This window comes from Novosphingobium resinovorum, from assembly GCF_001742225.1.
GTDB classification, from domain to species: Bacteria; Pseudomonadota; Alphaproteobacteria; order Sphingomonadales; family Sphingomonadaceae; genus Novosphingobium; species Novosphingobium resinovorum_A.
Genome location: NZ_CP017075.1, coordinates 792,432 through 1,240,082, shown reverse-complemented (window position 1 = coordinate 1,240,082; position 447,651 = coordinate 792,432). Strand labels below are relative to the sequence as shown.

General features: G+C 65.4%; 442 protein-coding genes, 11 tRNA genes, 2 pseudogenes and 2 riboswitches (2 of these 457 running past the window's edge). Of the genes and pseudogenes, 245 read left to right on the top strand and 210 right to left on the bottom strand.

All coding sequences use genetic code 11. The features are described 5' to 3' along the window. The 6 genes in view from BES08_RS05770 to BES08_RS05745 are tightly spaced (at most 37 nt apart) and all read right to left on the bottom strand, a layout consistent with a single transcriptional unit that may run on beyond the window. Positions 1–217, bottom strand: the 5' portion of a protein-coding gene (locus BES08_RS05770) for a DUF2312 domain-containing protein (RefSeq protein WP_069707778.1). 20 nt of this gene lie to the left of the window's left edge; the window shows 217 of its 237 coding nt (coding positions 1–217); it begins with the start codon at positions 215–217; its stop codon lies beyond the left edge, outside the window. Positions 218–227: 10 nt separating this feature from the next. Beyond that, positions 228–440 carry a hypothetical protein gene (locus BES08_RS05765; protein WP_156799772.1) on the bottom strand — a complete coding sequence of 71 codons (213 nt, stop codon included), beginning with the start codon at positions 438–440 and terminating at the stop codon, positions 228–230. A gap of 37 nt (positions 441–477) precedes the next feature. Further along, positions 478–924: a hypothetical protein gene (locus BES08_RS05760; protein ID WP_156799771.1), complete on the bottom strand. Its 447-nt coding sequence runs from the start codon at positions 922–924 to the stop codon at positions 478–480. After that, positions 921–1,130 carry a hypothetical protein gene (locus tag BES08_RS05755; protein WP_069707775.1) on the bottom strand — a complete coding sequence of 70 codons (210 nt, stop codon included), beginning with the start codon at positions 1,128–1,130 and terminating at the stop codon, positions 921–923. The genes BES08_RS05760 and BES08_RS05755 overlap by 4 nt, the downstream gene beginning before the upstream one ends. Positions 1,131–1,133: 3 nt before the next feature. Continuing rightward, entirely contained in the window at positions 1,134–1,877 is a 744-nt protein-coding gene (locus BES08_RS05750) for a hypothetical protein (RefSeq protein WP_069707774.1), read from the bottom strand. Continuing rightward, positions 1,874–2,068 (bottom strand): type II toxin-antitoxin system RelB family anti-toxin, encoded by a 195-nt coding sequence (locus BES08_RS05745; protein ID WP_069707773.1) that lies wholly within the window; start codon positions 2,066–2,068, stop codon positions 1,874–1,876. The genes BES08_RS05750 and BES08_RS05745 overlap by 4 nt, the downstream gene beginning before the upstream one ends. A gap of 84 nt (positions 2,069–2,152) precedes the next feature. Here BES08_RS05745 and BES08_RS05740 point away from each other — a divergent pair, with 84 nt between their 5' ends. From BES08_RS05740 to BES08_RS05630, 23 genes are all read left to right on the top strand, one after another. Then, entirely contained in the window at positions 2,153–2,632 is a 480-nt protein-coding gene (locus BES08_RS05740; RefSeq protein ID WP_069707772.1) for a helix-turn-helix transcriptional regulator, read from the top strand. 690 nt (positions 2,633–3,322) lie between these two features. Beyond that, positions 3,323–3,634, top strand: coding sequence for an XkdD/Y8K6 family phage-associated protein (locus tag BES08_RS05730; protein ID WP_069707770.1), 312 nt, complete (start codon positions 3,323–3,325; stop codon positions 3,632–3,634). A 3-nt stretch (positions 3,635–3,637) separates the two neighbouring features. Next, entirely contained in the window at positions 3,638–4,030 is a 393-nt protein-coding gene (locus BES08_RS05725) for a hypothetical protein (protein ID WP_069707769.1), read from the top strand. After that, a complete protein-coding gene (locus BES08_RS05720) occupies positions 4,027–4,257 on the top strand; it encodes a hypothetical protein (RefSeq protein ID WP_069707768.1) in 231 nt (76 codons plus the stop codon). The genes BES08_RS05725 and BES08_RS05720 overlap by 4 nt, the downstream gene beginning before the upstream one ends. Next, positions 4,254–5,063, top strand: a complete 810-nt coding sequence (locus BES08_RS05715) for an ERF family protein (protein ID WP_069707767.1) — start codon at positions 4,254–4,256, stop codon at positions 5,061–5,063. The genes BES08_RS05720 and BES08_RS05715 overlap by 4 nt, the downstream gene beginning before the upstream one ends. 11 nt (positions 5,064–5,074) lie before the next feature. Continuing rightward, positions 5,075–6,037: a hypothetical protein gene (locus BES08_RS05710; protein ID WP_069707766.1), complete on the top strand. Its 963-nt coding sequence runs from the start codon at positions 5,075–5,077 to the stop codon at positions 6,035–6,037. 2 nt (positions 6,038–6,039) lie between these two features. Continuing rightward, positions 6,040–6,402, top strand: coding sequence for a hypothetical protein (locus BES08_RS32670; RefSeq protein ID WP_069707765.1), 363 nt, complete (start codon positions 6,040–6,042; stop codon positions 6,400–6,402). Between the two features lies 1 nt (position 6,403). Beyond that, positions 6,404–7,000, top strand: coding sequence for a single-stranded DNA-binding protein (gene ssb, locus BES08_RS05700; RefSeq protein ID WP_069707764.1), 597 nt, complete (start codon positions 6,404–6,406; stop codon positions 6,998–7,000). A gap of 8 nt (positions 7,001–7,008) precedes the next feature. Then, positions 7,009–7,500: an HNH endonuclease signature motif containing protein gene (locus tag BES08_RS31650; protein ID WP_083274588.1), complete on the top strand. Its 492-nt coding sequence runs from the start codon at positions 7,009–7,011 to the stop codon at positions 7,498–7,500. Between the two features lie 3 nt (positions 7,501–7,503). Further along, a complete protein-coding gene (locus BES08_RS31645) occupies positions 7,504–7,890 on the top strand; it encodes a DUF968 domain-containing protein (RefSeq protein WP_083274587.1) in 387 nt (128 codons plus the stop codon). Further along, positions 7,883–8,290 (top strand): recombination protein NinB, encoded by a 408-nt coding sequence (locus BES08_RS05690; protein WP_069707762.1) that lies wholly within the window; start codon positions 7,883–7,885, stop codon positions 8,288–8,290. Before BES08_RS31645 ends, BES08_RS05690 begins: the two co-directional genes overlap by 8 nt. Positions 8,291–8,292: 2 nt before the next feature. Further along, positions 8,293–8,661, top strand: a complete 369-nt coding sequence (locus BES08_RS05685) for a VVA0879 family protein (protein WP_083274586.1) — start codon at positions 8,293–8,295, stop codon at positions 8,659–8,661. Next, positions 8,658–9,776 carry an ATP-dependent DNA helicase gene (locus BES08_RS05680; RefSeq protein WP_069707761.1) on the top strand — a complete coding sequence of 373 codons (1,119 nt, stop codon included), beginning with the start codon at positions 8,658–8,660 and terminating at the stop codon, positions 9,774–9,776. Before BES08_RS05685 ends, BES08_RS05680 begins: the two co-directional genes overlap by 4 nt. After that, positions 9,773–10,129: a hypothetical protein gene (locus tag BES08_RS05675; protein WP_156799769.1), complete on the top strand. Its 357-nt coding sequence runs from the start codon at positions 9,773–9,775 to the stop codon at positions 10,127–10,129. The genes BES08_RS05680 and BES08_RS05675 overlap by 4 nt, the downstream gene beginning before the upstream one ends. Further along, positions 10,126–11,439: a PRTRC system ParB family protein gene (locus BES08_RS05670; RefSeq protein WP_069707759.1), complete on the top strand. Its 1,314-nt coding sequence runs from the start codon at positions 10,126–10,128 to the stop codon at positions 11,437–11,439. The genes BES08_RS05675 and BES08_RS05670 overlap by 4 nt, the downstream gene beginning before the upstream one ends. Next, entirely contained in the window at positions 11,433–11,840 is a 408-nt protein-coding gene (locus BES08_RS05665) for a PRTRC system protein E (protein WP_069707758.1), read from the top strand. Before BES08_RS05670 ends, BES08_RS05665 begins: the two co-directional genes overlap by 7 nt. Before the next feature lie 44 nt (positions 11,841–11,884). Continuing rightward, a complete protein-coding gene (locus BES08_RS05660; RefSeq protein ID WP_069707757.1) occupies positions 11,885–12,091 on the top strand; it encodes a PRTRC system protein C in 207 nt (68 codons plus the stop codon). Between the two features lie 72 nt (positions 12,092–12,163). Further along, complete coding sequence (locus BES08_RS05655; RefSeq protein ID WP_069707756.1) at positions 12,164–13,285, top strand: hypothetical protein; 1,122 nt, start codon at positions 12,164–12,166, stop codon at positions 13,283–13,285. Next, a complete protein-coding gene (locus BES08_RS05650) occupies positions 13,282–14,061 on the top strand; it encodes a PRTRC system protein B (protein WP_069707755.1) in 780 nt (259 codons plus the stop codon). Before BES08_RS05655 ends, BES08_RS05650 begins: the two co-directional genes overlap by 4 nt. Then, positions 14,058–14,717 (top strand): PRTRC system protein A, encoded by a 660-nt coding sequence (locus BES08_RS05645; RefSeq protein WP_069707754.1) that lies wholly within the window; start codon positions 14,058–14,060, stop codon positions 14,715–14,717. The genes BES08_RS05650 and BES08_RS05645 overlap by 4 nt, the downstream gene beginning before the upstream one ends. After that, on the top strand, positions 14,707–15,480 hold the full coding sequence (locus BES08_RS05640) for a PRTRC system ThiF family protein (RefSeq protein WP_069709149.1): 774 nt from the start codon (positions 14,707–14,709) through the stop codon (positions 15,478–15,480). Before BES08_RS05645 ends, BES08_RS05640 begins: the two co-directional genes overlap by 11 nt. Next, a complete protein-coding gene (locus tag BES08_RS05635) occupies positions 15,477–15,752 on the top strand; it encodes a helix-turn-helix domain-containing protein (RefSeq protein WP_069707753.1) in 276 nt (91 codons plus the stop codon). Before BES08_RS05640 ends, BES08_RS05635 begins: the two co-directional genes overlap by 4 nt. Further along, positions 15,749–16,912 (top strand): tyrosine-type recombinase/integrase, encoded by a 1,164-nt coding sequence (locus BES08_RS05630; protein WP_069707752.1) that lies wholly within the window; start codon positions 15,749–15,751, stop codon positions 16,910–16,912. The genes BES08_RS05635 and BES08_RS05630 overlap by 4 nt, the downstream gene beginning before the upstream one ends. A 92-nt stretch (positions 16,913–17,004) precedes the next feature. Here BES08_RS05630 and BES08_RS05625 read toward each other — a convergent pair. From BES08_RS05625 to BES08_RS05615, 3 genes are all read right to left on the bottom strand, one after another. Further along, positions 17,005–17,080, bottom strand: a tRNA-Ile gene (locus tag BES08_RS05625). Positions 17,081–17,160: 80 nt separating this feature from the next. After that, entirely contained in the window at positions 17,161–18,165 is a 1,005-nt protein-coding gene (locus BES08_RS05620; protein ID WP_008828390.1) for a polysaccharide deacetylase family protein, read from the bottom strand. Between the two features lie 37 nt (positions 18,166–18,202). Continuing rightward, complete coding sequence (locus BES08_RS05615) at positions 18,203–20,086, bottom strand: histidine kinase (protein ID WP_008828389.1); 1,884 nt, start codon at positions 20,084–20,086, stop codon at positions 18,203–18,205. Positions 20,087–20,339: 253 nt separating this feature from the next. On the opposite strand from BES08_RS05615, the gene BES08_RS05610 reads away from it, so the two are divergent. Both BES08_RS05610 and BES08_RS05605 read left to right on the top strand, forming a co-directional pair. Then, the gene (locus BES08_RS05610; RefSeq protein WP_008828388.1) at positions 20,340–20,804 is read left to right on the top strand and encodes an Lrp/AsnC family transcriptional regulator; all 465 of its coding nucleotides are present in this window, start codon (positions 20,340–20,342) and stop codon (positions 20,802–20,804) included. Positions 20,805–20,814: 10 nt separating this feature from the next. After that, complete coding sequence (locus BES08_RS05605; RefSeq protein WP_036524300.1) at positions 20,815–21,300, top strand: hypothetical protein; 486 nt, start codon at positions 20,815–20,817, stop codon at positions 21,298–21,300. A 170-nt stretch (positions 21,301–21,470) separates the two neighbouring features. Here BES08_RS05605 and aroQ read toward each other — a convergent pair whose 3' ends face one another. The 5 genes from aroQ to BES08_RS05580 all read right to left on the bottom strand — a co-directional run bounded on the left by aroQ (position 21,471) and on the right by BES08_RS05580 (position 23,489). Further along, positions 21,471–21,908 carry a type II 3-dehydroquinate dehydratase gene (aroQ, locus tag BES08_RS05600; protein ID WP_008828386.1) on the bottom strand — a complete coding sequence of 146 codons (438 nt, stop codon included), beginning with the start codon at positions 21,906–21,908 and terminating at the stop codon, positions 21,471–21,473. Positions 21,909–22,019: 111 nt separating this feature from the next. Further along, on the bottom strand, positions 22,020–22,358 hold the full coding sequence (locus tag BES08_RS05595) for a hypothetical protein (protein WP_008828385.1): 339 nt from the start codon (positions 22,356–22,358) through the stop codon (positions 22,020–22,022). A 35-nt stretch (positions 22,359–22,393) separates the two neighbouring features. Beyond that, positions 22,394–22,807, bottom strand: a complete 414-nt coding sequence (locus BES08_RS05590; RefSeq protein ID WP_008828384.1) for a holin family protein — start codon at positions 22,805–22,807, stop codon at positions 22,394–22,396. 86 nt (positions 22,808–22,893) lie between these two features. Then, the gene (locus BES08_RS05585) at positions 22,894–23,250 is read right to left on the bottom strand and encodes a hypothetical protein (protein ID WP_036524306.1); all 357 of its coding nucleotides are present in this window, start codon (positions 23,248–23,250) and stop codon (positions 22,894–22,896) included. 162 nt (positions 23,251–23,412) lie between these two features. Further along, positions 23,413–23,489, bottom strand: a tRNA-Pro gene (locus tag BES08_RS05580). Positions 23,490–23,770: 281 nt separating this feature from the next. Here BES08_RS05580 and yajC point away from each other — a divergent pair. The 4 genes from yajC to BES08_RS05560 all read left to right on the top strand — a co-directional run bounded on the left by yajC (position 23,771) and on the right by BES08_RS05560 (position 27,215). After that, positions 23,771–24,106 carry a preprotein translocase subunit YajC gene (gene yajC, locus BES08_RS05575; RefSeq protein ID WP_008828382.1) on the top strand — a complete coding sequence of 112 codons (336 nt, stop codon included), beginning with the start codon at positions 23,771–23,773 and terminating at the stop codon, positions 24,104–24,106. Positions 24,107–24,142: 36 nt separating this feature from the next. Continuing rightward, positions 24,143–25,753 carry a protein translocase subunit SecD gene (secD, locus tag BES08_RS05570; RefSeq protein ID WP_008828381.1) on the top strand — a complete coding sequence of 537 codons (1,611 nt, stop codon included), beginning with the start codon at positions 24,143–24,145 and terminating at the stop codon, positions 25,751–25,753. A gap of 15 nt (positions 25,754–25,768) precedes the next feature. Further along, on the top strand, positions 25,769–26,758 hold the full coding sequence (gene secF / locus BES08_RS05565) for a protein translocase subunit SecF (RefSeq protein WP_008828380.1): 990 nt from the start codon (positions 25,769–25,771) through the stop codon (positions 26,756–26,758). A gap of 97 nt (positions 26,759–26,855) precedes the next feature. Next, a complete protein-coding gene (locus BES08_RS05560) occupies positions 26,856–27,215 on the top strand; it encodes a hypothetical protein (protein ID WP_008828379.1) in 360 nt (119 codons plus the stop codon). A gap of 18 nt (positions 27,216–27,233) precedes the next feature. Here BES08_RS05560 and rsmA read toward each other — a convergent pair whose 3' ends face one another. The 4 genes from rsmA to BES08_RS05540 form a co-directional block, all read right to left on the bottom strand. Beyond that, complete coding sequence (rsmA, locus tag BES08_RS05555) at positions 27,234–28,058, bottom strand: 16S rRNA (adenine(1518)-N(6)/adenine(1519)-N(6))-dimethyltransferase RsmA (protein ID WP_008828378.1); 825 nt, start codon at positions 28,056–28,058, stop codon at positions 27,234–27,236. A gap of 139 nt (positions 28,059–28,197) precedes the next feature. Continuing rightward, positions 28,198–29,196 (bottom strand): 4-hydroxythreonine-4-phosphate dehydrogenase PdxA, encoded by a 999-nt coding sequence (gene pdxA, locus BES08_RS05550; RefSeq protein ID WP_008828377.1) that lies wholly within the window; start codon positions 29,194–29,196, stop codon positions 28,198–28,200. Between the two features lie 7 nt (positions 29,197–29,203). After that, positions 29,204–30,550 (bottom strand): peptidylprolyl isomerase, encoded by a 1,347-nt coding sequence (locus BES08_RS05545; protein WP_008828376.1) that lies wholly within the window; start codon positions 30,548–30,550, stop codon positions 29,204–29,206. A gap of 196 nt (positions 30,551–30,746) precedes the next feature. Beyond that, a complete protein-coding gene (locus tag BES08_RS05540; RefSeq protein WP_036524314.1) occupies positions 30,747–33,074 on the bottom strand; it encodes an LPS-assembly protein LptD in 2,328 nt (775 codons plus the stop codon). Between the two features lie 95 nt (positions 33,075–33,169). On the opposite strand from BES08_RS05540, the gene BES08_RS05535 reads away from it, so the two are divergent. The 6 genes from BES08_RS05535 (at position 33,170) to BES08_RS05515 (ending at position 37,102) form a co-directional block, all read left to right on the top strand. Next, complete coding sequence (locus BES08_RS05535) at positions 33,170–34,633, top strand: leucyl aminopeptidase (RefSeq protein ID WP_008832851.1); 1,464 nt, start codon at positions 33,170–33,172, stop codon at positions 34,631–34,633. A gap of 30 nt (positions 34,634–34,663) precedes the next feature. Beyond that, on the top strand, positions 34,664–35,098 hold the full coding sequence (locus BES08_RS05530) for a DNA polymerase III subunit chi (RefSeq protein WP_248005897.1): 435 nt from the start codon (positions 34,664–34,666) through the stop codon (positions 35,096–35,098). A gap of 222 nt (positions 35,099–35,320) precedes the next feature. After that, positions 35,321–35,743: a nucleoside-diphosphate kinase gene (gene ndk / locus BES08_RS05525; RefSeq protein WP_036524317.1), complete on the top strand. Its 423-nt coding sequence runs from the start codon at positions 35,321–35,323 to the stop codon at positions 35,741–35,743. 119 nt (positions 35,744–35,862) lie between these two features. After that, complete coding sequence (locus tag BES08_RS34465; protein ID WP_268957456.1) at positions 35,863–35,994, top strand: hypothetical protein; 132 nt, start codon at positions 35,863–35,865, stop codon at positions 35,992–35,994. A 95-nt stretch (positions 35,995–36,089) separates the two neighbouring features. Next, on the top strand, positions 36,090–36,335 hold the full coding sequence (locus tag BES08_RS05520) for a hypothetical protein (RefSeq protein ID WP_036524320.1): 246 nt from the start codon (positions 36,090–36,092) through the stop codon (positions 36,333–36,335). A gap of 92 nt (positions 36,336–36,427) precedes the next feature. Further along, the gene (locus BES08_RS05515; RefSeq protein ID WP_051586753.1) at positions 36,428–37,102 is read left to right on the top strand and encodes a hypothetical protein; all 675 of its coding nucleotides are present in this window, start codon (positions 36,428–36,430) and stop codon (positions 37,100–37,102) included. Here BES08_RS05515 and purN read toward each other — a convergent pair. Continuing rightward, positions 37,099–38,052 carry a phosphoribosylglycinamide formyltransferase gene (gene purN / locus BES08_RS05510; RefSeq protein ID WP_008828416.1) on the bottom strand — a complete coding sequence of 318 codons (954 nt, stop codon included), beginning with the start codon at positions 38,050–38,052 and terminating at the stop codon, positions 37,099–37,101. The genes BES08_RS05515 and purN overlap by 4 nt on opposite strands. Continuing rightward, on the bottom strand, positions 38,045–39,148 hold the full coding sequence (gene purM, locus BES08_RS05505) for a phosphoribosylformylglycinamidine cyclo-ligase (protein ID WP_008828415.1): 1,104 nt from the start codon (positions 39,146–39,148) through the stop codon (positions 38,045–38,047). Before purM ends, purN begins: the two co-directional genes overlap by 8 nt. A gap of 69 nt (positions 39,149–39,217) precedes the next feature. Here purM and BES08_RS05500 point away from each other — a divergent pair, with 69 nt between their 5' ends. From BES08_RS05500 to BES08_RS05485, 4 genes are all read left to right on the top strand, one after another. Further along, positions 39,218–40,489 carry a hypothetical protein gene (locus tag BES08_RS05500; protein ID WP_008828414.1) on the top strand — a complete coding sequence of 424 codons (1,272 nt, stop codon included), beginning with the start codon at positions 39,218–39,220 and terminating at the stop codon, positions 40,487–40,489. A gap of 10 nt (positions 40,490–40,499) precedes the next feature. Continuing rightward, positions 40,500–41,132 carry a P-loop NTPase family protein gene (locus tag BES08_RS05495; RefSeq protein WP_036524327.1) on the top strand — a complete coding sequence of 211 codons (633 nt, stop codon included), beginning with the start codon at positions 40,500–40,502 and terminating at the stop codon, positions 41,130–41,132. A 140-nt stretch (positions 41,133–41,272) separates the two neighbouring features. Continuing rightward, positions 41,273–41,968, top strand: coding sequence for a serine O-acetyltransferase EpsC (epsC, locus tag BES08_RS05490; RefSeq protein ID WP_008828412.1), 696 nt, complete (start codon positions 41,273–41,275; stop codon positions 41,966–41,968). Positions 41,969–41,976: 8 nt separating this feature from the next. Next, positions 41,977–42,336: a DUF2794 domain-containing protein gene (locus tag BES08_RS05485; RefSeq protein WP_008828411.1), complete on the top strand. Its 360-nt coding sequence runs from the start codon at positions 41,977–41,979 to the stop codon at positions 42,334–42,336. Between the two features lie 294 nt (positions 42,337–42,630). Here the strand turns inward: BES08_RS05485 and BES08_RS05480 are convergent, their stop codons facing one another. Together BES08_RS05480 and BES08_RS05475 are read right to left on the bottom strand one after the other, a co-directional pair. Further along, positions 42,631–43,728 carry a hypothetical protein gene (locus BES08_RS05480; RefSeq protein ID WP_008828410.1) on the bottom strand — a complete coding sequence of 366 codons (1,098 nt, stop codon included), beginning with the start codon at positions 43,726–43,728 and terminating at the stop codon, positions 42,631–42,633. A gap of 71 nt (positions 43,729–43,799) precedes the next feature. Continuing rightward, positions 43,800–44,714, bottom strand: a complete 915-nt coding sequence (locus BES08_RS05475) for an SDR family NAD(P)-dependent oxidoreductase (RefSeq protein WP_036524877.1) — start codon at positions 44,712–44,714, stop codon at positions 43,800–43,802. Between the two features lie 122 nt (positions 44,715–44,836). On the opposite strand from BES08_RS05475, the gene purS reads away from it, so the two are divergent. Both purS and purQ read left to right on the top strand, forming a co-directional pair. After that, positions 44,837–45,073, top strand: coding sequence for a phosphoribosylformylglycinamidine synthase subunit PurS (gene purS, locus BES08_RS05470; protein WP_008828408.1), 237 nt, complete (start codon positions 44,837–44,839; stop codon positions 45,071–45,073). Beyond that, positions 45,073–45,750, top strand: a complete 678-nt coding sequence (purQ, locus tag BES08_RS05465) for a phosphoribosylformylglycinamidine synthase subunit PurQ (protein ID WP_008828407.1) — start codon at positions 45,073–45,075, stop codon at positions 45,748–45,750. Before purS ends, purQ begins: the two co-directional genes overlap by 1 nt. Before the next feature lie 48 nt (positions 45,751–45,798). Here purQ and BES08_RS05460 read toward each other — a convergent pair whose 3' ends face one another. From BES08_RS05460 to BES08_RS05445, 4 genes are all read right to left on the bottom strand, one after another. Continuing rightward, a complete protein-coding gene (locus BES08_RS05460; RefSeq protein WP_036524330.1) occupies positions 45,799–46,881 on the bottom strand; it encodes an ABC transporter substrate-binding protein in 1,083 nt (360 codons plus the stop codon). Positions 46,882–46,971: 90 nt separating this feature from the next. Then, entirely contained in the window at positions 46,972–47,496 is a 525-nt protein-coding gene (locus tag BES08_RS05455) for a nuclear transport factor 2 family protein (protein ID WP_008828405.1), read from the bottom strand. A gap of 14 nt (positions 47,497–47,510) precedes the next feature. Next, positions 47,511–48,323, bottom strand: a complete 813-nt coding sequence (locus tag BES08_RS05450; protein ID WP_036524332.1) for an SDR family NAD(P)-dependent oxidoreductase — start codon at positions 48,321–48,323, stop codon at positions 47,511–47,513. Positions 48,324–48,402: 79 nt separating this feature from the next. Beyond that, positions 48,403–48,780 (bottom strand): hypothetical protein, encoded by a 378-nt coding sequence (locus BES08_RS05445; RefSeq protein ID WP_008828402.1) that lies wholly within the window; start codon positions 48,778–48,780, stop codon positions 48,403–48,405. A 129-nt stretch (positions 48,781–48,909) separates the two neighbouring features. Between BES08_RS05445 and efp the strand changes: the two genes are divergently transcribed. The 5 genes from efp (at position 48,910) to BES08_RS05420 (ending at position 51,323) form a co-directional block, all read left to right on the top strand. Then, complete coding sequence (gene efp / locus BES08_RS05440; protein ID WP_008828401.1) at positions 48,910–49,473, top strand: elongation factor P; 564 nt, start codon at positions 48,910–48,912, stop codon at positions 49,471–49,473. Then, positions 49,474–49,896 carry a hypothetical protein gene (locus tag BES08_RS05435; RefSeq protein ID WP_008828400.1) on the top strand — a complete coding sequence of 141 codons (423 nt, stop codon included), beginning with the start codon at positions 49,474–49,476 and terminating at the stop codon, positions 49,894–49,896. It abuts the gene before it with no gap. 41 nt (positions 49,897–49,937) lie between these two features. Further along, positions 49,938–50,759, top strand: coding sequence for an inositol monophosphatase family protein (locus BES08_RS05430; protein WP_008828399.1), 822 nt, complete (start codon positions 49,938–49,940; stop codon positions 50,757–50,759). Positions 50,760–50,866: 107 nt separating this feature from the next. Then, the gene (locus tag BES08_RS33560) at positions 50,867–51,187 is read left to right on the top strand and encodes a hypothetical protein (RefSeq protein WP_008828398.1); all 321 of its coding nucleotides are present in this window, start codon (positions 50,867–50,869) and stop codon (positions 51,185–51,187) included. A gap of 52 nt (positions 51,188–51,239) precedes the next feature. Then, positions 51,240–51,323, top strand: a tRNA-Leu gene (locus BES08_RS05420). Between the two features lie 16 nt (positions 51,324–51,339). On the opposite strand, the gene BES08_RS05415 is transcribed toward BES08_RS05420, so the two are convergent. From BES08_RS05415 to BES08_RS32660, 3 genes are all read right to left on the bottom strand, one after another. Beyond that, complete coding sequence (locus BES08_RS05415; protein WP_008828397.1) at positions 51,340–51,624, bottom strand: hypothetical protein; 285 nt, start codon at positions 51,622–51,624, stop codon at positions 51,340–51,342. 66 nt (positions 51,625–51,690) lie between these two features. Further along, entirely contained in the window at positions 51,691–52,389 is a 699-nt protein-coding gene (locus tag BES08_RS05410) for a glutamine amidotransferase (protein ID WP_008828396.1), read from the bottom strand. A gap of 113 nt (positions 52,390–52,502) precedes the next feature. After that, positions 52,503–52,670, bottom strand: a complete 168-nt coding sequence (locus tag BES08_RS32660) for a hypothetical protein (protein WP_156799768.1) — start codon at positions 52,668–52,670, stop codon at positions 52,503–52,505. 243 nt (positions 52,671–52,913) lie between these two features. Between BES08_RS32660 and BES08_RS05405 the strand changes: the two genes are divergently transcribed. The 5 genes from BES08_RS05405 to BES08_RS05385 all read left to right on the top strand — a co-directional run bounded on the left by BES08_RS05405 (position 52,914) and on the right by BES08_RS05385 (position 61,068). Beyond that, on the top strand, positions 52,914–54,239 hold the full coding sequence (locus BES08_RS05405; RefSeq protein ID WP_008828395.1) for an amidohydrolase: 1,326 nt from the start codon (positions 52,914–52,916) through the stop codon (positions 54,237–54,239). A gap of 147 nt (positions 54,240–54,386) precedes the next feature. Continuing rightward, positions 54,387–55,772: a TIGR03013 family XrtA/PEP-CTERM system glycosyltransferase gene (locus tag BES08_RS05400; RefSeq protein ID WP_008828394.1), complete on the top strand. Its 1,386-nt coding sequence runs from the start codon at positions 54,387–54,389 to the stop codon at positions 55,770–55,772. Continuing rightward, positions 55,769–57,871, top strand: a complete 2,103-nt coding sequence (prsK, locus tag BES08_RS05395; RefSeq protein ID WP_008828393.1) for an XrtA/PEP-CTERM system histidine kinase PrsK — start codon at positions 55,769–55,771, stop codon at positions 57,869–57,871. Before BES08_RS05400 ends, prsK begins: the two co-directional genes overlap by 4 nt. Then, a complete protein-coding gene (gene prsR / locus BES08_RS05390; RefSeq protein WP_008828392.1) occupies positions 57,871–59,238 on the top strand; it encodes a PEP-CTERM-box response regulator transcription factor in 1,368 nt (455 codons plus the stop codon). The genes prsK and prsR overlap by 1 nt, the downstream gene beginning before the upstream one ends. A gap of 51 nt (positions 59,239–59,289) precedes the next feature. Next, positions 59,290–61,068, top strand: coding sequence for a tetratricopeptide repeat protein (locus tag BES08_RS05385; RefSeq protein ID WP_036524348.1), 1,779 nt, complete (start codon positions 59,290–59,292; stop codon positions 61,066–61,068). Between the two features lie 313 nt (positions 61,069–61,381). On the opposite strand, the gene panB is transcribed toward BES08_RS05385, so the two are convergent. Next, a complete protein-coding gene (panB, locus tag BES08_RS05380; protein WP_008831544.1) occupies positions 61,382–62,251 on the bottom strand; it encodes a 3-methyl-2-oxobutanoate hydroxymethyltransferase in 870 nt (289 codons plus the stop codon). A gap of 187 nt (positions 62,252–62,438) precedes the next feature. Between panB and BES08_RS05375 the strand changes: the two genes are divergently transcribed. Both BES08_RS05375 and BES08_RS05370 read left to right on the top strand, forming a co-directional pair. After that, positions 62,439–64,004: an amino acid permease gene (locus BES08_RS05375; protein WP_069707750.1), complete on the top strand. Its 1,566-nt coding sequence runs from the start codon at positions 62,439–62,441 to the stop codon at positions 64,002–64,004. 148 nt (positions 64,005–64,152) lie between these two features. Beyond that, the gene (locus BES08_RS05370) at positions 64,153–64,878 is read left to right on the top strand and encodes an extensin-like domain-containing protein (RefSeq protein WP_008831542.1); all 726 of its coding nucleotides are present in this window, start codon (positions 64,153–64,155) and stop codon (positions 64,876–64,878) included. 23 nt (positions 64,879–64,901) lie between these two features. On the opposite strand, the gene BES08_RS05365 is transcribed toward BES08_RS05370, so the two are convergent. From BES08_RS05365 to recJ, 4 genes are all read right to left on the bottom strand, one after another. After that, positions 64,902–64,977, bottom strand: a tRNA-Glu gene (locus tag BES08_RS05365). A gap of 39 nt (positions 64,978–65,016) precedes the next feature. Then, positions 65,017–65,091 (bottom strand) — tRNA-Glu (locus BES08_RS05360). 34 nt (positions 65,092–65,125) lie between these two features. Beyond that, positions 65,126–65,201: transfer RNA gene (locus BES08_RS05355), tRNA-Glu, on the bottom strand. Between the two features lie 92 nt (positions 65,202–65,293). Further along, positions 65,294–67,093, bottom strand: a complete 1,800-nt coding sequence (gene recJ / locus BES08_RS05350; RefSeq protein WP_008832082.1) for a single-stranded-DNA-specific exonuclease RecJ — start codon at positions 67,091–67,093, stop codon at positions 65,294–65,296. A gap of 179 nt (positions 67,094–67,272) precedes the next feature. Between recJ and BES08_RS05345 the strand changes: the two genes are divergently transcribed. From BES08_RS05345 to BES08_RS05335, 3 genes are read left to right on the top strand one after another with little or no spacing between them, the layout of a single operon-like run. Then, positions 67,273–67,701: a flavodoxin family protein gene (locus tag BES08_RS05345; RefSeq protein WP_008832083.1), complete on the top strand. Its 429-nt coding sequence runs from the start codon at positions 67,273–67,275 to the stop codon at positions 67,699–67,701. A 14-nt stretch (positions 67,702–67,715) separates the two neighbouring features. Next, positions 67,716–68,519 (top strand): hypothetical protein, encoded by an 804-nt coding sequence (locus tag BES08_RS05340; RefSeq protein WP_008832084.1) that lies wholly within the window; start codon positions 67,716–67,718, stop codon positions 68,517–68,519. Beyond that, complete coding sequence (locus tag BES08_RS05335) at positions 68,516–69,088, top strand: AHH domain-containing protein (protein WP_083274583.1); 573 nt, start codon at positions 68,516–68,518, stop codon at positions 69,086–69,088. The genes BES08_RS05340 and BES08_RS05335 overlap by 4 nt, the downstream gene beginning before the upstream one ends. On the opposite strand, the gene BES08_RS05330 is transcribed toward BES08_RS05335, so the two are convergent. Next, a complete protein-coding gene (locus tag BES08_RS05330; RefSeq protein ID WP_008830023.1) occupies positions 69,043–69,993 on the bottom strand; it encodes an NAD(P)H-dependent flavin oxidoreductase in 951 nt (316 codons plus the stop codon). The two genes, BES08_RS05335 and BES08_RS05330, sit on opposite strands and share 46 nt — an antisense overlap. A gap of 175 nt (positions 69,994–70,168) precedes the next feature. Between BES08_RS05330 and BES08_RS05325 the strand changes: the two genes are divergently transcribed. Further along, a complete protein-coding gene (locus tag BES08_RS05325; RefSeq protein WP_008830024.1) occupies positions 70,169–71,341 on the top strand; it encodes an FAS1-like dehydratase domain-containing protein in 1,173 nt (390 codons plus the stop codon). A gap of 121 nt (positions 71,342–71,462) precedes the next feature. On the opposite strand, the gene BES08_RS05320 is transcribed toward BES08_RS05325, so the two are convergent. The 9 genes from BES08_RS05320 to BES08_RS05280 all read right to left on the bottom strand — a co-directional run bounded on the left by BES08_RS05320 (position 71,463) and on the right by BES08_RS05280 (position 82,117). Continuing rightward, entirely contained in the window at positions 71,463–72,839 is a 1,377-nt protein-coding gene (locus BES08_RS05320; RefSeq protein ID WP_069707747.1) for a hypothetical protein, read from the bottom strand. Positions 72,840–73,211: 372 nt separating this feature from the next. After that, entirely contained in the window at positions 73,212–74,879 is a 1,668-nt protein-coding gene (gene leuA, locus BES08_RS05315; RefSeq protein ID WP_008830026.1) for a 2-isopropylmalate synthase, read from the bottom strand. Positions 74,880–75,128: 249 nt separating this feature from the next. Beyond that, a complete protein-coding gene (locus tag BES08_RS05310) occupies positions 75,129–75,440 on the bottom strand; it encodes an I78 family peptidase inhibitor (protein WP_008830027.1) in 312 nt (103 codons plus the stop codon). A gap of 57 nt (positions 75,441–75,497) precedes the next feature. Further along, the gene (locus tag BES08_RS05305) at positions 75,498–77,003 is read right to left on the bottom strand and encodes a glycosyltransferase family protein (RefSeq protein ID WP_008830028.1); all 1,506 of its coding nucleotides are present in this window, start codon (positions 77,001–77,003) and stop codon (positions 75,498–75,500) included. Positions 77,004–77,278: 275 nt separating this feature from the next. After that, positions 77,279–77,536, bottom strand: coding sequence for an ATP synthase F1 subunit epsilon (locus BES08_RS05300; protein ID WP_007682679.1), 258 nt, complete (start codon positions 77,534–77,536; stop codon positions 77,279–77,281). Between the two features lies 1 nt (position 77,537). Next, a complete protein-coding gene (gene atpD, locus BES08_RS05295) occupies positions 77,538–78,995 on the bottom strand; it encodes a F0F1 ATP synthase subunit beta (protein WP_008830029.1) in 1,458 nt (485 codons plus the stop codon). A 24-nt stretch (positions 78,996–79,019) separates the two neighbouring features. Further along, entirely contained in the window at positions 79,020–79,895 is an 876-nt protein-coding gene (locus BES08_RS05290) for a F0F1 ATP synthase subunit gamma (RefSeq protein WP_008830030.1), read from the bottom strand. 124 nt (positions 79,896–80,019) lie between these two features. After that, the gene (gene atpA, locus BES08_RS05285; protein WP_008830031.1) at positions 80,020–81,549 is read right to left on the bottom strand and encodes a F0F1 ATP synthase subunit alpha; all 1,530 of its coding nucleotides are present in this window, start codon (positions 81,547–81,549) and stop codon (positions 80,020–80,022) included. 13 nt (positions 81,550–81,562) lie between these two features. Beyond that, positions 81,563–82,117: a F0F1 ATP synthase subunit delta gene (locus tag BES08_RS05280; RefSeq protein WP_008830032.1), complete on the bottom strand. Its 555-nt coding sequence runs from the start codon at positions 82,115–82,117 to the stop codon at positions 81,563–81,565. A 669-nt stretch (positions 82,118–82,786) separates the two neighbouring features. Here BES08_RS05280 and BES08_RS05275 point away from each other — a divergent pair. Beyond that, a complete protein-coding gene (locus tag BES08_RS05275) occupies positions 82,787–83,689 on the top strand; it encodes a CPBP family intramembrane glutamic endopeptidase (RefSeq protein WP_008830033.1) in 903 nt (300 codons plus the stop codon). On the opposite strand, the gene BES08_RS05270 is transcribed toward BES08_RS05275, so the two are convergent. After that, positions 83,674–85,839 carry a primosomal protein N' gene (locus BES08_RS05270; RefSeq protein ID WP_008830034.1) on the bottom strand — a complete coding sequence of 722 codons (2,166 nt, stop codon included), beginning with the start codon at positions 85,837–85,839 and terminating at the stop codon, positions 83,674–83,676. The two genes, BES08_RS05275 and BES08_RS05270, sit on opposite strands and share 16 nt — an antisense overlap. Positions 85,840–85,961: 122 nt before the next feature. Here BES08_RS05270 and BES08_RS05265 point away from each other — a divergent pair, with 122 nt between their 5' ends. From BES08_RS05265 to BES08_RS05225, 9 genes are all read left to right on the top strand, one after another. Then, a complete protein-coding gene (locus tag BES08_RS05265; protein WP_008830035.1) occupies positions 85,962–86,585 on the top strand; it encodes a DUF4197 domain-containing protein in 624 nt (207 codons plus the stop codon). Positions 86,586–86,821: 236 nt separating this feature from the next. Beyond that, entirely contained in the window at positions 86,822–87,472 is a 651-nt protein-coding gene (fsa, locus tag BES08_RS05260) for a fructose-6-phosphate aldolase (RefSeq protein WP_008830036.1), read from the top strand. A gap of 173 nt (positions 87,473–87,645) precedes the next feature. Then, positions 87,646–89,460, top strand: coding sequence for a cobaltochelatase subunit CobT (gene cobT, locus BES08_RS05255; RefSeq protein ID WP_008830037.1), 1,815 nt, complete (start codon positions 87,646–87,648; stop codon positions 89,458–89,460). Positions 89,461–89,749: 289 nt separating this feature from the next. Then, positions 89,750–90,358 carry a hypothetical protein gene (locus BES08_RS05250; protein WP_008830038.1) on the top strand — a complete coding sequence of 203 codons (609 nt, stop codon included), beginning with the start codon at positions 89,750–89,752 and terminating at the stop codon, positions 90,356–90,358. Position 90,359: 1 nt separating this feature from the next. Further along, complete coding sequence (locus BES08_RS05245) at positions 90,360–91,556, top strand: M48 family metallopeptidase (RefSeq protein WP_008830039.1); 1,197 nt, start codon at positions 90,360–90,362, stop codon at positions 91,554–91,556. A 12-nt stretch (positions 91,557–91,568) separates the two neighbouring features. Continuing rightward, positions 91,569–92,156: a hypothetical protein gene (locus BES08_RS05240; RefSeq protein ID WP_008830040.1), complete on the top strand. Its 588-nt coding sequence runs from the start codon at positions 91,569–91,571 to the stop codon at positions 92,154–92,156. Positions 92,157–92,242: 86 nt separating this feature from the next. Continuing rightward, positions 92,243–93,706 carry a cysteine--tRNA ligase gene (cysS, locus tag BES08_RS05235; protein ID WP_008830041.1) on the top strand — a complete coding sequence of 488 codons (1,464 nt, stop codon included), beginning with the start codon at positions 92,243–92,245 and terminating at the stop codon, positions 93,704–93,706. A gap of 105 nt (positions 93,707–93,811) precedes the next feature. Then, positions 93,812–94,750 carry a D-2-hydroxyacid dehydrogenase gene (locus BES08_RS05230; RefSeq protein ID WP_008830042.1) on the top strand — a complete coding sequence of 313 codons (939 nt, stop codon included), beginning with the start codon at positions 93,812–93,814 and terminating at the stop codon, positions 94,748–94,750. A 140-nt stretch (positions 94,751–94,890) separates the two neighbouring features. Further along, positions 94,891–96,564, top strand: coding sequence for an acetolactate synthase large subunit (locus tag BES08_RS05225; protein WP_008830043.1), 1,674 nt, complete (start codon positions 94,891–94,893; stop codon positions 96,562–96,564). Positions 96,565–96,712: 148 nt separating this feature from the next. On the opposite strand, the gene BES08_RS05220 is transcribed toward BES08_RS05225, so the two are convergent. Further along, the gene (locus BES08_RS05220) at positions 96,713–97,081 is read right to left on the bottom strand and encodes a hypothetical protein (RefSeq protein WP_008829415.1); all 369 of its coding nucleotides are present in this window, start codon (positions 97,079–97,081) and stop codon (positions 96,713–96,715) included. Continuing rightward, positions 97,071–97,271 (bottom strand): hypothetical protein, encoded by a 201-nt coding sequence (locus BES08_RS05215; protein ID WP_008829416.1) that lies wholly within the window; start codon positions 97,269–97,271, stop codon positions 97,071–97,073. Before BES08_RS05215 ends, BES08_RS05220 begins: the two co-directional genes overlap by 11 nt. A gap of 101 nt (positions 97,272–97,372) precedes the next feature. Between BES08_RS05215 and BES08_RS05210 the strand changes: the two genes are divergently transcribed. Both BES08_RS05210 and BES08_RS05205 read left to right on the top strand, forming a co-directional pair. After that, a complete protein-coding gene (locus BES08_RS05210) occupies positions 97,373–98,023 on the top strand; it encodes a S24 family peptidase (RefSeq protein ID WP_008829417.1) in 651 nt (216 codons plus the stop codon). Positions 98,024–98,189: 166 nt separating this feature from the next. Then, on the top strand, positions 98,190–98,870 hold the full coding sequence (locus tag BES08_RS05205) for an MBL fold metallo-hydrolase (RefSeq protein WP_036524398.1): 681 nt from the start codon (positions 98,190–98,192) through the stop codon (positions 98,868–98,870). Here the strand turns inward: BES08_RS05205 and BES08_RS05200 are convergent. Continuing rightward, a complete protein-coding gene (locus tag BES08_RS05200) occupies positions 98,867–99,259 on the bottom strand; it encodes an MAPEG family protein (protein ID WP_008829419.1) in 393 nt (130 codons plus the stop codon). The two genes, BES08_RS05205 and BES08_RS05200, sit on opposite strands and share 4 nt — an antisense overlap. A gap of 161 nt (positions 99,260–99,420) precedes the next feature. Here BES08_RS05200 and rpmF point away from each other — a divergent pair, with 161 nt between their 5' ends. From rpmF to BES08_RS05175, 5 genes are all read left to right on the top strand, one after another. After that, positions 99,421–99,600, top strand: a complete 180-nt coding sequence (gene rpmF / locus BES08_RS05195; protein WP_008829420.1) for a 50S ribosomal protein L32 — start codon at positions 99,421–99,423, stop codon at positions 99,598–99,600. 36 nt (positions 99,601–99,636) lie between these two features. Next, the gene (gene plsX / locus BES08_RS05190; RefSeq protein WP_008829421.1) at positions 99,637–100,710 is read left to right on the top strand and encodes a phosphate acyltransferase PlsX; all 1,074 of its coding nucleotides are present in this window, start codon (positions 99,637–99,639) and stop codon (positions 100,708–100,710) included. Continuing rightward, entirely contained in the window at positions 100,710–101,681 is a 972-nt protein-coding gene (locus BES08_RS05185) for a beta-ketoacyl-ACP synthase III (protein ID WP_008829422.1), read from the top strand. The genes plsX and BES08_RS05185 overlap by 1 nt, the downstream gene beginning before the upstream one ends. A gap of 108 nt (positions 101,682–101,789) precedes the next feature. Further along, entirely contained in the window at positions 101,790–102,086 is a 297-nt protein-coding gene (locus BES08_RS05180; protein ID WP_008829423.1) for an integration host factor subunit alpha, read from the top strand. Between the two features lie 28 nt (positions 102,087–102,114). Beyond that, on the top strand, positions 102,115–102,546 hold the full coding sequence (locus BES08_RS05175; RefSeq protein ID WP_008829424.1) for a MerR family transcriptional regulator: 432 nt from the start codon (positions 102,115–102,117) through the stop codon (positions 102,544–102,546). 4 nt (positions 102,547–102,550) lie between these two features. Here the strand turns inward: BES08_RS05175 and BES08_RS05170 are convergent, their stop codons facing one another. From BES08_RS05170 to BES08_RS05155, 4 genes are read right to left on the bottom strand one after another with little or no spacing between them, the layout of a single operon-like run. Further along, positions 102,551–103,327: a hydrolase 1, exosortase A system-associated gene (locus BES08_RS05170; RefSeq protein WP_008829425.1), complete on the bottom strand. Its 777-nt coding sequence runs from the start codon at positions 103,325–103,327 to the stop codon at positions 102,551–102,553. After that, entirely contained in the window at positions 103,324–104,001 is a 678-nt protein-coding gene (locus BES08_RS05165; RefSeq protein WP_008829426.1) for an alpha/beta hydrolase family protein, read from the bottom strand. The genes BES08_RS05170 and BES08_RS05165 overlap by 4 nt, the downstream gene beginning before the upstream one ends. After that, positions 104,001–104,261, bottom strand: a complete 261-nt coding sequence (locus tag BES08_RS05160; protein WP_008829427.1) for a phosphopantetheine-binding protein — start codon at positions 104,259–104,261, stop codon at positions 104,001–104,003. Before BES08_RS05160 ends, BES08_RS05165 begins: the two co-directional genes overlap by 1 nt. Before the next feature lie 36 nt (positions 104,262–104,297). Beyond that, entirely contained in the window at positions 104,298–105,317 is a 1,020-nt protein-coding gene (locus BES08_RS05155) for a GNAT family N-acetyltransferase (RefSeq protein WP_008829428.1), read from the bottom strand. Between the two features lie 26 nt (positions 105,318–105,343). Between BES08_RS05155 and BES08_RS05150 the strand changes: the two genes are divergently transcribed. The 13 genes from BES08_RS05150 (at position 105,344) to BES08_RS05090 (ending at position 123,744) form a co-directional block, all read left to right on the top strand. After that, positions 105,344–106,909 (top strand): acyl-CoA ligase (AMP-forming), exosortase A system-associated, encoded by a 1,566-nt coding sequence (locus BES08_RS05150; protein WP_008829429.1) that lies wholly within the window; start codon positions 105,344–105,346, stop codon positions 106,907–106,909. Continuing rightward, on the top strand, positions 106,906–108,132 hold the full coding sequence (locus BES08_RS05145; RefSeq protein ID WP_008829430.1) for a pyridoxal-dependent decarboxylase, exosortase A system-associated: 1,227 nt from the start codon (positions 106,906–106,908) through the stop codon (positions 108,130–108,132). Before BES08_RS05150 ends, BES08_RS05145 begins: the two co-directional genes overlap by 4 nt. A gap of 176 nt (positions 108,133–108,308) precedes the next feature. Further along, on the top strand, positions 108,309–108,953 hold the full coding sequence (locus BES08_RS05140) for an XrtA/PEP-CTERM system exopolysaccharide export protein (RefSeq protein WP_008829431.1): 645 nt from the start codon (positions 108,309–108,311) through the stop codon (positions 108,951–108,953). 1 nt (position 108,954) lies between these two features. Further along, positions 108,955–110,478, top strand: a complete 1,524-nt coding sequence (locus BES08_RS05135) for an XrtA system polysaccharide chain length determinant (protein WP_008829432.1) — start codon at positions 108,955–108,957, stop codon at positions 110,476–110,478. A gap of 10 nt (positions 110,479–110,488) precedes the next feature. Next, the gene (locus BES08_RS05130; RefSeq protein WP_008829433.1) at positions 110,489–111,484 is read left to right on the top strand and encodes a P-loop NTPase family protein; all 996 of its coding nucleotides are present in this window, start codon (positions 110,489–110,491) and stop codon (positions 111,482–111,484) included. Between the two features lie 5 nt (positions 111,485–111,489). Next, positions 111,490–113,232, top strand: a complete 1,743-nt coding sequence (locus BES08_RS05125) for a preprotein translocase subunit YajC (RefSeq protein ID WP_231958176.1) — start codon at positions 111,490–111,492, stop codon at positions 113,230–113,232. 13 nt (positions 113,233–113,245) lie between these two features. Further along, positions 113,246–114,565, top strand: coding sequence for an XrtA/PEP-CTERM system-associated ATPase (locus BES08_RS05120; RefSeq protein WP_008829435.1), 1,320 nt, complete (start codon positions 113,246–113,248; stop codon positions 114,563–114,565). A 15-nt stretch (positions 114,566–114,580) separates the two neighbouring features. After that, on the top strand, positions 114,581–115,453 hold the full coding sequence (locus BES08_RS05115) for an XrtA system polysaccharide deacetylase (protein ID WP_008829436.1): 873 nt from the start codon (positions 114,581–114,583) through the stop codon (positions 115,451–115,453). Beyond that, positions 115,450–116,526, top strand: a complete 1,077-nt coding sequence (locus BES08_RS05110) for a FemAB family XrtA/PEP-CTERM system-associated protein (RefSeq protein ID WP_008829437.1) — start codon at positions 115,450–115,452, stop codon at positions 116,524–116,526. The genes BES08_RS05115 and BES08_RS05110 overlap by 4 nt, the downstream gene beginning before the upstream one ends. Then, positions 116,526–117,752, top strand: a complete 1,227-nt coding sequence (locus tag BES08_RS05105) for a TIGR03087 family PEP-CTERM/XrtA system glycosyltransferase (RefSeq protein WP_069707746.1) — start codon at positions 116,526–116,528, stop codon at positions 117,750–117,752. The genes BES08_RS05110 and BES08_RS05105 overlap by 1 nt, the downstream gene beginning before the upstream one ends. Then, complete coding sequence (gene xrtA, locus BES08_RS05100) at positions 117,742–119,307, top strand: exosortase A (protein WP_069707745.1); 1,566 nt, start codon at positions 117,742–117,744, stop codon at positions 119,305–119,307. The genes BES08_RS05105 and xrtA overlap by 11 nt, the downstream gene beginning before the upstream one ends. A gap of 11 nt (positions 119,308–119,318) precedes the next feature. Then, positions 119,319–121,214, top strand: coding sequence for an XrtA/PEP-CTERM system amidotransferase (locus tag BES08_RS05095; RefSeq protein WP_008830862.1), 1,896 nt, complete (start codon positions 119,319–119,321; stop codon positions 121,212–121,214). A gap of 226 nt (positions 121,215–121,440) precedes the next feature. Continuing rightward, complete coding sequence (locus tag BES08_RS05090) at positions 121,441–123,744, top strand: EAL domain-containing protein (protein ID WP_069707744.1); 2,304 nt, start codon at positions 121,441–121,443, stop codon at positions 123,742–123,744. Positions 123,745–124,139: 395 nt separating this feature from the next. On the opposite strand, the gene zapE is transcribed toward BES08_RS05090, so the two are convergent. The 5 genes from zapE to BES08_RS05065 all read right to left on the bottom strand — a co-directional run bounded on the left by zapE (position 124,140) and on the right by BES08_RS05065 (position 131,824). After that, entirely contained in the window at positions 124,140–125,255 is a 1,116-nt protein-coding gene (gene zapE / locus BES08_RS05085) for a cell division protein ZapE (RefSeq protein ID WP_008832645.1), read from the bottom strand. Next, positions 125,252–125,713, bottom strand: a complete 462-nt coding sequence (locus BES08_RS05080; protein ID WP_008832646.1) for a PaaI family thioesterase — start codon at positions 125,711–125,713, stop codon at positions 125,252–125,254. Before BES08_RS05080 ends, zapE begins: the two co-directional genes overlap by 4 nt. Before the next feature lie 29 nt (positions 125,714–125,742). Then, positions 125,743–126,525, bottom strand: coding sequence for a succinate dehydrogenase iron-sulfur subunit (locus tag BES08_RS05075; protein ID WP_008832647.1), 783 nt, complete (start codon positions 126,523–126,525; stop codon positions 125,743–125,745). Between the two features lie 519 nt (positions 126,526–127,044). Next, complete coding sequence (locus BES08_RS05070; RefSeq protein WP_008832648.1) at positions 127,045–128,697, bottom strand: FAD-binding protein; 1,653 nt, start codon at positions 128,695–128,697, stop codon at positions 127,045–127,047. A 331-nt stretch (positions 128,698–129,028) separates the two neighbouring features. Then, on the bottom strand, positions 129,029–131,824 hold the full coding sequence (locus tag BES08_RS05065) for an Rne/Rng family ribonuclease (protein ID WP_069707743.1): 2,796 nt from the start codon (positions 131,822–131,824) through the stop codon (positions 129,029–129,031). Between the two features lie 634 nt (positions 131,825–132,458). Here BES08_RS05065 and BES08_RS05060 point away from each other — a divergent pair. From BES08_RS05060 to BES08_RS05010, 11 genes are all read left to right on the top strand, one after another. Continuing rightward, positions 132,459–133,328 carry an N-acetylmuramoyl-L-alanine amidase family protein gene (locus tag BES08_RS05060; protein ID WP_008829220.1) on the top strand — a complete coding sequence of 290 codons (870 nt, stop codon included), beginning with the start codon at positions 132,459–132,461 and terminating at the stop codon, positions 133,326–133,328. A 180-nt stretch (positions 133,329–133,508) separates the two neighbouring features. Then, positions 133,509–136,037, top strand: a complete 2,529-nt coding sequence (locus BES08_RS05055; protein ID WP_069707742.1) for a penicillin-binding protein 1A — start codon at positions 133,509–133,511, stop codon at positions 136,035–136,037. Positions 136,038–136,101: 64 nt separating this feature from the next. Further along, on the top strand, positions 136,102–137,166 hold the full coding sequence (locus BES08_RS05050; protein ID WP_008830583.1) for an alpha/beta hydrolase: 1,065 nt from the start codon (positions 136,102–136,104) through the stop codon (positions 137,164–137,166). 31 nt (positions 137,167–137,197) lie between these two features. Next, the gene (locus tag BES08_RS05045) at positions 137,198–137,656 is read left to right on the top strand and encodes a MarR family winged helix-turn-helix transcriptional regulator (protein WP_008830584.1); all 459 of its coding nucleotides are present in this window, start codon (positions 137,198–137,200) and stop codon (positions 137,654–137,656) included. 10 nt (positions 137,657–137,666) lie between these two features. Beyond that, a complete protein-coding gene (locus BES08_RS05040; RefSeq protein WP_008830585.1) occupies positions 137,667–138,734 on the top strand; it encodes a phosphotransferase family protein in 1,068 nt (355 codons plus the stop codon). A gap of 36 nt (positions 138,735–138,770) precedes the next feature. Then, positions 138,771–140,075 (top strand): acyl-CoA dehydrogenase family protein, encoded by a 1,305-nt coding sequence (locus BES08_RS05035; protein ID WP_008830586.1) that lies wholly within the window; start codon positions 138,771–138,773, stop codon positions 140,073–140,075. Continuing rightward, on the top strand, positions 140,068–140,832 hold the full coding sequence (locus tag BES08_RS05030; RefSeq protein WP_231958173.1) for an SDR family NAD(P)-dependent oxidoreductase: 765 nt from the start codon (positions 140,068–140,070) through the stop codon (positions 140,830–140,832). Before BES08_RS05035 ends, BES08_RS05030 begins: the two co-directional genes overlap by 8 nt. Then, positions 140,829–141,809 carry an NADPH:quinone oxidoreductase family protein gene (locus tag BES08_RS05025; RefSeq protein WP_008830588.1) on the top strand — a complete coding sequence of 327 codons (981 nt, stop codon included), beginning with the start codon at positions 140,829–140,831 and terminating at the stop codon, positions 141,807–141,809. The genes BES08_RS05030 and BES08_RS05025 overlap by 4 nt, the downstream gene beginning before the upstream one ends. Positions 141,810–141,870: 61 nt before the next feature. Beyond that, on the top strand, positions 141,871–142,287 hold the full coding sequence (locus tag BES08_RS05020; protein ID WP_008830589.1) for a hypothetical protein: 417 nt from the start codon (positions 141,871–141,873) through the stop codon (positions 142,285–142,287). A gap of 120 nt (positions 142,288–142,407) precedes the next feature. Next, positions 142,408–142,740, top strand: coding sequence for a hypothetical protein (locus BES08_RS05015; RefSeq protein ID WP_008830590.1), 333 nt, complete (start codon positions 142,408–142,410; stop codon positions 142,738–142,740). A 64-nt stretch (positions 142,741–142,804) separates the two neighbouring features. Beyond that, a complete protein-coding gene (locus BES08_RS05010; RefSeq protein WP_197524423.1) occupies positions 142,805–143,833 on the top strand; it encodes a hypothetical protein in 1,029 nt (342 codons plus the stop codon). Here BES08_RS05010 and BES08_RS05005 read toward each other — a convergent pair. Next, complete coding sequence (locus BES08_RS05005) at positions 143,788–144,597, bottom strand: enoyl-CoA hydratase/isomerase family protein (RefSeq protein WP_083274582.1); 810 nt, start codon at positions 144,595–144,597, stop codon at positions 143,788–143,790. The two genes, BES08_RS05010 and BES08_RS05005, sit on opposite strands and share 46 nt — an antisense overlap. A gap of 191 nt (positions 144,598–144,788) precedes the next feature. On the opposite strand from BES08_RS05005, the gene BES08_RS05000 reads away from it, so the two are divergent. The 3 genes from BES08_RS05000 (at position 144,789) to BES08_RS04990 (ending at position 148,599) form a co-directional block, all read left to right on the top strand. Beyond that, positions 144,789–146,480: an FAD-binding protein gene (locus tag BES08_RS05000; RefSeq protein ID WP_008830331.1), complete on the top strand. Its 1,692-nt coding sequence runs from the start codon at positions 144,789–144,791 to the stop codon at positions 146,478–146,480. Between the two features lie 104 nt (positions 146,481–146,584). Next, a complete protein-coding gene (locus tag BES08_RS04995) occupies positions 146,585–147,583 on the top strand; it encodes a thiamine pyrophosphate-dependent dehydrogenase E1 component subunit alpha (RefSeq protein ID WP_069709147.1) in 999 nt (332 codons plus the stop codon). Beyond that, entirely contained in the window at positions 147,580–148,599 is a 1,020-nt protein-coding gene (locus tag BES08_RS04990) for an alpha-ketoacid dehydrogenase subunit beta (protein WP_069707740.1), read from the top strand. The genes BES08_RS04995 and BES08_RS04990 overlap by 4 nt, the downstream gene beginning before the upstream one ends. A 124-nt stretch (positions 148,600–148,723) precedes the next feature. Here BES08_RS04990 and BES08_RS04985 read toward each other — a convergent pair whose 3' ends face one another. From BES08_RS04985 to BES08_RS04970, 4 genes are all read right to left on the bottom strand, one after another. Continuing rightward, a complete protein-coding gene (locus tag BES08_RS04985; protein WP_037519447.1) occupies positions 148,724–149,659 on the bottom strand; it encodes a cation diffusion facilitator family transporter in 936 nt (311 codons plus the stop codon). Between the two features lie 178 nt (positions 149,660–149,837). Then, entirely contained in the window at positions 149,838–150,842 is a 1,005-nt protein-coding gene (locus tag BES08_RS04980; RefSeq protein WP_069707739.1) for an acyl-CoA dehydrogenase family protein, read from the bottom strand. Between the two features lies 1 nt (position 150,843). Continuing rightward, positions 150,844–152,025 (bottom strand): acyl-CoA dehydrogenase family protein, encoded by a 1,182-nt coding sequence (locus tag BES08_RS04975; RefSeq protein WP_008830326.1) that lies wholly within the window; start codon positions 152,023–152,025, stop codon positions 150,844–150,846. 70 nt (positions 152,026–152,095) lie between these two features. Continuing rightward, positions 152,096–152,410 (bottom strand): Rieske (2Fe-2S) protein, encoded by a 315-nt coding sequence (locus BES08_RS04970; protein WP_008830325.1) that lies wholly within the window; start codon positions 152,408–152,410, stop codon positions 152,096–152,098. A gap of 163 nt (positions 152,411–152,573) precedes the next feature. On the opposite strand from BES08_RS04970, the gene BES08_RS04965 reads away from it, so the two are divergent. Together BES08_RS04965 and BES08_RS04960 are read left to right on the top strand one after the other, a co-directional pair. Then, positions 152,574–153,719 carry an acyl-CoA dehydrogenase family protein gene (locus BES08_RS04965; RefSeq protein WP_008830324.1) on the top strand — a complete coding sequence of 382 codons (1,146 nt, stop codon included), beginning with the start codon at positions 152,574–152,576 and terminating at the stop codon, positions 153,717–153,719. Further along, positions 153,719–154,636: an acyl-CoA dehydrogenase family protein gene (locus BES08_RS04960; RefSeq protein ID WP_008830323.1), complete on the top strand. Its 918-nt coding sequence runs from the start codon at positions 153,719–153,721 to the stop codon at positions 154,634–154,636. The genes BES08_RS04965 and BES08_RS04960 overlap by 1 nt, the downstream gene beginning before the upstream one ends. A 134-nt stretch (positions 154,637–154,770) precedes the next feature. Here the strand turns inward: BES08_RS04960 and BES08_RS04955 are convergent, their stop codons facing one another. Continuing rightward, positions 154,771–155,859 carry a helix-turn-helix transcriptional regulator gene (locus BES08_RS04955; RefSeq protein ID WP_008830322.1) on the bottom strand — a complete coding sequence of 363 codons (1,089 nt, stop codon included), beginning with the start codon at positions 155,857–155,859 and terminating at the stop codon, positions 154,771–154,773. 105 nt (positions 155,860–155,964) lie between these two features. Between BES08_RS04955 and cysD the strand changes: the two genes are divergently transcribed. The 10 genes from cysD to BES08_RS04905 all read left to right on the top strand — a co-directional run bounded on the left by cysD (position 155,965) and on the right by BES08_RS04905 (position 166,974). Then, a complete protein-coding gene (gene cysD / locus BES08_RS04950) occupies positions 155,965–156,867 on the top strand; it encodes a sulfate adenylyltransferase subunit CysD (protein WP_008830321.1) in 903 nt (300 codons plus the stop codon). Continuing rightward, complete coding sequence (gene cysN, locus BES08_RS04945) at positions 156,867–158,789, top strand: sulfate adenylyltransferase subunit CysN (RefSeq protein ID WP_008830320.1); 1,923 nt, start codon at positions 156,867–156,869, stop codon at positions 158,787–158,789. Before cysD ends, cysN begins: the two co-directional genes overlap by 1 nt. Beyond that, entirely contained in the window at positions 158,789–159,526 is a 738-nt protein-coding gene (locus tag BES08_RS04940) for a 3'(2'),5'-bisphosphate nucleotidase CysQ (RefSeq protein WP_008830319.1), read from the top strand. The genes cysN and BES08_RS04940 overlap by 1 nt, the downstream gene beginning before the upstream one ends. Positions 159,527–159,831: 305 nt before the next feature. After that, positions 159,832–160,494: a TetR/AcrR family transcriptional regulator gene (locus BES08_RS04935; protein WP_008830318.1), complete on the top strand. Its 663-nt coding sequence runs from the start codon at positions 159,832–159,834 to the stop codon at positions 160,492–160,494. A 255-nt stretch (positions 160,495–160,749) separates the two neighbouring features. Further along, complete coding sequence (gene acuI / locus BES08_RS04930; protein WP_008830317.1) at positions 160,750–161,733, top strand: acrylyl-CoA reductase (NADPH); 984 nt, start codon at positions 160,750–160,752, stop codon at positions 161,731–161,733. Positions 161,734–161,757: 24 nt separating this feature from the next. Continuing rightward, positions 161,758–163,461: a class I adenylate-forming enzyme family protein gene (locus BES08_RS04925; protein WP_069707738.1), complete on the top strand. Its 1,704-nt coding sequence runs from the start codon at positions 161,758–161,760 to the stop codon at positions 163,459–163,461. A gap of 3 nt (positions 163,462–163,464) precedes the next feature. After that, positions 163,465–163,884, top strand: a complete 420-nt coding sequence (locus BES08_RS04920; RefSeq protein WP_008833373.1) for a nuclear transport factor 2 family protein — start codon at positions 163,465–163,467, stop codon at positions 163,882–163,884. A gap of 112 nt (positions 163,885–163,996) precedes the next feature. Then, positions 163,997–164,734 carry an SDR family oxidoreductase gene (locus BES08_RS04915; RefSeq protein WP_069707737.1) on the top strand — a complete coding sequence of 246 codons (738 nt, stop codon included), beginning with the start codon at positions 163,997–163,999 and terminating at the stop codon, positions 164,732–164,734. Between the two features lie 32 nt (positions 164,735–164,766). Continuing rightward, the gene (locus tag BES08_RS04910) at positions 164,767–166,248 is read left to right on the top strand and encodes an aldehyde dehydrogenase family protein (RefSeq protein ID WP_008833371.1); all 1,482 of its coding nucleotides are present in this window, start codon (positions 164,767–164,769) and stop codon (positions 166,246–166,248) included. Positions 166,249–166,254: 6 nt separating this feature from the next. Then, entirely contained in the window at positions 166,255–166,974 is a 720-nt protein-coding gene (locus tag BES08_RS04905; protein WP_008833370.1) for a TetR/AcrR family transcriptional regulator, read from the top strand. Between the two features lie 31 nt (positions 166,975–167,005). On the opposite strand, the gene BES08_RS04900 is transcribed toward BES08_RS04905, so the two are convergent. Both BES08_RS04900 and BES08_RS04895 read right to left on the bottom strand, forming a co-directional pair. Beyond that, positions 167,006–167,827, bottom strand: coding sequence for an enoyl-CoA hydratase/isomerase family protein (locus BES08_RS04900; RefSeq protein ID WP_008833369.1), 822 nt, complete (start codon positions 167,825–167,827; stop codon positions 167,006–167,008). 10 nt (positions 167,828–167,837) lie between these two features. Beyond that, positions 167,838–170,024, bottom strand: coding sequence for an acyl-CoA dehydrogenase family protein (locus BES08_RS04895; RefSeq protein ID WP_008833368.1), 2,187 nt, complete (start codon positions 170,022–170,024; stop codon positions 167,838–167,840). A 329-nt stretch (positions 170,025–170,353) separates the two neighbouring features. Between BES08_RS04895 and BES08_RS04890 the strand changes: the two genes are divergently transcribed. Beyond that, positions 170,354–171,694 carry an amidohydrolase family protein gene (locus BES08_RS04890; RefSeq protein WP_008833367.1) on the top strand — a complete coding sequence of 447 codons (1,341 nt, stop codon included), beginning with the start codon at positions 170,354–170,356 and terminating at the stop codon, positions 171,692–171,694. 179 nt (positions 171,695–171,873) lie between these two features. Here BES08_RS04890 and BES08_RS04885 read toward each other — a convergent pair whose 3' ends face one another. Continuing rightward, positions 171,874–172,686, bottom strand: a complete 813-nt coding sequence (locus BES08_RS04885; RefSeq protein WP_008833366.1) for a helix-turn-helix domain-containing protein — start codon at positions 172,684–172,686, stop codon at positions 171,874–171,876. Positions 172,687–172,841: 155 nt separating this feature from the next. Between BES08_RS04885 and BES08_RS04880 the strand changes: the two genes are divergently transcribed. Next, positions 172,842–173,966: an enoyl-CoA hydratase/isomerase family protein gene (locus BES08_RS04880; RefSeq protein ID WP_231958171.1), complete on the top strand. Its 1,125-nt coding sequence runs from the start codon at positions 172,842–172,844 to the stop codon at positions 173,964–173,966. Here the strand turns inward: BES08_RS04880 and BES08_RS04875 are convergent. The 5 genes from BES08_RS04875 to BES08_RS04855 form a co-directional block, all read right to left on the bottom strand. Next, positions 173,901–175,328, bottom strand: coding sequence for an amidohydrolase family protein (locus BES08_RS04875; RefSeq protein ID WP_008833364.1), 1,428 nt, complete (start codon positions 175,326–175,328; stop codon positions 173,901–173,903). The two genes, BES08_RS04880 and BES08_RS04875, sit on opposite strands and share 66 nt — an antisense overlap. Next, positions 175,322–176,521 (bottom strand): CoA transferase, encoded by a 1,200-nt coding sequence (locus BES08_RS04870; RefSeq protein ID WP_008833363.1) that lies wholly within the window; start codon positions 176,519–176,521, stop codon positions 175,322–175,324. Before BES08_RS04870 ends, BES08_RS04875 begins: the two co-directional genes overlap by 7 nt. Beyond that, positions 176,511–178,010: a class I adenylate-forming enzyme family protein gene (locus BES08_RS04865; protein WP_036524525.1), complete on the bottom strand. Its 1,500-nt coding sequence runs from the start codon at positions 178,008–178,010 to the stop codon at positions 176,511–176,513. The genes BES08_RS04870 and BES08_RS04865 overlap by 11 nt, the downstream gene beginning before the upstream one ends. Positions 178,011–178,034: 24 nt before the next feature. Further along, a complete protein-coding gene (locus tag BES08_RS04860) occupies positions 178,035–178,325 on the bottom strand; it encodes a hypothetical protein (protein WP_008833361.1) in 291 nt (96 codons plus the stop codon). A gap of 139 nt (positions 178,326–178,464) precedes the next feature. Further along, positions 178,465–179,694 carry a CaiB/BaiF CoA transferase family protein gene (locus tag BES08_RS04855; protein ID WP_197524422.1) on the bottom strand — a complete coding sequence of 410 codons (1,230 nt, stop codon included), beginning with the start codon at positions 179,692–179,694 and terminating at the stop codon, positions 178,465–178,467. A 323-nt stretch (positions 179,695–180,017) separates the two neighbouring features. Here BES08_RS04855 and BES08_RS04850 point away from each other — a divergent pair, with 323 nt between their 5' ends. Further along, entirely contained in the window at positions 180,018–180,329 is a 312-nt protein-coding gene (locus BES08_RS04850) for a hypothetical protein (protein ID WP_008833359.1), read from the top strand. 205 nt (positions 180,330–180,534) lie between these two features. Here BES08_RS04850 and BES08_RS04845 read toward each other — a convergent pair whose 3' ends face one another. After that, positions 180,535–181,023, bottom strand: a complete 489-nt coding sequence (locus BES08_RS04845; RefSeq protein WP_008833358.1) for a MarR family winged helix-turn-helix transcriptional regulator — start codon at positions 181,021–181,023, stop codon at positions 180,535–180,537. 23 nt (positions 181,024–181,046) lie between these two features. After that, positions 181,047–182,300, bottom strand: a complete 1,254-nt coding sequence (locus tag BES08_RS04840) for an acetyl-CoA C-acetyltransferase (RefSeq protein WP_008833357.1) — start codon at positions 182,298–182,300, stop codon at positions 181,047–181,049. A 239-nt stretch (positions 182,301–182,539) separates the two neighbouring features. Between BES08_RS04840 and BES08_RS04835 the strand changes: the two genes are divergently transcribed. The 3 genes from BES08_RS04835 to BES08_RS04825 all read left to right on the top strand — a co-directional run bounded on the left by BES08_RS04835 (position 182,540) and on the right by BES08_RS04825 (position 187,668). After that, positions 182,540–184,207 (top strand): MFS transporter, encoded by a 1,668-nt coding sequence (locus tag BES08_RS04835; protein WP_008833356.1) that lies wholly within the window; start codon positions 182,540–182,542, stop codon positions 184,205–184,207. 108 nt (positions 184,208–184,315) lie between these two features. Beyond that, positions 184,316–186,529: a TonB-dependent receptor gene (locus BES08_RS04830; protein ID WP_197524421.1), complete on the top strand. Its 2,214-nt coding sequence runs from the start codon at positions 184,316–184,318 to the stop codon at positions 186,527–186,529. Between the two features lie 92 nt (positions 186,530–186,621). Then, positions 186,622–187,668, top strand: coding sequence for an NAD(P)H-dependent amine dehydrogenase family protein (locus BES08_RS04825; protein WP_008833354.1), 1,047 nt, complete (start codon positions 186,622–186,624; stop codon positions 187,666–187,668). On the opposite strand, the gene BES08_RS04820 is transcribed toward BES08_RS04825, so the two are convergent. From BES08_RS04820 to infA, 8 genes are all read right to left on the bottom strand, one after another. Continuing rightward, positions 187,659–189,071, bottom strand: coding sequence for an efflux transporter outer membrane subunit (locus tag BES08_RS04820; RefSeq protein WP_069707735.1), 1,413 nt, complete (start codon positions 189,069–189,071; stop codon positions 187,659–187,661). The two genes, BES08_RS04825 and BES08_RS04820, sit on opposite strands and share 10 nt — an antisense overlap. Next, positions 189,068–192,274: a multidrug efflux RND transporter permease subunit gene (locus tag BES08_RS04815; protein ID WP_008832187.1), complete on the bottom strand. Its 3,207-nt coding sequence runs from the start codon at positions 192,272–192,274 to the stop codon at positions 189,068–189,070. Before BES08_RS04815 ends, BES08_RS04820 begins: the two co-directional genes overlap by 4 nt. A 6-nt stretch (positions 192,275–192,280) precedes the next feature. After that, the gene (locus tag BES08_RS04810) at positions 192,281–193,516 is read right to left on the bottom strand and encodes an efflux RND transporter periplasmic adaptor subunit (protein ID WP_008832186.1); all 1,236 of its coding nucleotides are present in this window, start codon (positions 193,514–193,516) and stop codon (positions 192,281–192,283) included. A gap of 191 nt (positions 193,517–193,707) precedes the next feature. Then, a tRNA-Phe gene (locus BES08_RS04805) sits at positions 193,708–193,783 on the bottom strand. 100 nt (positions 193,784–193,883) lie between these two features. After that, complete coding sequence (locus BES08_RS04800; RefSeq protein WP_008832185.1) at positions 193,884–194,075, bottom strand: DNA gyrase inhibitor YacG; 192 nt, start codon at positions 194,073–194,075, stop codon at positions 193,884–193,886. Next, positions 194,072–195,046, bottom strand: coding sequence for an Rne/Rng family ribonuclease (locus tag BES08_RS04795; protein WP_008832184.1), 975 nt, complete (start codon positions 195,044–195,046; stop codon positions 194,072–194,074). The genes BES08_RS04800 and BES08_RS04795 overlap by 4 nt, the downstream gene beginning before the upstream one ends. Next, a complete protein-coding gene (locus BES08_RS04790; protein ID WP_036524918.1) occupies positions 195,039–195,626 on the bottom strand; it encodes a Maf family protein in 588 nt (195 codons plus the stop codon). Before BES08_RS04790 ends, BES08_RS04795 begins: the two co-directional genes overlap by 8 nt. Positions 195,627–195,642: 16 nt before the next feature. Next, positions 195,643–195,894, bottom strand: a complete 252-nt coding sequence (infA, locus tag BES08_RS04785; RefSeq protein WP_008832182.1) for a translation initiation factor IF-1 — start codon at positions 195,892–195,894, stop codon at positions 195,643–195,645. A gap of 314 nt (positions 195,895–196,208) precedes the next feature. On the opposite strand from infA, the gene BES08_RS33880 reads away from it, so the two are divergent. The 3 genes from BES08_RS33880 to BES08_RS04770 all read left to right on the top strand — a co-directional run bounded on the left by BES08_RS33880 (position 196,209) and on the right by BES08_RS04770 (position 202,156). Then, positions 196,209–199,328, top strand: coding sequence for a TonB-dependent receptor (locus tag BES08_RS33880; RefSeq protein WP_069707734.1), 3,120 nt, complete (start codon positions 196,209–196,211; stop codon positions 199,326–199,328). 177 nt (positions 199,329–199,505) lie between these two features. Next, the gene (uvrC, locus tag BES08_RS04775) at positions 199,506–201,449 is read left to right on the top strand and encodes an excinuclease ABC subunit UvrC (protein ID WP_037518833.1); all 1,944 of its coding nucleotides are present in this window, start codon (positions 199,506–199,508) and stop codon (positions 201,447–201,449) included. A 92-nt stretch (positions 201,450–201,541) separates the two neighbouring features. Then, on the top strand, positions 201,542–202,156 hold the full coding sequence (locus tag BES08_RS04770) for a hypothetical protein (protein ID WP_008829500.1): 615 nt from the start codon (positions 201,542–201,544) through the stop codon (positions 202,154–202,156). Between the two features lie 7 nt (positions 202,157–202,163). Here the strand turns inward: BES08_RS04770 and BES08_RS04765 are convergent, their stop codons facing one another. From BES08_RS04765 to BES08_RS04725, 9 genes are all read right to left on the bottom strand, one after another. After that, the gene (locus BES08_RS04765) at positions 202,164–202,385 is read right to left on the bottom strand and encodes a DUF2061 domain-containing protein (protein WP_008829499.1); all 222 of its coding nucleotides are present in this window, start codon (positions 202,383–202,385) and stop codon (positions 202,164–202,166) included. A 96-nt stretch (positions 202,386–202,481) separates the two neighbouring features. Beyond that, positions 202,482–203,342: a cupin domain-containing protein gene (locus tag BES08_RS04760; protein WP_008829498.1), complete on the bottom strand. Its 861-nt coding sequence runs from the start codon at positions 203,340–203,342 to the stop codon at positions 202,482–202,484. Beyond that, entirely contained in the window at positions 203,339–204,421 is a 1,083-nt protein-coding gene (locus BES08_RS04755) for a GNAT family N-acetyltransferase (RefSeq protein WP_083274733.1), read from the bottom strand. The genes BES08_RS04760 and BES08_RS04755 overlap by 4 nt, the downstream gene beginning before the upstream one ends. Before the next feature lie 208 nt (positions 204,422–204,629). Then, on the bottom strand, positions 204,630–206,723 hold the full coding sequence (locus BES08_RS04750; RefSeq protein WP_008829496.1) for a sodium-translocating pyrophosphatase: 2,094 nt from the start codon (positions 206,721–206,723) through the stop codon (positions 204,630–204,632). 149 nt (positions 206,724–206,872) lie between these two features. Further along, on the bottom strand, positions 206,873–207,832 hold the full coding sequence (gene thiL, locus BES08_RS04745; RefSeq protein ID WP_008829495.1) for a thiamine-phosphate kinase: 960 nt from the start codon (positions 207,830–207,832) through the stop codon (positions 206,873–206,875). Between the two features lie 15 nt (positions 207,833–207,847). After that, entirely contained in the window at positions 207,848–208,291 is a 444-nt protein-coding gene (nusB, locus tag BES08_RS04740; protein ID WP_008829494.1) for a transcription antitermination factor NusB, read from the bottom strand. Further along, on the bottom strand, positions 208,288–209,577 hold the full coding sequence (hisD, locus tag BES08_RS04735) for a histidinol dehydrogenase (RefSeq protein ID WP_008829493.1): 1,290 nt from the start codon (positions 209,575–209,577) through the stop codon (positions 208,288–208,290). Before hisD ends, nusB begins: the two co-directional genes overlap by 4 nt. Beyond that, on the bottom strand, positions 209,577–210,230 hold the full coding sequence (hisG, locus tag BES08_RS04730) for an ATP phosphoribosyltransferase (protein WP_008829492.1): 654 nt from the start codon (positions 210,228–210,230) through the stop codon (positions 209,577–209,579). The genes hisD and hisG overlap by 1 nt, the downstream gene beginning before the upstream one ends. A 218-nt stretch (positions 210,231–210,448) precedes the next feature. Then, a complete protein-coding gene (locus tag BES08_RS04725; protein ID WP_008829491.1) occupies positions 210,449–210,721 on the bottom strand; it encodes a BolA family protein in 273 nt (90 codons plus the stop codon). A gap of 193 nt (positions 210,722–210,914) precedes the next feature. On the opposite strand from BES08_RS04725, the gene BES08_RS04720 reads away from it, so the two are divergent. Next, complete coding sequence (locus BES08_RS04720; RefSeq protein ID WP_008829490.1) at positions 210,915–211,352, top strand: J domain-containing protein; 438 nt, start codon at positions 210,915–210,917, stop codon at positions 211,350–211,352. A 77-nt stretch (positions 211,353–211,429) separates the two neighbouring features. On the opposite strand, the gene BES08_RS04715 is transcribed toward BES08_RS04720, so the two are convergent. From BES08_RS04715 to BES08_RS04680, 8 genes are all read right to left on the bottom strand, one after another. After that, a complete protein-coding gene (locus tag BES08_RS04715) occupies positions 211,430–211,879 on the bottom strand; it encodes an SRPBCC domain-containing protein (RefSeq protein ID WP_008829489.1) in 450 nt (149 codons plus the stop codon). 11 nt (positions 211,880–211,890) lie between these two features. Next, entirely contained in the window at positions 211,891–212,541 is a 651-nt protein-coding gene (locus tag BES08_RS04710; RefSeq protein WP_008829488.1) for a glutathione S-transferase family protein, read from the bottom strand. Next, positions 212,541–213,020: a VOC family protein gene (locus BES08_RS04705; protein WP_008829487.1), complete on the bottom strand. Its 480-nt coding sequence runs from the start codon at positions 213,018–213,020 to the stop codon at positions 212,541–212,543. Before BES08_RS04705 ends, BES08_RS04710 begins: the two co-directional genes overlap by 1 nt. Beyond that, entirely contained in the window at positions 213,017–213,643 is a 627-nt protein-coding gene (locus BES08_RS04700; RefSeq protein ID WP_008829486.1) for a glutathione S-transferase family protein, read from the bottom strand. The genes BES08_RS04705 and BES08_RS04700 overlap by 4 nt, the downstream gene beginning before the upstream one ends. A 71-nt stretch (positions 213,644–213,714) precedes the next feature. Beyond that, positions 213,715–214,539 carry a VOC family protein gene (locus BES08_RS04695; protein WP_069707733.1) on the bottom strand — a complete coding sequence of 275 codons (825 nt, stop codon included), beginning with the start codon at positions 214,537–214,539 and terminating at the stop codon, positions 213,715–213,717. Between the two features lie 3 nt (positions 214,540–214,542). Next, positions 214,543–214,914 carry a DUF1428 domain-containing protein gene (locus BES08_RS04690; protein WP_008829484.1) on the bottom strand — a complete coding sequence of 124 codons (372 nt, stop codon included), beginning with the start codon at positions 214,912–214,914 and terminating at the stop codon, positions 214,543–214,545. Position 214,915: 1 nt separating this feature from the next. Continuing rightward, the gene (locus BES08_RS04685) at positions 214,916–215,620 is read right to left on the bottom strand and encodes a glutathione S-transferase family protein (protein WP_008829483.1); all 705 of its coding nucleotides are present in this window, start codon (positions 215,618–215,620) and stop codon (positions 214,916–214,918) included. 28 nt (positions 215,621–215,648) lie between these two features. After that, positions 215,649–216,077: a VOC family protein gene (locus BES08_RS04680; protein ID WP_036524588.1), complete on the bottom strand. Its 429-nt coding sequence runs from the start codon at positions 216,075–216,077 to the stop codon at positions 215,649–215,651. Positions 216,078–216,168: 91 nt separating this feature from the next. Between BES08_RS04680 and BES08_RS04675 the strand changes: the two genes are divergently transcribed. After that, positions 216,169–216,864 (top strand): winged helix-turn-helix transcriptional regulator, encoded by a 696-nt coding sequence (locus BES08_RS04675; RefSeq protein WP_008829481.1) that lies wholly within the window; start codon positions 216,169–216,171, stop codon positions 216,862–216,864. Positions 216,865–216,927: 63 nt separating this feature from the next. Next, a complete protein-coding gene (cobS, locus tag BES08_RS04670) occupies positions 216,928–217,917 on the top strand; it encodes a cobaltochelatase subunit CobS (protein WP_008829480.1) in 990 nt (329 codons plus the stop codon). Between the two features lie 53 nt (positions 217,918–217,970). Here cobS and truA read toward each other — a convergent pair whose 3' ends face one another. Further along, positions 217,971–218,717, bottom strand: a complete 747-nt coding sequence (gene truA / locus BES08_RS04665) for a tRNA pseudouridine(38-40) synthase TruA (RefSeq protein WP_069707732.1) — start codon at positions 218,715–218,717, stop codon at positions 217,971–217,973. 96 nt (positions 218,718–218,813) lie between these two features. Between truA and BES08_RS04660 the strand changes: the two genes are divergently transcribed. Beyond that, positions 218,814–219,338, top strand: a complete 525-nt coding sequence (locus BES08_RS04660) for a cupin domain-containing protein (RefSeq protein WP_008829478.1) — start codon at positions 218,814–218,816, stop codon at positions 219,336–219,338. 2 nt (positions 219,339–219,340) lie between these two features. On the opposite strand, the gene fmt is transcribed toward BES08_RS04660, so the two are convergent. Continuing rightward, positions 219,341–220,249: a methionyl-tRNA formyltransferase gene (gene fmt, locus BES08_RS04655; protein ID WP_008829477.1), complete on the bottom strand. Its 909-nt coding sequence runs from the start codon at positions 220,247–220,249 to the stop codon at positions 219,341–219,343. Between the two features lie 60 nt (positions 220,250–220,309). On the opposite strand from fmt, the gene recR reads away from it, so the two are divergent. The 3 genes from recR to BES08_RS04640 all read left to right on the top strand — a co-directional run bounded on the left by recR (position 220,310) and on the right by BES08_RS04640 (position 223,181). Continuing rightward, entirely contained in the window at positions 220,310–220,906 is a 597-nt protein-coding gene (gene recR / locus BES08_RS04650) for a recombination mediator RecR (protein WP_008829476.1), read from the top strand. A gap of 62 nt (positions 220,907–220,968) precedes the next feature. Then, entirely contained in the window at positions 220,969–221,538 is a 570-nt protein-coding gene (def, locus tag BES08_RS04645; protein ID WP_069709146.1) for a peptide deformylase, read from the top strand. Between the two features lie 83 nt (positions 221,539–221,621). Then, a complete protein-coding gene (locus tag BES08_RS04640) occupies positions 221,622–223,181 on the top strand; it encodes a DNA recombination protein RmuC (RefSeq protein ID WP_008829474.1) in 1,560 nt (519 codons plus the stop codon). 257 nt (positions 223,182–223,438) lie between these two features. Here BES08_RS04640 and BES08_RS04635 read toward each other — a convergent pair whose 3' ends face one another. The 8 genes from BES08_RS04635 to BES08_RS04600 all read right to left on the bottom strand — a co-directional run bounded on the left by BES08_RS04635 (position 223,439) and on the right by BES08_RS04600 (position 229,218). Next, positions 223,439–223,852 carry an META domain-containing protein gene (locus BES08_RS04635; protein WP_156799763.1) on the bottom strand — a complete coding sequence of 138 codons (414 nt, stop codon included), beginning with the start codon at positions 223,850–223,852 and terminating at the stop codon, positions 223,439–223,441. 51 nt (positions 223,853–223,903) lie between these two features. Then, positions 223,904–224,737 carry a TrmH family RNA methyltransferase gene (locus tag BES08_RS04630; RefSeq protein WP_231958169.1) on the bottom strand — a complete coding sequence of 278 codons (834 nt, stop codon included), beginning with the start codon at positions 224,735–224,737 and terminating at the stop codon, positions 223,904–223,906. Then, positions 224,734–225,012 carry an HPr family phosphocarrier protein gene (locus BES08_RS04625; protein ID WP_008829471.1) on the bottom strand — a complete coding sequence of 93 codons (279 nt, stop codon included), beginning with the start codon at positions 225,010–225,012 and terminating at the stop codon, positions 224,734–224,736. The genes BES08_RS04630 and BES08_RS04625 overlap by 4 nt, the downstream gene beginning before the upstream one ends. After that, the gene (locus tag BES08_RS04620) at positions 225,009–225,413 is read right to left on the bottom strand and encodes a PTS sugar transporter subunit IIA (protein WP_008829470.1); all 405 of its coding nucleotides are present in this window, start codon (positions 225,411–225,413) and stop codon (positions 225,009–225,011) included. The genes BES08_RS04625 and BES08_RS04620 overlap by 4 nt, the downstream gene beginning before the upstream one ends. Before the next feature lie 48 nt (positions 225,414–225,461). Beyond that, positions 225,462–226,379, bottom strand: coding sequence for an RNase adapter RapZ (rapZ, locus tag BES08_RS04615; protein ID WP_036524610.1), 918 nt, complete (start codon positions 226,377–226,379; stop codon positions 225,462–225,464). A 70-nt stretch (positions 226,380–226,449) separates the two neighbouring features. Then, entirely contained in the window at positions 226,450–226,875 is a 426-nt protein-coding gene (locus BES08_RS04610) for an HPr kinase/phosphorylase (protein ID WP_008829468.1), read from the bottom strand. Then, the gene (locus tag BES08_RS04605; protein ID WP_037518796.1) at positions 226,872–228,443 is read right to left on the bottom strand and encodes a sensor histidine kinase; all 1,572 of its coding nucleotides are present in this window, start codon (positions 228,441–228,443) and stop codon (positions 226,872–226,874) included. Before BES08_RS04605 ends, BES08_RS04610 begins: the two co-directional genes overlap by 4 nt. Further along, positions 228,436–229,218 carry a response regulator transcription factor gene (locus BES08_RS04600; RefSeq protein WP_008829466.1) on the bottom strand — a complete coding sequence of 261 codons (783 nt, stop codon included), beginning with the start codon at positions 229,216–229,218 and terminating at the stop codon, positions 228,436–228,438. Before BES08_RS04600 ends, BES08_RS04605 begins: the two co-directional genes overlap by 8 nt. Positions 229,219–229,453: 235 nt before the next feature. On the opposite strand from BES08_RS04600, the gene BES08_RS04595 reads away from it, so the two are divergent. Further along, positions 229,454–231,058: a phosphoenolpyruvate carboxykinase gene (locus tag BES08_RS04595; protein WP_036524618.1), complete on the top strand. Its 1,605-nt coding sequence runs from the start codon at positions 229,454–229,456 to the stop codon at positions 231,056–231,058. A 94-nt stretch (positions 231,059–231,152) separates the two neighbouring features. Here BES08_RS04595 and BES08_RS04590 read toward each other — a convergent pair whose 3' ends face one another. After that, positions 231,153–232,307: an MlaA family lipoprotein gene (locus tag BES08_RS04590; protein WP_008829464.1), complete on the bottom strand. Its 1,155-nt coding sequence runs from the start codon at positions 232,305–232,307 to the stop codon at positions 231,153–231,155. Positions 232,308–232,555: 248 nt separating this feature from the next. Here BES08_RS04590 and BES08_RS04585 point away from each other — a divergent pair, with 248 nt between their 5' ends. After that, positions 232,556–232,909 carry a hypothetical protein gene (locus BES08_RS04585; RefSeq protein WP_008829463.1) on the top strand — a complete coding sequence of 118 codons (354 nt, stop codon included), beginning with the start codon at positions 232,556–232,558 and terminating at the stop codon, positions 232,907–232,909. A gap of 45 nt (positions 232,910–232,954) precedes the next feature. On the opposite strand, the gene BES08_RS04580 is transcribed toward BES08_RS04585, so the two are convergent. Further along, on the bottom strand, positions 232,955–234,790 hold the full coding sequence (locus BES08_RS04580; protein ID WP_008829462.1) for a DUF885 domain-containing protein: 1,836 nt from the start codon (positions 234,788–234,790) through the stop codon (positions 232,955–232,957). A gap of 212 nt (positions 234,791–235,002) precedes the next feature. Here BES08_RS04580 and BES08_RS04575 point away from each other — a divergent pair, with 212 nt between their 5' ends. Beyond that, complete coding sequence (locus tag BES08_RS04575; RefSeq protein ID WP_008829461.1) at positions 235,003–235,215, top strand: hypothetical protein; 213 nt, start codon at positions 235,003–235,005, stop codon at positions 235,213–235,215. A gap of 39 nt (positions 235,216–235,254) precedes the next feature. Here the strand turns inward: BES08_RS04575 and BES08_RS04570 are convergent, their stop codons facing one another. Then, entirely contained in the window at positions 235,255–235,911 is a 657-nt protein-coding gene (locus tag BES08_RS04570; RefSeq protein ID WP_008829460.1) for an alpha/beta hydrolase, read from the bottom strand. A 135-nt stretch (positions 235,912–236,046) separates the two neighbouring features. Here BES08_RS04570 and BES08_RS04565 point away from each other — a divergent pair, with 135 nt between their 5' ends. From BES08_RS04565 to BES08_RS04555, 3 genes are read left to right on the top strand one after another with little or no spacing between them, the layout of a single operon-like run. Continuing rightward, positions 236,047–237,102 carry a cysteine desulfurase family protein gene (locus BES08_RS04565; RefSeq protein ID WP_008829459.1) on the top strand — a complete coding sequence of 352 codons (1,056 nt, stop codon included), beginning with the start codon at positions 236,047–236,049 and terminating at the stop codon, positions 237,100–237,102. Further along, entirely contained in the window at positions 237,099–238,187 is a 1,089-nt protein-coding gene (locus BES08_RS04560; protein WP_008829458.1) for a cysteine desulfurase family protein, read from the top strand. The genes BES08_RS04565 and BES08_RS04560 overlap by 4 nt, the downstream gene beginning before the upstream one ends. A gap of 1 nt (position 238,188) precedes the next feature. After that, entirely contained in the window at positions 238,189–238,521 is a 333-nt protein-coding gene (locus tag BES08_RS04555; protein ID WP_008829457.1) for a 2Fe-2S iron-sulfur cluster-binding protein, read from the top strand. 6 nt (positions 238,522–238,527) lie between these two features. Here BES08_RS04555 and BES08_RS04550 read toward each other — a convergent pair whose 3' ends face one another. Next, complete coding sequence (locus tag BES08_RS04550) at positions 238,528–239,391, bottom strand: DUF4349 domain-containing protein (protein WP_231958168.1); 864 nt, start codon at positions 239,389–239,391, stop codon at positions 238,528–238,530. 116 nt (positions 239,392–239,507) lie between these two features. Between BES08_RS04550 and parC the strand changes: the two genes are divergently transcribed. Beyond that, positions 239,508–241,802 carry a DNA topoisomerase IV subunit A gene (parC, locus tag BES08_RS04545; protein ID WP_008829455.1) on the top strand — a complete coding sequence of 765 codons (2,295 nt, stop codon included), beginning with the start codon at positions 239,508–239,510 and terminating at the stop codon, positions 241,800–241,802. A 108-nt stretch (positions 241,803–241,910) separates the two neighbouring features. On the opposite strand, the gene BES08_RS04540 is transcribed toward parC, so the two are convergent. The 7 genes from BES08_RS04540 to BES08_RS04510 all read right to left on the bottom strand — a co-directional run bounded on the left by BES08_RS04540 (position 241,911) and on the right by BES08_RS04510 (position 247,486). Further along, on the bottom strand, positions 241,911–242,576 hold the full coding sequence (locus tag BES08_RS04540) for a retropepsin-like aspartic protease family protein (protein WP_231958167.1): 666 nt from the start codon (positions 242,574–242,576) through the stop codon (positions 241,911–241,913). Positions 242,577–242,680: 104 nt separating this feature from the next. Next, entirely contained in the window at positions 242,681–243,325 is a 645-nt protein-coding gene (locus BES08_RS04535; protein WP_008829453.1) for a retropepsin-like aspartic protease family protein, read from the bottom strand. Beyond that, positions 243,322–244,497 carry a CCA tRNA nucleotidyltransferase gene (locus BES08_RS04530; RefSeq protein ID WP_008829452.1) on the bottom strand — a complete coding sequence of 392 codons (1,176 nt, stop codon included), beginning with the start codon at positions 244,495–244,497 and terminating at the stop codon, positions 243,322–243,324. The genes BES08_RS04535 and BES08_RS04530 overlap by 4 nt, the downstream gene beginning before the upstream one ends. Beyond that, positions 244,490–245,110, bottom strand: coding sequence for a CoA pyrophosphatase (locus BES08_RS04525; protein WP_036524645.1), 621 nt, complete (start codon positions 245,108–245,110; stop codon positions 244,490–244,492). The genes BES08_RS04530 and BES08_RS04525 overlap by 8 nt, the downstream gene beginning before the upstream one ends. Then, the gene (locus BES08_RS04520; RefSeq protein WP_008829450.1) at positions 245,107–245,652 is read right to left on the bottom strand and encodes a DUF1285 domain-containing protein; all 546 of its coding nucleotides are present in this window, start codon (positions 245,650–245,652) and stop codon (positions 245,107–245,109) included. The genes BES08_RS04525 and BES08_RS04520 overlap by 4 nt, the downstream gene beginning before the upstream one ends. Before the next feature lie 84 nt (positions 245,653–245,736). Continuing rightward, positions 245,737–246,267, bottom strand: coding sequence for a GNAT family N-acetyltransferase (locus BES08_RS04515; protein ID WP_008829449.1), 531 nt, complete (start codon positions 246,265–246,267; stop codon positions 245,737–245,739). Positions 246,268–246,319: 52 nt separating this feature from the next. Beyond that, complete coding sequence (locus BES08_RS04510; RefSeq protein ID WP_008829448.1) at positions 246,320–247,486, bottom strand: PQQ-dependent sugar dehydrogenase; 1,167 nt, start codon at positions 247,484–247,486, stop codon at positions 246,320–246,322. Between the two features lie 10 nt (positions 247,487–247,496). Here BES08_RS04510 and BES08_RS04505 point away from each other — a divergent pair, with 10 nt between their 5' ends. Continuing rightward, a complete protein-coding gene (locus tag BES08_RS04505) occupies positions 247,497–248,129 on the top strand; it encodes a ribonuclease HII (protein WP_051211457.1) in 633 nt (210 codons plus the stop codon). Here BES08_RS04505 and BES08_RS04500 read toward each other — a convergent pair. Further along, the gene (locus tag BES08_RS04500; RefSeq protein WP_155986203.1) at positions 248,126–248,284 is read right to left on the bottom strand and encodes a hypothetical protein; all 159 of its coding nucleotides are present in this window, start codon (positions 248,282–248,284) and stop codon (positions 248,126–248,128) included. The genes BES08_RS04505 and BES08_RS04500 overlap by 4 nt on opposite strands. Before the next feature lie 344 nt (positions 248,285–248,628). Here BES08_RS04500 and BES08_RS04495 point away from each other — a divergent pair, with 344 nt between their 5' ends. The 4 genes from BES08_RS04495 (at position 248,629) to BES08_RS04485 (ending at position 251,775) form a co-directional block, all read left to right on the top strand. Next, a complete protein-coding gene (locus BES08_RS04495; protein WP_008829446.1) occupies positions 248,629–249,762 on the top strand; it encodes a site-specific DNA-methyltransferase in 1,134 nt (377 codons plus the stop codon). A gap of 126 nt (positions 249,763–249,888) precedes the next feature. Then, positions 249,889–250,041, top strand: a complete 153-nt coding sequence (locus BES08_RS32655; protein ID WP_156799761.1) for a hypothetical protein — start codon at positions 249,889–249,891, stop codon at positions 250,039–250,041. A 40-nt stretch (positions 250,042–250,081) separates the two neighbouring features. Next, positions 250,082–251,194, top strand: coding sequence for a dihydropteroate synthase (folP, locus tag BES08_RS04490; protein WP_008829445.1), 1,113 nt, complete (start codon positions 250,082–250,084; stop codon positions 251,192–251,194). A 224-nt stretch (positions 251,195–251,418) separates the two neighbouring features. Beyond that, on the top strand, positions 251,419–251,775 hold the full coding sequence (locus BES08_RS04485; protein WP_008829444.1) for a hypothetical protein: 357 nt from the start codon (positions 251,419–251,421) through the stop codon (positions 251,773–251,775). Positions 251,776–251,857: 82 nt separating this feature from the next. Here BES08_RS04485 and BES08_RS04480 read toward each other — a convergent pair whose 3' ends face one another. Both BES08_RS04480 and BES08_RS04475 read right to left on the bottom strand, forming a co-directional pair. Further along, a complete protein-coding gene (locus BES08_RS04480) occupies positions 251,858–252,313 on the bottom strand; it encodes a nuclear transport factor 2 family protein (RefSeq protein WP_231958214.1) in 456 nt (151 codons plus the stop codon). 50 nt (positions 252,314–252,363) lie between these two features. Beyond that, complete coding sequence (locus BES08_RS04475; protein ID WP_008829442.1) at positions 252,364–253,782, bottom strand: sigma-54-dependent transcriptional regulator; 1,419 nt, start codon at positions 253,780–253,782, stop codon at positions 252,364–252,366. Positions 253,783–253,993: 211 nt separating this feature from the next. On the opposite strand from BES08_RS04475, the gene BES08_RS31625 reads away from it, so the two are divergent. From BES08_RS31625 to BES08_RS04460, 4 genes are read left to right on the top strand one after another with little or no spacing between them, the layout of a single operon-like run. Beyond that, positions 253,994–254,119: an aa3-type cytochrome c oxidase subunit IV gene (locus BES08_RS31625; protein ID WP_081798950.1), complete on the top strand. Its 126-nt coding sequence runs from the start codon at positions 253,994–253,996 to the stop codon at positions 254,117–254,119. 13 nt (positions 254,120–254,132) lie between these two features. Beyond that, positions 254,133–255,275 (top strand): NAD(P) transhydrogenase subunit alpha, encoded by a 1,143-nt coding sequence (locus tag BES08_RS04470; protein WP_008829441.1) that lies wholly within the window; start codon positions 254,133–254,135, stop codon positions 255,273–255,275. 1 nt (position 255,276) lies between these two features. Further along, positions 255,277–255,561 carry an NAD(P) transhydrogenase subunit alpha part 2 gene (locus BES08_RS04465; protein ID WP_008829440.1) on the top strand — a complete coding sequence of 95 codons (285 nt, stop codon included), beginning with the start codon at positions 255,277–255,279 and terminating at the stop codon, positions 255,559–255,561. Then, complete coding sequence (locus tag BES08_RS04460) at positions 255,561–256,988, top strand: NAD(P)(+) transhydrogenase (Re/Si-specific) subunit beta (RefSeq protein ID WP_069707730.1); 1,428 nt, start codon at positions 255,561–255,563, stop codon at positions 256,986–256,988. Before BES08_RS04465 ends, BES08_RS04460 begins: the two co-directional genes overlap by 1 nt. A 168-nt stretch (positions 256,989–257,156) precedes the next feature. Here BES08_RS04460 and BES08_RS32650 read toward each other — a convergent pair whose 3' ends face one another. Beyond that, positions 257,157–257,582 carry a hypothetical protein gene (locus BES08_RS32650; RefSeq protein WP_156799760.1) on the bottom strand — a complete coding sequence of 142 codons (426 nt, stop codon included), beginning with the start codon at positions 257,580–257,582 and terminating at the stop codon, positions 257,157–257,159. Between the two features lie 373 nt (positions 257,583–257,955). On the opposite strand from BES08_RS32650, the gene BES08_RS04455 reads away from it, so the two are divergent. The 8 genes from BES08_RS04455 (at position 257,956) to BES08_RS04420 (ending at position 265,792) form a co-directional block, all read left to right on the top strand. Next, positions 257,956–258,273, top strand: coding sequence for a hypothetical protein (locus BES08_RS04455; protein WP_008833460.1), 318 nt, complete (start codon positions 257,956–257,958; stop codon positions 258,271–258,273). 29 nt (positions 258,274–258,302) lie between these two features. After that, entirely contained in the window at positions 258,303–259,463 is a 1,161-nt protein-coding gene (locus tag BES08_RS04450) for a deoxyguanosinetriphosphate triphosphohydrolase (protein ID WP_008833461.1), read from the top strand. 9 nt (positions 259,464–259,472) lie between these two features. After that, positions 259,473–260,219, top strand: a complete 747-nt coding sequence (locus BES08_RS04445) for an NAD(P)H-binding protein (RefSeq protein WP_008833462.1) — start codon at positions 259,473–259,475, stop codon at positions 260,217–260,219. A 106-nt stretch (positions 260,220–260,325) separates the two neighbouring features. After that, positions 260,326–260,426: riboswitch (glycine riboswitch) on the top strand. 1 nt (position 260,427) lies between these two features. Further along, positions 260,428–260,548, top strand: a riboswitch (glycine riboswitch). A 34-nt stretch (positions 260,549–260,582) separates the two neighbouring features. Then, positions 260,583–261,737: a glycine cleavage system aminomethyltransferase GcvT gene (gcvT, locus tag BES08_RS04440; RefSeq protein ID WP_008833463.1), complete on the top strand. Its 1,155-nt coding sequence runs from the start codon at positions 260,583–260,585 to the stop codon at positions 261,735–261,737. Positions 261,738–261,748: 11 nt separating this feature from the next. Beyond that, positions 261,749–262,120 carry a glycine cleavage system protein GcvH gene (gene gcvH / locus BES08_RS04435; protein WP_008833464.1) on the top strand — a complete coding sequence of 124 codons (372 nt, stop codon included), beginning with the start codon at positions 261,749–261,751 and terminating at the stop codon, positions 262,118–262,120. 158 nt (positions 262,121–262,278) lie between these two features. Then, a complete protein-coding gene (gene gcvPA, locus BES08_RS04430; RefSeq protein WP_069707729.1) occupies positions 262,279–263,649 on the top strand; it encodes an aminomethyl-transferring glycine dehydrogenase subunit GcvPA in 1,371 nt (456 codons plus the stop codon). Next, on the top strand, positions 263,646–265,244 hold the full coding sequence (gcvPB, locus tag BES08_RS04425) for an aminomethyl-transferring glycine dehydrogenase subunit GcvPB (protein WP_008833466.1): 1,599 nt from the start codon (positions 263,646–263,648) through the stop codon (positions 265,242–265,244). Before gcvPA ends, gcvPB begins: the two co-directional genes overlap by 4 nt. A 5-nt stretch (positions 265,245–265,249) precedes the next feature. Further along, entirely contained in the window at positions 265,250–265,792 is a 543-nt protein-coding gene (locus BES08_RS04420; protein ID WP_008833467.1) for a CcdC protein domain-containing protein, read from the top strand. Between the two features lie 5 nt (positions 265,793–265,797). Here BES08_RS04420 and BES08_RS04415 read toward each other — a convergent pair whose 3' ends face one another. The 3 genes from BES08_RS04415 to BES08_RS04405 form a co-directional block, all read right to left on the bottom strand. Next, the gene (locus tag BES08_RS04415) at positions 265,798–265,929 is read right to left on the bottom strand and encodes an entericidin A/B family lipoprotein (protein WP_036524933.1); all 132 of its coding nucleotides are present in this window, start codon (positions 265,927–265,929) and stop codon (positions 265,798–265,800) included. A gap of 120 nt (positions 265,930–266,049) precedes the next feature. Beyond that, positions 266,050–266,181, bottom strand: a complete 132-nt coding sequence (locus BES08_RS04410; protein ID WP_008833469.1) for an entericidin A/B family lipoprotein — start codon at positions 266,179–266,181, stop codon at positions 266,050–266,052. Positions 266,182–266,251: 70 nt separating this feature from the next. Beyond that, positions 266,252–267,163: a DMT family transporter gene (locus BES08_RS04405; protein ID WP_069707728.1), complete on the bottom strand. Its 912-nt coding sequence runs from the start codon at positions 267,161–267,163 to the stop codon at positions 266,252–266,254. Positions 267,164–267,246: 83 nt separating this feature from the next. Here BES08_RS04405 and BES08_RS04400 point away from each other — a divergent pair, with 83 nt between their 5' ends. From BES08_RS04400 to BES08_RS04390, 3 genes are all read left to right on the top strand, one after another. After that, positions 267,247–267,453 carry a hypothetical protein gene (locus tag BES08_RS04400; RefSeq protein WP_008833471.1) on the top strand — a complete coding sequence of 69 codons (207 nt, stop codon included), beginning with the start codon at positions 267,247–267,249 and terminating at the stop codon, positions 267,451–267,453. Between the two features lie 127 nt (positions 267,454–267,580). Further along, a complete protein-coding gene (locus BES08_RS04395; RefSeq protein ID WP_008833472.1) occupies positions 267,581–268,189 on the top strand; it encodes a YceI family protein in 609 nt (202 codons plus the stop codon). A gap of 196 nt (positions 268,190–268,385) precedes the next feature. Next, positions 268,386–268,826, top strand: coding sequence for a hypothetical protein (locus tag BES08_RS04390; protein ID WP_008833473.1), 441 nt, complete (start codon positions 268,386–268,388; stop codon positions 268,824–268,826). A 64-nt stretch (positions 268,827–268,890) separates the two neighbouring features. Here the strand turns inward: BES08_RS04390 and BES08_RS04385 are convergent, their stop codons facing one another. Beyond that, positions 268,891–270,399: a TadA family conjugal transfer-associated ATPase gene (locus tag BES08_RS04385; RefSeq protein ID WP_008833474.1), complete on the bottom strand. Its 1,509-nt coding sequence runs from the start codon at positions 270,397–270,399 to the stop codon at positions 268,891–268,893. A gap of 113 nt (positions 270,400–270,512) precedes the next feature. Between BES08_RS04385 and BES08_RS04380 the strand changes: the two genes are divergently transcribed. Further along, positions 270,513–270,791: an HNH endonuclease gene (locus BES08_RS04380; RefSeq protein ID WP_008833475.1), complete on the top strand. Its 279-nt coding sequence runs from the start codon at positions 270,513–270,515 to the stop codon at positions 270,789–270,791. A 63-nt stretch (positions 270,792–270,854) separates the two neighbouring features. Here the strand turns inward: BES08_RS04380 and ilvC are convergent, their stop codons facing one another. From ilvC to miaA, 4 genes are all read right to left on the bottom strand, one after another. Next, complete coding sequence (gene ilvC / locus BES08_RS04375) at positions 270,855–271,874, bottom strand: ketol-acid reductoisomerase (protein ID WP_008833476.1); 1,020 nt, start codon at positions 271,872–271,874, stop codon at positions 270,855–270,857. Between the two features lie 81 nt (positions 271,875–271,955). After that, positions 271,956–272,474, bottom strand: coding sequence for an acetolactate synthase small subunit (gene ilvN, locus BES08_RS04370; RefSeq protein ID WP_036524725.1), 519 nt, complete (start codon positions 272,472–272,474; stop codon positions 271,956–271,958). A gap of 14 nt (positions 272,475–272,488) precedes the next feature. After that, the gene (gene ilvB / locus BES08_RS04365; RefSeq protein WP_069709143.1) at positions 272,489–274,231 is read right to left on the bottom strand and encodes a biosynthetic-type acetolactate synthase large subunit; all 1,743 of its coding nucleotides are present in this window, start codon (positions 274,229–274,231) and stop codon (positions 272,489–272,491) included. A 171-nt stretch (positions 274,232–274,402) separates the two neighbouring features. Next, the gene (gene miaA / locus BES08_RS04360) at positions 274,403–275,383 is read right to left on the bottom strand and encodes a tRNA (adenosine(37)-N6)-dimethylallyltransferase MiaA (RefSeq protein WP_008833479.1); all 981 of its coding nucleotides are present in this window, start codon (positions 275,381–275,383) and stop codon (positions 274,403–274,405) included. Between the two features lie 61 nt (positions 275,384–275,444). Between miaA and serB the strand changes: the two genes are divergently transcribed. Next, positions 275,445–276,269: a phosphoserine phosphatase SerB gene (serB, locus tag BES08_RS04355; RefSeq protein WP_008833480.1), complete on the top strand. Its 825-nt coding sequence runs from the start codon at positions 275,445–275,447 to the stop codon at positions 276,267–276,269. Between the two features lie 93 nt (positions 276,270–276,362). Here the strand turns inward: serB and BES08_RS04350 are convergent, their stop codons facing one another. Both BES08_RS04350 and BES08_RS04345 read right to left on the bottom strand, forming a co-directional pair. Next, positions 276,363–276,824 carry a GreA/GreB family elongation factor gene (locus BES08_RS04350; RefSeq protein WP_008833481.1) on the bottom strand — a complete coding sequence of 154 codons (462 nt, stop codon included), beginning with the start codon at positions 276,822–276,824 and terminating at the stop codon, positions 276,363–276,365. Further along, positions 276,821–278,704: an ABC-F family ATP-binding cassette domain-containing protein gene (locus BES08_RS04345; protein WP_008833482.1), complete on the bottom strand. Its 1,884-nt coding sequence runs from the start codon at positions 278,702–278,704 to the stop codon at positions 276,821–276,823. Before BES08_RS04345 ends, BES08_RS04350 begins: the two co-directional genes overlap by 4 nt. Positions 278,705–279,097: 393 nt before the next feature. Between BES08_RS04345 and BES08_RS04340 the strand changes: the two genes are divergently transcribed. From BES08_RS04340 to BES08_RS04320, 5 genes are all read left to right on the top strand, one after another. Next, the gene (locus BES08_RS04340) at positions 279,098–279,409 is read left to right on the top strand and encodes an FtsB family cell division protein (RefSeq protein WP_036524742.1); all 312 of its coding nucleotides are present in this window, start codon (positions 279,098–279,100) and stop codon (positions 279,407–279,409) included. Positions 279,410–279,583: 174 nt separating this feature from the next. Further along, complete coding sequence (gene pdhA / locus BES08_RS04335) at positions 279,584–280,651, top strand: pyruvate dehydrogenase (acetyl-transferring) E1 component subunit alpha (protein ID WP_008833484.1); 1,068 nt, start codon at positions 279,584–279,586, stop codon at positions 280,649–280,651. Position 280,652: 1 nt separating this feature from the next. Continuing rightward, the gene (locus BES08_RS04330; protein ID WP_008833485.1) at positions 280,653–282,029 is read left to right on the top strand and encodes a pyruvate dehydrogenase complex E1 component subunit beta; all 1,377 of its coding nucleotides are present in this window, start codon (positions 280,653–280,655) and stop codon (positions 282,027–282,029) included. 110 nt (positions 282,030–282,139) lie between these two features. Next, positions 282,140–282,829: a hypothetical protein gene (locus BES08_RS04325; protein ID WP_008833486.1), complete on the top strand. Its 690-nt coding sequence runs from the start codon at positions 282,140–282,142 to the stop codon at positions 282,827–282,829. A 68-nt stretch (positions 282,830–282,897) separates the two neighbouring features. Then, positions 282,898–283,350 (top strand): EF-hand domain-containing protein, encoded by a 453-nt coding sequence (locus BES08_RS04320; protein ID WP_008833487.1) that lies wholly within the window; start codon positions 282,898–282,900, stop codon positions 283,348–283,350. Positions 283,351–283,499: 149 nt separating this feature from the next. Here the strand turns inward: BES08_RS04320 and trmFO are convergent, their stop codons facing one another. Further along, positions 283,500–284,843, bottom strand: a complete 1,344-nt coding sequence (gene trmFO / locus BES08_RS04315) for a methylenetetrahydrofolate--tRNA-(uracil(54)-C(5))-methyltransferase (FADH(2)-oxidizing) TrmFO (protein ID WP_069707727.1) — start codon at positions 284,841–284,843, stop codon at positions 283,500–283,502. A gap of 82 nt (positions 284,844–284,925) precedes the next feature. Here trmFO and BES08_RS04310 point away from each other — a divergent pair, with 82 nt between their 5' ends. Next, complete coding sequence (locus BES08_RS04310; RefSeq protein ID WP_008833489.1) at positions 284,926–285,576, top strand: hypothetical protein; 651 nt, start codon at positions 284,926–284,928, stop codon at positions 285,574–285,576. A gap of 812 nt (positions 285,577–286,388) precedes the next feature. Here the strand turns inward: BES08_RS04310 and BES08_RS04305 are convergent. Together BES08_RS04305 and gyrA are read right to left on the bottom strand one after the other, a co-directional pair. Continuing rightward, positions 286,389–286,730 (bottom strand): DUF952 domain-containing protein, encoded by a 342-nt coding sequence (locus tag BES08_RS04305; RefSeq protein ID WP_008832203.1) that lies wholly within the window; start codon positions 286,728–286,730, stop codon positions 286,389–286,391. Further along, on the bottom strand, positions 286,727–289,462 hold the full coding sequence (gene gyrA / locus BES08_RS04300) for a DNA gyrase subunit A (RefSeq protein WP_008832204.1): 2,736 nt from the start codon (positions 289,460–289,462) through the stop codon (positions 286,727–286,729). The genes BES08_RS04305 and gyrA overlap by 4 nt, the downstream gene beginning before the upstream one ends. Before the next feature lie 302 nt (positions 289,463–289,764). Between gyrA and BES08_RS04295 the strand changes: the two genes are divergently transcribed. Further along, positions 289,765–291,105, top strand: coding sequence for a hypothetical protein (locus BES08_RS04295; protein WP_008832205.1), 1,341 nt, complete (start codon positions 289,765–289,767; stop codon positions 291,103–291,105). 187 nt (positions 291,106–291,292) lie between these two features. On the opposite strand, the gene BES08_RS04290 is transcribed toward BES08_RS04295, so the two are convergent. Next, the gene (locus BES08_RS04290; RefSeq protein ID WP_008828557.1) at positions 291,293–291,958 is read right to left on the bottom strand and encodes a carbonic anhydrase; all 666 of its coding nucleotides are present in this window, start codon (positions 291,956–291,958) and stop codon (positions 291,293–291,295) included. Between the two features lie 96 nt (positions 291,959–292,054). Here BES08_RS04290 and lipA point away from each other — a divergent pair, with 96 nt between their 5' ends. Then, on the top strand, positions 292,055–293,014 hold the full coding sequence (gene lipA / locus BES08_RS04285; RefSeq protein ID WP_036524940.1) for a lipoyl synthase: 960 nt from the start codon (positions 292,055–292,057) through the stop codon (positions 293,012–293,014). Between the two features lie 4 nt (positions 293,015–293,018). Further along, positions 293,019–293,465 carry a type II toxin-antitoxin system RatA family toxin gene (locus BES08_RS04280; protein ID WP_008828555.1) on the top strand — a complete coding sequence of 149 codons (447 nt, stop codon included), beginning with the start codon at positions 293,019–293,021 and terminating at the stop codon, positions 293,463–293,465. Between the two features lie 131 nt (positions 293,466–293,596). Here the strand turns inward: BES08_RS04280 and BES08_RS04275 are convergent, their stop codons facing one another. The 3 genes from BES08_RS04275 to BES08_RS04265 are packed head-to-tail and all read right to left on the bottom strand — an operon-like array spanning position 293,597 to position 295,851. Next, the gene (locus BES08_RS04275; protein WP_008828554.1) at positions 293,597–294,097 is read right to left on the bottom strand and encodes a CinA family protein; all 501 of its coding nucleotides are present in this window, start codon (positions 294,095–294,097) and stop codon (positions 293,597–293,599) included. Positions 294,098–294,099: 2 nt separating this feature from the next. Beyond that, positions 294,100–294,645 carry a hypothetical protein gene (locus BES08_RS04270; protein WP_008828553.1) on the bottom strand — a complete coding sequence of 182 codons (546 nt, stop codon included), beginning with the start codon at positions 294,643–294,645 and terminating at the stop codon, positions 294,100–294,102. Positions 294,646–294,672: 27 nt separating this feature from the next. Next, positions 294,673–295,851 carry a bifunctional 2-C-methyl-D-erythritol 4-phosphate cytidylyltransferase/2-C-methyl-D-erythritol 2,4-cyclodiphosphate synthase gene (locus BES08_RS04265; protein WP_008828552.1) on the bottom strand — a complete coding sequence of 393 codons (1,179 nt, stop codon included), beginning with the start codon at positions 295,849–295,851 and terminating at the stop codon, positions 294,673–294,675. An 80-nt stretch (positions 295,852–295,931) separates the two neighbouring features. On the opposite strand from BES08_RS04265, the gene dusB reads away from it, so the two are divergent. From dusB to hflX, 7 genes are all read left to right on the top strand, one after another. Further along, the gene (dusB, locus tag BES08_RS04260; RefSeq protein ID WP_008828551.1) at positions 295,932–296,963 is read left to right on the top strand and encodes a tRNA dihydrouridine synthase DusB; all 1,032 of its coding nucleotides are present in this window, start codon (positions 295,932–295,934) and stop codon (positions 296,961–296,963) included. Further along, the gene (locus BES08_RS04255; RefSeq protein ID WP_008828550.1) at positions 296,960–298,078 is read left to right on the top strand and encodes a two-component system sensor histidine kinase NtrB; all 1,119 of its coding nucleotides are present in this window, start codon (positions 296,960–296,962) and stop codon (positions 298,076–298,078) included. The genes dusB and BES08_RS04255 overlap by 4 nt, the downstream gene beginning before the upstream one ends. Next, positions 298,075–299,502, top strand: a complete 1,428-nt coding sequence (locus BES08_RS04250) for a sigma-54-dependent transcriptional regulator (RefSeq protein WP_008828549.1) — start codon at positions 298,075–298,077, stop codon at positions 299,500–299,502. The genes BES08_RS04255 and BES08_RS04250 overlap by 4 nt, the downstream gene beginning before the upstream one ends. 111 nt (positions 299,503–299,613) lie before the next feature. Beyond that, on the top strand, positions 299,614–301,809 hold the full coding sequence (locus BES08_RS04245) for a sensor histidine kinase (RefSeq protein WP_008828548.1): 2,196 nt from the start codon (positions 299,614–299,616) through the stop codon (positions 301,807–301,809). Positions 301,810–301,839: 30 nt separating this feature from the next. After that, entirely contained in the window at positions 301,840–303,237 is a 1,398-nt protein-coding gene (ntrX, locus tag BES08_RS04240) for a nitrogen assimilation response regulator NtrX (protein ID WP_036524777.1), read from the top strand. Between the two features lie 144 nt (positions 303,238–303,381). Further along, the gene (hfq, locus tag BES08_RS04235; protein ID WP_008828546.1) at positions 303,382–303,978 is read left to right on the top strand and encodes an RNA chaperone Hfq; all 597 of its coding nucleotides are present in this window, start codon (positions 303,382–303,384) and stop codon (positions 303,976–303,978) included. Between the two features lie 16 nt (positions 303,979–303,994). After that, positions 303,995–305,389 carry a GTPase HflX gene (hflX, locus tag BES08_RS04230; RefSeq protein ID WP_036524778.1) on the top strand — a complete coding sequence of 465 codons (1,395 nt, stop codon included), beginning with the start codon at positions 303,995–303,997 and terminating at the stop codon, positions 305,387–305,389. A gap of 40 nt (positions 305,390–305,429) precedes the next feature. On the opposite strand, the gene mazG is transcribed toward hflX, so the two are convergent. The 10 genes from mazG to BES08_RS04180 all read right to left on the bottom strand — a co-directional run bounded on the left by mazG (position 305,430) and on the right by BES08_RS04180 (position 314,460). After that, entirely contained in the window at positions 305,430–306,203 is a 774-nt protein-coding gene (mazG, locus tag BES08_RS04225; protein ID WP_069707726.1) for a nucleoside triphosphate pyrophosphohydrolase, read from the bottom strand. Positions 306,204–306,261: 58 nt separating this feature from the next. Further along, positions 306,262–306,444, bottom strand: coding sequence for a hypothetical protein (locus tag BES08_RS04220; RefSeq protein ID WP_036524782.1), 183 nt, complete (start codon positions 306,442–306,444; stop codon positions 306,262–306,264). Then, a complete protein-coding gene (locus BES08_RS04215; RefSeq protein WP_069707725.1) occupies positions 306,441–307,223 on the bottom strand; it encodes an MBL fold metallo-hydrolase in 783 nt (260 codons plus the stop codon). The genes BES08_RS04220 and BES08_RS04215 overlap by 4 nt, the downstream gene beginning before the upstream one ends. After that, on the bottom strand, positions 307,220–307,999 hold the full coding sequence (locus BES08_RS04210) for a TatD family hydrolase (RefSeq protein ID WP_036524784.1): 780 nt from the start codon (positions 307,997–307,999) through the stop codon (positions 307,220–307,222). The genes BES08_RS04215 and BES08_RS04210 overlap by 4 nt, the downstream gene beginning before the upstream one ends. Then, on the bottom strand, positions 307,999–309,558 hold the full coding sequence (metG, locus tag BES08_RS04205) for a methionine--tRNA ligase (RefSeq protein WP_036524786.1): 1,560 nt from the start codon (positions 309,556–309,558) through the stop codon (positions 307,999–308,001). Before metG ends, BES08_RS04210 begins: the two co-directional genes overlap by 1 nt. An 83-nt stretch (positions 309,559–309,641) precedes the next feature. Then, positions 309,642–310,616 (bottom strand): DNA polymerase III delta subunit-related protein, encoded by a 975-nt coding sequence (locus BES08_RS04200; protein ID WP_036524788.1) that lies wholly within the window; start codon positions 310,614–310,616, stop codon positions 309,642–309,644. Next, positions 310,613–311,254, bottom strand: coding sequence for a dTMP kinase (gene tmk / locus BES08_RS04195; RefSeq protein ID WP_036524790.1), 642 nt, complete (start codon positions 311,252–311,254; stop codon positions 310,613–310,615). Before tmk ends, BES08_RS04200 begins: the two co-directional genes overlap by 4 nt. Next, on the bottom strand, positions 311,251–312,408 hold the full coding sequence (locus tag BES08_RS04190) for a D-alanyl-D-alanine carboxypeptidase family protein (RefSeq protein WP_008828664.1): 1,158 nt from the start codon (positions 312,406–312,408) through the stop codon (positions 311,251–311,253). Before BES08_RS04190 ends, tmk begins: the two co-directional genes overlap by 4 nt. Positions 312,409–312,467: 59 nt before the next feature. After that, positions 312,468–313,469 carry an SPOR domain-containing protein gene (locus BES08_RS04185; protein ID WP_069707724.1) on the bottom strand — a complete coding sequence of 334 codons (1,002 nt, stop codon included), beginning with the start codon at positions 313,467–313,469 and terminating at the stop codon, positions 312,468–312,470. Further along, complete coding sequence (locus BES08_RS04180; protein WP_155986481.1) at positions 313,453–314,460, bottom strand: lytic murein transglycosylase; 1,008 nt, start codon at positions 314,458–314,460, stop codon at positions 313,453–313,455. The genes BES08_RS04185 and BES08_RS04180 overlap by 17 nt, the downstream gene beginning before the upstream one ends. Positions 314,461–314,633: 173 nt before the next feature. Between BES08_RS04180 and BES08_RS04175 the strand changes: the two genes are divergently transcribed. Together BES08_RS04175 and BES08_RS04170 are read left to right on the top strand one after the other, a co-directional pair. Continuing rightward, a tRNA-Ser gene (locus BES08_RS04175) sits at positions 314,634–314,723 on the top strand. Positions 314,724–314,867: 144 nt separating this feature from the next. Next, positions 314,868–315,050, top strand: coding sequence for a helix-turn-helix domain-containing protein (locus tag BES08_RS04170; RefSeq protein ID WP_036530551.1), 183 nt, complete (start codon positions 314,868–314,870; stop codon positions 315,048–315,050). A 212-nt stretch (positions 315,051–315,262) separates the two neighbouring features. Here the strand turns inward: BES08_RS04170 and BES08_RS31620 are convergent, their stop codons facing one another. From BES08_RS31620 to BES08_RS04155, 5 genes are all read right to left on the bottom strand, one after another. Beyond that, the gene (locus BES08_RS31620; protein ID WP_231958162.1) at positions 315,263–315,562 is read right to left on the bottom strand and encodes a hypothetical protein; all 300 of its coding nucleotides are present in this window, start codon (positions 315,560–315,562) and stop codon (positions 315,263–315,265) included. Between the two features lie 344 nt (positions 315,563–315,906). After that, the gene (locus BES08_RS32645; RefSeq protein WP_155986480.1) at positions 315,907–316,107 is read right to left on the bottom strand and encodes a hypothetical protein; all 201 of its coding nucleotides are present in this window, start codon (positions 316,105–316,107) and stop codon (positions 315,907–315,909) included. A gap of 508 nt (positions 316,108–316,615) precedes the next feature. Continuing rightward, positions 316,616–316,924: a HigA family addiction module antitoxin gene (locus tag BES08_RS04165; RefSeq protein WP_036530547.1), complete on the bottom strand. Its 309-nt coding sequence runs from the start codon at positions 316,922–316,924 to the stop codon at positions 316,616–316,618. 24 nt (positions 316,925–316,948) lie between these two features. Further along, positions 316,949–317,203 (bottom strand): type II toxin-antitoxin system RelE/ParE family toxin, encoded by a 255-nt coding sequence (locus tag BES08_RS04160; protein WP_309141557.1) that lies wholly within the window; start codon positions 317,201–317,203, stop codon positions 316,949–316,951. Between the two features lie 150 nt (positions 317,204–317,353). Next, entirely contained in the window at positions 317,354–317,692 is a 339-nt protein-coding gene (locus BES08_RS04155) for a hypothetical protein (RefSeq protein WP_375154517.1), read from the bottom strand. Positions 317,693–317,773: 81 nt separating this feature from the next. Between BES08_RS04155 and BES08_RS04150 the strand changes: the two genes are divergently transcribed. Next, the gene (locus tag BES08_RS04150) at positions 317,774–318,259 is read left to right on the top strand and encodes a hypothetical protein (protein ID WP_036530546.1); all 486 of its coding nucleotides are present in this window, start codon (positions 317,774–317,776) and stop codon (positions 318,257–318,259) included. Positions 318,260–318,296: 37 nt separating this feature from the next. Here BES08_RS04150 and BES08_RS04145 read toward each other — a convergent pair whose 3' ends face one another. Both BES08_RS04145 and BES08_RS04140 read right to left on the bottom strand, forming a co-directional pair. Continuing rightward, positions 318,297–318,944: a YoaK family protein gene (locus BES08_RS04145; protein ID WP_069707723.1), complete on the bottom strand. Its 648-nt coding sequence runs from the start codon at positions 318,942–318,944 to the stop codon at positions 318,297–318,299. A gap of 289 nt (positions 318,945–319,233) precedes the next feature. Beyond that, positions 319,234–319,437 carry a hypothetical protein gene (locus tag BES08_RS04140; protein ID WP_156799759.1) on the bottom strand — a complete coding sequence of 68 codons (204 nt, stop codon included), beginning with the start codon at positions 319,435–319,437 and terminating at the stop codon, positions 319,234–319,236. A gap of 159 nt (positions 319,438–319,596) precedes the next feature. Here BES08_RS04140 and BES08_RS04135 point away from each other — a divergent pair, with 159 nt between their 5' ends. The 3 genes from BES08_RS04135 (at position 319,597) to BES08_RS04125 (ending at position 323,109) form a co-directional block, all read left to right on the top strand. Next, positions 319,597–320,079 carry a hypothetical protein gene (locus BES08_RS04135; RefSeq protein ID WP_069707721.1) on the top strand — a complete coding sequence of 161 codons (483 nt, stop codon included), beginning with the start codon at positions 319,597–319,599 and terminating at the stop codon, positions 320,077–320,079. Between the two features lie 633 nt (positions 320,080–320,712). Beyond that, positions 320,713–321,330, top strand: coding sequence for an OB-fold-containig protein (locus BES08_RS04130; protein WP_036530539.1), 618 nt, complete (start codon positions 320,713–320,715; stop codon positions 321,328–321,330). A 39-nt stretch (positions 321,331–321,369) separates the two neighbouring features. Continuing rightward, on the top strand, positions 321,370–323,109 hold the full coding sequence (locus BES08_RS04125) for a flotillin family protein (RefSeq protein WP_008830889.1): 1,740 nt from the start codon (positions 321,370–321,372) through the stop codon (positions 323,107–323,109). Between the two features lie 801 nt (positions 323,110–323,910). Here BES08_RS04125 and BES08_RS04115 read toward each other — a convergent pair. Then, the gene (locus BES08_RS04115; protein ID WP_036530536.1) at positions 323,911–324,807 is read right to left on the bottom strand and encodes an AraC family transcriptional regulator; all 897 of its coding nucleotides are present in this window, start codon (positions 324,805–324,807) and stop codon (positions 323,911–323,913) included. Positions 324,808–324,997: 190 nt separating this feature from the next. Between BES08_RS04115 and BES08_RS04110 the strand changes: the two genes are divergently transcribed. Beyond that, on the top strand, positions 324,998–325,729 hold the full coding sequence (locus tag BES08_RS04110) for an SDR family oxidoreductase (protein WP_008833605.1): 732 nt from the start codon (positions 324,998–325,000) through the stop codon (positions 325,727–325,729). Between the two features lie 587 nt (positions 325,730–326,316). On the opposite strand, the gene BES08_RS04105 is transcribed toward BES08_RS04110, so the two are convergent. Then, positions 326,317–327,087, bottom strand: coding sequence for an enoyl-CoA hydratase/isomerase family protein (locus tag BES08_RS04105; protein WP_036530533.1), 771 nt, complete (start codon positions 327,085–327,087; stop codon positions 326,317–326,319). Positions 327,088–327,120: 33 nt separating this feature from the next. Continuing rightward, positions 327,121–327,867 carry an SDR family NAD(P)-dependent oxidoreductase gene (locus BES08_RS04100; protein ID WP_008832703.1) on the bottom strand — a complete coding sequence of 249 codons (747 nt, stop codon included), beginning with the start codon at positions 327,865–327,867 and terminating at the stop codon, positions 327,121–327,123. A gap of 281 nt (positions 327,868–328,148) precedes the next feature. Between BES08_RS04100 and BES08_RS04095 the strand changes: the two genes are divergently transcribed. The 4 genes from BES08_RS04095 (at position 328,149) to BES08_RS04080 (ending at position 333,382) form a co-directional block, all read left to right on the top strand. After that, positions 328,149–330,503 carry a TonB-dependent receptor gene (locus tag BES08_RS04095; RefSeq protein WP_036530527.1) on the top strand — a complete coding sequence of 785 codons (2,355 nt, stop codon included), beginning with the start codon at positions 328,149–328,151 and terminating at the stop codon, positions 330,501–330,503. Positions 330,504–330,566: 63 nt separating this feature from the next. Continuing rightward, the gene (locus BES08_RS04090; protein ID WP_036530524.1) at positions 330,567–331,649 is read left to right on the top strand and encodes a zinc-binding dehydrogenase; all 1,083 of its coding nucleotides are present in this window, start codon (positions 330,567–330,569) and stop codon (positions 331,647–331,649) included. A gap of 9 nt (positions 331,650–331,658) precedes the next feature. Further along, entirely contained in the window at positions 331,659–332,903 is a 1,245-nt protein-coding gene (locus BES08_RS04085; protein WP_036530520.1) for a cytochrome P450, read from the top strand. Next, complete coding sequence (locus tag BES08_RS04080; protein ID WP_036530516.1) at positions 332,900–333,382, top strand: flavin reductase family protein; 483 nt, start codon at positions 332,900–332,902, stop codon at positions 333,380–333,382. Before BES08_RS04085 ends, BES08_RS04080 begins: the two co-directional genes overlap by 4 nt. 54 nt (positions 333,383–333,436) lie before the next feature. Here BES08_RS04080 and ribB (BES08_RS04075) read toward each other — a convergent pair whose 3' ends face one another. After that, entirely contained in the window at positions 333,437–334,579 is a 1,143-nt protein-coding gene (gene ribB / locus BES08_RS04075; protein ID WP_036530513.1) for a 3,4-dihydroxy-2-butanone-4-phosphate synthase, read from the bottom strand. 26 nt (positions 334,580–334,605) lie between these two features. After that, complete coding sequence (locus tag BES08_RS04070) at positions 334,606–336,309, bottom strand: class I adenylate-forming enzyme family protein (protein ID WP_036530508.1); 1,704 nt, start codon at positions 336,307–336,309, stop codon at positions 334,606–334,608. A 265-nt stretch (positions 336,310–336,574) separates the two neighbouring features. Here BES08_RS04070 and BES08_RS04065 point away from each other — a divergent pair, with 265 nt between their 5' ends. The 3 genes from BES08_RS04065 to BES08_RS04055 are packed head-to-tail and all read left to right on the top strand — an operon-like array spanning position 336,575 to position 339,308. Next, a complete protein-coding gene (locus BES08_RS04065; RefSeq protein WP_036530503.1) occupies positions 336,575–337,687 on the top strand; it encodes an LLM class flavin-dependent oxidoreductase in 1,113 nt (370 codons plus the stop codon). A gap of 55 nt (positions 337,688–337,742) precedes the next feature. Next, entirely contained in the window at positions 337,743–338,678 is a 936-nt protein-coding gene (locus BES08_RS04060; protein WP_036530499.1) for an SMP-30/gluconolactonase/LRE family protein, read from the top strand. Between the two features lie 54 nt (positions 338,679–338,732). Next, positions 338,733–339,308, top strand: a complete 576-nt coding sequence (locus tag BES08_RS04055; protein ID WP_008832712.1) for a TetR/AcrR family transcriptional regulator — start codon at positions 338,733–338,735, stop codon at positions 339,306–339,308. Between the two features lie 117 nt (positions 339,309–339,425). Here the strand turns inward: BES08_RS04055 and BES08_RS04050 are convergent, their stop codons facing one another. Continuing rightward, on the bottom strand, positions 339,426–340,562 hold the full coding sequence (locus BES08_RS04050) for an LLM class flavin-dependent oxidoreductase (protein ID WP_008832713.1): 1,137 nt from the start codon (positions 340,560–340,562) through the stop codon (positions 339,426–339,428). Between the two features lie 362 nt (positions 340,563–340,924). Between BES08_RS04050 and BES08_RS04045 the strand changes: the two genes are divergently transcribed. Together BES08_RS04045 and BES08_RS04040 are read left to right on the top strand one after the other, a co-directional pair. Continuing rightward, on the top strand, positions 340,925–341,575 hold the full coding sequence (locus BES08_RS04045) for a TetR/AcrR family transcriptional regulator (RefSeq protein ID WP_036530493.1): 651 nt from the start codon (positions 340,925–340,927) through the stop codon (positions 341,573–341,575). Positions 341,576–341,625: 50 nt separating this feature from the next. Further along, the gene (locus tag BES08_RS04040) at positions 341,626–342,468 is read left to right on the top strand and encodes an enoyl-CoA hydratase/isomerase family protein (RefSeq protein WP_036530488.1); all 843 of its coding nucleotides are present in this window, start codon (positions 341,626–341,628) and stop codon (positions 342,466–342,468) included. Positions 342,469–342,675: 207 nt separating this feature from the next. Here BES08_RS04040 and BES08_RS04035 read toward each other — a convergent pair whose 3' ends face one another. Further along, on the bottom strand, positions 342,676–343,083 hold the full coding sequence (locus BES08_RS04035; RefSeq protein WP_036530484.1) for a MarR family winged helix-turn-helix transcriptional regulator: 408 nt from the start codon (positions 343,081–343,083) through the stop codon (positions 342,676–342,678). Positions 343,084–343,174: 91 nt separating this feature from the next. On the opposite strand from BES08_RS04035, the gene BES08_RS04030 reads away from it, so the two are divergent. After that, the gene (locus BES08_RS04030; RefSeq protein ID WP_036530481.1) at positions 343,175–344,920 is read left to right on the top strand and encodes a chloride channel protein; all 1,746 of its coding nucleotides are present in this window, start codon (positions 343,175–343,177) and stop codon (positions 344,918–344,920) included. Positions 344,921–345,854: 934 nt separating this feature from the next. Here BES08_RS04030 and BES08_RS04025 read toward each other — a convergent pair. From BES08_RS04025 to acs, 4 genes and pseudogenes are all read right to left on the bottom strand, one after another. Beyond that, a pseudogene (locus BES08_RS04025) lies at positions 345,855–346,667 on the bottom strand (TonB-dependent receptor). 27 nt (positions 346,668–346,694) lie between these two features. Continuing rightward, entirely contained in the window at positions 346,695–347,045 is a 351-nt protein-coding gene (locus tag BES08_RS33875; RefSeq protein ID WP_231958161.1) for a tyrosine-type recombinase/integrase, read from the bottom strand. Between the two features lie 33 nt (positions 347,046–347,078). Then, positions 347,079–347,684 (bottom strand): annotated as a pseudogene (locus BES08_RS33870) (tyrosine-type recombinase/integrase); the annotation flags it as partial. A 562-nt stretch (positions 347,685–348,246) separates the two neighbouring features. Next, positions 348,247–350,196: an acetate--CoA ligase gene (gene acs, locus BES08_RS04005; protein ID WP_069707719.1), complete on the bottom strand. Its 1,950-nt coding sequence runs from the start codon at positions 350,194–350,196 to the stop codon at positions 348,247–348,249. A gap of 216 nt (positions 350,197–350,412) precedes the next feature. Between acs and BES08_RS04000 the strand changes: the two genes are divergently transcribed. Next, positions 350,413–350,916, top strand: a complete 504-nt coding sequence (locus BES08_RS04000; protein WP_036523171.1) for a GNAT family N-acetyltransferase — start codon at positions 350,413–350,415, stop codon at positions 350,914–350,916. Between the two features lie 84 nt (positions 350,917–351,000). Continuing rightward, complete coding sequence (locus BES08_RS03995; RefSeq protein ID WP_036523167.1) at positions 351,001–351,318, top strand: PilZ domain-containing protein; 318 nt, start codon at positions 351,001–351,003, stop codon at positions 351,316–351,318. 60 nt (positions 351,319–351,378) lie between these two features. Here BES08_RS03995 and lpdA read toward each other — a convergent pair whose 3' ends face one another. Genes lpdA through BES08_RS03975 form a run of 4 tightly spaced genes read right to left on the bottom strand, consistent with a single transcriptional unit; the run spans position 351,379 to position 354,838 of the window. Then, the gene (gene lpdA, locus BES08_RS03990) at positions 351,379–352,794 is read right to left on the bottom strand and encodes a dihydrolipoyl dehydrogenase (RefSeq protein ID WP_069707718.1); all 1,416 of its coding nucleotides are present in this window, start codon (positions 352,792–352,794) and stop codon (positions 351,379–351,381) included. A 2-nt stretch (positions 352,795–352,796) separates the two neighbouring features. Beyond that, complete coding sequence (locus BES08_RS03985; RefSeq protein ID WP_008832724.1) at positions 352,797–353,177, bottom strand: acyl-CoA thioesterase; 381 nt, start codon at positions 353,175–353,177, stop codon at positions 352,797–352,799. A gap of 1 nt (position 353,178) precedes the next feature. Beyond that, a complete protein-coding gene (locus BES08_RS03980; protein WP_008832725.1) occupies positions 353,179–353,568 on the bottom strand; it encodes an acyl-CoA thioesterase in 390 nt (129 codons plus the stop codon). Position 353,569: 1 nt separating this feature from the next. Then, positions 353,570–354,838 (bottom strand): 2-oxo acid dehydrogenase subunit E2, encoded by a 1,269-nt coding sequence (locus tag BES08_RS03975; protein WP_069707717.1) that lies wholly within the window; start codon positions 354,836–354,838, stop codon positions 353,570–353,572. Between the two features lie 172 nt (positions 354,839–355,010). On the opposite strand from BES08_RS03975, the gene BES08_RS03970 reads away from it, so the two are divergent. Continuing rightward, the gene (locus BES08_RS03970) at positions 355,011–355,466 is read left to right on the top strand and encodes a universal stress protein (RefSeq protein ID WP_008832727.1); all 456 of its coding nucleotides are present in this window, start codon (positions 355,011–355,013) and stop codon (positions 355,464–355,466) included. Between the two features lie 169 nt (positions 355,467–355,635). Here the strand turns inward: BES08_RS03970 and rnr are convergent, their stop codons facing one another. From rnr to radA, 9 genes are all read right to left on the bottom strand, one after another. Beyond that, a complete protein-coding gene (gene rnr, locus BES08_RS03965; RefSeq protein WP_069707716.1) occupies positions 355,636–357,966 on the bottom strand; it encodes a ribonuclease R in 2,331 nt (776 codons plus the stop codon). Between the two features lie 145 nt (positions 357,967–358,111). Continuing rightward, the gene (locus BES08_RS03960) at positions 358,112–358,696 is read right to left on the bottom strand and encodes a DUF805 domain-containing protein (RefSeq protein WP_036523161.1); all 585 of its coding nucleotides are present in this window, start codon (positions 358,694–358,696) and stop codon (positions 358,112–358,114) included. A 34-nt stretch (positions 358,697–358,730) separates the two neighbouring features. After that, positions 358,731–360,278: a proline--tRNA ligase gene (gene proS, locus BES08_RS03955; protein ID WP_008832730.1), complete on the bottom strand. Its 1,548-nt coding sequence runs from the start codon at positions 360,276–360,278 to the stop codon at positions 358,731–358,733. Between the two features lie 155 nt (positions 360,279–360,433). Then, a complete protein-coding gene (locus BES08_RS03950) occupies positions 360,434–360,871 on the bottom strand; it encodes an NUDIX hydrolase (protein WP_008832731.1) in 438 nt (145 codons plus the stop codon). A 21-nt stretch (positions 360,872–360,892) separates the two neighbouring features. Next, complete coding sequence (gene phaR / locus BES08_RS03945; RefSeq protein WP_008832732.1) at positions 360,893–361,453, bottom strand: polyhydroxyalkanoate synthesis repressor PhaR; 561 nt, start codon at positions 361,451–361,453, stop codon at positions 360,893–360,895. A gap of 106 nt (positions 361,454–361,559) precedes the next feature. After that, on the bottom strand, positions 361,560–362,609 hold the full coding sequence (gene alr, locus BES08_RS03940; protein ID WP_268957455.1) for an alanine racemase: 1,050 nt from the start codon (positions 362,607–362,609) through the stop codon (positions 361,560–361,562). A 52-nt stretch (positions 362,610–362,661) separates the two neighbouring features. Then, complete coding sequence (locus BES08_RS03935; protein ID WP_069709142.1) at positions 362,662–363,081, bottom strand: iron-sulfur cluster assembly scaffold protein; 420 nt, start codon at positions 363,079–363,081, stop codon at positions 362,662–362,664. A gap of 7 nt (positions 363,082–363,088) precedes the next feature. Beyond that, a complete protein-coding gene (locus BES08_RS03930; protein ID WP_008832735.1) occupies positions 363,089–363,616 on the bottom strand; it encodes a CvpA family protein in 528 nt (175 codons plus the stop codon). A 12-nt stretch (positions 363,617–363,628) separates the two neighbouring features. Beyond that, positions 363,629–364,996, bottom strand: a complete 1,368-nt coding sequence (gene radA / locus BES08_RS03925; protein WP_036523154.1) for a DNA repair protein RadA — start codon at positions 364,994–364,996, stop codon at positions 363,629–363,631. Between the two features lie 70 nt (positions 364,997–365,066). Between radA and BES08_RS03920 the strand changes: the two genes are divergently transcribed. Beyond that, entirely contained in the window at positions 365,067–367,391 is a 2,325-nt protein-coding gene (locus BES08_RS03920; protein ID WP_069707715.1) for a patatin-like protein, read from the top strand. A 92-nt stretch (positions 367,392–367,483) separates the two neighbouring features. On the opposite strand, the gene dnaJ is transcribed toward BES08_RS03920, so the two are convergent. Both dnaJ and dnaK read right to left on the bottom strand, forming a co-directional pair. Further along, positions 367,484–368,608 carry a molecular chaperone DnaJ gene (gene dnaJ, locus BES08_RS03915; protein WP_036523149.1) on the bottom strand — a complete coding sequence of 375 codons (1,125 nt, stop codon included), beginning with the start codon at positions 368,606–368,608 and terminating at the stop codon, positions 367,484–367,486. Positions 368,609–368,689: 81 nt separating this feature from the next. After that, positions 368,690–370,594, bottom strand: coding sequence for a molecular chaperone DnaK (gene dnaK, locus BES08_RS03910; protein ID WP_036523147.1), 1,905 nt, complete (start codon positions 370,592–370,594; stop codon positions 368,690–368,692). A 188-nt stretch (positions 370,595–370,782) separates the two neighbouring features. Between dnaK and BES08_RS03905 the strand changes: the two genes are divergently transcribed. Beyond that, positions 370,783–371,355: a copper chaperone PCu(A)C gene (locus BES08_RS03905; RefSeq protein ID WP_036523145.1), complete on the top strand. Its 573-nt coding sequence runs from the start codon at positions 370,783–370,785 to the stop codon at positions 371,353–371,355. Between the two features lie 14 nt (positions 371,356–371,369). Further along, positions 371,370–371,837 carry a hypothetical protein gene (locus BES08_RS03900; RefSeq protein ID WP_036523142.1) on the top strand — a complete coding sequence of 156 codons (468 nt, stop codon included), beginning with the start codon at positions 371,370–371,372 and terminating at the stop codon, positions 371,835–371,837. Positions 371,838–371,895: 58 nt separating this feature from the next. Here BES08_RS03900 and BES08_RS03895 read toward each other — a convergent pair whose 3' ends face one another. The 3 genes from BES08_RS03895 to hrcA form a co-directional block, all read right to left on the bottom strand. Beyond that, positions 371,896–372,156: a YMGG-like glycine zipper-containing protein gene (locus BES08_RS03895; protein WP_008832743.1), complete on the bottom strand. Its 261-nt coding sequence runs from the start codon at positions 372,154–372,156 to the stop codon at positions 371,896–371,898. 139 nt (positions 372,157–372,295) lie between these two features. Next, on the bottom strand, positions 372,296–372,862 hold the full coding sequence (gene grpE / locus BES08_RS03890; protein ID WP_036523140.1) for a nucleotide exchange factor GrpE: 567 nt from the start codon (positions 372,860–372,862) through the stop codon (positions 372,296–372,298). Positions 372,863–372,879: 17 nt separating this feature from the next. Further along, positions 372,880–373,884, bottom strand: a complete 1,005-nt coding sequence (gene hrcA / locus BES08_RS03885) for a heat-inducible transcriptional repressor HrcA (RefSeq protein ID WP_069707714.1) — start codon at positions 373,882–373,884, stop codon at positions 372,880–372,882. 89 nt (positions 373,885–373,973) lie between these two features. Here hrcA and rph point away from each other — a divergent pair, with 89 nt between their 5' ends. The 5 genes from rph to BES08_RS03860 are packed head-to-tail and all read left to right on the top strand — an operon-like array spanning position 373,974 to position 378,905. Next, positions 373,974–374,690, top strand: coding sequence for a ribonuclease PH (rph, locus tag BES08_RS03880; protein ID WP_008832746.1), 717 nt, complete (start codon positions 373,974–373,976; stop codon positions 374,688–374,690). Continuing rightward, positions 374,690–375,331 carry an RdgB/HAM1 family non-canonical purine NTP pyrophosphatase gene (gene rdgB / locus BES08_RS03875; RefSeq protein WP_008832747.1) on the top strand — a complete coding sequence of 214 codons (642 nt, stop codon included), beginning with the start codon at positions 374,690–374,692 and terminating at the stop codon, positions 375,329–375,331. Before rph ends, rdgB begins: the two co-directional genes overlap by 1 nt. Then, positions 375,315–376,823, top strand: a complete 1,509-nt coding sequence (locus BES08_RS03870) for a tetratricopeptide repeat-containing sulfotransferase family protein (RefSeq protein WP_036523134.1) — start codon at positions 375,315–375,317, stop codon at positions 376,821–376,823. Before rdgB ends, BES08_RS03870 begins: the two co-directional genes overlap by 17 nt. 31 nt (positions 376,824–376,854) lie before the next feature. Then, on the top strand, positions 376,855–378,006 hold the full coding sequence (hemW, locus tag BES08_RS03865) for a radical SAM family heme chaperone HemW (protein ID WP_069707713.1): 1,152 nt from the start codon (positions 376,855–376,857) through the stop codon (positions 378,004–378,006). Continuing rightward, entirely contained in the window at positions 378,006–378,905 is a 900-nt protein-coding gene (locus tag BES08_RS03860; RefSeq protein WP_036523129.1) for a tyrosine recombinase XerC, read from the top strand. Before hemW ends, BES08_RS03860 begins: the two co-directional genes overlap by 1 nt. Here the strand turns inward: BES08_RS03860 and BES08_RS03855 are convergent, their stop codons facing one another. The 4 genes from BES08_RS03855 to rsmI all read right to left on the bottom strand — a co-directional run bounded on the left by BES08_RS03855 (position 378,906) and on the right by rsmI (position 381,917). Continuing rightward, positions 378,906–379,508, bottom strand: a complete 603-nt coding sequence (locus tag BES08_RS03855; protein WP_069709141.1) for a DedA family protein — start codon at positions 379,506–379,508, stop codon at positions 378,906–378,908. Between the two features lie 150 nt (positions 379,509–379,658). After that, a complete protein-coding gene (gshB, locus tag BES08_RS03850) occupies positions 379,659–380,630 on the bottom strand; it encodes a glutathione synthase (RefSeq protein ID WP_036523126.1) in 972 nt (323 codons plus the stop codon). Between the two features lie 100 nt (positions 380,631–380,730). Continuing rightward, positions 380,731–381,093 (bottom strand): YraN family protein, encoded by a 363-nt coding sequence (locus BES08_RS03845; protein ID WP_008833167.1) that lies wholly within the window; start codon positions 381,091–381,093, stop codon positions 380,731–380,733. After that, positions 381,090–381,917 carry a 16S rRNA (cytidine(1402)-2'-O)-methyltransferase gene (gene rsmI / locus BES08_RS03840; protein ID WP_036523123.1) on the bottom strand — a complete coding sequence of 276 codons (828 nt, stop codon included), beginning with the start codon at positions 381,915–381,917 and terminating at the stop codon, positions 381,090–381,092. Before rsmI ends, BES08_RS03845 begins: the two co-directional genes overlap by 4 nt. Before the next feature lie 41 nt (positions 381,918–381,958). Here rsmI and BES08_RS03835 point away from each other — a divergent pair, with 41 nt between their 5' ends. The 3 genes from BES08_RS03835 (at position 381,959) to BES08_RS03825 (ending at position 386,732) form a co-directional block, all read left to right on the top strand. After that, on the top strand, positions 381,959–383,146 hold the full coding sequence (locus BES08_RS03835; protein WP_051586688.1) for a penicillin-binding protein activator: 1,188 nt from the start codon (positions 381,959–381,961) through the stop codon (positions 383,144–383,146). A gap of 207 nt (positions 383,147–383,353) precedes the next feature. After that, complete coding sequence (gene parE, locus BES08_RS03830) at positions 383,354–385,363, top strand: DNA topoisomerase IV subunit B (protein WP_036523120.1); 2,010 nt, start codon at positions 383,354–383,356, stop codon at positions 385,361–385,363. Between the two features lie 82 nt (positions 385,364–385,445). After that, positions 385,446–386,732: a serine hydrolase gene (locus BES08_RS03825; RefSeq protein WP_051586687.1), complete on the top strand. Its 1,287-nt coding sequence runs from the start codon at positions 385,446–385,448 to the stop codon at positions 386,730–386,732. Here the strand turns inward: BES08_RS03825 and BES08_RS03820 are convergent. Then, positions 386,701–387,900: a glycosyltransferase family 87 protein gene (locus tag BES08_RS03820; RefSeq protein WP_036523117.1), complete on the bottom strand. Its 1,200-nt coding sequence runs from the start codon at positions 387,898–387,900 to the stop codon at positions 386,701–386,703. The genes BES08_RS03825 and BES08_RS03820 overlap by 32 nt on opposite strands. Before the next feature lie 126 nt (positions 387,901–388,026). On the opposite strand from BES08_RS03820, the gene BES08_RS03815 reads away from it, so the two are divergent. From BES08_RS03815 to BES08_RS03795, 5 genes are read left to right on the top strand one after another with little or no spacing between them, the layout of a single operon-like run. Continuing rightward, positions 388,027–388,872, top strand: a complete 846-nt coding sequence (locus BES08_RS03815; RefSeq protein WP_008833173.1) for an AAA family ATPase — start codon at positions 388,027–388,029, stop codon at positions 388,870–388,872. Between the two features lies 1 nt (position 388,873). Then, positions 388,874–389,308 carry a GFA family protein gene (locus tag BES08_RS03810; protein ID WP_036523115.1) on the top strand — a complete coding sequence of 145 codons (435 nt, stop codon included), beginning with the start codon at positions 388,874–388,876 and terminating at the stop codon, positions 389,306–389,308. Positions 389,309–389,324: 16 nt separating this feature from the next. Then, a complete protein-coding gene (locus BES08_RS03805; RefSeq protein ID WP_008833175.1) occupies positions 389,325–390,203 on the top strand; it encodes a DUF817 domain-containing protein in 879 nt (292 codons plus the stop codon). Beyond that, positions 390,194–391,375, top strand: coding sequence for a vWA domain-containing protein (locus BES08_RS03800; RefSeq protein WP_069707712.1), 1,182 nt, complete (start codon positions 390,194–390,196; stop codon positions 391,373–391,375). The genes BES08_RS03805 and BES08_RS03800 overlap by 10 nt, the downstream gene beginning before the upstream one ends. Positions 391,376–391,421: 46 nt before the next feature. After that, the gene (locus BES08_RS03795; RefSeq protein ID WP_036523112.1) at positions 391,422–391,694 is read left to right on the top strand and encodes a hypothetical protein; all 273 of its coding nucleotides are present in this window, start codon (positions 391,422–391,424) and stop codon (positions 391,692–391,694) included. On the opposite strand, the gene BES08_RS03790 is transcribed toward BES08_RS03795, so the two are convergent. Further along, positions 391,688–392,887, bottom strand: a complete 1,200-nt coding sequence (locus tag BES08_RS03790; RefSeq protein WP_036523109.1) for an exo-beta-N-acetylmuramidase NamZ family protein — start codon at positions 392,885–392,887, stop codon at positions 391,688–391,690. The two genes, BES08_RS03795 and BES08_RS03790, sit on opposite strands and share 7 nt — an antisense overlap. Continuing rightward, the gene (locus tag BES08_RS03785) at positions 392,884–393,420 is read right to left on the bottom strand and encodes a DOMON-like domain-containing protein (protein WP_036523106.1); all 537 of its coding nucleotides are present in this window, start codon (positions 393,418–393,420) and stop codon (positions 392,884–392,886) included. The genes BES08_RS03790 and BES08_RS03785 overlap by 4 nt, the downstream gene beginning before the upstream one ends. Before the next feature lie 226 nt (positions 393,421–393,646). Between BES08_RS03785 and tyrS the strand changes: the two genes are divergently transcribed. The 6 genes from tyrS (at position 393,647) to BES08_RS03755 (ending at position 400,546) form a co-directional block, all read left to right on the top strand. Next, a complete protein-coding gene (gene tyrS, locus BES08_RS03780) occupies positions 393,647–394,876 on the top strand; it encodes a tyrosine--tRNA ligase (protein ID WP_069707711.1) in 1,230 nt (409 codons plus the stop codon). A gap of 106 nt (positions 394,877–394,982) precedes the next feature. Then, entirely contained in the window at positions 394,983–395,321 is a 339-nt protein-coding gene (locus tag BES08_RS03775) for a PilZ domain-containing protein (protein WP_008830574.1), read from the top strand. Between the two features lie 86 nt (positions 395,322–395,407). Then, positions 395,408–397,561, top strand: coding sequence for a TonB-dependent receptor (locus BES08_RS03770; RefSeq protein WP_036523101.1), 2,154 nt, complete (start codon positions 395,408–395,410; stop codon positions 397,559–397,561). A gap of 65 nt (positions 397,562–397,626) precedes the next feature. After that, positions 397,627–398,913, top strand: coding sequence for an MFS transporter (locus BES08_RS03765; protein ID WP_036523098.1), 1,287 nt, complete (start codon positions 397,627–397,629; stop codon positions 398,911–398,913). Further along, entirely contained in the window at positions 398,910–399,827 is a 918-nt protein-coding gene (gene cysK / locus BES08_RS03760; RefSeq protein ID WP_008832783.1) for a cysteine synthase A, read from the top strand. Before BES08_RS03765 ends, cysK begins: the two co-directional genes overlap by 4 nt. An 8-nt stretch (positions 399,828–399,835) precedes the next feature. Continuing rightward, positions 399,836–400,546, top strand: coding sequence for a dienelactone hydrolase family protein (locus BES08_RS03755; protein ID WP_008832782.1), 711 nt, complete (start codon positions 399,836–399,838; stop codon positions 400,544–400,546). Between the two features lie 652 nt (positions 400,547–401,198). Here the strand turns inward: BES08_RS03755 and hisI are convergent. Both hisI and BES08_RS03745 read right to left on the bottom strand, forming a co-directional pair. Beyond that, positions 401,199–401,591: a phosphoribosyl-AMP cyclohydrolase gene (hisI, locus tag BES08_RS03750; protein ID WP_069707710.1), complete on the bottom strand. Its 393-nt coding sequence runs from the start codon at positions 401,589–401,591 to the stop codon at positions 401,199–401,201. A 362-nt stretch (positions 401,592–401,953) separates the two neighbouring features. Then, positions 401,954–402,694 carry a ComF family protein gene (locus tag BES08_RS03745; RefSeq protein WP_036523093.1) on the bottom strand — a complete coding sequence of 247 codons (741 nt, stop codon included), beginning with the start codon at positions 402,692–402,694 and terminating at the stop codon, positions 401,954–401,956. An 86-nt stretch (positions 402,695–402,780) separates the two neighbouring features. Between BES08_RS03745 and BES08_RS03740 the strand changes: the two genes are divergently transcribed. Beyond that, positions 402,781–403,539, top strand: coding sequence for a methyltransferase domain-containing protein (locus tag BES08_RS03740; protein ID WP_036523090.1), 759 nt, complete (start codon positions 402,781–402,783; stop codon positions 403,537–403,539). Between the two features lie 105 nt (positions 403,540–403,644). On the opposite strand, the gene ppdK is transcribed toward BES08_RS03740, so the two are convergent. The 3 genes from ppdK to BES08_RS03725 form a co-directional block, all read right to left on the bottom strand. Next, complete coding sequence (gene ppdK / locus BES08_RS03735) at positions 403,645–406,308, bottom strand: pyruvate, phosphate dikinase (RefSeq protein ID WP_036523088.1); 2,664 nt, start codon at positions 406,306–406,308, stop codon at positions 403,645–403,647. A 55-nt stretch (positions 406,309–406,363) separates the two neighbouring features. Next, entirely contained in the window at positions 406,364–408,604 is a 2,241-nt protein-coding gene (gene glyS / locus BES08_RS03730) for a glycine--tRNA ligase subunit beta (protein ID WP_069707709.1), read from the bottom strand. 120 nt (positions 408,605–408,724) lie between these two features. Further along, the gene (locus BES08_RS03725; protein WP_008831867.1) at positions 408,725–409,627 is read right to left on the bottom strand and encodes a glycine--tRNA ligase subunit alpha; all 903 of its coding nucleotides are present in this window, start codon (positions 409,625–409,627) and stop codon (positions 408,725–408,727) included. A gap of 238 nt (positions 409,628–409,865) precedes the next feature. Between BES08_RS03725 and BES08_RS03720 the strand changes: the two genes are divergently transcribed. From BES08_RS03720 to BES08_RS03700, 5 genes are all read left to right on the top strand, one after another. After that, the gene (locus BES08_RS03720; RefSeq protein ID WP_008831868.1) at positions 409,866–410,774 is read left to right on the top strand and encodes a TraB/GumN family protein; all 909 of its coding nucleotides are present in this window, start codon (positions 409,866–409,868) and stop codon (positions 410,772–410,774) included. Continuing rightward, positions 410,775–411,629 (top strand): TraB/GumN family protein, encoded by an 855-nt coding sequence (locus BES08_RS03715; protein ID WP_051586686.1) that lies wholly within the window; start codon positions 410,775–410,777, stop codon positions 411,627–411,629. Positions 411,630–411,898: 269 nt separating this feature from the next. Then, complete coding sequence (locus BES08_RS03710) at positions 411,899–412,507, top strand: 50S ribosomal protein L25/general stress protein Ctc (protein ID WP_008831870.1); 609 nt, start codon at positions 411,899–411,901, stop codon at positions 412,505–412,507. A gap of 98 nt (positions 412,508–412,605) precedes the next feature. Next, positions 412,606–413,181, top strand: coding sequence for an aminoacyl-tRNA hydrolase (pth, locus tag BES08_RS03705; protein WP_008831871.1), 576 nt, complete (start codon positions 412,606–412,608; stop codon positions 413,179–413,181). Between the two features lie 132 nt (positions 413,182–413,313). Beyond that, positions 413,314–413,727, top strand: a complete 414-nt coding sequence (locus BES08_RS03700) for a PEP-CTERM sorting domain-containing protein (protein ID WP_036523082.1) — start codon at positions 413,314–413,316, stop codon at positions 413,725–413,727. Between the two features lie 158 nt (positions 413,728–413,885). Here BES08_RS03700 and BES08_RS03695 read toward each other — a convergent pair whose 3' ends face one another. Next, entirely contained in the window at positions 413,886–415,391 is a 1,506-nt protein-coding gene (locus BES08_RS03695; protein WP_231958159.1) for a tetratricopeptide repeat protein, read from the bottom strand. 131 nt (positions 415,392–415,522) lie between these two features. On the opposite strand from BES08_RS03695, the gene ychF reads away from it, so the two are divergent. Beyond that, positions 415,523–416,623: a redox-regulated ATPase YchF gene (gene ychF, locus BES08_RS03690; protein WP_036523078.1), complete on the top strand. Its 1,101-nt coding sequence runs from the start codon at positions 415,523–415,525 to the stop codon at positions 416,621–416,623. Positions 416,624–416,824: 201 nt separating this feature from the next. Here the strand turns inward: ychF and BES08_RS03685 are convergent, their stop codons facing one another. Further along, complete coding sequence (locus BES08_RS03685) at positions 416,825–417,238, bottom strand: MerR family transcriptional regulator (RefSeq protein WP_036523075.1); 414 nt, start codon at positions 417,236–417,238, stop codon at positions 416,825–416,827. A 40-nt stretch (positions 417,239–417,278) separates the two neighbouring features. Between BES08_RS03685 and BES08_RS03680 the strand changes: the two genes are divergently transcribed. Further along, a complete protein-coding gene (locus BES08_RS03680; protein ID WP_008831876.1) occupies positions 417,279–418,040 on the top strand; it encodes a MauE/DoxX family redox-associated membrane protein in 762 nt (253 codons plus the stop codon). 3 nt (positions 418,041–418,043) lie between these two features. Here the strand turns inward: BES08_RS03680 and BES08_RS03675 are convergent, their stop codons facing one another. Further along, the gene (locus tag BES08_RS03675; protein ID WP_069707708.1) at positions 418,044–418,559 is read right to left on the bottom strand and encodes a hypothetical protein; all 516 of its coding nucleotides are present in this window, start codon (positions 418,557–418,559) and stop codon (positions 418,044–418,046) included. Beyond that, positions 418,556–420,364: a DNA mismatch repair endonuclease MutL gene (gene mutL / locus BES08_RS03670; protein ID WP_036523070.1), complete on the bottom strand. Its 1,809-nt coding sequence runs from the start codon at positions 420,362–420,364 to the stop codon at positions 418,556–418,558. Before mutL ends, BES08_RS03675 begins: the two co-directional genes overlap by 4 nt. A gap of 260 nt (positions 420,365–420,624) precedes the next feature. Here mutL and BES08_RS03665 point away from each other — a divergent pair, with 260 nt between their 5' ends. The 8 genes from BES08_RS03665 to BES08_RS03630 all read left to right on the top strand — a co-directional run bounded on the left by BES08_RS03665 (position 420,625) and on the right by BES08_RS03630 (position 426,813). After that, positions 420,625–421,671, top strand: a complete 1,047-nt coding sequence (locus tag BES08_RS03665; RefSeq protein WP_008831879.1) for a rod shape-determining protein — start codon at positions 420,625–420,627, stop codon at positions 421,669–421,671. Between the two features lie 103 nt (positions 421,672–421,774). After that, entirely contained in the window at positions 421,775–422,659 is an 885-nt protein-coding gene (locus BES08_RS03660; protein WP_008831880.1) for a rod shape-determining protein MreC, read from the top strand. A 2-nt stretch (positions 422,660–422,661) separates the two neighbouring features. After that, on the top strand, positions 422,662–423,210 hold the full coding sequence (gene mreD / locus BES08_RS03655) for a rod shape-determining protein MreD (RefSeq protein WP_231958158.1): 549 nt from the start codon (positions 422,662–422,664) through the stop codon (positions 423,208–423,210). Positions 423,211–423,220: 10 nt separating this feature from the next. Beyond that, positions 423,221–425,323, top strand: coding sequence for a penicillin-binding protein 2 (mrdA, locus tag BES08_RS03650; RefSeq protein ID WP_155986159.1), 2,103 nt, complete (start codon positions 423,221–423,223; stop codon positions 425,321–425,323). Further along, positions 425,320–426,432 (top strand): rod shape-determining protein RodA, encoded by a 1,113-nt coding sequence (gene rodA / locus BES08_RS03645; RefSeq protein WP_008831883.1) that lies wholly within the window; start codon positions 425,320–425,322, stop codon positions 426,430–426,432. The genes mrdA and rodA overlap by 4 nt, the downstream gene beginning before the upstream one ends. Before the next feature lie 102 nt (positions 426,433–426,534). Continuing rightward, positions 426,535–426,610, top strand: a tRNA-Lys gene (locus tag BES08_RS03640). Between the two features lie 25 nt (positions 426,611–426,635). After that, positions 426,636–426,711: transfer RNA gene (locus BES08_RS03635), tRNA-Lys, on the top strand. A gap of 26 nt (positions 426,712–426,737) precedes the next feature. Further along, positions 426,738–426,813, top strand: a tRNA-Lys gene (locus BES08_RS03630). Positions 426,814–426,905: 92 nt separating this feature from the next. On the opposite strand, the gene BES08_RS03625 is transcribed toward BES08_RS03630, so the two are convergent. Further along, positions 426,906–427,232 (bottom strand): hypothetical protein, encoded by a 327-nt coding sequence (locus BES08_RS03625; RefSeq protein ID WP_069707707.1) that lies wholly within the window; start codon positions 427,230–427,232, stop codon positions 426,906–426,908. 71 nt (positions 427,233–427,303) lie between these two features. Here BES08_RS03625 and BES08_RS32640 point away from each other — a divergent pair, with 71 nt between their 5' ends. Beyond that, positions 427,304–427,498, top strand: a complete 195-nt coding sequence (locus tag BES08_RS32640; RefSeq protein ID WP_155986158.1) for a hypothetical protein — start codon at positions 427,304–427,306, stop codon at positions 427,496–427,498. Positions 427,499–427,504: 6 nt separating this feature from the next. Here BES08_RS32640 and BES08_RS03620 read toward each other — a convergent pair whose 3' ends face one another. From BES08_RS03620 to BES08_RS03605, 4 genes are read right to left on the bottom strand one after another with little or no spacing between them, the layout of a single operon-like run. Next, positions 427,505–427,834, bottom strand: a complete 330-nt coding sequence (locus tag BES08_RS03620) for a PilZ domain-containing protein (RefSeq protein WP_036523063.1) — start codon at positions 427,832–427,834, stop codon at positions 427,505–427,507. Positions 427,835–427,890: 56 nt separating this feature from the next. Further along, the gene (locus BES08_RS03615; protein WP_008833495.1) at positions 427,891–428,082 is read right to left on the bottom strand and encodes a hypothetical protein; all 192 of its coding nucleotides are present in this window, start codon (positions 428,080–428,082) and stop codon (positions 427,891–427,893) included. Beyond that, the gene (locus BES08_RS03610) at positions 428,082–432,347 is read right to left on the bottom strand and encodes a translocation/assembly module TamB domain-containing protein (RefSeq protein WP_081798890.1); all 4,266 of its coding nucleotides are present in this window, start codon (positions 432,345–432,347) and stop codon (positions 428,082–428,084) included. The genes BES08_RS03615 and BES08_RS03610 overlap by 1 nt, the downstream gene beginning before the upstream one ends. Further along, entirely contained in the window at positions 432,347–434,668 is a 2,322-nt protein-coding gene (locus BES08_RS03605; protein ID WP_231958157.1) for an autotransporter assembly complex protein TamA, read from the bottom strand. The genes BES08_RS03610 and BES08_RS03605 overlap by 1 nt, the downstream gene beginning before the upstream one ends. A gap of 230 nt (positions 434,669–434,898) precedes the next feature. On the opposite strand from BES08_RS03605, the gene BES08_RS03600 reads away from it, so the two are divergent. The 7 genes from BES08_RS03600 to BES08_RS03570 all read left to right on the top strand — a co-directional run bounded on the left by BES08_RS03600 (position 434,899) and on the right by BES08_RS03570 (position 440,818). Beyond that, positions 434,899–435,849: a YihY/virulence factor BrkB family protein gene (locus BES08_RS03600; RefSeq protein WP_231958155.1), complete on the top strand. Its 951-nt coding sequence runs from the start codon at positions 434,899–434,901 to the stop codon at positions 435,847–435,849. A gap of 187 nt (positions 435,850–436,036) precedes the next feature. Continuing rightward, on the top strand, positions 436,037–436,867 hold the full coding sequence (locus BES08_RS03595; RefSeq protein WP_008828695.1) for a coniferyl-alcohol dehydrogenase: 831 nt from the start codon (positions 436,037–436,039) through the stop codon (positions 436,865–436,867). A gap of 98 nt (positions 436,868–436,965) precedes the next feature. After that, positions 436,966–437,769, top strand: a complete 804-nt coding sequence (locus BES08_RS03590; protein WP_036523055.1) for a crotonase/enoyl-CoA hydratase family protein — start codon at positions 436,966–436,968, stop codon at positions 437,767–437,769. Positions 437,770–437,826: 57 nt separating this feature from the next. Further along, entirely contained in the window at positions 437,827–439,140 is a 1,314-nt protein-coding gene (gene ribB, locus BES08_RS03585; RefSeq protein ID WP_008828697.1) for a 3,4-dihydroxy-2-butanone-4-phosphate synthase, read from the top strand. A gap of 1 nt (position 439,141) precedes the next feature. After that, complete coding sequence (gene ribH / locus BES08_RS03580; RefSeq protein WP_036523054.1) at positions 439,142–439,564, top strand: 6,7-dimethyl-8-ribityllumazine synthase; 423 nt, start codon at positions 439,142–439,144, stop codon at positions 439,562–439,564. 343 nt (positions 439,565–439,907) lie between these two features. Then, positions 439,908–440,072 carry a hypothetical protein gene (locus BES08_RS03575; RefSeq protein ID WP_231958153.1) on the top strand — a complete coding sequence of 55 codons (165 nt, stop codon included), beginning with the start codon at positions 439,908–439,910 and terminating at the stop codon, positions 440,070–440,072. A gap of 182 nt (positions 440,073–440,254) precedes the next feature. After that, positions 440,255–440,818 (top strand): helix-turn-helix domain-containing protein, encoded by a 564-nt coding sequence (locus tag BES08_RS03570; RefSeq protein WP_008828699.1) that lies wholly within the window; start codon positions 440,255–440,257, stop codon positions 440,816–440,818. 116 nt (positions 440,819–440,934) lie between these two features. On the opposite strand, the gene eno is transcribed toward BES08_RS03570, so the two are convergent. Next, a complete protein-coding gene (gene eno, locus BES08_RS03565; protein ID WP_036523052.1) occupies positions 440,935–442,221 on the bottom strand; it encodes a phosphopyruvate hydratase in 1,287 nt (428 codons plus the stop codon). Between the two features lie 176 nt (positions 442,222–442,397). On the opposite strand from eno, the gene BES08_RS03560 reads away from it, so the two are divergent. From BES08_RS03560 to BES08_RS03540, 5 genes are all read left to right on the top strand, one after another. Then, on the top strand, positions 442,398–442,877 hold the full coding sequence (locus BES08_RS03560) for a DUF883 C-terminal domain-containing protein (protein ID WP_008828701.1): 480 nt from the start codon (positions 442,398–442,400) through the stop codon (positions 442,875–442,877). A 35-nt stretch (positions 442,878–442,912) separates the two neighbouring features. Next, on the top strand, positions 442,913–443,296 hold the full coding sequence (locus BES08_RS03555; protein WP_036523050.1) for a phage holin family protein: 384 nt from the start codon (positions 442,913–442,915) through the stop codon (positions 443,294–443,296). A 27-nt stretch (positions 443,297–443,323) separates the two neighbouring features. After that, positions 443,324–443,626: a hypothetical protein gene (locus BES08_RS03550; RefSeq protein ID WP_036523048.1), complete on the top strand. Its 303-nt coding sequence runs from the start codon at positions 443,324–443,326 to the stop codon at positions 443,624–443,626. A gap of 18 nt (positions 443,627–443,644) precedes the next feature. Then, positions 443,645–444,196 carry a hypothetical protein gene (locus BES08_RS03545; protein WP_036523046.1) on the top strand — a complete coding sequence of 184 codons (552 nt, stop codon included), beginning with the start codon at positions 443,645–443,647 and terminating at the stop codon, positions 444,194–444,196. 137 nt (positions 444,197–444,333) lie between these two features. Further along, positions 444,334–444,555, top strand: coding sequence for a DUF4170 domain-containing protein (locus tag BES08_RS03540; RefSeq protein ID WP_008828705.1), 222 nt, complete (start codon positions 444,334–444,336; stop codon positions 444,553–444,555). A 64-nt stretch (positions 444,556–444,619) separates the two neighbouring features. On the opposite strand, the gene greA is transcribed toward BES08_RS03540, so the two are convergent. Further along, complete coding sequence (gene greA / locus BES08_RS03535; RefSeq protein ID WP_008828706.1) at positions 444,620–445,096, bottom strand: transcription elongation factor GreA; 477 nt, start codon at positions 445,094–445,096, stop codon at positions 444,620–444,622. Positions 445,097–445,210: 114 nt separating this feature from the next. After that, positions 445,211–447,651, bottom strand: the 3' portion of a protein-coding gene (carB, locus tag BES08_RS03530) for a carbamoyl-phosphate synthase large subunit (RefSeq protein ID WP_069707706.1). Its footprint extends 883 nt past the window's final position; the window shows 2,441 of its 3,324 coding nt (coding positions 884–3,324); its start codon lies beyond the right edge, outside the window — the gene reads right to left on this strand; its stop codon occupies positions 445,211–445,213.

The following is a 447,651-nucleotide window of genomic DNA, read 5'->3' as shown; positions in this document are numbered from 1 at the left end:
CCTTGTAGGTGTCGAGGAGCATCTCCATTTCGCGGCGGTCGTCGGGCTTCATCTTCCGAAGCTGGACAACCATGCGCATCATGCGCGTGTCGTAGCCAACGGCCTTGCCCTCGTTGTAGACGTCGCGGATATCGTCGCCGACGCCCTTCTTCTCTTCTTCCAGGCGCTCGATGCGCTCGATCAGAAGGCGGAGGCGATCGTCAGTGGTTTCGGCCATAACAGGTCCTTCAGAGCATCAACATTTGGTCGTCGCGATCGGCGCTGCCAGCGATCCAGTCGGCGCGAGCCTTGCGGGCCGCGTGCAAATCGCGGAGGGCATCGGCCTCTTCGGCATCGGCAGCAGCACGCTTGATGGCGGCGCGGCGGACGCGGTTCTCGGCAATGCGGACCACCGCCTCCAAGCTATCGAGCGTTGGAGCCACGACCGGCATTGCGGCCATGAGCTTCTCGGCTTCCGCTACCCCCGCTTCCATGGCATCAGGCCGTCGGCCGTAGTTTCGCCAGCTGCTCGTCGATCGCGTCGCGCGCCTTCTCCAGCTGCTTACGGTTCGCGCGCACGGCTTCGAGGTCGATCTCGTCGCAGGTCGTCAGAGCATCGGACATTGTGACCGCCGCCTGCAGAATCGCATGGGCAGACGCACGGTCGTCGGTCGGGACCGGACGGCTACCCTCGACGAAGCGGCGGATCGGGCCGATGAAGTGTCCGTTCCACTCACGCCATGCCGCGAGCAGGCTGAAAGCGTCCATGCCGCTCAGGCCCTTGCGGTAGTTCCCGGCCATGTCCTCGCTCTTGCCGAGAATGCGACCGAGATCCTCGTCGGTGTAGCCGTTCTCTTCCTTGATCGCCTGCAGCGAGGCGGCGATCACCTCACGGGCGTTTGATGCGGAAAATATGCTGCGCTGCGGCGTAGATTGTCGGGTCACAGTTGGGATACCTCGGCGGCATGAGTGGACATGTGAACAGAATCGCCCGAGCCGCTGGGCAGGGGGTAGATGGACAGCGGCTCGGGCGCGGCCGGGGGATGCCCGGCCGTCGGGAGGTCGAGGGGTGCGATCTTCACGAGCGCCAGGTACAGGCACAGCATCATGCCGGCCGCGAGAAGCAGGTATCCGAAGGCGAGGCGGACCATGGGTCAGTGCCTCACGAATTCTACGGGGCGGTCCATCGTCCAGCACAGGCCGCAGGTGCCGCAGCAGTCGGTCTTGCCGGTCTGGACCGGGCACAGGACATGCTGGCTGTCGGCAGCGGTGTCGATCACGAGACTGTCGATCCCGGAAAACCGTACTACCCACCGGTCGGGCCAATCGTAGTTCAGCGCCGCGACGGCCGATCCGATGTCGTCCTCGGGATCACGCGCGGTGAAACCGAACACGTGCAGCTGCGGCACTTCGGCCAGCAGGTTCGCCCACAGGTCGACATAAGCAAGACTGTAGAAGTCGCCCAGGATATGCAGACGGACCGCGAAGCCGTTGGGATGACGCTCGGCAAGAGAGAGCGCTTCGGCGATCAGGCGAACCTCGAGGTCGATCCCGGCTACGTGCCGACGCGACCAATTCATATTGTTGCCGTAGCAGGTCGACCACTCGCCACAGGTGCGGGGGCAGGTCGCGCGCTCTTCCAAGGTCAGGGTGTAGAGCGGAAAGCCCTTCCAGCGGCCTTTCGTGATGCGCTTGCCGATCTTGCGCTGGTTCTCGCCGGAGACGAGCAGGCGGGGGCTAACGTCGGGGTGGACGACGCGCGACCGGAACAGGGTCCGCCCCTCGCGGATCGCAGGATGGTCCGGCATCAGCGCGATGCGCGCGCCGCCGCCCTTAACGGGCTTGTTCGCGATCCGGTGGAGAGGGCCGCCGTAAGCGACCTGGCGCGCCGCGCTCACGCGTTCGCGCTCTGCGTGCGTGATGCCGAAAGCAGAGCTTGCGCCGCGATCATTGTACGCTTGTCAGGAACAATCTCGTTGCGCTCTAGGCGGGAGATCGACGACTGGTGCAGGCCAAGCCGATCTGCCATCTCGGCCTGCGAGATGTTCAGCGCTTTCCTGATTTCAAGGATGCTGTCCATGTCGCGCATTTATGCGCATACGCATTATGCGGTCAAGCGTGATTATGCGTCCGCGCTTTTTACCCAGCGGCGCTTTGAGATTATGCGTCACGCATGACCAAGCAACTAGCCCGCAAAATTAGCGCGATTCGTACGACCTTAGGTTTAAGCCAGGCGGAATTCGCTGAGCGACTAGGCGTGTCGCAGTCGACCGCCGGCAGGTGGGAAAAAGGGTCAATCCCGGCCGGCGACTTGTTGCACGCGATCGCCGCCATGGCGAACACAACGGTACAACGCCTGCTTGGCACCGAGGACCTCGGTATCTCACTCAGCGGACCGTCATCACCGCAAGCCGCGATAAATGTTCCCGTTCTTCTTCCTAATGCAAGCGCATTGGCCGAGATGTTCGCGGGCTTGCTGGCCGCGATTGATGTAGACCCTGATGAGGACGAACGCGCTCAGCGGCTCGCAATGAGCTTTCCAAGTGCTTTTCAAGCAACCTTATTTCTTCAAGAGCTTCCGGGGTCCGATAAGCCGATAGATCCCGAAGGGCCGCCTCGTGTTGGCGGCTTAGATCAACAACTGAAGCCATGACGGTAGCGCAGCGCAGGGAGCATCGCTGGCAGCCAGCTTCGCATGCGGGCTCGCCGAGAATGTATGTCCGACTGCTCCACATCGACTCGACTCCTTGTTCTCTTTCTGTTCTCATATGGGGGTGATGGTGTCTAGGATTTTTCCTACGGTCATAGGTGGGGCGTTGGCCATTTTCTCGCTCGCAGGTGCCTCTGCTGCGCCGACTTTGGCGGCGATCGACAACGTTTTTGTTCGCAAAATGGTGTCGCTGAACGTCGATATGATTTGCCAGGAAATCTCTTTCCGTGACTACAATGAGAGCATGGCTGCGCTAGATCGCCAGCGTAGGCGCGAGCTCTTTGGATTATACGGCGGCCCGCCTCCACGCGATATCGCTATGGGCGGCGCATTAAGAGCCAGAATTGATACCCTCACGAAAGCTAAAGTGAGGGCTATGACGCCCCATCATGACACGAGGGAAATCCCATCGTGCGCGAGGCGACCATAGGAACTTCGTCGGTCGCGCCATAGATAACCCGCAGGCCCCGCTTCGGCGGGGATTTTTGCGTGGAGCTCAGTCGCGCATTAAAATGCGTCTGCGCATATTTTGACGCTTGACGATATGCGTATGCGCATTTAGTCATGATCTCAACAGCCCAGCAGTGAGCCGCAAGCGCAGACCTGCCGGGACCTTTGTTGGAGATCACGCCAGTGTCCACCACCACGAAATTCACACCGGGGCCGTTCGTTGCGGTTGAATGGGATTGCGAACCCAGGTTCAACGATGACGGCAATCGGTTCTGGGGCATCAAGCCGGAAAAGTTCTGCGCTGGCGCCCAATTTCTCGAAGCCTCCGGATGGATGACGGAGGCGAACGCCCGCCTACTCGCCGCCGCGCCTGAGCTTTACGCTCTCGCCATCCGTGCGGAAACTCTGCTGCCGATGCTGGGCGATGTTCCGGCGGCGCAGCGGCTCATGGCTGACTTGAGCGCCGCTCTCGCCAAAGCACGCGGGGAGGCCTGAACCATGGGCATCCACACCAAGATCGTTGCTGCAAGCGAGGCTCCGGCCGCCCTGATTGTCGGCAGCGCCGTGAGCATCTTCCTTCCCGAAACCCTGACGCGCCGTTTTCTGGAGGCGCTGCTCGAAGTCGCTGCCGAGCGTAAGGGCTGGCTCAAGGCCAACCCGGTCAGCACTGCTGGCTCGCAGTCGTTCTTCCAGAAGTACATCGACGATCGCCGCCGCGAGCACGACCGGCTCGCGGGCATCGTCAGCGCCGCGAACACGCTGCTCGAGCCCGAGGCCCACGACAGCCTCTATCTCGAGATCGCTGCTTCCGACCTCGACAACTATCTCGACGAGGACGGTGGCAAACTAGAGCGCGCGGCCTGGGCTTTGACCCGTGGCGGTGCAGCGTGAAGGACGTCACTCTTAACGGCCGCCCGGCCATGTCGGAGGCGCGACGCCAGCACATCTACGGCCCGCTCCAGCGCGAGACGACCCTCTCCAAGGTTCAGTCGATCATCGACAACCGGCCCGAGGATGAGCCCCACCCGCTGTTCGGCGCGATCATCTTCGCTGGTCTGTCCGGCATCCTGATCGTCACCGGAACCCTCTTCTACATCGCTACCGGAGGCGCCCTGTGAACGCGCAGACCAAAATCGAACCAGCGGCCGCAACTGCAGTCCCGGCTGTCTACACGGCAATATCTGACGTGATGCTCGCTTGTTCCAAGGAAGGCCTGTCGAAGGACAGGAAGAACCAGCAGCAGAACTACCAGTTCCGCGGCATCGATGACGTCTACAACCTGCTGTGCGGCATTCTCGCTGAGAACAGGCTCGTTATCCTTCCCGACGTCGAGAAGATGGAGCGTGAAGAACGTCAGACCCAAAAGGGCGGCGTCATCACCTACACGATTCTGACGGTCCGCTTCAAGCTGGTGTCAGCAATCGACGGCTCGTTTGATTACGTGCGGACTGTCGGAGAGGCGATGGATACCGCCGATAAGAGCGCCAATAAAGCGCAATCGGCCGCCATGAAATACGCCGAACTGCAGGTCTTCCAAATCCCGACCGAGGGCGACAACGACGCCGACGCCACGACGCATACCGTGGCGCCGCGTCAGCAGTCCCACCAGCAGCGCGGCGAACCGCTGATTTCTCGCCCGCAGTGGGCCAAGATCACCGATCTGCTCAAGGTCACCGGTGCGAAGACGAAGGTGATCCTAGATCACTACGATATCGCGGACTTGCAGGACCTGACCGATCGCCAGGCCATCAAGGTCATAAACCAGCTGGAAGACAAGCTGGCTGAGATGGCGAAGTCCGAAACGAACCGTGCCGGTGAAACCGACGGCAACTCCAACAACGACACGCGCCGTGGCGGTCGGAACGAGGGCGCCCGTGGCGGCTCCGAGTTCGGCGACATCGACGACAGCGACGTCCCCTTCTGAAAGGCCCAACCATGCAGTACCAGTCCAGCAAGGGCGCGGTCGAAATCTCGACTATGCCGCTCTCCTACGCGAAGAACGCCCTCAACAAGCTCAGCCGCACCGAGCCGGGCCGCACCGCTGAGATAGAGGCGCTGCAGGCGCATGTCGACAAGCTGACGGCCGAGTTCGAAGCCGCTGCGCTCGCCGGTGGCGATGATACGAACCCCCGGGCCGTCATGGGCGACAACAACCCGCCTGCCGAGGAGCAGGTGACCATCGAGCCCAAGTGGGAAGCCGTCCAGATCCACATGGATGACCTGCTCGTCGAAGCGAAAAACTGGGCAGACGGCGTCGCCATCGAGAATCAGGCGCAGGCCGATGCCGTCGCATCGCTCCGCCAGCGTCTGCAGGAGGCGACGAGCCTCGCTGACGATGCTCGCAAGATCGAAAAGGCTCCGATCGACCTCAAGGTCACCGAGATCCAGGATCGCTACAACGCCTACATCGCGCCGATGAAGAACCGGAAGCCTGGTTCCGTGGTGAAGGCCGCATACGCCCTTGGAAACCTTCTGACCCCGTGGCTGCAGAAGCAGGAGGCGGAGAAGCTCAAGCGCGAGCGTCTGGCGCGCGCGGAGGCCGATAAGGCCACTGCCGCAGCGCTTGAGGCGCACAAGGAAGCCGCAGGCTCCAGCGACCTCGGCGCGATCGAAGAAGCTGCCGAGCTCATGCAGCACGCGGAAGATGCCGCAGCCGCTGCCCGCCGCGTCGAGCGCGAAAAGGTGCAGGCCCACGGCGAAGTTCGCGCCGTCTCCATGCGCTCGTACTGGCGCGCGGAGATGATCGAGGGGCAGGGGGGCGCCGTCGTTCGGCATTACATCGAACGTCATCCCGATCGCTTCCGCGCTGCTCTCAAGGTCCTTGTCGATGAGGATGTTGCGGCAGGTGTCCGCTCGATCCCCGGCGTCAACATCATCGAAGATCGAAAGGTCGCCTGATCATGACCGACACGAATATCAAGTTCGCCCTCAACTACGGCTATGCCCCGACCGCACCGTTCTGGCTCGTCTGGAACGAAGCGGGCTTCGCTCCGAAGTTCAAGCATTCGACCCCCACCTCAGCAGAGCAGGAGGCGGCGCGCCTCGCGGCGCTCAACCCTGGCACGGAATTTCACGTGTTGGTCGTGCTCGCCACGATCGGCACGAGTACCGAAATCGTCGGCACCCGCTTCGACCCGTTGCGCACGCCCCCGGCGCCCGCGATCGACCTTCCTCCGCCTGCGCCTCCGGAGATCGAGCGCGCTGAAAGCCCGGTGCCTCCTGCCTTTCTGAGCGATGCCGCTCTCGACGCGGAGCCCTTCTGACATGGCGGGCTCAGTCAACAAGGTCATCATCCTCGGCCACTTGGGCGCGGATCCGGAGATCAAGTCGTTCCAGAACGGCGGGCGTATCGCGACCTTCCGTGTCGCCACCTCGGAAAGCTGGAAGGACCGCCAGACCGGCGACCGCAAGGAGCGCACCGAGTGGCACAGCGTCACCATCGGCAGCGACGGCCTTGTTAGTGTCGCCGAGCGCTTCCTGCGCAAGGGCTCGAAGGTCTACATCGAGGGCCAGCTGCGCACCCGCAAGTGGCAGGATCAGAACGGCAACGACCGTTACACCACCGAGGTCAGCGTCGGCGGGCACGGCGGGGTCATGACCATGCTCGATAATAAGCCGGACGATCAGCGCGGCGGCGACTGGGGCGGCGATCAGCGCAGCCGGTCGAACGATCGCGGCGGGCAGGGCGGCGGGCGCTGGGCTGATGGCGGCCGTGGCGACCGCAAGGTCTACGATGACAATCGTGGTGGCTGGCAAGACAACGGCCGTGATGGTCGTAACGGCTCCGCCAACGATGGCTGGGGCAACAGCAATGGCGGCGGCGGGTTCGGTGACGACCTTGACGACGACATTCCATTTTGAGGTGCCCCATGAAGGATAGCACTGAAATCTGGAAGCCCGTTCCCAGCGAGCCCGGCGTTCTCGCCAGCAGCTGGGGCCGTATCCTACAGCCGCCGAGCTACGCCCCGCTGCCAAATGGCGGCTACCGCACATACCTTCCCGAGCCCACGCATGGCCTAGTGACAAAGGCCAGGAAGGGCGCCGTCCACGAATATCGCCTCGTGATGCTTAAGCGCCATGATGGTGAAGGTGGTCGTCAGAAGCCTCGAAAGGTTCACCAGCTGGTGTGCGAAGCGTTCCACGGCCCCAAACCATTTCCAGCAGCCGTCACCCTCCACGACGACGAAGACGGTCTGAACAACCGTCCCGGCAACCTCTCTTGGGGCACCCAGAAAGAGAACCTCAGTATGCCGAAGTACAGAGAGACCGTGTCAGCCCGAGCATCGGCTATACCGCGCAACGGAGTTGGCACGAATGGCGGATTTTGTGCCGTGTCGGCTTCCTTTAAAGCGGAGGCCTGAGACATGGCACTCCCGCCCCGCAAGGTCAGAGAGCGCGCCACCCGCAAACCGCGCAGAGAAGGCCGCTGGAAGTCTCAGGCTCACCTGAGCTTCGTTCGCTCCTTCCACTGTGCCTGGCCCGGTTGCCAGCGCGCGCCGATCGAGGCGGCTCACGTCCGGATCGGCAGCGGGGCGGGCATGGGCCAGAAGCCTGACGACTACCGCGCGGTCCCGCTCTGCGGCTCCGACCTCGACTTCATGGGCCACCATGCCCAGCAGCATGCCATCGGTGAGCAGTCCTTCTGGCGCGCCTATCAGGCCGCCTCGGGGCAGTCGGTGGAAAAGCTGATCGACAGCCTGTGCGACGCCTCGCCGCGCCGCAAGGAAATCAGGGAACATCGCAATGGCTAAGCAAGGCGGACAGACCCTCACGCTCGTCAACCCGTCGGTGCGGGCGTTGGCCCACCAGTTGATCGAGAGGGCGCCGATGGGCGCGGTGCTCAACATCAAGGAAGCGGCGCGCACCAGCGATCAGAACGCGAAGATGTGGGCCATGCTGTCCGACATCTCGCGCGCGAAGCCCGAAGGCCGGGTGCTGTCGACCGAGGTCTGGAAGGCGCTCTTCATGAACGCCGCCGGCTTCTCGTGCACCTTCGAACCCACGTTGGATGGCAAGGGCGTTGTCCCGCTCGGCTTCAAGTCCAGCCGCCTCTCCAAGTCCGAGTTCAGCGACCTGATCGAGTGCATCTACGCATTCGGCGCCGAGCATGGCGTGGTCTGGACCGACCCTGTCGAACGAAAGGCAGCCTGATCATGGAAAAGATCACCCACAACGAGTTCCGCGCTCGCCTGAAAGAGCAGGGCATGGATCGCGAGCACTCGGCTTTCGTCTGCCCGATCTGCAGCACTGTGCAATCCATGGCTCTGCTGCGTATCGAAGGTGTCCCCGAGGACAAGCTGGATACTCAGATCGGCTTTTCGTGCGTCGGACGCTGGAACGATGCCGGGCCTGCCCGCGACGGCAAACCCGCGAACGCCGACAAGCCGGGATGCAACTGGACGTTGGGCGGCCTTTTCCGGCTGCACCAGTTGGAAGTCGAGCACGAAGGCAAAAGCCATCCGATGTTCGTCATCGCCAGCAAGGAGCAGGCGGAAGCGCTACGCGCGCAGGTGTCGGCATGAGTTGGTCCCCGCAACAGGACGCGGCCATCCGCAGCGTGTCGACTTGGCTCGGTGATCCCAACGGCCAGCAGGTGTTCCGCCTGTTCGGCTACGCTGGGACGGGCAAGACGACGCTGGCGAAGGAACTGGCAGCGAAGGTCAAGGGCAAGGTGCTCTACGCCACCTTCACCGGCAAGGCCGCGCTCGTCCTGCGCAAAAAGGGCTGCAAGGACGCCTCGACGATCCACTCGCTTATTTACAGCGTGGAGATCGACGAGGTCACCGGCATCGCCGCGTTCAAGCTCAACGAGCAGAGCGACCTGTCCGATGCCGCGCTGCTGATCGTGGACGAGGTGTCCATGGTCGGCGAGGATCTGGCGCGCGACCTGCTCAGCTTCGGCAAGCGCATCCTTGTCCTGGGCGATCCCGCGCAGCTGCCGCCGGTGAAGGGCGAAGGCTTCTTCATCAACGGCGAGCCAGATGTGATGCTCACTGAGGTCCACCGCCAAGCACAGGACAACCCCATCATCCGCATGTCGATGGACATTCGGCAGGGGAAGCCGCTGCAGGTCGGCACGCACGGCAGTAGCCTCGTGACGCGCAGCAGCGCGCTCGGCCGGGACCGCCTGGGCGAACTCGTCCTTGGGGCCGATCAGCTGCTCTGCGGCCTCAACCGCACCCGCGTCTCCTACAACCAGCGCATCCGGGCGATGAAGGGCCTGCAGGGCGCGGCGCAGGCGTGGCATCCGACCGCAGGCGACCGCCTGATCTGCCTCCGGAACGACAAGGAGAAGCACATCTTCAACGGTGGCCTCTGGGACGCTCAGAAGATCGAGGAGCTTGGCGACGGCAAGCTGGCGCTCCGCGTCGCCTCGCTCGACGAGAAGCGCGACCCGATCAAGGTCGAGGTGTTCGAGCACTTCTTCAACGGCACCGAGCAGACCATCGACTGGAAGGCCAAGCGCGGAACGCAGGAGTTCACCTTCGGGTGGGCGATCACCTGCCACAAATCGCAGGGCTCGCAGTGGGACAACGTCATCATCTTCGATGAAAGCGGGTCGTTCCGGGATGCGAAGCGGAACTGGCTGTACACGGCGGTTACGCGCGCTGCCGAACAGGTCACGGTGATCGTATGAGCGATAGGGTCACCATGGACGTTCATGTCAGCGCTGGCGATTTCGAAAGTGCGGTGAACGAAGCTCGTCGCAACGGCTTCTCAGTCGATTACGTTTCGGTGTCCGCCGAGGTCAGCCTCGATGAGGCATTGGAAGAGGCGTCGGTCGATCAGCTGCGTTCGGCTCTTAGTCGCGAAGTCCCCGGATACACGCCAGATCAACTGACCGCGATCGAGGCTTGCTTCGCTTCCGTCCTCGCGGGCGACCTCGCCGACGCCAGCGCCTTCCTTCCCCGCATTTTCGAACACACCGCGCAGATCGATGCCGCCGAGCGCGCGATCCACGCCAGCTATTTCAGGAGCGTAGCAGCATGACACTCGACACCAAAGGTCAGCAGCGGGCGGTCGTATTGCCGCTGTCTAGCATAACGCCAGGTTATAACCCGCGCCGATATTTCGACAGCAAGGCCCATGAGGAGCTCGTGGCTTCGCTCCAATTGCGCGGCATGCTGCAGCCGATGCTGGTCAGACCCGCTCCCGATGGCGGTGAGGGCTATCTCCTCGTCGCTGGCGGTCGCCGGTACAGGGCTGCGCTCGAAGCGTTTGGCAGGGACGGCAATGCCCCGGTCCTGATTCGCGATATGACCGATGACGAAGCGGTCGAGGCTGCGATCGACGAGAACGATGTCCGCGATGATGCCTCCGAAACGGAGCAGGCAGACGCCGCCGTGCGCGTTCTGGCGGCCAGCCAGAACGATCGAGCTGAAGCCGCACGTCGGCTTGGCTGGTCCCCGGCCAAGCTCGATCGACGCCTGGCGCTGGCCAACTTGTCCGAACCCGTGAAGCTCGCGCTCGACGAACGCCGCATCAAGGTCGGCCACGCCGAACTCTTGGCCGCGGTGCCCGGCGACAAGCAGGAAAAGGCTCTCGACACGATCCTGACTGCCGGGCTGGACGTAAACAAGACGCGCGAGTTGCTCATGCGCGTGACGCAGAGCCTCGCTGCTGCTCGCTTCGACAAGGCCGAATGCACGGCCTGCCCCTTCAATTCCGCAGCGCAGCGCGCCCTTTTTGCGACGCATGTTGAAGACGGTCACTGCACCAACCCCGGCTGCTTCCAATTGAAGACCGAATCGGCGGAACCGGTGGCTGATGAAAAGAATGCCGTGCCGGCACCTGACGCGGCCCCGGCGGAGCCTGACGTCTCCAGTTCGGCACCGCGATCGGCGATCGTTCCCAAGAAGGCGAGCCCCACCGAAGCGCCGAAGCAGACCGTGAATGCCGCAATGATCGCGAGCCGCGCCGCTGATGTTCGTGAATCCGCTTGGCGTGCGGCACTGATCCAGGCCGGTGAGGGCGATCCGGAAATCCTGCGTGCCTTCGAATCTATCCTCCGCGACACGTGGAAGGTGGACGCGGTATTCCTTGGCCGTTTCGGCAAGGATGAGCTCAAGTTCATCGCCAAGGAATGCGGCCTGATCGATCACATGGGCACGAAAGCCTTCGCCAAGCTCATGCAGGCGAAGACCGACGCTATCGTCGCCGGAATGCTCAACGCCACTGGGTTCGACTGGTCCGGCCGCCTCCCCGGCGCGCTCACGCTCGACGGAAAATATTCGCCGCCCGCTGTCGACGCGAGCGTCAACGCCCCCTCCACCACTGAAAAGGATTCCTTGCCGTGCTGATCACCAGCCTTCTCCCGCTGCTGTCGCGTTACTCGCTCGGCCTCGACCTCGCTGCAGGACCGGACGAGACGGTCACGCTCATCATCATGCCGCGCAAGGCTGAAGGCGTGAAGAACGCGCCGGGCGCCGAAGAAATCCGCCCGATCTCGATCACCGCTACTGCGGCGGAGATCGACGCGGAACTGGCGCTCGGAGAGGCTGGCGCGCTCGGGCAACTGATCGCCTCACGCAAGGCCCTGGGCGACCAGCTTGCCGAGCAGAAGCAGGCGACCGAAGCTGCGAAGGCGAAGGTCAAACCGGCCACGACGAAGGCGGCAACCACGCCCGCCAAGCCGGAACCCGCCGCGACGCCAGCGCCTGTGCCAGACCCGAAGCCAGGCGAACCCGCCAGCCTCTGGTGAGCCCCAACCCTTTCAACACCCACGATCATCGGCCGGAGGCATCTATGGAAATCAATCAACTGACCCGCGTGTACCGCTATGACGGCATGGACTTGCCCGTGCCGTCGCATCTTGCGGGCGATGCGCAGGGCCTGCGCGCCTATCACGCCACGCTTTACCCCGCGATCCTCAATGCCGAGGCGGTCGATCTCGGCGTTTCCGGCACGGCGCACGTCACCGAGTACCGCCGCGCTGTTGGCACGAAGGGCTGACGATGACGACGGATGGCGCGGGCATCCCGCCCGTCCTGCGCAAACCTCTCCTCGAATGGATCGAATCCGACGATGGCCACTCGCCCTCTGCTACCCAACCAGTCATCAGCGACCGCCTCAAAGCGCTTCACGCGGCCGTCGTCGCCCCGGCGGACGACGTGCGCGAGCCCATCACGCCTCCGCCCGGCCTCCGGCTCGCGCCCCTCGGGTGACCTGGCTGGACGGTCTGTCGCGCTGGCGGCAACCATTCCCGCCATCTTCGACGCTCCGCTGGAGCCTCACTACCGCGCAATCGGACAATGGGTGGCGGCGCAGGGCGAGGCGGGCCAGTGCTTCACGCGCCACGAGGCACGCAAGCACATCGAGCGTACCTTTGACCGTGCCGTGCTGGATATCGTGGGCTGCGTCGACATGCTCGATCTGCGGGCCATCGTAATCAATGGCAATGACGATCATCCGCCAGCAATCGCGCTCATCTGCGACAGCGTTGGCCAGGTCGAACTGGGCTGGATCGAGAAGTGCAACGTGCTCTCGCAGACGATGCTTGGTCCAGTCGCCCCGTTGGGCTGGCGGGCTGCCGCATACAAGGCCCTGACCGAGACGATCCCTTCCGTGCTGCCTGTGTTCGGCTTCGAGGATCTGATGGAGGAGCTTTCCGCCTACTACTGGGACGGCGAGACGGAAGACAGGGAAGCGATAGCAAGCCTGATGCAGTGGCAGGGCCACGCACTGGAGGACATCGACGAGGAGATGTTGCCGTCAGCCATCAGGGGGCGGCGACCCGAGTGGATGCTGACGGAGAACGCGGCGCCACTGTCGAAACTGCCCAAGGGCCTGAGGAGCCGGATACGCGCTGTGCGATCGGCTGCCGACACGGTCATCGCGCAGCGTAGCGCCGCCGGGGCGTGGAACTACGAGAGCGATCTCGCGATCGAATGCCTGCCCGAATATGAGGAACGGGCGTTTCTTGCACCCATGACGCTTGTCTGCGCCGAGGCTTTCGCGCGCGAGCTCGACGACGTCGGAAGGCACGGCATGGAGATAGGCTTCATGGACGTCGTCGGTATGGCGACGGTCACCGATGCGGCCGACATCGATGCGTGGTTCCAGAGCCTCAAGGTCGGCGTGGAGTTCATGCGCGCCGCACAGGATCTGATCGCGATCGACCCCACCAGCGGGAAGGACCGTCGGTGAGCCAGCATTCCACCGAGTTCGAGGCAACCGACCGCGGCCTGACGCTGACGAACGCCATTCTCCTTTATAGAAACGGGCCGCAGCGCACCGCCGCGTTCGCCAGCATGCACGCGGTCGAGCATGGCGAGGGGCAACCGACGATCGCCGCCGGTGCTCCGCTAACCCGGGCTCACTTGCGGCAGTGGACCGCAGCGCTGGGACGCGCGGCGCCGCCGGAGATACTTCCGGACAACGTGCTGGTATCGCATCCGGACGTGCTCGCATGGTGGGTTCCAGAGCAGGTTCGCACCGCCTACTTCGCCCTGTCATCACCGGCAGCGGATCTGCGCGCCCTTCGGCAGCGCACCACTGTGGATCTGCCGTACCCGGCCCATTTGCTGGTCGCGACCCGAAAGGGCCTTGGCGTCTACGCCCTCCCGGAAAGCAAGCGACCAGGCGCGGAAACGCTCGTACTTTTTTCTCCGGTACTGAACGTGTTCATCGATGGCCGCTTGTGCTGGGGAAACATCCCGCAGCCTAAGACGCTGACGATCGCCAGCATCGCTGAGTACGAGCGCGCCGTTTTCGATTCGTGGTCGACCCATCCCAACCCGGGGCAGGAAAAGACCGTTAGCGGAAAGGGTGGCCTGGTCAGGCTGTGGGACAATCTGGCAGCGCGGGGCACGAAGCGGTTCCCGGTCAAGCGCCTACGCCCATTTGTTTTCAGTCGCAGCACGCGAAACGAGGGCGCGCCGGTGACGGTGGGAAGCTTGATAGCGCGGAGTACCCACGCATGACGTCGCCCAACGACTTCCTGACGGCCGCCGCGGTGCTGGCTGCTTTCCCTTGCTACCCGGTGCCCCCAAGCGGGCAGACGCCGGCGATCGAGGAATTGCGATCCGTACGAGCGGGGCAGGGCCTGTTGGTAGGCGCCGATGGCGTGATGTTGATCTTGCGGCGCCCTTGGCTTGCCCTCGACGCGCACATTGCCCCGACACTCGACGGACACGTGCCCTATGGGAAGGTCGGCGATCCGATGGCCGAACTGCGTTGCGGGCTTATCCCGCGCGAGTTGCTCCGCCATATTCTGCAGCACTTCGAGGCGGCGCTGCCGAACGAGGCCGCAGCGTTCGTGATCTGGGACGAGCACACCGCCCAGTTCACCATTGCGTATCCGGAGATCGAAGCGGCGACGCCGTCGCGGCTCGTTTATCGCACGCCGACTCTGGCGCAAGGCTCGCACATCGTCTGCGACATCCACAGCCATGGCAACGGCGCAGCATTCTTCAGCGCGACCGACGATGCCGATGACGCGCATTCCACCAAGATAGCGATAGTCTTCGGTCGCCTCGATCATCCCGCCGGCCCGACCGCTGCGGCGCGTCTGTGTGCCGGCGGCATGTTCCTGCCGATGCCGCGCAGCCCCTTCACTGGAGATGACCATGACGCCTGAACGGCACCTTCTACCGGCCAACTTCGGCCAGCGCGGTATCAAGGTCCTGCTGGTCGGATGCGGTGGCAACGGCGCGCAGATGCTGATGGGCCTTGCCTCGCTCGACGCGGCGCTGCGTGAAATCTCGTCGCGTTGGCTGGACGTTACCGTCGTCGACGACGATGTCGTTACCGAGGCGAACCTCGGCCGCCAGCCGTTCTATCGCTGCGACGTCGGAAGCTCGAAGGCCCGCACCCTGACGGAGCGGATCAATCTCGCGCATGGTTTGCGCTGGCAGGCGGTTCACGGCCGCGCGCCCGAAGCAATCGGTCTGGATAATGTCGACATGCTCATCAGCTGTGTCGACACGGCCTCGGCCCGCCGCGCGCTGGGCGCGGCCATGGACGCGAGTACTAGTCGGGTGCCTGCCTATTGGCTGGATCTCGGCAACCGCGCCATGGATGGCCAGCTGCTGCTCGGCACTCCGGCACGGCTTTACGATCGCAAAGGCTATGTGCGTCTGCCGACCGTGCTGGAGAGCTTTCCCGAACTGGCCGACGAAGGGATGCCGGAGGACGACGCGCCTTCGTGCTCCGTCGCCGAAGCCCTCGAGCGGCAGTCCCTGTTCATCAACCGCGTGCTCGCCAGCCACGCCCTAGCCCTGCTGTTCGATCTGCTCGGCCGGGGATCGATCGGGCACGCCGGCGCCTTCATCAATCTGGTGAGCGGCCACACGGCCCCGATTGCACTGCCTCACCCCAAACCCGAAAGGAAAGCGGTATGACCGCGCTGCTCACAGAAGCCGAAGCGGCCGAACGCCTCCGCTTGGCCCCGCGCACGCTCCGCGAACTGCGCAGCAAGGGCAAGATCACCTACGTCAAGCTGACGGCGCGCAATATCGCCTACCGTCCCGAGGACTGCGACGAGTATGTTGCCCTGTGCATCCAGCGGCAGCAGCTGGTCGCCGATCCTCTCGCAGGCGGCCGGCGCCGCGTCGTACGTGGCCCGGCTGCTGGCGGCGAGATCGTGCCCTTCAGCCAGCGGAATAAGCGATGACGGTCTACAAGCCGAAGGCCAGTCCCTACTACCACTTCGATTACCAGTACCGCGGTGTCCGCTATCACGGATCCACCAACTGCAAATCCAAGCGCGATGCCGAGCGATTCGAGCGAGATCATCGCACTGAGGTCGCTACCGGTAAAAAGGGCAAGCCCTCTGTCACCCTGGATGAAGGTATCGGCATCTACTGGGATGCCAAGGGCAAGTTCGACCGGAACGCCAAGGTGACTGAGTACCAGTTGGGCAATGTCCTGCGCCTGATTGGGCCGAAAACGTTGCTGCAGGACATAGGCGACATCGAGGTCGCTCGCATGGTCGCCCTGCGCCGGATCGAGCCCAGCTTTCCGAATCGCCGTATCAAGCGTGGCGAGGTCCGCCCGGCCGTGTCCGCTGCCACCGTGAACCGCGAGACGGAACTGCTGCGCCGCGCCCATCGCTTCCTGGCGAAGAAATACAAAATCGCCGACGATCCCATCGAATGGGGAAGCCACCTTCTGAAGGAGCCGAAAGAGCGCGTCCGCGAAGCGTCTCCGGAGGAGGAAGCTGCGTTGTTCGCGGTGCTGACGGAGCGGTATCCCGACATGGCCGATCTCGTCGAGTTCGCACTGCTCTCTGGTGCTCGCCGCACGGCCGTGGTCAAGCTGCTGTGGTCCAAGGTCGATCAGCGGAGAGGTACGGCCTCGGTCCACACCAAGGGCGATGTCTGGCATGAATTCCCGCTGACCGATCGCATGAAGGAGATCATCGCGAACCGCCCCCGCGTCGGGCCCTTCGTGTTCACCTACGTGTGCGAGCGTCCTGCGCCCGCGCGCGCCGATCGTCCGCGCAGGATCAAGGGCGAGCGATATCCATTCAGTAAGGAGGGGTGGAACCGCAAATGGTATCGAGCGCTCGACGAGGCGGGCATCACCGACTTCAGGTTCCATGACCTGCGACACACGGCCGCCAGCCGAATCACGCGAGCATCTAATCTTAAGGTGACGCAGAAGCTGTTGGGACATACTCGGATCGAGACGACAGCGCGTTACGCCCATGTCGGCGACGACGATATCCGCCGTGCAATGGATGCTGTTCAGCAGTCCCGAAATAGTCCCGAACTGGTCGGGGAGAAAAGCACTGAAACCCGCAGAAAACCTTACATTAGGAGGATCAAATAAGACTGCTCCCAAAGCAAGCGCGCTACCGGGCTGCGCCACTCCCCGACCTGGGGTTGTCGATGCTGCTGCCCGCGAAGGCAGCAACCGGCGAATGGTGGGCCCGGCAGGATTCGAACCCGCGACCTAGCCGTTATGAGCGGCCAGCTCTAACCGCTGAGCTACAGGCCCCCGTGCCGGACCCGGCCCCATCGACGATGGCCGGATGCCATGCCCGTTAGCTTGGCAATCGGCATGACGCAAGCGGGGTTCTACCCGTGTTGCACGCTCTTCATGATTTCATGCACACTTGTCGGCTTCACTCCGCGCCGGGCGAGGTGGGTGAACAGGGTGCGCCACCAGTCGTAAAGACCGTCGAGGTCCGCTTCGCTGCGCACGTAAGGCGTGTGGCCGGTCGCCAGCGAAGGGCTGTGGAAGGAGAAGACCAGCACCGGCAGCCCTTCGTCGATGGCGATATCGACGCCGCGCAGGGCTTCTTCGGCGGTGATTCCCTCGGGCGTGAGGGGGATGCGTTCGAGCAGTCCCGTCCGCGCGAGGACGCCGCGCATCGTCGGTGCGCGCCACAAGTGCGGATAGATGACGTTGCCCACTTGCCGCAGTGGCCCCCAGTATACGGTGGTCAAGGGCAGCTCGAGAAGCTGGCGCGCTTCGTCGGTCCAGTAGGGGTGGAGCGGGTGCTCACGGTAATTGGGGCCGCCGGTGCCGCTATAGTCGAACCGCGCCCGCACCGAGGTATCGACGGCGATGCCGCATTCCATCAGGATTTCCGCCGTGCGCGGGCCAAGTCCGTAGCGTCCGGCGCGGTAGATGCGCGGGGGCGTGCCGAAGGCGCTTTCTATGCGGTCGCGCAAGGTGAGCAGCTTCTCGCGTTCCAGTTCGAACGGGAGGTTGCCTGCGTAGCTGTTGAGTTCGTTGACGTCCTCGACGAAGGGCGGGCTGACCCAGGGGTGAAGCTGCACGCCCACTTCGGCGCGCCCGGCGGAGACGGCATCGCCGATCGCTTCGGGGGCACAGGCCGAATCGGCGACCGGCCAGTCGATGAGGTAGGACGGGACGACGCCGAAACCCTCGCAGAACTGTTGGAACTTGCGGAGCGCCGGGACCGTGACGACGCTGTGCGCCTCGCGGTCGAGCGGGGCCGACCAATCGAATTCTTCCTCGGTATCGACGGTGACGATGAAGCGCTGGCCGAATTCCGGTCGGAAGGTGGCATGGGCCTGCTTGCCGGGGGGCTGCAGAAGGTTCGGGGCTGGCAAGGAATTTTTTCCCTCTGCGGGTCGCATCCACACGGGATTACTGCGAAAAAGTTGCCGAAATGCTATCGTTTGCGTCCATGCCGGTCGATGCGGAGCCGGTCAAGGCAGGCAGCGACAGATGGAGGCTGTTTGCGATGCGCTGCAGCGCGCCGCCTGCAGCAGCGGCCTCTGCTGCAGCGAGGCGCAAGGTGAAGCCGATCCCGAACATGCCCGCCGCCAGCGACTGGCCACGCTCGCTGGCGACCGGATCGAAGAGGGCCTCGGGATCCCGCTCGGCAAGGATTGCGGGAAGCTGGACGGCCAGTTCGATGATCGCGCCCTGGGCGGCGGGTCGGCGGCTCCAGCGCAGTTCAAGCGTTTCGCCCGGCGCGGTCGATCCGGCGAGGGCGGCGAACAGGCGCCAGACCAGCCGTTCGACCTCCGGCCGGGCGATGCGCAGCGGCAGGGTGGTGGCGGACGGGTCGGCGAGCATCGAGAAGCCGCTGCCGCGCGGCTCGGTCCAGGCGCGCAGGCGCACGATGGTCTGCGCGAGGACGCGGGCGAGATCGCACTCGCCGTCTTCCAGCGGCATCGCGCCCGATTCGAGCTTCACCAGCCGGTCCAGTTCCTCGAACCCGGCGAGGATGTGCGCGCAGTCGCCGGCGATGGCGGCGGCCAGCGCGCGGTATTCGTGCGGGGCAGGGCCGTAAAGCTGCTGCTGGATGATCTCGGCGGCGACCTGGATCGCGTTGGCGGGGGTGCGCAACTCGTGCAGCACTTCGCGCATGCGGTCGGCCTCGGCATGCGGCGCTGCCGGCACGGCGGCGACCTCGACAGGCGCAGCAAGGCGGCGCAGGCGGCCGCAATATCCGGCGAAGCGGCCATGGTCGAACCGGGGAGCGGCGTCGACTTGCCAGAGCCCGCTCACGGCAGGGGCGCCGGTGACGACGATACGGGCGGCGCGCAGCGGCAGGTGTTGCAGCATGGCCCGGGCGACCGGCTGCGCTTGCGGATCATGCGTGCCGAGGGCGAGGCCGACCACTGAGGACGCATAAGGGCCGTCGGCCCAGTCGATGCGGCCTTCGACGCCGGTGGTGAAGTCGATGGCGGCGGCCAGGCGATGCGGGGCGGGCGCAGCGGTATCGCCGAGCGGCAGGCGCGGCGAATCGGCCTGCGCTTCGGGCGGTCCCTTGGCCTCGCGTGCCTTGCGGAATTCCTCGATGCGGCGAACGATCGCGCCGATCCCCGCGTCGCGTTGGCCAGGGGAGGGGCCGGAAGCAGGGTCGGCCGCGACCTTGTGCTGCAGGTCCTTGTGCTGCTGCGCCGCGCGGGCGCGCGCCCATTCGCTGAGCGACGTCGGCGGCGGCGGGTCGTCTGCCATGTCGAGCAGTTCGAGCACGTCATCCGACATGTCCTGGTCGATGGCGATGTCACCGGTGGGGCGCTGGAAGCGGACCGGTATCTCGGGCAGCGGGTCTTCGGGCAGCGGGTCGGCGGGGCCGGAGGGAAGCCCGCGGTCGTGCACGCCAAGCTGTTCCAATAGCGCCTCGACGCGCGGCGACAGATCTCGGCGGTGGCGTAGGATGCCGCGCGCGCGCACCGGCAGGCGCGGGATCAGCGCCAGCCATGCCGCGTCGTCTAGATGAGCGGCTGCAATCCCGGCGCAGGCGACGTCGGGTTCGGCCTCGGCCAGCCAGGTCAGCAGGCGCGGATTGGCCATCGGCTGCAGGGGCTGGCGCAGCAACCGCGCGCGATCCGCGGCGGGGATTTCGCGGCCGAGCTGGCCCAGCCGGGCATAGGCCGCCTCCACCATCTCGCCCGTCTCCTGCGAATCAGTCGCACGTCCGAGAATGTCGATGAGCTGCCTGAACTGGATCCGCGCGAGACTGTCCCCCGAGGACGGGAGGCGCAGGACCGTGGCAAGGCGATCGTCGAAATGCATTCCATCTCCAGACGCGAAAGGCGCGCCTCGGGTTACGTGGCAGATTCGGTCCTATGCCCGCGTGATGTTTACCATAAGGAAAACACCGGGTCGCTTTTTCGTAGCAAAGTGCGTCGGGATCGAAAGAGCCGAGTTTCGGCCGTTGCAAAGCGGGACGATTACGCTATGGGCTAATAATATTACGGCGCGCTCGCATTTTCGATGTAGATGTTGCAACAAGGCGAAGCGAGAGGCGTGTGCCTGGGGAATTTGAATGATCAATCTCGATGAAATCGACCGTCGCCTGCTGGCGGAATTGCAGGCGGAAGGTCGCATCACCAATGTCGAACTCGCCCAGCGCGTGGGCCTGACCGCGCCGCCGTGCCTGCGCCGCGTGCGCAGCCTCGAGGAAGCGGGCGTGATCCAGGGCTATCATGCCGATCTCGACGCGTCGAAGCTGGGCTTCACGATCACCGTCTTCGCGCTGGTCAGCCTCAAGAGCCAGGCCGAGGAATCGCTGCGCGCCTTCGAGGACCACATGAAGGGCCTGCCCGAAGTGCGCGAGTGCCACATGCTCAACGGCGAGATCGACTTCATCCTGAAGATCGTCAGCCGCGATCTGCAGAGCTTCCAGGAATTCCTCACCAGCAAGCTGACGCCCGCGCCCAACGTGGACAGCGTCAAGACCTCGCTGACGATCCGCACCGCCAAGAGCATCCCGGGCGTTCCGCTGGGCTGAGGTTGGAGCGATGCGCGTGACGGGACGGTCGAAGCGTACGCCTTTGCTCGTTGCGGCGGTGGCGTTGCTGGTGGCGGCGAACGCCTGGTGGTTCTGGCCGCGCGGCGATGCGCAGAATACAGCGGCTTTCCAACTCGCCGACAGCAGCGACTACGGGCGAGGTTCAGTAGCGGCAGGCATCACGCGTGCGGACATTGACGCCGCGTCGTTCTATGACGCCGCTGCCGACCGCTGGTTGGTGCAGGGCAAGCCGATTGCCGATCTTCACGGGCATATGTTGCCAGCAGAACCGCGCGGCAAGCGTCCGGGTTTCGTCATCGCGGGATTGGCGCAGCAGGCAACCACCGAGGATGTGCGCAAGGCGCTCCTCAATCTGACCGGGCAGGGTATCTGCCTTGTTGCGCTGCCCGATGCGGTCGATCCGCAGGGCGTGTCGGTGCACCGGATCGTTGCGGTTCGCGATGACCGGGGGGAACTGCGTCACTGCAAGGGGTGACGTACCGAAGTCGCCTTCATAGCGCCCGTCATCCCAGCGAAGGCTGGGACCGCTCTCGTCAGAGCTGCGCTATCTGCAAGACCCCCGCAAAATCCGCGCTGACCTGCCGATAGGGTGTAACATGGTCATAGCGGTCCCAGCCTTCGCTGGGATGACGATCGTGCTGCCGTTCAAAGCCCCGCGGCAGCCTCCAGCGCCAGCATGTAGCTTTGCGCGCCGAACCCGGCGATCGTGCCCTTCGCCGCCATGCCGACCCACGACTTGTGCCGGAAGTCCTCGCGCGTGTGCGGGTTGGAGAGATGGACCTCGATCACCGGCGCGGTGATAGAACGGATCGCGTCGAGCAGCGCCACCGATGTATGCGTATAGGCCCCGGCGTTCAGCAGCACCGCGTGGGCGCCCGCGTCCTCGGCCTCGTGCAGCCAGTCGACGAGGTCGCCTTCGTGGTTGGACTGGAAGAGCAGGACACTGATGCCCAGCGTCTTGCCGCGTTCTTCCAGCATCGCGCCGATGTCGTCGAGGGTCTGCGATCCGTAGATCGCCGGTTCGCGCTTGCCCAGCCGGTTGAGGTTGGGGCCGTTGAGCACGTAGACCAGCTTTTCCGTCATGGACTTGAATACCTTCCGCCAAAGCAGCGCGAGTTGTGGGACGCGAGGTTTAGCGGGCCGGGCGCAGGGTGCAAGCTGGACGGCGGCGCAGTGTCATTCGACCTTGGCGTGTCATTCAACCTTGCCGATGCCGGGATCGGGCGCGGCGAGCGCGCTGCCGATGCTGGGCGCCGAGGGTGGCGGCGCTGCGGGCGGCGGCGGGGAATTGCCCGGTCCGTCGTCCTTTTTCGAGGCCTGTTCGCTTGCGGGGGCATCGCCGCCGTAGAACGCCGCGAGCTTCGCTTCGCGCTCGGCCTTGGCGCGGGCCTTGGCTTCTGCGGCCGCGTCCTCGGCGGTGCTCTCGGTCGGGGCAGGTGCGGGAGGCTGGCTGCAGCCCGCCAGCGAAAAAAGCCCGGCAAGGCCAATCAAGGCTTTGCCGAGCGGACGGTGAAGGAGGGAGAGCGCGATCATGCGAGCAGGATAGCGCGAAAGCGTTAGCGTTTCGCTTACCGGTCGGAGCCCTTGGTCTTGCCCCACTGGCGCATCGCCGAATAGCCGAGGTAGCCTGTGCCGAAGAGCGCATAGAGCGGCTCCGGAATCCCCGCGAGATAGCCGTTCATCCCCGCGCCGATGGCCTTGGCGAGCCCCGGATTGAACGCCGCGACCACGCCCATCGGCAAGGCCCAGAGGATCACGAGGTACATCACGTAGAGAAAGCTCGGCCGCGCGCGGCTGGTCCAGGGGTCGGCGCTGTTCGCCTCGGCGACGATGGCCGAAAGGCTGGCCTGCAGCATTTCGAGTTCCTGGGTGTTCTCGAGCTTGAGCAGTTCCAGCTTGGCGCGGTCGCGCGCCTCGGGGTCGGGGACGACCTTGTCGATGATGCGGGTAACGGGGCCGAGCAGCGAATCGAGGAGGGCCATGGCAGGATCCTTTGCGAAAGTGACCCGCTTTCAAATGACCATATCGGTTCGTGTAGGAAAATGAATTCTTGCGCGCGGCCGCTGGGTTAGCGCCGCTGCGCAGGCTGGCACATCGAACCGGCTTCTTTCGCCAGCGCGAAATCTCCGGCCCTGAGCGCCGCCTTGCGCGCATCCGCGCACTTGCCGTCAGCGATCAGCGTGCCGACTTCTTCGCGAAGACCCTGCTCCTGACGGACCGCCTCCCGTTCCTCGTTCTTGTCGCGCAGGCGCTCGACTTCCTGAAAGCCCGAGTATCGCTGCTGGGCCGGATTGTCGCCCATGGTCTGGGTGGCCGTGCACGATGCGACATTGCCGAGGCGATAGCACGACGCGGTCTGCGCCATCGCAGGATAGGTCGCGAAGGTGCCCAGCCCGAAGGCAGCGACTGCAAGTGAGAGCTTCATGTTCACCCCGACATGTCAGACCATGGAAGGTGTCCGGGATGGCTGCGCAAGGCTATCTGGTCAAGTCCGGGGAGCCGATGACGGCCAATGTCATGGCCCCATCATCGTCGCCGGAACGAAAAACGCCGTCTCCCGCATGAAGCAGGAGACGGCGTTTTTGATTGGTCGGGACGAGAGGATTCGAACCTCCGACCCCCACACCCCCAGTGTGATGCGCTACCAGGCTGCGCTACGTCCCGACCGGAGCGCGGCCTATAGGCAGGTCTTTTCGGATGCGCAAGCACCTCCGGCATAGTTTTTCATCGCGTTGTCCACTCGCTTGAACGAAGGCGTGCGCGCCCTATCTGGCCCAGACACAGTGGGGGAGGCGCGGGAAGCCCGCGTTGCCAGCGCTTCGCTTTATTGCTAACCGCCCGCATCCGCCTGCGCGCAGGCTGCGGATCATACCGTCATGCGCGTCAGGCCCGGCCGGCACACGATTCGCCGTCCGACACGCGACACGAGAAGGCCCATCATTTTCATGCAGACCTCGATCCTCGCCCAGCTTGCCGCAGCCGCCCCCGCCGGTGCGCCGCCGGCCTGGATGACTTACCTGCCGTTCGTGGCGATGGCCGCGATCTTCTGGTTCCTCATCCTGCGCCCGCAGATGAAGCAGCAGAAGGAGCAGAAGAACAAGCTCGCGGCGCTCAAGAAGGGTGACGAGGTGCTGACCGGTGGCGGCCTGATCGGCAAGATCGTCAAGGTCGACGACAACTACGCCGAGATCGAACTGGCGCAGGGCGTGAAGGTCAAGGCGCTCAAGTCCACGATCGTCGACGTGATCCCACCCGCAGGCTCGAAGCCCGCGAACGACTGAACCGACCGGACGCTCCTTTGGGAAAGCGATTAGGCGATGCTTGAATTCTCGATCTTCAAGAAGGTCTGGTACTGGGGGATAGCGGCGGTGCTCTGCCTGCTGTCCGTACCCACGCTGCTGACCTTCACCAATATCCACCTGCCCGCAGGCGTGCCCGCGCCCAAGGTCAACCTCGGCCTCGATCTTGCGGGCGGCTCGCGCCTGCTGCTGGAAGCCGACCGCAATCAGGTCGTTCAGCAGCGCCTGCAGGGCATGGAGGAATCGGTCCGCACCAAGCTGGGCGCGGCCGAGCCCGCCATCGGCATCGGCGACGTATCGAGCCGGGGCGGCCGTCTGACCTTCACCGTACGCGACACGTCGCAGGTGGACGCCGCGCGCGAGGCGCTGCTGCCGCTGACCAATGGTGCGGGCCTGACCGGCCAGCGTGACTGGGACATCTCGGTCGTCAACGGCAACCAGTTCGTGCTGGCGCCGACTTCGGCGGGCATCGACCTCGAAGTCAGCAACGCGATGGAAACCGCCGTCGAGGTCGTCCGCAAGCGTATCGACGCGCTGGGCACCAAGGAGCCCGACATCCGCCGTCTCGGCGGCACCCGCATCGACGTGCAGGTGCCCGGTCTGCAGGATCCGGCGGCGCTCAAGGCGCTGCTCGGCCAGACCGCCAAGCTCGAATTCAAGATGGTGGACGAGACCGCATCGCCCGCCGACCTCGCACAGGGCATCGCGCCTCCGGGTGACGAGATCGCGCCTTATGCCGAGGGCATGGCTGAAGGGCCGAGCCCGGTCATCGCGGTCAAGCGCCTCGGCGGCATCACCGGCGACCAGCTGACGAACGCCAAGCAGGGCTTCGACCAGCAGAACAACCGCGCGGTGGTGAACATCACCTTCAACCAGCAGGGCGGCGAGAAGTTCGCGGCGCTGACCAGCGCCAACGTCGGCAAGCGCTTCGCCATCATCCTCGACGGCAAGGTGCTCTCGGCGCCCTCGATCAACGAGGCGATCCTGGGCGGCAGCGCGCAGATCTCGGGCAGCTTTACCACGAAGTCGGCCACTCAGCTGGCGATCGCGCTGCGTTCGGGCGCACTGCCGGTGGACCTCAAGGTCGTCGAGGAACGCACCGTCGGTCCCGACCTCGGCGCCGAGGCGATCCATAAGGGTGCCGTCGCGATGGGCGTCGGCACGCTGGCGCTCGTGCTCTTCATCATCCTGACTTACGGCCGTTTCGGCATCTATGCCTGCATCTGCGCCCTTGCGATCAACATCCTGATGATCCTGGGCGTGATGGCGGTGTTCGGCACCACTCTGACGCTGCCGGGCATCGCCGGCTTCGTGCTGACGCTGGGCGCGGCGGTGGACGCCAACGTGCTCATCAACGAACGCATCCGCGAGGAACGGTCCAAGGGCCGCCGCGTGGTGCAGTCGGTGGAACTGGGCTACAAGGAAGCGAGCCGCGCGATCTTCGACGCCAACATCACCAACTCGATCGCGGCGCTGCTGATGTTCGCGTTCGGTTCGGGTCCGGTGCGCGGCTTCGCGGTCGTGCTGATGATCGGTATCGTCACCTCGGTGTTCACCGCCGTGACCCTGACCCGCATGTGGGTTGCCGGATGGCTGCGCAAGGCGCGCCCTTCGGACCTCAACCTGTAAGCGCGGAGAGAGACAATGAAGCTCCTCAAGCTCATTCCCGACAACACCAACATCCACTTTCTCAAGTGGCAGTGGCCGTTCTTCATCAGCAACATCGTGCTGATGGTCGCCTCGGTGGTGCTGCTGTTCACCCACGGGTTGAACCTGGGCGTCGACTTCGTCGGCGGCCAGATGATCCGCGTGACCTTCGAGCGCAGCGCGGTCGCGCCGGTGGACGCGCTGACCAAGACCGTCGACAAGCTCGGCTACGGCGAGCCGGTCGTGCAGAACTTCGGCAAGCCCAACGAAGTCTCGCTGCGCATGCGCCTGCCCGAGGGCACCGAGGCGCATCCGCAGTTGGCCGACGCGATGGCGCAGAAGATCACCACCACGGTCAAGCAGGCATTCCCGGATGCGCGCATCGACGGCGTCGATTCGGTCTCGGGCAAGGTCTCGGGCGAACTGCTCAAGACCGGCGTGCTGGCGCTGAGCCTGGCGATGCTGTGCATCTCGATCTACATCTGGGTGCGTTTCGAATGGCAGTTCGCCGCAGGGGCCTTGTTCGCGCTGATCCAGGACATTCTGCTGACCGTGGGCATGTTCTCGCTGACGCAGATGGAGTTCGACCTCAACATCGTGGCGGCGCTGCTGACGCTGCTGGGTTATTCGCTGAACGACAAGATCGTGGTCTACGACCGCATCCGCGAGAACCTCAAGAAGCACCGCCGCATGCCGATGGCCGAACTGCTCGACCTGTCGGTGAACGAGACGCTGTCGCGCACGGTCGTGACCTCGCTGTCGATCCTGATCATGCTGGTGGCGCTGCTGCTGCTGGGTCCGGACGTGATCTTCGGCTTCACCGCCGCGATCACGCTGGGCATCTTCATCGGTACGTACAGCTCGATCTTCATGTCCGCGCCGATCCTGATCTGGCTGGGCGTGAAGTCGGACAGCTTCGTGCAGACCGAATCGGCGATCGACCGTCAGGAGCGTCTGGCCCGCGAGCGTGGTCAGCCGCAGCCCTGATCTTCCTCGGCGGCTAGAGAAAAAGGCCCGTCCCGCGCGATGCGGGGCGGGCCTTTTCGCTGGCGCGCGCTATAGCGGCTCAGGTTTGGAGAATACGATGAGCAATCCGTCGAAGGCGTGGGACGCCCCGCAAGTGCGCAAATGGCTGGAGCGCCGGTTCGAAGCGGCGAAACTCGACCAGGCGGACGCCGACAGGCGCGGCTACGAGGCGCAGGACGACTACGACAAGGCGGCGGCCGAGGAATGGGTCTGCCGGACGCTGAAGGCGGCGGACTGCGTGGACGACCAGACCGCCTTCGCCGCGCGGATCAAGGAACTGATCGCTGAGGACGAATACCGGGTGACGGGCATCTATGACGATGCGCGCTTCCAGCGGAACGTCCGCGGCCAGCTACGCAAGCTGGCCAAGATGACCAAGGCGAACGAAGGGTTCGAAAAGACGCTGCGATATCAGTGAGCGCGGCGCGGCGGGCGATCAGGCTTTCGTCAAAGCCTTGGCCACGCTCACGAACTCCGCGACCGACAGCGTTTCGGCCCGGCGCTGGGCGTCGATACCGAGGGCTTCCAGCGCATCCAGTGCGCCGGGCACGCCCTTGAGGCTCTGGCGCAGCATCTTGCGGCGCTGGCCGAAGGCGCCCTCGGTCACGCGCTCCAGCACGCGCATGGAAACGCCCTCGGGCGCTTCGCGGGGCACGACGTGGACGATCGCCGACATGACCTTGGGCGGCGGGGTGAAGGCGCTGCGGTGGACCTTCATCGCCAGCTTCGCCTTCGAGCGCCACTGCGCCAGCACCGCAAGGCGGCCATAGGCGGAAGTATCCGGCTCGGCGACGATGCGGCGGGCGACTTCCTCCTGGAACATCAGCGTCAGCGAGGCCCACTGCGGCGGCCATGCCTCTCCCGATAGCCAGCCGGTGAACAGCGCCGTGCCGACGTTGTAGGGCAGGTTGGAGAGGATGTGATACTCGCCCGCGAACAGCGTCTTCGGATCGATCTTGAGCGCGTCGCCCTCGATGACCTTGAGCTTGCCGGGGAATGCCTCCGCCAGTTCGGCGAGGGCGGGCAGGCAGCGGCGGTCCATCTCAATCGCGGTGACGTTGGCGCCCGCACGCAGCAGGGCGCGGGTCAGGCCGCCGGGGCCGGGGCCGACTTCGAGCACGTCCTTGCCGTCCAGCGATCCGGGAATCGCGGCGATGCGGTCGAGCAGTTGCTCATCGAACAGGAAGTTCTGGCCGAGCGCCTTGGAGGCCGAAAGGCCGTGGCGGGCGATAACTTCGCGTAAGGGGGGGAGGGTGGTCATTGCGTAAGTGCCCACCCCGTCCGGCTAGGCGGTAAACCGCCAAGCCTACCGGCCCTCCCGCAAGCGGGAGGGCTGAACGGTGCTGCTCCCCTCCCGCTTGCGGAAGGGGCGGGGGGTGGGCCTACTAGTGGATTCGTCTTCATGCGGCCCTCCGCGCGGCGCATTCGCCGGCCATGCGGATCGCGGCGATCATCGCGCCGGCGCTCGCCATGCCCTTGCCGGCGATGGCGAAGGCGGTGCCGTGGTCGGGCGAGGTGCGCACAATCGGCAGGCCGAGCGTCACGTTCACGCCCTGATCGAAGTCGAGCGTCTTGATCGGGATCAGCGCCTGATCGTGGTACATGCATAGCGCCACGTCGTAGCCCTCGCGCGCGTGGGCGGCGAACAGGGCGTCGGCGGGATGCGGGCCGGTGACGGCCAGCCCCTCGGCCTGCAGGGCGGCGATGGCGGGGACGATGACGTCGCGGTCCTCGGTGCCCATGCGGCCGTCCTCGCCCGCGTGCGGGTTGAGGCCGGTGATCGCGATGCGCGCCGACGGCAGGCCGAAATCGCGGGCGAGGGCGCGGGCGACGATGCGGGCCTTGCTCTCGATGAGGTCGCGGGTGACGAGGCCCGGCACTGCCGCCAGTGCTTCGTGGACGGTCAGCGGCACGGTGCGCAAGGACGGCCCGGCGAGCATCATAACGGCTGCCTCGTGGGGCAAGCCGCAGGCGTCGGCGAGGAATTCGGTTTGCCCGGGCTGGGTGAAGCCGACTGCGGCCAGTTTCGACTTGGCGATCGGGCCGGTGACCACGCCGCCCGCCTCGCCCGACAGCGCGAGCGCGGTGGCCTTGGTCAGCGAGTGCAGGGCGAGCGCTGCGCCCTCGATGGTCGGTTCACCGAATGCGGGAGCGCAGTCCTCGCCGCCCAGCACCGGCAGGGCCGAGCCGAATACGCTTGCCGCTTCACTGGCTGCAGAGATCGACGCGACAGGCAGGTCGATCCCGCGCGTCGCCGCTGCTGCGCGCAGGACAGCCGCGCCGCCTACGACGAAGAACGGCGGGAGGGCCATTTCCCTGCGCCGCACCCAGCTTTCGGCAATCACTTCGGGGGCGATCCCGGCGGGATCGCCCAAAGACACGGCGAGTGGGGCCGTCATAGTCCGATCAGTTGTATTCGATGACGGCATCACGGCGCAGGTCGCGCAAGTAGGTCTGCGCGCGCTTGTTGACGCGGTCGTCCTCGAGCTGGGCCTGAAGCTGTTCGAAGCTCGGGCCGCTCTCGGTCTGCGGGTCGTCGCGGCCGCACAGCATGAGGATACGCACGCCGTCTTCGAGCGAGCCGAACGGCGGCAGTGTTTCGCCGGGTGAAAGCTGCAGGATCGAGTTCTGGATCTGCGCCGGAAGGTCGCGCGCCTTGACCTGGTCGTTGGTGACGACTTGCGCGCCGAGACCCTTGGCCACGCCATCGACGTCGCCGCAGCCCTTGGCCGCCTTCATCGCGGTCTGGAACGCCTCGGCGCGCTTGCCGGCCTCGGCCTCGCTCACGCCCTTGGGGAAGGGCAGCGAGATCTGCTTCAGCGCGAGAACCGCGTCGCGCGGATCGGCGGTGAGGACCTGGCGCTTGTCGATCAGGTAAAGGATGTCGAAACCGCCGGGCACCTCGATCGGGCCGACCAGCTGGCCGGATTCCATGTCGCGGGCGACGGCCTGCAGTTCGGTGGGCAACTGCGCAAGGCGCACCCAGCCCAGGTCGCCGCCGACCGAGGCAGTGCTCGCCTGCGAATACTGGCGGGCATAGGCGACGAAGCTGCCGCCACCCTTGAGCTGCTGCACGATCTGCGTGGCGTTCTGGTAGACCTGATCGCGCGCCTCGGGCGAGGCGGCGAGGTAGATTTCACCGAGGCGGTACTCGTCGGTGCCCTTGGCGGCCTTGAGGCGGGCCAGCACGTCGTTCACTTCGTCGTCGGAAACGTTGATGAAGGGCTGGACGTTGCGCTGGAGCAGGCGCTGCCACGAAAGCTCGCCGCGAATCTGGCGCTTGAGCGAGTCCGCCGAGGAACCGACGCGCTTGAGGTAAGCGTCCATGGCGGAGGTGTTCTGGCCGAAGTTCTGCTGCGCGACGCGGGCATAGGACTGGTTGATCTCGGCCTCGTCTACCGAGACGTCGGCGGCCTTGGCCTCCTGGATCTGCAGCGTCTCGTCGATGAGGTTGCGCAGGACCTGCAGGCGCAGGCGCTTGAGTTCTTCCTCGTCGATCTTGCCCTGGTTGGCCGCGACGATGAGGGCAAGGCGCTGGTCGACGTCGGTGCCGGTGATGACGTCGCCATTCACGACCGCAGTGGCGCGGCGCATGTTCGGGTTGTCGTTGCCGAAAATCTTCACGTCGTCGGGGATCGAAATCTCGCCCTGCGGAGCGGATTGAGCATGAACGGTCAGCGCGGAAGACATCGCAGCGAGGCCGCCGACGCAAAGGAGGGCGCGCTTGAGGAACTTGCGGTTAACTGCTTGCACCGTTGTATCAATCCCGTTTTCGACCGACCCGTGGGGCCGGTGCATCAACGGCGGGAAGTCCCGAAGCCGGGAATTGCCGCCGCATTTATCCAAGTCACACCTGCCGGGAGGCGGCTTAACTGAAAATGAGCACACCCGATAGCGGCTTTGCCGGAATGTGCCAATCTTTGCTCGTGCGTATCGGGCGAAGGCGAACCTAGATGCCGCCGCCGATGTTCTTCAGCGCGAAGCCCAGCTGGAAAGAGTCGCCGCGCTTCACGTCGCCGAGCGCCACGTAATCGCGGCGCCAGGTCAGCGAAATCTGGACGCAGTCGTCTTCGTAGGCCGCGCCGAAGCGCGTGCGCAGCGGCTGGAAACCGTTGGAGCCGTATTGCAGGTTGTCCTTGCGGCTGGTCATGTTGACGACGGCCGAGCCGAACATCGACCAGTAGCGGGCAAACGCGATACGCCCTGCAGCGCGCAGTTCCTCCCTGTCCTGCAAGTCTTCGACGCTGTTGACGATGTTGCGATTAAGGCGGGTGTAACCCAGTTCGAGGTAGCTCTGGGTATTGCCGATCACCGCATCGAATTCGTTGCGGCGCACGGCCATCGTGTCCTTGTCCAGCCTGAAGCGGTGGATAAAGTTCAGGAAGTCCCGGTAGCGGATCTCGGTGCGGCCGACGATGTCGGAGGTCTTGTTCGACAGACCGGTGCCATCGGGCAGAACGGTGTTCTGGTTGCTCAGGCGCACCGACTGGCCCACCGTGGTCTTGATCTTCCAGCGCGGCCGCTCGAACTGCCAGTCGAAGCCGTAGGTGAAGCGCACGCCGTCCTCGACCCGGTCGTAGCCCGGGAAGCGGTTGAGAGCGAAGAGGTTGCCGGTGTCGAGATCGACCGCGCGCGAATCCTCGTTGGGGATCGCGAGGTTCCGGAAGTGGGGCGAGGCGACCAACTGGACGCGCGGGGTCAGCACCTGCGTGCCGCCGAATGCCTGCCCTACCAGCGGCCACTTTACATCCACCGCCGCCGTCGCGATGCCGCGCTCCTGCCAGCCGGCGAGCCCGCGATACAGGTCTTCCGTGGTCAGGGCGTTGTCGGAGGAGTGGTAGACGTCACCGCGCACGAGCCCGGTAACGGTGATTTCCTGGCCCATGCGGGTCAACTGGCGCAGTGACCATTGCGCACTGGCAAAGGCACGCTGGGTGTCCTGCCCGTCGGTCCGGCTGATGTTAAGCGAATTGGCCTGAATCTCGAATTTGCCGCCGAGGAGCGGGTCGTCGATGCGCCGGCGATAGTCGATCATCGGCAGCGCCACCGGGATCAGGCCCTGCTGGCGGCTGGCTACCAGGGTCTGCGTGGCGTAGCCCGCGATCGAGAAGTAGCTGTCCTGGTCGATCCGCTCCACTTCGACCATCGAGCGCAGGCGGTCGTCGCGGTTGTTGTCGTAGCGGCGCAGGAAGGTGCGGTCGGTCGCGCGCCGGATCGAGGCGGTGACGCTCCAGTTGTCGTCCAGCTGGAACTTGCCGTTGGCGAAGATGTAGCCGCGGAACGAACGGTTTCCGCTGGTGATCTCCTCACCCGTGCCGCTGTAGATCGGGATGCTGCTGCTGGCGGTGGCGAGGCCGGTGATCTGGTAGGCGCCCTTGTCGGTCAGCGCGCGGTACTGCAGCGATGCCATCGGCGCGGCCTTGGTGAAGGCCGAGACCGTGCCGGTGAGGTCGCGGTTCTCCGCGAGCTTCCAGTAGTACGACTGCGCGATCTCGATGCCGTTCGACGGGCTCGACTTGAGGTCGGGCATCAGGAAGCCGGAGACGGCGTGGCCGTCGGTGCTGATCGTCAGGCCGAACAGCGGCAGTTGCACCGCGCTGAACAGCTCGATCCGGGCGTCCTTGAAGCGCACGCGCTTCTGCGTGTCGGAATAGATGACCTGCTTGGCGACGATGCGCCAGCTGGGCTTCTTAGGGCAGCCGTCATCGTCGGTGACGTCGCAGCCGGTGTAGGCCGCCTTGTGGAGAATGACGTCGCCGTTGGCGATCCGCTCGCCCTTGAGTGCGGCGAGGCGGCCGCCTTCGCGCATGACGAGGAGCAGGTTCTCCATCATGCCGGTCTTGAGTTCGTCGGTCAGCTCGACTTGTCCGGTATAGAGCTGGTTGCCGTCCTGATCGACCATGCGGACATTGCCGTCGGCAAGGATCTTGCCGCTCTGGCGGTTCCAGGTGACCTTGTCGGCGCGGACCGACTGGACCTGTCCCTGGGGATCACGGCGGCGCAGGACGACGTTGCCGGTCGCGGTGACGACTTCGCTGTTCTGCTCGTACTGGACGTCGTCGGCCTCGAAGGCGACGGGCTCGGTCTCGCCGGTGGACACCGGCGGGGCGGCGGGCGCGCCGGCGATCGGGCCGGTATCAACGGGGCGGGCCACGTCCTGCGCAAAAGCGGCGTGGGGCGCGCAAAGCGTCGCGATTCCGAGGGCGAGCGCGTGCAGCGAAAGCGGACGCAAGCGGCGGAACGGGGCTTGCAGCGAAGTCTGCACGGCTGGGAGCATGGGTTGCCTATCGCATCGCCTGTGCCTAACTGCAATCCAGTCATGCGGTGAAGCGCACAAGATCGGCGTTTCACCGGGGAAATCCAGGAGAATCCATGAAAATCCAGTTCCTTGGCGCGGCGGATGAGTCGGCTTCAGGCGTCATCGCGCGTCTCGTCAATCAGGACGCCGTGCCTGCAGACCTCGAAGCGGTGCTGGCGGAAGGCGCGAAGCGTGCGCGTTTCACGGGCAAGGCGGGCCAGGTCTTCGAAGGTTTCGTCGAGCGCAGCGGTAAAGCCGTGCGCGTGGCGCTGGCGGGAATCGGCGAGGCTTCGGCGAAAGACCGCAAGGCTGCGGTGGAAAAGGCCGGCGCGGCTGTCGTCGCCAAGTACCTCACCAGCGGCGAGACCGCGCTGACGCTCGACGTCACCGGCGCGGGTCTCTCGGCGGAGGAAGCGGCAGGGGCGCTGCTCGGCGCGCAGCTGCGTTCGTGGCGCCATGACGTCTATCGCACCAAGCTGGCCGCCGATGCGAAGCCGAGCCTCGCCGAAGTCTCGCTCGTCGGCGCGCCCGAAGGCACCGAGGCGGTTTGGGAGATCGAGCAGGCGATCGCGCAGGGCGTTTCCTTCACCCGCGAACTCGTCACCGAGCCCGCGAACGTGATCTATCCCGAGAGCTTCGTGGAGCGCTGCAAGGCGCGCATGGAGGGCTCTGGCCTCAAGATTCGCGTGCTCGACGACAAGGAGATGGCGGCGCTCGGCATGGGCTCGCTGCTCGGTGTTGCGCAGGGTTCGGTTCGGCCTGCGCGCCTGCTGGTTATGGAGTGGCTGGGCGGCGAAGAGGGTGCGAAGCCAGTCGCCTTCGTCGGCAAGGGCGTGACTTTCGACACCGGCGGCATCAGCCTCAAGCCGCCCGCAGGCATGGAAGACATGAAGTGGGACATGGGCGGCGCCGGTGCGGTGGCCGGCACCATGCTCGCCCTCGCGCTGCGCAAGGCGAAGGCCAACGTCATCGGCGTGTGCGGCCTTGTCGAGAACATGCCTGACGGCAATGCCCAGCGCCCGGGCGACGTGGTGACCTCCATGTCGGGCCAGACCATCGAGGTCATCAACACCGACGCCGAAGGCCGCCTCGTCCTGTGCGACGCACTGACCTGGGTTCAGCGCGAATATGCGCCCGCCAAGGTGATCGACCTCGCGACCCTGACCGGCGCGATCATCCTCAGCCTCTCGCACGAATATGCGGGCCTGTTCTCGAACAACGACGGTCTTGCGGCCGAGTTGAACGCGGCGGGCGATGCCTCCGGCGATCGCCTGTGGCGCATGCCGATGGGGCCGGCATACGACAAGATGATCGACAGCCCGATCGCCGACATGAAGAACGTCGGCCCCCGCTTCGGCGGCTCGATCACGGCGGCGCAGTTCCTGTTGCGCTTCATCGAGAACGACACCCCCTGGGCGCATCTCGACATCGCGGGCACGGTGTGGACCGACAAGCCCGGCGCTACCTGGGACAAGGGCGCGACCGGCTTCGGCGTGCGCCTGCTCGATCGCTTCGTGCGCGACACGATCGAAGTCTGAGCCAGAGAAGGACGCGGTTGAGTGCAGGTCATGTTCTATGAACTCAGCCGCGACCCGGCCCATGCGGTCGTGCCGTTGCTGGCCCGGCGCATCGTCGAGGGCGGGGGGCGCGTGCTCGTGGTCTCCGCCGACGAGCAGCAGCGCGGCCGGATCTCGGCGGCGCTGTGGTCGCACCGGCCGGACGGCTTCCTCGCCAACGGCCAGATGGGCGAGGGCGGCGAGGAGCGTCAGCCGATCCTCCTGTCCGACATTCCCGACCCGGTGAACGGCGCCCGTTTCCTCGTCATCGCCGACGGCGTGTGGTGCGAGGGCGAGGAGCCGTTCGAGCGCACGTTCTACCTCTTCGACGACGAGACCAAGCCGCAGGCCCGCGAGGTCTGGCGTGACTTGCGCGGGCGCGAAGGGGTTAAGAAGGAATACTGGGCGCAGGAAGACGGCCGCTGGGCCAAGAAGGCGGAAGAGTAAGGGCCAAGGCGTCAGGTCCACCCCCGGCCCCTCCCGCAAGCGGGAGGGGAGAAGAAGGCGCGATCGCCCTCCCGCTTGCGGGAGGGCCGGAAGGCTTGGCGATTTATCGCCTAGCCGTACGGGGTGGGCCCCGAACCGGGCCGCAATGCCCACCTTGCGGACAACCCCATTCCCGGCTAGGGGCGCGCCCAACAATAACGCCCTTGTCCAAGGAATAGTCCCATGGCGGTTACCCGCACCTTTTCGATCATCAAGCCCGACGCCACCCGCCGCAACCTGACCGGCGCCGTCACCAAGATGCTCGAGGAAGCCGGCCTGCGCGTCGTCGCATCCAAGCGCATCCAGATGTCGAAGGAACAGGCTGAGGGCTTCTACGCCGTCCACGCCGAGCGTCCGTTCTTCAACGACCTGGTTTCGTTCATGATTTCCGGCCCCGTCGTCGTCCAGGTGCTCGAAGGCGAAGACGCCGTGAAGCGCAACCGTGACATCATGGGCGCCACCAACCCCGAGAACGCCGACGCCGGCACCATCCGCAAGGAACTGGCCGAATCGATCGAAGCCAACTCGGTCCACGGTTCGGATTCGGAAGAGAACGCGGCGATCGAGATCGCCTACTTCTTCAAGCCGGAAGAGATCGTCGGCTGAAGCTGACGGTTAAATCTTCGTAATTCGGGAGAGGGTCGCCGGTTTCGGCGGCCTTTTTCTTTTGGCGCTTGTGGAATGGGGGCTTAGTCTAAGGTTAATTCTTTATATCGGAAACTTTGATGGCCAAGACGATCCTCATTGCGGCATCCCTGTCGTTCTGCGCAGCGGTGCTGATGTCGCATGCAGCCAATACCGATCCCGCGAAAGCAGGCACGGGAATCGAGGCACGGGCGGCGACACCTCATCGCTGACCGCCTATCCATCGGCACGGCGCTGCGCGCGCGCCGAGTTTCGATTTGATCCATCGCGGCTCACTGCTGTACGCTTGCAGCAGAGGAGAACCGTGATGCAGGGAATGGGTGAGGGGGGTGAAACCTGCCCCTTCGAATTCAATTTCGACGAAAAGACCTTCAAGGTTGGCGACACGGTCAGCTTCCGCGTCAACGGCAGCCTCGAAGGCTTCCCTTTCGCGGGCACGCTGACGGAAGTGCACGAGGATTACGTCCTCATCGCCGGAGACCCGCAGGACCCCGACAAGCGCTATCGCGGCACGCGCGAGAGCAGGCCGCAGGTAGATTACACTGAAATCTGACTCGGCCGCGTAGGTTCACGGAGGGGCGGAGCAAGCCTCTGTTTACCATCGAGGGCGAGGATCGGTCATGCGGGGCGGCCTGAGGAGACCGCATGACGTTGAAGCAAATCGCATGGATTGCCGGCCTGCTCATGGCATCGTGGCCGCCGGCCGTCTGTCATGCGCAGGATACGCGCGGGGGCGTCACCATCGCCGCAGCCGGCGGCTCGCTGGGTATCGGCCCGGAAGTGGGGTTTCGGCTTTCCGAGATCGTCGGAGTCCGGGCTTCCGCGACTTTCCTTGGCCTCGGGCACAATGTCGATGTCGATGACATCAATTACCATGGCGACCTCAAGCTGCGCTCATGGGGCGCGAATGCGGACCTCTATCCCTTCCGCAATTGCTTTCGGCTTTCGGCGGGATTCCGTGTCAGCAGCAACCGCATCGACCTTGTCGCCACCCCGAGTGAGGCGGTGACGGTCGGCCAGCGGGTCTACACGCCCGAGGAAATCGGCACCATCGAGGGCAAGGTCCGCGCCCGACGGTTCGTGCCGACGTTCACCGTGGGCTTCGCGAAGAACCGGGAGAACGGCTTTGCGTGGAGCCTCGATGCAGGCGTGATGCTCCACGGCAGGCCCCGGACCGAAGACGTCGTCGCCACGGGTGAATTGGCGAGCAACCCGTTATTCCAGGAAGATCTCGCCCGCGAACGCGGCGAAATCGAGAACGAGGTGGACAACTACAAGGTCTACCCGATCGTCCAGCTTTCGGTGGGCTATACCTTTTAGAACTGTCCGGCCGCATCCATCAGCGCGGTAAGCCGCTTGGGCGCCACTGCCCGCCACGACAGCCAGAGCCAGTCGGCGATCGCCTCCCAGTCGGTGTCGCCGCGATCGAGCCGAATGCCGAGCCAGCCGTCACCGAAGTAGGCGGGGCGGAAGTATAGGTCGTCGTCCTGCTCGATCAGCATCGCCTGTTCGTCTGCGCCGCTGATCTTGATCAGCAGCGCGACGCGGCCGTCCCCGTGATGGTCGGCGCTGAAGTAGGCGAACTTCTTGCCCTTTATCACGCCGAAGCAGGCCATGCCGTGGCTGACCGTCTCATCGCTCTCGGGCAAGGCGAGGGCGCGTTCGCGCACTTGCTCGAGCAGCCATTCGGGCCGCGTCTCGCGCGTCACGAGGTCGGCGAGGCAGCGCGAGTAGAGCTGGTGCTCGGCAATCAATACGCGCGCGGCGAGCGTGTCGGCCGTATCTCCTGGCAGGATCGCAACCGGGGTCTGGCCGAGGATCGGGCCGTCGTCGAGCTGCGCGGTGACGAGGTGGACGGTAACGCCGCCGTGGCTGTCGCCTGCCTCGATCGCGCGGTCATGGGTGTGCAGGCCGGTGTACTTGGGCAGCAGCGAGGGATGGATATTGACCATCCGGCCTTCCCAGCTGCCCACGAATTCCGGCGTCAGGATGCGCATATAGCCCGCCAGCGCGACCCACTGCGCGCCGCTGGCGCGAATCGCCGCGTCCATCCCCGCGTCGTGTTCTGGCCGCTTCATGCCCTTGTGACTGAGCGCGAAGGTTTTCACGCCTTCCGCTTCGGCAAGGCGCAGCCCCTTGGCCTCGGGATCGTTGGCGGCGACCAGTACGATCTCGTAAGGACAGTCGACCGCGCGGCTCGCATAGAGCAGGGCGGCCATGTTGGTGCCGCTGCCCGAGATCAGGACGGCGACTTTGGCTCTCTCAGCCAAGATGAACGGCTTCCCACGGCTCGCGCGCGGACCACGCCTCGGCCGATCCTGCCACGGTGCAGCCCTTTTCGCCCGGCTCGATCGCGCCGATGGTGAAGACGGTCTCGCCCACGGCTTCCAGTTCCGCCTTGAGCGCTTCGGCTTCGTCAGCCGCGACGGCCAGTACCATGCCGACGCCGCAGTTGAAGGTGCGCGCCATCTCGCCCGGCTCGATGTTGCCCTGCGCCTGCAGGAACGCCATCAGGCGCGGCTGCGGCCAGGCATCGGCGTCGATGCGGGCGTGCAGGCCCTTGGGCAGCACGCGCGGGATGTTCTCGAGAAGGCCACCGCCGGTGATGTGGGCGAGGGCGTGGATACGGCCCGCGCGGATGAACGGCAGCAGGCTCTTCACGTAGATGCGGGTCGGCGCGATCAGCGCGTCGATTAGCAGCGTGTCCGAATCGAACAGGGCGGGGCGGTTCAGCTTCCAGCCCTTGTCCTCGGCCAGACGGCGCACCAGCGAATACCCGTTGGAATGGACGCCCGAGGACGCGAGGCCCAGCAGCACGTCGCCGGCCGCGACCTTGTCCCCGGTCAGCTGCTCGCCGCGCTCCACCGCGCCGACGCAGAAGCCCGCGAGGTCGTAGTCGCCCGCCGCGTACATGCCCGGCATCTCGGCCGTCTCGCCGCCGATGAGGGCGCAGCCGGAAATCTTGCAGCCATCGGCAATGCCCGCGACGACGCGCTCGGCGACGCCGTTCTCCAGCTTGCCGGTGGCGAAGTAGTCGAGGAAGAACAGCGGCTCGGCGCCCTGCACGATAAGGTCGTTGACGCACATGGCGACGAGGTCGATGCCGATATGGTCGTGGCGGTCGTGGTCGATCGCCAGCTTGACCTTGGTGCCGACGCCGTCGTTGGCGGCGACCAGCAGCGGGTCCTTGTAGCCCGCCGCGCGCGGATCGAAGAAGCCGCCGAAGCCTCCCAGTTCCGCGTCGGCGCCGGGGCGCGCGGTGGATTTCGCGAGCGGGGCGATGGCCTTGACCAGCGCGTTACCGGCCGCGATCGAGACGCCGGCCTGCTCGTAGCTATAGCTCTTCTGGGAGTTATCGTCGGACATGTGGGCGCGCCTAGCGCTTTGTGACTTGGATTTCCATCTTCGATTGGGCACAAGGCCCCCGGTTTCGACATGGCAATCACGATTTCCCCCAAAAGCCTGCGGTTCAGCCGCAAGGGTGCCGCCTCCAGGGCCATGTTGTGGTGGGGCGGCGCGGCCGTTCTCGCAGTGGCGACGATCACCGGCGTCCAGCTTCTGGCGCAGATCGAGGGCGATCGCGGTATAGCTCCGCTCGCCAATTCGCAGGACATCCAGGTCAACGGCATCAGCGTCGACGTGACCGCGAAGACCGGCGCGCAGGCCCGGATCGACGGCTGGAAACTGGCGGAAAAGGAAGCCTGGAAGAAGCTCGGCGGCCCGGACATGCCGGTCGAATCAATCGACGCCATGGTGACCTCCGTGGTCATCGGGCAGGAGCAGGTCGGCCCCAAGCGCTATATCGCGACGCTCGGCGTCATTTTCGACAAGGCCAAGGCCGGGCAATATGTCGGCGCTGGAGCGGGCTCCGGTCCGCGTTCGGCGCCGCTGCTGCTGATCCCGGTGCTCGATTCGGGCGGTGTCAGGCAGGTCTTCGAGGTGCGCGGGCCGTGGCAGCGCGCCTGGGCCGAGTTCCAGGCTGCCGCCAGCCCCGTCGATTACGTGCGCCCGACCGGCTCGGGCGGCGAATCGCTGATTCTCACCGCCGGACAGACCTCGCGCCGCAGCCGCCTGTGGTGGCGTACGGTGCTCGGCCAGTTCGACGCCTCCGACGTGGTGATGCCCGTCGCGCGGCTGGAGCGGCAATGGCCCGGCGGCCCGATCAAGGGCACCTTCACCGCGCGCTACGGCCCGGACAACAAGTTTCTCGGCGGCTTCACCATGGACGCCGCCAGCGAGCAGGACCTGCCGCGCATGCTGGAGCAGGCCGTCACGCGCGTCGACGGCCTCTACCGCGACGCGCTGGCGACCGGCGAACTGCGCCCTGACCCTTCTATCAACGCAGGCGGAGAAGCGCTTGACCGGGCCTTCGCCGAGCTGCGCGAAAAGCTGATGCCCAAGGGCGAGGCACCCGTGGTGGTGCCGACGCCGATCCCGGTGATTCGCACCGAAGACGTCTCCGGTGCTCCGGTCGAGACCGTTACGGTCCAGTTCGCTACGCCCGATGCCGCTGCGGTAGACGCTGCGCTCGCCGCCGTTCGCGGTGTGCCGGGTGTGCAGGGCGCCGCGACCGTAAGCCTCGCGATCGGCGGCACCTCTGTCATGCGGGTCACCGTATCGGGCGGAGGCGAGCGGCTGACCGGTGCCTTGCGCGGGCAGGGTTGGAAGGTTTCCGGCGGGGGCACCTCGCTTAGGATCAGCCGCTAGGACCCTCGCCATGCGACAGATCGCCCTTCCGCTGTCCGCCGCGAGCGACAGTCCGCCGCGCATTGTCGTGGGTGAGGCCAACGCGCCTGCGATCGATGCGCTGATAGAGCCGGCCCAGTGGCCTTTCCGCACCGCGATCCTCTCCGGCCCGCCGCGCTCCGGCAAGTCGCTGCTGGCGCGCTGGTTCGTCGAATCGGGCGCAGGCGATGCTGTCGATGATGCGCAAGGCATGCCCGAGGACGCACTGTTCCACCGCTGGAACCGGGCGCAGGAACTGGGCCGTCCGCTGCTGATCGTCGCCGACAAGCCTTTCGCACCGGGCGTAGGCGACAGTGATGGCGAACGCTGGCGGGTACGCCTGCCGGACTTGTCCTCGCGGCTTGGTGCCGCGCTGAACCTTGCGATCGGCGAGCCGGACGATGCGATGCTCATCGCGCTGATGGAAGTGCATGCCGAGATGCGCGGGCTGGTTCTCGATCATTCGGCAACGCAATATCTTGTAGGACGTTGTACCCGTAGCCATGTGGGCGTCGAACGTCTGGTCGCCGCCATCGACCGGCTCAGTCTGGAGCGCAAGACGGCCCCCACAATGGCCATCTGGCGCGACGCGCTGGAAGAGACTAAAGGCGGCGCCCAGACTTAAGGGTTTGTCTGGAAAATGCGCTGCATTTTCCGGGCGGCTGGTGCCGCGAAATGCGCATATCGCGCATTTCCAGACGGTAACGTGAGGGCGGCTTTGCGACAAAAGTTGCAAAGTGGAACGATTGATGGGAATTTCCGGCGATGCTGGGTAATATCATCCGCTATCTGGACTCGGTTGTCGCACGCGATCCTGCGCCGCGTTCGCGTTGGGAAGTGCTGCTTTATCCGGGCGTATGGGCTCTGTTCTGGCACCGCATCGCGCATGCCCTGTTCCAGGCGGACCTGTTCTTCCTCGCCCGCGTGGTGAACCACCTTGCGCGCTTCCTGACCGCGATCGACATCCATCCCGGCGCGCAGATCGGCCGCAATTTCTTCATCGACCACGGCTTCACCGTGATCGGCGAGACCGCGGTGATCGGCGACAACGTGACGATCTACCAGTGCGTGACGCTGGGTGGTTCCAACCCCACCAACGGCGTCGGCGGCAAGCGCCACCCTACCCTGCTCGACAACGTGATCGTCGGTTCGGGCGCGCAGATCATCGGCCCCGTCACCATCGGCCGCCGTGCCCGCATCGGCGCCAGCGCGGTCGTGACCGAAGACGTGCCCGAGGGTGCGACGATGATCGGCCTCAAGGCCCGCTCCACGCTGGTCAAGGCGGAGACCTGGGCCAAGGAATTCATGCCCTACGGCACGCCTTGCAAGGAACCCTGCGAGCCCACAGGCGGCGCCCAGCGCGTCGAGGATCTCGAACAGCAGGTGGCCTTGCTGCGCGCTCAGGTGGAGGAACTTATCTCCGAGCGTCAGCACGCCGCGCGCGAAAACGAGCGCTGGTGAGCCGCTGAATGGTGGCAGGCGGAATTACCTCAGGTAGCGTCGTCCCGTTTCCCGGCGTCCAGCCGTCGCAGGTCGGGTTCGACCGGCTGGAACTCCAGCGAATTCTCGATCTCTACGGCCGGATGGTCGCGGCCGGGCTCTGGCGCGACTACGCGATGGATTTCGCGCGCGAGGCCGCCAGTTTCAGCGCTTTTCGCCGCGCCGCCGAACGCCCGCAGGCGCGGATCGAGAAGCGCCCCTCGCTGCGCGGCAAACAAGGCATGTGGACCCTGTTCGGCGAAGCGGGGCAAGTGCTCAAGCGCGGGCACGAACTCTCGAATGTGCTGAGTTCGCTGGAACGCAAATTGCTCAAGGTTGTCGAGGACTGAGCGTTCTCGGCTGAAAGCCCGTCATCCCAGCGCAGGCTGGGACCGCTTTCGTCATATCGCGAGGTCTCGGCAAGGCTGCGGCGAAACTACACCGGCCCGTCGATAGGGCGTTTCATGGCCATAGCGGTCCCAGCCTTCGCTGGGATGACGGCAAGTGTATCCTCCCCGTTGCGAAGCAATGGGGAGGGGGACTGCCGACGCAGTCGGTGGTGGAGGGGGCAGCGGCGCAAACACCCCCTGCGTCAGCGGCTGCGTCCCTGCCCCCTCCCCATCGCTTTGCGACAGGAAGGATGCTTAAGCCGAAGCGGGTAGCCGTTCGCGCCAGCTTTCCGGCGCCAGCGTCAGCAGGGCGCGGCGCAGTGGAGTCCAGAACACCGACAACGCGAGCAGCGCCGCACCGACGAACAGCGTGGAGATCGCCAGGTTCATCTCGATCGTACCGGCATTGCGCAGGAGGCCGTTCAATGCCGCCAGCACGTAGATCAGCGCCGACACCAGCAGAGCCCGCCGGTCCACCAGCAGGGCGACGAGCGCAAATGCCACATAGGTGACGAGCACCCCTGCGGCATGGCCCGGAGTCACGTCGTCGCCGTTCAGCACGCCCAGCCAGTAGAACAGCGAATGCGCGATCAGCGGCGCGGCGAGCAGGTGGAGCCAGAACGCGATGTCCGCGCGCTGGGTCCGCCGAGCCCGGTCGGACAAGTCCCAGCGCATGGCGAAGGCGAAGACCGCCAGCCCGCACAGGAAGGCGGCGGGCGCGAGGACCGGGTTGGCCGCCAATGCCTGCCCGGTGGCCCAGGCGATCGCCGAAAGCAGGAGCAGCACGACGGCGCCGGTTCCGGCCGCAATCGTGATCGCCACGTGGAAACGCAGCCAGTGGAGCAGCGCTCCGACTCCGGCCGCTACAGCGGCGCTCAGCATGATGGCTGCGTCCTGCCAGGGATAGCGCTCCATCCGGTGCCAGGTGTGCCGCTCGCCGTTGAACTCGTAATAGACCGGCACCCGATGCTCGGGCAGGGCCTCCGCGACGAGCGCTCCGGCAAAAAGCCCGAGGCCGACGACGAACGAGGCGAGCACGATGATCGAGGGCAGGGCCATGCGGCGCTTGCGCGTGAAGATCTCGGCCATGAGCCAGCTGGCCATGGCGACGAGCAGGCCGGCCATCCACCAGCGCTGGTCGTTGGCGCCCGCCGCGTAAACGCCGGAGAAGATCACCAGCAGGCAGGCGATGCCCACGAAGATGTCGTTGAAACTGGTGACGAGGCGAATGTTTTCCTCGTCCGCCATCGGCACCACGCGTGTCGTAGCCACATGGGCGCGCAAGGCGTCCGCCGCCTCGGCGCTGATGGCTCCGGCACTGACGGCGGATTGCAGATCGTCTTCGGAATACAAGGCGTTCCCCTTAAGCGGCTGCGAAGCTGCCCGCGTGGGCAGGCACCGTCAATCGCAATTGCCTCCGCTTGTTAAGGCGCCCGCATCAGCATCGACAGCGCGTGATGTGCCTGGTCCATGCCGGTCTCGAACGGATGGTCGCCCGACCGGTCGGCGATGCGCGGCCATGCGGCGGCGACGTCCTCGGCGCTGCGGGCGGATTCCGGGAGCAGGACGCCATCGTTCATGGTGATCCACGTGCCCTGGAACACGCCGCCACCGGCCGCGAGGATGGTGTCGGTCGGCGCCTCGGGAGAGACAAGGAACACGGCGGCGGGCACGACATTGCCGGGCTCGAACGCCTTGTAGGCTTCCTCGGGAAAGATGTCGGCGGTCATGCGGGTGCCGGCGGTCGGCACGATGGTATTGACGCGGATGCCATACTTCGCGCCTTCCAGCCGCAGCGTCCGGGCGAGGCCGAGCACGCCCGCCTTGGCCGCGCCGTAATTGGCCTGCCCGAAATTGCCGCCAAGCCCGGTAGAGGAGGTCGTCATCAGCACGCGGCCGTAGTTCTGCTCGCGCATCGTCTCCCATACAGCCTTCGTCGCGAAGGCGCTGCCGAGGAGGTGGACACGCACGACCAGCTCGAAATCGGCGGGGTCCATCTTGGCGAACGTGCGGTCGCGCAGGATGCCGGCATTGTTGATGAGGACATGGATGCCGCCCCAGGCTTCCCTCGCGCGGGCGGCCATCGCTTCCATCTGCGTGTAGTCGGAGACGTCGCCGCCATCGGCCATGGCCTCGCCGCCGATCTCGCGGATTTCCTCGACGACCTGCAGCGCCGCGTCGGACTGGCCCGATCCGTCCCGCGCCGCGCCAAGGTCGTTGACCATGACTTTGGCCCCGCGCCGTGCCAGTTCGAGCGCATAGGCGCGGCCGAGCCCGGTGCCTGCTCCGGTAACTATGGCGACCTGATCGGTGAAGGAAATGGATGCTGCGCTGCTCATCGCCGAGTGATGGCAGGTCGTAGCGGCCCATTCAACGGCGCGTTCAACCTTGCCCCGGCGGCTGCGAAGGGTCATAGGCGCATCCAACGAATCTGCCCGCTATCCTGCGAAAGGCCCGCCAGATGAAAGTCCGCGTCCACGTCAGCCTCAAGCCCGGTGTCCTCGATCCTCAGGGTCGCGCGATTCACCACTCGCTGGAGGGCCTCGGCTTTTCCGGCGTCAACGACGTGCGCGCCGGCCGCCTGTTCGAGCTGGACGTTGCCGAGAGCGTCACCGACGAGGCGATCGACGACATGTGCCGCAAGCTCCTCGCCAACATGGTGATCGAGAACTACCGCATCGAGAAGGTGGCCGCCTGATGGCCTTCACCTCCGCCGTCATCACCTTCCCGGGCTCGAACTGCGACCGCGACATGGCGACGGCGCTGGAGAAGGTTTCTGGCACCGCGCCTCACCGTGTCTGGCACGGCGACAGCGAACTGCCCGAGGGTCTGGACTTCATCGCCGTTCCGGGCGGCTTCTCCTACGGTGATTATCTGCGCTGCGGCGCGATCGCCTCGCGCTCGCCGATCATGCAGGCGGTGATCGCGGCGGCGGACAAGGGCGTGCCGGTGCTCGGCGTGTGCAACGGCTTCCAGGTCCTGACCGAAAGCGGGCTGCTGCCGGGCGCGCTGCTGCGCAATGCCGGGCTGAACTTCGTGTGCCGTGAAGTCGGGCTCGAAGTGGTCAACGCGCAGTCGCTGTTCACCAATGCCTACGAAGCTGGGCAGGTCGTACGCATTCCGGTGGCGCATCATGACGGCAACTACTTCGCCGACGATGAGACGCTGAACCGCCTCGAGGGCGAGGGCCGCGTTGCCTTCCGCTATGCCGAGGAGGTCAACGGATCGGCGCGTTCGATCGCGGGCGTGCTCAATGATGCGGGCAACGTGCTGGGCATGATGCCCCACCCCGAGCGCGCGATCGAGACCACGCATGGCGGTACGGACGGGCGCGGCCTGTTCGAAAGCGCGATTCGCGGGCTGGTCGGCGCCTGAACCTGCCTTAGGGTAGCGTTAGGTGCCGTTGAGTGCCGTGAGGTGCACTCATGCGGCGACCTCTCGGGTTTCGCCGCCAAGCCATTGACGCACAACGAGATACCGCCCGTGCAGGGCGCCTCGATCGTGCACGCCGAAGCCGAGGAGGGTGCCTTCGTGCCCCTCTGCGGCCGGAAGCCATTTCACCTGCTCCAATCCGAGCCGAACGCCCTCGCGGGTGAAATCGCTCGCCCGCGCCAGCCCTTCGGCGACGAGGCGGCCGATGTCGTGGCCCTTGGCTACGGCGAGCGCCTGACGGCAAGGCGCGTCGATCCGGTCCATCACCGCCCGCAGCGTGGTGTTCGCGTCGGAGTGCATGTCGATATAGAGCCAGCCGTTGCAGGCACGGGCGAAATCACCGTGATACCCGCGCAATCCTGCGGTGTTCATGATGCGCGGCCCGTCCCATCCGGCGCGGTCGAGGGCTTTCGAGACGGGCGGCGCCGAGAGCCCCAGACCAAGGTAGACGACGCCGTCGGGCGCGGCTTCCAGCAATCTCGCCACGGCATCGTCGACATCGTCGGCTAGCGGCGAGATGCCCTCCTTCGCCGCGATTTCGATGCCGAGGACGCGCGCCTCGCCGTCGAGATACTTGAGATGGCGCGTCCCGATCGGCGAGAGATCGTAGATCACCGCGAGGCGCGTGCGCCCGAGGCTCGCCATCTGGCGCGCGATGACGAGCGACTCGTCCTCGTGGCTGCCCACCTGGTGCTGGAACATCCACCGGCCCCGCGCGCGCTCGGCTCCGGCCCAGTAGATGGTGGGAATGCGCAATTGCTCGGCAAGCGGGGTGGCGACAAGCGCATTGTCGCCGATCGCCGGGCCGACGATCAGGCTGACGCCGGCCTTCGCGAGCTGCCGATAGGCCTGCTCGACTGCCTCGGCGGTGCCTGAGGGGAGGCCTAACGCATAGGCGTGGACGAATTCCACCTCGGCGTCGAGGCGGCCTGCATCGCGCAAGGCGTCGATCTCGCGCTCGATCCAGCCGGTGATGTCGCCAGGCACCGGCAGGCCATGCTCCAGCCCGGACGGATCGCCGCCAGTGAAATCAGCCATATCGTTGAGAATGCCGACTTTCACGCTCGCAGCCATCGATTCCTCCGGCGGGGCGGAGCACCCCTGTCGGCCCTGAAAATGAGCCAGCCGGGAAAAGGCTGCACAGCACCTCGCGGGAATCGTGCGTCAGGTGCGAGCGCCCCGCCGGAACAGGGGCTGGAGACATTCGGCATAACTGGGGTCGCGCTCCGCAAGGCCCAGCAGGCCACCGCCGTCGAACGGCCGTCGCAGCTTGAAGTCGTAAGTGACGACGCGTTTTGAGAAGCGCCATCGCCCGTCGGCACAGCGCCGGTAGTTGTCGATGTAGCGCACGGCCATGAAATCCTCCTCGCGCCCGCCTTCGCGGGTTGGGATGAGGTGCCAGGCCAGGCCGTAGACCTCGCCGCTGCCCACGTCTCCATCGACCGCGATCAGGTGGTTGCATACGTGATGCCCGGAGTAGGGCATGTGCGGGAAGGCTCGGGCGATGAAGTCGCAGTAGTCCCCCGCCGGGCCGTCGAAGCTGTCGCCATGGGTGTCGGTGGCGTCATCGGTATAGAGGTCGCGCAGCAGGGCGATGTCCTGCCGGTCGATCGCGCGGCAGTAGAGCAGCACCAGGTCGCGGATCGCGTCCTTGTCGAGAAGGGTCTGCAGGGCGGTCTCATCGATCATCGTCTCTCTCCGCGTCAGAGCAGGGCGCCGCCGTCCACGGGGTAGACCTGCCCGGTGATGAAGCTGGCCCGCGCCGAGGCCAGAAAAGTCACCATCGCCGCCATTTCCTCAGGCGTCGCAAAGGGACGGCCGACGAACGTGCGGCGTTGGCGCAGCGCGCGGTCCTCTTCGCTGACGCTGGCGGTGCCTTTCGAGAACAGGCCGGTTTCGGGGTTGAAGCGGCTGCCGCTGCTGAGGCTGGCCGGGTCGGTCGGGATCGTGGCGTAAGGCGCGACGGCATTGACGCGAATCCCATGCGCGCCGACTTCCTTGGCGAGCACCACGGTGAAGCTGTGCACCGCCCCCTTGGCGGCCGAATAGACCGGCAGCATGTAGTCGCCCACCAGTGCGGCGGTTGAACCGACGTTGACAATCGCCCCGGCCTTGCGGGCGATCATGCCGGGCAGCACGGCATGGGTCATGCGCAGCACGGTGCCGAAGTTGAGGTCGATGTCCGCCATCCATTTCGCCGGATCGGAATCGACGAAGAGGCCCTGGTCGACGTTGCCGCCGACGTTGTTCACCAGCACCGCTGCGGGGCCGAGCGCTTCGGCGGCCTTCAGCACTATCGCGGGAGAGACAGGGTCCAGCATGTCGGCGGCGACGAACACCGCCTCGGGTGCGCCGCGCGCCTTGCAGTCGGTGACCAGCCTTGCGCCTGCCTCGTGGTCTCTGCCGACGAGGACGGGCAGGGCGCCCTCGGCTGCGAGGTCCAGCGCAACGGCGCGGCCGATGTTCGCGGTCGCGCCGGTGACGATCGCGACCTTGCCTTGCAGTTGAAGTTCCATCGCCCGCTCCCGAAGTTTTTCCGAGAGCTAGGGCCGCCCTACCTCAAGGGCAAACCGCGCCGGCGATGATGATCCGCGATCAGCGGCGCGAACTGCGAACGCAGCGCATTTCGCCGTCGCTGCCGTTGTCCTCGACCTTGCGCAAGTACGTGTCCTTGAGCCGGTGCAGCTTGAGGCCCTTGAGCTTGCCGCCGGTCATCGTCACGTAGTCGCCTGTCAGCAGGTAGCTGCCGCGGATGCCGCCCGCCTTGTAAGCCGAGGCATTGACCACGCGGAACTCGTAGTCGGGCAAAGGCTTGCCGACGAGGCCGCCCGCGTCGCCCGCCATCTCGCAGCTGTAAGTGCCGATGGGCAGGGTGGAGATCAGCCCGCCGCTCACCGGAGGCGGGGCAGGCTCTGCGGAGGCGCAGCCGGCGACGAGGGCCAACAGCACAACGGGAAGGGAGGCACGCTTCATGGCATTCAGCTAGCATCGGCGCGAAGCAATTGCCATGCCTCGCGACCTCGTCTAAGGGCGCATCCTTTCGAGGGTCGCGCCTGCTGTGGCCCCGCGATTCAGCTCTTTCCCATCCTGAAGGCCAGAACCATGAAGATCAGTGGCGTCGATATCCGTCCCGGTAACATCCTTGAATACGAAAAGGGCATCTGGAAGGTCGCGAAGACGCAGCACACGCAGCCCGGCAAGGGCGGTGCCTTCATGCAGGTCGAGATGAAGAACCTGATCGACGGCCGCAAGACCAACGTGCGCTTCCGCAGTGCCGACACCGTCGAGCGCGTCCGTTTGGACACCAAGGACTTCCAGTTCCTCTATGCCGAGGGCGACGACCTGGTATTCATGGATACCGAGAACTACGATCAGATCTCGCTTCCCGCCGATCTGCTGGGCGATGCTGCCGCGTTCCTTCAGGACGGCATGCAGGTGAGCCTGGAAATGTGGGAAGAGCGCCCGATTTCGGTCCAGCTCCCCGAGCAGGTCGAAGCCACCATCGTCGAAGCCGACGCCGTGGTGAAGGGCCAGACCGCCTCGTCCAGCTACAAGCCCGCCGTGCTCGACAACGGCGTGCGCGTGATGGTGCCGCCGCACATCGAAAGCGGTACGCGCATCATCGTGGACGTCTATGAAAAGACTTACGTGAAGAAGGCAGACTGAATGAACAAGCTCGTCCTGACCGTCGCGACCGCCGCCCTGGCGATCGCGGGAACTTCCTCCGTTGCCTACGCCGCTGCCCCCAAGGCCGCTGCAAAGAGCGCCGCCAAGCCTGCCGCTGCGGCACCCGCAGGCGGCGACTCGCAGGCGCAGCACGCGATGCTCTACCTCAAGGTGCTCATCAGCGGGTTGCAGTCGGACAAGATCGAGGAACCGGTCAAGGGCGCGCTCGTCGGCTGCATCTACGACAATTCGCTCGGCAAGATCACCGAATCGATGGACAAGGTGATCGCCGAGAATTCGGGCAAGATCAGCCGTGACAATCCCAGCGAGCTGCTGAGCGTCATGGCCCAGATCTGCGGCTACAAGCCGACTGCGCCTGCCGCCGGCACGGCCCCCGCCAAACCCGCGCCGCAAGGCCGCTGACAATCGGGGCCGATGTCGGCCCACAGGAGTGAAGTACAGTCATGGCCGCCATTTCCGGTCTCATCCGCGTCATCGAGAAGGCCGCCCGCAAGGCCGGCAACCGCCTGCGTCGCGACTTCGGCGAAATCGAGCACCTGCAGGTCAGCCGCAAGGGCCCTGCGGACTTCGTGTCGAAGGCCGACCAGGCTTCCGAGCGCACCATCTGGGACGAACTGCGCGCCGCGCGGCCGGACTGGGGCTATCTGTTCGAGGAAGCCGGCGAGATCGAGGGCGACCCGACCAAGCCGCGCTTCATCGTCGATCCGCTCGACGGCACGACCAACTTCCTTCACGGCATCCCGCACTTCGCGATCTCGATCGCGGTGCAGGAGCCGCGTCTGGACGGGAAGGGCTGGGGTGAGGTCACCGCCGGCCTGATCTACAACCCGGTCACCGACGAAAGCTACTGGGCCGAGAAGGCACGCGGTGCGTGGCTGCACGACCGCCGCCTGCGCGTCTCCTCGCGCCGTCATCTCGACGAGAGCCTGATCGCAACCGGCATTCCCTTCGCGGGGCACGGCGATCACGGCGTCTGGACCAAGATCTATCACGGCCTCGCGCCGCAGGTGGCGGGCATTCGCCGCTTCGGATCGGCCGCGCTCGATCTCGCCTGGGTCGCCTCGGGCCGCTACGAGGGATTCTGGGAATCGGACCTCAAGCCGTGGGATACCGCAGCGGGTTGCCTGCTCGTGCGTGAGGCCGGTGGTTTCGTGTCGGACTGGAAGGGTCGTTCGAACCCGATCTGCGACACCGAAATCCTCGCGGGCAACGACGTGCTGCACTCGCGCCTGCACAAGATAGTTGCGACCGCCCTCAAGGCATGATTTCATCACCCTCTGAGGCACGTTTCGGCGTGTCTCGGAGGGTGATTCTCTGAACTGAAACGAAATCGTCGCGGAATTTTCCGCAAACGGGTGTAAAACGCCGGGACATGGAACGCCATGTCCCTCGCCGTTGCGCCCTTGCGCTGCTTTTTGCGGCGGCGCCTTCGCCTGCATTTGCCGAGCAGCCGGTGCCTCTGGCGAAGCAGCGGCAATTCGACCTGACCGCCGTGCCGACGATAAACGCGCGCACGTCGCTGCGATCGCAGGCGGTGGGCGAGATCGAGCTGCTCAAGCCCGAGAAGACGCGGCTGAAGCTGACATATCAGACCGACGATGATGGTCCGCGCTTCGAGATCGGGACGCTCGGATCGCGCAAGGGGGCGATGAAATCGCGTCTTCTCCACGTCGCGATGGACTGGATCTTCTGAACGGGCTTGAACCCTGACGAAGTGCCGTCTAAGCGTCGCGCCTCGTTTCCGTGCCCCTGTGGCGGAATGGTAGACGCGAACGACTCAAAATCGTTTGTCGAAAGGCGTGCCCGTTCGAGTCGGGCCAGGGGCACCACTTCCTTCGATCGTCCTCAGAACAATGAGGCGATGACGAGGACCAGCAACAGCGCGACGACGATGGCCGCTAACCATTGCACCAGCGGGTAGGCTGCGATCAGCCGCGTCAGCGCCCAGGCGGCCACGGCGCCGAGCACGGTTCCTGCGATCATGCCGCCAAGGACGCCCCACTCGCCCATCATCCACAGCAGGACTAGCGCGAAGACGCCGACCGGGAAGAATCCCGCCAATGCTCGGGCGAGTGTGGGGGGCAAGGTGCGCCAGTTCATCGAGCGCCGCGTGGGAATGCCGTCAGCCATGGCCGCAGAGTAATCCTGCTACGCCCCCGCCGCCAGCCGGAGCGTCGCGCGAATCGGGCGGTACGGCTAGTTCAGGCCCTGCAGCCAGTCAGCGATCATCGCGCGCCCCGCCGCAACCGCGCCGGGGCCGAGTTCGTCGTGTCGCTGGCGGAGTGCCTGAGGGCAGCCTCCCGCCTCGACGACGGCTTCGGGCCACTGGTCGATCCAGGCGTCGAAGCGCGGGTCCTCGCCCATTTCGGCATGGAACTGCAACGCCAGCTGATTGCGGCCCCGGCGGAACGCCTGATGCTCGTAAAGCGAGGTCGAGGCCAGGAATTCCGCGCCCTCCGGCTTGGTGAACGTGTCGCCGTGCCAGTGCAGCACCGGCACTTCGCGCACATGGCGCAGCGGGCTGTCGGCGGCGTGCTCGTGAACCTGAACGGGGTGGAAGCCGACTTCCTTCGCCGGGCCGGGAAACACCCTGGCGCCGAGCGCGCTGGCCATCATCTGCGCGCCGAAGCACACGCCCAGCGTCGGACGGTCCGCCTCCAGTCGCATAGCAAGGCGGCGTAGCTGGCAGCCGATCCAGGGATGACGGTCCTGCTCGTAGACGCCCATCGGCCCGCCCATCATGATGAGCAGGTCCGGCTCGCGCAGATCGAGGGTTGAGAATTCCGGGTCGGTGACGTCGATCCGGCTGACTTCGTAGCCGGCGTCCTCGATGGGTTTGCGATAGCCTGCGACCCCTTCGTGGGGAACGTGGCGGATGATGAGCGCGGTCTTCACGGGCCTACTGTGTCACAAGTGATGTTAACGGGCGACATCGAACTCCGGCCTGAAGAGACAAGACTTGGGAGATGCGGATTCCGATGCCGCCCGATGGGGTCATTGCAGAAGCGTCACAGGCCGAGGCGGGACCAGAAGTCGCCCGCGCTGCGGATTGTGGCCGCGCCGCCTCCCGGCGGCGAAGCGGCGGCGCCGCGCCACGAGGGGTGCGGCAGGCGTGCGTCGGTGCTGGGCCGGGCACGCAGGACTTGCGAGGTGATGCGGGGGATCGAGTTGAACATTTCGTATCTCCATCGGGAGGCACGAAGCCCGGCGTTGTCGCCTTGCGGTTTCGTGCGCTTTAGCGGTTGGTGACGCGGAGCAAGCTGACAGCCATCAAATGCCGCGGAAGAACAGGCGAACCCTGCGCTTCGAGGTTCAATCTATTCATTTGGTAGAGAATGTCGATACGGAGTTTCTATCGGGCCTATGAGAAAAACTTCACGCCGATTGCGGAGCTGGCGGGGCTGACGTAGCTTTCGCTCATGCGCGCCGTTCTCCTTGCATCCGCCTGCGCTCTTGCGAGCGTTTCCCTGCCTGCAATGGCAGAGCCCGTTGCCGATACAGTGGCGCGTGACCTGCCGGGGCTGATGGAGACTTATCGCGATCTACACGCCAATCCCGAACTCAGCTTTCAGGAAGCGCGCAGTGCGAAGATCATGGCCGATGCCGCGCGCAAGGCGGGTTTCACGGTCACCGAGAAGGTCGGACGCACCGGCATAGTCGCGGTCCTGAAGAACGGGCCGGGGCAGACCGTCCTCATCCGCGCGGACATGGACGGGCTGCCGGTTGTCGAGCAGACCGGGCTGCCCTTCGCGTCAACCAGGCGCGGCACGTCCACGGCGGGCGTGGAAAGCGGCATCATGCATGCTTGCGGCCACGACACGCACATGACCGCCTGGATCGAGACGGCGCGTCTCATGGCCGCGCGCAAGGCGGAGTGGTCGGGCACGCTGGTCATGATCGGCCAGCCGGCCGAGGAGATGGGGCTGGGCGCGCTGGAGATGCTCAAGGACGGGCTCTACACGCGCTTTCCCAAGCCGGATTACACGCTGGCCTTCCACGATACGCCTGAGCTTGCCGCCGGTGTCGTCGGCGCGGCGAAAGGCTGGGCGCTCGCCAATGTGGACAGCGTGGACATGCTCGTGCGCGGGGTCGGCGGGCACGGCGCCTACCCGCAGACCACGCGCGACCCGATCGTGCTCGCCAGCGCGATCGTGATGAAGCTGCAGACGCTGGTGAGCCGCGAGACCAATCCGCTCGATCCCGTGGTGGTGACGGTCGGCTCGTTCCACGCCGGGACCAAGCACAACATCATTTCCGATCAGGCGAAGCTTGAACTGACAGTGCGCAGCTATTCCGACGAGACGCGCCAGCGGCTGCTCGACGGCATCGCCCGCGTCGCGCGCGGGGAGGCGATCGCATCGGGCCTGCCGGACGACCTGATGCCGCAGATCCAGGTCAAGGAGCCGCACACCCGCGCGACCTGGAACACGCCCGAGTTCGCCGAGGAGGCCGTTGCCGACCTCAAGGGGAAAATGGGTGCGGACAACGTGGTAATCACCCCTTCGGCGATGGGCGGCGAGGATTTCGGCGAGTTCCGCCGCGCCGATGAGGCGCACATCAAGTCGGTGATCTTCTGGGTCGGCGGTGCCGATCCGGCGAAGCTGGCGGCGGCGAAGGCCGGAGGTCCGCCGATGCCTTCGCTGCACAGCCCGTTCTGGGCACCGCAGGCGGACAAGGTGATCGCCTCGGGCGTACAGGCCCTCACGCTGACGGCGCTGCGCCTTATGGCGAAGCAGGGGATGTAAGGCGCTCCGACAGCGCAGCGTTCCAGGTTTTCGGCAAAAATACTGATTTTATCGGCACACCTGTCAAGGTAACCGACATTTTACGCCTTTAGCCTAGGCCATCGTTCGAGTGCCGGAATTCGGCCACGAAGGATGGCGCAAGCGACGATGATTCGTCTGTTCAAACACTATATCCCGCATGCCGTGGTGCTGCTCTGGCTGGTCGACGTGCTGTTGCTGGCGGCGGCCAACGAGACATCGTGGCGGCTGCGCGCGCAGCAGATCGGCATCGACCCGGCGCCGCTGGCCGACCGGCTTATCGCGCACGGCGCCTTTGCCGCGGTGATCTCGCTGTCGATGGTGGCGGTAGGCGTCTATGGAGCCGACGCGCTGCGATCGATGCGGTTCGCGGCGGCGCGGTTGCTGGTGGCGATCTCGCTCGGCGTCATTGCGCTTTCCTTCGTGGACTTTCTTGTCGGCGGGCAGAATTTCTGGCGCTCGACGCTGGCCTATTCGATGGCCTTCGCGATCGTGCTGATGATCTTCAACCGGCTGCTGCTGGGCGGTTTCCTCGGCACCAGCGCGTTTCGCCGCCGGGTGCTCGTGCTCGGTGCGGGCGAGCGTGCGCAGCGCTTGCGCGTACTGGGCGAGCGTCCCGAGAGCGGCTTCGTCATCGTCGGCTATGTCGCCATGAGCGAAAGCGTGCCGGTGGTCGAGGAGGCCATCTCCCGCTCGGCCATCAACAACCTGACCCGTTACGTCGAGAACCTCGGCGTCAGCGAAGTGGTGCTGGCGCTGGAGGAGCGGCGCAACGCGCTGCCGCTCAAGGACCTGCTGCGCATCAAGACGGCGGGCGTCCACGTCAACGAGTTCTCCAGCTTCCTGGAGCGCGAAACCGGCCGCGTCGATCTCGACACCGTCAACCCGAGTTGGCTGATCTTTTCCGATGGTTTCTCGTCCGGCCGGGCGATTTCCAGCGCGGCCAAGCGCGTGTTCGACATCGCCGTCAGCCTGCTGTTGCTGGCGGTTACCGCACCGGTCATCCTGATCTTCGCGCTCCTGGTGAAAGTCGATAGCCGGGGACCAGCCTTCTACCGCCAGCCGCGCGTCGGCCTGTTCGGCCAGCATTTCGACGTCATCAAGCTGCGTTCCATGCGTACCGATGCCGAGGCTGCGGGCGCGCAGTGGGCATCGAAGGACGACCCGCGCGTAACCCGCATCGGCAAGTTCATCCGCAAGGTCCGCATCGACGAACTGCCGCAGGCCTGGACCGTCCTCAAGGGCGAAATGAGCTTCGTCGGCCCGCGCCCCGAGCGCCCGGAGTTCGTCGCCGATCTTGAGGATCAACTGCGCTATTACGCCGAGCGCCACATGGTGAAGCCGGGCATCACCGGCTGGGCGCAGATCAACTACCCATACGGCGCCTCGATCGAGGATTCGCGCAACAAGCTCGAATACGACCTCTATTACGCCAAGAACTATACGCCTTTCCTCGACTTCCTGATCATCCTCCAGACCTTGCGCGTGGTGCTCTGGAGCGAGGGCGCGCGATGATGAAGGCCTCCGCCGTCTGGGCGACGATGGGCGTCGGGCTCGACCTGACGGGGGCCATCGCGCTGGCGAGCATCGCAATCTGGCTGTTCTCCCGCCGCGACCGGTTCGGCGCTGCGGGCACGGCCATGGTCGTCGCGCTGCTGTTCACGGCCTTGTGGAGCCTTGCCTGTGCCTTCGGCATCGGCACGCCGGAAGTGACGTTCCTGCCCGCGCTGTCCGAGAGTGCGCGTAATCTTGCATGGCTGGTCGTGGTCTATCGCCTCTTCGCCAGCGACGGACGTGATGCCAGTGTTGCGCCGATCCGCCCGGTGATCTTCGCGCTCGGTGCGGTCGAAATCCTTCACTTTGCCGTCAATTCCGGCCTGTCGCGGCTGGAGATAGACCGCGATGTCCTCGACTTCGCATTCCAGTTCAACGTGATGTTCCGCCTGCTGGTGACGGTTGGCGGGCTCGTCCTTGCGCACAATCTCTACGCGGGGGCGCCGCGCGAATCGCGGGCGGCTTTGCGCTGGCCGGCGATGGGGCTGGCAGTGCTCTGGGCCTTCGACCTCAATCTTTACACCATCGCCTACCTGGCCGGAAACTGGCCTTACGAGATTGCGGCCATTCGAGGCGTTGCCGCCATCGCCATGGCCGTCTGCATCGCAATCGGCGGTGCGAAGAACCGCAACGACCTGCGCCTGCGCCCGTCGCGGGCGGTCACGTTCCAGACGTTCTCGCTGCTGGTGATCGGCGTCTACCTCGTCGCCATGGTGGCTGTGGCGCAGTGGCTGTCCTACGCGGGCGGCAACTTCGCGCGGCTGGTGGAACTGGCTTTCCTGACGCTCGGCAGCGCCTTCGCCCTGGTCGTGCTGCCCTCGCGGCGGGTGCGGTCGTGGTTCAAGGTCATCCTCGCCAAGCATTTCTTCCAGCACCGCTACGACTATCGCGAGGAATGGCTGCGCTTCACCCGCACCATCGGCTCCGATCAGAGCGCGGCCCTCGGCGAGCGCGTCGTCCAGTCGATGGCCGATGTCTTCGAGAGCCCGGCGGGCCTGCTCCTTACCCCTGGCGAGCACGGCGAACTGACCCTTGCCGCCCGTTGGAACTGGCGCGAGATCGAGGTGCCCGCAGTCGGGCTGCCGGTGCAGGACATCGCCCATTTCGAGCGCACCGGCTATATCGCCGATCTCGACGATGTGCGCGCGGGTCGTGAGAGCGGAACCACGATCCCGAACTGGCTGATCGACCACCCGCGCGCCTGGGCGCTGATCCCGCTCGTCCATTACGACCGCCTCGTCGGCATGGTGGTGCTGGCTCGGCCGCAACTGGCGCGCAAGTTCGACTGGGAGGACTTCGACCTCCTGCGCGTCATCGGCCAGCAGGTGGCAAGCTATCTCTCGGAGAATGCCAGCCAGCTCGCGCTCGCCGAATCCGCGCGGTTCGAGGACTTCAACCGTCGCATCGCCTTCGTGATGCACGACATCAAGAACCTCGCCAGCCAGTTCAGCCTGCTTGCGCGCAATGCCGAACTGCACGCGGAAAAACCCGCCTTCCGCGCCGACATGCTGGTGACGCTGCGCAATTCCTCGGACAAGCTGAATGCCCTGCTGGCGCGGCTCTCGCGCTACGGTTCGGGCGGCGTGGACCGGGTCGAGCAGGTGGCCGCGACCGAGGTGCTCGGGCTGGTCATGGAACGCTTCAAGGACAGCCCGCAGGTCGTCCTCGCCGAATCGCGCGACATCATGGTCACCGCCAGTCGGCATTCGCTGGAGCAGGTGCTCGTCCACCTCGTCCAGAATGCCGTCGATGCCAGCGAGCCGGAGAGCCCGGTGTTCCTGTCGCTCGTGGTCGAAGGGATCAACGCCCGCTTCGAGGTGCTCGACAGCGGCACCGGCATGAGCGCCGACTTCGTGCGCAACCGCCTGTTCAAGCCCTTCGTCTCGACCAAGTCGGGCGGCTTCGGCATCGGCGCCTTCGAGGCGCGCGAGCTGGTGCGCGCGATGCGCGGCCGTCTCGACGTCGAATCGCGCGAGGGGCTGGGCTCTCGCTTCACGGTGCGCCTGCCGCTGGCGGCGGCGACCGACATCTATCCGAACTACGCCGAGAAGGTGGCCTGATGACTGAATCTCTGCCCAAGCTGCTCATCGTCGAGGACGACGCCGGGCTTCAGGCACAGCTCAAGTGGGCCTACGAGGATTTCGAGGTCTTCGTCGCCGGGGATCGCGCCAGCGCCATAGCGCTGCTGCGCTCGGAGATGCCGGACGTGGTGACGCTCGACCTCGGCCTGCCGCCGGACCCGGACGGCACCACCGAGGGCTTTGCGATCCTCGACGAGATCATGGCGCTCAAGCCCGACACCAAGGTCGTCGTCGCATCGGGCCACGGGGCGCGGGAAAGCGCGCTGCAGGCGATCGCGCGCGGGGCTTACGACTTCTACCAGAAGCCGGTCGACATCGATGCGCTGGGTCACATCGTGCGCCGCGCGCTCCACCTGCACCGGCTCGAGGAAGAGAACCGCCGCCTCGCCGGCAAGGTGGAGAAGGACGAGAAAGTGCTCGGCCGGATGATCACCGCTGCACCGGAAATGGTTAAAGTGGCGCGCACCATAGAGCGCGTAGCGAATACCAGCGTCTCGGTGATGCTGCTGGGAGCGAGCGGCACCGGCAAGGAACTGCTGGCGCGCGGGCTCCACGAGGCCAGCGGCCGCGCCAAGCGCGAGTTCGTGGCGATCAACTGCGCGGCGATCCCGGAGAACCTGCTCGAAAGCGAGCTGTTCGGGCACGAGAAGGGCGCCTTCACCGGCGCTGTGAAGACCACGCCGGGCAAGATCGAGCAGGCGGCGGGGGGCACCCTGTTCCTCGACGAAGTCGGCGACATTCCGCTGCAACTGCAGGTCAAGCTGCTGCGCTTTCTGCAGGAGCGCGTGATCGAGCGCGTCGGCAGCCGCCAGTCGATCCCGGTCGATACCCGCGTCGTCTGCGCCACGCACCAGAACCTCGAGGGGATGATCGCCGAAGGGCGGTTCCGCGAAGACCTGTTCTATCGCCTCGCCGAGATCGTCGTGCGCATCCCCGGCCTCGCCGAGCGGCCGGGCGATCCGACACTGCTGGCGAAGGCATTCCTGACCCGCTACGCCAAGGAGATGAACCCGCGCGTGCGGGGCTTTTCCGCCGATGCGCTGGCGGCGATCGATGCCTGGGGCTGGCCCGGCAACGTGCGCGAGCTGGAGAACCGCGTGAAGCGCGCGGTGATCATGGCGGACGAGAAGCTGGTCTGTGCCGGCGACCTCGACTTGGCCGGTCCCGACGAGCAGGTGGCGACGGCGCTGAACCTCAAGACCGCGCGCGAGGCGGCGGACCGCAAGGTCATCCGCCATGCTCTCGCCCGTAGCGAGGGCAACATTTCCAGCACTGCCAAGATGCTCGGGATCAGCCGGCCGACGCTGTACGACCTGCTCAAGCAGTACGACTTGCAGCCGTCCTGATCTTCGATGCGCGGGGGGCGTTTCTGGAGATTTGTCAGGTGGGGCGCGGCGGTGATACCGCCGCTGCTGGTGCTGGCCGTGTGCTTCTCGCTGGTGCTGACGACCGCGACGCCGGTTGCCGTCGGCGAGATTTCCCGCGCCGACAAGCTCATCGGGCAAGGCCGCAAGGCCATCGCCCGGGGTGACGGCATCGACGCGGAAATGAAGCTGCGCGCGGCGCTCGAACAGGGAGCCGCACCGCCAGAGGTCAACGCCTACATGGGCGAGGCATTGTTCGCACAGAGCCGCCGCGACCGCGCGCGGCCCTATCTTGCCCGCGGCGAGTTCACGCAAGGCAGCGCCGCCGAGGGCTGGCGCGCACTGGGGCTGCTGGAGCGGCTCGACGGCAACCTTCCGGCTTCCGGACGTGCCTACGACCGGGCACTGGCGATCACCCCGAACGATGCCGGGCTCTGGGTCGAGGTCGGGCGCCTGCGCTATGCGGGCGGCGAGCACCTGCTGGCGATCGAGGCGGCCGACCGCGCGCTGAAACTAGACGAGGGCAACGTGCGCGCGCTGGAATTCCGGGGTCAGCTGGTGCGCGATCGCTATGGCCTGCTGGCTGCGATCCCGTGGTTTGAGAGCGCGATCACGCACGATCCCAAGGACGTCTCGGTCCTGCTTGAATATGCCGCGACGCTGGGCGAACTGGGCCACGCGAGCGAGTGCCTGACGATCACCCGGCGCGTGCTCGAACTCAGTCCGAAGAACCCGCGCGCCTTCTACCTGCAGGCGGTGCTGGCGGCGAGGGCGGGCAACTACGGCCTCGCGCGCGGGCTGCTGGCGCGGACAAAGGGCAAGCTCGACGACCAGCCTGCCGTGCTCATCCTGCGCGGCATCACCGAGATCGCTGCCGACAACCCGGAAGCGGCGGCCGAGGCGCTCGAAGCGGCGCTGCGGCTGCGCCCGGACAATATGCACGCCCGCGAACTGCTTCTGCGCGCGATCGTCATGGCGGGGCAGTACCGCTATGCCATCCTGCGCTTCGCCGACGACATCGCCGACGGTGACGCCTCGCCCTACATGCTCACCACCGTGGCGCGGGCCTGGGAAGTTCTCGGCGATCGTCAGCATGCAGGGGAGTTGCTTGATCGGGCGGCGAGGGGACAGGGCGCGCAGCTTCGGGTACTGGGCGAGAGCGGCCGCATCGGCCAGATGTTGCATCTCGGCCAGACCGGCGAGGCGCAAGTCGCAGCGGAGGCGCTGCGCCGGTCCGACCCCGGATTCTACGATGCGCAGGCCCTCGCAGGCGACGTGCAACTGGCGATGGGTCACGTCGCCGAGGCGCAGGAGCGCTACGCGCTGGCTTCGCAGATCCGGCTGCCGGAAAGCCTCTTCGAGCGCCGGTTCGCGGCCTATGCGATGGCGCACGACCAAAAGGGCGCGCGCGAACTGGTCGCCGCCTACCTCGGCCAGAACCCCACCAGCCGCCCGGCCTTGCGCGCGGCGGCGGAACTGGCGGTCGGCGCGGGCGATCTCGGGCGCGCCCGGACGATCCTGGCGTGGCTGCGCAACAATGGCGGCGAGGGCGACGTGGATCTGCGCGCAGACCTTGCCATGGCGGAGGCCGGCACCGGTGACCTTGCCGCTGCGCGGGAGAATGCGCTCGCGGCCTATCGCCTCCAGCGATCGAATCCGCTTGCGGCGCAGGCCCTGGGATACAGCTATGCGGCAAGCGGGGACTATGCCCCACAAGCGCGGGCGCTGCTCGACAAGGCGCAGGCGCTGCTTGGCAATACCGCGCCCGTCGCCGAGGCCCGTCGCCGGTTGCAGGGCAGGGCGGCACGCTAGGAGCCGGGCATGCTTCCGTGCCGTATTTTCGACGGCGACTACAGCTGAGTGGGTGGGAAATGGACGTTGTCCCACCCACCCCGCTCATGCTGAGCGGGGTGGGTGGTCTGATTGGGGTGGTGAGCGGTAGTTCATCCTCCCTGTTGCGAAGCAATGGGGAGGTGGCAGCCTGCAGGGCTGACGGAGGGGGTTCTACCCCTCCACCACCCGCTGCGCGGGCGGTCCCCCTCCCCATCGCTGCGCGACAGGGAGGATAAACCACCGCAAAGGGCGAAACCGGAAAAGCCGGTTTCGCGTGGGCCACCGGACCCGGTCACTTCGGCTGGTAAGTCTGCTCGATGCCGGGGAAGCTGCGATCGCGCACTTCTGCGGCGTACTGCGCGGCTGCTTCCGAAACCACCGAGCCCATGTCGGCATACTTCTTCACGAAGCGCGGCACCCGCTCGAACATGCCGAGCATGTCCTCGGTAACCAGTACCTGCCCGTCGCACTGTGCCGAGCCGCCGATGCCGATGCTGGGACAGGCGATGGCGCGGGTGGCTTCGATGGCGATCGTCTCGACGACGCCCTCGATCACGATCGAGAACGCTCCGGCTTCGTCGAGCGCCTTGGCATCGGCGACGATCTTGGCCGCCTCGGCCTCGCTGCGGCCGCGCGCATTGTAGCCGCCGAGCACGTTCACCGCCTGCGGGGTCAGGCCGATGTGGCCCTGTACGGGGATGCCGCGCTCGTTCAGGAAGCGTACCGTTTCCGCCATCGCCGCTCCGCCTTCGAGCTTCACGCCCGCGCAGCCGGTTTCCTTCAGCAGCCTCGATGCATTGGCGAAGGCCTGTTGGGGCGACTGCTCGTAAGTGCCAAAGGGCATGTCGACGATGACGGCGGCATGGTAGCTGCCACGCACGACGGCGGCGCCGTGGGCGATCATCATCTCCAATGTCACCGGCACGCTGGAGGGCAATCCGTAGATCACCTGACCGAGGCTGTCGCCGACGAGCAGGAGGTCGCAATGCGCGTCGAGCAACTGCGCCTGCCGTGCCGTGTAGGCCGTCAGCATGACGATCGGTTGTTCGGTCACGCCGTCCTTCTTGCGGCGGCGAATCGCCGGAATCGTCAGGCGCTTCATCGGCGCCGGAGTGGGGTTTGCGCGGCTGGTCGCGGTGTCGATCTGGAAGGTCGTAGACATGGGTGGGGCTTCTAGCGCCCGATCTGGTCCCCGGCAAATCTCCAGAGTGGGCCGTACGCCTGCCGTGGGCACGGGATATACCGGATTGTTGTAAGAATATTACAATGCTGGGGAATTTACCGCAGGGGCCTCTTGCCAAGCGCCTGCTTGTCGTTAGCCTCCTGGCATTCGCAATTCGGGGGTCCACATGTTCGGACGCGTAAAGCCGCTCGACGCCATTCTGGCGACGGCGGAAAAGAAATCTCTTCACCGATCACTGGGTCCTGTCCAACTGACGCTTCTGGGCGTCGGCGCCATCATCGGCACCGGTATCTTCGTGCTCACTGCCGCAGCTGCGCAGAAGGCCGGTCCCGGCATGATGTGGAGCTTCATCATCGCCGGCGCGGTCTGCGCCGTCGCGGCGCTGTGCTATTCGGAACTGGCCTCGATGGTGCCGGTTTCGGGCTCGGCCTACACCTACTCCTATGCCGTCGTCGGCGAAGTGCTGGCCTGGATGGTCGGCTGGGCGCTGATCCTTGAATACGCCGTCGCGGCTTCGGCGGTCTCCGTCGGTTGGTCCGGCTACTTCATGGGCCTGCTCAAAAGTCTGACGGGGTTCGAGCTACCGGCGATGTTGGCGGCCGGGCCGACGTGGTCGCTCACCGGCGTCGACTTCTCCAGCGGCATCATCAATGTGCCCGCCGTGGTCGTGGCACTCGCGGTGACTTTCCTGCTGATGCTGGGCACCAAGGAAAGCGCGACCTTCAACGCGGTTCTGGTCGCGATCAAGGTGGCGGCGCTGACGATGTTCGTCATCCTCGCGCTGCCGGTGCTCAATACCGAGCATTTCGCACCCTTCGCACCCAATGGCTGGTTCGGACCGGCCGGCACCAGCGGTCTCGGCATAGTCGGGGCCGCTTCCTCCATCTTCTTCGCCTATGTCGGCTTCGATGCGGTCTCAACCGCTGCGGAAGAGACGAAGAACCCACAGCGCAACGTGCCGATCGGCCTGATCGGTAGCCTCGCGCTTTGCACCGTGTTCTATCTGCTCGTCGCAGCCGGTGCGATCGGTGCCATCGGCGCCCAGCCGACCGCTCTGGGCACGCAGCCCGGCTCGGCAGAGTTCACCGCCCAGTGCGCGGCGCTCGCCGCCAAGGGCAGCCAGCCGCTGGTCTGCTCGCAGGAGGCGCTGGCGCACGTTCTGCGTTCGATCAACTACACCCGCGCGGGTGACCTTATCGGTCTCGCAGCGAACCTGGCGCTGCCTTCGGTCATCCTGATGATGCTCTACGGCCAGACCCGCATCTTCTTCGTGATGGCGCGCGACGGCCTGCTGCCGGAGAAGCTAGCGACCATCCACCCCAAGTGGAAGACGCCGCACATCGTCACCCTGATCACCGGCGTCTTCGTGGCGATCGCCGCGGCGCTGCTGCCTGTCGGCCAGTTGGCGGACATCTCTAACTCGGGCACGCTCTTCGCGTTCCTGATGGTGTCGGTCGCGGTGCTGATCCTGCGCGTGCGTGATCCGCATCGCCATCGTCCGTTCCGCACACCGCTGGTGTGGGTCGTGGCGCCGATCGCGATCATCGGTTGCGTGACGCTGTTCTTCAACCTGCCGACCGAAGCGATGCTGGTGCTGCCGATCTGGGGCGCGATCGGCCTCGTGTTCTACTTCGCCTTTGGCTACCGCAAGAGCCACGTGGGCCGGGGCCTCGTCGAGGTTCACGAGGAGGATACCGACGTGCCTCCGCAGACGGTGCCGCCGATCTCCTGATCGGCGCGGCAAGCAATTATGAAGGAGGGGAGGGCAGCTTGGTGCTCTCCCCTTTTCTTATGCCCCGCTCATGCCGGTCTATCCCTAGGTTTTCCACAGCTTTGCCGACAGGCGGCAACGAAGGCCGCGTGCACGACTTGTTGGTTGCATGGTCCTTTCCCGCTTCGACCAGTTCGCCGTTGCCGTGCTGCTGGCCGCCTCGTTCGTACTGGCTAGCCTGGCCTGGCTGCATGATCATCCAGAACACGATCCCCGTGCGCCATTGACGCTTGCCGAGCCCGACGGATGGGCAACCGGGCGCAAGTTCGCAGCGCTGCGGTCCAGCCGGGCTGTGTGCGGGGCTTTTCTCGACAGCGCCGGGGTGAATACGCCTGCACTGCCCGCGACAGGCAACGGGGCATGTCTCAGAGACGATCGGCAGGTCCTGGGCGCACCAGCGCGCCTTGGGACCCTATTACGTCCTCAGGGCGGCCAGGCGACGTGTGCGGTCGACGCCGGACTTGCCCGCTGGATAAGACACGGCGTGCAGCCTGCCGCAGAGGCGGTATTCCGTCAGAAGGTGGTGCGTATCGAACATCTTGGCACCGCAAGCTGTCGCCGGATCGGCGGCGGTGAACGCGGCAACTGGAGTGAGCATGCCACCGGCAACGCCATCGATATCGCCAGCTTCGTATTGGCGGACGGAAGCCGGATAAGCGTGGCGAAGGATTGGAATGGAAAGGACGCGGCGACGTCGCGCTTCCTGCATGACGTACGGGATGCTGCCTGTCGCAGCTTCTCTACCGTGCTGTCGCCCGACTACAACGCGGCTCATGCCGATCACCTGCATCTCGATCAGGCGAAACGCGCCGGGGGATGGTCAACCTGCCGATGAGTTGGGGGACGCGAAAAGAGAAATGGTGACCCCTACGGGAATCGAACCCGTGTTTCAGCCGTGAAAGGGCCGCGTCCTAGACCGCTAGACGAAGGGGCCATCTGGCCATTTCAAACGACTTTTCCGGAAAAGTCCGGATGGTGACCCCTACGGGAATCGAACCCGTGTTTCAGCCGTGAGAGGGCCGCGTCCTAACCGCTAGACGAAGGGGCCATGAAGCCGTTTTGTTACCTCCCACCGTAACCGATGGTGACCCCTACGGGAATCGAACCCGTGTTTCAGCCGTGAAAGGGCCGCGTCCTAGACCGCTAGACGAAGGGGCCAAACCGGGTTGCGCCGGAGGCAGGACCGGCCCTCTAACGGTGGGTCCAAGGGTGGTCAACCCTTATCTGGAAACTTTTTTGAACCTTTCGTTTCAGTCGCAGAAAGCCGCGTCATCAAGGTGCAGTTCCGCCGCCGGGCGGCTGCCCCAATCGTCGATCTTCGCACGCCCGGCCAGCCACAGCTTGCGGCCTTGTGCAGCGTGCAGAAGGGCTTGGCCCATCTCGGTTTCGGCGCTGCGGAAGGCCATGGCCTTGAACCGTCCGCCGTCGGGTCCGGAAACGATCAGGCGCAAGTGGTCGGCTCCGACGACGTCCGCCTTGACGATGCGGACGGGGCCGACCGCCACGCGCGGGCCGGGCCAGCCCATGCCGTAAGGCCCGGCGCTCTCCAGCGTCTCCACGAGCGAGGGTACGAGGCCGCCGGGGGAAAGAGCCAGATCGAGCAGTACGCTGCGATTGGCGCTCGCGCGGGAGACATCGGCGGCAAGGTGTTCGTCCAGCCATTCCGACAGGGCATCCAGCTTATCCGGCGCAATGGTGAGGCCGCAGGCCATGGCGTGCCCGCCGCCGGCCTCCAGGAAGCCGGCCTCGCGCGCGGCGATGATCGCGGCGCCCAGGTCCACGCCGGGGATCGAGCGGCCGGAGCCCTTGCCGTTACCCGCATCGTCCGCCCCCAGCGCGATGACGAGAGCCGGCTTGCCGGTTTTCTCCTTGATGCGTCCCGCGACGATGCCGATGACACCCGGGTGCCAGCCGTCGCCCGCACAGACGACGACGGAGCGGTTGTGCTGTCGATCGATCTGCGCTTCGGCCATTTCCTGTACAGCCTGTTCAATAGCGCGGCGTTCGTCGTTCAGGCGGGACAACTGCGCGGCGATATCGCGTGCCTCGTCGGCATCGGTCGTGGTGAGGAGGCGAACGCCGAGGGTCGATTCGCCAACACGCCCGCCGGCATTGATGCGCGGGCCGAGCGCGAAACCGAGGTCGCTGCACGTTGGTGCCCGGCCGAGGCGGCTGGCGTCGATGAGTGCCGACATGCCGATGTTGTCGCGCTTGGCCATCACCTTGAGACCCTGTGCCACCAATGCACGGTTCAGGCCGTGAAGGGCGGCGACATCCGCTACAGTTCCGAGTGCCACGAGGTCGAGCAGGGCGAACAGGTCCGGTTCGCGGCGATTTTCGAAGAACCCGCGTTTGCGCAGCGTGCGCACGGTCGCGACGGCCAGGAGAAAAGCGACGCCGACGGCCGCGAGGTGGCCGTGGGAAGCGGCCAGGTCGTCCTCGTCGAGGCGGTTGGGGTTCACCAGCGCAGTGGCACGTGGCAGTACGGGCGAGCACTTGTGGTGGTCGACTACGATGACGTCGACACCCGCTTCGTGCGCCATGTCGAGCGCTTCGTGCGCCATCGCGCCGCAGTCCACGGTGACGATCAGGCTGGAACCTTCGCCCGCGATGCGCACCAGCGCCTCGCCGGAAGGACCATAGCCTTCGAGCAGGCGGTCCGGGATATAGTAGCGAGCGGGATGGCCGAGGGCTCGCATCAAGAGGATCAGCAGCGCCGCGCTCGTTGCGCCGTCGACGTCGTAATCACCGTATACCGTCACGGTCTCGCCCGTCAGCACCGCCTGGGCGAGCCGCTCGGCTGCCGCGTCCATGTCGCGGAATGCCGAGGGGTCGGGCAGGAAGGCGCGAAGGCTGGGATTGCGATGGCGCTCCAGATCCTCGCGAGCGACGCCGCGCGAGAGCAGGATCTGAGTGACGATATCGTCTTCGAGACCGGCCGGGCCTCTGCCGAGGTCATCGGAGAGGTCCATATTGCCGCCGCGCCAGTGCCAGGCCTTGCCGGTCAGCGAGCGGTCGATCCCGAAGACACAGGCGGATCGTGATTCCATGAGGTCCGCGTTACCGCAGGCGTCGTTCGACGGGAAGTGGCGGGCCTATGTCGATCCCCGCATTTCGGGCCTGGGTGGCATGCAAGGCGGGCTTCGGGCTATGATGAGGAAAGGAAACAAGGGCTGTTGATTCTCTGCTCGCTATACTCTGGCACAGTCGTACCGGCGCAGCGCGCGCCATGGCCGAGGCGCTGCATCTTGGCGCGGGCGACGATGCGCGCCTGATCACCGTTTCTGATGTATCTGCCGAGGACTTGCTTGCGGCTTCCGGCTATGTCTTCGTCTGTCCGGAGAACCTGGGTTCGATGACGGGCTTGATGAAGGAGATGTTCGACCGCTGCTATTATCCGCTGCTGGGCCGGGTCGAGGGCAGGCCTTATGCCACGGCGATCGCGGCCGGGTCTGACGGCCGCGGAGCGCAGGCACAGATCGATCGTATCGTCACCGGCTGGCGTCTGCGGCGGGTCGCGGAGCCGCTCATCGTCAACCTCGATGCGCAGACGCCCGAGGCGATACTGGCCGAAAAACATGTGCCGCAGGCGCAACTGGATGCTTGTCGCGATCTCGGCGCTGCGATGGCTGAAGGGCTGCAACTGGGGATTTTCTGAGGAAGGGCTGCACAGTGCCGAATGGACTCGACGCTACGCTGGAAATGATGCCTATTCGCCCGATGCCGCAGCGAGCAGACAGCACCGCAGGGCTGTGCCTGCTCTTCGATCCCGGCGCGCGGCCCGATGCGGATGCCGTGGCGCGGCTTATGGAGGCATCGGCCGCTTCCGGCTTGCCTGCCAGCATCAGCCATCGTCCAGCGCCGGAGGCGGGATGGCTGGAACTGTTGGCCAGCGGCCTGACTTTCGACCTCGTCGGGCTCGATCCGGGGGCTCCGGGGCGGATGATCGAGGCGCAGCAGCGGTTCGGGTTCGCTGACGATGCCGTGCCGAGCAGGGGCGAGTGCATCGAACTGGTTCCATCGGGGCACATCATCTCTGGTGCAGGTCTGCAGCCCGTTCTGCGCACGATGATGGGACTGGCGGCGAACCTCGTGCTCGATCTTCCGGTCCGCGCGGTCGGCTGGGGGCCTGCGCAGACATGGATGGAGCCCCGCTATTTCTGCCGCACGGTGCTCAACTGGCTTGGCGGCGGGGCTTTCCCGGCGCTTGGTCTGACGGCGCTGCTTACCGCCGAGGACGGCAGCCTCGTAAGCCGGGGGCTTGCACATTTCACCGGGCAGGAAATGCAGCTTGAAGGACGTCCTGACGAAACGGCGGCCGATACCGGAAAACTTGCGGTCCGGGTGATCGACCAACTTGTCCGCCGGGGCTGCATTGCCGAGCCTATGCGGATCGATGCCGGCGGGCAGGCGCTACTCGTCGAGCCGTCGCAGGTGGGCAAACTCGTGCTGGTATGGCGTGAGGACGAGGGCTGAGCGCACTCAGGCGATACCTCTCCTTCCGCGCCGTCAATCGAAGCGACGCACCTGGCTACGATTCCGGCCTGCAGCGTCACCACCTGCTGCCGCGGCAACTGCTTGGGCAGGCGGCGTTCGCGCGGATGCTGGAGAGCATCGGCGGGCACCGCCATCGGTTCGAGGACTTTCGCGAGAACGGGTTGCTGCTGCCTTGTGACGAGCCCGCCGCGCTACGCATGGGCCTGCCGCTGCATCGCGGGCCGCACCGGCTCTACAGCGCGCTGGTGGTCGAGCGGGTGGGGCAGATCGAGAGCAGCTGGGCGACAATGCGCGACAAGGATCCACAAGGAGCGGCAGTGCAGGCCCATATGCGGCTGGATCTGCTGCAGCGGGCGTTGCGGCGCTACCTTCTGGACGGGCAGCGGCGGCGGTTGAAACTGAACCGCCGCGATCCGTCGGGCGCGGGCGTGGACTTCACCGAGCTGGACGCGATGGTTGACGCGCTATGGGGTTCCACGCGTGCCGCCGTGGCGCCGCTCGCTCAGTCCATGCCGGTGCGGGTGCGCAGTTCGTCCTTCGCCGACTGATACTGTGCGGTAAGCACCTCCACGCGATCCGCGACGGTCTCGATCGAGCGGATGGCTCCGATCCCCTGTCCGGCGCCCCAGATGTCCTTCCAGGCCTTCGCAGCGGTATTGCCGCCCGAGCCGAAATCCATCTGGTCCTTGCTCCCTTCCGGAAGATTGTCGGGGTCCATGCCGGCCGCGACGATGGACGGGCGCAGGTAGTTCCCATGAACGCCGGTGAACAGGCTGGAATTCACGATATGGGAGGCGTGGCCATCGACGATCGCCTGCTTGTAGGCCTGATCCGCATTGGCTTCGGTCGTGGCGATCCACGGTGTGCCGATATAGGCGAAGTCCGCGCCCATAGCCTGCGCGGCAAGGATCGAGCGTCCGTTCGCGATCGCCCCAGAAAGCGCCACCGGACCCTCGAACCAGCTGCGTATCTCCTGCATCAGCGCGAAGGGGGACTGCGGCCCGGCATGGCCGCCCGCTCCGGCCGCGACCGCGATCAGGCCGTCCGCGCCCTTTTCCACGGCCTTGCGGGCGAACATGTCGTCGATCACGTCGTGCAGGACCATGCCGCCCCAGCCGTGCACCGCCGCGTTGACTTCCACGTTGGCGCCGAGCGAGGTGATGACCAGCGGCACCTTCCACTTCTCGAGCACTGCAAGGTCTTCCTCCAGCCGCGTGTTGGTGCGGTGGACGATGAGATTGACCGCGAAAGGCGCGGCGCAGTCCCGGGTTTCCTCGGTGATACGGTGGAGCCATTCGTCGAGCTGGCTTGCGGGACGGGCATTGAGCGCTGGAAAGCTGCCGACGATCCCGCTCCGCACTTGTGCGATGACCAGCTCCGGATTGGAGACGATGAACATCGGCGCCGCGATCACGGGCAGGCGCAGAGATTTGGACAGCGCGGGAAGGGGCATCTCGTCTCCGTTTAATCGTTCGATTAAATCATCGCATAATCCGGTCCATCCATGGTGTCGAGTGCAGACCGCCGTACCGCCCCCGCGTTTCTGGCGGACGCAGGCGTGACGTTCGCCGGCGACTGAAATAGACACCACTGTCGATTAACAGGCGGAAGCGGAGAAGGAGCACACCATGTCGGATATCGGGGAAGCCACGTTCGATTGTTCGGACATCGACCAGTATCTCGGCACCGTCATCGACAGTTCGCCGATCCGCGAGCCGCTGGGGAACAACGACATCCGGCGCTGGGTGCAGGCCATGCACTATCCGAACCTCGCCCATTACGACCCGGCCTTCGCGGCCGCGAGCCGCTGGGGCAAGCTGGTGGCGCCGCAGAGTTTTCCGATCGTGATGGACGACAGCCACGGCACGTCGTCCTCCTGCATGGGCGGCATCGCCGAATCGCACCTGCTGTTCGGTGGCGATGAGTTCTGGCACTACGGCCCGCGCGTGTTCGGCGGCGATACCATCACCAACGAGCGCATTCCCTACGACTACAGCGTCAAGGACACCGGGTTCGGACCGACCTGCTTCCAGCGCGGTGACAACTATTACCGCAACCAGCACGGCGAACTGATCGCCAAGCAGCGTTCGACCGCCATCCGCTACCGCGCGGCGGCAGGCGGAGCGCGCGTCGATACCTCCGAGTTCGAGGAGCCGGAATGGACCGATGCCGAGATCGAGAAGCTCGAGGAGCGCAAGTTCGGCTGGATCAGGATGCTGCACGATCTGGGCCATGGCGAACGCTGGTGGGATGACGTGAATATCGGCGACCAGCTTCCCGAGCGCGTGTTCGGACCCCACACCGTCGCCAGCTTCACGACGGAATGGCGCTCGTACCTGTTCACGGTATGGGGCACCCTCGATCGCCGCACGATCGACCTGGAGGCTCTTGGCTTCACCAAGGAAATGGCGGGTCACGAGAACGATCCGGTGATGGAGCGGATCAATCCGGAACTCACTGACGGCGCGTACTACGGCCCGTCACGCGGGCACCTGTTCCCCAGGTATGCGCGCAAGATCGGCATGCCACGCGCCTATGGCTACGGCGCCTCGATGGGGGCGTGGGTGACCGACTATCTCGCCGGCTGGGCAGGCGAATGGGGCATGGTGGTGCACTCGACCGCCAATTATCGCGGTCCTGCCCTTAGCGGCGACGTCACCATTCAGACCGCCGAAGTGGTCGACAAGATGGTCGACGAGGACGGGCGCCATCTGGTTCAGGTCAAGCACCTCATGCAGAACCAGAAGGGCGTCAAGATGTGCATGGGCGTGGCCGAGATCGAACTGCCCAAGAAGAAGTGACGCGAAAGGAGGCGGCCCCGGCATGGGCCGCCTCCTCCCCCCGTCGCGTCACCGCAGCAGGGTCGCAGCGTGTCTTCCCTGGGGGAGGGCAACAGAGCGGAAGGACACGCGGACCTTCATCTCAATTGCCGGTGCTTCCTCCCAGTAATCCGCCAAGCAGTCCGGTGACGGGGGCCAGTGCGTCGCCACCCGAACCTGTCGTTCCGCCCAGCAATCCTCCGCTGACGGTTCCGGTCAGGGTGCCGCTTAAGCTGACGTTGAGCGTGCCGACGACACCGTTCACCAGCCCCGTGACGGGCGCCAGGACATCGCCCGATCCGGCGCCGCCGGAAACTCCGCCGAGCAGTCCATTGACGAGCCCGGTGACTGGCGCGAGGGCTGAACCTGCGCCGCCGCTGCCGACGCCGCCCCCGATACTCCCCACCACGGGGCCGACAGCTCCGTTCAGGGCATCGAGCACTGGCGAGGCGACGGAGTTCACCACGCCTGTAACAGGGGCCACGATCGGGGAAAGTCCGTTGGTCAGTTGCGTGACCCCGTTGCCGACCTGCTCGCCCAGCAGTGCACCGGCGAGGTTGCCCACCGGTGCAAGCCCCTGCGCCACGCCGTCGGCCGTGGTCGGCAAAGTCACATCGACAACCTTGCCGTCCGACAGCACATCGGCCGTCAGCAGGGTTCCGGAGACGAGCCCGGAATCCTCGGACAGTACGTTAGCACCGATGAGCGTGCCGCTCGTGCTCGGACCGGTCAGGGCATTGTTGCCCAGATCCAGACCGACGAGCGGCCCGGTGTACGTCGGCGCCGGGCCGGAGCCGCCACCTGGCAGCGCGCCGGTCAGGCCATCTACCAGACCGCCAAGCTGTCCGGAAACCGGGGCGAGCAGTCCCCCTTGGCCCAATACCGGCGCCAGCACTCCATCGACCGTGCCCAGCAATGGATTGGTCACCTGGCTGACCGTCGAGGTAACCACCGCCACAGTCGGCGAAAGTCCATCCGTGACGCTGTTGACGGTGGAGCCGACCTGAGGCCCCAGCAGCGCTCCGGCAATGGCGCCCACCGGAGCGAGCGCTGCCTGGGTCGCCTGCGGTGTGGTGGGCAGCGTAACCGCTACAGCCTTGCCGTCGCCGCTGAGAACATCCACGGCGAGGCCGCTGGAGGACTGTCCTGCGGCGGGCGGCGCCACGTTGACGTCGATCAGTGTTCCGGAGCCGCTTGGCCCGAGGATCGAAGTGCCGCCAATGCCTACTCCGACGGCCGGACCGGTGTAGCTGGTGGTCGTGGGGGTCGGCGTCGGGGTTGGTGCCGGGGTGGGGGTCGGCGTCGGCGTGGGGCTCGGTGTGGGCGTTGGTCCCGGCGTAGGTGTGGGGCTTTGTGTGGGCGTCATACCCGAGCCGGGATTGAAGCCGTTTCCATCGGCACAGGCGCCCAGCAGCAGAAGGGGGATCGCCGCCGCGCCCATGAGGGTTTGCCGGAAGGATCGCGATGAATTGATCGACATGGTGTTGCCTCCGTAAAATACTCCGTAGTCAAGGCGTTAGGCCTGTTGGGGACAGACGCCGCGGACAGACGGAGCCGTGTCGATCGTTTGTGCCGATGCTTGTGAAACGGCCCGATGCCCCCCGTTATGAAATCCGGGCTACGGCTTCGGCAAATCCGGGATGCGGACCGCATATGCTTACGCAAGACCGGTTTCCTGCGGTTTTTCGAACACGCAATGCTGCGTTCAGGGCACGCAAAAGGGGGCAACGCGGTTTGTCGCCATAGCGGCTGCAACTTCCCTCCCGGTCGATGGAGATGCTTTTTTCGGATTCATGAAAAAGGCCCGACCGTTGCCGGCCGGGCCTTTTTCGAATGCGATGCCGAAAAGGGATCAGGCCGCGTTGGCGGCGCTCAGAACGGCGCGCACGCTGGCGGTGGCGACGTCCTCGTCGATGCCCACGCCCCATACGGTGCGACCGTCGGGCAGGGCGCATTCGACGTAGGCTGCGGCGCGGGCGTCCGTGCTCTTGCCCATCGAGTGCTCGGCATAGTCCTTGACGTCGAGGCTGACGCCGAAGCTCTCGGCGATGGTCGCCGTGACCGAGGAAATCAGGCCGTTGCCCTTGCCGGACACCGACTGCTCCTTGCCCTCGACGCCGATCTTGCCCGCGAAGACGCGGGTGTTGTCCGGCCCCTTGGCCTCATCCCAGTCGATCAGCTGGAAGCGCTGCTCGCCGCTCAGGCGGTAGGCCTTCTGGAACACGTCCCAGATGTCGCCCGCCTGCAGTTCGCGGCCGAGTTCGTCAGCCAGCTCTTGTACGTGCTTGGAGAAGTGCGCCTGCATCCGCTTGGGCAGCTTGAGGCCCTGGTCCTGCTCGATCACCCAGGCGAAGCCGCCCTTGCCGGACTGCGAGTTGACGCGGATCACCGCCTCGTAGCTGCGACCCAGATCGGCGGGGTCGATCGGGAGATAAGGCACCGACCAGATCTGGTCGTTGCGCTTCTCCTGCGCGGCGAAACCCTTCTTGATCGCGTCCTGGTGCGAGCCGGAGAACGCAGTGAAGACCAGTTCGCCGCCGTAGGGATGACGCTCGGCCACCTTGAGCTGGTTGCAGTATTCTACCGTCTGGATGACGTCGTCGATGTCCGAGAAGTCCAGCTCCGGGTTCACCCCTTGCGTGTACATGTTCATCGCCACGGTCACGAGGCAGCAGTTGCCGGTGCGCTCGCCGTTGCCGAACAGGCAGCCCTCGACGCGGTCGGCGCCGGCCATCAGGCCCAGTTCCGCCGCCGCGACGCCGGTGCCGCGATCGTTGTGCGTGTGCAGCGAGATCACCGCCGCATCGCGGTTCGGCAGGTTGCGGCAGAAGTACTCGATCTGATCCGCATAGATGTTCGGCGTCGCCGCCTCGACCGTCGCGGGCAGGTTGAGGATGATGGGGTTCTCGGGCGTGGGCTGCAGGATTTCCATCACCGCCTCGCAGCACTCGATCGAGAAATCGAGTTCGGCGGTAGAGAACGTCTCCGGTGAGTATTCGAAGTGCCACTTGGTCTGCGGGTACTTCGCCGCCTGATCGCGCATGATCTTCGCGCCGGTTTCCGCAATGCCGCGGATTTCATGCCGTTCCATGCCGAACACGACATTGCGCCACAGCGGCGAGACGGCGTTGTAGAGGTGGACGATGCCCGCGTGCACGCCAGCCAGGCTCTCGAACGTACGCTCGATCAGGTCCTGGCGAGACTGGGTCAGCACTTGCACCAGCACGTCCTCGGGGATGCGATCCTGATCGACGAGGCCGCGGATGAAGTCGAACTCGGTCGCGCCCGCGCTCGGGAAGCCGACCTCGATTTCCTTGAGGCCGACTTTCACCAGCAGGTCGAAGAAGCGGCTCTTCTTTTCCGCGCCCATCGGGTCGATCAGCGCTTGGTTGCCGTCACGCAGGTCGGTGGAGAGCCAGCGGGGCGCCTTGGTGATGACCTGCGAGGGCCACTGGCGGTTCGGCAGGTCGATCTGCGGGAAGGGGCGATACTTGACCGAAGGGTCTTTCAGCATGGTCATGGGGGTATTCTCGCTCGGTAATTCGTCTGCAGGCAATGTCGGTTCAGGTCCCCTTGAGCGCCGAGCGCGCCGCAGGCCGACGCACTACTTCACGCCCAAGGGCGGATAAGTCGCAGGGTAAGGCCGAGCAGAAGGGTCATGCCCTCGCCTATGGGCACGCGCGCGCGCCGTGTAAAGAGGCAATGCGGCGACGGCGGCGCAATTTCGCGCGCCGTCGCCGAGGTGGGCTTGCCGAATATTGCGCCGGGATCAGGAACAGTAGAAGCGTTTGATCGCGCCGCTCTCGTCCACGTCGACGTTGAGGCGTTCGGCGCGGTAATCCATCGTTACCGCCATGCCGGGTTTGATCACGCGGATCGGCTTGTCGCCGCGCTTCGACTGGATGGCGGCGATCGTGGCATCGGTGGCGGGCTGGCCGACATAGCTGGCGAACTGATCGGCGCCGCAGGTCGGTTCGACTTCCGCAGCAGGGGGCGGGGCGGCTTCAGGCGGGGTCTGCGTGGCGCAGGCGGCCAGCGTCATGGCCATGGCTACGGGGGCGATGAAGGCTTTGGGGGACATGGGTGCTCTCCTTTCCCGGCGCGCTAACCTAGCGAAGCTGAACGAGGACGCAACGCGCTATCCGGCGCAGGCGAAGAACACCGTATGCACCTGTTCGCCGTTATGATCGTAGATCGTGAAACGGCGCTGCTTGCGGCAGGTGCGGGTATAGGCATCGACCATCGCCACCGTTGCCTCGTTGAGCGGCGAGGAGGGCAGGGGCGTCTGCGCAACCACGGTCTCCGGACGGGCGGCGAGGATACGGCGCACTTCGCGCCGTTCGTCGAGGCCGGTCCACTCGCGCCCCTCGTAGAGATGCGGCGAAAAGGCGAGCGGGCTGACCGGATCGGCGCCGATCTTGGCATAGAGATAGTTCGGCGCGCCCCATACGAGGAGGCGCTTCTGCGGCGTCTCCCTATCGACGTAGCCGACCAGCGCTGCGGCAGCGGGCCGGGCACGCCAGCGGTCGTGCAAGTGGAAGGTGCCGGACAAGGCAAGGCTCAGCCCGACCACCGCGATGAGGCCCGGCCAGACCGGGCGGCGATGCGCGAAGTACCCGGCGCACAGGATCGCCAGCGGTGCGAGCGCCGACTGTGCGTAATGCACGTAGATGTTGGGGAACGAGAATATCAGCGCCAGCGCGACGAATGCCCAGAGCGCGACCAATCGCGCGATGGGGCGTTGCTCTCGCTGCCGGTGCAGCGCGTGGAGCCCGATCCCGGAGAAGACCATTGGAATGCCCAGCATCCCCGCCATCGTGAAAATCCGCTGCACCCGGATAGCCGGGTCGGCATAGCCGCGCGCGAAGTTGGAGGTGGCTATCGCGTTCCACAAGTCGGCAAAGTGCCCGTCCATCCAGTAGAACAGCCCGGTCGCCAGCATCGGCAGGCTACCTGCGAGCGCCAGCAGCCCGGCCCTCCAGGCGACGCCGATGACGGATCGGCCGCTCCGGGCGAGCAACAGGATCGCCGTCAGTCCGAACAGCGCGCCTTCCAGCGCCACCGTCTGCTTGATCGCGATTCCCATCCCGGCGCAGAAGAATCCTGTTAGCAACCCTGCGTCGATGCGCCCTTCGCGCAAGCGATCGAAGCGCGAGAGGAGCAGCCATGCCGCAGCGATGATCAGCGTGTTGAAGAAGACTCCCGCTTCCAGATTGTCGCCCTCGAAGCGGCTGAGCAGCGCGAGATAGGAGAGGGCCGCGAGCATCGCGCTGCCCGGCGTTGCGATCATCCGGGCGATGCGGTTGACGCCGTAGGCCCCCAGCGCCGCCGAGAGCGTGGCCACCAGTTGGTAGGCCAGCATCGTTGGCGAGACGAGAGCGATCGCCGTGAAGATCAGGTAGAGTAGCGGCCCCTTGCGATCCCAGATATCGACGTAAAGCAGGTCGCCCTTGGCCAGCCGCTCGCCGACGAGGGCATAGAACTGGTCGTCGATGCCGAAATTCCACTCGCCCCATGCCGGGCAGCGGATGAGGGCAGCAAAGGCGAGCAGGCAAGTGAACTGGGCAAGGCGGCTGTCGGCGACGATGCGTGCAAGGCGTCCCACGCGTCCGGCATCCGGTGCCTCCATCCTCATGCCCGCCATCGAAATCCCCGCAAATTCACGGGGCTTCATAGTCAAGAAAGTCTTACCATTTGGCGAATGCCGACAACGAGCCGGTGCAGTGGACGTTTCGCAAGGTGGGGCGATAAAACCCAGCTTCCAACCCCGCGCAGGCTGAGCTTGTCGAAGCCTCCTGAGGCGTGGTGCTGTGCCTCCCATCCTTCGACAAGCTCAGGATGAGCGGGGTGCGTGGAGCAAACGCAAAGGGCGCCGCCGGTTTCCCGGCGACGCCCTTTGCGTTTGCCTATCCGCGAAGATCAGCCTTCGACGTGCTCGGCCAGCACGGTCAGGCCCGCGTCACCCACTTCGGCAAAACCGCCGGTGATGCGGATTTCCTCGGGCGCGCCGTTCTCGGTCTTGTAGACCTTCAGGGCGCCATCGGCGATCGTCGACATGAAGGGCGCGTGGCCCGCCAGCACGCCGAACTCGCCTTCGGTGCCGGGGACGACCACCATGTGGACGTCCTCGGAACGGACCAGCTTCGCAGGCGTGACGAGTTCGAAGTGCAGGGGCATATCAGGCGTCCGCCGCCAGCTTCTTGGCCTTCTCGACCGCTTCGTCGATGCCGCCGACCATGTAGAACGCGGCTTCCGGCAGGTGGTCGTACTCACCGTCGACGACGGCCTTGAACGACTTCACGGTGTCTTCCAGCTGGACGAACTTGCCCGAGATGCCGGTGAAGACTTCCGCGACGTGGAACGGCTGCGAGAGGAACTTCTGGATCTTGCGGGCGCGGGCGACCGTGACCTTGTCCTCTTCCGACAGCTCGTCCATGCCGAGAATGGCGATGATGTCCTGCAGCGACTTGTACTTCTGCAGGGTTTCCTGGACGCGGCGGGCAGTCTGGTAGTGCTCGGCACCGACGATGCGCGGCTCGAGAACGCGCGAGGTCGAGTCGAGCGGGTCGACGGCCGGGTAGATGCCCAGCTCCGAGATGGCGCGGTTCAGCGTGGTCGTCGCGTCAAGGTGCGCGAACGAGGCGGCCGGCGCCGGGTCGGTAAGGTCGTCCGCGGGAACGTAGATCGCCTGGACCGAGGTGATCGAACCCTTGGTGGTCGAGGTGATGCGCTCCTGCAGCGCACCCATGTCGGTCGACAGGGTCGGCTGGTAGCCCACGGCCGAAGGAATACGGCCAAGGAGAGCCGACACTTCTGCACCCGCCTGCGTGAAGCGGAAGATGTTGTCGACGAAGAACAGGACGTCCTGGCCTTCCTGGTCGCGGAAGTATTCGGCCATGGTCAGACCCGACAGGGCGACGCGGGCGCGGGCGCCCGGGGGCTCGTTCATCTGGCCGAAAACGAGGGCGACCTTGGAACCGTCCGAGGTGGCGTTGCCTTCGGCGTCCTTGGCGATGACGCCGGCGTCGAGGAACTCGTGGTAGAGGTCGTTGCCTTCACGGGTGCGTTCACCGACGCCCGCGAAGACCGAGACGCCGCCGTGGCCCTTGGCGATGTTGTTGATCAGTTCCTGGATGAGAACCGTCTTGCCCACGCCCGCGCCGCCGAACAGGCCGATCTTGCCGCCCTTGGCGTAAGGGGCGAGAAGGTCGATGACCTTGATGCCGGTGACCAGGATCGACGCTTCGGTCGACTGGTCGATGAAGGCGGGAGCCTCGGCGTGGATCGGCGAGAACATGTCCGAGCCGATCGGGCCGCGCTCGTCGATCGGGTCGCCGACGACGTTCATGATGCGGCCGAGGGTCTTGGGGCCGACCGGCACCGAGATCTGCTTGCCGGTGTTGGCGACGGCCTGACCGCGGGTCAGGCCGTCGGTGCCGTCCATCGCGATGGTGCGCACGGTGTTCTCGCCGAGGTGCTGGGCGACTTCGAGAACCAGCTTCTGGCCGTTGTTCTCGGTCTCCAGCGCGGAGAGGATGGCGGGCAGTTCGCCTTCGAAGGTCACGTCGACGACAGCGCCGATGACCTGGCTGATCTTGCCGGTAGTGGTGAGGTTGAGCACGGGTGCAGTGGCCATTTCGGTTTCCTTAGCCTGCGGTTCTTAGAGCGCTTCCGCGCCCGCGATGATTTCGACGAGTTCGGTGGTGATCGCAGCCTGGCGGGTGCGGTTGTAGACGATCGTCAGCTTCTTGATGAGGTCGCCGGCATTGCGCGTGGCGTTGTCCATCGCCGTCATCGACGCACCCTGTTCGGACGCGGCGTTCTCCAGCAGCGCGCCGAAGAGCTGGGTCTTCAGATAGCGCGGGAGCAGGGCGGCGAGGATTTCCTCCTCATCGGGCTCGTATTCGGTGACCGCGTCGGCAGTCTGGGCAACGGCCTTGGGGGCCGGGACCGGGATGATCTGCTGGTCGGTCGGTTCCTGCAGCAGCGCCGAACGGAACTTCGAGTAGAACAGGTGCGCCACGTCGAACTTGCCCGCCTCGTACATCGCGACGAGTTCGTCGGCGACGCGCTCGGCTTCGTCGTAACCGGGGTTACGCACGTCCGAGGTGTCGAACATGTGGGCGACCTGGTTCGGGTGCTCGCGGCGGATCACCGCGCGGCCCTTGCGGCCCACGAGGTAGAACAGCACGGCCTTGCCCTGCGCCTGCAGATCACGCGCCTTGGCGAGGGCCGCCTTGACGATGTTCGAGTTGAACGCGCCGCACAGGCCCTTGTCCGAGTTCGCGACGACGAGCAGGTGCACCTTGTCGCTGCCGGTTCCGGCGAGCAGCTTGGGGCTGTTATCGGAGACGGTGATCTTCGACGCCAGCGATCCCATCACTTCGGCGAGACGCGCCGCGTAAGGGCGAGCGTCTTCCGCGGCGGCCTGCGCCTTGCGCAGCTTGGCCGCGGCGACCATCTGCTTGGCCTTGGTGATCTTCTGGGTCGACTTGACCGAGTTGATGCGGCCTTTGAGTTCCTTGAGCGAAGCCACTCGTTGTTCCTCGTTGCGTCGTCCCGGATCTGGTCCGGGACCGGTGGCAGTCTTTACGCTTGGCCGTTGAGGGCTGCTTCAAGACCGCCTGCGATCCCGGCTTTCGCCGGGATGACGGTTTAACTTAAGCGAACTGCTTGGCGAAGGCGTCGAGCGCGGCCTTGGTCTTGCTCTTGGCTTCGTCGCCGAAGTCCTTGGTCGAGCGGATCAGCGCCAGCACATCGGCATGTTCCGAGTGCATGTAGCTGAGCATCTCGGCCTCGTACTCGGTGACCTTCGAGACCGGCAGGGCGTCGAGGTAGCCGTTGGTGCCGGCGAAGATCGACACGGTCTGCTCTTCGAAGGCGAGCGGCGAGAACTGCTTCTGCTTGAGCAGTTCGGTCAGGCGCGCACCGCGGTTGAGCAGCTTCTGGGTCGAGGCGTCGAGGTCCGAACCGAACTGGGCGAATGCCGCCATTTCGCGGTACTGCGCCAGTTCCAGCTTGATCGAACCGGCGACCTTCTTCATCGCCTTGGTCTGGGCTGCACCACCGACGCGCGACACCGACAGACCCACGTTGATGGCCGGACGGATGCCCTGGTAGAACAGGCCGGTTTCAAGGAAGATCTGGCCGTCGGTGATCGAGATCACATTGGTCGGGATGTAGGCCGAAACGTCGCCAGCCTGCGTCTCGATGACGGGAAGGGCGGTCAGCGAACCGGCACCGTTCTCGTCGTTGAGCTTGGCTGCGCGCTCCAGCAGGCGGCTATGGAGGTAGAACACGTCGCCGGGGTAGGCTTCGCGGCCCGGCGGGCGACGCAGAAGGAGCGACATCTGGCGGTAGGCGACGGCCTGCTTGGAAAGGTCGTCGTACACGATGACGGCGTGCATGCCGTTGTCGCGGAAGAATTCGCCCATCGCGGCGCCGGTGTAGGGCGCGAGGTACTGCAGCGGAGCCGGCTCCGAAGCGGTCGCGGCGACGACGATGGAGTATTCCATCGCGCCGTTCTCTTCGAGCTGACGCACGATCTGCGCGACGGTCGAGCGCTTCTGGCCGACGGCGACGTAGATGCAGTAGAGCTTCTTGCCCTCGTCGTCGCCCTGGTTCGCTTCCTTCTGGTTGATGAAGGTGTCGATGGCGACGGCGGTCTTGCCGGTCTGGCGGTCACCGATGATCAGCTCGCGCTGGCCACGGCCGACGGGAACGAGAGCGTCGATCGCCTTCAGGCCGGTCTGCACGGGCTCGTGCACCGACTTGCGCGGGATGATGCCCGGAGCCTTCGATTCGACGCGGGCGCGCTTGTCGGCAATGATCGGGCCCTTGCCGTCGATCGGGTTGCCGAGCGCGTCGACCACGCGGCCGAGCAGGCCCTTGCCGACGGGAACGTCGACGATGGTGCCGGTACGCTTGACGCTGTCGCCTTCCTTGATCTCGGCGTCCGAGCCGAAGATCACGACGCCGACGTTGTCGGCTTCGAGGTTGAGGGCCATGCCCTGCACGCCGTTCGAGAATTCGACCATCTCGCCGGCCTGGCAGTTGTCGAGGCCGTGGATGCGGGCGATGCCGTCACCGACCGACAGAACCGAACCGACTTCCGAAACCTGGGCTTCGGTGCCGAAGCTGGCGATCTGGTCCTTGATGACCTTCGAGATTTCTGCTGCGCGGATATCCATTGTTCTGCCTTTCTTAGCCCTTCATGGCCTGGGCGAGCGAATTGAGACGGGTGCGGATCGAGCTGTCGATGCGCTTGGAACCGATGGTGACGACGAGGCCGCCGAGCAGTTCCGGATCGACGCTGGTCTTGATCTTGACCTTGCGACCCTCACGCACTTCCAGCTTCTGGCGAAGCTGTTCGACCTGTTCGTCGGAAAGCGCGTGGGCGGATGCGACTTCGGCCGTCGCTTCGCCGCGCTGGGCGGCGGCGATGCTGGCGAAGGCGCGGATGATCTCGGGCAGGGCCGACAGGCGGCGATTGCCTGCCAGAACGCCGAGGAAGTTCTTCGTGAGCGGCGATGTGCCGAGCACGCCCGCGACCGCTTCGATCGCCTTGGCGGCGGCATCGCGGCTGATCTGCGGATTGCGAATCAGCGCGGCAAGCTCGTCGCTCTCGCGCAGGGCCTGGCCGAGGTTGTCGAGGTCGTTCTCAACGGCCGAAACCGAGCCGTTCTCGCTCGCGAGATCGAACAACGCCGAAGCGTAGCGTCCCTGCAAGCTGGCCTTGATGCCTCCGGAATTCTCCACGCCTGTCCTATCCTTACATCGCAGGTGGGTTCGGGTCGGGGACGCAACAACAGCGCGTGCTCCCCCAGCCCGCTGACGGGGCGCGCATAGCGACGATACCGTTACAACGCAAGGTGCCCCTTTGACCCTGGGGACAAAGGACAGGTAAGCCGTTTAAAAGCAAGTGGCGGGAAGCCTCCTTGCGATGCAGTGTGCAATGTCGGGCACGAATTCGCTACGGAGTATTCCGACGACCCATCGAATCGAGGGTCTGGCCCGGCCCGTGCCGCCAGTTGTATTACGGCCGACAGCCGGAGAACTTGGGCGAAAGGATGCCTCGGTGCATGGCCGTTGATGCCGATCGGTGCTTCTTTGCAGCGTTACTCTGGACGATGCAGACGGCGCAGCGATGCTGGCCATTATGCGATGGCTCGAGCTGAGGCGCCGTCCTTTCGCGGCGAACCGCCGATGCGATATGTCGTTCGACCGCATCGCGCAGTGCGGACCCGTTGGCGGAATGTCGCGCGTCGCCGCAGGGTGGACACTTTGCCATGTTATCCGGTTCACCAGCTGCGCGGATGAAATGGGAAGTTCCAATTGCCGGGCAGCGAAAGGGCACCGACTTTCGGCTTCCGCTCGACAGTCATCGAAACTTCCGCTTCAAGCCTCGGTGCAGGAGCGGGGGCCCGTATGACAAACGCTATCGATGAAGCAGGACAGGAACGCGGCAAACGGGGGCCGTTTCGCCGCTTTCTTGCGCATCCACTAGTGCTTCTGCCGATCGGCGTGGTTCTGGTCGCTCTTGGCGCGATCCTGCCGGGCATCGCCATCAATGCGCTTCATATCGATCGTTCCTCGCCGCTGCGGGCGCTCTCGGGCTTGCTTGTCGGGATTTGCGGACTGCTGGCTTATCATGCCTTCCAGCGCTGGATCGTGCGGGAGCCGCGCGACGGCGTCCGGCCCGGGCGCGCCGGAGGAGAACTGGTAGCGGGCGTGCTGGGCGGTGTGATCCTGTTCAGCCTTGTCGTGGGAGCGGTCGCGCTGCTTGGAGGGCTTTCGATCGTCGGGTTGCGAGGCACGGGCGACTTGTGGGTCTGGTTCGGGATCGCATTCTATAGCGGTATGGTGGAGGAGGCCGTGTTCCGCGGCGTCATCCAGCGCCAGCTCGAGGCAGTTTTCGGAACATGGGCGGCGTTGGCGGTGACGTCCGCGTTCTTCGGATTCGCCCACCTCATGAATCCCGGTGCCAGCTTGTTTGCCGCCTTCGCCATCGCCTGCGAGGCGGGGATTCTGCTGGGTGCGGCCTATCTTGTAACACGGCGGCTGTGGGCGCCGATCGGGCTGCACATGGGCTGGAACTTCACGCAGGGGTGGATCTGGTCGATCCCCGTTTCCGGGGGAGGGACGCCGCGCGGGCTGGTGGAGACGCGCCTCAGCGGGCCTGAACTGCTGACCGGCGGGGCGTTCGGGCTCGAAGCCTCGGGCGTGGCGCTGGTGGTGGCGACGATCGCAGGCGTCGCCCTGCTGAGATACGCCTACCGCAAGGGGGAGTTCATGCCGCCGCGCTGGAAGCAGGGTCAGACGAACGAATAGGGATCGATGTCGATGTTCACGCGCACCCCGCGCGGGAACTCGAGCGGATCGAGCCATTCGCGCAAGGTTTTCTGCAGTTCCGCCGAGCGGCGCGCGTTGATCAGCAGGCGGAAGCGATGGCGGCCACGCAGCAGGGAGAGCGGCGCGGGGGCAGGGCCGAGCACCAGCATGTCCGGCAGGTTCGGCGCTGTCCCGCCGATCGCGCGGGCGGCGGATAGCGCCTCGGCCTGATCCTCCGAACTGACGATGATCGCGGCCCAACGCCCGAAGGGCGGCGCCCCGGCGTCGCGGCGGGCTTCGGTCTCGGCGGCATAGAAGGCGTCGCGGTCGCCGTTGGCCAGGGCGGCGATGACGGCGGCTTCGGGGTGGCGGGTCTGGATGAGAACTTCGCCAGGCTTTTCGCCGCGACCGGCGCGGCCGGCTACCTGGGCGATCTGCTGGTAAGTCCTTTCACCGGCTCGCAAATCTCCGCCTTCGAGGCCGAGGTCGGCGTCGACCACGCCCACCAGCGTCAGGTCGGGGAAGTGGTAGCCCTTGGTCACCAGCTGGGTGCCGATGATGACGTCGATCGCCTTGTTTTCCGCCATCGCCACGAATTCGCCGATCGCGGTAGGCGTGTTCATGGTGTCCGATGTAACCAGCGCGGTGCGCGCTTCGGGCAGGATTTCCGCCACTTCGTCGGCGATGCGCTCCACCCCGGGGCCGCAGGCGACGAGGCAGTCGCCGGTGCCGCAGTCGGGGCAGGCTTCCGGCACGGGTGTCTCATGGCCGCAATGGTGGCAGGTTAACCTCTTGGAAAACCTGTGTTCTACCAGCCATGCCGTGCAGTTGGGGCACTGGAAGCGGTAGCCGCAGTTGCGGCACAGGGTCAGCGGCGCATAGCCCCGTCGGTTGAGGAACAGCAGAGACTGCTCGCCCTTGGCCAGCCGGTCCTTCATCGCCTCCACCAGCCTCGGTGCGATCCAGCGGCCGCGTTCGGGGGCCTCTTCGCGCAGGTCGAGGATGTTGATCGCGGGCAATGTCGCGCCGCCGAAGCGCGAGGGCAGGTCAATCTTGCGATAGACCCCGGCTTCGGCCAGTTGCATCGATTCCAGCGCCGGGGTGGCGCTGGCTAGAACTATCGGAATTCCTTCGAATTTCGCGCGCATCACGGCCACGTCACGGGCGTTGTAGCGCACCCCGTCGTCCTGCTTGAACGAGATTTCGTGCGCCTCGTCGACCACGATCAGGCCCAGATTCGCGTAAGGCAGGAATAGCGCGCTACGGGCACCCACGATGACCTTCGCGGCACCTAACGATACCGCACGCCACGCCCGGCGCCTTTCGCTGGACTTCAAGGACGAATGCCACAGCACCGGCGGCACCCCAAAACGATGCTCGAAGCGGCGCAGGAAATTTTCCGTCAGCGCGATCTCGGGGAGCAGCACCAGCACTTGCCGCTCCATGCGTATCGCTTCGGCGACAGCCTCGAAGTAGCACTCGGTCTTGCCCGAGCCGGTGACGCCGTCGAGCAGGAAGGGGGCGAACTTCTTTGCCTTCACCGCCTCGACGAAAATGTCGGCGGCGTGCTGCTGGATGTCGTTGAGCTTCGGCTCGGCGAATTCCGGGCGGGCAGGGGGATAGGGCCGGTCGAGATCGACCGTCACCGCCTCCAGCAGTCCCGCGCCGACCATGCCGCGCAGCACGCCCTCCGATACGCTGGCGAGTTCTGCCAGTTCTCGGATCGCGCCCTGCTCCCCCTGCAGCGCATCGAGCGCTGCGGCGCGCTGGGGCGTAAGGCGGGCGGGCTCCTCGCCGGTCAGGCGGTATTCGGTGGTCGTGCCGCCGCCGCGCAGCGCCGACATGCTGCCCAGCGTCATGCGCGCCACTGACGACAGCGGGGCGCAGTAGTAATCGGCGGTCCATTCGATCAGCCGCCGCAACCGCTCCGACAGCGGCGGCGCGGGCATCACACCGAGCAAAGGTCTCAGTTTGCTTTCAGGCACTTCCTGCGCGTTCAGGCGTTCCGGTTCCCAGACGATGCCCAGCACCTGTCGCGGACCAAGGGGGGCGATGACGATCGATCCGAATTCGATCGTCATTCCCTCCGGCACGCGATAGTCGAGGACGCCCAGCGCGGCGTTGAAGACGAGGAGTCGGACACGTTGCATCTGCGTTCATATAGGCGCGGGCAAACGGGGTCGTGAAGGAGTACGCGCAGATGAATGGGGGATCGAGCATGCAGGCAGTGGGACGACGGGCAGTTTTGGCCGGATTTCTGGCTACGGGCGTCATGGCACTACCAGGCTGCACCACGATCGGGCGGCCCAGCTACACCGATATCATCGAGAACCTGCTGATGCTTTCCAGCCAACGCGCCTTCGCGCGGCTGACGCAGCCCGACGGTTTCTGGGACAGCCAGGTCGCCCGCATCAACATGCCGGTGCTGTTCGGCCGTCCGGGGTCGGTGGCTCAGAAGGTGTTCCGCTCGCCGCTGTTCAAGGAAAAGCTCCAGCGCGAACTGAACCGCATCGCCGAGGACGGCGCGCGCGTCGCGGCGCCGATCGTCTACGATGCGGTGCGCTCGCTGACGGTGACCGACGCGCTGGCTCTGCTGCGGGGCGGCGATACTTCGGCGACGACGTTCCTGCGCCAGTCGATGGGCTCCGGCCTCGTCAATGCGATGATCCCGGAACTCGACCGGGTGATGCGCATGGCCGAGGATCCGATCCTCAATACCGCCGTCAATGCGCTGACCGGCGTGAACATGGCGGACGCGGCGCATGCCCTGGCGCTCGAGGCGGACAATGCGATCTGGTACGAGATCGGCGCGCAGGAAGCGGATATCCGCGCGCATCCCGAAAGCACCAATGACGGCGCGCTGATCGCGGCGTTGAAGCTGGCCAAGGGCATTTAATCGATAAACCCCCGTCATCCCAGCGAAAGCTGGGACCGCTGGCCGAGCCAAGCCCAACCCTCGGCGGGGCTGGGTTCGAACGCGCGTTGGCCGTAACAGGCCAGCGGTCCCAGCTTTCGCTGGGATGACGCCGGTTGTGCGCGCATGCCAACACGGGTGGCACCCCGGCGCGGCATTGCCTATAGGGGCGCGCAGAATCGCCGCCCCCATCGCGGCGCCGCAGGGATACGCACGCCATGAAGTTCTTCGCCGACACCGCCGAAATCGCCGACATCAAGGAACTGGCCGACACCGGCCTGCTCGACGGCGTGACCACCAACCCCTCGCTGATCGCCAAGTCGGGCCGTGATTTCATGGAAGTCACCGCCGAGATCTGCAAGCTGACCACCGGCCCCGTCAGCGCCGAAGTCGTCGCGCTCGACCACGCGGGCATGATGCGCGAGGCCGAAATCCTCCGCAAGATCGCCGACAATGTCTGCATCAAGGTGCCGCTTACCATCGACGGCCTCAAGACCTGCAAGGCGCTGACCGGCGAAGGCACCATGGTCAACGTGACGCTGTGCTTCTCGGCCAACCAGGCGCTGCTCGCCGCCAAGGCCGGCGCGACCTTCGTGTCGCCTTTCGTCGGCCGTCACGACGACAACGGCTTCGACGGCATGGCGCTCATCAGCGACATCCGCCTGATCTACGACAACTACAACTTCGCGACCGAGATCCTCGTCGCCTCGGTGCGCCACGGCGTTCACGTTCTGGAAGCCGCGCGCATCGGCGCCGACGTGATGACTGCGCCGCCGTCGGTCATCAAGGGCCTGTTCAAGCACGTCCTGACCGAAAAGGGCATCGAAGGCTTCCTCGCCGACTGGGCGAAGACCGGGCAGTCGATCTGATCTGACGGGGCGGGGCCTGCCCACCCCGTCCGGCCAGGCCCTGCGGGCCACGCTTCCCGGCCCTCCCGCATGCGGGAGGGGGCAGGGGTGGGCTTCAGCCTCACGCCTCAAACCACCCCCTCTCACATCGCCCATTTGAGCCAGCCGCGCCAATGCGCTAGGCACCTCGGGCAATGTCCGACGAATCCCCAACCGATCGCTTCAAGTCCGTCCTCACCGGAGCCTCGCGCGCCATCGCGCAGGAGGCGGAGGTCGAAGTGAACTGGACCGCCGATGCGCCCAGTTCCACCGGCAACACCTTCCGCGTGCCGATGCCCGGCCGCAGCCTGCCGCGCGCCGCCGCGATGCAGGCGCGCGGCTTCGCCGACAGCTTCGCGCTCAAGCTGCGGCATCACGACGACAGGCTGCACATGCGCAATGCCCCCGCCGAGCCGACCGCGCGCGCCGCGTTCGATGCGGTGGAGACGGTGCGCTACGAGGCGCTGGGCGCCAATGCCTACGACGGCATGCGCGACAATCTCGATGCCGCGCTGCTGACGCGCATCACGTCCGATCCCATCAGCCGCGCCGACACGCCGGACGCGGTGCCGGTCCCCGCAGCCCTTGCGCTGCTGCTGCGCGAGCGCCTGACCGGTCAGGAAATCCCCGAGATCGCGCGCCCCGGCGTCGAAATGGTCCGCAAGTGGATCGAGCGCAAGGCCGGCACCGACTTCGATGCCCTGGCGAATTCGCTGCACGACCAGAAGGCGTTCCAGAGCCTGTCGCTCGACATGCTGCAGCACCTTGAACTCACCCGCGCGGAGGAAGTGCCGCAGGAACCCACCGACATGGAAGACATGGACGGCGAGGAAGAGACCGAGGAGCAGGAGGAAGGCGGCGAAGAGGGGCAGGACCAGAATCCCGCCGAAATGGCCGCCGAACCCTCGCAGGGCGACGACGAGGGCGAGAGCGAGGCCGAAGGCGAAACCTCCGACGACATGGAGGAGGGCGAAGACGGCCAGGAAGGCGAGGAGGGCATGCTCCCCGTTCGCCCGAACCGTCCATGGACGGACATCCCGGATAGCTTCGACTACAAGGTCTTCACCGAAGCCTTCGACGAAGTCGTCGGCGCCTCCGATCTCTGCGACGAGGAGGAACTGACCCGCCTGCGCGCCTATCTCGATGCGCAGCTCAAGGGCCTGCAGGGCGTGGTGACGCGCCTTGCCAACCGCCTGCAGCGCCGCCTGATGGCGCAGCAGAACCGCTCGTGGGACTTCGACCAGGAAGAGGGCCTGCTCGATGCCGCGCGTCTGGCGCGCGTGGTCGTCTCGCCGGGGCAGTCGCTGTCCTACAAGATCGAGCGCGACGTGGAGTTCAAGGACACCGTCGTCACCCTGCTGCTCGACAATTCCGGCTCGATGCGCGGCCGCCCCATATCGATCGCGGCGATCAGCGCGGACGTGCTGGCACGTACCCTGGAGCGTTGCGGCGTGAAGGTGGAGATCCTCGGCTTCACCACCCGCGCGTGGAAGGGCGGGCAGAGCCGCGAAAGCTGGCTGGCGAACGGCAAGCCCGCGCACCCCGGCCGCCTCAACGACTTGCGCCACATCGTCTACAAGAAGGCCGACGAACCCTGGCGCCGCGCCAAGAAGAACCTCGGCCTGATGATGCGCGAGGGGCTTCTCAAGGAGAACATCGACGGCGAGGCGCTGCTCTGGGCGCACAACCGCATGCTGGCGCGTCAGGAGGACCGCCGCATCCTGATGGTCATCTCCGACGGCGCGCCGGTGGACGATTCGACCCTCTCGGTGAACTCGGCGGGCTATCTGGAAGCGCACCTGCGCCGCGTGATCGAATGGATCGAGAGCAAGTCCCCGGTCCAGCTGGTGGCGATCGGCATCGGTCACGACGTGACCCGCTACTACCGCCGCGCCGTGACGATCATGGATGCCGAGCAACTCGGCGGCACGATGATCGAGCAGCTCGCGGGGCTGTTCGAGGAGGAGTGATGCCTGCCGTCCTGACCGTTCAGGGCCAATCTAGCTGGGAGATTTACGAGCCTCCTACCTAAAAAGTCTTACAGGTCGGGCATTGCTTCGAAAATTTCTGTTGCTCCCTCGTAAAGATCGCGCAATTTCAGCGTGAAACGGGGGAATCATAATGATGTATGTGCGACATTTCGTGCGTGCGCTCTTGGCGGGCGTACTAGTTCTGTGTTCTGCGCAAGTCGTTGCTCAGGAAAAGACTGGGAATAAGCCCGGTTTCTCGCTCAAGCCGGGGACCGTGCGGATTGTTCTGATGCGACCCACAATCCGCGTCGGAGAACAGTCCACGGGCGGCATGAACGAACCGAACGCCGACTGGACGGCGCAAGCGCGGGAAAATCTGGGCACGGCGCTCAAGGATGCGCAGGGTCAACTCGGTAATGTCGTCGTCGATTACGACGAGGGCACAAGCAGCGACGGCAGCGTGGTCGGGCAGTACGAGAACCTGTTCGGCACCGTGGCGGATTCGGTGATCGAGTTCCAGTTCTTCCCCGGCAACAGGCTTCCAACCAAGAAGCGCAAGGACACCTTCGAATGGGGCGTCGGCCCCGGCATCGCCGAGATCAGCTCGCTCAAGAATGCCGACTATGCCTTGTTCATCAATACGTACGATTCGTATGGATCAGCGGGCCGCAAGGCACTGCAGATATTCAGCGCGATGGCTGGTGTCAGCGTGACGTCCGGCGTCCATTGGGGCCATGCCGGCCTGGTGGACCTTAAGACCGGTGAATTGGTCTGGCTGAATGCCGACCGCCAGATGGGCGGTGATGTGCGCACGCCCGAAGGCGCGATCAAGCGCGTTACCCAGTTGTTGGAGGGCTTTCCCGGGCGGATGGCCGGCGTGCCGGTAGCGGTGAAGTGAGATGGGCCGCCTGACGGTTGCGTTCGGCGCGGCCGTGGCGGGAGTTCTGCTTGCAGGAACTGCCCCGCCGCCGCCAGCAACGACCCCTTTCTCGACCACGCTTCCGCCTTACGTCCAGGCCTATGAACCCACGACCGTCGATGAACGCGGACTGTGGATGGAGGCTGATGAGCAGGAACGCACGCTGCGCGATTCCGCACTCGTCATGCACGAGGACGACCTCAACCGCTACGTGAAGGGTGTGCTGTGCAAGGCCGTGGGCCAGGAACGCTGCCGCAGCGTCCGGGTCTATGTCCTCGAAGTTCCGCAGTTCAACGCCTCGATGTCGCCAAACGGCACGATGCGGGTGTGGAGCGGCTTGCTGCTCAGGGTGCAGAATGAAGCGGAACTGGCGGCCATTCTCGGCCACGAATTCGCGCATTTCGAGCTGCGCCACGGGCTGCGCGCGTTCAAGCAGGCACGCAGTTCCACCGATGTCGCGGCATGGGTGGGGCTTCTCGGCGCGGCGGCGGGGGTAAGCCCGGCGGCGCTGCAGATGAGCGTGATCGGCGGTATCTACCGCTTCAGCCGCGATCAGGAAGCCGCCGCCGACATGCTCAGCCTCGGCTACATGGCGAATTCGCCATATCCCAATGCCGCCGCCGCCGACGTGTGGCGTTACGTGATGGGAGAGGACGACGCCCGCTCGATTTCGCGCGGCTTGAAGCCGAAGCAGGCGTATTCGTCGGGGTTCTTCGATACCCATCCGGCTTCGCTGGCCCGCGCGACTTACCTGCAAGAGGAAGCCATGCGCCAACCGCATCCGGGTGACTATGGCGCCAAGGCCTACCGGGATGCGATGCGCCCGTACCTCGCTCGTTTTCTGGCCGCGCAGGTCAAGGCGAACGACTTCGGCGGCAGTGAATACCTGCTCCAGAAGATGTCGGGGGTCGAAGGCTGGACGGGTGATCTGCTGTTTGCACGCGGCCAGCTGTACAGATCGCGGGGCAACCCGCGCGACCTTGCCACCGCCTCGCAATTCTTCCGCGAGGCGATCACCCAGGGCTACGCCGAACCGGTCGTCTATCGCGAACTGGGTCTCTCGCTCATGCGCAACGGAGAACAGGCCGACGGCCGCACCGCCCTTCAGGAATACCTCACACGCAGTCCGGATGCCTCCGACCGCGGCATGATCAATGCTTTGGTCGCCACCAAATAGGATTTTGCAAAGATGAAGAAGGTACTTTTGGTTCTGCTTGCCGCGCTGGCGATGCAAGCTCCTGCGGTCCACGCCAATTCGCTGATCGCGGCAGGCCCGACCGCCAAGATCGCCAAGTCGTCGATCGCGTCCTCTCCGGACGGCGAGTGGAACAAGCTGAGCTTCAGCGGCGGACCGAATGTCGAAGTCTGGACGCGCGACGGCGACAACCTCAACAAGGTCTCGTTCTTCGGCGGCGTGGCTGCCGGCATGCCCATCTATCGGGAAGCCAACAAGAAGAAAGCGCCGCTCCCGAAGGTTGATGGTGCCATGCTTTTGCCCGACATTCCTCTGCTGCTCGAATCCACCTATCGCGCGCGGTTCCAGGTCAACCGCATGGCGATCGACAGTCAGGACGTGACGACGGCAGGTGGAAGGCAGGCAATTCGCTTCACGTATTCGTACGTTCGCGACGAGGATGGCGTGGAGCGCAAGGGCGAGGCCATCGGTACGATGGTCGACAAGAAGCTCTACCTTGTCACCTACGAGGCGCCTTCGATCTATTACTTCGGCAAGGATCTGGAGGCGTACCACAAGATCGTGGACTCGCTGAAGTTCTGACCCTGCGGTATGGGGGCGGCGCCTTGCGCTGCTCCTATACCTGCCATCGGCTTGACTGCCGCGCCGGGCTGCCTATTCGGCAAGGCATGACCGACGCATCCCAGCTGACGCTGTTCAACAGCCTGACCCGCAAGCTCGAAATGTTCGAGCCCGTCCACCCGGGCGAGGCGCGCGTCTATACTTGCGGGCCGACGGTCTACAACTACCCACACATCGGCAACATGCGCGCCTATGTCTTCGCGGACATTCTGGGTCGGACGTTGAGCCACAAGGGTTACAAGCTCACCCACGTCATCAACATCACCGACGTCGGCCACCTGACCGACGATGCCGATGCGGGCGAGGACAAGATGGAGAAGATGGCGCGCACGCAGTCCCAGTCCATCTGGGACATCGCGGAGCATTACACGCAGGCCTATTGGGCCGACATCAAGGCGCTGGGCATCCGCCAGCCGGCGAAGTGGTCGATCGCCACGGACTACGTGCCGCAGATGATCGCATTCGCCGAGAAGATCGCGCCAATCCATTGTTATGAATTGGAAAGCGGCCTCTATTTCGACGTCTCCACCGTCGCCGATTACGGCCGCCTCGCCCGCGCCGTCACCGAGGAGGGCGAGGGCCGCATCGAGGCCGTCGAGGGCAAGCGCAACGCCGCCGACTTCGCGATCTGGCGCAAGACGCCCAAGGGCGAGAAGCGGCAAATGGAATGGGATTCGCCCTGGGGCAAAGGCGCGCCGGGCTGGCATCTCGAATGCTCGGTGATGAGCGGCGACCTGCTCGGGTTTCCGTTCGACATTCACACCGGTGGCATCGACCACCGCGAGATCCACCACCCCAACGAGATCGCCCAGAACCAGGCGTTCTGCTGCAACCCCGGAGACTCCTGCGGTCTCGACGTGCCCGCAAATTCCGGCGCCAAGGTGTGGATGCACAACAATTTTCTTGTCGAGCGCTCAGGCAAGATGAGCAAGTCGTCAGGCGAATTCCTGCGGCTGCAATTGCTGATCGACAAGGGCTACCACCCGCTCGGCTACCGCATGATGTGCCTGCAGGCGCATTACCGCAGCGAGCTGGAATTCAGCTGGGAAGGTCTCGCGGCCGCACTGGTGCGTCTCAAGCGCATGATCATCGTCGCCGAGCGTCTTGCCGACGTGGAAGCGGGCGAACCATCGCATCCCAAGCTCGCGCCGATGCTCGAAACTTTCGAGAAGGCGATCGGCGAAGACCTCAATACCGCGATCGCGCTGACCGCGCTGGAAGAGGTGTTGGCCGCGAAGAAGGTCGATCCCGCCGCCAAGCGCGCCGTGGTCGAGGCAATGGACGCGGTGCTCGGGCTCGACCTGTTCGGCACCGCGCGCGCCGATCTGCGCCTGCGTCCCAAGACGGCGGCAATTACCGAGGCGGAGATCGAGGACGTGCTCGCCGCCCGCAAGCAGGCGCGTGCCGACAAGGACTTCGCGACGTCCGACGCCCTGCGTGACGAACTTGCCGCCAAGGGTGTCGAGGCGATGGACGGCGATCCGCTCGGCTGGGAATGGAAGCTGGCCTGATTGTTGCCATGAACGCAAGGGCGGATGCCGAACCCGCCCTTGTCTTCCCGCGCGGATGCTCCGAGGCTGGCAAGCTATTGTAGTTGCCCGGATTAGGAGTGCCCCATGACCGCCGCGCTGATCAATGCCAACTCGCGCCCATGGCTGGAGGGCAAGCTGCCCGAAGGCGTCGAGCCGCTGTGGTTCGAGGATGCCGACCAACTCATGGCGCTGGCACCTCGCGCCGAAGTGGCATGGCTGGATATGATCGCACCGCCCAAGGCCCGCGAGGCATTGCCCCTGATGACCGGGCTCAAGTGGTATTGCGCCATGTCCTCGGGCGTGGACTGGCTGCCGCTCGACCTTTTCCGGGAGCGCGGCGTCGCGCTGACCAATGGCGCGGGAATCCATGCGCAGAGCGTATCCGAATATGCGCTCATGGGCATGCTGACGATGGCCAAGGGCTGGCGCGAGGTCGTGCGGGCGCAGGATCGCCACGAATGGCTGCCCGATTCGCCGGGCAAGCGCGAGTTGCTGGACAGCGAAGTGCTGGTGATCGGCGCGGGCGAGATCGGCGCGAAGATCGCCGGGATGCTGTGTGTATTCGGCGCCAAAGTCACCGCCGCGCGCCGCACGCCGGGTGAAGGCGAACTCGGGCAGGACGAATGGCAGGGCGCGCTCGGGCGGTTCGACTGGGTGATCCTGATCGTCCCCTCGACGCCGCAGACGACCGGCATGTTCGGCGCGGAGCAGTTCGCGGCGATGAAGCCGGGCGCGGTCCTGCTCAATTTCGCGCGCGGTACGGTGATTGACCAGCACGCGCTGCTCGCCGCGATCGATTCGGGGCATCTGGGTGGGGCGTTCCTCGACGTGACTACGCCCGAGCCGCTGCCCTCGGACCATCCGCTGTGGTCGCGCGAGAACGTGCATATCTCCATGCACTTGTCCGGCCGCGCGCAGGATGCATTGTTCGCGCGCGGCTCGGCGCGGTTTCTCGGTAACCTCGGGCGCTATTTACGCGGAGAGCCGCTGGCGCATCAGGTCGATCTCGCGCAGGGTTACTAGCTCTGCTTGCCCCCGCCTGATATTTTCTACGGCGAGGCTGATTAATTCATCAGGGACGGTCCTGAACAGAATCGCGTATCAGCCTCGATCAAGACGGCCGGGCATCAGGGACCGGCGGCAGGAAGAGGGAAAGCTGGATCATGGCCGAGAGCGACAAGCGCAAGGCGTCGGACCTGTTCATCGAATGTCTCGAGCAGGAAGGTGTCGAGTATATCTTCGGCGTGCCGGGCGAGGAAAACCTCGATTTTCTGGATTCGCTGTCGCGTTCGAAGCAGATCAAGCTGATCCTGACGCGTCACGAACAGGGCGCGGGGTTCATGGCCGCCACTTACGGGCGCCACACGGGCAAGGCTGGTGTCTGCCTCTCGACGCTGGGGCCGGGGGCGACGAATTTCGTCACCGCTGCCGCTTATGCGACGCTCGGCGGCATGCCGATGCTGATGATCACCGGCCAGAAGCCGATCAAGAAGTCGAAGCAGGGCCGCTTCCAGATCCTCGACGTCGTCTCGATGATGCAGCCCATCACCAAGTATGCGCACCAGATGGCGTCCTCGGACAATATTCCGAGCCGCGTGCGCGAGGCGTTCCGCATCGCCGAGGAAGAAAAGCCCGGCGCGGCGCATATCGAACTGCCTGAGGACATCGCCGACGAGCACACCGATTCGCGCCCCGTTCCGCGCTCGATCGTGCGGCGCCCGACGGCGGACGTGAAATCGATCGTCCAGGCCGTCGATGCCCTGCAGACGGCGAAGCGTCCCGTTCTCGTGATCGGCGCAGGCGCGAACCGCAAGATGACCAGCAAGATGTTGAGCGAGTTCGTCGAGAAGACCGGCATTCCGTTCCTCACCACCCAACTCGGCAAGGGCGTGATCGACGAGCGCCATCCCAAGTTCCTGGGCTGCGCTGCGCTGTCCTCGGGCGATTTCGTGCACCGCGCGATCGAGGACGCCGACTGCATCGTCAACATCGGCCACGACGTGATCGAGAAGCCGCCGTTCTTCATGCACAACGACGGCACCCGCGATGACCGCACGGTGATCCACATCTCGACCAAAACGGCCGAGGTGGATCCGGTCTACTTCCCGCACATCGAGGTGATCGGCGACATCGCCAACGCCATGTGGCAGATCAAGGAGGCGATCACGCCTTCGCCCAAGTGGAACTTCGATTCAATGCTGCGCTTCCGCGCCGCCGAGGTCGAGCACACCGCGAAGCTGGCGGCGGACGAGCGATTCCCGATCTTCCCGCCCCATGCCGTGCAGCAGGTGCGCGACGCGCTGCCCGACGATGCGATCGTCTGCCTCGACAATGGCGTCTACAAGCTGTGGTTCGCGCGCGGCTATTGCGCGATGAAGCCCAACACGGTGCTGCTCGACAACGCGCTGGCGACGATGGGGGCAGGGCTGCCCTCGGCGATGGCGAGCGCGATGGTCTATCCCGAGCGCAAGGTCTTCGCGGTCTGCGGCGACGGCGGGTTCATGATGAACAGCCAGGAGATGGAGACGGCGGTGCGCCTCGGTCTCAACCTGACGGTGCTGATCCTGAACGACAATGCCTATGGCATGATCCGCTGGAAGCAGGCCAACATGGGCTTTGCGGACTTCGGGCTGAACTATGGCAACCCGGACTTCGTGCAGTATGCGCAGAGCTACGGCGCCAACGGCTACCGGGTTGAGAGCGCCGCGCACCTCAAGGAACTGCTCGCGCACTGCCGCGATACGCCGGGCGTGCATCTGATCGACTGCCCGGTCGATTATTCCGAGAACGATCGCATCCTGAATACCGAGATCAAGGAACTCTCGCGCGCGCTCTGAAGGCGCTCATCCTCCCTGTCGCGTAGCGATGGGGAGGTGGCAGTCGCGCAGCGACTGACGGAGGGGGCTTTGAGCGCGCTACCCCTCCACCACCGACTGCGTCGGCGGTCCCCCTCCCCATTGCTGCGCAACGGGGAGGAGTGCGGTCTCAGCAGTCCACCAGCACCAGCACTTCGATGTGCACGGTCATGCGCGGCGGGTCCTGCCGGTGCTCGACCGACGTTAACGCCGCGTCGGCCACGAGATGGCGCGGGACGGTGAATTCGTGGTCGGGCAGGGCAGCGATGAATGCCTCTCCCTTAACCACCGCTTCGGCGCCTTCGAAGGCCACCGCGATCGTGTGGCGGGCACCGGAGAACGTGGCGCTTGCCCAGTCGCGCTCGGCATGGCTCAGCAGTTCGGCTTCGGAACCGGCGAGGCCCAGCACCTCGGACAGCAGCCGCAGCCACGGACCGCGTGCCGGGGCCTTTGCGGGCACGAAAGCCTGGCGCATTTCTCGAACGAGTTCAGACTGCATGGCGGTTCTCCCCGGCGCCGGTAAGGTAGGTCTGCATGAACCGCTCGACTCGCGCGGCGGTATCGCCACGGGGCACCCGGCCGTTGCGCAGATCCGCGACGAAGCGCGGGTCCTGCGCGGCAAGGCGGCCGAATTTGGTCCACGGCATGTCGGTCTGGCGTAGGAAGCGCTCGATGTCGCGCAGGAGCATCCGGTCTGGTCCTTTCATGTAGGAATTCGCTTGATGTTTCTATTTTGTTCCGTTCTAAATCCTACATGTCTAGGAAATTTCCTACGGATACGGATTACAAAATGGTAAGCGACCCGACCCGTCTGCGCCTGCTGGAACTGGCCGAGAAGCGGCGCGTGAGTTTGTCCAAACTCTCGGCCATGCTCGGCAAGAATCCTACATATCTGCAGCAATTCATCCGCAAGGGCAGCCCGCGCAAGCTGGAGGAGCATGATCGGGGGATGCTCGCACGGTTCTTCGGAGTGAACGAGGCGGAACTGGGGCAATCGAAGGAAATTTCCTACGCCGTTTCGGAGCAATCACGCCGACGCAGCTGGATCGACGTCCCGCGCCTGGCGGTAGGGGCCTCGGCGGGGCCGGGGGCGACGGCCGAAGGAGAGCAGGTGGTGGACACCATCCGCTTCTCCGGGCGCTGGCTGCGGTCGATGGGGCTACAGCCGGAAAACCTCTCCACCATCGTGGTGAGCGGCGATTCGATGGAGCCGACGCTGCGTGACGGCGATGAAATCCTCGTCGACCGGACCTTGCGTGCCTTGCGCGACGGTATTCACGTCGTTCGGCTGGGGGACAGCCTGCTGGTGAAGCGCATCGACGTCTCGCGGCCGGGGCTGGTCGTTCTGATCAGCGACAACCCGGCCTATCCGCCGGTCGAATGCGGCGCCCGCGACGTCGAGGTGATCGGCAGGGTGGTCTGGAAGGGCGGGCGCATCTAGAGTTTGTTCTGTTGAAGCGGCACCGGCCCACGCCCCCACCCGACCTCCCACTAGTGTATCCTTGATGGGAGGTCGGGTGGGGGCGTGGGCCGGTGCCGAATCCGCCTGAAGCGGACAAACTTCAGCCCGGTTGCATTCGCGGCGCTCTGCGGCCATTTCCAAGGGCATGACGCAAGGCACCGAACAACAGATGCGCGTGGGGATCATTCCCGTCACGCCCCTCCAGCAGAACTGCTCGCTCCTGTGGTGTACGGCCACGATGAAGGGCGCGCTGGTCGATCCCGGCGGTGACCTGCACAAGCTGAAGCAGGCACTGGAGAAGACCGGGGTGACGCTGGAGAAGATCCTCGTTACCCACGGCCACCTCGACCACTGCGGGCAGGCCGGCGTGCTGGCCAAGGAGCTTGGCGTGCCGATCGAGGGGCCGCAGGAGGAAGACCGCTTCTGGATCGCGCAGCTCGACGACGACGGGCCGCGCTGGAACATGGAAGCACATACCTTCGAGCCCGACCGCTGGCTGGAGGATGGCGACAAGGTCACCGTGGGCGAACTGGAACTCGACGTCGTTCATTGTCCGGGGCACACGCCCGGCCACGTCATCTTCCATCACGAGCCCAGCAAGTTCGCCATGGTCGGCGACGTATTGTTCCAGAACGGCATCGGCCGCTGGGACTTCCCGCGCGGCAATCTCGACGATTTGCTGCACTCGATCACGCAGAAGCTCTGGCCGCTCGGGGACGACGTTACTTTCGTCCCCGGCCACGGCCCGGTGAGCACTTTCGGACAGGAGCGTCTGACGAATCCCTACGTCAGCGACGAGGCGATCAAACGCGGGCTACCGGTCTAGAATCGCCCCGTCGCGATCAGCACGGCCATCAGTGCGAGTCCCAGCAACGTCAGCACCGAGACGATGAAGCCGGCCGCGCGCAGGGGAGATTTCTCAGCCTTGTCCATCCCGATCCCGTGGGCGATGCGCGCCAGCAGATAGAGTGCGCCGACGATCGCAAGCCATTGCCCGGCCTTGCCGGAAAGCTCGATAGCGGCGACCAGCATCAGCACGAACGGCGCGCTCTCGCCGTAGTTGGCCTGGGCGCGCATTCGGCGCAGAAGCACGGGATTCTCGCCGTCTCCGTGCCACACCTTCGCCGCCATGCGCGCCTTGCCGGTACGCACCGCCAGCCAGAAGGCGACGACGGCTGCTGCGGCGGACATGCTGAGGGTGGTCTGCAGAATCATATAGGCGTACTCCCGATTGGTGACGGCTTGATGGTGGAGGGAGTAACGGGTTGCAACTCGCGTGAAATGGGTTATAGGCGCGCCTTCGCAAGCCGCCGTGTCCCTACCCGGTCACCGGCGGCCTTTTTGACAGACACGTATTTGCAGGAACAGGTGCCGAAATGGCTGTCCCTAAAAGAAAGACTTCGCCCTCCCGCCGGGGCATGCGCCGCAGCCATGACGCGCTGAAGGTTGAAGCATTCCACGAATGCGGCAACTGCGGCGAACTGAAGCGCCCGCACAACCTGTGCAATTCTTGCGGCCACTACAACGGTCGTGAAATCGTCGCGGTCGAAGTCTAAGACTTAGATCCTACGACGTATTTCGGAGAAAGCCCCATGAGTTTGCCGCGTATCGCTATCGATGCGATGGGCGGCGACGAGGGCGTGCGCGTCATGATTGAAGGCGCCGCGCTTGCGCGCCGCCGTCATGACCGTTTCAAGTTCCTGCTCGTCGGTGATGAGGTGCGGATCAAGGCCGCGCTCGAAAATCATCCGAACTTGCGGGCCAGCTCTGAAATCCTGCACACCGATGGCGTGATCAGCGGTGAGGACAAGCCCAGTCAGGCGCTTCGCCGGGCCAAGGGCACGTCCATGGGGCGCGCGATCGAAGCGGTGAAGCTCGGCCATGCCGGGGCTGCCGTCAGCGGCGGCAATACCGGCGCGCTGATGGCGATCTCCAAGCTGACCTTGCGCACGATGCCCGGCATCGATCGTCCTGCACTGGCGGCCCTGCTGCCGACGCTGGGCGACAACGACGTCATCATGCTCGACCTCGGTGCCAATACCGAGTGCGACAGCCGCAACCTGGTCCAGTTCGCGATCATGGGCGCGGCCTATTCGCGCGTGGCCACTGGCCGCGCCGAACCGCGTGTGCGTCTGCTCAACATCGGCACCGAAGAAACCAAGGGCACCGAGGAACTGCGCGATGCAGCCGCTGTGCTCAAGGGCGCGGCCGAAAACCTTGCGATGTCCTTCGACGGCTTCACCGAGGCGGACAAGATCTGCCGCGGCGACGTCGATGTGGTCGTGACCGACGGTTTTACCGGCAACGTCGCCCTAAAAGCGGTGGAAGGCACGGCCCGCTTCGTCGCGGACCTGCTGCGCCGCGGCTTCAGCAGTTCGCTGCGCTCCAAGATCGGGTTCCTGATCTCGAAGCCGGCGACCGACCTGCTCAAGCACCACCTCGATCCCAACAATCACAATGGCGCGGTCTTCCTTGGCCTCAACGGCATTGTCGTGAAGAGCCACGGCAGCGCCAATGCTGCAGGCGTGGCCAATGCCGTGGCGGTCACCGCCCGACTCCTGGAGGAAAACGTGACCGAGCGTATCTCTGCCGACCTGGCCCGTCTGGGAGGGTCGACCTGGCGCATGCCTAAGGGGCTGACCGGCGTACAGGAAGAGCGCGCCTGATGATTCGTTCGGTACTGATCGGAACCGGCTCCGCGCTCCCGCGCAATGCCGTCAGCAACGCCGAACTGGCGGAGCGGGTCGATACCAGCGACGAATGGATCGTCGAACGTACCGGCATCTCCAACCGCCACATCGCCGAAGCCGACGAGACGACCTCCAGCCTCGCCACCGAAGCGGGGCGCAAGGCGATCGAGGCTGCGGGCATCGATGCCGAATCGATCGACCTGATCGTGCTGGCGACCGCCACGCCCGACCAGACGTTCCCCGCCAGCGCCACGATCGTCCAGAGCCGGCTCGGTTGCCGTGCCGGTGGAATCGCCTTCGACGTTGCTGCGGTGTGCTCGGGCTTTCTCTATGCCGTCGGCGTTGCCGATTCGATGCTGCGCACCGGCATGGCCAGGCGCGCGCTCGTCATCGGGGCCGAGACTTTCAGCCGCATTCTCGACTGGGAAGACCGCACGACTTGCGTGCTCTTCGGCGATGGCGCGGGCGCCGTCGTGCTGGAGGCACAGGAACAGGTGGGTGAAACTCCCCGGGGAATCCTCGCGACCCGGCTTCACGCCGATGGCGCGCACAACCAGTTGCTCTTCGTCGATGGCGGTCCGTCGACCACGGGGACGGTCGGCAAGCTGCGCATGAAAGGCCGTGAGGTCTTCCGCCACGCCGTCGTCAATCTTGCGGAAGTCCTGCGTGAAGTCATTGAAGAGGCTGGTCTTTCCACCTCTGACATCGACTGGCTGGTGCCGCATCAGGCCAATGCGCGGATCCTCGATGCGACGGCGAAGAAGCTCAGCCTGCCGCCCGAAAAGGTGGTCATGACGGTCGGCCAGCACGCCAATACCTCGGCTGCGTCGGTTCCGCTCGCACTCGACGTGGCAGTGCGCGACGGTCGCATCAAGCAGGGCGATCTGGTCATGCTGGAGGCCATGGGTGGCGGTTTTACGTGGGGTGCGAGCCTAATTCGCATCTGACGGGGGACAGTACCGCTCCGGTTGCGTTCAATATTGGACGCACCGTTGATTTCTTCCCTGTTTCTAATATTATCCGTCGCATCGGCGCACTATGGGGATGCGGGATTGATGCGCGCTACGGATACTTTGACCAGGGCCGAGATTGCCGAAGCGATTCATCGCAAGCTGGGCATATCCCGTGCCGAGTCGCTTGCCATGGTGGAAGCGATCCTGCAGCACATGACGACGGCCCTCAGCGATGGCGAGAACGTCAAGATCTCGGGCTTCGGCACTTTCCTGCTGCGCGACAAGGGCGAACGGATCGGCCGCAACCCCAAGACCGGCGTGGAAGTGCCGATCACGCCTCGGCGCGTCATGACCTTTCGTGCCAGCCAGATGCTGAAGGACCGTATCGCCACCGATTGACGGAAAATTCCGTCGGGAAAAGGCAGGTATGGACGTTTCAGGACTCGGCGCGCCCGCAGAGGTGACGCTTTTCGACGAATCCCCGCTATTCGATGACGGGAAAGAGCCGCAGGCGCTGCGAACCATAGGCGAGGTTGCGAAAGCGCTCGCCATTCGTCCGCACGTCCTGCGCTACTGGGAAGAGCAGTTTGCTTCCCTTCAGCCGATCAAGCGCAGCGGAAATCGGCGGTATTATCGTCCGGAAGACGTGGCGCTGATCCGCGACATCGATCGACTCGTCCATCGCGAGGGGTACACTTTGCGCGGTGCCGCCAAGGCGATTGCCGAAAAGTCGCCTTTCGAGGTGAAAGGTAACCCGTCGCTGGCAGTGGTGAAGCCGGAAGGAGTGCCGACGGGCGATTGGTACGGCAGACTTTCCGCGATTCGCGAAGGTCTTGCCGAGGCGCTTGCACGGGCCTGAGCGCTCAGGTTCGCAGCATTTCCAGGACCTGGCCAAGCAGCCAGTCCTGCGCATCCGCTTCGACGTAGCTGTGGCTGGCCCCGGGGCAAGTTCGTATGCGCCCGTCAGCCTTGTCCCATCGCGAGAGAAAGGCGAGGCCGGTGCGGTCGCGCCCGGCGATCAGGAAGCGGACGGGGCCTGTAAAATCCGCGATCCCTTGCGATATTTCAGCGGCAAGGCCGGTCGGCGCAGCAGGCGTGGGCCGCGCGGCGGAAGCCAGGCTGCGGGCCAGTTTGATCAGCGAAACCTTGCCCGTCAGCAGGCGACCGATCGCTGCCGGGTCGGCAAGGCGCCGCCGGTAGTGATCGCGGACCACTTCGGCGGGCGCGTCCTCTTCGTCGGTCTCGATGGTCCAGGGATTGGAGAGGGCCAGACCGTCCAGCCCCGCGCCGCGAGCGAGCATGAGCGCGCTGGCGGCATCGCAGTTACCTAGGCCGATGACGCGCCGTACCTGCGGAGCCCGGGTGCGAAGGGCCTCCAGCGCGGCGGCAATGTCGACAGCGCTCGCCCGAAATCCTCGGTTCTCGCCCTCACTGTCGCCCACACCCCGGCGGTCGAAGCGCAGGACCGGAAATCCGTGCGCAGCGATCCGCGCGGCAAAGTGAGCCTGACCGTTCCATGCCCCTGCACGGATCTCGTTGCCGCCCGACACCAGCAGAAGCGCGGTCGCACCCGCAGCATCGTCAAGCGTGGCAACGAGCCGGTCCCCGGCGCAGTCGAATGTGAAGTGCCGCCGCGTCACCGCCCGATTGCCCTTGCAAGGATGGCAGAGAGGGCATCGGCTTGATCCGGGCTTTCGTCCGGCTCCGCACGAAGCCACAGGCCGCCGCCGCCGCCGAGGTCTTCCTGAGCGATGGCGGTCGCGGTCTCGTTCGCGACCATCGATTCGAAGTGACGGTAGAAATCGGCTCCAAGTTCGTATCCGGCAAGCGTGATACCGTGCTCCAGAGCCGCCTCTGAAAGGGTCTCGCGGTTCTCTTCCCGGCCGGCCTCTCGCGAGGACAGGATGCGCGCCCGCATCATCTGACGCAGAATCGCGGACGCCTTTGCCGGAGCGTAGTGCAGCGCGGGGAGGTGCCGGGGTGTGAACAGGCAGCCGCCGCGAATTCCCAGCGCGTGCGTGGCCCCGAAATGGTGCGCGGCGGCGGTCACGGCATCCAGCCAGTCGGCAGGCTCCTGCACATGGAGCGGTTGCAGGCTTTCGTTGCAGCCTGGCAGGTCGAGCAGGACGCTGTCGATCCCTGTCGCATCCAGTCGCCGCATGACGTCCACGGTGAAGCGCCGCAGCTTGTTGGCTTCGTCAAACAGGGCAGGGACGATCAGCAGGCGGCGTTCGCGTCCCGCATCACGGGACAGCGCGAATTCCTCGCTGGTTCCGCCGCCGGGGAGCGGGCAGGGCCAGCGTGCGGGAACCATCAGGAGCCGCGCTTCGCCTCTACGAAGGTGAGTAGCGCGCCGTAGGTTTCCAGCATCTCGCCTTCGATCTCGTCATCCTCGATGATGATGTCGAGGCGGTCTTCCAACTCGGTCAGGAGACCGGCGACGGCCATCGAATCGAGTTCGGGAAGATGCCCGAACAGCCCCGTGTCGGCATCGAACGTATCGGCCTGACCCGGCTTCAGCCCGAGCACATCCGTCAGTATCCGGCGCAGCAGCAGGTCGTTTTGGTCTGGCATGGCCCCTCGGCAATCTGTCATTCTTGACGGCGCCCTCTAGCCGCGCTTCGCACTTGCGGCAAGTGATCGCAGGCCGATCCTGCCAAGAGCAGGCCAGTTGCGGGGATTCCAGGGGCGGAACATGTCGAGCCGGAAGCGTGGGCGCTGCGTGTCCATCCAATCCTGCTTGTAGGGATCGTCGCCGGTGCCGAAGTCGACAAGCTCCACGCGGTCGATCTCGATGACGTGGCGCATCAGTGCGGCGGTCAGCACCGAGCCGGGGGACAGCGGCTTCGCGGCCTCGCGATGGGCGAGCTTGTGGATGAAGGCAGTGCCGCCCTCCACCGTCCACATCTGGGCAGCGATGGCGGGGCTGTCAGGATTGTCGGCGGAATGGGCGAGGGCAAGGCGCAGGCGGCCCGCTGCGCCTTCCGCTTCGGCAAAGGCGCGCAGGAAGGCGGGTGAGCCTTCCTCGGGCTTCCAGCTTTCGGCGTAGATCGCCTCGTACTGGCTCCAGGCTTCGGCGTCGAACCGGGTCAGGATGCGGGCCACGACCTTGCCGGTCTTGCGCTTCAGCGTCGTGCGCAGCTTTCCCGGGCGGGTCGCGAGGTAGTCCTCGAAGCCGCGCCCTGCGACCGGCAATATGCGGTTGGTGTCGCAGACTTCGCGCCGGACGAGCCATCCCGCCGCGCCGAAAGCGGCGGCGAGCGTCGAAGCCGTCTGATCTTCATCGGGAAGTCCGTGCAGCGTCACGCGATGAGAGCGCCGCGCGAGGTCTCGGGCGAGGTCGCGAAGCGGCGCGTCTCCGTCGAGAATGGGACGGAACCGGAAGGTGTACCAGTTGCTCAGGGCGGACAAGTGCCCCGAACTCGCGGAAAGCGGAAGGACCGCCGTGCCCCGGGAAGACCGCGCCACCGCGATCAGAGGCGCCATGCCGCAATGCTCGGCAAGACCCTGCCACCATGCGAGGCGGTCGAAGGGCGCGCGTTGCTCCGCGTCGGAGAGCAGCCGTGCAAGCGCCTCATCCGATTGCACTTCCTTAAGATCGGAGTGATAGTCGATCTGCAAACTTGCCACGTACCCTCGCGGAGCCTCCTCTTCTCATGTCCGGCCCACCCATGCTCGGCGAAACGCCTTACAGCGCCGAAAATCCGGTCTTGCCGCTCGACCACCTCGTGCTGAGAGGCGCCGATGCGGATGATGCGCTGGTGCTGCGCGAAGGCGTTCTTAGCTGGAAGGACTTAAGAACGCGTGTCTCCCGTCTGGCCGCCTGGCTGGCCCGCGAAGTCCCCGAGCGGGGCGCGCGGGTGGCGACGTGGGCGACGAAGGGCGAACTCACGTGCCTGATGCCTCTGGCGGCGGCACGGGCGGGACTGGTGCATGTGCCGGTCAATCCGCTGCTCAAGCACGCTCAGGTCGCGCATATCCTGTCGGACAGCGGCGCTGTGCTGCTGATCGCAACGCCGGCCCGGCTCAAGACGCTGGAGGCTGGCGACGTGCCGGCCGATTGCCGGGAACTGGGCGAGGCGGACGCGCTGGCGGTGGCTGCCGAACTGGCCGGCGAGATGCTTCCCTCACAGGCCGATCCCGACGATCTGGCGGCGATTCTCTACACCAGCGGGTCCACGGGGCGCCCCAAGGGCGTCATGCTCAGCCATGCGAACATGTGGCTCGGTGCAGAGAGCGTCGCCTATTATCTCGGCATGGTGCGGGACGACCGGACGCTGGCAGTTCTGCCGCTGTCGTTCGACTACGGGCAGAACCAGCTGCTTTCGACATGGTACGCCGGTGGCTGCGTGGTGCCGCTCGACTACCTGATGCCGCGCGATCTGGTGAAGGCGGTAGAGCGCCACGCGATCACCACGCTGGCCGCGGTCCCGCCCTTGTGGGTGCAGGTCACGGAGATGGAATGGCCGCCCGAGACGGCGGCGCGTCTGCGACGGCTGACCAACAGCGGCGGCGCATTGACCGTCGATCTCGTTCGCCGGTTGCGGGCGCTGTTCCCTCAGGCGCGGCTCTTCCCGATGTATGGGCTGACGGAAGCGTTTCGATCGACTTACCTCGATCCCGATCTCGTCGACACGCACCCGACATCGATGGGCAAGGCCATTCCTCACGCAGAGATACTCATTATCAATGAGTTGGGTGACGTTTCTCAGGATGGAGAAGAAGGCGAGCTGGTCCACTGCGGACCTTTGGTGGCGCAAGGCTACTGGCGGGATCCCGTCCGTACGGCCGAGCGCTACAAGCCTGCTCCTGCCGCGTCGCGTTATGGCGGAATCGCCGTCTGGTCAGGCGACCGGGCGAAGCGCGAGGCTGACGGCCTGCTCTACTTCGTCGGGCGCCGCGACGCGATGATCAAGAGCGCGGGCAATCGCATCTCCCCTCAGGAAGTCGAGGAAGCTGCACTTGCGACCGGTCTAGTGGCCGAGGCGGTTGCGCTGGGCCTTCCGGATGAACGTCTGGGGCAGACGGTGCACCTCGTCGTGCGGGCATCGGCCGGATCTTCAGATGCAATTGAAGAACTACCCCGTAAACTCATGCAGGAACTGCCAAATTTCATGCAACCAAAAGTGATCCATTGGCGTGATTCGATGCCGACCGGTCCCAATGGCAAGCTCGATCGAACGGGGCTGGCTGCCGAGATCGCCCGGGAAACAGCGGCATGAAGGCGCTTGGACCGATCCCGGCCGGCTATGGCGGCATTGATGGTATCCTTGCCGTCGGTGGTCGGCCTGTTACGCATTGGGCCGAAGAGGCTGGGGCCACACCGCTGTTTCTCTACGATGCCGACTTGATCCGTCGGCGCGTGACGCAGCTGCGGTCCGCAATCCCGGATCGGGTGGCGCTGCACTATGCAGTGAAGGCCAATCCCTTTCCCCCGCTTCTGGCGCTCATGGCGGGGCTGGTCGACGGCTTTGACATCGCATCCGGCGGTGAACTCGAGATCGTCCGCGATGCGGGCCTGCCCTTGCGCGAGGTCAGCTTCGCCGGGCCGGGTAAGCGCGATGCCGAACTGGAAGCCGCGATTCGCAGCGGCGTGACGCTCAATCTGGAATCCGAGGGTGAAGCGGCCCGCGCCTTTGCCATCGGTGACAGGCTGGGCATCGTCCCGCGCCTTGCTATTCGCGTGAACCCGGATTTCGACCTGAAGGGATCGGGGATGAAGATGGGCGGCGGCGCCAAGCCTTTCGGGGTCGATGCCGAACGGGTTCCGGCTCTGGTGCGCGAAGTCGTTGCCAGCGGCGCCGAATGGCGCGGCTTCCATATTTTCGCAGGCAGCCAGGCGCTCGATGCCGAGGCGATCGCCGAGACGCAGGGACAGGCGCTGGAACTTGCCGCACGACTGGCCGAGGAGAGCAAGACGGTGTTGCCGCATTGCAATCTGGGTGGTGGGCTGGGGATTCCCTATTTCCCGGGAGACACGCCGCTAGACCTTCCGCTTCTTGGCGAACGGCTTGCCGCCAGGCTCGAAGGTCTGCCGGACGTGCTGCGCGGTGCGCAGTTCTGCATCGAACTGGGGCGTTATCTGGTCGGCGAGGCGGGCGTCTACATTGCGCGCATCGTCGATCGCAAGATCAGCCACGGCGAAGTCTTTCTCGTCACCGATGGCGGGTTGCATCACCAGCTTGCGGCTTCCGGCAACTTCGGAACCGTGGTGCGGCGCAATTATCCTTCGGCGATCGCCACTCGTTTCGGCGCCGAGGTGGAGGAAGAAGCCTCCATCGTCGGATGCCTCTGCACGCCGCTGGACAAGCTGGCCGACAAAGGCGGCTTTCCCCGCGCCGACGTTGGCGACCTGATCGCCGTGTTCTGCGCCGGAGCTTACGGTGCCAGCGCCAGCCCCGCGAGCTTCCTCGGGCAAGGTCCGGCAAAGGAAATGCTGGTCTGACCTTGCGTTAACTTGCGTCATGCCCCCGTCCCGATTTGGGACCTGCGCGGAATTAGCCTTGCAAGGCTAACGCAATATTCACCGTTTGCATTGATATCCGAGGGTGAATTTTGCCGGACCTGACCCCGCGCGCCTGGCGTGCGAAGGCCAGACGGTCGCAAAGACGAGGATTGTTCATGCCGCATCTCCCAGCCCGACTTCTGGCCGCTACCGCGCTTGCCAGCGTCGCCCTGACCGGATGTGCGGGGTCCGGCGGCCCGGCTCGGGAACTGCCGCCTGCGTCCTTTGTGGCGATGCAGGAAGGGCCGGGCGAGGAATACGTCATTGGCCCGCTTGATCAGCTGACCGTCTTTGTTTGGCGCAATCCGGAACTTGGCGCGAAAGTGCAGGTCCGTCCTGACGGGCGCATCACCACGCCGCTGATCACCGACATGCCCGCCGTGGGCAAGACGCCCTCGATGCTGGCCGAAGATCTGCGGCTGCAGCTCTCGCAATATATTGAGGACCCGCTGGTTTCGGTCATCGTCGATGGGTTCTCTGGCACCTTCAGCCAGCAGATCCGCATCGTCGGCGCGACCGAGAAGCCTGCGTCGATCCCGTATCGAGCGAACATGACCGTGCTCGACGCGATGATCGCGGTGGGGGGCCTCTCCGAATATGCCTCGGGCAATAGCGCGCGCCTGATCCGGTTCGACAAGACGGCGGGCAAGCAGCAGGAATACAAGCTGCGGCTCGGCGACCTGCTCAAGAAGGGCGACAGCAAGGCCAACGTCATGCTGTCTCCCGGTGACGTGATCATCATCCCGGAAAGCATGTTCTAAGATGGATTCGCTCTACGAAGAACTGCTCGCCGGGCTGCACAGCATCTGGCATCGCCGCTGGATCGCGCTGGCTGTGGCCTGGGCGGTCTGCCTTGCGGGCTGGCTGGTCGTGGCACTGATCCCGAACAGCTACGAATCGCACGCGCGCATCTTCATCCAGCTGGATGATGCGTTGGCCGAGCAGGTCGGCATTGGCGTGGCCGACAAGAAGCGTGATATCGAGCGTATTCGTCAGACCCTGACCAGCGCCGTGAATCTCGAGAAGGTCGTGCGCGCCACGCGCCTCGGCGACACCATCGAGAACCCCAAGGCGATGGAAGCGGCGGTCCTCAAGCTGGGCAAGAACGTCAAGGTGGTGAGCCAGGAGGACAACCTCTTCGAGATCACCGCGACCGCCAACGACAGCTCCTTCTCCGATGCCGAGAACGCCAAGCTGGCGCAGAGCGTCGCGCAGAAGCTGATCGATATCTTTCGTGAGGAAAACCTCTCCGGCAATCGCGGCGACATGGTCGAGACGCTGGAGTTCGTGAACCAGCAGCTGCGCGCGCGTGAGCGTGAGCTGGAATCGGCCGAGAGCAAGCGCACCGCCTTCGAGGCGCAGCACCCGGAAATGGCGCTTGGCGGCGCCGCCGTGGCGCAGCGTCTGGAGAGCGCGCGTTCGACGCTGCGCGATATCGATGCCGACCTTTCGGCGGCGCAGAGCGCTTCGGCAGCGATCGACGGGCAGCTTGCGGGCACGCCGCGCACGATCGCGGGTGGTGCGGCCGATGGCGGGGCGCAGTCCTCGCTGGCGCGCGCACAGGCCGATCTCGCGGCGATGCGGGCACGCGGGCTCACCGAGAATCACCCCGACGTGATCGCGGCCAAGAACCAGGTTGCGGCCTTGCGCGCTCCGGCGGCGCAGGAAGCGGCTAGCGGCGGCGGCACGATCAATCCGGCCTATTCCTCGCTCCAGTCGATTCGCGCCGAACGGCAGGCGAGCGTCCAGGCGCTGCAGTCGCGCAAGGCCGCGACGCAGTCCGACATCGCCTCGCTGACCGCGTCCGCGATCTCCGATCCCGAACTTGCTACTCAGGCCCAGCGTATCAACCGCGATTACGACGTGCTTCGCCAGCAGTACGACAAGCTCCTGCAGGACCGCGAGGAACTGCGCTTGCGCGGCGAAGTGAAGACCGAGCGCGAAGCGGTGAAGTTCCAGGTCGTCGATCCGCCGACGAGCCCGCGTACGCCCGTCGCGCCGAATCGTCCGGTCTTGCTGCTGGGCGTGCTGATCGTGGGCTTCGCGGGTGGATGCGCCGGCGCCTTTGCCTTGAGCCGGGTGCGTTCGGTCTTCGCCACCACTGCGGGGCTGGAGAAGGCGACCGGCCTGCCGGTGCTGGGCGCGATCTCGCACAGCCTGACCGATCGTGCACGGGCGCTGAGGGCCAAGCGTCTCAAGTATTTCTATGCCGGGACCGCCGCGCTTTGCGGACTGTTCGTGGTGCTGCTCGCCGCCGAGTTCATCCAGCGCGGCATGGTGGCGTGAGGGGACTGACATGACCGATCATCGCAAGATCCCCGTACCTGACCAGCCCGATGAACCCGAAGGCGAATCGCTGTTCGAGCGGGCCAACGGCCGGTTCGACTTCAACACGCTGATCGCGAAGCCGGTGGCGTTTCCGGAGCGGCCTGCAAGGCGCGCGCCCGCAAGGCCGGAGCCAGCGCCCGTTCCCGCACGTCCCGTGCCTGAAGCGGCGGCTCCCGCGGCTGCGCCTCAGCCCGCCGCAGAACCGGCGCCTGAGCCCGCACGCTTCAGCGATACCGTGCATCCCGTCGATCGTGAGCACTTGCGCGAGCAGGGCCTGATCGTGCCCGAAGGCGCGGTCACCGAGCTTCTGGAGGAGTTTCGCATCGTCAAGCGCCAGCTGCTGGTTCAGGCTGCAGACCTGCGCCGCCAGAAGGCGGGGCCGATGGCACAGCGCGTGCTGATCTCCTCGCCGCATCCGGGCGAGGGCAAGACTTACTGCGCACTCAACCTCGCGCTGTCGATCGCGGCGGAGAAGGAGAGCGAGGTCCTGCTCGTCGATGCCGACTTCGCCAAACCTTCGATCCTTTCCGCGCTCGGCCTTCCGGGCGGTCCGGGGCTGATGGACGCGCTGATGGACGAGACGATCGACGTTGCCGACTGCGTGCTCGGCACCGACATTCCCGGGCTCTGGGTGCTTCCCGCCGGAGATACGACGGCGCACGACAGCGAATACCTGTCCAGTTCACGCACTGCCCGAATCCTCGACCGGCTGACGCAGGGTGCGGCCAACCGGATGGTGATCTTCGATTCGCCTCCGGCGCTGGCGGCTTCGCCTGCGGCCGAACTTGCCAAGTATGTCGGCCAGACCGTCGTGATCGCGCGCGCGGACAAGACCGGGCGAGGGTCGCTCGACGATGCGATCTCGCTGCTGGGCGCATGCCCGAACGTGCAATTGCTGCTCAACGCGGCCCAGTTCAGCCCGAGCGGTCGCCGCTTCGGCTCCTACTACGGATACAAGGGATGAGCCGCATGAAGCAGGCATCAGGCATGGTGGCGCTGGCGGTGATCGTTCTTGCGCTACCGGCAGCCGGCCATGCCCAATCGACCGGCTATGGCGGCGGCATGAGCGGAGGCATGGGGAGTTCCGGTGCCGGGATGGGCGGCGACAGCGCATCCGACACAGCTTCCGGCAAGTCCGACCGCGCTTCGCGGCGCGGTGCCAAAGGCCAGGGCGGTAAACGCATCGACATCGCGCCTTACATCGAAGTCGACCAGATCGTCACTGCCGAGCTTTCGCCCGGTAGCGACGTGCTGACCTACACCCAGGTCGCGGTCGGCGTGGACGCCTCGATCCAGGGCCGCAACAATGGGGCTTCGGCCTCGGTGCGCTATCAGCGCCAGTTCGGCTGGGGCAAGAAGGCGGGCGACGGCGACGCTATCAGCGGCGTCGTGCGCGGCTACACCACCATCGTTCCGGGCGTGACGGTCGAAGCGGGCGCGCTGGCCTCGCAGGTCAACGTCGAGAACGGCGGTTCCGCGCTCGCCGCCGGGCCGCTGTCGGGCAACGGCAAGTCGACGGTCTACTCTGTCTACGGAGGCCCTTCGGTAACCAAGCGGATCGGCGATCTCGATGTGGGCGCCAATTACCGGGCCGGTTTCACCAAGGTCGAGCAGTCCAACGCCGCGCGCAATCTCCAGACCGGCGCAGCGGCCGATGTCTTCGACAAGAGCGTCGTCCAGTCGGCCGACGTGCAGGCGGGCTTCGCCCCCGGCACCGTACTGCCGGTGGGCGTGGGCGTCGGCGGCAGCTTCTATCAGGAGGATATCTCCAACCTCGACCAGCGTGCCCGCGACATGCAGGCCCGCGCGATGGTCACCGTGCCGGTCAGCCGCACCGTGCAGGTGGTCGGCGCGATCGGCTATGAGGACGTGGAGATTTCCAGCCGCGATGCCGTGCGCGATGCAAACGGCCTGCCGGTGCTGGGCTCCGATGGCCGCTACGTGACCGACAAGTCCTCCCCGCGCGTAATGGCCTACGACGTCAGCGGCCTCATCTGGGACGCCGCCGTCATGTGGCGCCCGAGCCGCCGAACCTCGCTGTCGGCCCATATCGGCCGCCGCTACGGCTCGACCAGCTTCGGCGGCACGCTAGCCTATGCGCCGAGCGACCGTGCCCAGTTCAACGTCGCGGTCTACGACAACGTCTCGGGCTTCGGCGGGCAGGTCAACCGCGCGCTCGACCAGTTGCCGGATGACTTCGAGGTCGTGCGTGATCCCGTCACCGGCGAATTGCGCGGCTGCGTCGCCTCGCTGGAAGGCGGCAGCTGCCTGTCCGGCGTGCTCGGCTCGCTGCGTTCGTCCACTTTCCGGGCGCGCGGCGTGACGGCGAGCTACTCGATGAAGTTCGGCCGCATGCGTGCAGGTCTCGGTGCCGGATACGACCGCCGCAAGTACATTGCCGCGCGCAACACCGTCCTCGCCTCCGCAAACGGCGTGCTGGACGAGAACTGGTGGCTGGCGGCCTATGTCGGCGGCGATCTTGGCCGTGACGCGGGCTGGTCGGCCAACGTCTACGCCAACTGGATCAGCAGCAACGATCCGCTGACCGGCGACGTTGCCGGCTACGGTGCTTCGGCCAGCTACTACAAGATGTTCGCGCCGCGCCTGCGTGGTACGCTCGCTGTCGGCATCGACGGGGCGAAGTACGATACCCCCTCCATCGACGACCTGTGGACCGCCTCGGCGCTCGCGGGTCTGCGCTATACCTTCTGAGGAGAGAAACCCGATGTTCGACGACTTCTACGGGCTCGACGCCAGGCCTTTCCAGCTCACCCCCGACCCCGCGTTCTATTTCGAGAGCAGCACGCACAGGAAGGCGCTGTCCTACCTCGGCTACGGCCTTGCCCAGGGCGAGGGCTTCGTGGTCATCACCGGCGAGGTCGGCGCGGGCAAGTCCACACTCGTCGCCTACCTGATGGCGACTATCGATCCGGCGCGCATGACGGCCGCCAACGTGGTGACCAGCGCGCTCGACGGCGAGGAGATCGTCCACGTCGTCGCGCAGTCGTTCGGGCTGCCGGTCATGGGGCATGACAAGGCATCCGCGCTCGGCACGCTGGAAGCGTTCTTCCACGACGAGGCGCGTGCAGGACGCCGCTGCCTGCTGATCGTCGACGAGGCGCAGAACCTTTCGGTCAGCGCGCTGGAAGAGCTGCGCATGCTCTCCAACTTCCAGCTCGGCTCGCACCCGCTGCTGCAGACGCTGCTGCTCGGCCAGCCCGAGTTCCGCGAGACCTTGCTCGAGAGCAACCAGCTCGAACAGCTGCGTCAGCGCGTTATCGCGACGCACCATCTCGGCCCGATGCACGTGCGCGAGGTCCAGCCTTACGTCGAGCACCGCCTCGGCTGCGTCGGCTGGAAGGGTAACCCGAGCTTCGATCCGGCGCTGTTCCCGGCGATCCACGAGGCGACCGGCGGTATTCCGCGCCGCATCAACCAGATCGTCAACCGTTTGCTCCTGCTGGGTGCGGTGGACCGCCGAGAGCACCTCGACGCCGCGATGCTCGAGCAGGTGCTCGACGAGATGAACGACGACGGCGCGCTGGCAGTGGTCACGAAGGTCGCGGAGCCCGAGGTTGCCGCTGCGCAACCGGAGGAAGCCGCAGCTTTCGCAAGTGCGCCGGTGCAGGCGATCGATACCTCCGTTGTCATGGCGCTGATCGAGTCGGCACTAGCCGATCGCGAGGCGCTGGATACGGAAGGCGCGATCGCGCTCATCGAGGCGGCGCTCGCTCATCGCGACATGCTCGACACCGCCGGCGCCAATGCGCTGATCGAGGCTGCCATGGCCGGGCGCGACACGCAGATTGGTGAGTTGCACTCGGCGATCGCACAACTCACCGCTGCTGCCGAAGAGCGCGAAGCCTCGGCACGGCAGGCGCAGGGCGAGCAGTTCGGGGCGCTTGAGCAGCAACTGGCGGATGCCATCGCCCGCTCGGACAAGCTCGAGGCGCGCCTCGGCGAGACCGAGCGCACGCTGCGTCACACGCTGACCATGCTGATCGAGTGGATCGAGAGCGGCGACGGCCAGCGCAACGTCGCCTGAGGGAGTTTCTACCCCATGTCGGTGCCGATCAACGGCCTTTCGGTCGATGTCGAGGACTGGTTCCAGGTCGGCGCCTTCGAGAAGGTGATCGACCGGGAGAACTGGAACTCGCTGGCCACGCGCGTCGAGCGTAACTGCGACGAAATCCTGCGGCTTTTCTCGGATGCAGGGGTGAAGGGCACGTTCTTCACCCTCGGCTGGGTGGCGGAAAGGAATCCCGCCTTGATGCGGCGGATCGCCGAAGAAGGCCACGAGGTCGCCAGCCACGGCTGGGATCACGAGCGCGTGTTCCGTCTCGGCAGGGAGGCCTTCGCCGCCGACATCGACCGTGCCCGCAAGGTGATCGAGGACGCCTCGGGCCAGGCGGTCAAAGGCTACCGCGCGCCCAGCTTCTCGATCGATGCCCGTACGCCCTGGGCCTTCGAGGTGCTGGCGGAGCAGGGCTATGTGTATAGCTCCAGCGTGGCTCCGATCGCGCATGACCATTATGGCTGGCGGGAGGCTCCGCGCTTTGCCTTCCGGCCGATCGCCGATGCGGAACTGATCGAGATCCCGGTCACGACCGCGCGGTTCGCCGGGCGGCGGCTGGCGGCTGGCGGCGGCGGCTTCTTTCGGGTGCTTCCTTACGGGTTCTCGCGCTGGGCGATCCGGCAGGTGAACCGCGATGATCGGCGCCCAGCGGTGTTCTACTTCCACCCGTGGGAGATCGATCCCGGCCAGCCCCGCGTCGAAGGGGCGCCGCTGCGCTCGCGTTTCCGGCACTACACGAACCTGTCGGTGATGGCCGACAAGCTGGAGCGACTGGTCGGCGAATTCCGCTGGGGCCGCATGGACGAACTCGCCGCGCGTGAAGCCTTGCGCGCCGAACCGCTGGCCTTCGCGGCATGAACGCGCCCTTCGTGCCACTGACAGCGCAAGTCCGCCTCGTCGATCTGACCGACCCGGGCGAGGTCTCGCGCCTTGAAGGCTTCGTGGCGCGCCATCCGCAGGGGACGCCGTTCCATCGCCCCGCATGGTTCGTCTCGGTGGCAAAGGCGACCGGCAACCGCGCGCTGGCGCTCGTGCAGGAGAAGGGGGGCGAGATCGTCGCTTTCCTGCCGCTCGATGCCATTCATTCGCCGGTATTCGGCCGACTGCTGGCCTCGACCGGGTTCGCGGTCGGCGGCGGGCTGCTGGCGACCGGGGGCGCCGATACCACCGCCGTATTCGCCGCCGTTGAGGAACTGGCACTGCGCCTCACCTGCCCGACGATCGAACTTCGCGGCGGGGTACTTCCTCCGGCGGGCGAAGGCTGGGCACTCAAGACCCGTTCACACGCCAACTTCGCCCGCCCGCTCGCGGCCGACGACGAAGCGCAACTGCTGGACATTCCGCGCAAGCAGCGCGCCGAAGTGCGCCGCTCGCTGGGCATGGACCTGACGATCGAGGTCGGCACTGCGGAAGCGGATCGCGCCGCGCATTACACGGTCTTCTGTGAGAGCTATCGCAATCTCGGCACCCCGGTCTTTCCCCGCGCGCTGCTGGATGCGGTGGTCAACGGTTTCGGTGACGATGCGGACATTCTGACCGTGCGCCATCAGGGCGTGCCGGTAGCGAGCGTCATCAGCGTCTATCATCAGGGCGCCGTCATGCCGTATTGGGGCGGCGGCACCTGGGACGCCCGGCGCCTTCGGGCCAACGACCGGATGTATTTCGAACTCATGCTCCACGCCCGGCGGCGCGGCTGCACGGTGTTCGACTTCGGCCGCTCCAAGACGGAGAGCGGCGCCTATCATTTCAAGCGCAACTGGGGCTTCGAGCCCGAGCCGCTGACGTATGCGACCTGGACCGCCCCGGGCAGCGCCAGGCGCGATGCGGACCCGACGAGCGGCAAGCTCTCGCTCCAGATCAAGCTGTGGCAGCGCCTGCCTCTGGCAGTGGCCAATCGCCTCGGCCCGCTGATTGCACGCGGTATCGGCTGATGGGCGAAATCCTGTTCCTGGCGCACCGCATCCCGTTTCCGCCGGATCGCGGTGACAAGATCCGTTCCCACCACGTGCTCAAGGCGCTAGCCGCACTGGCTCCCGTGCATGTCGCGACGTTCTGTGACGATGAGCAGGACCGTGCGTTCGAGCCCGATCTCGCCGACCTCGCCACCAGCTATCGACTGGTCGAGCGCTCCAAGCCGCTGCCCGTCGCCGGTGTACAGGCTCTGGCGAGCGGCCGCCCGCTCAGTCTCACCGCGTTTTACGACAAGGACCTCGAAACCTACGTGCGCGATCTGCTTGCCGAGCGTGACATCGACACCGTCTACGTGTTTTCCGGACAGATGGCGCAGTATGTGCCCGGCGATTTTCGGGGCCGTGTCGTGGCCGATCTTGTGGACGTCGATTCTGCCAAGTTCGAAGCCTACGCCGCGAAAGGACGCGGTATTCGCGCATGGATGGAGCGCCGGGAGGGGCGCCTGTTGCGGCGCGAGGAAGCGCGGATCTGCGCGGGGGCGTCAGTCACCCTGCTGATCAGCGACGCCGAAGTCGGGCTCCTGCGCTCGCGGCTGGCCAGTGAGCAGGGCCGCGTGCGGGCGATGGGCAACGGCCTCGACGCTGCATATTTCGACCCGTTTGCGGTCGCTCCGGAGCCGCGCATGGCAGCGAAGGGTGCTCCGCGTATCGTCTTCACCGGACAGATGGATTACGCGCCGAACATCGAGGCGGCCACCCGCGCCATCGATCGCGTCCTGCCGCTCGTGCGCAGGACGTGTCCCGATGCCACGCTCCATATCGTCGGCCGCAATCCGCCGGCAGCTTTACAGGCCCGTTCCGGACAGGATGGCGTCGAGGTGTGGGGCAGGGTGGATGACATTCGCCCCTGGCTCGCCGCCGCCGACGTCGCTCTGGTGCCACTGGAAATTGCGCGGGGGGTTCAGAACAAGGTGCTGGAAGCGATGGCGATGGGGCTGCCCGTGGTGCTCTCTCCTGGCGCCGCGACGGGTATCGATGCGATCGACGGCCGGGATTTCGCGATACGTGACGGCGATGCCGCGATGGCGCAGGCGGTCCTCGACCTTGCTCGCGCGCCGGAAGCGGCCAAGCTGATGGGGGCGGCTGCCCGCACGTGGATCGTCGCCAACGCCAGCTGGGAGGCCGCACTGGCGCGGCTGCCCGAATATCTCGGCACCATGGGCGAGGCGCTTACCGATGTCGCTTGATGTTGCCTCGACGTCCCTTGCCGGTCCCGCCCGCGCATGGCGCGCGCTTTCGCCGCAGTGGCGTGGCGGGATCATCCGCCTTGGCGCGGCGTGGCTGGTGCTGCTGTTCGCCTTCCTCGGCGACTGGGGCGCGATGGCGCGTCAGTGGTGGGATATCTCCACGTACAATCACGTCCTGCTGATCCCGGCGATTCTGGGCTGGCTGGTCTGGCAGCGCTGGCCGCAGCTGGAACGCCTGACGCCTACCGCGTGGTGGCCGGGGCTCATCCTGCTGGCGGGGGCAGCCTTCCTGTGGCTGCTGGGCGCGATGTCGGGACTGGACCTTGCCCGGCAGGCAGGTGTCGTCGCCATGTTGGGCGCCTGCGTTCCCCTGATCCTGGGTGTCAGGGTCACTGCGGCGCTGATCTTCCCGCTGGGCTATCTGGTGTTCCTGGTCCCGATCGGCGAGGAACTGGTCAACGTCCTGCAGACGATCACTGCCGAAATCACCATCGCGCTCACCCATCTCAGCGGCATTCCGGCCCGGATCGACGGCGTTTTCATCGATACGCCCGCAGGATTGTTCGAGGTAGCCGAAGCCTGTTCGGGCGTGAAGTTCCTCATCGCGATGGTCGCTTTCGGTGTGCTGGCCGCCAATGTCTGCTTCCTCAGCTGGCGGCGTCGAACCGTGATGCTGCTGGCCTGCGTGGCCGTGCCGATCCTCGCCAACGGGATCCGGGCATGGGGTACGATCTATGCCGCGCAGATTTTCGGCATAGAGGCTGCGGCGGGCTTCGACCATATCGTTTACGGCTGGTTCTTCTTCGCGATCGTGCTGGCGCTGGTGATCGCCTGCGCCTGGCGTTTCTTCGACCGCCCTCTGGATGGTCCGGCGATCGACCTTGCGGCTATTGAAAACGCCGGGTGGCTGGCGGGTCTGGAACGTTTCGCCATTTCCGGAACGGTGGCGGTGATCGGCTTCGCGCTGGTGCTGATCGCGGCGCGGTGCTGGGCTCTCGCAGCCGATACGCTGGCTGCTCCTGTCCCGGCGCGCATTGACTTGCCTGCGGTCGAGGGATGGGCGCGGGTGGATTATACCCCAACGATCTGGTGGGAACCGCGCGCGCAGGGCGCCGATCACCGCCTGCTCGGCCGTTATCGGGACGGTCGGGGGCATCAGGTCGATGTCTTCGTCGCCCTCTACGCCAGCCAGGGAGAGGGACGGGAGGCAGGCGGCTTCGGTCAGGGCGCGCTTGTTCCAGCCAGCGCATGGGCATGGCAGTCGCCGGCACCGTCGGTCGAAGCTGGCAAGGGCGAGCGCCTCCTCGGCAACGGCAGGATCGAGAGGATCGCCGTGACCTGGTATCGTCAGGGCGAACTATTGAGCGGCAGCAATGCACGGCTCAAGCTGGCGGTGATTGTTGACCATCTCCTGTTCCGGGCGGAACCGACGACGATGCTCATCCTCTCCGCCGAAGATACGCCGCCCGGCCGAGCCGAGCAGTCGATCACCGCCTTCCGCGCATCCACGGGGTCACTCGCGCGCTGGATGGACGGTATCGCTCAGGTCAGGTAGGGCCAGGGACGATGTGCGGGATTGCCGGAATCTATCACCTGGAAACGCCCAAGCCGGTCGATCGCGCCCGGGTCGAGGCCATGTGCGACGCCATCGCGCATCGCGGCCCGGACGGGCAGGGGGTATGGACCGCGCCGGGCGTCGCCCTGGGGCACCGCCGCCTTTCGATCATCGACCTCGCAGGATCGCCGCAGCCGATGGCATCCCCAGATGGCCGCGCGATGCTCGTCTTCAACGGCGAGATCTACAACTACCGCGAACTGCGGCATGAGTTGAAGGCAGCGGGAGAGCATTTCCGCACCGATGGCGACAGCGAGGTCATTCTGGCAGCCTGGCGGCGCTGGGGACCGGGCTGCGTTACGCGGCTGCTGGGCATGTTCGCCTTCGCCATCTACGACCTCGACGCGCGCACTCTGTTCCTCGCCCGCGACAGGCTGGGCGTGAAGCCGCTCTATTACGCGCAGTTGAGCGACGGGAGCCTGGCTTTCGGTTCGGAACTCAAGGCACTCACCGCCCACCCGCTGCTGCGGCGCGAGATCGATCCGCTGGCGGTCGAAGACTATCTGACCTGGGGCTATGTCCCTGACGATCGGGCCATCCTCAAGGGCGTCTGCAAGCTGGCGGCGGGGCATTCGTTGCTGCTGCGTCATGGCGCTCCGTTGCCGCGCCCTGTTCAGTGGTGGGACGTCTCCTTCGCAGAGCGGCGCAAGGGCAAGCCCGCCGACCTCGAAGCCGAACTGGTGCACCTCATGCGCCAGGCGGTGTCGTCCCGTATGGTCGCAGATGTGCCTCTTGGCGCGTTTCTGTCGGGCGGTGTGGATAGTTCCAGCGTCGTCGCGTTCATGGCGGAGGCAAGCGGCAGTCCGGTACGGACCTGCTCGATCGGCTTCGACGTCGCCGGGCTGGACGAGAGTGCGTACGCAACGAAGATCGCCCGGCAGTTCGGCACGAACCATGCCTCGCGGATCGTCTCGCCTGACGATTTCGCTGCGATCGACCAGCTTGCAGGCATGTTCGACGAACCTTTCGCCGACGCCTCTGCCCTGCCGACCTGGCGAGTATGCCAATTGGCGCGCGAATCGGTCACGGTGGCGCTCTCCGGCGATGGCGCGGATGAAGCGCTTGGCGGTTACCGGCGCCACGTGTTCCAGGCCGGGGAAGACAAAGTGCGTGCGTTGCTGCCGCAATCCCTGCGTGGTCCGGTCTTCGGAGCGCTCGGAAGGGCCTACCCTAAGGCGGACTGGGCTCCGCGCCCGCTGCGGGCGAAGTCGACGCTGCTCTCGCTGGCGGGAGATTCCGCGCAAGGCTATGCGCGCTCGATGGCCGTCCTGCCGCCGGAGCTGCGCGATCGCCTCTATTCCGACGATTTCCGCCGCCTGCGCGGTGATTACCGCGCCGAGGATCCGTTGCTGGCCCTGATGCGAGACGCTCCGGCGCGTTCGGGCCTCGACCGTGCGCAATATGCCGACCTCAAGGTCTGGCTTCCGGGAGATATCCTCACCAAGGTCGACCGCACCAGCATGTCGGTAAGCCTTGAGGCGCGCGAGCCGCTGCTCGACCATCGCCTGATCGAATTCGCCGCCAGTCTGCCCGAGCGGATGCGTGTTCAGGGCGGGCAGGGCAAATGGCTGATGAAGCGGGCGATGCGCCGCTACTTGCCCGATGACGTGCTCTATCGTCCCAAGCAGGGCTTCGTGACGCCGATCGCGCAATGGTTTCGTGGGCCGCTTGCAGGCGCGGCGCGCGAGATCGCAGGCGGGGCAGCCCTGGCGCGAACCGGCTGGTTCGACCAGCGCCGCCTGCTGGGCCTCGTCGATGCGCATGTTGCGGGAACTTCGGACAATTCCCGAGTGCTTTGGCAGATGCTCATGCTTGACAAGGCGTTTACCTCGCTGGGTGTCAATTAATCCGGGCATCAACCGGGCTTTGCGGGCGGATTTAGCGATCCGGCCCGCTCGAACCATTAACTACACGGTTTCTTAGTACCTTTGCGTTAGCTCATGCCTACCAAAGCCTCTTTTGCAGGGCATGAATGAACAGAATCGGTCGCCATCACCGGTATTCAGAGCGGACGCTTTCCGCGCTGGTGGCTTGTGCCCGATACATCCTCACGATGCGGGCAGGGGGAAGACCATGACCGGCATCTGGGGGCAACTTCGCGGTTTCTGGAAAAGACCTCGCGTCCGGATCGTGTTCTGGGCGGCGCTGACCGGCCTGGCCATGGGCATCAGTGGCCTCGGTCTGCCGCTCGAGGACTACCTGCGCAACGTGCGCTGGATGTCCCGCACCCAGCCCGCAAGCGGCGCTATCACCATCGTCCTTCAGGACTCGCAGACGCTCATCCAACTCGGCGCCAACGATATCACGCATGGCAATGACGCTGACACGATCAACCAGTTGTTTGCTGCGGGTGCGAAGCGCGTCTTCTTTGATCGTTCGTTTTCGATGCCGGGTAATCCCATCGATGATGCCAAGTTCGTCGCGGCGCTGAAGGCTCATCATGGCAAAGTTGTGTTGGGCGCTGCAGTGGACAGCAACGGCCAGATGGGCAACTTCGCGGGGAAAATCCCGCTTCAGGCTTACCGCGACCATGCTGGTATGGCATCGGTTCTCGTTCGCCATCGACCACTCAATCAGAACGTTCAGCTTCCGTATGCTTCCGGAAGCCCCGCTGGTAAAATTCCGTCCCTCTCGGCGGCGATCGCTGGCATCGATGGTAAGACAGACGAATTGTTTTTCCCAGACTTCTCGATTGCGGTCAGTTCCTATCCTACGCTGAGCTACATCGATGTAATGCGAGGACGATTTGACCGTTCGCTTGTTCGCGGCAAGGATATCCTGGTCGTCCCAGCTGCAGTAACTTTTAACGATATCCATTCCATTCCTGGGCAGGATATCAATGCCCCAGGCGGCTATTTCCATGCGATCGGCGCTGACACGCTGAAGCTCGGCATTCCCCGTGAGTATGGCTGGTTCCCTGCTTACCTGCTGGTGCTCGTCGTCATCGCATCGGGTCTTGGCCGAGGCCGGGTGCTCGACATCTATCGATTTACGGGGCTGGTCGCGGTGGTGGGCGCCGTTCCGTTCCTGCTCGATTACGTTAACGTGCAAGTGGAAGTCATCCCGGCCTTCTCCGTGGCGCTGGTCGCCGTCATCCGCATGCGCAATCTCGACAGGGTCGAGGAGGCGGGCGAAACGAACACTGGTTCCGGCCTGCCCAGCGTTCAGGCCCTGCGCAATTCTCCTGATCTGTCCACGCGTGTTCTCGTCGCCCTGAAGATTCGGAACTACGGCGGAATTATCGGGAGCTTTGCGGAGCACGTCGAAGCGCAGCTTGCCAAGGAAATCGTTCGTCGCATTCGTATCAGTGACGAAAGCGTGTTGATCTATCACGAAGGCGGAATGTTCGTCTGGCTGTCTTCGATCCGCAGCACGTTCGACTTGTTCGAGAATCTCGAAGGCCTGCACCGGATCGTCCAGAACGGCATCCAGGTCGGCGGTATCGACATCGACTTGTCGTTCAACTGCGGCATCGACTCCGAGTTCGATCGTCCGCTCTCGGGCCGCGTCGCCAGCGCCATGCAGGCCGCGGAAGAGGCGGTGCGCAACGACGAGTTGGTTTATCAGCACGATGCCCGCAAGCACGAGGCTCAGTGGGAAATCTCCCTGCTGACGTCGCTCGACCGGGCCATCGATAATGGGGAGGTCTGGGTCGCCTATCAGCCCAAGCTCGATCTGCGATCAAACCGGATCAGCGGAGCGGAAGCGCTCGTTCGCTGGACGCACCCCGAACGAGGACCGATCAGCCCGGACAAGTTCATCCGGATTGCTGAGGAATTCCATCGGATCGAGCGCATCACCCGCTTTGTCATCAATGACGCGGTGCGAGTGGCTGTCGAACTGGAGCGTCACGGCTACGAGATGACGATGTCGGTGAATATCTCTGCTCAGCTTCTTCGCAATCCGGGACTGCCGGGAATGATTGCGGAGATTCTCGCCGCGCATGGTCTGTCACCCAACCGTCTGATCCTTGAGATCACGGAGACGGATCGCCTGGACCGCAGTTCCAAGACGTTCCAGATGCTGCAGCGTCTAGTCCAGTCCGGCCTTCGCCTGTCGATCGACGATTTTGGCACCGGCAACGCCACGATCGATTATCTGCGCTATCTGCCCGCCAGCGAGGTCAAGATCGACAAGACCTTCGTATCCTTGATGGAAAGCAACAAGGAAGATCTGCTTCTGGTGCAGTCGATCATCGAGATGGCTCATTCGCTCGACCGTGTCGTCGTGGCTGAAGGGGTCGAGACGGCCAAGGTTCTGGAGATGCTGACCGGGCTGCACTGTGACCTCGTTCAGGGGTATCACGTAAGCCGTCCTGTCCCATTCCGGGATTTCCTAGACTTCGTGTCCGGCAGGAGGGCACGACTGATTGGTTAAAAATTCCTTGATGCATCGTTAACTAACTACTATCCGTGAGGGCGGCCGCAGCGATGCGGTCGTTCACATGGGGAATGACGATGAACAAGGACATCTGGGGCGGTGGTTGGTGGGGCGGCGGTCTCTAATAGAGGCTTCTGCTGCACTAGTTTGGGTTGATTAATCCGAACCACTGCAAAAAACGAAGCGCTTTCCAGAAGAACTCCTGTCTTTTGGAAAGCGCTTTTTCTTTGTCTATTGTTTGTGTTTGTTTGTAATTTCTCGCGATGGGTGATTTTAACCCATTTAAGCGCCGCAATTCATCGGTTCTGAAAAGCTCTCGTCTTAAATTGACGATAGCGGCTCCGGGCAGGGGCACTGTAAATCGCTTCCCGATTCGGGACTCGTTAACGAGGTTAGCCTTCGCCGTGGCCCAGCGCGAGATAATCGGCACTCTGCATTTCATTGAGACGGCTGATCGTGCGGTCGAATTCGAAGCGACCGGTCCCGGATTCGTACAGCTCTTCTGGAGTAGCGTCGGCAGCCGCGATCAGCTTCACCTTGTTCTCGTAGAGAGCGTCGATAAGCGTCACGAAGCGCGCTGCCTCGTTGCGACGGTCCGGACCCATCTTCGGAATGCCGACGAGGATCACCGTGTGATAGGCACGCGCGATGGCGAGATAGTCGGCCGCGCCGCGGGCCTCGCCGCAAAGGCGTTTGAAGCTGAAGACTCCCACGCCCTTGAGGCTCTTGGGCACGTGAAGCATTCTTCCGCCGCCGACGTCGATGTCAGTGGAGGGCACATGTTCGCTATCTTCCGGCGGATAATCAGTGAGGCGGTAGAACGCTTCGCGCGCGGCTTCGGTGGCCGGTTCGCCCAGCGGGTGGTGCCAGGTCGCCATGCCGCCGAGGCGCTGCATGCGATAGTCGGTCGGACCGTTGAGCGTGAGCACGTCGAGCTCCTGTTCGATCAGTCCGATGAACGGCAGGAAATGCTCGCGGTTCAACCCATCCTTGTAGAGTTCGGAAGGAGCGCGGTTGGAGGTGGTCACGATGGTGACCCCCTCGTTCGTGATCAGGTGCGTGAACAACCGGCTCATGATCATCGCGTCGGCCGAGTTGTTGACGACCATCTCGTCGAAGGCGAGGCAGCGGACGTTGCGGGCAATAGCTGCGGCGACCGGTGGGATCGGGTCGCCGGTTTCCTTCTTGCGCTCGTCGCGCAGGAGCGCGTGGACTTCCAGCATGAAGGCGTGGAAGTGCACGCGGCGCTTGCCGGGAATGTCGAGCGTCTGGACGAACAGGTCCATCAGCATCGACTTGCCGCGCCCGACACCGCCCCACATGTAGACGCCGCGCGGCGCTGCAGCCTTCTTGCCCAGCAGTTTGCCGAACAGGCCGGTCGAGGACGACGACTTGTAGAATTCGCGCTGGAGGCGGTTCAGTCGCTCGGCGGCCGCTGCCTGTTCCGGATCGGAGCGCAGTTCGCCGGTCGCGACAAGCGCCTCGTAGCGTTCGAGCATCGCGCTCATTTGGACGCACTCGGCTTGCGGAGGGTGCCCATGAAGCTGGCGACGAGATGGTCGCCCTGCTCGACCGTGCCGCGCACGAAGACGAGACGGCGGGTTTCCTTCATGATCTCGGCCACGATGTCGAGCGGCTCGCCGATGCGGCCGGCACCGATGAACTGGTTGCTGAGTTCGAGCGTGACCGCACCGACGGCATCCTCGCCGAGTACGACGAACATTGTCGCGAACATGCCCACATCGATCAGGGCGAGGGTGACGCCGCCATGGACGGCGTCGAGGACGTTACTGTGCTGCAGGCCCGCTTCGACGAGACGAAGGCGAGCGCCGCGCTCACCCTCGCGGCGGACGATCATGCGACCAAGGCCCTGCGAATTGAACCGCGAGCCCTCGTTCAGCTTCCACGTGGACCACCCCGGAAATTCCGGGTCGGGCTCATGGATGAATACACCGTCCTGCGCCACGGGAAGTTACCGGTCTAAAGCCCGAAGGCTCAGACCTGCCGCTCGGCCTGCATCTTCTTGATTTCGGCGATGGCGCGCGCGGGCGAGAGGCCCTTGGGGCACACGTTCGCGCAGTTCATGATGGTGTGGCAGCGGTAGAGGCGGAAGGGATCTTCCAGCTCGTCAAGGCGCTCGCCGGTCATCTCGTCGCGGCTGTCGGCCAGCCAGCGGTAGGCCTGCAGCAGGATCGCCGGGCCGAGGAACTTGTCGGAGTTCCACCAGTAGCTCGGGCACGAGGTCGAGCAGCACGCGCACAGGATGCACTCGTAGAGGCCGTCCAGCTTCTCGCGCTGTTCGGGGCTCTGCAGGCGCTCCTTGCCCGACGGGGTGGTCGAGACGGTCTGCAGCCAGGGACGGATCGAGGCGTACTGCGCGTAGAAGTGCGTGAAATCGGGAACCAGGTCCTTGATCACGTCCATGTGCGGCAGCGGGGTGATGCGGATGTCACCCTTCAGGTCTTCGATCGCGGTGGTGCAGGCGAGGCCGTTCTTGCCGTTCATGTTCATCGCGCACGAACCGCAGATGCCTTCGCGGCACGAACGGCGGAACGTCAGCGAGGGGTCGATCTCGTTCTTGATCTTGATGATCGCGTCGAGGACCATCGGGCCGCACGCATCGAGGTCGATCTCGAACTGATCGTAGCGCGGGTTCTCGCCCGAGTCCGGGTCGTAGCGGTAGACGGTGAACTTCTTGACCTTGGTGGCGCCCTCAGCCTTGTGCACGTTGCCGCGCTTGCTGATCTTGCTGTTCGCCGGGAGGGTGAAGGTCGCCATGGTAGAATCCCCGTGATCTTGCAGTGCGGCATGAACCGCTTTGTGGTCCCCCTCTAGCGATTCGTCCGCGTAGGGCAAGAGGTGACTATGGTGAGGTGAGGGGTGGGATATCCGGAAATGCACCAATATCGGCGCTGCAGCGGGCCTTGCGGGCGCATGGCGCGCAAGGGCAGTTGCGAAAGTCGCGGGCGTCGAGGTTTACACGGTTTACACGGTCCAGGGAGAAAAGGTGTCACCTTCCACCGCCGGTGTGGCCCCGTTTCACGCAAATCCGCCATTCTTGCGCCGAGATGTGTAACCTTGTGTGTCACCTTAGGGCTTCGATGTGTCACCTTAGGTGTCACTTTACGATCCCGGGGTGTCACCTTGCAGGCCGGGCCTGTCACCTTGTGACGAAAGCCGCCAGCCGGAAAACGGTCCTTCGGACCGAAAAACAAAAGAGTGAGAACGCAGAAGGGCATGGACGGAAAAATACTCCGCCCATGCCCCTGTAGGAAAGTCCCTGTAGGAAAGCTGCGGTCAGTAGTTCGGCAGATGCGTGCCGAGGTGCTTTCCGGCGATGTAGCCGAAGGTCATGCCCGGACCGAGCGTGCCGCCTGCGCCTCCGTAGGCCTCGCCCAGCACCGCCGACATGACGTTGCCCGCTGCGTAGAGGCCCTGTATCGGATTGCCGCTCCAGTCGAGGACCTGCGCATCGGCGTTGGTCTTCGGACCACCGGCGGTGCCGAGCGCCCCGGCTTCCATCTTCACCGCGAAAAATGGTCCCTGATCGATCACGCCGAGCGTGCGGTAAGGCGGTTCGAACTCCGCATCGCCCCACATGTAGAAGTTGTCGTAGGTGTTGTCGCCGCGGTTGAAGTCGTCGTCGTGGCCCTTGCGGACCAGATCGTTGAAGCGCGTCACCGTCGCCGCGAGCCCCTGCGGATCGATCCCGGCCTTTTCGGCGAGTTCCTCCAGCGTGTCGGCCTGCATCATGAACGAGGGCACGGGGCCGCCCGGGGGCGTGTTGAAGGTCTGGTACTTGCTGCGATAGCGCTGGTCGACGATCAGCCAGTACGGCAGGTTGGCGTAGGCGTGCGTACCTGCATCGAAGGCGTGGAGCGCCTTGCCCATGGCGTTGTAGTTGGCCGCCTCGTTCACGAAGCGCTTGCCCGCACGGTTGACGAGGATCGCGCCGGGGCGCGCGCGTTCGTCCGAACCGAGCAGATAATTGGGCTTGGCGGCGCGGTGCTGGGGCTGGAATTCCAGTACGCTCTGCTGCCAGAAGGCGTGCTGCATGTTGCCGAGCTGGGCGCCCGCCTCGATCGCCATGAGCAACCCGTCGCCCTCGTTCTCGGGCACGCTGACCGGGCCGGTGAGGGGGCCGCGCAGGAAGGTCTTTACCAGCGTCTCGTTCCACTCGAAACCGCCGGTGGCGATGACGACGCCGCGCCGGGCGCGCACGCGGTAGTCGCGGCCATTGGCGTCCTCGGCGACGACGCCGATCACGCGATCACCGTCCTTGACGAGCTTGCGCGCGCGCTTTTCGAACTCGACGGGAATGCCGCGATCGATCACCGCGAGGAACAGCGATCCCGCCAGTGCCTGACCCAGACCGCGATAATCGCCTGCCTCGCGCTCGGCGAGCGTCGCTTCGTCAAGCGTGCCGTTGATCGCTTCCATCAGGCTGCCGCGCACCGGGTAAGCCATCTTGGTCGGGTTCACGCGAGTGGACCACTTGCCGAGCCGCTCGAACGAGAAGGCATCGTTGTCGAGCGAGCGGCCGCCGTCGGGCTTGGCGCCGGGCATATAGGGCTGGTAATCGGGGAAATCGGCGTAGGCGTGGAAACGCACGGGCGTGTTGTCCGCCAGATAGCGGATCATCTCCGGCCCGGTTTCCATGAAGGCCATGAGCGTATCGGGATCGAGCGCCCCGGGCGCCAGCGAGTCGAGATAGGCGACGACGTCCTCGTCGTCCTCGGAGATACCTGCCTCGATCTGGTGGTGGTTGCCCGGAATCCACAGCATGCCGCCCGACATCGCGGTGGTGCCGCCGACCATGCCGGTCTTCTCGAGGATCACCACGTCCTTCGCGCCGAAATCATGCGCGGCGATCGCTGCGGTCATGGCCGCGCCGCCCGATCCCAGTACGACCACGTCCGCCTCGAGATCCCAGTTCACGTCTTGTGTCATTCAGTCCGTCTCCCAGCAGGCCATCGGCTGCGGCAGGACCAGCGCAACGCCGCCGCCGCATGTTCTTTGCGTCGGCACTGTAGGTTTCGTCGGGGACTGGCAGCCACTCCGACATGTCATAGGGCAGGGCGGTTTGTGCATTCGAAAGTCGTCATCGCGAGCGCGGCGAAGCAATCCGGAGCGGTGAATGTTGCCCTGGATTGCGTTGCTGCGCTCGCGATGACGAAGTTGGGGATCGACTGCTCCCTCAACGCAAAGACGCCGCGCGTGACCTCTTGAGGGCGCGCGCGGCGTCTGCATTTTCAGGCCCTTGTTTCAGAGCCGTCGGCGATTACTCGCCGAAAGTGCGCTGCCACCAGCCACGGCGCGGTGCCGGAGCGGCATCGTCAGCCGACGCGGCTTCGGCGACTGCTTCGGGTTCGGCGACCGGCTCGGCGACCGGTGCCGGAGCGGCTTCGGCCTCGACGTCCGCCTTCTTGCGACGGGTGCGCTTGGGCTTTGCTGCAGCCTCTTCCGCAACCGGCTCGGGAGCCGGTGCCGGAGCGGCTTCGGCCTCGACGTCCGCCTTCTTGCGGCGGGTGCGCTTGGGCTTTGCAGGCGCTTCCTCGGCGACCGGTTCGGGCGCTGCGGGCGCTTCGACGACGGCTTCGGCTTCGACGTCCACCTTCTTGCGACGGGTACGCTTGGGCTTTGCCGGCGCTTCCTCGGCGACCGGTTCGGGCGCTGCGGGTGCTTCGACGACGGCTTCGGCCTCGACGTCCGCCTTCTTGCGGCGAGTGCGCTTGGGCTTTGCAGGCGCTTCCTCGGCGACCGGTTCGGCCGGGACGATCGGCTCGGCGCTGATGCCGCCATCGGCGACCGGCAGCGCGGCTTCTTCGGCAGCCAGTTCGAGGCCTTCGGCGCCGATCACGGCATCCTCGCCCTCGGCACCGTTCTCGGCCTCGCCTTCACCGCGACGACCGCGACGACGGCGACCACCGCGACGGCGGCGCTTCTTGGGTGCGTTGGTATCGTCACCCTCGGCCTCGGTGCCCTCGGCTTCGACGATGCTCTCGCCTTCGTCTTCGGCGTCGTCGCCTTCGTCCGAAGCGTCGGCAGCTTCGACCTCAGCGGTCTCGGCACCGTCCTCGCGGCGATCGCGGTTGCGGCCACGGCGGCGCTTGCGGCGCTTGCTGCGGCGGCCTTCACCGTCCTCGGACGCTTCGGTGCGCTCGGCAGCCTCTTCGGCTTCCAGCTCTTCGTCCTCGTACTCTTCCTCGACGAAGTCGTCCTCGACGTCCTCGGCGATGGGCTCGAAGCGGGGCACGAACTCGTTGCGCGGACCCGACGACATGACGCGCATCTTGGCGCCTTCGTTCTCACCCTCGGGGATGACTTCGACGGTTACGCCGTAGCGTTCCTCGATGTCGGCGAGGTCGGTGCGCTTGGCGTTGAGCATGTAGACCGCCGCCTCGGTGGAGGCGAACAGCGAGACCACGATGCCCTTGCCCTTGGCCGCCTCGTCCTCGATCAGACGCAGCGCCGAGAGACCGGCGGAGCTGGCGGTGCGGACGAGGCCGGTGCCGTCGCAGTGCGGGCACGAGCGGGTGGTCGCTTCGAGAACGCCGGTGCGCAGGCGCTGGCGGCTCATTTCCATCAGGCCGAAGCTGGAAATGCGGCCGACCTGAATGCGGGCGCGGTCGTTCTTTAGCGCTTCCTTCATCGCCTTCTCGACCTTGCGGACGTTGGAGCCGTACTCCATGTCGATGAAGTCGATCACGACGAGGCCGGCCATGTCGCGCAGGCGCAGCTGGCGGGCGATTTCGGCCGCGGCTTCGAGGTTGGTGGCAACCGCCGTCTGCTCGATCCCGTGCTCCTTGGTGGCGCGGCCCGAGTTGATGTCGATCGAAACCAGTGCCTCGGTCGGGTTGATGACGATGTAGCCGCCCGAACGCAGTTGCACGACGGGGTCGTACATCGCGGTCAGCTGGTCCTCGGCGCCGAAGCGCTGGAACAGCGGGACGGGATCGGCGTAAGGCTTAACCTTGCGGCCGTGGCTGGGCATCAGGAGCTTCATGAAGTCCTTGGCGGCGTGGTAGCCGGCCTCGCCCTCGACGATCACTTCCTCGATGTCGCGGTTGTAGATGTCGCGGATGGCGCGCTTGATGAGGTCGCTGTCCGAGTGGATCAGCGCCGGAGCGGCCGAGCGCATGGTCTGTTCGCGCAGCTCGTCCCACAGGCGGGCGAGGTAGTCGAAGTCGCGCTTGATCTCGGTCTTGGTGCGCTGGAGGCCCGCCGTGCGGACGATGCAGCCCATCGAGCGGGGCAGGTCCATTTCGGCGATGATCGACTTCAGGCGCTTGCGGTCCGAGGCCGAGCTGATCTTGCGGCTGATGCCGCCGCCGTGGCTCGAATTCGGCATGAGCACGCAGTAGCGGCCCGCGAGGCTAAGGTAGGTGGTGAGGGCCGCGCCCTTGTTGCCGCGCTCTTCCTTGACGACCTGGACGAGCAGCACCTGGCGGCGCTGGATGACGTCCTGGATCTTGTAGCGGCGGCGCAGCGCCATGCGCTTGGCGCGCAGGTCGTCGGCTTCCTTCGAGCGGCCCGAGGGACGGCCACCCTGGCGGCGACGGCCACGGCCGCGACGGTTATTGCCTTCGGACTCTTCGTCGCCGTGCTCGCCCTCGTGCTCGCCTTCGTCGTCGGCGTGGAACGGGTTCTCTACCGCGCCGTCCTCGATCGTGGCGACATGGTCCTTCTCGGACGTATCGACCTCGGTGAGGCCGCCATCGTCGTTGTAGTCGCCGTCTTCGTCCTCGTCGTCACCTTCGGTGGCGCGCAGGGCGGCTTCTTCCTCGGCATGGGCGGCTTCTTCCGCCAGCAGGGCCTCGCGGTCCTCCTTGGGGATCTGGTAGTAGTCCGGGTGGATTTCGCTGAAGGCGAGGAAGCCGTGGCGGTTGCCGCCGAAGTCCACGAACGCGGCCTGGAGCGAAGGCTCCACGCGCGTCACCTTCGCGAGGTAGATGTTACCCTTGATCTGCTTGCGTTCGGTCGACTCGAAGTCGAACTCTTCAATGCGGTTTCCCTTGACGACCGCCACCCGCGTTTCTTCCGGGTGGCGCGCATCGATCAGCATGCGGGTTGCCATTTGGTATTCTCCGTGCGCGTCGACGCCGGGCCGGATCAGCCTGGCGGATGCGCGTATGTTCACTGTAGGCGAATGCGCCCCGCAGAATCACGACGCGGCCACTTGGGGCGGCGTTCCAAACTGAGGGGGCGAGTTTTGGCGCAATGGTGGAGCAATCCAGCGCTCCATGCGCGGCGAAAGTAGTGGCTGCCCCAGTAGCATGTGCGGCAGCATGTGCGTCTGCGAGCGAAGACACGCGCGGCGTATTAGAACGCGCGGAAAGTTGCGACCACGCCGCCCGCGCCCTTTCGGGCGTCGAATGGCAAGGCGGCAACTGGCTTCTCATGGCTCACTTCAACCTGATAAGGCACTCCGGAAAAAGGATTATTTCCGGCTCCCTGGACCGAGGCTTGCGTCTGGCTCTGCCGGTCCTGTCCGGCGCCATATGGTTATGGTATTGCCGGATTGCGAGGACCGACGCGCATTCCTCGCCTCGGTTCTGCTGGCCTAGCATTCATGACGCAAGACGGCAAGTTGCTTGGACCGTTGGAATTTGGCGGGCATCGGCCCGGGGCGGAGCGGCTGACCAGCCTGTGGGAAAGCGCGGGGGCGCAGGATTGCCCGCCCGCCAAACGCGGCTTAGTCCTTGGCGCAAATGTCGCGCACCTTGCAGTTGATCCTCGTCTTCATCGCGCCGCTGGCGGTGCTTGCCGCCGCGTTCGCGGTGAGCGGGGTATGGCCGGTGCGGGCCGGGGGCTACGACTACGTCATCCGCTTCGACCTGCCCGGGGTGAACGCGCCGATCGACCTGCCGCGCGTCGATGGGCCGCCCGACGCCAGCCGTCCGTTGGTGGTCATCGATCCGGGCCATGGCGGCTTCGATCCCGGCGCGGGGGCAGGAGCGCTGAAGGAAAAGGCCGTGGCGCTGCAGATCGCATTGGCGCTGCGCGAGAAGCTGCTGGCAAGCGGCGGCCTGCGCGTGGCCCTGACGCGCGACACCGACCGCTTCATCGCGCTCGCCGATCGCCCTGACATCGCCCGGCGGCTGAACGCGGACTTGTTCGTCTCGATCCATGCCGACAGCGCCGAGGCTGATTCGGCGCGCGGGGCAAGTGTCTATGTCCTCTCGGAAAAGGGATCGAGCCAGGCCGCCGAGCGGTTCGCCGAACGGGAGAACGGAGCCGACCGCGTGAATGGCGTCAAGCTGTCGAAGACGAGCGCGCAAGTGGGCGCGATCCTGCTCGACCTCTCGCAGCGCGGGGCGCAGGCGCGCTCCACCCAAGTCGCGACGCTGCTGCTGCGCGAACTGGGCGACGCGGGCGTTGGCATGCATCGCGACCGGCCGGAAGCCGCTGCGCTGGCGGTGCTGAAGGCGCCCGACATGCCCTCGATCCTGTTCGAGACTGGCTACATCAACAACCCCGACGACGCGCAGGCGCTGGGATCGAAGCAGGGGCAGCAGGTTCTGGCAGAGGCAGGCGCGAAGGCGATCCGCGCCTATTTCGCAAGGAACCCGGGTGGTTGAGCGGGCTGCACGCGTCGTCCCGGACTTGATCCGGGACCGGTGGCGGTGTTTGGGCGGCCGGACGCGGGCAGCTTCGTGGGCTGTTTACGGCCAGCGGTCCCGGATCACGTCCGGGACGACGAAGAGTTGCGACGAGAGTGGTTTCCTTGCGCCAAAACGCCGTGCTAGAGGGCGCACGCAATGACCGACGCGATTGATCCCGGCGAACAGCCGCCCGAAGACGCGACCTACCGCATCCGCCGCGATGGGCCGGGACGCCTTGCCGCTCTGCGCAGGGCATGGCACGAACGCAAGTGGATGCGCCGTTTCGGCTATCTGTGCATGGCAGGCTTTGCCGGCATCGCCGCGTTCTGGGTGTTCCTTGCCCACGACCTGCCGGACGCCAACAAGCTGCTGGAATACCAGCCGCCGCTGCCGACGATGGTGCGCGGGATGGACGGCGAGATCGTCTATTCTTACGCCCGCGAACGGCGCGTGCAGCTGCGCTTTGTCGATTTCCCCAGGCCGATGGTCAACGCCTTCCTCTCGGCCGAGGACCGCACGTTCTGGACGCACGGCGGCGTCGACGTCGGTGGTCTGGCGGGCGCGGTGGTGGATTATGTCACCAAGTACGGCTCGGGCGTACGCGCCAAGGGCGGTTCGACGATCACCCAGCAGGTCGCCAAGAACATCCTGATCGGCGACGAATATTCCGTGACGCGCAAGCTCAAGGAAATGATCGTCGCCCGCCGTATCGAGGGCGTGCTGACCAAGCAGCAGATCCTCGAACTCTACCTCAACGAGATTCCGCTCGGACGCCGTTCGTTCGGCGTGCAGGCGGCCTCGCGCGCCTATTTCGACAAGGACGTCGAGGACCTGTCGCTCAGCCAGAGCGCGTTCCTCGCGATCCTGCCGCGTGCGCCGGAAGTCTACGGCCGCAAGAAGAACGAGGACCGCGCGATCGAGCGTCGCAACTGGGTGCTCGACCAGATGGTGCGCAACGGCTGGGCCAGCGCGCAGGACGCCGCCGCCGCCAAGGCGGAGCCGCTCGGCCTCGTCACCCAGCGCACTAGCACGTACGAACCTTCGAACGGCTACTTCCTGGAGGAAGTTCGCCGCCGCCTGATCGGCAAGTACGGCGAAAAGGCCGAAGACGGTCCGAACAGCGTTTATGCGGGCGGTCTTTGGGTGCGCACTTCGCTCGATCCGCAGATGCAGGTCGCGGTGCGTGATGCGCTGCGCAAGGGGCTGCTGCTCTATCACGGCAATCGCGGCTTCGTGCGGCCGATCGCGCATCTGAGCGACCTCGAGAACTGGCAGAGCCAGCTCGTCGTCGCCAACAAGACGATCGACTACAAGGACTGGCGCGTCGGCGTCATTCTCGATGCCTCGGGCAGCACGGGGCGCATCGGCTTCTCCGACGGCAACGTTTCCACGCTGACCGGTATTTCCGACAAGGCCAAGGTCGGCGATCTGGTCGCGGCCCAGCCGGTAGGCGGCAGCACCTGGGCGCTTCGCGGCATTCCCGAGGTGTCCGGCGGCATGATCATCGAGCAGCCCGGTTCGGGCCGCATTCTTGCCATGCAGGGCGGCTTCGATTCCGGGATCGACAGCTTCAACCGCGCGACGCAGGCCGAACGCCAGCCCGGCTCGACCATCAAGCCCTTCGTCTACGCGACCGCGCTGCAGAACGGCATGACGCCCGCCACGCAGGTCCTCGACGGCACCTTCTGCGTGTTCCAGGGAGCAGGGCTGGGCAACAAGTGCTTCCGCAACTTCGGCGGTGCGGGCGGTTCGGGCAGCCATACGCTGCGCTGGGGCCTCGAACAGTCGCGCAACCTGATGACGGTGCGCATCGCCAACGACGTGGGCATGGCCAAGGTCACGCGCACGTTCCACAACATGGGCATCGGCGATTACCAGAAGTACCTGTCGTTCGCACTCGGCGCGGGCGAGACGACGGTGGGACGCATGATCAACGCCTATGCGGCGCTGGCCAACAACGGCGTGCAGTTCTCCGGTTCGGTGATCGACTACGTGCAGGACCGCAATGGCAAGGTGATCTGGCGGGCCGACAAGGGCACCTGCAACGCCTGCAACATGGCGCAATGGGACGGCAAGCCGATGCCGCGCATCCAGCGCGTCGGCAAGCAGGTGATGGACGCGCCGACGGCGTACCAGACCGTGCATATGCTCGAAGGCGTCGTCACCCGCGGCACGGCCGAGCGCCTGCGCGACCTCAAGCTGCCGATGTTCGGCAAGACCGGCACCACCAACGGCCCGACCGACGTGTGGTTCATGGGCGGCAACCAGGACTACGTGGGCGGCGTCTACATCGGCTATGATACGCCGCGTTCGCTGGGCGGTTACGCGCAGGGTGGCCGAATCGCTGCGCCGATATTCAAGGACGTGGTGCTGGCGACGCCGGGCCGCTGGTCGCACCAGCCGCTGGTGGCGCCGCAAGGCATCCGCATGGTCCGTATCGACCGCGTGACCGGCAAGCGCGTCATGGGCGTCGAGCCCACCGACGAGCCGAAAGCCTCGGTAATCTGGGAGGCCTTCAAGCCCGACACCGAACCGCGCCAGTACACAGCCGAGGACGAGTTCAGCCGCCGCCGCGACGCGCTGGTGGCCTCGATCCGCAGCGCCCGCGACGCGCGCGATGCGAATGCGGCGGCAGCGGCGGGTGACATGGGCAACTTTGCGGAAGAGCAGGGCGGGGTATACTGATCCCCGCCGGGGCCGGACTGCCGTAGTGCCGCCGGCCGAACAGGAGGGGAAGTCTATGAAGAGAATGGCGGGTATGCGCAGCCTCGCAGGCTGCGGTGTCATGGCCCTGATGCTGGCAACGGCGCCGGTGGCGTCCGGAGAGGCGGTTCCGGCGGCGCAGGAAACGAGCGCCGCGCCCGATGTCCGCCCGGACGTCGCGGCCTATCTCAAGGCGTTCTACGCCAAGCCCAACCCGCCTTTCACGCGCGAACTGCTGATTCAGATCCACAAGCTGCCGCCCGCCGCGCTGGCGGCGATGGCGCAGCAGGACCTGCCGATCGGGAACGTGACGACGAAGGACGTGACGATGCCCGGACCCGGCGGCGCGATGGCGCTGCGCCTGTTCGATCCGCGCCCCGAGCGCGGCCCCGGCCCCGTCGTGGTGTTCTATCACGGCGGCGGCTACGTGCTCGGCAGCATCGATACTCACGCCGGCCTTGCGGCGGAGATCGCGCGGCAACTGGACCTGCCGGTGGTGTCGGTCGAGTACCGCCTCGCGCCCGAGAACCCCTGGCCCGCCGCGCCTGACGACGGCGAGGCGGCGGCGCGCTGGGTGGCGGCCAACGGCAAGGCCTTCGGGCGCGCGTTTACCGGCCTTATCCTCAGCGGCGACAGCGCGGGCGGCAATCTTACGCTCGTCACTGCCGCGGCGCTGCGTGACAAGCCTGCGGCCGTGCCGGTGGTGATGCAGATCCCGATCTATCCGGCGACCGATTTCGGCAAGCTCTATCCCTCTTCGAAACTGTTCGCCGAGGGGTACATGCTCGACGCGAAGAGCATGGCGAGCTTTACCGAGCACTATGCGGCCGATCCCAAGAGTCCGCGCACCTCGCCGATCCTCGGTGATCTGGCGGGCCTGCCGCCGACGGTGCTGGTGACGGCGGGGCTCGATCCTCTGCGCGACCAGGGGCGTGCCTATGCCGCCAAACTGGTCGAGGCCGGGGTGCCGACCGCCTATTTCGAGGGCAAGGGTCTGATCCACGGCTTCGCGACGTTCCGCAAGGCGATCCCTTCGGCCCAGACCGACACGGCGGCGTTCCTCCATGTCGCCCGGGCGATGCTTGACGAGGCCGCGCCTCCAAAGAAATGACACGATCGTGTCAACATGACACCCCGTTTCCATGGAAACGGGAGTATCTGAGTCGCGTCATCCGCTGGTAGGACTGGTCGATGAGACCATCCGCCTGAACGGCCGCCTGCGCAGCGTCTTCGGCGAGGCGCGGGCGGGATGCGCGCTCAACGACAGCGAACACATGGTGCTCACCGCGGTGGTGGAGGCGCAAGACGCCCCCACCGTCGCGCAGATCGGCCGCTCGATGGGCCATGCGCGCCAGCTGGTGCAGCGCGCCGCCAATGCCCTGCGCGATGCCGGGCTGGTCGAGACGTTCGAAAATCCCGCACACAAGCGCGCCATGCTGCTGCGTCCGACCGCGAAGGGCGCTGCGCTCAAGCGTCAGATCGACGCGCGCGCCGATGCACTGGCCGCGCGGCTGATGCTCGATTCCGAGGAAGTCGCGGCCGCGACGGCCGCGCTGCGCGCGGTGCGCAGGCAGATAGAGGCGCATTTCCGCGCTCGCTGAGGAGAGGATGATGGACGCCGATCTCGACCGGCTGGCCCCAGTCGGGCCGCTGACCGAATGGCTGGACGCCTTCGTGCCCGAACTGGGCACGGGGCCGCTGCGCACCGCGGTACTCTCGGGGGGCACGTCGAACGTGGTGCTGACGATCGACCGGGGCGAGAAGCCGATGGTCATGCGCCGTCCACCCGCCGTGCCGCCGCCGGGAGCGGAGAAGGGTGTGCTGCGCGAGGCACGCATACTGACGGCACTCAAAGGCACTCAGGTGCCCCATCCGGTGTGTTACGGGTCCTGTTCCGACGACAGCGTGGTCGGCGCGCCGTTCTACGTCATGGAGAAAGTCGAGGGCTGGGCACCGAACTTGCGCGGCGAGAAGATTCACAACGAGCCGCCCTTCGATACGATGCCTTGCGAATACGGCATCCCCTTCGCCATCGTCGACGGGCTGATCGCGCTCGCCAACGTCGATCACGAGGCGATCGGGCTGGGGGACTACGGCAAGCCGGGCCGGTTCCTGGAACGGCAGGTCGATCGCTGGGCGGGCCAGCTGGCGTCCTACAAGGAGCGCTACGGCTACGAGGGCCGCATGCTCGAAGGCTATGCTGAAACCGAGGACTGGCTGCGGCACGCGCGGATGCCGGAGGAAGTGCGCGGGATCATCCACGGCGACGTCGGCACCCCCAACATGATGTTCCGCCACGGCCCTCCGGCGCGCCTTGCCGCGATGATCGACTGGGAGCTGTCCACCATCGGCGATCCGATGATCGACATGGGCTGGTTCACCGGCGGCATGCGCGACGAGGACGATCCGGACCGGGAGTTCCCGACCGCACTGAACAACCCGGCCAACTTCCCGACGAAGCAGGAACTGGCGCGCTATTACTGCGCGGGGACCGGGCGTGACATTCGCGACTTCGAATGGTTCTCGGTGCTCTCGAAATTCAAGTCCGGGTGCCTGCTCGAATACAAGGTGGCGCAGGCGGAGGCGGGGATATTGCCGAAGGAGACGGGGCGCTTCTTCGCGCGCATCGTCGAGCAGTGCTTCCGCGATACCGCCGCGCAAGTGGCGAGAATGCAGTAAATTCCTCCCCCGCCGGGGGAGGAATGGGAGAGAACGATGATCGATTTTTCGACGGACCCGGAATTCCAGGCCAGGCTCGACTGGATGGACCGTTTCGTGCGCGACGAGTGCGAGACGATGGATCTGCTGTTTCCCGAACAGGGCGCTCAGTTCGATCCCTCCTACGCGGCCGCCCGGCGGCACCTGAAGCCGCTGCAGGAGCAGGTGAAGGCGCAGGGGCTCTGGGCCTGCCATCTCGGCCCGCATCTTGGCGGTCCCGGCTACGGACAAGTCAAGCTGGCGCTGATGAACGAGATCATCGGCCGCTCCACCTGGGCGCCGACGGTGTTCGGCACAGCCGCGCCCGATACCGGCAATGCCGAAATCCTCGCCCTGTTCGGCACGGCGGAGCAGAAGCAGAAGTACCTCGGCCCGTTGATGGCCGGCGAGATCGTCTCGTGCTTCTCGATGACCGAGCCGCAGGGCGGTGCCGACCCCGACGTCTTCACATGCCGCGCCGTGCAGGAGGGCGACGAATGGGTGATCGAGGGCGAGAAGTGGTTCTCCTCCAACGCCCGGTTCGCCAGCTTCCTGCTGGTCATCGCCGTCACCGATCCGGACGCCCCGCTGACCGAGCGGATGAGCATGTTCGTCGTTCCCGCCGACACGCCGGGGATCGAGATCCTGCGTAACGTCGCCATCGCCGGGGACTTCGATCCCGAGAACGGGCATCACGCGCACATCCGCTACAACCGGGTCCGGGTGCCGCTCGATCATATGCTCGGGGGACGGGGCGAGGGGTTCAAGGTGGCGCAGGCGCGGCTGGGCGGGGGGCGCATCCACCATGCCATGCGCACGGTGGGCATGTGCAACCGCGCGCTCGATATGATGCTGGAACGCGCCGTCTCGCGCCGGACCAAGGGCGCGATGCTCGGCGATCACCAACTGGTGCAGGCCAAGATCGCCGATTCGGTGATCGAACTGGAGCAGTTCCGCCTGCTGGTGCTCAAGACCGCATGGCTGATCGACGAGATCGAGGCGGGCCGCCTGAAGCACGGCGCGGCGCGCAAGCACATCGGCATGTGCAAGGTGGCGATGGCCTCGGTCTATGCGAACGTCGTCGGGCGGGCGCTGGAGGTGCATGGGTCGCTGGGCATCTCGCTCGATATGCCGCTGGCCAAATGGTACGGCGGTAACATGGCGCTGGCCTTCGCCGATGGGCCGACCGACGCGCACCGCTCGCAACTGGCGCGCGCCTATCTCAAGCGGGTGCGGCCGGCGGAAGGGATGTTTCCGACCGAGCATATCCCGACGCGCACCGCGAAGGCGCTGGAGCGCTACCCGAACGCGAGAGATGCCTGAGATGGACCCGCTGTTCGACTTCACCGGCAAGGTCGCGCTCGTCACCGGCGGGTCGCGCGGGCTGGGCTACCAGATGGTCCGCGCTTTCGCCGAGCGCGGCGCCGACGTCATCGTCGCCAGCCGCAAACTGGAAGCCTGCGAGGCGGTCCGCGAGGAAATGCGCGGTCTTGGCCGCAAGGCGATGGCGATCAGCGCTCACGTCGGCCGCTGGGACGAATGCGAGCGGCTGGTCGAGGAGGCCTACGCCGCTTTCGGGGCTGTGGATATCCTTGTGAACAATGCGGGGATGAGTCCGCGCATGCCCAGCCACGAAGTCAGCGAGAAGTTGTTCGATTCCGTCCTCAACCTCAATTTCAAGGGGCCGTTCCGCCTTTCGACACTGGTGGGCAAGCGCATGTTCGACCGCGCCGAGGCAGGAGGGCCGGGCGGTTGCATCATCAACGTGACCTCCTCGGGCTCGATGATGCCGCTACCGCAGGTGGTGACATACGGCTCGTCCAAGGCCGCGCTCAATGCGATGAGCCGCTCGCTGGCGTGGGAATATGCGCCGCACGTGCGGGTCAACACGCTCTCGCCGGGCGCATTCCGCACCGATATTGTCGAGGCATGGCCCGACAAGGGGCAGGGGCCGATCCCGATCCCGCGCGGGCATGCGGCGAACCCGGAGGAGATCGTCACCGCCGCGCTGTTCCTGGCCAGCCCTGCCTCGGTCAACGTGACGGGCTCGATCGTGCGCTGCGACGGGGGGCAGCATTGAGCCTGCGCGCGGTCATCGGCCGCGCCTTCGGGCCGCCGGAGAGCTATGTCCTCGAAGCGTTCGATCCCGGCGCTTCCGGCGAGGGTCAGGTGCGCGTCGGCATCAAGGCCGCTGGTGTGTCCTATGTCGATGTGCTCACCGCGATGGGGCATTACCAGTTCAAGCCGCCACTGCCCTTCATCCCCGGAAGCGAGGCGGCGGGCGTGGTCGAGGCGGTGGGGCCGGGCGTGACGCACCTCGCCCCCGGCGACCGCGTGTTCTGCGGCGGGCTCGGCGGGTTGTTCGCCGAGGCCAACCTGTTCAAGGCAGCGAACATGGTCAAAGTGCCCGAAGCGATGAGCTTCGAGCAGGCCGCCGTCTTCGCGGTGAACTACCAGACCGCCTACTACGCGCTGGCCGATCGCGGGCGCGCGAAGCCGGGCGAGACGCTTCTGGTGCTCGGTGCGGCGGGCGGGACCGGATACGCGGCGATCCAGGTCGGCAGGCATCTTGGCCTGCACGTCATCGCCTCGGCATCCAGTCCGGAGAAGCAGGCGGCGGCACTGGCGGGCGGGGCGCATGCGGTCGTCACCACCGGCGCCGAAGACTGGCGCGAGCAGGTCATCGCGGCGAACGACGGCAAGCCCGTCGACATCGTCTTCGATCCCGTGGGCGGCGAGGCGAGCGAGCCCGCATTCCGCAACCTGGGATATGACGGCCGTCACCTCGTCATCGGTTTCACCGCCGGGATCGCGGCACTGCGCACCAACCTGCCGCTGCTGAAGTCCGCCAGCCTCATCGGCGTGCAGATGCGTGACCATGCTCTGCGGCGCCCGGCCGAAGCCGAGGCGATGCGGCGAAAGGTGATAGAACTGGCGGGCGAGGGCGCGTTCTCTCCCGCGATTGCCGAGAGGTATCCGCTGAAGGACTACGCCGCCGCCATGAACGCGGCATTTTCAGGCAAGGCTGCGGGCCGCGTGGTGCTGGTGATGGAGTGAAACCCGCGCCGCCAGGCTCTCTCCGAACAAACGCCCTGGCGATCGTTCGGAGCGCAAGGCGGTGGGCGCGATCTCGATCATTCGCCAGCGTTCGGCGGCGAACCTGTTCTTCCGCCGTTCGCGCCAGCATATTCGCGAGGACGAGACCGACCTGTCTATCCTGTGGTTCGTGAAGCGCGGAGAGCTTGCCGTCTCCAATCAGTGCGGCGGTGAGGTGGCGCGGGCCGGGGACTTCATCATCACCCGCTCGATGTCGCCGTTCTTCATGGAATGCCGCACCGGCGGCGACGGAATGCACGAAGTCCTCCACGTCACCGTGCCCACGCACATCCTTCGCGGGTTCGTGCGGCAGGACTTCAGCACCGGCCTGTTCATGGCGATGGAGCGGGCCGAACTCGCCCTTGCCGAGACGCTGCTGAGCGAAGTCTTCGCCGACTATCCCGCGCAGTATTCGGCGGCGAGCAGCCTGCTCCAGTAAGATCGCTCCGGCGAAAGCGCGGGGGAGCGATGCTTTCGGACGCCGGATAGTGCCTGCTTGCGTCGTCGCCGGGGCTGATTGATCCTCGATGACGAGGAAATCGGAAAAAAAGGACTGCCCATGAAGATGAAGCTCGTCGCGCTCACCCGCCCACAGCCCGGTCGCGAGGCCGAGTATCACGAATGGTACGATACCAGACACCTGCCGGAACTGGTCAACACGTTCGGCATGGCGGGTGCCCAGCGCTACAAGCTCGCGGCGCGGCTGATGGGCGAGGACCCCAACGAATTCCTTGCGATCTATGACGTGGAAGCCGACGACCCGATGGCCTTTCTTGCCGCCATCGGCGCGGCCTCGAAGTCGGGCGAACTGACGCAGAGCGACGCGCAGGACTTCGGCACCTGCTACACTGCGCTGTTCACCGAGCACGGCGATCGGGTGGTGCCCGGGTAATCGCTGGCATAGCGGCACGCTACGTCATAAAGGGTCTCCCGGGGCATGTTTTTCGGGGGAAGTTATGCACTTGCGCGGGTGGCTGGCCATTGCGGGCCTGACGATGTCAAGCAATCTGGCGGCCCAAGCTGTATTGCCAGACGGGCCGTCGATAGACCGTATCGCGCAAGTCGAAACTTATACCGCGCCTCTGCAGCCGGGCATGTTCGCGGACGAAAAGCACGTACTGCCGTTACTCTTCATGCTGCGATTTCCGGTATTTCCGGACACCCCGGCAACATTGCCCATGCTGATCGAGCATGGCGATGCGCAGGCCCTGACCGAAGGGACGGCCGTTCCGGGCCTCTATCACAGGGTCTTCGCCGACCGTGTCGAACTGCACTGGCTGGCGTCTGTGGACCGCAAGGCGCAATCGGCTTCGCTGTGCCGCCTGACGGTACGCCCTGATCGGCTGGAGCGCGGCGCGGGGATCGTTCCCTCGCAATTGATCCGCTACGTGCCGGGTCCGGACTGCGCCTTTGCGAAGGGCAAGCTGCCCTTGGCCCTGGTGCGGCCATACCCGGGCAGGGAGCGGGTGCTGCCGCCCGCGAAAGTCCATGTGACGCGCGCGTTTTCCGGCTGGAAGGTGTCGGTTGTCTCCGCTGCCAGGGGCGCACCGCCCGTCAATGCCTTCGTCGAGAAGGCCTGGGGCGGGGACGATGCGCCGCTGGCGCTCAATGTCGATGCCAGGGACATCGATAATGCGACCGGCCTGCGCGGCGCCTACTGGGAGTTCGGGGTGCCTTACGATCCGCGCGTCGGGGCGGTGCTTCGTTTCACCCGGCCGGACATGATCAAGCTCTATCAGGATGACGCCTATCGCCTCGCAGCCTGCCGCTTCACCGCCGCGATGCCCCCGCCGGACTGCCGCAGTTGCCCGAAGCATTCGCATGGTGCGCGAAACAGGTGCTTGCCACAGGAAAGACCGTGCCCGATTTCCCGCGACCAGCGCCGCCTCCACCGCCGATGCCGCCAAGACCGGCACCTGCGCCCGCGAAGTGAACGCCGTCAGCGGCCCACGAACTTCGGGGCGCGTTTTTCCTTGAGGGCCTGAATCCCCTCCAGATGATCCATGCTGCGGACCGAGACGCTTTCGTAGGCGATGCCGGCGTCCATCAGCGCCGTCGCCAGCCGCTTGAGTTCGAGATTGGTGAGGATCTTGGTCGCCCGGATCGCCACCGTCGCGCTTGCCAGCAGCTTCGCGCAGAACGCATCCACCCTGGCGTCGAGTTCATCTGCCGGGACGCAATGGTTGATCAGCCCGATCTCCGCCGCCTTGCCGGCGGTAAGGAGGTCGCCGGTCAGCAGGTATTCCTTCGCCCGCGTCAGGCCGATGCGCTGCGCCCAGATCACCGCGCCGCCGTCCCCCGCGACAAGGCCGAGGCCGACGTGCGGGTCGCCGATCTTCGCGCCTTCGGCGGCGAAGATCACGTCGCACAGCAGCGCCAGCGTCGCGCCGAGGCCGACCGCGTGGCCGTTCATCCGGCACACCACGGGCTTGTCGATGTCGAGCAGGGTGGAGACGATCCGTTTGGCCACGCGCGTCTCGTGGTCGAAGAGGTGGGGATTGCGCGCATTGTTCTCGATGTGGTCGAGGTCGCCGCCTGCCGAGAAGGCCCGGCCCGCGCCGGTCAGCACCACGACGTCCGATCCGGTATCGACCTGTGCGAACCACATCGCCTCGGCCAGATCGTCGTGAAGCTGCAGGTTTACCGCGTTCAGCGCCTCGGGCCGGTTGAGCGTGATGCGCAGCAGCCGTCCTTCGCGGGCCATTTCGATCATGGCCAACTGTGGCAGGGCGGGCGCGGTATCGGTCATTTCGGCAGGTCTCCTCTTCCCTCCAGCGTCATAGGCCGGGCGGTATCGAGGACCATGCGAAAACGCGATTTTGCCCAAACCTTTCGCTCCGGCGAAACCTTTACCCTTCGCGTTGCCAAAGCGGGCGAAGTTCGATCTACCGGGCTGAACGCATGCGCAGCAGCGCGGCTAGGCGGAGAGGTTACGGCACGATGACGCAGTTCGACGAGACTTTCGACTGGGTGGTCGTAGGAAGTGGCGCAGGCTCGATGGCTTCGGCGCTCTTGATGAAGCAGGCGGGCAAGACCGTCGTGATCCTCGAGAAGGCGCAGTGGATCGGCGGCACCACGGCGAAGTCCGGCGGGGTCATGTGGATACCCGGCAACCGCTTCATGGACCCCGGCGAGGACAGTCTGGAACGCGCTTGCCAGTACCTCGACGCGGTGGTGCCCGACGATGCGGAATCCCCCGGCACCAGCCCCGCGCGCCGCCGCACTTATGCGGTCGAAGCGCCGAAGATGCTGGACTTCATCGTTTCGCAGGGGGTCAGGATGGAGCGCGGCTCCCGCTTCTGGCCCGACTACTACGATGAACTCCCCGGCGGTATGAAGACCAGCCGCACCGTTACGGCTTTGCCCTTCGACAAGAATGAGCTGGGCAAGGAATGGGCGGGCAAGCTGCGTCAGGGCTTCGCCGAAGTGCCGGTCAAGCTGGACGATGCGATGAAGCTGCCCTTCGCGAAGCATTCGTGGGCGATCAAGCGGCTGATCGTCGGGATCGGGTTCAAGATCATCCTCGGCAAACTGACCGGCAAGCATTGGGTCACCGCCGGCGCGGCCTTGCAGGGGCGCATGCTCAAGGCGGTTCTGGACAATCAGGCGGCGGATATCCGCGTTAATTCGCCCGTCAGCGAAGTCATCATGGAAGGCGAAAAAGCCGTCGGCGTCGTCACCGAGAAAGACGGCAGGCCTTGGCGCATCGGTGCGCGGCTGGGCATCCTGATGAACGCGGGCGGGTTCTCGATGAACCAGGCGATGCGCGACACCTACATGCCGGGCACGCAGTCGAAGTGGTCCAACGGCATCGAGACCGACACCGGCGACATGCACCGCGAACTCGCCGCGAAGGGCGCGGCGCTGGCGCAGATGGACCAGATGGTCGGTTTCCAGATGACCGATGCGCCCGGCTGGGACACCGACTACGTCAAGCCCGGCACCCAGAGCACCACCGCCAAGCCCCATGCGATCCAGGTCGACCAGTCGGGCCTGCGCTACATGAACGAGGGCGGCTCCTACGAGGCGTTCTGCGAGACCATGCTGGTGCGCAACCGCACCGTGCCCGCCGTGCCGAGCTGGGCGATTCTCGACCAGCAGTACATGGACGAATACGCCGTCGCCGGTAAGGGCACCGCGAAGAAGAACATGGCCAAGTGGCTCGCCTCGGGCTGGATGCGCAAGGCGGATACGGTTGGCGAACTGGCCGGGATCATCGGCGTTCCTCCCGGCTCTCTGGAAACCACGGTCGCGCGCTGGAACGGCTTCGTGCGCGGCGGCCGCGACGAGGATTTCCAGCGCGGCGAGCGGGCCTACGACAACTTCCTCGGCGATCCGTTCTTCAAGGACGGCCCGAACCAGACGATGGGGATGATCGACAAGGCGCCGTTCTATGCTTTCCCGGTCTATCCCGGCGACGTCGGGACTTACGGCGGCGTCGTGTGTGACTGCGATTCGCGAGTGCTGCGCGAGGACGGCTCGGCGATCGAGGGGCTCTATGCCTGCGGCGTCACCACCGCCTCGCCGATGGGCCGCGTCTATCCCGGCGCCGGGGCGAGCGTCGGCCCGTCGATGACCTTCGGCTGGATCGCGGCCAAGCACGCGGCCGGCCTCGGCAACCAGGTGTTCTGAAACGCAGATACCGCAGGGGCGGTTCGCCCGTCCTTGCCAGCGGGGCCTGCCCTGAACCAATGTTCAGCCATCCCAGCAGCCACGAGCTGTCCGAGAGAGGAATCATGAGCGAAACGCCAACCAACCGGGCCATCCCCGACGCCGCCACACAGGTCGACATCTACCGTCGAATGATCCGCATCGAGCGCAACGACGACCTCACCCGTCAGCAGATCCGCCGCGGCCGCATCACCGCGCCATATTATTCGGCGCGCGGGCAAGAGTGCATTCCCTCGGCGATCTCGGTGCTGCTCAACAATGACGACAAGATCTGCACGATCTATCGCGGCATCCACGACATGGTCGCCAAGGACATGCCGCTGCGGCCCCTGTGGGCAGAAATCTGCGGCCGCGTCGACGGCACCTGCAAGGGCAAGGGCGGCCCGATGCACCTCACTCACCCGGAGACCGGCGTCATGGTGACGACGGGCATCGTCGGCTCCTCGATGCCGATCGCCAACGGCTTCGGTTGGGCGGCGCTGCTCGACGGCACGAAGCAGGTCACCGTCGCCTACTTCGGTGATGGCGCCAGCAACATCGGCGCCTTCCACGAGGCGCTGAACCTCGCCTCGGTGTGGAAGCTGCCGGTGATCTTCGTGTGCCAGAACAATGGCTTTGCCGAGCACACCCGCTACGAGAACGGCACCTCGGTGGACTTCATCGCCAAGCGCGCGGCCGGTTACGGTATGCCGGGCTACACGGTGGACGGCAACGATCCGCTCGACGTCTATGCCCATGCCCACGCCGCCATCGAGCGCGCCCGCGCCGGTGAGGGGCCGACCTTGCTGGAGTGCAAGACCTTCCGCTTCATGGGCCACGTCTTCGGCGACAACGACGCCTACATGACCAAGGAAGAAAAGGCCGCCGCGATCGAGGCCGATCCGCTGCCGCGCTTCCGCCAAAAGCTGATCGACGACGGTGTCGCCAGTGCCGAGCAGCTCGACGAACTCACCGCGAAGATCGAGGCCGAGGTCAACGACGCCATCGACTACGCAGTGGCCTGTGAATTCCCGTCCGACGACGAACTGCGCCGCGACGTCTTTGCCGAGGAGATTCCGGCATGAGCACTGAAACTCTCGAAGCCCCCGTCGTCGAGACGGTGAAGATGAACGGCCTGCAGGCCATCAACGCCGCGCTGAGCGAGGCGATGGAAGCCGATCCCAAGGTTCTCGTTCTGGGCGAGGATATCGCTGACAACGAGGGCGGCGGTGTCTGCGGCGTGACGCGCGGGCTGTCGACGAAGTTCGGCACCAGCCGCGTGCGCTCCACCCCGATCTCTGAACAGGCGATCATGGGCGCGGCGATCGGCGTGGCCATGGCCGGCTACAAGCCGGTGGCCGAGATCATGCTGATGAACTTCACGACCGTCGCCATGGACATGATCGTGAACCACGCGGCCAAGCTGCGCTTCATGTCCGGCGGCCAGAGCCAGGTGCCGCTGGTGATCCGCACCATGACCGGCGGCGGCAACCAGACCGCCGGGCAGCACGCCGACTTCTACGAGGCGTGGTTCGCGCATACCGCGGGCATCAAGGTGGTGATCCCCTGGACCCCGGGCGACATGAAGGGCCTCTATCTCTCGGCGATCCAGGACCCCGATCCGGTCATCATCATCGAAAGCGTCAAGACCCTGTTCGTGCCGATGGACACGCCGGTCAACCAGGGCCCGATCCCGCTGGGCAAGGCCAACGTGGTCGTACCGGGCAGCGACCTCACCATCGTCTCCTACGGGCAGATGATGTTCACGGTGATGCAGGCGGTCGAGGAACTGGCGGCGGCGGGCGTCTCGGTCGAAGTGGTCGACCTGCGCACGATCTCGCCGTGGGACAAGGAAACGGTGCTGGCCTCGGCCGAAAAGACCGGACGCCTGTTGGTGGTCCACGAAGCGGGCCGCAACTTCGGTCCTGGCGCGGAGATCGCCGCGACCGCGCAGGAAGTGCTGTTCGGCAAGCTCAAGGCGCCGGTCGGTCGCCTCGGCGCGCCGTATTGCGCGGTGCCCTTCGCGAAGAAGCTGGAGGATGCCTATCTCGTGCAGCCGCCCGAGATCGTCGCGGAGGTCAAGCGGCTGATGGCGATCTGATACCCACCCCGTCCGGCTAGTTCGCTGCGCTCTCAAGCCTACCGGCCCTCCCGCACGCGGGAGGGCGAAGCGGTGGCCTTTCATTCCCCTCCCGCGTGCGGGAGGGGGCAGGGGTGGGCCTTACTCAACCCAGCACCGCCTGCTCGCGCTTCTCGGGCCGGATGTAGATCGAGGTGATCTTCGGCGAGAGCGCTTTCATCCGCGTCTCCAAGTTTTCGATCAGCGTTTCCGCCTCGCCCATCGGCAGGTTGTCGGCAAAGTCCGCGCTGATCGCCACGAACACCGCGTCCGGTCCTGTGTGGACGGTGCGCACATGGTTGACCGAGGTGATGTGCGGGTTGCCTTCCATCACCCCGCGCAGCCCGGCAATCAGTGCCGGGTCGGCGGCCTCTCCGATCAGCAGGCCCTTGGACTCGCGCGCCAGCAGCACTGCGACGGCCGCCAGCACCAGGCCGATCAGAACCGATGCCGCGCCGTCGAGCCTCGGCTCTGCGAAGTGGCCGCTAGCCCAGATGCCGAGCGCTGCGATGACGAGGCCGATCAGCGCTGCGCTGTCCTCGAACAGGACGATGAAGCCCGGCGGGTCCTTGGAGCGGCGGATTGCCTGCCACCAGCTCTGCCCGGCGCGGCCCGCGTTGAACTCCTTCACCGCGATGGCCCAGGATGCGCCCTCCATGAGGAAGGCGACGCCCAGCACGATGTAGCTGAGGGTCGGGTCCTCGACCGCGCGGGGCTCGCGGATATGGGCGATGCCCTCGTAGATCGAAATACCCGCGCCGCCCGCGAAGATCAGGATCGCGACGACGAAGGCCCAGAAGTACAGCTCGCGCCCGTAGCCGAAGGGATGGGCTGCGTCGGCTGCGCGCTTGCCCTGGTTCTGGCCGTAGAGCAGCAGGATCTGGTTACCGCTGTCAACCAGCGAATGGACACCCTCGGTCGCCATGGCGGAAGAGCCGCCGATACCTGCCGCCACGAACTTGGCGACGGCGATGCCCATGTTCGCCGCCAGCGCGCCGTAGAGGACTATGTTGTCGCGGATGTGTCCGGAAGTCTTGGCCATGCCCGGCACAACGAGCGGCGGGGCAGGGCGTTGCTTACCGTCGTCCCGGACTTGATCCGGGACCGCTGCCCGTGAACAGCCTACCCGTCGCTTAGACACCTTGCCGCATGAACTGCGCCTAAAGACAGCCACCGGTCCCGGATCAAGTCCAGGACGACGAATTGCTCCGGCCGATCTGTCAGCCCAGCGCCTCTCGCCCCGTCCGCTCGTTCCACAGGTCTGGCGATCCGCAAAGCTGCAGGTTCAGCATCGCGCGTTTCATGAAGCGGTGGATCGGGTGTTCCTCGGTCAGGCCGATGCCGCCGTGAAGCTGGATCGCCTCTTCGGTGACGAATGCGAAGGCCTCGGCCGCCAGCGTCTTCGCCGCGGCGCACTGGACGAGGGTTGCGGCATCGTCGCGCACCCGGTTCCACAGGAGCGCCTCGGCCACGGCAATGCGCGCCTTCATATCGGCGGCGCGGTGCTTGAGAGCCTGGAACATGGCGATGGGCCGGTCGAACTGGCGGCGCATCTTCATGTATTCGATGGTGAGTTCCAATGCGGCATTCGCGGCACCGAGGCAGTCGGCGGCGACGGCAAGGTGCGCTTCGGGCGCCAGCGCGTCGTGCAGCGCTGCAGCGCCGTCCGCATCGGTGAGCATGAGTGCCGGATCGGGCGCGTATCCATCAAGAACGATGTCGAACAGGCGCCGGCTGGGGTCCCAGATCGCGCGCTCCACGATAGAAACACCCGGCGCATCGGTCGGCACGAGGGCATAGCCGCCCGGCAGCTTCGCAACGACCGCCACCGCCATGTCCGCATCGAACACACCGCCGACTACGCCCGAAAGCGTACCATTCGGTGCCGCCTCCAGCTTCGCGGGGAGCAGGTGCAGGGGGGCGTATTCGCCCCCCGCCAGCCGTTCCAGCCACTCGACCCGCGCCGCAATCTCGCTCGCCAGCACGGCCTGCAGGCCCAATTGCGCCGGGATCAGCGGCGTCGTCGCCAGCACGCGGCCCATCTCGAAATGGATCGCGGCGGAAGCCTCTCGATCAAGGCCGAGGCCGCCGTCTTCCTCGGGCAGGCGCACCATCAGCCAGCCCATCTCCGCCACCAGCCGCCAGCTTTCATTGCGGCCGGGGGAGAGTGCGTCGGCGGGGAACGCCTTCTGCGCGGCGTCGGTCAGTTCGTTCAGTTCGATCATGTCAGGCCACCCAGGCTTTCGGCTCGCGCGGCATGTCGAGCATGCGCTCGGCGATGATATTACGCTGCACTTCCTCGCTGCCCCCGGCGATGGTCCAGGCGTAGGAGTTCATGAAGTCCGCCATCCAGTTGCCGGTATTGAGGTCGCCGAAGGTGATCGGCGCTACGTATTGCTCCGCGATGCCGCCAAGGCGCAGGCCCAGCTTCGCATAGGCCCTGAGCGCGCGGCTGTAGCTGTTCTTGATGATGGAGGCGTCGCCAATGCGCTCGATGCCCTTGATCCGGTTGTCCAGGAACTGGTCGGCGACGGCGCACACGGCGTCCACTTGCGTCACCAGTTCGCCGAAATCCCGCAGCACTCCGCGATCGTCCTCGTGTCCGTGCTCGCGGATCAGCGAGGCCACGCGCGACAGGGCGCCGCGCATGCGGTAGGACAACTCCATCAGCGTCAGCCCGCGCTCGGAAGCGAGCGTCGCCTGCGCCACGGCCCAGCCCTTGCCCTCATCGCCGACGCGCTCGGAGACGGGGATTTCCACATTGTCGAGGAAGATCTCGGCGAATTCCTCGTCGCCCTGGATCTGGTGGATCGGGCGGACAGAGACGCCGGGTGCCTTCATGTCCATCAGCAGGTACGTGATGCCCGCCTGCTTGGGGCCGTCCGAGGAGGTGCGCACCAGCAGCAGGCACCGTTGCGCGAACTGCGCCATCGTCGACCAGACCTTCTGGCCGTTGACGACGTAGACGTCGCCCTTGCGCTCCGCCCTGGTCTTGATGGCGGCGAGGTCTGATCCGGCGCCGGGCTCGGAGAAGCCCTGGCACCATGTCTCGCCCTCGAGGATGCGCGGGAGGTAGCGGTCCTGCTGCTCCCGGGTCGCACATTCGTGCAACGTTGCGAAGGCATGGTACGTCGAGACGAAGGAGAGCAGCAGGCGCGGACAGTCTGCCTTCGCCAGTTCCTCGTAGATCACTTTCTGCTCGGCCAGGCTGCGGCCGCCGCCGGGGAACGTGGCAGGCCAGTGCGGGATGGCGTAGCCTGCCGAAACCAGCCGCGTAAACCAGTCGCGCTGGGTGCGGACGAAGTCGTCCTGCGTGCGGCTCGCGTCGCGCCAGCCGGTCGGCGCCTCGGCGGCTAGGAAGGCGCGCACTTCGCGGCGCAGCGCTTCGAGATCGGGCGTATCGGTCATGGAGACCGTCCAAGCACGGGGCACGGCGGCGCGTCCATAAGGGGCGGTACGCGCGGGCGATATCGGGAGGTTAGACCGCCACCTCGATCACGTCGCCCTCGATCCGCACTTCATAAGTATCGATCGGCATCGAGGCGGGCGGGTTTATCGGCTTGCCGGTTTCCAGATCGAAACGCGCGCCGTGAACCGGGCAGGAAATCCACCCCGCGCGCACGCGGCCGCATTCAAGCGTTTCGTAGGCGTGGCTGCACAAGTTGCGCACCGCGTAGACCTGATCCCGCGCGCCGACGAGGAGCACGCTGATCCCGCCCACCTCGACCACTTTCTTGCCGCCCTGCGGAACTTCATCGAGTTTCGCCACCGCGACGAATGCCTTCTCGCTCACCCGTGTCCTTTCGTATCTCTTCGCTGCGTCCTTGCGGTACTCCGCAGGTGATTTCCAGCACAAGTGGTCGATGCGCAATCGCGCCAGCGATTCCGACGCCCCGGCGGTTGTGGGGCGAGGCTGCCTGTGCCTAACGAAAGGCTGAGAGGAGGGCGCCGCCCCGATGCAATTCGAATGGACCGCCGGGCAGGACGCCTTCCGGCACAAGATCCGCGACTTCCTACACGCCAACCTGCCTGCGGACTGGGAGAAGTTCTCGGAACACGGCCCTGCGTCCCCGGCGCTGACCGCCTTCGCGCGCGACTTCTGTGTCAAGCTGGCGGAAGCGGGCATCCTCTTCCCGCACTGGCCGGTCGAGATGGGCGGCGAGGGCCTCGGCCCGTGGGAACAGCAGATCCTCTCCGAAGAGATGTGGATCGCCGGCGAGCCGCGCGGCGGCCAGTACATGAACGTCAACTGGATCGGCCCGACGCTGGAGAAGTACGGCACGCCCGAGCAGAAGGCCCGCTACCTCGAGCCGATCACGCGCGGGGAATCGCTGTGGTGTCAGGGTTTTTCGGAACCTGACGCCGGGTCGGACCTAGCCTCGCTGCGGACGCGAGCCACGCTGACCGAAGGCAACTACGTCATCAGCGGCCAGAAGATCTGGACCAGCTATGCGGGCCTCGCCGACACCTGTTTCCTGCTGACGCGCACCAGCGACGACCGCAAGAAGGGCATCACCATCATTCTGGTGCCGATGGACACGCCCGGCATCACCGTGCGCCAGATTCCCTCGCTGATCGGCGAGGGCGACATCCATGAGGTCTTCTTCGACGACGTCACCGTGCCCGAAACCGCCCGCTTCGGCGAGGAAGGGCAGGCATGGGAGATCGTCGCCTATTCGCTGCGCAACGAGCGGCTCGGCATCCCGCGCTTCACGCTGGCGCGCGCGGCGCTCGATCGGGCGGTGGCGATGCTCAAGGAGCAGGGGCGCTTTGCGCGCGAACATGTGCGGATCGAGGCGGCGCGTTGTGCCGCACTGTGCGAGGCGGCGGGCACGGCGAACTACGCCGTCGTCCAGAAGCGCGTCGAGGGCCTCGCGATCGGTGCGGAGTCCAGTTCCGCGCGCTACGCCACCGTCATGGCCGAGCGGGCGGTGTGCGAATTCGTCGTCGAGTTCCTGCCCGAAGCGCTCGCGGGGGCCTCGCCGTATCTCAAGATGCACCACCAGCGCGGGATCGTCGCGGGCGTCGCGGCGGGGTCGGCGGAAATCCAGCTCAACATCATCGCCAGCGACGTGCTGGAACTGCCTCGGGAGCCGCGCTGATGCACTTGTCCCTCAACGAGGACCAGCGGCAGGTCCTCGACTTCATCGACAGCCTCGCGCGGCCTTACGCGGGCGTTCCGCTGCACGATGCCGGCCTCACGCTCGAAAGCGCGGAACTTGACGCGGCGCTGGTCGAGAACGGGTTTCTCGACGTGCTGATGGTCGAGGAACTCGGCCCCGTCACCGCCGCGCTGGTGGTGGAGAAGCTGGCGCGGCTGCCCTTTGCACTAGAGGCGGCGGCCTCGTCCTTCGTACGCCCGCTGATCGATCCGGACCTGCCGCGTCCGCTGTGTCTGGTCGAGGAGGGGCGCACGGCTGGTCCGGTGCGTTTCCTGCGGCCGGGGGCGAGCGTCGTGATCGTCGGGCCTTCGGGCGTGCGCAGCTTCAAGGCGGACGAGAGTGTGATCGCGGCGGCGCAGGAGGATGCGCTTTATGCCTATCCCGTGGCGTTCCTGACCGGTCTGCCGGATGCGATGACTGCGTATGAGGTCGATCCTGCCGAAGTGCTGCGTTCGTGGCGCGTGGGAAGCGCGGCCGAAGCCGCGGGCCTGCTGGGCGCGGCGCTGGCGTCTACGGTGACTTACGCGTCAGAGCGCAAGCAGTTCGGCCGCCCGCTGGCCACCTTTCAGGGCATGCGGCATCGTCTGGCCGAAGACCAGGTCATGACCAACTCGGTCTACTGGCTCGCCCTGCGTGCGGCCGGGACCGGCGATCCCGGCGACGCCGCGCTGGCCCTTCTGCATGCGCAGGAGGCGGCGAAGCGGGTGTGCTACGACTACCACCAGTTCCTTGGCGGCATGGGCATGACGCTGGAACATCCGCTGCACTTGTGGACCTATCGCCTCAAGCTGCTGACCGCCGAACTGGGCGGGCGCGGCGAGCAGGGGCTGGCGGCGGCGGAGGCGCTTTGGGGGTGAGGCTCGAAGGCCCACCCCGCCGCGACTAGGCGATAAATCGCCAAGTCTCGCTCCCCCCGCTTGCGGGAGGGGCGTCTCCGGCTAGATTCCCCCTCCCGCTTGCGGGAGGGGCTGGGGGTGGGCTCTTCCGCACTTCACCCCATCACCGCCACGCTGTCGCTGACCAGCCGCACCAGTTCCGCTTGCCCGCGCACGCCCAGCTTGGCGTAGAGGCGCTTGGAATAATTGCGCGCCGTTTCCAGCGTCAGGCCCATGTTTTCGGCCGCCTCGGCGATAGATTGCCCCTCGTTCAGCGCGATCGCCAGCTGCGCCTCGCGCGGGGGCAGGTCGAACAGGCGGGTGAGGCGCTCCACGCTCGCCGGCGTTCTTGCATTGGGCAGGCGGCACAGCGCCAGCATCGAGGGGCGCGGCATGTCGCTGGTGGCCGTCAGCAGCGCTTCCAGCCGAGGGTCCTCATGCAGCATCACTGCACGCGGCGGGGGCGGCGTCGACGAGGCGAACAGCACGGCTGCCCCGCCCAGTTCACGCTCCGCATGGACGCCGAGATCGCGCAGGCGCTCCCCCACGCGCGGCGTGTAGCCGAGATTCCCGCGCATCCATGCATCGAGGCGCGGGTCGATGGCCAATAGCCGCGCCTCGCGGTCGAACACCATCCATGCCGTAGCGCTGCGCGCCATGCCCTGCGCACTGACGCTGGCGCGGATGCGGTGGTGCTCCAGCGCGACATAGCTGCGCAGCGCGGCCTCCACGTAAGGCGCGAGCGAGGAGAGCAGGGCGCTGTCCGCCGCCTCGCAAGGTTTAGCGCGGGCGAGGATAAGCCATGCATCGGTCTCCGCGACACGCGGCAGGCGCACCACCCGCTCGTCGGCGATACCGAGGCGCGCCATCTTGGCCAGGCGGTCGGCCCGGAAGACGGGATCGTGGTCCACGAACTCGCCGACGCTGTAGACGCGGCCCGGGCGCAGTTGGTCGTAGTGCAGGCGCTCCAGCGCATGCATCTCGAACGGATCGAGTTCGCGCGCCTCGCTGCGCAAGTCGCGTCCGGCGTGGAAGTCGGTGATCTGGGCATGCGGGCCGTCGCCCTGCTTCATCACGATGCTGACGTACTCGGCATCGCTCCGGCGACGCAGGCGCTCGAGAAACTCGGCAAACTGCGCCTTGTCGCCAATCCCCGCTATCAGCGGCAGCAGCAAATCTGTCTCATCGTTGGATGTCAGAGCCATATCTCCCTCCCATATGGGAGGTTCTGCGATTTGTCATCCTTGCAAAGAGCGATTCGAGCCCAACAAGAGGGCGACCCTGCGAAGGCCAAAGGACCAGAGATCCTGATGAAGACCCTGACGCACCTCGACAGACTCGAGGCCGAAGCCATCCATATCATCCGCGAAGTCGTCGCCGAGGCCGAGAAGCCGGTGATGCTCTATTCCGTCGGCAAGGACAGCGCGGTGATGCTGCACCTTGCGCGCAAGGCGTTCTATCCCTCGCCGCCGCCGTTCCCGCTGCTCCATGTCGACACCACGTGGAAATTCAAGGCGATGTACGACCTGCGCGACAAGATGGCGCGCGACAGCGGTATGGAGCTGCTGGTCTACCAGAACCCGGAAGCGGCCGAGAAAGGCATCAATCCCTTCGACCACGGCGCGCTCCACACCGACATGTGGAAGACCGAAGGTCTGAAGCAGGCACTCGACAAGTACGGCTTCGATGCGGCTTTCGGCGGCGCCCGCCGTGACGAGGAGAAGAGCCGCGCCAAGGAGCGCATCTTCTCGTTCCGCACCTCCTCGCACGGCTGGGACCCGAAGAACCAGCGTCCGGAGCTGTGGAACCTCTACAACGCCCGCAAGGCGCGCGGGGAATCGATCCGCGTGTTCCCGATCTCCAACTGGACCGAGCTGGATATCTGGCAGTACATCCACCTCAACGACATCCCCATCGTCCCGCTCTATTTCGCGGACAAGCGCCCCACCGTGGAGCGCGACGGCATGCTGCTGATGGTCGATGACGACCGCTTCCCGCTCAAGGACGGCGAAGTGCCGGTAGAGCGCTCGATCCGCTTCCGCACGCTGGGCTGCTACCCGCTGACGGGTGCAGTGGAGAGCGAGGCGAAGACGCTGCCCGAGGTGATCCAGGAAACCCTCCTCACGACCACCAGCGAGCGACAGGGCCGCGCCATCGACAAGGACGCCGGCGGCGCCGGCATGGAAGTGAAGAAGCAGCAGGGGTACTTCTGATGGCCGATATCGACACCAAGGAAGCGGTCTACGTCACCGACAAGCTCATCGCCGAGGACATCGACGCCTACCTCGTCCAGCACGAGCACAAGACGATGCTGCGCTTCATCACCTGCGGCAGCGTCGACGACGGCAAGTCCACCCTGATCGGGCGCCTGCTCTACGATTCGAAGATGATCTTCGAGGACCAGCTCGACGCGCTCACCGCCGACTCCAAGAAGGTCGGCACGCAGGGGCAGGAGATCGACTTCGCGCTCCTCGTCGACGGCCTCGCCGCCGAGCGCGAGCAGGGCATCACCATCGACGTGGCCTACCGCTTCTTCAACACCGAGAAGCGTAAGTTCATCGTCGCCGACTGCCCCGGCCACGAACAGTACACCCGCAACATGGTGACGGGCGCCTCGACCGCCGACCTCGCGGTGATCCTGATCGATGCGCGCAAGGGCGTGCTGGTGCAGACGCGCCGCCATTCGTACTTGTGCCACCTGATCGGCATCAAGAACATTGTGCTGGCGGTGAACAAGATGGACCTCGTCGACTACGACCAGGCCGTGTTCGACGGCATCGTCAAGGACTACGCCGAGTTCGCCAGGTCGATCGGGATCGACAGCTTCACCGCGATGCCGATCTCCGGCTTCAAGGGCGACAACATCACCACGCCTTCGGCCAATACGCCCTGGTACAAGGGGCCGACGCTGGTGGAGCACCTCGAAACCGTCGAGGTTCTCTCCTCGGTCGATGCCGACAAGCCGTTCCGCCTGCCGGTGCAGTGGGTGAACCGTCCCAACCTCGACTTCCGCGGCTTCTCGGGCCTCATCGCCACCGGCAGCGTCAAGCCGGGCGACAAGATCCGCGTACTGCCCTCGGGCAAGACCAGCGCGATCACCCGCGTCGTTACCTATGACGGCGATCTCGACGAAGCCGTTGCCGGCCAGTCGGTTACGGTGTGTTTCGAAGATGAAATCGACTGCTCGCGCGGCTCGGTCATCTCGGTCGCCGACAATCCGCCGCAGACCGCCGACCAGTTCGAATCGACGATCGTGTGGCTGGCCGACGAGGCGCTGATCCCTGGCCGCGCCTATTGGCTCAAGCTGGGCACGCAGCAGGTCTCCGCGACCGTGGCCGAGCCCAAGTACACGGTCAACGTCAACACCATGGAGCACATGGCGGCCAAGACGCTGGACCTCAACGCCATCGGCGTGGCGGAACTGACCACCGACAAGCAGGTCGTCTTCGAGCCTTATGCCGAGAACCGCACGCTCGGCGGCTTCATTCTGATCGACAAGATGACCAACGCCACCGTCGCGGCGGGCATGCTCAACTTCTCGCTGCGCCGTTCGCAGAACGTCCACTGGCAGGCCGTCGACATCGACCGCAAGCAGCATGCGGGGCTCAAGAACCAGAAGCCCGCCGTGCTGTGGTTCACCGGTCTTTCGGGTTCGGGCAAGTCCACGATCGCCAACATGGTCGAGAAGAAGCTGCACCGGATGAACCGGCACACCTTCCTGCTCGACGGGGACAACGTGCGCCACGGTCTGAACAAGGATCTGGGCTTCACCGAGGCCGACCGCATCGAGAACATCCGCCGCGTGGGCGAAGTCTCGAAGCTGATGACCGACGCAGGGCTGATCGTCATCACCGCGTTCATCTCGCCGTTCCAGGCGGACCGCGAGATGGTGCGCGCGATGCTGCCCGAGGGTGAATTCATCGAGGTGTTCATCGACACCCCGCTGAAGGTTGCCGAGGCGCGCGACGTCAAGGGCCTCTACAAGAAGGCGCGTTCCGGTGAGCTGAAGAACTTCACCGGCATCGACAGTCCCTACGAAGCGCCGCGCAATCCCGAGGTGCGGATCGACACGACGGTCATCTCGCCCGAGGAAGCGGCCGAACTCATCGTCAACACCCTGCTGGGAGACGCCTGATGTCCTATACCGACGGCGATCTCGCGGCGAAGCTGGCGGACGAAGCGGGCAAGATCCTCCTCAGCGTGCGTGGCTCCGGCCTGTTCGGCGGGAAAGCACTGGGCAAGGCGGGCGACCAGACCGCCAACCAGTTCCTCTGCCACGCCCTGCGTGAGCAGCGTCCCGAGGACGGCCTGCTCTCCGAGGAGGAGAAGGACAACGCCGAGCGCCTGGCCATGAGCCGCGTATGGATCGTGGACCCCGTGGACGGCACCCGCGAATACGGCGAGGAGCGCGCCGACTGGGCGGTCCATGTCGGCCTTGCGGTGGACGGCGTGCCGGTGCTGGGCGCAGTGGCGCTGCCGGGCGCCGACCTCGTGCTGCGTTCGGACCAGCCGGGCGAGGTTCCGCCCGCGCCGGAAAAGCTGCGCATGGTCGTGAGCCGCACCCGGCCCGCGAAAGAGGCTACCAGCGTGGCGGAGACGATCGGTGCCGAACTGGTGCCGATGGGTTCGGCCGGGGCCAAGGCAATGGCTATCCTGCTCGGGCAGGCGGACATCTACCTGCACTCGGGCGGGCAGTACGAGTGGGACAGCTGCGCGCCTGCGGCTGTCGCCCTCGGCTGGGGGCTGCATGTCTCGCGGATCGACGGTTCGCCTTTGGTCTACAACCGCGAGGACGTCTACATGCCCGACCTGCTGATCTGCCGGAAGGAACACGCTGACATGGTGCTGCGCGAGGTCGCGGCGTTGGTTTGAGCGCGGCCCCTTCATTCGCCCACTGCGTCGTCATCCCAGCGAAAGCTGGGACCGTTGTGGCCATCATGCAAGCCTGCGTGAGGCCGCAGCGTCATTCGCCGAAGCCTCGGCGCAAGCTTTCGTCAGGCCGCCAGCGGTCCCAGCCTTAGCCGGGATGACGGGCGGTCTGACGCAAGAACTGCATTCGCGGCACAACGCCCCCACGGCATTTTGCTATCGATTGTGTATCACATCCCGGTCAACATTGCTGTTCAGTGACGCCCCCGCTATAGCCGCCCCCTTTTTACGGGTAATCGGGGGCAGACATGGAAGCGAGGACCAGGCGCAGGGTCAGAGACCCGATCGCGACGCGCGAGACGATCCTCGAGGCGGCCAGCAACCTGCTGGCAAAGGACGGGCTTGAGGGGGTCAGCCTTTCTGCGGTGGCGCATCTGGCGGCCGTCAACCGGGGCACTGCCTACCAGCACTTCGAAACGCGTGAGAAGCTGATCGAGGCGACGATTCAGTGGGTCTCCGACAAGCTGTTCCGCGCCGTGTTCGGCGATCCCGAGACGATCGGCGATCGCCGCGTCGAGGAAGTTGACACCGCCGCGCTCACCGACCGCCTGTGCGATTTCGCCATGGAGAACCCGGAAATCTGCCGCGTCTGGCTGCAGCAGGTGCTGGCCTCGCCCGACCCCAGCCAGGACCCGTTCTGGCGCGAGTATGCGGGATCGCTGCAGCGCTTTGCCGATACCAAGCTGGCGATGCCGGGGATTGATGCCGAGGTGTTCTCGGTGATGAACCTTGCCGGCGTGTTCTTCTGGCCGATCTTCGCGCGCGCCCATGCCGCGAACGAGGAGGAGCGCAATGCCCTCACCAAGCGCTTCAGCCATGAGATTCTGCGCCTCTCGATGTACGGCTCGATGAACGCCTCGCGCTTTCCCGAAGTGGCGGCGCGGCTGGCGGCGGAGGATGGGGCTGCGTAGTCTCGCGTTCGAGGTTTGCGCGAGGGGGCTTCGACTGGCCGTGCCTGACCCTTCGACAAGCTCAGGGTGAGCGGAGGTAACGTAAACCTCTCAATTCCCGCTCAGGCTGAGCTTGTCGAAGCCCCCCTCGGCGAGCCACTTCCATTTCGCCTCCGCGATGCCATGTCCCGCCGGCATTGACGCATGGGGTCCGAACCCGTCAGCACGGCAGGCGAGTTCGACCCCGTATCGGGCCGAAGAGGGAGTTCGCCAGAGATGTTTTCCGCCATCGTCATCGACAAGACCGAACAGGGCCAGACCGTCGGCCTCCAGCAGCTGGACGAAAGCGCGCTGCCTGAAGGCGACGTGACCATCGACGTCGCCTTCTCAACGCTCAACTTCAAGGACGGCCTCGCGATCACCGGCGCCTCGCCGGTCGTGCGCAAGTTCCCGATGGTGCCCGGCATCGACCTCGTCGGCACCGTGACCGAGAGCAGCCATGGCGACTGGAAGGCGGGCGACACCGTCGTCCTCAACGGCTGGGGCGTGGGCGAAGTCCACTGGGGCGGTCTCGCACAAAAGGCGCGGCTCAAGGGCGACTGGCTGGTGCCGCTGCCTTCGGCCTTCACCCCGGCACAGGCCATGGCGATCGGTACGGCGGGCTACACCGCTGCCCTGTGCGTCGATGCGCTCGTCGATTTCGGCGTAACCCCGGATCAGGGCGAGGTGCTCGTCACCGGCGCCACCGGCGGCGTCGGCTCGGTCGCCATCGCGATCCTCAAGAAGCTCGGTTATTCGGTCGCCGCGCTGACCGGCAAGCCGGGCGAGGCGGACTATCTCAAGGCGCTCGGCGCCGAAACCATCATCGACCGCGCCGAACTGGCCGAGAAGGGCAAGCCGCTGCAGAAAGAGCGCTGGGCTGGCGTCGTCGATACGGCGGGCAGTTTCACCCTTGCGAATGCTTGCGCGCAGACGAAGTACGGCGGCGCGGTGGCGGCCTGCGGTCTGGCACAGGGCGCGGACCTGCCCGCGACCGTGATGCCCTTCATCCTGCGCGGCGTGGCACTGCTCGGCATCGACAGCGTCATGGCGCCGAAGGCCAAGCGCCTTAAGGCATGGGACCGTCTGGCGAAGGATCTCGATCCCGCCTCGCTCGACACCATCGGCCAGACCATCGCCCTTGGTGATGCGGTGGAGGCCGCGAAGAAGTTCATGTCGGGCGAGGTCAAGGGCCGCTTCATCGTCGACGTGAACGCCTGACGTCAGCAGAGCGAAGAGGACGGCATGACGGCTTCGGTCAAGGTGGTGGACGGCCTTTCGGTCGTCCACGGCATTCCTCTCGGCGAGGAGCAGGGCATCGGCGCGCTGACGCTGGGCGGCTACGTGCGTGAGGTCACCGCGCGCTACGGCCCGCGCGAGGCTGCGGTGATCCACCTTGGCGGGGAGGTCGTGCGCTGGACCTACGACGATCTCTACGCCCGCTCGCTGGAAGTGGCGAAGTCGCTGCTGGCGCTCGGCACCGGCAAGGGCACGCGCGTGGGCGTGCTGATGACCAACCGCCCCGAATTCCTCGCCGCCGTGTTCGGTGCGGCGCTGGCCGGGTGCGTGGCGACGCCGATCAGCACGTTCTTCACGCCCTCCGAGCTGGAAGTGGTGCTCAAGGCCTCGGGCGTGTCGGTGCTGCTGCTCGAGCGCTCGGTGCTGAAGAAGGACTTCGCCGAAATGCTGGCCGGGCTGGAGCCAGAGGTCATGACCGCCAAGCCCGGCGCGCTGGCCTCGCGCACGTTCCCGTTCCTGCGCTATGCGGCGATGGTCGACAGTGACGAGCCGCTGGGCATGATCGAGGGGCCGGGCGCCTTCCTCGCGCGCGGCCGCGATGTGGCCGAAGACCTGGTTCTCGCCGCCGCAGATGCGGTCTCACCCGCCGATCCCGGCATCCTGCTGTTCTCCTCGGGCTCGACCGGCAAGGCCAAGGGCATCCTCAGCGCGCATCGCGCGGTGTGCCTGCAACTCTGGCGCTGGCCGCAGTGGTATGCGATTTCCGATGATCTTCCCGCCCGCACGTGGTCGGCGAACGGCTTCTTCTGGTCGGGCAACTTCACGATGGCGCTGGGCGGTACGCTTTCGCGCGGAGGGACGCTGGTGCTGCAGCGCTGGTTCGATGCCGCCGAGGCGCTGGAGCTTATGGACGCCGAGCGCGCCAACATGGCGCTCGCCTGGCCGCATCAGTGGGCTCAGCTGGAGGCTGCACCGAATTACCTCGACGTCGATCTGGCCTCTCTTGTTTACGTCTGCAGGAACCAGCCGATCTCGCGCCAGCCCACGGTCAACAGCACATGGGTCGAGCCCGGGCAGGCTTACGGCAATACCGAGACGTTCACACTGATCTCGGTCTTCCGTTCAGGCACGCCCGAGGCGATCGCGGGCAAGTCCCACGGCATTCCGACGGCCGGTTCCACGATCAAGATCGTCGACCCGATGACTGGCGCTACGATGCCGCTGGGCGAGCGCGGGGAGATCGCGGTCAAGGGACCGACGCTGATGCTGGGCTACCTCGGCATCCCGCTCGATGAATCGCTCGACGGCGACGGTTTCCTGCGCACCGCCGATGGCGGCTACGTGGACGGCGAAGGCCGCCTGTTCTGGGAAGGCCGCCTCAACGACATCATCAAGACCGGCGGCGCCAATGTCTCGCCGCTCGAAATCGACGAGGTCATCCGCGCGCACCCCGAAGTCAAGGTCTCGCAGACGGTGGGCGTGCCTGATGAACTGCTCGGCGAACTCGTCGTCTCCTGCATCGTCCCGGTCGAGGGCACCAGCCCCAGCGCAGAGGCGATCCGCGACTTCGCCAAGGAAAAGCTGGCTAGCTACAAGCTGCCGCGCCGCATTCTCTTCGTGGCCGAGGGCGAACTCGAAACTACCGGCAGTGCCAAGATCAAGACCGCCGAGCTGCGCAAGCTGGCGGCGGAGCGGCTGGCAGAGGTCTGAGCGATGGCGGCTCCCGATTTTGCCGACTGGCTCGCCATCTGCAACCTCAAGGCGGCGTATTGCCGCATGCTCGACACCAAGGACTGGGAGGGCTGGAAGCAGCTTTTCACCGAGGATTGCGTGCTCGATACGCGGCCTAGCGGGGGCTCCCGGGAAGAGGGGCGCGAGCGTATCTGCACGATCGTCAGTACGGCGTTGGCGAACGCGAAGACCGCGCACCACGTCCACTCTCCCCAGATCGATATCGATGGCGACCGCGCCCAGGTGGTCTGGGCAATGCAGGACCGGGTCGTCAAGGATGACTTCGCGCTAACCGGCTACGGTCACTATCACGAGACCTGCGTGCGCACGGTCGAGGGTTGGAAGATCGCCGGGCAGGTGCTGACGCGCCTGATCCTCGAGGTCGAGAGTCCGGCGCCCTGAGGTCATCGCCGGGGCGCGTCGCGCGGCAATAGGCGGCGCTCACGTGACCCGCTATGGTGCCATTCGAAGCAGCCGACCCACATGCAGCGGGCGGCGAGGGAGCGGAGGAAGCGTGGGCAAGACCATCGTTATCACAGGTGCCGGATCGGGTCTCGGCAAGGCTCTGGCACGGCGTTTTGCAAGCGAGGGCGAAACGGTGATCCTGCTCGGGCGTACCTTGTCGAAGGTGCAGGCGCTGGCGGACGAGCTGGGTGCGCCCGCGCTCGCAGTGGCATGCGACGTGGCCGATGCCGGTTCGGTCCGCGCGGCTTTCGCGCAGATCGCCGAGGCCCATCCGAAGATCGACGTGCTGATCAACAATGCCGGTATCTACGAACCCTTCACCGTGGCGGAAGCCACGGACGAGCAGATCGACGGCATCCTGAATACCAACCTGAGGGGGCCGATCTATTGCTGCCGCGCGGCGATCCCGATGCTGGAAAGCGGCGGCCTCATCATCAACGTCGGCAGCGAGTCCGTAGCGGTTCCGTTCGTGATGCTCTCGCTCTACCAGTCGAGCAAGGCGGGGCTGGAAATGTTCACTACCGCTCTGGAGGCGGAACTGGAGGAGAGCGGCATCCGCGTCGCCCTGCTACGCGCCGGGCCGATGTACGATGGAGACAAGTCCTCTCCGAACTGGGACCGCGATGCGGCGATGCGCTTCCATATGGGCTGCGCGAAGAACGGGCTGGACCTGCGCGAGCGCCCGGTTTCGCACTCGGCCTCGCCGACCGGCATTTTCCGCGCGGTGATCGACCTGCCGGCGGACGTGCGCGTCAGCCACGTCTCGATCGGCGCGCGCAAGATCTGATCTCGAACACTCTTTTCGGCAAGGACAAGACAATGACCACTCTTCCCGACGCCCGGCTCTATATCGACGGCAAGCTGCGCGATGCTACCGGCGGCGTGACTTTCGACGTTATCAGCCCCTGGACCGGCGAGCCGGTCGGCAAGGCCGCCGACGCCACCGCCGCCGACGTGGACGAGGCGATCGCCGCCGCCCGTCGCGCCTTCGACGAGACCGACTGGGCCACGAACGTCGAAAAGCGCGTCGCCTTGGTCAAAAAGTACCGCGAACTGTTCGAGCGCGAACGTCCGCGCCTGGCGCAGTTGGCGATCCACGAGGCGGGCGCTGCGCAGGGTGCGGTCGGCCGCGCTCACGTCGGGATGGCGATCGACGGCTGGGACGATTACATGGCCGTGTTCAACAAGCTCGAATGGGAGAAGGACTACGGCGAGAAGCAGGCCGCAGGCATCATTCACAAGCGCCTCGGCGTGCGCGAGGCAGTCGGTGTGGTCGGTGCGATCACGCCGTGGAACGTGCCGCTCTACGTCAATATCGGCAAGGTCGTCGCGGCGCTGCTGGCAGGCTGTACGGTAATTCTCAAGCCCGCGCCCGACACCCCGGGCATGGGCGCGATCTTCGGGGAACTGGCGGTCGAGGCAGGCTTTCCGGACGGCGTCATCAATGTCGTGTTCGGCGCCGACCCGGCGCTGGCCGGCGAGATGCTGGTCACCGACCCGCGCGTAGACCTGATCTCGTTCACGGGCTCCACCGGTGTCGGCAAGCGCATCATGGAGCAGGGAGCCGGAACGCTGAAGCGCGTGTTCCTCGAACTCGGTGGCAAGTCGGCCAAGATCGTGCTCGACGATGCGCCGAGCTTTGCGATGGACGTGGCGAGGACCATGCTGGTCTTCCACGCCGGGCAGGGCTGCGCGGTCCACTCGCGCCTGCTGGTGCCTCGCAGCCGCTATGAGGAGGCCAAGGCCGTGCTGAAGGGTGCCTATGGCAACTTTGGCGACAACTGGGGCGATGTGGAGAATCCGGCGCACATCATGGGCCCGGTCGTCTCGAAGCGGCAGATGGAGCGGGTGAAGAGCTACATCGACCTCGGCCAGCAGGAAGGCGCGACTTTGCTCGCGGGCGGCAACATCCGCCCTGACAAGGGGGGCGGCTATTTCGTGGAGCCGACGTGCTTCGTGGACGTTACCAACGATATGCGCATCGCCCAGGAAGAGATATTCGGCCCCGTCCTAGTCGTCATTCCCTACGAGGATGACGAGGACGCCATCCGCATCGCCAACGAAAGCTCTTACGGACTTTCGGGCGGCGTATCGGGCAGCCACGACCGGGCGATCAATATCGCCCGCAAGGTCCGCACCGGCTCGATGAGCGTGAACAACGGCATGTGCATCGCCGGCGACATTCCCTTCGGCGGCTTCAAGGCCAGTGGCATGGGCCGCGAATGGGGCCTTGAAGGCATCGAGGAATTCACCGACGTCAAGATGCTTGCCTGGCCGGTCGGCCAGGTGGAAGCCGCCTGAGGCGCGATGCCGGGGGAGGAGGCTGAGACCGACTACTTCGCGGGCCTGCAGCCAACCCTGGCGGCTGCGGTGACCACGGCCTGCGCGGTGGTCAGTCACAATCTCAACGGGCAGCGCCTCGGCCGCAAGGGCAGGGTGACGCGTGAGCGCATCCTCGCCGCTGCGATCGAACTGATCGAGGACTCGGAGGAACCGGTGACGCTCGGCCGCGTGGCGCGGCACGCGTCACTGGGGATGACTTCGGTGTACAACTACTTCACCGACATGACCGGACTGCTGTTGGCGGTGCTCGCCCCGGTCATGGCGACGGCGGAGGACGATTACCTCTCGCTGGCGCGTGAGCCCTGGCCTGACGAGGAACTCTACGCTCGTTGCTACGGGTTCGTGCGGGCGTACCACGGATTCTGGGCGCGGCACTCGCGGTTGCTGCACTTGCGCAACGCGCTTGCGGACCAGCAGGACGCGCGCATGATGGCGCACCGCATCCGCTCAAGCCGCCCGATCATCGCGCTGCTAGTGAAGCAGATGGGCGATGAGCCGATCGGGCTTGGACCCCATACCTCGATGGCGACGATGGTGATGATCGGGATCGAGCGCTCGGTGACGCTGGTGACGGACAAGGAATTGCGCAAACTGGTCGGCATCGAGCCGGAACTGAGCGAAGATCGCTATCTGGTGCCCGGAGCAAGGCTGATGGAATTCGCGATCAGCGACGCGAGGCAGTAAATCCTCCCCCTTCGGGGGAGGAATTCGCGTCTCACTTCGCCTTGCCGCCTACGCCCTTCAGGTAGGCTTCCATGCCCTTGATGTAGTCCGGGTTCAGCATCAGGCCGCTGTTGCCCATGCGCTCGACCTGCCGCGCGGAATCGCGGCCCAGTTCGGCGCAAAGCTCGATCGCCACCTTGGCTGCGCCCATCTGCTCGCCGTTCTGCTTCGCGAGGTGGCGGCAGAAGTCCATCACCTCGGCTTCGAACGTGTCATCCTCGTAGACCTGGTGGACCAAGCCCATGGTGAACGCCATGTCGGCGCTGGCGGGCTTGTTGGCCATGATGAGCCAACGGGCCCAGTGCGGTCCACAAATCCGCGTCAACCGCGAGACGCCGCCAGAGGCCGGCAGCACCCCGAACAACCCTTCCGGGAAGGCATAGGCCGCGCTTTTCGCCGCGAGGCGGAAGTCGCACGAAAGGCTCATCTCCAGTCCTCCGCCTACGCACATCGCGTGGTGCGCGGCGACGATGGGTTTCTCGACATGCTCAATCTCGTCCCAGAGCTGCTGCATGTTGTTGAGGTTGAGACGATGGTTTTCGCGGATCTTGCTGGCGGAATCGGCCGCGACATTCGCCTCGGAGACGATGTTGCGATTGCCGCCGCGAAGGTCCGCGCCCGAACTGAAGTAACGCCCGGCCGAGCGGATCAGCATGACCTTGAGGTCAGCCCGCTCTCGCAGCCGCAGCACGGCTTCGGTCAGGAGGTCCATCATCTCGCGGCTGATGGCGTTGAGCTTGTCGGGCCGGTTGAGCGTGGCGACGAGAATGCCGTCCGTCTCCTCGGTCAGCAGGTGCGGGGCTTCTTCGGTCATTGTGGTCTCCTCATCCCCGGGTACGCGGCAGACCAAGCCCGCGTTCGGCGACCATGGAGCGATGCACTTCGCTGGAGCCGCCATAGATCGTCGAGCCCGCCGCATGGCGATAGCACTGGTTGAGCAGCGCGACTGCCCCCTCGCGTTTCGAGAGCGAGAGCGGCGCTGTCAGGTCCAGGAGGTCGCGGCTGTCGCTGAGGAACTTCTCGGAGGAGTACATCTTCGCCATCGGCCCGAAGGCGTGATTGGGCTTCTTTTCGATGCTGGACCACTGCGCGCGGTACGTCAGCATGTCCGAGACCCACAAGTGCGCGACGGCGCGCGCCAGACGGCACTGGGTGCGCACTTCGCCGTCGATGCCCAGTTCCCGCGTCACTTCCTCGGCGGCCTCGATCATGGCCTTCATGACCTTGGAGAAGCCGCCGCCGTGCTCCAGTTCCAGCGCGGCGCTCATCGTCCTGGTGCCGCCATCAATCTCGCCCAGACGCCAGGAATCGGGGATCACCACGCCGTCGTAGAAGGTGATATTGGTACGCTCGTCCTGGAAGGTGTGGACGGCCTGCACGGTCACGCCCTCGGTCTTGAGGGGGACGATGAACATCGTCAGGCCCTTGTGCTTGGGGACGTCGGGGTTGGTGCGCGTGAGCATCAGGACGTAGCTCGAAAGGTTGGCGCCGCTGGTCCACATCTTGGTGCCGTCGATCCGCCACGAGCCGTCCTCGAGCTGCGTTGCCTTGCACTGTGCGGCGAAGACGTCCGAGCCACACGAAGGCTCCGAATAGCCTAGCGAACACAGCACGTCACCGCCGACGATCCGGGGCAGCACTTCGGCCTTGAGTTCGTCCGAGCCGTACTTGTCGATCATCATCGCCACCATGGCCGCGACATTGGCGCCTGGGGTGTTGTAGCCCTGCCGCTCCATTTCGCCCATCGCCGCGATGCGCGCATAAGGGGTGATGTTGCGACCGGACAGGTGCTCGGGGAGGCCGGGGAACAGCAGGCTGTGCTCGGCCAGCATCTTGTGGACTTCGGGGACGTAGCCTTCCCAGGAATAGTGGAACTTCGCCTTCTGTTCGGGCGTGACCTTGGTGGCGAACAGTTCGGCGATTTCCGCGCAGACCTGGCGGGCTTCGTCTCCGAGGTCGAAGTCGAGCGGCACTTCGCCCGAAGCGGGCAAGGCGACCGTCTCGCCTGCGTAGAGGCGGCGTCCGGCCTCTTCCAGAGCAAGCGCGGGGTCACCTGCGACCAGCGGCCATGCCTTGGCGCGCAGGTTGTAGAGATGGACGTCGTATTCGTTCGACAGCCCGTAGCCGCCGAAGGTGTGCAACCCCTGCGCAACGGACCGTGCTGCAGCATCGCAGGCGTACCAGTAGGCCAGCGAGATCGTCGCGGCGGCTTCGTCCGAATTGTCGTAGATGTCCCGGATCGCCTTCCAGGCAAGGAACTTGGCGCCATCGACATCGCACAGCAGGTCGGCGAGAGGGTGCGAGATGCCCTGGAATGTGCCGATCAGCTGGCCGAACGCCTTGCGCTCACCCGCGTAGGCAGCGGCCATCTGGAGTGCCTGCCGCCCGATGCCGGAAAGCGCGACCGCCATGTAGAGCTTCCACTCCTCCAGCGCTGCGGCGAACAGCGCCAGTGCATCTTCCCCGGAGCCGAGCACGATCGCTTCGCCCGCGGCAAGGTCCATCTGTGCAACGGGCGTAGTGGCGAGGTTGGGTTCGGTTTTGCCATCGACGCCGGTGACCAGCACCACATCCGACCCACGGCGCGCGATGATCGCCTTGGCCACCGATCCGCCCGCAATCCACTGCCTCGATTGCAGCGAAGTATCTTGCATGGCGATGGTCACCACGGCCTCACCGCTGATCGCGGCCTCGAGTAATTCGTCCTGTCCGCCGAGTTGGCCGAGCAGGCGCACCGCCACCAGCGCCTCGGCCAGCGGTCCGGAGACGAGCGTGCGCCCGGCCTCCTCCATCAGCAGCGCCGTGTCGAACAGGCCTAGATCCATGCCGCCCGCATCCTCGGGCACCCGCATCGCGAAGGCGCCGAGTTCGGCGAGGCCGCTCCACAGAGCGGCGTCGAAGCCGTCGGTCTCCTGGGCCTTGCGGACGCGTGACGTGCTGGAATGCTCATCGAGAAAGCGCGCGAAGGTATCGCGCATCATTTCCTGTTCGTCGGTGAGATCGAAGTTCATGGCAGGCTTTCCCGGAGCTTATCGTTTTGCTTCACCATCGTCCTGAACACAGGTTGGAAGGGTGTTCAATCCGGCCTCGGCGGCAATCGCAGGCACGATGGGGCGGGCGGTAAAGAGCGGGGTTCGACAAGCTAGGCCCGAGCCGATTGGAAGGGCGTATGCGTTGTTTCCGCTCAGGCTGAGCTTGACGAAGCCCCCGCGTGGGAGCGGCAATCGCACAAGCGATGGCTCTGGCGTGCATGTGGCTAGCGCGGCGCGAGCACGATAGTCTCACCGGCAAAAGACAAGCGGGAAGAAGCGCCGGCGCACGCACTCACGGGAGACGAGAGATGGAAATGAACGACATGGTCATCATCAGCGTCGATGACCACATCAGCGAACCGCCCGACATGTTCCAGAACCACTTGTCCGGCGATCTGCTCGAATCCGCGCCCAGGATGGTGAAGGACGAGAACGGCAAGGATGTATGGGTCTACCAGGGGCAGACTTTCGCCTCGGTCGCACTCAACGCCGTGGTCGGGCGGCCTTTCGAGGAATACGGCATGGAGCCGACCTCGCTCGACCAGTTACGCGACGGCGTCTACATGGTGGACGAGCGGGTGAAGGACATGGACGTCAACGGCGTTGCCGCCTCGCTCAACTTCGGATCGGTCTTCGACTTCGCAGGTGGCCGCCTGCACCGGGTGCCCGACCGCGACCTCGCGGTGAAGCATGTCAGCGCCTATAACGACTGGCACATCGATGAATGGTGCGGCGCGCATCCGGGGCGCTTCATCCCCTGTGCTATCCTGCCGACCTGGAACATGGACGCGACGATCGCCGAACTGAAGCGGGTCAGCGCCAAGGGCTGCCACACCGTGTCGATCAGCGAGAACCCGACCTGCCAGGGCCTGCCGAGCATCCACAACGAGTACTGGAAGCCGTTCTACAAGGCTATCGCCGATCTCGACATGACGATCTGCATCCACATCGGCGGCGGCAATCCTGCGCCGCATGCGTCGATGGAGACTCCGATCGAGGCGTGGATCTCGACGATGCCGATGACGATCGCCTATGCCGCGTCGGACTGGCTGCAGCTTGAGGCGCTGCACGAGTACCCGGACCTGCGCATCGCGTTGTCGGAAGGCTCGATCGGCTGGGTGCCCTATTTCACCGAGCGGGCCGACTTCTCCAACTCGCGCCACAAGTACTGGACGCATTCGCGCTTCCAGGACCTGAAGCCGAGCGAGATGTTCAAGCGACACTTCCTGAACTGCTTCATCGACGATGCGTTCGGATTGCAGAACATCGGCTTCATCGGCGAGGACAACATCGCCTATGAGTGCGACTATCCGCATTCCGACACGCTCTGGCCCGAAGTGCCGGAGCGCCTGTGGCCGACGATCAATCACCTGACCGACGCGCAGATCGACAAGATCACGCACGGCAACGCGATGCGCTGGTTCCGTTTCGATCCCTTCAAGCACCACGCCAAGGCCGATCTGACGGTCGGTGCGCTGCGGGCAAAAGCTGCAGCGGCAGGCGTGGACATCACTCCCAAGTCCTCGCTTGGCGAGCGGCCGCTGGCAGAAGGCGAAGTGCGTCCGGTCACCTCGGGCGACATCATGAAGATGTTCATGCGCCACGACGATGCCGACCGCCTCAACCGCATGGCCGGGCAGGAGGTCTGAGAAAAGGGAGGCGTCGTTTCGGACACGGCGCCTGACCCTTCGACAAGCTCAGGGTGAGCGGACTTGGTTTAATGCCCTTTGAATTCCGCCCAGGCTGAGCCTGTTGAAGCCTCATCGGCAAAAGAAAAGGCCCCGCGAGACGTGCTCGCAAGGCCTTTTCCCGTTGGGATATGTGAAAGTCAGGCGGCGTGCGAGAACTGCTCGACGCTGGCTTGTGCATGCTGCGCCGCCGGATCGGGCAGGCAGGCACGCATAGCGTCGCGCAGGCACTGGAACAGCGCCTCGGGGTTCACCTTGTCATCCTTGCCGTAGACGATGCTGACGACCAGCGGATGGCCTTCCGGCTGACGCGGGACGAGGCCGCTCAGCGCATCGGCACCGGTGGCGAAACCGGCCGGGCCGAACAGGTGGCGCGGATCGCGGCAGGCGTCGATACGAGCCATCATTTCCGAGAATGCGAACTTTTCCTGTTCGACCGCCTCGGCGTTGAGACGGCGCACCATGCCTTCGCAGCGCTGGCGGGTGACGGTGGACAGCATCAGCCAGCCCGGTGCGTTGCGCGCCAGAGGCTCCTTTACGCCGCCGGCCAGTTCGCGGGTCGCGGCGGGGGCACGAGGGCCATGGCGCCAGTTCACGATCTGCGCGTCGAGGCCGACCATCGAATGCAGCGCCACCGAAAGGCCGGTCTGCGCGACAAGGCGGTCCATCAGGCGCACGATACGGCCGTCACGCACCAGTTCCGGCTGACCGGAAGTGCCGATCAGCGCCGCGCGAGGGGTAAGGCTGTAGGCGCGCGAGTAGGGGTCCTTGTGCAGCAGACCCAGCTCGACGAGGCTCGAAAGCAGCTCCGAGGTGCTCGACTGCGGCCGGTTGTACCGACGCACGATGTCCATGACGGTCGCTTCACGGTGCGCGTCGTCGAAGTACTCCAGTACCTCGATCACGCGACGTGCGATCTTTGCCTTGTTCGATGACGTTGCCTTGCCAGCCATGAGGTCTCTCTCCTTCCCTCTTGCGTGGTTGATGAACTCGATCGTTAGCGCCGAGTACTGCCTCAATCCCCGAGTCGTTTCCGAGATAACTGAGTCATTCTCGTTTTTTGCTGACTTTGGTTAGCATCAACAGAGGTGTTCATCAATAGAAGTTTTTGTATACGAATGTCGAACATGTGGCAGATGGCGCAATCCGTCGGTCGAGCCTGTTTCCAAACGCTGCGGGCTACGAGATGATACAGGCCCGCGATCGGGAGGGATGGTCAATGCCGCCGGAGCGGTCCATGCCGGTACGAGAACACCGGGAATCACTCAGGGACCATATGAAAAGTGTCGGAATTGGCGACCTGACGGGTTCTAGGTCGAGGTTTGCCTTGAGCGGGCCGGATTGGGGCGGGCCGATTTCTTTCATCGATGGCGATAGCGCACCGAATGAGGCGGACGGACGAAATCCGCCGCCATGGCCGGTGGTGGGAATTGGGGCGCACCACGAGGGCGGTGCCGAAAAGTTGGATACTTTTGTCGAAGATGGTTTCGATCCTTTTCAAATCCGGAAAGCCGTAGAGGCTTGCCCGATCGCTGCGGCGACGCTTGTTCAACTGCTGCGGTTGCTGCCGTCGCTGGGTTTGAAGGATGGGCTTGTTGCCGAGTCGCTGGCTTATGCGGCGCTTCAGGGTGGCAACGAACATCGCACGTGGCTGGCCCGGCGCGCACCACCGGACGCAAAGCGCGGGCCAGGCGCCGTCCGTCTTGTGCGGGAAGGGGATACGGTGATCGCGACTCTCGATCGTGCCGGAGCGGGCAATGCGATCGATCGATCGATGCGCGATGCCCTGTCGGAAGCCTTTGCGCTGGTGAACCTCGATCCCACGATTACCTCGATCACGCTGCGCGGGGAGGGGCGCTGCTTCAGCGTCGGTGCGGACATCGGGGAGTTCGGGACGACGCTGGACCCGGCGACGGCGCATGCGATCCGCCGCCGGACGCTGCCCGCCAATCAGGCGGTGCTGTGCGCCGACCGCTTCGTCGCCGAGATCGATGGCGCCTGCGTGGGGGCGGGACTCGAACTTGCCGCCTTCGCGGGGCGCGTCACGGCAACGCGCCGATCATGGTTTCAATTGCCGGAACTGGCGATGGGGATCATTCCGGGCGCGGGAGGCTGCGTCTCGCTGACCCGCCGGATCGGGCGCCATCGCACGGCGCTTCTGGTGCTGTCAGGCCGACGCCTTAGCGCGAAGAAGGCGCTCGAATGGGGGCTTGTCGATGCGCTGGTGGATTAATTTTCCGCCCGCGATCACGAGGCGCACGTCGTTCTTGTCGAAGCGGGCCTGAACTTCGGCCCAGGGGCGGTCGAGCAGGCAAAGGTCGGCCGTGGCACCGATCGCGATCCGGCGCTGGCGTGAAAAATCCGCCGGGTCCGCGAGATAGAGCGCCAGTGCGTTTTCGGGTGTGAGCGCTTCGTTCGGTCCGATGACCGCACCGCCGGGCGTGCGGCGGCTTATGGCGGCGGCCATGGATTTCCACGGATCCGCAGAGCCGTAAGGGGCATCGCTCCCGCCGGCGAGGGGCATGCCTGCCGCCTTCAGGCTGCGCAACCGGTAGAGATCGACGTGATGCCTGGGATCGACGTCGGCCAGATAGCGGTCGCCGCGCTCGGCAATGAAGTGGGGCTGGACGCACGCTGACAGGCGGAGGCCATGCATGCGCGCCACCAGATCGGGAGAGGCGACGGAGACATGCTCGATCCGGTCGCCGGGCGCGCTCCCGTCTGCTTCGAGCAGGGCGAGCGTGAACACCAGTTCAACTTCGGTGACGCAGTGCACGGCCAGGGCACGGCCTTGTGCGCGCCCGGCCCGGATTAGGCTCAGTGCCGCATCTAAGTCGGGCAGGGCATTTTCGTGGAGATGCAGCTTGAGCGGGCCAAGGGTGCAGTGCGGTGGAAATTGCTCGGACAGTGCCAGACTTCCGGCGAGCGTCGGTGCTTGGAGCAGTCGCCCCTCAGCGCGTTGCTGTGCGAAATGCTGCGCCACGACAGCGTCGTTGCGCGGCGACATGTCCGTCACGCCGGTGATGCCGAAGCGGGCAAGCTGGCTGCTGGTTTCCGCGAAATCGGGGAGCGTGCTGCCGAGCGTGCGGCTGAGCCACGCGTCTTCGTCGAACAGGCGCCCGGTGAAACGCCCGGCTTCGCGTTCAAGCCCCGGTGGCGGATCGGCAAGGGCAAGCAGTGCTTCCAGCGCGCGAGAATTGAGAAGCCACATTCGCCCGGTGCGATGCTGCATACGCACCGGTCGATCCGGAACCATGCGGTCCAGCATCCTGGCATCGGGCAAGGTGCCGCCAAGGACGCTCTCGTGAAAATCGACGGCGCGCAGCCATCCGGTGCCCGGTATCTCAAGGGCCTGCGCCAACTGAGCGGGGCTCAGAACGCTGGGCGGTCCACAGGACACCGAGGCTTGCTGCGCGGCGAGCGCGGCGAGGTGGATGTGATGATCGTGCAGTCCCGGAAGCAGCAATCCGCCGCGCGCATCGATGACCTGCTCTCGGGGGCGGGGGGACAGGTTTCCGATCGAGGCGATGCGTTGCCCTTCGATCCTGACGTCACCGTGGGACAGGCCCCAGATTTCTGCTTTGCGGATCAGCATGGCGCCAGCGCGCCGAGATAGCGCGCGGTATCGGCTCCGATCGGGCGCACGGCCGCCTTGAGGGGGCGTGTGCCCACGATCGGGAAAAGATGGCCGACAGCTTGTCCCCAACCGCGCAGTTCGGCGTCGATCATCGCGCGATTATGCGCGCGTTCCTCGGCGAGCGCCATCGCGCAGATGGCGCTCATCGACAGGCCGATGCGCTGCGCGACGCCGCTTTCATACGCGGCAAGCCCTTCGCGTGCGGCGACGATGCCGGTGAGCGGATCGGCCACGGCGTCCGCCACGTAGCCGATGCCGCCCCCCGCTTCGGCCATCGCGCGGGTGAGGCCGCCCGCGACGCCGCAGTCGTTGCCGATGCCGACCCAGTCGGCGGCCTCCCCGCTTGCTCCGTGCCCGGTGATCGACAGCCAGACCAGCCCCGGCGTTTGGCGGATCAGTGTCTCGGCGTCGATGCCGAGGTGGCGCAATGCGCGGGGCCGCGAGGATTCGATCACGATGTCCGCGCGCCGGATCAGCGCGACGAGCGCGGCCTTCTGTGCATCGTCGGCGAAATCGACAAGGATGCTCGCCTTGCCCTGGTTGATCCGGTCGAAGGTCGCCGGATCGTCGCGGCGGATCAGGTCGGGCCGGGTGAGGCTTTCGACTTTCACGACTTCCATGCCTGCCTGCCAGAACAGGTGGCCCGCCAGTGGCCCGGCCCATATCGCGGAAAGATCGACGACCAGCGCTTGGTGCAGGGCTGCCCTTTTCCGGTTTTCTCCGCGCAGCATTACCTCGAGGGCGGGAAAGGCGGGGATCTCGTCCATGCGAGCGACGGGTAGCCCCAGCGTGCGTCCGGTCTCGACGAGATCCCTGACGTCATGGCGCAGCACGGCTGCAGCAATCGCGTTCCAGTCGCGCGTGTCGATCGTGTCGTCACCGAAAAGCGCGGGCAGCAGTTCGCGGTCCACGTCGCGGATCAAAGTGAGCGCGAACCAGTTGCCGTCCCGCGTGGGCATCAGCCGACTGCCGCCGAGCCCGGCTGAGGTCGTGCCGCTGATCATATAGCCGCCACCGGCGGCGCGCTCTCCCATCAGGGTAGCGCCAGCGAGGCGCGGCAGGCCATGGGCTTCGGCCATCGCCTGCAACTGCCGGTCGGCCCACCGCGCCAGAGGGATCTCCGGGCCTTGCGTGATGTGCTCAGCCGGCAAGGACTTCCTTGACCTTGCGGCGCAGCAGCTTGCCCATTTCGTTGTACGGAAGCTCCGCGACGAAGGCGATCTTCTCCGGCACGCGCGAGGACCGCAGGCGCAAGCGGACAAGGTCCTTCAATTCGGTCTCCTCAGGGGCATCGAAACCATCGCGCGTGACGACGGCGACGCCGACCGCCTCGCCCCACTCGACCGAAGGGATCGCACAGGCGCAGGCGTCGGCGACGGCGGGATGGGTGAGTAGCACGTCCTCGATCTCGCCGGGCGACATGTTCTCACCCCCGCGCACGATCACGTCGTCGGCGCGGCCGGAGAGGAACAGGTAGCCGTCCTCGTCCATGTAGCCGGCGTCTCGGGTGGGGAACCAGCCTTGCGCGTCGAGCGCACTCTTTTCCTTGTACTCGCCGGAAACCTGCTCGCCGCGCACGTAGATTTCGCCGGGCTCACCCAGAGGCAGGACTTCACCGTTCTCACCGCGGATCTCGATCTCGACCGTCGGGATCGGCTTTCCGAGCGAGGTCAGGCGGGCGCGAACCTTCGGATCATCGGACGCCAGCGCCTCGCGATGGTCGTCGGGGCCGAGCAGGGCGACGGTGGAACTGGTTTCGGTAAGGCCGTAGGCATTTGTGAAGCCCGCCGCCGGGAAACGCTCAAGCGCCTTGTGTATGACCTCGAGCGGCATCTTGCCGCCGCCATAGGCGATGGCACGCAGCGATGCGGTTCGGGCGGCGGTGCCGCTCTCCATGGCGTCGACGATGCGTGCCAGCATGGTCGGCACGACGAAGGCATTTGTGATCGCCTCCGCCTCGACGAGCGCCAGCCAGCCTTCGGGCGAGAAGGCGGGCAGCATGACGATCTTGCGCTGGGCATAGATCGAGGACAGCAGCGCCGAGATGCCGGCGATATGATAGGGCGGCACGACCACCAGCGCGGCATCGGCCTCGCCGGCACTGGCGAATTCGACCGTGCCCAGAATATAGCCGAGCAGGTTCGAGTGGCGCAGGATCGCCGCCTTGGGCGCGGCCGTGGTGCCGCTGGTGAAGAGCTGGATCGCGATGCCTTCACCGGGATCGTATTCGCGCGCGTCGTCCGCCGGGACCGTCTCCTGCGCCTTGAGGGTGAATTCTTCGCGCGAAAAGATCGTGTGGCCCTGTCCGTCTGCGATGCGCGTCACGCGCTCCTCGTCGCCGATGACGAGGGCGGGGGCGATGCGGCCCAGCAATGCGGCGAGGTCGGCGTCGGGAAGGCGATAGTTGAGCGGGCAGTACGGTACGCCGGCCAGCGCCGCACCGAACACTGCGATCACCGCCGCCTCGCTGCTCTCGTCGAGGAGGGCGACATATTCCGCGCCGCTGTCCTGGATGATCGAGAAGGCGCCGCGTGCTGCGGCGAGAAGGTCGCCGTAAGTCCAGCGCTTGCCATCGCAGACGAGGCCGACGCGGTCGGGCGCGGCCTCGGCCGCCATTTCGAGAAGGAGGGCAATGTTCATGGGCGCGTGCCAGCTATCTTAGTGTCAGTCCGAGGCGGGAAGCGGCTTGGCGTCCTTGACGACGAGCGCCTGCCCATCGACAGAGAGCGAGCCCTTGCCGGGCTTCACGCAAAGCAGTTCGTAGTTGCCGTCGGTATCGACGTAGCGCTTGCCCATCAGCGTACCGGCCGAGAAGTCGGCGGCGAGGGGGGCGGCATCGGCAGGCTTGGCCTCGCCCATCGCTGCGCCGCCGCATTCGATCTGCCCGTCGGCGGCGCGGATCACCATCACCTCCGTATCGCAGGCGGCGCTCTTCAGGCGGGTTCCAGGCTTCATTTCGGGTTCCTTGTCCTCGTGTGTGCGTCTTGTCTCGACGGGCGCTTGGTGCGCCGGCGGCACGGTTTCATCTTACGCCCTCCTCCGTGCAGCGTTCAAGGCGCCGCAAGGTTGAGTGCCTGTACAGGTCGAAAAGCGTTCAGGCGATCGCGCCCTTGGCCTTCCACTCCTCGATCTTGTCCCACTCGACGCCCATTTCCATGAGGACGATCTCGGTGTGCTCGGAGGCTTGCGGCGACCGGGTGGTCTCCACGGCCTCACCGTTCCACTGGACCGGGCCGCGCACGAGCTTGAGCGGGGCGCCGCCGTCGGCGCCCTCGACTTCGACGATCATGTCGTTGGCAAGCGCCTGCTCGTCGGTCAGCAACTCGTGGAAGCTCTGGATCGGCGCCCACTGACCGGAGAAGGTCTTGAGGTGCTGGCGCCAGTATTCGAAGGGTTGGGAAGCGAACGCCTTCATCAGGATGTCGCTAGCCGCCCCGGCATTCTCGAAAAGCGCGCGCGGTTCGGAGAAGCGGGGGTCGTCGGCGGCTTCCGGTACGCCGAGATGCTCGAACATGCTGCGGATGTGACCGGTCGGCGAGATCGTGCAGAGGTTGATCGTGCCGTTATCGCTGGTCTGATAGTTGCCCATAAACGGATTGCGCGCTGCGCCGCCCGAGCCCGGCATCGGATTGCGCGTGAGCACGCCGGTCTCCGCGACTTGCGCGATCACCGCGCCCGATGCCCAGGCGGCGGCGCTCAGCAGCGAGACGTCGAGCTCGACGGCCTCGCCGGTCTTCTCGCGGTGGAACAGCGCGGCGGAGATTCCGCCCGCGATGAACATGCCGCCGATGGAATCGCCAAAGGCCGGGATGCCCTGCGAGATCGGGCCGGGCAGTTCCTCCGGGGTCATCGAATAGGCTATGCCGCTGCGTGACCAGAAGCAGGTGCCGTCGAAGCCGCCTACCTCGCGCTCAGGCCCCTTGTTACCCAGCGCCGAGCCGCGGGCGTAGATGATGTTGGGATTGACCGCGCGGATATGCTCGACATCGAACTTGTTCTTCTGGCGCACCTGCGGAAGGTAGTTGGTCAGGAACACGTCGCACTGCTTCGCCAGTTCGTAGAGCACTTCCTGACCTTCAGGCGTGGAGAGGTCGATGCCGACGCTGCGCTTGCCGCGATTGGGGTGCTCGAACAACGTATGGCGAAGCGGGTCGAGCGTGACGCCGCCCATGTTGAGGAAGCCGCGCTGGGTGTCGCCGCGCACGGGATGCTCGATCTTGATGACGTCGGCGCCCCAATCCGCGAGGACGCCGCCCGCTGCAGGCGTGAAGGTGAACTGTGCCACTTCGAGGACGCGCACGCCCTGCATGACCTTTGTAGACATCTGCTGCCAATCCCCGTGATCTTCTGTGTGGCGCCCGGTTTTCTGCCGTTTGCACTTGTCGGTCCGGTGTGCGCGCAAAGGCATGAGGGATCAACCGGGTGGCCCATCGTGCGGACGATCATGCCTGCAGATGCCTGCTTTTCCATCGTTTCTCGACCTGTGGGAGGGCAATGCGCAGGCGAATGTCGCGGAGGCGATAATGTTGCCGAAAGCGCTCTGAAAGATGCGAATTTCGCAATTGACCGGGTGTTCAAAAAATACTAACCCAGCTTAGTAAGTGAATAAATCCGACCGTTCAGGTTCGCAGTTTTCGGAGAAACGCCATGAAGAAGTTCGCCACGCTCGTCGCTGTCGCCGCCATCGCTTCGGTCCCGGCCGTCGCTTTCGCCGAGACCACCCAGGTCCGTGAAGCCACCGAGGAAGCCGCTGCCGGTGCCGTATCGCTCAACGCCGGCAAGATGCTCTATGCCGCCGACGGCTACCGCATTGCACCCATCTATCGCGTCACTGCCGAGGGCAATCCGCAGGTCATCCTCAACGGTCGTCTCGTGACCGTTCCGGCCTCGAGCCTCAGCGACAACAGTGGCAAGGTCACGACTTCCATGTCGAAGAAGGAACTTGCTGCCGCGAAGTAAGTTTTCCCGATACTCTCAAGAAGAAGAGGGCGGCGCCTGGTGGCGTCGCCCTCTTTTTTGTGGCGTTGGAGGATAAGCCCACCTCGCTGCGGTTAAGTTCGCCTGCAGCTCACCAAGCCTCGCGGCCCTTCTGCATGCGGGAGGGCGAAACACGATGCTCTCATTCCCTACTGCTTGCAGGAGGGGCAGGGGTGGGCAAAAGCGCTTATCCCCGGCTGACGTTATCGTAGATGCGCGTCATGAAATCGAGAAGGGTGTTCACCTCGTCCTCGGAAAAGCCGGCGAACATCTTGAGTTCGCTTTCGGTCGCGATGGCGCCCAGCTTGTCGAGGAGAGGCCGAGCCTGCTCGGTCAGGTAGACGGCGCGGGCTCGCCGATCGTCGCGGCGGTCGCGGCGCTCCAGCAAGCCCTCTGCACAGAGGCGGTCGATCAGGCGGCCGGCGGAAGCCTCCGACATTTCGAGATATTCCGCGACGGTCCGCTGCGTGGACCCTGGATAGCGCGCGACGATCGCGATCATCGCCCATTGCGAGCGGGTCACGTTGAGGGCGGCCACCTTGCGATCGAAATTATTGCGCTGCAGCCGCGCCACGATGGTCATGCGCAAGCCAACCTGCCGTGTCGGGGTCTCGTCGCGCATGTTGAACGGGTTGCTGATCGTTCCCACCGGTTTTTCGTCGGCTTCAGTCGCCACCAGATGCTCCTTGTGCTGCGCCGTCAGACGCGTTCGATGATCATGGCAGGGGCCATGCCGCCCGCCGCGCACATCGTGATAAGACCATAACGCCCGCCGGTGCGCTCGAGTTCATCGAGAGCGGTGCCGATCAGCATGGCGCCGGTGCCGCCGATCGGGTGGCCGAGCGCCATCGACCCGCCATTGGGATTGACCTTGGCGCGGTCGAGGTCAAGGTCGCGGATGAACTTCTCGACGACCACGGCGAAGGCCTCGTTCACTTCGAAGACGTCGATGTCCTCCACGCCGAGGCCCGCCTTGGCGAGTACCTTGCGTGCTGCGGGCACCGGGCCGTTGAGCATGAGGGTGGGGCAGTCGCCCGTCTCGGCCATGGCGACGATGCGCGCGCGCGGCTTGAGCCCGTGGGCCTCGGCGTAGTCCTTTGAGGCCAGCAGGATCGCCGAAGCGCCGTCGACGACGCCCGAGGAGATGCCGACGTGATGGATCGGCTTGATCTCAACGTCCGGGTAGACCTGGTTGATGAGTTCGCCGTAAGTCTTGCCGCCGGACGCCGAGGGCATGTTCAGGAACATCTCGAAGGCGGGCTTGAGCTGCGCAAGGCTTTCGGCGGTGGTTTCCGGGCGCGGATACTCCTCGTGGTCCAGGATGACGTTGCCCTCATCGTCCTTCACGACGATGGTGGACTTGTCGAAGCGACCCTCGGCGATGGCTACCGCGGCGCGGCGCTGGCTCTCCACGCCGAGCGCTTCGAGTTCCTGGCGGGAGATGCCTTCCATAGCGGCGATGGCGTCGGCGCAGACGCCCTGATTGGATTGCGGGTGCTTTGCCTGGAGGCGCGGATTGCCCGCACCCATGCCGGCGCTGCCGACGCCCGCCTCGCGCATCTTCGCGCCGTACATGCCAGCGTAGGAGAGCATGTCCATGCCGCCTGCGACCATGAGGTCCGCCATGCCCGACTTGATCATAGCGGCCGACAGGCTCGTGGCGGTGAGGCTCGATCCGCAGAAGCGGTTGAGGGTCACGCCGCCTGCCTTCACGTCGTAGCCTGCGTCGAGCGCCGCCATGCGTCCGATGTCGCCGGCCTGCAGCCCCATTGCCGCCGAGACGCCCCAGATCACGTCGTCGACGTCGGCGGTGTCGAGATCATTGCGGTCCTTCAGCGCAGCGAGAACCGTTGCCGAGAGATGTTCGGGATGCATCTGCGACAGCGCCCCCTTGCCCATCTTTCCGAGCCCGCGCGGGGTGCGCACGGCGTCGATGATGTAGGCCTCGGTCAAGACAGGTCTCCTCGTATTTCTTTCGCGCAGCAAAGCGCGGTTTCCTGCGTGATGCGGGCGCTTTGCGGCTTTGGCAATCTGGGGTGCGGGCGCTATCGCCGCGGCGATTGCTGACTATAGTTAGTATGTCGGAATCGTGTTCGCTTGCGTCAATGGATCGTCTTCGCGATGGGCAGGTTGACGCTTGCGCCGGTGCGTTCAAGATCGGCGCACAGATATAACGACAGGGGACAGCAGCGATGGCGACGGCGCAGGAAGAGGAGGCAGGCGGGGCCTTCGCACCGCTTCGCGAACGCACGTTCCGCAATATCTGGACGGCCAGTCTCTTCTCCAACTTCGGCCAGCTCTTCCTCGGCGTCGGTGCGCAATGGGAGATGACGCGGCTCAGCAATTCACCCAGCATGGTCGCCCTGGTGCAGACCGCGATGATGATCCCGTTGATGCTGGTGACCCTGCCCGCAGGCGCCATCGCCGACATGTTCGACCGTCGCCGGATTGCCATGACCGGCCTGACGTTCAGTGCGGTGAGTGCGGCAATCCTGGCGGCAGTGACGTTCCTTGGGCTGACGACGCCCTGGCTGCTACTGGCTTTCTGCGTACTGACCGGGGCAGGCGTGGCGCTGTTCTCGCCGTCGTGGCAGGCCTCCATCCCTGAGCAGGTCTCGCGCACACATCTGCCTGCCGCGGTGGCGCTGGGAACGATCAGCTACAACGTCGCGCGCAGTTTCGGGCCTGCGTTGGGCGGAGTGATCGTGGTGATTTACGGTGTGAAGGTTGTGTTCGGCATGACCTCGCTGCTCTACCTGCCGCTGCTCACTGCGTTCTTCTTCTGGCGACGCAGGCACGTGCCTTCCCGGTTGCCGCCGGAGCGGATCGACCGCGCGATCCTGACCGGTGCGCGCTACGCGCTGCATGCTCCGGCGGTGCGTACCGCGCTGCTGCGGGTGCTCGGCTTCGGGCTGTCGACGGCGACGGCCTCTGCGCTTGCGCCGCTGATTGCAAAGGATCTTCTCCAGGGCAATGCAGCGACTTTCGGCATCCTGCTTGGCGCACAAGGCGTCGGTGCAGTGGGGGGAGCGCTGTTCGTGAGCCAAATTCGGGCGATGGTCTCGACCGAGTGGGCGATAAGGCTGTTCGCGATCGCCAGCGGAGTTGCCCTCGTCGCGATAGGGTTCAGTCACTCGCTGGTGCTGACCTGCCTTGCCTTTCTCGTCGTCGGGGCGGGCAACATCCTTACCGTCGCCATGCTCAACGTGACGGTCCAGCTTTCCGCGCCGCGTTGGGTCACGGCGCGGGCACTTTCGCTGTTCTCCTCCGCGATCACGGCCGGGATCGGCATCGGCGCATGGGGCTGGGGAGTGGTCGCCGCCCGCCATGACGTCGCCTTCGCGCTGGTCGCGTCGGGCCTCGCTGTTGCTGCCACGGCGCTGCTGGGCATGGTCCTTCCGATCCGCGAGGAGCCCGAGGCCGACATGGATTCGGTCGAGATCGGTCACGAACCTTCGGCCACTCTGCCGCTCACCCTGCGCTCCGGCCCGCTGGTCGTCGAGGTCGAGTACGACGTCGATCCCGAACTCGCCCGCGAATTCTACGAGGTCATGATGACCATGCAGAGGGTGCGCAAGCGCATCGGCGGCTTCGACTGGACCATCGCGCGCGACATCGAGAACCCGGCATTATGGACAGAGCGATACCACTGTCCGACCTGGGGCGACTACCTGCGCATGCGCGGGCGCTACACCCAGGCCGATTACGCTATTCAGGCCCAGGCAGACGGCTTCAACCGTAGTAACAATGGCCGCCGTGTGCGCCGCCGTCTCGAGCGCCCTTTCGGCTCCGTGCGGTGGAAGGCGGAGTCCTATGATCCACGCCAGGAAACGATCGGCTACATCACCCCGGGTACCTGAAGCACCGCCAAATCTGCCGCTGCGATATCTGGGCGAAGGTCCGGCCGATCACTGGAACACGTAACAACCTCGTGTAGCCTCGCGTCAAAAGCAGATGGGAGGGATATCGTGAAGACAGCAGGGACTTTCGCGTCCATATTCGCATTAGCAGTGGTGGCGCCGGTTTCGGTGCACGCGCAGGAGGCACAGAATGCCGCCGCAGCGGACGAGGGCGCGATCATCGTCACCGCGCAGCGCCGTGCCGAAGCGCAAGTGGACGTGCCGATCTCGATCACCAACCTGTCTAGCGATGCGCTCAAGACCGCCAGCGTGCAGCAACTGGCGGACATCGGCAAGGTTACCCCGGCGCTGCGCTTCGACTTCGCGGGCGGGTTCTTCCAGCCCACCATTCGCGGCATCGGCACGGCGGTGACGACTTCGGGCGGGGGCGGCAATGTCGGCATCTACATCGACGGGTTCTACTCGCCCAACCCGCTGGCGGCCGACTTCGATCTCATCAGCGTGAACTCGATCCAGGTGCTGAAAGGGCCGCAAGGCACGCTGTTCGGCCGCAACACCACCGGCGGCGCGATCCTCGTCACCACTCGCGAGCCGTCCACTTCGGGCAATGCTTTCGAAGGTCGCGTGACTTACGGCCGCTACAACGAGGCCAAGGCCGAAGCCTTCACCAACTACGTCATTTCCGACCGTGTGGCACTGAGCCTAGAGGGCCAGTATCGCCGCGGTAACGGTTGGCAGCGCGACATCTCCAATGATGATCGGCGCGTGGGCGACTACGAGAACTGGTCGTTCCGTCTCGGCCTCAAGGCGGAACTGACCGACACGGTGGACGTCCTGCTGCGCTACAAGCACGGCCAGGTGGACGATCCCTCGACCATGCTGGCGTCCAGCCTCGACACCTCAGATTTCGGGCTCGGTGCGCCGTTCGGTGGAGTGCCGGGGACTTACACCACGGCGAAGAACCGCATCGCCAGCGGTTCGGTGCCGGAAGTCTTCCGCTCTAATACCGACGTAGTGCAAGGCACGATCCGCGCCGATCTCGGCTTCGCGGACCTGACCTCCTACAGTCAGTACCGCAGCGAAAACTCGTTCATGTCGCAGGACCTCGACTATTCCGGATTGGACCTGTTCCAGCTTGGCCTGCCCAACCTCAACGAGACCTGGAGCCAGGAACTGCTGCTCACCTCCAAGGCGGGGCCAAAGCTGCAGTGGACGGCGGGTTTGTTCTACTTCCAGAACACCGACACCTATATCACCTACATCAACAACGGCGGAAACGCGCCTGACCAGCGTATCCGGCTCGGCGGATCGAGCACCACGGTCAGGAGCTACGCCGCGTTCCTCGACGCCACTTACGAGATCACGCCGCAGCTTTTCCTGACCGCGGGCGCGCGCTATTCGATCGATAAGATCGTCGATGCCTACTGGAACCAGCAGTTCCTGCTGACCGAGATGCCGGTGCCGAACATCTCGAACAACAAGCTGACCCCGCGCGTGGTGCTGCGCTACAAGCCGACCGACAGGACGAGTATCTACGCCTCGTTCACGAAGGGCTACAAGGCGGCGATCTCGGACGTCGGCGGCTCGTGCCAGATCCCCGACACGAACTACACCTGCAACCGCGTGCAGCCAGAGGACATCAACGCCTACGAAGTGGGCTTCAAGTACGAGGACCGCGGCCTCTCGTTCGAGGCGGCGGGGTTCTACTACGATTACAAGAACCTGCAGGTGTCGATCTACCGCACCGGCACGGCGGAGATCATCAACGCCGCGACCTCGGAAATCTACGGGTTGGAGGGTGCGCTGCACTACCAGGTCACGCCCGCTTTCCAGATCAACGCTGGCGCGTCCTACGTCCATGCGCGCTACAAGCGGTTCAACAACGCGCCGGTCTACGTGCGCTGTTCTGAACTGGGCGAGGAAACCGCTGCGACTTGCGCCGCCAACGGGATCACCTTCGTCGTCGTTCCCACTACGCTGGAAGACGTGACGATGCAGCGCACGCCCGAATTCACCGGCTTCGTCGGCGCGCGCTACGAGACGGACCTGGCCGGCGGGGAACTCGCGTTGTCGGGCAACCTGTTCTACTCGTCGAGCTTCTTCTTCGGTCCCTCGGGCGTGCAGTTCAAGCAAGGGGGCTATGAGACCCTGGCCCTGCGCGCGCAGTGGAATGCGCCGGACGACAAGTTCCACGTCGCGGTCTTCGGGGACAACGTCACCAACAGCCGCTACCTCACGCAGGCGCAGTATTCGAGCTTCGGCATCGGCGCGAACTGGAGCAAGCCGGTGACTTACGGCGTGGAATTCGGAGTGAAGTTCTGACTTCGAGCCGTCCCCGCATGGGGATTGTCCCCGGCACGCGCGCTTGCTGACGTGCGGGAACAAGGCTGAACGCAGCGAAAAGGGAGAGAGCGATGTCGCAAGACGCAAACAGGACTTGGCGTGTCGTCCAGTGGGCAACCGGGAACGTCGGCAGCCGCGCCTTGCGCATGGTCATCGAGCATCCCCGAATGGAGCTGGTCGGCCTGTGGGTCAACTCGGCGGAAAAGGTCGGCAAGGACGCGGGCGAACTCTGCGGCCTTGCCGAAACCGGCATCAAGGCGACCAACTCTCTGGACGAGATCGTCGCTCTCGATGCCGACTGCGTGCTGTTTATGCCGCAGGGGACCGATTGGGACGCCCTGTGTGCATTGCTCGCGTCAGGCAAGAATGTGGTGACGACGCGCTGCGACTTCCATTACCCGCCGCTGATTGATCCCGGGAACCGTGCCCGGATCGAGGAGGCCTGTGCCGCAGGTGGAACCTCGATCCATTCCACCGGTTCGAGCCCCGGTTTCGTCACCGAGGCGCTGGCGATCCCGCTGCTGTCGCTTCAGCGCGGGCATGGGCTGCTGACGATCGACGAATATGGCGACGTATCAAGCCGTAATTCGCCCGACATGCTGTTCAACATCATGGGCTTCGCAGCGCCCATGGCGCCTTTCGACCAGCACCGGGCCGAGCATCTCAAGGGCGACTTCGGCAGTTCGCTTTCACAGATCGCCGAGGCCATAGGATTGCCCTGCGACGAAATCGAGGCAGTCGGCGAACTGTCGGCGGCGAGGCACGACGTGGAGATCGCGGCAGGCAGGATACCTGCCGGTACGGTGGGCGCAATGCGTACCACGATCACCTGCATGCATAAAGGGCGCCCAATCCTGCGCTTCCGTGCCAACTGGTACGCCACCACCGACATCGAACACGACTGGAACTTGCGCGAGTCCGGCTGGCGGGTCACCACCGAAGGGGACACGCCGGTCAAGGTGGACATCACCTTCCCGGTCGCGGAGGAGGACTACGCAGCCTACACCCCCGGACTGACCGCGCATCGGCCTATCAACGCCATCCCGGCGGTCTGCGCTGCCGCTCCCGGCATCCGCACGACCGTCGAACTGCCGCAGATCGTCCCGCTTTACGGCTGAGCAGGCGCCGTTGCCTGATCCCCGCCGAGCACCCGATAAAGCGCGATCCGGTTTCCCGCCTGCGTGAGGCGAACTGCGATCTCCGCCTGCCGCGCGGAATAGAGGCTGCGCTGCGCCACGAGGTTGTCTAGCGAGCCGACGATGCCCCGGCGATAGCTTGCCTCGGTGAGAGTGGCGGCATCCTGCGCGGCGCTGGTGAAGGCGGTCGCGGCGCGCAGGCGTTCGGTGAGCGTCCCCTGGTCGGCGAGGGCGTCGGCGGTTTCCCGGAAGGCGGTCTGGATTGCCTTTTCGTAAGTCGCCAGGGCCGCGTCGCGCTGGGCTTTGGTCACCTCGACATTGGCCTTGCGGCCGCCCGCGTTGAATACCGACCAACTCCCGTCCGCACCCAGCGTCGTCGTACGCGAGGCCGTGTCGAACAGGCTCGACAGCGACTGGCTGGCGAAGCCGATCAGGGCGCTCAGCGAGATCGTGGGGAAAAGCTGAGCCCTTGCCACGCCGATGTCGGCATTGGCGGCGCGCAGTTGGTATTCGGCCTGAACCACGTCGGGGCGGCGGAGCAATACTTGCGTCGAGAGCCCGGCAGGCACTTCGCCGAGGCTGGAGTTGACCTCGTCGATCCCGGTCGGGAGCAGCGCGCGATCGAATTCCGCACCTACGAGAAGGCGGATCGCGTTGATGTCCTGCGCCAGCGCGGCGGTCTGCGTGGCGAGGTCGCCATTGGCGGTTTCCAGAACCTGCTCGGCCTGCCGCAGTTCCGTGCGCGCGGCGACGCCGCCCTTGAGGCGGGCGGACGACAGCCGCACGCTATCCTTGGCGTTGGCCGCAGTAGCCTGCGCCAGCTTGAGCAGGTCGGTGTCGGCGGCATACGTCGCCCAAGCCTGCGCAAGATCGGCGACGAGGCCAAGGCGAACCGTCCGCGCTGCCGATTCCGTCGCCAGTGCTGTATCGCGGTCGGACCGGGTGGCGTTGGCGAGCTTGCCGAACAGGTCCAGCTCGAAGCTGGAGATACCGCCCTGCACCGAATAGCTCATGCCGTTGAGGCCGAAGCCGCCGCCGGTCTCGGTGTCGGTGGCGGAGCCGCTGATGCCGACAGCCGGGAACTGGTTCGCCCGAGTTACGCGCACTTGTGCCCGCGCCGCCGCGACGTTCGCCGCCGCCACGCGCAAGTCGCGGTTGTTGGCCAGTGCCTCCTCGACGAGCGACTGCAGGCGAGGATCGCGGAATATGTCCTTGTAGGACACCACCGGCAGCGAAGCCTCGCTTTGCTGCAGGTAGGCGTCGCCAACCGGCCAGGAGGCCGGGACCGGCAAGTCGGGCTGGACGTACTTGGGGGCCAGCGAACAGGCGCCAAGGGCGAGGGCAGGCAGGACGCCCGCCATCAGGCGGATGCTCATGCGCTTCATGCTGCGTCTCCCGAGCGCCCGCGGCGCTGCTGCAGTTTCTCGTGTGCCGCGGCTAGGCCGTCACGTACGCTGCGGCGCACGAGCACGAAGAACAGCGGGATATAGAAGATCGCGAGGATCGTCGCGGTGAGCATGCCGCCGACCACCGCCGTGCCGATCGCGACGCGGCTGTTGGCGCCCGCGCCGGTGGCGATGGCAAGCGGCAGCACGCCGAAGATGAAGGCGAAGCTGGTCATCAGGATCGGACGCAGGCGGATCTTGGCGGCCTCCAGCGCGGCGTCGATGACGCGCTTGCCCTGGCGCTCGGCTTGCTCCGCGAATTCGATCATGAGGATCGCGTTCTTCGCGGCGAGGCCCATCGTCGTCAGCAGGCCGATCTGCAGGTACACGTCGTTCTCCAACCCGCGCAGCGTGACGAAGGCGATCGCACCCAGCAGGCCGAGCGGGATGACGAGGATCACCGCGACCGGGATCGACCAGCTTTCATAGAGCGCCGCAAGGCACAGGAACACGACGAGCAGCGACAGGGCGTAGAGGATCGGCCCTTGCCCGGAGGAAAGCCGCTCCTGATACGAGGCACCGGCCCATGCGACGCTGACGCCCGGGATATCCGAGACCAGCTGCTCCATCACGTTCATCGCGGTGCCCGAGCTGACGCCCGAGCCTGCGTTGCCCGAGAATTCGTACGCGGGCAGGCCGTTGAAGCGCGAGGTCGAACTCGGCGCCGTCGACCATCCGACGGTGGAGAAGGCGGAGAAAGGTGCCATCTGCCCGCCCGACCCGCGAACGAACCACTGCGCGAGGTCTTCCGGGCGCGAGCGGAACTGCGCGTCGCCCTGAACGTAGACGCGCTTGACGCGGCCCTTGTCGATGAAGTCGTTGACATACGTACCGCCCCATGCCGTCGAGAGCGTGGAATTGACGTTGCCGGGGGTCAGCCCAAACGCGGTTAGGGCACGAATATCGGTGTTGATCTTCAGGGTCGAGACGTCTGGAAGGTTGCTCAGGCGCACACCGGACAGCTGGTCGTTCGCGCTTGCTGCGGCGAGCAGCTTCTCGCGCGCAGCCATGAACTTGTCGTCGGACAGGCCGCTGGCGTTTTGCAATTCCATCGTGAAGCCCGCTGAATCGCCGAGGCCGCGAACGGAGCCCGGCACCAGCACGAAGACCTGCGCGTCACGAAGGCTGCGGAAGGCGGCGCTGGCGCGCTGGACGATGGCGTCGGCGCTGTCCTTGGGGTCGGTACGCTGCGACCAGTCGGTCAGATTGATGAAGCCCTGACCGCTGTTCTGGCCGGATGCACCGCGCCCGCCGCCCGCGACGGAGAACATGCCCGCGACGTTGTGCTTCTCGTAAGTCGTGAAGTACTTCTCGATTTCGCGCTGCACTTGCTCGGTGCGCGAGCGCGGGGTGCCGGCGGGCAGGCGCCATTGCACGCTGATGTTGCCCTGGTCCTCGTTCGGCAGGAAGCCGGTGGGCAGGCGCTGGAACAGCAGGAACGTGCCGACGCAAGTAACCGCGAACAGCGCGAGCCAGCGCCACTTGTGCGCGACGACGACGTCCACCTTGCGCACGTAGGCATCGGTGACGCGCTCGAAGCTGCGGTTGAACCAGGTATGGAACTTCTCCCAGCCACGCGCGAGCCAGGGCAGGTGTCGTTCGATCCAGTTCGGCTCGTGATCTTCCTCACCGTGAGGCTTCTTGGCCTTGAGCAGCGTCGCCGTCAGCGCCGGGCTGAGGATCAGCGCCACCAGCACCGAAAGTACCATCGCGGTCACGATGGTCAGCGAAAACTGGCGGTAGATCACGCCCGTCGAGCCGCCGAAGAAGGCCATCGGCAGGAACACCGCCGAAAGCACCAGCGCGATAGCCACCAGCGCGACCTGGATTTCCTCCATCGACTTGATGGTGGCATCGCGCGGAGACATGCCGGGGTTCTCTTCCAGCAGGCGCTCGACGTTCTCGACCACCACGATGGCGTCATCGACCAGCAGGCCGATCGCCAGCACCAGCCCGAACAGCGTCATCGTGTTGATGGAGAAGCCCATCACGTAGAACACCGCGAAAGTGCCCAGCAGCACCACCGGCACCGCGATCGCCGGGATCAGCGTGGCGCGCCAGCTTTGCAGGAACACGAACATCACGATGACGACGAGGATGATCGCCTCGAACAGTGCCTTCTCGACCTCCTCGACCGAGAGCTTGATGAAGGTCGTGGAGTCGCTGCCGTAGATGTATGTCAAACCGTCCGGCATTTCGGCGGATAGGTCCTGCATCTTCGCCTTGACCGCCTCTGCCGTACGTAAGGCGTCGGCGCCGGGCGCCAGCGAGATGGAGATACCTGCGCCCGGATGGCCGTTGACCCGGCTGACTGCGGTATAGTTGTCCGCGCCGATCTCCACCCGTGCGACATCGCCGATGGTGACGACCGAGCCGTCCGGGTTGGTCTTGAGCACGATGGCGCGGAACTGGTCGGCGGTCTGTAGGCGCGAGCCGGCGGTGACGACGGCGTTGATCGCCTGATCGTCGACCGCAGGCGTGCCGCCGATTTCGCCCGCCGCGACTTCGGTGTTCTGGGCGGTGATCGCGGACGTTACGTCGCTAGGCATGAGCGCCACGGCGGCGAGCTTGCGCGGGTCCAGCCAGATACGCATGGCGTGCGGCGCGCCGAACACGTTGACGTCGCCCACGCCTTGGACGCGCGAGAGCGGGTCCTGGATGTTCGAGGCAAGATAGTCCGACACGTCCTGGTTGGAGCGCTGGTCGGTCTCGTCATAGACCGCCACCAGCAGCAGCTGGTCGGCGTTAGACTTGGTCACGGTGACGCCGCGCGCCTGCACGGTCTGCGGCAGGCGCGGGATCGCGGACTGGACCTTGTTCTGGACCTGGACCTGCGCGATGTCGGGGTCGGTGCCCTTGGCGAAAGTGGCGCTGATGGTCGCCTGGCCGCGGTTGCTCGACTCGGAGCTGAAGTAGAGCAGCCCGTCGATGCCGGTCAGCTGCTGCTCGATGATCTGCGTCACCGAGTTCTCGATCGTTTGCGCCGACGCGCCTTGATAAGTGGCGCGGATGTTCACCTGCGTAGGCGCGATGTCGGGGTATTGCTCGTTCGGCAGGAAGTTCAGCGCACCGAGACCGGTGAGCATCACGATGATCGCCAGAACCCAGGCGAAGATCGGGCGATCGATGAATATGCGGGACATGAACCGTTAGCCGCGCTTGTGGCCGGATTGCGCTGTCTCTGCGCCTTGGCCTTCCTTGCGCGGCTCAACCTTTTGGGGGGCCGTGCTGACAACCGGCTTGATCGGAGCGCCCTGACGCAGGCCGTTGAGGCCTTGGATGATGACCTTGTCGCCCTTCTTGAGACCGCCGGTGACGACCGCGAACTCGTTGTAGGTGCGATCGGCGGTGACCTTGCGGCGCGTAGCCTTGTTGTCGGCGCCGACCAGCATGACGTAGGCACTGCCGTCGAAGTCGCGCTGGACCGCGTTCTGCGGGATCAGGAACGCATTGGGGTCCGATGCCTGATCGAACATCGCCGTCACGAACATGCCGGGCAGCAGCAGGCCGTCCGGGTTCGGGAAGCGGGCGCGCAGGGTGACGGTGCCGGTGGTCTGATCGACCGTGACTTCGGAGAACTGCACGGTGCCCGCCTGCGGATAGCGGATGCCGCCGTCCAGCATGAGGTGGACCTCGGTGCTGCCGGGGGTGACGCCCCCCGCCGCGAGACGCTGGCGCAGACTCGTCAATTCTGCGGCGGACTGCTGCATGTCGACGTAGATCGGATCCATGCGCTGGATCACCGCGAGCGGATCGGCCTGCGTGGCACTGACGAGGGCGCCGACGGTGAACAACTGACGTCCGATCTTCCCGCTGATCGGTGCGGGGACGGTGGTGAAGCGCAGGTTGATCTTGGCCGTATCAAGCGTGGCGGCGTTCTGCGCAATGGCAGCCTTCGCCGTGCGAGATGCCGCCAGGGCGTCGGTATAGTCCTGCTTGGCGACCGCTTCCATATCGGCGAGCGGGCGATAGCGCTCCGCTTTGACCGATGCGGCATCCGCCGTGGCGCGGGCGCTGGCGAGGTTGGCCTGCGCCTGGTTGACTGCCGCACGGTAGAGGCTGGGGTCGATCTCGAACAGGGGTTGGCCTGCCTTGACCGTGCTGCCCTCGGTAAAGAAGCGGCGCTTGATGACGCCGGTTACCTGCGGGCGCACCTCGGACGTCTCGAAGGCGACCGTACGGCCGCTGAGCGTTGCCGAGAGGGGGACGCTGCTGGTCTGCGCGACGATGTAGCCGACTTCGGCAGTGCGCTGCTGCTGGCCCTTTGACGACTCACCGGAGCATGCCGCTAGCGACACTCCGGCAAGCGCGAGGGCGGCAACAGGCAGGAGCGGCCAGCGCCAACCGGAGGGCCGGCGAAGGGCATAAGGGGGGAAGCTGTTCAAGTCGCGCGCCTTGTTGGATGTTGCCCTGTCCTATTCAGCAAAACGGTGCGCGAGCAAGCGCCCATTTCGCAGATGCGACAATTTGCGACTAAAGATCAAAGCCGCATTACAATCCGGCAGGACATGCTGAAATCCATCACGGATGTCCGCAATGACGTTAGATTTCGGGTGCGACACCAAAGGAAAGGAAATGGTGCCCGAGGGCGGATTCGAACCACCGACACTGCGATTTTCAGTCGCATGCTCTACCAACTGAGCTACTCGGGCACTCGTTCGGCGGCGGCCTCTGGAAGAGACCGGCGAGCGGTGTGGGCGGGCCTATGAAGAAGGTGGCCGACCTTGGCAAGCCCTAAATGACGAAGAAATTTCAATCGTCCTGTGGATTGTTTTTTTCCTGCCCGACGAAGTCCTCGGGATCGTGGGGCTGCCCGGGCAGGGCGTAGCCGTCGTCCAACCACTTCAGCAGGTCACGGTCGCGGCACTGCTTGGAGCAGAACGGCGTGAACTCGGCGGCGCGGGGTTTGCGGCAGATTGGGCATTTGCGTTCGGAGAGGGTCATAGCGGCACCGCCTGCGCGAATCCGGCGGCCAGCGCAAGCGTGCGCTCCTCCTGCCAGCGGATCGTGCGCCCGGTGCGCCGCGCGAGGTCGGCGAGCCATTCCTCGCTCGTCGCGGCGCGCACGGCCGGGTGCGCGGTGAGTAGCAGCGCGCCCGGTTCGGCGACATGCTCGGCGCTGCGCATAAGCAGGCGCGCGGCGGCGGCGACGGGGGCGGCACGCACCCGCTGCGGGATGGAGGGGCGTTCCAGCCGCGCGACGAGTTGCACGAAGCCGAAGCCGTTCACCGCCGTGCGCTGGTGCGGCCAGTGGTCGAGCGCTTCGGCCAGAGCCTCGTCCACCGCGCGGCGGTCGTCCTTGCGCTCCAGCGAGGGGAAGTCGATGCCTATGGAGCCGGCAAGGTCGAGCCGCCCGACCGCGTCGGCGATCGCGGGCACGGCGGCCAATGCCAGCGCGGCGAGCGGCAGGATGCCGTCGATATCGATCAGCGTCATCGCCGGGGTCGGCGTCACCACCAGCGATCCGCCCTCGAAGGCGATCACGCCGTCAAGCGCTTCGGCCACGATCTCGGGCCAGGGATCGTCGGGAAAGCGGCGGACCTTCCTGACCGGCAGTCCGCCGCCACGCAGCGATTCGGCAAGGGTGGGAGCAGGGCGAGGGGCAAGATCGCTGGCGCGGGTCTGGGCCAGTTTGTAGCGGCCGGTCTCGGCCATCGCTGCGCGGGTGACGAGCACCCGCTGGCGCGCGCCTTCGCTGGCGGATTTGGGCAAACCGTCGACGAACGCCTCCTCGCCCGAATCGAAGCGAACCGTTCCGCGTGAGGCTCCGGCGCGGCGCGATACCAGCACTGCGTCAGCGACTTCACCGGCGGTCAGCCGGCCCGGCCATTCCAGCCTTGCGGCAAGGACATGGCCGTTATCGACGAGAATCGCGCGGGTTTCGCCGATCCCCTCTTCGACCAGCCATTCAGCCAATGGGGAAGCCTGCGCCCTTCAGCAGGGCGCGCGTCTCGAACAGGGGGAGGCCGACGACGCCCGAGTGGCTGCCGGAAATCCACGCGATGAGGCCTTCGGCGCTGCCCTGGATGGCATAGCCACCGGCCTTGCCCTCCCACTCGCCGCCGGCGATGTAGGCTTCAACCTCGTCTTTGGACAATTGCTTGAAGCGCACGATCGTCTCGTTCAGCCGCTCGTGCAGGGTGCCGCCGGGCGCGCGCAGGGCGATGGCGGAGAGGACGCGGTGCCGCCTGCCCGAAAGCAACGCGAGACATTCGCGCGCGGTCTTCTCATCTTCGGCCTTGGGCAGCACGCGGCGGCCGCAGGCGACTACGGTGTCGCCAGCCAGCACGAAAGCATCGCCGGGAGGCAGCGCAAGCGCCTTTTCCCGCGCCATGCGCCGGGCGTAATCGCGCGGCACCTCGCGGGGATGCGCAGTCTCGTCGATGTCTGCAGCTTCCACCGTGAAGTCGCTCATCCCGATGCGGGAGAGCAGTTCGCGGCGTCGCGGGCTGGCGGAAGCGAGAACGAGTCGGGGGGCGCCATGCCCCGCCGACAAATCTGCCGCAGTCAGGTCAGGACCCGAACTGGCCAGGGCCGCCACGGCCCGGCATGAAGCGGTAGGTGATGCGACCCTTGGTGAGATCGTAGGGGGTCAGCTCGCAGAGCACTTCGTCGCCGACCAGCACGCGAATGCGGTTCTTGCGCATCTTGCCTGCGGTGTGGCCGAGGATTTCGTGGCCGTTCTCCAGCTCGACGCGGAACATCGCGTTGGGGAGAAGTTCGACCACGCGGCCGCGCATTTCGAGGAGTTCTTCTTTCGCCATTGGCGATCAGTTTCCATTGTTCTGGTGTGTCATCGGCGCGCGACATAGCCACGACTCCGCGAAAATGGAAGCCTTGGCGGCATTTTTGCCGTTCGTGTGACTGCTTTGTCGCCATTTGCGCATCGCGCCATGGCCCGCAACGACTTCGCGACGATGCGTACAGTAGCAAGGGCCGCCGGTTCATGTTCGCGCAAGACGATTGCGACAAAATGATACCGCGCCCCCGCTTGTGGTCCGCAAGAGGCCAAGGCAATAGCGCGGGAGGGGAAGGAACACATCACTATTTCACAGATGCACCTTGGCGGAGACTGCACTTGCGTTCCTTACCTCTGATCAGCCTCGTGGCGAGCCTCGCCATGCCGATGCCTGCGTTCGCGGCGGAAGCGGCGGCTGACGCACCTAGCGTGCCGGTCATCAAGGATGACGACTCCGATCCCGACAACCCGCTGGAAGTCCACGGCAACGAGATTCTCGTCACCGCGCCGCGCGTGATCGGCTCGATCGACGTGCCCCAGCAGCCCATTGCGGTCTTCGACGAGAACGACATCGCGTCCTATGGCGTCGCCTCGATCGAGGAACTGCTGGATGCGATCAGCCCGCAGACCGGCAGCGGCCGCGGGCGCGGCGGCTCGCCGGTCATGCTGCTCAACGGCCAACGCATCTCCAGCTTCCGCGAGATGCGCGGCATCCCGCCCGAGGCGATCCGCCGGGTCGAGGTGCTGCCCGAGGAAGTGGCGCTGCGCTTCGGCTATTCGGCCAACCAGCGCGTCGTCAACATCATCCTCAAGGACCAGTTCTCGGCGGTGACGACTTCGGGCGAATACAATCGCCCTACGCGCGGCGGCTACGACAATTACGAACTGGAAGGCGGCCTGTTCAAGATCGCCGGGCCGCGCCGCTTCAACGTCAACGGCAAGCTCGACAACACCAGCATGCTGACCGAGGCCGAGCGCGGCATCACGCAGGACGAATCGCGTGTCTCGCAAGTCGCGGGCGATCCCGATCCGGCGCGCTATCGCAGCCTCGCCGCGCAGGACCACGAACTGACGCTGGAAGGCACGATGACGCAGGGGCTGGGCGAGAAGGGCCTGGCCGGGGCGATCACCGCGACCGGCGGCTATACCCGCTCAAACACGCTCTCGCTTTCGGGGCTCGACACGGTTCCGCTGACGTATGACGGCCAGACGCTGCGCCGCACGCTGGCCGATCCGCTGAGCAACCGCTCGATCACCGATACGTTCGAGGGTGGGCTCGGCTACAGCACGATGCTCGGCGAATGGCAGGTCAGCGCTACCGCCAATGCGACGTATACCGACACGAATACCCGCGTCGATCGCCGTCGCACCGAGACGCAGTACGGCGATCTGCAGGCCGAAGTCGCATCCGGCGCGCTTTCCATCACCGGGGCGCTGCCCAATGTGCCGGGCGCAGGCGTGGACGTCGCGACCACGCGCCAACTGACGCTGTCCAACCTCGTTACCCTGTCGGGCAAGCCGTTCCGGATGCCGGCGGGCGAGGCGAACCTGACGGTCAAGGGCGGGTACGACTTCGATCGCTCCATGAGCGAGGACACGCGCAACACCGTGGGCAACGTGACGCTCCGGCGCGGCGATCTGCTGGGCGGCGTCAATCTGGCGTTGCCGCTGACCAGCAAGGGAGAGGATTTCCTTGGCGCGGTGGGCGACATCACGCTGAATTTCAGCGGCGGACTGGACCACCTGTCGGACTTCGGAACGCTGACGGACTGGAGCGCGGGCGTTACATGGTCGCCGACCGAAACGCTGATGCTGCAGGCGAGCTATATCGTCGATCAGGCCGCGCCCAAGCTGACCCAGCTGGCCGCGCCGATGGTCGAGACATACAACGTCGCGGTCTACGATTTCACCAATTCGCGCACCGCGCTCGTCACCACGGTGACCGGCGGCAATCCGGACCTGAAGAAGGAAACCCAGCGCGACTGGAAAATCTCGGCACAGTGGAAGCTGCCGTTCCTGCAGCGCTCAAACCTGATCGTCGAATACTTCCGCAACCGGTCGAGCAACGTGACGCAGGCGTTCCCCCTGCTGACTTCGGCGATCGAGGACGCCTTCCCTGACCGCGTGACGCGCGACGCGGACGGCAACCTCACCCGGATCGATCGGCGCGCGGTGACTTTCGACGAAGTGAAGACTTCCTCCATGCGCTGGGGCTTTAACATTTCGGGTAGCCTCGGCGGTTCGTCATCGACTGGCGGTTCGTCCGGAGGCTCGTCCGCGCGGATGAGCGCTGCGCCGGTGCAATCGGTCACCGGCCCGAACGGGCCGATGGCGGGCGGTCAGGTATTGAATGGGGGGCAGACGTCCAACGAAGCCGCACGCCCCAACTTCGATCCCTCGCGCTTCGCCGCGATCCGCGAAAAGCTCTGCGCGCCCGGCGCAGGCGATCCCGATCCGGCGAGCCTGCCCGAAGGATTGCGCAATCGTCTCTCCGGTGCGGACGGCAAGATCGACCCGGCCAAGCTCGCCGAGTTCAAGCAGCGTGCCTGTTCGGCCGAAGGGCAGGGGGCCACGCCCGGCGAAGGCGGCGGCCGAGGTCCGATGGACCCCGAGCGTTTCGAACGCATCCGTACCGCGCTCTGCGCGGGCGGCAGTGGCCCACCGGACGTGGCGAGCCTGCCCGACCGCATGCGGGAGCGCATCATGGGCGCCGACGGCAAGGTCGATCCGGCTAAGCTCGCCGAACTGCGTGAGCGTTTCTGTAATGCGCCGACGCCGGCCCCTGGCACGACCCGCGCGCAGGGCGAGCAGCCGGGCTTCCCGCCGCCCGGGGCTTTTGGCGGTCAGCCGCCGATGGCATCGAATGCGGGCGAGCGCGGCGCCGGTGGCACTCGCGCCGAATCGGGCGGACGGGGTCCCGGCGGTGGACCGGGTGGTCCTCCGGGGGGCGGCTTTGGCCCTCCCGGCGGTCGCAATGGCAGTCGCTGGAACCTCTCGATCTATCACACCTGGCGCTTCACCGACACGATCCTCATCGCGCCGGGTGTGCCTGTGCTCGACCAGCTGAACGGCAATTCGACCTCGGCGGGCGGCACTCCGCGCCACACCATTGAGGCCGAGGGCGGCCTGTTCAAGAACGGCTATGGCCTGCGCCTGAAGGGTGAATGGAACGCGCCTGCCCGGGTCGATGGCTCGGGTGCGCCCGGCAGCCAGGACCTGCGGTTCGGCAGTACCTTCGACGTATCGCTGCGTATCTTCGCCGATCTCGGCCGCAACGAGGACCTTGTTTCCAAGATGCCGTTCTTCAAGGGATCGCGCCTGTCGCTCAAGGCCAACAACCTGCTCGATTCGCGGCAGAAGGTGACCGATCAGAACGGGCTCACCCCGATCGCTTATCAGCCCGCCTATCGCGAACCGCAGGGCCGCGTGTTGGGGATCGACTTCCGCAAGATGTTCTGAGGACAGGCGAGGCCCACCCCCGGCCCCTCCCGCTTGCGGGAGGGGCGAAATGGTCGGTCCCCCTCCCGCTTGCGGGAGGGGCGAAATGGTCGGTCCCCCTCCCGCTTGCGGGAGGGGCTGGGGGTGGGCGCGTTCGGGCACTTCCCCTTCGCGCGAACCTTCCCTATCTGCACGAACATGGCGAGAACACCAGCCGGCACTCCTGAGCAGCCCAACCATCTCGAACGCTTCAACGAGGAGCGGGCGACCTACACCGTGCGCGGTTCCGACCAGCCCGACCTGCAGGCGGGCGTAGAGGTGATCCGAGACACCGTCCGCACGCTGCCCGCCAAGCCCGGCGTCTACCGCATGCAGGACGCGCGCGGCGACGTGCTCTATGTCGGCAAGGCGCGGGTGCTGCGCAACCGCGTCGCCAATTATACCCAGTGGGAACGTCTGCCCGGTCGCTTGCAGCGCATGGTCAGCCAGACCCGCTCGATGACGATCGTGACGACCAATTCCGAAGCTGAGGCGCTGCTGCTCGAAGCGCAGCTCATCAAGCGTTTCCGGCCCGCGTACAACGTGCTGCTGCGCGACGACAAGTCGTTCCCGTTCATCCTGCTGCGCACTGACCACGAGTTCCCGCGCATCATGAAGCATCGCGGCGCGCGGCGGATGAAGGGCAATTACTACGGCCCCTTCGCCAGCGCCGGCTCGGTCAACACCACGATCAACGCGCTGCAGAAGCTGTTCCTGCTGCGCAGCTGCACCGACAGCTTCTTCGCCCGGCGCGACCGGCCTTGCCTGCTTTACCAGATCAAGCGCTGCTCGGCCCCTTGCGTCGACCGCATCGACGAGGCGGGCTACAAGGAACTGGTGCAGGAGGCGAAGGACTTCCTCGGCGGCAAGTCCAACGCAGTGCAGCGCAAGATCGAGGCGCAGATGGCCGAGGCGGCCGCCGACCTCGACTTCGAGCGCGCGGCGATGCTGCGCGACCGCCTGCGCGCGGCGACTTTCATTCAAGGCAGCCAGGCGATCAACGCGGAAGGGCTCGACAATGCCGACATCTTCGCGATGGCTAGCAAGGGCGGGCAGGTCGGCGTGCAGGCCTTCTTCATCCGCGGCGGCCAGAACTGGGGCCACCGCGCCTTCTTCCCCACCCACACCGAGGGCCTGAGCGAGGAAGAGGTGATGCAGGCGTTCCTCGCGCAGTTCTACGAGGAAGTGCCGCCCGCGCGCTGCATCCTCGTCGATCGCGAACTTCCCGAGGCCGAGCTGATCGCCGAAGCCCTGCGCGAGAGCGCGGGCGGCAAGGTGGAAATCTCCGTCCCCCAGCGCGGCAACCGCCGCAACCTGATGATGCAGGCCACCCGCAACGCGGTGGAAGCGCTCGACCGCCGCCAGGCTGAGCGCGGCACGCAGGCGAAAGTCTGGCGCGAGATGGCTGACTTCCTCGAGCTGCCCGACCTGCCGCAGCGCGTGGAAGTCTACGACAACAGCCATATCTCGGGCACAAAGGCGCTGGGCGCGATGGTGGTGGCGGGGCCGGAGGGCTTCCAGACCAGCCAGTACCGCAAGTTCAACATCAAGTCCGCGCAGACCGACGACGACTACGCGATGATGCGCGAGGTCATGACCCGCCGCTTCGGCCGCGTGCAGGCGGAAGACCCCGAGCGCACCGGCGGCACCTGGCCCGACCTCGTCCTGATCGACGGCGGCAAGGGCCAGATGAACGCGGTGAAGGACGCGCTGGAGGAACTCGGCATCGAGGACGTCAACCTCATCGCCATCGCCAAGGGCCCGCACCACGGCCGCGAGGGGCGCGAGGTGTTCCACTTCCCTGACGGGCGCGAGAAGATGTTGCCAGTGAACTCGCCGGTGCTGTTCCACCTCCAGCGCCTGCGTGACGAGGTCCACCGCTTCGTAATCGGCGCGCACCGGGCGAAGCGCAGCCGGGCGATCACCGCCAGCCCGCTCGACGAGATTCCCGGCATCGGCCCGGCCCGCAAGCGCGCTCTGCTGCTGCACTTCGGCACGGCCGGCAAGGTACGTGCGGCGAGCCTTGAAGATTTGCGCCGCGCGCCGGGTGTCAGCGTGGCGGTGGCGCAGACGATCTACGATTTCTACCACCCGAACGGCTGAGCGGCGCGACACCTGCGGCGGGCCGCGCAACTGACGATCATCTCCCCGGTTGAAGTTTCCGTAGGACGGAGGCGGGAAACGGGAGATTCAACGTGGTTACACTTAGTCCGCTCGCCATAGCCGTCGGCGTGATCGCGCTGGCCGTTCTGGTCGGCGTTGTCGTGACAGTCATGCGCAGTCGCCATACAGCGCGGCTGCGCGATCGGTTTGGCGACGAATACGATCGCACTATCGACCAGTCCGGCAGCACGTATGAGGCCGAGACCGTGCTCTATGAGCGCGAGCAGCGCGTCGCCGCCTTCGACATTCGCCCGTTGGAGCCCGCCCGGCGGGAAGCGTTCGTGCGCGCATGGCTGGAAGTGCAGGCCCAGTTCGTCGATGACCCGGCGGGTGCCGTCCAGCGCGCCGACGTGCTGCTTGCCGACGTCATGACCGCACGTGGCTATCCGGTGGCCGACTTCGACCAGCGCTACGAAGACCTGTCGGTCGATCACGGCGAGGTCGTCGCGCATTACCGCACCGGCCATCACATCGCCGCCAGCCATGCCCGCGGCGAGGCGGGCACTGAGGAATTGCGCCGGGCGATGATCCATTACCGTGCGCTGTTCGACGATCTCGTCAATGAGCCCGAGGACTTCAGCCCGGTGATCGAGCATCACGGCGGCCGCGTCCACGACTTGCGCAAGGAAACGACCCGGCGTTCCTGAACTGGTGTCAGACTGCGGCGTGGCGATGCCTCCGCAACGCGGTGAACGACGTGTCTCCGCTCCGCCAGGCACGCTCGTGAAAGAAGAAAACCACTGCGTTCACCATCGGCTCGATCAGAGCAATCCCGCCCGCCATCGTGACCGATCCGGTGACGAGATAGGCGACGGTGAAACCGACCATAAGATGGAGCGCAAGGAAACTGAGGGTCTTGGCGAAATCGCGGGTCATCGGGCGGTCCTTTTGACAACCCTTCTAATGCGAATGATTTGCAACAACAAAACGATCCTTGTCGCCACGGTGATCGACCGGAGCGATGAGCCAGTCCTACAGGCCCAGCTTGCGTGCGATACGCCAGCCTGTCGCCTTGGTGCGATTGCGATCCGGCCAGCGCCCCGGGGCCGTCGGTTTAAGCCCGCAACGTCGTAGAAGTCCGTTGAATGCCCGCGCATCCGCTTCCGCAAAACTCCACTCCGAGCGCCAGGTGATCGAGAGCGAAACGGAAGGCTCCGGCCCGTTGCGCACGAAATGCGGCGCCATAACCGGTACGTAAAGCGCTTCGCCCGGCGCGAGTGGGAATTCGCGGCCGCCGGCGAGCAGGTCGTCACGCCACTTCAGTTCTCGGCCGCCGCCGGTGTGGTAGGTTTCGTGAATCTCGTCCGGCGCAAAGGTCGGATCGCCCGCCGGGAACTGCGTCATCACCTTGGAGCCGCGCACCTGCATCAGGATGTTGTGTTCGGGGTCGAAGTGATAGGGCGTGACGCCCCCGGCGCTGGTCACGAATACGAAGGCCTGTGTCTTGAGCATGCGCCCGGTGCGCGCTTCGATGGCTGGACGGATTTCCGCCAATAACGCTTCAAGCAGTGCAGCGTACGCCGGGTCCTGCTCGACGTTCTTGAGCACCGCCCAGGAGCGGGTCGTCTCGATATGGCGGATCGTTTCGCCGATGGGGATGCCGGTCGGCCCGGGCTTTCCTTCGATGCCGATGGGCTGGTCGCTGGCATTGTATTCCACCGAGGCGGGGGGAAGTACCTCCGCCAGCCGGGCCAGTGCCTCCAGTTCCATCAGTGGATGTGCGCCAAGGGCGTGAGTCAGCTTATGCGGCACCTCGGGATAGTGCGATGCGAAGTCATGGCGCGCGGTGTCCGCAAAAACCGGACTTGCCTGGAGTAGAGTCGGGACGTTCATGGTCTGTGTCCGGCGGGATGGCGCGCGGTTTCGGCGCGCACGAACTGGCGGAAGGCGGCGCGGCGCAGCCTGCCGCCGATGGCGATGGAGAGCCGCCCGATGTCCCGGCGCTCGCGCCAGAGGTGGTCGATCATCGGATGGTCTGCGCTGGCGCAACTGTCGGTCCAGGCGATGTCTGCGCGGTCCAGCATGGCGAGATTCTCGCGCTGGAGCAGCACGCCGGGTGAAAAGCGCGCATATGTCTCGTCGAAGGCGGTCTTGTAGGAATAGGCGCCCGGTGCGGTCAGGAACGTCGCTAGCATCGCGACGGGGCGACCGTCGAGCGTCAGCGACAGTCTCTCCAGCCTGCCGCGCAGAGCTGCTCCTTCGAGGCTTTCGCGGAACATCCGCTCGGTCCGCTCGGAGCTTGCCAGCGCGGAGCCGGCTTTACCCTTCCAGCCCGCAGCCTCCAGCGCGAGGAAATCGGTGCACCACCGGGCGACGTCGCGAGCATCGGTGCTGTGCTCGAAGGCGATGGCACCTTCCTCGGCGAGGCGATTGGCCTGGCGGCGCAGTTCCTTGCGCTTCTTACTCGACAGCGCGGCTTCCAGATAGGTTTCGGGCGAAAGGTCGGAGGCGAGCATGGCGCGGGCCTCGCGGTGTACGATCTCGATCTGCCGCGCGTCCTGTGCCGCTACGGCGTCCAGTGCGGCGTGCAGCGGGCCGCCCAGCATCATGCCGCGCAAGTGCATGAACAGCGCCGCGTCAGGCCGGGTGTCGGCCCAGCTCAGAACGGCCTGCCAGAAAGGCACTTCTGCGCCCCGGGCGACCAGCGGCACGCCGCAGAAGCAGTTGGCGTGAAGCCAGCTGGACAAATGCGGCATCGGCCAGCGGTAGTAGCGGCGGGATGGAGCGACGGGCAGCAGGCCCACCAGTTGCCCGTCCTGCTCGAAGCGCAGGATCGTCACGGCGTCCGTGTCAGGCAGGTGGCGTAGCGAGGGGAGCAGATACCAGCTCTCGAAGAACGGGTTTGGCTCGCTGGCGTTGCCGGTTAGGCGGTCCCAGGCATCGACCTCGCTTTCCAGCGCGCGCCAGGGCATGGCGCAGAGGCTGCCCGAAAGCAGGCGAGCGGGCGCGATCTCGGCGTCCAGCACCGATGGGGCCTCTTTGCGATGTGCCTCGCCAGCCACTTGCAGACCGAATCCTGTTGCCGGAACGTTGCGTGTTCGTGGCCTGAATTAATGGCGAGAAATCAAGGAAACGCTAACGGCACCGCGCCGGAAAGGCCCCGACGCGGTGCCGCTGCGTTCAACCGGCCGCCATTGCGGCAAGCAGCAGCAGCGCGACGATATTGGTGATCTTGATCATCGGGTTCACCGCCGGGCCTGCGGTATCCTTGTAGGGATCGCCCACGGTATCGCCGGTGACGGCAGCCTTGTGCGCCTCCGAACCCTTGCCGCCGTAATTGCCGTCCTCGATGAACTTCTTGGCGTTGTCCCATGCGCCGCCACCCGAAGTCATCGACAGGGCCACGAATAGCCCGCTGACGATCACGCCAAGCAGCAGTGCTCCGAGCGCCGCGAAGCCGTTTTCACGACCGGCGACGGCGGTGATCACGAAGTAGACCACGATCGGCGCCAGCACCGGCAGCAGCGAGGGCACGATCATCTCCTTGATCGCTGCCTTCGTGACAAGATCGACCGTGCGTGCGTAGTCGGGCTTTTCCGCATAAGTCATGATGCCTGGCTTCTCGCGGAACTGCTCGCGCACATCGACGACCACGTCGCCCGCGGCCCGGCCCACCGCCGTCATGCCCATCGCGCCGAACAGGTACGGCAGTAGCGCGCCGAGCAGGAGGCCGACGATGACGTAAGGATTCTCCAGACTGAAATCGACGTTCAGCGCTGGGAAGAACTCCTTGAGGTCGGTTGTGTAGGCGGCAAAGAGGACCAGCGCGGCAAGCCCCGCCGAACCGATCGCATAACCTTTGGTCACGGCCTTGGTGGTGTTGCCCACGGCATCGAGCGCGTCGGTCTTCTCGCGCACGGCGTCGTCTAGACCGGCCATCTCGGCGATGCCGCCCGCGTTGTCGGTGACCGGACCGTAAGCATCCAGCGCCACCACCATGCCCGCCAGCGCCAGCATCGCGGTCGCCGCATAGGCAATGCCCAGCAGCCCGGCGAGCTGGTAGGCGATGATGATCCCGGCGACGATCACGATCGTCGGCAGCGCCGTCGCTTCCAGGCTGATGGCAAGGCCCTGGATCACATTGGTGCCATGACCGGTGACCGAAGCCTTGGCGATCGACCGGACCGGGCGATAATCGGTCCCGGTATAATACTCGGTGATCCAGATGATCAGGCCGGTGATCGCCAGGCCGACCAGAGCGCAATAGAACAACGTGCGGCCGTTGAGGTCGCCATTGCCGATGACGGCCTCCATATCCCCCAGCGCATGGCTTATCGCCCACCAGATCGCCGGGATCGAGAGCACCGCAGTCACCAGGAAGCCCTTGTACATGGCGCCCATGATGTTCTGCGAGCTGCCCAGCCGCACGAAGTAGGTGCCGATGATGGAGGTGACGATGCAAACGCCGCCGATCAGCAGCGGCAGCGCCATCATCGCGCTCAGGTTGCCCGCGCCCTTGAGCAACAGCGCGGTCAGCACCATCGTCGCGCCAACGGTGACGACGTAGGTTTCGAACAGGTCGGCCGCCATGCCGGCACAGTCGCCGACGTTATCGCCCACGTTGTCGGCGATGACGGCGGGGTTGCGGGGATCGTCCTCGGGAATGCCGGCCTCGACCTTGCCGACGAGGTCGGCGCCGACGTCGGCGGCCTTGGTGAAGATGCCTCCACCCAGACGCGCAAAGATCGAGATGAGCGAGGCTCCGAAGGCGAGGGCGGTCAGTGCTTCGACCACGGTACGGTCATCGCCGCCAACCGTGTGCCCGGCCGGTCCGGTGAGATACCAGTAGAACACCGCGATCGCGAGCAGAGCGAGGCCTGCCACCAGCATGCCGGTGATTGCGCCCGCCCGGAACGCCAGCGTCAGCCCTTCCTGCAGGCCCTTCTGTGCCGCAGCGGCGGTGCGTACGTTCGCCCGGACCGAGATGTTCATCCCGATGAACCCGGCGAAACCCGACAGGATCGCGCCGATGACGAACCCGGTGGCCGATATGGCTCCGAGTGTGAACGCCAGGATGATCGCGACGATCACGCCGACGACGGCAATGGTGGAATACTGCCTCTTCAGGTAGGCTTGCGCGCCTTCCTGAATAGCGGCGGCGATCTCCTGCATCTTTTCGGAGCCTGCGGGAGCACTGAGCACCTGACGACTTGTGACGAAGCCATAGACGATGGCCAGAAGTCCCAGGACTATTGCGATCGTGATGAGATTCACGAAGACGTCCCCTTCCCATTATGTTGTAGCGACGGGTTTTCCCGCTCGCGGCGACTAGGGCTATAGGGAAGGTGGGGGAGTGGCAAGCAGGGATATGCGCCGGAACGGTGCCGTCATCGGCGGCATGGCGACCGGGCCACGCACCGACGTCAGTGCTGGTAACCCAGGCGTTCGGGCAAGGGCAGTGCAGCGCCTTCGTGATGCAGCGACAGCCCCGCTCCTGCTTCGATGGTGCCGATTGCCGTAACCTGCCGGTTCAGGGTGCTCGCGGCTTCAAGAATGCGCGCTGTATTTTCGAGCGGCGCGGTGAACAGCAGTTCGTAGTCGTCCCCGGCGGCCATCGCTGCCAGCCGGACCTCCAGAACTTCGCCTGCGACGGCGCGGAAGGCCGCGGAAAGCGGCACTGCGCCGACGTCCAGCGTCACGCCTACCGCGCTGGCCTCGGCCATGCGCGAGGCATCGACCATGAGTCCGTCGGAAACATCCATCATAGCGTGGACCAGCGGCGCCAGTGCGACGCCCAAGCGAGGCTCGGGCGCAGGGCGGCGGTAACGGGCGAGCAGCGCGGTGAGGGCGCTTGCGTCTCCATCGAGGTCGCCCAGCGCGGCTTTCAGCCCCAGCCCCGCATCGCCGATGGTCCCGCTGACCCAGACCCGGTCACCCGGCCGCGCCGCCGTGCGCGAAGGCACCGGGCAACCCTTGGCCCCGGTGCCGAGCGCCGTCAGCGAGAAACTGCGCGGCGCGCCGTCCGGCATGCGGACCGTATCGCCGCCCAGCAGCGGGATGGCGAAACGGCGGCAGGCCTCGTCCAGCCCGGCGAGGAACGCGGTGTCCCACGCGGAAGCGCCCAGCGCGTGCGAATAGAGGCACCCCGCCGGCGTCGCCCCTTTGGCGGAAAGGTCGGAGACGTTCACCGCCACCAGCTTCCACGCCACGTCCTGCGGCGGATCGTTCGGGAGGTAGTGGACGCCCTCGACGACGGTATCCATCGTCAGCACCAGCGCCTCGCCGCCGATCCGGAGCACGGCGGCATCGTCCGCCAGCCGCCGGGCGGCGGGGGCGGTGGCGATGGCGCGCAGGGCGTGGATGAAGGCGGCTTCGCCGGTCATCCGAAGATCATGCCGTCAGCGGACCGACTTTGCCACCGAATCGAGCACGCCGTTGAGGAACTTCGCCTCGCGCGGGTCGAAGAAGGCGTGGCACACGTCGAGGTATTCGCTGATCGCGGCGCCGGTCGGAATGTCGGCGCGGGCCATGAGTTCGTAAGCGCCCGCGCGCATGATCTGCAGCATCGTCTTGTCGAGACGGCCCAGCGACCAGCCCTCGGTCAGCTTGGACGCCAGCAGTTCGTCGATTTCGTCGCGGCGGGCGATGGTGCCCTTCACGACGTCGTCGAAGAACGCGACTTCGGCCTGCGCGAACTGCGCGTCGTCGATCTCCATGCCAAGGCGGTGGCGGTGGAATTCGTCGAGCAGGGAGGCCATCGGGGTGCCCTCCATGTCGAACTGGTACAGCGCCTGGACGGCGGCGAGGCGCGCGGCGGCGCGCTTCTGCTTGGGATTGCTCATGAGTTCAGCCTTACGGAAATGGAGCGCGCGTGCGCGGGAAGCCCTTCGGCCTCGGCAAGGGCGACGGCGGCGGGGCCGATGGCCTCCAGCGCCGCAGCGTCAAGCTGGATGAAGCTGGTGCGCTTCATGAAATCGAGAACCGAAAGCCCCGAGGAGAACCGCGCCCGGCGCCCGGTGGGCAGGACGTGGTTGGGGCCGGCGACGTAATCGCCGACCGCCTCGGGGGTCATGCGGCCGAGGAACACGGACCCTGCGTGCCGGATGCGGCGCATCAGGCTTTCGGGATCGTCGGTGGCGATCTCGACGTGTTCGGCCGCCAGTGCATTGGCGAGCGCGGGGGCTTCGTCGAAGCTGGCGACGTCGATGATGACGCCGTTGACGTTCCAGCTTTCGCGGGCGGTCTTCTCGGTCGCTAGCGCGGCGAGTTCGAGTTCGACGGCTTCGGCCACCGCGTCGGCATAGGCCGCGTCGTCGGTGATGAGGATCGACTGCGAGGTCGGGTCGTGCTCGGCCTGGCTGAGAAGGTCGGCGGCGATCCGGCGCGGCTCGTTCTTGGCGTCGGCGATGACGAGGATTTCGCTCGGCCCCGCGACCATGTCGATGCCGACGACGCCGTAGAGCTGGCGCTTGGCCTCGGCCACCCAGGCATTGCCGGGGCCGGTTACCACATCGACGGGGGCGATGCGGTCGGTGCCATAGGCCAGCGCGCCGACGGCATGGGCACCGCCCACGCGCCACACTTCGTCCACGCCCGCAAGGTGCGCGGCGGCGAGGACGAGCGGATTGACTTCGCCCTTCGGCGTCGGGGTGACGACGACGAGACGCTCCACGCCTGCGACCTTTGCGGGAATGGCGTTCATCAGCAGCGAGGACGGATAGGCCGCCCGCCCGCCGGGAACGTAGAGGCCCGCCGCGTCCACCGCATTCCACGTCGCTCCGAGGCGCACGCCGGCGGCGTCGGTGTAGTCGCGGTTCTCGGGGAGTTGCGCGGCGTGGTAGGCGCGGATACGCTCTGCCGCGAGTTCCAGCGCTGCGCGCAAGGTCGGTTCTAGCGCGTCGAAGGCGGCCTTGCAGGTAGCGGCATCGACGTTCCAGCCGGTCTGGTCGAGGTCATGGCCGTCGAACTTCGCCGTGAGATCGGCAAGCGCTGCATCACCACGCTCGCGCACGTCCCGGAGGATCGCGGCGACGTCGGCGGCCACGTCAACCGCGCTTTCGCGGCGGTCGGAGACGACGCGCGCGAAGGCCTCGGCGAAACCGGGGTCCTTGGCTGAAAGGCGCAGCATCAGGCGGCTTCCTTTTCCGCCACCAGCGCGCGGAAGGCCTCGACCAGTGCGGCGACGCGCTCGTCGGTCTTGAGGGCAGCGCGGTTGACGATCAGGCGCGCGGAAATGTCGAGAATGCGGCTGGTTTCGACCAGACCGTTCTCCTTGAGCGTGCGGCCGGTGGAGACCAGATCGACGATCCGGCTCGACAGACCGAGGCAGGGCGCCAGCTCCATCGCGCCGTTCAGCTTCACGACTTCGGCTTGCACGCCCAACTTCTCGAAATGGCGGCGGGTGAGGTTCGGGTACTTGCTGGCGATGCGCAAGTGCGAAGGCAGCGCGCCGCCGGTCTCGCCCACCTTTTCGGCGACCGAAAGACGGCAGTGGCCGATGTTCAGGTCCACGGGGGCGTAGAGGTCGGAATAGGCGAACTCCTCCACCACGTCCGAGCCGACGATGCCGACTTGCGCGGCGCCATGCGCGACGAACGTGGCGACGTCGAAGGCGCGCACGCGGATCAGGCGCATGTCGCTGTTTTCGCAAGCGAAGGAGAGCGCGCGTGACTTCTTGTCATGGAATTCCGCCTCGGGGGTCACACCGGCGCGCGCCATCAGGGGCAGCGCTTCGTCGAGGATTCGGCCCTTGGGCACGGCGAAAGTCAGAGGTGTCGGCATGGTGCGCGCCTTAGTCGGGCAAGGCGCAAAGGGCAACCGGGGTGTTTGCCCTGAGCAAGCTACAGGGCAACACGCCGTCATCCCAGCGAAAGCTGGGATCGCTGGCCGTGAACAACCCACATAGCGGCAGAGTGTTGTTCGGCCAGCTATCGCCTAAAGCATTGCCAGCGGTCCCAGCCTTCGCTGGGATGACGGGTGTATGTCTGCGGGCTTCGCGCTTATTCCCCCGGCGCGCTGGCCTTGATCGCCACCGCATGGACGCGATTGCCGGGAATGTCGCCCAGCGCCGCATTTACCAGTCGCTGGCGCTGCAGACGTGAGACACCGGCGAACTGCGGGCTCTCGATCAGGATGGTGAAGTGCGATTCGCCGCTGCCGTCATCGCCGGTATGGCCGCGGTGCGTGGCGGAATCGTTGACCACGTCAAGCGACGTGGGAGCGAAGGCAGCGGTCAGAAGCTGCCGCATTTCCTGTTCGAGTGGTCCAGACATGGGGTTCCATTTAGGCGATCGATGTCCCATCTGGAAGCCGGTGAGACAGCATAGATTTCATGGAAGGTTCGAATCCACCGGTCACGAGTGCGCCTGGCCGGGGTGTGATGAGGCGGGCGAGTTTCGTGCTCCGGGTGGTCGGCCGTCCGGGTTCGACGGGCCGGGCGACTATCGATGGTTCTGCCTCGAGCACGTGCGTCAGTTCAATTCGGGCTACGACTACTTCGAAGGCATGGAAGCGGAGGAGATCATGCGCGCGCAGTCCCCGCTCCACGGTTGGGAGACGCAGACCCGCGCGTTCCGGCCTGATGCGGGCGTGGATCAGGCGCCGAACTGGGCGAACTTCTCCGACCCGCTTGAGGCGATTCAGGCACGGGCGAGGGCGCATGTGAAGCGGCGCAGGGCTGACCTGAAGCCCGAAAACGCGCGCTTCACTCCGAACGAGCGCAGAGCTTTGGAGACGCTGGGGCTGGACGGGGACATCGACCGCAAGACCCTGCGGTTTCGCTATACGCGGCTTCTGCGGCAGTATCATCCCGACCACAACGGCGGCGATCACAGCCATGCCGCGCGGCTGCAGGGGGTGGTCGAGGCGTATCAGGTCCTCAAGAACGCGGCGGCTTTCGGGTAGGACCTATCTTGGCCCTACATTCCCCGTCACCCTAAACTTGTTTCAGGGTGACGAAGTGGAAAGAGGAGCAGGGCGCGTTATTCGTCTTCGCCCTCGCAGATCGCTGCCAACTGGTCCGCACAGGCTGCCCAGCCTTGCGTAAAGCCCATTTCCTCATGCTGCTTGCAGGTATCCGCGCTCCAGTGGCGGGCGGTGGCGGTATAGCGCGTGCCTTCGCCTTCCGGAGCGACTTCCCAGATGCCGATCATGAACGGCCCGCTCGGTTGGAGATCGTCCACCACCGCATCGGTCGAGGCGAAGCGGCGGCCTTCCTCATAGGCAAGGTAGATGCCGTTCTGGGGCATGACTTCGCCGTCGGGGCCGTACATCGTCATCTTGCAGACGCCGCCGGGGCGCTTGTCCTGTTCATCGACCTCGGCGCGCCATGGGGTAGGGCACCACCATTCGTTCTGGCGGTTGGCCATGACGTCCCACACTTTCGCAGGCGGTGCGGCGATGTAGCGGGTGGTGGACAGTTCGTTGCTCATCGTTGTTCTCCTCAATCTCGATCAGGCGCGCCCAGCGGAAAGAACGCGCGGTAAGGGCGGGCGGCCTCGACGCAGGTGCTGACCGGCGGCAAGGCGAGCAGATGGGCGCGCCATGCCTTCAGGCGCGAAAAGCTGTCGGCGATGGGGAGGACCCAGTCGGCGTAGAACAGCGAGGGCGCGGCGGCGCACTCGATCAGGGTAACCTGGCCTTGCGCCGGGTAGTACTGAAGCCAGCCCTCCAACCAGGCGTAACTGCGTTCCAGCCGTTCCCGCGCTTCGCCGATGCGGGTCATGTCCGGGTTTTCGGCATCGCGAATGTGTTCGTTCACGACCTCCTGCATGTTGCCCATGACGTAGTTGTCGAAAACCCGGTCGAGCATGCGTACGCCGATCGCCGCTTCGGCATCGGAGGGCAGCAGGACATCCGGTTCCACATGGTGCAGTTGCAGGTGCTCGATGATCGAAGTCGCCTCGAAGATCAGGTTCTGGCCGTCCTGCAGGACCGGGAACTTGCCCGCTGGTCCGGCCATGGCGACGATCTTGCCATGATCGGGGTGATCGCCGTCGACGATGCGGAACTCATGTTCCAGCCCAGATCCCAGGAGCGCGATCTGCGCCTTCCAGGTGTAGGACGAGAAGGGGTGGCCGTAGAGTGCCAGCATCAGCCTTTCACCGCCGCCTCGATCGCGGCGATGTCGATCTTGCGCATCGTCATCATCGCTTCCATCGCCCGCTTGGCTGCAGCGCGATCGGGGTTCGCCATCGCGTTCGTGAGGGCGCGAGGAGTGATCTGCCAGTTGAGGCCCCACTTGTCCTTGCACCAGCCGCACATGCTTTCCGCTCCGCCATTGCCGACGATGGCGTCCCAGTAGCGGTCGGTCTCTTCCTGCGTGTCGGTGGCGACCTGGAACGAGAACGATTCCGATTGCGGGAACTGCGGGCCGCCGTTGAGGCCGATGCATTCGATCCCCATCACCGTGAACTCGACCACGAGGACGTTGCCTTCCTTCCCGTCCGGATAATCCGTCGGTGCACGTTGTACGGAATCGACGCGGGTGTCGGGGAAGACGGTGGCGTAGAAGTTCGCAGCGTCCTCGGCGGTGCCGTCGTACCAGAGGCAGATCCGGTTTTTGGCCGTCATTTCTTCATCTCCTCTATCAGCTTGCCGTCGATGCCCTTGGCGGTCCGGTAGGCGGGGCGTTCCTGACAACGTTCGGCATAGGCCACGAGCGGGGGCAGCGGCGGGATGATGCCGAAGGTCATGCCCCAGTCGATCGCGCTGCCGACATAGACGTCGGCCATGGTGAAGCGGGTGCCGCAGACCCAGTCGTCCTCGGCCAGCTTTTCCTCGATCGCGGCGAGGGTGCGCTCGAAGCTGCCCCAGCCGGCCATCATCTCCTGCTGCGGCGTCGGCTCGAACTTGAGCGCGCGCGAGGTGATCGCCTGCTCGATCGGGCCGGAGGCGAAGAAGGTCCAGCGGTAATAGTCCGCCATCTCGCCGTCGTTGGGGAGCAGGTGCGCTTCCGGGTTCATCTCGGCGAGATAGAGACAGATCGCGGCGGATTCGGTGATCACCCGGTCGCCGTCGTCGGCATGGTGGATCAGCGTTGGCACCTTGGCCATCGGGTTGGCGTCGAGGAACGCGGCGGGCTTGTCCTTCCAGTCGACGAGGACCTGCTCGTAGTCCGCCCCGGCTTCGTGCAGCGCCCAGCGGGCGATCTGTCCGCGCGACATCGGGTTGGTGAAGAAGGTGTAGTCGGCCATCGGGATTCTCCCTTAGATGAGGGTGGAACATTGATGGAACGAATGGACGGCGTCAATCACCGTCCGCCCGGTTATCTGCGCGGCCCGACGAGGCCGAAGTAGGCGCCTTGCGGATCGAAGGCGTGGACGGTGTATTCGCCGGTGGGGATCTGCTGCGGATCGCCCATAGGCTTGCCGCCGCCGTCCTTTACTGCGGTCAGTGCGCGGTCAATATCGTCCACGCCGATGTAGTAGGTCCAGCCTGGCACCGGCATGAAATCAGCCTGCTTCATAACCGCGCCGATCTGCACGTCCTCCAGCTGGAGGAAGCGGTAGTCGCCGAGCGGCCCCATCGGCATCGCGCCGTGCTGGGTCCAGCCGAAATGCTTCGTGTAGAACGCCACCGCCGCGTCGTCGTCGGGCGTGACGAGTTCGTTCCAGCGTACCGTCTGCGGCTTGTCCACGCTGAACACGTCGCTGGTGGCGTCGGGATCGTCGGCGGGCGGTTCCGGCGTCATCACGTAGAACGCGGCGCCCTGCGGGTCGGTCACCATGGCGAAGCGGCCGACGCCTTCCATGGTGGTGGCGGGCACGTGGACGGATCCGCCCTCGGCCGTGATCTCGGCCACTTTTGCATCGACGTCGGGGACGTAAATGTAGCCCATCCAGCCGGGCTTCGCGCCTTGTTTGATCATGGCATCGTCGAGTGCGAAGACGCCGCCGGTATAGCCGCAGCCCGCGCCGCCGCCATCGATGCGCTCGATCATGCGGTAGTCCATGCCGGAATCGCCGGTCATTTCCGGCATGACGTTGGCGCCGATCTTCCAGCCGACGACACTGCCGTAGAAGGCGGCCGCGGCGTCGGAATCGCTGGTCATCAGCTCGTACCAGATGAAGCTGCCTACAGGGTTGCCCATGGCTCAGCCTCCCAGCGTGACGACGGGCTGGAAGCCGCCGTAGATCATGCGCATGCCGTCGAAAGGCATGGGGTTCTTCTCCGGATCCATGCGCGGGTCGGTGTTCATCGCGTCCATGACGGCAGCCATGCCCTTTTCGCGAGTCGCCTTGTCGGGCCATTCGATCCACGAGAAGACCACCGCCTCGTCCTCCTTGCACTCCACCGCGCGGAAGAAGTCGGTCTGCTTGCCTTCGGGCACGTCGTCCTGCCAGCATTCGAGGACGCGGGTGGCGCCGTGCTCCATGAAGACGGCGTCGCCCATTTCGGCGTGAGCGATGAACTTGTCCTTGTTCGCCTTGGGGACGGCGATCACGAAACCTTCTACGTAGGTCATGTCAGACTCCTTCCTTGGCAGGGTTTTCGGCCTTGGCTTTGGTCTTCGGATCATGCTCGGCGAAAGGCGCGAGTTGCGCCTCCAGCGCACGCTGGAACGCAGGGCGAGCTATGCCGCGCTCGACGTACGCCGCGAGTGCGGGCGTCGGCGCCAGCACGGACGGGTCGGGGATGGCGCGCAGGATCGTGGTCATCGCGATATCGGCGATCGAGAAGTCCCCGGCCAGCCACTCGTCGTCGCCCAGCGCCGTTTCGAGGCGCTTGAGGCGGCCTTCCAGCGCGGTAGTCAGGGAAGGGCGGCGCAGCGGTGCCCAGTCCTCCTTGCGCGAGAAAAACGTGCAGTTGACGAACTCCATCACGAACGGCTCGATCGAGTTGAACGCAGCCAGCAGCCAACTCAGGACTTTCGCCCGTTCCTGCGAGCCGGTCGGGGGCAAGGCGCCCGCCTTCTCGGCGAGGTGGATGAGCGTGGCGCCGCTTTCGAATATCCCGACCTCGCCGTCACGGACGAAGGGCACCTGCCCCCAGGGCTGGTCGTCATAGTACCATTCGGGGCGCTCGATCGCGCTGATCAGGCGCACCTTGTAGGGCAGGGTGTACTCTTCGCAGGTCCAGCGCGGGCGCAAATCGCGGACCTGCCCCTGCGCGAAGGATGGCACCCATTCGTAAGCGGTGATCTCTATCTGTGAGGTCGGATCGATAGGCATCGTCTTCTCCCTCTCCCGTTTCTTTATGTCACGCCGTGGTCGGGATTTCCATTTCCCCCGAGGCGGCGGCAGGGTCCATCCACATCGTCTCCCAGACATGCCCGTCGAGGTCGGTGAAGGCGTGGCTGACCATGAAGCCATAGTCTTGTGGCGGATTGATGTCGGGCGTGCCGCCTGCCGCCGCAGCCTTGGCCTTCATCTCCGCGGCCTCTTCCTTGCTTTCACATGCAAGGCACAGCGCCACTTCGCTGGAGCCGGTGTCGGGGATCGGGCGGTCGGTGAAGGTGCGCCATTTGTCGTGCGTCAGGATCATCACGAAGATGGATTCCGACCACACCATGCAGGCCGCCGTGTCGTCGGTGAAGCGCGGCTCGTTGGTGAAGCCGAGCGCGGTGTAGAACGCCTTGGAGCGCTCCAGATCGGTGACGGGGAGGTTCACGAAGATCATGCGTGCCATCTGCTCTCTCCTTCAGAAGGGCGAATCGCCTCTTGCCCGAACCTGACCTCAGGGGTAACTAAAAGCAACCATGAAGTCACAAAAAGAAACCATGCGTTCGGAAAGCGCGACGGACAGTGTGAAACGCGCACATGGCCGCTGGTATGGGGATGCCTGCGGGGCGGCTTTCGCGATGGAACTGATCGGCGAACGCTGGTCGCTGCCAATCATACGCGAGATGATGCTCGGCCCGCGCCGTTTCTCCGAGATCCGCGCCGAATTGCCGGGCCTGAGCGCCAAGACGTTGACCGAGCGGCTGGAGAGCCTCGAAGGAACCGGCATCGTCGCGCGCGAAGTGCTGCCGCCGCCCGCTTCGGTGCAGGTCTATCGACTCACCGAATGGGGCCTGGCGCTGGAGCCCGTCATGCAGGAACTGGGGCGATGGGCGGTGCGCTCGACCCTCCACGATCCCACGCTGCCGATCACGCCGGTCTCGCTGATGCTCTCGCTGCGCACGATGATCCATCCCGAGCGGATCGGCGAGCTGGCACTGACGGTGCGCTTCGAGGTGGGTGTCAGCAAATTCACCGGGCGGCTGGGGCAGGGCGAACTGGCGATCCAACCCTCCAGCAATGGCGATCCGGACCCCGATCTGGTCTTCGCGGCCGAGGGCGGGTTCCCGTTCCTCGGGGTATTCTACGGCAAGTGGCCGCGGGAAGAGGTTCAGGCACTGCGGATCGAGGGCGACCCATCGCTGGTCCAGCGCTTCGTCGATCTGTTCAGCCTCCCTCCCAAATGCGCGAGTTGAGCAAGGCAAGTCGCCCAAACCTTATTGCGATGCAGCGGCCGGTCCTATACGCGATGCCCTACGATGACTGACTCCAAGACCCAGACCGAGAATCGCGACGCCACCGTACTGGCCGCTCCCGACATCGAACTCGACGTGCGCGAGACTTTCGGGATCGACATCGACATGAAGGTCCCGGCCTTCTCCGTGGCCGACGAGCGCGTCCCCGACCTCGACGAGACGTATGTGTTCGACCCGGACACCACCCTCGCGATCCTGGCGGGCTTTGCCTTCAACCGCCGCGTGATGGTGCAGGGCTACCACGGCACCGGCAAGTCGACGCACATCGAACAGGTCGCGGCGCGCCTCAAATGGCCGTGCATCCGCATCAACCTCGACGCGCACATCAGCCGCATCGACCTGATCGGCCGCGATGCCATCGTCCTGCGCGGCGGCATGCAGGTGACCGAATTCCGCGAGGGCCTGCTCCCCTGGGCGCTGCAACACCCGGTGGCGCTGGTGTTCGACGAATACGACGCGGGCCGCCCGGACGTGATGTTCGTGATCCAGCGCATTCTGGAAACCGAGGGCAAGCTCACCCTGCTCGACCAGAACCGCGTGATCCGTCCGGACAAGCACTTCCGCCTGTTCGCCACCGCCAACACGGTGGGCCTGGGCGACACTTCGGGTCTGTACCATGGCACGCAGCAGATCAACCAGGGCCAGATGGACCGCTGGAACCTGGTGGTGGCGCTCAACTACCTGCCCCACGCCACCGAGACGGGCATCGTCGCGGCCAAGGTGCCGCAGATCGACAAGTCGGTGATCGCCAACATGGTCAAGGTCGCGGACTTCTCGCGCCAGGGCTTCATGAACGGCGATATCTCGACGGTGATGAGCCCGCGCACGGTCATCACCTGGGCACAGAACGCGGCGATCTTCAACGACGTCGGCTTCGCCTTCCGCCTCTCGTTCCTGAACAAGTGCGACGAGACCGAGCGCATGCTGGTGGCCGAATACTACCAGCGCGTATTCGGGCAGGATCTGCCGGAAAGCGTCGTCGCCAAGGCCTGATCGGCCCGGCCGACCAAGAAAAAGGGCGCTTCCGCAAGGAGGCGCCCTTTTCGTTATTCGCCGGGATAGACTGCGCGGACGAAGTAGAGCCCGTCCGGCGGTGCATTTAGGCCGAGCTTCCGGCGATTGCGCGCGGCAAGCGCCTCGCGCAGATCCTCTTCGCTCCACCGTCCCATGCCGACGAGTGCGAGGCAGCCGACCATCGAGCGCACCTGATGATGCAGGAAGCTGCGCGCTTCCGCTTCGATCAGCACCATCTCGCCCTCGCGCCGCACTTCCAGCCGGTCGAGCGTCTTGAGCGGCGAACTCGACTGGCAATGCACCGAACGGAACGTGGTGAAATCGTGCAGTCCCACAAGTATCTGCGCGGCACGGTGCATCGCCTCGGCATCGAGCGGCTTGGGCACCATCCATGCCTTGCCCTTCTCCAGCGTCAGCGGGGCACGGCGATTGGCGATGCGGTAGATGTAGGCGCGGCCGACGCAGGAAAACCGCGCGTGCCAGTCGTCGGGCACGACCTCGGAGGACAGGACCGCGATCGGATGAGGCCGCAACCTGTCGTTGAGTGCCCCCAGCAGTTTATACGCCTCGAACGGCTTCGCGATGTCGATATGGGCACGCATCCCGAGCGCGTGGACTCCGGCATCGGTACGCCCGGCCGCGTGCATGATGGCGCGCTCGCCGGTGACCGCGAAGGCCGCATCCTCGACCGACTGCTGCACCGAGGGACCATGGACCTGCCGCTGCAGCCCCATGAACGGGCTGCCGTCGAATTCGAGAGTGAGCGCAAAACGGGTCATTTCGCCCCGCCGATACAGGACTGGTGCCGCCGCGCAATGGGCTTGGCGTCCTGCGTATCCGGTGTCACCATCCGCTCACCGGGAAAGGAGCCTGCCATGGCCGAGAACAAAGAGCCCCGCTTCCAGATCTTCCGCGGCGCTGACGCTCCCGCGCTGGAAGAGTGCGACTGCATGACTTACGAGGGTGATACGCCCAACCTCGCCGCCGCCCAGCCATTGCTGATGGAGGCGATGCAGGTGAGGGGCGAATATGCCGACGTCCCCTACCGCCGCGAGGATATGAGCCTCGCGCGGCTATGGGTGAAGAGCGGTTTCCCGCTGCCGCTCCACAGCCACGACTGCGATTGCCTCTATTACATCGTCGCCGGATCGATCCGCATGGGCACCGAGACGCTGGCTGCTGGCGACGGCTTCTTCGTCGGCGCCGAAGTGCCCTATGCCTACACCGCAGGCCCGGAAGGCGCCGAAGTCCTCGAATTCCGAAATACCGACCGCTTCAACATACGCGTCAGGGACAAGCCCCTCAGCGCATGGGAAAAGACCGCCGCGACCTTGCGCGAAGGCCACGCCCGCTGGGCCGACGAAGCGCCGCCGCAGCGCCAGATGCCCGAGAGGGCCTAAACTCAGGCCAGCTTCGTGCCTGCCGGAATGGGGCGTCCGCGCAGCAGGTCGGCTACGTCCATGGCCGGCTTGCCCGCGCGCTGGATGCGCGTGACCTGCAGCGCCTGTTCCCCGCACGCGACCGTCAGGGCATCGTCGAGCGTGCTGCCCGCCTCGCCGGAGCCCTCGACGATCCGCGCCGACAGCACCTTGTAGCGCTCGCCGTCCAGTTCGAAGAATGCCCCCGGCGCGGGCATGAACGCGCGCACCTGACGCTCCGCGTCGACCGCGCTTGCGGTGAAATCGAGTCGCGCTTCGGCCTTGTCGATCTTGCGGGCATAAGTAATCCCGTCCTCCGGCTGCTTCACCGCGCGGTGAACGGCGAGGTCGCGCAAGGTGCCGACCAGCAATTGCGCGCCCCGGTCCGCAAGTTCGGAGGTCAGTTCCCCGGCCGTCTTCGCGTCGATCGTTGTGCGCAGCGTCGCCAGCATCGGTCCGGTATCGAGCCCGGCTTCCATCTGCATAATGGTGATCCCCGTCGTCGGATCGCCCGCCAGAATCGCCCGCTGGATCGGCGCCGCACCGCGCCAGCGCGGCAGGATCGAGGCATGGATGTTGAGGCACCCGAGGCGCGGCGCATCCAGCACCGCCTGCGGCAGTATCAGCCCATAAGCCGCGACGACGGCAATGTCTGCCTCCAGCGCGGCGAAGGCGGCTTGCTCTTCCGCCCCCTTCAGCGAAACCGGATGGCGCACTTCGATCCCGCGCGCTTCGGCTTCCCGTTGCACCGGCGAGGGCGTCAGTTCCTTGCCCCGCCGCCCGCCGGGACGCGGCGGCTGGGTGTAGGCAGCCACGACCTCGTGCCCCGCCTCGACAAGAGCAACCAGAGCGGGGACCGCAAAATCGGGCGTTCCCATGAAGATGATACGCATGATGTGGGGAACTCCTGAGCGGGCTTTCTAAGATCAGGCGCAGGCCCTATCTCCCGATCCATGGCATCGCAAGAGATCGAGACGCTGACCGCCGCCCTGTCGCGCCTGCCCGGCCTTGGCCCACGTTCGGCGCGCCGTGCCGTCCTGTGGCTGATCAAGCGGCGGGAAACCGCGCTGGTGCAGCTGCTGGAGGCGCTGGACGCCGTGCGCGAGGCGCTCGTCGAGTGCCGGACCTGCGGCAATGTCGATACCACCGACCCCTGCGGCATCTGCGCCGACCCCCGCCGCGACGCACGCTCGATCTGCGTGGTCGAGGAAGTCGCCGACCTCTGGGCGCTTGACCGCGCGCGCCTGTTCACGGGGCGTTACCATGTCCTTGGTGGACGCCTCTCGGCGCTGGACGGCGTCCGCCCCGAAGACCTGGCGATCGACAGCCTGCTGCGCCGGATCGGGGAGGGCGGCATCGATGAAGTCCTCCTCGCGATGAACGCCACGCTCGAAGGCCAGACCACTGCGCACTACATCGCCGAGCGGCTTGAAGGCTTCCCGGTGCGGGTAACGCAACTGGCGCACGGCCTGCCGGTCGGCGGCGAACTCGACTATCTCGACGAGGGCACACTGGCCCAGGCGATCCGCGCTCGTCGTCCTGTCGCCTGACGCGATTTCGGCCTGCGGTGCCTGATCTTGCGAAATCGGGCTTTCGCGATTATCTGGCGCAGATGGCTATCCGCGAAATCCTCGAAGTTCCCGACCAGCGCCTCAAGCAGGTCTCGGCCCCCGTCGAAAAGTTCGACGACGAGCTTAAAACGCTCGTCGATGACATGTTCGAAACGATGTACCACGCTCCCGGCATCGGTCTCGCCGCGATCCAAGTCGGCGTTCCGCTCCGTGTACTGGTGATCGACCTCCAGCCTGACGACGAGGACGCCGAGCCGGAAGTCTGCACGTCGCATGGCGATCACCACCACACGCATCAGCCGACCAAGAAGGAACCCCGGATCTTCATCAATCCGGAAATCCTCGATCCCTCGGACGAGCACATCGTCTCTCAGGAAGGTTGCCTCTCGGTCCCCGAGATCTTCGCCGATGTGGAGCGCCCTTCGCGCATCCGCGCACGCTGGCAGGACCTCGACGGCAAGGTGCACGAGGAGGACATGGACGGTCTTCTCGCGATCTGTCTCCAGCACGAGATGGACCACCTCGAAGGTATCCTCTTCATCGACCACCTCTCGCGCCTGAAGCGCCAGATGGCGCTCAAGAAGCTCGAAAAGCTGCGCAAGGCCGCCTGATTTCTTCCGGGGCGTTTCGCGCCCCGGTGGAAAATCGCCGTCGAGGACTGGAGTTCCTGAAATGTTCCGGCTAGGCTGGAGCCATGGAACTTGTAGTCGCCACGATTCTCGCTCTCGTCATCGGCCTCGCTGCAGGCTGGTTTTTCGGTTCGCGCCCGACCGCGCAATGGCGGGCACAAGCCGAAGCGCGTGAGCGTGAGGCACGCGAAGGCGACGCCAAATATTTACGTACTTTCGCCGATCTTGAAGCCGCGCGCGAGCGGGCCGGGCGGGCCGATGCGCTCGAGCAGGCGCTCGACCGCGCACGCACCGACCATGAAGCCCTGACCGAACGCCTGCGCCATGACGGCGCCGCAGCGGTCGAACGTACCCGTGCAGAGCTGACGCAGGTTCTCGATAAGACCCGCACCGAACATGCCGCACGCGTGGACGGGTTGCTGCGTGAACAGCGCGGCTTGTCGGACGAACTTTCGACCCTGCGGGAAAAGTCGGCGAACTTCGATGAGCAGAAGCGCCTGCTGCTCGAAGCGCAGGAAGCCTTGCGCAAGGAGTTCGAGAACGCCGGCGCAAAAGTGCTGGCGGGCGCGCAGGAAGCATTCCTGCGCCGGGCGGGCGAGCGTTTCGAACAGAGCGAGAAAGCCAGCGCCGAACGCCTCAACTCGATCCTCACACCGGTAGGTCAGCGCCTCAAGAGCTACGAGGAACAGGTCGCGGCATTGGAGGCCAAGCGCGTCGATGCCTTCGGCCAGCTGACCGGCCAGATCGAGGCGCTGCGCGTCGGGCAGGAACTGGTGCGCGCGGAGGCCGTCCGGCTCGGCAACTCGCTGCGCAATGCGCCCAAGGCGCGCGGACGCTGGGGCGAACAGCAGCTCAAGAACGTGCTGGAACAGTGCGGGCTGACCGAGCACACCGACTTCGAGACCGAGCAGTCGATCAACACCGAGGAAGGCCGTCTGCGCCCCGATGCGATCGTCCGAATTCCCGGCAACAAGCAACTGGTGATCGACGCGAAGGTCTCGCTCAATGCCTATCAGGATGCCTTCGAGGCCGAGGACGAGGCTGGGCGCCTCGCCTTCATGGGCCAGCACGCGGCATCGATGCGCAACCACATCCAGACGCTCGGCGCCAAGAGCTACCAGAGCCAGTTCGAGAATGCGCCGGATTACGTGATCATGTTCGTGCCCGGCGAACACTTCATCGCAGCCGCCCTCGACCACGATTCGGGTCTTTGGGACTTCGCGTTCGATCGCAAGGTGTTGCTGGCGAGCCCCACGAACCTCGTCGCCATCGCGCGGACCATCGCACAAGTCTGGCAGCAGGAAGGGCTAGCGCGCGAAGCGCGCGAGATCGGCAAGCTCGGCGCCGACCTTTACGACAGCCTTGCGAAGACTCAGGACGACTTGTCCAAGGTCGGCGTGCACATGGGCCGCGCGGTCAACAGCTTCAACGACTTCGCCCGCACTTACGAGGGCAACGTGATGAGCCGCGCCCGCCGTCTCAGTGAAAAGCACATCAAGATCGGCAAGCGAGAAATCTCCGACGATGTCCCCTCGATCGAGGCTGCGCCGCGTTATGCCGATACCGGCGTTCAGATCGAGGATAATAGCGAGGAAGCCGTCGAGGCTGCGGAGGCTGCGGAGTAAGTCACCAGATCAAGCGTATATCGTCGTCGTCATTCCCGCGAAGGCGGGAACCCATCTTCTGACGGCGCCGATCGAACCTGCGTCAGATGGTTTCACGATGAGGGCGGGTGCCTCGATTTGATGGTCTGACGTGATCTACCCTTCGTCATTGCGAGCGCAGCGAAGCAATCCAAGGCGGCTCAAGACTACTTTGGATTGCTTCGCTGCGCTCGCAATGACTATTCTACGTAAAGTGTAATGCTCTTGAGACACTCGGCTCAGTCTACCGCGCGTGTAAGTTCGGCGGTGTGGCCGCTTGACTGCAGGATCATGCGCTTGCCCTCTACGGTTACCCGCGGCGTCGCGGCGAGCAGGGCGCTGACGGCATTGCCCTGTTCCCATGAGGAACTAGGACAGACGGCTTCGGTCTGGTCGAAAGGCCCGGCGATCAGGCGTTCCGCCTCCATCCGCCAGGGTCCCTTGAGCCGGTTGCAGCCGACCTGCACCAGAAGGTGCTCGCCTTCGAACGCGACTTGAGCGCTAGCGTCCTCAGGGGCGCGACCGTCGATCGCGGCGAAGTGCCATTGGCTGCCCACCCAGTTTTCTCCCGCAGGACCGCGCTGGGTGAGGTGCCCCGCGTCGGAGCATCCAGCCAGCAGGAGCGGACAGAGAAGGAGGGCGAGTCGTCGCATCACCCATCGAGTCTTACGCCCGAGAGGTGAGGATGGGATGAACGCGGAGTTTCAGGAACTCCGCAGATGCGCGAGTGCCTCGTAGGCAAGAACCGCGCCCGCGACGGCGGCGTTTAGGCTGTCGGCGCGGCCCAGCATCGGCATGGTAACGCGCAGGTCGCAGGCTTGCTCGTAATCGGCCGGAAGCCCCTGCGATTCGTTGCCGACCATGAGGAAGCACGGCGCAGCATAAGGCGCCTGCCGATAGTCGGTCGGGTCGCGCAGCGAGGCCGCAACCAGTTGGCCGTCACCGCCGCGCAGCCAGTCCTGGAATTCCTCCCAGCGCGCGATGGCGATCTTCTGGGTAAAGATCGCGCCCATGCTGGCGCGTACCGCCTCGACCGAGAACGGATCGGCGCAATCGTCGATGAGGATGAGGCCGCCCGCACCCACGGCGTCGCCGGTGCGCAGCATGGTGCCGAGATTGCCCGGATCGCGCAGCGCCTGCGCCACCAGCCAGATCGGCGAACTGGCTCGGTCGAGGTTCGCGAGGCGCGTGTCGAATTCGGCGAAGACGCCCGCGACGGCCTGCGGATTATCCTTGCCGGTGACTTTGGCGAGGATTTCCACGTCCATCTCGACGATCTCTCCGCCCGCCGCCGCGACGGCGGTTTCGAGCGCATCGAGCAGCGGATGCGGATCGCGGCCGATGGCCATGACCAGCATCTCCGGCAGCACGCCGCATTCGCGCGCGTCGGTGAGCAGGCGCAGGCCTTCCGCCAGAAAGCGCTTCTCGCGCTTGCGGTGCTTCTTGTCGCGAAGCGAGCGCAGGAACTTGACGAGGGGATTGGAAAAGCCGGTGATCGTGCGGCGTTCGATGCCGCCCGGCGAATAGGGGGTGCTCACTCTTCGCCGAAGCCGTCGCGTACCAGACCCGCCAGAACCGCCAGCGCGGCGTCGGCGCCGTTGCCTGAACAGGCGATTTCGATGGTGTCGCCCTTGGCCGCACCGAGCATCATCAGGCCGAGGATCGAGCCGCCTTCAGCGGACATTCCGTCCTTGCTGACCGTCACCGAAACCCCGCCCGGCAGATCGGCGACGTGGCCGACGAACTTGGCGCTGGCGCGGGCATGGAGGCCGCGCTTGTTGACGATCAGCACCGAATCGCGACAGTCGATCATGCGTCCTGACCCAGATATTCGCTGGCGATCGTGATGTAGTTGCGGCCCGCATCCCGCGCGGCGGCGACCGCTTCGCGCACCGGCATGCAGCCGCGCGCCTTGGCGAGGCGGATCAGCATCGGCAGGTTGATCCCGGCGATCACTTCGACCTTGCCAGCCTGCATCAGCGAGATCGCGAGGTTGGAGGGCGTGCCGCCGAACAGGTCGGTGAGGACGATCACGCCTTCGCCGCTGTCCACCTTTTCAATGGCGTCGGCGATTTCGGAGCGGCGGCGTTCCATGTCGTCGTTCGGGCCGATACAGACGGTCTCGACATCGGCCTGATCGCCGACGACGTGTTCCATCGCGTGTACGAACTCCTCGGCGAGATTGCCGTGAGTAACCAGAATCATGCCGATCATGCCGGGAGTGCGCTCCGAAATTCCTGCAATCGCACCCGGTTCATGTCTCTATTTTCCACGCCGCAGACCCCCTTCGAGAAGATCCGCCGCCCGTGAGCCCAGGTTGCGGTGCAGCAATGTGGGCGAAAATCCCGATTGACGCAAGACCGCTGCGATCTGTTCTGCGGTGAATACCGAACGATGTTTCCCTCCGGTACAGCCGAAGGCGATGTGGACATAGGCTTTGCCCTGTGCCCGGTAGCGGGGAAGCAGCAGGAGGATGAGATCGCGGATGCGGGCGAAGGCCTCGTCCCAGGCCGGGTCCTTGCGGATATAGTCGCCTACAGGCGCGTCCTGCCCCGTCTGAGGGCGCAGTTCGGTGTCCCAGTGCGGGTTGTCGAGAAAGCGCATGTCGAAGACGAGGTCGGCGACTGGCGGCATCCCGCGAGAGAAACCGAAGCTGGAGACGGTGACGGTGAGTTCGTCGGCGGTGCTCTCGGCGAAACGCTCGCGAATCGACCGCTGCAGGTCGTTGGAGGTGAATTCGGTGGTCTCGATCAGCAGGTCCGCCCAGCGGCGCAGCGGCGCCAGCAGTTCGCGTTCCGCCCGGATGCCGGTGGAGACCGGCGCATCGGCGGCGAGGGCATGGCGGCGGCGCGTTTCGTTGTAGCGGCGTTCGAGTTCCTTGCTGGAGCAGTCGAGGAACATCGTGGTGATTTCGAGGTCGCGGCGTTCGCTGAGGCTTTTGACCTGCGCGATCACGCGCTCGGGATCGAAGCCCCGGGTACGCGAATCGAAACCGATGGCGAGCGGCGTGGGATCGCCTTCGGGGGCGCCGTCGATGAGCGCTTCGAGCATGCGGACCGGGAAATTGTCGACGATTTCCCAGCCAAGGTCTTCCAGCACGCGCAAGGCCGTCGTCTTGCCCGCACCCAGCATGCCCGTAACCAGCAGCAAGCGCTGCGGATTTCCCACTTTAGTCCCCATCGTCGCTATCTGCGCCTTGCCGCCGGGAAAGGGAAGGGGCCAAAAGGCCGTCCCCGCCGTGCGAGGGGCTTTATACAGGCAGCCCGTAGCGTTGCAGGGCAAGTTCCGCCTTGATCGCGAGCACCGCGTCGTGCGGTGCAAGGCGGATGAGGGGCGCCTCGACGCCGCTGATTGCGATGCTCTCAGCCTTTTCGATGTAGCGCGGTGCGGAGCCGTCGAGATGCAGGACGAGCGCGACCGCGACTTTCTCGGTGCAGTCGTGCGGGACCAGCCCGAGGTTGCGGACTTCCAGCAGGCCGCGTGTGTGGGGGTGGGGGCTGGCGAAGAGCCATCCGTCGCAAGCTTCGAGCATCACGGAGTCGTCACCGACCAGCATTGCGCCCCGGTCGATCAGGGCCAGCGCAAGGCTGGATTTTCCCGAGCCCGGAGCGCCTTCGATCAGGATGGCGCGGTTGCCGATGGCAACGCAGGTCGATTGGCGGGCTTCGGCGCTCATGCCTCGTTCTCCCAGCGCGGCAGGGAGATGACCAGCCGTGCGCCGGGCTGGCCGTCGGTGCGGTCGGTGGCGATCAGGCGGCCGAAGTGCGCTTCCACGATGGTGCGCGCGATGGCGAGGCCGAGGCCGCTGTGCGTGCCGAATTCCTCGCGGGAGGGGCGCAGCGAGTGGAAGCGTTCGAACACGCGCTCGCGCGATGCCTCGGGGATGCCGGGGCCGTGGTCGGCGACGGCGATCTTCACGCGGTTGTCGATGTGCGACAGGGTGATCTCGATCGGGCCGTCCGGGGGTGAGAACGACACGGCATTGTCGATGAGGTTCTGCAGGACGCGTTCGAGGCGCGGCGGGTCGCCGGGGACGGTCAGTTCGGCATCCTCGATCGTCACGGTGACCGGGCTGGAGCCGTTGACGCCGCGCTGGTCGCGCTCGGCGACGAGGTTCTGGACGAGGCGGCCCATGTCCAGCGGCTCGAACGTGGTGCGGCTGAGCTGGGCGTCGATGCGGCTTGCGTCTGCGATCTCGGTGACGAGAAAGTCGATCCGGCGCACGTCGTCCTCCGCGATGCCGAGGAGCTGGCGGCGCAAGTCGGGCTGGTCGACCCGGTCGAGCGTTTCCAGCGCGCTGCGCAGGGAGGTCAGGGGGTTCTTGAGCTCGTGGGCGACATCGGCGGCGAAGCTCTCGACCGCGTCGATTCGCTGGCGCAGGGCGCCGCTCATGTCGGAGATGGCGCGGGCGAGGAGGCCGATTTCGTCGCGACGGTCGGGGAGGCGCGGGACGATGACGCTGCGGTCGCGGCCGAGGCGCACGCGCACGGCGGCCCGCACCAGCTTGCGCAGCGGCTCGACGATGGTGCGGGCGAGGAACAGCGAGAGCAGGATCGAGACGCCCAGCGCGCCGCCGACGATGATGGCGAGGGTCTGGCGCGCCATGCGCACGTTCTCGGTGATGTCGCGGGCGTTGCGGGTCACCAGCAGCGCGGAACCGTCGGTGCCGACGGGGGTGGCGGCGATGATGACGGGGGTGCGGTCGGGCGCGGCCTTGTGGTTGATCCAGGTTTCCCGGCCGACCAAAGCTGCGCGGACTTCGGGCCAGCCGCGCGCGCTGGTGTCGCTCGGGTCGCGGTAATCGGCGATTTCCGGGGCGCCGAGGATGAAGTCCATCCCCCGGTCGAGCATCCGCGCGGCGTCCTGCAGCCAGGGTTCGGAGGCCGGATCGATCAGGCGATAGGAGGGCGGGGCCAGCGTGAAGCTGTCGCCTACGAGTTCGCCACGGCTGTCGAACAGGCGCAGGCGCAGATCCTGCTCCGTGCCGATGCGGGTGATCAGCGCGAGCCGACCGGCGGAACTTTCGTCGGCAAGCGCGTCGGCGGTGATCTCCGCCTCGGACTTGGCGAGCCGGTAGCGCTCGGCGAGCAGTTCGTTGCGATAGCTGTCGATATAGAACAGGCTGCCGGCCATCAGGGCCAGGGCGATGAAGTTGACCGCGAGGATGCGCGCGGTCAGCGATACGCGCCAAGACAGGAGCAATCGCACCGGACGTCGCCGGCGGGAGCGGGATCGCTCAGCCATCGGCGAAGGAGTAGCCGGCGCCGTAGAGCGTGTCGATCGCGCCGAATTCGGGATCCACGGCGCGGAACTTGCGGCGCAGGCGCTTGATGTGGCTGTCGATGGTCCGGTCGTCCACGTAGACGTCGTCGCTGTAGGCGGCGTCCATCAGCTGGTTGCGGCTTTTCACGACGCCCGGGCGCAGCGCCAGGGCTTCGAGGATCAGGAATTCGGTGACGGTGAGCGAGACGGGCTTGCCGTCCCAGGTGACCTGATGCCGCGCCGGATCGAGCGCAAGCCTGCCGCGCAAGACGGGGTCGGGCATGTCTGCCCCGGAGGCTTCCTCGGGCGGCGCCTTGGCCAGTTCGCTGCGGCGCAGGATGGCCCGGATGCGCGCGACGAGCAGGCGCTGGCTGAAGGGCTTGGCGATGTAGTCGTCGGCGCCCATCGCAAGGCCCAGCGCCTCGTCCGGCTCTTCGTCCTTGGACGTCAGGAAGATCACCGGAAGCGACGACTGCGCGCGTAGCACCTTGAGCAATTCGAGGCCGTCCATGCGCGGCATCTTCACGTCGAAGATCGCCAGGTCGGGCGGGTTCTCGAGGAGAGCCTTCAGCGCCGTTTCGCCGTCCGCGTAGACGCGCGTGGCGAAACCTTCGGCATGAAGGCTGATCGACAAGGTGGTGAGGATGTTGCGGTCGTCATCGACGAGCGCGATCGTCTGCTGGCGCGGCGTGACGGCAGGAGCCACGGGCGGCAGGAGCGGCGTATCGTCGGCAGGAGCATTCAAAGGATCTGCCATGGGCGCGGCGACGGTGCTTTCTGCTGCATGGGCGAGCCTGACTAGCGGCTCTGTCTGCGCATGGCAAATTCTCGCGGTGCGGGGACTAAATGTCAGGTCCAACAACCCTTGATGGTTTCAATTGAAGTCAATTTGACGGAAAAGAGACTGCCGCTTAGTCGGCGGCACGATTCTTGCGCAGGAATCGACTTAGCGTCAGCGGGAATACCCGTAGCGACGCCATCTTTTGGAGGAGATGACATTGACCACCCTTAACCATCCGCTCTCGAAACAGGGCATAGAGACGAAGGCCCAGATCTTCGCGAACCTCGGTACGGCCCCTCTGGTCGAGCATGCGGTGAAGAACGGGGAGGGCGTGCTTTCGGCCGATGGTCCCTTCGTCGTCGCCACGGGCAAGCACACCGGCCGCTCGGCGAAGGACAAGTTCATCGTCAAGGACGCCGAGACGGAAGGCACCGTATGGTGGGGCAAGACCAACGTGCCGATGACGCCGGAGCACTTCGCGGCGCTCAAGGAGGATTTCCTCGCGGCGCTGGGTGAGAAGGACACGCTCTACGTCGCCGACCTGTTCGGCGGTTCGCAGCCGGAACACCGCGTCAACGTGCGCGTGATCAACGAGTTCGCGTGGCACAACCTGTTCATCCGCACCCTGCTGGTGCGTCCGACCGCGACCGAGCTGGAGGGCTTCGCGCCGGAATACACCATCATCGACCTGCCGAGCTTCCGCGCCGATCCCGCGCGCCACGGCTCGCGTTCGGAAACGGTGATCGCGGTGAACTTCACCGAGAAGCTGATCCTGATCGGCGGCACCGCCTATGCGGGCGAGATGAAGAAGTCGGTCTTCGGCATCCTCAACTACCTGCTGCCGGTGAAGGGCGTGATGCCGATGCACTGCTCGGCCAACATCGGCCCGGACGGCGATACGGCGGTGTTCTTCGGGCTTTCGGGCACCGGCAAGACCACGCTTTCGGCCGACGCCTCGCGCACGCTGATCGGCGATGACGAGCATGGCTGGTCGGACACCGCCGTGTTCAACTTCGAGGGTGGCTGCTACGCCAAGATGATCCGCCTGTCCGAAGAGGCCGAGCCGGAAATCTACGCCACCACCCGCCGCTTCGGCACGGTGCTGGAGAACGTCGTGATCGACCCGGTGACCCGCAAGATCGACCTCGACGACAACTCGTTGGCGGAGAACAGCCGCGGTTCCTATCCGATCGACTTCATTCCGAACTGCTCGGAGAAGAACCTCGGGCCGGTGCCGCAGAACCTGATCTTCCTCACGGCCGACGCTTACGGCGTGCTGCCTCCGATCGCGCGGCTGACGCCCGATCAGGCGATGTATCACTTCCTCTCGGGCTACACCGCGCGCGTCGCGGGCACCGAAATCGGCGTGACCGAGCCGGAAGCGACGTTCTCGACGTGCTTCGGCGCGCCGTTCATGCCGCGTCATCCCTCGGTCTACGGCAATCTCCTCAAGGAGCGCATCGCCAAGGGCGGCGTGAAGTGCTGGCTGGTGAATACCGGCTGGTCGGGCGGCAAGGCGACCATGGAAGGCATCAAGCGCATGCCGATCAAGGCGACCCGCGCGCTGCTCAATGCCGCGCTCGACGGCAGCCTGAACGATGCCGAGTTCCGGGAAGATCCGAACTTCGGCTTCGAGGTTCCGGTGGCGGTGCCGGGCGTCGATACCAAGCTGCTCGACCCGCGCGGTGCGTGGGCTGACGGCGCGGAGTACGACAAGACCGCGCAGACGCTGGTGAAGCAGTTCATCGACAACTTCGAGCAGTTCGAAGAGCACGTCGACGAGGGCGTGCGCAAGGCGGCTCCCGTCGCAGCCTGAGGCTGGCTCGACAGTATGAAGAAAACCCCCGGGATTGCGATCCCGGGGGTTTTGAAAATAACGATGACGAGTGCAGGCTTTGGGGTTAGGGCCCCTAGGGCTGCACGGTTTCCGGGACGATGAGCGGCGCTGCAGTTTCCGGCGTGCTCGTCTTCGGGGCGACGGCTTCCGGCGTCGTTGCCTCCGGAACGGTGCTCTCGGCCGCCGGCGCTTGCGGGGCCACTGCCTTCGAAGGCTTCGCCTTGCCCCCTGCCGTCTTCATGCCCGGGCCGTAGACCGGCACGACGTCCGGCGTGACCCGCCCGTGCAGCGCGTCGATCTCGGCCTTGCGTTGGCGCAGGTAAAGTTCACGGTATGTCGTGTAAGGGTCGTCTTCCTTACGGATGCTGTTGATTTCCTCATCGAAGGCAGCGCGTTCGCCTAGTTGGTCGAGGATGACCGAAGGGGTCGCCACCACCGCCTTGTTGAAAGGACTACCCACCACCACGGGCAGGAATGCCTTGTCCACGGTATCGCCTATCACGTCGCGCAGCGTGGTCGGGCCGATGATCGGCAGATAGAAGAACGGCCCCGGGCCGATCCCGTAATACCCGAGGAGATCGGCGAATCCGTTGGGGCGGTAAGGCAGATTGAACGGCTTGCGCTTGGCCATGTCGACGAGGCCTGCCACGCCGATCGTGCTGTTGATCGCGAAGCGGCCCGCCGTTTCCGCGGCTTTCCCGGGTTTGAGCTCCAGCAGATACGCGATGAACACCACCGGTTCGCCGAGATTCGAGAAGAAATTGCGCAGGCCCTGCCGCACGGGCTTGGGGAGCCCCTTGTTGTAGGCCTTGGCGACGGGTTCGATCACGGCCGCATCGACGGCCTGAGTCACCGCGAACGACTGGATGTTGATCTTTTCCAGGGGATCGCCGGGAGGCGCCCGTCTGCGGCGGGTGACGACGATGTCCGGTCCGGTATCGGTGCCAACGGCGTCCGGGACGGTCGGTGCCACGGCGGGAGGCACGATGATCGGCGCATCGCCGGGTATCGCGATGGTGCCGCTAGTCGCAGGCGGCGATATCGGCACATCGGTCGGGACACCTTGTACCGGCACAACCGTTGGCGGGACGGTGTCGGCGGCCGGCATAGCGCTGTCGGACGTTGTGGCGGGCTGCGATACGGGAACCGGCCCCCCGCCCGTCGGAACACCGGCTTCGGGGGCGACGGCACTTATCATCACCGCGACAGCGGCGGCAGTGAGGCTCATGAACTAGTCCTTGCCAGCAGACACTACGAGGGTGCCTGCGTCATCAATCTACACCACGCCTCAGGCAGCCCCAACCATACTCAAGGTGTATTCGAGCGCTAGGGTGCATCGGGCTATACGTCAATCGCACACCCGGCGCCTCGTCCAACGGATCAGGCAACCGGGCGTCAGGGTGAAGACGCTTTCAAGGCTTTCTTTCCGCACCTCTTCGCCTCATATTTCTATCGTCCATCATTGGAGTGAGACACATGGGACTTTTCGACGGCATTCTCGGTCAGGTCAGCGAACACGCGGACGTGACCAATCTCGCGACGAAGCTGGGGCTCGATCCGGCCGTGGCGGAAAAGGCGATTGCCGCACTCGGCATCGCGCACCAGCAGGACGGTGACACCGCGCAGCTGGCGGCGGAGCGCAGCGGCCTCGACGTGGGCACGATCCAGCAGCTGATCAGCCAGATCGGCGGCGAGGGTTCGCTGACCCAGTTCGCCAGCGCCATCGCCTCCGACCCCGGCAAGGCGGCCAGCTTCTTCGACAAGGACGGCGACGGCAGCGTCATGGACGACCTCGCCGGCATGGCGAAGGGCCTGTTCGGCAAGTCGTGAACCTATCTGCCCTCCCGGATTCCGTCCGGGAGGGCAGCGTACCTACTACTTCTTCTTCGTAGCGATATATTCGCTGACGTTCTGCGCCAGCACGTCGAGCGGCACGTTGCCACCGTCCACGATCGTCTGGTCGTAGTCGCGCAGATCATAGGCCGAGCCCAGCGCATCCTGCGCGCGCTTGCGCTGCGCCACGATCTGCGAGTGGCCCATCTTGTAGCCGCAGGCCTGACCCGGCCATGAGCAGTAGCGGTCCACCTCGTTCACCACTTCCTCGCGCTTGTTGCCGTTCTTCTCCATGAAGAAGCGCACCGCCTCCTCGCGCGTCCAGCCCTTGGCGTGAAGGCCGGTGTCCACCACCATGCGACAGGCGCGGAACGCCAGTGACTGCAGGTAGCCCAGCCGTCCGACCGGATCGTCGTCATAGGCGCCGAGTTCGTCGGCCAACTGCTCGCCGTAGAGCGCCCAGCCTTCGGAATAGGCGTTGAACGCCAGGATCGAGCGGATCAGCGGCAGGCGGTTGGCATATTCGCCCTGCCAGACGTGGCCGGGGATCGCCTCGTGGTGGACGAGGGTGGGCAGGTCGTACTTGCGGTGCAGGTCGGTGCTGCGCAAGTTGATCCACATCTTGCCGGGTACGGTGCCGTCCTTGGAGCCCGCGCCGCCATAAGCCGTTGGCGCGCCGGGCTCTTCGGAGAGCGGCAGGCGGCGGACCTCGACATTGCCGGGCACGAGTTCGCGGAAGGCGCGCGGCATCTGCGCGCGTATCCAGTCGACGCGCTTCTGGATGAACGCGAGGATCTCGGCGCGCCCCGGGTCGCCCTCGGCGAACAGGAAGCGCTTGTCCTCGCCCAGCGCGGTCATCCGGGCGCCGACGGTGCCGGTGGTATAGCCGAGCGACTTCAGGATAGGGTCCATCCGGGCATGCAACTCGGCGAGTTCCTGCAGGCCGCGCTGGTGGACGTCCTCGGGCGGCACGCGGGTCGTGGTGCTGGCGCGCAGTGCCCAGGCGTAATATTCGGAGCCTTGCGGCCTTTCGCGCATGCCGGGATCGCTCTTCGCGAGCCCGCGCTGGCGCTGGAGTTCGGCAAGCTGGCGCTCCAGCGCAGGCATGACGTCGGCGGCGATGATGCGGCGGGCGTCGGTGGCCCAAGTGCCGCTCATCTTGCCCGTACGCCCGGCGATCGAGGCGGCGAGGCTGCCGCCGTCCTTGCGCGCGTCGGCGATCGTGCTGGTCATCTGCGCGATGGCGCGGTCGAGCAGGAAGTCTGGCGGCACCAGGCCTTTGGCGGCGGCATCGATGATCCGGCCGCGCTCGCCGTCGAGCTGGTCGTCCAGTTGCGACAGGCGCGCGATCCACGCATCGGCGTCGGCAGGCGTGTTGACGGGATGGTCGGCATCGAGGAAGCGCGGGGCATCGAGATAGGCGCCGACGTTCTGGATGACGACGTAAGGCGTATTGCGCCAGCCGCCCACCGCGACGTCGCCATAAGGCAGCGCGAAACCCTCCAGCGCGGTGGCGAAGGCGCTTTTCACTACGGCGATGCTGGTGCGCGTGGAGTGGTCGAGCCCCTTGGCGTTGAACGCCTCGATCCGGGCGAGGCCCTTGCGCAAGGTGGCGGCATAGGCATCGCGCCCGGCCTGCGAGCGGTCCTCCATGCGCGAACGCAAGGCGTGGTGAGCGCCGGTATCGACTCCGAGCCCGGTGGCGCTTTCGGGCACGTGGTCGAGGAGGCTCCAGGCGATCTCGTCAAGCAGCGCGGCGGCATCGGGCCGCGCGGGAGAAGTCGCGAAAGCGCGGGCCGGCAGGGCGGCGGCGGCGGTTCCGGCCGCGAGCAGGTGGATCGCGCTACGGCGGGAAATCGAATGGGAGGTGTGGCTCATGCCCGGACGATGGCGAGGCGGTTCGCGGGTGTCAAACCGCTGGATGGGGTGGGGTGTCCTGCTTTCAGAGCACACCGCTCATGCTGAGCTTGTCGAAGCACCGGGCCATGCGCCCAGCCTATGGGCCTTCGACAAGCTCAGGCTGAGCGGGGATGGAGAAGCTGAAGTACGAGACGGTTCGCCTTCCCGCGATCTTGCTCTAGGACAGCGCCATGGACATCGCTCTCTCGCTTCTCGTGCTCACCGTCATCGCGCTCGTGCTGGGAGCGATCGCGCTGCTGCGGCGCGGCGGCTACCGCAAGCAGGCGGTGCTGATGCTGGTGCTGGCAGGGGTGATGATCGTCAACATCGCGATCTGGACGCTACCGGGCCGCGATGGCCGGTCGCTGTCGAGCGAGGCGAAAAAGGAACAGGCGCCGGAGTGATGCTCCGACGCCTGCGATGAATTTTCCTGACCTGACGGATTACTTGATCGGGCAATCCGGCGCGAGGCGCATGTCGAGGTAGTTGTCGACCGAGCGCATCAGTTCGGGCGTCTCGTGCTCGAAGAAGTGGTTCGCGCGCGGGATTTCGTCGTGATGGATGGTGATGTGCTTCTGCGTGCGCAGCTTGTCGACCAGCTTCTGCACCGCGTTCGGCGTGACGACCGTATCGCCGGTGCCCTGGATGATGATGCCCGAAGCCGGGCAGGGCGCGAGGAACGAGAAGTCGTACATGTTGGCCGGCGGCGCCACCGAGATGAAGCCGCGAATCTCCGGACGGCGCATCAGCAACTGCATGCCGATCAGCGCGCCGAACGAATAGCCCGCGATCCAGGTGGTCGAAGCCTCGGGATGGATCGACTGCACCCAGTCGAGCGCCGCCGCCGCATCGGACAGTTCGCCGATGCCGTTGTCGAAGCTGCCCTGGCTGCGGCCGACGCCGCGGAAGTTGAAGCGCAGCGTCGCGAAACCGCGCGCCACGAAGGTCTTGTACATGTGCTGGGTGATGCGGTCGTTCATCGTGCCGCCCGCCTGCGGGTGCGGGTGGAGGATCATCGCCACCGGCGCGCGCGGGCGCGTTGCGGGCTGGAAACGACCTTCGAGACGACCTTCGGGACCGGGGAAGATGACTGCGGGCATAGGTGTTTGCGGCCTGACTTGTTGAAACTCCCGCGAGTCGCTGTGCAGCGATCCGTCGCGGGAGTGGAAAAGAGGAAGGTTGGCTATATAGAAATATTCGTCCCAAAAACAACTTCGCAAGCAATGTCTCAGGCAATGGCCCTCCCGAACATCTATCTCGACCACGCGGCGACCACGCCGATGATGCCCTGTGCACGCGACGCCTGGCTGGAGGGAGCGGCGATCTGGGCCAATCCGTCGAGCCCCCACGCGGCCGGTCGCGGTGCCCGCGCGGCGCTGGAGGATGCCCGCGCGCGGGTTAAGGCGGCGCTGGACTGGCAGGGCGAGGTGATCTTCACTTCGGGTGCCAGCGAGGCGCTGGCGCTGGGTCTCGGCCGGGCCAAGGCGGAGCGGCGTCTGGTCTCGGCGGTGGAGCATGATGCGGTATTCCGCGCGGCGCCGGATGCGCAGGTCATTCCCGTCCGCGAGGGCGAGGTGGATCGCGAGGCGCTTGCCGCTGCGCTTGCCGGGGCTGGACGGGCGGTGGTCGCGGTTCAATCGGTCAATTCCGAGACGGGGACGGCGCTGCTGTCCTATGCGGACAATCTATTGGCGGAGCAGGTGCGTGAGAGTGGCGGCCTGTTCCTTGCCGATTGCTCGCAGTCGGCGGGGAAGTCCGCTTTGCCCGATGCCGACATGGTGGTGCTTTCGGCGCACAAGCTGGGCGGCCCGATCGGCATTGGGGCGCTGCTGGTGCGCGACTTCGCGATGATCGAGCCCAGCGGCGGTCAGGAGCGCGGCTACCGCGCGGGGACTGAGAACCTGCCGGGCGCGCTGGGTTTCGCGGCGGCGCTGGAGGCGGGCGGCGTCGAAAGCTGGGCCACCAGCGCGGAGCAGCGCTTTGATTTCAGGAACCGACTGTCCGAACATGGGGAAGTAATCCAGCCCGGCGTGCAATGCTGGCACATCTTCGCCGTTGCCGCGCCTAAGATTTCTGCGACGGCAATGCTGATCCGCATGGATGCCAAGGGTTTCGCGATCTCGGCCGGAAGCGCCTGTTCGTCGGGCACGCTCAAGCAGAGTCGGGTGCTGCAGGGCTTCGGTATCGATCCCGATACGGCAAAGCGCACGGTCCGCATCTCGCTGGGCTGGAGCACGACGCCCGACGAACTGGACGCCTTCGCACAGGCCTGGGCCGAGGTGAACGCATGATCTACCTCGATTATCAGGCGACCACGCCGCTCGCCCCCGAAGCGCGCGAGGCGATGCTGCCCTGGCTGGCCGGGCCGGAGTGGGAGCGCGGCGCGGGAGGTTTCGCCAACCCGCATAGCCCTCATCGCCCGGGCCGGGCTGCTGCCGCCGCCGTCGAGGTGGCCCGCGCGCAAGTCGCCGCGCTGATGCCGCCGGGCGGCAGGGTGATCTTCACCTCGGGGGCGACCGAGGCGATCAACCTTGCAATCCTCGGCAGCGGTGCAAGCCGCCTCGCGGTCTCGGCGATCGAGCATGCGGCGGTGCTCGATACCGCGCGCAGCGTCGATGCCGACCTGACCGTGCTGCCGGTCGATAGCGAGGGTCTCGTCGACGGCGAGGTGCCTATGGGAAATGCCGATCTCGTCGCGGTTATGCAGGTCAACAACGAGATCGGAACCGTCCAGCCGGTCGACCGTCTCGCCGAGCGGGCGCAGGCTGCCGGTGCGCTGTTCCTGTGCGACGCGGTGCAGGGCGTTGGCAAGGTCAGGGTGCCGCTGGGTGCCGCTATGGTAGCGTTGAGTGCCCATAAATTCCACGGTCCGAAGGGCATCGGCGCGCTGTGGCTGCGTGATGGGCTCGACCTCAAACCACTGATCCGCGGCGGCGCGCAGGAGCAGGGACTGCGCTCGGGAACGCTGAGCCCGATGCTCTGCGCAGGCTTCGGCGCGGCCGCGAAGCTGGCGAAAGAACGCATGGAGGAGGATGCCGTTCACGTTGCCGGTCTGTGGGAGCGGGCGAGGGAAATTCTTTCACGCTGGACACTTAACGGATCGGCGACGCAGCGCTGGCACGGCAATCTCAACGTGCGCCTCGACGGACTGGACGTCGCGCGGCTGATGTCGGACCTGCGCGACCTCGCCTTTTCGGCAGGATCGGCCTGCGCCAGCGGATCGGGTAGACCGAGCCACGTGCTGCAGGCACTGGGTCTTTCGGATAGGGATGCCAAAAGCTCTATCCGTCTGGGATTCGGGCGATATAGTGAACTAAGGGAAATTGAGGATGCCTGCGCCAGAATAGAAGCCGCTGCGGCGGCGCAGGGAGTATAACTTGGTTGATGTCCTGTTTGTGAATATCGACGGATCGCGGGTTTCGGCGCAGGCCGAGCCGGGATCGCGCCTGCTGGAAGTGGCTCAGAACGCCGGGATGCCGCTCGAAGGAACGTGCGAGGGCCAGATGGCCTGCTCGACCTGCCACGTGATCATTTCGCCCGACTGGTTCGATAAGCTGGTCCCGGCTTCGGACGACGAGGAGGACATGCTCGACCTCGCCGCCGGGGTGACGCGCACCAGCCGGCTCTCCTGCCAGATCCAGCTGACGGATGCGCTGGACGGGATCGCGGTGCGCATCCCCGGCGTCGTCAGGGACATGCAGATCGGCTGACCCTCATCAATCGGCCGAAGAGCGCCCCCGCCAGCGCAGCACCGCCCAGCGAATGGCGAGGCCGACGAGGCCCAGCGGAATCGCAACTGCGCCCAGCATGATCAGCATGGCGACGATCGTGCCCAGTACCGAACCGACGCTGCCCAGCGCTCCCCGGATCGGCGCGAGGAAGCCGCCACTAGCGGGCGATCCCGCTTCGTAAGTCAGGTTCACGCGGCTGAAGTTCACGCGGTTCTGCATTTCCGCCAGCCAGCTGCGCGCCTGATCGATTTCCTCGTTCACTTGCGCGACGCCGCGCTCGGCCTCGACCAGTTCGGCGACGGTGCCCTTGCGCGTGGCGAGCACTTCCATCAGCCGGTCGCGCAGCACCGTGCGGGCGCGAAGCCGCGCTTCGGTATCGACCATCTGCTTCGACAAGTCCTCGCCCGAGATGCCGCCGGACACCTGGGAGCCACCGGCGCTCCCCGCGACCCGGCCGAGTTCCGCCCCGAAAGCGCGTGCACGCGGTGCGGCGACTGCCAGCGACAGCGAGCCTGAAGCGTAGTTCCCCTCTGCGCTACCCTGTTTCATGTCGAGGATCTGGCACTGCGTCGGTCCCATTCGCTCGCACATGTCGGCCTGCTTGCGCTGGACTTCGGCGATGCGGTCGGCCGGCAGGCGATATCCGTATTCGTAGATATAGGCGATGCGAGGGGCGTTGGGTGCGCTGACGGAGATCGCTTCGGACTTCTTGCCCTCCGCGCTCTGTCCGGCCGTCGGCGGCTCCTCGCGGATGTCCACGGTGGTCGCCTGCTGTTCGGAAGCAGGCTCGCTGCCGCAGCCGGAAATCGCGGTGGCGAGAAGGATCGGCAGCAGCAGCGAACGGCGCATCTTCATCCTCTTGAAACTCCCGCGATTCGCGTTCGAAGCTATCTCAGTCGCAAGTTCTGGAAAACGGCCGAAATCGGCTTTGGCCCCGGGCAGGGCGCTGCTAGTGTCCCGCCACCATGGTGACCACGACAGACGACGAATCCGATCCCTTCGACGCCATCGTCGATGCGCCCTTCGATGCGGCGCTGTCCGAGCGCTATCTCGTATATGCGCTGTCCACCATCACCGCGCGCTCTCTGCCGGACCTTCGGGATGGCTTGAAGCCGGTCCACCGCCGCCTGCTCTGGGCGATGCGGCAGCTCAAGCTGGACCCGGCCAGCGCCTACAAGAAGTCCGCCCGCGTCGTCGGCGACGTCATCGGTAAGTACCACCCGCATGGCGACGCCTCGGTCTACGACGCGATGGTGCGTCTCGCGCAGGATTTCTCCCTGCGCTATCCGCTGGTGCAGGGCCAGGGCAACTTCGGCAACATCGACGGCGATAATGCGGCGGCCTACCGCTACACCGAAGCGCGCCTGACCAAGACGGCGATCCAGCTCATGGCCGGGCTGGACGAGGGCACCGTCGATTTCATCCCGACCTACAATGGCGAGGAAAGCGAGCCGGACATCTTCCCCGGCATTTTCCCGAACCTGCTGGCGAATGGCGCGACCGGCATCGCGGTGGGCATGGCGACGTCGATCCCCAGCCACAACGTCGCCGAGATCATCGACGCCACGCTGCTGCTGATCGACAATCCCCATGCCGAGCATGCGCAGTTGATGGAGGTCTTCAAAGGCCCCGACTTTGCGACCGGCGGCCTCGTTGTCGACAGCCCCGAGGCGATCAGCCATGCTTACGAGACCGGCAAGGGCGGTTTTCGCGTGCGGGCGCGTTTCTCGACCGGACGCGGTGCGGACGGAGCGTGGGAAGAGACCGGCATCGAAAAGCTGGGCTCGGGCCAGTGGCAACTGGTGGTCACCGAAATTCCCTACATGCTGCCGAAGGGCAAGCTGATCGAGCAGATCGCCGCACTGATCGGCGACCGCAAGCTGCCTATCCTGGAGGACATCCGCGACGAGAGTGACGAGGAAATCCGTCTCGTCCTGGTGCCGAAGAGCCGCAACGTCGATCCGGAACTGCTGAAGGAAAGCCTTTACAAGCTGACCGACCTCGAAAGCCGGTTCAGTCTCAACCTCAACGTGCTCGATTCTCACCGTACGCCGGGGGTTCTGGGTCTCAAGCTGCTGCTGTCGGAGTGGGTCTATAGCCAGATCGACATCCTGCTGCGCCGCACCCGGCACCGACTGGAGAAGATCGCCTCGCGCCTCGAACTGGTCGCGGGCTACATCATCGCCTACCTCAACCTCGACCGGATCATCGAGATCATCCGCACCGAGGACGAGCCCAAGCCGGTGATGATCGCAGAGTTCGAACTGACGGACCGCCAGGCCGAAGCCATCCTCAACATGCGCCTGCGCTCCTTGCGCAAGCTGGAAGAGATGGAACTGCGCAAGGAGCACGAGGAACTGCTGAAGGAGCAGGACGACCTCAACAAGCTGCTCGAAAGCCCGGCTCGCCAGCGCACCCGCATCAAGCGCGATCTGACGAACCTGCGCAAGGACTATGCCGAGGACACCGCGCTCGGCCGCCGCCGCACCACGATCGCGCAGGCGACCAAGACCGTCGAGTTCTCCATGGATGCGATGATCGAGAAGGAGCCGGTGACGGTGATCCTCTCCGCGCGTGGCTGGATCAGGGCGGCCAGGGGGCATGTGGCTCTGGATGGCGACTTCAAGTTCAAGGAAGGTGACGGCCCGGCCTTCGCGTTCCATGCGCAGACCACCGACAAGATCCTGATCGCGCTGGACAACGGGCGGTTCTACACGCTTGGCGCTGACAAGCTGCCCGGAGCGCGCGGTTTCGGCGAGCCGATCCGCACGATGGTCGATATCGATGCCGAGGCGCATATCATCGAGGCGATCGTCTACAAGCCGAAGGCGCAACTGCTGCTGGCTTCCAACATCGGGCGCGGCTTCGCGGCGGAGATGGACGAACTGCTCGCCGAAACCCGCAAGGGCCGGGCGGTCATGTCCACCAAGCCCGGCGTCACGCTGACGACGGTGCGCGAGATCCCGGCCGAGCACGATCACGTCGCGGTGGTCGGCGACAACCGCAAGCTGGTGATCTTCAGCCTCGAGGAACTGCCGGTCATGGCCAAGGGGCAGGGGGTCACGCTCCAGCGCTACCGCGATGGCGGCATGGCCGATGTGACGACGCTCAGGCTGGAGGACGGCCTCTCGTGGACCATGGGCGGCGAGAGCGGCCGCACGCGAACCGAGAAGGACATGGCGCTGTGGAAGGTTGCGCGCGGTGCGGCCGGGCGCTTGCCGCCGAACGGGTTCCCGCGGGACAACAAGTTCCAAGGGTAGTGTAATGCTGCCGGGGCGTCGACAAGCTCAGCCTGAGCGGGATTCATAGCCCAATCTATCAAAACCGCTCAGGCTGAGCTTGTCGAAGCCCCGGGAGGCGTGCGCAAATCAGTTCTGCTGCACATCCTGTGGATGATGCGGCACCAGGATCAGCGTCTTGCCCTCGACGCGCCAGCTGGCGAGCCGCGACAGCAGGTTCATGCCGATGACATTGGCGTCGCCGAGCCCCGGCGCCACCACCGCGTCGATCTCGCGCGCGACGACGCTGCCCATGCGCAGTTCGTCGATCACCGCCAGCTGGGCCTCCACTGTTCCGTTAGCCGTGCGCATCAGCACCGAGCGGTTGAGCGGATTGGCCTTGAGTCTCGCCTCCTGCGCCGTAGCGGGCGAGATCGCCGTCAGCGTCGCGCCGGTATCGACGAGGAAATCGCGCTTCACGCCGTTGACCGTGGCGCTGATCCAGAAGTGCCCGTCCGGCTGCATCGGCACCCGCGTCTCGCCGCCCGCGACGCTCTGACGCTCGATGCCGAACTGAGGCAGGGCGAAATCGGTGCCGGTGGTCAGGCGCGTGACTTGCGCGATCGTCAACAGCATCGCGGCGAGCAGACCAAGGTTACCCACCCCCCGCAGCAAACTGCCGAGGAGTGGTAGCGGCCGACGCAGCATTCCGCCGATCACGCTCGCGACGATGCCCGCGAAGGCAAGCGCCAGCAACGGCTGCCCGGCAAGGAAGTTCAGGATGTCGGCAAGGTCCATGGTCGATGGGTCTATCATACTGCAGCTTTCGCGGCGCTGACTGCGTCGTCCGGGCCTAGTGCCTCTTTAGGCGAGGGCGGGCGGCAAGCAAGGCGCGCGAGGCGACGTAAGTTGGGCCCGGATCAGGTCCGGGGCGATGGGGTTTTCGGCGTCAGAATGAGGCGGTTGCCCTCAACCCGCCAGGCTGCCAGCTGCGAAAGTAAGTTCATGCCGATGACGTTGGTATCGACCTCGGTGTCGGGGCCGATGGCGACAGTCAGGGCATTCGCCTCGATCCCGCCGAAGCCCAGCGAATCCGCCGTGCCGCGCCGAGCGACGATCGAGCCGTTGGCGGTCTCCAGGATCATGCCGCGATCCTCCGGATCGGGCTGGATGCCGACCCTTTGCGCTACACGCTGCGAGACGCCCGTATACGTAGCCCCGGTGTCGATCAGGAATTCGACCGGCTCGCCGTTCAGTTGCGCCTCGACCCAGAAATGCCCGTCTGCGCGCATGGCGACGACGGTTTCCTTGCCGACGATCTCTGCCGGGCGGGTGGCGTCGAGCCAGAGCGCCGCCTCTGACCGGCCGTTGTGGCCAGCCAGTTCCGCTACCGTGAGCAGCAGCGCGGCGATCAGGCCGAGGTAGGCGCAGTTGCGCATAATCCGCCCCAGCCGGGGGTTCCCCGCGGCAATCATACCGGCAGCGACCGCGAGCAGGATCGCCGCGATCGTCAGCGACAGCAGCGGCTGCCCGATCAGGAAGCCGGTCAGCTCGTCGAGATTCACGCCAGCGGTTCCTCCGCCAGAACCTCGTCGAGCAGGACATCGACGCGCTCGCCTTGTGGGAAGCCTTCGGCGATCCAGCGGTCTTCGACCCGGCGTAGAATACGCGCCACATCAGGCCCTGCGCCTACCCCGCGTGCGACGATCTGTCCGCCCTTGAGCGGCATCGTCGGTATTTCCCAGCCTGCGAGTGTCGAGACGTCCGCGCCTGCGATCAGCAGTCGATCCAGCGCGCGATCCCGTCCGAGACGATAGGCGAGCGCACGCGGCTCTCCGGGCGATCCCTCACGAGCGGCGGCGAGGGCGAGGCGCTTCTTCTGTGCTGCGGAAAGGCGGAATCGCGCGGCGACCTGCTCGGCCAGTGTGGGTTGCGGCGGCAGCAGCGCTGCCAGTCGGCGGATCGCCTCGGGCGCGATGCCTTGCATGCGCTCGGCCGCGACGAGCACGGCGAGGGCGTCCGGATCGGCTTCCGGCAAGATGACCTCAAGTACACCGAGTTCGCGCATCCGCTGTACCGTCGGCGCCGGATCGGGAAGGCCGAGCAGGTTCATCGTCTCCATGCCCACCCGCTCGCGCGAGAGGCCCTTGAGCGTCGCAGCCAGTTCCGAGCAGGCGGCTTCCGCTTCGGTATCCGCAGGCGAGGAGCCGAAGCGGGCCTGGAAGCGGAAGTAGCGCAGGATGCGCAAGTGATCCTCGCGGATGCGCTGGCGGGCATCGCCGATGAAGCGCACGTGGCGGGCAGAGAGGTCGGCGAGGCCGTCGAACCAGTCGTGGATTTCGCCGCCTTGCGGATCGGCGTAAAGTGCATTGATCGTGAAGTCGCGCCGCGCCGCATCTTCGCGCCAGTCTTCGGCGAAGGCCACGGTGGCGCGGCGGCCATCGGTCGAGACATCGTGGCGCAGCGTGGTGATCTCCACCGGGCCGTGGGGAAGCACGGCGGTCACCGTGCCGTGTTCGATGCCGGTGGGGACATTGCGGATGCCGGCGGCATCGAGGCGCTCGATCACCGCCTCTGGCAGAAGCACCGTGGCCATGTCGATGTCCTTGACCGGCAGGTCCAGCAGCGTGTCGCGCACCGCGCCCCCGACGTAGCGGGCATTGCCCTCGCCCAGCGCGGCGACGAGACCGAGGAGGTCTTCGCGGTGCATCCACGGCGCATTCAGGGTTTCAGGCATTCGAGGATCTTTCGAGCCAGTTCAGGCGACCGGCAAGGTTGTGGAGGATAGCCCCGGTGACACCCCAGATGACGTGGTCCTGGCGGGTGTCGTTCCAGACGATCTCGATGAAACTGTGGCGACGCCCCTCGAACTCTACATTGCGGGTCGCCTGGTTGGCGGGATCGAGCACGAAATCGACCGGAACCTCGAACCACTGCGCGACTTCGGCGGGGTTGGGCCGGATTTCGAGATCGGGGGGGACGATCCCGACGACCGGCGTGATCTCGTAGCCGCTGCCGGTGCGGTAGACGTCGCTGGTGCCGATGACGCGGACGTCGCCGGTGCGGATGCCGAGTTCCTCGTTCGCTTCACGAAGGGCTGCCTCGACGGCATCTTCGCCGGGGTCGATGCGGCCGCCGGGAAAGGCGATCTGGCCCGGGTGCGCGCGCATGTTCGAAGGCCGATGGAGCAGCAGTATACCGGGACGCTCGCGCTCGGTTATGGCGATAAGCACGGCGGCGGGGGTGAACCGCGCAATGTCGTGGATGCGCGGATCGCTCCACAGGCGCGGCGGCGCGTCGGCGTGGCCCGCCTCGAGGCGGCGAGAAACCTTATCGTACAATGCGCTCATGCGGGGACCAGCGCGAAGCGGGCGCCGTTGCTCGTCACCGACAGATCGTCGCTTTCCAGCGCGATCTCCGCCAGTTGCGCGTAAGTGCTGCGATTGAGCCTCGCACGCGTGCCATGGCGGACCGCGACGTACAGCGCGGGTGTCTCGGTATCGCCCTCCGCCGTGATCGGGTGGTCCGGCCCTGCAATGACGAGGTCGTCGGTGTTCAGGCGGAAGGCGAGGGTGCCCCCCTCGCGCTTGACGTCGATCGCGATAAACGCCGCATCCTCGACTTCGATGGAGAGCTTCTGGACCGGCGTGACCAGCCAGTGCTGCCCGTCTGCGTCACAAGTCAGCAGCGAGGCGAAGGCGCGGACCATCGCCGGCCGGCGGATCTCGCCGCCCTGATGAAACCAGCGGCCGTCGGCGGCGATGCGCATCTCGCTGTCGCCGGTCTCGGCGGGCGACCACTGATCGACCGGCGGGAGTTTGCGCGCGGCGACCAGCCTGGCCACCTCGTCCAGGCTCAGCGCGGCAAGTTCGGGGGGAGGTTCATAAGGCATCGTCTCGCGATGCCAGATAGGGCCTCGCGCGCCAAGGTCCAGTGTGGCTCGTGGTGCCGCAAGCTCAACTGCGACCCTGCGCGTTCAGCGGAGCCAAGGACCCAGCATGCCGCGCTCGGGCAGAACGGCGATGTTGGCGCAGCGCACCAGCAGACGGCGCCGTTCGAACGGTCCGGGCAGTTCCCAGCCCTCGGTGCCCTCGTTGGAAAAGCCCCAGAAGCGGCCGTAATACTCGGGATCGCCGATCATGACCTGCGGCAGCGGCGCGCGGTCGTCGATGCTGGCCATGCTGGTCGACATCAAAGCCTGACCATAGCCCATGCCCTGATGGCCGGGCATCACCGCGACCGGGCCGACCATGATCATCGGGAAGGGACGCCCTTCGGGCGTGTTGAGCGCGACCGGCCAGCACTGGATCGTGCCGACCAGCATCTCGGAGGCGTCGAGCGCGGCAAAGCTGAGCGCCGGCAGCCAGTCCGTGCCTTCACGTACTTTGTAGGCCGTACGCTTGTGGCGCTCCGGCTCGAACGCGGCGTCGAGCAGCGCTTCGACGAGCGCGGGATCGACATTGTCGAGCGGAATGATCGTGGCGGCTTCGGAATGGATCTGGGTCATGGCGCGCGCGCGATAGGTGGCGCGCCGCGGTTTGTCGATTCAATTCGGGTTTTCAGCCCGCCGGGGTGAGCCTCAGCAGGTGGCCGCTTTCGGGGCCTTCGCCATCCTCCAGCAGCCAGATCGCGCCGTCCGGGGCTTGCCGGATTTCGCGGATACGGTTGTCCATTGGATAGCGGGTCTCCTCGGTTGCCTTGGTCCCGTCGATCGAAACCCGCACGAGGCCGGTGGCGACCAGACCCGTGATGATCGCCTGCCCCTTCCATCCGGGGAAGAGGTCTCCGCTATAGAAGATGAAGTCGCCCGGCGCGATCACGGGATTCCAGCTGATTGCAGGCTGCGCGAGATCGGGGCGCGTCGAATTGCGCGGGATCGGGCGGCCGTCGTAATGATCTCCGTCGGACACTAGGGGCCAGCCGTAATTGGCGCCCGGTTTGACGAGGTTCAACTCGTCGCCGCCGGCGGGGCCATGCTCTAGGTCCCACAACCGACTCTGCGCATCGAAAGCCAGGCCGAGAATGTTGCGGTGGCCGTAGGACCAGATCTGGTTGGTCGGCGCGGGTTTGTCGGCCCAGGGATTGCCTGGAGCCGGCGTGCCGTCCGGCAGCAGGCGCAAGACCTTGCCGAGGTTGGTGCCGAGATCCTGTGCGGGCGTGAATTTCTGCCGCTCTCCGGACGCCACGAACAGGTAATTACCGTCGGGCGAGAAGCGCAGCCGGTGCGAGTAGTGGCCGCGCCCGGCAACCTTGGGCGTCTGGCGCCAAATCACCTTGAGGTTCTGCAGCGCACATTGGGTTGCACCATTGCAGACGAGGTCGGCCTTGCCCACTGCCGCGCCGCGCGTGTCGCCCGGTCCGGCTTCAGCCCAACTGAGGTACACGATGCGGTGGTCCAGCGTGGTTTCCGTCTGGCCCGGCGCAAACACGAAGTCGCCGAGGCCGCCCTGGCCGCCGTAATCGACCTTGGGAACGCCCTTCACTTCACTGATGCGACCGTCCGGCGCGCGCAAACGGATCGTACCCTTCTTTTCGGTCACGACCAGCGTTCCGGTGCCTTCGTCGAAGGCCATGGCCCAGGGTTCGTCGAACTGCGCGAGCGTTTCCACCTTGAAGGGCGTGCCGGCTTCGGAGGCAGGCGCCTTTTCCCCGGTGGCGGCATTGCCGCAGCTTGCGAGTGTTAGCGCCAGCGGCGATAGGGCGAAAAGGAGACGTCTTGCGAACATGCCGAGCCCAATGCTTGCACCTTTCACGAGTTCCCCGAGCGTGCCTTCGGCAACGAAACGTTACGTGATCGGTGTCGACGAGGCCGGTCGCGGCCCGCTTGCAGGGCCGGTTGTTGCAGGCGCGGTCATGCTCTGCAAGCCGCGCCCCTCCGGACTGGACGATTCCAAGAAGCTTTCCGCGATGCGCCGCTCCGAACTGGAGGCAACCATCAAGCGCCGGTGCCGCTGGGCGGTCGGCGTGGTCGATGTGGAGGATATCGATCGCCTCAACATCTTCGGCGCGACGATGCTGGCGATGACGCGCGCGGTGGCGGCGCTATGTGCTACGCTGGGCGAGGAGCCGCACGAGGTGCTGGTGGACGGCAACATGACGCCGCATGGTCGCCGCGAGGAATGGCGCTGGAATGCCCGCGCGATCGTCGGCGGGGATGCGATCGAGCCTTGTATCTCGGCGGCATCGATCATCGCCAAGGAGCACCGGGACCGCCTGATGCGCGATCTTGCGCTGGTGCATCCGCATTACGGGTGGGAGCGCAATGCCGGTTACGGCACGCCGCAGCATCTTGCTGCACTGCGAGAGCATGGGCCCACCCCGCATCACCGGCGCAGCTTCGCTCCAGTGGCTCAACTCACGCTGCTTTAGGCTGCGAGCGCGAGGTCTTCGGACTTCGGTGCCTCGATCCTGGCCTCCGGAACGGCGGCGTCCTGCGCGGGCTTCTCGGCCAGACCGGCGACGTAGCGCTCGGCAAGGAGCACGTCGCGGCGATACGAGAAGTAGAGTGAGATAAGCGAAAACATCTGACGACCTTTATGGATATGTGCTTGCTGCGCTGCAGCATCGAGGGTCATTTGGGCTTCACGGCCGATTGCTGCAAATGCAACGTATCGGATGGGTGTTGCATAAAACTGCACTATCAATTCCGGGGTGTGACAAAAAGTTATCCACGAGTCGCGTGAGTCACACCCACTACATCTTGAGTCATGGCGATTCGCGGCGACTCAAGATGTAGTGCCGGATTCGTTTTGTTCCGCTTGGCTGAACACGTGAATCACAAGGATTCACCACGAGTCGCGGCTTGACGGCGAGTCTCGGATGAATCACTTAGGGGGTCATATCCACAGTTTATCTCATCGGAGCAGTCATGGGTCAGATCTTGGTCAAGGAACGCATTCGGGCACGGGCGCCTGCGCCCACCCCGAAGGAGCTGCTTCCGCTCGGCCGCATCCTGACCGGGGACTGCATCGAGGCGATGCGTACCATTCCCGACGCTTCGGTGGACATGGTCTTCGCCGATCCGCCGTACAACCTGCAGCTCGGCGGCGACCTCGCACGCCCGGACGGCAGCCACGTCGACGCGGTGACGAACGACTGGGACAAGTTTTCCAGCTTCGCGACCTACGACCAGTTCACCCGCGACTGGCTGACCGAGGCGCGCCGCGTGCTCAAGCCCGAGGGTTCGTTGTGGGTGATCGGGTCGTATCACAACATCTTCCGCCTCGGTGCGATCATGCAGGACATGGGGTTCTGGATCCTCAACGACATCGTGTGGCGCAAGGCGAACCCGATGCCCAACTTCAAGGGCACCCGCTTCACCAACGCGCACGAGACGCTGATCTGGGCGAGCATGGGCGAGAAGTCGAAGTACACCTTCAACTACCGCGCGATGAAGACGCTCAATGACGAATTGCAGATGCGCTCGGACTGGGTGCTGCCGATCTGCAACGGAGCCGAGCGTCTGAAGAAGGGTGGCCGCAAGGTCCACCCGACCCAGAAGCCGGAAGCGCTGCTCTACCGTGTGATGCTGGCGACGACCAACAAGGGCGACGTCGTGCTCGACCCGTTCTTCGGCACCGGCACCACCGGCGCCGTTGCCAAGCGCCTCGGCCGCGAGTGGATCGGCTGCGAGCGCGAGAGCAACTACCGCGAAGCCGCGCTGGAGCGCATCGAGATGGCGCTGCCGCTCGACGAGAGCGCGCTCAAGACCATGCAGTCCAAGCGCACCGCGCCCAAGGTGGCGTTCGGCACGCTGATCGAGACGGGCTGGATACAGCCGGGCACGCAACTGTTCGACAAGAAGCGCCGCCACGTTGCATCCGTGCGTGCGGACGGCTCGCTGGTGTCGGGCGACCTCAACGGTTCGATCCATGGTGTCGGCAAGGACCTGCAGGGCGCGCCTTCGTGCAACGGCTGGACCTATTGGCACCTGGAGCACGAAGGCCAGATCAAGCCGATCGACGCGATCCGCCAGCTGTACCTGCTCGCGACGGAGCCGTGAGGTGGCGCAGCGCCTGGGTTGATGCTGTCTATCCGGTAGACCGAGAACGTCGAAAATCTGCTACTCGAGCCGCTGAAGAAAATTCAGGCCGAACAATCGGCCGCGCGTGAGCGCGACCGGGAGATCATGACACGTCTCGGTTTGCTGGAATCGATGATTGCGCGCATCGGCTGTGATAACGCTCATGCTTATGAGGAGCAGATCAAGGACCGGCACGGGCTCGACGCCTTGAAAGAGCGTGTTGAGCGTTTGGAAAGGGGCCTCGAACTCGGGAACTGAGTTGGTTCCTTATCGTCGTGACCCGAGCTAAGGCGCGGTCATGACCCGCAAACTCTATATCCGCCCGATCGCCCTCGCCGACAGCCCGCAGAGCGAGGAGGGCGGGGCCGTGCGTCTCGGCGGGGCGATGGTCTGGGCGAGCCGCTTCGCGCTGATCCTGCGGGAAGGTGGCAAAGTTATCGCGCGCGAGCGGGTGTCCGCCTCGCAGATGCCCGCTGCGTTGGCCGCGCTCCCCGCCGACCTCGGCGCCATGGCAGAGGCGCAGTGGGCGAACTTGCGCAAGGTGCATGCGCCGATCCAGTGCGGCGCGCGGACGATCCGGTTCGAGCAGCCGCAAGTCATGGGCATCCTCAACATGACGCCCGACAGCTTTTCCGACGGCGGCAGGTTTCTCGACAATCTCGAAGTCGCCGCCGCCCATGCCTCGGCCATGCTGGAGGCGGGCGCGGCGATCGTCGATCTTGGCGGAGAATCCACCCGTCCCGGAGCGGCGGCCGTATGGGAGGGCGACGAACTCAAGCGGGTCGTGCCGATGGTCGAGCGGCTCGCCGCGATGGGCGCGGCGATCAGCGTCGATACCCGCCGCCCCGCCGTGATGGAAGCGACGTTGACGGCGGGCGCACACATCATCAACGACGTCTCCGCGCTCCGCTACGATCCGCGCAGCCTGCAACTGGCGGCCGAGTCCGGCGCTCCGGTGGTGCTGATGCATGCGCCGGGCAAGGCCGAGGACCTGCATTCGGGTGCCGATTTCGACGACGTCGTGCTCGACGTGTTCGACTGGCTGGAGGCGCGGCGCGATGCCTGCGTGGCGGCGGGAATCCCGGCTGACAGGATCATCATCGACCCGGGGTTCGGCTTCGGGCTGACGCTGGGGCAAAACCTGACGCTGTTCAACGCGCTGCCGCTGTTCCATGCGCTCGGCCAGCCGCTGCTGGTGGGCGTCAGCCGCAAACGGATGATCGGGGCGCTCTCTAACGAGGCGCCCGCGCACCAGCGGCTCGGCGGCTCGGTGGCGCTTGCGGTGAAGGCCATGGATGCCGGTGCACACATCCTGCGGGTCCATGACGTGCCGGAAACGGTACAGGCCGCGCGTGTGTGGAGGGGGCTGCGCGATGCCGCGCTGACCGACTTCTCACAATTGCCGCAATAGCCGTTACAAATCTGGACGAGGCATGAACCGCAGGTTTCTGCCGGATGAACGGCAGGTCCGAGTTCTGTGACCCTGTCATCACAACCCGGTGCTGCACTGCAAAACGTCCCGCTGAATGCTCGTTTCGTCCTTTCGCCTGACGAAAATTGCATTCGTGACCGTTTGTCCTTCCGACAGTGAGGCAATTCCGCCTCGCACTGGAAAGCGACAAAGGGGATTCACCCATGAAGCAGACCATCATCATCCGCGCCGCTGCCGTGGCGCTCGCCATCGTTCCCGCTACCGCCATGGCCGTCGTGCCGGCAATGTACGAGGAGCGGGTCGCCCGCGTCGAGGAGAACCGCATCATCCAGACGCCGATCGGCGGCATCGAGGGCAAGCACTGGTTCAACTACCGCGCGAACGTGAACGAGAGCCAGAAGGAGCTGGCCACCGATCTGCGCAAGGCCAGCGACATCGAGGATCAGCGCGACGCCTGGGAGGAATATGGCAGCGAACTGCGGCACGAACGCGGCACTTACGCCAAGGCCATGGCGAAGCGCGGTTACCGTATCCCCTCGGTCATGATCGAGGGTCTCTGAGCCTTTTTGAACAGTCCCCCCGGACAACGAACCGGGGTCGCGCTTCTGGCGCGGCCCCGGTTTTCATAGGTGTTCCAATCCATCATGCGACTTCTACGCGCAGCCGTTCGATGCGGGTGGTGCGCAGTTTCCAGCCCTCGTCGTTTCGTACGTAGGTTTCATGGTAACGTCCCCAGCCGGTCAACCGGGTAAAAGGGCCGCCCGGCGGCAGGAACAGCCGGTCGGTGAAAGCCCATATCCCGCTGGCGGCGGTCTCGCTTTCAACGGTGATGTCGGGGTCATGGCCCTGATGCACGGTGACCATGTGCGGGCCGCCCGTTTCACGAGCGTCGGGCCAGTTCAAGCGGCCTTCCATCACCTTGTTCATGGCGGGGAGGTGGTCGATGCCGCTGGCCGGGTCGGTGCAGCACCCGCGATAGTCGAGCACACAGTCCTCCGCGAGGATCGAGCGGACGAGCGCTGAATTGCGATCGTCCACGCCGCGAAAATACCGGGCCTTCACTTGCCTGATGGCCTCGATCGCGGCGAGGCGTTCCATCGTATCCACGTCCACCTCTCCCACGTTCCTATGCGGGAAGTCTGGACAGATCAGGCGGCGTTGTCGATGCCCAGCTCGGACAGCTTGCGGTAAAGGGTGGAGCGCCCGATGCCGAGACGCCTTGCCACTTCGGTCATGCGGCCACGGTAAAGGCCTATGGCAAGGCGGATGACGTCGGCCTCTATCTCATCGAGCGGGCGCAAGTTGCCGTCGGCGGTGTAGAGCATGACGCCGGAGCTTTCCGGCATCTGGGGGGCTGTGGACAACCCTGTGCCCAATATGTTGAGAAGTTGCGGAAAATCTTCCGAAGTCAGCGCATCGCCGTCGCAGAACACGGCTGCGCGGAACAGCACCGCCTGCAACTGGCGCACGTTGCCCGGCCAATCGTAGGCGGCCAGCAACGAGAGCGCGCCGTCGGCGATGCCCAGTTCGCGAAGCCCCGGCTGCTCGCCGATGCGGGCGAGGAAGAAGCGGGTGAGGGCGGGAATATCGCCCGTCCGCTCGCGAAGCGGCGGCAGCAGGACCTTGGTGGGCGACAGCGCCGTTAGCAGTTCGGGCATGAAGTGGCCCTGGTCGGAAAGGTCCGCCAATGGGAGGTTGCTCGCGGCGATCAGGCGCACGTCCACCCGGAACGAGTGGCGGGCACCGATCGGGCGACAGTCGCCTTTCTTCACCGCTTCGAGCAGGCGTTCCTGTACCGATTCGGGCAGCCGGTCGATCTCGTCGAGGGCGAGGGTGGCGCCGTCGCAGTGCTGGAGCGCGCCGATCTGGCGATCGAATGCGCCGGGGAAGGCGCCCTTTTCATGGCCGAACAGGACCGACTCGATGGAGTTGGCTGGTACGCCGCCGATATTGATGATCCGCAGCGGCATGCGCGAGCGCGGCGAGGCGGCGTGCATCGCGCGGATCAGCATTTCCTTGCCCGATCCGCTCTCGCCCTCGATCAGCACCGGAGAATGGCCGCGCGCGGCCTTGGCGGCGACGGCCAGCGCCTTGCGGAAGTTGGGCGCCGCGCCGATCATCGATTCGAAATCGGGGTTGGACGGCATCTTCTCGGTCAGCGGCGCAAGCTCGTCGCGCGGTGCCTCGCGCGTCGTCGCAGAGCGCAGGGCGTGCATCAGCCGGTCGGGCGCGACCGGCTTGACGAGGTAATCGGTCGCCCCCGCGCGCATCGCCTCCACCGCAAGCAGCGGCGAGGTGCTGGCGGTCAGCATCAGGATCGGGAGGGCCGGACGGCGGGCCTTAAGCTCGGAAATCAGCGCGCAGGCGTCGTCGCCGGGCACCCACTGGTCGAGGATAATTGCCGAAAGCTGCATGCCCTGCCGGGTGCCGAGCGTGGCGATCGCCGTCTCGGCATCGCGCACGATCAGGGTACGCCACCCCTCGCGCGAGGCGAGTGCGGAGATCAGGCGGCTCTGGGCCGGCTCATCGTCGATGAGCATGAGGAGGCGCTGGTCAAGGTCCGCCATGGTGGTGTCGCTTCGTGTCGCCTCTTCGCTTTCTGGAACTTGAACTTACGGCAAACGGGTAAAGAGCGGATTAAGGCTGCGGTTGGAACGCGCGGAACCGGATGTTCATGATCGGTTAGTGACGCCGTCATGGACCTTCTTCGCCCTTGAGCGGCAAGCCCGGCCCGGTTAGTGTCCACTGGAAAGCAAACAGTTTTGGGGAAAAGAGACAATGGCTTCGGGTAACGACATCAAGGCCGCGACCGAGACCTACAACGGCTTCATCAAGGCCGCCACCTGGAGCACCGGGGTCATCATCGTGATTGCAGCGCTGGTCGTCGGTCTGATCGCCTCCTGAGCGGGCCGCGAGTTTGACCCCTCAGCGGCGGATCGCGGTCCTCGCCGAACGCGCGACCGGCGAAACCCGGGTTGCCGCCACACCCGAGACCGTGCGCAAGCTCTCTGCCCTCGGCGCCCTCGTGGCGGTGGAAGCCGGAGCGGGGCTTTCCGCCAGTATTTCCGACGCGGACTATCGCGCAGCCGGGGCCGAAGTAGGTCCCGTCGATTCGGTCTTGGCGGGAGCGGACATCGTTTTCGCGGTGCAGGGGCCTGATCCTGCGTTGCTCGGCAGCGTCGCATCCGGCGCATGGGTGGTTGCGATCCTCGATCCGTTCGGCCAGCGCGCACGCGTGGATGCCTATGCGGCAGCCGGACTCGAAGTGCTGGCGATGGAACTGATGCCGCGTATCACGCGGGCGCAGTCGATGGACGTTCTCTCCAGCCAGTCAAACCTTGCCGGATACAAGGCGGTGCTGGCGGCGGCCGATGCCTATGGCCGGGCCTTCCCGATGATGATGACGGCGGCGGGCACGGTCAGCGCCGCCAGGTGCTTCGTCATGGGCGTCGGCGTCGCAGGGCTTCAGGCCATCGCGACCGCCCGCAGGCTGGGCGCGCAGGTCTCCGCCACCGACGTGCGTTCGGCCACGAAGGAGCAGATCCAGTCGCTTGGCGCCAAGCCGATCTTCGTCGAGAGCGTCGCCGGGATCGAGGGTGAGGGCTCGGGCGGCTATGCGGGCGAGATGAGCGAGGAGTACCAGCGCGCGCAGGCGGAACTCGTCTCGGCGCACATCGCCAAGCAGGACATCGTCATCACCACCGCGCTGATCCCTGGCCGCGCGGCGCCGCGCCTCGTCACCGACGCGCAGGTCGCCTCGATGAAGCCGGGCAGCGTGATCTTCGACCTTGCCGCACCGCAAGGCGGCAACGTCGAGGGGAGCGTGCCGGACCAGGTGATCGAACGCCATGGGGTGAAGATCATCGGCTATTCGAATACGCCCGCGCACCTGCCCGCGGATACTTCGGCGCTCTATGCGCGCAACCTGTTCAACTTCGTCTCCGCGTTCTGGGACAAGGAGCAGGGCGGCCCGGTGCTCGACGCGGAGATCGGTGACGCGGTGCGCCTCACGCGCGGTGGCCAAGTGGTTCACCCGAGGCTGCAGAGGCAGGACAGCTAGCATGGACTTCGTTTCTATCCTGTCGATCTTCGTGCTGGCCTGCTTCGTGGGCTATTACGTCGTGTGGTCCGTCACCCCGGCGCTGCATACGCCGCTTATGGCGGTGACCAACGCGATCTCCTCGGTGATCGTCGTCGGCGCGCTGGTGGCGAGCGCGGCTTCGGGCTCGCCGATCGGCAAGTGGCTGGGGCTGGGCGCGGTGGTGCTGGCCAGCGTCAACATCTTCGGTGGCTTCGCCGTCACCGAGCGGATGCTGGCGATGTACAAGAAGAAGGACCGCAAGTGATGGAGGCGCACTCCGTCAGTCCCTGGGTCGCGGTCGCCTACCTGATCGCCGGTGTCTGCTTCATTCTCGCTCTGCGCGGCCTTTCATCGCCGGCGACGAGCCGGAGGGGCAACCGCTACGGCATGGTCGGCATGGGCATCGCCGTGGTGACGACGCTGGTGACGCACGAGGTCGCCAGCCTGCCGGAAATTCTGGGCGCCATCGCCATCGGCGGCGGTGTCGGCTTCGTCATCGCCCGGCGCATCAAGATGACAGACATGCCGCAACTGGTGGCCGCATTCCACTCGCTGGTCGGGCTGGCTGCGGTGCTGGTGGCGGCCGCGGCGTTCCTCAACCCTGAGGCTTTCGGCATTCTCGGCGCCGACGGCAACATCCTGCCCGTCAGCCGGGTCGAAATGGCGCTGGGCGTGGCGATCGGCGCGATCACGTTTTCCGGGTCGGTCATCGCCTTTGCCAAGCTCAACGGCAACATGAGCGGTTCGCCGATCCTGCTCCCCGCGCGCCATGTCATCAACCTGGGCACGCTGGGCGCGATCCTCGTATTGACGGCGCTGTTCGCGCATTCCGGCGCCGCCGGGCCCGGAGAGAACCCGCTGTTCTGGGTGATCGTCGGGCTGGCCTTCGCGATCGGTTTCCTGCTCATCATCCCGATCGGCGGAGCGGACATGCCGGTCGTCGTCTCGATGCTCAACAGCTATTCGGGCTGGGCGGCGGCGGCGATGGGCTTCACGTTGCACAACACCGCGATGATCGTGACGGGGGCGCTGGTCGGTTCCTCGGGCGCGATCCTGTCGTACATCATGTGCAAGGCGATGAACCGCAGCTTCCTCTCCGTCATCGCCGGAGGCTTCGGCGCGGAAGCGGGCGCGGGCGGCGGCGAGGCCCGGGAACAACGCCCGTGGAAGCGCGGCTCGGCAGAGGACGCGGCGTTTCTGATGAAGGAGGCGGAGAACGTCATCATCATCCCCGGCTACGGCATGGCCGTGGCACAGGCCCAGCACGTGCTGCGCGAGATGGGCGACCAGCTCAAGAAGCATGGCGTGGGCGTGAAATACGCCATTCACCCTGTCGCAGGGCGCATGCCCGGACATATGAACGTGCTGCTGGCCGAAGCCAACGTCCCTTACGACGAGGTCTTCGAACTGGAGGACATCAACGGCGAGTTCGCCCAGGCCGACGTCGCCTTCATCATCGGCGCCAATGACGTGGTGAACCCGGCGGCCAAGACCGACAAGTCATCGCCGATCTACGGCATGCCCGTGTTCGACGTTGATAAGGCCAAGACGATCTTCTTCATCAAGCGCTCGATGGGCGGACAGGGCTATGCCGGCGTCGACAACGACGTATTCTACATGGACCAGACGATGATGCTGCTGGCCGATGCCAAGAAGATGGTCGAGGCCATCAACAAGGCGCTGGCGGATTGAGGTAGGGTGTCGTTACTTGGATGGCGCCTAGCCACCCGTTTTCGCCATTCCGGGCGGCGAGCGCTGCGCTCTATAGCCGTCCGTCCGGTGCTCGCCCTGCGCGAAGAAAACCCGCCTGACCGAACACGCCCCATTGCCGTCATTGCAAATTGACGTGACTTTCAACCACTATTGGCTTGCACGACAAGATGTATCTGATTGGCATGCCGGGTCCTTCCGCGCCAATTTCATTAATTCACCACTTTCGTTTAAAGCCTTGAATTTTGGATCATTGTCCTGACGTGTTGAGCATTGATCATGGACTTTCTTGAGTAAGTCCCAATCATTCTCGTGATCCTTAAAGAATGCCTCCCCTTCTTGCTTAGAACTGGCAATATTACCGGCGTCCTTGACTTTTTTGGCTTCATATATGCCTCGCGCAGTCATGTTGAGCGCAAGTCGTAAATCCTGCGGTTTCGCCCTCAGCGCAAGTTCTCGAAATGCGCTAAAAACCGCCATACAGTGGGAAGACGGGAGGGTTTCAGCAGTGGCAGCCGAACCGCAGCCGCCTAACGAAAATGCTATCAAAGCAATTCCGAATTTGGTTTGGATCATGTTTGCACATTCTTGGAAGTTGTCAGGATGACTATGCTTATTCGGCGGAAAGGCTTTCTAATCCCCTAAGGGACAATTGGCGCGTCCCTTTCCACCCCTCGCCGTCACTCCTGCGAAGGCGGCAACCCATCTCACGCCTCGTGTTGCAAAGGCATCAGTTGGGTCCCCGCCATCGCGGGGGTGACGGAATTAAGGCTGAGTCATTCCGAATCCGCTGTCCATCCCATTCGCGGTTCCGATTCCGCACAAAGGAGAAATGCCGCCCCGCGCGCACAGCTTCGACGGAATACGGGGACAGGGGTGGTAAACCCCTGCCTGTTCCCTCCTTTACATACTGTTCCCTGCGAACCCAACCCGGTGTAATCCCCGCCGCATGATCCGCCTCATCAAGACTGTCATCCTCATCGCCGTGTTCTGCGCCGCCACCTGGTTCGGCGCCCACTGGTATGCCGAATACCGCGTGCGCACCGCCTTCGCCGAGGCCGGGCTGAGCGATCGGGCAGCCGCGTGCATGGGCGAGCGTCTCGTGCGTAAACTGTCACTGCGCCAGATCCAGAGGCTCACCGCGCTGCAGGGCGCGGCGCATACGCCCGAAGGCATGGTGGAAGCCGCGCATGCGATTGACGATCCGCGCGTGGTCAAGGTGACAGCGACCTCGCTGCTCTTGTGCAGCACCGGTTTCTCCCGCTAGGGCTCACGGCGACAATCCCGGAGTTCCGCTTGACACTCGCTCCCTACGCTTCCGACCCGTCCCGTTCGCGCGGGCGCGAGTTTTCGATCGAGAACGGCATCGCCCGCGGCGCGCGCAGTCCCTACCAGCGCGACCGGGACCGGATCATCCACTCGATCGCGTTCCGCCGCCTGCGCTACAAGACGCAGGTTTTCGTCGCGCCCGACGGCGACCACTACCGTGTACGGCTGACGCATAGCCTCGAGGTGGCACAGATCGCCCGCGTGATCGCGCGCATTCTGGGGCTCGATGAGGATCTGACCGAGGCGCTGGCGCTGGCGCACGACATAGGCCATCCGCCTTTCGGTCATGCCGGAGAGGACGCGCTCGATGCAGCGCTCCACAAGGCGGGCGGGTTCGACCACAACGCCCATACCCTGCGCACGCTGATGCGGCTCGACAGCCCTTATTGCGAGCACGACGGCCTCAACCTGACGTGGGAGACGCTGGAAGGTCTCGCCAAGCACAACGGTCCGGTGCTGGAGCCGACCTGGGCGCTGGCCGAACTCGACGCGGCTTACAATCTCGATCTCGGCACCCATGCCTCGCTGGAGGCGCAGGTCGCGGCACTGTCTGACGACATCGCCTACGACAACCACGATATCGACGACGGCCTGCGTGCGGGCTTCCTCGATCTCGACGAACTGCTGGCGCACCCTTTCGTCGTCGATCACTGGAACGAGGTGGAGCGCCGCTATCCCGGCGTGCCGCTTGACCGCCAACTGGCGGAGCTGATCCGCAGCCAGATTGGCGTCATGGTCAACGATCTCGTCGCGCAGACGCAGAAGAACCTTGTCGGCGTCGGCAGCATCGAGGAGGTGCGCGGCGCGGGCAGGGCGCTGGTCGCCTTCTCGCCCGAGATGGCCGAGGGCGAACGCGCCTTCAAGCGCTTCATGTACGAGAAGCTCTACTACCACCCCGAGCAGTTGGAGACAGCGAAGCGGGCACGGGCGCTGCTGGCGGAACTCTATTCCGCCTACTCGCAGGAAACGGTGCTGATGGACGAAAGCTGGATCGACACGATGCCGCGTTACGAGCCTGCACGCAGTCGTCACATCGCCGACTACATCGCCGGCATGACCGACCGCTTCGCCATCGCCCGCCATGCGGAGATCTACGGCCGCACGCCCGAGGGCCTGAGCAATGTCTAGGTTCTGACGGTGACGCAGGGGGGGACGCGCATCTGCCTGGTCGGCGCGACCGGGCTGGTTGGTTCTGCCGTGATGGCCGAGGCGGTCGGACGCGAGGACGTGCGGATCGTCGGTGTCGGGCGGCGCGAGGCGGTGCTGCCGCCGGGCGCGCGCATGGAGATGCTGGTGGGCGAGCCGATCGACTGGCCCGGGCTTATCCGTGCGGCGCAGGCCGACGTGCTGGTCTGTGCGCTGGGCACCACGATCAAGGCGGCGGGCAGTCAGGAGCAGTTTCGGGCAGTCGATCACGATCTGGTGCGTTTCACCGCAGAGGCGGGAATCGCGGCGGGGATCGGGCATATGATCCTCGTCTCCTCGGTCGAGGCGGACCGGGCCAGCCGCAACTTCTACCTTTCGGTGAAGGGCGAGACGGAGGAGGCGCTGGGGCGGCTCGGCTTCCAGCGGCTCGACGTGCTGCGGCCCAGCCTGCTGCGCGGCACGCGCGAGGAAGCGCGGCCGCTGGAAGGCGCGTGGCAGGCTTTCGCACCGCTGGCGGATCACCTCACGCTGCATGGGAAGCTGCGCCGCTTCCGCTCGATCCGCGCGCGCGACGTGGCCCGGGCGATCCTGACGCTAGGTTTGGAGCGGGCGCGAGGGTGCTTCGTACACGAGCATGACGCGTTGAAGCGGGCGGCCTCTTCGGCCCGGATTGAAGCCGGGGCCGCTGCCGGAGAACGGCCCAACTCACATGGCGCGTTGCCGACGGAGTTGGCCTGAAGAAAGCCACTGGCCCCGGATCAGGTCCGGGACGACGTTTTCCCGCACATTCGCCAAACCTTGCGTTGACTTAGCCCGGCCCGTCACCCAAGGCTCAAGGCACTCGCTGACACGCGCGGGAGAGACCTTGGACCGATTCGTCGGGAAAGAGGCGCCGAAGGAGCAACCGCCCCGGAATCTCTCAGGCAAAAGGACCGCGCAGCGTCTACAGCGAGCCTCTGGAAAGTGCCCCGCCGTTATCGGTCGTGGCCGCCGACGGTGTAACTCGGTCCATCCCTTTGCGGATGACGCCGGGGAAGCTCTCAGGCTTCCGTGACAGAGGGGGCACCTGAAACGGTGTGCCATGTGTCGCGGAGTCGTGTCTTGAGCGAATACCCAGTTACCGATGAAGACGGCCTCGAGCCGATCGAGATCCTGACCCTGCCGCTCGATGCCTGGCATCGCGGGAAGGGCGGCCGCATGGTCGAGTTCGCCGGCTACCACATGCCCGTCCAGTACGAGGGCATCATGGCCGAGCACCTCTGGACCCGCGAGAACGCCGGCCTGTTCGACGTCAGCCACATGGGGCAGGTCTACGTCTCTTCGGACGACGGCATCACCCCCGCCGTGGAGGCCGCGCTCGAAGCCGCGCTGCCGATTGACCTCGCCACGCTGAAGATCGGCGCGCCGCGCTACTCGCTGTTGCTGGACGAAGAAGGCGGCATCCTCGACGATCTCATGGTCACGCGCTGGAAGACGGGCTTCTACCTCGTCGTCAACGGCGCCACCAAGTGGGACGACATCGGCACCTTGCGCGAACTGCTGCCCGATGACGTGACCATCAACCATCTGGAAGACAACGCGCTGCTCGCGTTGCAGGGGCCCAAGGCCTTCGCCGCGCTTGAGCGTCATGCCAAGAGCGAATATCCGCTCTCTGCGCTGACCTTCATGAAGGGCGGGCAGTTCACGCTCGGCGGCGTCGATGCCTGGATCAGCCGTTCGGGCTATACCGGCGAGGACGGTTTCGAGATCGCCATCCCCGGCGAATCTGCCGCCATGGTCGCCGACCTGCTCTGCGGTGAGCCCGAGGTGAAGCCGATCGGTCTCGGTGCGCGCGACAGCCTGCGTCTGGAAGCGGGCCTGCCACTTTACGGCCATGACCTTTCGCCCGAGACCAGCGTGATCGACGCCGACCTCAAGTTCGCCGTCAACAAGCGCCGCCGCACCGAAGGCGGCTTCCCCGGTTCGGACCGCGTGCTGAAGGACTTCGCCGAGGGCACCGCGCGCAAGCGCATCGGTCTTGTCATCGAAGGCCGTATGGCTGCCCGTGAAGGCGCCAAGGTTTTCTCCGGTGATCAGGAAGTTGGCATTGTCACTTCAGGTGGTTTCTCGCCATCGCTGCAGCAGCCGATCGCCATGGCTTACGTCGATACCGCCCTCACTGCCGAGGGCACCGCGCTTACCATCGAGATGCGGGGCAAGCAGCTGCCGGCCAAGGTCGCGGCGATGCCCTTCGTCCCCCACCGCTATCACCGCTGAGGAGCTTTCCCATGACCCGCTATTTCTCCGAAGACCATGAGTGGATCGAAGTCGAAGGTGACCTCGGCACCGTCGGCATCACCGACTACGCCCAGGGCCAGCTCGGCGACATCACCTTCGTCGAAGTTCCCGCCGAAGGCGCCAGCGTCAGCAAGGGCGATTCCGTGTCGGTGGTCGATTCGGTGAAGGCCGCGTCTGACGTCTACACCCCGGTTTCCGGCACGATCGCCGCCGTCAACGAAGCGCTGGTCGATCAGCCCGAACTGGTGAACACCGAAGCCGAAACCGGCGGCTGGCTGTTCCGCGTGACCCTCTCCGACGCCGCCGAACTCGGCACGCTGATGGATGAGGCCGCGTACAAGAGCTACGTCGACAGCCTCTGATTGCCTTGTCCTCCCCGGTACGGGGAGGGGGACCGCCGAAGGCGGTGGAGGGGACTCGCCGCGCCGCGCAAGGTTTGCGTCAGGCCGTGAATTCCCTCCGTCAGACCTCCGGTCTGCCACCTCCCCGCTTGCGGGGAGGACAACGAAGTAGGAACCTCATGCGCTACCTTCCCCTGACCCCGGCCGACCGCGCCTCCATGCTGGAGACCATCGGCGCCGCCACGGTCGATGACCTGTTCATCGACGTGCCCGCCGAGGCCCGGCTTGCCGGTCCCATCGAGGGCCTGCCCGCTCACGCCAGCGAAATGGCCGTCGAGCGCCACATGTCCGCGCTCGCCGCGAAGAACCTGAGCGCGGGTTCCGCGCCGTTCTTCCTCGGCGCCGGTGCCTATCGCCATCACGTTCCGGCCTCGGTCGATCACCTGATCCAGCGCGGCGAGTTCCTGACCGCCTACACGCCCTACCAGCCGGAAATCGCGCAAGGCACGCTGCAGGTGCTGTTCGAGTTCCAGACGCAGGTGGCGCGCCTGTTCGGCACCGACATCGCCAATGCCTCGATGTACGACGGCTCGACCGCGTGCTGGGAAGCGATCCTGATGGCCGCGCGCATCACCCGCAAGGGTCGCAGCGTCCTGTCGGGCGGCCTGCACCCGCATTACGGCGAAGTCGTGCGCACCATGGCGAAGTTCACCAAGGACGACATTGTCAGCCTCGCTCCCGAACTGACTGCCGATCCCGATGACGCCGCCGTGATCGCGGCGATCGACGCGACGACCTCGTGCGTCGTCGTCCAGTACCCCGACGTCATGGGGCGCATCCCCGATCTCGCGGCGATTTCCGAGGCCGCGCATGCCGTGGGCGCACTGGTCATCGCCGTCGTCACCGAGCCGGTGGCGCTCGGCCTGATCGAAGCACCGGGTACGCTGGGTGCCGACATCGTCGTGGGTGAGGGGCAGTCGCTGGGCGTCGGCCTCCAGTTCGGCGGTCCCTACCTCGGCCTTTTCGGATGCCGCGAGAAGTTCGTGCGCCAAATGCCGGGACGCCTTTGCGGCCAGACCGTCGACGCCGAGGGCAAGCGCGGCTTCGTGCTGACGCTCTCGACCCGCGAGCAGCATATTCGCCGCGAGAAGGCGACGAGCAATATCTGTACTAATTCAGGGCTTTGCGCGCTGGCCTTCAGTATTCATCTGACCCTGCTGGGCGGTGAGGGCCTGGCCCGTCTCGCCGCTGTGAATCACGCCCGCGCGCAGCAGACCTTCGAGCGTCTTGCCAAGGTTCCGGGCGTCACGATCCTCAACACCGCCTACTTCAATGAGGCGACGGTGATCCTGCCGCGCGATGCGCGCGAAGTGGTGCGCGAACTGGCCGACCGTCAGGTGCTCGGCGGCGTGTCGCTGGGTCGCCTGTTCCCGGTGGCCGATGGCCTCCACAACGGGCTCCTGGTCGCCGCGACCGAAACCACCACCGACGAAGACATCGAGGCTTTCGCCACCGCGCTGGAAGCCGTTCTTGCAGGAGCGAGCGCATGAACGCCCCCAACGCATCCGGCTGGCGCCCGTCCATGGGTGGAGCCGGCGAAGCAAAGTTCGCAACCTCGTCAGGCGATTACGGCCTGATGCTCGAAGAAGCTCTGAGCTTCGAGCTGGGCAGCGCCGACAAGTGCGGCGTCGATATCGACGAGCCGAGCCGTGCTCCCGTTGCGGGCCTGAGCAAGTTCCTGCGCAAGTCCGCGCCCGCGCTGCCGGGCCTGACCGAGCCGGAGACCGTGCGCCACTACACCCGCCTGTCGCGCCAGAACTACGCGATCGACCTTGGGCCGTTCCCGCTCGGTTCGTGCACGATGAAGCACAACCCGCGCCTGAACGAGAAGATGGCCCGCCTGCCGGGCTTCGCCGACGTTCACCCGATGCAGCCGCAGACGACGGTGCAGGGCGCCCTCGAAGTCATCGAGCAGCTGGCCGACTGGCTCATCACGCTGACCGGCATGGCCTCGGTGGCGATGAGCCCCAAGGCGGGCGCGCATGGCGAACTGTGCGGGTTGCTCTGCATCCGTGCCGCTTTGGACGCGCGCGGCGAGGCGCGTGACGTCGTGCTGGTGCCCGAGAGCGCCCACGGCACCAACCCCGCCACCGCCGCCTTCGCGGGGTTCAAGGTGGAATCGATCCCCGCGACCCCGGCGGGCCGCGTGGACGTGGCGGCGCTCAAGGCCAAGCTTGGCCCCAACGTCGCGGGCGTGATGATCACCAACCCCAACACCTGCGGCCTGTTCGAGCCCGACATGCGCGAGATCGCCGATGCGGTCCATGCGGCAGGCGGCTATGTCTATTGCGACGGTGCGAACTTCAACGCCATCGTCGGCAAGGTGCGCCCGGGTGACCTCGGCGTCGATGCCATGCACATCAACCTGCACAAGACCTTCTCCACCCCGCATGGCGGCGGTGGTCCGGGTGCCGGGCCGGTGGTGCTGTCCGAAGCGCTGGCGCCCTTCGCGCCGCTGCCCTTCGTGACGCGCGGAGCAGATGGCTCGATCCACCTCGTCGAGGAGGAGAACGCCGCCGAGGGCCACGCGCAGGCGTTCGGCCGCATGGTCGCCTTCCACGGCCAGATGGGCATGTTCACCCGCGCGCTGACCTACATCCTCAGCCACGGCGCGGACGGTCTGCGCACGGTGGCCGAGGACGCGGTGCTCAACGCCAACTATGTGCTGCGTTCGTGCGAGGATCTGCTGCCTGCGCCCTTCGCGGACAGCGGCCCGTGCATGCACGAGGCGCTGTTCAGCGACGCCGGGCTGGCCGAGGGCTTCTCGACGCTCGACATCGCCAAGGGCCTGATCGACGAGGGCTTCCACCCGATGACGGTCTACTTCCCGCTGGTGGTCAAGGGCGCGATGCTGGTCGAGCCGACCGAGACCGAGAGCAAGGCGGGCCTCGATCGCTTCATCGCCTCGCTGCGCAGCCTCGCCGAGCGAGCAAAGGCGGGCGACGAAAGCCTGCACTCCGCACCGCACTTCGCGCCGCGCAGGCGGCTTGACGAAACGCTCGCCGCGCGCAAGCCTGTGCTCGTATGGCAGGGTGAACCCGGTGTTCCCGGCACGCCCTCGCTGAGTGAAATCGGAGGAAGCTGACACAGATGGGGGAGGGTGGACGCGGCCTCGTCACGTATCTGCCGCTGGCGATTTTCGTCGGCATCATGGCGCTGCGCATGATGCGGATGAAGAAGGCCAGGCCGCTGCGCCTTCCCCTGTTGTGGATCATGCCGGTGATCGTGGTGCTGGCGGTGTCGCTGGCGCTTGCGGGCATGCCGCCGAGCGGGCTGGGCTGGCTATGCCTGGCGACCGGCGTGATCGTCGGCGGCGCAATCGGCGCGCAGCGGGCGCGGCTGATGCACCTGCATATCGACGGTGAGGGCGAGAAGGCGCGCGTGATGATGCGCCAGTCGCCGCTGGCGATCCTGCTGATCGTCGCGGTTTTCCTCGCGCGGCGGTTCCTGCTGCCCAGCGGGTTTCAGGGCGGCGGAATGCAGAACGCGGCACACCCCGGTCATCCGGTCGGCAACGCGTTATTGATGATGGATGCGACGCTGGGCTTCGCGCTCGGGATGATCGTGGCGCTCCGGCTAGTGCTCTGGCTGCGGGCGCGAGACATGGTGGCAAACCACGTCTTCGACGCCTGAGGCGCTCAGTTTATGGCGTTCGATCCCGCCTGACCGACCGACTCGATGTCGCGGCCCAGGCCCTTGACGGTGTTGCAGGCGGTGGCGGTGAAAAGTACGCCGCCAAGGATGATGGTGGCGAGAATCTTGCTGGTCATCGAACGCATTTTCCTTCGTTGTCTGCGGCGATTAGCGCAGGAAACGTGTCAAGAAAAGCGTTCGTGAGACGGATGCAGGCAGGCTCCGGTCGGTGGCTTGGAACCTGCCTGCAGAGCACGTTACTTGATGGCGTCTTCGCCGGCCTTGCCGACCGACTCCACGTCGCGGCCTGCACCCTTGACGGTGTTGCAAGCGGCGGCGGAGAAAACGATGCCGCCCGCGACGAGGGCGAGTACGAGCTTCTTGACCATTTTGGTGTTCCTTTTTCCGGTGCGACGGGTGCTGCCACGCCGCGCATCGGGGTGAACACACATAGGCAGGTCAGGTTCCCTGAGCAGCCTCTTCCGTAACGCTTTCGTCGATGGCTGAGGTGGGCGAGACACGCCGTGCGAGGAAATGCTCGCGCGAGGTGATGATCAGGCCAGCCGCGACGATGATCGGCGCGCCCAGCCACATCGCCGCCGAGGGCACATGTCCCCAGATCGTCCAGCCGTAGAGTGTAGCCCAGATCAGCGCGGTGTAGTCCATCACCACCACCGTCGCGACTTGTCCCAGGCGCAGGGCCGAGGTGATGAGGAACTGCGCCAGTGTCCCCGCAAGCCCGATTGCAACGAGCAGCAGCCATTCGTAAGTCCCGTGCGCCGTGCCATAGAGCGGCAGCAGGATCGCCGCGAACAGCGAGCCGTAGAAGGCGAACCAGAAGACGCAGGCGATCGGTGCCTCGGTGCGCGAGAGATCGCGGATCTGGAAGCTGACCACGGCGACGATCAATCCCGCACCAAGCCCCGCCGCCAGTCCGAGCGCGGGGACGGGCGCACCGCCGGGCTGTGCGATGACCAGAACGCCGACGAAGCCCAGCAGCACCGCCGTCCAGCGCCACGGGCCGACCTTTTCGCGAAGGACCAGCGCGGTTATGATCACAGCGAACAGCGGCGTCGTGAACCCGAGCGTCGTGCCGACCGGCAAGGGCAGCAGCGTAGCGGCGCCGATGTTGCAGCACAGACCGGCGGTGCCGCTCGTCGCGCGCATGGCGTGGCTGCTCATGCGGCGGGTGCGCAGGAGGCCGAGATTGCCGGTCGCCGCCAGCCAGCCGAGGATGATCGGCACCGCCATCGCCTGTCGCCAGAACACCAGTTCGGGCAGCGACACGCCCGCTTCGCCCGCCAGCTTCACCAGCATGAACATCGTCGAGAGCATTACCATCGCGGCAAGGCGCAGGGCGATGGCCAGCATCGGGCGGTCTTTGCGAATGGTAGTGGAAGGTGCGGTCACGAAAGGGCGCTTTAACTCCGCCGCGCGCGAGGGCAAGGCGGGGCATGGACGATTCTCTGCATTGGATGACCATTTGCGGCAGCCTCGCCGCGCTGGTCGCGGTGATTGCCTGGCTGGGCGATCACCGGCGGCATCGCCGCAAGAACATTGAGAGGGTGGGTTTCATGCCGTGGACGCCCATCTTCTTCTTCTCGCTGATGGTGGCGGTGCTGCTCCTGGGCCTGTCGGCGCGGGAGTGGCTGGGCGGTTGATATTAGGCCGACTTGTTCGACAAACCTGAACAAGTGGATCGATTTTATCGGGCTGGCCGTAAGGGATCGGCAATGGGATCAACGCGCAAGCATTGACCTTTCCCGCCTTTCCTTTCGGAGAATTCGAATGAACCGCTATCTTGCATCGGCTCTGGCCGCTGCGTCTCTCGTCGTTGCCGCCCCGATCGTGGCGCAGCAGGCCGATACCAATGCCGCTGCCGTGCAGGCGGGCAACTATGCGCTCGACAGTGCGCACACGCTGGTGCGCTTCACCGTCGATCACTTCGGCATTAGCGAGTTCTTCGGCACCCTGCCGGGCGCGTCAGGTACGCTGTCGCTTGATCCGAAGAACCTGGCCTCGGCGAAGCTGGATGTTTCGGTTCCGGTGGCTTCCGTCTCCACCACCAACAAGACGCTCGATGAGGAACTGGTCGGTGCCGAATGGTTCGACGCCGCCCAGTACCCGACGATGCGCTTCGTCTCGACCAAAGTGGTGAAGACCGGCGCCAGCACCGCCGACGTCACCGGCAATCTGACCCTGCACGGCGTGACCAAGCCGGTGACGCTCAAGGCGAGCTTCAAGGCGGCCAACGTCAATCCGATGAAGAAGGTCTATACGCTCGGCTTCAATGCCGTGGGCACGATCAAGCGCACCGAGTTCGGCGTCACCAAGTACGCGCCGCTGGTCAGTGACGAGACGCAGATCGCCATCACCGCAGCTTTCGAGAAGCAGTAACTCTGCGTGATCTCGTTTGATTGAACAGACCTCGTCATTCCCGCGAAGGTGGGAACCCATCTCCTGAGGCGTCCTGTTGAAAGGGCATCAGATGGGTCCCCGCCTTCGCGGGGATGACGAAGGAATACGACACGCTTGAGGCTACGCACTTACGGGCCGCTTTCCTACATCCGCGCAATCACGTTTAACGTGGTGGATGAACCAGCCTCCGCCGCGCGCTCTCAACCGCCCCCGCCATATCCGTGTCCCCGCCTTCGCACCCGTGCCCGTGCGTCCGCGCAAGGACGGGTGGACGCCCGCGCGGCAGGCGGCCTTTCTCGCTGCCTTGGCGCAGGGCGGCGGTGTCGAGGCAGAGGCGCTCCGCGTGGGACTGTCGCGCGAGAGTGCCTATCGTCTGCGTCGCAAGCCCGGCGCGGGCAGCTTTGCCGCCGCCTGGGACAAGGTGACAGGCAAGCCGCCGGAAAAACGAAAGGTCACACCCGAGGAGCGCGCGGTGCGGGCGCGCTTCGGATTGCTGAAAGTGCGGATATATCGCGGTCGTCACATTGCGACCGAACTAAAGCCTGATAATCGCGCGCTTTTGTCGCTGCTGGCGCAGATCGATCGGGCGGCGGACCCGGACCGACCGGGCGCCTAAGGTGACGGATGTTTCACTGCCTCGTTTGTGTAAACCCCGGGGTGATCCGCCGGGGTGCACTTCGTTACAGACAGGCTTCGAGATAGGCCTGGTCGAAGCCGAACTGGCGGGCCTTCTCCAGCGTGTAGGGGCGCAGGCCCGAGGGGCGGAATTCGCCGATGATCTTGCCGTCGTCGGTCTCGTCCAGATACTCGAACTTGAACAGTTCCTGGGTGACGATGACGTCGCCTTCCATGCCGATCACCTCGGTGATGTTGGTGGTGCGGCGCGAGCCGTCGCGCAGGCGCTTCACCTGCACGATGAGGTCGACGGACTCGGCGATCTGGCGGCTGATGGCTTCCTTGGGGATCTTGATGTCGCCCATCAGGATCATGTTCTCCATACGGCCCAGGCATTCGCGCGGGCTGTTGGCGTGGAGCGTGCACATCGAACCGTCGTGGCCTGTGTTCATGGCGGCGAGCAGGTCGAAGCACTCGGCGCCGCGGATTTCGCCGAGGATGATGCGGTCAGGACGCATACGCAGGGCGTTCTTGACGAGGTCGCCGATGGTGATCGCGCCCTGGCCTTCGAGGTTCGGCGGACGGGTTTCCAGCGGCAACCAGTGGGGCTGCTGCAGGCGAAGTTCGGCCGCGTCCTCGATCGTCAGCACGCGCTCGCCCGGGTCGATCATCTTGGACAGGGCGTTGAGCATCGTCGTCTTGCCCGAACCCGTACCGCCCGAGATCACCACGTTCATGCGGCAGGCCCCGGCGATCTTGAGCGCGGTCGCCATCTTCTCGCTCATCGAGCCGAAGCCCTGGAGCATGTCGATGGTGATCGGCTTCTCGGAGAACTTACGGATCGAGATGGCAGTTCCGCGCAGCGACAGCGGCGGGACGATCACGTTGACGCGGCTGCCGTCCTTGAGGCGGGCGTCGGCCAGCGGCGTGGTCTGGTCGACACGGCGGCCGACTTGGTTGACGATGCGCTGGGCGATCTGGAACAAGTGCTGCTCGTCGCGGAACTTGGTCGGTGCGAGCTGCAGCTTGCCCTTCTTTTCGATGTAGGTCTGGTTCGGGCCGTTGACCATGATATCGGAGATATCCGGGTCGTTGAGCAGTTCCTCCAGCGGCCCGAAGCCGAGCAGTTCGTCGATCAGCACCTTTTCCAGCGCGAACTGTTCGCGGCGGTTGAAGGTGATCTTCAACTCGGCGAGGACCTCCATGATGATCGGACGGAATTCCTCCGACAGCTCATCCTTGGTCAGCGTCGCGGCGGCTTCGGGATCGACGCGCTCCAGCAGGCGCGGCAGAACCTGCTCTTTGATCTTGTGGATCGAGGCTTCGAAGCCGTTCTGCTCGGACTCGGCATGGACCGCGTTGGCGCGATCGGCGAGCCGCGACATGGCATCGTCGCGCGACGGGGCAAGCGAGTCGCCCGAGATGGAGGGAAACTGGTCGCCGGGAACGGGCGCCGAACCCGGAATGGCGGCGACGACATCGCCTCCGCTCTTGAGCGGCTTCGCCACGCCGAAAGCAGGGCGCGCGCCCTGACCCATACCACCGATGCCGTTGCGCCGACCGAATGCCGTCATGAAACCGTCAACCTCAAGCGCCGCCCTTGGAAGGGGGCGATCCATGCCTAATTCCAGGCACTGTTAAGGTTGAAACTTTGATAACTTACTAATGCGCTGCACCGGAGGGCGAAGTGGACGATGACGATCGCACCTGCTGGCTGTGCGCACGGCCGCTGGGGTGCAAGGTGGAATGGCATCACCCGGTGCCCAAGAGCCGGGGAGGGCGCGAGACGGTGCCGCTTCATCCGATCTGTCACCGGACGATCCATGCAGCGCTGGGCAATGCGCAACTGGCGCGGATGAAGCCGGAAAGCGCGGAGCTTCTGAAGGTGGAGGAAATCGCGCGGTTCGTGCGCTGGGTGGCGGGAAAGCCGCCGGATTTTCATGCGCCGACGCGGCGGAAGCGATGAGCCAAAGCAAAACGGGCGGGCGGCCTTTCGACCACCCGCCCGCCGCAAGGATTCGGATGAACCTTAGTTCTTGGTCTTGTCGACCAGGGCGTTGGCGCCGATCCAGGGCATCATGGCGCGCAGCTTGGCGCCGGTTTCCTCGATCGGGTGACGCTTGGCGGCAAGGCGCGAAGCCTTCAGCTCGGGCTGGCCGGCGCGGTTGTCGAGCACGAAGTCCTTCACGAAGCGGCCCGACTGGATGTCTTCCAGAACGCGCTTCATTTCCTTCTTGGTCTCTTCGGTGATGATGCGCGGACCGGTCTTGATGTCGCCGTATTCGGCGGTGTTCGAGATCGAGTAGCGCATGTTGGCGATGCCGCCTTCATACATCAGGTCGACGATCAGCTTCAGTTCGTGGAGGCACTCGAAGTAGGCCATCTCGGGAGCGTAGCCGGCTTCCACCAGCGTCTCGAAGCCGGCCTGGACCAGCGCGGTTGCGCCGCCGCAGAGCACGGCCTGCTCACCGAACAGGTCGGTTTCGCATTCCTCGCGGAAGTTGGTCTCGATGATGCCCGAACGGCCGCCGCCGACGCCCGAAGCATAGGCGAGGGCGATGTCCTGCGCGTTGCCGGTGGTGTCCTGGTGGATCGCGATGAGGCAGGGCACGCCGCCGCCGCGCTGGTATTCGCTGCGCACGGTGTGGCCCGGGCCCTTGGGCGCGATCAGGAACACGTCGATGTCGGTGCGCGGCTCGATCAGGCCGAAGTGGACGTTGAGGCCGTGCGCGAAGGCGAGCGCGGCGCCGGGCTTCAGGTTCTCATGGATGTCGGCGGCGTAGATGGCGGCCTGATGCTCGTCGGGAGCGAGGATCATGATGACGTCGGCCCATGCGGCGGCGTCCTTGTTCGACATGACCTTGAAGCCGGCGGCTTCGGCCTTCTTGGCGGTTGCCGAACCGTCACGCAGGGCGATGGCGACGTTCTTGACGCCCGAATCACGCAGGTTCTGGGCATGGGCATGGCCCTGGCTGCCGTAACCCAGGATCGCGATGTTCTTCTCGGCGATCAGGTTGATGTCGCAATCGGCGTCGTAATAGACCTTCATCGTTCTTCCTTCCGTCATCCCGGCGAACCGGGACGGTTATTGTCCAAGCGCCGCCCGAACGGGCCAACGCAATTTTGAAGTTCAGGCTTCTTCAGGCCCACGGGCCATGGCGACGATGCCGGTGCGGCCGACCTCGACGAGGCCGAGGTCGCGCATCAGCGCCACGAAGCTGTCGATCTTGTCCGGGGCGCCGGTCATCTCGAAGATGAAGCTTTCGGTCGTGGTATCGACCGGGCGAGCGCGGAACACGTCGGCGATACGCAGGGCCTCGACACGCTTCTCGCCGACGCCCGCGACCTTCACCAGCGCCAGTTCGCGCGCCACATGCGGGCCGACTTCGGTGAGATCGACGACCTTGTGGACCGGAACGAGACGCTCGAGCTGCGCGTGGATCTGGTCGATCTGGCTGCGCGGGCCGTGCGTCACGATCGTGATCCGGCTCACCGAATGGTTGTCGGTGATGTCGGCCACGGTGAGGCTGTCGATATTGTAGCCGCGTGCGGTGAACAGGCCTGCGATCTTGGCGAGAATGCCCGCCTCGTTGTCGACCGTCACGGTCAGGACGTGCCGTTCCTCGGCTTCATGCTGGATGTGCATCATGGGTTCTCTCGTCCTCAGACCAGCGCTTTGGCTTCGTCGTCCATCGTGCCGGCAACGCTGTCGCCGTAGAGGATCATGTCGGTGTGCGCCGCGCCCGAGGGGATCATCGGGAAGCAGTTGGTTTCCTTGTGGACCAGACAGTCGACGATCACCGGACCGGGATGGTCGATCATCGCCTGGATGCCCGCATCAAGCTCGCTCTCGTTCTCGATGCGGATGCCCTTCCAGCCGTAAGCCTCGGCCAGCTTCACGAAGTCAGGCAGGCTGTCCGAATAGGAGTTCGAATAGCGGCTCTCGTACGTCAGTTCCTGCCACTGGCGGACCATGCCCATCCACTCGTTGTTGAGGATGAAGACCTTGACCGGCAGGCGGTACTGCGTGGCGGTGCCCAGCTCCTGGATGTTCATCTGGATCGAGGCGTCGCCCGCGATGTCGATGACGAGGCTGTCGGGGTTGCCGCACTGCGCGCCGATCGCTGCGGGCAGGCCGTAGCCCATGGTGCCCAGACCGCCCGAAGTCAGCCACTTGTTGGGCTTAAAGAAGGGGAAGTACTGTGCCGCCCACATCTGGTGCTGGCCGACTTCGGTGGAGATAACCGGGTCCTTCGACTTGGTCAGCTCGTACAGTCGCTCGACCGCCAGCTGCGGCATGATCGCCTGCGCGTTCGAGGGGTAAGCGAGGCTCTTGCGTTCCCGCCAGCCGTCGACGCGGGCCTTCCACGCGGTCAGGTCCTGAGCCTTGCGGGTGCCCCACTCGGTGAGGATCTGTTCGAGCACCACGGCGCAGTCGCCGATGATCGGCAGGTCCACCGGCACGACCTTGTTGATTGATGCGCGGTCGATGTCGATGTGAATCTTCTCGGAATTCGGCGCGAAGGCGTCGAGGCGGCCGGTCACGCGGTCGTCGAAGCGGGCACCGACGCACAGGATGAGGTCAGCCTGGTTCATCGCCATGTTGGCCTCGAACGTTCCGTGCATGCCCAGCATGCCCAGCCAGTCGGCGTGGTCGGCCGGGAACGCGCCGAGGCCCATCAGCGTGGAGGTGACGGGCGCGCCGGTCTTCGCCTGCAGCTCGCGCAGCAGCGCGGTGGCGCGCGGACCGGCGTTGATGACGCCGCCGCCGGTGTAGAACACCGGAGCCTTGGCATTGGCCAGCATCTCGACCGCGCGGGCGATCTCTTCCGAGGTGCCCTCGGTGCGCGGGTTGTAGCGCTGCTTGCGCTGGATCGGGCCGTCGTTCCACGTTGCCATGGCGATCTGGACATCCTTGGGGATGTCGATCAGCACTGGGCCGGGGCGGCCGGTGGTGGCGATCTGGAACGCCTCGTCGATCACCGCGGCAAGGTCGTTCGGGTCCTTCACCAGATAGTTGTGCTTGGTGCAGTGGCGCGAGATGCCAACGGTGTCGGCTTCCTGGAATGCATCCGATCCGATCAGCCCGGTGGGAACCTGGCCGGTGATGACCACAAGCGGGATCGAATCCAGGAACGCGTCGGCAATGCCTGTGATCGCGTTGGTCGCGCCGGGGCCGGAGGTGACCAGCACGACGCCGGGCTTGCCGGTCGAACGCGCATAACCTTCGGCGGCGTGCGCCGCACCGGCCTCGTGGCGGACGAGGATGTGGCGAAGTCGTTCGTCACCGAAGAGAGCGTCGTAGATCGGTAGCACGGCGCCGCCGGGATAGCCGAATACGAACTCGACCCCCTGCTTGACCAGGCTTTCGACCAGGATGCTCGCGCCGCTGCGCTCTTCACTCACAATACATTCCTTCATTAATTCGTTCGGGCGGGAGCACCGGCAATTCCGGCTGCCTCCCTAATGAATCCGACCCGGCACGTCGGCTTGGGCGTACCGGGTCGTCTCCTCTCCTCCCCGCATAACTTCCATCAGCGAGGTAGGATCGGCCTCTAGGCATGTGGATATGTCAGGTCAACCCGGAAAGCGCAATAAAATATCATTTATGGCATTTGAGTTGTAATTTTCACATTGCAGGCGATGCCAATCCGCAGGGGGCTGGTGCCTCAGCCACGTAAATTGGCGCTTGGCGTAGTTGCGGGTCGCCTGCGATCCGCGTTCGATGGCGGTTTGCAGCGTCCATTCGCCCTTGATGACGCCCGTGAGCTCCGGGACGCCGATGGCGCGCATCACCGCGAGGGCGGGGTCGAGATCGCGGGCGAGGAGTGCCTCCACTTCCGCCAGGGCGCCGCGCTCGACCATGCGCTCGAACCGCAGGTCGCAGCGCGCATAAAGCCACTGGCGCTCGGGCAGCAGGATCGCAGGGTGAAGCGCGACCGCGTGGCCGATGCCGCCTTCGGTCTGTGTCTGCCAGTGCGTGAGGCCGTGACCGGTGGAGCGCACGACCTCCAGCGCGCGTGCGACGCGCGTGGTATCTGCCGGGGAGAGGCGGGCGGCACGCTCGGGGTCTTCGACGAGGAGGGCAGCGTAGGCCTCGGCGACGGGCAGGGCACGCACCGCCTCGCGGATGTCCGGATCGATCGCAGGGATCGGCGCGATCCCGTCGAGCATGGTGCGGATATAAAGGCCGGTGCCGCCGACGAGGATCGGCACCGCGCCCTCGGCGTGGACTTGCGCGATGGTCCCGGCTGCCGCGCGCGCCCAGTCGGCTGCGGAGCAGCTTTGCGCGCCGTCCCAGGCACCGAACAGGCGGTGCTCGATGCCGCCCATGTCCGCTTCGGTCGGACGCGCGCTCAGGACCGTCAGGTCGGCGTAGACTTGCGAGCTGTCCGCGTTGACCACCACCGCGCGGCGGCCCCGACGTTCGAGTTCCTGCGCCAGGGCGACCGCACAATCGCTCTTGCCGCTGGCGGTCGGCCCTGCGATGAGCGCCAGCGGCGGCCGGTCTCCGGCTGAGATATCGTATGGCGCATCAAGGGAATTCGCAGTGCTCATTGCCCGGCTGATAGCAGAACCGGATCATCTTTCGACCAGTCTCGAAGCCGCGAAAGCGCAAATGGCTGAAGGCGGCGTGCGGATCGCGGATGCGACGATGCTCGATTTCTGCGGGCAGACGATGCAGATCGACTCGCCTGATGATAACGCCGACGTCCTGCGCGCCGCGCTCGACGCGCATTTCGGCACGACTGACGGCCTCGTCGCCGCCGATGAACCGGTGGTGCCCAAGGTGTTCATTTCCGACATGGATTCGACCATGATCGGGCAGGAATGCATCGACGAACTCGGCGATTTCGCAGGGTTGAAGGAGCGCATCGCCGACATCACAGAGCGCGCCATGCAGGGCGAACTCGACTTCGAGCAGGCCCTGCGCGAGCGTGTCGGGCTGCTGAAGGGGCTCTCCACCAGCGCCATCGACGAATGCCTCGCCACGCGAATCCGGCCGATGCCGGGTGCGAAAGTGCTGGTCGAGACGCTCAAGAAGCTGGGCTGCCGCACCGTACTGGTGACCGGCGGCTTCCATCACTTCGCCGATCCCGTGGCGGAGATGCTGGGCTTCGAGCATGTCGTCGGCAACCGCCTCGAAGTTGCGGACGGCAAGCTGACCGGCGGCCTCGTCGGCGGGATCGTCGATTCGTCGGTGAAGAAGGCGACGCTGCTGGCCGAACTGGAAGCGGCCGGAAACATGGGGGGCGAGGGTGTCACCAGTCTCGCGACCGGCGACGGTGCGAATGATATTCCGATGTTGGAGACGGCGACTTACGGCATCGCCTATCACGCCAAGCCCAAGGCACGCGCGGCCTCGAACGGCTGGATCGATCGCGGTGACCTGACCAGCGTGCTGCGCCTGCTTGGTATTCCCGAGAAAGACTGGGTGCGCTAACTAGCCCCTCGTCATTGCGAGCGAAGCGAAGCAACCCAGGGCGTCGTGGTGCTGCTCTGGATTGCTTCGCTTCGCTCGCAATGACGAAGTAGATTATCCCGCGCTGACTTCCAGAACTTCGATCGCCTCTTCCCGGCCGTTGAAGTCCACGAAATCGCCCACTTCCGCGCCCAGCAGTGCCTTGGCGAGCGGGGCGACGAATGCGAGCCGGTCGTGCGCCGGATCTGCCTCGTCATGGCCGACGATGACGATCTCGCGCGCCTTGCCCCCCAGCATGAACCGCACGCGGCTGCCGAAGCGGACGATGCCGCCCTCCGGCACCGGCTGCACTTGCGCCGTATCGACCCGCGCCTGCCAGTAGCGCAAATCCCGCTTGGCCGAAGTGAGCGCGGTCTCCTCGGTCAGTGCCGCGACTTGTGCTTCCAATTCCGCGATCTTGCCGACGATCAGTTGCCGCCCGTGTACGGTCACAAGGTTCGGACCCGGCGGGATCGGCACCTCGAACTTGGGCTCCAAGTGCTCCTCATCCCCGTCGCGCCGGAAGGCGACGCTCATTTCCCGCGGCCCATCAAGGTTTCGAGTTCTTCGTGGACCTCCAGCCATTCGGTCTCGGCCAGTTCGAGGGCTTCCGCCGCCGTCCCGTGAAGCTTGCCCAGCGCACCGACTGCCAGGCCCTTGAGATCGCCCTTCGCCGAGGCCGGATCGGCCAGCGCGTCGAGCAGGCTGTCGACGTGAGCTTGTGCGCGCTTCATGCGCGTCTCGGCCGCCGTCACCTTCTTGCGCAGTGCCTTCAGTTCCTCGCGCGCGATGGCGCCGCTCTTCTTGACCGGTGCATCGCCGCCCTTGGCTGAGACCGTCTCGACCTTGGGCTGGTTCCGGCCGAGCACGAAGTCGATGTAGTCCTCCATCGACCCGTCGTAGTTCTCCGCCGTGCCGCCTTCGACCAGTACCAGCCGGTCGGCCGCCAGTTCGACCATGTGGCGATCGTGGCTGACGAGGATCACCGCGCCCTCGAACGAGTTGAGCGCCTGCACCAGAGCCTCGCGCGCATCGACGTCGAGGTGGTTGGTCGGCTCGTCGAGGATCAGCATGTGCGGCGCGTCGCGCGTCACCAGCGCCAGCGCCAGACGCGCGCGCTCACCGCCCGAAAGCGTGCCAGTCACCGCCGTCGCGCGGTTGCCCGAGAAGCCGAAGCGGCCGAGCTGCCCGCGCACCGCGAGCGGCGGCTTGCCCTCCATCGCGCGGGTCATCAGTTCCAGCGGGGTGGAATCGCCCGGCAGTTCCTCCACCTGATACTGCGTGAAGTAGCCGATGCGGATCTTGGGCGAGAAGGTGATCCCGCCTTCCATCGGCTCCAGCTGGCGTGCAAGCAGGCGCGCCAGCGTGGTCTTGCCGTTGCCGTTGCGGCCCAGCAGCGCGATGCGGTCCTCGGGATCGATGCGCAAGTTGAGGCGGCGCAGGATCGGCTTGTCCTCGACGTAGCCCACGGCGGCGAGGTCCAGCGTGATGAGCGGTGGGCGCAGTTCGTCGGGGCTGGGGAAGTCGAAGCTGAGCGAGGCGTCCTCCGCCATCGCCGCGATCGGCTGCATCTTCGCCAACATCTTGGCGCGAGACTGCGCCTGCTTCGCGGTCGAGGCACGCGCCGAATTGCGCGCGACGTAATCGGCCAGCTTCTTCTTCTGCGCTTCCTGGTTGGCGCGGGCGGCGGCGGCCTGGGCGGCGCGTTCGGCGCGGATGCGCTCGAAGCTGTCGTAGTCGCCGGGATAGAGCGTCAGCTTGCCCTGTTGCAGGTGCAGGATGTGATCGACCACGGTGTTGAGCAGGTCGCGCTCGTGGCTGATGACCAGCAGCGTCTTGGGGTAGCTCTTGAGGAAGTTCTCCAGCCACAGCGTCGCTTCGAGGTCGAGGTGGTTCGACGGTTCGTCGAGCAGCATGACGTCGGGCTCGGAGAACAGCAGCGAGGCGAGCGCGACGCGCATCTTCCAGCCACCCGAGAAACTGTCGAGAGGGCGCGCCTGCATCTCCTCGTCGAAGCCGAGGCCGACGAGGATGCGCGCCGCGCGGGCAGGGGCGGTGTAGGCGTCGATCGCGATCAGCCGCTCGTGCACGTCGCCGAGGCGGTTGGGATCGGTGCACGTCTCGGCCTCGGCCAGAAGTGCGGTGCGCTCGGTGTCGGCTTCTACCACTGCCTCGAATGGGGTTCGGGTGCCGTTGGGTGCCTCCTGCGCAATGTAGCCGAGACGCGCACGGCGCGGCATCTCGACCGAACCGCCGTCGGGATCGAGTTCGCCAATGATGGTCTTCACCAGCGTGGACTTGCCGGCGCCGTTACGGCCGATCAGCCCGATCTTGCCGTTTTGCGGCAGCGTGGCCGACGCGCCGTCGATGATGGTGCGGCCGCCGAGGCGCACGGTGATATCGCGAATGCTCAACATGGGGCGAGCGCCTAGCAGGGTCGGAGAGAAAGCGGAACAAGATCAACACAAGGAATCTGGGGCCATCGCCCCAGACCCCCATACCGTCGTCGTTGTCTGTGCAGCCTTGTCAGCCAAGATGACGCCGAAGCTATTTTGTCTTCCACTTCACCGTCGAGCGTAAGGATGCGTCGCGCGTGACCTCGACGGTATACGGGGTGCAGGGGTGGTAAACCCCTGCGTCCGTTAGGCGCTTTTAATGTCGTCTAGTTAACACTTGACGCCTTGCGAAACTTATCAACACGAAAACTTTGCCCGCATGTTTCCAGCACTTCTCCTCCACCTGTCGCAAACCGCAGGAATCCTTTAGAGTTTGGGCTTGCAACCCCGAATCACATGTGATTCAAGCGACATATGCGGACCGTGCGACAGGACACCAACATAGCCAGAGAACGTCTCGTGAAGGGCCTTGCCCTCGCGCTGCTGTTGCTCATGGGTCTCTGGTGCGTCGCCGGACCCAGCGGCTTGCTTGCTTGGGGTGAAAACCAGCGCCTGCTCGATCAGCGCGAGAAGCAACTGGTCGATCTCAAGGTCGATCGCGATCATCTCAAGAACCGCGTCGCACTGCTCGATCCCAGGAAGATGGATCCCGACCTCGCGGGCGAACTGGTCCGCAGCAACCTGAACGTCGCGCGTCCCGACGAGATGGTTATGCAACTCCCCTGAGGTCTCGCGCGTTGCCTCTCGTTGGAGAGATGTCGCAATGCCGTTTTTTGCAAACCTCGTTGCAAAAAAGTCCACGTTCGGAGCCCGTTTTCGAGCCTGCGCGCTTTCGCTTTGGCTGCGTCCTTCCTATACCGCCCTCACTGAAACGATCGCACCAACGATGGGGAGCACCCGTTGCCCAAAGCAAAGACCCCGGCAGTAGAAACCGCTGCCGTAGAAGAGGATTTCGCGCTCCACAGCCTCCAGGAAGCCCTGGACGCGGACAAGCGCTACAAGCCTTCCAAGGAAGAGCTCCTGCATTTCTATGAGCAGATGCTGCTCATCCGCCGCTTCGAGGAAAAGGCCGGCCAGCTTTACGGCCTCGGCCTGATCGGCGGCTTCTGCCACCTCTACATCGGCCAGGAAGCTGTCGCCGTGGGCCTGCAGTCCGCGCTCGACAACGACAAGGACTCGGTGATCACCGGTTACCGCGACCATGGCCACATGCTCGCCTACGGCATCGATCCCAAGGTCATCATGGCCGAGCTGACCGGCCGCGAAGCCGGTATCTCGAAGGGCAAGGGCGGCTCGATGCACATGTTCTCCGTGGAGCATCGCTTCTACGGCGGCCACGGCATCGTCGGCGCGCAGGTCTCGCTTGGCGCGGGTCTGGCGTTCGCGCACAAGTACCGTGAAGACGGCGGCGTCGCGATGGCCTACTTCGGCGATGGCGCGGCCAACCAGGGCCAGGTCTACGAGAGCTTCAACATGGCGGCTCTCTGGAAGCTGCCGATCATCTTCGTGATCGAGAACAACGGCTACGCCATGGGCACCGCCGTGAAGCGCGGCTCGGCCGAGACGCACTTCCACCGCCGCGGCACCGCGTTCCGCATTCCCGGCATGTCGGTGGACGGCATGGACGTTCTCGAAGTCCGCAAGTCGGCCGAGATCGCGCTGGAATACGTGCGCGCGGGCAATGGTCCGGTTCTCATGGAACTGAACACGTACCGCTATCGCGGCCACTCGATGTCGGACCCTGCGAAGTACCGCAGTCGCGAGGAAGTCCAGGGCGTGCGCGAAAAGCGCGACCCGATCGACCACGCCAAGACCGAACTGCTGGCCATGGGCGTGACCGAAGAAAGCCTCAAGGAAGTCGACAAGCGCATCCGCGCGCAGGTCGCCCAGTCCGCCGACTTCGCCGAGAACTCGCCGGAGCCCAGCGCCCCCGAACTGTATACCGACGTCCTGGTGGAGAGCTACTGAGATGGCGATCGAACTGAAGATGCCCGCTCTCTCCCCGACGATGGAAGAGGGCAAGCTGGCCAAGTGGCTGGTCAAGGAAGGCGACGAGGTTTCCTCGGGCACCATCCTTGCTGAAATCGAGACCGACAAGGCGACGATGGAATTCGAATCCATCGACGAAGGCACCGTCGGCAAGATCCTCGTCGCCGAAGGCACCGAGGGCGTGAAGGTCGGCACCGTGATCGCGATGCTGGCCGGTGAAGGCGAGGATGCCTCCGCCGTCGAAGCGCCCAAGGCTGCCGAAAAGGTCGAAGAGGCTCCCAAGTCGGAAGAGAAGAAGCCTGCCGAGGGCGGCACCGCCAATCTCGCCAGCGACCTCAAGACCGCACGCGACCCGCAGCTGCCGCATGGCACCAACATGAAGACCTCGACCGTACGCGACGCTCTGCGCGACGCCATGGCCGAGGAAATGCGCCGCGACAGCCGCGTCTTCGTGATGGGCGAGGAAGTCGCCGAGTACCAGGGCGCCTACAAGGTGACTCAGGGCCTGCTCGAAGAGTTCGGTCCCACCCGCGTCATCGACACGCCGATCACCGAGTACGGCTTCGCCGGCATCGGCACCGGCGCGGCGATGGGCGGTCTGCGTCCGGTCATCGAGTTCATGACGTTCAACTTCGCCATGCAGGCGATCGACCACATCATCAACTCGGCCGCCAAGACCAACTACATGTCCGGCGGCCAGATGCGCTGCCCGATCGTGTTCCGTGGTCCCAACGGCGCGGCCTCGCGCGTGGGCGCCCAGCACTCGCAGAACTACGGTCCGTGGTACGCCAACGTCCCCGGCCTCGTGGTCATTGCGCCGTACGATGCTTCGGACGCCAAGGGCCTGCTCAAGGCGGCCATCCGTTCGGAAGACCCGGTCGTGTTCCTCGAGAACGAGCTGGTCTACGGTCGTTCGTTCGAACTGCCCGAACTGGACGACCACGTCCTGCCGATCGGCAAGGCGCGGATCATGCGCGAAGGCAAGGACGTGACGATCGTGTCCTACTCGATCGGCGTCGGCCTCGCTCTCGAGGCAGCCGAGCGTCTGGCCGAAGAGGGCATCGACGCCGAAGTCATCGATCTTCGCACCCTGCGCCCGCTCGACAAGGAAACGGTGCTCGCCAGCCTCGCCAAGACCAACCGCATGGTCGTGGCCGAGGAAGGCTTCCCGGTCTGCTCGATCGCCTCGGAAATCATCGCGATCTGCATGGAAGACGGCTTCGACAACCTCGACGCGCCGGTCGTGCGCGTGTGCAACGAGGACGTGCCGCTGCCTTACGCCGCGAACCTCGAAAAGCTGGCGATCATCGACGCTGACCGCATCGTGGCGGCGGTGAAGAAGGTCACCTACAGGTAATCTCTTCGCCCACGGGCTTTGAGATGATGCGCGGGCGGCGGTGCTTCGGCACCGTCGCCCGTGTCGCGTTTGGGGTTTCGCCTCGCTCCGGCACCGACTAGGGAAACCGGGTGACCGACTCCCCAACTCCCACGATTTCCGCCTCGAACGAGGACATCCTCGTGCAGTCGCTGCCCACAGTGTCGCGCCTGGCGCTGGTCTATGCGCCGAAGTCCGCGCGTGAGCAGACGCTGGCATTGTTGGCGCTCGACGCGCGCCTTGCGCATCTGCTGCGGCATTCGCGCGAGCCGATGATGGCGCAGCTGCGTCTGGCATGGTGGCGCGAATCCCTCGGCCAGTCGGCCGAGCAGTGGCCCAATGGCGAGCCCCTGCTGGCGCTGCTGAAAAGCTGGAACGGCCATCACGGCGGTCTCGCCGCGCTCGTCGATGGCTGGGAAGCCATGACCGGGCCCGCGCCGCTTTTCGCCGAAGCGCTTGAGACCATGGCGCATGGCAGGGCCGAGGCGTTCGCCGCGCTGGCCGACGCTCTCGGCCGGAGCCAGGAGCGCGAGGCCGCGATGAAGCTGGGCCGCGCCTGGGCGCTCAACGATCTGGCGATGCGGCTCGGCCATGCCAGCGAGCGTGAGACCGCGCGCGAACTCGCACAGGCGAGCAGCGGTGCGCGGGTGTCCCGTTCCTTGCGCCCGCTGATGGTGCTTCACGGCCTAGCCGCGCGGCGTCTCGCCAAGGGTGAAGAATCCGGCGCGACTTCGCCTGCTGCCATGCTCAAGGCGATGCGGCTCGGGCTGCTGGGGTTCTGATTGCAGCGTTGTAATTTCCGCTCGCGCGCCGGGTGGTTCTAGGATCGCGGGGTCATGGATACCGCGCAATGAATCGCTTTCTGCTTGGCGGCCTCGCCGTTTTCGTACTCCTGGGCATCGGCCTGTTCTGGTGGCAGGGACACGCCGAAGTCGAGGCCGCCGCCCCACCAGCGGCGCCGATGGCGACGGAGCCTGCCCCGCTGCCGAGCGCCGATGTGGGCGACATGGTCGGCCCCGAACTTCCCGAGGCGACCGAACTCAGCCGCGAGCAGCGCCGCTTCGGACGCTACGATCGCGACCGTGATGGACGGATTTCCCGCAACGAGATGCTTTCGACGCGCTCGGACATTTTCCGCAAGCTCGACAAGGACGGCAACAATCTGCTGACGTTCGAGGAATGGGCCGTGGCCACGGTCGACAAGTTCGACGGCGCCGACGGCGACCGCGACGGCTATCTCACGCCTGCCGAATTCCGCAAGACGGCGCCGCCGCCTAAGCCCAAGGCGAAGTGTTCGTGTTGATTTTTGCGGTCGGGTGGTGCCCACCCCGCTGCGACTAACTCGCTACGCTCGCAAGTCTCGCTGCCCCTCCCGTAAACGGGAGGGGGTAAGCGCAGGCCTCTCATTCCCCTCCCGCTTGCGGGAGGGGGCAGGGGCGGGCCGCACCAGTGTCAGACCGCGATGCTCTCAAGCCACGGCGCGATCTCGGCCTTGGCGCGCTCTGTATAGGCCTCCTTGCGCTGCTTCTTCTTTACGTCGTGCAGCGGCGGGAACAGGCCGAAGTTGACGTTCATCGGCTGATAGGTCTCGGCCTCGGCATCGCCGGTGATGTGCGAGAGCAGGGCGCCCATCGCAGTTGTGCGCGGCGGGGCCTGCCATTCGCGGCCCGCGAGGTCAGCCGAGGCCATCAGGCCCGCCATCAGGCCGACCGCGGCGCTCTCTACATAGCCTTCGCAGCCGGTGATCTGCCCGGCAAAGCGCACATTCGGCGCGGTCTTCAGGCGCAGGGTGCGGTCCAGCAGCACCGGCGAATTGAGGAAGGTGTTGCGGTGCAGGCCGCCGAGACGCGCGAACTCGGCGTTCTCCAGCCCCGGGATCGTGCGGAACAGGCGCACTTGCTCGGCGTGCTTCAGCTTGGTCTGGAAGCCGACCATGTTCCAGATCGTTCCGAGGTTGTTGTCCTGCCGCAGCTGCACCACCGCATAGGCCCAGCGGCCGTTCGGGTGCTCCGGGGTCGCCCAGTGCGGGTTGTCGAGACCGACCGGCTTCATCGGGCCGAAGCGCAGGGTGTCGATGCCGCGCTCGGCCATGACTTCGATGGGCATGCAGCCGTCGAAGTAGGGGGTGTTTGCCTCCCACTCCTTGAACGCGGTCTTCTCGCCCGCGACTAGCCCCGCGTGGAATGCCAGGTACTGCTCCTTGGTCATCGGGCAGTTGATGTAGTCCTTGGTCTCGCCCTTGTCCCAGCGCGAGGCCATCCAGCACACGTCCATGTCGATGGTGTCGCGGTAGACGATGGGGGCGATGGCGTCGAAGAACGCGAGGCTGTCGGCGCCGGTCGCCTTGCCGATCGAGCCGGCCAGCGCCTCTGCGGTGAGGGGGCCTGTGGCGACGATCACTGGCGCATCGGCGGGCAGGGCGTCGATGCGTTCGCGCACGATCTCGACGTTGGGCAGCGCGGCAAGGCGCGCCTCGACTTCGGCGGAGAAGATCTCGCGGTCCACGGCCAGCGCCGATCCGGCGGGCACTTCAGCCTTGGCGGCGGCGCTCATGATGAGCGAATCGCATTGGCGCATCTCGTGGTGGAGCAGGCCGACGGCGTTCTTCTCGTGATCGTCCGAGCGGAACGAATTGGAGCAGACCAGTTCGGCGAGGCCGTCGCCCTGATGGGCCGGGCTGCGTTCCCCGGTCCCGCGCATTTCCGAGAGGCGCACCTTGAAGCCCCGGCGGCCGAGTTGCCATGCCGCTTCGCTTCCAGCGAGGCCGCCGCCGATGATGTGGATCTGATGGGTCATGCGGCAGCGCCTAGACCCTATCGCGGCGATGGAAAAGCCCTGCGGCATCTGTCATGGCATGGCGGTTATCGAAGGAGACCGCATGCCGCACCGCGCCCTGATCGAACGCCGTCCCTGGCTGCTGGCTAGCATCGTGCTTGCCGTCGCGTGGGTCTGGCTGCGCGGGAGCACCTTGCCGGGGCTTTACCTGATCGTGCTCAAGGGCGCGCCGCTGGCCTTGCTGGCGGTCTATGCGGTGCTGCGGCATCGGGGGAACGACACCCGCTCGCTGGCGGGGATGCTGGGACTGGAGGCGGTCGGCTCGGCGCTGTGGTACGACGTGCCGGTGATCGGGCTGAACGCGATGCTGATCGCCTTCCTGATCGGCCTGTCGCTGTTCCTGATGCACCGCCGTGCGGTGATGGACGGCGGGCGCAAGGTGGCGGCGCTGGTGCTGACGCTGGGCACGCCGCTGCTGTGCTTCTTCGCGGCGGACCGGGCAGGCGTGGGCGTGCCGCTGTTCCTCGGCCTTGCGCTGGGCGGCATGGCGGCATCGGCATGGATCAGCACCTTCCCGCGCTCGCGCGTCGGCCTTGGCGCGGCGCTGGTCGTGGCGGGCGTGGTGCTGGAAATCGCGGCGGCAGGCGGCAACGCGATTCTGGCGATGGTGGCCTGGCCGCTATTCTACATCGGTAATGTAGTGCTGGCGACAGGCGTGACCGGGGAACTGCGCATACGCGGTGAGGGTTTCTGAGCGGCGATCTCACTTTTACCTGTCATCCCAGCGAAGGCTGGGACCGCTGGCCGTGAACGGCCCAGCTATCGTCAGGGCTCACCAACCTAAGGGTATATATCCCACCCCCGTCATCCCCGCGAAGGCGGGGACCCAGCTGATGCCGGTTCAACAGGCGCTGTCAGCAGATGGGTTCCCGCCTTCGCGGGAATGACGGGGTGGGGGGGCTGCGTTGTGCGTGCAGCACATACGACTTTGCCCGCTGGCGAGTGCGGGCCATTACGCCGGGGAAATCAACGCATCCGAAGTGAACATCGGGTCGGCGTCGGGAGCGTCCTCACCGGGACGCGGGGGTTTGTGTTCCACCTGCTCTGGCGAGCGGCCGGGTAGCGGTGGTCAGCCCGGCTCGACCTGTATTCCATCGGAAAGTCCCATGTGGCCGTCGTTAGGGTTCGCGTCGTTATCGGCCGATGGTTGTCCGGCGGGGACATCCGGTGTCCTGACGTCTATCTCAGGAGCGGGCGGATGACGCTTTCCGGGAACTCAGGGACAGTCCGGGTCTTCGTTTGGGCGCGTGGTTTGCGTGATCACGGCTTGAAACCGCATCCCGGCCCACGACGCCGACCCGATACACCGAAGCAATGTGATCTGCACTGCTCCGGATGCTGGGTCATATAACCTATTTGGCGATAAGTGTCAAGGTGGCGTTCGAAAACCCGTCATCCCAGCGAAGGCTGGGACCGTTGGCCGTGACCGGCCGAGCTATCGCCAGGGCGTCTGAACGTTGGCGCACAGCAACAGGCCAGCGGTCCCAGCTTTCACTGGGATGACGATCAGTGTGGAAGCTGAAGCGTTCCGTCCGGACCGCGCTCGACCGGGCCGTGCACGATCACCGCCGACAGCGGCAGGTCGGCGTAGATGTGCGGGAACAGCGCACCGCCGCGCGAAACTTCCCACTTCACCGTGTCGCCCAGCGCGGTCAGGTCCACGGCGGCGATGTGCAGATCGTCCTGTCCGGCGAAGTGCTTGTCCAGCGTGCCCTGCGCCTGATCGGCGGTGGACATGTGAATGTAACCGTCGGCCAGATCGACTGGCGCTCCGGCGAAGGTCCCGTCGGCGAGCAGCCGTGCAAGCTGCTCGCCGGTCAGGATTTTATATGCGACCGTATCCCTCACGCTTCGGCTTCCGGAGCCTCCGGCGCGGCCTCGTCGGCTACCGGGGTCTCGACTTCCGGTTCTTCGTCCAGCCGGACCGCGCTGACGACGTGCTCGTTCGCCGAGACGGTGAACAGGCGCACGCCCGCCGAGCCGCGACCGATCACGCGCAGCGAATGGAGCGGCAGACGGATCAACTTGGCCTGGTCGGTAACCAACATCAGCTGCTGGGCAAGGGTCGCCGGGAAGCTGGCGACTACCGGACCGTTGCGGCCGATGTTGTCGATATTGGTGATGCCCTGGCCGCCGCGACCGGTGCGGCGGTACTCGTAAGCCGAGGACAGCTTGCCGTAGCCGTTGGCACAGACCGTCAGGATGAACTGCTCGCGCTCTTCCAGTTCGGCCATGCGCTCTGCGGAGAGGGTGGATTCGCCCTCCTTGTCGCCCTTCCACGGGGCGAAGCGCAGATACTGCTCACGGTCTTCGGCATCGGTGCCGACGCGGTGGAGGATCGAGAGCGAGATGACCTCGTCGTCACCCTTCAGCGTCATGCCGCGCACGCCGGTGGACGTGCGGCTCGTGAATTCGCGCACGTCGTCGCCGGGGAAGCGGATCGCTTTGCCCTGGCGGGTGGCGAGCAGCACGTCGTCGCTGGCTTCCAGCAATGCCACGCCGATCAGGCGATCGTCGCTGCCTTCGTCGAAGCGCATCGCGAACTTGCCGTTGCTGGGGATGTTCGCAAAGGAATCCATGGAGTTGCGGCGCACGTTGCCCTTGGCGGTGGCGAACACCACCGACAGCGCGCTCCACTCCGTCTCATCCTCGGGCAGGGCGAGCACGGTCTGGATCGTCTCGTCCTTGTCGAGCGCCGGCAGCAGGTTGACGATCGGGCGTCCGCGCGTGGTCGGGCCGCCTTCGGGCAGCTTGTAGACCTTGAGGCGGTAGACCTTGCCTGCCGTCGAGAAGAACAGCACCGGGTTGTGGGTGGAAGTGACGAACATCGTCGTCACCGCATCCTCGTCCTTGGTGGCCATGCCGGCGCGGCCCTTGCCGCCGCGGTTCTGGGCGCGGAAGGCGGAGAGGGCGGTGCGCTTGATATAGCCGTCCATGGTCACCGTGACGACCATGTCCTCGCGCTCGATGAGGTCCTCGTCGTCGATCCCGTCGAAGGCGGCGGTGATCTCGGACAGGCGCGGGGTGGCGTAGGCGTCGCGCACGGCCTGCAGTTCCTCGCGCATGACGGCGTAGAGCTTCACGCGGTCGGCGAGGATGGCGAGGAATTCCTCGATGGCGATCGCGAGCTGCTTGAGTTCGTCGCCGATCTCGTCGCGGCCGAGCGCCGTCAGGCGGTGCAGGCGCAGATCGAGGATCGCCTTCACTTGCACTTCGGACAGGCGGTAGATGCCGTCGGCGGCCTCGGCCTCGGGCTCGATCGCCTCGACCAGGCGGATGTACTGCGCGATGTCGCCGATCGGCCATTCCTTGGCGAGCAGCTTGGCGCGGGCGTCGGCCGGATTGGAGGCGCCGCGGATGATCTTCACCACCTCGTCCATGTTGGACACGGCGACGACGAGGCCGAGCAAGATGTGCGCCCGGTCGCGCGCCTTGTTCAGTTCGAACTTGGTGCGGCGGGTGATGACCTGCTCGCGGAACTGGATGAACGCCTGCAGGATGTCGCGCAGGGCCATGATCTCGGGGCGGCCGCCGCGGATCGCCAGCATGTTCGCGGCGAAGTTCGACTGTGCCGGGGTGCTGCGCCACAGCTGGTTGAGCACGACTTCCGGCGAGGCATCGCGCTTGAGGTCGATGACCACGCGCACGCCTTCGCGGTTGGATTCGTCGCGGATGTCGGAGACGCCCTCGATCCGCTTGTCCTTGGCGGCCTCGGCGATCTTCTCGACCAGATTGGACTTGCCGACCTGGTAGGGGATCGAGGTGAGGACGATCGAGCGCGAATCCTTGCGGCTGCCGCGCCCTTCCTCGACGTGGCTGCGGCAGCGCTGGATGATCGAGCCGCGCCCGGTGGTGGCGGCGAGCCGGGCGCCGTGCTGGCCCAGGATCAGCGGGGCGGTGGGGAAGTCAGGGCCAGGGATGATCTGGAACAGTTCCTCCGAGGTGATACCCGGATTGTCCATCATCGCGAAGCAGCCGTCGATCACTTCGCCCAGGTTGTGCGGCGGGATGTTGGTCGCCATGCCGACCGCGATGCCGCCGGCGCCATTGACGAGGATGTTCGGGAAGCGCGCCGGAAGCACCGTCGGCTCCTGACGCGAACCGTCGTAGTTGTCCGCGAAGTCGACGGTGTCCTTGTCGAGATCGTCGAGCAGCGAGTTGGCCACGCGGGCAAGGCGCGCTTCGGTATAGCGCATCGAGGCCGGCGGATCGGGGTCCATCGAGCCGAAGTTGCCCTGACCGTCGATCAGCGGCACGCGCATCGACCAGTCCTGCGTCATGCGCGCAAGGGCGTCGTAGATCGCGCTGTCGCCGTGTGGGTGGTAGTTGCCCATCACGTCGCCGACGATCTTGGCCGACTTGCGATAAGGACGCCCGGCGACGAAGCCGCCTTCCTGCGAGGCATAGAGGATGCGGCGGTGCACCGGCTTCAGGCCGTCGCGCACGTCGGGCAGCGCGCGGCTGACGATCACGCTCATCGCGTAGTCGAGGTAGCTCGTCTTCATCTCGTCGACGATGTCGATGCGGGTGAATTCGCCCTCGGGGCCTACGGGCTGGATATCGTTGGTGTCGTCGCTCACGCGGGTTGGATCGCTTTTGCTACGGAAGAAGAATGATGGACCGCACTAGGACATGCGCCAGGGGAAAGCCACCGGAACCGGTGGCGGCGAGGGGCGATGCGTGCCGTTTTCCACATATAAGGAACGCACGCGCGCGGGGAACCTGAACGGCTGCGACGAATTGCATTCAATGCGCGTTCAGTGGCTAAAAGCTAATTCGCTCGCATGGTTGCCAAGGGCCGAATTCCCGGCCAAACCGGCGACCGCCTTATTTTCATCCCGTTTCGGCGGGATTTCGTTTGTCCTTGAGAGGAGTAGCCTTGATGGCTCGCAAGTTCCTTGTTTCCCGTGTCGCTCTTGCCGCCCTCCTGTCGAGCGGTATGGCGCTGACGGTCGCCACCCCCGCGATGGCCGCGAAGAAGGAGAAGGAAGCCGCAGGCGGCAAGTTCTCCCCCGAGTTCGTGAAGGTCGCCCAGCCGCTGCAGAAGGCCATGGAAGCCGCGATCGCTGCTCTCGGCGGCCAGCAGACCCCCGACGCGATGGCCAAGGCCAAGGCCGCCTTCGACGCCGCCGTCGGCGGTGACGGCAAGGCCGCGTTCCAGGCCGCCGTGCCGGCCGCAACCACGCCCGACGACAAGAACGCACTCGGCTCGATGATGCGCAACTTCGGCATCATCTCGCAGGATCTCGCCACCAAGCAGGAAGGCAACAAGATGTTGCTCTCCAGCGGCAAGCTGCCCGCCGAGGAAGTCGGCAAGACCAACTACGATGCCGGCATCACCGCCTACCAGCTCAAGGACTACGCCAGCGCGGCGACGTACCTGAAGGCGGCCAAGGACGGCGGCTTCGTCGATTCGTCGGGCCAGCTCGATGCGGTCCTCGCCGATGCCTACAAGCGCAACAACAACCCCGAGGCCGCCCTGCAGATGGCCAAGGACGATGTTGCCGCCGCGCAGGCCAAGGGCCAGGCGCCTTCGGAAACCGCGCTGCGCTCGGTCCTCCAGCAGACCTACACCGCCAAGCAGCTCGCTCCGTCGACCGAATACGCGGCGATGCTCGGCCAGTATTACCCGGGCACCTGGAACACCGCGATCTCGGTGGTCCGCCAGTTGGCCTCGCTGCCGCGCGACCAGAACCTCGACCTGATGCGCCTGATGTTCCTCACCGGTTCGATGAACGACAAGCGCGACTACTTCGAATACCTCGAGAACGCCGATCCGCGCGCGTTCCCGGGCGAAGCGAGCAAGGTCATGGCCGACGGTATCGCCAAGGGCAAGCTGACCGCCGGAGACGTGCCGGACAAGGCCAACACCGACGGCCGCGTCGCGGCGGACAAGGCTTCGCTGCCCGCCACCGAGCGTGATGCCAGCAAGCCGGGTGCGACGGCTGCCAGCGTCGTCGGCGCGGCGGACGTGTTCCTGAGCTACGACCAGCCGGCCAAGGCCGAGACGTTCTATGCCAAGGCCGCGTCGATGCCGGGCGTCGATGCCAACAAGGTCGCGCTGCGTCTCGGCATGTCGCAGGCTCTGCAGGGCAAGTACGCCGATGCGGAAGCCAACTTCGCCAAGGTCACCGGCACTCGCGCGCCGGTTGCCAAGCTGTGGTCGGCTTATGCCAAGAGCAAGGCTTCGCCTGCTCCGGCAGCGGCTCCTGCAGCGAACTGAGCTTTCGGTTCAGACTGAAACGGGAAGGGCGCCGGGTTTCCGGCGCCCTTTTTCGTGTGTCGATCCAGATCGGCCTGGCGCCAGACCCCCCGCTGCGACTAACTTCGCCTTCGGCTCAGCAAGTCTCGCTGCCCCTCCCGCAAGCGGGCGGGGAAAACCTAGCCGGACGGGGTGGGCCGCTATCCCCTCACTCCACCGGTGCGAATTCCCCGCTGGTCTCGTCCAGCAGATGCAGCACTCCGTCGGAAATCGCGAAGAACGCGCCGCGCAGCGTCAGTTCACCCTTGCCGACCTTGCTCTGCACGCAGGGGAAAGTCATCAGGTTGTCGAGGCTGACCTTGACCGCCGCCTGCTCCATCGCGCGCTCGGCGGTGCGCCCTGTGGTGCCATGCTCGTGCGCGACCGGCACGCGGGCCTCGTCCAGCATCGAGATCCAGTCGGCCACGAAACCACCGTGTCCGATCTCCGCGTCCTTGAGGTCCTGCGTCAACGCCGCCTTGCAGCCGCCGCACAGGCCGTGGCCCATCACGACCACTTCCTTGACCTTGAGCACCTGCACCGCGAATTCCAGCGCGGCCGAGACGCCGTGGTGGCCGGGCGTCGTCTCGAACGGCGGCACCAGCGCGGCGACGTTGCGCACCACGAAGATCGTGCCGGGATCGACGTCGAAGATCTGGCTGGGGTCGACGCGGCTGTCGGAGCAGGCGATGACCATGACTTCGGGCGACTGGCCCTGGCCCAGTTCGTCCCAGCGCGCGCGGTTGGCGCTCCAGCCGGTGCCGCGGAAACGGCGATAACCCTCGATCAGATGGTTCAGCACGCGGTCGTTGGATTCGGGGCTCTGATTAGTCATGGGGGTGGGCTCCGTTGCTGTTTTTCGAACTGATGGTTCGCCATACGCCGGATATTCGGGCTGGCAAGGTTGCGTGCATATGACTATCTGGACGGCATGAACGATCTCTCCTCCGTACCGGTTCCGGAAGAAGCCCCCGCCCGTCAGCGCAAGCCCGACTGGATTCGCGTCAAGGCGCCGACCAGCAAGGGCTACGGCGAGACGCGCCAGCTGATGCGCGACCTCAAGCTCAACACCGTGTGCGAGGAAGCGGCCTGCCCGAACATCGGCGAGTGCTGGACGAAGAAGCACGCGACGGTGATGATTCTCGGCGACACCTGCACCCGCGCCTGCGCGTTCTGCAACGTCAAGACCGGCATGCCCGGCCGCGTCGATGCGGCGGAGCCGGACAACGTCGCCGAGATGGTGCTGAAGACCGGCCTCGAGCACATCGTCGTCACCTCTGTAGACCGTGACGATCTTCCGGACGGCGGTGCAAGCCAGTTCGTCAAGGTGATCCAGGCGGTCCGCGCGGCCTCGCCCGCGACCACGATCGAAATCCTGACGCCCGACTTCCGCAACAAGATGCAGCGCGCGGTCGAGTCGATCGTCCAGGCGCGCCCGGACGTCTACAACCACAACCTCGAGACGGTGCCCCGCCTCTACCCGACCATCCGCCCCGGCGCGCGCTACTACGCCTCGCTGCGGCTGCTGGAAGAGGTGAAGCGCCACGATCCGTCGATCTTCACCAAGTCGGGCGTGATGCTCGGGCTGGGTGAGGAGCGTCTGGAAATCCATCAGGTGATGGACGACATGCGCTGCGCCGACATCGACTTCCTGACTATGGGTCAGTACCTGCGCCCGACGCCCAAGCATGCCGAGGTGAAGGAATTCGTCACCCCGCAGGCGTTCAACGCCTACGGTGCGATCGCGCGGGCCAAGGGCTTCCTGCAGGTGGCGTCCTCGCCGCTGACGCGTTCGAGCTATCATGCCGGCGATGACTTCGCCCAGATGAAGGCCGCGCGCGACGCCAAGCTGGCCAAGATGCAGCCCGTGACGGCGACCTCCGGGGCCTGAACTCATGCCCGGCATTCATGAGACCAAGCGCCTGCCTTACAGCGCGGAGCAGATGTACGACCTCGTCGCCGACGTCGGCCGCTATCAGGAATTCCTGCCCTGGGTCGTCGCGACGCGGGTGAAGTCCGACGACGGCCGCGAGATGATCGCGGACATGCTGGTCGGCTTCAAGGCTCTGCGCGAAAAGTTCACCTCGCGCGTCGAGAAGGAGCGCCCGCGCGTCATCAAGGTCCACTACGTCGATGGCCCCATGCGCGATCTCGACAACGTCTGGACCTTCCATCCGGTCGACGAGACTTCGTGCGACCTTGAGTTCGACGTGAAGTTCACCTTCCGCAACCCGCTGTTCGAGAAACTGGCGGGGCAGTATTTCGACAAAGCGTTCCGCAAGATGGTCGCCGCCTTCGAAACCCGTGCGGCGGAACTCTACGGTGTCGCGCAGGCGGGGTGAACCGTCGGCATCCCGGACTTGTTTCGGGACCGCTGGCCGTGAACGACCCGGCTCTCGCTGAAGCGCCCTGACGCGAGTTTCAGCCTGAAGACCGCCAGCGGTCCCGGATCAAGTCCGGGACGACGGGTGACTTACGGCAGCAGCAGTTCCAACGCCACGATCGCTGCCTGGTGGCGGATTTCCGCCCGGGTCGTACCGTCCAGCAGCTTCTGCTCGGCGTTGACCTCTTCCTCGCCGCGCCGGGCGCAGGCGAAGACCACGGTGCCGACCGGCTTCATCTCGCTGCCGCCATCCGGCCCGGCGATGCCGCTGATCGCGACCGCGACGTCCGCCCGGCTCTTGCCGATCGCGCCCTGAGCCATGGCCCAGGCCGTCGCGGGAGAGACCGCGCCGAACGAATCGATGATGTCGGAGTGGACCCCCAGCATCTCCATCTTGGCCTCGTTCGAATAGGTAACGAAACCGCGATCAAGCACCGCCGAGGAGCCCGGGATCTCGGTCAGCGCCGCGCAGACGAGGCCGCCGGTGCAGCTTTCGGCCACCGAAACCATGCGGCCGAGTGCCTTGTTCTCCTCGATCACCCTTTGGGCGAGCGCATAGAGGTCTTCCGGGAAGAAGGGATTCGCGGCCATCGTCAGTCCTTGCAAAGCGTCACTTTGCCGAGCTTGGGATCGGCGCTGCCGGCCACATCCATGCTCAGCGCGATCAGTCCGGCGGTGTTCTCGGGCGGGAGGGGCGAGAGCAGGTCGATCGCGAGGTCGAGCTGCTTGCAGGACTTGGGCGCGATCCGCTGCGAGACGAAGCCCTCCACGAAAACGTCGGCCATCTGGCGCAGCGTGTCGTCGGGAAGGCCGGTCATCATGTTCGCGGACCCGCCGCCGCCCTGCGTATTGAGGGCCTTCAACAACGCGGGCTTGGCCTTGGGCCAGTAGCGGTCCTTCTGCGCGGCGTAGCGGGCGGCGAGGCCCGGTCCCTTGGTGCGCAGGAACGCATCGGCCGGCAGGGAGGGGGCGCAGCGCTTCGCGGTGCCGTTGATCGCCTGCGGCAGGGAATAGGCGATCAGCGAGGTCGCCTCGGCCTTGCTGATGCACATCGGCTCGGCCGCCATCGCAGCGCAGGGCGTCATGGCAAGCGCCAGGGCAAGGGTTCGCGGGCCAAGGATTGAAGACAGTCCACGCATGCAGGAAGTTCCTTTGCGCCCCAACAGTTATACCAGACCCAGACTGACCACCGCCTGCGCCGCGATCCCCTCGCGCCGCCCGGTGAAGCCGAGCTTCTCGGTCGTCGTTGCCTTCACGCTGATCGCGGCGATGTCAACGCCGAGTATGTCCGCAAGCCGTTCGCGCATGGCCTCGCGATGCGGTCCGATCTTGGGCGCTTCGCAGATGATGGTGACGTCGGCGTTGGCGAGGGCGTAGCCCTCATCGGCCACCAGTTTGCCCGCGTGGGCGAGGAAGCGGTCCGAAGCGGCGCCTTTCCACTGAGGGTCGCTGGGCGGAAAGTGCTGGCCGATGTCCCCTGCGCCGATCGCGCCGAGCATCGCATCAACGAGCGCGTGGATCGCCACATCGGCGTCGCTGTGGCCAGAGAGCCCATGCGTGTGCGCGATCCGCACGCCGCAGAGCCACAGTTCCTCGCCTTCCTCAAGGCGATGGACGTCGTAACCACTGCCGACGCGCACCAGCGGCTTCGAAGCTCCGAAATCGGCGGCGTAGGTGAGTTTGTGCAAGGTTTCGTCCCCTTCGACGAGTGCCACGTCCATGCCCCATGCCTGCGCGACTTGCGCATCATCTCCGGCATTGGTGGGGCCGTCCCAGTCCCGGTGTGCGGCGAGCACTTCGGCGAAGTGGAAGGCCTGGGGCGTCTGGACCCGGCGCAAGTCCTCGCGCCGGGCAGGGGCGCCCATGAGATCGCCCGCCGCATGAGTCAGGCTGTCGGCCACGGGCAGGACCGGTATCGCGCCTTTGTATGCGTCGAGAGCGATCAGCAGGCGTTCGATCACTTCGGCGGGCAGCAGCGGGCGGGCCGCGTCGTGGATCAGGACGCGGTCGGGCTCGGCGCCTGCAAGAACTTCCAGCCCGAGACGCACCGATTCCTGCCGCGTCGCGCCGCCCGTGGTGAACTGCACGCCCGCAATTCCCGCCAGTGCTTCACGGGCGACGGCTTGCGCGCCATCGGGAATGACCACTAGAATCGGCGCGCATCCCGCTGCCGCCAGCGCCTCGACCGAGTGTCGCACGACCGGCTTGCCGCGCCAGCGCGCGAACTGTTTCGGCACCGGCTGACCGGCGCGCAGGCCCTTGCCTGCGGCCACGACGAGCGCGGCAGTACGAATGCCAGTGCGATCACGGGGCGAATTCTGCGGCTCTGAGACGATTTGCGACATTGCCGATGCCGGTAATCGCTTGCCGCATTGAGGGCAATCCACTATGCGCTGCCTGTTTTTTAGGCAGCACTGCACGCATCATGACTCAATTGCCCAATCCTCCGGCACTCAAGCCAATCCAGGTCGGTCCGGTGACGATCGACTGCCCGGTCGTGCTCGCGCCGATGACGGGGGTTTCGGACCTGCCGTTCCGCCGGATGGTGCGCGCCTTCGGGTCGGGCCTCAACGTCACCGAGATGATCGCCAGCCCCGCTGCGATCCGTGAGACGCGCGTGTCGCTGCAGAAGGCGATGTGGGACAAGGTCGAGGACCCGGTCTCGATGCAGCTGGTCGGCTGCGACCCCGAACAGATGGGCGAGGCCGCCAAGCTGGTCGAGGACCGCGGCGCCGCCATCATCGACATCAACATGGGCTGCCCGGTGCGCAAGGTCGTCAACGGTGACGCGGGCTCGGCGCTGATGCGGCAGGTGCCGCTGGCGACCAAGCTGATCGAGGCGACCGTCAAGGCGGTGAAGGTTCCGGTCACCGTCAAGATGCGTATGGGCTGGTGCCATGACAGCCTCAACGCCCCCGAACTCGCGCGGATCGCCGAGGATCTGGGCGCGAAGATGATCACCGTCCACGGCCGCACCCGCAACCAGATGTACAAGGGCGAGGCCGACTGGGCCTTCGTCCGCAAGGTCAAGGACGCGGTGTCGATCCCGGTCATCGTCAACGGCGACATCTGCACCGTGCACGATGCCGCGCAGGCGCTGGAACAGTCTGGCGCGGACGGTCTGATGATCGGGCGCGGTTCTTACGGACGTCCCTGGTTTCTCTCGCAAGTCATGCAATGGTGGCGCGGCGAGGCGGTCTCGGCCGATCCCGACATCGCCGGGCAGTACGACATCATCCGTCGCCATTACGAGGACATGCTCGACCACTACGGCGCGGACACCGGCGTCCGGATGGCTCGCAAGCACCTTGGCTGGTACATCAAGGGCGTGCGCGGCTCGGCCGAGTTCAGGAACAAACTGAACTTCATCGCCGATCCTGCTGAAGTCCTTCGTGAAATCGATGAGTTCTATGCTCCCTACCGCGGCACCGACGACAGTCAGCTCCGCGCCGCATGAGCCTGGACACCCGGACCGATCTGCCTGACGCGCAGCGGCTGCTGGCGAGCCTGCCGCATGCCGTGCTGCTGCTGGAGAACGGACGGACGATCGCCTGGCTCAACCCGGCGGCGGAGCAGTTCTTCGGGCAGTCGGCCCGGCGCCTCGTCGGGACGCGGCTGCGCGACATCATGTCGATCTCCGACCGCCGCCTGCTGGATCGGCTATCGGATTCCGAGGCGCCGGTCTCCGCGCGCGAAATCGTGGTGCAGATCAAGGGCAAGGGCGCGCGGCGGATCGACATCAACGTCGGCCCGGTCGCGGACAGTCCCGGCTGGCAGGTCGTGTCGCTCCACGACAATTCCGCGTCCGAGGCGCTTGGCGACGACTCCGGCGGCCCTGACAACGCGGTCCTGCGCGGTCCCGAGATCATGGCGCATGAGATCAAGAACCCGCTCGCCGGCATTCGCGGCGCGGCGCAGCTTCTCGCGCGCAAGGTCGACGAACGGGACAAGGCGCTAACGGACCTCATTACCGGCGAGGTCGACCGCGTCGCGGGGCTTATCGAGCGGATGCAGAAGCTGAGCGGCCGCACGACGCCGCCGGTGGAGCCCTGCAATCTCCACGAGGCAGCCCGCCGCGCCATCGACGTGCTGAACGCGGCCAAGGCGGAGAAGCCGGCGTTCCGGCTCGTCGAGGAGTTCGATCCCTCGCTGCCATCGGTGCTCGGCAGTCCCGACGGGCTGGTGCAGGTGATGATGAACCTGCTCTCCAACGCCGCCGATGCCTGCAAGCACGTCGCCGAGCCGCGCGTGATCATCCGGACCCGCTTCGCCAGCGGCCTGCAGCTTCACACCGGCGATGACGGTGCCCCGCTGCGCCTGCCGATCGAGGTTCGCGTCAGCGACAACGGCCCCGGCATCGATCCGGCCATGCGCGATCATATCTTCGAACCGTTCGTCACCACCAAGAAGTCGGGGCAGGGCCTCGGCCTGCCGCTGGTCCGCAAGCTGGTGCGCGACATGAACGGTCGCATCACCCACGACCGCGACGACGAGAATGGGCTGACCCACTTCCGCATTCACCTGCCGCTCGCCCGCGAGACGCGCAATCGCCCCCGGAGAAAGACGGCATGACGCAGAACGTGCTGCTGGTCGAGGACGACATGTCCATCGCCATCGTCATCACCGCCGCGCTCGAAGCGGAAGGGTTCGGCGTTTCGCACTGCGTCACCATCGCCGAGCGTGACCGGATGCTGGCGGATCGCGGGTTCGCGGCGCTCGTCACCGACGTGATGCTTCCGGACGGTGACGGGATCGAGACGATCGAGCGGGTCCGCGCGCTGCATCCGCACATGCCGATCGTCATTCTCTCGGCCCAGAACACGCTCGATACCGCCGTGCGCGCCACCGATACCGGCGCCTTCGAGTATTTCCCCAAGCCGTTCGACATCGACGAACTGGCGCGCACCGTGCGCCAGGCAGCCGGCACGGCGCAGGGTCTTGCCGCGGACGGCGAGGAGCCGGTCGCGGACGGTCTGCCTCTGGTCGGCCGCAGCGCCGCGATGCAATCGGTGTTCCGCATGATCACCCGTGTCCTGCGTAACGACCTGACGGTGCTGATCCTGGGCGAATCCGGCACCGGCAAGGAACTTGTGGCCGAGGCGATCCATCAGCTCGGCAATCGCCGCGAAGGCCCGTTCATCGCCGTCAACACCGCCGCGATCCCCGCCGAACTGATCGAGAGCGAACTGTTCGGGCATGAGAAGGGCGCTTTCACCGGCGCCGTCGCGCGTCACGTCGGCAAGTTCGAGCAGGCAGCGGGCGGCACGTTGTTCCTCGACGAAATCGGCGACATGCCGATGCAGGCGCAGACCCGCCTGCTGCGCGCGCTTCAGTCGGGCACCGTACGGCGGGTCGGCGGGCGCGAGGAAATCCGCCTCGACACCCGCATCGTCGCCGCGACCAACAAGGACCTCGAGCCCGAAATCGCCGCCGGGCGCTTCCGTGAGGACTTGTATTACCGGCTCAACGTGGTGCCGATCCACATGCCGCCGCTGCGCGACCGGCGCGACGACATCGACGTCTTGGCGCGCCATTTCCTGCAGCACGCCGCCAACGAGGGGCTACCGCGTCGCCAGTTGACGAAGGAAGCCGCCGACCTGCTCAGCCGCCAGCCCTGGCGCGGCAACGTGCGCGAACTCAAGAACTTCATCTATCGCCTTGCCCTGCTGGCGCGCGAGGACGTGATCGACGCCGAGGCGGTCCTGCCGCTGCTGACACAGGAGGCGCCCCCGCCCGCCGAGGATGGCGGCGCGCCGAGGGCGGTCGATATCGCGACTGCGGTGTCGGAATGGCTCGCGGTCAATCGTCCGCCAAGCGGCTCGATCTACAACAGCGCGATGGCCGCTTTCGAGCGGCCGCTGTTCGCCGAGGTCCTGCGCGAGACTGCAGGCAATCAGTTGCGTGCGGCGCAAGCGCTGGGGATTAATCGCAACACCTTGCGCAAGCGCCTGGGCGAATTGGCGCTCGATCCCGAGGAATTCGCTCGTCGTCCCTAGAAGGGCCTTCGTGGATTTACTCTTGCAGCGGGGTCACAGTCCTGTTGTAACAGCGCAACGATGAGTGAAGTTTCCGTCCAGAAGCGTGCCTGGCCCCGATGGTGGCGGCGAATGCAGGTCGCTGCGCGCCGGGCGAACTTCTTCGCGGTCATGGAAGTGCTGTCGGTGGTCGCCTTCCTGACGATGACGGTCACCACTTGGCTCGCCATCAACAGTGGCGGAGACCGCCGCGAACTGCTTCCCTCGAACCTGACCGCCAGCCTGCTGGTGGGCACGCTGGTGCCCGCGATGGCGATCCTCGTCCTGCTCGGCAGGCGGATGGCCCTGCGTCGTGCAGCCGAGCACGCGACCGGCGGCACCGGCCAGATGCACGTGCGCCTGGTGTTCATCTTCTCGCTGATCGCCGCGATCCCGACTTTGCTGGTCGTGGTCTTCGCGTCCTGGCTGTTCCAGTCGGGCGTGGAATTCTGGTTCTCCGACAGTTCGCGCGGACTGCTGGAGAATGCCAACAAGCTGGCGCGCGGCTACTACGACCAGACGCTTCGCGACGTCGGCTACGAATCCGTGGCGATGGCCACCGACTCGCGCGCGGAACTGAGCCGCAGCCCCGTCGCGAGCCGGGAGTTCCAGGCGTTCCTCTCGTTCCACGTCATTCGCCGCAACTTGAGCGGCGCGGCGATCATCCAGATCGACGCAAGCGGGGAACAGCGCACGCCGATCATCGTCGATCCGGACGGCGTTGCCGAAAACAATCGCATCAGCAAGGATGGCCTCGAACGGCTCGACAAGGGCGAGCCCTACGTCGTCAGCGCGAAGGACAACCGCATCGTCGCGGCCGCGCCCATCGAGCGGTCGTCGGGTGTCTATCTTCTTGTCGTGCGCAGTTCGGACCTGCTTTCGCTCAGCCAGGGCGAGCGGGCCGAGAACATCGTGCTGGCCTACGAGGCGCTCACCAGCCAGGCGCGCGTGCTGCAGCTGCGTTTCAACGTGGCCCTTTTCGTGGCCTCGCTCGCTCTCGTTGGCCTGTCGGTATGGTTCGCGCTGCGTTTCGCCGACCGGCAAGTGGAGCCGCTCTACCAACTCGTGGATGCCGCGCGCCGAGTGGGTGCGGGCAACTACGCGCTGCGGATCGAGGGACGGACCGGCGCAGACGAAATCGGCCTGCTGAACCGTGCGTTCAACCGCATGACCGCGCAGATCGACAAGCAGACTCAGGCGTTGCTCGGCGCCAACAGCCAGCTCCACGAGCGCAGCGTCTTCATCGAGGCGGTGCTGGAATCGGTCACCTCGGGCATCATCTCGCTCGATGAGGGCGGACGTATCCTGCTGATGAACTCGACCGCGCAGATGCTCCTGACCAACAGGGCGCAGGATGTGCCGGAAGGCATGCCCATTGCGGAACTGGCACCCTCGATCGCGGCGTTGGTGGAGCAGGGGACGACCAGCGGCATCGTCCAGTACAATCGCGGCGGCGACCTCCTGACACTGGCGGTCAAAACCAGCCGCGACGCCACCGGCCACGTCATCACCTTCGAGGATATCACCCGCCAGCTCCTCGACCAGCGCACGGCGGCATGGTCGGACGTGGCGCGGCGCATCGCGCACGAGATCAAGAATCCGCTCACTCCGATCCAGCTGGCAACCGAGCGCCTCAGCCGCCGCTATCGCAAGCAGATCACCGATAACCCGGAACTGTTCGAGGACCTGACCCGCACGATCATCCGGCAGGTCGGGGAACTGCGCAAGATGGTGGACGAGTTCTCCTCCTTCGCCCGCCTGCCCAAGCCGGTGTTCCGCACCGAGGACCCGGTAGCGCTGACGCGGCAGGCGCTGTTCCTGCAGGAGGTGGCGAGGCCCGACATCGACTTCCGCTTCTCGGCCGGGCGCGACATCCGCGTCATCGACTGCGATCGCCATCAGTTCGGACAGGCGATGACTAACGTTCTCAAGAATGCCGTAGAAGCCATTGAAGTAAAGTCTAAAGATGCGGGCGAAGACTATCGCGGTGCGATCAGCGTCGAGGTGGCCGATCAGGACGATTCGGTCGTCGTGCGCGTTACCGACAACGGCATCGGGCTCTCGCAGGACAAGGAGCGCCTGATCGAGCCTTACGTGACGACGCGTGAGAAGGGCACGGGCCTCGGGCTCGCGATCGTCAATAAGATCATCGAAGAGCACGGCGGCGAAATGACCTTCACCGCCGCGCAGGGGGGGGGCACCACGGTGACCATGCGTTTCGCGCATGACCCGCCGGCCCAGGAAGCAACCAGTTCGGCACCCGCACGCAAGCCGGAGGCCGCGCAATGACCCGTTTTTCCAGCACGAAGAAGATGGCCCATGGCACTTGATATCCTGATCGTCGACGACGAACGCGACATCCGCGAACTGGTCGCCGGCGTGCTGAGCGACGAAGGCTACGAATGCCGCACCGCGGGCGACAGCGATGCTGCTCTTGCGGCGGTCGATGCCCGCCGTCCGTCGCTGGTGCTGCTCGACGTATGGCTGCACGGCAGCCCGATGGACGGGCTGGAAATCCTCGACGCGATCAAGGCGCGCGAGCCGGAACTGCCGGTCATCATCTTCTCCGGCCACGGCAACATCGACACCGCCGTCGCCGCCATCAGCCGCGGCGCCGTGGACTTCATCGAGAAGCCATTCGAGGCGGAAAAGCTGCTGCACCTTGTGGGCCGGGCGACCGAGACGGAGCGCCTGCGCCGCGAGAACGCGCAGCTGCGCCAGGGCGTGTCCATGGGCGAGGAGTTCACCGGCTCCAGCGGCATCATCAACCAGGTCCGCGCGACGCTCAAGCGCGTCGCCAACACCGGCAGCCGCCTGCTCATCACCGGGCCTGCCGGGTCGGGCAAGGAAGTGGCGGCGAGGCTCCTGCATGCCTGGAGCCCGCGCGCCGGCAATGCCTTCGTCAGCGTCAATTCTGCCCGGATCACGCCTGAACGCTTCGAGCAGGAGCTGTTCGGCGAGGAGGCCGACGGTACCCTGATCCGTTCCGGCCTGCTCGAAAGCGCCGACGGCGGCACCCTCTACTTCGATGAAGTGGCGGACATGCCGCTCTCGACCCAGGCGCGAATCCTGCGCGTGCTTACGGATCAGGCTTTCGTGCGTGTCGGCGGCACCCGCCAGATCCGCGTCGATGTCCGCGTGGTTTCCTCCACCTCGCGCGACTTGGAAAAGGAAATCGCCGAGCGCCGCTTCCGCGAGGACCTGTTCTACCGCCTCAATGTCGTGCCGATCGCGATCCCGGCACTGCGCGAGCGCCGCGACGACATTCCGGCGCTGATCGACCACTTCTTCGCCCGCTATGCCAACGAGCAGGGTGTCACCCCGCCGCAGGTGAGCGGCGAGGCGATGACCGCGCTCCAGGCCTACGAATGGCCCGGCAACGTCCGTCAGCTGCGCAATGTCGTGGAGCGCACCGTCATCATGGCCCCGCGCGAGAAACTCGCGAAGATCGAGGCGGACATGCTCCCGCCGGAAATCTTCAACAGCCGGGGAGGGGCCGATACCGGCGTCACCGTGATGATGAGCGCCCCGCTGCGCGAGGCCCGCGAGAGCTTCGAGCGTGAGTACCTGCGCGTCCAGATCCGGCGGTTTTCCGGTAATATCTCGAAGACCGCCGCTTTCATCGGGATGGAACGCTCGGCACTGCATCGCAAGCTCAAGTTGCTCGGCATGTCGGAGCGGCGCGAGGACGAAACCGACCTCGACGAAACGATCTGAATTTCGGTGTAACATTTCTGCTACAAAAACCCCGTTTACTGCATTGCAGCAAATGGGTAGTTTCCGATTCGAGAACGGCCCGCGCTAACAGCGGGACCAGATCGCGGACCGCATGGGCGGCCGCCAAAAAAAAGGAGCATACACATGGCTGGTCGTACCCTTTCCGCGCGCCCTAAAGCGACGACGGAGCCCGAGGTTGAAGAAGCCGCACCGGCCGCCGCAGTTGCCGCTGCCGCGCCTGTTGCCCCCCCGGCATCCACGGGCAAGGGCGGACAGAACCTGCAAGACCAGTTCCTGAACCTGCTGCGCAAGAACAAGACCCCGGTTACCATGTTCCTCGTCAAGGGCGTGAAGCTGCAGGGCATCGTTACCTGGTTCGACAATTTCTCGATCCTGTTGCGCCGTGACGGTCAGTCGCAGCTCGTCTACAAGCACGCGATCTCGACGATCATGCCTTCGACCCCGGTGGACGCCCGCCAGTTCGGCAATGGTCCGGAGAACGCGAAGAAGCAGCGAGTACTGCAGGACGTCTTCCTTTCCAGCATCCGCAATGCCGGCGTGCAGGTGACGATGTTCCTGATCAACGGCGTCATGCTTCAGGGCCGCGTCGCCGCTTACGACCTGTTCTGCATGCTGCTTGAGCGCGAAGGCTATGTGCAGTTGGCGTACAAGCATGCGGTTTCGACGATTCAGCCCGTGACTCCGGTCGACCTTCAGGCGCATGAAGAAGCCGACGACTGAGAGAAGCTGAACAAAATTGAACGATGAACTGAAGGGGGAGGTCACGCGCGGTGCGCGTGCCCTCGTCGTATATCCGCAAATGCGTGGGCCAAGGGGTGAGAGGAACGATCTCGACCCCGAAGCTCGTCTTGAGGAGGCGAGGGGGCTTGCGCTCGCGATCGGCCTCGAAGTGGTCGAGGCGGTGGCGATCGTCATTCGCGAGGCGCGCCCGGGCACGCTGTTCGGCGAAGGCCAGATCCAGAATATCTCCACGGCCTGCACTCTGAACGAGGCCGAACTCATCATCGTCGACGGTTCGCTGTCGGCGATCCAGCAGCGCAACCTGGAAGAGAAGCTCAAGCGCAAGGTCATCGATCGCACCGGGCTCATCCTCGAAATCTTCGGCGAGCGGGCAGCGACGGCGGAAGGCCGCCTGCAGGTGGAACTGGCGCACCTCGATTACCAGGCGGGGCGCCTTGTCCGCAGTTGGACTCACCTCGAGCGCCAGCGCGGCGGCTTCGGCTTCCTCGGCGGTCCCGGCGAGACGCAGATCGAGGCCGACCGCCGCATGATCCGCGATCGTATGGCCAAGATCCGCCGCGAACTCGAGCAGGTACGCCGCACCCGCGGCCTCCATCGCGACCGCCGCGAGAAGGCGCCGTGGCCGGTGGTCGCGCTCGTCGGCTATACCAACGCCGGCAAATCGACGCTGTTCAATCGGCTCACCGGTGCCAGCGTCATGGCGGAAAACCTGCTGTTCGCGACGCTCGACCCGACGATGCGGGCAATCCGCATGCCGGGTCTCGAAAAGGCGATTCTGTCGGACACGGTGGGTTTCATCTCGGACTTGCCCACCGAACTGATTGCCGCCTTCCGTGCGACGCTTGAGGAAGTGACCGCCGCCGACGTGATTCTTCACGTTCGCGACATCGCCAACCCGGACACCGAGGCGCAGAAGCGTCAAGTCCTCGATGTCCTGGCTGATCTCGGCGTGATCCAGCCCCCGCTCGACGATCGCAAGGCGCGCCAGGCTCCCGCGCTCGACTGGTCGGACGACGAGCCGGATGACGAGCCCGAGCCGCAGGTGCCGATCATCGAGGTCTGGAACAAGTGGGATCTGCTGGACCCCGACCAGGCGCATGAACTCCGCGAGGTGTCCATGCACCGGGAAGGGGAGGTCATTGTTCCCGTCTCGGCGCTGACCGGAGAGGGCTGCGACGCGCTGCTCGACATCGCCAGTCGCAACCTGACGCGAGATTCCAGGATCTACAGCTTCGTGCTGCCGGTCGCTGACGGCCAGCGCTTCGCATTTCTCCACGCGCGCGGCGAAGTCGTGTCCGAAGAGGATGCCGGAGAAGGCGAGCAGGGGCCGCAGATGAGGCTGGAGGTGCGCCTTTCAGAGCGGGAGTTCGGGCGCTTCAAGGCGCTCTGAGCGCTGTCATGGGGGGTATTGTGCGGCCGTCGTGTGCAGCTTATTCGCTGCGCTTGACGGCCTGCCAGTACGCTTCCTGTTCCTCCAGAGAAAGCGTTGCGAAGTCGCGATTGTCCTCGGCTGACAGCGCTTCCATGGCGCGGAACCGGCGCTCGAACTTTACGTTCGCTGCCCGCAGAGCGTCTTCAGGCGCTATGCCGTTCAGCCTTACCAGATTGACTGCCGCGAAAAGCAGGTCGCCTGCTTGTTCCAGTCGCTCGGCAGCGGATGCTTCGGCCAGTTCCTGCATTTCCTCGCGGACCTTGTCGGCCGCTCCGCTCGGATCGGGCCAGTCGAAACCGACGCGAGCCGCGCGCTTCTGCAGTTTCTCCGCCCGCATCAATGCCGGGAGCGACATCGCCACTCCGTCGATGGCACTGGTCGCGCCCTTGGCGGCACGTTCCTTGGCCTTCAGTTTTTCCCAGCGATCGGTTTGGGCATCTCCGGTCGCGTCATCGCCGAAGATATGAGGATGCCGCGCCTCGAGCTTGTCGGAAATGGCGGCAGCGACATCGCCGAACGCGAAATGCCCAAGTTCTTCCGCCATACGGGCATGGAAGACGACCTGCAGCAACAGGTCGCCGAGTTCCTCGCGCAAGGACGGCAAATCGTCATGCGCGATGGCTTCGGCGACTTCGTAGGCTTCCTCGATCGTGTAAGGAGCGATCGTTGCGAAAGTCTGCTCCTTGTCCCATTCACAACCGTCCTGCGGATCGCGCAGGCGGGCCATGATGGTCAGGAGGCGGTCGATCTGTTGGTGTCGGATCTGGGTCATGCCTGAGTTGATAATGATGATTATGTAAAATAACGGATGGCTGATCGGAGGCTGGTCATCAGCCGATCCTCAAGCCGGACCACTGGATGACGACCACGAGCGCGATGATGATCGCGGCCCAGATAGCCGCAAGACGCAGTGCCTGTCCGCCGCCAAGTCCACGGATTTGAGGATTGCGCAGCGCCAGGACCAGGCAACCGACGATGGAGATCATCGAGACGATCATGGCTGTCGTGTTCACGGCGTAAGCACCAGTCCATCATAAGCGACCTGCACGTTCGCAGGCACCGAAGCGCTCAGTGTGGCATAGTCCATGCTCTTGTCGAGATGCGTCAGCACGGCCGTTCCCACCCGGCAGACTTCAGCCAGTTCCAGCGACATCGCCAGATGGGCATGCGTGGGGTGCGGTTCACGGCGCAGGCAATCGACGATCAGCAGGTCGCAGCCATAGAACAGATCGATCATGCCACGCGTAATCTGGTTGAAGTCCGTGGCATAACCGACTGATTTTCCAGCGGCATCGAACAGGAATCCGGTCGAATCCATCCCGCCATGAGGCATCTGCGTATGGCCTATGCGAAAGCCTTCGCACAGCCGCAGGGTATCGAGATTCTCCAGAGAAATCAGCGTTGGGTAGCCGTGCTGTCCGGCAAAGACGTAGCCGAACCGCTGCCGCAACCGCCGCACGGTTTCGGAGTCCGCATAACCCGGGATCGGTCCGGCGCGGCCGTAGCGCAGCGGGCGCAGGTCATCGATACCATGGCAATGGTCGGCGTGGTCGTGCGTCCAGAACACCGCATCGATGCGATGGATGTCGTTGGCAAGCAGTTGTGCGCGCAAGTCGGTCGAAGTGTCGACGAGGATACGGGCACCGGCGTCGCTTTCGAGCAGGATCGACACCCGTGTGCGACGGTTGCGCGGCTCATCCGGATCGCACAGTCCCCAGTCGGCGCCGCCGTTCTCGCCGCCGAGCCGGGGCACTCCGGTCGATGTGCCGCTGCCGAGGACCGTGACCTTCACGCGTACTGCGCCTTGGAGAACAGCGCGAAGAAGTTGCGTGTCGTGGCCTCGCCGAGTTGCGTCACGGTCGTTCCCCGCAGGTTCGCGACGAAAGCGGCCGTATCGGCGGTAAAGGCTGGTTCGCACTTGCGGCCGCGATGCGGGATCGGAGCCAGGAACGGCGAGTCGGTTTCGATCAGCAGGCGATCTTCAGGAATGGTCTTCACGACCTCCTGCAAGTCCTTCGCATTCTTGAATGTCACGATGCCTGAAATGCTGATCGTCAGCCCGAGTTCGAGAACCTTGCGGCCGAAGTCGGCGCTGGCGGTGAAGCAGTGGATCAGCGCCGGGAAGGCGCCCTTCCCCATCTCCTCGGTGAGAATGCGCGCGGTGTCGTCTTCTGCATCCCGGGTGTGGATAATGATGGGTAGGCCGGTCTCGCGGGAAACGGCGATGTGCGTGCGGAAAAGCGCCTGTTGAACCTCGCGGTCGGACTTGTCGTAATAATAATCCAGACCGGTCTCGCCGATGCCGATCACGCGCGGATGGGCTGCGGCTTCGAGCAGGGCGCCCTCGCCCAGATCGGCATGCTGGTCCGCTTCGTGCGGGTGGATGCCGACCGAGGCCCAGACGTCGGGTTCGCGTGCGGCGGTGGCGACCACGCGGTCCCATTCTCGCTGCCGGGTCGAGATGTTGAGAAAGCCCTTGATCCCGGCATCGCGGGCGCGTGCGAGCACGGCCTGCTGATCCTCGACCAGACCTTCGTATTCGAGATGGCAGTGGGAATCGATCAGCATCAGGCTGCGGCTTCCTCGGGCAGTTCCAGTCGCGGGAATACGCCTTGCGGCTTGTCGACCTTGAAGCCCGAACCGGCGAGTGCGTCGAACCAGCCGGTATCGGCAAGCGCGGCGTAGTCACGCGCGTCGATCGTCTGTCCCATCTGGTCGAGCAAGGCGTCGATCGCGGTCGGCACGACAGGACGAACGGCGATGGCGAGATCGCGTACGACGCGGAAAAGCGTCATCAATACGGCTTCCATGCGAGCGGGGTCGCTCTTGCGCAGCGCCCATGGGGCCTGTTCATCTACGTACTGGTTGCAGGCGAAGACGCCGCGCATCCAGGCTTCAAGGCCGGTGCTGAAATCTAGCGCGTCGAACGCCGAGCGCAGTCCGGAGACGGCCTCAGCCACGGCTGCGAACAGCGCGGTGTCGGCTTCGCTTTCTTCAAGTCCAGCTTTCAGTTCACCATCCATGTTCTTGAAAATCATGGACAGGCTGCGCTGGGCTAGATTGCCGAAGCTGTTGGCGAGTTCGGCGTTGGCACGCGTCACGATGGCTTCGTGCGACCACGAACCGTCCTGCCCGAAGGCGACTTCGCGCAGGAAGAAGTAGCGCAGGGTATCGACGCCGTACGTCTCGGCCAGACCGATCGGGTCGGTGACGTTGCCGAGTGACTTCGATTCCTTCTGGCCGCGATTAAGCAGGAAGCCGTGGCCGAAGACCTGCCTGGGCAATTCCAGGCCGGCGCTCATCAGGAAGGCAGGCCAGTAGACGGTGTGGAAGCGGACGATGTCCTTGCCGATGAGGTGGACATCGGCGGGCCAGAACTTCGCGAAATCGCCCTCTTCCTCGGGGAAGCCGAGGCCGGTGATGTAGTTCGTCAGGGCATCGACCCAGACGTACATCACATGGTTGTCGCTGCCCGGAACCTTGATGCCCCAGTCGAAGCTGGTGCGAGAGACCGACAAGTCGCGAAGCCCGCCTTCGACGAAGCGCTGGATTTCGTTGCGGCGGTTTTCCGGGCGGATGAACTCGCCTGCGGCATAGAGTTCCAGCAGCTTGTCCTGATATTTGGACAAGCGGAAGAACCACGATTCCTCGACGGTCCATTCCACCGGCGTACCTTGCGGAGACAGCTTGCCGCCATCCTCACCCGCCTGCAGTTCGCTTTCGTCGTAATACGCCTCGTCGCGTACCGAATACCAGCCTTCGTAGCGGTCGAGATAAAGGTCGCCATTCGCTTCCATGCGGCGCCACAGTTCCTGCGTCGCGGCGTGATGGCGCGGTTCGGTGGTGCGGATGAAGACATCGTAACCGATGTTCAGAGCGTCGCACATCTCCTTGAAGTAGGACGACATTTCATCCGCGAGCGCCGCCGGCGTGGTGTCGAGGTCGCGCGCCTTCTGGGCCATCTTCAGGCCGTGTTCGTCCGTGCCGGTCTGGAACCGGACGTCGAAGCCTTCCGCCTTCTTGAAACGGGCGATCACATCGGCGGCGATGGCCTCGTAAGCATGGCCGATGTGGGGCCGCCCGTTGGGGTAGCTGATGGCGGTGGTGATGTAATAGGGCTCGCCCATGCGGCGTCGCGCTTTCCTGACTGGAGTTTACAGATCGATCTTCAAGTGCGTTCTGAACTTCACTCAGGAGTCCTGCGAACGCGCTAACGTGCCGCTTCTCTAGGCATCGCGGCCGAGGCCAGCAACCCGCCAATTTCCATTATGAGGAGCCCGGCATCGAAATTGTAGGTCGGAGCCTGCGTCGCCAGCGTCGTCAAGGCGCCATAGGCTTCGATAATTCCGAGCTGGCGTCGACGCGGGGCATCGCGAAGCTGCTGGACGAGGACGGCGCGGGCAAGCTCAAGCGCTGCCAACTGACGGTCGCGTGCCGGTCTGCCGCCCATCTCTTCGGCCAGTGCACCGCGTAAGGCGAAGTCAGGGTCGCCGCGCTGCAGGATGCGCATCATCAGCGCGTGAATGCCGCCGAGATCGTGCTCGACGATATCGAGCGCCACGCCGGGCGACCCTTGCGCGGCAGCGATCGCGGCCGCGCGCGCGGCGGCATCGGCCTGGGGCGCATCGCGGCGGATGACAGAGTCGAGTTGTTCCGGCCCGAGTGCGGCGAAGCGGAGGACGCGGCAGCGCGAACGGATGGTGGGCAGCAGGCGGCCGGGCTGATGCGTGACGAGAAGGAAATACGTACCGGCGGGCGGCTCTTCCAACGCTTTGAGAAGCGCGTTGACGGCGCCCTTCTCCATGTCGTCGGCCGGGTCGATCACGATGGCGCGGCGATCGCCAAGCGTGGGCTTGATCGCGAGGCGGCGGATCATGCCGCGCACCTGATCGACGGTGATGTTGCGCTTGGTCTGGTAAGGCTTGCCCTCGGCCTTCTTCTTCACCTCGTCGTCATTGGCGGGAAGGTGGTCGAGGATATGGATGTCGGGATGCGTTTCCACGTCAGGCATCGGGTGGCCCGGCTGACGGACCAGTTCGGCGGCCGCAGCGCGCGCGAAAGCGCGCTTGCCCAGGCCCTTGCCGCCGCTCAGTAGCCAAGCATGGTGCATGCGCTCGGATGCGATGGCGGCCAGCCATTCCTGCCACGCGGCGTCCTGACCGATGAAGGGCTTGTCCATGGTCATGACAGTAGCGGTGCCAGCGCCGTCATTACGAGGGCATGGGTGGCCTGCGCATCGCCGTCGCCGTCGATCCGGGCGAAGCGGGCGGGCTCCGCCTCGGCGAAGACCGAGAACGCGCTGGCCACGCGGGCGTGATAGGCGGCGTCCCGCCCGCCGATGCGGTCGCTGCCATCGGTGTCGCGCAGGGCAAGCCTGTGCACGGCCACCGCAGGCGTGACTTCCACCAGCAGCGTCAGGTCGGGCAGTAGCCCCTCGCTGCCGATGGCGTGGAGGGAGGCGATGTCGGCGTCGGACAGACCACCGCCGCCGCCCTGATAAGCGCGGCTCGAATCGAGATAGCGGTCGCAGATCACCCATGCCCCGCGCGCAAGCGCCGGGCGGATCAGGCGGTGGACATGGTCGGATCGTGCGGCGGCGAACAAAAGCGCCTCGGCGCGCGGGTTCCAGCTTTCGCCGCCGTCCCCCTCGACGCCATCGAGGAGCAGGGCACGGATCGCCTCTGCCCCCGGAGTGCCGCCCGGCTCGCGGGTGGTGACCACCTTCAGGCCAAGCCCACGCAAGGCTTCGGCCAGCAGGCGGGCCTGCGTGGACTTGCCCGCCCCTTCCCCCCCCTCGAGCGCGATGAATCGACCCTGCATCATGTGAACAGGTTGATAAGCCCGTTCAGCAGCCTGTCCAGCCATCCGGCAGTCCCCACGTCACGCCCCGCGTAGAGCGGCACGCGGCCCGGTGCGAGCCCGGCGACGCGGATCTCCAGTTCGCCGACCTGCTCGCCCTTGCGGATCGGCGCCTTGATCGGTCCGCTGTAGTGGACGGCAAGCGTGATGCCCGGCTGAGTGCCGCGCGGGATGGTGGCGTGAACCTCGCGGTTGGCGACGAGCGGCAGCGAGCGGGCGTCGCCGCCTTGAACCTTGGCCTGCGCGATCGTCTGGCCCTGGTCGAAGAGGTGGCGGGTGTCCCACGCGGCAAAGCCCCATTCGAGCAGCGCCTTTGCCGCATCGTCGCGCACCTTGGGCAGCGGCGATCCCGCCAGCACCATGACGAGGCGGCGCCCCCCACGCTCGGCCGTGCCGAGGAAGTTGTAGCCAGCCTCGCGGGTATATCCAGTCTTGATGCCGTCCGCGCCGGGCACGACGCCCACCGTCGGGTCGTGGCTGCGCATGTGGACGTCGCGCCAGATCCAGTGCTTGTGGCCCGAGAACTCGCGGTAGAGGTCGGGATAGCGCGTGATCATGGCGTCGGCGAGGCGCACGAGATCGCTGGCGGTGACGTAGGTGTTGCCCTCGTCCATCCAGCCGTTGGGAGTGTTATAGTGACTGCGCGTCATGCCGAGTCGCCGCGCGGCGTCGTTCATCTTCGCCGCCCAGCCCTGCACGCTGCCCGCATAGCCCTCGCCCAGCACGACGGCGGCATCGTTCGCCGAAGCGGTCATGATGCCATGGAGCAGGTCGCGCGTGGTCGGCCTGTCCTTGGTCGTGATGTACATGTTGGTGCCCTTGGCGAACCATTCCTTCTCGGTCTCGGGGCGCTCCTGGAACTGGCGGTCCATGCGGAGACGGCCCGCGCCGATTTCCTCGAAGGCGACGTAGGCGGTCATCACCTTGGTCACCGAGGCGGGCAGGAAGGGCGTATCGGGATGTTTCTGCGCCAACACCTGGCCGGAGCCGAGATCGACCAGCAGACTTACCGGTATCGGCGCAACCTGCGGCGGCGGGGCCGGGATGGAGGCGGCCGAGGCACTCGCCGGTATGGTTACGGCCAGGGCCAGCTTCACGATATTGGAAAACGACTTCAAGACCCGACTTCTCCCGCGCGCCTGTCGGCGTCTGGCTGCGCGCGGGAGACGTTTCAGGTTCAGTCCGCGCCGAGGATTCGGGCATCCCTATAGCCCGCGCCTTTCGCCTTCTCCAGCGCCGGCGCGGCTTTTGCACGGTTCGCGTAAGGACCGAGCCGCACGCGCCAGAACTTGCCTGCCGGGGACACGCTGCCACCGAGTTGCGCGGCGACCTTGCGAGCCGAGGATTCGGAGGAAAACGCGGCTACCTGTACGTAAGTCGAGCCCTTCTCGGCAGGCTTGGCCGCTTCCGGTTTGGGCTTCGCCGCCGGAGCGGCGGGCTTCGGAGCGGGGGCCTTGGGCGGCGAAGGGGGCACCGTTTGCGACGGGCGGGCGGCGGGCGGTACGGTCGGGGCGACGGATGCGGGCCTGGCCACCTTCGGTGCTGCCACCGGCTTCGCGGCCGGAGCCTTGACCATCGCAGGCGGTTCTCCCGCAGGCATTGCCGGCGGCGTGGAAGGCGGCGGGACCAGCGGCGACTGATCCGCCAGTTTGCGGCGCAGGACCTTGAGCAGTCCTTCGGGCGTTTCCATGCGCTCCGGCGCCCGGCCGCCGGCCCGAAGGAGCGCGCGCTCCTGCTCCGGCGGATTGACGCGGCGTACCCGCACTTGCGCCCTGGAGCCGGGAGCGAGACCGATCTGCGCCGAAGCATCGGCCGACAGTTCGATGAGTGCATCGTTTACCATCGGGCCGCGCCTCTCGATCCGTACGAGGATGGTGCGGCCGGTGTCGAGCGCTGTCACCTCCGCATAGCTGGGCAATGGCAAAGTCTTGTGCGCGGCAGTCACGCCGGTGCCTTCGCCGGTGATGACACCGCCGACCGCGTCGTAGTTGAGCTGGTCGGTCGGCGTCCAGACGGTGCTGCCGATGGTGAAAGGTTCGCCGACGACGACCGGATAATCGGCGGCAGGCCCCGTAGCAGGAGCAGCGACCTGCGGAGTGCGGGAAGCGGCCAAGGCCCCTCCCGAACCGAGCAGGATCAGCGCCGCAAGCGGCAGGGCATGGTTAACGGGCAATCTCATCTGCAAGCAACCCCACGGACATGGCGTAGTAGTTCGAGCAGTTGTACTGGAGGATCACCCGATAATTACCGGTTAACAGATAAGCCGGAGTGCCCGGACCGTCGGGCTGGAACAGCGAGGCGAGGACATCGCCGCCGATCGCGCCCTGCGGCGCCACGCCAAGGGCGCGCCATTGCGAAACCGGCTTCCACTGCGAATGGCGCGCATGAACTGCGGCGCATGACGGCGACGACAACTTCGTCGCATAGGCGTTTACGTTGAACCCGGACGGCAGGCTGGCCCGCACGCCCCAGGGCTCACCGGTGCGCCAACCCGCGTCGCGGAAATAGTTCGCGATCGAGGCCAGCGTGTCGGCCGAACTGGAGAAGATATCCGCCCGCCCGTCCCCGTCGCCATCGACGGCAAGGCGCAAGTAGACGCTCGGCAGGAACTGGGGATACCCGAAGGCCCCTGCCCAGCTGCCCTTGAGCTGCGACCGCGGCACGCCCCGGTCGACCATCTTCATCAGGGCGATAAGCTCGCTCTCGAACAGCTCGCGGCGGCGCCCTTCCCAGGCCAGCGTCGCCAGCGAGCGTGCGAGGTCGAAGTCGCCAGTGTAGCTGCCGAAATTGGTCTCATGCCCCCAGATCGCGAAGAGAATCGGCGCGGGCACGCCATATCGCCGCTCGATCTGCGGCAGGATCGAGGCAAGTGAAGTATAGCGCGACTTGCCGCGCGCCACGATCGAACTGCCCACGTGCTGCGCGATATAAGGCGCCAGTGGCGGCGGCGCCCCGCGGCTGCCGGGCTGCGAGGTATCGAGCGCGATGACCCTCTCGTTGGGCGTGAGGCCGGTCAGCACGCTGGTGATGGCGGCTTCGCTCACACTTTGGGATCGGGCATGCGAGGCGACCGTGCGCAAGTAATCGGGAAAGGACTCCGGTTGCGCGCAGGCCTGCGCGGCGGGAAGCGCAAGCACGACGGCGAAGACGGGAAGACGCAGCGATCGCATGAATGCCGCAAGGGTTATTACAGGGGTCATCGCGAGGAAACTTCGCACAAAGCGAACCGGTTGCAAATGGCCTGCCGCCTCTCGTCGTGGACAGTCGCCGCAAGCCCGATGCCCTTCACCGAGCATCAACCCCTTGCGCCCGCGCCACTTTGGGCTATGCGCAGCAATTGAGCGGACAGGTGGCCGAGTGGTTTAAGGCAGCGGTCTTGAAAACCGCCGTGGGTGCAAGCTCACCGTGGGTTCGAATCCCACCCTGTCCGCCAAGAAATATTGATAAATAAGGGAAAATTTGGCGATTATGCGCCTGTTCCCATAATAGCTCCCCGATAGCTCAACTGCTACCTCTGCTTGCAGCCGATTCTCGTCGGCTGTGGAGCGGTCGTTCTTCCCATTGATCCAAGGCATTCATGCAACCAATCGCACTGCCACCTAAGGAAGCCTTCGCCATGCTCAGCATCGGCCGTACAAAGGGGTATGAGCTGATTGCGGCTCGCGAACTTGAAGTGTTCAAGATCGGCCGTTCGACCCGGATCACGGTTGCCAGCATTCTGGCCTTTATGGAGAGGCAGATAGCCAGTCGCGACGTCTGATGCAGACCGTGTCGCGCCCGTAAAACGGTGGGTTGTTGCACAGGCTAGGCAATGCCAGCCCCGTATTATTTACAAGGATGTCTGGAAGAGGTTGGCCCAACCGGCAATCGATGGTGGAAGCGCGGCCGGGCCCAGGATCGCATGCTTTTATATTTTGCCGAAGGAACTGGGGAATCGTCGAACAAGTTCCGAGAATCCTTGGCGGCGAGTAGTTAGCCTACGATGGTCGCAGTCACCCGGTGGCGAAAAGGCTGGTGCGGGGTTCCGGATCTGCGAAGGTCACGGAAGGCGCCGCCAGCCAGATCAGGCAGGATTGCCTCTACCGTGGCAGCTTCTTCGAGGGATCGAACATCCACGAACAGGTTGAAGTGCCCATCAAAGCAGATGCTGACCACAGCTGATGGCGGGCAAGCCGCATGCACCAAGGAATGGAGAGCTTCAATCTCCGCACAGAGCGAGCGGCTATACCCAGCAGTGTCCGGAAAGGCATGGATGTTGCTGAATGCGTTCATGGTTACCTCGATAGGTTTCACATGAGAAACGCATCATCCCCATTTTCGATCCATCGCTAGAAAAAAACGGTTCATCGTAAATCGGGTCATCCTGCCCAGTGGGCCTTCGGTGTGGGCCGGGCCACCCCTGCATACGCAGCCACCATTCGTGATGGCGTTCCGTAGCATGACCTCGTGCCCACTCTGCGCGTGCGGCAGTGCCCCGGTAAGGATTGCAGGCCGATGACAGGCCATCGCGTGCCGCTTTTCGGCCCCACAAGAAGGCATCGTTTATCGGCGTCAAGGGTTGTCCCCGAGATGCTGGTGAGGCCGATGAAGTTGCAAATCAGGTGGCTGATCTGACCTCACACCCAACGCCGCCGGAAGATTTTCCAATCGGGATCCAGTGTCATATCGCACGAGAACATGTAGCAACCGTCCTCAAGAATATCGACGACGCCGACCCAGCCGGCCTGAACAGCGCTCAACGCGACAATCACGTCATTCGTGTCGATCTCCAAAGGATCGCGTGCCGGGTGTACGGACAATATGGTGTAACGCGGCATGCTCACCCCCGATCCCCGTCACATCCGAGGGATTATGGGCGCGATGGAATCGAGCATCGCGCCCACGTCATCGTCGTGCTTCTGGAGATCGACGATGCCTAGTCCCTCGGGAGGACGACAGAAGATCGCACCGAAACGCGAGGGTGTGCACAACATAGATCAAGTTGCGCTGATGTGATTGGTGCCCGTTGAGGTCTGCTTCACCCCAAGGGCGGGCGCGTTAAACGCTGTACCTGGGAAGACACGGACTACGCCTTCTCTTGATGGCAGGCATCTACTTCACTTCGGCGCATAAAGACAGGGAAATAAAACGTTCGGCGCCGAGGTAGACGCCGTCGCTTACTCTCCCTCCTGCCCGGCTATTCGGCGCTTTCATGCTTCTGTCTACTGGATTCATGCGTGAGCGCTGCCGAAACCGGGACGGATGCGAACGACCTTGCATGTGGGCTCAGCATTAGGCCAGCGCTTCATATACCTTAGATGCCGGAACGCAGGCTGTATCGGCCTCTCAAGCCGCGCGAGTCAGTTCCAGCTTGCCGACTGCGATGTCACCCTCGTGCGCACGAGCTTGCGCCAGATCGAAAGCAGTCTGCATGCGCATCAGGGTATCGGCCTTCACCCCAAACGCCTTCTCGAAACGGATAGCCATCTCTGCCGTCAGAGCGGAATGCCCGTTGAACAACGTGCTCAATGCTTGACGCGAGACGCCGAAATGTTCGGCCAGAGCCTTAACCGTCAGGCCGTAAGGCTGCACGATCTCGGACTTGAGCCACTCCCCGGCATGGACGTGGATCGACGGATGCAGCTTAATCGCCATGATAGTCCTCCAAATCCATATCGGTCAGCGCCCCCTCCCGTGATCTGGAAGGTTCAGGCGCCAGTTCTTCGTCACGGCCATCGACCAGGTTCCGTCGCGATCCCCCGTCAGCCTGTGCAGGCCATAGTTCGGCGGTATCGCAAGCTCATCCAGAGATCCGGCCGCGTCGATGAAGGCAATCATCTTGCGGAGCCGATTGGCGTCTCCGATAAGGCCTTTGGTCGAACCCGTTTCCACGAAACGGCGCAGCGCCTTATCGGTGATGCTCTCGATCTCCACGCTTCACGATATGGTTGAAGCAACTTCACGTGTCAAGTTAGGCTTGACGCACGTTCCAGTGAGAAGGCTTGGCCGGGCGGCCTCGATCGAGACAGAAGCAGCAACTGTCCCCCGCAGCCGTAAACTGCGAGGGAAGCGAAACCTGCGGCCTTACTTAGTGACCGAGGCCGTCGTCAGCACCGCAGGGGCAGGCGCCACGGCCGGAACCGCTGTGGGCACCGAAATCACCTGAGGCTGGACGGCCTGAAACGCGAGATCCTCATCCAGGAAGCCCTTTACGGACGATCCACTGGCGATGAACGCGCTGGTGCCGGTGGTGAGAAAGCCTGCGATCGGAACGAGCGCGATGGGTGCCACGACGCCGCCCGTGCCGGTGACGCCCTTGTCATCGAACGTGCCGGACAGGCGCACATTGCGACCGTTGAGGTTGAGCGAGACGACACGCGCGCCGATGTAACCAGACTTGCCCCACATGCCCTTGTTGCGCACTTCAGTGATCTCACCGATTGCGGGCGTGCCCGACCGGGCGCGACTGCTCGAGCGCTATGTCCGGATACTGGAGATCGATGAGTGAAGAACCTGTTTCAAGCGATGTCGCCGCTCTTTCTGGCGCTGACTGCAGGTCAGCTCCCGGCCTTAGCCAAAGCTGCCGAATGGGCGGTCTGGCAAAGCGAACCTTTCCCTTTCTCGATCTGCTACCCGGCCGACGTGTTCCAGCAGCGTAGGGTATCGGACACGGGTCACGCGATCGCATTGGAATCGAGAGACAGCGCACAGTTGATCGCCGGGAGCATCGACTACACCCGCGAAACGTTGGCCGAACCGTTACGGATCGAGCAGGAAAGGCTGACCCATGTCGCCCTGATTGCACGGGGTGAGAACTGGTTTGTCGTTTCCGGGACGCGGGTTGACCAAGCCCTCTACACGAAGGCCGTCCGAGTGGGCGATCGGTTGATAGCGCTCCGGTTCCGCTATCCTGAAAGCCTCGCAGCCAAGTACGCCCCCATCGTCGAGCGGGTAGCGGAATGCCTTAAAGTCCCCGAGGATGCCTATTGAGGATTCCGGGATGATCGCGCGCACCTGCCCGGCAACCCTATGGTGCGCGCTTCGATGGGCCTGCCATAGCAGCATATGCGGTCATTGATGCGGCTGCGACCACGGCCATCCAGATCGCGACGTTACCGGCCCGGATGAAGGTGGAGGCGCCCAAGCAAGCCCCGCAAACCAAGGATGCCCACAAGATCAGGTAAGGTGCCCAATTCCACTTCGGGCCGCCCATGAGAGCCGCAGCGATATGCTGCCCCAGCTTGACCAAGGCACCAGTCATGTAGGTCACCCCGATCGAAACTTCGCCGTTGCGCTGGAAGACGGCATTCTCCGCGCCCATAGCCGCCGCGAGAACCATCGCGGCCGGCAGGTGGGAAGTCACTTCGCTCAACGATGCTGCTGCGGTGAGAAGCACTGTCACGAGCGCCAGCACTGCGGGTTTTCGGTGCCGGGTGGCGCGGGAAGCGACGCACGTTCCTGCGATCACGCCGAAGACGAACGACAAGACCAAAGATCCGGCAATGAATGCTGCCGGTATATCCCGAACCAGCCCGACCGCGACGCGAGTGGAATTGCCGCTCATGAAGGATACGAAAAAGCCGCCGAGGCTGATGAACCCGATTGCGTCAACGAAGCCAGCCAAGGCCGCGAGCATTGCCGCCAACACCCAGAACCGCTTCTCATAGGCGATCATCGTCGGCTGAGCGGCTCAGTCAGTGCTTCTGAAACTTCGGCAAGTCACCCGTCATGTCGCTTTACCTTTCACCTTGCCTCCGCCCCGCAACGGACGCGGGGATATTGAACCATATGCAATCGCACCCCGGCAAGGGCTTCCAACGCCACAAGCCCTAAGCAGGCCCGCAATCGAGTGCTCTGGCTCCGCTCGCCGCAAACGGGCTCACAATGTGCATAAGTGCGTAGTCATTCGGATGAGATCGACCATTAGCGCGCACGGCGTGGCGACTTGCAGGGGATCGCCGCGCCTACCTGGCCCGTGCGAGGAAGCGGTAAGGCTCATGGGCGGCGCCGATCAACTGGCCAAGCTCTGCTGCCTGCGCGCTGTCCATGACGATGTTGACCAATTCGAGCAGTTCGCTTTCATCAGCAGGCCAGCCTTTGAAAGAGGCTCCGTCAAGCGCTGCCGCGATGTCGTCTTCGGTAATTTCCCGGAACGACTGGTTCTTCATCTGGCCTCTCCTCCTGATGGTGACGAAGACCATGCGCTCGTAAGAATCCCGGGCCAGTTAAAAGCTTGCAAGGCGGACCTCTGAGGACCGCAGACAATCGAGGCGAACTATTTAGAAGTGCTTCTCGTGCATTGATGGGACACCGATCCGGGGGGACTTATGATTCGCATTCTTGCATTCGCGCTTGCCTTGACGGCGTCCATGCCATCGCTTGCACAAGAAGCTTCCGGCAACCGCCTGGAACTTGCCTGCATGGGAGGTGGCGCCGCGAACAAGGTCGATCAGGCTACCGTCAATGCATGGGATAATCACGGCAACTCAGCTGGCGCGAATGTCCTGGGCACCCGGTCTGTCGGCTTCGAAGATCAGGTGAACCTCTGGATTGAAGGCGCTGAAGGTCGTGTTCGAATGCCCCGATCGATGCTGCCTCCCATCCGGGGCGGCGAGAATGGCTGGTTCAAATTGAAGGATATTGAGATCAGCGATCGGGAGATCACAGCGTCGGTGGCAGTGAACGCCCTCAACAACCCCAAGTTGCGCGTGGATCGCTACTCCGGGATGATAAGCATCTCAGGCAAGGCCGGGGACTTTACCGGGCGATGCCAGAAGTATGATCCAGCCACCGAGCGCCGAGCGTTCTGACGCGTCACGAGGAGGACAGAGATGCTTCCATGTATACTCGGCGGTGCGATCGGCGGATGGTTTGGCTTCAAGATGTTCCATTCGGCCCTTGCGGCCTTGACCTTCGCCGTTCTCGGCGGTGCTTTCGGCTCGGCAATCGCCAAATCCCGTTTATTTAGAGGGGCGCATCGAGGCGATGGGGCTGGCTCCTCCGGTGATGGAGGCGACTTGGCATGGTCTGACGGTGGTTCTTCCTGCGACGGCTCCGACGGAGGGGGTGACGGTGGCGGCTGTGATTAGGTAGCTGCATGATGCTTGGGCTGGATCCGCCCGAACAACTAGAGCACGTCGTGGACACCTTGCTGCACTGGGCTGGCTGGCATCGGTAGCGCTCTACTACGGCCTCGAAACCTGCCCAGCGCTGGCACAACCGCCGCACGCCGTCCCCAAGCGGGGCGGACCGTTAAACGGCCGAGCACCAAGTCTTCGCGTACCAGTCTGGCAAGAAATAGGCTCAACGTGCAGGAAACCATGTTCTGCGCAACAATTTCATCGGCGTGACATGGAAATAGGCTGCCATCACCTCGCGATTATCGTACTTTTTCCTGCCTGTTCAACATGACAGGCGCATTTCCTCATGATAGCCTGCGCGTGATGTTCTCGCAGATGCTGACGCCAGCCTACCTCCCTTTCGCGTTCTCCTTCGTGCTGATGATCGGTATCGGTCTGATCGAAGCCATCGGACTGGGCCTTGGCCAGTTCGATCTCGACGGCGATTTCAGCGGGGACGGCGATGGCGGGATGCTCAGCTGGCTGGGCCTGGGCGGCGAGTTGCCGATCCTGATCTGGCTCACCTCGCTGCTCGGCTGCTTCACGCTGGCCGGCATCGCGCTGCAACAGGGCATGACCGCGATCGGCGGCGCCCCGCTGCCCTGGCTGGGGGCCTCAGGCGGCGCTCTGGTTGCCGGCGCCGCGCTCAACACCTTCGCCGCCAACGGCCTGGCGCGCATCCTGCCAGGTTTCGAGACGACGGTGATCTCCACCGACGATTTGCTGCGGCAGCGCGGCACCATCCTCGAAGGCACCGCCCGTCGCGGCGCCCCGGCTCGCGCCAAGGTGGTGGACCGCCACGGCCAAGCCCACTTCGTGATGGTGGAGCCGCACGACGATGCTGATGCCATCTCCTCGGGTGAAACTGCGCTGCTGGTCCGGCGCGAGGGGCAAGTTTTCTTCGCAGTGCCCGATCGGCCTGCGTCCTTGCGACTGCCCTGATGCACGGCGGTCGCGCAGCAAACTGGGGAAGGGTCCAACGTGCCTGATTCGCTACTCAACGTCCTGATCTATGCCGGCATCGTGCTGCTGGCGCTCATCGTGATCGGCATCATCCTGACACGCCTCTATCGCCGCGCGACCAAGGACGTGGCGCTGATCCGCACCGGTTTCGGCGGGGAAAAGGTGGTGCTGAACGGCGGCATCATGGTGATCCCGGTGCTGCACGAACTGATGCAGGTGCGCCTGACCACAGTGAAGCTGGAAGTCTCGCGTCTCAACAAGGACGCGCTCATCACGCTCGACAAGCTGCGCGTCGATGTGATCGGCCTGTTCCATATCAAGGTGAAGCCCGATGCCCAGTCGATTGCCGCCGCCGCGCAAACGCTGGGCGATTCGGTGAACAGCCCCGATGCGGTGAAGTCGCTGCTCGATGGAAAGCTGGTCTCCGCTCTCCGCTCGGTCGCCGCTACGATGACCATGGAGCACCTGCACGCCAACCGCGCCGACTTCATCCAGAAGGTGCAGGAAGCGCTGATGACCGACCTGGACATGAACGGCTTCCAGCTCGAATCGGTCAGCATCACGCATTTCGACCAGACTGCGTTCGAACACTTCAACGAAAACAATGCCTTCGATGCTGAGGGCCTGACCGTGCTCACCCGCACGATCGAGGAACGCAAGAAGATCCGCAACGACATCGTCGCCACCAACCGTGTCGAGATCGAGCAGCGCAACCTGGAGGCGAACAACCAATCGCTGGAGATCGCCCAGGCGGCCGAGCAGGCGCGGCTGACGCAGGAGCAGACGCTTTCCGCCCGCCGTGCCGAGCAGGCGACCGCGATTGCCACCGCCGAAGCCGAGCAGACGCGCCTTGCCGAGATCGCGCGGATTACCGCCAGCCAGGCGCAGACAGTGGCCCAGACCGAGGCGGACAAGATCATCCAGACCGCCACGATCGCGCGCGACGGCGCGATCCAGACCGCTACCATCGAGCGGGACCGTACCATCGAGATCGCCCGCATCACTACTGCGGTGCAGACCGCGCAGAAGTCCGAGGAGGAATCGACCGCGACTGCCGCCGCCAACGAGGCGCGCGCGCTCGCCGTCCGGGCCGAGGAAAGCGTGGCGACGGCCAAGGCCACCGAAATCGCCAACCGTAATAAGAACGTGGCGGTCATCGCCGCCACCCAGCGCGCGCAGGAAGAGGCGGTGGGCATCACCGTCGCCGCCACGGCCGAAAAGGAAGCCGCCGAAGCCCGCGCCAGCGCCCTGCGCACCGAAGCTACCGCCGAGGCCGACGCCGAGAAGGTCCGTGCTCAGGGCCGCGAAGCCGCCTTCGCCGTCGATGCCGCCGGCCAGGCTGCGATCAACGAGGCGACCAACCTGCTCAACGAAGCGCAGACCGCGCTGCTCGTCCGCAAGGCCGTGCTGGAAGCCCTGCCCGCGATCATCGCGGCGGCCAGCAAGCCGATGGAAAACATCGACAGGATCAGCATCCTCGATGCCCGGGGCCTGCACGGCGATGCCGCCACCGGGGAGCGTGGTGGCCCTGCCGCGAACGAGAACCTTGCCGACGCGGCCGTCTCCGCCGCCATGCGCTATCGCGTGGGCGGCCCGCTGATTGATAGCCTCATGACCGAGCTGGGCATGAACGGCGGTTCGCTGAACGGTATGTTGGCCGCCAGCGGCGTAGCGGAAGCGGCGCACGCCCCCGCTGTTGCTGCGCCTGGCGCCGGCCCCACTCCGGCGCCTGCCAATCCCGAGCCGGACGTAGCCTGAATCTTACAGGGAGCCGGCCCCAGCCCGGCTCCCGCATCGGTCCCCGACATCTGACCGGCAACGGTGCGGTCGAGACGATTTCGTAGAAGTGACGCTCCATCGCTTCGGCGGCGGGGGATTAGCGATAGCTGGGCGACAAGAGCGGAGTCTCATTGAGGAGCGGCGTCGATTAGATAGCCGAGTCGGGCTCGGGTTCGATTCGCCCCATCCATTGGAGAACGTTGATGACCGCCGGAAACTTGAGCCCTGAGCACGAACGGAATGCTGCGATCTATGTCGCTGTGGTCGATGGCGCGACGTTCGGCGAATTGGCGGCCAGGTACGGCATCAGCAAGGTCCGGGTGCAGAAGGCTTATGCTCGCGAGCGCACGAACGCTTGGGAGGCTCGCAGGCGGGGCGAGACCTCATATCTTGGGCGGCCTATCCCGGGGGATGTTTGAGCCGTTTGCCGTTGATGAAACTGACTCGACGGCGCTCTGCGCTAGGAATGTGGGCGACAGAATTGCTTCTTTCAGGTCAGAGTATTTTACGACCGGGCTTCCATGAGCATCCCCCGCAACCACCACTACCTCCCGCAGTTTTACCTTGAGCGATGGGCATCTCACGGTGAAGTGGTCCGTTACGTTCGCCCGAGGGGGGCGCATATCGGAGAGCGAACCCTATGTTGCAGGCGACGACGAGCAGCGAGTGCTGTCGATCCAGTCTTTGGCGCTCTCCAACCGCGTCATTGCCCCTGTAACGAAGCGGATCACAGCTGGGCAAGTATCGTCGCCCCGCATCGGACCGAACTACGCCTCGCCCTCAAATCGCCATGGCCCTCTGCGGCATTGCCCTTAACCGCCCCACGTCGCGGACAGGTGGGGCGCCGAAGAGGCGACGATATTCGCGGCTGAACTGGGAGGGACTGTCATAGCCAACTCGGAAGCCCGCCTCTGCCGCATCAAGGCGGTCGGCCAACATCAGCGCCCGCGCTTCCTGCAACCGCAACCGTTTTTGATATTGCAGCGGAGTCATGGCGGTGGCCCGGCGAAAATGATCATGGAAGCTCGACAGGCTCATGCCGGCAAGGGCGGCAAGGTGTGGTCCGCTGAATGGTTCGCGGAAATGGGTCTTGAGCCAGGCGATCGCTTTGGCCAGCTGGCTGGTGCGGCTTTCGCCGCTAGCTATCGCGCGCAGGATGCCCGCGCCCGGCCCGGTCATCAGCCGCACCAGCAATTCCCGCTCGATGAGCGGCGCGAGCAGCGGCGCGTTCGCCGGATCGCCGAGCAGCGCCGTCAACCGCGTCGCCGCGTCAATCAGTTCAGGTGTCATCGGGTGCAGCGTCATCCCACCCCTCTCCTCCGTGCCCGCCGGCAGAGGCGGCAGGGTTAACGCGATCTCCGACAACAGGGCGGGGTCGAGATAGAGGCAGAAGCAGAGATAAGGCGCGTCCGCGCTCGCCTGCGTCACAGCGCCTGTGATGGGCAGATCGAGTGAGGCGACGAGATAGCTGGCAGGGCCATAGTCGATCACCGCATCGCCCAGCAGCACGCGCTTGCTGCCCTGCGCGATGATGCACAGCGCCGGACGCTGCACCATATGCACCGGCTCGCCACCCCGGCCCGAGCGGACCAGCGTGAGCCGAGCGATGGGCGTCTCGATGATGCCGTCTCGCTCGGCGTATCGGGCAATCTGCTGAGCCAGTTCTTGATGCGCCATCAGCGTCTCTCTCAAAGCAATCGGTATGATCAGCCTACACGGCTGATAGAGACCGATCCAGCGCAGCGCTATAAATCTGGAATATCGTGCAATCATCCCGGATGACCGTTCTACCTCCTCACGACCAGATAGCGCCATCTAAGGGGCATCGGATCTATGGTTCGGTCCGTCTGAACAGGAGTGACTATACATGGCTATAGAGGACAAGGTCATCGCGATTACCGGCGCCAGCAGCGGCATCGGCGAAGGCACGGCGCGGCTCCTGGCGGCGCGCGGCGCGAAGCTGATGCTGGGCGCACGCCGCACCGACCGGCTCGCAGCGCTGGCGGAGGAACTGAACGCAGCGGGAGGCACAATCGCCTTCCGGTCGCTCGACGTCACGGACCGCAGCGATTTCGAGGCGTTCATCGCCGCGACCGAGGCCGAATACGGCCGCGTTGATGTGCTGGTCAACAATGCGGGGCTGATGCCGCTGTCGCGCTTCGACAGCCTGAAGGTTGATGAATGGGACCGTATGATCGACGTCAACATCCGCGGTGTCCTGCACGGCATTGCCGCCGCCCTCCCTCGCTTCAAGGGCCAGGGCAGCGGCCAGTTCGTCAACGTTTCTTCTATCGGCGGCTATGCCGTGTGGCCGACCTGCGGCGTCTACAGCGCGACAAAATATGCAGTGCGCGCCATCTCGGAGGCGCTGCGCATGGAGCATGACGACATTCGCGTCACCATCATCGCGCCGGGCGTCGTGGAATCGGAACTGGCCCACACGATCACCGATCCGGTCGCGGCGCAGGCCATGGTCGATTTCCGCTCCATCGCGCTCACCCCGGACGCGATCGCGCGCGCCATCGCCTATGCGGTGGAGCAGCCGGCGGATGTGGACGTTAATACGCTGATCGTCCGGCCGGTCCGCTCAACAATCTGACGATGATGGGGGCATTCGCATATTGCCCCAATAACCCGCCAGCAGCCAAAGCCCTGCGCTCTCATGAATTTCTCGAAGCCTATAGAGGATAAAGGCGGCCAAACGGTGCAACCTCTCGAATTATTAATACAAAGCCGACTGCTCAAAATGGCGCTCGATCCGGCGCTCGCCCTTGCCCGAACCGACCCATGCCGGCCGTTCAGCGTCGAAATTATCGTTCCAACCTGCGGCCGGTCCGCTTTCACTTCTTGGACACTCAAGACGGGCCGAGGCGAAAGTCCGGTTCGAGGTTGGGTCGTGGGAATAACTGACATTCACGCCGCGTCGGCTGCCGTCCAAATGAAGCCTTTATAGCGCACAACCATGAACGGCGGCCCATACTATAGTCAGTCAATAGTTTGCTTGGCCACTGCTGAGCGGTGAAGCACTTTAGACTATTCGTTCGCGCAAGTAGAAGTGATGTTCCCGACACTGTACATTCGTTCAAGTGTCACTTGCTCGAACATTTTCCCCTGTTGCTAACGTGCTTTCTGATCAGGTACCTTCGGTGAACCGCCAATCCGGAATTTCTCTCTTGTTCTAACCGATCAACGGCCAGTCCAAACAGGTCTTCGCCCTTGCACGATAGCGGCGTCGCGCTCGCGCGCATCGTCGCTGCCCGCGTAACGCTCGATCTCCTCGAAGCGGCTGCTCAGCGCCGCCTCGAGCGGGAGCGCCAACCCTCGCGCGACGGCGGCCTTGGCGGCCCGGTTCGCCAGCGGAGAGGCCTTGTTGATCCTCGCGGCCCAATCCATTGCCGCCTCGGACAACCCGGCAAGCGGAACCAGTTGATTGACGAGCCCGAAGCGTTCTGCCGCCCTGGCATCGATCCGCTCCCCGGTGAGGATCATCGCCATCGCCACATGATGCGGCAACCTGCGCACAGCCCGATGCACCACGCCGCATTCGCCGATGATGCCCCGGCGGGTTTCCGGCAGGCCGAACTGCGCATTCTCCGCAGCGACTATGACGTCGGCGCACATCGCCAGTTCGAACCCCGCGCCGATGCAGAAACCCTGTGCGGCCGCGACCAGCGGCTTGCTCAGGGGGACGAGCGGCCCGCCGATGCCGGTCAGGCCGCCGCCAACGGCCAGGCGCGGCGCCGCCGGTCTGGCTTCGGACATGTCCGCGCCGATGCAGAACGCCTCGTCGCCTTGCGCCGTCAGCACGACCGTCCAGATCTCCGGATCCTCGTCCACCTGCCGCCAGAACTGCGAGAGCAGGACATCCATCCCGAACGTCAGCGCGTTGCGGGCTTCGGGGCGATTGAGATGGACGCGCGCCGTGCGGCCTTCAATGAACAGTTCGACTTGCGCCATCGCCGCCCCCTCTCCCGCTCCCGGTCATGACGCTCAGTGCGCGAGCATGCCGGCATCGACGAGATGTTCGGCGCCGGTGATGTAGGAAGATTCGTCCGAGGCCAGGAACAGCACCAGGTTCGAAACCTCCCGCGGGTCGGCGATACGGCCCAGCGGAATCTGCGCCAGCGCCTCGCCGCCCACTTCGTCCGTCGCCTCGACCATCATCGGGGTCTGGATGAAGCCGGGATGGACCGAGTTCACGCGGATGTTGTGCTTGCCGAACTCCATCGCGGTCGCCTTGGTCATGCCCCGTACCGCGAACTTGCTGGCTACGTAGGCAAGGCTGGGGAAACCGTAGTTGGCCGCCATTCCCGCGATCGAGGAAATGTTCACGATCGAGCCGCCGCCCCGCTTGAGCATCGCCGGCAGCACCGACTTCATGCCCAGGAACACCGAATGCTGGTTCACCGCGCAGACGAGGTGATAGTCTTCCTCGGTCAAGTCCCTGGTATCGGCGAGCGGGCCGAGGATACCGGCGTTGTTGACCAGGATATCGACGCCGCCGAAGTTCGTGACGGCCGCGTCCACCACCGCCGGCCATTCGGCCAGCCTGGTCACGTCGTGCTTCACGAAGACGGCAGCGGCGCCGATCTCGTCCGCCAGTGCCTGTCCCGCCGCTGCGTTCAGGTCGGTGAGCACCACCTTGGCCCCCTGCTCGGCGAAAAGCCGGGCATGTGAGGCGCCCATGCCCCGTCCTGCGCCCGTGATGATGGCCACTTTGCCAGCGAGTCGCGCCATTTGCATTCTCCCATGCGAGTTGTCGAATATCAGCCTATTATTGATTTGGCAGACAACAGGTTGTCAAGCCCATGGCAATCATGGTCGCTCGCGGATGGCGGAAATCCTGTCCGCCAAAAATCAGCGATTTACCGGTGATTTTCACGTTCGCTTCGCAAAATACTGACAAATTCGTCCGCGCAAAAGCCTTTCCAAATTTCCGCTTGACCGAAGACTAATGGTTATTAGTTTAGAGCGAAGACCACGGGGCCTACGAGGGTCCGGGAAAGGGAGAAACTGCAATGACGTTCCGTTTCGGCGCGACCTCTACGATGGCCATCGCCACTGCGATGCTGGCGATGCCGGCTCATGCCCAGAGCGGCGCGGAGGCCGCCCAGGCCAAGGATGCCAAGCCCGAGATCGAGGAAATCGTGGTCACCGCGCAGCGCCGCGAACAGTCGCTTTCCAAGGTTCCGGTATCGGTCTCTGCATTCAACGCCGACGTGCTTCAGGACCGCAACGTCACCAGCGAACAGGGCCTTGCGGCGCTTGTCCCAGGCCTTGTCGTCAAGAGCGGGCAGAACTCCAACCAGCTCAGCTTCACCTTGCGCGGACAGACGCTCGATCCGTTCTCCGGCTCCAGCCCGGCAGTGCTGACCTACATCAACGACGCCCCGATGACCGAGGGCAACACCTCGACCGCCTTCTTCGACTTCAGTTCCGTGCAGGTGCTGAAAGGCCCGCAGGGCACCCTGTTCGGCCGCAACGCGACCGGCGGCGCGATCCTCTACGAGACGACCAAGCCCGGCGACGTGTTCGGCGGCTACCTCACGATCAAGGGTGGCGAGCGCAACTACATCCAGGCCCAGGGCGCCATCGACCTGCCGATCTCGGACGTCATCAAGCTGCGCCTTGCGGGAGACTACAACAAGCAGGACGGCTACATCCGCAACGTCAACACCGGCAGCACGCTGGGCGACACCGATGCCAAGTCCGGCCGCGTCACCCTGGTGATCGAGCCGTCTTCCGGGTTCAAGATGACCACCGTTGCGCAGTACAGCGACTTCGGCGGGACCGAGGGTGCCGGCGGCCTCTATTCCTACCATGCCTGCGGCGAGACCAACAACGGCTACCAGCTCACCGCGACGCTGGACTGCGTCTACGGCATGAACAGCCCCTTCGCGCCGACGCTGGGCGACGGGCCGATGGGCGACGGCACCTGGCCCGGCGCGGTCGCCGGCTATCTCGCCTGGCAGCAGGCCAACCCCTACAAGGTCTGGCTGAGCTACGACCTGCCGCACAAGGCGCACACCGCCTTCGTCACCAACACCACGGAGATGGAACTGGGCGACGACGTGATGCTGAAGAACATCTTCAGCTATGCCGATGCCTTCGCCCGCACGCCCGGCATCCTTTCCGGATCGCCCTTCGGCTCGCTGAACCTCTACAACAACAGCGGTCTCGGCAACGGACCTCCGGGCGGCGAGGAATTCTCGACCAAGCGCATTTCCAACGAACTGCAGCTTCAGGGCAAGAGCGGACGCCTCGAATACATCGTCGGCGCGTACTACTCGTGGTCCCGCAAGAAGGAATACATCCCGGTCATCGTCGGATCGGAACTGGCGACGCCGCTGGCCGACATCGCCTATTATTATACCAACGACGATGAATCCAAGGCCCTGTTCGCCCAGCTCAGCTACGAACTGACCGACAAGCTGACGGTCACTGCGGGCGGACGCTACACCTGGGAGCAGATGCGCCTGCGCCAGAACCCGGGCAGCCTGTTCAACCTCGATGGCGATACCCCGCTCAAGCAGAAGGCCAACCTCAAGGATCCGAGCTGGACGTTCAACATCCAGTACCAGATCAACCCGCAGAACATGGTCTACTTCGCGCAGCGCGGTTCTTTCCGGGCCGGCGGCTTCAACGGCGCGGTCGTGCCTTACAACAACACGAACTTCTTTAAGAACGAGAACACCTACGACTTCGAACTTGGCTACAAGTTCAACGGCTACATCGGCGGCGTGGCATCGCGGGTCAACATCGCCGCCTATCGCCAGATCGTGACCGACGCCCAGCATTCGATCTACGCGCTGGTGAACGGCAACCCGGCCGCGTTCACCGTCAACGTTCCCAAGAAGCGCATCCAGGGCGTGGAATTCGACGGCAACTTCCGCCTGAGCGAATGGCTGGAAGTCGGGTTCTCCGGCGCCTACACCGACGCCAAGTTCACCAGGAACATCGTCGACTTGTCCGCCGCCACCGGCGTGGCCGGACTGACCATTCCCTTCGACACCTATACCGATGCACCGAAGTGGGCGGGCTCGGTCTATGCCGAAGTGGGACTGCCTGTGCCGGAAAGCGCCGGTGAGGTGAAGTTCCGCACCGACGTGTTCGGGCAGAAGATGACGTACTTCTCGAACAACGAAGGCTCGATCACGCCGCGCACGCAGTTGCCGGGCTACGTCACCGTGGACATGCGCCTGAGCTGGAACAACGTCATGGGCAGCAACGTGACCGTCGCCGGTTACGTGAAGAACCTGTTCGACAAGCTCTACTACAACTCGGGTTACGTCGAAGGCGCCAGCGGCGGCTTCAACACCGCGATCTGGGGCGCGCCGCAGACCTTCGGTGCCGAAGTTACCTACCGCTTCTGATAGGATGCGATCCGCCCCGTCCGCCTGTGCGGGCGGGGTAGACGCAAAGAGAGGATAAACGTCATGCGCGGCAGGGCCACCGTACTGGTCGAGAAAAACCGCCTGGAAACCTGGGACTTGCCCATCGCCGATCCCCAGGCGGGCGGCATCCTTGTGCGCACGGTGGTGGGCGGGGTATGCGGCAGCGACGTCCACATCGCCTCGGGCGAGGCGGGCGAGATGCCCTTCCCCATCATCCTTGGCCACGAAGGTGTCGGCCGCATCGAGAAGCTGGGCGCGGGCGTCGCCAAGGACTACGCAGGCGTCGACGTGAAGGTGGGCGACCTCGTCGTCTGGTCGCCGATCCCGCTGTGCGGGCGCTGCTATTCGTGCTCCGTGCTGCAGCAGACCCCTTGCGAGAACACCCAGTACTTCGAGCATGCGAACAAGCCCAACTGGGGCAGCTATTCCGACTTTGCCTGGCTGCCGAGCGGCATGTCGTTCTACCGCCTGCCCGACCATGCCGATCCGCTGGCGGTCGCGGCATTGGGATGCGCACTACCCACGGTGCTGCGCGGGTTCGACCGCTGCGGCCCGATCGCGCTGAACGACGCGGTGGTGGTGCAGGGAGCGGGGCCGGTCGGGCTGTCCGCCGTGCTGGTCGCCGCGCAGATGGGCGCGCGCTGCATCGTGGTCATCGACAAGGCCCCCGCCCGTCTCGCCGCCGCGATGAAGCTGGGCGCGACCGCCACCGTCTCGCTCGACCTGCCGGTGGAGGAACGCCGCCGCGCCGTCTACGATCTCACCGGCCCGGGCGGCCCGGACGTGGTGGTCGAAGCCGCCGGCGTGCTGCCCGCCTTCCCCGAGGGTGTTGACCTGACCGGCCCGCACGGCCGCTACATCGTGCTGGGCCTGTGGGGCGCGATCGGCACCCAGCCGATTTCGCCGCGCGACCTGACGGTGAAGAACCTGACGATCGGCGGCGCGGCCTTCCCGGCGCCGCGCAACTACTATCACGCGATGCATCTCGCCGTGCGGCTGCAGGACAAGGTGCCGCTGGCGGACCTCATCAGCCACCGCTTCTCCATCGCCGATGCGGGCAAGGCGCTCGAAGCCACCCGCACCGGCATCGCGACCAAGGCCGTCATCGACCCTTCCATCGCCTGAGGACATGTCATGAGCACAGCGCAGCTTGAAAAGCACCGCAGCATCGTTCCGGGTCACGTACCCGCCCACCTCGTCCACGACGTCGACATGTTCGCGCCCGACGGCATCGAGGGCGGCTTCCACGAAGCCTGGGGCCGGCTGCAACAGGACGGCATGCCCGACCTGATCTACACGCCGCTGACCGGCGGGCACTGGATCGCGACACGCGGCGAACTGATCGACGAAATCTACCGCGACCCCTCGCGCTTCTCCAGCGAGATCATCTTCCTGCCCAAGGAAGCGGGCGAGAAGTACGCCATGGTCCCCACCCGCATGGACCCGCCCGAGCACACGCCGTACCGCAAGGTGCTCGACAAGGGCCTCAACCACACCGCCATCCGCCGCACCGAGGAGCAGGTCCGCCAGACCGCCGCCGAGCTGATCGACGGCTTCGTCGCCGATGGTCGCTGCGATTTCGGCAAGCAATATGCCGGGATCTTCCCCGTTCGCGTGTTCCTCGCCTTGTGCGACCTGCCCGAAAGCGACGCGCCGATGCTGGGCGAACTCGCCAACGACATGACGCGCCCGCCCGGTCGCACGCCCGGCGAACAGGCCGCCGCGCTCGACAAGGCGAACCAGGGCTTCTTCCGCTACGTCGAGCCGATCATCGCGGCGCGGCGCGGAGGCACCGGCACCGATCTCATCACGACGATGCTCAATTCCGAGATCAACGGCGCGCCGATGCCCGACGACAAGGCGCTGGGGCTGATCTCGCTGCTGCTGCTGGGCGGGCTGGACACGGTCGTCAATTTCCTGAGCTTCATGATGCTGCATCTCGCGAGCAACCCCGAGACGGTGGCGGAACTGCGCGAAGACCCGTTGAAACTCCAACGCAGCGCCGAGGAGATGTTCCGCCGCTTCGGGGTCGTCTCCGACGCGCGCATGGTGGCCTACGACATGACCTATCGCGGCGTCGAGCTGAAGAAGGGCGACATGATCCTGCTGCCGACCGCGCTGCACGGGCTCGATGCGCGCGCCAACGATGATGCCTGGACGCTCAGGCCCGGCCGCACCGGCATCGCCCATTCCACCTTCGCGCAAGGGCCGCACCGCTGCGCGGGCATGCACCTCGCCCGCCTCGAAGTGATCGTGACCTTGCAGGAGTGGCTGAAGCGCATCCCGCAGTTCACGCTCGCTCCCGATGCGAAGCCGGTGTTCCATTCGGGCATCATCGGCACCGTCGAAGGCGTGCCGCTGGTCTGGGACCGCGCATGACCGCCGAGCCCAGGGAATTTCGCCGTATCCTCGGCCACTACCCCACCGGCGTCTGCGCCATCACCGCCATAGGCGAGGATGGCAGGCCGGTGGGGCTCGTCGTCGGATCGTTCACTTCGGTTTCGCTCGACCCGATGCTGGTCGCGTTCTTTCCCGACAAGTCCTCGACGACATGGCCCAGGGTGGAGGCTGCCGGTCGCTTCTGCGTCAACGTTCTGGCCGATAGCCAGCAGGCCGTGTGCAGCGCCCTTTCGGCCAAGGGCGAGGACAAGTTCGCAGGGCTCGATTTCGCGCTGTCGGCGCTCGGATCACCGATCATCCACGGCGCCCTGGCCTGGATCGACTGCGAACTGGACACCGTGCACGAGGCGGGCGACCACTACATCGTGCTCGGGCGGGTGCGCGGGCTCGACGTGCACCATGAAGGCAGCCCGCTGATCTTCCACAAGGGTGGTTACGGCAAGATACTACCGCTCTGAAAGTTCGAGAAAGAGGGGGAACCGGCGCCTGCCGCTTCCCCCTTTTGCTGCGTCCTATCCGTCGGCAAGCCGCAGCGCCGCCACCGGTTCTTCACCGCGCAGCGCGGCGCGCGCGGTCACCGTCAGACCGAACCCTTCGAGCGCCACGAGCTTGGCCTGGCTCGACGTCAGCAACGTCATCTGCCCCACCCCCAGATCGCGCAGGATCTGCGCACCGATGCCATAGTCGCGGGTCGCATGCGTCTCGTGATAGGTCTTGCGCCCACCGGCGACGCGGCGGGAGATCGAGGTCGGATCGGGATCGCGGACGAACACCGCCACCGCCGGGCCGGAATGGCTCGATATCGCGCTCAGGGCGCGCGGCACGTAATCGCGGTGCGCGGCGGTCCAGCCGAACATGTCCGCGGTGATGTCGACCTGATGCACCCGCACCAGCGTATCGACGTTCGGCCGCACCTGCCCCTTCACGATGGCGACATGCTCGCCGCCGTCCAGCAGGCAGCGATAGACGTGAATGGTCAGCGGCCCTTCACAGTAATGGCTCTCGAACGGCGCGCTCACGACACGCTCGACCTGCTTCTCCGAACGGCGGCGATAGGAGATCAGGTCGGCGATCGTCCCGACCTTGAGCCCGTGCTTCCCCGCGAATTCGAGAAGTTCGGGCAGGCGGGCCATCGTCCCGTCTTCGTTCATCACCTCGCAGATCACGCCGGCCGGGGTGAGGCCCGCAAGGCGCGAGATATCGACCGCCGCCTCGGTATGGCCGGCGCGCACCAGCACCCCGCCGTCGCGCGCCGTCAGCGGAAATACATGCCCCGGCGATACCAGATCGGCCGCGCCGGAGTTGGGGTTCACGGCAACGAAGATCGTATGGGAGCGATCGCCCGCGGAAATTCCCGTCGTCACCCCCTCCCGCGCCTCGATGGAGACGGTGAAGGCGGTGCCGTAACCGGACTCGTTGCGGCGCGCCATGGGCTTGAGCTGCAGCTCATCCGCGCGGGCCCTGGTCATCGCCAGGCAGATCAGGCCGCGCGCATGGGTGGCCATGAAGTTGATCTGCGCGGGCGTGGCGAACTGGGCGGGGATGATGACATCACCCTCGTTCTCCCGGTTGTCCGCATCGACGAGTATGTAGGGGCGGCCCTCGACCGCCTCCCGGATGATTTCCTCGATCGGAGAAACTTGAACCTCGGGCATTCCTCTCATCCTTGTGTTGTGTGTCTTCACGCTCTGCTGACGGACATGTCCCAGACCAGCTTCAGCGCCTTTTCCTTGAGCTGCGCCTTCTGGACCTTGCCGGTGCCGGTCTTGGGCAGTTCCTCGTCGGTGATGAACCAGATGTCGCGCGGCAGCTTGTACGCGGCCACCTGCCCGGCCATGAACGCCTCGATTTCGCGCGCGGAGATCGCGCTCCCCTGCGCCCGCACGACCCATGCACAACCGCACTCGCCATAGCGATCGTCGGGCATGCCGATGAAGAACGCTTGCGAAATGTCCGGATGGCGGGTCAGCAACTGCTCCAGTTCCTTGGGCGAGACCAGTTCGCCCCGGCTCTTGTAGAGTTCCTTGGAACGGCCGGTCAGGAACAGGTTGCCGTCCGCGCGGAACTGGCCGAGGTCGCCCATCCGTATCCACCCGCCGGGCAGTAACAGTTCGGCGGTGGCGTCGGGACGGCGGAAGTAGCCCTTGCTGTTCATCGGACTGCGGCAGCACAGTTCGCCGGGGCTGCCCCAGGGCAGGTCGGCGCCGGTTTCCGGGTCGATCGTCTTGAATTCAGCGATGCGGCCGCCCTGATCGGGCATGCCCGCAATGCCCGCCTCGACGATGCACCCCTGCGTTTCGGATACCACGTCGATCGGATCGCCGGGGCTTGTACACACCACCGTCGCCGTCACTTCGGTCTGGCCGTAGCTGGTGATGATGTCCTCGCACCCGAAGGTCGCCTGGATCCGTTTCCAGACCCAGCTCGGCGTCGGCGCGGCCGCGCTGTGGATCGCGGTGAGCGAGGAGAAATCGTAGCTTTCCTTTTCCGCCTGTTCCAGCAGCGCGATCGTCATCGTCGGCACGCCCATCAGGTACGTCGCGCGGTGCCGCCCGATCGCGGTGAGGATCGCGTGCGGATCGAACTTCAGCAGGGGAATGATCGCCCCGCCCACCACCATGCCCGAAAGCAGCCCGACCACCAGGCCGAACCCATGGTAGAGCGGCAAGGAGAACACCGCCCGGCGCCCCTCCTCGAACGCCTGATGATAGGCGCCCGCATAGGCCGCGCGCATGAGGTTGTCGTGCGTGATGGCGACGCCCTTGGGCGATCCGGTCGTGCCGGAGGTGAACATGATTACCGCAAGGTCGTCCGCCGAGACGGGCACGGCGATCTCTCCGGCATCGCCATCGCCGGCAAGCGCCTGCACGAAATCGGCCGGAGCGTCGCGATCGAACACCAGCCCGCCCTTGAGTTCGGGCGCGTCGGCGCAGGCGCCGCCCAGCCAGCCGGGCAGGACAGCATCGAGCATCGCCGGAAAATCGCGCGAGCCGAAACTGCGCATCACCACGAGCAGCGCGCACCCGGCCTCACGCACGGCATACGCCAGTTCATCGGGCCGATAGAGCGTGTTGATCGGCACCGCCACCGCGCCTGCGCGCCAGATCGCGAAAAGCAGCGGCACCGTCATCGGGTCGTTCGCCATGACGAGGCCCACGCGGTCCCCGGCCGCAATGCCGCGCGCCGCCAGCCCCGAGGCCAGCTTGCGCGACAGCGCCGCGACCGATCCGTAATCGAGCACTTCGCCGTCCGTGACGACCAGCGGACGTGCGGCAAAATCCGCCTGCGTCCAGTCGAGATAGGCGTGCAGCGTCCACGACAGCCATTCGGGATGCCGGTCGGCCATCGCCCGCCTGCGGCTCGTCACGCTGCCCATGCTCGTCATCACAACTTCTCCCTAACTCTCGTTAAATTATTCCACGACAGGTGCTGCGGTCAAGCCAGTCCGTGCGATCGCTTCCGGAGCGCCGTAATTCGTACACTTTGAATGGAATGACGGCCTGTTTACAGGGATATTCTGCAAGAATACGCGCCTTTTCCGGAATTGCCCGCAGGCCCGCCAGCCCGCCTCACCCGCAAAAACAGCCTTGCATTGACTGCCTAATACATATTAGGTTGAGCGCAACGAATCAAGGATTGGAGATCGAGTCATGGAAGTTGGGTTGGGGCTGACGTTTCAGAACCTGCACGATCAGGTGTCGGACGTTGACGTGTTCCGGCACGAACTTTCGCTCGCGGCGCGCGCGGAAGACCAGGGCTTCGATTCCGTTTGGACGCCGGAGCACCACTTCACCGGCTACATGATGACCCCCAACGTGCCGCAGTTCCTTTCATGGGTCGCGGGCCAGACCAAGCGCATCAAGCTGGGCACCACCGTCACCGTGCTGCCCTGGCAGAACCCGGTGCGCATCGCCGAGAGCTTCCTGCTGCTCGACCAGTTCTCCGAAGGCCGCGCGGTGCTCGGCATGGGGCGCGGTCTCGGCAAGGAAGAGTTCGACGGCTTCGGCGTCCCCATGGGCGAGGCGCGCAAACGGTTCCGCGAATATGCGGAGGCGCTGCTGCAGGGCCTCGAAACCGGCGTGATGGAATACGACGGCGACTATCTGAAGCAGCCCCGCGTCGAACTGCGCCCGCGCCCCTATTCCAGCTATCGCGGCCGCGTCTTCGCCTCGGCCGTCTCGCCGGAGTCCGTGAAGCTGATGGCCAACCTCGACGTCGGCCTGATGATCATCGCCCAGAAGCCGTGGGACAAGGTGGACGAGGATCTCGCCACCTATCGCGACCGGTTCAAGGCGGTGAACGGCCGCAATGCGCCAAAGCCCGTCGTCGTATGCTTCATCGCCGCGAACGAGGACGCCGCCAAGGCCAAGGAGATGCGCGACAAGTACCTTGTCGAATATGCCCGCTCGACCTCGTCGTTCTACCAGTTCGGCAACAAGGAATTCGCCAACATCGAGGGCTACGAATACTACGGCGCCCTCGCCCGCAGCGTCGAGAAGCACGGGATCGAGAAGTTCAACGAATTCCTCGCCGACCTGCAGATCTGGGGCCGGCCCGAGGAAGTGGTCGAGAAGCTCAAGGTGATGAAGGAGCGCTTCGACGTGGGCAAGTTCATCATCTATACCCAGTTCGGCGACATGCCCTTCGACGTCGGCCTCGAAAACTACGAGCTGATCGCCCGCAAGGTACTCCCCGCGCTCAAGGACATCAACGTTTCGATCGATCCGGTGGAAAGCGCGGCGGGCTTGCAAACGGCCGGCTGATCCCCGACCAGACCTGACACGCCGGGCACACGGCGAAGACCGGAGAGAATGCGCGATGATGGAAGGTGATGGCTGGCGCTGCCTGTGGGACGCCAAGGCGATCCTGGGCGAAAGCACGGTATGGGATGCCCGCGACGGTTGCATCTACTGGGTCGATATCGAGGCGCCCGCCGTCCACTGGTACGCGCTTGAAACCGGCCGCAAGCAAAGCTGGTCCACGCCCGCGTGGGTCAGCGCGCTGGCCCCGCGCGCAAGCGGCGGCTTCATCGCCTCCAGCGCCGACGGGCTGGTGCATCTCGACCCCGCCCGGCAGCTTTACAAGCCGATCCTCCACCCGATCCCCGACCCCGGCAAGGCGCGCCTCAACGACGGCGTGACCGACCGCAAGGGCCGCTACTGGACCGGATCGTGCGACACCGCGCAGTGGGACGACAGCACCACCGCCGACGACAAGGAAAGCTCGCTCAAGGACTTCGACGTGCGCAGTACCGGCGAACTCTATCGCCTGGATGCGGACGGCTCGGTCTCGACGCAAGAGCGCGGCATCGTCACTGCCAACGGCCCGGCGTTCAGCCCGGACGGGCGCACCGCCTACGTCAACGATTCCATGCCGCTGGTCACCTGGGCCTATGACCTCGACGACAACGGCGAATTGTCCAACCGCCGCGACTTCCTCAACTTCACGCCCGAGGACGGCTATCCCGACGGCATGGCGGTCGATGTCGAAGGCTGCATCTGGATGGCCTTCTACGAAAGCTGGAAGCTGCGCCGCTTCGCGCCGGACGCCACCTTGCTGGAAGAACGCCAGCTACCGGTGATGCGGGGCCTGCGCCCGGCCTTCGGCGGTGCGAACCACGACCGCCTGTTCCTCGTCACCGGATCGCAGGGGTATTCCGATGCGCGCTTTGCCCAGGAGCCGCTGGCCGGCGGACTGTTCGAAATTCTCTCGCCCCCCGTCGCAGGCCTGCCGACAATTCCCTTTGCCGGATGACCCTTCCGCGCAATCGGGGCTTCCATTAGGCTCCCGAACGGCTATTCGGCAGATATGAGCGACGGTGACTCCGGCAGGAAACGCATTCTCGATTCCGCAGCCTTCATTCTGCGGACCAAGGGCTTCGGCGCCGCCCGGTTGAGCGAGATCGCTCAGGGCGCGGGCATGCTGGCGCCCAGCATCTATCACCATTTCAAGTCCAAGGACGAAGTGGTCGAAGAGGTGATGCTCTCCGGCATATACCGCAATACGCGCCATATCGTCGCGAAAGTGGAAGTGCTCGGTCCCGAGACCGCGCCGGTCGATCGCCTGCGCGCCGCGATCGTCGCCCATGTCGAGTTCTTGCTGTCCGGCGACGACTATTCCTCCGCCGTAGCGCGGTCGTTCGGCGATCTTCCCAGCGAGATGAAGCAGCGTGTCCTCGCCGCCTATGCGACGTTCGACAGCTACTGGCGCGACCTGCTCGTCGCCGCCAGCCCTTCCGGCAACGATGCGCAGACCACCGTGGCACGCAAGTTCCTGATCGCCATGCTCGACTCCTGCCCGAGCTGGTATCGCGCCGGACGCCTCGGCCCCACCCAGATCGCGAACCAGGCGGCCGACCTCTTCCTCGGCGGCTTCGCGCCCTGACGCCTCCGGGGCACCATCGCGCCCTGGAGCGTTATTCGCCCCGTCCCCCCCAAACACGAAAAGAGGCGCCGCGTTGCCACGGCGCCTCAGGTAGCCGGAGAGAGTCCGGGCGGATAATCAGGCGTCTGCGGTCGCGGGTGCCTTGCTGCCCTCGGGCAACTTGACGCGCGGTGCCACTTCCTTGGCCAGCAGGTTCAGCGAATGGAACCAGGGCTCCGGGTTGTCGTAATAGTCGTGCGATTCCACCTGCAGCGTGCCCCAGCCGCCGCACTGCTCGAACAGCACGTTGAGCTTGTCGACGACCGTATCCGGCGAGCCGACCACGAAGACCTTATCGACCAGGAATTCCAGATCGGCGTCGTTCGGGTCGATGCCGTGGTCCTTGGCGAACCCGTCCATCATGCCGAAACGCTTCCAGATCGGGATCAGGTAGCGTTCGAAGCAATAGCCGATCGGGCCTTCCATCACCTCGCGCTTGGCCTCTGCATCGGTATCGGCGCAGAAGATGGTGTGCGAGACCGCATGGCGCGCGCGGTCGGGCGTGAAGCCGGCGGCGATGTTCGCTTCGGAATAGATCTCCCAGTGACGCTTCAGCGCATCGATGCCCGAGTAGATCGAGACCGGCTTGAAGTTGCGCTCGCCGGCCAGCTTCATCGACGGGGAATTGGAACTGAAGCCGGTCACCGCGATTTCCGGGAATGCCCCGTTCCACGGCGCAAAATCGGCCAGCATGTGCTGCTCGTCTTCCTCGGTCTCGGGCGCATCTTCCTGCGGGAAGCCGGCGTTCCAGTACTTGCCCTCGAAGAAGAACGGCTCGCGCGCCCAGATCTTCTCCATGATCGAGAGCGATTCACGCACCATGTCGTTGAGCATCTTGGGCTCGGCATCCTTGATGCCATGCATGTAGGATGCCTGGGGATAGGCGCCTGCGCCGATGCCCATGAAGAAGCGACCCTCCAGGATCTGCGACAGCCAGCCAACCATCACCGCCAGCTTGGTCGGGTGCTGGTGCGGCAGGATGTGAGCCATCGGCGCGAAGCTGATGTTTTCGGTTTGCAGCGCGGCGGCGGCGATGATGAGTTCGGGATTGGGGATGTTCTCCCAGATCTGCGAGGCATGCTCGGAGATCATCATCGTGTCGAAACCCGCCTTGTCGCAGGCGATGGAGCTTTGCACGCCCCAGTCGAAGGTCTGGCGGGCCGTGCGGCCCGGTCGCATGTACGGGTGGAAAATAAGGCCGGTCTGCATGACCATCAGCGCTCTCCTTCTTCGTTTCTGTCCTGGTGGCCACCCGCGAATCCGGCGAAGCAGCCTAACGAGTGATAGGCTACGGAATTTAAAACACTTGTAAAGTGAAATTCGGAAGAGCGATCGACGCCGGCGGCGAGCAGGCACGATGCGGCACATCGGCCGCATTCTCTTAGCATCTGCAACATAAACCGGCTGTTTCAGGTACGTTATCCAATGATCTACCGTCATCAGGTCAGCACGGCCAGTAACGATGCAGCGCACCGAAAAGTCGCGGCGTCAGCTTAAAACGCTTGGCATCCTTGCCATTCCTGCCTCATAAGCATGTCTGTTTGCAAACAGATGACTTATTCCGAAGAGCATGCACAATGGCTGAAACCCCGCAGATCTCGCCCGATATCGACGAAGCCGACCCCAAGACGCGGCTCATCCTGACGGGCGAACGGCTGTTCGCCGAAGTCGGCATCCAGGGCGTTTCGATGCGCGAAATCGCGTCGAAGGCGGGGCAGGGAAACCATTTCGCGGTGCAGTATCACTTCGGGTCTCGCGAGGGTCTGGTTCAGGCGATCTTCGACTTCCGGATGAACCAGATGGAGCCCGGACGCGGCGCGATGATCGCCGCGCTGGAGGCGGCCGGACGCACGCGGGATGCCCGTTCGATCTTGGAGGTCATCCTGCTGCCGCAGCTCCATCTCGACGGCGGGACCAATCGCTCCTACGGCACGTTCCTGTCGCAGTACCTGCTGCATGGCGACTGGGACGAATACGGACACTTCGGCGGCGAGGCCCCGCCCCAGCTCAACCGGGCGCTCGACCTGCTGCGCCAGCGCGTCGATTACCTTCCCGCCGCCGTCGCACAGCGCCGGCTGGTGAACGTCAGCCTGATGTTCTTAAACCTGCTGGTCCGCCACAGCCGCATGGAAACGCACGAATTTCCCGAGACCTTCGAGCACGCGCTGGAGGACACGATGGAACAGATCGTCATGGCCATGTGCCTGCCCCTCCGGCTGCAGCGCTGACGGCGACCGGGGCGGCGGACACGAAGACAAGAACGAGGACGGGAGCGAAGATGACGGACGGTACGATTGATGGAATCCGGCTGGAGCGCGGGAACGCGATCGACTGGATCGTGCTCGACCGGCCCGAAGCGGCCAATGCGTTCTCGCGCGGGATGCTCGCCCGGTTCGGCACGGTGCTGCGCGATCTCAAGGCGGACGGCGCGCCGGTGATCGGGATTCGCGGTGCCGGCAAGGGCTTTGGCGCGGGGATGGACCTGGGCCAGTACAACGCCGAGGGCAGCCCGATGGAAGACGTGACGCGGTTGTCGGGCTACGTCGATCTGTGGCGCGACATCTGGCGCCATCCCAAGCCGGTGATCGTCGCCGTGCACGGCTACTGCATCGGCGTCGCCGCCCAGATGGCAAGCTTCGCCGACATCCTCGTCGTGGCGCAGGATGCCGCGATCACCGAGCCGACCATCCCCATCGGCGGCGGCTTCATCGCGCCGACTTGGGTTCATCAGGTCGGCGGGCGGCGGGCCAAGGAATTCGCCTTCCTGCCGGGTAACAGCATCGACGGCCGGACCGCGGTGGAATGGGGCTGGGCCAACGCCGCGGTCCCTGCCGAGAACCTGATCGCCTGCGTCGAGGAGCTGGCGTCACGCATCGCGCTTGTCCCGCCCGGCGTGCTGGCGATGAAGAAGCGCTCGATCAACCGCGCGATGGAGGCGGCCGGATGGGACCAGGCGCTTTCCGCCATCGCCGAAAGCGACGCGATCCTGCATCTCGAACCCGAAGTCCGGCGTATCCGCGCGCAGCTTGCGACCATCGGACTGAAGGCGACGGTCGCGGAGTTCAAAGGGCACGGGTCGCAAGAGATCTTCAAGTTGCATGGTGCCGGATATCTTCCTTAGTGTTGGGCTCACTCTGTGCTTGTCTTCGGAAGTGGGCTCGCGTCAGAACAGAGGCAGGAATGGGTGCCAGAAACTTGGTCGTGCCGCAGATGACAGCGGCTCTCTTTAGAGCCGGCTTGCGAACCCCGAGGAAGCGAGCCCGATCTGTTGTCAGACTGCCCGCCAATAAGGCGCGGTCCTTATCTTGCAATCTTGTCCCAAGGTCTGTCAATCCATCATCGTGCTCAAGAGACCCGTGAGCAGGGGCTTGAGACGCAGGATTTCTTCCCGATGCACGGCGCTCAGTCGCGCCAGCTTGGCGTGCGCTTCCTGAGTCAGGGCCAGCAGCGCCCGGCGCTTGTCCCACGCCGACGCCCTGCGTTCGACCAGGTTCAGCACCACCAGCCGATCGACCAGTCCCGTCGCGCTATGCGGCTTGAGGATCAGCCGATCCGCAACGTAACCCACCGTCGCCCCATCCGCCGGAGCGGCCCGGATCGCAAGCAGCGCCTGATGCTGTTGCGGGGTCAGGCCACATTCGGCCGCGCGACTCTCACTGAAGGCCAGAAACTGCCGCAGGGAAAATCGGAACTCCGCCAGCGTGGCGTAATCGGCGTCGGAAAGCTCTGCTGCCATCGCGCATACCTAACGCGGCAGGCCCCATTGATAAATATCGTATTGCGATATATTTGCCTGACATCGCTTCTCTCTGTCGATCGGTCTCGCCATGAAAAATTTCGCTACCCCTCCCACGCACCGTCGCCTCGCCGACCATAGTGCCGATCTGCGTATGCTAATGCTGGCCGCGGCGGCCGTGATCGTGGGAACGGGTAGCGCGATGGGGGCATGGCTGCTGCTGCGGGCCATCGCCATCGCCACCAACCTGTTCTGGTTCGGCCGCTTCTCTGCCGGGCCGTCGGAGATAAGCGACAATGGGCTGGGCCTCTGGCTGGTCGCGATCCCCATCATTGGCAGCCTGATCGTCGGCCTGATGGCGCGCTATGGGTCGGACAAGATCCGGGGCCATGGCATCCCCGAGGCGATCGAGGCCATTCTCTATGGCGAGAGCCGCCTATCGCCCAAGGTCGCACTACTGAAGCCTCTGTCCTCCGCCATATCGATCGGCAGTGGCGGCCCCTTTGGCGCAGAGGGGCCGATCATCATGACCGGGGGCGCCATCGGATCGCTGTTCGCCCAGCAGTTCGACCTGAGCGCGGCGGAGCGAAAGACCCTGCTCGTCGCCGGTGCGGCGGCAGGGATGACGGCAATCTTTGGCACGCCGGTCGCCGCCCTGCTCCTCGCCATCGAAGTGTTGCTGTTCGAGTGGAAGCCGCGCAGCTTCGTTCCGGTCGTCGTCGCAACCCTTTCCGCCTTTCTCTGGCGTCCGCTCCTTATCGACAGCGGGCCGCTGTTCCCCGTCATGCACCACGCGCTGCTCGGTCCCGCGACCATCGCCATCGCTTTGGCTATGGGGGCTCTGGCGGGGTGTCAGGCGTCGCTCCTGTCCATCCTGCTCTACCGGGTGGAGGACATGTTCGGCCGCCTGCCGCTTCACTGGATGTGGTGGCCGGCCATCGGCGCAGTGGCGGTGGGGATTGGCGGGCTGATCGACGCCCATGTGCTCGGCGCGGGTTATGAGAGCATCCGTGCGCTGCTCGACGGGTCAATGGCGCTGCGGGTCGCGCTTATTCTGCTGGTGGTAAAAGCGGCGGTGTGGCTCATCGCCCTGGGGTCCGGAACATCAGGCGGTGTGCTCGCCCCGCTCCTGATGCTGGGAGGAGCATTAGGTTTCGTGATCGGCCATTTCCTGCCGGGCGGCAGTGCATTATGGGCGCTGGTGGGCATGGCCGGGACGATGAGCGGAGCGATGCGCGCGCCTCTGACGGCGGCGCTCTTCGCGGCGGAACTGACCGGCGATTTTGCGATGCTGCCTCTGACCATTGCGGGATCAGTGGGCGCCTATGCGGTCAGCGTGCTGCTGATCCGCCGCTCCATCCTGACCGAGAAGATCGCGCGGCGCGGACGGCATGTGTTGCAAGAGTATAGCGTCGATCCGCTCGACTTCCTTCTAGCCGGCCAGGTGATGTCACCCGATCCGGAGACGCTGCCGGGCGGCCTGTCCCTGGCCGAGGCGATCAACTTCTTCGCGACGGCAAAGCATCGTAGCTATCCGGTGGTCGATGCGGAGGGACGCCTGATAGGCCTCGTGTCCCGCTCCGACGCGCTACGGTGGCAGATGGAGGATAACGCCCCGCTCAAGGCATCGCTGGCGGAGGTTCTGTCGGACGTCTCCCTCCCCGTTGCCACGCCACAAAAACCCGTCAGCCAGATTGCGGACATGATGGTCGACAGCGGCATCGGCCGTATCCCGGTCGTAGATCCGGCAACCTCCCGGCTCGTGGGCATATTGAGCCGTCAGGACCTGCTAAAGGTTCGCCATGTCCACCGCGCATCCGAATGGAAGAGACGCTGACCGAACCTTCTTGGTCGTTCATCGGCTGAGTTCGTGGGGCCGGAAACAGATTAACCGCTTTTCTTTGCGGTATATGGGATGCGATCTGAAAATTTCAGAAGATATCTATTTTTCGTATGCGCCTTCCCTCCGATACAGCGACCACGCCCCGGTCGTGCAGTCTTCCGGATTGAAAGGAGCGACGGTGCGCATAGTTTGAACGGGTTCACCGGGCAAAGCGGCGCGGAACCTGACCATAGCGGCCCACTCCCCGTTGAGTTTCGGCTTATCAACCGTGAAATGTATGAACTCGAAGCCACTGCTGCCGGGTGGCAGACCGGCGCTAATCCGCAGCAGCAAGTCGCGCAGGAAGGCGGGGTGGCGGGTTCGGCAAATATCATTGGGCTCGGTCGCAGTGAGGTCTGCCGCTCCAATATCATAAGTAGTAGGTGTCGGTTCAGGCTGTGCTGCATCTGGGCTGCACGCAGACAGTGTACCCGCCATTAGCAGCGCGCCGGCTCTAGCGGCTGCCAGACCATTCCGCGTCCTCATCGCCTTCTCCCAAGCTTCGCCTTCGCCGTTCTGTTGTAAACACCTAAATGCCCGACTTTCCCAGCGAACACCCCACGTCCCGCGACGCACATCTGAAGGGACAGCAGGGGATTAGACGCACGCGAAAATTTCGGGTGGGATTCAGGTCCAACCCTTAGTGGAAGCTCAACATCCGATTTTTGATCCAGGTGCTGACGGTCTGCCTTTCCGGCAGGTGACGACCAAAAACCTCTCCCAACCAAATCTCAGAGGTGGAACATTTCGCATGCGATGAGGTCTAATATTGGGCTTTAAGGCAATGTCCGCACAATAGCGGCCCGTATGATGATTCTGCTCTTGTCCTCGTTGAAAGCCCCTTTCCGAATGGGCGATTGCATGATTGGGTTCACTCCCTGCGACGCCGCTAGAACCTGCCTTCGAAGCTGAGGCCGAAGGTGCGTGGATCGGTCAGTAGACCGCGCGTGCGCCCGTCGGAGTCGAGGAAGAAGACCGAGGGCTTCTGGACGTCGAACAGGTTCGAGACGATCAGGTACGCCCCGAAATTCTCGCCCTGCCAGCCCAGCTTGGCATTGACGATCGTGCGCCCGGGCAGATCGCGGAACGCCTGATCGACGGTGTCCTGATAGACGGCGCTGCGATAGTTGGCATTGACGTTGGCGGTGATCCCGCCCGGATGGCGCCATGTCGCCCCGCCCGAGAGCGTCCAGCGCGGCGCATTGGCGAACTCGTTACCCTGCGCGCTGGCGGAAAGCTCGCCCACGGTCACGTCGAAATCGGTGAACTTCGTATTACTGTAGCCCGCCCCGGCATAGAGGTTAAGCGTATTGGTCGGCCGTCCGCTCAGTTCCAGCTCGAAACCGTAGAGGCGTGACTTGCCCGCGTTGACGGTCTGCGTGTCGAACACCGCGCCGGGGCTGAGGCGCACGGCGACCTGCTGGTCGGTCCAGTCGATCCAGTAGGCATTGGCGTTCACCGTCAGCCGCTTGTCCAGCCACCGCGACCTTAGCGCGACTTCTTAGTTCCAGGTATATTCCGGGCCAAATGAATACGCCTCGCCGCGCTGCTGGTTGAGGCCCGCGCCGCCCGCACGGTAGCCGCGCTGCGCCGTGGCGCTGAGCGCGAGGTCGTCGGTGAAGTCATAAGTCAGGCCCGCCTTGGGCAGCCAGGCGTCGTAGCTGATGTTGCGTACCGGCTCGATCACGGTTCTGCGTCTCATGATCGTAGCGCAGGCCTAGGCGCAGCTTCAGCTTGCCGCCCTCGGTGCCGGAAAGAGATGCTTACCGCCAAGCCCCTGAGCGGTCTTGAGCAGTTCCAGAGCTCGAGGCGATAGCGGCACGCGGTGCTCTTTACAGGCCTTCATGCGATCCGGGGGCACCGTCCATACCGCTTTCGAGAAGTCGATCTCTTCCCACGTCGCCTTGAGCGCTTCGGAGGTTCGGGCTGCGGTAAGGATGATGAATTCAAGCGCCATGGCCGTGACTGCCTGTCGCTTGCGCAACGCGGCGATGAAGGTCGGCACCTCCTCGTAGGGTAGCGCCTTGTGATGACCGTCTCGGCCGAGCTTGCGATTGCGGGCTTCCTTGGTCTTGGACACTTTGGGGAGGATCTGGGCTAGGTGCCCGCGCCAACGCGCCGGGTTCTCGCCCTTACGGTACCCACGGGCCTTGGCGGCATCGAGAATGGTTTCGATCCGCCCCCTCACCCGGCTCGCCGTCTCGGGCTTCTCTCACCAAATCGACTCCAAAATCGACAGCACATGGGGTGTGTCCACGTCGGCCACCGATTGATCGCCGATCTTCGGATAGACATAGTCAGCCATAGTCTTGCGCCACTGCTGCCGGTGCTTCGGGTTGCGCCAGCTTTCCTCGTTCGCATCGATGTGGGCTTCGGCAACTTCCTTGAAAGTGGTCTCGGCGATCAGGGCTGCTTGGGCTGCCGCGAGCTTTTCGGCCTCCTCGCGATCGCGCTCCTCGATGGGGGCGATCCCGGACTGGACCTTGAGGCGCAGCTTGGTCGCTTCGACTCTGGCATTTGCCAGCGACAGGGCACCAAGACCAGCGGCAGCGCCAAGTCCTACATCGCGCGAATTCCCGTTCAGCATGAAGCGGAATACCCAAGAACGGGAGCCGCTCGCTTTAACCAAAAGGTGCAAGTCGCCTCCATCCGAATGCCTGCCCGGCTTGGCGTTCTTGACCGTCAGAGGCGTCAGAGCATTTGAAAGCTTACGAGGCATACCGGTCCATCGTTCCCAAAACCGTTCCCATAATAGTAGCGCGGTTTTATGGGAGCGCAATTGGACAGCATTGGACACTTATACATAGAGAGGAGAATAAACTCGACCAAATCAGCCAGTGTTCTTCACATGTTCGCACGCCACCGGATGATAGTATTGCGGACACCCTGTCCGCCATCATTCCCGTCTCGGGACGATACACATGGTGTTCTTGCGTGCCTGCGTTTCTCACCCGTCATCGCCGCCCGGTTTCTAACTCTCGATACGCCACTTGCGTCGAGCCAGCCGTGTGATCGGCCGTGAGCAGCGTCGGCAATCGCTGCGATAGTGCGAGCCATCCCATTCGACCGCGCGCCGAGGGCGATGACGATTGAACAAACAAAGAAAGCGCCCGAAAGCCACTCTTGCCCCCCCGTTGATGCGAAAATCTCGGACGGGATAATTGAGCACGCCATCGAAGCTCAACGAAACAAACCCGTCCTATTTTCTCTCCGCTGCGCTGCAGCCGGCGGCAAGAGCCCGCATCATCTCTGGCGCGGGCTCCTGGCATTTCGGTCGAGGGTCAGGCGCTCACCGGCTGCGGGCGATTGGCGAGCAGGTTGTCGACTACCGACGGGTCCGCCAGCGTGGAGGTGTCTCCCAGGTTCGAGACATCGTTCTCGCCGATCTTGCGCAGGATGCGGCGCATGATCTTGCCCGAGCGGGTCTTGGGCAGGCCCGGCGCGAACTGGATGACGTCGGGCGTGGCGATCGGGCCGATCTCGTGGCGCACCCACGCGATCAGTTCCTTGCGCAGGGCGTCGTCGGGCTCGACCTCGGCGTTGCAGGTGACGAAGGCGTAGATGCCCTGCCCCTTGATCTCGTGCGGCATGCCTACGACCGCCGCTTCCGCCACCTTGGGGTGAGCGACGAGTGCGCTTTCGATCTCCGCGGTGCCCATACGATGCCCGGAGACGTTGATGACGTCGTCGATGCGACCGGTGATCCAGTAGTAGCCGTCCTCGTCCCGGCGGCAGCCGTCGCCGGTGAAGTACGTGCCCTTGAAGGTGCTGAAATAAGTCTGGAAGAAGCGCTCGTGATCGCCCCAGACGGTGCGCATCTGGCCGGGCCAGCTGTCTGTGATGACGAGGCAGCCGTCGCCCGGCCCCTCGATCTCCTTGCCGTCGTTGTCGAGCAGTTTCGGCTGCACGCCGAACATCGGGCGGGTGGCTGAGCCGGGCTTGAGCGGGGTGGCGCCCGGTAACGGGGAGATCATCACGCCGCCGGTCTCGGTCTGCCACCAGGTATCGACGATCGGGCAACGCCCCTCGCCCACGACCTCGTGATACCAGGACCATGCCTCCGGGTTGATTGGTTCGCCGACCGAGCCGAGGAGGCGCAGCGACTGGCGGCTGGTCTTCTTCACCCAGTCGTCGCCTTCGCGCATGAGCGCACGCAGCGCGGTGGGGGCACCGTAGAAAATCTCGACGCCGAACTTGTCGACGACCTGCCAGAAACGGCTGGGATCGGGGAAGTTGGGCACGCCTTCGAACATCACGGTGGTCGCACCGTTCATCAGCGGGCCGTAGACGACGTAGCTGTGGCCGGTGACCCACCCGATGTCGGCCGCGCACCAGTAGATCTGGCCGGGGCGGTAGTCGAAGACGTACTCGTGGGTCATTGAGGCCCATACCGAATAGCCGCCGGTGGTGTGCAACACGCCCTTGGGCTTTCCAGTGGAGCCCGAAGTGTAGAGGATGAACAGCGGGTCCTCCGCGCTCATTTCGACCGGCTCGCATTCGGCGGCCTGATCGGCGACGGCCGAGGCCCAGTCGATGTCGCGACCCTCGGCCATCGGTACGCCGGACTTGGTGTGCGCGAGGACGATCACGCTGTCGACACCGGGACAGGCCTTGAGCGCCTCATCGACATTGGCCTTGAGCGGGACTTTCTTACCCCCACGCAGGCCCTCGTCGGCAGTGAGGACGACGCGGCTGTCGCAATCCTGGATGCGGCCCGCCAGCGCGTCCGGCGAAAACCCGGCGAAGACGATCGAGTGGATTGCGCCGATCCGCGCGCAGGCCAGCATGGCAACGGCCGCTTCCGGCACCATCGGCAGGTAGAGAGTGACGCGCTCACCCTTCCGGACGCCGCGTGCCTTGAGGAGATTGGCCAGGCGGCAGACCTGCTCGTACAACTGGCGGTAAGTGATGCGGCGGTCGGGAGCGGTGGGACTGTCCGGCTCCCACAGGATCGCGATCTGGTCGCCACGCTCCACGAGATGACGGTCGAGGCAGTTGGCCGAGAGGTTCAGGGTGCCGTCGGTGAACCACGAAATGCCGAAGTCCTCTTCGTGGAAACTGGTCTGCTTGACCACGCTGAAGGGCTTGATCCAGTCGATCCGCCGCGCTTCCTCGCGCCAGAACGCTTCGGGCTCGGAAACCGACCTTTCGTACATCTCCTGATAGCGGGCATCGTCGATCAGGGCGTTCCGGCTCCACTCGGCGGGAACGGGATAGACGGCCTCGGCCATGCGGATTCTCCTCTCATATCGTAGGGTCGGGCTCTCCCGGCCTTGCATGTTGCATAGCACAATGGACCCGGGCCGTTCCCATTGGACAATGGTAGAACGGGCCGGGCGGAATCTCGTGCCGTTTCGACGACGATGGCGGGCGATCTGATCTCGATCAAGGTGCATCGCATGATCGCGGTCTAGAGATTCGGCATTCAATCGAAAGGTAACGCCGTCATGATCGTCACCCTCCCCACCCGTTCGGGCATTGACCTCGACGTGCGCCCGGCAACCGAGGCGGATGCACCCGCGCTGACCGATTTCTTCACCCGCGTGACGGACGAGGATCGCCGCTTCCGTTTCCTGTCGGCGACCGAGCACGTCGGGCCGGTATTGCTGGAGCCGCTGGTCCACGCCGACCACTTCCGGACCGAATCGTGGGTCGGGATCAACCAGGCCAGCGGGCAGATCGTCGCGTCGGGGCTGTTGGCTTGTGACGGACCGCTGGATACCGGCGAGATCGCCATTTCGGTCTGCGGCAATCACCGCGGCAAAGGGATCGGCTGGGCCATGCTCGATTACCTCTCGGCCCAGGCCAAGGTCCGTGGCTGTCGCCGCGCCATTTCCATCGAGAGCCGTGACAATCGCGCCGCCATCGACCTCGAACGCGAAAGGGGCTTCAGGCCTGAGCCGTTCGACGGCGATCCCGGGCTGGTCGTACTGGAAAAGACCTTCCGCTGAATAGGGTGGCAGCGTACGCGCGCCGAATGCTAACGCGCTGGTAACCTGTTTTACGGCATGGGGTTCTCCCCCCAAGGAGACCCCATGCGCGATTCCCTCAAGCCCGGCCCGGCCGACAGTCGGACCCCTCGTTCCGCACGCGTCGGCGTGTCGATCCTGTGCGAGGTGCGTCAGGGAACCCGTCCGTGGAAACCGGCGCGACTGGAGGACTTGTCGCCCGGAGGCTTCCGCATCGGCCTGTTGCCCGATGCCCGGATGGAAGTGCCGCTGCGTATCCGCATCCCCGGCCTGCAGTTGCTAAGCGCACGCATCTGCTGGGTGCGCGAAGGCGCCGTCGGTTGCGAATTCGCCGAGCCCCTGCACGTGGCCGTGTTCGAGCATATCGTGCGCGCCGCCGGCTGATACGAAAAAGGGCGGACCTTGCGGCCCGCCCTCCTCGTTTTTCCAGACCTTGCGGCGCGATCAGATGTGGATCGCGCGGCCGTAGGCGGCGAGGGTCGCCTCGTGCATCGTCTCCGAGATCGTCGGGTGCGGGAACACGGTGTTCATCAGTTCCGCCTCGGTGGTCTCCAGCGTCTTGCCGACGACGTAGCCCTGGATCATCTCGGTCACTTCGGCGCCGATCATGTGGGCACCGAGCAGTTCGCCGGTCTTGGCGTCGAACACGGTCTTCACGAAGCCCTCGGGCTCGCCCAGCGCGATCGCCTTGCCGTTGCCGATGAACGGGAAAGTGCCGGCCTTGACCTCGTAGCCTTCTTCCTTGGCCTTGGCTTCCGTCAGGCCAACCGAGGCGATCTGCGGGTGGCAATAGGTGCAGCCCGGGATGTTGCGGCGGTCCAGAGCGTGCGGATGCACCTCCTTGTTGCCCAGTTCCTTGGCGATCGATTCGGCGGTGGTGACGCCTTCATGGCTGGCCTTGTGGGCAAGCCAAGGGCCCTTCACGCAGTCGCCGATCGCCCAGACGCCGGGGACGTTGGTGCGGCCATAGTCGTCCACCTTGACGAAGAACTTCTCGTCCGGCTCGATCTTGAGTTCTTCCAGGCCGATGTTCTCGACGTTCGGGACGATGCCGATGGCGACGATGACGTGGCTGAATTCCTGCGTCTCTTCCTTGCCGCCCTTCGGGGTGATCTTGACCGAGACGCTCTTGTCCGAAGCCTTGACGTCGCTCGCCTTGGCGCCGGTGAGGATCTTCATCCCCTGCTTGACCAGCGCCTTTTCGAGGAACGCGGACACATCCTTGTCCTCGACCGGCACGATGCGGTCCATCATCTCCACGACCGTCACGTCGACGCCCATGTCGTTGTAGAAGCTGGCGAACTCGATGCCGATCGCGCCCGAGCCGAGGACCAGCAGCTTCGTCGGCATTTCCTTGGGCGTCATCGCATGGCGATAGGTCCAGATGCGGTTGCCGTCCGACTTGGCGCCGGGCAGTTCCCGCGCACGGGCGCCGGTGGCGATGATGATGTGCTTGGCCGAGAGGGTTTCCGAACCCTTCTCGCCGGTCACTTCCAGCTTGCCCGGAGCGACGAGCTTGCCGGTGCCCATGTGGACGGTGATCTTGTTCTTCTTCATCAGGTGCGTGACGCCCTGATTGAGCTGCTTGGCCACGCCGCGCGAACGCTTGACGATGGCGTCGAGGTCGGCGGTGATGTTCTCCGCCGCGAGGCCATAGTCCTTGGCGTGCTTCATGTGGTGCAGGATCTCGGCCGAGCGCAGCAGCGCCTTGGTCGGGATGCAGCCCCAGTTGAGGCAGATGCCGCCGAGCAGTTCGCGCTCGACGATGGCGGTCTTGAGGCCAAGCTGCGCGCTGCGGATCGCCGCGACATAGCCGCCGGGGCCGGAACCGAGAACGATGACGTCGTAAGAATCAGCCACTCTTAACTCTCCTGTTCGATCGCGCGGGGGCGGCCCGCGTCGTCGATTGCGACGAAGGTGAAGACCGCTTCGGTCACCTTCACCTGTTCTTCTTCATGCCGGTGGCGCCGCCAGGCCTCGATGCCGATGGTCATCGAGGAGCGGCCCACTTTCCTGAGTTCACCGTAGACGCTGACTTCGTCGCCCACCTTGACCGGCTTGTGGAACTGCATGCCGTCCATCGCGATGGTGACGGCGCGGCCATGCGAGTGGCGCGCGGCGATCAGCCCTGCGCCCATGTCCATCAGGCTCATCAGCCAGCCACCGAAGATGTCGCCATAAGCATTGGCATCGGCGGGCATCGCGGTGATGCGGATGACGGGTTCGCGATATTCTTCCGCCATTTCAGACGATCTCCGAAGTCGCGGCAATGGCCCTGGGGCGGTCGTTCTCGTCGAGCGTCACGAACGTGAACAGCCCGGTGGCGACTTCGACCTGATGCTCGCTCGCCCGCGCCCGGCCAAAGCCGCGCGTGGCGATCGTCATCGAAGTGCGCCCCGTCCGCTGCACGCTTGCATAGACGTTGAGTTCGTCGCCCACGAGCATGACGCCGGGAAAGGTGAAGTCGGTCGCTCCCACCACCACGGCCTTGTGGCCGGTGCGGCGGGTGACCAGCGAGGCGGCGCCAAGAGCAAGCTGGCTCATCAGCCAGCCCCCGAAAACGCCGCCATAGGGGTTGAGGTCGGTGGGCATCGCTGTGACGCGGATGACCAGCTCTCCGGCCTCGTGCTCCATATCAGGCGATCATGCTCAGCGGGTTCTCGACGAACTCGCGGAACGCGGCCATCAGGCGCGCGCCGTCGGCGCCATCGATGGCGCGGTGATCGAAGCTGCCAGTTGCCGTCATGATCGTTGCCACTCCCAGCGATCCGTCTGGCATCACCCACGGACGCTTGTCACCTGCACCAATGGCGAGGATGGTCGACTGCGGCGGGTTGATGACGGCAGTGAACTGCTTGATGCCCATCATGCCCATGTTGGAGATCGAAGCGGTGCCACCCTGATATTCCTCGGGCTTGAGCTTGCCTTCCTTGGCGCGGGTGGCAAGGTCCTTGCTCGCCTTGGCGATCGCCGAGAACGACTTCTCGTTGGCACCCTGGACGATCGGGGTGATGAGCCCGCCGGGGATCGAGACCGCCACCGAAACGTCGGCGCGCTCGTACTTGATCAGCTCGTTGCCGGCGAAAGTCACGTTGCATTCCGGCACCGCGATCAGTGCGGCGCCCAGCGCCTTGACCAGCATGTCGTTGACCGAAACCTTGACGCCCTGCTTTTCCAGCGTGGCGTTGATCTGCGAACGCAGCGCCATCAGCTTGTCGAGCTGCACGTCCACAGTCAGGTAGATGTGCGGCGCTTCCTGCATCGACTGCGTAAGGCGGCGCGCGATCGTCTTGCGCATGCCCGAAAGCTTCTCGACCGTATGCGGGACGCGGGCATCGAGCAGGGCGCGGGTCTCGTCGGCCATCTCGACCGAAGACGTCGCGGCGGCGGCGGGAGCAGCGGCCGGGGCCGGGGCCGCGGGTGCCGGAGCGGCCTTCTTGGCGGTGCCACCCTGCGCGGCCTCGACGTCGGCCTTGACGATGCGGCCGTTCGGGCCGGAGCCAGCGACGCCCGAGAGGTCCACGCCCTTGGCATCGGCGATGCGCTTGGCGAGCGGGGTGGCGACGACGCGATCACCCGAAGCTGCGGCCTTCGGAGCCTCTTCCTTGGCGGCGGCCTCCGGGGCTTCAGCCTTGGGCGCTTCGATCGCAGAGGCGTCCTCGCCCTCTTCGACCAGCACGGCGATGACGGTGCCGACCTTGACGCCTTCGGTGCCCTCGGCGACGCTGATCTTGCCGATCACGCCTTCATCGACGGCTTCGAATTCCATGGTCGCCTTGTCGGTCTCGATCTCGGCCATGATGTCGCCGGAGGAGACGGTGTCGCCTTCCTTGACCAGCCATTTGGCCAGTTTGCCCTCTTCCATGGTGGGGGACAGGGCGGGCATCTTGATCTCGATGGGCATGGAAACTGTACGTTCCTTATTGTCCGTAGGGAGGCCGCTTTCGGGCGCTGGCCCCCTCCTTGGACGGCTTGAGCGTTGCGTTCAAGAACCTTGCAGTTTCTTTTTTCGCAACAGTGGTGGCTTGTCTTGCAGGCTTCGCGTATCGATAAGCCGGTTGGAGAGGGAACCACCCATGCGCATCTACCTGGTGATCGTCGACGAGAGCGAGGAAGCGCTCGTCGCCCTGCAGTTCGCGGCCCGCCGCGCGGCCAAGACCGACGGTGCGCTGCACCTTCTGGCGCTCGTTCCGCCGCAGCCCTTCAACGCCTTCGCCGGGGTCCAGGCGACCATCGAGGAAGAGGCCCGCGCCCGCGCCGAGACGCTGGTGACGGCGGCGGCCGGAAACCTTTTGTCGCAAGGCGCAAAGATGCCGGTCATCTCCGTTCACATGGGAGAAGACATCAAGATTGTGCGGAAATATCTGGAGGAGCATCCCGAGGTTTCGGCGCTGGTGCTGGGCGCGGCGAAAGAAGGCGGCCCCGGCGCTCTGGTCGCGCACTTCACCGGGCCGGGCATGGCGCATATGACCTGTCCGGTGTTCGTGGTCCCCGGCGGGCTCGATGCCGAGGCGATCGAACGGTTGAGCTGAGCGGCACGGGGCGGCACCTAACGGCACTCAAGGGTGCCACAATCGGTCCATTGCCCCACATAACCTCGTCATTGCGAGCGTAGCGAAGCAATCCAGGGCGGTTTGCTCTGCCCTGGATTGCTTCGCTACGCTCGCAATGACGATAAGGGGGGGGATCGAGTGAGGGGCGTTACCGCTTGCCCCGCCCCTGATGCCGGATGTTCTTCGGCCGCCCGCGCTGGCCGACGAAGTGCTTGCCCTTGTGCTTGAGCGCCGGAGCATTCCCGCGCGGCTCGATCCGGCCGCCGCCGTCGGGAAGCTCGTACTTGAGAGCGCCGGTCAGCGCATTGGCCTCCGCCAGTCGCAGCTTGAGGATCTGGCCGATCGAGAAGACCGTGCCCGTCTCGTCGCCGACCAGCACTTTGGCTTTCTCATCGAACGTGAATCGCTCGTCCCCCAGCGTCGAGACCGGGACCAGACCGTCACCGCCGAGGCCGACGATGGTGGCGAAGAAGCCGAACTTCTGGACGCCGGTGATGCGCGTGTCGAACACTTCGCCCACACGGCTCGCCAGCCAGGCGGCGACGTAGCGGTCGATCGTCTCGCGCTCGGCCTCCATGGCGCGGCGCTCGGCCTGGCTGATCGCGTCGCTGACGCGGCCGAGGTCTTCGCGGTCACGCTCCGACAGGCCTGACAGCGCCGGAATGTCGGCTTTTGGCTTCGGCTGCTCCAGCCCATAGGCATCGACCAGCGCGCGGTGCACCAGAAGGTCCGCATAGCGCCGGATCGGCGAGGTGAAGTGCGCGTAGGACGCCAGCGCCAGCCCAAAGTGGCCGGCATTGGCGGGGCCGTAATAGGCCTGCGTCTGGCTGCGCAGGACCGCTTCCATGATGAGCGCTTTCTCGGTCTCGTCGGTCACGTCCTTGAGCATGCGGTTGAACAGGCTGGGCGTGATGACCTGTCCCATCGCCAACTTCTTGCCGAACGTCGCGAGATAGTCCTTGAGCGCCATCAGCTTCTCGCGGCTCGGCGTCTCGTGAATGCGGTAGACGACGGGCGCGGTCTTCGCCTCCAGCGCCTTGGCGGCGGCGACGTTGGCGGCGATCATAAAGTCCTCGACGACGCGGTGCGCGTCGAGCCGTTCGCGGATCGCGATCTCGGTGATGCGGCCCTTCTCGTCCAGCTTCACGCGGCGCTCGGGCAGTTCGAGTTCGAGCGGATCGCGATTGCTGCGCGCGGTAGCGAGCGCCTTCCACGCGGCCCAAAGATTAGTCAGATGATCCTGCGCGCGGCCCTCGTCGATGCGCGCCTGCGCTTCTTCATAGGCGATGACCTCGTCGATGCGCACGATCGCGCGGGTGAAGCGCCAGTCGGTGATCTTGCCCTCGGCGTCGATCTTCATGTGGCAGGCCATCGCCGCGCGGTCTTCTCCGGAGCGGAGCGAACACACGTCGGCGCTGAGCACTTCGGGCAGCATCGGCACGACGCGGTCGGGGAAATAGACCGAGTTGCCGCGCCGACGCGCCTCGCGGTCGATCTGGCCGCCGGGGCGGACGTAGAACGAGACGTCGGCGATGGCGACGAGCGCGTCGAAGCCGCCCTCCCCGTCCGGCGCCGCCCAGATCGCGTCGTCATGGTCGCGCGCGTCGGAGGGATCGATGGCGACGATCGGCAGGTGCCGCAGGTCTTCGCGGTGCTCGGCGCTGAGCGGCAGCTTGGCGGAAACCTGCGCCTCTTCCAGCACTTCCTCGATGAAGTGGTTGGGAATGCCGTGCTTGTGGATGGCGATCAGGCTGAACGCCTTGGGCGCCAGCGGTTCGCCGAGCACTTCGGTCACCTTCACCGAAGGCCGCGCCGAACGGCCGATCGGCACGCCCAGCACCAGTTCGCCCGCTTTCGCCTCGCCAAGGTCCGAGATCGGCGAGGAATTGCGGATGCGCTTGTCAACCGGGGCCAGCCAGGGCTTGCCGCCGCCGTCGATCTCGACGACGCCGAGGATCTGGTCGGCGCGCAGTTCCAGCTTCTTCATCGGGAAGGCGCGCCAGCCGGTAGCGCTTTCCTCGGTGCGCGACAGCACGCGGTCGCCCTTGCGCAGCGCCGAGTTGCGCCCCTTCTCGATCAGGCGGATGCGCGGCGGCGGGGTGGCGTCATCGGGCTGCCAGGTATCGGGGACGGCGATCGCCTCTCCCTCGTCGATGTCGATCACGCGCAGGACGGTGACCTTAGGCAACCCGCCCATCTTGTGGAAGGCGGTGCGCTTGCCGTCGATCAGGCCCTCTTCGGCCATGTCCTTGAGCAGCGCCTTGAGCTGGATCTTCTCATTGCCCTTGAGGCCGAAGTGGCGCGAGATCTCGCGCTTGCCCGCAGGCTCCGTCGCGTTCTGGATGAAGTCGAGGATCTGCTTGCGGGTGGGCAATCCCGGAGCGGGGCGATCCTTCGCCGAACGATCCTTGACCGGACGGTTGACGGTGAGCCGATTGCCTGAGGTTCGGTTATTGGCGGGGCGGTTGTTTGCGGGCATCCCACGCAGATGCCCCCTGCAGCCGTGCAATGCAATCTCGCAGGCGCGAATTGCCCCCGGAAGCCAGGCCGCCTTGTGTGATCGCTCGTCTCATCCCCCTATTTCGTCATTGCTTCGCTTCGCTCGCAATGACGAAAAGTGGGCCTTAGATGTGATCGGGCTCCGCACCATAACGGTTGGCGCCGTCGCTTGAGGGCCAGACGCCGAACACGATGATGAGCAGCAGGGGCACATAGCCGAGCATGCCGTTCATCATCACGCTGGCCTGCGCCTCCTGCAGCTTCACCATGTCGCCGCTCTGGGCGATGATCATCATCTCGGCGACCTTGTCAACCGAAGCGACCGCCATGCCTAGCGCCGCGAACTGGATCAGCGCCGTCAGCCCGGCGATCCAGCCCGGCTTGTCGGAATCGTGCAGCCGCCGTGTGAACGAGGCAACCAGCAGACCGGTCAGTACGAGTGTGCTGGCGACGGAAGCCCAGACCGAAGTGCGCATCATCCCCGAAAGGCGGCTGAACATGCGCTTCTGCATCTCGGCTTCGCTCAGCCCCTGCTTCGCAGCCTCGAACACGTCTGCCATCATCGGTGCCGTCATCACCATCGAGATCACGATGGAAATCACGATCTGGATGATCGCCAGGAACAGGAAATAGAACCAGAAGGCCGAGCGACCCTCGCGTCCCTTGAAGTTGGTCAGGTTCGCGAGGTTGTATTTAATCGCTGCGATCATCCGGAGCCCCCGTGTGAAATCAGTAAGACCCCATTCAGTAGGATCGGGCGACGTATATCTTCTCCACGGCGCCACGTCCCGTGAAAATGCAGTTACCGGTCGCGGGTTCGGCGCCCAGCGGCGTATTGCGCATGGTGAGCTTAAGGCCCTTGAGCTTCTGCACCACCGCTTCGAGTTCATCACCGGTCGGGCGCGCCCACTCGACTTCGACCCAGCCCGGATAGCGCTTGTCCTCGGCGAAGAACGCCGCGAGTTCCTCGAAGCTGGATGCCTTCGAGATGTTCGCGTCGCGCCTGGCCTTGGCTTCGGCGTGGAGCGAGGCCTGGATGTCCTCGATCTCGGCCGAAGCGCGGGCCAAGAATTCGTCCTTGGCGAGGCCGACGAAGTTCGCCTTGCCCGCCTCGGTCCACAGCTTGTCGCGGCGCAGCATCGAGACCTGACCGCCCGCCGCATCGCGCCCACCGATCTCGAGGATCAGCGGCACGCCCTTCTTGACCCAGGCCCAGCGCTTCTGCGTGGCCTTGCCGGGGCGCTTGTCGAGCAGCACGCGCACGCTTTCGCCAAGGGCCGACTGGCCGACGAGGGCCTTGCGCAGTTCCTCGCAGTAGGCGAGCAGCGCGTCGTCCTCGGGCGTGTCGCGCAGCATCGGCAGGATGACGATCTGGTGCGGCGCCACGGCGGGCGGCACGCGCAGGCCGTCGTCGTCGCCGTGCGTCATGATGAGGCCGCCGATCATGCGGGTCGAGGTGCCCCAACTGGTCGTGTGGGCATACTGCTGCGTGCCCTCGCGATCCTGGAAGGTGATCCCCGCCGCATGGGCGAAGCCGGTGCCGAGGTAGTGCGAAGTGCCCGCCTGCAGCGCCTTGCCGTCCTGCATCATCGCCTCGATCGAATAGGTGGCGACGGCGCCAGGGAAGCGCTCGTTCTCTGGCTTTTCACCGGCGATGACGGGCATCGCCAGCTCGGTCTCGGCGAAGTCGCGGTACATTTCGAGCGCGCGCAGCGTCTCGGCCATCGCATCGTCCCGGTCGGCGTGAGCGGTGTGGCCTTCCTGCCAGAGGAATTCGCTGGTGCGCAGGAACATGCGGGTGCGCATTTCCCAGCGCACCACGTTGGCCCACTGGTTGACCATCAGCGGCAGGTCGCGCCACGACTGCACCCAGCGCGCCATCGCCTGGCCGATCACGGTTTCGGAGGTGGGGCGCACGATCAGCGGCTCTTCCAGCTTCGCCTCGGGATCGGGCACGAGGCCGCCCTTGCCGTCACCGACGAGGCGGTGATGGGTGACGACCGCCATCTCCTTGGCGAAGCCCTCGACGTGCTCGGCTTCCTTGGCGAAGTAGGAGAGCGGGATGAACAGCGGGAAGTAGCAGTTCTGCACGCCCGCCGCCTTGATGCGGTCGTCCATCAGGCGCTGGATGCGTTCCCACACGCCGTAGCCCCATGGCTTGATGACCATGCAGCCGCGCACGCCCGATTCCTCGGCCATTTCGGCTTCGGAGATGACTTCCTGATACCACTGGGCGAAATCATCTTCGCGCTTGGTGGAGAGGGCGTGGCGGATCGCGGTCTTCTGATTCATGGCGCGCCTGTTAGCGAGACTTGGCGCAAGGTTCAAATGAATGGCGACGCGCTCTGCACGACCCTTCGACAAGGTCAGGGTGAGCGGGGGGTAGTGCAAACCTCCCAAACCCGCTCAGGCTGAGCTTGTCGAAGCCCCCGAAAGCCCGCGCGACCTTAGAACATCTCGGCCAGATCTTCTGGAAAATACGGTTCCTCCAGCGCGGCCAATGCCGCGCGGTCGAACCAGCGCCAACTGCGCATCACCGAGCGTTCCAGTTCGGTGTGGCCGCCGGTGTCGATCGCCTCGGGATCGGTGCCCGCAGGAGTGCGTATGCGGAAATAGCGCTCGTCGGCCGTCACCGGCACGCCTTCGATGGTGATGAAATCGGCGATCCGCTGCGCCATTTGCGGTCCCGGCTCGGCAACGAAGCCGGTTTCCTCCAGCAGTTCGCGCCTTGCCGCGTCCTCGTAGCTTTCGCCGGGATCGACCGCCCCGCCCGGCGTACACCAGAACGGCGGACGGTCGGGCGGGTCGAACCGGAACAGCAGTACGCGCTCAGCCGGATCGAGCAGAATGATGCGCGCGGCAGGGCGAGCGACGCGGGAGGTCATCACTTCGCCCCTTCGGCTTGCTTACTTGCCCAGCGCGTCGAGGCGCTTCTGGATTTCAGCCATCTGGTCGCGCAACGCGGAGAGATCGCCTGCGTCCTCGGCGGGCGGCGCCTTGGTTTCGGGCTGCTTTTCCGCACCGGGCATGAAGGCGGAGGACGCAGCGCGGAACATCGCCATGTTTTGCTCGGCCAGCTTGGCGAGCGGGTTGTTGCCCAGGCTGTCCTCGAACGCCTTGGCGAGCTTCGCCTGGTTGGCGCGAAAGTTCTCCATCGAGGCTTCCAGGTAGTGCGGAATCAGCGACTGCATCTGGTTGCCGTACATGCTGATGAGTTCGCGCAGGAAGTTGACGGGAAGCATCTGCTCACCGTTCGATTCCTCTTCCATGATGATCTGGGTGAGGATCGTGTGGGTGATGTCGGCGCCGGTCTTGGCGTCGAGAACCTTGTAGTCCACCCCTTCGCGCGTCATCTTCGAGAGATGATCGAGCGTGATGTAGCTTGACGAACGGGTATTGTAGAGCCGCCGGTTAGCGTACTTTTTGATGATTACGGTGTTGTCTTCGCCAGACGCCGTTTCAGTCATTTCCAGTCCCCATTTGCCGGATAGTTAAGTTACCATTCCGGGATATCGCATTGCAACACAAATTGCTGCGCAGCAAAAGAGGAAATCGGCGGAAATTCCGCGATTTTCAGCGCCCGAACCGCCTGCCGAGCAACGTCAGCAGCTCATATTGCGACAGCCCCGTGGTTACCGCAGCCTGAGGCAGCGCATAGTCCGCCGTGATCCAGTCGCCCTCCGCAACGTCGGGAGCGTGGGTGAGGTCGACGACGGTGAGGTCCATGCTCACCCGGCCGAGTACCGGCAGAATCGTTCCTGCGGCGCAAAAGCGTCCCTTGCCAGACCAGCACCGCAAATAGCCGTCGGCATAGCCGAGGGCGATCGTCCCTACCCGCATTGCGGCAGGCGCGGTGAACGTCGCGTTGTAGCCGATGGTCTCGCCCGCTTCGACATGACGGACCTGCAGGATCGCGGTCTGCGGGCGAACGACCTGGCGCAGCATGGGCGCCATCTCCGGCCGGGGCACTCCGCCGTAAAGGGCAATGCCGGGGCGGGTCAGATCGCCGTGATAGGCCTCGCCCAGCGCGATGCCGCCGCTGTTGGCGAGGCTTGCCCGCTTGTGGCGAACCCGCGTGCGGGCATCGTTCCAGCGTTCGCACTGGATGACGTTGAGTGGCGTATCTTCCTCGGCGGCCACGAGATGCGAGAGCAGGACGTCGATCTCGAGCTGTGCCAGCATCGGCTCGCCCAGTTGGTCCAGCGTCACGCCCAGACGGTTCATCCCGGTATCGACCATCAGGTCGCAGCGCCCGCCTCCGGCGTCGATCCAGCGCCGCGCCTGTTCGAGCGAGTTGATGACCGGCTTCACGTCCGTCGCCTGCGCATAAGCGGCGTCCGGCGGCGTCAGCGGTCCGTGGAGAACAGACAGCGAGCCGGGGCTCGCCACTTCAAGCACCGCACGGACTTCCGACCAGTGCGCCACGAAGAAATCGTCACATCCAGCAGCTTGCAGCACAGGTACGACCTTGTGCACGCCGAGGCCGTAGGCATCCGCCTTGACCGCTGCCCCTGCCCGCGCGCCGCCGGACATGCGGTCGAGCGCGCGCCAGTTGGATTGCAGCGCGTCTTGGTCGAGATCCAGGCGGAGCGCCGGAGCGGGCAGGTCGGAATACGAAGTCACGTGATGGCCCATAGACCCAGCTGTCGTGCCGGGGCAACTCGGCTGCAGTCGCTCAGATGTGGGAGATCGCCTCGACCGCCGCATTCCATGGCAGCAGGACCGCACCGTGCCGCGCAGGATAGTCCCGCGCGGCGGAGATCGCGGCGAATCCGGGCCATTGCGGCAATGCGCCCTCGCCTGCCAGCCACGCTACCACGGCGGCGCGCGTCGCAAGGATGTCCTTGACGGACGCGCCCGGTGCATTGCGGGCGAAGATAGCGGCGGAGGCCTGCCCGATCGCGCAGGCGTGGCTGCGCAGCCCGACGCGCGCGATCGCACCGGCATCGTCGAAGGCGAGGCCCAGCGCTATCGTGCTGCCGCAACTGCGCGAACGGGCTTCGCCGCGCAGGGGCAAGTCGTCGGTCAGCGGATGACGGGCCAGTTCGATCGCGAGTGCGAGAACGTCCGGCGTATAAAGTACGGCCGTGGACACGCCGGTCTTACTGCGCTTCGTGCGCTGCTTCGGCCGCACGGGCCTCGGCACGGCGTTCGGCGATGAGCTGGACCAGCGCTTCGCTGCTGGCGTTGATGAAGGGGTAGGTACGGGCCTGCGTGATCCATTCGGGACGGCCGCCGATGCCCCAGATCGTATCGTAGCCCAAGACCAGCACCGAGAAGCCCAGCACGATCACGATGACGCCCTTCACCGCGCCGAACCCGAAGCCCAGCACCCGGTCGATCGGGCCGAGCACGGAGGCGCGGCTCTTGGCACCGGCCCACTTGGCGACCAGCTTGACCGCCAGAAACGGAATGCCCAGCAGCAGCGCGAAGGCCAGCACCGCCGCCCCCGAATCCGAACTGATGTAATCGCCCAGTGCCGCTGTCAGCGGCGTATGGAACAGCCGGATGGCGAAAATGGCGAAAATCCACGCGGCAAGTGCAAGGATTTCCTGCACGAAGCCGCGAATGAAGCCGGTAATGGCGCCAATTCCCACGAAGAGGAGGACGGCGATGTCGAAGCCAGTCATAGACTCGCTGAATTAGGCATCGGACAGGATGCGGTCAACGAGGTTGGGCAGCATCGTCAGCCCGGAAAACGTCAGGCCCTTTTCCGGCACCGGACCGTTCGCAGGACCGAACGCTTTCGAGAACCCCAGCTTGGCCGATTCGCGCTGCCGGATCGAGGCATGGGCCACCGGCCTGATCTCTCCGGCCAGCGAGACTTCGCCGAACCATACGGCATCCGTGGACAAGGGCTTGTCGCCGAGCGCCGAGACCAGCGCCGCCGCCACGGCAAGGTCTGCGGCCGGATCACCTAGCCGGTATCCGCCCGCAACGTTGAGGTAGACTTCGGCATTCGAGAAACTGAGCCCGCAGCGCGCCTCCAGCACCGCCAGCAGCATCGCCATGCGGCCCGAATCCCAGCCCACCACCGCGCGGCGCGGCGTGGCGCCGCTCTGCAGCCGGACGATAAGCGCCTGGATTTCCACCAGTACGGGGCGGGTGCCTTCCATCGCCGGGAACACGGCGCTGCCCGCCATCGGTTCCTCACGACCCGAGAGGAAAAGCATCGAGGGATTGCCGACTTCAGCCAGCCCCGAGCCTTCCATCGAGAACACGCCGATTTCGTCCACCGGGCCGAAACGGTTCTTGATCGAACGCAGGATGCGGTACTGGTGGCTGCGCTCTCCCTCGAAGCTCATCACCACGTCGACCATGTGTTCCAGCACGCGGGGACCGGCGATGCTGCCGTCCTTGGTGACGTGGCCGACGAGGACAAGGGTGACGCCGTTTTCCTTGGCATAGCGGATCAGTTCGAAGGCACAGCCGCGCACCTGACTGACCGTGCCCGGCGCGCCTTCGATCTGGTCGGAATGCATCGTCTGGATCGAATCGATCACCAGCAACGATGGCTTGTCCATCATCCCCAGCGTGGTGAGAATATCCCGTACCGACGTTGCCGCCGCGAGCTGGATCGGCGCCCTGGACAGCCCGAGGCGCTCGGCCCGAAGGCGCACTTGCCCTGCCGCTTCCTCACCGCTGACGTAGACCGACAGCCCTCCTGCTTGGGCGACGTTGGCGGAAACCTGCAGCAGCAGCGTGGACTTGCCGATACCGGGATCGCCGCCCATCAGAATGGCGGAGCCGGGCACGAGCCCTCCTCCGAGCGCGCGGTCGAATTCCGATATGCCGCTCGTCTGCCGCCTGGGCACTTCGCCAGGCTGGTCGAGCGGGGTAAACTGGATCGGACGTCCGCCCGAGGACAAATCATGCTTCGCCGAGAACACCGTCTGCGGCGCGTCCTCCGCAAGCGTGTTCCACTCCCCGCAATCCGGGCATTGGCCCTGCCATCGGGTGGAGACGCCCCCGCAGGCCTGGCAGACATATCGACGTTTGGGTTTCGCCATGCCGCCCGCGTAAACGGAACGGAATGAGAACGCAATTGCCAATCCTGTAACCCTGCGTAAGATAACCCGCATGCAGCAAAAAGAACTGCGGATCGCTCTGGTCTGTTATGGGGGTGTCAGCCTCGCCGTTTACATGCATGGCGTCACCAAGGAGCTGTGGAAGGCCCTGCAGGCGAGCCGCGCCGCGTGGGCGAACGCGGCTGACGAGGAGGCGCCGCAAGGCAGCGCTGCGGTTTATCTCGACCTGCTCAGACGGCTCGAGACTGCCGGCAACTTGCGCCTCCGGATACTCACCGACATCGTCGCGGGAGCGAGCGCGGGCGGAATCAACTCCATCTTCCTGGCGCAGGCGATCAATTCCGGCCAGTCGCTGGAGCCGCTGACCGACTTGTGGCTCGATACCGCCGACGTGGACGTACTGCTCGATCCCGAGGCGAAGCCCTGGTCGAAAGCCGCGAAGTTCTGGGCGACCCCGCTCGTCACTTATCTGCTGCACCGCCCGGGCAACGCCGTCAGCGAAAGCGTAGCACCCGAGACACGGGCGGAAGTGCGCGAGAAGCTGTCACGCCTCGTGCGCTCGCGCTGGTTCGAGCCGCCGTTCGGAGGGATCGGCTTTTCGCGGCTCCTGCACCGTGCACTGACGGCGATGAGCAAGGTTCCGGCAGGCCGGCCTTTGCTGCCGGCCGGGCACCCGCTGGACCTCTTCGTGACGGCGACCGACTTCAAGGGCCATCTGGAGACGCTGCGCCTCCATTCCCCTCAGATGGTACTGGAAAGCGAACATCGCCTGACCTTCAGCTTCCGCGCGAAAGTCGGCACGCAAGGTGCTGCGCTGGCGCCGATTCCCGAGCTGGTGATGGCGGCGCGCGCCTCGGCGAGCTTCCCGGGCGCCTTCCCGCCTCTGCAGATCAGCGAGATCGATCGCCTTGTCGACGAACAGGGCGAGGCCTGGCCGACGCGCGATGCGTTCCTCGCCCGGATCATGCCCGAGCATGCCCGGCGCGGCGATCTCGGCTGCGTTTCGCTCATCGACGGCTCGGTGCTGGTGAACGCGCCGTTCGCCGATGCCATGGAAGCCCTGCGCGACCGTCCCGCCGCGCGGGAAGTGGACCGGCGCTTCGTCTACATCGACCCCACTCCCGACCATCTCGGGGCGGAGATGCGCCGGGACGATCAGTTGCCGGGGTTCTTCCCGGTGATCTTCGGTTCGCTTTCCGCCATCCCGCGCGAGCAACCGATCCGCGACAACCTCGAGGCGCTGGAGCAACGCTCGCGCGAGATGGCGGCGCTGCGCGAGATCGTGGTGGCGCTGCGCCCGGAGATCGAGGAGACGGTGGAGAAGCTGTTCGGGGGAACCTTCTTCCTCGACCGACCGACACCGAAGCGCCTTTCGGCATGGCGCACCAAGGCGCAGTTCGCGGCGTTCGAGCAGGCGGGCTTCGCCTATCACGGCTATGCGCAAGTCAAGTTCAGCGGCATCACCGCGATGCTGGCGCGCATGGTCTTCGAAGCGGCGCCCGAGTTCGAACTGCATTCACCCGAGCCGGTGCGTGACCGGCTGATCGCGCATCTTGCCGCGAACGGCCTCGACCGGGCGCAAGGGCTGCGAGATGCACATTCGCCGGCGATGATCGAATTCTTCCGTACGCACGACCTGCCCTTCCGGGTGCGGCGTCTGCGGTTGCTCGCCCGCCGCGTGACGCAGGAGTGGGAGGCCGAACCCGGCGTTACCGATCAGGACCGCGACGCAGCCCGCACGGCCATCTATCGTGCGCTGGCGCTTTACATCGACCGGGAACCGCTGGTTGCGCTTGGCGAGGATTTTCCGGCGCTGGCGCGCATGTTCTTCGAAGATCCTCAGTCCGTCGTCGATCACATGGCGCAGGCAAGGAGCCTGCTGGAAACCGACGCCGCAGTGGACGAACTGCTGGCCGAGGCACTGTCCGCCATGCCGCAGGCGCTGCGGCGGCGAGTGCTGCTGGCCTACCTGGGCTTCCCGTTCTACGACACCGTCACTCTTCCTCTGCTGCGCGGCGAGGGGCTGACCGAGTTCGATCCCGTGCTGGTCGATCGCATCTCGCCGGAGGACTGCCACGCGATCCGCGACGGACTTCGCGAGGAAACGCTGCGCGGCAAGGAGTTCTTCAACTTCGGCGCGTTCTTCAGCCGCAGCTACCGGGAGAACGACTATCTCTGGGGACGGCTCCACGGCGCCGAGCGGATGATGGACCTCATGGCCTCGACGCTGTCGGCGGAGCATGCGATTTCCGCGCCGGAACTGCTGGGGTTCAAACGACGCGCCTTCCTGGCGATTCTCGACGAGGAGAAGCAGCGACTGCGCGCCGACCCGGGGCTGGTGCAGCGGATCAGGCGCGAGGTCCTGGCAGGGAAATAGGAAGCCGCAGTTCGTCATTGCGAGCGTAGCGAAGCAATGCGAGGTTGGAATGGGAAGCGGGTGAGCCAAAATCGGCTCTACCCGCTCGCCACTTACTCCGTCAGGTCGGTCCAGGCGTCCTTGATGCGGTCGAAGAAGCCCTTCGACTGCGGGCATTCATCGCCGGTCTCGGTCGACTGCAGCTCGCGCAGGATTTCCTTCTGGCGCGCCGACAGCTTGGTCGGGGTTTCCACCGCGATCTCGATCACGAGGTCGCCGCGGCCCCGGCCCTGCAGCACCGGCATGCCTTCACCGCGCTTGCGCAGTTGCTTGCCGGACTGGATGCCTGCCGGAATGTCGAGCTGGATCGCCTCGCCATCGATGCCGGGGATCTCGATCGAGCCGCCCAGCGCCGCCGTGGTGAAGGTGATCGGCACCTTGGTCACCAGCGTCGTCCCGTCACGCTCGAACACGCGGTGGCGCTTGACGTGGAGGAAGATGTAGAGATCGCCCGGAGGCGAGCCGAACGGCCCGGCCTCGCCCTTGCCGGAGAGGCGGATGCGGGTGCCCGAATCGACGCCCGGCGGAATGTCCACCTGCAGCGTCTGTGGCTTGTCCACCCGGCCCTCGCCGCCGCACGAACGGCAGGGCTTCTCGATCACCTCGCCCCGGCCATGGCAGGTGGGGCAGGTGCGCTCGACCACGAAGAAACCCTGCTGCGCCCGGACCTTGCCGTGGCCGCCGCACATCGAGCAGCCTCGCTTGCCGGTGCCGGGCTGTGCGCCCGAACCGTTGCAGGGTTCGCACGATTGCGAGACTTCGATGGTGATCTCGGTGCTCTTGCCCCGGAACGCTTCGTCGAGGCTGACTTCCATGTCGTAGCGCAAGTCGGCGCCGCGCCGCTGCTGCTGACGAGCACCGCCACCGAAAGCGCTGCCGAAGATGGATTCGAAGATGTCGCCGATATCGCCGAAGTCTCCGCTGGCCTGACCGCCGCCTGCGCCCTGCTGGAACGCGGCATGGCCATAGCGATCGTAGGCCGCGCGCTTCTGCGGGTCCTTGAGGCAGTCGTAAGCCTCGCTGATCTGCTTGAAGCGTGCCTCGGAATCGGCGCAGCCCGGGTTCTTGTCCGGGTGGAAGCGCATGGCGAGCTTGCGGTAGGCCGACTTGAGGACCTTGTCGTCCGCAGTGCGCTCTACCTCGAGCAATTCGTAATAGTCGATTTCAGTCGCTGACACGTGATATTTCCCCGTCGGAATACCTTAACCGCCACCGGCGCGGTTTGCACAGGTGGCGGCCAGGGTTTTCATCAGGACTTGTCAGCCCTTGTTTTCGTCGACTTCCGAGAACTCGGCGTCGACCACGTCGTCGTCAGCCTTGGCGGCTTCCGGCGAAGCAGCGGAAGCCTGCTCCTTCTCGTAGATGGCCTGACCGACCTTCATCGCCACCTGGGTCAGTTCCTGAGCCTTAGCGTTGATTTCGGTCGCATCGTTGCCTTCCAGAGCGGTCTTGGTCGCGGCGATCGCGGCCTCGACTTCAGCCTTGAGCGAAGCGTCGATCTTGTCGGCGTGCTCGGTCAGCTGCTGCTCGGTCGCGTGGACGAGGCTGTCGGCCTGGTTGCGGGCCTCGGCCGATTCGCGGCGCTTCTTGTCCTCTTCGGCGAACTTCTCGGCGTCACGGACCATCTGGTCGATGTCGCTGTCCGAAAGGCCGCCTGAGGCCTGGATGCGGATCTGCTGTTCCTTGCCGGTGCCCTTGTCCTTGGCGGACACGTTGACGAGGCCGTTGGCGTCGATGTCGAAGGTCACCTCGATCTGCGGGACGCCGCGACGCGCGGCCGGGATGCCGACGAGGTCGAACTGGCCGAGCAGCTTGTTGTCCTGCGCCATCTCGCGCTCGCCCTGGAACACGCGGATCGTCACCGCCTGCTGGTTGTCCTCGGCGGTCGAGTAGACTTGGCTCTTCTTAGTCGGGATCGTCGTGTTGCGGTCGATCATCTTGGTCATGATACCGCCCAGCGTCTCGATGCCCAGCGACAGCGGGGTCACGTCGAGAAGCAGCACGTCCTTGACGTCGCCCTGCAGAACGCCCGCCTGGATCGCCGCGCCCATGGCGACGACTTCGTCCGGGTTCACGCCGGTGTGCGGTTCCTTGCCGAAGAAGTCCTTCACGACTTCACGCACCTTGGGCATGCGGGTCATGCCGCCCACGAGCACGACTTCGTCGATGTCCTTGGCCGAAAGGCCGGCATCGGCGATGGCCTTGCGGCAGGGTTCCAGCGTGCGCTGGATCAGGTCGGCAACCATGCGCTCCAGGTCGGAACGGGTGATCGTCTCGACGAGGTGCAGCGGAGTGGTGGCGCCGCCTTCCATGCGTGCGGTGATGAAGGGCAGGTTCACTTCGGTCGTCGCGGTGGACGACAGTTCGATCTTCGCCTTTTCAGCCGCTTCCTTCAGGCGCTGCAGAGCCAGCTTGTCGGTCTTGAGATCGAGGCCTTCCTTGGCCTTGAACTTGTCCGCCAGCCATTCCACGACCTTCGAGTCGAAGTCTTCACCGCCGAGGAAGGTATCACCGTTGGTCGACTTCACCTCGAACACGCCGTCGCCGATTTCCAGAACCGAGACGTCGAAGGTGCCGCCGCCGAGGTCGTAGACCGCGATCGTCTTGCCGTCCTGCTTGTCGAGGCCGTAGGCCAGCGCCGCAGCGGTCGGCTCGTTGATGATGCGCAGGACTTCGAGACCGGCGATCTGGCCGGCATCCTTGGTCGCCTGGCGCTGGGCGTCGTTGAAGTACGCAGGCACGGTGATGACCGCCTGCGTGACCGTCTCGCCTAGATACGATTCGGCGGTTTCCTTCATCTTCTGGAGCGTGAAGGCGCTGATCTGCGAGGGCGAGTAATCCTCGCCACCGGCCTGGACCCATGCATCGCCGTTCTTGCCCTTGACGATGTGGTACGGAACCAGCTCGGTGTCCTTCTTGGTCACCGGGTCGTCGAAGCGGCGGCCGATGAGGCGCTTCACCGCGAAGATCGTATTGTTGCCGTTGGTCACGGCCTGGCGCTTTGCAGGCTGCCCGATCAGGCGCTCACCATCCTTGGTGAAAGCGACGATCGAGGGCGTGGTGCGCGCGCCTTCTGAATTCTCGATGACCTTGGGCTTGCCGCCGTCCATGACGGCGACGCAGCTGTTGGTGGTGCCAAGGTCGATACCAATTACTTTAGCCATTATCCCCATTCCTCACGTCAGTGGGTGACACCGTGCGGATCGCCTCCCTTACACAAGGCAAGGCAGCTTGCACGGCTCGGTGACGTTCCAAGTCGTCGAGGCCGGATATAGGTGACGTTTCGCTTGGAACAAGCCTGTGTGAATGGCATTAGGCGCAACGATTCAGAAACGGGGCATAACAAAGGGAAATGCCTGTGACCAAACGTAACCTGCCCCCCCGTGCCTCGCTGGCCCTGATCTGCTCCGTGGCGCTGATTTCCATGGTCGCCGGTTGCGGCAAGACGCCCGACAGCCCGACCGAATCGAATGAGGCCACCCTTTCCGGCCCCGACGCCAAGCCCGGCATGGTGGCGAGCGACGGCAAGCTGGTGCTTCCGATCGTGGCTGGACGCCCGGGCGCAGTCTACTTTACGGTGCGCAACGACGGCGCCGAGCCGGTTACGCTGGCAGGTGTCCATGTCTCCGGCGCGGCTAAGGCGGAGATGCACCAGAGCAACGGCGGCAGCATGGCCAAGGTCGACAGCCTGCCGATCGACCCGGGCGCCTCGATGGTCTTCGCGCCGGGCGGGCTGCACGTGATGGTCTTCGACGTCTCGCCCGGCCTCAAGCCCGGCGGCAAGGCGGAGCTGACCCTGACGTTCTCGGACGGCGACAAGTTGTCGATGCCGCTGCAGGTCGAGGCCCTGGGGAGCGATACGGGGGGCGGTGGCATGAGCCATGAGGGTATGGATCACGGCAGCATGGAAGGAATGCAGCACTGATCGTCGGTGCGGCTGTGGATCAAGGGAACGAGCGGGCGCTGACGGCGGGCGAGGTCGATCTCGTCCGCTCGATCTTCGGGAATGCGGTGGACTGCGCGCCGGTGCGTGTCCGTCGCCGCCGATGGTTCCCATTCCAGCCCGTCAACACGGTCATGGCGCCTTGCGGGCACCTGCACTTCCATCCCCGTAGCGATCTCTATCTGGATGATTTCTCGCGCGCTGCGCCGGGACTGCAGGGGTTGTTCATCCACGAGATGACCCATGTGTGGCAAACCCAGCGCAAGGGACGCTGGTATCTGCCCCTGATGCGTCATCCGCTATGCCGTTACGACTACGTGCTGAGACCAGGCTGGACACTCGATCGCTATGGCATCGAGCAGCAGGCGGAGATCGTGCGGCACGTCTTTCTGCTGCGTGAGGGGCTGCACTTTCCCGGAGCGCCGGAACTGGCAGCCTATCGCGGGATTCTGCCGTTCCGCTGAAAGAAAGGAGCGAACACCGCCGTGTCCGCGCCTTTCTTAGTTCTATTCCCTGAGAGGATCAGCAATCGCGATCCCAGTAACGGTCGCCGCGACGATCGTAACGATAGCAGCCACGGTCGTTCTTCTTGGCCTGCGAACCCGCCACCGCGCCCGCTGCAGCGCCGATCGCCGCGCCCGTGCCGACGTCACCGCCAGCGATCGCGCCGACGCCCGCGCCGAGCGCGCCGCCTGCAAGGGCGCCCTCGCCCGCATAGTTACTCGCGCAGCCACCGATGCTCAGCGCACCGGCGGCCAGAATAGGAAGGATGAGCTTGCGCATCGATGTTCTCCGAAATTCTGTAGCCTATACACGAGTGAACGGAGGCGCGCGCGTGAGGTTCCCCGGCAACAATACGATACGGCCCACCTCCGGTATTTGCGGAGGCGGGCCGAATGTTCAGCTTAATAGAGAAACCCGATCAGTCCGGCTTCTTGGCTACGGCAACCATGGCCGGACGCAGGAGGCGGTCCTTGATCATGTAACCGGCCTGCATTTCCTGCAGGACCGTACCCGGCTCGGCATCCGCCGAGGGAAGCTCGATCATCGCCTGGTGCTGATTGGGGTCGAGCGGCAGGCCCATCGCGGCGATGCGGGTGATGCCGTGGCTGGCGAAGACCTTGTCGATCTCACGACCGGTGGCCTCGATACCTGCAACGAGGCCCTTGAGCTTGTCGTCTTCGCGCAGTTCCGCGGGGATCGCGGTCAAGGCGCGGGCGAGGTTGTCGGACACCGAGAGAATATCGCGCGCGAAACCGGTCGCCGCATAAGCGCGGGTGTCAGCGATGTCCTTTTCGAGGCGGCGGCGCACGTTCTGCGTTTCGGCGCGTGCGTAAAGCACGTCCTGCTCGGCCGTCGCCAGCTTCTCGCGCAGCTTCGCGATTTCCTCGTTCTCGCCCTTGGTGTCCACGAAGTCCTCCGGCACGCCCTGAAGTTCCTCTGCCACTGCGGGATCTATGGCGGGCGACTGCGTCTTGTCGTCGGTCATTTGTTCTTTGGTTCCAGCTATCCGATGAGCTTGCCCAGGCTCTGGGCAGTGAAGTCCACCATGGGGACGACGCGCGCATAATTCAACCGAGTCGGGCCGATTACCCCCACCACGCCGACCACCCTGCCCTCGCGGTCACGATAGGGTGAAGCGATGACCGAGGACCCGGAAAGCGCGAAAAGCCGGTTCTCCGAACCGATGAATATGCGCGTCGACTGCGCTTCGCGCGCGGTGTCGAGCAGCGAGCGGACGCGTTCGAGGTCGGTCAGCGCCGCCTCGTCGAGCAGGTTGGCCTGCCCCCGCACGATCAGCACCGGCCTTGCAGTGGCATCCTCGCTCCACACGGCGAGACCACGCTCCACGAGATCGCTGCTCGCGGCATCGAGGGCGGACTTGCCCGAAGCGATTTCGGCGCGCATCGCTCGCGCAGCCTGCGCCAGCGTGCGACCGCCCAGATGCGCGGAGATGTAGTTGGAGGCTTCCTCCAGCGCGCCGGAGGGAAGGCCCATTGGCAGTTCCAGCACGCGGTTCTCGATCCCGCCATCTTCGCCCACCAGCACCGCCAGCGCCCGGCCCGGTGCCAGCGGCACGAGTTGCAGGTGCATGAGTCGCGGCTCCCGGCGCGGCACCATGACCACGCCTGCACCCGACGAGAGGTTCGAAAGCAGGGCGCTGGTAGCCTCCAGCGCCGCTTCGATCGGCCCGGGCGCGGCGATGCGGCGCTCGATGGCCTGCCGTTCCTCGGCTGTGGGTTCGGCCACCTGCATGATGCCGTCCACGAACAGGCGAAGCCCCGCCTCGGTCGGCAGGCGCCCCGCGCTGGTATGCGGTGCGGCGAGCAGCCCCAGCCCTTCGAGGTCTGCCAGCACCGACCGGATCGAGGCAGACGACAGGCTCACCCCGCCCGGCCCGGCGAGCGTCTTCGAGCCCACCGGCACGCCGGTCGCCAGATACCCCTCCACTACAAGGCGGAAGATGTCGCGGGCGCGGGTGGTCAGTTCGGTGATCGGGGGCGTGGGCATATCGCGTGTCAATTTAGCCATCGCTCTTGAACCCTCAAGCCCAATGCGCCTAGGGCGAGCGGGTATTTTCACGACGAGGATTCCCAAGAATGCGCCCTTCCGGCCGTGCACCTGACGAAATGCGTGCCATCGACATCCAGACCGGCTTTACCAAGCACGCGGAAGGCTCTGTCCTGATCTCCTTCGGCGACACCCGCGTGCTGGTCACCGCCTCGGTCGAGGAGAAGGTGCCGCCGTTCCTGCGCGGCAAGGGCGAAGGCTGGGTGACGGCGGAATACTCGATGCTGCCCCGCGCCACGCATACCCGTGGCAGCCGTGAAGCCGCCAAGGGCAAGCAGTCGGGCCGCACGCAGGAAATCCAGCGCCTTATCGGCCGCTCGCTTCGCGCCGTGGTCGACATGAAGAAGCTCGGCGAACGCCAGATCGTGCTCGACTGCGACGTGCTGCAGGCCGATGGTGGCACCCGCACCGCCTCGATCTCGGGCGCCTGGGTGGCGCTGCGCCTTGCCGTCGACAAGCTGATGGCCGACGGCAAGATCAAGGAAGACCCGATCACCGCGCGCGTCGCCGCGATCTCCTGCGGCATCCACCAGGGCACCCCGGTGCTCGACCTCGACTACATCGAGGACAGCGGCGCCGATGCCGACGCCAACTTCGTGCTGATCGAAGGCGGCCTGATCGCCGAAGCACAGGCCACCGCCGAAGGCGCGACGTACGACGAGGAAGGCCTGCTGCGCCTCCTGCGCCTCGCCCGCATCGGCTGCGAGGGCATCTTCGCGGCGCAGGCCAAGGCGGTCGGCCGCTGATGACGCGCAAGCTCGATGGATCGAAGCTGGTCATCGCCACGCACAACGCGGGCAAGCTGCGCGAGATTTCCGCGCTGCTCGCCCCGTTCGGGGTGGACTGCGTCTCGGCGGGCGAGCTTGGCCTGCCCGAGCCGGAGGAGACCGGCACCACGTTCGTCGAGAATGCACTGCTCAAGGCCCATGCCGCCGCGAAGGCGGCAGGGCTGCCCGCACTGGCAGATGACAGCGGCTTGTCGGTGACGGCGCTCGGTGGACGGCCGGGCGTCTACACCGCCGACTGGGCGGAGCGACAGTGGTTCGAGGGTGAGCCCGGGCGCGACTGGTACATGGCGATGGGCAAGGTCGAGGGCCTGCTCAGCGAGCAGGGACCGGATGTGGACCGCTCCTGCTGGTTCACCAGCGTCCTTGCCATCGCCTGGCCCGAGGGCGACGAGGCGATCTACGAAGGCCGCGTCGATGGCACGTTCTCCTGGCCACCGCGCGGCACGATGGGATTCGGCTATGATCCCGTCTTCGTGCCTCAGGGTCAGAACGTCAGCTTTGCGCAGCTCACCGTCGCGGAAAAGCAGGCGATGAGCCACCGCGCCGACGCTTTCGAGAAGCTGGTGGCCGATCAGTTCGGCGATGCCGCTCACGGCTGACGATGCCCGCCTTGGCCGGGAGGCGGCCGCGAAGGGGAAACTCGGCGCGGCCATCCGGCATTTTCGCGCGGCGCTGGAGCAGGTGCCGGGCGATCCGGCGATCACTCTATGGCTTGGACAAGCGCTCTGCGCGTCCGGGCAGCTCTACGAAGGCGTGCCGTGCCTGCGCGACGCGGGCCTGGCGAGACTGTCCGGAAGCGCGGCGCCGGCAGACCTGATACCGGTCGCGCAGCTGCTGCAGAAAGTCGGCGATCCGGCGGCCTCGCTGGCGCTCTTGCAAGACATCGCCGCAAGCGGCCTCGACGAGTTTGGTTTGTGGCATGCAACAGCCACCGCCGCCGCGCAGTTGTCGCGCCACGAACTGGCGCTCGACGCCTGCGAGCGCGCCTCGCGGCACGCCCCCGACGCGACCGCCCTTTCAGTCCTGACCGCAAGCATAGAGATCGATGCCGGAAAGGCGCATGATGCAGCGGCCCGGCTCGACGCCGTTCTTGCCCGCGAGGCTCCCGTCCGCGACAGAATGCGCGCCTATCGGGAACGCGCCCGTGCGCTGGACGGACTAGGCCGCTGGCCGGAGGTCTTTCCCGACATTGAGGCCGGAGCCGCGCTCGCCGCTCAGGTCCCAGAGTATACAGCACAGGATGCGGGGCTGGTCGGCCGCATTCTGGGCCGGGACGCCGCCGACTTCGACGCCGCCATCATCCGACGCTGGCGCACCGAGGCACCGGCCGACGACCATCCCGCCCCGATATTCCTGATCGGCTACCTTCGCTCCGGCACCACGCTGATGCAGGAGGTTCTTGCCTGCGCGCCCGGCGTCACGGTCGCCGACGAGGCGCCGCTGCTGTCCGGCACGCAAGCCGCTATGCGGCCCGGACCGTCTCGCCTGAGTGCCCTCGACTCGCTCGATCGCGCCGCCGTCGCCGCGCTGCGGGCTCGCTACCGGGCGCTTGCGGCCATGCGCCTGGGACCGAGAGCTGCCACCGGCCGCCTCATCGACAAGTTCGCGCTCAACGTGATCGACCTGCCGGTGATCCTGCGCCTGTTCCCGGAAGCGCCGATCCTGTTCATGGTCCGAAGCCCACGCGATGCCTGTCTGTCAAGCGTCCTGCAGATGATGCCGCCCTCGCCTTCGACTGTGAACCTGCTGCGCTGGGATGACGCGGTGCGCTTCCACGCGCTCGTCACCGGCGCATGGCGGAGCTGGCGCGATGCGCTGGGGCTACATGCCTGCGAAGTGCGCTACGAGGCGCTTGTCGACGACCTCGAAGGTACGATGCGCGCCATCCTGCCATCCCTTGGTCTCGCGTGGACCGAAGGCATGCGCGATTTCCACAAGAGCGCCGCCACGCACGCCATCAACACCCCCAGCCGCAGCCAGGTGACGCGCCCGCTCAATCGCGCCTCGGTGGAGCGCTGGCGCCATTACGAGGCCGAGTTCACGGCGGTAGAACACCTGCTCGTCCCCGCCCTCGACGATTGGGGCTATTGACTTCGCGCGCCTATCCGCGCCTGAGAGAACGATGGCCCGCGCCCTCTACATCCATTGGCCGTTCTGTCTCGCCAAGTGCCCTTACTGCGACTTCAACAGCCATGTCCGCGACCGTGTCGATCACGCGCACTGGCAGGAGGCGCTGCTTGCCGACATGCGCCACGAACACGCGCTCGCAGGCGGAGAACCGCTGGAGTCGATCTTCTTTGGCGGTGGCACGCCCTCGCTGATGCCGCCCGCGCTGGTCGCGCGTCTGCTGCAGGAGGCCGAGGCGCTGTGGGGCTTCGCGCCCGGCATCGAGATCACGCTGGAGGGCAACCCCTCCTCGGTCGAGGCGGCCAACTATGCGGCGCTGGCGGACGTCGGCGTCAACCGCGTGTCGCTGGGCCTGCAGGCGCTGGATGACGCGACGCTGCGCTTCCTCGGCCGCTTGCACGATGCGTCGGAAGGCCTGAAAGCGCTGGAAGTGGCGCAGCGGCATTTCCAGCGCGTCAGCTTCGATCTCATCTACGCGCGTCCCGGCCAGTCGCTGAACGACTGGCGCGCCGAACTGGACCGCGCGTTGGCCTACGGCACCGGACACCTCTCGCTCTACCAGCTGACCATCGAGCCCGGCACGCGCTTCGAGACGATGGTGCGCAAAGGTGACTTCACCCCGCTCGACGAGGACGCCTGCGCCGACATGTTCGCGCTCACCCGCGAGGTCACTGCCGCCGCAGGGCTCCCGGCCTACGAGATCAGCAACCACGCCCGTCCCGGCGAGGAGAGCCGTCACAACCTCACCTACTGGCGCTATCAGGACTATTGCGGCATCGGCCCCGGCGCGCATGGACGGCGCGGCGGTCTGGCCACGGTGCGCCACCGCAAGCCGGAGAACTGGCTCGCCGCGATGGCGAAATCCGCGCAGGGCATCGTTGAGGAACGCCCGCTCGGCATCCCCGAACAGGCGAGCGAGGCAATGCTGATGGGCTTGCGCCTGCGCGAAGGGGTCGACCTCGCCGCGATGGCGGCAAGGTTCGGCATGGCCGAGGATCAGCTTTGCGATCCGGCCAAGACACGGTTCTACGAAGGACAGGCCCTCGTCTGGCGCGACGGCGCGCGGGTCGGCGTTACCGAAACGGGCATGGTCCTGCTCGATGGACTGCTCAGCGAACTGGTGCCCGCACAACTGGTCGAGGGCTGATGGCGCAGAAGGCCGACCTGCTCGAAGCCTGGGGCACCCATCTGGCGCAAGGACGGCGGCGCAGTCCGCATACGGTGCGGGCTTACGTTGCGACGGCAGGACGGTTGCTCGACAGTCTGGGCGAGGCCGACTGGCACAGGCTGGCCGTACTCGATGCGGCGGGACTGCGCGCGCATCTGGCGGCGCGGCGGCAGGACGGCATCGGCAATGTCTCGGCCGCGCGCGAGCTTTCGGCGCTCAAGGCGTTCCTGATCTTCGCACGGGAAAAGGCCGGGATCGCTCAGGCATCGGCGCCGCGCGTTAAGGGGCCGCGCGTCAAGAAAGGCCTGCCGCGCCCCGTCACCCCGGACGAAGCGGTGGGCCTTGCGGAAGGGGTCCGGGACGACGCTTCGGAGCCCTGGATCGGCGCGCGGGACCGCGCGGTGCTGATGCTGCTCTATGGCTCCGGCCTGCGTATCGCCGAGGCGCTGTCGCTGACGGGCGCCGCGCTGCCGCTGGGTGAGACGCTGACGGTCACCGGCAAGGGCGGGAAGCCTCGGATGGTGCCGCTGCTACTTGCGGTGCGTAATGCGGTGACGGAGTATCTTACCCTGTCGCCGTGGCCGGTCGAGCGTGACAAGGCGCTGTTCCGGGGCGCCAAGGGTGGGCCATTGTCGCAGGGGATGGTGCAGAAGGCAGTGGCGCGGGCACGGGTATGGCTGGGTCTGCCGGCGAGCGCGACCCCGCATGCGCTGCGGCACAGCTTCGCCACGCACCTGCTCGGTGCGGGGGCGGACTTGCGCTCATTGCAGGAACTGCTGGGCCATGCCTCGCTGGGATCGACGCAGATCTATACCAAGGTCGATGCGGCGACGCTGCTCGACGTCTATCGCAATGCCCACCCGCGCGAACGCGACTGACTATTCCGACCGCGGCTTCCAGCGCAGCACCCGCCAGACGTAGAACACTACGGTCACCACAGCGACCGCTAGTGTCGCCCAGCCGAGCCACTGCTCCGCCTGCGCCAGCGTCTGGCCGAGCCACTTGCCGCCGAGAATCAATGCCACGTTCCAGATCGCCGCTCCGACGAAGGTGAAGGCGAAGAACTTGACGTGCCCCATGTGCGCCAGCCCGGCCGGGATCGAGATCACCGAACGGAACATCGGCATGAAGCGGAACACGAAGACCACCCAGTGCCCGTGCCTGCGCAGGAAGCGTCCGGCCACTTCGACATCGTGCCATTCCAGCGTCAGCCAGCGGCCCCAGCGGTCGATGAACGGCCGCAGCCGCTCGTAGCCGAGACGATCGGCTATGAGGAACAGCACGTAGTTGCCAAGGGCCGATCCCAAGGTTCCCCAGAACAGCAGCGGCCAGAAATGCATGTCACCGCGCGCAACGGCGATCCCTCCAAGGCCCATGATGACCTCGGAGGGGATCGGCGGGATGATGTTCTCCAGCGCCATGAGGAACATGATGCCGAGGTATCCGCCCTGCCGGACGATTTCGTAGATCCATTCACCCACGATGAGCGACACCCGGTTGTCCTTGCCCTGTCAGGGGGAAGGATAGCGCAGCTTGGAAGGGGAGCTTGAGCACCAGCCCCACCCAACTTCGGCTAGGCCGCTGAGCGGCCAAGCCTGCGTATCCCGCCCCTGAAGGGGCAGGAGAAAAGATCACATCGCGGCATGCCGCCTTTCGATCGCATCCCAAATGCGCGCGGCCGTATCTGTGCCGTTGAACCGGTCGATCGCCACGATGCCGGTGGGCGAAGTCACGTTGATTTCCGTCAGCCATTTTCCGCCAATCACGTCGATACCGACGAAAACCAGCCCCCGCGCCTTGAGTTCCGGCCCAAGCGCCGCGCAGATTTCCTCTTCCGCCGAAGTGAGCGTGCTGGCCTCGGCCGAGCCGCCCACCGCGAGGTTCGAGCGGAACTCGCCCTCGCCCGGCTTGCGGTTGATGGCGCCCGCGAACTCGCCGTCGACGAGGACGATGCGCTTGTCGCCTTCCGACACGTCGGGGAGGAAGGGCTGGACCATGAACGGCTCGACCCAGGCGTTCTCGAACATTTCGATCAGCGCGCCGAGGTTCGATCCGTCGGCGGGTACGCGGAACACCGCCTTGCCGCCGTTGCCGTGAAGCGGCTTGATCACGAGGTCGCCGGGATGGCGCAGGTTGAACGCCTTCACGTCCTCGATCCGGCGGGCGATGAAGGTTGGCGGCATGAACCGCGCGTAGTCGAGCACGAAGACCTTCTCCGGCGCATTGCGCACAGAAGCAGGGTCGTTGACCACCAGCGTCTTTCCTGCGAGCCGCTCCAGCAGGTGCGTCGCAGTGATGTAACCCAGGTCGAAGGGCGGGTCCTGGCGCATCAGCACCACGTCGATGTCTTCGCCAAGGTCAATCAGGCGATACTCGCCGCGCGTGAAGTGATTGCCCTCGACGCGCTGGACGGTGACGGGCGCGCCCCAGCAGGTCAGGCGGCCGCCAGCGCCGTGCGCGGTGTCGTAGGCCAGCGTGCGCACGTCGTAGTGATAGAGGGTGTGCCCCCTCGCCTGCGCGGCGAGCATCAGGGCGAAGCTCGAATCGCCCGCGATCTTGATCGTTTCGAGCGGGTCCATCTGGACGGCGACGCGCAAAGTCATGGCGGATTCGGGCCTTTCGGAGTCGGGGGTACTTTGGTCGGCGGCGGTCTAGCCGCGTTCGCGCCTAGGTGCGACCTCAATCGCGAGTTTCAAGTCCGCGTCAGCCTCCTGGCTGCCAGGCATTGACGATTCGGCGGGGCCAAACCCAAGGCGCGATCAGGATCACGTCGATGCGCTGGTCGTCGCCGGGACGTGCATAGCGGCTCGCTATCAATTGCGCGGCATCGGCCACGCGCCTGAGCCGCCGCTCATCGATGGCCATGGCGAGTTCCGCCTGCGTCGCCCGCCACTTCACCTCGACGAAACAGACCGTGCGGCCGCGCCGCGCGACGATATCCACCTCGCCCTTGCGGGTCTTCACCCGCCGCCCGACGACACGCCAGCCGGTGAGCCAGAGGTAGAGCGCGGCGATCCACTCCCCGCGCCGCCCATGCCGCTCGGCCCGCTTGCGCCGCTCGCTCATTTGAGTTCGAGTGCCCGGGCATAGAGCGTCTTGCGGTCGAGCCCGGTCGCCTTCGCCACCGCCGCTGCCGCCTGCGAGGCCTTGGCCGTGGCCAGCGCCTCGCGCAGCAGGGCATCGACGTCCACTTCTCCCAACGGTTCCTCTCCGGGCGGTGCGATCAGCAGCACGATCTCACCCTTGGGCGGGTGCGCGGCGTAGTATTCCGACAGTTCCTGTGGAGAACCGCTGCGGCATTCCTCGAATTTCTTGGTCAGTTCCCGCCCCACGGCAACCTCTCGCCCCGGCAGCACCGAGGCGATCGCGGCCAGCGACGCGTCAAGGCGCGGCGCCGTATCGTAGAAGATCAGCGTGGCGGGAACCTTACCCAGTTCGGCCAGCATGTCCTCGCGCGCCTTGGCCTTGTTCGGCAGGAAACCGGCGAACAGGAAGCGGTCGTTCGGCAGGCCCGAAAGCGTCATCGCCACTACCGCCGCATTCGGCCCCGGCAGGCTGGTTACCGCGATTCCCCGCTCCCTTGCGGTACGCACGAGGCGATAGCCCGGGTCCGAGATCAGCGGCGTCCCCGCATCGCTGACCAGTGCGACCGGCTCTGCTTCCATCAGCGCCAGCAGCCGTTCGCGATCGCCCTCCCCAGCGTGGTCGTCGTAGCGTACCAGCTTCTTCTTCAAACCGAGGTGATGCAACAGCTTGCCCGTCACGCGAGTGTCCTCGCAGGCGACTGCGGAGACGCCGCGCAGGGTCTCGATTGCCCTGAGGGTAATGTCCCCCAGGTTGCCAATCGGGGTTGCGACTATGTAAAGGCCCGGCAAGAGTGTGTTTTCCATCGGCCAGACTCATGGCCCAGATACCGAGGGAGCGGCAAGCTATGTTCGACCTTAAAGGGAACGGGCGCCTCAATCGTCGCAGTCTTCTCGCCGCGGCCGCCATGGCTCTGGTCGCCGGTTGTACCGTGGTGCCCAAGGCGCCTCAGCCCGGCCCGCCGCCCGCGCCCACGCCTCCTCCCTCGCAGAGCGAACTGCCGGTGGACAAGGACCGTCACAGCATCGCGCTGCTGGTGCCGATGACCGGCGCCAACGCGGGCGTCGGCCAGGCGATCGCCAATGCCGCCAACATGGCCCTGCTCGACACCGCCGCGAAGAACCTGCGCGTGACGACGTACGATACCAGCGCCAATCCGGCCGAAGCTGCCCGCCGCGCGGTGACGGACGGCAACCAGCTGATCCTCGGCCCGCTGCTCGCCGACGACATCCCGGCCGTCTCGGGCATCGCCAAGGCGGCCAAGGTTCCCGTCATCTCGTTCTCCAATGACGAGCAGGCGGCGAACCGCGATGTCCTCATCATGGGCAACCTGCCCGGGCAGTCGGTGACCCGCACGGTGCAGTATGCCCGTTCGCAGGGCATCTCCACGTTCGGCGCGCTGGTTCCGCGCGGCGACTACGGCGACCGTACCAGCGCCGCGCTGCTGCAGGCGGTACGCGCCAGTGGCGGCTCGGTGATCGCTCTGGAGCCCTACGAGCGCAGCGCCGTATCGATCGCTTCGGCCGCGCAGCGCGTGAAGGCCAAGGGCGGTTTCGACGCCCTGCTGATCGCCGACAGCGGATCGCTCTCGGTTCGTGCCGCCACGGCCTTCAAGGGCGCGGCGAAGACGCCCGGCGTGAAGATCCTCGGCACCGAACTGTGGAGCGGCGAGCGTGACGTCAACGCCTCGGCAGCACTGGCAGGCGCCTGGTATTCGACCGTGTCCGACCAGCGCTTCGCACAGTTCTCCAAGAGCTACCGCGCGCGCTTCGGTAGCCAGCCGTTCCGTATCGCCACGCTCGGCTATGATGCGGTGCTCCTGACCCTTCGCGTCGCGCGCGACTGGAAGCCGGGCACCCGCTTCCCGGTCGATACCCTGCGCGACACCAAGGCGTTTCCCGGTGGCTTCCTTGGCGTGGACGGCGCGTTCCGCTTCACCAAGGGCGGCCTGATCGAGCGCGCGCTGGAAGTGCGTGAGGTCGGCGCGGGCACGGTGAAGGTCGTCAGCCCGGCGCCGGTGAAGTTCGGGGAGTAAGGCTCTGCCCACCCCGTCCGGCTAGGCAGCCAGCTGCCAAGCCTTCCGGCCCTCCCGCAAGCGAGAGGGCAAAAACGACATGAACTCCCCTCCCGCTTGCGGGAGGGGTTGGGGGTGGGCCGGTTCCAACACCGCCCTTCAAGCCCTGCGGATAAAGCGCAAACCCCTGCTTGCCCCCACGATTCCGCGCGCCCTATAGTGGCCGCCATGTCCGACGACCTCTTCGACAAGCTCCCCGCCGCCACCGGCGAGTCCTATGACGGTTCCGCGATCGAGGTGCTGGAGGGGCTCGAACCCGTCCGCCGCCGTCCGGGCATGTACATCGGCGGCACGGATGAGCGCGCGCTGCACCACCTTGCGGCCGAAGTCCTCGACAACGCGATGGACGAGGCCGTCGCCGGTCACGCCAACCGCATCGAGGTGACGCTGGAGGACGAACCCGGCACCGCCGGCCGCATCACCATCACCGACAACGGCCGCGGCATCCCGGTGGACGAGCATCCCAAATTCCCGGGCAAGTCGGCGCTGGAGGTCATCCTTTCCACCCTGCACTCGGGCGGCAAGTTCTCCGGCAAGGCCTACGCCACTTCGGGCGGCCTGCACGGCGTCGGCATCTCGGTGGTCAACGCGCTGTCGGTAAAGACGCGCGTGGAAGTGGCACGCAACAAGGAACTCTACGCGCAGGAATTCTCTCGCGGCGTGACGCTCGGTCCGATCCAGCGTGTCGGCGCAGCGCCGAACCGGCGCGGCACGGCCGTCACCTTCACGCCCGACACCGAAATCTTCGGCGACCAGAAGTTCAAGCCCGCGCGTCTGTTCAAGCTGGTGCGCTCCAAGGCGTACCTATTCGCAGGCGTCGAAATCCGCTGGAAGTGCGCGCCTGCACTCGCGGTGGACGGGGTTCCGGCGGAGGCGACCTTCCAGTTCCCCGGCGGCCTTGCCGATCACCTTGCCGAGCAGATCGGCACTCGCGAATGCGTGACCACGCAGTTCTTCTCCGGATCACAGGACTTCCCCAAGGGCGAGGACGGCTCCGAACAAGGCCGCGTCGAATGGGCGATCGCCTGGCCGCTCTACTCCGACGGCTCGTACTCGTGGTACTGCAACACCATCCCGACGCCCGACGGCGGCACCCATGAGCAGGGCCTGCGCGGCGCGCTGACCAAGGGCATTCGTGCTTTCGCCGATCTCGTCGGCCAGGCCAAGAAGGCCAAGGACATCACGCCGGACGACGTGGTGACCGGCAGTGAGGTGATGCTCTCGGTCTTCATCCGCGACCCGCAGTTCCAGAGCCAGACCAAGGACCGCCTGACCTCGCCCGAGGCCGCACGCATGGTCGAGGCGGCGGTGCGCGACCACTTCGACCACTTCCTCACCGACAACCTCGATCGCGGCAAGGCGCTGCTGGGCTCCGTCATGGAGCGCATGGACGAACGCCTGCGCCGCAAGGCGGAGCGCGAGGTCAAGCGCAAGACCGCCACCAACGCCCGCAAGCTGCGCCTTCCCGGCAAGCTGACCGACTGCTCGGGCGAAGGTCACGGCGAAACCGAACTGTTCATCGTCGAGGGCGATTCGGCAGGCGGCTCGGCCAAGCAGGCGCGCGATCGCAAGACGCAGGCGATCCTGCCGATCCGCGGTAAGATCCTCAACGTCGCATCGGCCACGGCCGACAAGATCCGCGCCAACCAGGAAATCGCCGACCTCGGCCTCGCGCTCGGCTGCGGCACGCGCAAGGACTGCAACGCCGACAACTTGCGCTATGACCGCATCGTCATCATGACCGACGCCGACGTCGACGGCGCCCACATCGCCACGCTGCTGATGACGTTCTTCTTCCAGGAGATGCCGGACATCGTTCGGCGCGGCCACCTCTACCTCGCGCAGCCGCCGCTCTACCGCCTGACTTCGGGCGCGACTTCCGCCTACGCCCGCGACGATGCCCACCGTGCCGAACTGGAAGCGACCAAGTTCAAGGGCAAGAAGGTCGAAGTCGGCCGCTTCAAGGGCCTTGGCGAGATGAACCCCGGCCAGCTGCGCGAGACGACGATGAGCCCGGACACCCGCTCCCTGATCCGCATCACCCTGCCGCAGGAGAGCGAGGGCCGATTCGCAGTGAAGGATCTCGTCGACCGCCTGATGGGCCGCAATCCCGAACATCGCTTCCACTTCATCCAGAACCGCGCCGGCGACCTCGACCGCGAACTGATCGACGCCTGACGGATACCGCCCGATGAACACCCGTTGACCTTCATCCCGCCTGCCGTCAGCCTGCCCGCGATGGTCAGGCCGGGGGCAGGCAATGAGCGGATGGCGGGGTTTTCTCAGTTTCGTGCTGGCACTCGTTCTGGGTAGCGGCGCGGCACATGCGCAGGACGATACCGAGGCTTTGCTCAAGCAGCGTGTCGCGGAGGTCGTCGCGGTCATGCAGGGCAAGCGCGATGCCGCAGAGACTTTCGACGCCCGCTTCCTGAGCGAAGTTCCGGCCGAGCGCCTTCGTGCCCTCACCTCGCAGATCGCGGCGCAGGGCGGTGCGGTGGAAGGATATGCGGACTTCAAGCGCGAACAGCAACGTTCGGCCACCTTCACCCTGAAACTCGCCAATGCCACCGCGCCCGCCCGGATCGAACTGGGACCGGGCGACAAGCCCCTGGTGGCGGGCTTTCGCATCTTCGCGGTGACGCCTGCAGGCGACAGCCTCGACAAGCTGGATGCGGATTTTGCAGCCCTGCCGGGAAAGGCCGGGTTCGCGGTCTATCGCCTCGGTGATGACGCGCCGGTGCTCGCCAAAGGCCGCGAGGTGACGACACCGTTCGCAGTGGGCTCCTCGTTCAAGCTCTACGTCCTCGCGGCGCTGGCGCGGCAGGTGAAGGAAGGCAAGCGGCGCTGGAGCGACGTCGTGCTCGTATCGGGCAAGTCCTTCCCGAGCGGCACCGTGCACACCCTCCCCGACGGTGCGCCGGTGACGGTGCATACCCTCGCCAGCCTGATGATCTCCATCAGCGACAATACCGCGACCGACATGCTGGTGCGCCTTGCCGGGCAGGAGGCATTGGCACGCGAAGTCCGCCTCGCCCGGCACGCAAGGCCCGAGGCGATGGCGCCGATAATGACGACCGCGCAGCTCTTCGCCCTCAAGCGCGGCGGTGATGCGGTCACGGAGCGGTATGCCAGCGCCTCGCCGGAGGAACGTCAGCGCCAGCTCGATGCGCTGGACCTCTCGCGGGTCGCCGAGGCCGATCCCGGCGAAGTCTTCGGTCATGGCCCGGTGGCGATCGACCGGATCGAATGGTTCTCCTCCCCTGCAGACCTTGCAGGGGTGATGGACGACTTGCGCCGCCTCGACAGCCGCGAGGCGTTCGACATCCTCGCCATCAACCCGGCGATGGATAGCGCCACGGCCCGCACGCGGGCCTACGTGGGCTACAAAGGCGGCTCGGAGGACGGCGTGATGAGCATGACCTGGCTGCTGCGCGACAAAGTCGAGACATGGTCGGTGGTGACGGGAAGCTGGAACGATCCGAAGGCGCCGATCGACAACAAACGCTTTGAAGTGCTCATGCTGCGACTGGCGAAGCTGGCCGGCTGACCCGTCGCCACAGCACTGCAAACAACAGGCCCAGCACCAGCGGCATCACCGGCAGAGCAAGGTTCATCGCCAAAGGCCGCGCGAAGGCTGGCGCGGCGAAGGCGAGGAGGATCGCCAGCTTCTCCCACCCGGCGAAGCCGCGGCGCAGCCCCTGCCCCACCAGCCAGAGTAGCGGGAACGCCAGCAGCACCATGTCGTAGTCGAGTACGAAGGGCGTCACCAGCGGCGCTCCGGCGAGGGCGAGGACGGCCAGACCATCGGACCAGCCCCTTCGCCATGCTGCCCGCGCCAATAGGCCCGCTATCACCAGCGCCACCACCGCCTGCACCGCATAGGCAACCGATGTCGCGGCGCCCAGCAGCTTGAGCGCCGCGAAGGGGCTCATCATCTTGGCGTAGCCGACCGCGCCTGCCGCCATGGCCTCCTCGGCGCGGGCACTGGCGGAGAGCCAGCCTGACCAGACCTCGCCACCGAACAGCAGCGCCGAGGCGGCGGCAAGCAGTCCGGCGGTGAGGGCGGCTGCGAGGATCGTTCGCCATTGACCGGTGAGCAGCAGCACGATCGGCAGCAGCAGCCCGAACTGCGGCTTGATCGTCGCCAGCCCCAGCAGCACGCCCGCCAGCACCGGCCGCGTGGGCACGAGCCACAGTCCAGCCCCGAGCAATCCCGCGACGAGGAACGCCGTCTGGCCGTGCGTCACCACGATCGGCACCGCCGGGAACGCGAGGAGCAGCAGCCACAAAGGAACCGGCACCAAAAACCGGTGCCACCACGCCCGCACGCTCGCGACATAGACCGCCCCCGTCGTGACCAGCCACGCGGCGAGCGCCGGGAAATAGCCCAGCCCGCCGAGCGGCCAGCAGAACGGCAGGAATGAGGGCGGGTAGAAGAAGGCGGTGTAACCGCCCTCGGATGCAAAGAAGGCCCTTTGCGCGGCGATATGCGCGGCGCCATCGTACACGTCCGCGCCTGCCCGGAGCATGTGCCCGACCGTCCAGAAGCTGATGAAATCGCTCCCCAGCAGGAAGCCGTTGCGATCGACACCGCCATGCGAACTCGCCACCAGCCAAGCCAGCATCGCGACATTGAGCAGCGCGAGAATCCGCAAGTAAGCGCCGCAACGCGCCGCGCCCAGCCAGTCCATCTTTCGCAGGAAATCGAGCCCCATGCGCTCTGCTCTGCAACGCTCGCGCGGGGAAGTCCATCGCCCGCCCGTCGTATCCGGATCGATATTGCCTTGCAGCATCGCACCCCATAAGGCTTAATCAAACGGTTAAAGTCACAGGATGAGCCGATGCAGCGTTTCGAAGGCACCAGCAACTACGTCGCCACCGAGGACCTCAAGGTCGCCGTCAATGCCGCCGTGCTGCTGCGCCGCCCGCTGCTGGTGAAGGGCGAGCCCGGCACCGGCAAGACCGTGCTGGCCGAACAGATCGCCGAGGCTCTCGATGCCCCGCTCATCACCTGGAACGTCAAGTCCACCACCAAGGCGCATCAGGGCCTGTATGAATACGACGCCGTCGCCCGCCTGCGCGACGGCCAGCTCGGCGATGCGCGGGTGCACGACATCGGCAATTACATCCGCAAGGGCAAGCTGTGGGAGGCGTTCACCTCGCCGCGCCTGCCGGTCCTGCTGATCGACGAGATCGACAAGGCCGACATCGAGTTTCCCAACGATCTCCTCGCCGAACTCGATCGCATGGCCTTCGACGTCTACGAGACCGGCGAGCACGTCGCCGCCGTCGAGCGCCCGATCGTGGTGATCACCTCGAACAACGAGAAGGACCTGCCCGACGCCTTCCTGCGCCGCTGCTTCTTCCACTATATCCGCTTCCCGGACCGCGAGACGATGGAGGCGATCGTCGACGTTCACTTCCCCGGCATCCAGAAGGTGCTGGTGCGCAAGGCCATGGAGATCTTCTACGAACTGCGCGAAGTGCCCGGCCTCAAGAAGAAGCCCTCGACCAGCGAACTGCTCGACTGGCTCAAGCTGCTGATGAACGAGGACATGCCGCTCGACGTGCTGCAGAACAGGGACTCCGCCAAGGCCATCCCGCCGCTGCACGGGGCCTTGCTCAAGAACGAGCAGGACGTGATGATGTTTGAAAGGCTGGCCTTCATGGCCCGGGGAAACCGCTGAGATGACCGCATCCTATTCAGGGCGCTGCAACTGCGGTGCCGTTACCGTCGAAATCACCGCAGAGCCGGTCGCCACCCGTCAGTGCTGGTGCCGCCAGTGCCAGAAGACCGCCGGTGGCGGCCCGACCAACAACGCGATGTTCCCGACCGACGCGGTGACGCTGACCGGGGATCGCGGCGAATTCGTCTACGTCGCGGCCAGCGGCAATACGCTGACGCAGGAGTTCTGCGTGGCCTGCGGCAGTCCGGTCCTTGGCCGATCGAGCGCGCGCCCGCAGTTCCGCACCATTCGCATCGGCCTGCTCGAAGGCGACCATGGCGTGAGGCCCGCGATGGCGATCTGGACCGACGACGCACCGGACTGGGCGGTGATCGATCCGGCGCTGGAACGCTGGCCGCAGCAGCCCCCTGCCCCGGCTCCCACGCCGCAGGACTGATCGGCGGCACCGGGTCATGACCGCAGGGCCGAGCACGCACACCCGTTTCGCCGCGATCCGCGCGCGGCTCGAGGGCTTCACGCCGCGTCCGGGCTGGCGCGCGTGGGTCTACGAGTTCCTGCTGTTCGGCTTCAAACAGGGCTGGGCCTGCCTGTTTGGCGGGCTGCTGCTCGCGCTGCTCCTCGGCACGCACTTGTTCTATCCCGACGATGCGCCGCTCGCCCGATACGATTTCCTGACCATCAGTGCGTTCGCCATCCAGTTGGCGATGCTCGCGCTGCGGCTGGAGACGTTGGACGAAGCCAAGGTCATCCTTGCCTTTCACGTCGTCGGCACCGTGATGGAGCTTTTCAAGACCGCCGTTGGATCGTGGGAGTATCCCGAAACCGCGATGTTGCGTGTGGGCGCGGTGCCGCTGTTCTCGGGATTCATGTATGCGGCCGTCGGCAGCTACATCGCCCGCGTCTGGCGTATCTTCGACTTCCGCTTCACCGGCTACCCGCGCGAGGGGCTTTCAGTGGTGCTGGCTTTGGCGATCTACGTCAATTTCTTCGCGCATCACTGGCTGCCCGACTTGCGGCTCGCGCTATTCGCCATGCTGGCCCTGTGCTTCGCCCGCACCCGCATCTGGTTCCGTGTCTGGCGGGAGGATCGGTGGATGCCGCTGCTGCTCGGCTGGTTCCTCGTCGCGCTGTTCATCTGGTTCGCGGAGAACCTCGCGACCTTCTCGCACGCGTGGATCTACCCGAGCCAGCGCAGCGGCTGGGCGATGGTCCACTTCGGCAAGCTGGGTGCGTGGTATCTGTTGATGTATATTTCCTTCGTGCTGGTCGCGGCCGTGCATAGGCCGAAGATGCGCGCTCAAGGCCGCAGGGAAGGCGCCCCATGTTCCTGAACTTCATCGACGAACTGCGCAGCGCAGGCATTCCGGCCTCGCTCAAGGAGCACCTCGTGCTGCTGGAAGCGCTCGACAAGGACGTGATCGAGCAGACGCCCGAGGCGTTCTACTACCTCAGCCGCGCCACCTTTGTGAAGGACGAGGGCCTGCTGGACCGCTTCGACCAGGTATTCCGCAAGGTCTTCGAAGGCGTGTTCAGCGACTACGGCCAACAGCCCGTCGATATCCCCGAAGACTGGCTCAAGAAGCTCGCCGAACGCTACTTCTCGGCCGAGGAGATGGAGGCGGTGAAGGCGCTCGGGTCCTGGGACGAGATCATGGAGACGCTGAAGAAGCGTCTGGAGGAGCAGGAAAAGCGCCATCAGGGCGGCAACAAGTGGATCGGCACCAACGGCACCTCGCCGTTCGGGCACTCGGGCTACAACCCCGAAGGCGTGCGGATCGGCGGGGAAGGCAAGCAGGGCCGCGCGATCAAGGTCTGGGAAAAGCGCGAGTTCGCCAACCTCGACAACACCCGTGAACTCGGCACCCGCAACATCAAGGTGGCGCTGCGCCGCCTGCGCCGCTTCGCCCGCGAAGGCGCGGCGGAGGAGCTTGATCTGGACGCCACCATCGCCGGGACCGCCAAGCAGGGCTGGCTCGACGTCGTCATGCGGCCCGAGCGGCACAATGCGGTGAAGGTCCTGCTGTTCCTCGACGTCGGCGGCTCGATGGACCCGTTCGTCAGGCTGATCGAGGAACTGTTCAGCGCCGCCACGGCGGAGTTCAAGAACATGGAGTTCTTCTACTTCCACAACTGCCTCTACGAAGGCGTATGGAAGGACAACCGCCGCCGCTGGTCGCAGCGCACGCCGACTTGGGACGTGCTCCACAAGTACGGTCACGACTACAAGGTGATCTTCGTCGGCGACGCCGCGATGAGCCCCTACGAGATCAGCCATCCCGGCGGCTCGGTGGAGCACATGAACGAGGAAGCAGGCACGGTCTGGCTGAACCGCGTGGTGCAGACTTATCCGGCGACGGTGTGGCTGAACCCCAGCCCCGAACGACAGTGGGGCTATTCGGGTTCGACTCGCATGATCCGCGAGATCATGGGCGGAGCGATGTACCCGCTGACGCTGGACGGGCTGGACTCGGCGATGCGCGAACTCACGCGCAAGAAGGGGTGACCGTCGCCGTCGGCGTGATAGGATCGATACATCAAGGAGATGACCGATGATGACGTTTCTGCTGATGCTCGCTGCCGGCGTGGCAGTTCAGGGTGAAGCCAGCGCTGCCAAAACTCGTCAGTGCGAATTCAAGGTCGAGCAGGTTTCCGCCAGCACCGGCACGGTAAAGTTCGAGCCCGGCAGGGACGCGCCGATGCTGCTCAGCGCGGTGGAGAAGCGAGTCAACGGCTGCTCCGTGCTCACCGAGGCGGGCACGGGCCGGACCATCGAGCCCCCTGCCGTAACCAACGACCCCGCCAAAGTGAAGCCGGCTCAGTAAAGCAGCAGGTCCGCGACTCCGGCGCGCCAGGCGGCCTCGTCGCGGGCGGCGATCGCATCGAGATCGGCGGGCGTGGAAGCCGGGTCATCGACCCATTCGCGCAAGGCCGGGCCACCGTTGATGACGTCGATGGCAAGGCGCTCGAATTCATACTCGTACGGGAAGTCGCGCCAGAGCGGATAGTGCGGATAAAGGCGCCTGATCGCCTTGAACGCCAGTGCCTGCAACCGCCACGGACGGAATGCCTGGTGATCATAGAACGCGCCTTCCGCGTGGATCATCAAACCGTTGCACAAGGTCTTGGCGTGCTTGTGGAAGGTCGGCTCGAACCAGCACTCGCGGATCGCGCAGCCCTCCAGCCATTCGGGCGCGAAGGCGCGCATCTCGGCGAGTACCGCCTTGGCATCGATGTCGGGGGCTCCGAACAGGATTTCGAGCGGGCGGGTGGTCCCGCGCCCTTCGGAGACGGTCGCGCCCTCGATCATGACCGTCCCGGCATAGGCGCGGGCCATGTTGAGGTTGGCGGCATTGGGGCTCGGGTTGATCCAGATGCGGTCCTGCGGCCAGCCGAAACCGGGCGCGGACTCGGGCTCCCAGCCCTCCATGGCGATCACGCGGTAATCCACGTTCAGGCCGAAATGGCGGATGAACCAGTGGCCCATCTCGCCAAGTGTCAGCCCGTGGCGCATCGGCATCGGCCCGGCACCGACGAAGCTCTCTTGCCCCGGCAGCAGCGTCGTGCCCTCGACCGGACGTCCGGCGGGGTTGGGGCGATCGAGCACCCAGACGCTCTTGCCCTGCGCGGCGGCCTCTTCGAGCAGGTAGAGCAGCGTAGTGACGAAAGTATAGATGCGGCAGCCGAGGTCCTGTAGGTCGAACAGGAACACATCGGCGGTCGACATCATCTGCCCGGTCGGGCGGCGCACCTCGCCGTAGAGACTGAACACCGGGATGCCGTAAACCGGATCGGTCTCGTCGAACGTCTCGACCATGTTGTCCTGCTTGTCGCCCTTGAGACCGTGCTGCGGGCCGAAGGCGCTGGTCACGTTGACCCCGGCCGCGATCAGGGCGTCCAGCGAATGGACCAGTTCCTCGGTCACCGAGGCCGGATGGGCGATGAGCGAAACGCGCTTGCCTTCGAGCGGGGCGCGCAGGGCGGGGTCCGCCAGCAGGCGGTCGATACCGAATTTCATGGCGCGGTGGGTGCCGCAATGGTCGCCGTGAAGCAAGCCGGATCGTGGAAGTCGGGAGCGTCACTGCAATGGGCCAGTGCCCAGTAACTCTTGTGGCCGCCTTGTTCCTCTATCACCGCCGTGAAACCGCACCGCCACGGCGCAAGCGGCAGCCCGGCGGCGGGGATCGCGGCATCGAAGATCGCCATGTCGGTGCCCTGCCGGATGGTGCACTCGGGTTCGCGCGGCATCGGCCTTTCGGCCATGCCTTCGCGCCGGGCGGTGAAGTCGTAGACGTTCCAGCGCTCGGAGGGAGAAAGGTTGATCTCGGTATAGCCCGGTCCATCGCCGTGCTGGAGAAACAGCTCGAAGCAGGTGGTCTGCCACAAGCCATCCGCCCTGCCCTTGCCCGCGAAAGGCGGCACGACCAGTTTTCCCGCCCCCATGATCTTCCAGCGCGCGCGCAGCCACTGCGCGTCATGCCCGATGATCCGCGCCTCCACACTGCGGACGGCGAGTGGAGGGTGGGCGGGGTGGGAGACGAGTTCGGTCATTGTCCTTCGCTATGCGCTGAAATGGCTCCATGGCAATGCGGTTCTGGCGAAACGAAAGAATGCACGCGACAAACCCACCCCCAGCCCCTCCCGCAAGCGGGAGGGGCGCGAGACCAGACGATTTATCGCCTGGTCGCAGCGGGGTGGGCACCGCCGCACCCATCGGCGTTTATTTCCCCCCCTCCTCGTGCTAGGCGCGCGCTTCCCTCAAACCGAAGCGGAACCGATGACCTACAATTCGACCCTGCTGCGCCTCCTCGACGAGCGAGGCTACATTCACCAGTTCACCGATGCCGAGGGCCTTGACGCCATGGCCGGCAAGCAGGTGGTGCCGGGGTATATCGGCTTCGACCCGACGGCGCCTTCGCTGCACGTCGGGCACCTCGTCTCGATCATGATGCTGCGTCAGCTTCAGCGCGCGGGCCACAAGCCGATCGTCGTGATGGGCGGCGGCACCGGCAAGATCGGCGACCCCAGCTTCAAGGACGAGGCGCGCAAGCTGCTGACCGAAGACCTGATCAAGGAGAACGTCGCCTCGATCCGCCGCGTCTTCGAGCGCTTCCTGACCTTCGGCGACGGCCCCAGCGACGCGATCATGGTCGACAACGCGGAATGGCTCGACAAGCTGGAATACATCCCGTTCCTGCGCGACATCGGCCAGCACTTCTCGGTCAACCGCATGCTCAGCTTCGATTCGGTCAAGCTGCGCCTCGATCGCGAGCAGTCGCTCAGCTTCCTCGAATTCAACTACATGATCCTGCAGGCCTACGACTTCCTGGAGTTGTCGCGCCGCGCCGCATGCCGCCTGCAGATGGGCGGATCGGACCAGTGGGGCAACATCGTCAACGGCGTGGAACTCGCGCGCCGCGTCGATGGCACGCAGGTCTTCGGCCTGACGACGCCGCTGCTCACCAATGCCGACGGCACCAAGATGGGCAAGACGGTCGGCGGCGCGGTGTGGCTGAACGAGGACCAGCTTTCGCATTTCGACTACTGGCAGTTCTGGCGCAACACCGACGACCGCGACGTGGGCAAGCGCCTGCGCCTGTTCACCGACCTGCCGCTGGACGAGATCGAGCGCCTCGAAGCCCTTGAAGGCAACGAAATCAACGCCGCCAAGATCGTCCTCGCCAACGAGGCGACGAAGCTGTGCCGCGGTGAGGAAGCCGCGAAGTCCGCCGAAGCCACCGCACAGGCGACCTTCGCGGGCGGCGGCATGGGCGGCGATCTGCCGACCATCGAGGCCGGAGCAGACGGCATCCGTCTCGGCGCGGCCTGTGTGGAACTTGGTTTCGTGGCATCCAACGGCGAGGCCAAGCGCAAGATCGCCGAGGGCGCGGTGCGTCTCGACGACGTGGTGATGGACGATCCCGCCCTGCTGATCACACTGGCGCCGGGCGAAAGCCGCAAGCTCAGTGTCGGCAAGAAGAAGCACGGCGTCATCACAAAGGCGTAATACTTAATCCCGCCGACCTGCCGGGGGCAAAGTCGGCGGGATTAACCGCTTGTTTGCCATTTGCGCCTAGAGTTCTTCGACGGCAAAAAGCAAAAGGCATGGAACCATGAGTGCAGGAGCGCAGCTCACTGTAACCGACAAACGGCGCGCAGCGCGTCACCCCGTCGATTACACCGTGATCGCCGAGCACCGCCAGCTCGGCGACCTCGACCTGCACATCGTGAACATTTCGGCCCAGGGCTTCATGATCCAGGGCGAGATGACGCTCGAGCGCGGCGAACGGCTGGTCATGCGCCTGCCCGTGGTAGGCCGGATCGAGGCGCACATGATCTGGACCCACGAGGGCCGTTCCGGTTTCCAGTTCGAGCGCATCATCCGGATCGATGACTTCCTCAAGCTGGTCGATACTCTCCAGCCCAATCCGCGCCTGCGTCCCAAGCGCTGAACATCAGGCAAGTCCCGTTAGGAAAATGCTGCGTACGCACAAAACCATATTGATATAATATAACATGACAATTAGAGGGCTTGGACATGACAGCCCGCCCTCCCCGAATCGCCCTGCTGGCCTGCGCCAGCCTTGTCGCAACCGTCGCCGCCGATCCCGCGCTGGCCCAATCCGTGCCGGGAGCGTCCGGACAGGAAGCATTTGGCCCCGCCACCGCGTCCAAGAGCGGCCACGCGCAGGAGAGTGGCCCTGAGATCATCGTCACCGGCCGCGTCATTTCCGGCAACGCCGACCCGATTTCGGCTCCGGTTGTGCTGACCGGCGATGCCCTCACCCGCAATCTGAAGCCGCAGATCGGTGACATGCTGAAAAGCCTTCCCGGCGTCACCAGCAGCGGTTTCGCCCCCGGCGTATCGCGCCCCATCCTGCGCGGCTTCGACGGCCCGCGCGTTCAGGTCCTGCTTGACGGTCTCGGCTCGCTCGACGCATCCGCCGTTTCCGCCGACCACGCGGTGTCGCTCGACACGCTGAACATCGAGCGCGTCGAAGTCCTGCACGGCCCGCGCGTCCTGCTTTACGCCAGCGATCCGGCAGGCGGCGCGGTCAACGCGCTGGACAAGCGCATCCCACGCGCGGTGCCGGACAAGGCGTTCACCATCGACGCGCTGGGCAGTTACGGCACCGCCGCCAACGACGTGAACGGCGGGGTCGCCGCCAACGTCAGGCTGGCCGACAAGTGGGTCGCGCACCTCGATGCCTCCTACTATCATTCCGACGATCTGCACGTCGGCGGCTACGTGCTTTCCCCTGAACTGCGCGCCGAGACTCTGGCTTCGGCCGACGCCCTTGCCGCCGACGGAGACGCCGCCGGCGCTGCCAATCTGACGGCTCAGGCAGGCCGCAAGGGCAAGCTCGCCAACAGCGGCACCGAGGGCTGGACATATGGCGGCGGCGTCGCGTTCATCGACGCGGGCGGCGACATCGGTGTCTCGGCCCAGCGCGTGGCCAACGACTACGGCATTCCCCCGCGCCCCTCGACGGATCCGTCCTCGACGATGATCAGCCTGCGCCAGACCCGCGTTGACCTGCGGGCGGGCCTCAACCTCGACGGTTTCCTCAAACGCCTCGAACTGCGCGGCGCGTACGGCGATTACACCCACGCCGAGATCACCGACGGCGCCGTCGGCACCCGTTTCAACAGCCAGTCGCTGTCGGCCCGGCTCCAGGCCGACCAGACGCGCCGGGGCATCTGGAGCGGTTCGAGCGGCGTCCAGTATTCGTCCTCCACGCTGGACATCACCGGCGACGAACTGCTGCTGCCGAACACCGAGACCAACCGCTTCGCGGCTTTCACGCTGCAGCAACTTGAAGTCGGCCGGTTCGATCTCGAAGCCGCGCTGCGCTACGAGAATACGCAGATCCGCGCCAAGCCCAATGGCGGCGACCTGCTGACCGGGCAGAGCCGCCAGTTCGACCAGTACTCCGCAGTCGTCGGTGCCGCATGGCACCCGACCGATACCTTGACCCTCTCGGTCAACTACCAGCACGGCGAACGCGCCCCGTCCGCGGAGGAACTGTTCGTCAACGGCGCGCATGACGCCACGCAGTCGTTCGAGGTCGGCAATCCCAACTTCACGCTCGAAAAGAGCGATGGGATCGAAGCCGGCATCCGTTACAGCGGCAGCAATTTCGCCGGATCGGTGACCGCATACGGCACCAACTTCGGCAACTTCATCGCCGCCGTCCCGACCGGCCAGATCGACGCGGAATCAAGCCTCCCGATCTACCAGTACCTTCAGGCCGCCGCTCGCTTCCGCGGCATCGAGGCCGAGGGCGCGCTGACCGTGGCCCGCACGCAGAGCGGCGGCACCTTCAAGATCGACAGCGGGGTCGACTATACTCACGCCAGGCTGGTCAATCTCGGCCCGGTCCCCCGCATCCCGCCGCTGCGCGTGCGCGGAGGGTTGGAGTACGATTCGCCGGTCTTCGACTTGCGCGGCGAAGTCGAATGGAACGCCCGGCAGAACCGCGTGGCCGAGAACGAGAACCCGACAGACGCCTTCACGCTCGTCAACCTCAGCGCCACCTGGCGCCCGGTCGGCGAGAAGGGGCCTCTCACCCTCATCCTCTCCGCCAACAACCTGCTCGACGCCTCGGGCCGCCTGGCGGCATCGCAGACCAAGGACTTCGTGCCGATCGCCGGGCGTGACGTGCGCCTGACGGCCCGGATCACCTATTAAAAGAAACAATCCGGTTTAGCCCAATCCAACTTGGCAAGGGGAGGCCACGCTGCCATGCAGCCCGCGTGAGTCTCCCCCATCCTTCTCCCGACGGCGCCCCCACTTCGCCGCTCCAGATCGCCGACTACCGCAAGTTCTGGCTGGCCCGCTTCTTCGCGGTGCTGGCGACGACGGGTACGGTCGTCATCATCGGCTACCAGCTCTACGACGTCGCCCGAACCGACTACGCCATGTCGATCACGCAGGCCTCGTTCCAGCTGGGCCTGCTCGGCTTCGCACAGTTCCTGCCGGTGTTCCTGCTGACCCCGGTGGCGGGCGTCGTCGCCGATCGTTTCGACCGCCGCAAGGTCGCCGGAACAGCCGCCCTGCTAGACATGTGCGTCGCGCTGGGCCTCGGCATCATCACCACGCTGGAAATCCGCAGCCTGCCGGTGCTCTATGCCTTCGCGGTGATGCACGGCATGGTCCGCGTATTCATCAGCCCGGCCATGTCGGCGATCGCGCCCAACATCGTGCCGCCCAAGCTGATCCCGCGCGCGATCGGCTTCAACTCGATCGCAATGCAGGCGGGCACGATCATCGGCCCTGCCGCTTACGGTTTCATGTTCGCGGCCCACCACGCCCTGCCCTACTGGTGCTCGGCGCTGTTCACGCTGGGCGCCTCGATCGCCATCCAGGCGATCCGCCACTTGCCCGCCATCCCGCGCGACCCGGCCAAGGCTCACCCGATCCGCCAGATCGTCGAGGGCTTCCGGTTCGTCTGGAGCGAGCGCTTCCTGTTCGGCTGCATCACGCTCGACCTCTTCGCCGTGCTGCTCGGCGGCGCGACCGCGCTGATGCCGGTCTTCGCCCGCGACCTGCTGCACGTCGGTCCCGAGGGTCTCGGCCAGATGCGCGCGGCGACGGCGGCAGGCGCGGCGGTGGTGGCGTTCTGGCTCTCGTTCCGCCCGCTGCAGTCGAACGTCGGCGTCAAGATGCTGGCGGCCGTCGTGGCCTACGGCGCCGCGACGATCGGCTTCGGCCTCTCGCGCCACTTCCTGCTGTCGCTCGCCTGCCTTGCCTGCCTCGGCGCCGCCGACATGATCTCGGTGTTCATCCGCAGCTCGCTCGTCCAGTTGCGCACGCCCGACACCGTGCGCGGCCGCGTCTCGGCGATTTCCGGTCTCGCCGTCTCGGCCTCGAACGAGCTGGGCGAGTTCCAGTCGGGCTTCGCCGCAGCCCTTCTCGGCGCTACCGGAGCAGTTGTCTTCGGCGGCAGCGCTGCCATAGTCATCACCCTTGCCTGGGCCTGGTTCTTCCCGGAACTGCGCCGGGCACGTACCTTCGAAGCCCGTTGGGAGCAGAAATCATGAAGGCCGACAGCATCCTCGCCACCATCGGCGATACCCCGCACATCCGCCTCTCCCGCCTGTTTCCGGACCATGAGGTCTGGGTGAAGGCGGAGCGCGCCAACCCTGGCGGCTCGATCAAGGACCGCATCGGCCTCGCCATGATCGAGGCGGCGGAAGCCGACGGCAGCCTCAAGCCCGGCGGCACCATCATCGAGCCGACTTCGGGCAATACCGGCATCGGCCTCGCCATGGCGGCAGCGGTCAAGGGCTACACCCTTGTCCTCGTCATGCCCGAATCGATGTCGGTCGAACGCCGCCGCCTGATGCTGGCCTACGGCGCCAAGTTCGACCTCACTCCGCGCGAAAAGGGCATGAAGGGCGCGATCGAGCGCGCCAAGGAACTGATCGAGGCGACCCCGGGCGCCTGGATGCCCCAGCAGTTCGACAACCCTGCCAACGTCGACGTCCACGTCAAGACGACCGCGCAGGAAATCCTCAAGGACTTCGCCGATGAGCCCATCGACGTGCTCGTCACCGGCGTCGGCACCGGCGGCCACCTGACCGGATGCGCCGAGACGCTGAAGGCCAGCTGGCCTTCGATGAAGGCCTATGCGGTCGAGCCGACGCTCTCGCCGGTGATCTCCGGCGGCCAGCCCGGCCCGCACCCGATCCAGGGTATCGGCGCCGGTTTCATCCCCGGCAACCTGCACACCCAGTCGATCGACGGGGCCATTCAGGTCGATCCCGCCGACGCCAAGGACTGGGCGCGTCGCTGCGCAACCGAGGAAGGCATGCTCGTGGGCATCAGCTCGGGCGCGACGCTTGCCGCCATCGCCCAGAAGCTGAAGGACCTGCCCGCAGGCAGCCGCGTCCTCGGCTTCAACTACGACACCGGCGAGCGCTATCTCTCGGTGCCCGACTTCCTGCCGGAGTGATATCCATCGTGACGACTACCCCCACGCTCGAGCCCGTTTCCTACGAACACGCCGGTGTCGCCCTCACCGGCTGGCTCGCCCGCCCCGAAGGCGCGGCCCGCGCGGCCGTCGCCCTGTTCCCGACGATCGCCAACGTCATCCCGCTGATGGAGGAGCGCGCCCGCAAGCTCGCCGCAGAGGGCTATCTGGTGATGATCACCGACTTCTACGGCGAGCCGATCGAGAGCTTCGAGGCTTCGTTCCCCGTCGCCGAGAAGCTGCGCGCCGACAACGCCTACTACCGCGCCCGCATCATCGCCGGGATCGATGCGCTACGGGGGCTCGCCGATGGCATCAAGCTCTTCGCCGTCGGCCACTGCATGGGTGGTCAGGCCGTCCTCGAAGCCGCCCGCGCAGGTGAGGATCTGGCCGGCGTGGTCAGCTTCCACGGCACCCTGCCGACCACGGCTCCGGCCCAGCCCGGCGGGATCAAGCCCCGCATCCTCGTCTGCCACGGCGATGCCGACCCGCTCGTGCCCCGCACCGATGTCGTCGCCTTCTGGGAGGAAATGGATGCGGCCGGAGCCGACTGGCACTTCCACAGCTACGGCAACGTGAAGCACGGCTTCACCGACCCGCACAGCCCGGACAAGGGCATGGCCTTCCTCGACTACAACGTCAGCGCCGATCGCCAGTCCTGGGCCTCGATGCTGTCGTTCTTCAACGAGATACTGGGCTGACCTCCCATTCCTCCCTGAGCTTGCTCGGGGAGGAATTTGCAAACAAAGCCCGTCATCCCCAACATCGTCATCCCAGCGAAGGCTGGGACCGCTGGCCTGTTACGACCAACTATCGTCCGGACGCCCTGCCGAGGGTTGGGTTTTGCGCTGCCAGCGGTCCCAGCCTTCGCTGGGATGACGGGGGTGTGCGTGCAGTCAGCGCACGCAAAAACACCCGCTGGCGAGTGCGGGCCATTACGCCGGGGAAATCAACGCATCCGAAGTGAACATCGGGTCGGCGTCGGGAGCGTCCAAGCAGGGACGCGGGGTTTTGTTTTCCGTGAAGCTCTGGCGAGCGGCCGGGTAACTCACGGTGCAGCCCGGCTCGACCTGTATTCCATCGGAAAGTCCCATGTGGCCGTCGTTAGGGTTCGCATCGTTATCGGCCGAAGGCTATCCGGGATGGCCGTCCCATGCCCAACGACGTGTCGAAGGATCGTATGGACGGCGTTTCCGGTAGCGCAGAGACAGTCCGGGTCTTCGAACGGACGCGTGGTTTGCGCGATCGCGGCTGAAACCGCATCCCGGCCCACGACGCCGACCCGATACACCTCTCCGGCGTGATCATCGCCGGATCGGATGTCGGGTCATATAACCTATTTGGCGATAAATGTCAAGAATGCGGCAGATGATCCCGGGTGCGCTCCAGCACTTCGCCATCAAGCCGCCGATAGAAGCAGCTGCGCGCACCGGTGTGGCAGGCCGGACCTTCCGGCGTCACGAGCAGTTCCAGCGCGTCCTGATCGCAATCGACGCGAATTTCCTCGACGCGCAGGAAATGGCCCGATGTCTCACCCTTCAGCCACAGCTTGCCCCGCGACCGCGAATGGAAATGCGCCAGCCCCGTTTCACGCGTCTTCGCCAGCGCCTCGGCATCCATGTAAGCGACCATCAGGATCTCGCGCGAGCGCGAATCGACGGCGATGGCGATGAGCAATCCCTGGGCGTCGAAGCGCGGCAGGAACGCCGTTCCCAGTTCACGCTCGGCGGCTGTCACGTCTGTCATCCTCGGACTAATCCCTGTTCCCGCTAACAGCGGCATAATTGTTGCACCACAGCCACAGCAAGGGACCAAAATCCACGTCAGTCAGCGAAGTCTCTTTCCAAAAAAGACGATTCGATGAATTCTGGCTTTGCAGCTGGGGGGCTGCTTCTGACCCACAGGTCGCTCGCAGGCAAGTGTTCGGCAAGGAACACCGGTCTGAAACGGAAAGCGGGCCACGGTTCAGGGAATGCTTTGATGAGGGATCGGACCAGGCGGTATCAGGGGCACCGCTGAACTGCGCAAGCAGGGTTCAAACAGTTTCGTCACGAGGACGCCCGGAACTCACAAGGTTCCGGGCGTTTTCGTATTCAGGGCGAATCGCCTCAGGTCACATCGAGAGCTTCATCCAGCACGCGGGCGAAGCAGGCGATCACCACACGCTCCGCTCCTGCCCGCTTCAGCGCCGAGACGCAGGCATCGCTGGTGGCACCGCTGGTCAGCACGTCATCGACGAGGACCACCTTCGCACCTTTCAGCGCTGCCTTCCGCTTCGGATGGACGGCAATCGCACCCGACAAGGTCCGCTTGCGTGCCAGCTTGCCCATGCCGCCCAGCGAGCGCGTCGCCTTGCGTCGCACCAGCGTATCGACCGCGAGGCCCGCGCCGCTGCGCCGCCCGATCTGCCGGGCCAGTTCCGCCGCCTGATTGTAGCCGCGTTTCCACAGCCGCCAGCGATGCAGCGGCACCGGCACCAGCAGCCAGTCGGCATCGACGAAAGGCAGCTTGGGCACCATCAGCCCGGCCATCATCGGTGCCAGCGCGATGCGATTCCCGTGCTTGAACGCCAGCACCAGCTTGCGCGAAGGTTCGTTGTAGAGCGTCGCGGCCGCGATCCCGGCATGGCGCGGCGGATCGGCAAGGCACGGGCCGCACGTGCCGCCCTCCGGCATCGTATCGCCGAAAGGCCGCTGGCAGGCCGCGCAGGCCGGATCGCCCGGGATCGCCAGCGTACTCCAGCAATCCGCACAGAGCCCCGCCGCCGAACCGATCGCCGCCCCGCACAGCGGACACCGCGGCGGAAACACGAGATCGACGAGCGGTGAAAGTACGTGTCCCAGGCCCATGGCGCGATCCTATGCACGCCGTGTTGCACGACAAGCACGCCACGAGGGCATTGCAAGGTTTTCATCGACGCGGCAGGGGAGCATCCATGGCAACCAAGGCTCCCCCCCGCATCTTCTCCCCCGCCCGCCGCGCCGCCCTGCGCCGCCGGATGCTCAGGCTCCAGCAGCAGCCGGATGCGCCGCGCTACCTGATCGACGACATGGTGGAGGACGTGCTCGAACGCCTCTCTTTCCTGCGCTTCGAACCGAAGACGGCGCTGGTTGTCGGCGACTATTCGGGCGCGCTGGCTCTGGCGCTACGGGCGCAGGGTGTGCCGGTGACCGAAGTGGACCCGGCCATTGGCTTCGTTGAGGAACAGCCCTGGCCGTTCGACGGCTTCGACCTCATCGCCAGCCTCGGCACGCTGGACACCGTCAACGACCTTCCCGGCGCCTTCGTCCACGCACGCAAGGCGCTGGCGCCGGGCGGACTGCTGATCGCCAGCTTCCTCGGCTCCGGCAGCCTGCCGGTCATGCGCGAAGTCATGATGGCGGCGGACGACGAGCGTCCCGCCCCGCGCCTTCACCCCTCGGTGGACGTGCGTGCAGGAGCGCAACTGCTCCAGCGCACGCTCTATGCCGATCCGGTGGCGGACCATCGCCATCTGGACGTGGGGTTCCGCAGCCTCGAACGCCTCGTCGGGGACCTGCGCGCGCAGGGTCTCGCCAATGTGCTCGCTGATCCCGGTCCGCAGCTGGGCAAGGCGGCGCTGGCGCGGGCGCACGATGCGTTTGCGGCCGCCGGTGAGGGCGGCCGCACGGTAGAGCGGTTCGAGATCATGACGCTGTCCGGCTGGAAGCGCTGAACCCGTAAATCTCATCGTCATTGCGAGGGCCGAAGGTCCGAAGCAATCCAGAGCGGCCCAAACCGCCCTGGATTGCTTCGCTCGCAATGACGAACGCTGGCTTGCTTACGCCAGCGCCGCCTGAGCCGCCGCCAGACGCGCGATCGGCACGCGATAGGGCGAGGCCGAGACGTAATCCAGACCCACCTTCTCGCAGAACGCGATCGAGGCCGGGTCGCCGCCGTGCTCGCCGCAGATGCCGAGCTTGAGGTCGGCATAGGTCGCACGGCCGCGCTCGGCGCCGAGCTGGACCAGCTGGCCCACGCCCTCGATGTCGAGGCTGACGAACGGATCGCGCGGGTAGATGCCCTTCTCGACGTAGGGGCTGAGGAAGCGCGCGGCATCGTCGCGCGAGACGCCCAGCGTGGTCTGCGTCAGGTCGTTGGTGCCGAACGAGAAGAACTTCGCTTCTTCCGCGATCTCGCCCGCCATCAGTGCCGCACGCGGCAGCTCGATCATGGTGCCCACGAGATAGTCGAGCGTCTTGCCCTTCTCCTCGAACACCTTGGCCGCGGCCTGATCGACGACCTTCTTGAGGATCGCCAGCTCGCGCTTGGTGGCGACGAGCGGGATCATCACTTCCGGCACGATCGCTTCACCCGAAGCCGCTGCGACGTCGCAGGCTGCCTCGAAGATGGCGCGGGCCTGCATCTCGTAGATTTCGGGGAAGGTGATGCCGAGGCGGCAACCGCGATGGCCGAGCATCGGGTTGAACTCGTGCAGTTCGTCCGCGCGGCGCTTGAGCGTGTCCACGCCGATGCCGATCGCGTCCGACAGCTCCGCGAATTCCGCGTCGCTGTGCGGCAGGAATTCGTGGAGCGGCGGGTCGAGCAGGCGGATGGTGACGGGCAGGCCCGCCATCACCTCGAAGATCGCCTGGAAGTCGGCGCGCTGTTCGGGGAGCAGCTTGGCCAGCGCCTCGCGGCGGCCCTTCTCGTCCTCGGCCAGGATCATCTGGCGCACGGCGGAGATGCGGCCTGCATCGAAGAACATGTGCTCGGTGCGGCAAAGGCCGATGCCTTCGGCGCCGAACTGGCGCGCCATCTTGCAGTCGGCGGGCGTTTCGGCGTTGGTGCGTACCTTCATGCGGCGGTGCTTGTCGGCCCACTCCATGAGCGTGCCGAAATCGCCTGCCAGTTCCGGCTCGATGGTGGCGACTTCGCCCGCCATGATCTCGCCGGTGGCGCCGTCGAGGGTGATGAGGTCGCCCTCCTTCAGCTCGCGGTTGCCGATGCGCAGGGTGCGTGCCTTCATGTCGATCGACAGCCCCGATGCGCCCGAGACGCAGGGACGGCCCATGCCGCGCGCCACGACCGCCGCGTGGCTGGTCATGCCGCCGCGTGCGGTGAGGATGCCCTTCGCCGCGTGCATGCCGTGGATGTCCTCAGGCGAGGTTTCCACGCGGACGAGGACGACCGCCTCGCCCATTTCCGCGCGCTTCTCGGCGGTGTCGGCGTCGAGCACGATCGCGCCCGAAGCCGCGCCCGGCGATGCGGGCAGGCCCTTGCCGAGAATGTCGCGCGGCGCCTTGGGGTCGAGCGTGGGGTGAAGCAGTTGATCGAGCGCCATCGGATCGACGCGCTTGATCGCGGTGGCTTCGTCGATCAGGCCTTCCTCGACCATGTCGACGGCCATCTTGAGCGCAGCCTTGGCAGTACGCTTGCCCGAGCGGGTCTGCAGCATCCACAGCTTGTTCTGCTGCACCGTGAACTCGATGTCCTGCATGTCGCGGTAGTGCTTTTCGAGCAGGTCGAACACCGCGGCGAGTTCGGCGTATGCCTCGGGCATCGCCTCTTCCATCGACAGCGGCTTGGCCCCGGCGCGCTCGCGGGCGGCCCTGGTCAGGTACTGCGGGGTGCGGATGCCGGCGACGACGTCCTCGCCCTGCGCGTTGACCAGCCATTCGCCGTAGTAGGCGCGCTCGCCGGTCGCCGGATCGCGGGTGAACGCGACGCCCGTTGCCGAAGTGTCGCCCATGTTGCCGAAGACCATGGCCTGCACGTTGACGGCGGTGCCCCAGTCACCGGGGATGTCGTTGAGGCGGCGGTAGACCTTGGCGCGGTCGGCGTCCCAGCTGTCGAACACGGCCTGGATCGCGCCCCACAGCTGCTCCTGCGGGTCCTGCGGGAACGGCTTGCCCAGTTCACGCTCGACGATCGCGGTGTACTGCTTGACCAGCCCCCGCCAGTCGTTCGCGGTCAGTTCGACGTCGTTGTCGTAGCCGTTGTCTTCCTTGGCGATCTCCAGCGCTTCCTCGAAAAGATGGTGTTCGACGCCGAGAACGACGTCCGAATACATCTGGATGAAGCGGCGGTAGCTGTCCCACGCGAAGCGGTCATCGCCCGAAGTCGACGCAAGACCCTCCACGGTCACGTCGTTCAGGCCGAGGTTCAGCACGGTGTCCATCATGCCCGGCATCGAAACGCGCGCGCCCGAGCGGACCGAGACCAGCAGCGGATCAGTAGAATCACCGAAGGACTTGCCGACCGACTTTTCGATATGGGCCAGCGCCTCGGCCACTTCGGCCCGCAGTTCGTCCGAGAAGTTCGCGCCCTCCGCGAGATACTTCACGCATTCTTCGGTGGTGATGGTGAAGCCGGGAGGCACCGGCAGGCCGATTCCGGCCATCTCGGCAAGGTTCGAACCCTTGCCCCCGGTGATCACCTTGTCCTTCGCGCGCGGATCGTCGTGCTTTACGCCGCCGCCGAACGTGTAGACCTGCTTAGTCATTAGTCCCAAATCTCCGGGATTTTTGCGCAAGAATGCAGACCGTGGGGAAACCCTCCTACCCCTCGATCCGCGAGAAATCCGCTACGTTGTGCACCGCAGCACGGAAGCGATCAAGCAGTGCAAGACGAGATGTTCTTTTTATGGAGTCAGTATCGTTGACTGTCACCTGATCAAAGAACCCGTCAATAGGTGCGCGAAGCGATGCCAGCGCACTCATTGCACTTGCGAAATCTTCTGCAGCAACGGCTGTGGCTGCCCGAGGTTCCGCAGCATCGAGCGCGTCGATCAACGCCTGTTCCGCCGGTTCGGCGGCATAGCCGAGCCCCGAACCCGCTGCAGCATAGATTTCCTGCATGTCGGGATCGTCCACGTTTTCGAGCGGGTCCTCGTCGCCGGTGTGCGGGTGCGCGGGTGCAGCATCGGACGCCGACCAGCCTTCCTTCTTGAGGATGTTGGCGGCGCGCTTGTAACCCGCGAGGAGGTTGGCGCCGTCCTCGCTGCCGACGAATGCCTGCAACGCATGGACGCGGGCGAGCAGGCGGACCAGATCGTCCTCGCCGCCGAGCGCGAACACCGCGTCGATCAGGTCATGACGAACGCCCGCTTCCTTCTGCTGGACCTTGAGGCGGTCGGCGAAGAAGTCGAGGAGTTCGATGATCTCTTCGTCGACAATGCTATCGCCGATGACGATCGCACCGGGTTCCAAACCTGCGGCCGTTCTAGCGTGATCAAGAATGGTTTCCTCATTCTTCACTGCGTCATCATGAACCGAAGCCATATGCTTCAAGAGTGTCGGTATTAAAGACAGCCGTATATTGGACGCCATCAGTATTTTGATAATGGCAAGTGCGGCTCGTCTAAGGGCAAAAGGATCTTTTGAACCGGTCGGCTTTTCACCAATGTAATAGAATCCAGCCAGCGTATCCAGCTTATCTGCCAGCGACACCGCCACAGTCACCGGCGCGGTGGGCACTTCATCGCCCTGCCCGACCGGCTTGTAATGGTCGCGGATGGCGTCGGCCACGGCGTCGGGCAGGCCCTCGGCGCGGGCGTAGTAGCCGCCCATGAGCCCCTGCAGCTCGGGGAACTCGCCGACCATCTCGGTGACGAGATCGGCCTTGCACAGTTCCGCCGCCTGACGCGCCAGCGCCGGATCGCAGTTCGGGACGATGCCCTCGGTGGCCAGCCACTCGGCCAGCTTGGCCACGCGCTCGACCTTGTCGGCGACGGTGCCCAGCTTTTCGTGGAAGGTGATGCGGGCCAGCTTCTTCGCCTGATCCGACAGAGTAACCTTGCGGTCCTGCTGCCAGAAGAAACGCGCGTCGGACAGGCGCGCGGCCAGAACCTTGCGGTTGCCCGCGACGATGCCCACGCCGCCGTCGGTGGCGTCGATGTTGGCGGTGCAGACGAAGGCGTCGGCGAGATTGCCGTTAGCGTCTTCGCAGACGAAATACTTCTGGTTGACGCGCGCGGTCAGCTGGATCGTCTCGGGCGGGACTTCGAGGAACGCCTCGTCAAAACGGCCGAGCAGCGGCACCGGCCATTCGGTGAGGCCGGCGTTCTCGATCACCAGCCCCTCGTCCTCGACCAGCTTGAGACCGGCGGCGGCAGCGACGTTGCGCGCCTCGTCGCGGATCAGGTCCTGACGTTCGACATGGTCGACGATGACGTGGCAGGCGGACAGCTTGCGGGCATAGTCATGCGCGCCGCCGATGGTGATCTCGCCGGGCGCGTGGAAGCGGTGGCCCTTCGTGGCATAGCCCGATCGGATGCCGCCGACTTCGCACTCGACAAGATCCTCGCCCAGAATGGCGACGATGCCGGAGAGCGGGCGCACCCAGCGCAGCGAATCCGTGCCGATCGACGCGGCGCCCCAGCGCTGCGACTTGGGCCAGGGGAAGGCGCGCACGATGGCGGGGATCGCCTCGGCCAGCACGTCCCTCACGGCGCGGCCGGGCTTCTCGACGACGGCGAAGTAGGTGTCCTTGCCCTTGACGTCGCGGACTTCGAGTTGGTCCTTGCTCAGGCCGGTCTTGCGCAGGAAGCCTTCGAGCGCCTGCTCGGGCGCGCTGGTGGCGGGGCCTTTGGTCTCCTCGCTGACGGCCTCGGTTACGTCCGGCAGACCGTTGGCGATCAGCGCGAGACGGCGCGGCGTGGACGATACGGTGATCTGGCCGGGCGTGACGCCAGCGGCGGCGAGTTCCTTGCGGAACAGCTTTTCCAGATCGGCGCGCGCGCCCGCCTGCATGCGGGCGGGGATTTCTTCACTGCGCAGTTCGAGAAGGAAGTCGGTCATGTCAGTGGCCCGTTTCGCGGGTTGATAGGTGGGCGCTGTGGTCCTTCGACAGGCTCAGGACGAGCGGAGTTGGGGGAAGACGTCCTTCTACACCCCGCTCAGGCTGAGCTTGTCGAAGCCTCATACGGTCCACCCGGGGAACTTGGCTTCCCACTTGTCCTTGTTCACGTCGATCCACGCCTGACACGATCCCTTGGCGAGATCGCGCACGCGGGCCATGTAGCTGGCGCGTTCCTGCACCGAGATCACGCCGCGCGCCTGTAGCAGATTGAACAGGTGCGACGCCTCGATCGCCTGGTCGTAAGCTGCAAGCGGCACCTTGGCGTCGATGCAGCGCATGCATTCGGCCTCGGCGGCCTTGAAGCCGGCGAACAGCGCATCGGTGTCGGCGATCTCGAAGTTGTACTTCGACTGCTGCTGCTCGTTCGCCAGGAAGACGTCGCCGTAGCTCACGCCTTCGTTGTTGAAGCGCAGGTCGTAGACCGAATCCACGCCCTGAATGTACATCGCCAGACGTTCGAGGCCGTAAGTCAGCTCGCCCGCGACGGGCTTGCAGTCGAAGCCGCCCATCTGCTGGAAGTAGGTGAACTGCGTCACTTCCATGCCGTCGCACCAGACTTCCCAGCCCAGACCCCAGGCACCCAGCGTCGGGCTTTCCCAGTCGTCCTCGACGAAGCGGATGTCATGCTCCAGCGGATCGACGCCGATCTCGGCGAGGCTCTGCAGGTACAGTTCCTGAAGGTTCTCCGGGTTCGGCTTCAGGATCACCTGATACTGGTAATAGTGCTGCAGCCGGTTCGGGTTCTCGCCATAGCGGCCGTCCGTCGGGCGGCGCGAGGGCTGGACATAAGCGGCCTTCCACGGCTCGGGACCGAGCGCGCGCAGCGTCGTAGCAGGGTGGAAGGTGCCTGCGCCCATGCGCATGTCGTAAGGCTGCAGGATGAGGCAGCCCTGCGCGCTCCAGAAGTTGTGGAGCGTCAGGATCATGTCCTGGAAGCTGAGCGGCTGTTTGGCGGCGGTCATCGGGGTTCCGTCGAATTCTTGAATGCGCGGCCTTTGGCGGATCGGGGCTGCCAAATCAACAACACAAAGCATTGCTTAGGGCATTGCGGCGCATTGCGGCACCGCCCGCGCCCGCGTCGTTTGCGGATCGTGTTCATCTCCATTGCCGTCTGCATCGTATGGTGCATAGGGTGGGACCGGCGTCGCTGGCGCTGATCCGTTCACGCCGCCTTACAGTTTCCTCCCCGATAGGTTTGCCATGCCCCGCGTTCGTACCCTTATTCGTAGCGGGCTCGGCTCCGCCCTGCTCGCCTTCACCGCCCTGTCGTCCCCGCTCGCCTCGGCGCAGGAGACGGCGCAAGCATCCGCCGTCCGACCGGCGCTCTGGAAAGTCGCGGACGAGGACACCACGATCTGGCTGTTCGGCACGATCCACGTCCTGCCCGAGCAGGTGGACTGGTACGCCGGTCCGGTCGCCAAGGCGCTCGACAGCGCGCAGGAATTGGTGACCGAGATACCCATAGACGACACCGAACAGGCGCAGGGCACGATCCTGCAGATGGCTGCGCGCAAGGATGGCAAGTCCCTGCGCGACACGCTCTCCGCCAAGGAGCGCACCGCCTACGAGGGCGCGCTGACATCCATCGGCATCCCGGCACAGGCTTTCGATGCCAACGATGCCTGGTTCGCCGCACTCATGCTGACGCTGATCCCGCTCAAGACCGCAGGCTACAGCACCGAGACCGGGATAGACCAGCAGGTCGCCGCCAGGGCGCGGGCGCGACATCTGGCCAACCATGCCTTCGAGACCGTCGACTACCAGATCGGCCTGTTCGACAATCTATCCGAGCCGACCCAGCGCGCCTATCTCGACGAAGTGGTCGAAGCGCTGCCCGACGTGAAAACCGACGTCGACAGGATGGTCGCCGCGTGGAAGGCAGGCGATGCCGACCACCTCGCCGAACTGATGAACGAAGACGAGAGCGATCCGGAAATCCGCAAGGTGCTGATCACCGATCGTAATGCCAACTGGGCGAAGTGGCTCAAGGCGCGCCTCGACAAGCCGGGTACGGTGTTCGTCGCGGTAGGCGCCGGGCATCTCGCCGGGCCGGGCAGCGTGCAGGACCAGCTTGCGGCGGCTGGCGTTTCCTCGACCCGGGTACAGTAGATGATCCGTCGTTTTGCGGTACTTCTGGCGATCGCCGGGCTGGTCGCCTGTTCGAGCGAGCCCCAGCAGGCCAACCCCGCGTTGTGGCGGGTCGAGGACGGTCGGGGCCACGTCGGTTGGCTCTTCGGCACGATCCACAGCGCCGAGCGCCCCCTCGTCTGGCGCACGGCGAAAGTCGGTTCCGCACTGGACGAAGCCGGATCGATCATGGTCGAAGTCGGCAACCTCGCGAACGAGGCGGAAGTCGCCGCCACTTTCGAAAGCCTCGCGCGCAGCGAGAACGAACCGCCGCTTTCCGAACGCGTACCGCCGAAAGACCGCGCCGCTCTGGCCACTTTGCTGAAAAAGAGCGGCCGGGGCGACGGCGACTTCGCGGCGATGGATACCTGGGCCGCAGCCCTGACGCTCGCCCGCGCAGGGGCTGACGAAGGCGATACCCGCAACGGTGTCGACCGCGCCGTGATCGCGGCGGCGGGGCAAAGGCCGGTGGTCGAACTCGAAGGCGCTGCCGCGCAGCTCGGCCTGTTCGACGCCCTGCCCGAGCGCGAGCAGCGCGACCTCCTCGCCGCAGTCGTCGCCGAAGCCGTCTCTCCCGACCGCGATCTTTCGGCCAGCTGGCGCAAGGGCGACGTGAACGCGATCGAGGCGGAGACCCGCTCGGGCCTGCTCGCCGACCCGGAACTGCGCGCGGTGCTGTTCACCGGCCGCAACCGGCGCTGGACTGGCCGGATCGCACAGGCGGTTCGCTCGGGCAGCAAGCCGTTCGTGGCTGTCGGCGCAGCGCACATGGCCGGGCCTGAGGGATTGCCCGCAATGCTGACGGCCGAGGGGTTCACGGTCACGCGGGTGGAGTGAGGCTTTGGGGGCTTCGACAAGCTCAGCCTGAGCGGAATTGGGAGATTTATTCCAACCCCGCTCACCCTGAGCTTGTCGAAGGGTCGCAACCGCCCCCTCAAACACCGCGACATCGCGCCCACGGACGCACGAACGGCTTGCTTTTCCGCCCATCTCCCAGTAAGGGCCGCGCCTTCCTGTCATGGTCATCCCTGGAGGCGTGGCAGGACGGTGCGCACCGATGAGCGGCGTGTCATCGCATTATTATCCAGTTTTGAAAGGCAAGATCCATGAGCGATACGCTTAACCTGCCGGCCGAGACGCGTGATCGGGCTGGCAAGGGAGCCTCCCGTGCACTGCGTCGTGAAGGTCGCGTCCCCGCCGTCATCTACGGTGGCAACGAAGAGCCCCTCGCGATCCACGTCCAGGAAAAGGAGCTGTCTCGCCAGCTCGGAACCGGCCACTTCTTCAACTCGATCATCGAAGTCGAAGTCGATGGCAAGAAGTTCCGCACCCAGCCCAAGGACGTTGCCTTCCACCCGGTCAGCGACCGCCCGCTCCACGCCGACTTCCTGCGTCTCGCCAAGGGCGCGACCGTGCACGTCAACGTGCCCGTCGTGTTCGAGAACGAAGAGCTGTCGCCGGGCCTGAAGCGCGGCGGCGTGCTGAACATCGTTCGCCACGACCTCGAACTGGTCTGCGACGCCGAGAAGATCCCGCACGAGATCACCATCGACGTGACCGGCTTCGACGTGGGCGAATCGATCCACATCAGCCACGTCAAGCTGCCCAAGGGCGTCGAGAGCGCGATCACCGACCGTGACTACACGATCGCGACGATCGCCGCTCCCTCTGCCCTGCGCAGCGAAGAAGGCGAAGCAGCGGCCGAGGCCGAGTAAGCTTCTCCTGCTTTCGGGTAGAAAACGGCCTCTCCCACCCCGCGTGGGAGGGGCCTTTTCTTTTCATGCAACCGCAAGGACGCAGGCAAGGAATACGGATGGCCACGCAGCTTTGGGTCGGTCTGGGCAATCCCGGTCCGCAGTATGTCTTCAACCGCCACAACGTCGGCTTCATGGTTGCCGACGCGATCGCCGAGATTCACGGCTTCGGCCCGGTCCAGAAGAAGTTCCAGGGCTGGCTGCAGGAAGGCCGCATCGGCAGCGACAAAGTGCTGCTGCTCAAGCCCGCTACCTTCATGAACGAGAGCGGCCGCTCGGTGGGCGAGGCGATGCGCTTCTACAAGCTGGACCTGTCCGCCCTCACCGTCTTCCACGACGAACTCGACCTGGCGCCGTTCAAGGTGAAGGTGAAGCAGGGCGGCGGCCATGCCGGGCACAACGGGCTGCGCTCGATCGACCAGCACCTCGGGGCGGAGTTCCGCCGCGTGCGGCTCGGCATAGGCCATCCCGGGCACAAGGACCGCGTCCACGGCTACGTGCTGGGCAACTACGCCAAGGCCGAGATGGACCCGCTGGCCGACATGCTGGGCGCGGTGGCGGCGGAAGCGGATCGGCTTGCGAACGGCGACGACGCCCGCTTCATGAACGACGTGGCGCTGCGCCAGCAGGACTGAAGGGTGTCGAGTTAGCTTACATATGGATCGCTTCACCCCTGCCTGATTCAATGAAATTGGCGGAAATTGGCGATTGGCACGGTGATTGCGTATTGCTGGTCAACCAACTCGGGTAACTGGGGTAAGACTACGATGATCCGCAAGACTCTGATCGCTCTCACGATCACCGCCGGCGCCACCGTCGCCATGGCCTCGCCTGCGCAGGCGACCTATTCGAAGGGCAAGCATACGCACTCCTGCGATTGCGGCGACAAGATCGGCAGGAAGATGTGCGGCGGCAGCACCTCCACCAGCAGCTCGACTTCGGGCGGCACCACGACGACTTCGGGTGGCACGACCAGCACCTCGGGTGGCACGACGACTTCGGGCGGTTCGACCTCCGGCGGCACCACTACGACGACCTCCGGCGGCACCACCTCGACCTCGGGCGGTTCGAGCGGTGGTTCCTCGGGCGGCACCGCGGTTCCGGAGCCGGGCATGCTGGGCATGCTGGGTGCAGGCCTGATCGGCCTGGCCTACGCGCGCCGCCGCAAGGCCCGCGCCTGATATTTCGGCACTGGTGCCCACCCCGCTGCGACTAAGGCCTTTGGCCTAAGTCTCGCTCCCCTCCCGCAAGCGGGAGGGACGTCTCCGTTTCTCCCCTCCCGCAAGCGGGAGGGGGTGGGGGTGGGTTCTACCTAATCTGGCAAAAGGCCGTCGCCGGATCACCCGGCGGCGGCCTTCGCCTTTTTCAGTTCGCGCGCGATCGCACGGTTGGCGGGATCGAGATCGGCGGCTTTTTCAAGCAGTCGCTGCGCCTCGCCGAGATCGCGCCCCGCCACGACGCGCACCAGTCCGGCAACGAAAAGATAGTCCGGATTGTCGCTGCCCAGCGCTACCGCCTTGTCGGCAGCGCGGATGGCGGCATCCCCCTCACCCAGCCCGCTTCGCGTGAATGCGAGGCGCTTGAGCACCTCCGGGTCCTCACCGCGCATCAGCAGTCTCTCGTAGATTCCCGCCGCCGTGGCCCAGCGCTGCCCGGCGATGGCGGATTCGCCTTGGCCGACCAAGGCCATCGTCTCCTTGAGCCGCGCTGGATCGAGCCGCGCCTGCAGCGCCGCCGCCTCGGGCGCGCCGACCGCACGGGCAGCCTGTTCGGCAGCTTCCAGCACCTGCGGCCCGGCCAGCGTCGATGCCGCGAGCGGCTGCAGCGTTGCCCATGCCCCCTGACCGTCGCCGGTCGCCAGCTGCGACTCACCCAGCATCAGCCGGGCATAGGGATTGCCCGGAAGCGCCAGCACCGCCCGCCTGAAGATCACCCGCGCCTGCTCCGCATGGCCCAGCTGCAGCAATGCCTCGCCATAGCGCATGCTCAGCGTGGACCCTGCCGCCAGTTCGGATTCGCGCGTCTGGAGCGTGGTGCGGATCTTCTCCCACTGCCCTTGTTCGGACAGCAGCTGGATTCGCATTACCTCCACCTCCGGGTCGTCAGGCGCCACTTCGGCAGCCTGATCGACCAGCTTCGATGCTTCGTCCAGCTTGCCCAAACCGTCGTAATGCTCGGCCAGCGCCAGCATCGGCGCCGCACGGTCGGGAAACGCATCGATAGCTGTGCGATAGGCGCGCGCGGCATCCTCTTCGCGGCCCTGCGCCGATGCCAGATCGCCTGCCATCACCAGTGCCTCATACGATCGTGGCGCGATGCGCTGCATCTCTCCAAGCAGCGAAGCCGCGCGCGCCAGGTCACCGTTCTCCAGCAGATAGCGGGCGTAGGATTGCGCCAGCCGGATATCGCCCCCCGCTTTCATTCCCTTTTCGAAGGCATCGCGGGCGGCCTCTTCGTCTCCCAGCGCCAGTTGCGCCTCGGCGCGCACGCGCCATCCGTCCACCGAGGTCTCGTTGCCAAGCGTTGCCAATGCCGCCTTTGCGTCACCGCGCAGCAGGGCGACTTCGGCCTTCATTCGGGCCATATCCTTGCCCCCTGCCCGTTCGAGCCGTCCGATCGCCCCTTCGGCCCCGTCCGGATCGCCGAGCCGCAGTTGCGTCTCCACCAGCAGTGCCAGCATCGGGGCGTCCGTGGGCCTGTCCTTCAGCGCGGAGGCCACTTCCACACGCGCCCGCTGGTAATTCCCGGCGGCGAAGTCATCGCGCGCCTTGGCGTAAAGGGTTTCGGGACTGTCGCCACAAGCCGCCAGCGCGACGAGGGCCACAAGCGGAAGGGCTATGCGCATGGTGCTCTTCATGGCGGCGGGCTTACGGGTAAGACCTGAAATTTCCGTCAACCGCCTGCAACCGCTCTCGCTCTGGCCAAGCGCCCCGCACCCGGCTATGGGCGCGCCTTAAACAGTTTTCGGAGTTTTCGATGGGTTTCCGTTGCGGAATCGTGGGTCTGCCCAATGTCGGCAAGTCGACCTTGTTCAATGCGCTGACCGAGACGCAGGCGGCGCAGGCGGCCAACTATCCGTTCTGCACGATCGAGCCCAACGTCGGGCAGGTCGGCGTGCCCGACCCGCGCCTCGATGCGCTGGCGGAAATCGCGGGTTCGGCCAAGATCATCCCGACGCAGCTGTCGTTCGTGGACATCGCCGGCCTCGTGCGCGGCGCGTCCAAGGGTGAAGGCCTCGGCAACCAGTTCCTCGGCAACATCCGCGAAGTCGACGCGATCATCCACGTCCTGCGCTGCTTCGAGAACGACGATATCCAGCACGTCGACAACAAGGTCGATCCCATCGCCGACGCGGACACCGTCGAGACCGAACTGCTGCTTTCCGACCTCGAAAGCCTCGAGAAGCGCGTTCCCGCTGCCCAGAAGAAGGCGACGCAGGGCGACAAGGAGGCCAAGATCGTGGCGTCTGTGCTCGGCCAGGCACTCGACCTGCTGCGCGACGGTAAGCCCGCCCGCCTGACGCAGCCCAAGGACGAGGACGAAGCGCGCGTCTTCGCGCAGGCACAGCTGATCACCGCCAAGCCGGTGCTCTACGTCTGCAACGTCGAGGAAGAAGCCGCCGCCGAGGGCAATGCCTTCTCCGCGCGGGTATTCGAGAAGGCCAAGGCCGAAGGCGCCAGCGCCGTCATCGTCTCGGCCGCGATCGAGGCGGAACTGACCGGCATGGACATGGAGGACCGCATGGTGTTCCTCGAGGAAATGGGCCTTGCCGAAGCCGGTCTCGCGCGCATCATCCGCGCAGGTTACGAACTGCTCGAACTGCTGACGTTCTTCACCGTCGGCCCCAAGGAAGCGCGCGCCTGGACCGTGCACAAGGGCGCCAAGGCCCCCGAGGCTGCGGGCACCATCCACTCCGACATGCAGCGCGGCTTCATCCGCGCCGAAACCATCGCTTATCCCGACTTCATCGCCTGCAAGGGCGAGGCGGGCGCCAAGGAAGCCGGCAAGTTCCGCCAGGAAGGCAAGGAATACGTCGTCGCCGACGGCGACGTGATGCACTTCCGTTTCAACGTCTGAGTAAACGCAGAATAACCGTCGTCCCGGACTTGATCCGGGACCGCTGGCAGTCTTCCGGCGCGCCTCGTCAAGGACGCACCCTGCGGTTATGCTTCAATTCCATCTTCGTCATTCCCGCGAAGGCGGGAACCCATCTCCTGACTTCGCTTGTTGAACCGTCATCAGATGGGTCCCCGCCTTCGCGGGGATGACGGTTCTATTTTAACGGCAGCACTCCCCCTCCTCGAACGCCGCGATGATCGGGCATGGTCCGGTGTCGCTTCCGGCGCATTCCCGCTCCAGCTTGCGCAAGGCGTTTCGCGCCCGTTCGAGCCGGGCGATCTCCTCATCCAGATGCGCGATCCGGGCCTGCGCCATCGTTCGCGCCCGCGCCCGGTCGTCGCCCGCATCGAGGCCGAGCAATTCGGCAATCTCGTCGAGGATGAACCCGGCATCCTTCGCCGCCCTCACGAAGCGCAGGCGCCGCACGTCCTCCTCGCCGTAATGCCGCTGGCCTTTCGCCCCCCCGGTACTGGCTGGGCGCGGGTCGTGGAGGAGGCCCTTGCGCTGATAGAAGCGCACGGTCTCGACACCGACACCTCCGGCATGGGCGAGTTGGGAAATCGTCAGGGCCACGCTTGACTCCGTACTAGGGTACGGAAGTTATAAGCATGGCATGAGCGATCACCAAGCCCCCGCCAGAACCGCCGTGCTGTACCGCATGGTCATGGAAAAACACGTCTGCCCCTACGGCCTCAAGGCCCGGCACCTGCTGAAAAGCCGCGGTTACCGCGTAGAAGACCACTGGCTGACCACCCGCGATGAAGTGGACGCCTTCAAGGCCGAGTACGGCGTCGCCACCACGCCGCAGATCTTCATCGACGGCGAGCGTATCGGCGGCCATTCCGACCTCAAGCGCTTCCTCGGGCTCGATGATCAGGCCAAGCGCATGAGCTATGCGCCGGTGCTCTGGGTGTTCGGAACCGCCGCTGCCGTCGCGCTTGCCGCCAGTTGGGCTTCTCTCGGCTCCCCGCTGACGGTCCATGCGGCGGAGTGGTTCGTGGCTATCACCATGATGCTGCTGGCGATGCTCAAGCTGCAGGACATCGAGACATTCTCCTCGATGTTCCTGGGCTATGATCTGCTGGCGCGGCGATACGTGCCTTACGCCTATGCCTATCCGTTCCTGGAATGGTTCGCAGGCGCCTTCATGGCGGCGGGCGTGCTGAACTGGCTGTCGATCCCGGTGGCGCTGGTCATCGGCGGCGTCGGCGGAGCCTCGGTATTCTACGCGGTCTACGTCCAGAAGCGCGAGTTGAAATGCGCCTGCGTCGGCGGATCGGGCAGCGTGCCGCTGGGCTTCGTGTCGCTGATGGAGAACGTGTTCATGGTCGCCATGGCGCTGTGGATGCTGCTGAAACCGATGGCCATGGGATGAAGCTCAGCTGCGGCAGCGCATGACCCCGTCGGCGCGGTAAGCCACACGCTCCTGGGAATCGTGAACGATCAGACGGGCGGGCCAGGTCTGCTGGTCGCTGGCGTTCCCCGAGTCAGGGAGCCGCACGATATCGACCCAGCTCGACAGCCCGACATATGTGGTGCGCGCGCCGCCCGACAGATCGGCGCTCTCGTCTTTCGCGGCGAAGCGCTTGAGGTCGGCTCCTACGCGCATGAAACCTTCGCCGCTGGTGGCGATGAAGATCGGGCCACGCTTTCCGGCGTCCTCTTCTTCGACCACGTCCTTCTCGAAATTGCACCCGGGCTTGTCGAGCCCATAGCGGTCCATGTCGAGTTCGGTGATCGGGATCGGCACGATGGGCTTGAAGGGTTCCTTGCTCATGCGTTCGACCATGGCGACGTCATGCGCATTCTCGGCGGCCTCCTCGGCAGGAGTTTCCCTGCCGCAGCCCGCCAGAAGAGCGAGCGCGGCCAATACCATCGCGTGTTTTCGCATCATTTCCGCCCGAACAGTTTCTCTATGTCGTTATGGGCAAGTTTAACCCACGTGGGGCGGCCATGGTTGCATTGGCCCGAGCGCGGTGTCCGCTCCATTTCGCGCAGCAGCGCATTCATCTCCGCGACCGACAGGAGACGCCCCGCGCGCACCGAACCGTGACAGGCCATCGTCGCCAGCACGAGGTCAAGTTTTTCGCCCAGCAGCAGCGCATCGCCGTTGCGCGCGAGGTCGTCCGCCACATCCTGCACCAGCGCGCCGACATCGCTCTTCGACAGCACCGAGGGCACCGCGCGCACCAGCATCGCCGCCGGTCCGAAGCGCTCGAGGATAAGGCCGTGGCGGGCAAGATCGGCCAGCTTGTCCTCCAGCGCATCGCAGGCGGCTTCCTCCAGTTCGACGACTTCGGGCAGCAGCAACGCCTGCGAGCGGTTCATCGCCTCCTCGGCGCCCGCCGCCTTGAGCTTTTCCAGCACGAGCCGTTCGTGCGCCGCATGCTGGTCAACGATGACGAGGCCGTCTTCCGCTTCGGCGACGATGTAGGTCCCCGCCACCTGCCCGCGTGCGACGCCGAGCGGATAGCGCAACGCTTCCTCGCTCGCTTCTTCGGCCGCTTCGGCGCGCGCGGCGGGCTGGGCCATGACCTCGGCCTCGTAGGAGCGCCACGCCGTGCCCGTCTCCGAAACGCGCGAGGGTTGGTAGTCACTGCGCGGCGCAGAATATTCGCGCGCGAACAGCGAGCCGATCGAGGGTGCGGGCGCAACCGGCTCGACCTGCCACATGTTCATCGCGGCGGCCTGAGGCGGCTGCGCGCTCTTCTGCCCTGCCCCCTCCAGCGCATGCCGCAGCGCGCCGACCAGGAAACCACGTACGAAGGCCGGATCGCGAAAGCGCACCTCGGTCTTGGCGGGATGGACGTTTACGTCCACTTCCTCAGGTGGAATCTCAAGAAACAGGGCCAGCACCGCATGGCGATCGCGCGCCAGCATATCGGAGTAGGCACCGCGCACCGCGCCGACGAGCAGCTTGTCGCGCACCGGACGCCCATTGACGAACAAGTACTGGTGATCCGCCACGCCGCGGTTGTAGGTCGGCAGGCCCGCCACCCCGGTAAGCCGCGCCGTTCCGCGCTCGGCCTCGATGACCACGCCGTCTTCGGCAAGCTCACGCGCGACGAGGCGGGCGACGCGGGCCGCCAGTTCCTCGCGCGGCTGCACGGAGATGGTGCGGCGCCCGTCATGCTCCAGCACGAAACCGACGTCGGGCCGCGCCATGGCGAGACGGCGCACAACATCGAGGCAGACCGCATATTCCGAGCGCGGCGAGCGCAGGAACTTGCGCCGCGCAGGCACTTTGCCGAAGAGATCCTCGACCCGGATGCGCGTTCCCGGCGGCAATGCGGCGGGCGCGTCCACCGCGACGGTGCCGTGATCGACCACCCGCTTCCAGCCCTCGGCAGCATCGTGCGGACGGCTTTCGATCGTCAACCGCGCGACAGAACCGATCGATGGCAAAGCTTCGCCCCGGAAGCCCAGCGTGGCCACCAGTTCGATCGCCTCGTCGGGCAGCTTGGAGGTCGCGTGACGCTCCAGAGCAAGCGCGATCTCGTCAGGGCGCATGCCGCAGCCGTCGTCGGTCACCTCGATCATGTCGAGACCGCCCGAGGCGATCCTCACGGTGATCTGCGTGGAGCCCGCATCGATGGCGTTCTCGACCAGTTCCTTGAGCGCGGACGCCGGCCGTTCGACCACTTCGCCGGCGGCGATGCGGTTGACGAGGTGTTCGGGCAGGCGGCGGATCGTGGGCATCAGGGTCTCGGCAAAGATTGGGGGCTTCTCGACAAAATGCGGACGTTGAAGGCGTCATGGACGCATCGTGCGACGGCAGGTCAAACTAGCGACGAAACGGCGCTAATTCGAGACGGGCGATGAGCGTTTCCCCCCGGAATCGGGAACAAAATTTTGGCCTTTCGCGAATCGATGGGCTAAGGGGAGCCCTCCTACCCGCAACCCCCGGTCGTCGATGTCGAGAGTGATTCGGCAAACGATTGGTAAGAAACGGATTTTAGATGGCCGGCCCCTTCTCGCGATTCTTCAAACTCGGCTCCCAGAACATGGCGATCGACCTCGGCACAGCTAATACGCTGGTCTACGTACAAGATCGCGGAATCGTGCTGAACGAACCTTCCGTCGTTGCCATCGAAACCCTGAACGGCGTGAAGAAGGTCAAGGCCGTCGGTGACGACGCCAAGATGATGATGGGCAAGACCCCCGACAACATCGAGGCCATCCGCCCGCTGCGCGACGGCGTCATCGCCGACATCGAAATCGCGGAAGAGATGATCAAGCACTTCATCCGCAAGGTGCACGGCAAGAAGAACCTGTTCCGCTACCCCGAGATCGTGATCTGCGTTCCCTCGGGATCGACCTCGGTGGAGCGCCGCGCCATTCGCGACGCCGCCAGCAACGCGGGTGCCAGCCAGGTCTACCTGATCCTCGAGCCGATGGCCGCGGCGATCGGCGCCGACATGCCCGTCACCGAGCCGGTCGGCTCGATGGTCGTCGACATCGGCGGCGGCACCACCGAAGTCGCGGTGCTCTCGCTGCGCGGCCTCGCCTACACCACTTCGGTGCGCGTGGGCGGTGACAAGATGGACGAGTCGATCGTCTCCTACGTCCGCCGTCACCACAACCTGCTGATCGGCGACGCCACGGCAGAGCGCATCAAGAAGGACTACGGCATCGCCATCATGCCGGCCGACGGCATCGGCGAGACGATCCACATCAAGGGCCGCGACCTCGTCAACGGCGTGCCGAAGGAAATCACCATCAGCCAGGCGAACATCGCCGAGGCTCTGGCCGAGCCGATCGGACAGATCATCGAAGGTGTGCGAATCGCGCTCGAGAACACGGCGCCGGAACTCGCCGCCGACATCGTCGACCAGGGCATCGTCCTGACCGGCGGCGGCGCCCTGATCCAGGGTCTCGACGATTATCTGCGCGAAGAGACCGGCCTGCCCGTCAGCGTCGCGGAAGATCCGCTGTCCTGCGTCGCGCTCGGCACCGGCCGCGCGATGGAAGACCCGATCTATCGCGGCGTCCTGATGTCCGCCTGATCGAATAGGGAGCACCGCGCCGTGCGAGGTGCGGGCTCCTTGAAAAGCGCGGCGGATATCCTGCACCGGACCGCCGCGCGGGAATGACAGGAGTGCATGGCGCATGGCACCGCCAGCCAATCGGCGCTCCGGCTTTTCGCGCAGGGCGCAATATTCGACGTTCTTCCAGTACACCGCCGGCGTGCTCGGCGCGGTGGTGGGATTGGGCCTGCTCGTCGTCTCCATGGTCAATCCGAATGCGTTTTCGGCGCTGCGCGGTGCCGCTTCGGACCTGACGGAGTCACCTGCACAGGCGACCGCCGGCGGGCGGCGCGCTGGCAAGGACTTCATGGCGGAGATCGGCGGCTTCTTCCTTTCGGGACGCGAGCATGCCCGGCTGGAACGCGAACTGGCCGAAGCCAAGGTGCGCATCGCGCGGGCGCAGGCCACCGAAACCGAGAACCGCCGCCTCAAGCAGTTGCTCGATTTGCGCGAGGACGATGGGCGACCGGTCGCCTATGCGCGGCTGGTCAGTTCCACCGGCGCCAGCACCCGCCGCTTCGCGACGCTGGGCGCGGGGACCGACAAGGGCGTGGTAAAGGGCATGCCCGTCCGTTCGCCGATGGGCCTCGTCGGGCGCGTCCTCGAAGTCGGCATGTCGAGTGCGCGCGTGCTGCTCATCACCGATACCGAAAGCATCGTCCCGGTGCGCCGCGCGCGCGACGGCGTGCCCGCCTTTGCGCAAGGACACGGCGACGGCACGATCCGCATCCGACTCGTCAACCTCGGCCTCAATCCGCTGCGCAAGGGTGACGTGATGGTCACCTCCGGCTCGGGGGGGCTCTATCGGCCCGGCACGCCGCTTGCGGTCATCACCGAACTGCTGCGCGACGGTGCGATGGCGCGGGTCCTGAGCAACCCGTCCGACACCGACTACGTCGTCGTCGAGCGCGCCTGGGCACCGCCGCCCCCGCCGCCTCCCGCCGAACCCGCGCCCGGGAGCGAGTGATCGTGCCGCTGCTGTCCGGCAACGACACGGTCGTAAAGCAGAGGATCAACCGCAAGCCCTCGCGCACGATCGCGGGCGGGGTTCCGTGGCTGACGGTGATGCTGGGATCGCTGGCGCCGGGCTGGGTGCTGATCGCGTCGGCGCCCGTCCTGCCCCCGCTGGGCTTCCTCATGTTCATCGCCTGGCGGCAGTTGCGCCCCGGCCTGATGCCGATGTGGGCCGGACTCCCGCTCGGCCTCTTCGACGACCTGTTCTCGGGATCGCCGTTCGGCACCGCCGTGCTGCTGTGGTCCTTGTCGACGATCGTTCTGGACCATGTCGAGACACGCCTGCCCTGGCGCAACTTCCTGACCGAGTGGCTGGTGGCGATCGGGCTCATCGTGGCGTATATCGTACTTTGCCTCGGCGTATCGAACATCGCCGGTGCTTCCGCCCCCCTCAATGTGATCGTGCCCCAGATCGTGATTTCCGTGATTATCTACCCGCTCGTCGGCCGCTTCGTGGCCTTGATGGATCGCCTTCGCCTGACCCCCTTCGTGGTCATGCGATGAAGTCCTGCTCATGAAGTTCAATTTCAGGCGTCTGATCCGCGCCCCGCACGTCACCAACGGCACCCTGCGCAACAGCTTCGATCGGCGCACCATCGTCGTCGGCGGCATCCAGGGCGGAATCGGCTGCCTGCTCGCCGCGCGCATGACGTACCTCTCGGTCTTCGAGAACGAGAAGTACAAGCTCAAGGCGGAGAGCAACCGCGTCAACCTGTCGCTGATCCCGCCGCGTCGCGGCTGGATTCTCGACCGCCACGGCCAGCCTCTAGCCTCCAACCGCGCCGACTTCCGCGTCGACGTGATCCCCGAGCGGATGAGCGATCCCGAGCGCACCATCGCTGAACTCGGCAAGCTGCTGTCGCTCACGCCGATCGCGATGCAGGACCTGCAGGACAAGCTGGACCGCTCGCACGGGTTCGCCCCGGTCGAGGTCGCATCCCGCCTGGATTGGGAGCGTTTCGCCTCGGTCAGCGTGCGCCTGCCGGACCTTCCCGGTGTGGTCACCCAGCGCGGCTACTCGCGCTTCTACCCTACCGGCCCCTCTGTAGGCCATCTCATTGGCTACGTCGGCGCCGCCTCGGCCGAGGAGTACGAGAAGGACCATGATCCCGTCCTGCTGACCCCCGGCTACAAGCTGGGCAAGGATGCGCTCGAGAAGTTCTACGAGAAGGACCTGCGCGGCACCCCCGGCGCGCGGCGCGTCGAGGTGACCGCCTCGGGCCGCATCGTGCGCGACCTCGACACGCGCGAGGATGTTCCGGGCAAGACCATCAAGACGACCATCGACGCCGCGATCCAGGACTACGCGGCCCGGCGCATCGGCCCCGAATCGGCCGCCGTTGTCGTGATGGACTGCCAGACCGGCGACGTGCTCGCGATGGCGTCGATGCCCAGCTTCGATCCCAACAGCTTCTCCGACGGCATCGGCCGCCTCGAATGGAAGATGCTGTCGGACGACGATCACGTGCCGCTGCGCAACAAGGTGCTGCGCGGGCTCTATCCGCCGGGCTCGACCGTCAAGCCGATGGTGGCGCTGTCGTTCATGGAAGCCGGGCTCGATCCGAACGAAAGCGTGTTCTGCGGCGGTGGCCTGCGCGTCGGCAACCGCGTGTTCCACTGCTGGCAGCGGCGCGGCCATGGCCAGGTCAACATGGCCAAGGGCATCTACCAGAGCTGCGACGTCTACTTCTACCACTTCGCCCAGCGCATCGGCATGGATCCGATCGCGGCGATGGCCAAGCGGCTCGGCCTTGGGCAGGAGTTTCCGCTGCCGGTTGCGGGCCAGTCCTACGGCACGGTGCCGAGCCCCGCGTGGAAGCTCAAGAAGTACGATAAGCAATGGCAGACCTTCGACACGGTCAATGCCACGATCGGACAGGGCTACTTCCTCGTGAACCCGCTGCAGCAGGCAATCCAGGCCTCGCGCATCGCCAGCGGGCGGATCATCATGCCCAAGCTGATCCACGGCCACGAGCATGAGAAGCAGGCATCCCTCGGCGTGCCCGAGGAGCATCTCGCCTATATCCGGCAGGCCATGTCCGACGTCGCCAACGGTCCCGGATCCGCGCCCCATGCACGCTTGCCCTTCCCCGACATCAAGCTGGCGGGCAAGACCGGCACCGCGCAAGTCGTCGGCCTCAACGTCGGCAACGGCAAGGGCGGCTTGTGGAAGCACCGCGACCACGGGCACTTCATCTGCTTCGCCCCTGCCGATAACCCACGCTATGCCTGCTCCGTGGTCGTCGAACACGGCGGCGGTTCCGGCGCGGCCTATCCCATCGCGCGCGACGTGCTGACTTACATCTTCGACAAGGAGAAGGGCATGGAAGTCCTCACCGAACTCGAGACGAAGTGGGGCGGCACCGCCAAGGAGCGCCTCGACGCCCGCTTCCGCGCCTATTCCGCGCAGTACGGGGTCGGCGCCCCCAAGGTCTCGCCGGAAGAGGAGCGCCGCAAGCTGCAGGGCGCCGACCAGCCCGACGACCCGCGCCAGCCCATCAGCGAGGCGCAGTCGCCCGCGCCCGAGCCCGCCGATGACGCGGACCGGCCTGCGGCACCGCCCTCGCCCACTGCCACGCCCGCCACTTCGCCCGGGGCCGGAGGATCGCCGCAATGAGCCGCTCCATCGTTCCCGAGGCGATCTCGCGCCAACCCTGGCAGATGATCATCCCCCTATGCGGGCTCGTCGGACTCGGCGCAGCGGTGCTCTATTCGGCAGCCGGCGGCAGCCTGCAGCCTTACGCGCTCAGCCATGTCGTACGCTTCTGCGTGTTCCTGGTCATGGCCATGGTCATCGCCCGGATGAGCCGCAACCTGTTCCGGATGGCTGCCTATCCCATCTACGGCGCGATCCTGATCCTGCTGGTCCTCGTCGAACTGATCGGCGCGGTCGGCGGCGGCAGCCAGCGCTGGCTAAACCTCGGCTTCATGTCGCTGCAACCATCGGAACTGATGAAACCGGCGATCGTCCTCGTGCTCGCGCGCTTCTACGAGACATTGCCCCACGCCATGACCGCCAGCTGGCGCGGCCTCGTCCCGGCGGGCGTGCTGATCGGCGTTCCGGCACTGTTCGTGCTGATCCAGCCCGACCTGGGCACCGCCACCGCCGTATGCTTCGGCGGCGTGGTGACGATGTTCCTCGCAGGACTTCCCTTGTGGTGGTTCCTGGGCGCGGGCGGTGCCATGATGGTCATCGCCCCGATCGCGTTCTTCACGCTGCTCCACGATTACCAGCGTAACCGCGTGCTGGTGTTCATGGACCCGGAGGGCGACCCGCTCGGCACCGGCTATCACATCACGCAGTCCAAGATCGCGATCGGTTCGGGCGGCATCTTCGGCAAGGGCTTCGGCAACGGCACGCAGAGCCACCTGCAGTACCTGCCCGAACCCCACACCGACTTCGTCTTCGCGACCATGTCCGAGGAATGGGGTCTGATGGGCGGGCTGTTCGTCCTCTTCGTGTTCACCGTCGTGATCGGCTGGGGCATGGGCGTCGCCCGTCGCGCGCCCGACCGCTTCTCCAGCCTGCTGGCGGCGGGCATGACCGCGACGATGTTCTTTTACGTGATGATCAACCTGATGATGGTCATGGGCCTCGCCCCGGTCGTCGGAATCCCCCTGCCCTTCATGAGCCACGGCGGCACCTCCATGCTCACCAACATGATCTGCCTGGGCACGATCATGGCGGTAAACCGTTGGAATCAGGGCAGAGGCTCACTCGGCTGAAACTTTTTCAAGTTTTCGCTTCCAATGTAAAAATCTGCCGTTATAGGGGCCTCTCCGCCGCCGACCGGCGGGGCCGCAAGGCCCTTCGAGGACAGGTAGCGTGGACGCATAGCTCAGTTGGTAGAGCAGCTGACTCTTAATCAGCGGGTCCTTGGTTCGAGCCCAAGTGCGTCCACCATCCTGTTTCCACGAAGACCATGTGGGGACGCATAGCTCAGTTGGTAGAGCAGCTGACTCTTAATCAGCGGGTCCTTGGTTCGAGCCCAAGTGCGTCCACCATATACCAATCCTGCGGATACCCGTGGGGACGCATAGCTCAGTTGGTAGAGCAGCTGACTCTTAATCAGCGGGTCCTTGGTTCGAGCCCAAGTGCGTCCACCACCCCTTCTAAGCACCATGATCGTCTGCACCGCGATGGGTGACGCACCCCAGGCACATGGCCCGGGATGCGCCTGATAGGTCACAGATCGTGATCAGCAGCCACGCGACTTGAAGTGCTGCTCGATCGCATTGTGCAACCCTTTTCGGCCATGTTCGCCTGCGCGACCGAGCGCGTTGACAAACCCTCGGGGAAGCGAGCCTCGGCTCGATCGGATCGACTTGCCCTGATCCTTGGCAAAACCCACGACCGACTGCGCGGCCCTCGTCCCGGCCATGGCCTGCGTGCTGCCAAGCAGCGTGAAGGCAGCGGTCATCGCGACGAGAATCGTTCGTTTCATCATTGGAAGTGCGACCTTTCCGTTGGGAGTGATGCCGACGGTCGTACCCATCGAATTCAGCCCTTTCCCGTCGGCACGCAACGAATACCCCGGCCCGGTAAATATCGTCCGGACAACAGTGATGAAGGTATTGATTTAACGTCGGATTAAACATGCTGCAACGCAACATTCACAATCCGTCATCGCGGCGTCACTTGCCGGCTGAAGTTGCACCACAACGCAGCAATTCCATCATGGTCCGCTGGATTTCGTCGAAATCCTTCATCGAATTCCTGCCGCAAATGGCCTGGCGTCCGCCACGATGGTTAATCTTCGATGAGGGACGCCGAATTGTTGGCCTCGCATAAGGTTTCTCAGTTCGCCGATGGGCTCGCCTGGACCGGAATTCCATAAGCCTGACCCAGTTCCTGAATCACTCTTCCGGCGAGCGCACTGCGAAACTCGATGCCGACCGTGTTACCGTCCAGCCAGCGCACATGGGCAGGGATGGGCTTGAAGTTGGCGATGCGCAGTTCGATGGCCTCACCCGGCACGAAAGCCTCGGCGCTGCCGACAATGCTGCAGCCGCCTTGCGAAACGTCGCCCAGTTCGACCGGAAAAACGTGCCAACTCGATTTGCGGCACCGCGCCTGAAGCAGCACGGGGTGGCGCTGGGCCAGTCGGTCGTTCTCGTCAGCCAGCATTATACCCTCTTAGCTTCGCCTGAGGGTGCCTAGCGACCAGAAGTAAATCCGAAGTTTCAGTGCTCCGCCGAAAGTCCGTCGCTCTCGAGAGGCGGCGAACCGGTGGCGGCGATCTGTGCGTCGATCTCCTTGGCTCGGTCCACGATGGTCTTGTTCGCGGCCTTGTAGCGCTCTTCGAACGTCGGCTCGCGTTTGCAGCCCCCGAGGAGCGCTACAAGCGCGAATGCCGCGATCAGCCCCGTACGCATCAATAGTCCTTCTTGATGCGCACGTTCAGGCTGTTCACGCCCGAGCCGCCGGCCTGGCTGAGCACCGACAGCCACTTTGTCACGCTGACTTCCAGCTGCGTGGCAGTGAAGCCGCGCGCGTCGGTGATCAGTTCGACGTAGATGTCGTCGGTGAGGTACTGTCCTGCGGCGACGGCCGTGCCGCGACCGGCCTGCTCGTCCGGACCAAGGATACGCAGGCGGTCGATCCCGGCGGCGGAGCGCAGCTTGCCGAGCGGGTTGAGCCCACCGCCGGTCCCGCGCAGCGAATTGAGCGAGGATGCCAGCTGCACCGCCTGCAGTGCCGAAAGGTTGGCGATCGAGCTGCCGAACAGGATGCGCGATACCACTTCATCGTCAGGCAGGCTGGGATCGGACGAGAAGTCGATCTGCGGGTTCATCGCGCGCCCGGTGACGTTCACGTTGACGGTAACGTCCTCGATGTCGTCGGTAGCAGTGATCTGGACGGTGGGGTCGATCGTCGAGCCGCCAGTGAACAAGACGATGCCGTTTTCCAGCTGGAACGAGCGTCCGGCGAAGCCCAGAGTACCACGCACCAGCTTGACCTCACCCGAAAGCGAAGGGGCCGCGCTGGTGCCAGTGACGTTGAAGTCCGCACTCCACTCCGATTCGAGGCCCATGCCCGACACGTAGAGCTTCTCCGGCGCCCGCAGGTGCAGGTCGAGGCGAACGAGCGCGAAGGCGCTGGCGGCGGTCGGCGCGGGTTCGTCGCCGGTGATACGCTGCGGGCCGACCGGCGGCTTGAAGCGAACGCCGGTCAGGCGCGGCACTTGGGCGGCACCCTCGCGCACGATCTGGTAACGGGTTTCCGGCAGCTTGATCTCACCTGCGAGCAGGGCCGGCTCGCCCGCAACCTTGGTCAGGTGCAGGTTGCCCGTTGCCGTCGCCGAAAGCGCATCGCTGCGTGCAAGCCTTGCGCGGTCCAGCTTGACGTTGAGGTCCATCGGATAGCCCGCGTCGGCGGCGAGGCTGACACGGCCACTGGCGCTGACGGTGCCGTCTCCGGCCTTGGCGGTCAGCGAGGTCAGTTCAAGCGAGTCGCCGGTGAACTTGCCCGCCAGCGCCATGCGGCTGAGCCGCGTGCCATAAGCGAGGTTCTCGTAGACCATGTCCCGGCCCTGCACGACGCCGTTGATGCACGGGCTCGACACGCGGCAGGTGAAGTCCGCCGCCAGCCCGACCGAGCCTGTGAGCGTCTGTCCGGACAGCCCGGCGAACGAGAACAGCGTGTCGGCCGGACCGTTGTAGCGGATGCCGCCACCCAGCGGCGCATCCATCAGGCGCGCCATCCATGGGCCATCGCCCGGCGGCAACGGCTTCAGGCTTGCGGCCATGCGGCCGATGACGGTGCCGCGACGGCGGAACACCGCGCGTCCTTCGCCGCCATCCGGCAGCAGCTTGCCGACGAAGTTGATGTCGACACCCTGGCTGACCGCCGATGAACTGGTCCGGGTGAAATTGGTGAGGGAGAGGCGGGCATCGGCGCGGGGGAATGCGGTGGCGCTTGCCTGCTCGAAGTCGAAGCTGCCGCTGACCTTGCCGCCAATGCCGTAGCCCGGCGCGAAGGCGTTGAGGATGGCGAGATCGACGCCCTCCATGCGGCTCTGCACCTTGATGCCTTCGCCGTAAGTGCCCGCCAGCTTGAGGCTGCCGCCACCGAACGCGATGTTGGTGGGAAGCAGTTCGTACGTGCCGTTCTTCGGGATGATCCGCGCGGGCGTGGTCGTCTTGACGTCGAGGCCGCGCACCCTGCCCTGCAGCGCCACGCGCCACAGTTCGGGCTGCATGTCGGCGTTGAGGCCGAGCCGGAACGGTACGCCGCTGACGCCTTCGATCAGGCCCTTCGCCTTGCCGCGCCCGTCGCGATAATCGACGATTACGCGGGCCGCTGCCAGATCGAGCGCACCGATGCTGGTGCCCGCGATCTGCGCGTCGGCAACGACGTAAGGCTGGTCGTAGAGCACCGCCCGGCCGTCGATGATGGCCGATCCAATGGATAGCTTGGCAGGGCCGTCGAAGATCGCGTTCTTGGCGCGCAAGTTGAAGTCGGCCGCCTGGTACTTGCCCTCGGCATCCAGCCGCACGAGGCCGCCGATGCCGTTGCCGGTCGCGGTCAGTTGTCCCGCGAAGGGACCTGCAGGTGTCTGCACGATTCGCCCGGCGAAATCGACGCCGGACAAGTTGGCGCTGTTGATCTGTACCGAAGTCTGCTTGCCGAGGCCAAGCGTCACGTCAGCGCGCAGCGGTCCGTAGTCGGTGTCGCCCTTGGCATCGAGGCGATAGCCGCCCGGCGCGCCCTTGATCCGCGCATCGAGGTTGGCAAGGCCGATACCGAGACCCGGGCGCTCCGCCGTGACATGGGCGTCGGGGTTCGTGATGGTTCCCGTCACTCGAACGCCCAGGGCGCCGTACTGGCGCGAAGTCCCGTTCGCGGCGAGCGCAATGCGCCCGTCGGGCGACCAACTGCCCTGCCCGCCGGTGACTTTGAGCAGCGGCGCATTCATGCGGACGCTGGAGAAGCGCACCACGCCGTCCGAACCGTACTTCACGTTGGACGACGCCGAGAAATTGCCGCCGAGATAGGTCTGCAGGCTGGCGTTCAGCAGTTTGGTGGAGCGTGCGCGCACCGTGCCCTGCAGGGCGAAGCCCTGACCCTCGGTCTTGAGGTCCATGTTGGTACGGATGTTGAAGATGCCGACGCTGTCGACGCGGTAGTTGTCGATCTTGCCGTCGATCGCGCCGGTATAGAGCCCCTTGCTCATGTCGGCGACAAGGATCAGCCCGGCGTCGATACGATCGGAGCGCAGGCGCATGTTATCCGACAGGATGCGCGTTCCTTCGATCGCGAGATCACCGTTGAGCGTAACGTTCGCCAGCGTCCCCCCGGCGACGGTATCGAGCCCGGTGATCCGACCGACCCGTGCGGCGACGGGGATCATGATATGCCCGGCGTCCACTTTCGCAGCGCCGCGCGCCGTCAGGTTCTCCAGCCCCATGTCGTTCATCACCAGCCGCCGGGCGGCCAGCTGATAATTGACCACAGGCGTGGTGAACGCGCCGTCGAGCGCGAGGTCGGCGGTCAGGCCCGCACCGCTGAGGTTCTGCGCCATGGCGGCAGGCTTGAGCAGGACGAACGCGAGCTTGAGGTCCTCGAACCGGTTCTCGCCGAGATCGACGAGGCCGTTCGGGGTCAGGTTGAATGCGTCGCTCGAGATCATGCCCGACAGTCTGGCGCGGCGCTTATCGAAGGCCGCGGTCAGGTCGATATTGGTGATCGGCCCAAGCAGGCTGGCGGTCGGCCCGGTGAACATCCGGGCGATCTGCGTCGGTCCCTTGATGACGAACGTACCGTCCCGCGCGGTCAGCGCCAGCCGCGCCAGTTCGCCGCTGCCGAGGTTGGCATCGAGCTTGCCGTTCCAGGCCGCCCAGTCGCCCTTGCCCGCCAGCTTGAGCGTGACCGGCTGGGTAAACCCTGCGAGGCCCGCGATCAGGCCGCCCTTGGGCGCATCGATATCGACATCGAGGCCAAGGCGGTTGCGGTCGGGTACGGCGTCGAGCACGGCGTTGAAGCGATCGCCGCCGCCTTTGCCCGCGACGGCGATGGTGCCGCCCTTGGCGCTGACTTGCGCGCGGCCATCGGCGATATGCGCGCGTCCGGCGACCGTCATGATCCGGCGCTGGCCGGAAACCGGCGGTTCGGCAATGAAGCGGTCGATGCGCAGTTCGCCGACGTCGATATTGAGGTCGGGCAGCAGCGGCGCGTCGCTGGGCGGCGTCGCGCGGAAATGCGGGGTGCGGCGCAGCACCACGCGTTGCGCGGTAGCGCTGCGCACGTCCACATGGTTGTCGAGATAGGCGAACGGGCGCCAGTCCACGCGAATTTCGGGAGAGTACAGGAACTCGCCGCGCGGATCGCGCACGGACAGACCACGCAGGATCATCTTGCCGTAGAGCGAACCGTCGATCCGCGCGACGGTGATCTTCATGCCGTTCTGGAATTCAAGCGCGGCGATCTGGTCCGCGACGAAGCGGCGGCCGGGGCCGGTATTGATCCCCAGGACCACTGCGACAAGGAATGCGACGACGCCCAGCAGCACGAAGGCGACGGTCTTGAGCGCCCTTACGCGGATGCGATGCCAGCGCGAAGGCTGTTCGACCACGACCTCGGTGGCTTCGGTTTCCGGCTGGGGCGCCATGCCTTCGCTGTTCTCCTCCGGGCCGGCCATCAGAACGCCTGCCCGATCGATACGTAGATGTTGAAACGCGATTCACCCGGCTGCCGGTTGATCGGCGTCGCCACGTCGAGCCGCATCGGCCCGAAGTTGGTGTAGAAGCGGCCGCCGATGCCGACGCCATAGCGCAGATTGTTGAACTGCGGCATCGTCTCGCGGTAGGCCTGACCGGCATCGACGAAAGCAACGACGCCGTAGTTGCCGAAGCGATAGCGCGCCTCGAACGACCCCTCGTTCAGACTGCGACCGCCGACGGGGTTGCCGTCCGGCGCCTGCTCACCGAGTGCCTGATAGGCGAAGCCGCGCACCGAGCCGCCGCCGCCCGCATAGAGCCTGCGTGATGGGGCGATGTCGAACAGCCCTGCGCCCTGGATCGTGCCGAGGCGGATCCTTCCCGCCAGCACGAAGCTGTCGCTGATGGGGTAGTAGGTCGAGGCATCGAGCCGCGCGCGGATGTAGGGATCGAAGCCGTTCCTTACGGTGGCTTCCGGCTGGATCAGCGTAGTCAGGCGGTAGCCCTTGGTCGGGTTGAGCAGATCGTCGGAAGTGTCGAACCCGACCTGCCCGTTGAGCCCCGCAACGTAATAGGTGCGCCGCTTGCGAGTACCGCTTGCAGCATCGTAATCCGTCTCGGCTGTGCCCAGCATCTCGACGCCGAAGGCATAGGTGTAGCGCTTTTGCCAGATGGGCGTGGAATCCCGGGCGATGCGCGCGGCGATACGCCCGGTATAGGCGCTATAGGCGTCGTAGTCGTTGTGGAACGCCTCGGCGACCAGTTCGAAAGTGCGGTCGCGCTTGCCCGCATTGGAGCGGCGGAAGGTTACGCCCGCACCCTGTTGCCGCGTACCGGCGATGGCATGCGCGATCAACGCACCCTCGGGCGGGAACATATTGCGGTGAGTCCAGGTGGCCTGAGCCGTGATGCCCTCTCCGGCCGCATAGCCGACCGACCCGGCGATCGTGCGCGGCGGACCGGCATCCTGCTTCACGTGCAGCGTGACGTACTCGGTGCCGTCGCCGGCCTGATCGCCCGTCTTCTGCGGTTCGACCGCAACGGTCGAGAACAGGCTGGTGGCGACCAGCGCCTTGCGCAGATCATCGACCTTGCGGCTGTCGTAAAGCTCGCCGCGCTTGAACCGGGCGAGAACCTGAATGTGCTTCGCATCGAAGGCCATGTCACCGTCGGTTGTAAAACCGCCGAAGCGACCACGCGGGCCGACCGTCACCGGCAGCGTATAGACGCCGTTGCCCGCGTCCTGATCGAGCAGGATATCGCGCTGGCCGACTTCGGCGAAAGGATAGCCGTTCTCGGGAAGAGCCACGGCAACCCGTGCCTCGGCGCCCTGCACACGTTCCGCTACTATCGGCTCGCCCACCTTGAGCGGGAAGTTGTCCGCGATCAGGCTGGGCGGCACCGTCGGGTCGGCCTTCACCTGAATGTCGGAGAAGACATAGCGCTTGCCCGGGTTAACCTGAATCACCGCGGTCAAGCCTGGCTTGTCCTGATCCGATGACGGGTCCATGCGCGTACGCACCTGCGGGCTGTACCAGCCCTCGGACGCGAGGACCGTCTGCATGAGTTGGCTGTCCTCGGTCAGCCGCGCGGCGATCATGGCGCTGTTGGCGGCCTTGCCGTCACCCTTCTTCAGCGCGGAAAGCGCGTCGAACTGACCTTCGAGGTCGGTATCCGTCTCCTTGTCGGCAAGTTCGAGGCCCTTGATGTCGAGGCGATAACGCACCTCCACGTCCTTTTCGGCGGCATCACCCTCGGCGATCTGGACCGGAGTGACCTCGAACTGATCGATCGGCGGCAGCGGCGCAGTCAGTTCGGCGTCACGCACGGGTGCGTCGCCGATCGCCTCGACCGTGTCTCCATCCGCCAGAGCAGGGTCACCGGCGGGAGGCGCGGCACCTTCAGTGGGCTTCGCGCCACTCTGCTGCTGCGCCATGCGCCGTTCGAAAGCGTCGATCGATTCGAGCGGCTTGTCGAGTTCGGGATCGTCGGAGGTGTCGAGCGCAGGGATCGAGGAGTTGAACTCGCCATCGGGGATGATCGGATCGACCTGAGGCAGGGCGGAGTCGGACGGTAGCGCCGGCACCTGAACCTGCCCTGCTTCGAGATCCTGTGCCGCCCCCTGATCCGGCTTGGGCGAAGGGGCGGCGGTTGCTGTCTCTTCGGCAGGTTTCGTCTGCGCCGATGCATTGCCCGACGGCAACATCGTACCCAGAGCTAGTACCAGGGCGACCGCGCCGCCGGCACATCCATGACGCAAGGACAGGGAACGATCCGGCCGATGATCGATTAGCCTGAACATGGACACCGCGACGAATCACCCCTTTTCCGGACCGGTCTGCCCGGCCCCTCCTGAGAATGCCTATCGCATTGCAACAGCGAAAGTTCCCTCGTTCACACAGGCTTGTAGTGAATAGCGCGGGATCCGGGGCTGGCAACGCCGCATCCGAAACCGTCCCCGGCTCAGATGCCAGTTCCCCGCTGGCGATGCCGCGCGCGGCATGGTTTCGAGTGGTGAAGCGGGTCTATGTCATGATCGGGTTCCATGAACTGGGGCTTCTGTCGGCGGGGCTTGCGTTCTACACCTTCCTTGCCCTGACGCCGCTGATCGCCGCAACCGTGATGGTCTACGGCCTTGTCGCCGACGTCGGCATGGTGCGCGAGCAGATGGACAGCATCGTCGATGTCGTGCCGCCCGAAGTCGCCCGCCTGCTGGAAGAGCAACTCCTGCGGATCATCTCGACGAACTCGGGCGTAACCGGACTTGCCCTCGTTATCGCGCTGTTCTTCGCGGTCTATGGTGGCATGCGTGCGGCGGGCGGAATGGTCAGCGCGCTCAACATCATCAACGAGGAGCGCGAGACGCGCGGCGTGATCGCCCGCACAATGCGCACCGGCGGCCTGACGCTGGCGGCGATCCTGCTGGCCCTCACCGGAGTCCTCTCCGGCGGCGTCTTCGCCTGGCTGCAGACCGAGACCAGCGTATATCTCGGCAGCGCTACCCAGATGACGTTCAAGGTGCTGACCTGGGTGGCGGCAATCACGCTGGGCAGCGCCGGGTTCGCGCTCATCATGCGCTACGGACCGGACCGGCGCCCCGCCAAATGGCGCTGGCTGGCGCCCGGCTCACTGCTGGCCACGCTCTTGTGGCTGGCGGTGTCCTTCGGGTTCTCGCTCTACGTCGCCTACATCAGCGACTACAATGCGACGTACGGTTCGCTCTCGGCCATTGTCGTGTTCCTGATGTGGCTGTTCCTGTCGGCCTACGGTGTGCTGCTGGGCGCGCTGCTCAATGCCGAGATCGAGCGCCAGACCTTCTGCGACACCACGGTCGGTCCGGCTCGCCCAGCCGGAGAGCGCGGGGCGGTACTGGCCGACCTGATCGACGACGGCATACCGTCGGCAAGGCAACTCGAACGGCGCAAGCATCACCGCGCCGAAGCAGAGCGGCGTCGCGCGGACGGCGCCAGCGCCGAAGCGTAACGGCCGCGCGCCCGTAGCCGCCGATGGGCAAAGTGCCGAACCGATAGAAAGACGGCCTCCGCCATCGTGTCCGCGATGACCCGCCGCGACGGTTGAACCCGGGCCGCGACAGCGCATAGCTACGGGCAAAGGAAACGGCAGGTCCGGCCCCGGCCAGCACCACGCCCGTGAGAGGAAGGACCGACCAATGAGTGATGTTCTGGGCTACAAGGGCAAGCGCGTAATCGTCAGCGGCTGCTTCTCCGGCATGGGCGAGGCCGCCGCGAAGCTGCTGGTATCGCTCGGCGCCGAGGTCCACGGCTTCGACTTCAAGGAAAGCGCCGTGCCGATGGCCTCGTTCACGCAGATCGATCTGCGCGATCCGGCCAGCCTCGAGGCCGCCGTCAGCGGCGTAGGAGGCAAGATCGACGCCCTGTTCAATTGCGCGGGGCTGCCTGGCGGAGGCGGTTTTCCGGCCATGGACACGATGAAGGTCAACTTCCTCGGCACCCGTCACCTGACCGAGCAGGTCATCCCGCTGATGGGAAGCAAGGGCGCGATCGTCTCGATCGCCTCGACGGGCGGCCTCGGCTGGAGCCGCCGTATCCCGGTCCACATGCAACTGCTGGCGACGCAGGGCTTCCAGGCCGGTCTCGACTGGTGCGAGGCGAACATGGACCAGGTCGGCGAGGGCTACGCGTTCTCCAAGGAAGCCGTCATCGTCTGGACGCAGTTCATGGGTGCCCGCCTGATCAAGCAGGGCATCCGCATCAACTGCTCGCTCCCCTCGCCCACGCAGACGCCGATGATGGCGACCTTCCACGCGGTGTCCGGCAAGGAGGTCGTCGATGCCGCCGCCGAGCCGCTCGGCCGCTACACCACGCCGGAAGAACAGGCGGGGCCGCTGGTCCTGATCAACTCCGACCTCGCAGGCGTGGTCAATGGCGTCGTGCTACCGGTGGACGGCGGCTTCATGGGCGGCTTGGCCACGGGTCAGGTCGATATCACGAAGATGATGGCCCGAAAGCAGGATGCATAAGCAGGATGCATAGCTAGTCGTCGTCCCGGACTTGATCCGGGACCGCTGCCGGTCTTTAGGTTGAGCTTTCGACGCGACAGGACGGAAGAAGACAGGCGATGAGCGATGCGGTGCTGTACGAAATCGACGAGGAGGGCATCGTCCTCCTCACGCTCAACCGCCCCGAACTGCGCAACCCGATCTCCGACGCCGAGGTCATCGAGGCCCTGCTCGCCGCCCTCGCCCGGCTCGAGACGGACCCGCAGGCCCGTGTCGCCATCCTGACAGGCGCGGGCAAGGGCTTTTCCTCCGGCGGCAACATCAACGAAATGAAGCCCGGCGGCACCCTCAACGCCGGGTCTCCCGCCGCCACGCGTCTTTCCTACAAGCGCGGCATCCAGCGGCTCCCGCTCGCCTTTGCGGCGCTGGAAGTGCCGATCATAGCCGCCGTCAACGGCGCCGCCATGGGCGCGGGCTGCGACCTCACCTGCATGTGCGACTTGCGCATCGCGGGCGAGAGCGCGAAGTTCGCGGAGAGCTTCGTCAAGCTCGGCCTCATCGCGGGCGACGGCGGCTCGTGGCTGCTGCCGCGTGTGATCGGCTGGTCTAAAGCCGCCGAAATGGCCCTCACCGGCGATCCGATCGACGCCGCCGAGGCGCTGGCCTGCGGCCTCGTCAGCCGCGTGGTACCGGATGGCGAACTTCTCGACGCCGCCCGCGCCCTCGCCCGCCGCATCGCCGCCAATCCACCGCACGCGGTACGGATGACCAAGCGGCTGCTGTGGGAAGGCCGCCGTGCGGACCTTGCCACGCTGCTGGAGATGGCCTCGGCCATGCAGGCCGCCGCCCACGCCACGGCCGACCACGAGGAAGCCGTCGCCGCTTTTCTCGCAAAGCGGCCACCGCAATTCAAAGGCTCTTGATCCGAATGTGAAGCAAGCCTATTTCGATCACACTGAAATGTGAGATCGAACACTACAATGGCTACCGATGTGATCGACAAGGTCCGCAAGCTCGTAACCGAGGGCGGAATGAGCAAGTCCAGCCTGGCGCGCGCCGCCGGCCTCCACGCCAACACGCTGCGCGACTGCACCGAGGACGACTGGAACCCTACCGCCGAAACCCTCGGCAAGCTGGAGCGCGTCCTTTTCTCGAACGACGAGCGCGAAGTGCTCGTTCCGATCGAGGAGATCATCGACGAAGCCCGCAACGGCCGCATGTTCATCCTCGTCGACGACGAAGACCGTGAGAACGAAGGCGACCTCATCATCCCGGCCCAGATGGCGACTCCGGCCGCGATCAACTTCATGGCGATGCACGGGCGCGGTCTGATCTGCCTCGCGATCACCAGCCAGCGCGTCGATGAACTCGGCCTCAACCTGATGAGCCGCCATAACGGCACGCGCCATGAAACTGCCTTCACCATCTCCATCGAGGCACGCGAAGGCGTCACCACCGGCATCTCGGCGGGTGACCGTGCGCGCACCATTTCGGTCGCCATCGACGGCACCAAGACCCGCGACGACATCGTCACCCCCGGCCACGTCTTCCCGCTGCGCGCCCGCGACGGCGGCGTGCTGGTCCGCACCGGCCATACCGAGGCGGCGGTCGATATCTCGCGCCTCGCCGGGCTCAACCCCTCCGGCGTGATCTGCGAGATCATGAAGGAGGACGGCACCATGGCCCGCATGGACGACCTCATCGGCTTTGCGCGCCTGCACGACCTGAAGATCGGCACGATCCGCGACCTTATCGCCTATCGCCGCAAGCACGACCGCATGATCGAGAAGCGCAACGAGATCAGCTTCCACTCGCGCCATGGCGGCGACTGGGTGGCACGCTCGTACTTCAACCGCGCGACCGGCGACGAAACCGTGGCGCTGGTCAAGGGCCGCATCGACCCGTCGAAGCCGACCATGGTGCGCATGCACACCCTGTCCTTCTTCGCGGACATCTTCGGGGAGGACACCGGCGATCGCGGCGACCTGCTGCACCGCTCGATGGAAATGATCGGCGAGGAAGGCTCGGGCGTGATCGTGGTCATCAACCGGCCGATGAACAAGTTGATGTCGCGCGTGATGGACATCAAGCAGGAGTTCCGCAATGGCGGCACCCCGGACCTCGAGGAATTGAGGGACTACGGCGTGGGCGCGCAGATCCTGGCGGAACTGGGCATTCACGACATGGTCCTGCTGACCAACACGCACCACTCGCTGGTCGCTCTCGAGGGATACGGACTCAACATCGTCGGCGAGCGGCCCATCATCGCCCCGACCAGCGAAGGATCGAACTGACATGGCCCGTTTCCTCATCATCGAGGCGCGTTTCTACGACCATCTCAACGACATGCTGATCGCGGGCGCCAAGGCCGCGCTCAAGGCGGCGGGCCACAAGGCGGAGGTGATCACCGTACCGGGCGCGCTCGAAATCCCCGCCGCCATCTCGCTGGCCGATGCCACCGGCGACTATGACGGTTACGTGGCCATCGGCGTCGTCATTCGCGGCGAGACCTACCATTTCGAGATCGTCGCCGGCGAATCGGCGCGCGGGATCATGGCGCTGACCATGGACGGCATCGCCATCGGCAACGGCATCCTCACCGTCGAGAACGAGGAGCAGGCTCTCGTCCGCGCCGACGCCGCGCAGAAGGACAAGGGCGGCGAGGCCGCCAAGGCGGCCATCGCCCTCTACGACCTCAAAGGTCGCTTCGGCGGCTGAAAACCAATCGTCACGCGATGCCTGAAACGGATAATCCGGGGGCATCGCGTGATCGAATTGAATAAGTAACTATACCTAAATCCATTCAATACCGTTCACATCAGCGTAATTTCTCTACGATTAATCGCCGATTTCAGAATGTTCACTTACAGGACACCATCGGATTCGCGGTTTTCAATTATCATCCATCGTGTAGTTCGTGAGCAGGTCGCTCCGATTTTGCTCGAAAACGGATGTATAACCTAAAACAACTGACGCCGGGCAAACCGGCGGGTCGCAAACCATGGCTCGTGGTATCGGGTCCGGGAGGAGGCACTGCTTCCTCCCGCTGGAGAACGCTTGGGTGAACAAGGACGCAATCGCGAAGTCGCTGGCCGCCGATCTGGAGACGCGCCTCGACCAACTGGAAGAGATCGGCGCGATGATCGCCGCCGCCCATCTCCAGGCTGCCATCGAATCCTTATGCCGGGAATTCGGCATTCCGCGTAAAGCGTCCGATACGGATTAAGCTACGCGAGACGTTTCCTCGGAAGTTTGCCTATGATTTGTCCGTGGCGGATCAAGCAACACAGCGGCGACTGCAGGTCATAACCTGCTGAGCGCCGCTGCTTTTCTCGCAACGATGGGCATAATCGCCGCGATGACTTTCGCGAAGGAAGTCGTGCGGCCTGCATCAGGCGATCCTATTCGATGGAGAACACGGACCAGTTGATGCGCAATCGGGCGAAAGCGATCCGGCTGATCGGCATCGCCAACGAACTTCTGGCAATGGCGCGGGAACTGGAGATCGGAGAGAGTCCCTCGGCGATACTGGAAAGCCTCGCCATCACCGGGGAAGCTCGCGAACCCAAGGGCACGGCGAGCCAGGATCACCCGATCTGGGTGGAACTCGCCCGCCAGACTTACGACGACCGGCGGCGGCGCACCAAGATCTTCCGCTCGGAAGAACTGTTCGGCGAACCGGCGTGGGACATCCTGCTCGACCTCTTCATCGCCGCCAAGGAGCGCCGCCGCGTCTCGGTGACGAGCGCATGCATCGGCTCCGCCGTCCCTTCGACGACGGCGCTGCGCTGGATCGCGATTCTCGAAAAGCAGGGGCACCTCGTACGGGAGGCCGATCCCGGGGACGCGCGCCGGGTCTACGTCAAACTGAGCGCGCGGGGCTATGCCGCGATGCTCGAATACTTCGCCTCCGCATCCCGCTCAGTCGTGTTGATCGACGATACCGCAAGGGACAGTGTCGCCGCACGCTGAGGCGATCGGCCTCCAGCCACCTCTTCGCCCCATGGGGGGACAGGCTGGTCGCCGTGCGGAGGAAGCGGGTGATCGGCGCCATTTCCCCGGCGCCGATCACCCGCGACACTTCAGGTTCAGGCGCTCAGGCGACCGAACGCGCTCAGGCCCGCATAGCGCGCGGCCTTGCCCAGCTCTTCCTCGATGCGGATGAGTTGGTTGTACTTGGCGAGCCGGTCCGAACGGGCCAACGAGCCGGTCTTGATCTGGCCGCAATTGGTGGCGACGGCGAGGTCGGCGATGGTCGCGTCCTCGGTCTCGCCCGAACGGTGCGACATGACGGCGGTGTAACCGTTGCGGTTGGCGATCGAGACGGCTTCCAGCGTCTCGGTCAGGGTGCCGATCTGGTTGACCTTGACGAGCAGCGAGTTCGCCAGGCCCTTCTCGATGCCCATGGTCAGGCGCGCCGGGTTGGTGACGAACAGGTCATCGCCCACCAACTGCACCTTGTGGCCGATCTTATCGGTCAGCGCCTTCCAGCCCTCGAAGTCGTCCTCGCTCATGCCGTCCTCGATCGAGATGATCGGATAGGCTTCGGTAAGGTCGGCAAGGTAGTCCGCGAAGGCCACCGGCGACAGGCTCAGGCCCTCGCCGCTGATCTCGTACTTGCCGTTCTTGAAGAACTCGGTCGAGGCGCAGTCGAGCGCGAGCTTGATGTCGGTGCCCGGCTTGAAGCCTGCCTTCTCGATCGAGGCCATGATGAAGTCCAGCGCATCGCGGGTGCTGGCAAGGTTCGGCGCGAAGCCGCCCTCGTCGCCCACGGCGGTGGCGAGGCCCTTCTCGTGCAGGCCCTTCTTGAGCGTGTGGAAGATTTCCGCTCCCCAGCGCGCGGCTTCCGCCAGCGACGAGGCGCCGACCGGCATGACCATGAATTCCTGGAAGTCGATCGGGTTGTCGGCATGCTCGCCGCCGTTGATGATGTTCATCATCGGCACCGGCAGGACATGCGCCGAAACGCCGCCGACGTAGGAGTAGAGCGGCAGGCCGCGCGCATTGGCGGCGGCCTTCGCGGCGGCCATGCTGACGCCGAGGATGGCGTTGGCACCGAGGCGCGCCTTGTTCGGCGTGCCGTCGAGTTCGATCATGGCAAGGTCGAGGTCGCGCTGGTCTTCGGCGTCGAGCCCGACGAGCGCCTCGGCGATCTCCCCGTTGACCGAATCCACGGCCTTGAGCACGCCCTTGCCGAGATAGCGGCTCTTGTCGCCGTCACGCAGTTCCATCGCTTCGTGCGCGCCGGTCGATGCGCCCGAGGGCACTGCCGCGCGGCCGAAGCTGCCGTCTTCCAGCAGGACGTCCACCTCCACGGTGGGGTTGCCGCGGCTGTCCAGGATTTCCCGTCCGTGAATGTCGATGATCGCGGTCATGTCTGCGGTTCTCCTCAAGCGGGCGCATTACGCGCCATCCGTCCGGAGGCGGTCTTAGCAGGGGAACTTCGCGTGACAAGTTGCGTTGCAGCAAGGAACGACAAGTTGTGTTACTCTGTCCGCACATGGCTTATGATGCCAATTCGCGCCAAGGATAGACAAGGAAGGATAATCGCATGGTCGAACCCACCATCTCCGCCGGAAACGGCACCGAAAGCGCCAAGAATCACTTCTCCAAGGCGGTCGAGGAAGCCAAGGCCGGTGCGCAGGCTTTCGCCGGTGAAGTGTCTAGCGAATGCAAGACCCGCAGCGGCGAAGCCAAGGACAAGGCCAGCGCCTTCGCGGCCGATGCCAAGGTCAAGGCCGCCGGCTATGCAGAGGAAGGCAAGGCCAAGGCCAGTCAGGCGATCGTCGGCGTCTCCAAGCTGATCGACGACAATGCCGCCCTGATCGACGAGAAGGTCGGCGTGAAGTACGGCGATTACGCCCGCAGCGCATCGAAGTCGCTGGCCGACGCCGGAGCCAAGCTGGACGAGAAGTCGATCGAGGACATTGGCGAGGATGCCAAGACGTTCGTGCGCAACAGCCCGTGGCAGGCACTCGGCATCGCGGCCGCGACCGGCTTCGTGCTTTCCCGCCTGTTCAGGGGCAAGTGAAGGCGCTTCGGCGCCTGAGCTGACTTCCTGAGAGAATGCAGGACACCACACCCACCCTCGCCCCTGCGGCCGAGGATTACGAGAATCTGTCGCTGGCGCAGGATTTGCGCCAGCTGGCGGATGAAGCGAAGGTTTTTGCGCAAGCTGAACTCGCGTTTCAAAAGTCGCGCGCTGCATATGTTGGGTCGGAAACACGCACTATCGTCATGCTGCTCGTGGTGGCAGCGGTGCTGGTTTTCTTCGCTGTCATGGCCTTCGTCGTCGGTACGGTAATTGCTCTCGGCCCGCTGCTCGGACTGTGGGGCGCGATGGCGGTTATCACGCTGGTATTGCTTGCGCTTGCCGCATTCGGGGCCTGGAGTGCGCGCGCACGGCTGCGCCGTATGCTGCGTATCGCGGGCGGTTCTCAGGACGATTAATCTATTTAATCTATTACGGGGGCTCGAATGGGCAAGCAGGCAGCGCAGGTTCTGGTGGACCGGGCCGCGCGCGACGCCGCGAAGGCGAAGTTCGACGGACATTACCAGGCCTTCAGGGCCGACATGGACGAGCGCGGGATCGGCGGCCGGATCGCTGACGAGGCGCTCGATCAGGCCAAGCTGATGTTCGACGAGGCCGTTGCCGTTGTCGAGGAGCATCCCGCCGCAATCGGCGGAACCTTGGCAGCGCTCGTGCTTTGGTTTCTGCGTAATCCCATTATCGACCTGGCGCAGCGCCTGTTGGACAGTGCGCGCGACCGGGTCTCTTGACCAAGGAAGGAACGCCAGGTGAGCAAGACCGAGTCGTCCACCCCGATCGCTGCCGGTAAAGGCGCAAACGTCGTCGCCCTGCCCGCGAAAATCGCCGAGCCCACGCCGTCTGACAAAGTCATCGCCTTCGTCAAGAAGCACCCGGTACTGACCGTCGCAGGCGGTGTCGCCGTCGGCGTCGCGGTGAACGCCCTCCTGCCGCGCCGCGTCAGCAGGCGGATCGTCGCGCGCACGCTGGACCTCGCGGAGGCTGCCGGCACCGCCAGCGTCGTACTCGGCCGCAAGGCGGGCGACAAGGCGCATGACATCGGCATCGATGCACGCAAGCAGGCCTCGAAGTTCGCGGACAGCGCTGAAAAGGTCAGCGATCTGGCCATTCTCAATCTCGAAAAGTACGGCCTGGCTGCAGTAGGCGCCGCAAGTGCCCTCGGCCGTGCGACTGCCCGCCGAGCCAGCAGGCTTGGCGATGCGGCTGCCGACACCGCCAACCGCCTTGGAGACGCGGCGGCTGTCCGCTCGACCAAGGTTCTGCACATGGCCGAAGACCTCAAGAAGCGTGTCAGATCGTAAACGGCTCGTGAATTTCAGCTAAAGGCGCACCTTTTCGCTTACTGCGCGATCAAGGTGCGTCTTGTGCACTTGCTCCTTGACCTCTCCAAAATTATAGGCCGCTTATCTCCCAACCAGCAGGAAAGCGGCACTCTCCCATGCAGAAGCTTCACCTTGTAATGGGCGGCCGGGTCAAGGATCCGCGCAGCCTCGAATTCACCGACCTCAAGGCTCTCGACCTCGTCGGTGTCTATCCCGATTTCGCCGAGGCCCAGAATGCCTGGAAGTCGGCCGCGCAGCGCACCGTCGATGATGCCGAGATGAAGTACGTGATCGTGCATCTTCATCGCCTGCTCGAGCCGGAACTGCCGGCAGCCTGAGCAGCGGAAACGAAAAAGGCCGGCGGAAACGCCGGCCTTTTTCTTTATCCTGAAGCGGAGAGGATCAGATGAATTCGATCTTCTGCACCAGGTAGAACTTGTCGCCCGACGGGACGGTCACTTCGATCTCTTCCTCGACCTTGCGGCCGATCAGCGCCTTGCCGAGCGGCGAGTTGTAGCTGATGCGGCCGACCTTCGCGTCCGCTTCGTAAGGGCCGACGATCTGGTACTTCACCGGCTTCTCGTCATCGTCGAGAAGAGTGATGGTGGCGCCGAAGATGATCTTGTCGCCCGACAGCGTCGCGGGATCGATGATCTGCGCGCGCGTGATCTTGTCCTCAAGGTCGGCGATGGTCGCCTCGACCTGGCCCTGGCGCTCCTTGGCGGCGTGGTACTCGGCGTTTTCCGAAAGATCGCCGTGGGCACGCGCTTCCTCGATGGCGTCGACGATGAGCGGACGCTCATCGCGAAGCGCCTTGAGGTCCGCGGTCATCCGCTCGTAACCTTCCGCGAGCATCGGCAGCTTTTCGACACTTGCCATTCTAATTCATTTCCTCCTGCGGCCTTCCCCCAAAGGTCTTGCGACTAGTTTCCTGTCCCCGCCCTAGGCGGGCGGGGCCGATCTGCTGCGATGTGGGGGGAGGCGAGATCGATTTCAGCTATAGTAGTCCTGCAACGATCGCACTTCAAGTTTGCTCCCGCGAATTGTCGCGATCGCCTCCGCCGCAGCGACACTGGCCGCCGCCGTGGTGAAGATCGAAACCTTGCCGGTCAGCGCCGAGGCGCGGATCGACTGGGAGTCCACCAGGCTCTGCCAGCCTTCGGTGGTATTGAAGATCAGCGCGATCTCGCCATCGACGATCTTGTCGACGATGTGCGGACGGCCTTCGGCCACCTTGTTCACGAGATCGACCTGCAGGCCCGCCTCGGCCAGATACTTCTGCGTGCCGCTGGTGGCGACAATGCGGAAGCCCTGCTCGATCAGCGTCTTCACCGCGGGCAGGATCACCGGCTTGTCGCTGTCCTTGACCGAAACGAACACGGTGCCCTCGACCGGCAGCTTCATGCCGGCGCCAAGCTGCGCCTTGCCGAAGGCGCGAGCGAAATCGCTATCGATTCCCATGACTTCGCCGGTGGACTTCATCTCGGGGCTGAGCACCGGATCGACGCCGGGGAAGCGGTTGAACGGGAACACGGCTTCCTTGACCGCCATGTACGACAGGTCGCGCTTGAACGGCGGGAAGGTGTCCAGCTTCTCGCCCGCCATGACGCGCGCAGCGATCTTGGCGACCGGCTGGCCCAGCGCCTTGGCAACGAAGGGCACCGTGCGCGAGGCGCGCGGGTTGACCTCGATGAGGTAGACCTCGCCGTCCTTCACCGCGAACTGGATGTTCATCAGGCCCTTGACGTTAAGGCCGAACGCCAGCTTCTCGGCCTGACGCTCCATTTCGGCGATGATCTCGGGCGGCAGGCTGTAAGGCGGCAGGGTACAGGCGCTGTCGCCGGAGTGGATGCCCGCTTCCTCGATGTGCTGCATGACGCCTGCCACGACCACGCGCTCGCCGTCGCACAGGGCATCGACGTCGCACTCGATGGCGTCGCGCAGGTACTGGTCGATGAGGACCGGGCTGTCGCCCGAGACCTGCACGGCGGTGGTGATGTAGTCGTCGAGCTGCTGTTCGCTGTCGACGATCTCCATCGCGCGGCCGCCCAGCACGTAGCTTGGGCGCATCAGCACCGGGTAGCCGATGCGATTGGCGACGTTCACCGCCTCGTCGCGGCTGCGGGCAATGCCGTTGGCGGGCTGCTTGAGGCCGAGCTTGTCGACCAGAGCCGAGAACCGCTCGCGGTCTTCGGCAAGGTCGATCGCGTCGGGCGAGGTGCCGAGGATCGGAATGCCCTCGTCTTCCAGCGCCTGCGCCAGCTTGAGCGGAGTCTGGCCGCCGAACTGCACCAGCACGCCGACGAGTTCGCCGCTCTGCTGCTCGACGCGCAGGATTTCCAGCACGTCCTCGGCAGTCAGTGGCTCGAAGTAGAGACGGTCCGAGGTGTCGTAGTCGGTCGAAACCGTCTCGGGGTTGCAGTTGACCATGATGGTCTCGTAGCCGGCCTCGGACAGGGCGAAGCAGGCGTGGACGCAGCAGTAGTCGAACTCGATGCCCTGCCCGATGCGGTTCGGACCGCCGCCGAGGATCACGATCTTCTTGCGGTCGGACGGCATGGCCTCGTCCTCGGGCTCGCCGAAGATCGGGGCCTCGTAGGTCGAGTACATGTAGGGCGTCACCGCCTCGAACTCGGCGGCGCAGCTGTCGATGCGCTTGAAAACGGGGACGACGCCCAGCTTGCGGCGAAGCTGGCGCACTTCCTTCTCGCTGGTGGCACCGGCCATGGCGCGCAGCGCGTCATGCAGCAGGCCCGAGCGCTTGGCCTGGGTCTCGCCCAGACCGCCCGCGACGCCGACCGAACGCACCGCCAGCGTGGCGAGGCGCTTGTCGGAGAAGCCCATCGCCTTCAGCTTGCGCATGCCCGCCGCATCGTTGGGCAGACCTTCAGCGAGGATCTTGGTTTCCTCGGCGATGATCTCCTCGATGTGGCGCAGGAACCACTTGTCGTAGTGGGCGATCGCGTGGATCTCGTCCACGGTGAAGCCTTCGCGGAAGGCCTGCGCGGCGTGCAGCAGACGCTCCGGCGTGGCGCGCGAAAGAGCGGCGGTGATGACGTCACGGCCGGCGCCTTCCAGCGCGGGCACGCGGTTGAAGCCGTCAAGGCCGGTTTCGAGGCCGCGCAGGGCCTTCTGCATCGATTCCTTGATGTTGCGGCCGATCGCCATGACTTCGCCGACCGACTTCATCGCGGTGGTGAGGTCGTTCTTGGCGCCCTTGAACTTCTCGAAGGCGAAGCGCGGGATCTTGGTGACGACGTAGTCGATGGTCGGCTCGAACGCGGCGGGCGTCGCGCCGGTGATCTCGTTCATGATCTCGTCGAGCGTGTAGCCGACCGCCAGCTTGGCGGCGACGCGCGCGATCGGGAAGCCGGTGGCCTTCGAGGCCAGCGCCGAGGAACGCGACACGCGCGGGTTCATCTCGATGACGATCA

Bases quoted from the DNA above. Each gene is read 5' to 3' on its own strand.
- BES08_RS05765 (WP_156799772.1), bottom strand. From the start codon at position 440: ATGGCCGCAATGCCGGTCGTGGCTCCAACGCTCGATAGCTTGGAGGCG.
- BES08_RS05755 (WP_069707775.1), bottom strand. From the start codon at position 1,130: ATGGTCCGCCTCGCCTTCGGATACCTGCTTCTCGCGGCCGGCATGATG.
- BES08_RS05745 (WP_069707773.1), bottom strand. From the start codon at position 2,068: ATGCGCGACATGGACAGCATCCTTGAAATCAGGAAAGCGCTGAACATC.
- BES08_RS05740 (WP_069707772.1), top strand. From the start codon at position 2,153: ATGACCAAGCAACTAGCCCGCAAAATTAGCGCGATTCGTACGACCTTA.
- BES08_RS05725 (WP_069707769.1), top strand. From the start codon at position 3,638: ATGGGCATCCACACCAAGATCGTTGCTGCAAGCGAGGCTCCGGCCGCC.
- BES08_RS05710 (WP_069707766.1), top strand. From the start codon at position 5,075: ATGCAGTACCAGTCCAGCAAGGGCGCGGTCGAAATCTCGACTATGCCG.
- BES08_RS32670 (WP_069707765.1), top strand. From the start codon at position 6,040: ATGACCGACACGAATATCAAGTTCGCCCTCAACTACGGCTATGCCCCG.
- ssb (WP_069707764.1), top strand. From the start codon at position 6,404: ATGGCGGGCTCAGTCAACAAGGTCATCATCCTCGGCCACTTGGGCGCG.
- BES08_RS31650 (WP_083274588.1), top strand. From the start codon at position 7,009: ATGAAGGATAGCACTGAAATCTGGAAGCCCGTTCCCAGCGAGCCCGGC.
- BES08_RS31645 (WP_083274587.1), top strand. From the start codon at position 7,504: ATGGCACTCCCGCCCCGCAAGGTCAGAGAGCGCGCCACCCGCAAACCG.
- BES08_RS05690 (WP_069707762.1), top strand. From the start codon at position 7,883: ATGGCTAAGCAAGGCGGACAGACCCTCACGCTCGTCAACCCGTCGGTG.
- BES08_RS05685 (WP_083274586.1), top strand. From the start codon at position 8,293: ATGGAAAAGATCACCCACAACGAGTTCCGCGCTCGCCTGAAAGAGCAG.
- BES08_RS05680 (WP_069707761.1), top strand. From the start codon at position 8,658: ATGAGTTGGTCCCCGCAACAGGACGCGGCCATCCGCAGCGTGTCGACT.
- BES08_RS05675 (WP_156799769.1), top strand. From the start codon at position 9,773: ATGAGCGATAGGGTCACCATGGACGTTCATGTCAGCGCTGGCGATTTC.
- BES08_RS05670 (WP_069707759.1), top strand. From the start codon at position 10,126: ATGACACTCGACACCAAAGGTCAGCAGCGGGCGGTCGTATTGCCGCTG.
- BES08_RS05660 (WP_069707757.1), top strand. From the start codon at position 11,885: ATGGAAATCAATCAACTGACCCGCGTGTACCGCTATGACGGCATGGAC.
- BES08_RS05655 (WP_069707756.1), top strand. From the start codon at position 12,164: ATGGCCACTCGCCCTCTGCTACCCAACCAGTCATCAGCGACCGCCTCA.
- BES08_RS05645 (WP_069707754.1), top strand. From the start codon at position 14,058: ATGACGTCGCCCAACGACTTCCTGACGGCCGCCGCGGTGCTGGCTGCT.
- BES08_RS05640 (WP_069709149.1), top strand. From the start codon at position 14,707: ATGACGCCTGAACGGCACCTTCTACCGGCCAACTTCGGCCAGCGCGGT.
- BES08_RS05635 (WP_069707753.1), top strand. From the start codon at position 15,477: ATGACCGCGCTGCTCACAGAAGCCGAAGCGGCCGAACGCCTCCGCTTG.
- BES08_RS05630 (WP_069707752.1), top strand. From the start codon at position 15,749: ATGACGGTCTACAAGCCGAAGGCCAGTCCCTACTACCACTTCGATTAC.
- BES08_RS05615 (WP_008828389.1), bottom strand. From the start codon at position 20,086: ATGCATTTCGACGATCGCCTTGCCACGGTCCTGCGCCTCCCGTCCTCG.
- BES08_RS05610 (WP_008828388.1), top strand. From the start codon at position 20,340: ATGATCAATCTCGATGAAATCGACCGTCGCCTGCTGGCGGAATTGCAG.
- BES08_RS05605 (WP_036524300.1), top strand. From the start codon at position 20,815: ATGCGCGTGACGGGACGGTCGAAGCGTACGCCTTTGCTCGTTGCGGCG.
- aroQ (WP_008828386.1), bottom strand. From the start codon at position 21,908: ATGACGGAAAAGCTGGTCTACGTGCTCAACGGCCCCAACCTCAACCGG.
- BES08_RS05595 (WP_008828385.1), bottom strand. From the start codon at position 22,358: ATGATCGCGCTCTCCCTCCTTCACCGTCCGCTCGGCAAAGCCTTGATT.
- BES08_RS05590 (WP_008828384.1), bottom strand. From the start codon at position 22,807: ATGGCCCTCCTCGATTCGCTGCTCGGCCCCGTTACCCGCATCATCGAC.
- BES08_RS05585 (WP_036524306.1), bottom strand. From the start codon at position 23,250: ATGAAGCTCTCACTTGCAGTCGCTGCCTTCGGGCTGGGCACCTTCGCG.
- yajC (WP_008828382.1), top strand. From the start codon at position 23,771: ATGCAGACCTCGATCCTCGCCCAGCTTGCCGCAGCCGCCCCCGCCGGT.
- secD (WP_008828381.1), top strand. From the start codon at position 24,143: ATGCTTGAATTCTCGATCTTCAAGAAGGTCTGGTACTGGGGGATAGCG.
- secF (WP_008828380.1), top strand. From the start codon at position 25,769: ATGAAGCTCCTCAAGCTCATTCCCGACAACACCAACATCCACTTTCTC.
- BES08_RS05560 (WP_008828379.1), top strand. From the start codon at position 26,856: ATGAGCAATCCGTCGAAGGCGTGGGACGCCCCGCAAGTGCGCAAATGG.
- rsmA (WP_008828378.1), bottom strand. From the start codon at position 28,058: ATGACCACCCTCCCCCCCTTACGCGAAGTTATCGCCCGCCACGGCCTT.
- pdxA (WP_008828377.1), bottom strand. From the start codon at position 29,196: ATGACGGCCCCACTCGCCGTGTCTTTGGGCGATCCCGCCGGGATCGCC.
- BES08_RS05540 (WP_036524314.1), bottom strand. From the start codon at position 33,074: ATGCTCCCAGCCGTGCAGACTTCGCTGCAAGCCCCGTTCCGCCGCTTG.
- BES08_RS05535 (WP_008832851.1), top strand. From the start codon at position 33,170: ATGAAAATCCAGTTCCTTGGCGCGGCGGATGAGTCGGCTTCAGGCGTC.
- BES08_RS05530 (WP_248005897.1), top strand. From the start codon at position 34,664: ATGTTCTATGAACTCAGCCGCGACCCGGCCCATGCGGTCGTGCCGTTG.
- ndk (WP_036524317.1), top strand. From the start codon at position 35,321: ATGGCGGTTACCCGCACCTTTTCGATCATCAAGCCCGACGCCACCCGC.
- BES08_RS34465 (WP_268957456.1), top strand. From the start codon at position 35,863: ATGGCCAAGACGATCCTCATTGCGGCATCCCTGTCGTTCTGCGCAGCG.
- BES08_RS05520 (WP_036524320.1), top strand. From the start codon at position 36,090: ATGCAGGGAATGGGTGAGGGGGGTGAAACCTGCCCCTTCGAATTCAAT.
- BES08_RS05515 (WP_051586753.1), top strand. From the start codon at position 36,428: ATGACGTTGAAGCAAATCGCATGGATTGCCGGCCTGCTCATGGCATCG.
- purM (WP_008828415.1), bottom strand. From the start codon at position 39,148: ATGTCCGACGATAACTCCCAGAAGAGCTATAGCTACGAGCAGGCCGGC.
- BES08_RS05500 (WP_008828414.1), top strand. From the start codon at position 39,218: ATGGCAATCACGATTTCCCCCAAAAGCCTGCGGTTCAGCCGCAAGGGT.
- BES08_RS05495 (WP_036524327.1), top strand. From the start codon at position 40,500: ATGCGACAGATCGCCCTTCCGCTGTCCGCCGCGAGCGACAGTCCGCCG.
- epsC (WP_008828412.1), top strand. From the start codon at position 41,273: ATGCTGGGTAATATCATCCGCTATCTGGACTCGGTTGTCGCACGCGAT.
- BES08_RS05485 (WP_008828411.1), top strand. From the start codon at position 41,977: ATGGTGGCAGGCGGAATTACCTCAGGTAGCGTCGTCCCGTTTCCCGGC.
- BES08_RS05475 (WP_036524877.1), bottom strand. From the start codon at position 44,714: ATGAGCAGCGCAGCATCCATTTCCTTCACCGATCAGGTCGCCATAGTT.
- purS (WP_008828408.1), top strand. From the start codon at position 44,837: ATGAAAGTCCGCGTCCACGTCAGCCTCAAGCCCGGTGTCCTCGATCCT.
- purQ (WP_008828407.1), top strand. From the start codon at position 45,073: ATGGCCTTCACCTCCGCCGTCATCACCTTCCCGGGCTCGAACTGCGAC.
- BES08_RS05460 (WP_036524330.1), bottom strand. From the start codon at position 46,881: ATGGCTGCGAGCGTGAAAGTCGGCATTCTCAACGATATGGCTGATTTC.
- BES08_RS05455 (WP_008828405.1), bottom strand. From the start codon at position 47,496: ATGATCGATGAGACCGCCCTGCAGACCCTTCTCGACAAGGACGCGATC.
- BES08_RS05450 (WP_036524332.1), bottom strand. From the start codon at position 48,323: ATGGAACTTCAACTGCAAGGCAAGGTCGCGATCGTCACCGGCGCGACC.
- BES08_RS05445 (WP_008828402.1), bottom strand. From the start codon at position 48,780: ATGAAGCGTGCCTCCCTTCCCGTTGTGCTGTTGGCCCTCGTCGCCGGC.
- efp (WP_008828401.1), top strand. From the start codon at position 48,910: ATGAAGATCAGTGGCGTCGATATCCGTCCCGGTAACATCCTTGAATAC.
- BES08_RS05435 (WP_008828400.1), top strand. From the start codon at position 49,474: ATGAACAAGCTCGTCCTGACCGTCGCGACCGCCGCCCTGGCGATCGCG.
- BES08_RS05430 (WP_008828399.1), top strand. From the start codon at position 49,938: ATGGCCGCCATTTCCGGTCTCATCCGCGTCATCGAGAAGGCCGCCCGC.
- BES08_RS33560 (WP_008828398.1), top strand. From the start codon at position 50,867: ATGGAACGCCATGTCCCTCGCCGTTGCGCCCTTGCGCTGCTTTTTGCG.
- BES08_RS05415 (WP_008828397.1), bottom strand. From the start codon at position 51,624: ATGGCTGACGGCATTCCCACGCGGCGCTCGATGAACTGGCGCACCTTG.
- BES08_RS32660 (WP_156799768.1), bottom strand. From the start codon at position 52,670: ATGTTCAACTCGATCCCCCGCATCACCTCGCAAGTCCTGCGTGCCCGG.
- BES08_RS05405 (WP_008828395.1), top strand. From the start codon at position 52,914: ATGCGCGCCGTTCTCCTTGCATCCGCCTGCGCTCTTGCGAGCGTTTCC.
- BES08_RS05400 (WP_008828394.1), top strand. From the start codon at position 54,387: ATGATTCGTCTGTTCAAACACTATATCCCGCATGCCGTGGTGCTGCTC.
- prsK (WP_008828393.1), top strand. From the start codon at position 55,769: ATGATGAAGGCCTCCGCCGTCTGGGCGACGATGGGCGTCGGGCTCGAC.
- prsR (WP_008828392.1), top strand. From the start codon at position 57,871: ATGACTGAATCTCTGCCCAAGCTGCTCATCGTCGAGGACGACGCCGGG.
- panB (WP_008831544.1), bottom strand. From the start codon at position 62,251: ATGTCTACGACCTTCCAGATCGACACCGCGACCAGCCGCGCAAACCCC.
- BES08_RS05375 (WP_069707750.1), top strand. From the start codon at position 62,439: ATGTTCGGACGCGTAAAGCCGCTCGACGCCATTCTGGCGACGGCGGAA.
- BES08_RS05370 (WP_008831542.1), top strand. From the start codon at position 64,153: ATGGTCCTTTCCCGCTTCGACCAGTTCGCCGTTGCCGTGCTGCTGGCC.
- recJ (WP_008832082.1), bottom strand. From the start codon at position 67,093: ATGGAATCACGATCCGCCTGTGTCTTCGGGATCGACCGCTCGCTGACC.
- BES08_RS05345 (WP_008832083.1), top strand. From the start codon at position 67,273: ATGGCCGAGGCGCTGCATCTTGGCGCGGGCGACGATGCGCGCCTGATC.
- BES08_RS05330 (WP_008830023.1), bottom strand. From the start codon at position 69,993: ATGCCCCTTCCCGCGCTGTCCAAATCTCTGCGCCTGCCCGTGATCGCG.
- BES08_RS05325 (WP_008830024.1), top strand. From the start codon at position 70,169: ATGTCGGATATCGGGGAAGCCACGTTCGATTGTTCGGACATCGACCAG.
- BES08_RS05320 (WP_069707747.1), bottom strand. From the start codon at position 72,839: ATGTCGATCAATTCATCGCGATCCTTCCGGCAAACCCTCATGGGCGCG.
- leuA (WP_008830026.1), bottom strand. From the start codon at position 74,879: ATGACCATGCTGAAAGACCCTTCGGTCAAGTATCGCCCCTTCCCGCAG.
- BES08_RS05310 (WP_008830027.1), bottom strand. From the start codon at position 75,440: ATGTCCCCCAAAGCCTTCATCGCCCCCGTAGCCATGGCCATGACGCTG.
- BES08_RS05305 (WP_008830028.1), bottom strand. From the start codon at position 77,003: ATGGCGGGCATGAGGATGGAGGCACCGGATGCCGGACGCGTGGGACGC.
- BES08_RS05300 (WP_007682679.1), bottom strand. From the start codon at position 77,536: ATGCCCCTGCACTTCGAACTCGTCACGCCTGCGAAGCTGGTCCGTTCC.
- atpD (WP_008830029.1), bottom strand. From the start codon at position 78,995: ATGGCCACTGCACCCGTGCTCAACCTCACCACTACCGGCAAGATCAGC.
- atpA (WP_008830031.1), bottom strand. From the start codon at position 81,549: ATGGATATCCGCGCAGCAGAAATCTCGAAGGTCATCAAGGACCAGATC.
- BES08_RS05275 (WP_008830033.1), top strand. From the start codon at position 82,787: ATGACAAACGCTATCGATGAAGCAGGACAGGAACGCGGCAAACGGGGG.
- BES08_RS05270 (WP_008830034.1), bottom strand. From the start codon at position 85,839: ATGCAACGTGTCCGACTCCTCGTCTTCAACGCCGCGCTGGGCGTCCTC.
- BES08_RS05265 (WP_008830035.1), top strand. From the start codon at position 85,962: ATGGCACTACCAGGCTGCACCACGATCGGGCGGCCCAGCTACACCGAT.
- fsa (WP_008830036.1), top strand. From the start codon at position 86,822: ATGAAGTTCTTCGCCGACACCGCCGAAATCGCCGACATCAAGGAACTG.
- cobT (WP_008830037.1), top strand. From the start codon at position 87,646: ATGTCCGACGAATCCCCAACCGATCGCTTCAAGTCCGTCCTCACCGGA.
- BES08_RS05250 (WP_008830038.1), top strand. From the start codon at position 89,750: ATGCGACCCACAATCCGCGTCGGAGAACAGTCCACGGGCGGCATGAAC.
- BES08_RS05245 (WP_008830039.1), top strand. From the start codon at position 90,360: ATGGGCCGCCTGACGGTTGCGTTCGGCGCGGCCGTGGCGGGAGTTCTG.
- BES08_RS05240 (WP_008830040.1), top strand. From the start codon at position 91,569: ATGAAGAAGGTACTTTTGGTTCTGCTTGCCGCGCTGGCGATGCAAGCT.
- cysS (WP_008830041.1), top strand. From the start codon at position 92,243: ATGACCGACGCATCCCAGCTGACGCTGTTCAACAGCCTGACCCGCAAG.
- BES08_RS05230 (WP_008830042.1), top strand. From the start codon at position 93,812: ATGACCGCCGCGCTGATCAATGCCAACTCGCGCCCATGGCTGGAGGGC.
- BES08_RS05225 (WP_008830043.1), top strand. From the start codon at position 94,891: ATGGCCGAGAGCGACAAGCGCAAGGCGTCGGACCTGTTCATCGAATGT.
- BES08_RS05220 (WP_008829415.1), bottom strand. From the start codon at position 97,081: ATGCAGTCTGAACTCGTTCGAGAAATGCGCCAGGCTTTCGTGCCCGCA.
- BES08_RS05215 (WP_008829416.1), bottom strand. From the start codon at position 97,271: ATGCTCCTGCGCGACATCGAGCGCTTCCTACGCCAGACCGACATGCCG.
- BES08_RS05210 (WP_008829417.1), top strand. From the start codon at position 97,373: ATGGTAAGCGACCCGACCCGTCTGCGCCTGCTGGAACTGGCCGAGAAG.
- BES08_RS05205 (WP_036524398.1), top strand. From the start codon at position 98,190: ATGACGCAAGGCACCGAACAACAGATGCGCGTGGGGATCATTCCCGTC.
- BES08_RS05200 (WP_008829419.1), bottom strand. From the start codon at position 99,259: ATGATTCTGCAGACCACCCTCAGCATGTCCGCCGCAGCAGCCGTCGTC.
- rpmF (WP_008829420.1), top strand. From the start codon at position 99,421: ATGGCTGTCCCTAAAAGAAAGACTTCGCCCTCCCGCCGGGGCATGCGC.
- plsX (WP_008829421.1), top strand. From the start codon at position 99,637: ATGAGTTTGCCGCGTATCGCTATCGATGCGATGGGCGGCGACGAGGGC.
- BES08_RS05185 (WP_008829422.1), top strand. From the start codon at position 100,710: ATGATTCGTTCGGTACTGATCGGAACCGGCTCCGCGCTCCCGCGCAAT.
- BES08_RS05180 (WP_008829423.1), top strand. From the start codon at position 101,790: ATGCGCGCTACGGATACTTTGACCAGGGCCGAGATTGCCGAAGCGATT.
- BES08_RS05175 (WP_008829424.1), top strand. From the start codon at position 102,115: ATGGACGTTTCAGGACTCGGCGCGCCCGCAGAGGTGACGCTTTTCGAC.
- BES08_RS05165 (WP_008829426.1), bottom strand. From the start codon at position 104,001: ATGGTTCCCGCACGCTGGCCCTGCCCGCTCCCCGGCGGCGGAACCAGC.
- BES08_RS05160 (WP_008829427.1), bottom strand. From the start codon at position 104,261: ATGCCAGACCAAAACGACCTGCTGCTGCGCCGGATACTGACGGATGTG.
- BES08_RS05150 (WP_008829429.1), top strand. From the start codon at position 105,344: ATGTCCGGCCCACCCATGCTCGGCGAAACGCCTTACAGCGCCGAAAAT.
- BES08_RS05145 (WP_008829430.1), top strand. From the start codon at position 106,906: ATGAAGGCGCTTGGACCGATCCCGGCCGGCTATGGCGGCATTGATGGT.
- BES08_RS05140 (WP_008829431.1), top strand. From the start codon at position 108,309: ATGCCGCATCTCCCAGCCCGACTTCTGGCCGCTACCGCGCTTGCCAGC.
- BES08_RS05135 (WP_008829432.1), top strand. From the start codon at position 108,955: ATGGATTCGCTCTACGAAGAACTGCTCGCCGGGCTGCACAGCATCTGG.
- BES08_RS05130 (WP_008829433.1), top strand. From the start codon at position 110,489: ATGACCGATCATCGCAAGATCCCCGTACCTGACCAGCCCGATGAACCC.
- BES08_RS05125 (WP_231958176.1), top strand. From the start codon at position 111,490: ATGAAGCAGGCATCAGGCATGGTGGCGCTGGCGGTGATCGTTCTTGCG.
- BES08_RS05120 (WP_008829435.1), top strand. From the start codon at position 113,246: ATGTTCGACGACTTCTACGGGCTCGACGCCAGGCCTTTCCAGCTCACC.
- BES08_RS05115 (WP_008829436.1), top strand. From the start codon at position 114,581: ATGTCGGTGCCGATCAACGGCCTTTCGGTCGATGTCGAGGACTGGTTC.
- BES08_RS05110 (WP_008829437.1), top strand. From the start codon at position 115,450: ATGAACGCGCCCTTCGTGCCACTGACAGCGCAAGTCCGCCTCGTCGAT.
- BES08_RS05105 (WP_069707746.1), top strand. From the start codon at position 116,526: ATGGGCGAAATCCTGTTCCTGGCGCACCGCATCCCGTTTCCGCCGGAT.
- xrtA (WP_069707745.1), top strand. From the start codon at position 117,742: ATGTCGCTTGATGTTGCCTCGACGTCCCTTGCCGGTCCCGCCCGCGCA.
- BES08_RS05095 (WP_008830862.1), top strand. From the start codon at position 119,319: ATGTGCGGGATTGCCGGAATCTATCACCTGGAAACGCCCAAGCCGGTC.
- BES08_RS05090 (WP_069707744.1), top strand. From the start codon at position 121,441: ATGACCGGCATCTGGGGGCAACTTCGCGGTTTCTGGAAAAGACCTCGC.
- zapE (WP_008832645.1), bottom strand. From the start codon at position 125,255: ATGAGCGCGATGCTCGAACGCTACGAGGCGCTTGTCGCGACCGGCGAA.
- BES08_RS05075 (WP_008832647.1), bottom strand. From the start codon at position 126,525: ATGGCGACCTTCACCCTCCCGGCGAACAGCAAGATCAGCAAGCGCGGC.
- BES08_RS05070 (WP_008832648.1), bottom strand. From the start codon at position 128,697: ATGACACAAGACGTGAACTGGGATCTCGAGGCGGACGTGGTCGTACTG.
- BES08_RS05065 (WP_069707743.1), bottom strand. From the start codon at position 131,824: ATGGCAACCCGCATGCTGATCGATGCGCGCCACCCGGAAGAAACGCGG.
- BES08_RS05060 (WP_008829220.1), top strand. From the start codon at position 132,459: ATGTCGCGCACCTTGCAGTTGATCCTCGTCTTCATCGCGCCGCTGGCG.
- BES08_RS05055 (WP_069707742.1), top strand. From the start codon at position 133,509: ATGACCGACGCGATTGATCCCGGCGAACAGCCGCCCGAAGACGCGACC.
- BES08_RS05050 (WP_008830583.1), top strand. From the start codon at position 136,102: ATGGCGGGTATGCGCAGCCTCGCAGGCTGCGGTGTCATGGCCCTGATG.
- BES08_RS05045 (WP_008830584.1), top strand. From the start codon at position 137,198: ATGGAAACGGGAGTATCTGAGTCGCGTCATCCGCTGGTAGGACTGGTC.
- BES08_RS05040 (WP_008830585.1), top strand. From the start codon at position 137,667: ATGGACGCCGATCTCGACCGGCTGGCCCCAGTCGGGCCGCTGACCGAA.
- BES08_RS05035 (WP_008830586.1), top strand. From the start codon at position 138,771: ATGATCGATTTTTCGACGGACCCGGAATTCCAGGCCAGGCTCGACTGG.
- BES08_RS05030 (WP_231958173.1), top strand. From the start codon at position 140,068: ATGCCTGAGATGGACCCGCTGTTCGACTTCACCGGCAAGGTCGCGCTC.
- BES08_RS05015 (WP_008830590.1), top strand. From the start codon at position 142,408: ATGAAGATGAAGCTCGTCGCGCTCACCCGCCCACAGCCCGGTCGCGAG.
- BES08_RS05010 (WP_197524423.1), top strand. From the start codon at position 142,805: ATGCACTTGCGCGGGTGGCTGGCCATTGCGGGCCTGACGATGTCAAGC.
- BES08_RS05005 (WP_083274582.1), bottom strand. From the start codon at position 144,597: ATGACCGATACCGCGCCCGCCCTGCCACAGTTGGCCATGATCGAAATG.
- BES08_RS05000 (WP_008830331.1), top strand. From the start codon at position 144,789: ATGACGCAGTTCGACGAGACTTTCGACTGGGTGGTCGTAGGAAGTGGC.
- BES08_RS04995 (WP_069709147.1), top strand. From the start codon at position 146,585: ATGAGCGAAACGCCAACCAACCGGGCCATCCCCGACGCCGCCACACAG.
- BES08_RS04990 (WP_069707740.1), top strand. From the start codon at position 147,580: ATGAGCACTGAAACTCTCGAAGCCCCCGTCGTCGAGACGGTGAAGATG.
- BES08_RS04985 (WP_037519447.1), bottom strand. From the start codon at position 149,659: ATGGCCAAGACTTCCGGACACATCCGCGACAACATAGTCCTCTACGGC.
- BES08_RS04980 (WP_069707739.1), bottom strand. From the start codon at position 150,842: ATGATCGAACTGAACGAACTGACCGACGCCGCGCAGAAGGCGTTCCCC.
- BES08_RS04975 (WP_008830326.1), bottom strand. From the start codon at position 152,025: ATGACCGATACGCCCGATCTCGAAGCGCTGCGCCGCGAAGTGCGCGCC.
- BES08_RS04965 (WP_008830324.1), top strand. From the start codon at position 152,574: ATGCAATTCGAATGGACCGCCGGGCAGGACGCCTTCCGGCACAAGATC.
- BES08_RS04960 (WP_008830323.1), top strand. From the start codon at position 153,719: ATGCACTTGTCCCTCAACGAGGACCAGCGGCAGGTCCTCGACTTCATC.
- BES08_RS04955 (WP_008830322.1), bottom strand. From the start codon at position 155,859: ATGGCTCTGACATCCAACGATGAGACAGATTTGCTGCTGCCGCTGATA.
- cysD (WP_008830321.1), top strand. From the start codon at position 155,965: ATGAAGACCCTGACGCACCTCGACAGACTCGAGGCCGAAGCCATCCAT.
- cysN (WP_008830320.1), top strand. From the start codon at position 156,867: ATGGCCGATATCGACACCAAGGAAGCGGTCTACGTCACCGACAAGCTC.
- BES08_RS04940 (WP_008830319.1), top strand. From the start codon at position 158,789: ATGTCCTATACCGACGGCGATCTCGCGGCGAAGCTGGCGGACGAAGCG.
- BES08_RS04935 (WP_008830318.1), top strand. From the start codon at position 159,832: ATGGAAGCGAGGACCAGGCGCAGGGTCAGAGACCCGATCGCGACGCGC.
- acuI (WP_008830317.1), top strand. From the start codon at position 160,750: ATGTTTTCCGCCATCGTCATCGACAAGACCGAACAGGGCCAGACCGTC.
- BES08_RS04925 (WP_069707738.1), top strand. From the start codon at position 161,758: ATGACGGCTTCGGTCAAGGTGGTGGACGGCCTTTCGGTCGTCCACGGC.
- BES08_RS04920 (WP_008833373.1), top strand. From the start codon at position 163,465: ATGGCGGCTCCCGATTTTGCCGACTGGCTCGCCATCTGCAACCTCAAG.
- BES08_RS04910 (WP_008833371.1), top strand. From the start codon at position 164,767: ATGACCACTCTTCCCGACGCCCGGCTCTATATCGACGGCAAGCTGCGC.
- BES08_RS04905 (WP_008833370.1), top strand. From the start codon at position 166,255: ATGCCGGGGGAGGAGGCTGAGACCGACTACTTCGCGGGCCTGCAGCCA.
- BES08_RS04900 (WP_008833369.1), bottom strand. From the start codon at position 167,827: ATGACCGAAGAAGCCCCGCACCTGCTGACCGAGGAGACGGACGGCATT.
- BES08_RS04895 (WP_008833368.1), bottom strand. From the start codon at position 170,024: ATGAACTTCGATCTCACCGACGAACAGGAAATGATGCGCGATACCTTC.
- BES08_RS04890 (WP_008833367.1), top strand. From the start codon at position 170,354: ATGGAAATGAACGACATGGTCATCATCAGCGTCGATGACCACATCAGC.
- BES08_RS04885 (WP_008833366.1), bottom strand. From the start codon at position 172,686: ATGGCTGGCAAGGCAACGTCATCGAACAAGGCAAAGATCGCACGTCGC.
- BES08_RS04875 (WP_008833364.1), bottom strand. From the start codon at position 175,328: ATGCTGATCCGCAAAGCAGAAATCTGGGGCCTGTCCCACGGTGACGTC.
- BES08_RS04865 (WP_036524525.1), bottom strand. From the start codon at position 178,010: ATGAACATTGCCCTCCTTCTCGAAATGGCGGCCGAGGCCGCGCCCGAC.
- BES08_RS04860 (WP_008833361.1), bottom strand. From the start codon at position 178,325: ATGAAGCCTGGAACCCGCCTGAAGAGCGCCGCCTGCGATACGGAGGTG.
- BES08_RS04855 (WP_197524422.1), bottom strand. From the start codon at position 179,694: ATGTCTACAAAGGTCATGCAGGGCGTGCGCGTCCTCGAAGTGGCACAG.
- BES08_RS04850 (WP_008833359.1), top strand. From the start codon at position 180,018: ATGAAGAAGTTCGCCACGCTCGTCGCTGTCGCCGCCATCGCTTCGGTC.
- BES08_RS04835 (WP_008833356.1), top strand. From the start codon at position 182,540: ATGGCGACGGCGCAGGAAGAGGAGGCAGGCGGGGCCTTCGCACCGCTT.
- BES08_RS04825 (WP_008833354.1), top strand. From the start codon at position 186,622: ATGTCGCAAGACGCAAACAGGACTTGGCGTGTCGTCCAGTGGGCAACC.
- BES08_RS04820 (WP_069707735.1), bottom strand. From the start codon at position 189,071: ATGAAGCGCATGAGCATCCGCCTGATGGCGGGCGTCCTGCCTGCCCTC.
- BES08_RS04815 (WP_008832187.1), bottom strand. From the start codon at position 192,274: ATGTCCCGCATATTCATCGATCGCCCGATCTTCGCCTGGGTTCTGGCG.
- BES08_RS04800 (WP_008832185.1), bottom strand. From the start codon at position 194,075: ATGACCCTCTCCGAACGCAAATGCCCAATCTGCCGCAAACCCCGCGCC.
- infA (WP_008832182.1), bottom strand. From the start codon at position 195,894: ATGGCGAAAGAAGAACTCCTCGAAATGCGCGGCCGCGTGGTCGAACTT.
- uvrC (WP_037518833.1), top strand. From the start codon at position 199,506: ATGGCGAGAACACCAGCCGGCACTCCTGAGCAGCCCAACCATCTCGAA.
- BES08_RS04765 (WP_008829499.1), bottom strand. From the start codon at position 202,385: ATGACCCGCGATTTCGCCAAGACCCTCAGTTTCCTTGCGCTCCATCTT.
- BES08_RS04760 (WP_008829498.1), bottom strand. From the start codon at position 203,342: ATGAACGTCCCGACTCTACTCCAGGCAAGTCCGGTTTTTGCGGACACC.
- BES08_RS04755 (WP_083274733.1), bottom strand. From the start codon at position 204,421: ATGCCCTGGCGCGCGCTGGAAAGCGAGGTCGATGCCTGGGACCGCCTA.
- thiL (WP_008829495.1), bottom strand. From the start codon at position 207,832: ATGACCGGCGAAGCCGCCTTCATCCACGCCCTGCGCGCCATCGCCACC.
- nusB (WP_008829494.1), bottom strand. From the start codon at position 208,291: ATGAGCAATCCCAAGCAGAAGCGCGCCGCCGCGCGCCTCGCCGCCGTC.
- hisD (WP_008829493.1), bottom strand. From the start codon at position 209,577: ATGCTGCGCCTTTCAGCCAAGGACCCCGGTTTCGCCGAGGCCTTCGCG.
- hisG (WP_008829492.1), bottom strand. From the start codon at position 210,230: ATGCCGACACCTCTGACTTTCGCCGTGCCCAAGGGCCGAATCCTCGAC.
- BES08_RS04725 (WP_008829491.1), bottom strand. From the start codon at position 210,721: ATGTCTGGACCACTCGAACAGGAAATGCGGCAGCTTCTGACCGCTGCC.
- BES08_RS04715 (WP_008829489.1), bottom strand. From the start codon at position 211,879: ATGAGCAACGAACTGTCCACCACCCGCTACATCGCCGCACCGCCTGCG.
- BES08_RS04710 (WP_008829488.1), bottom strand. From the start codon at position 212,541: ATGCTGGCACTCTACGGCCACCCCTTCTCGTCCTACACCTGGAAGGCG.
- BES08_RS04705 (WP_008829487.1), bottom strand. From the start codon at position 213,020: ATGACGGCCAAAAACCGGATCTGCCTCTGGTACGACGGCACCGCCGAG.
- BES08_RS04700 (WP_008829486.1), bottom strand. From the start codon at position 213,643: ATGGCCGACTACACCTTCTTCACCAACCCGATGTCGCGCGGACAGATC.
- BES08_RS04695 (WP_069707733.1), bottom strand. From the start codon at position 214,539: ATGGGCAACCCTGTAGGCAGCTTCATCTGGTACGAGCTGATGACCAGC.
- BES08_RS04690 (WP_008829484.1), bottom strand. From the start codon at position 214,914: ATGACCTACGTAGAAGGTTTCGTGATCGCCGTCCCCAAGGCGAACAAG.
- BES08_RS04685 (WP_008829483.1), bottom strand. From the start codon at position 215,620: ATGCCTATCGATCCGACCTCACAGATAGAGATCACCGCTTACGAATGG.
- BES08_RS04680 (WP_036524588.1), bottom strand. From the start codon at position 216,077: ATGGCACGCATGATCTTCGTGAACCTCCCCGTCACCGATCTGGAGCGC.
- BES08_RS04675 (WP_008829481.1), top strand. From the start codon at position 216,169: ATGCGTTCGGAAAGCGCGACGGACAGTGTGAAACGCGCACATGGCCGC.
- cobS (WP_008829480.1), top strand. From the start codon at position 216,928: ATGACTGACTCCAAGACCCAGACCGAGAATCGCGACGCCACCGTACTG.
- truA (WP_069707732.1), bottom strand. From the start codon at position 218,717: ATGACCCGTTTTGCGCTCACTCTCGAATTCGACGGCAGCCCGTTCATG.
- BES08_RS04660 (WP_008829478.1), top strand. From the start codon at position 218,814: ATGGCCGAGAACAAAGAGCCCCGCTTCCAGATCTTCCGCGGCGCTGAC.
- fmt (WP_008829477.1), bottom strand. From the start codon at position 220,249: ATGCGTATCATCTTCATGGGAACGCCCGATTTTGCGGTCCCCGCTCTG.
- recR (WP_008829476.1), top strand. From the start codon at position 220,310: ATGGCATCGCAAGAGATCGAGACGCTGACCGCCGCCCTGTCGCGCCTG.
- def (WP_069709146.1), top strand. From the start codon at position 220,969: ATGGCTATCCGCGAAATCCTCGAAGTTCCCGACCAGCGCCTCAAGCAG.
- BES08_RS04640 (WP_008829474.1), top strand. From the start codon at position 221,622: ATGGAACTTGTAGTCGCCACGATTCTCGCTCTCGTCATCGGCCTCGCT.
- BES08_RS04635 (WP_156799763.1), bottom strand. From the start codon at position 223,852: ATGCGACGACTCGCCCTCCTTCTCTGTCCGCTCCTGCTGGCTGGATGC.
- BES08_RS04625 (WP_008829471.1), bottom strand. From the start codon at position 225,012: ATGATCGACTGTCGCGATTCGGTGCTGATCGTCAACAAGCGCGGCCTC.
- BES08_RS04620 (WP_008829470.1), bottom strand. From the start codon at position 225,413: ATGATCGGCATGATTCTGGTTACTCACGGCAATCTCGCCGAGGAGTTC.
- rapZ (WP_036524610.1), bottom strand. From the start codon at position 226,379: ATGGGGACTAAAGTGGGAAATCCGCAGCGCTTGCTGCTGGTTACGGGC.
- BES08_RS04610 (WP_008829468.1), bottom strand. From the start codon at position 226,875: ATGAGCGCCGAAGCCCGCCAATCGACCTGCGTTGCCATCGGCAACCGC.
- BES08_RS04605 (WP_037518796.1), bottom strand. From the start codon at position 228,443: ATGGCTGAGCGATCCCGCTCCCGCCGGCGACGTCCGGTGCGATTGCTC.
- BES08_RS04600 (WP_008829466.1), bottom strand. From the start codon at position 229,218: ATGGCAGATCCTTTGAATGCTCCTGCCGACGATACGCCGCTCCTGCCG.
- BES08_RS04595 (WP_036524618.1), top strand. From the start codon at position 229,454: ATGACATTGACCACCCTTAACCATCCGCTCTCGAAACAGGGCATAGAG.
- BES08_RS04590 (WP_008829464.1), bottom strand. From the start codon at position 232,307: ATGAGCCTCACTGCCGCCGCTGTCGCGGTGATGATAAGTGCCGTCGCC.
- BES08_RS04585 (WP_008829463.1), top strand. From the start codon at position 232,556: ATGGGACTTTTCGACGGCATTCTCGGTCAGGTCAGCGAACACGCGGAC.
- BES08_RS04580 (WP_008829462.1), bottom strand. From the start codon at position 234,790: ATGAGCCACACCTCCCATTCGATTTCCCGCCGTAGCGCGATCCACCTG.
- BES08_RS04575 (WP_008829461.1), top strand. From the start codon at position 235,003: ATGGACATCGCTCTCTCGCTTCTCGTGCTCACCGTCATCGCGCTCGTG.
- BES08_RS04570 (WP_008829460.1), bottom strand. From the start codon at position 235,911: ATGCCCGCAGTCATCTTCCCCGGTCCCGAAGGTCGTCTCGAAGGTCGT.
- BES08_RS04565 (WP_008829459.1), top strand. From the start codon at position 236,047: ATGGCCCTCCCGAACATCTATCTCGACCACGCGGCGACCACGCCGATG.
- BES08_RS04560 (WP_008829458.1), top strand. From the start codon at position 237,099: ATGATCTACCTCGATTATCAGGCGACCACGCCGCTCGCCCCCGAAGCG.
- BES08_RS04550 (WP_231958168.1), bottom strand. From the start codon at position 239,391: ATGCGCCGTTCGCTGCTGCTGCCGATCCTTCTCGCCACCGCGATTTCC.
- parC (WP_008829455.1), top strand. From the start codon at position 239,508: ATGGTGACCACGACAGACGACGAATCCGATCCCTTCGACGCCATCGTC.
- BES08_RS04540 (WP_231958167.1), bottom strand. From the start codon at position 242,576: ATGATAGACCCATCGACCATGGACCTTGCCGACATCCTGAACTTCCTT.
- BES08_RS04530 (WP_008829452.1), bottom strand. From the start codon at position 244,497: ATGCCTGAAACCCTGAATGCGCCGTGGATGCACCGCGAAGACCTCCTC.
- BES08_RS04525 (WP_036524645.1), bottom strand. From the start codon at position 245,110: ATGAGCGCATTGTACGATAAGGTTTCTCGCCGCCTCGAGGCGGGCCAC.
- BES08_RS04520 (WP_008829450.1), bottom strand. From the start codon at position 245,652: ATGCCTTATGAACCTCCCCCCGAACTTGCCGCGCTGAGCCTGGACGAG.
- BES08_RS04515 (WP_008829449.1), bottom strand. From the start codon at position 246,267: ATGACCCAGATCCATTCCGAAGCCGCCACGATCATTCCGCTCGACAAT.
- BES08_RS04510 (WP_008829448.1), bottom strand. From the start codon at position 247,486: ATGTTCGCAAGACGTCTCCTTTTCGCCCTATCGCCGCTGGCGCTAACA.
- BES08_RS04505 (WP_051211457.1), top strand. From the start codon at position 247,497: ATGCTTGCACCTTTCACGAGTTCCCCGAGCGTGCCTTCGGCAACGAAA.
- BES08_RS04500 (WP_155986203.1), bottom strand. From the start codon at position 248,284: ATGTTTTCGCTTATCTCACTCTACTTCTCGTATCGCCGCGACGTGCTC.
- BES08_RS04495 (WP_008829446.1), top strand. From the start codon at position 248,629: ATGGGTCAGATCTTGGTCAAGGAACGCATTCGGGCACGGGCGCCTGCG.
- BES08_RS32655 (WP_156799761.1), top strand. From the start codon at position 249,889: ATGACACGTCTCGGTTTGCTGGAATCGATGATTGCGCGCATCGGCTGT.
- folP (WP_008829445.1), top strand. From the start codon at position 250,082: ATGACCCGCAAACTCTATATCCGCCCGATCGCCCTCGCCGACAGCCCG.
- BES08_RS04485 (WP_008829444.1), top strand. From the start codon at position 251,419: ATGAAGCAGACCATCATCATCCGCGCCGCTGCCGTGGCGCTCGCCATC.
- BES08_RS04480 (WP_231958214.1), bottom strand. From the start codon at position 252,313: ATGGAACGCCTCGCCGCGATCGAGGCCATCAGGCAAGTGAAGGCCCGG.
- BES08_RS04475 (WP_008829442.1), bottom strand. From the start codon at position 253,782: ATGGCGGACCTTGACCAGCGCCTCCTCATGCTCATCGACGATGAGCCG.
- BES08_RS31625 (WP_081798950.1), top strand. From the start codon at position 253,994: ATGGCTTCGGGTAACGACATCAAGGCCGCGACCGAGACCTACAACGGC.
- BES08_RS04465 (WP_008829440.1), top strand. From the start codon at position 255,277: ATGGACTTCGTTTCTATCCTGTCGATCTTCGTGCTGGCCTGCTTCGTG.
- BES08_RS04460 (WP_069707730.1), top strand. From the start codon at position 255,561: ATGGAGGCGCACTCCGTCAGTCCCTGGGTCGCGGTCGCCTACCTGATC.
- BES08_RS32650 (WP_156799760.1), bottom strand. From the start codon at position 257,582: ATGATCCAAACCAAATTCGGAATTGCTTTGATAGCATTTTCGTTAGGC.
- BES08_RS04455 (WP_008833460.1), top strand. From the start codon at position 257,956: ATGATCCGCCTCATCAAGACTGTCATCCTCATCGCCGTGTTCTGCGCC.
- gcvH (WP_008833464.1), top strand. From the start codon at position 261,749: ATGACCCGCTATTTCTCCGAAGACCATGAGTGGATCGAAGTCGAAGGT.
- gcvPA (WP_069707729.1), top strand. From the start codon at position 262,279: ATGCGCTACCTTCCCCTGACCCCGGCCGACCGCGCCTCCATGCTGGAG.
- gcvPB (WP_008833466.1), top strand. From the start codon at position 263,646: ATGAACGCCCCCAACGCATCCGGCTGGCGCCCGTCCATGGGTGGAGCC.
- BES08_RS04420 (WP_008833467.1), top strand. From the start codon at position 265,250: ATGGGGGAGGGTGGACGCGGCCTCGTCACGTATCTGCCGCTGGCGATT.
- BES08_RS04415 (WP_036524933.1), bottom strand. From the start codon at position 265,929: ATGACCAGCAAGATTCTCGCCACCATCATCCTTGGCGGCGTACTTTTC.
- BES08_RS04410 (WP_008833469.1), bottom strand. From the start codon at position 266,181: ATGGTCAAGAAGCTCGTACTCGCCCTCGTCGCGGGCGGCATCGTTTTC.
- BES08_RS04405 (WP_069707728.1), bottom strand. From the start codon at position 267,163: ATGCTGGCCATCGCCCTGCGCCTTGCCGCGATGGTAATGCTCTCGACG.
- BES08_RS04400 (WP_008833471.1), top strand. From the start codon at position 267,247: ATGGACGATTCTCTGCATTGGATGACCATTTGCGGCAGCCTCGCCGCG.
- BES08_RS04395 (WP_008833472.1), top strand. From the start codon at position 267,581: ATGAACCGCTATCTTGCATCGGCTCTGGCCGCTGCGTCTCTCGTCGTT.
- BES08_RS04390 (WP_008833473.1), top strand. From the start codon at position 268,386: ATGAACCAGCCTCCGCCGCGCGCTCTCAACCGCCCCCGCCATATCCGT.
- BES08_RS04385 (WP_008833474.1), bottom strand. From the start codon at position 270,399: ATGACGGCATTCGGTCGGCGCAACGGCATCGGTGGTATGGGTCAGGGC.
- ilvC (WP_008833476.1), bottom strand. From the start codon at position 271,874: ATGAAGGTCTATTACGACGCCGATTGCGACATCAACCTGATCGCCGAG.
- ilvN (WP_036524725.1), bottom strand. From the start codon at position 272,474: ATGATGCACATCCAGCATGAAGCCGAGGAACGGCACGTCCTGACCGTG.
- miaA (WP_008833479.1), bottom strand. From the start codon at position 275,383: ATGAGCACTGCGAATTCCCTTGATGCGCCATACGATATCTCAGCCGGA.
- serB (WP_008833480.1), top strand. From the start codon at position 275,445: ATGGCTGAAGGCGGCGTGCGGATCGCGGATGCGACGATGCTCGATTTC.
- BES08_RS04350 (WP_008833481.1), bottom strand. From the start codon at position 276,824: ATGAGCGTCGCCTTCCGGCGCGACGGGGATGAGGAGCACTTGGAGCCC.
- BES08_RS04345 (WP_008833482.1), bottom strand. From the start codon at position 278,704: ATGTTGAGCATTCGCGATATCACCGTGCGCCTCGGCGGCCGCACCATC.
- BES08_RS04340 (WP_036524742.1), top strand. From the start codon at position 279,098: ATGCGGACCGTGCGACAGGACACCAACATAGCCAGAGAACGTCTCGTG.
- BES08_RS04330 (WP_008833485.1), top strand. From the start codon at position 280,653: ATGGCGATCGAACTGAAGATGCCCGCTCTCTCCCCGACGATGGAAGAG.
- BES08_RS04320 (WP_008833487.1), top strand. From the start codon at position 282,898: ATGAATCGCTTTCTGCTTGGCGGCCTCGCCGTTTTCGTACTCCTGGGC.
- trmFO (WP_069707727.1), bottom strand. From the start codon at position 284,843: ATGACCCATCAGATCCACATCATCGGCGGCGGCCTCGCTGGAAGCGAA.
- BES08_RS04310 (WP_008833489.1), top strand. From the start codon at position 284,926: ATGCCGCACCGCGCCCTGATCGAACGCCGTCCCTGGCTGCTGGCTAGC.
- BES08_RS04295 (WP_008832205.1), top strand. From the start codon at position 289,765: ATGGCTCGCAAGTTCCTTGTTTCCCGTGTCGCTCTTGCCGCCCTCCTG.
- BES08_RS04290 (WP_008828557.1), bottom strand. From the start codon at position 291,958: ATGACTAATCAGAGCCCCGAATCCAACGACCGCGTGCTGAACCATCTG.
- lipA (WP_036524940.1), top strand. From the start codon at position 292,055: ATGAACGATCTCTCCTCCGTACCGGTTCCGGAAGAAGCCCCCGCCCGT.
- BES08_RS04280 (WP_008828555.1), top strand. From the start codon at position 293,019: ATGCCCGGCATTCATGAGACCAAGCGCCTGCCTTACAGCGCGGAGCAG.
- BES08_RS04275 (WP_008828554.1), bottom strand. From the start codon at position 294,097: ATGGCCGCGAATCCCTTCTTCCCGGAAGACCTCTATGCGCTCGCCCAA.
- BES08_RS04270 (WP_008828553.1), bottom strand. From the start codon at position 294,645: ATGCGTGGACTGTCTTCAATCCTTGGCCCGCGAACCCTTGCCCTGGCG.
- BES08_RS04265 (WP_008828552.1), bottom strand. From the start codon at position 295,851: ATGTCGCAAATCGTCTCAGAGCCGCAGAATTCGCCCCGTGATCGCACT.
- dusB (WP_008828551.1), top strand. From the start codon at position 295,932: ATGACTCAATTGCCCAATCCTCCGGCACTCAAGCCAATCCAGGTCGGT.
- BES08_RS04255 (WP_008828550.1), top strand. From the start codon at position 296,960: ATGAGCCTGGACACCCGGACCGATCTGCCTGACGCGCAGCGGCTGCTG.
- BES08_RS04250 (WP_008828549.1), top strand. From the start codon at position 298,075: ATGACGCAGAACGTGCTGCTGGTCGAGGACGACATGTCCATCGCCATC.
- BES08_RS04245 (WP_008828548.1), top strand. From the start codon at position 299,614: ATGCAGGTCGCTGCGCGCCGGGCGAACTTCTTCGCGGTCATGGAAGTG.
- ntrX (WP_036524777.1), top strand. From the start codon at position 301,840: ATGGCACTTGATATCCTGATCGTCGACGACGAACGCGACATCCGCGAA.
- hfq (WP_008828546.1), top strand. From the start codon at position 303,382: ATGGCTGGTCGTACCCTTTCCGCGCGCCCTAAAGCGACGACGGAGCCC.
- mazG (WP_069707726.1), bottom strand. From the start codon at position 306,203: ATGACCCAGATCCGACACCAACAGATCGACCGCCTCCTGACCATCATG.
- BES08_RS04210 (WP_036524784.1), bottom strand. From the start codon at position 307,999: ATGCTGATCGATTCCCACTGCCATCTCGAATACGAAGGTCTGGTCGAG.
- metG (WP_036524786.1), bottom strand. From the start codon at position 309,558: ATGGGCGAGCCCTATTACATCACCACCGCCATCAGCTACCCCAACGGG.
- BES08_RS04200 (WP_036524788.1), bottom strand. From the start codon at position 310,616: ATGACCATGGACAAGCCCTTCATCGGTCAGGACGCCGCGTGGCAGGAA.
- tmk (WP_036524790.1), bottom strand. From the start codon at position 311,254: ATGATGCAGGGTCGATTCATCGCGCTCGAGGGGGGGGAAGGGGCGGGC.
- BES08_RS04185 (WP_069707724.1), bottom strand. From the start codon at position 313,469: ATGAGATTGCCCGTTAACCATGCCCTGCCGCTTGCGGCGCTGATCCTG.
- BES08_RS04180 (WP_155986481.1), bottom strand. From the start codon at position 314,460: ATGCGATCGCTGCGTCTTCCCGTCTTCGCCGTCGTGCTTGCGCTTCCC.
- BES08_RS04170 (WP_036530551.1), top strand. From the start codon at position 314,868: ATGCAACCAATCGCACTGCCACCTAAGGAAGCCTTCGCCATGCTCAGC.
- BES08_RS31620 (WP_231958162.1), bottom strand. From the start codon at position 315,562: ATGAACGCATTCAGCAACATCCATGCCTTTCCGGACACTGCTGGGTAT.
- BES08_RS32645 (WP_155986480.1), bottom strand. From the start codon at position 316,107: ATGCCGCGTTACACCATATTGTCCGTACACCCGGCACGCGATCCTTTG.
- BES08_RS04165 (WP_036530547.1), bottom strand. From the start codon at position 316,924: ATGGCGATTAAGCTGCATCCGTCGATCCACGTCCATGCCGGGGAGTGG.
- BES08_RS04145 (WP_069707723.1), bottom strand. From the start codon at position 318,944: ATGATCGCCTATGAGAAGCGGTTCTGGGTGTTGGCGGCAATGCTCGCG.
- BES08_RS04140 (WP_156799759.1), bottom strand. From the start codon at position 319,437: ATGAAGAACCAGTCGTTCCGGGAAATTACCGAAGACGACATCGCGGCA.
- BES08_RS04135 (WP_069707721.1), top strand. From the start codon at position 319,597: ATGATTCGCATTCTTGCATTCGCGCTTGCCTTGACGGCGTCCATGCCA.
- BES08_RS04130 (WP_036530539.1), top strand. From the start codon at position 320,713: ATGTTCTCGCAGATGCTGACGCCAGCCTACCTCCCTTTCGCGTTCTCC.
- BES08_RS04115 (WP_036530536.1), bottom strand. From the start codon at position 324,807: ATGGCGCATCAAGAACTGGCTCAGCAGATTGCCCGATACGCCGAGCGA.
- BES08_RS04110 (WP_008833605.1), top strand. From the start codon at position 324,998: ATGGCTATAGAGGACAAGGTCATCGCGATTACCGGCGCCAGCAGCGGC.
- BES08_RS04105 (WP_036530533.1), bottom strand. From the start codon at position 327,087: ATGGCGCAAGTCGAACTGTTCATTGAAGGCCGCACGGCGCGCGTCCAT.
- BES08_RS04100 (WP_008832703.1), bottom strand. From the start codon at position 327,867: ATGGCGCGACTCGCTGGCAAAGTGGCCATCATCACGGGCGCAGGACGG.
- BES08_RS04095 (WP_036530527.1), top strand. From the start codon at position 328,149: ATGACGTTCCGTTTCGGCGCGACCTCTACGATGGCCATCGCCACTGCG.
- BES08_RS04090 (WP_036530524.1), top strand. From the start codon at position 330,567: ATGCGCGGCAGGGCCACCGTACTGGTCGAGAAAAACCGCCTGGAAACC.
- BES08_RS04085 (WP_036530520.1), top strand. From the start codon at position 331,659: ATGAGCACAGCGCAGCTTGAAAAGCACCGCAGCATCGTTCCGGGTCAC.
- BES08_RS04080 (WP_036530516.1), top strand. From the start codon at position 332,900: ATGACCGCCGAGCCCAGGGAATTTCGCCGTATCCTCGGCCACTACCCC.
- ribB (WP_036530513.1), bottom strand. From the start codon at position 334,579: ATGCCCGAGGTTCAAGTTTCTCCGATCGAGGAAATCATCCGGGAGGCG.
- BES08_RS04070 (WP_036530508.1), bottom strand. From the start codon at position 336,309: ATGACGAGCATGGGCAGCGTGACGAGCCGCAGGCGGGCGATGGCCGAC.
- BES08_RS04065 (WP_036530503.1), top strand. From the start codon at position 336,575: ATGGAAGTTGGGTTGGGGCTGACGTTTCAGAACCTGCACGATCAGGTG.
- BES08_RS04060 (WP_036530499.1), top strand. From the start codon at position 337,743: ATGATGGAAGGTGATGGCTGGCGCTGCCTGTGGGACGCCAAGGCGATC.
- BES08_RS04055 (WP_008832712.1), top strand. From the start codon at position 338,733: ATGAGCGACGGTGACTCCGGCAGGAAACGCATTCTCGATTCCGCAGCC.
- BES08_RS04050 (WP_008832713.1), bottom strand. From the start codon at position 340,562: ATGGTCATGCAGACCGGCCTTATTTTCCACCCGTACATGCGACCGGGC.
- BES08_RS04045 (WP_036530493.1), top strand. From the start codon at position 340,925: ATGGCTGAAACCCCGCAGATCTCGCCCGATATCGACGAAGCCGACCCC.
- BES08_RS04040 (WP_036530488.1), top strand. From the start codon at position 341,626: ATGACGGACGGTACGATTGATGGAATCCGGCTGGAGCGCGGGAACGCG.
- BES08_RS04035 (WP_036530484.1), bottom strand. From the start codon at position 343,083: ATGGCAGCAGAGCTTTCCGACGCCGATTACGCCACGCTGGCGGAGTTC.
- BES08_RS04030 (WP_036530481.1), top strand. From the start codon at position 343,175: ATGAAAAATTTCGCTACCCCTCCCACGCACCGTCGCCTCGCCGACCAT.
- acs (WP_069707719.1), bottom strand. From the start codon at position 350,196: ATGGCCGAGGCCGTCTATCCCGTTCCCGCCGAGTGGAGCCGGAACGCC.
- BES08_RS04000 (WP_036523171.1), top strand. From the start codon at position 350,413: ATGATCGTCACCCTCCCCACCCGTTCGGGCATTGACCTCGACGTGCGC.
- BES08_RS03995 (WP_036523167.1), top strand. From the start codon at position 351,001: ATGCGCGATTCCCTCAAGCCCGGCCCGGCCGACAGTCGGACCCCTCGT.
- BES08_RS03985 (WP_008832724.1), bottom strand. From the start codon at position 353,177: ATGGCGGAAGAATATCGCGAACCCGTCATCCGCATCACCGCGATGCCC.
- BES08_RS03980 (WP_008832725.1), bottom strand. From the start codon at position 353,568: ATGGAGCACGAGGCCGGAGAGCTGGTCATCCGCGTCACAGCGATGCCC.
- BES08_RS03975 (WP_069707717.1), bottom strand. From the start codon at position 354,838: ATGCCCATCGAGATCAAGATGCCCGCCCTGTCCCCCACCATGGAAGAG.
- BES08_RS03970 (WP_008832727.1), top strand. From the start codon at position 355,011: ATGCGCATCTACCTGGTGATCGTCGACGAGAGCGAGGAAGCGCTCGTC.
- rnr (WP_069707716.1), bottom strand. From the start codon at position 357,966: ATGCCCGCAAACAACCGCCCCGCCAATAACCGAACCTCAGGCAATCGG.
- BES08_RS03960 (WP_036523161.1), bottom strand. From the start codon at position 358,696: ATGATCGCAGCGATTAAATACAACCTCGCGAACCTGACCAACTTCAAG.
- proS (WP_008832730.1), bottom strand. From the start codon at position 360,278: ATGAATCAGAAGACCGCGATCCGCCACGCCCTCTCCACCAAGCGCGAA.
- BES08_RS03950 (WP_008832731.1), bottom strand. From the start codon at position 360,871: ATGACCTCCCGCGTCGCTCGCCCTGCCGCGCGCATCATTCTGCTCGAT.
- phaR (WP_008832732.1), bottom strand. From the start codon at position 361,453: ATGACTGAAACGGCGTCTGGCGAAGACAACACCGTAATCATCAAAAAG.
- BES08_RS03930 (WP_008832735.1), bottom strand. From the start codon at position 363,616: ATGACTGGCTTCGACATCGCCGTCCTCCTCTTCGTGGGAATTGGCGCC.
- radA (WP_036523154.1), bottom strand. From the start codon at position 364,996: ATGGCGAAACCCAAACGTCGATATGTCTGCCAGGCCTGCGGGGGCGTC.
- BES08_RS03920 (WP_069707715.1), top strand. From the start codon at position 365,067: ATGCAGCAAAAAGAACTGCGGATCGCTCTGGTCTGTTATGGGGGTGTC.
- dnaK (WP_036523147.1), bottom strand. From the start codon at position 370,594: ATGGCTAAAGTAATTGGTATCGACCTTGGCACCACCAACAGCTGCGTC.
- BES08_RS03905 (WP_036523145.1), top strand. From the start codon at position 370,783: ATGCCTGTGACCAAACGTAACCTGCCCCCCCGTGCCTCGCTGGCCCTG.
- BES08_RS03895 (WP_008832743.1), bottom strand. From the start codon at position 372,156: ATGCGCAAGCTCATCCTTCCTATTCTGGCCGCCGGTGCGCTGAGCATC.
- grpE (WP_036523140.1), bottom strand. From the start codon at position 372,862: ATGACCGACGACAAGACGCAGTCGCCCGCCATAGATCCCGCAGTGGCA.
- hrcA (WP_069707714.1), bottom strand. From the start codon at position 373,884: ATGCCCACGCCCCCGATCACCGAACTGACCACCCGCGCCCGCGACATC.
- rph (WP_008832746.1), top strand. From the start codon at position 373,974: ATGCGCCCTTCCGGCCGTGCACCTGACGAAATGCGTGCCATCGACATC.
- rdgB (WP_008832747.1), top strand. From the start codon at position 374,690: ATGACGCGCAAGCTCGATGGATCGAAGCTGGTCATCGCCACGCACAAC.
- BES08_RS03870 (WP_036523134.1), top strand. From the start codon at position 375,315: ATGCCGCTCACGGCTGACGATGCCCGCCTTGGCCGGGAGGCGGCCGCG.
- hemW (WP_069707713.1), top strand. From the start codon at position 376,855: ATGGCCCGCGCCCTCTACATCCATTGGCCGTTCTGTCTCGCCAAGTGC.
- BES08_RS03860 (WP_036523129.1), top strand. From the start codon at position 378,006: ATGGCGCAGAAGGCCGACCTGCTCGAAGCCTGGGGCACCCATCTGGCG.
- gshB (WP_036523126.1), bottom strand. From the start codon at position 380,630: ATGACTTTGCGCGTCGCCGTCCAGATGGACCCGCTCGAAACGATCAAG.
- BES08_RS03845 (WP_008833167.1), bottom strand. From the start codon at position 381,093: ATGAGCGAGCGGCGCAAGCGGGCCGAGCGGCATGGGCGGCGCGGGGAG.
- rsmI (WP_036523123.1), bottom strand. From the start codon at position 381,917: ATGGAAAACACACTCTTGCCGGGCCTTTACATAGTCGCAACCCCGATT.
- BES08_RS03835 (WP_051586688.1), top strand. From the start codon at position 381,959: ATGTTCGACCTTAAAGGGAACGGGCGCCTCAATCGTCGCAGTCTTCTC.
- parE (WP_036523120.1), top strand. From the start codon at position 383,354: ATGTCCGACGACCTCTTCGACAAGCTCCCCGCCGCCACCGGCGAGTCC.
- BES08_RS03825 (WP_051586687.1), top strand. From the start codon at position 385,446: ATGAGCGGATGGCGGGGTTTTCTCAGTTTCGTGCTGGCACTCGTTCTG.
- BES08_RS03820 (WP_036523117.1), bottom strand. From the start codon at position 387,900: ATGGGGCTCGATTTCCTGCGAAAGATGGACTGGCTGGGCGCGGCGCGT.
- BES08_RS03815 (WP_008833173.1), top strand. From the start codon at position 388,027: ATGCAGCGTTTCGAAGGCACCAGCAACTACGTCGCCACCGAGGACCTC.
- BES08_RS03810 (WP_036523115.1), top strand. From the start codon at position 388,874: ATGACCGCATCCTATTCAGGGCGCTGCAACTGCGGTGCCGTTACCGTC.
- BES08_RS03805 (WP_008833175.1), top strand. From the start codon at position 389,325: ATGACCGCAGGGCCGAGCACGCACACCCGTTTCGCCGCGATCCGCGCG.
- BES08_RS03800 (WP_069707712.1), top strand. From the start codon at position 390,194: ATGTTCCTGAACTTCATCGACGAACTGCGCAGCGCAGGCATTCCGGCC.
- BES08_RS03795 (WP_036523112.1), top strand. From the start codon at position 391,422: ATGATGACGTTTCTGCTGATGCTCGCTGCCGGCGTGGCAGTTCAGGGT.
- BES08_RS03790 (WP_036523109.1), bottom strand. From the start codon at position 392,887: ATGAAATTCGGTATCGACCGCCTGCTGGCGGACCCCGCCCTGCGCGCC.
- BES08_RS03785 (WP_036523106.1), bottom strand. From the start codon at position 393,420: ATGACCGAACTCGTCTCCCACCCCGCCCACCCTCCACTCGCCGTCCGC.
- tyrS (WP_069707711.1), top strand. From the start codon at position 393,647: ATGACCTACAATTCGACCCTGCTGCGCCTCCTCGACGAGCGAGGCTAC.
- BES08_RS03775 (WP_008830574.1), top strand. From the start codon at position 394,983: ATGAGTGCAGGAGCGCAGCTCACTGTAACCGACAAACGGCGCGCAGCG.
- BES08_RS03770 (WP_036523101.1), top strand. From the start codon at position 395,408: ATGACAGCCCGCCCTCCCCGAATCGCCCTGCTGGCCTGCGCCAGCCTT.
- cysK (WP_008832783.1), top strand. From the start codon at position 398,910: ATGAAGGCCGACAGCATCCTCGCCACCATCGGCGATACCCCGCACATC.
- hisI (WP_069707710.1), bottom strand. From the start codon at position 401,591: ATGACAGACGTGACAGCCGCCGAGCGTGAACTGGGAACGGCGTTCCTG.
- BES08_RS03745 (WP_036523093.1), bottom strand. From the start codon at position 402,694: ATGGGCCTGGGACACGTACTTTCACCGCTCGTCGATCTCGTGTTTCCG.
- BES08_RS03740 (WP_036523090.1), top strand. From the start codon at position 402,781: ATGGCAACCAAGGCTCCCCCCCGCATCTTCTCCCCCGCCCGCCGCGCC.
- ppdK (WP_036523088.1), bottom strand. From the start codon at position 406,308: ATGACTAAGCAGGTCTACACGTTCGGCGGCGGCGTAAAGCACGACGAT.
- glyS (WP_069707709.1), bottom strand. From the start codon at position 408,604: ATGACCGACTTCCTTCTCGAACTGCGCAGTGAAGAAATCCCCGCCCGC.
- BES08_RS03725 (WP_008831867.1), bottom strand. From the start codon at position 409,627: ATGACCGCCGCCAAACAGCCGCTCAGCTTCCAGGACATGATCCTGACG.
- BES08_RS03720 (WP_008831868.1), top strand. From the start codon at position 409,866: ATGCCCCGCGTTCGTACCCTTATTCGTAGCGGGCTCGGCTCCGCCCTG.
- BES08_RS03715 (WP_051586686.1), top strand. From the start codon at position 410,775: ATGATCCGTCGTTTTGCGGTACTTCTGGCGATCGCCGGGCTGGTCGCC.
- BES08_RS03710 (WP_008831870.1), top strand. From the start codon at position 411,899: ATGAGCGATACGCTTAACCTGCCGGCCGAGACGCGTGATCGGGCTGGC.
- pth (WP_008831871.1), top strand. From the start codon at position 412,606: ATGGCCACGCAGCTTTGGGTCGGTCTGGGCAATCCCGGTCCGCAGTAT.
- BES08_RS03700 (WP_036523082.1), top strand. From the start codon at position 413,314: ATGATCCGCAAGACTCTGATCGCTCTCACGATCACCGCCGGCGCCACC.
- BES08_RS03695 (WP_231958159.1), bottom strand. From the start codon at position 415,391: ATGCGCATAGCCCTTCCGCTTGTGGCCCTCGTCGCGCTGGCGGCTTGT.
- ychF (WP_036523078.1), top strand. From the start codon at position 415,523: ATGGGTTTCCGTTGCGGAATCGTGGGTCTGCCCAATGTCGGCAAGTCG.
- BES08_RS03680 (WP_008831876.1), top strand. From the start codon at position 417,279: ATGAGCGATCACCAAGCCCCCGCCAGAACCGCCGTGCTGTACCGCATG.
- BES08_RS03675 (WP_069707708.1), bottom strand. From the start codon at position 418,559: ATGATGCGAAAACACGCGATGGTATTGGCCGCGCTCGCTCTTCTGGCG.
- mutL (WP_036523070.1), bottom strand. From the start codon at position 420,364: ATGCCCACGATCCGCCGCCTGCCCGAACACCTCGTCAACCGCATCGCC.
- BES08_RS03665 (WP_008831879.1), top strand. From the start codon at position 420,625: ATGGCCGGCCCCTTCTCGCGATTCTTCAAACTCGGCTCCCAGAACATG.
- BES08_RS03660 (WP_008831880.1), top strand. From the start codon at position 421,775: ATGGCACCGCCAGCCAATCGGCGCTCCGGCTTTTCGCGCAGGGCGCAA.
- mrdA (WP_155986159.1), top strand. From the start codon at position 423,221: ATGAAGTTCAATTTCAGGCGTCTGATCCGCGCCCCGCACGTCACCAAC.
- rodA (WP_008831883.1), top strand. From the start codon at position 425,320: ATGAGCCGCTCCATCGTTCCCGAGGCGATCTCGCGCCAACCCTGGCAG.
- BES08_RS32640 (WP_155986158.1), top strand. From the start codon at position 427,304: ATGCTGCAACGCAACATTCACAATCCGTCATCGCGGCGTCACTTGCCG.
- BES08_RS03620 (WP_036523063.1), bottom strand. From the start codon at position 427,834: ATGCTGGCTGACGAGAACGACCGACTGGCCCAGCGCCACCCCGTGCTG.
- BES08_RS03615 (WP_008833495.1), bottom strand. From the start codon at position 428,082: ATGCGTACGGGGCTGATCGCGGCATTCGCGCTTGTAGCGCTCCTCGGG.
- BES08_RS03610 (WP_081798890.1), bottom strand. From the start codon at position 432,347: ATGGCCGGCCCGGAGGAGAACAGCGAAGGCATGGCGCCCCAGCCGGAA.
- BES08_RS03605 (WP_231958157.1), bottom strand. From the start codon at position 434,668: ATGTTCAGGCTAATCGATCATCGGCCGGATCGTTCCCTGTCCTTGCGT.
- BES08_RS03600 (WP_231958155.1), top strand. From the start codon at position 434,899: ATGATCGGGTTCCATGAACTGGGGCTTCTGTCGGCGGGGCTTGCGTTC.
- BES08_RS03595 (WP_008828695.1), top strand. From the start codon at position 436,037: ATGAGTGATGTTCTGGGCTACAAGGGCAAGCGCGTAATCGTCAGCGGC.
- BES08_RS03590 (WP_036523055.1), top strand. From the start codon at position 436,966: ATGAGCGATGCGGTGCTGTACGAAATCGACGAGGAGGGCATCGTCCTC.
- ribB (WP_008828697.1), top strand. From the start codon at position 437,827: ATGGCTACCGATGTGATCGACAAGGTCCGCAAGCTCGTAACCGAGGGC.
- ribH (WP_036523054.1), top strand. From the start codon at position 439,142: ATGGCCCGTTTCCTCATCATCGAGGCGCGTTTCTACGACCATCTCAAC.
- BES08_RS03570 (WP_008828699.1), top strand. From the start codon at position 440,255: ATGGAGAACACGGACCAGTTGATGCGCAATCGGGCGAAAGCGATCCGG.
- eno (WP_036523052.1), bottom strand. From the start codon at position 442,221: ATGACCGCGATCATCGACATTCACGGACGGGAAATCCTGGACAGCCGC.
- BES08_RS03560 (WP_008828701.1), top strand. From the start codon at position 442,398: ATGGTCGAACCCACCATCTCCGCCGGAAACGGCACCGAAAGCGCCAAG.
- BES08_RS03555 (WP_036523050.1), top strand. From the start codon at position 442,913: ATGCAGGACACCACACCCACCCTCGCCCCTGCGGCCGAGGATTACGAG.
- BES08_RS03550 (WP_036523048.1), top strand. From the start codon at position 443,324: ATGGGCAAGCAGGCAGCGCAGGTTCTGGTGGACCGGGCCGCGCGCGAC.
- BES08_RS03540 (WP_008828705.1), top strand. From the start codon at position 444,334: ATGCAGAAGCTTCACCTTGTAATGGGCGGCCGGGTCAAGGATCCGCGC.
- greA (WP_008828706.1), bottom strand. From the start codon at position 445,096: ATGGCAAGTGTCGAAAAGCTGCCGATGCTCGCGGAAGGTTACGAGCGG.